Origin of the sequence: Psychromicrobium ferritrahens, assembly GCF_043789415.1 — a bacterium.
Taxonomy (GTDB): domain Bacteria; phylum Actinomycetota; class Actinomycetes; order Actinomycetales; family Micrococcaceae; genus Renibacterium.
In genome coordinates this window covers 1,725,735-2,129,786 of record NZ_JBDLLW010000001.1, presented here as the reverse complement: position 1 = coordinate 2,129,786, position 404,052 = coordinate 1,725,735, and the positions used below count along the sequence as shown (strand labels likewise).

The following is a 404,052-nucleotide window of genomic DNA, read 5'->3' as shown; positions in this document are numbered from 1 at the left end:
TCATTTCCCAGCATCAACCCACAACCACCACACAGGGGTGTAATAGCCATGAGCAAATACCAAAAACAAAAAACATTGGTATCAACAAAAAACAAAACACACTATTGAGTTCTCAAACAACAGGCTGACTCCGTTTACCGTTTTTCGCGGCTGTTCGGAGCAACTTTTCTAACTTACCCTTCTCGATTCTCACTGTCAAATCGTCGGTTTCACCGGCGTTTTCGACTCGATTTTCGAGATGCCTCATCAGTCCCGAGAAGGGCTGTTCAGCGTAGGATTCGCGCTTTTCGAGCGATTATTTCGTTCGTTTGGCGCGGGAATTAACTGTACCACCCCCTTTGCGGGAATACAAACCTGAGGTTGCAGCTCCCGTAAAAACCCCTAGAACACAAGGATCCCCCGGGATCCGGAGCTCCAGTCACGCTGAGCTTCTCCGGTAAGGACCTCACCACCCGAACTGGCGTCCAGCCGTCCCACTGAATGTTGCTGTTGTGGGAAAAGTAGTCACAACTCAGTCACTTCAGAAACTTTCGTCACTCTCAGTGGGATAGCTGATCCACATCGGGCAGTTGAGAGCTGAGGGTGATGTTTTGTTCGGCCAGCCATTCAAGGTTGAAGGCCTTGCTGAGATAGTTCCGGCCTGTGTCCGGGGCGATGGCTACCACGATCGAGCCATCTGGCGCCGCGGCGGCCACTCGTCGCGCAGCCGCCAGAGCTAGACCGGAGGAGGGCCCTAGCAATAAACCGTGCCGGTTCCTCAGGAAGTGCAACACCGTATAGCTCTCTTGGTTGTCGATCCTTCGGAACTCGTCGACCACCGCGGGATCAAAAGAGGTGGGCCAGAGTTCTCGGGGCCAGGTATTGCCCACGCCGTCGACGATCACCTTGCCAGCCGATCCACCGGAATAGACCGATCCCTCCGGATCTGCGGCGATCACTCGCACCGCCCCTTGACTCCGCTCCTTCAAGAACCTGCCGGTACCGGTCACGGTTCCCCCGGTGCCCACCGCCGCTACGAAATGCGTCACCCTGCCGCTCGTCTGCTTCCAGATTTCCGGCCCGGTGCCTGAATAATGGGCGGCCGGATTGGCTGAATTATCGAATTGCCGAGGCCGCCAGGCCTCTGAGATCTCCGCTGCGGTGCGCTCCGCGATGGCCCGTGGATTATCCGGAGATTCCACCGGGGCCTGCCAATCGGCGAAGATAACCCTGGCCCCGTACTGACGGAGGGCGGCAATTTTCTCCTGAGAAGTGTCTTGACCGGTAATGATGATTACCGGGTGCCCTGTGAGAGCACCGATCAAAGCCAGCCCGACTCCGGTGTTTCCCGAGGTGCTCTCCACAATGGTGGCCCCCGGTCGTAACTCCCCCGAGGCCTCGGCCGTGCGCACCATATTGAGTGCGGTGCGATCCTTGATCGAACCGCCGGGGTTGGTGGACTCCAGCTTCAGCAGAACCCTGCTTCGCTCACAACCCGCTGGCAGACCTAGTCCCTGAACCTCCACGAGCGGCGTATTGCCGACCAGGGCTAGCGGCCCGACCCGCGTCTTCACGGGGCTTAATTGGATACTCACAACACCCTCCTGAAGAGTTCTTCGCGCGCTCGATCGACCAAGGTTGCCGCTGACAGCTTCTGCTGCAAAAGAGGCTCAAGGCGGTGCACCAGTTCGATGACTCCCAGGCCCAGAGCGCCCGCGCCCGCTTCCACCCCCGGTTGCACGAGCAGAAACACAGCGGTGAGCAGTTCGATGCTGAGCAGTTGTTCGAGCACTTCCACTGAACGCTGCAAGTGCTGGAGTGCCAGTGGTGCGAGGGTCGAGTGGTCCTCCACGTCCGCGGAAAGGCTGGGTGCCCCGAGCGTCACCGGTTGCGCCAAGGTCTTGAGCTCGGCGAGCAGTGCAGCGGCCGAGTACCAGAGCAGGCCCGGTAGCTCCTCGGGCAGCACCCTTCCCTGGGATTCAGCCAGCTTTGCCTGCCGGATCAGTCGCTGCGGCGGATACAGTTTCGCAATTCGCCGCTCACTGATGATGCCGATATGCGCCAGCGCGATCCTGATCGATTCAAAACTCAGCGCCAGCTCGACGATCTGGAAATTGCCGCCGGAGTGCAAACTGCCGCTCTCCAGATCAACCAGCGGATTTTCCGCTCTCGCATTGAGTTCGACGTCGAGCAGCTCGGCGAGCTGACCGAGCTGTCGGCGCAGGGCGCCGTGGGTCTGCGGGGCGGATCTGAAGGAGAGCGGATCCTGCACACTGGCCCTGCGTTCCGGATTTCCCAGCTCGCTGCCACGGAGCAGCCCGCGGATTCTGGCACTGCTCGCTGCGGTTCCCGGAGAATCTTTAGCCGCAGCTATCACCGCCGAATAAGCACCCAAGCCGGCGCTGTCCGCATAACGCCCAACCGCTTCGAGGGAAACCGCAAGAGCAGTATCAGCCACTTCCGCTAGGTGCTCGAGCCGTGCATATAGCAGCGCGCCGACGCCGATCGAATAGGAGTTGGCGCTGATCAGGGCGAGACCCTCAAGCGGTCGCAAGGCCAAAGGCCGCAGCCCGACCGCCTGCAAGGCCTGAGCGCCGGTGATGAGCTCTCCCGCATCGTCAAATGCTTCCCCTTCGCCGATCGCGACGCTGGCCAAGGCCGCCAGTTGAGTCAGGTCGGAAGACCCCACCGAACCGATCCTTGGAATAGCCGGATGGACACCTCGATTGAGTAGCTGGAGGTATTGCTCGACGGCATCCCGATGCACCCCGGCACCGCCCCTGCTCAGCCCGACCAGACGGGCGAGGATCAGCGACCGGCTCTCCTGCTTGCTCAGGAAGGAGCCGACACCGCTCGCGTGATACCTGACCACCTGAACTTGGTAGGCCAGCAGTTGCTCGGCCTGAACCTCGGTATTCCGCCCGGAGCCGAGGAGAGTATTCAGCCCATAGACTAGTTCCCCCGAATCAGCGGTGCGCTCGACAAGCTCCCGGGCGCGGTGAATCACTTGCCAGGCTGCGGGTGTGATCTCGATCTGCTGCCCTTCATCGGCGACAGCCTCGAGGAATGCGGCTAGGCTGACCCGTCCGGCGTCGAGCACGAAGGTCATCAGAAGTCCCGCAGATTCGCCCGGAATCCCCCATCGCCGAAGCTGCTCCTCAGCAGACCGCGATGACGCAGCACCGGGACCAAGCGATCAAGTACTCCGTGCACCGTCGAGGGATCGACGAAGCCGGAGAACAGGAACCCGTCACCGCCCACGGCTTCACCGGTTTCCTCCAAATAGTCCGCAATCTCTTCGGGCGTGCCGATGATGCTGTCCCCAGCTCCACCGCTGCGTTTGCGCAGGATCTCACGCAGCGTGGAGCCGGCGGGAGCCGCGGAAGCGAAGTGCTCAAGGGTTCCCTGATTGCTGTTCGTAGTGAGGCTTGGCAACGGCTCATCGAGATCGAATTTCTTGAAGTCGATCACCGAGAGATAAGAGATCGAGTTCAATTGGCTGTCGATATCGCGCTGCGTCAGGGCTTCCCGCTGTGCCCGGAGATCCTCCGCTTCCGCCCGCGAAGAGACCACCGTGGGCTTGAGCACGAAAAGCACTTTGACGTCGTCCGCCGACCGACCTCTGGCCACCGCCTCCGCCCGGATGGAGTCCCGGTAGTTCTTCATGCCTTCGACGCCGCGTGCCAGCGCGAGTGCGACGTCGGCGTGGCCGCCGGCGAAAGCCCGGCCGCGAGGCGAAGCACCGGCTTGCACGAGCACCGGCTCCTCCGGCAGTGGCGCAGTGTTCAAAGGACCCCGCACCCGGAAGAATTCGCCTTGGTGATGGATCGGAGTTACCTTGCGATGATCGGCGTAGACCCCGTTCGCTGTATCTTCGACAATGGCCTCGGGCTCCCAGCTGCGCCAGAGCTTGCGGACTACATCGACGAATTCCTCGGCCTTTTCATAACGGGTGTCATGCTCGATCTGCTGATCCAGCCCATAGTTCTGCGCGGCCAGATCGCTCCCCGAGGTGACGACATTCCAGCCCAGTTGCCGATTCGAGAAGTGCTGCAGAGTCGCCAGTAATCGGGCGGCGGTAAAGGGCGGATAGAACGAAGCGCTGACCGTGGGCACGATGCCGAGGTTCTGGGTCGCGGCGAGGAGCAAGGGCACCAGGGCGAGTGGGTCGTGTTTGGGTGCGAAAGAGGCCTGCGCCAGAGACACCTCGGAGCTGCCGCCGTAGGTGTCGGGCACCGTGAGCGAGTCCTCGATGATGAAAAGATCCAGGCCGGACCTCTCGAAGTGCCGGACGGCGTCCTGATAGATCTCGGGTCGTTTCCAGTCGTAACCGAGTGAATAACCGGGAGTCCCCCAGCCCTGCACGCCGAAGCCGTGCCCGACGAACCAGCCAAAATGCAACATGCCCCGACTATAGAAGCCCCATCAGGCCTGGGCATCTCAGGCATTCATGCGGCGTCACCCGGAGTCATCGGACGTCAAAATCCTGCATCGAGTGCGGAGAGGCTCAGCGCTCGGGAGTCAGGTAGAGCGCACCGAGCGGTGGCAGGATCAGCGTGGCCGAGGCCGGTCGTGAATCCCAGCTCTCGCTGACCGCAACCACCTCGCCACCGTTTCCGACGCCGGAGCCGCCGTATTCCTCGGCGTCGGTGTTCAGCACCTCGCGCCAGGTACCGGCGAAGGGCAGCCCGATGCGATAATCGTGGTGCGGGTTCCCGGCGAAGTTCACCACGCAGACCAGGGGGTGCCCGGCTTTGTCCCAGCGGATGAAGGAGAGCACATTGTGCTCCGAATCATTGGCGTTGATCCACTCGAATCCGCCGCTGACATTGTCCTGTTCCCAGAGCGCACCGGTCTTCCGATAAATCTCATTGAGCTGCCGCACCATGAGTTGCAAGCCGCGATGCGGGGGCATATCCGCCAGCCACCAATCGAGTCCGTGCTGCTCGCTCCATTCGGCTTCCTGGCCGAATTCGGTGCCCATGAAGATCAGCTGCTTGCCCGGATGCGCCCATTGCCAGGCCAGGAAAGCCCGGAGATTGGCCAATTGCTGCCAGCGGTCACCGGGCATCTTGCGCAGCATCGAGCCTTTGCCGTGCACCACTTCATCGTGGCTGATCGGCAGCAGGAAATTCTCGGTGAAGGCATAGACCAGGGAGAAGGTTGCGGTGCCGTGGTGCCAGCTCCGATTGATCGGGTCCTCGGAGATATAGGCCAGCGAATCGTGCATCCAGCCCATATTCCACTTCAGCCCGAAGCCGAGCCCGCCACCATCGGTGGGTGCGGTGACTCCGGGGAAAGCCGTTGATTCCTCGGCGATGGTGACGATCCCTCCGGAGCGCTTATACGCCGTGGCGCTCATCTCTTGCAGGAAGGAGATGGCCTCCAGGTTCTCCCGTCCGCCAAAGCGGTTGGGACTCCACTCGCCCTCTTCTCGGGAGTAATCGAGATAGAGCATTGAGGCGACGGCGTCCACTCGCAGGCCATCCAGGTGGAAGACTTCAAGCCAGTAGAGCGCATTCGCGGTGAGGAAGTTCCGCACCTCGGAACGGCCGAAGTCGAAGATCAACGTTCCCCAATCGGGGTGCTCGCCGAGCCGCGGATCGGAGTGCTCGTACAGCGGCCCGCCGTCGAACTTCGCGAGCGCCCACTCGTCTTTCGGGAAATGCGCCGGAACCCAGTCCATAATGGCACCGATACCCGCTTGGTGCAGGGCGTCAACGAGGTGCTTGAACTCATCGGGGTGCCCGAACCTGGAAGTCGGAGCGAAATAGGAGGTCACCTGATAGCCCCAGGAACCACCGAAGGGGTGCTCGGCGACCGGCATGAACTCGACATGGGTGAAGCCCATCCACTGCACGTACTCCACCAGTTCGCGGGCCAGATCCTGATAGCTCAGACCGGGCCGCCAGGAACCTAGATGCACCTCGTAGACGCTCATCGGTGAGTTGTGCGGGTCCCGCTGCGCCCGGGCCGTCATCCATTCGTGGTCTTGGAACTGGTAACTCGACTCCACCACGCGGGAAGCGGTGAGCGGCGGCACTTCGGTACCGAAAGCCATCGGATCGGCCTTTTCCACCCAGTGACCGGCTCGGGAGAGGATCTCGAACTTATAGCGGCTGCCCGCGGAAGCTTCGGGGATGAACAACTCCCAGACCCCGGAGGAGCCGAGCGAACGCATAGCGTGCTGCCGTCCGTCCCAGTCGTTGAACTCGGCCTTGACCCGGACGGCTTGAGCATTGGGGGCCCAGACCGCGAAGCTCACGCCGTGCACTTCACCCAGCACAGAAGGATAGCTCCGGGTATGCGCACCCAGTACATTCCACAGTTCCTCGTGGCGGCCCTCCCCGATCAGGTGAAGATCCACTTCGCCGAGAGTGGGCAGGAAACGATAGGGATCGTCCCGAATAACCTCACGGCCGCCGTGATATTCGAGTTTGATCCGGTAATCGGGAACATTGCCCGGTTGCTCTGGTTCGAGAACGGCCTGCCAGATGCCGCCGTACTCGTGCTGCATGTCGGTCTCGCCCTGGCTGGTTATCACGGTGACTTTTTCGGCGAGGTGCCCCAGCACGCGGATGGTGAGTGCGCCGTCCCGATCAAAGTGCGGCCCGAGCACAGCGTGCGGATCGTGAGAGGATCCCTCGGAAATCCTCGCCAGAACCTGCTGCGGAACCTGGACTGCTTGACCGTTCATCTGCACTTCTTCCGTTGAATCCAATAAGCGACGCACCGCGGCCACCGGAACGGACAGCCAATCCGGCCTGTTCCGCAGCTCGTACACCACCTCGTACAGCGCTTTGTCCAGCCAGAGCGCAAGGAAGAGCGGGGACTCTGGGCCATTCAGTTCGGAGCCGCTCTCATTGCGATAGCCCTCGAGATAGGCGGCGGAGGTGCTGGCCGCCCAAGCGATGCCCTGCTGTTCCTCCAGACCCGAGCTGGCCGCCGCGTAGTCGATCGATCTGAGCAATCCGACGACATCGCGCAACGGCACATCCGGCAAGGAACGCTCCGCCACGGGTCGTAGCGGCTCCCCTTCGAAGTCAAGGACGAGCCAGCGAGGCGGCTGCTCGGTTCGAATCAGCTGGCCGAGATGCAGATCTCCGTGGATCCGCTGTAATGAGGGCAGATCCGTAACCTCTTTGAGCGCGGCCAACACGGCTTCGATCTTGTCCTGATAGTCACCGACCGCTTGGTGAGCTTGCGACCAGGCCCAGCGAATGCGCTCAGCCAGGGCGGCCAAAAAGGCTTCGCGTTGTTGATCGTCGAGCGGGGTCTCGCCCAGTGCGGTGCGCATGGTCCGATGCAGCCGAGCGGTGACTTTACCCAGTTCCGCTGCTTCTGCGGAGAAGTCACCCGCTTGATCACTCGGGTCCTCGGCACCGGCAAGCGAAGCTGCCCGAGCCACCGCAAGCTGCCAGACGTCCTCCGCTTTCGCGATGAATTCGTGCATCACGCAGAGGCTGCCGGTGACCTTTTCTCCAGCGGCGTTCTGCCAGCAACCCTTTGCCCAGCCGTGCAAGCTCGGAGAGTCAGCACTGCCCGCCTCGGTGAGCGCTCCGCTCACCTCGATATCGGGGTTGGTCCCGGTGGCTAGCACTCGGAAGAACTTCAGGATCACCGCCAGCTCCGGGTTCCGCACGATCACCGAGCTGTTCGACTGCTCAGCGCTGATCACCCGGATCCGGGGAGTGCCGCCCAGCTGGTGTGCGGATTGGAAGGCCGCACTGGAGAACCCGTGCGCGGCACCGTCGTCCAGGGTGTCTTGCTGGTGCAGGAAATCCAGCCAGGCCGCAATGAAAACGGGATCGTGCACGGCGTCGTAAATCCAGCGTCGGCCCAGTTCGGAGTGCTCCGAAACGCCCACCAGGTGCGCTTCAGCATCCGCCAGAGGGGCGTCCCGATAGCTCAGCGGAACCTGTAGCACTTCGACTCGGTCCGCAGTGCGCACCGCGACAAAATGGACTTCCAAACCGACTTTTCCCTGGGGGTCCTGCAGCCTAAAACCGCCGGCTCGACTCAAACTGAGCTGATTGTTCTTGGCCGGAAACCAGCGTTTACCCGGCAGCCAGGAAGCGAGCAGTTCGGGAATCGACGGGCTGAGCTGAGGCATTAGCGGGTCGCACCTCCGGAAACGGGTGGTTCTTGCCCTGGCTCGGCGAGCACCGGAGCGTCTTGGAAGATCGGCGAGGACGACGGCGGCTGCCGGGATTGCAGGGCCACCAGCGGCATCGCCTGAGTGACCGGCGAGGCGAGATTCGAGTTGCTGGACCGGATCCGCAACCAGAAGAAGTCGTGGCTGCCCAGGGTCAGGGTGAGTATTCCGTCGTCGCCGATGACGGGGAACAAGGTGCCCCCAAAGACATCGCGCAGACCGCGCCCGGCGTACTGGGTAAGCCGTAGCTGGGTGGCCACCGGGTTCTGCGAGAGGTTGAAGACGCAGAGCACGCTCTCTTCGGCCTCGCCCTCCGGATTGTCCTGCGGCAACTCCCTTAAGAACGCCAGCACCGGTTCGGCACTCGCCTCCACATTTTGGTAACCACCGAGGCCGAAGGCCAGATGGGCCTTGCGCACGCTGAGGATCTGCCGGGTCCAGTTCAGCAGCGAAGCGGAGTGCGCCTGTTGCGCTTCCACGTTGACCTGATTGAAGTGGTAGACCAGGGACTGGATCACCGGCAGATACAGCTTGCCGGGATCGGCGGTGGAGAATCCGGCATTGCGATCCGGGGTCCACTGCATCGGAGTGCGCACCGCGTCGCGGTCGGTCAGCCAGATGTTCTCGCCCATGCCGATCTCATCCCCGTAGTACAGGAAGGGGCTGCCCGGCAGGGCGAGGAGCAGCGCGTTGATCAGCTCGATCTCGGAGCGCGAGTTGTCCAGCAGCGGGGCCAGCCGGCGCCGGATCCCGACATTGGCGCGCATCCGGGCGTCCGGGGCGTACCAGCCGAGCATCGCCTCGCGTTCGGACGGCGTCACCATCTCCAGGGTGAGTTCGTCGTGGTTGCGCAGGAAGGTGCCCCACTGGGCGCCGCGTGGAATCGCCGGAGTGTCCCGCATGGTGTCGATGATCGGCGCGGCCTTCTGGTCGCGCAGCGCGTAGAACAGCCTGGGCATAATCGGGAAGTGGAAGGCCATATGGCACTCCGGGTCCTCTTCGCTACCGAAGTATTCGACCACCTCGCCGGGTGGCTGGTTGGCTTCGGCGATGATCACCCGCCCGGGGTACTCCCGGTCCACCATGGCACGCAGATCCCGCAGGAACTTATGGGTCTCCGGCAGGTTCTCACAGTTGGTGCCCTCCTCTTCGAAGAGGTAGGGGATGGCGTCGGCTCGGAAGCCGTCGATGCCCTGATCGAGCCAGAATCGCACGACGTCGAAAACGGCTTCAACCACCTTGGGGTTCTCAAAATTCAGGTCGGGCTGGTGACTGAAGAAGCGGTGCCAGAAGAACTGCCGGCGAATCGGGTCGAAAGTCCAGTTGGACTCCTCGGTGTCGATGAAGATGATCCGGGCATCCTGATACTTCTCATCGGTATCGCTCCACACGTAGAAATCTCCGTAGGGGCCATCCGGGTTCTCCCTGGACGCCTGGAACCAGGCGTGCTGATCCGAGGTGTGATTGACCGGGAGATCGATGATCACCCGGACCCCGCGGGCGTGGGCCTCGGAGACCAGGCGCTGGAAATCGGAGAGGGTGCCGAACTCATCGAGCACTTGGTAGTAATCGGAGATGTCGTAGCCGCCATCACGCAGCGGCGATTCGAAGAAGGGCGGCAGCCACAGGCAGTCGATGCCGAGCCACTGCAAGTAGTCGAGTCTTTCGATCAGCCCGGAGAAGTCGCCCGAACCGTCGTCATTGGCGTCATTGAAGGCGCGCACCAGCACCTCGTAGAAAACCGCTTTGCGGTACCAGTGCGGATCGTGCTGTAGACCTGGAGCATTCATGCTGAAGTGGCCGGAGGAAATGCTCATTCAGAACGCCTAACGTGAAGGATGTGGGCGGGTTCGAGGTGGGCGTCCAGTCGGACGTAGTTCTCACTTCCCCATTGCCAGCTTTGACCGGTAATGAGTTCGTCAACGGTGAAGGTGCCATCGGCGTTGAACTGGTCGATCTGCAGAGCAGCCAGATCCAGATACACCATGCCCTCCCTCGCACTGTGCGCGTCAACATTGACCACCACGATGATGGTGTCTTTGTGAATCTTGCCCTCAGCATCGTGCACATTTTTATGTTTGCTGAAGGCTACTGTAGCCGGGTCACTCGTCGCGTGCACGGTCAGATTGCTGAGGTCGCCGAGCGAGGGGTGCTCACGGCGGATCCGGTTGAGCAGGGTGATGAACGGTGCGAGTGAACGCCCTGATTTTTCCGCGGCTGCGAAGTCCCGGGCTTTGTATTCGTACTTCTCGTTGTCGATGTACTCTTCGGCCCCGGGCCTGGCCACATGCTCGAAGAGCTCATAACCGGCGTACACTCCCCAGAGCGGGCTGCCGGTGGCGGCCAGCACTGCCCTGATCTTGAAGCCCGCTGGTCCGCCGTACTGCAGGTATTCGGTCAGGATGTCAGGGGTGTTGACGAAGAAGTTCGGCCGGTAGAAAGCAGCCGAATGGTGGCTCACTTCCTGGAAGTACTCCTCGATCTCCGCCTTGTCGTTCCGCCAGGTGAAGTAGCTATAGGACTGCTGGAAGCCAGCCCGGCCCAGGGCGTGCATCATGGCCGGCCGAGTGAAGGCCTCCGCGAGGAAGACGATCTCTGGGTGTTCGGCACGCACTTTGGCAATCAGCCACTGCCAGAACCAGAGCGGTTTGGTGTGCGGGTTGTCGACCCGGAAGATCTTGACGCCGTGGCTGATCCAGAGCTTCACGATCCTCAGGACTTCGTAGCTCAGGCCATCCGGGTCGTTGTCGAAATTGAGCGGGTAGATGTCCTGATACTTCTTCGGCGGGTTCTCCGCATAGGCGATGCTGCCGTCGATCCTGGTGGTGAACCACTCGGGATGCTCGGTGGCCCAGGGATGATCCGGCGCGGCTTGAAGTGCCAGATCCAAAGCGACCTCCAGACCCAGCTCAGCGGCTCGCTTCACAAAGGCGTCGAAGTCGGCGAAATCGCCCAGCTCTGGGTGGATGGCGTCGTGCCCGCCGTACTGCGAGCCGATGGCCCACGGAGAACCCGGATCAGCCGGTCCGGCCACCAGAGTGTTGTTCGGGCCCTTCCGGTTCACTTCTCCGATCGGGTGGATGGGCGGCAGGTAGATCACGTCGAAGCCCATCTTGGCCACCCGGTCCAGGCTGTGCAGGGCGGTGCGGAAGTTCCCGCTGGTCCATTCGCCGGTTTCCGGATGCCTGCTGGCGCCTTCAGAACGCGGGAAGAATTCGTACCAGGAGCCACGACCGGCGGCCTCGCGCTCGACCTCGATCGGATATTCCTTACTGCGGGTGACCAGATCACGGATCGGCTGCCGTTCTAGCAGCTGGTGAATCTGAGAATTCGTGCCCGCCCCCAGTCGCTGAGCCACCGGAAGACCCGCATCGCTCAGCCCGACCGCCGCAGTTTTCAGCAGTGCCCGCTGCTGGGCCGAGCGGGATGCGTCTGCCGCGGCTTTGCCCAGCAGCGCGGCGCCTTCAGCGAGCATCAGTTCGACGTCGACGTCAGCGGCAATTTTTACTTCGGCATTGTGCCGCCAGGTGGCGTAGAGATCAGAAAAGCCTTCGACGGCGAACGACCACTCGCCGACTTCGTCAGGAGTGAGCCGCCCCTCCCAGCGATCCGTGCCCTTACCGAGGGGCAGTAACCGCACCCGCTGACGTTCCTTGCCCTTGGCATCGAAAAGCAGGGCCTCCACCCCGAGCAAGTCGTGCCCTTCGCGAAAAACCGTGGCGGCCACCTCAAGATCCGCTCCGGGGATCCCCTTCGCCGGAACGGTGCCGCTGTCGATCACCGGAGAGATATCGACGATGGGAATCCGGCCAACGGTGGTCTCGGCGAGAACGCCCGCAGAAGCCGTGCTCACGGAAACCGACTTTGCGGCCTTCTTAGCCGAGGCCACGACTTTTTTGCCGGACGTTGCATGATCTGTAGTCACCTTCCACACGTTAGCGAGAATGCGGCACGATTGCGATGTATGGACAGAACTTGTTTCGGCCCAGGATCTCTTTCCGTCTCACGTTCAATCCTTCATCCCATCGACGGCGGTGAACGCCGTGCTGAATCGGCGGCCCAGCACCAGGTACAACAGCACCACGGGGAGCGAATAGACCAGGGAAAAAGCGGCGAGCTGACCGTAGGCCACTTGGCCGTATTGGGAGGAGAAGGTGTACAGGCTCACTGAAGCGGGCAGCTTATCCGGTGAGAGCAGCAGCATGAAGGGGACGAAGAAGTTCCCCCACATCACCACGAAGGTGAAGATGGTGACCACCGCGGTTCCCGGTTTCATCAACGGGAGCACTACGAAACGCAGGGCCTGCATGGTTGAAGCGCCCTCTGTCCAGGCGCTTTCCTCGACGTCTTTCGGCACGGCGTCCATGAAGTTCTTCATCAGGAAGATCGAGTAGGGCAAGGAGGAGGTGGCCAGGAAGAGGATCGTGCCGGCCCAGGAATCGATCAGGTTGATCTGCACGAACATCGCGTAAACCGGGATCATAATAGCGGTGATCGGCAAGCCAGTAGCAAAGATCAGAGTGAGCAAGAGCGGTCGTGTGCCCCGGGATCGGTAACGAGAGAGCGGATAAGCGGCGAGCGCCGAGCAGACCACGGTGACCAGAGTCGCCAGCCCGCAGAGCAGGAGGGAATTCCAGATCGGACGGAAAGTGGTTTTGGCGTTCATGATCGCCGCGAAGTTCTCCAGGCTCGGGTGCGCAGGCCATTCCACCGCCAAGCTTGCGTCGGGGTTGATCGAGGCGAGGAGCACCCAGAGCAATGGCAGGCAGAAGGACAGTGCGATCAGCAAGAGCAGTAAGCTGCTGGCTGTTTTCGCGGAACTGAAGAGCTTACGCCGGGCGGGCCGCCGGACGGCGACCCTGATCACGGGGATTCCACTGCTCGTCCTCGAGGTTCCGGCACTCAGTGGGCTGCCGCTCATGCTCTGTCCTCCTTGGGGAGCAGTCTCATATAGACCAGCGAGGCCGCCCCGCCGATGACCAGCAGGATCAAGGCCACCGCAGTTCCGTACCCCAGCTGGCCGAAGCTAAAGGCCTGTTCGTACATGAAAAGCGGCAAGGTCTGGCTTGCGCCACTCGGTCCTCCCGCCGTCATCACATAGATCAGTCCGAACACCGAGAGGGTCTGCAGGGTGGTCAGCATCAGATTGGTCAGCACGGACCGCCGGATGATGGGCAGGGTGATGAGGAAGAACCTACGCCAGCCACCGGCTCCATCGAGCTGAGCGGCTTCGTCGATATCCTGCGAAACCTGGGCGAGTGCGGCACGATAGACCAGCATGCTGAAGGCCGCACCACGCCAGATGTTCGCGAAGGCAACCGCTATGATCGGCAGGTTGATCAGCAGATCCTGAGCGGGCAGGCCGAAGAAGGCCAGAAGGCTGTTGAGCGTCCCCTTCTCAGCCAGAAAGGTGTACCAGAGATAGCCTGCCACAACCTCGGGCAGAATCCAGGCGGCGATAATGATCGCGCTGGTCAGAGCGCTAACGATCTTGCTCGATGAACGCATCAGCAAAGCCAGCAGCATGCCCAGCAGATTTTGCCCGATCACCGCACTGAGCAATGTGAAAATCAAGGTCAGCAGCACCGAGTCCCAGAACTGCGCGGAACCAAAGGCCTTGGCGAAATTGTCCCAGCCGACGAATTCGGTACTGGCGGCGCCTTCGCCGCGCAAGGCCCGATTGGTGAAAGCTAAACTCACGCTGTAGAGAATCGGGCCGACCAGGAAGATGAATAACAGCACCAGGGCCGGCAGCAACGGTAGTGATCTCAGCAGCCACTTGCTGACAGCTTTCGATGGTTGCCGCTCTTGGTTGCTGGCGGGATCGGCCTTGAGCAGGCTCATCTTCCAGCCGCCTCAGCCACGTGCCCAGCCCCTACAATATCGCTGAGCTGTTGGTCATAGGCTTTGGCGGCCTGCTCCGGGGTGCTGCCGCCGACCATCACCTTTTCCATGGCCGCCTGAATCGCGGCGGAGATCTGCGGGTAAGGAGCCAGTGCAGGGCGGAAAGTCGCCCCCTCGACCAAGGATGTGAAGAACTGCACTGTCGGCGAGTAGCTGCGGTATTCAGGGCGGCTCGCCACGTCCTTGCGCACCGCGACGCCGTTCTCCGCGATGTTGTAGGCCATGATGTTTTCGGTCGTTGAGAGGGTCTGCAAGTACTTCCAGGCCAGCTCGCTCTTTTTCGTTCGCGCCGGAATGGCCCAGCACCAGCCACCGGAGAGAGTGGTGTACCCGGGAGCCTGCCCATTTTGGGTGGGCATCTTGCTCTGTTTCATCACGGTGGGCCATTCAGGCCATTCTGCGGCACCGCCGGATGTCCAGTTATTGCTGATCCAGCAGCCGTCGAGCGCTACCGCGAGTTTGCCATTCGGAAGCCAATCGGCATAGATCGTTTCGGCTAGGTTCACATCAAAAGCCTGGCCGAGAGCGGGTCCGAGTTTGTCTGCGAAGATCTGCTGCACAAAGGCCAGGCTGTCGATGAATCCCTGGCTACCGGTCATCCATTTCTTGGTCTCATCGTCGTACAGCGCAGAATAAGTGCCATAAAGCAGCATCTCGAATCCCTGCATGGAGGCTTTCTCGCCCTGAGCCTTTCCGGAGAAGATATTGAAGGGGATCACCTCCGGTAGCATCCGGTGCACGGTCTTCAGATCAGCGAGTAGTTGCTGCCAGTCCTTCGGCTGCCAGGGAATGGGCAGCCCCGCCTTCGCCAGCAGCTCCGAGTTGTACCAGAGCGCCCGGGTGTCAGTATCGGTGGGGACGCCGTAAACCTTGCCGTCTTCACCGGTCACCGCGGCTTTCGCTGAGTCGAAGATCTGCCCCCAGGGCTGCCAGCCCTGGACCCGGTCGTTGAGAGGCTGCAAATAGCCCGCGGCGACATCGGATTTCAAGATGAAGGTGTCCTCATAGACCAGATCCGGAGTAGTGGATTCGCTGGACATCATGAGCTCGTTCTTGGTGAAGTAATCGTTCTCCGCAGCGACCAACGGAATCAGCTGGATCTGGATCTCGGGGTGACTGCGGCGAAATTGCTCACTCACCTTGGTCAGAAAATCTTCCAGCAATCGCCCCGACCCCCACTGCTGATAGGCGATCTTCAGGGTGTTCATCGAGGTTCCGGCGCAGCCACTCAACGCGGGCAGTAAGAACCCGGCGCCCAGGGTGCCCAGGGTGCCCAGCAGGAAACTTCGCCGCTTGGGCAATCGCCGCTCAGTCGGCTCCATCGCTTCTCCACTCGCGCCCATCACGGAAGCTCCCTCGACCCCTTCTGTGTTGTGCATCACATCAATGATTGCCTCAGAGCATAGTCGGCCAGCAATCAAAACACACGGTATAGCAATCATTCACAGTTACTTCCAGAAACCCCGCGGAAGCGCCATCACGCCAGGGAGCTTCCCGGCTCCGGACCGGAAAAGACGCGGAAAGACAGGGAAAATATGTAAACGTTTACGCGTCATATACAAAAAGGAAACCTCAATGAATTCCAACCTTCACGGTTGTCCGCTACCGTTATCAGCGTGAAGGCCATCCGCAGATTTACTGTCCGTACCGTCCTCCCCGAGTCGATCGCTCCCCTGGCGAGACTCGCCACCAACCTCCGCTGGTCCTGGCATCTGCCGACGCGTGAGCTCTTCGCTTCACTCGACCAGCAGCTCTGGGACGAGAGCGCACATGATCCCGTGAGCTTCCTGGGCTCCGTAAGCCGCGAGCAGTTGCAGCAGCTCTCCGAGGATCCGGCGGTGGTGCAGCGGGTGCAGGAAGCGGCTGAGGGTCTGCAGCGGTACCTGGAGGAACCTCGCTGGTATCAGGGCCTGAGCGAAGACGCACCCAAGTGCATCGCCTACTTCTCCCCCGAATTTGGCATCACCGAGGTACTGCCGCAGTATTCAGGCGGTCTGGGTATCCTGGCCGGCGACCATCTCAAGGCGGCTTCCGATCTGGGCGTGCCGCTGATCGGCGTCGGGCTACTCTACCAAGCCGGTTATTTCAAGCAGTCACTCTCCCGGGATGCCTGGCAGCAAGAGACCTATCCGGTGCTCGACCCCGATGGCTTGCCCTTGACTCTGCTGCGCGAAGCGGACGGCTCTCCGGCTCTGATCAGCTTGCCGCTTCCCGACGGGAGGGAACTGCAGGCCTGGATCTGGCGGGCCGACGTCGGGCGCGTCCCCTTGCTGCTGCTGGACTCCAATGTTCCGGGCAATGATGATGCGGCCCGGCTGATCACCGACCGACTGTACGGCGGTGGCGGAGACCATCGTTTGCAGCAGGAGCTCTTGCTCGGCATGGGCGGCGTCAAGGCGCTGCGCGCTTATCAGCGGCTCAGCGGGGTTCCAGCGCCTGAGGTTTTCCACACCAATGAAGGCCACGCCGGATTCCTCGGTATTGAGCGGATCCGGGAGCTCATCGAGAGCAAGCAGCTGAACTGGGACGAAGCGCTGGCAGCGGGCCGGGCCTCCACGGTGTTCACCACCCATACCCCGGTGCCGGCCGGCATCGACCGTTTCCAGAAGGCCCAGATCCAGCACTTCTTCGAGGCTGGCCTGGCCCCCGGAGTGCCGATTGAGAACATTCTGAGCCTTGGCTCCGAGAGCTACGAAGGCGGTGACCCCGCCGTCTTCAATATGGCGGTGATGGGCTTGCGACTCGCCCAGCGGGCCAATGGTGTGGCCAAGCTGCACGGTGTGGTTTCACGCGAGATGTTCTCTGGGCTGTGGCCCGGATTCGATCATGCCGAGGTGCCGATCTCCTCGGTAACCAATGGCGTGCACGTGCCAACCTGGGTCGATCCCAAGGTGAGTGAATTGGTGATCGAGCGCTCCGGCGGAAGTCTGCTGGATCAGCCGGACTGGTCCAAGGTCTACCACGTGCCGGACGCCGAGCTCTGGGCCTTGCGCGGTGAATTGCGCGCTGCGCTGATCGAAGATGTACGACGCCGGGTGCGGGCCTCCTGGAAGAAGCGCGGCGCAGCGGACGCCGAACTGGCCTGGACGGATTCCGTGCTGGACCCCCAGGTGCTCACCATCGGCTTCGCCCGGCGGGTTCCCACCTATAAGCGCCTGACCCTGATGCTGCGGGACCCCGATCGGCTCAAGGCCCTGCTGCTCAACGATACGCATCCGATTCAGTTGGTGATCGCTGGCAAGTCCCATCCGGCTGACGACGCGGGTAAGAAGATGATCCAGGATCTGGTGCGGTTCACCGACGATCCCGAAGTGCGGCATCGGATCGTCTTCCTGCCAAATTACGATATCGCGATGGCCCGCACCCTGTTCCCCGGCTGCGATGTCTGGCTGAACAACCCGCTGCGCCCCTTGGAAGCCTGTGGAACCTCTGGGATGAAGGCCGCCATCAACGGTGGTCTGAACCTCTCGGTGTTGGATGGCTGGTGGGATGAGATGTACGACGGCGAGAACGGCTGGGCGATTCCGACGGCGAACAACGGCGCAAGCGCCGAAGAACGTGACGATATCGAGGCAGCGGCGCTCTACGAACTGCTCGAGACCCAGGTGGCCCCCCGCTTCTATGGCGAAGGCGGAACCACCGAAGCCGCCGGGGCAGCTGGAGCCTCCACTGAGCTGGTCTCGGAGTTGCCCACTCATTGGATCTCGATGATCAAACACACCCTGGCGACACTCGGCCCGGCGGTCTCCGCTGAGCGCATGCTGGACGACTATGTACACAAACTCTACGAGCCCGCCGCGATTGCCGGCCGGGCAGCCACCGCGGATGACTTCGCGGCAGCGCGGGCATTGGCAGCCTGGAAGTCCAAGGTGGTTGCTGCTTGGCCCGCCCTGTCGGTGGAACACGTTGATTCAGTCGGCGTCTCCGACAATCCGCAGATCGGCGATACCCTGGCGGTGCGCGCCTATGTGAATCTAGATGGACTCGCCAGCTCGGATGTTCGGGTTGAGGCGGCCTTCGGCAAAGCCTTGGATACCGACGAACTCAGCGATACGAAATCAGTGGCGCTTCAGCCCACTGAGGATCTCGGCAATGGCCGGTATGTCTTCACCGGTGAGGTGGTCATCGACCGTTCCGGTAGCTTCGGTTACACGGTGCGGGTGTTGCCCGAGCACTCCGGTTTGGCGAGCAGGGCTGAGCTAGGGCTGATCACCAGCGCTTAGCCGCTTCCCTCCCGCGTCGAGTGTGCAGATTTACACCTTAAATCCAGCATTTAAGGTGTAAATCTGCACACTCGATGTTGTTTAAAGGGTTCAAGCCTGACGCACGACGACCTTGAGCTGCGCATTCTCGGCTTCGTGCACCATGCTCAGCACGCTCCGGTAGGCCTTGCTCGCCTTGAACTCAGGGGCGACGTTCCAGATCAGCGTGCTTGGCTCATTCAACCCATCGGCGAAGTCATGGAGCGAATCGGCCAGGGCGTCGAGATTGTGACCGAAGTAGCTCGGCAAATCCAGAGCCTGGGCGAAGGCCTCCAGCACTCCCGCTTTGGAATGCTGAGCAGCGACTTCGAAGATCCGGCGTGCTGGTTCGGCGTTCATTGGCCCTCCAGAATGAATCTGAAACTCTCGTAGTGATCGTCGGTGTAGTACTTCTCACCTCTGGCACCAACGATGATCCGTCGAGCACCACGATCGGATTCACCGGGGGTTTTCACCGTGTACTCCTGGTAATAGCCACCGCGTTGCTTAGGCAGTACGCCCTCGAAATTGCCGAAGTTCACGCCGTCCCGTTCATAGGGGTAAGGGCCGCCCTTGGCGATCAGAGCCAGGGTCTGCTGGGCCTCTTGGGGCAAGTCCGAAGCGCTGATCGTCGGCAGCTTCGAGGGGTTACTCGGGGATTTGCTACTGGCCTGAGCGCTGCTCTGCTTGACGCTGGGTTTCGCCGCCGGTTTCTTGGTGTTACCGGCGCTCTGGCTGCTGTGGGTGTCTCCCCCTGCGGTGTTTCCGGCGCTCAGCCGGTTGATCAGGAACACCGTGCCGATGATCAGCACCAGCACGATCAGGGCAGCGATCAGCCCGGCCAGCTGTTTTCTCCTGGCAGCCGGCGTCAGAGGTCTTTTGCTTCCAGTCATCTTCAGGCCCGGTAGATAGTGATGGTATTGGCTGCCAGCTGGGCCGCGCCGCCCGGACGGAACGTGGCGCCCTGACCTTTCGGGTAGCTCTCGCTGGTGCCGAAACGGTACTCGAAGAGCCGGTCCTCCTCCAGGCAAGGGAAGGTGATCTCCGCTTCTCCCGCGGTGGCGTTGAAGACCACCAGACCGTCCATCACACCACCGGGCGAGCCGAGCAGCATCTGCAGCACCCGCTGCGAACCGTCCTGCCACTGGTCCGGGGAGAGCGGTCGACCGCTGGCATCGAACCAGTGCAAATAGGAAGTCTCGTCGCGCGCCGGATAAGTGGAGGGTTGGGCCGAGAGGTACTCCTTGCGGAGCTTGAGTATTCTCCGGGTGGTGCCGAGCATGGTCTCATCGATGGCGGACCAGTCGATCCAGGAGATCTCATTGTCCTGGCAATAGGCGTTGTTATTGCCCGCCTGGGTCTTGCCCAGTTCATCGCCGGCGGTGATCATCGGCACTCCGAGTGAAAGCAGCAGCGTCGCCATCAGATTACGCGCGGTCTGCGCCCGAGCGCTCAGTATTGCCGGATCCTGCGTGGCGCCTTCCACTCCGTGGTTCCAGGAGCGGTTGTTATCGCTGCCATCGCGATTCTCTTCACGGTTCGCCTCGTTGTGCTTGCCGTTATAGGAGACCAGATCCGCCAGCGTGAAGCCGTCGTGAGCGGTCACCAGATTGATCGAGGCCAGCTGGCTTCGACCGGAAGCGGCGAAGAGCCGGGATGATCCGGAGAGCGCATCGGCCAGCCGCGCCAGCCCGCCTCCGCTGCCCCCTGCGCTGACTGAGGCCTGATCGCTGAGCCAGAAATCTCTCACCGAATCGCGGAAATGATCGTTCCAGTCAGCCCAGCCCACCGGGAATCTGCCGGTCTGCCAGCCATCGTGACCGACGTCCCAGGGTTCGGAGATCAGCTTCACCCCGGAGAGCACCCGATCGGTGGTGGCTGCCACCACGAAGGGGTGCTGCGGGCTGAAGTTGTTCACGGCGTCCCGCCCCAAGGTCACCGCCAGGTCGAAGCGGAAGCCGTCGACGTGGAACTCCTCGACCCAGTAGCGCAGGGAGTCGAGGGCCAGCTGGATGACCTTGGGCTCAGAGAAGTCCAGGGTGTTGCCGCAGCCGGTGGTATCCAGATAATGATCATCGTGGAAGCGGTAGTAACGTTTTTCCGCGAGGCCACGCCAGCTGAGCGCTGGCTCGTAACGTCGTCCTTCCGCGGTGTGGTTGTAAACGACGTCCAGAATCACTTCGATACCGGCAGCGTGCAGCAATTTGATCATGCCCTTGAGCTCGTCCTGCACAGCCTGAGGCCCGGCTTGCTGTGCCGCCGCCGAAGCATAACCAGCGTGTGGCGCGAAGTAGCCGATGGTGTTGTAGCCCCAGTAATTGGGCAGCCCGCAGTCCCGCAGATGCTGTTCGTCGAGGTGCGCATGGATCGGCAGCAGTTCGACGGCGGTCACGCCCAATTCGGTGAGATGCCGGATCACCGCCGGATGCGCTAGGCCGGCATAGCTGCCGCGGATCTCCTCGGGCACCTCGGGGTGCAGCTGGGTGAGGCCCTTGAGATGCGCTTCGTAGATCACGCTGTCCCGCCAGGGGATGTGAGGGGCGGCATCTCCGCTCCAGTCGAAGCCGGAGAACATCCGAACTCCCAGCAACCGGCCGTCCTGCTGATCGATCGAGCGGGCATAGGGGTCGAGCAGGAGCTGCGCAGCCTCCGGATCGATGTCCTCGGTGGCAAAGCCGTAACGTGAGCCGATCGGCAGCGTGTGCACCACCCCGTGGTGCACGCCGTCGGAGAACTCCGGCAGCCTCATCGCCTGCCAGGCCTCCCCCGGCGGCTGGAAATAGAGGATCAGTTCGGCGAGTTCCGGAGCCCAGACCGCAACGTTGACCACTGTTTCGGGGTCGCCGTTCAGAGGCGCGCTGAGCCCGAGCGGAAAGGCCCGGGAAGTGGCGGCACCCAGAACATTGGGGGAAACGATTTCGGTCATGCGGTTTTGGTATGTGCTCTCTGCCGGGAGATCTCGTAGAGGCTGATACCCACCGCCATCGAGGCGTTGAGCGACTCCATCGCAGAATCAATCGGAATCGAGATGATCTGATCGCAGTTCTCCCGCACCAAGCGAGACAGTCCCTTGCCCTCGGACCCGACCACCAGGCACACCGGGTCAGTGGCAACCGCCAATTCCGGCAATGAGACGTCGCCGTCGCCGTCGAGACCCAGCACGAAGTAGCCCATACCCTTGAAGGCTTCCAGCGCGCGGTTCAGATTGGCCGCCCGCGCCACCGGCACCCGCACCGCGGCACCAGCGCTGGTCTTCCAGGCCGAAGCGGTCACTCCGACGCTGCGCCGTTCGGGGACCACCACGGCGTGCCCGGAGAAGGCCGAGACGCTGCGGATGATGGCGCCGAGGTTGCGCGGATCGGTGATGCCGTCCAGGGCCACGATGAGCGGAGCGTTGTTGATGTAGCCCTTACGAGACTTGTCGATGGTCTCCTGGGCCAGGTCGATCGCATCAGCGTAATCATAGGGCGGGATCTGCAGCGCGAGGCCCTGGTGCACGGCTTCGTCCGTCATCCGGTCGAGTTCTGGCTTATGGGTTTCCATCAGCGGAATGCCGCGCTCGGCGGCCAGTTTGAGTGCTTCTTTGACCCGGTCGTCGACTTCGATCCGGACCGCCACGTAGAGCGCTTTGGCCGGAACTCCAGCGCGCAGCGCCTCGACCACCGAGTTGCGCCCGGTCACCATTTCCTCGCTCGCCCGGCCCCTGCCACGGCTGGGATTGCTGCGCTGTGCGGAGTTGTTGGGCCGCTTCGCCGCCGAACGCTCGGCGAGCTCCTTGGCCCGGTAGGCCTTGTGGTACGGGCGATCTTCGGCCTTAGGGGTCGGGCCCTTGCCCTCGAGAGCCTTGCGGCCCAAGCCACCGGTGCCCTTGCTGGGGCCCTTCTTGCCTTTGGCGGCGCGTGGATTTCCAGCCATTATGAGTTCTTCCGTTCTGTTGCTTCAGACCCTGAGTCCCCGGAACTGCTGTCTGCGAGCAGTGTCCAGCTTGGCCCATCGGCCGAGTCTTCGATTTTGATGCCGATGGCCGCGAGTTCATCGCGGATCTCATCGGAACGCGCCCAGTTCTTTGCTTCGCGGGCAGAGGTCCGTTCGGCGAGCCGAGCCCTGACCAGGGCGTCCAGGGCCTTGCCGACGTCGCCCGAGGAGGTTTTCTCGGAGGGAACGGCGTCTAAGCCTAAAGCCGAAGTCATGCTGAGCGCCGCGAAGAACATCCTGGTGAGTTCGTCCGCGTCGCCGCTGGCGAGCGCCGCATTTCCGGACCGCACGGTTTCGTGCAGCACGGCGAGCGCCTTCGGGATGTTCAGATCGTCGTCCATCGCCTCGCCGAAGGCCTCCGGCAGATTGCTCAGCGGAGCGTAGGCGAACCAACCCGCCCCGGCGGGGGCGAAGAAACCATTCTGGGTTCCGTCTCCCCTCGCTCCCTCCACAACTTTTGGTGCTGCTTTAGTCAGGAAGCCGTCGATGCGGGCCAGCGCGGCGGCCGCCTCAGCAAGGGATTCAGGGCTATAGTCCAGCACCGAGCGGTAGTGTGCCTGGCCGAGGTAATAGCGAACCACCCGGGCCGAAGCCTGGCTGAACAACTCGTTGGGGCCGATCACGTTTCCGATCGACTTGGACATCTTCTCGCCCTGGTAGCTCACCAGCCCGTTGTGCATCCAGAAGTTGGCGAAGTCCTTGCCTGCGGCTTGGGACTGCGCCATCTCGTTCTCGTGGTGCGGGAAGCGCAGATCCAGGCCACCACCGTGGATGTCGAAAGCATCACCGAGGTACTTCCCGGCCATCGCCGAGCACTCCAAGTGCCAACCAGGCCGACCGGCGCCCCAGGGGCTGGGCCAGGACGCCGTCTCCGGTTCGTCCGCTTTGCGCCCCTTCCAGAGCGCGAAGTCACGAGGGTCTTTTTTACCCCGCGGGTCAGCGTCGGCCGCGGCCTGCATATCGTCGATGTTCTGCCGGGTCAGCGAACCGTATTTGCCCCAGGAGCGCACGTCGAAGTAGACATCACCGGAATCATCGGTGGCCGGGTAGGCGTGGCCGCGGTCGATCAGCTGCTGGATCAGCTCGTGCATTTCCGAAATATGACCGGTGGCTCGTGGTTCGTAATCCGGACGGGAGATGCCCAGCGCATCGTAGGCTCGGTTGAACTCCTGCTCGTAGCGGTAGGCGCGGGCCCACCACTGCTCGCCCGCTTCGGCGGCCTTGGCCAGGATCTTGTCGTCGATATCGGTGACATTGCGGACCACGGTGGTTTTGAAACCGCGGATTCGCAGCCAACGGCTGAGCTGGTCGAAGACCAGGGCGGAGCGCAGGTGCCCGATATGCGGTTCGCTCTGCACCGTGGCACCACAGTAGTAGAGCGAGGCTTCACCTGGTTTGAGAGGCTCGAAGTCGCGTACTTCGGCGGTGGCTGAGTCGTAAAAGCGCAGTGTCACTTGTCAAGATTAGCCGATAGTGCGTTCTGCCTGCCTCTTCAGCCGGCAACTTTGTAGACCAGGGCCGTCGCCATGGCCGCGACTCCTTCGGAAGCCCCGGTGAAACCGAGCCCGTCGGAGGTTGTGGCAGAGACCGAGACCGGAGCGGCGGCGGCCTCGCTCAAAGCGGCCTCAGCTTCCAGCCGACGTGGACCGAATTTGGGTCGATTAGCAACGAACTGCACCGCGATATTTCCGATTTCGTAGCCTGCGCTCCGAACGATCCGTGCCGCCTCAGCCAGCAACTTCGCTCCGGAAGCCCCGGCGTACTCTGGCCGGTCGGTGCCGAAATGCGTCCCTAGATCACCGACTCCGGCGGCCGAGAACAAAGCGTCCGCAGCCGCATGACAGACGGCGTCGCCGTCGGAATGCCCGCTGAGACCGCGTTCGCCCGGCCAGAACAACCCGGCAAGATGCAGTTCGGTGCCCTCTGCGCCGTAGGCGTGCACATCGATGCCGATTCCGGTGCGCGGCAGCCACTCTCCCGGCATCAGCCTTCCACCAATCGTGGTGCCGCCGGGCCTTCTAATAAGGCTTCGGCGATCAGCAGATCGTTCGGGGTGGTGATCTTCAAGCTCAGCTCTGAACCCCTCACCAGGTAAACCGGAATGCCCTGGGATTCCACCAGCATGGCATCGTCGGTGACAGCTGCCGCCTGGGCATCGGTGAACATCGACGCCGCATCGTGGGCCTTGCGCAATGCCGCGGTCTCAAAGCCCTGCGGGGTCTGAACCGTGCGAAGCGATTCACGCAGCGGGGTTGAACGCACCTGTTCGGTGGCAATTCCCGGCTGTTCCGAGGGGCTGGCCACCTTGATGGTGTCGACGACGGCGAGCACCGGGATAACAGCCCGGGCACCGGCTTGTAAGGCGTGAGCTACTCGATGAAAGACCTCCGCCGGGGTAAGCGCTCGAGCGGCATCGTGCACCAGCACCGCATCGCACTCGGTTCGCAGTGCCTCTAAGGCATTACGGACGGAATCCGCTCTGGTCGATCCGCCGTCCGCAGTGAAGATGGGAACCGCAACCTCGCTCGCCTGCTGGGCCACCAAAGCCGCCAATTCTTGGTCGCCACGAGGAATCACCACGCAGATCTGATCTGCCACCTGGGCATGAATGACCCCGCGCAGAGCGTGACTCAGCATCGGTTCGGCTCCGAGCAGGGCTTTAGCCTTCGGGATGCCCTGGCCGAGGCGTTCCCCGGAACCGGCAGCCACCAGAACAACGGCGATACGCAAAGTCGGCGGAGTTTCCATCCGCCCAGCATATCTGCCAGTTATCCCACTGAGTGTTACTGGAGTTACAGATGTTGCGGCTAAAGCGGAACTTCTGTAACAGGAGCACCACTCAGTGGGACAGCTGGATCAAAATGGCGGGATAGGCGGGATAAGAATGGTTGGAAGTTAAAAAGAAGAGGGGACTCGATCAGATCGAGTCCCCTGAGAGCTTGGTGCAACCCTATGACGCCAGAACTTCGTCCAGCACGGTTGCTGCCTTCTCTTCATCAGTCTTTTCCGCCAGGGCCAATTCCGAGATCAGAATCTGCCGAGCTTTGGCCAGCATGCGCTTTTCACCAGCAGACAAACCGCGATCATGATCGCGGCGCCACAGGTCACGAACTACCTCAGCGACCTTGATGACATCGCCTGAAGCCAACTTCTCCAAGTTCGCTTTGTAGCGGCGCGACCAGTTCGTCGGCTCTTCGGTGAATTCAGCGCGCAATACGTCGAAAACATGCTCCAGACCTGCTTTGTCCACCACATCGCGGACGCCGACCAGATCTACATTCTCTGCCGGTACTTCAATGGTCAGGTCACCCTGGGCCACTTTGAGCTTGAGATACATCTTCTCTACGCCCTTGATGGTGCGCATTTTGATCTCTTCGATCTTCGCTGCACCGTGGTGCGGATAAACTACTGTCTCGCCGACCTCAAAAACCATGTGGATACTCCCTTTCCCGCGTTCTAGTTTATCACGAAATGGTCGCGAAGCCGACGGGAGTTCCCAGCATTGGCGCAGGTCAGCAGCTTAGTCCAGAACTTGGAGAAGCGATTTTGCCTCTTGACGCAGGGCGCAAAAAGTGCATGGAGAAAATGAACAAACACCGGCAAAGTCGAGAGAACCGGCCTTTTGCCGATAGTCTGTCTATGAAAAAAGTTCTATGCCGTCGCGCTGTGAAGATCCAAGGAGAACGTACGTGAAACTCGCTACCAGCAATCGGTGGGTTGCCCCTCGGCGCTTGGTTGCCGTCTCTGTTATCGGCGGGAGCCTGCTCGGCGTCAGCGCGCTGAGTGGCTGCGGCTACATCGCGCCTCAGCAGACCACCGTGGTGTACTCAGCCTCCGACGGCATCCGCCAAGACCTGGGCAGCATCGAACTACGCAATATCCTGCTGGTCTCCGGCGGCGTCGATAAGCCCGGTCGAGTGATCGGTGCGGTCTTCAACACCTCGAAGTCCGATATCAAGGTAACTTTCAACGGCGCGAAGGGCTCGCAGACCGAATTCACGGTCAAGCCCGGCACCCCTTATTACCTCAATGAGGCGAGCGATGCCTCGATCCTGAGTTCGGTCTCAGAGGCTCCCGGCTCATTGGAAACCGTCAAGGTGAGCCAGAACGGCTCAGGCCAAGCCAGCGCGGAACTCAAGATTCCGGTGCTGGACGGAACTCTCGAGGAGTACAAGCCTTACCTTCCCGGTGGCGCTTCCTCCCAGCCGGCTCCTTCCACTGAGCCCTCCAGCGAAACCACCACTTCTGCACCCAGCGGGCACTGAACCAGACCAGACTGGGGACTCTATGCCTCAACTTCCGCCGCTGCTCGTTCTAGGCAGCATCAATCAGGACCTGGTGGCACACACCTCCAGGCTTCCCTCCCCGGGTGAAACCGTAGGAGAGGGAGTGCTGAGCAGCCTCTCGGGAGGAAAAGGCGCCAATCAAGCGGTGGCAGCTGCCCGCCTCGGCTCGCAGGTTCGCCTGATCGGCGCGGTGGGAGACGATGAAGCCGGCCGACGCATCCGGGGTGAACTAACCGCGCTCGGCGTCGATACCTCGCTGGTGACCACCGTTGATGCCGCGACCGGCACTGCGCTCATCGTGGTGGACGACGCCGGAGAAAATCAGATTGCGGTCTGCCCCGGGGCAAACGCACACATCGAGTTCCCCGCCAGCGGGGCCACAGCCACCGCAGTTTTGACCCAGCTCGAGGTACCGATGCAGGTGGTGATGCACGCCGCGAAAACCACCACGGGCTATTTCGCGGTCAATGCCTCACCGGCCCGGCCACTGCCAGCCGAACTGGTCCGTCGCTGCGATCTGGTGATCGTCAATGAATCCGAATACGCCCAGCTGCCGGAGCTGTCCGAAGCGAAATTGGTAGCGGTCACCTATGGCTCCCAAGGTTCAGCACTGTTCAGTGCAGGACGAGAAATATTGCGAGTGCCCGCCCAGGCGGCCGACGTCGTCAATACCGTGGGTGCCGGGGACTCCTATTGCGCCGCGCTCACCCTAGGTCTCGCGGCAGGGTCCGACCCCCTGCTCGTCTTACAGGTGGCGACCGCTGCCGCAGCCGAAGCGGTGGGCCATCCGGCATCTCAACCACCGCTGAAATCCTGGGCGGCCTATGAACACGCCCTCCGAAAGCGCTCTCGTTAAAGGTCCGAAATAGTTAGCGCCCTCAACTGAGGCGGCTTTAGGGCTCGAATTTATAGCCCAGCCCACGAACCGTCACGAGGTGCTTGGGCATTGAAGGATCGGGTTCGATCTTGGAGCGCAATCGCTTCACATGTACATCGAGAGTCTTGGTGTCTCCCACATAGTCCAGCCCCCAGACCCGGTCAATCAGCTGGCCTCTGGTGAGCACTCTGCCCGAGTTGCGCAGCAGCATCTCCAAGAGCTCGAACTCCTTGAGCGGCAGGGAGATCTGATGTCCGTCGACGCTCACTACATGGCGTTCGATATCCATCCGCACCGGGCCGGCCTGCACTGTCGTGGTCATCAATTCATCGGGCTCGCCCTGCCTGCGCAGCACGGCACGCACCCGAGCCACTAGCTCACGGGAGGAATACGGTTTCGTGACATAATCATCGGCCCCCAGTTCCAGGCCGACGACCTTATCGATCTCGGAATCCTTGGCGGTGAGCATGATGACGGGCACCGAAGAGCGGGCCCGCAACTGGCGGCACACCTCGGTTCCCGACTGTCCGGGGAGCTGTAAATCAAGAAGCACCAAATCCGCCCCGGCCCGATCGAATTCCACGATCGCATCCAGGCCGTTATCAACCACCTCGACCTCAAAACCTTCTTTGGCCAGCAAGTAAGACAGCGGGTCAGAAAAGGACTCTTCGTCCTCAACAATCAAAATCCTGCTCACGCAGATACTCCTTGACTCTCATTGTCATTCTCTTGAGGCCCGGCCGAATCAGCCTGGCCCTTTTCCATCTCTGGCAGTCGCACGGTGAAGGTCGATCCGTTCCCGGGCTGGGACCAAACCGTCACCTCACCGCCATGATTGGAAATCACGTGCTTCACGATGCTCAAACCCAATCCGGTTCCTCCGGTCTGCCGGGAGCGTGCCGCATCCACCCGGTAGAAGCGTTCGAAGATCCGTTCTTGTTCCTCAGGCCCGATTCCGTCGCCTTGATCGGAGATCGATACGCTGACCAATCCGCCCCCGGAACGCAGGCCGACCCCGACCTTGGTATTCACCGGTGAATAGCGCACCGCATTGTCGATCAAGTTCCGGAAGGCGGTGACCAGCAGATCGGCGTCCCCGTAGACGGCCTCGGTAACGCTGCCGCCCACCACGATCTCAATGTTCTTACTCTCCGCCTGCAGCTTCGAACGGTCAACCGCATCGCTGATCACGGAGTTGAGGTCCACAGCAGTACCTTGCTGCACGATATCGGCACCCTGCAGTCTGGAGAGCTCGATGATGTCCTGCACCAAAGCGGCCAAGCGGGAGGATTCTTTGTGCATCCGCTGCGCGAAGCGGCGGACTGCTTCCTCGTCCTCCGGAGAGTCTTCAAGGGCCTCTGCCAAGAGCGAGATCGCGCCGACCGGAGTTTTGAGCTCGTGTGAGACATTGGCGACGAAGTCATTGCGAATGGCCTCGGTGCGGGTGATTTCAGTCCGGTCATCGGCGAGCAGCAGAACGTATTCCTCGCCCACCGGCGCAACCCGAACCTGGATGATCAAGGTCCCTTGGCCGAGCGGGCCGCGAGGCAATTCCAGCTCGCGCTCCTCGATCACGCCGTCCCGACGCACCCGCGCCGTCATCTCGAGCAGTTCCTGATGCACCATGGTGTGGCCACGCACCAGGCCGAAGGCATAGGCTCCCGGACTCGCTCTGACGACGCCGTCAACGGCATCCACCACAACGAAGGCCCGGCCGATCACTGCGAGCACCTCGGCGGACCCCGGCGGCAAGGTGGGCTCATCGGCGGCGTTGAGAACTTTACGCTGCCGGTCGCTGAGCATTACCGCAAGCACTCCAAAGGCACCGATGGCAATACCAATCAGTCCAGAAATGACTCCGATAAGCAGGGGGTCCACAGCACTAGCTTATGCTTAGAGCGAGAAGCAGAATCGCCGTTATCCGCCATTCCATGGACGGATTCAACTAACGTTCACTTTCTCGTGTCTGTCCGTTTACGGTCAACTGGAAAGGTTTGGCCTAGGGCTATGACCATTGCGTCTGGCCGGGCAGCAGTAAACTGCGATCAACCGTGAAAGGACGCTCCGTGCGTAAAGTATTCCAGGCCGAGCTCCACCATGTAGGCGAGGAGCTCATTGAGATCTCCACTCTCGTCACCGAGGCCATCGAAAAAGCCAATGAAGCTTTTGTCGGTGCCGATGTAGAACTCGCTCAGGAGGTCATCGCCGCGGATGCACGCATCGACTTCCTGCAGAATGACCTGGATGAACGGGCGATCGACATCCTTGCCCTGCAGGGGCCGGTAGCCTCCGATCTGCGCATCATCGTCGGTTCACTCCGGATGAGCGCTTCATTGGAGCGGATGGGCGACCTTGCCCGCCACGTGGCCCAGCTAGCCCGGCTGCGTTTCCCAGCGAAGGTCATCCCGGCCTCGCTCACCGCTGCTTTCGACGAACTGGCCAGCCTGGATATCCAGATCGCCCGTGATGTCACCGAGCTCTTGAAGACCCGTGAACTCAGCCTGGTGACAGCGATTCTGAATGCGGATGCCCGGCTCAATGAGTTGCACCGCGGCGTCTTCCACGCGATCTCCGCGCCGGAATGGCAGGAAAGCCCGGCAACCACCGCCGACGTCACGCTGGCCAGCCGTTACTTCGAGCGCTTCGGTGATCACGGCATCTCGGTAGCCCGGAAGGTCTCTTATCTGGTCACCGGTCAGTGGCAGCCGGAGAACTTCGCCGACTGATTCGTTCGGCTAAAGAGCATGATCGAGTGTGGAGATCTGCACGCTTCCAATGGTTCAAAGCGTGCAGATCTCCGCACTCGATGCAAAAAGAGGCTTCTTTACTTCTTGCCCTGGTTGGCAACGGCCTGGATTGAGGCGGCTGCGGCCTCGGGGTCCAGGTAGCGACCACCCTTGGTGATCGGCTTGAGCGATTCATCGAGTTCGTAGACCAGCGGAATGCCGGTGGGGATATTGAGTCCCGCAATATCGGCGTCCGAAATCCCATCGAGGTGCTTGACCAAGGAACGCAGTGAATTGCCGTGCGCCGCGATCAGCACTCGCTTTCCGGCGCGCAGATCGACCGATATATCGGACTCCCAGTAGGGAAGCAACCGCTCCAAGACGTCTTTGAGGCATTCAGTACGCGGCAAGGCATCGCCCAGGTCCGCATACCGCGGATCCCCCACCTGCGAGAATTCGGAATCGTCGGCCAGTGGGGGCGGCGGCACATCGTAAGAACGGCGCCACTCCATGAACTGCTCTTCGCCGAACTCGGCGAGTGTCTGCGCTTTATCCTTACCCTGCAAAGCGCCGTAATGACGCTCATTGAGCCGCCAAGAACGCTTCACATCAATCCAGCCGCGATCGGCTTCCGCGAGCGCGAGATTCGCGGTGTTGATCGCGCGTTTCTGCCGTGAGGTGTAGAGGATATCTGGCAGCAGATCGTGCTCCACCAGGAGCTGCCCGCCACGCACTGCCTCGGCCCGGCCCTGATCATTGAGGTCGACGTCCACCCAGCCGGTGAAGAGGTTCTTCGCATTCCATTCACTGTGTCCATGACGCAGCAAGATCAATGAATAAGTCATGTTCCCAAGCCTATCCCCATCCCTTCGCAAAACTCGTCCCTCGTTTCGGGGCCCGCGGGATGTGGGCCCCGTCCGAGGGGCCCGATCAGCCGGTGACGAGGTAAATTTGAGGTGTGGTGCAGCGAGCCCAGAAAATCCAGTCGATGAACTCCGCCAAACCCATCGGAAATATCACCCGGGGCACCACGAACCCCAATAGATTGCGAAGGATCGACCGCTGGTTAGCGGGAACTCAGAGCCGTCGTCTCAAGGCGAGCCGGGAGCCATTGGTGGTCGATCTGGGGTACGGCGCGAGCCCCGCCACCGCCGTCGAGCTCTTCGAGCGACTGATCGAGATCAACCCGGAGCTGCGCGTCACCGGAATCGAGATAGAACCGGAGCGGGTGCTGCTGGCACAGGAAGTCGCCACTGAGCAGTTGTCCTTCATCTTGGGTGGTTTCGAAATTCCCACCCCGCAAAGGCCCTTGATCGTACGTGCCTTCAACGTACTGCGGCAGTACGAGGAGGCGGATGTGGCCGGGATCTGGGCCACGGTCTGCGAGCGGCTCGCTCCCGATGGCCTCTTCGTCGATGGCACCTGTGATGAGATCGGTCGGCGGGCGAGCTGGATCGCCCTGCAGAAAGCCGGTCCGGTCTCACTCACCGTGGCTCAGCGCTTCGGGAGCTTCGAACTGCCTTCCGAGGTTGCCGAACGCCTGCCCAAGGCGCTGATCCACCGGAATCTGCCGGGTGAGAGGATCTACGACTTCCTGCGAGCGCTCGATCAGCACTGGTTGCAGAACTCGGCTTTGGCGCCTTTCGGGAACCGGCAGCGCTGGCAAGCGAGTTGCCGGGGCTTGAAAGATGCGGGCTGGCCCGTTCTAGACGGCCCAGAGCGCTGGCGTCTAGGCGAACTGACGATAGCCTGGCGAGCCGTGGCGCCTCAGTGAATCGGTAACCTCACAGCCGAGCCGAACTGACAGCCGAGCCGACCTCACCAGGGCCCGTAAGGCCCCATCGGACGATTGCCGCCGCGCCGCACATCTCGCAGCGCCGGGCGGACGTCGGCCAGATAAACACCTGCGGCAACGCAAGCGATCAGATTGAGGATCAAGAAGAAACCGAGACCGGGGCCGAAGAGATACAAGGCGCCGACCAGAGCGGAGACGGCCGTGATGCCGGACCAGAATCCTTTATTCCTCTTATCGGCGCGCTCGAATTCACTGGGCTTGGCGATCAGGCAATCGACCAGCGCCCAGAGCTGTATTCCGAGTGCCAGCAGCCCGGCCGCTAGCATGATCCAATAATTGAGTAATCCGGCAATCACGTCTTTAGCCTATCGGGTCCTTGCAAGATTCAGCGCCTGCGACAGGTCTTCCCACAAGTCTTCCGGATTCTCAATCCCCACGCTGAGCCGCAACAGATTCTCCGGAACCGTGTGCGGCTCATTGAGATGACGCCGTCGTCGTTCGATCAAGGATTCCACTCCACCCAGCGAGGTCGCCGGAGTCCACAACCGCAAAGCCGCTACTACGGAGTCAGCGCTGGGCTGCCCGCCGAGGACTTCCACGCAGATCACCGAGCCGAAGCCGTTCATCTGTGCTTTCGCCCTGGCGTGCCCCGGGTCCACCGACAAGCCCGGGTAACGCACTCGGGCAACGGCCGGGTGCGTACGTAGTCGCTCTGCCAGCAGCAGCGCTGTGGCTTGCGAGCGCTCAATCCGCAGAGCCAGAGTACGCAAGCCGCGCAAGGCCAGCCAGGCTTCGAAGGGGCCAGCGATAGCGCCATGGATGGAGCGGTGATGCAACAACCGCTCGCGAAGCCGGGGTTCCGAGGTCACCAGCGCACCGAGTACGACGTCGGAGTGACCGGCCAGGTACTTGGTCACCGAATGCAGCACGATGTCGACGCCGAACTCCAGGGGACGCTGCACCAGCGGGGTGGCAAAGGTATTGTCCATCACCAGGATCACTTCGGGGTTCGCCCGTCTGGCTGCCTCGATGAGCACCGGCAGGTCGGCGATCTCAAGCATCGGGTTGGTAGGGCTCTCCAGCCAGAGCACGCTCACTCCTTCGAGCGCGGCGAGTACCTGATCCGTTTCGGCGATATCAACTTCCCGAACGTCAAACAGACCCTTGGCAGAGAGCTCCCGGGCCATCACGAGCGCGCCTTGATAGGCGTGCCGTGGAATCACCAGCACCCCACCCGGCGGAATCAATTCCATCGCCGCGGAGGCCGCCGCCAGCCCGGAGGAGAACAGCAAACCCGGCAGCGCAGCCCGCTCCAACTCGGCGAGCGCCTGTTCGAAGGGTTCCCAGCTCAGATTCGAATACCTGCCATAGGCACGATCCCCATCGACCACGGGCCCGCTACCGTGATAGGTCGAGGAGAGCACGATGGGCGGATTGACCGCTGCATCGTGCTCTCGTGCGGGTCGCCCCGCGCTCACCACAGTGGTATCCGGGGCATAGCTGAACTCAGCGGGTTCCATCACCTCAGTCTAGGAGCAGCCCACGGCTAAGCCGAGGCTGGGCAGCAAGATGACGCTGTCGGTGGAGGAGCGAAATGTCGGTGAAGCTCGATAGGCTTGAGCGGTGAACACAATTGCCCCTCCGCCCGCAGCAGCTTTGCCGGCTGGCCTCTTCATCGCCCTGGAGGGCGGCGACGGCGCGGGGAAATCGACGCAGGCCGCACTGCTCGCCGAAGCCCTGCGATCAGCGGGTTACGACGTCGTACGAACCAGAGAGCCCGGCGGCACCGAGGTGGGCGAGAAGCTCCGCAGTATTGTGCTGGAGCACGGTCAGGGAGAAATCGACGCACGCACCGAGGCGCTTATTTTCGCCGCGGCCAGGGCAGCTCATGCCGAGCAACTGATCAGGCCCGCACTGGAAGCGGGGAAAATCGTCATTACCGATCGCTATATCGATTCTTCTGTGGCCTACCAGGGTGCCGGGCGCGAACTCGGTGTGGAGCAGATCCGCGAGCTCAATGGATGGGCGACCGTTGGATTGTTGCCCACGATCACCGTGCTACTCGATGTCGCTCCGGATGAGGCGCGGGAACGCCGTGCCGCAGAGCTAGCTGATCGGCTGGAGTCCGAACCGACTGATTTCCATCATCGGATCCGGCAGGCTTTTCTGAGCTTGGCCGAATCCAACCCGGAGCACTATCTGGTGCTCAACGCCCGGTTACCCATTGCGGAACTCCAGCAAGCCATCCTCAAACAGATCCAGGAGCTGCTGTGAGCGTCTGGGATGAACTGCAGGGCCAAGAACCCGTGGTTGCGCAGCTTCGCAAAGCTTCATTGGAAGCTACCCCCACCCATGCCTGGCTGCTCACCGGCCCTCCCGGTTCCGGGCGATCCAATGCGGCAAAAGCTTTTGCCGCCGCATTGATCTGCGAACAAGTGGAAGCTCAGGACCGAGGCTGCGGTCAGTGCCACGCCTGCCACACGGTGCTGGCAGGCACCCACTTGGATGTCACATTCCTGGAGACTGAGAAAACCACGATCAGCATTGAAGAGGCGAGAGAGCTCGTCACCAAGGCTCAGGATCGCCCCGCTTCGGCCCGCTGGCGAATCATCATTATCGGTGACGCCGACCGGATGGTAGAAAGAACCACCAATGTCTTGCTCAAAGCCATTGAAGAGCCACCGCCCCGCACTATCTGGATTCTCTGCGCGCCGAGCCCGGCCGATGTTTTGGTGACCATTCGCTCACGCTGCCGAATGGTCACCCTGCGCATCCCGCCGGTTCAGGACGTCGCCGAACTACTGATCCGGCGGGATGGCATTGAACCTCAGCTCGCCTTGGCCGCCGCCAGAGCAGCCCAGAGCCACGTAGGTATTGCGCGCAGGCTAGCCAGAGACGAAGAGGCCCGGAACCGACGGACCGCGATTGTCCGGCTGCCGCTCGGCCTTCGCGGAGTCTCCGCGGCCGCTCAGGCCGCCGCCTCGCTGATGGAGCTCGCGACGGCGGAAGCAAGTTCTTCAAATGAGGAACGGGATCAAGCGGAGAAAGGGCAGCTGCTTCGTTCCCTCGGCGCACCGGAAAGCGGCACCCTGCCGCCCTCTATGCGGGCCCAGATTCGGCAGCTCGAAGAAGACCAGAAACGACGTTCCAAGCGTTCTATCACCGACACGCTGGATAGGGCGCTCACCGATCTCATTTCGTTCTACCGTGATGTGCTGCTCATTCAGCTCTCCGACAACCAGGCCAAGGACGAGGAACTCGTCAATGCCGGCTTGCGCGAGGACCTGGCTTCCTTCGCCGCTCAGGGGCGATCCGAGCAGACGCTGAACAAGATCGAGACCATCAACGAAGTACGGCGGCGGATCGTGAGTACCAATGTCGCGCCGCTGCTGGCCCTCGAGGCCATGACGGTAAGTCTGCTCTGAGCGGGAGATTCACGCTGAGGCCTTCCGTCCGGGCACCCGGCTGCGAAAGCTGACAGCCACTGCACAGCGGGCAGCGCCAGCGGGACAGGATAAGTTTAAGGGGTACCCCAATGACGCAGGAGCCCACATGAAGACCACTCGTCCGCCCCGGTTGTTCCGCCGCGGTCTCGGATCGCTTGCCCTTGTTTCGGTCGGCTTGCTCGGCATCACCGGCTGCGTGCCGGTCTTTCCCGACGTCGCAGAGCAGGGCAAACAGGGCACCTCGGATCCTTCGGTGACCCAGGATGTGCCAGCTGATCTGTTGAGTTTTTACACCCAGAAGGTGAGCTGGGAATCGTGCGAGCGCTCTTTCCAATGCGCCAAGGTGAAAGTCCCGATGGACTACAGCAATCCGCGGAGCGAGTCGATCGAACTCGCCGTCGTCAGACTTCCCGCACAGGGCAGCAAAACGGGCTCCATCGTGGTGAACCCTGGAGGCCCCGGGAGCTCCGGATACGACATGGTGGTCAATAGCCCGACGATCTTCTCCAACAAGCTCAAATCAGCTTTCGACATCGTCGGTTTTGATCCGAGGGGCGTCCAGCGATCCGCACCAGTGAAGTGCATCAGCGACGCTGAGATCGATGAAGAGCGGCAGAAGACCTACGATCTTGACACCGACGCCGGTCTGAGCAGCTACGAAGCGGAGAATAAAACCGATATCGCGCAGTGCAAGCAGAACACCGGACCGGTTCTGGGATTCATCGACACCGCTTCCTCGGCGAAGGACATGGACATCATCAGGGCTGTTCTGCGGGAGACGAAACTCGACTATCTGGGGTTCTCCTACGGCACCAAGCTGGGCGCTTACTACGCGGAGCAGTTCCCTCAGCGAGTGGGAAAGTTCGTTCTGGACGGGGCGATGGATCCCTCCCTGGGAGTCGAGGGGATCGGCATGGGTCAGGCCAAGGCCTTCGAAGCTGCCCTGCACTCCTGGGCCGAGAACTGCGTGCAGTCCGCCGACTGCCCGGTGCGGGGCAGCGCTGATGAAGCTGTGCAGCAGATCAGGGAACTCAATGAGAGCTATCAGAAGACCCCGCAGCGGACCCGAGATGGGCGTCTGCTGACCGGCGCTGGGTTCAGCTCAGGACTCTCCTTGGCGATGTACTCCACCGATCTCTGGGATGTGCTGAAGAAGGCACTCAGCGACGCTATGGCTGGGGATCCGAATGGGATGATGTCGCTCGCCGATTACGCTGCGGACCGGGACCCGAATTCGGGTAAATACAATTCAAACTCCACTTTCGCCTTCACTGCCATCAACTGCCTGGACTACCCGATGACGAGCGATGTGGCAGCGATGCGGGCTGAATCGAAAGCTCTGCAGGCAGCTTCTCCGACCTTCGGCAAGTACTTCGGCTATTCCGGCCTCAGCTGCAAGGACTGGCCCTATCAGTCGAAGCTCACCCCGCACCCCATTAAGGCCCAGGGCACCGGGCCCATTGTGGTGATCGGTACCACGAGAGACCCCGCAACGCCCTATCAATGGGCCGAGGCTTTGAGCAAGCAGTTGAGCTCTGGGGTCCTGGTGACCTGGAACGGCGACGGGCACACCGCCTATGGCCGCTCCAACGCCTGCATCACGAGCGCCGTCGATTCGTATTACCTCGACGGAACCACACCGCAAGACGGCTTGAAGTGCTGAACCAGGGAAACGCTGCCTGGCCGAAGCACTGAGATTCAACCGATCCTGGACACCACGGCATTTTTCAGACCGCTGAGCACGGCCGGCACCTCGGCGATTGAGCCCAGCACATCGTGGGCGCCAGCGGCGCGCAAGGCTGGGCCCTGATGACTGCCGGTCAGTACGCCGAGCACCAGAGACGCACCCGCTCGGCGGCCCGACTGAATATCGGAGGTGGTGTCACCGATCACCACGGTCTCCCGCACGTCGTCCAGGTCCAGAGCGAGGACTGCGGTCAGGATCATGTCCGGATAAGGGCTGCCCCGGCCCGCATCGGCCGGGCACAGACTCAGATCGGCTAGGCCCATCCAGCCCAGGGACTCCAGCATGCTGTTCTGGGTGTGGCGAGCGAATCCGGTGGTCAGGCAGACCTTCACCCCAGACTCGCGCAGATAGGCGATGGTGCTTTCGGCGCCGGGTAGCGGCAGTAAATTACCGCTGGCGATCGCTTCGTCGTAGCCGATTTCAAAGGCCCGATTGACCCGGGCGGCCTGCCCGGCGTCATCCTTGAAGAGCTGATTGAAGACGTCGATCTTGGAGATGCTCATGGTGTCTCGCAGGTGGCAGAGCATCTTCCGATACCGCTCGCTTCCCGGGAAAATCCCTTCCGGGGCCACCGCGGATTCGAAAGCACGTTCCACCAAGCCGTTGTCCGAAACAGTCGTTCCGGTCATGTCCAATACCGCCAGTTTTGGCTGAGGCCTCGACCTGTCCAGTGCTGAGGTCACGCTGTCAAAGCTCACGCCGCTCCCATCGTTGCTAGTGCAGGCGCTTCCAGGCCTCGCACCGTGCTTTACTCTCCATCGTGGGCTTGCCGGCGGGCTATGCGCTGAATGCTGGGCGAAACCCGGGTGAACAGCGGCAAAACGTTTTGACCCAGCACGCCTCGTCCCCTAAAGTTGATTCTTGCGTCACCTCAGCGGTTTTGAAGTGCGCAGGCCTCCTTAGCTCAGTCGGTAGAGCGTTTCACTCGTAATGAAAAGGTCAACAGTTCGATTCTGTTAGGAGGCTCAGTTTCTTGGCTGAGTCAATATGCTCGCTCACTTGCCCGGCCCGGCGGATCACCGCATCGGGCGAGGGATTCTGATCCATTAGCCTGACCATCGCCACTGCCTCAGCTGCGGTGGCGAGAGCCGTTCCAGCACGGGTCAATTCCCGGTGAATCTCGGTGAACAACCCTCGCGGGATGTCTAAGCCCTCGCTGGGTGACAGCCGCTGAGCGGAGGTACAGATCTCACGGACCACCGGTAGGAGATCCGCGAGCTGATTGGCTACCGGGATCAGATCCTGGCGGAGTTCTTGATCGGTGATCCCTTCGAGCATCTGATGGAACCGGTCCAGGCCGCGCCGGAAACGATCATGGGCTCGCCGCCAGAGACCCTTGCCGAGTTCGGACTCATCCCGTCGAGCGGCCACTAACCTGCCGAAAAACGCCATCGGCGGTTAGAGGTACTGACCTGGTGAGGGCACTCCATCATCATGAGCAGCTGGCTTGGTCGGGCTGACTGCCGGAGCCCGCTGCGGTTCGCCGTTCTCCCCGATGATCACCCCGGGAGCGATCATTGTTCCCGGCGGAAGCTGCCGGAGCTGAGCTTGCGCCGCGTTTTGCTGATTCGCCAACTGCTGAGCCGCCAGGGCTGTTTGGATTCCGTGGAACAGGCCTTCCAACCAGCCCACCAACTGCGCTTGGGCTATCCGCAGTTCCGCCTCAGAAGGTACCTCGTCATCGCTGAACGGCAAGGTGATCCGATGCAACTCCTGCATCAGATCGGGGGATAAACCATCTTCGAGTTCTTTGATGGAACGTTCGTGAATTTCGGCCAACCGGGTCCTGGCCGCTTCATCCAGGGGTGCGCTCTTAACCTCTTCGAGCAACTGCCGGATCATGGTTCCGATCCGCATCACCTTTGCGGGTTCCTCGACCAAACCCAGCAGCGCCGGATGCGAGGCACGCTGAGCTGCTTCCGGTTGTTCGGATTCCTGCTGCTCGAGGAAACCTTCGGCCACCGTTTCTGAATTTTCATCGTGAACGTCGCTCATGGTGTTATCTTCTCACGCCGCTTAGCCCTCAGTAGCAAGAGTTAGCACTGAGACGAAACGAGCAATTCACACATCATTCACGCCGCTGGATCCTGCGATAAGGACCAAGAATTCTCACTGCGTCCGCCGGTACCGGTTTCGAAATTTCGAAAAGCACGGTTACTGGAACACCGAGTGCGGAAGATATTCGGGCAGCCAAAGCTGCTGTGCAGGAACGACGGCGACCAGCCAGCAAATGTGAGATGAACCCTTTGGAGCAGCCCGAACTGGCAGCGAGACTGCCGATCGACACTGCCTCCTGATTCATGAGCGCGCGTAAGGTTTCGACGCTCTTGAGCCGCATGATCCCCCTTATTGAATGGTCAAAATACGCACTAAGTGTCCCTTAGTAAATAAAAATGTGTCAATTAGTGGTTTACAAATTGTGTTTATTTGCTAGACGCCTACTCAATGGTCATCACGTAAAAACGCCGGGAATATTAAGGCTAACCTGAATGTAGATTTCAATATTTGCTAGACGGTTTTGATAGACGGTTAGATAAGCTTTTTGTGACTGCGGCGTGCGAGCCGGAGTTCTGCTGGATCTCATTTAGGAAAGAGAACATTCGGATGCAATCGATCAGTGAGCTGATTAGAGCCGAGCGGGCAACCTCTGGCTTGTCATATCGTGATCTTGCCGCCCGGGCGGAATCCGCGGGATACAGCTTGAAATTCCAATATCTTCATGAACTGGCGCGTAGCGGGCCAAAGGGCTGGCCCAAAAGTCCCGATACCTTCCGAGCACTCGGCGAAATGCTCAAGATTCCGGTTCGCGAGATCGTGCTCGCTTATGCCATTGATCTAGGCCTCGATGTAGAGACCACAAATTCTGACCTCATCTCCAGATTGCCAGACGGTACCGACAATTTGTCCAAGGAAATGGTCGAATCACTCCTCAAACTCATTCGAACCGCTGTGAATGAGGCTTCGAGGAGCACTCAGAAGCCGCTCGTGGAGGACAAGACCACAGAGCTCTCACTCGCTGCGGATTCCAGCGACAATGAAGGCAAAGACGTCGTTCAAGACCTCCACTCGCTCGGCGAAGAGGCCCAAGAAGCCCGCCAAAGATGGCGGCGTAAATAGTCTCACCGGCTGAGCCGCGGGAACTGTCAGCCCCACTGCCTATCCTGCTTGGATGTTTCACCCCTGGCGCACCCTAGGCAGCCTCCCGCACATCACGGTGATCTGGACCGAGCTGGAGCACCACAGTGCGCTCACTGACGGCGTCTCCAAAATCTGGCTGGACAGGCGCCTCTTCCAAGTGGAGCGGAGGTGTTCCCTCACCCACGAGCTCATCCACATTGAACGCGGGCATACCCGTCGTCAGGACCCAGCCGCCGAATTATCGGTGCGAGCCGAGACCGCCCGGCGCCTCATTCCCTGGGAAGAATTACTGCGTCACAAGCGCTGGGCGCTCTCCATCGAAGAACTAGCGGACTGCCTCTGGGTCACTCCTCGAGTGCTCCAAGACCGGATCGATCACCTCAGCGCAGCGGAGCGTCAGCAGTTCCTTCAGGCTTTCTGCGATTGCGGTGCAGACTAAACTACCGGCGAGTAATATCTGCGGGTATCGTGAGGGGATGGACACCCCACCCACCGAACGTAGCCGTTCATTCAGCTGGCAAGACCCGATGATCGGCGCAAGGCTGGCTACCACGATGAGCGGTCTGGAATACCTGCAGGCAATGATCGATGGAAAGGTCCCGCCACCTCCGATCAGCGGCCTGATGAATATGACGGCGGTTTCCGCGGAACTCGGGAAGGTGACCTTCGACTGCATTCCCGACGAGTCGCAGTACAACCCGATCGGTACGGTACACGGCGGTTTGGTGTGCACCCTGCTGGATTCTGTCTGCGGTTGCGCTGTGCACACCACATTGCCGCAGGGGCAGGGCTACACTTCGCTGGAGATCAAGGTCAATTACCTGCGTCCTGTGCTGTCTACCACGGGCAGTTTGACCGCCATCGGGCAGGTGACCAAGCCCGGCCGCCGGGCAGCCTTTGCCGAGGGGAGCGTCTTCGACTCGGAGGGCAGACTGCTAGCCACCGCCTCGAGCACCCTGCTGGTCTTCCCGCACCAGACCCCCTAGATCCAGCCCTGTTCCCAGGCGATCTTGGCCGCCTCAAAACGAGTCTGCACGGCGAGCCTGGCCATCGCCGACGAGATGTAATTGCGCACGGTACCCGGGGCGAGATGCAGAATGCGAGCCATCGACTGAACGCTCTCCCCCGCCCGGCTCAACCGCAGGACGTCGAGTTCCCTTGCCGTCAAGGGGCATCTCTCCGCGTTGAGTGCGGTCGCCGCGATCTCAGGGTCTACATAACGCTTTCCGGCGGCGACATCCCGGATCACCATCGCGAGCTTCTCCGCGGGGGTGGATTTGGGCACAAAGCCAGCGACTCGGCTGGCCAATGCGCGACGCAGTACGCCCGGCCGGGCATGACGAGTCACGATCACCACCGAAGTGTTGACGCTGCGCAAAATTTCCTCCGCGGCGTAGATACCGTCGGTCGGAGGCATCTCAAGGTCCAGCACGCAGACATCGGGGGCAAGCGATCTGGCCAGCGCGACCGCTTCCGTGCCGTTATCGGTCGATCCCACCACGACGATGTCCTCTTCGAGTTCCAGCAAAGCCACCAGAGCCCCTCGGATCAGCTGCTCATCATCAGCCAGCACCAGACGAATCTGTTTCATCACGCCTCCGGTAGTTTCGCCGTCACCGTGAAGTGACCTTCGGTTTTCTCCGCTTCTAAGGAACCTCCGGCAGCTTCGAAGCGCTCCTTGAGGACCAGTAGACCGGTCCCCTCTCGGAGTACGGAAATCGGGGCCTCAGCGATTCCGTCGTTACTGACCTTCAGAACCAGATAAGCTCCCTCCACGCCGAGGCTGATCCGCACCGCGGTCGCTCGCGAATGCCGCAGGATATTCGTGCTCGCCTCCCTCATCAACAGCCCCAGAAGAGTTCCCTGCTCACTGCTCAGTTCCGCACTTTCGTCCAGCACAACAGCCTTAATGGATGCCGCTTCAAAAACCTCCGCGGCATTTTTCAGCTCAGTGCTGAACGCCACCTTCCGGTACCCGCGCACCAGAGCCCGGGTATCCTCCAGTGCGGTGCGCGCGAGCACCTGAGCTTCATGGATCTGCTGACGTGCGGTCGCCGGATCGCGCTCCAGGAGCCTCTCAGCCAGCTCGGTTTTCAGCGCGATAACCTGTAAATGATGGCCTTGAATATCGTGCAGATCCGCCGCGAACCGCAGGCGTTCCCGGGTTACTGAAAGCTCGGCGAACGCCTTCCGGCTGCGGTCGAGTTGCACCACGATATCCCACCACCAGAGGCTGAAGAAGACTACGATGGGGGTGATCACCGCGGAGAAGAAAAAATAGAACACCTGCCCTTCGTCGTCGAGCTTCAGCAGCCGCGAAGGGTCCGCCTCGCTGAGACTCCCGACGAGCAGCCTGAGGAGCACCATCGCGACCGCGCCCAAGACCAGGAACAACAGACGATGTCTGGGCAATAGAGCGGTGATGAAGATGACCGACCACCAGGCGGGGATCAGCAGGAGCAAGGTGTGCGGCACATTGAATGAGGCGAAGACGACCATCAGTACGGCGGGCAGTAAAACCATCACCTGATATCGCGTGGCGGGCAGCCCCGAGCCAAGGCCGGCGCGGAGTAGCCAGCAATACCGGGTGACCGCGAGCAGGCTCGCCAGCAGGAAAACCAGCAGCAGCCAATCTCGCCAATCGGCGGGCGATCTGTTGACCAGCAGTTCCAGCAATACCAGGGCGTACGTCACGAACAAGACGAACACCATTGAGATCACGGTGTACCACCAGGTGACGCGGACGCCGCGCTGCCCGGTTTCCGGCACCGCCGTCATGGGCAGCTGAGAACTCATGATTTCGACCTCATCTGGCCATCGTAGAGGTATGACAAAAGTCATGGTGCAGGCGGACACAATTCAGCATCACTGATGACGTCCTGGGGCTGCCGCGCTCGAAGCGTTCTGACGCATGCTGAAGGTATGCAGAATATTCCAGAAGATGAGATCGCTATTTCAGCCCAGGGCATGCGCTGTCGATACGGCAGTTTCGAAGCCGTGAAAGGCATCGACCTGACAATCCGACACGGGGAGTTCTTCGCTCTGCTGGGCACCAACGGCGCCGGGAAGACCACCACGATGGAAACCTTGGAGGGCCACCGGGCGGTGAGCTCCGGTGAGGTGCGGCTGCTCGGCGGCGACCCTTTCCTCAACAAAGTGCAGCTGCGACCCCGCCTGGGCATTATGCTGCAGGAAGCAGGATTTGCCGATGACCTGAGTGTTCAAGAGACCGTTGATCTCTGGCTGAAGCTGTCGTCCGCGGTCAGCGGCTCAGCAACGGCTCGGAAGCGGATCACCGCGCAGGCCTTGGAAACCCTCGAACTCTCGAATAAAGCCACGGTTCGAGTGAAACAGCTTTCCGGCGGCCAGCGACGACGCCTGGATCTGGTGCTGGCCACCGTCAACCGGCCCGAAGTTCTGTTCCTCGACGAACCCACCACCGGTCTTGATCCGGAATCCCGAGCCCGTACCTGGTCGGTGATCAGCGAGTTGCACCGCAATGGCACCACGATCTTCCTCACCACGCATTACCTCGAAGAAGCCACTCAGCTGGCCGAACGCTTGGCTATCATGCACGAAGGCCAACTCGCACTCAGCGGAACAGTGAGCGAAGTACTCAGCTCGGAACCTGCGATCATCAGTTTCTCGTTGCCTCTCGGCAGCAGCCTTGAAGGGTTGTCACCGACCCCGACGGTCTCCGTTGAGGCATCTGAATTGCGACTGACCATTCGTACCCAGCAATTGCAGACCGATCTGGGCCGGCTGCTGAATTGGGCAGCGGGCAGAAATCTGGTCCTTGCCAGGCTGAATGCTTCAGAGGCATCTCTCGATGAAGTCTTCCGTCGCATCAGCTCTGCCGGTTCAAGCAGCAGCACCCCCGATCAATCGAAAGCACTGAAGCTGGAGGCCTCACGATGAGCACGCTGAACAACACCGATTTCCAAAGCCGTCGAGTCAGTGCGCTCTCCAGGGCGCTTTCCATCGCCGGAGCCGAAGCCAAGATCACCTTCCGCAATAAGACGGTGCTCACCGGAGCCCTGTTTCTTCCGCTGTTCTTTGGCGCCTTTTACATTTTTACCGGTCAGGGAGGGGACACTCCAACCCTGCAAGTGGTGCTGATGTTATCCCTGATTCCCGTCATGGGCGTCTATCTGACCGCGACCACCACTCTCGCTACCAGGCGCGAAGAGCTCTTCCTCAAGAGACTGCGCAGCGGAGAAGCCTCAAATGGTGCGATCTTTGCTGGCATGCTACTACCCAGCATCGTGATGGTGCTGCTCCAGCTCGTGGTGATCCTGATCGCGTATTTCGCCCGGGGAGCCAGTCTGCCGCACCAGCCGCTTTTGCTCGTGGCAGCCACCCTGCTGATAGTCGCCATGTGTGCCGCTTGCGGACTTTTTACCAGTGTTTACACTCCTTCGGCGGCCGCAGCCCAGATCACCGTGATGCCTTTCCTGATCGTTGTGCTGGGCACCGCGATCTGGACCATGGCGCTGCCGGGCGGTGATTTCCGGATACTGCAGCTGGTCAGTCCTGGCGGCGCGCTGGCCACCCTGGTGATGCAGGCCTGGCAGACCGCGCCGGCCTGGAACGATTATGTTCCGGCGATGGCGATCATGCTGCTCTGGACCATCGTCTTCGCTTACTACGGGGCTAAGAAATTTCGTTGGGATAAGCGCTGAGCACCCGGGGTTCGGCGTAAGTTCGAGATATGAGATTCTCAGATCAGGTGGTGATTGTCACCGGTGGTGCGCACGGTATCGGGCACGCTACCGCCCGGCGCTTCCTCTCCGAGGGCGCCCGGGTAGCGATTCTCGACTCCGATCCAGGGGCAGCTACCGAACTGGTGACCGAGTGGGCGGGAGCTGCCCTTGCGGTGCCTTGCGATGTGCTGAGCACCGAATCGGTCGAACAGGCGATCAGCGCGGTACTGCACGGCTTTGGCCGGATCGACGTCCTAGCCTCGGTGGCGGGCGGGGAGATCCCCACCGTTGATCCCCTGGAAGAACGTCAATGGGAGCGAGTCGTCGATCTCAATCTGCACGCCCCGGTGCGACTGATCAAGGCGTGCACCCCGGCTCTGCGGGCGAGCCGGGGCGCCATCGTACTGGTCAGCTCCGTCAACGCCCTGCTCGCCTTCGGCGGCCCGGGTTACTCCAGCGCAAAGGCCGGACTGGGTATTCTAGCTAAGAACCTTGCGGTCACATTGGGCTCGGACGGGGTGCGCATCAATGTGGTGGCTCCGGGCACTGTGCGAACCCGAGCCTGGTCCAAGGTCCCCGGAGGCGCGGATAAAATGCTGCCGTTCTGCCCGCTCGGCAGGGTCGGAGAACCTGAGGACATCGCCTCGGCCATCGCTTTTCTGGCATCGAGCGATGCCTCCTGGATCACCGGCGTGACGCTGCCGGTGGACGGCGGTCAGACCACAGGACCACTGACCGCCATCCGAGGATTCGGCTGACTCGGTATCTAGCAGCAATGCCCCTGCGGATTGGCATCCTGTCGATCCGTGTGGTCCCGCCAGAACTGCCGCTCGGTCATCATCGGCGCCCCGGGGTGGGCGGTCAGCTGATGAATCTGATACTTCTGGTAAGCGTCCTCCCCCATCAAGCCCTTGATATACCAGCGCACAGCTTTCATCAAACGCAGCACACGATTCCAGGAACCGTTCAATGACCTCGCCTCACCACTCGCTGGGCCTCGGGAAGAGCATCCCATTCCGCTTGAATCTTCTGTTCTTCAGCACTCGGCAGCAAACCGGCTGGAGCGAAGATCCGCGAGGCGACTGCGGGGTCCTCGTTACTGGAAATAGTGCGTGCCCGGAAGGCTTTGAGCGTCATCCACAAAGCCACCAGAATGACCACGATGGAAAGCACCACGAAGATCACCGAGAGCACGCCCTGGATCATCGTATTGCGCACCACAGCCTCCATCGCGGCAACGGTCTTAGCGGTACCGAACGAGGTCTTGCCGTCGGCGAGGGCCTGAGAGAACTGGGCGTTCTGAGCGAAGTAGCCGACCGCGGGCACCGGAGAGAAAATCTTCTGGTACGACGCCGTGATCGTGACGACGGCGGCGAAGGCTAGTGGCAACCCGACGATCCAGAGGTACTTCCAGCTGCCGTTCCGGGCTACGATCACCAGGCAGATGGCCAGTGCGATGGCGGCGAGCAGTTGATTGGCGATGCCGAAGAGCGGGAACAGCGTGTTAATACCACCGAGCGGATCGGTGACACCCATCAGCAGCACGGCCCCCCAAGCAGCTACCATGACGGCGGTGGTCGCCCAGGCGCCGGGGCGCCATGAAGTGTCCTTGAGCTTGGGCACGAAATTGCCGAGCGCATCCTGCAACATGAAGCGGGAGACCCGGGTACCGGCGTCGACCGCGGTCAAGATGAAGAGCGCCTCGAACATAATGGCGAAGTGGTACCAGAAGCTCATGAAGGCTTGGCCTCCGACGAATTGATGCATGATCTGCGCCAAGCCAACGGCCAGCGTCGGGGCACCCCCGGTGCGGGATATCACTGTTTGCTCCCCGACGTTCTGCGCAGTCTGGGTGAGTGTCTCGGGGCTCAAGTGAACTCCGCTGAGTCCCAGGGAGTTCACGAAGGCGACGGCACCCTCCACGGTTCCACCGGTGGCCGCCGCCGAAGAGTTCATCGCGAAGTAGATCCCCCGGTCAATCGAGAGAGCGGCCACCAGAGCCATGATGGCGACAAAGGACTCCATCAGCATCCCGCCGTAGCCGATGAACCTGGTCTGCCGCTCTTTCTCGATCAGCTTCGGCGTGGTCCCCGAGGAGATCAGGGCGTGGAAACCCGATAGGGCCCCGCAGGCGATGGTCACGAACAGGAAGGGGAAGATCGAGCCGGAGAACACCGGGCCGTTGTCCTTACCCGCGAATTCGCTGAAGGCGGGCACATTGATCTCGGGCCGCACCACGACGATCGCCAGGGCGAGCATCACGATCACCCCGACCTTCATGAAGGTGGAGAGGTAGTCTCGCGGGGCGAGCAGTAGCCAAACGGGCAGAATGGCGGCGATGAATCCGTAGATGATGATGCCCCAGGCGATGGTCACCTTGTCCAGGTGGAAGAATGCGGCACCCCACTCGGTGTGGCTGACCCAGCCACCACCGACGATGGCGAGCATCAGCAGGGCGAAGCCGATGATCGAGACTTCGGTGACTTTGCCGGGCCGGAAGAACCTCAGATAGCAGCCCATGAACAGTGCGATCGGAATCGTCATCGATACTGAGAAGACACCCCAGGGGCTCTCGGCGAGCGCGTTGACCACGACGAGCGCGAGAATCGCCACGATAATCACCATGATCACCAAGGTGGCGATCAGGGCGGCGGTACCGCCGATCACACCGAGTTCATCTCTGGCCATCTGGCCCAGCGAGCGGCCACCTCGGCGCATCGAGAAGAACATCACCAGATAGTCCTGCACGGCTCCGGCGAGCACCACGCCGACGATGATCCACAAGGTGCCCGGCAGGTACCCCATCTGCGCGGCTAACACGGGTCCGACGAGCGGCCCGGCGCCAGCGATCGCGGCGAAGTGATGGCCGAAGAGAATCCGCCTGTCGGTGGCGGCGAAGTCCTTTCCATCGGCCTTGTACTCGGCCGGCGTGGCCCGTCGATCATTGGGCTTGAGCAGGTACTTCTCGATGTACTTCGAGTAGAACCGGTAAGCGATGAAATAGGTACACACCGCCGCGAAGACGAACCAGATCGCGTTCACAGTCTCACCGCGCAGCACCGCGATCATCACCCAGGCGAAACCACCCAGCAGCGCAATCACTACCCACAGCGCGATTTTGACCGGCGTCCATCTCTTATCCTCAGCCACGAGGCGATCTGGGTCCACCGCAACCGGTGGCAGTTCCGGATCCTGCTGTAAAGCAGTTGAAGCGCGTTCGGGCATGTCTCCTCCTTGAGAATCTGCTGTGTGCTCCAGATTACCCCGAGCTCGGGGACGAGCCACAGCAGATCCCTCAGCAAATATTTTGAACGCGTTCAATTATATGTTCTACTGTTAATTGAACGCGTTCAAATAAGGGGTTGAGATGACTGCGAAAAGCGAGCAGACCAAGCAGCTGGTGATAGATACCGCTCTCGGAATGTTTCGAGAGCAGGGCTATCAAAAAACCACTATGCGGGCTATTGCGCAGCACGCCGGCGTCTCCTTAGGCAGCGCCTACTACTACTTCGAGTCCAAAGACGATCTGGTGCAGGAGCTCTACGCAAGGATCCAGCAAGAGCACCGCGGCGCCGCTTTACGAGCCTTGGAGACCGAAAGCTCGTTAGCCAGGCGCCTGGAACTGGTACTGCAGGCCGGAATCTCGGTAATGGCCCCTTATCACTCCTTCGGAGCCGCATTCCTGCAGACCGCCATCTCACCGACGAGTACCGCGAGTCCCTTCAATGCGGCCTCAGCCGACTCCCGCCGAGACGCTATCGAGCTATTCCGGCTGACCATCGAGGGCGCTAACGGCTCGGCACCGGCCAGCCTTCGCAAGGACCTTCCGGAATTGCTCTGGCTCGGCTATTTGGCGCTCACCTTTTTCTGGGTCAACGACAACTCAGAGGGCCAACGGCGCACCAGGGCACTGGCCAGGGGCGCCTCCCCGCTGATCGCTCGGCTGCTCAGTCTGGCCAAACTGCCGGTGGCGCGCAAACTCGTCGAGGACGCACTCAGCCTGATGCGAAAGGTTCAATCATGACTCAACGGATCGTGGTCTTAGCCGGCGCCAGCGGGTTCATCGGACGTCATCTGCGCCGACGGTTCAGCGAAGAAGGCTGGGAAGTCCGCCAGATCGGCCGCGGCACGCAACCCGGCTGGGGCGACACAACCGGTCTCAGCGAGCTATTGGAAGGTTCGGATCTGCTGGTGAACCTCGCGGGCAAGAGCGTCAGTTGCCGTTACAACTCAGAGAATAAGGCGCTCATCCGTTCTTCGCGCACGGAAACCACCGCCGAGCTGGGCAAGGCCATCGCGGGATGCGCCACGCCGCCCCGTGACTGGTTCAACGCGAGCACGGGCACCATCTACCGGCACGCCGAAGACCGTCCGCAAAGCGAGGACGACGGCGAGCTAGGCGCTGGCTTCTCGGTCGAGGTTGCCAAGGCCTGGGAAGCCGAACTGAGCGCTGCGAGCACTCCGCACACCCGGAAGATCCCGCTGAGGATGTCGATCGTGATGGGTCCGGCCGGCCGTGGCTCAGCTCGCAAGGGCCCTGGAGGAGCTGGAGTGATGCGCCCCTTTGAGATCCTGAGCCGCTGCGGCCTGGGAGGGTCGATGGGTGAAGGCAGCCAGAAGTACAGCTGGATCCACGTTGAGGATGTCTTCCGCGCTGTCCTCTTCATTCACGAGCATCCGGAGCTGCAGGGCGCCATCAACCTCGCCGCCCCGCAGGTGGTGGAAAACCGAGAACTCATGAGACAAGTGCGCGCAGCCCTGCGCATTCCTTTCGGGCTTCCCACCCCGCGCTGGTTGCTCAGCTTCGGCGCGGTGGTGATCCGCACCGAAACCGAACTGGTACTCAAGAGCCGCTGGGTCGCGCCGGAGAAACTGCGAGCGGCCGGTTTCAGCTGGAGATATCCCGAGCTATCCAGCGCGCTCGGCGCGATCCGGGAAGCCGAGCATCGCTGAGCCTGCGATTTGTTACGACTGTGAAAATTTAATGTGCTTTAGCTCTCATTTCAGCCAAAAGTGATTATTGTTGATCGGAGCATCTACTTCGAGATCAGGTTTGACAGCGACTTTCGCAGCGAATCGATCCGGTGAGTGACTTTCTCCGGTGGGTGCAATCGACCATCACGAGCGATGCTCAGGCCTGGCCTCAGGGCATCGCTCACTTCCAGACTGGATACCCATGCGAAATACAGCACGAATGGGCCTGGCTACAGCTGCGGCCCTGAGCATTGCCCTGGTCGGGCTCCCCGGCCTCGCGAACGCCGATGTGATCCATGCTCCGACCAGCTCGAATGAAGAGCTGCCGCCGCCCAGCCCAGCGGCCGACTCGGCAGCGACGCCGGTCAGCGTTCCCGGCGAGACAGTGGCCATCCCGCCGAAGCCGACGCCGACGTCGCCGATCATCGGGAAGCCAACCCCCACGCCGGCGAAAGCTCCCGCAGCGAAGAAACCCGCGCAGCTCCCTCCCGGCGTCCCCGGACCGCTCGATCCGACCGATCCCGCGATCTACGGCTCCAGCAACCCGGAGGGAACCGGGATCTCGCGGAGCGTCGTCAATAACTTCGGTACCGGCACCAATACCTACCGGATCGGCGCCCCGAAAGCTGGCGGCACCGGCGCCGGCGTCATCCCCGCTGGCCTGGAGAACTACTATCGGCAGAGTGTGAAGTGGGAGTCCTGCGCTGATTACGGAACCGGCGATTATTTCGCGGGAGCCGTCTACACCTGTGGCTACGCAATTGTGCCGCTCGACTACTCGAAGCCCAACGGAACCACCATCGCGGTGGCTATGCTGCGCATTCATCTGCCCGGCGGAAATGCTAAAAAGCAGAACCTGTTCATGGATCCGGGCGGCCCCGGCTTCCCCGGAATGAGCCTGGCCAATAACGTCGGCGGCTTCTTCGATCAGGCAGATCTGCTCGGCGATTACGATCTGATCGGCTTCGATCCGCGCGGTGTTGGTTCTTCCGCGCCGTCCATCCAGTGTGCCTCGAATGAGTTCATCGACGCACAGCACCAAGGCAGTGACCTGCTGAGCTCTGCGGATCTGAACAAGACCCTGGAACGAGGCACCCAGGCCTGCTACGACAACACCGGTAAGGGCTTCGGGATCGACGGCGAAGACTTCATTGCGAATGTCGGCACCAACAACGTGGTGAAGGATCTGGATGTGCTGCGCAGCGTGGTGGGCGACAGCCGAGTCAACTACTTGGGTTTCTCCTATGGCACCTCGATCGCCTACCACTACGAATTACAGTTCCCGGCGAATATCCGATCGATGATCATCGACGGCGTGGTGAATCCCTTCGAGAACAACCCCGCGGAAGCCGCGAAGTTCAAAGACATCACCGGTAATTCCGAAGCCGACCCCAATGACCAGATCAAGGGCTTCCAAGCGACCTTCGAGCAGTTCATGGCGGCTTGCGCCGAGAACAACGGCTTCAACTTCAATGGGACCGATGTGCCCTGTGCGCTGGGCACCAACTCGGACAAGGCAACCCTGCTCGCTCATTACCAGGCCCTCTCGCAAAAGGCCTGGGGTGCTGACACCTATGGCAGCGTCAGCCTGAAACGTCCGCTGAGCTTCCAGGACTTCACCAATGCCACGATCGAGGCGATGTACTCCGAGGACGAATGGCCGCAGCTGAATGCGGGTCTAGCCGCGGCAAAGGCGGGCGAGGACATCAGCGATCTGCTCGCGCTCTCCGATAGCTACTGGCAGCGCAGCCCTGAAGGCCAGTACCAATCCACCACGAGTGCAGCGTTCCCCACGATCAGCTGTGTGGACAACGGCTCACCTGAACCGGTGGATGATGCAACCGCGAAGCAGAACATCCTGGAAACCTATCGGGTGGCACCTTTCACCGATCCCGGAAAGAACTCCGACGGCACTCAGCGCGGCGTGGAGCCCCAGGCAGACTGGTGCGCCTACTACAAGGTGAAAGGCACTCTGGCTCAGGGAACCGAGCTCAAGGCGCTCTCGAACGTCCTGGTGATCTCGACGACCTATGATCCGGCCACTCCCTATCCCAACGGTGTTGTGCTGGCTAAGGCCACTGGCAGCACCCTGCTGACCGTGGCGGGCAATGACCATACCGCCTACCTGGGCAGCCACGACTGCGCCAATGAGATCGCCAATACCTATCTGAAGACCCTGACCATCCCGACCGATATCACCGGGGCAACAGGGGTCTCCACCAAGGACATCTATTCAAAGGTGATCACCGGTAATGAATGCCAGGTTGATACCCAGTGGCGTGCTGTGCCCAAAGCAGCAAACCTGACCAGCGAGGCAGGGAAGCAAGTGACTTTGACGGCGAGTGGCTTGACTCGCGGCAGCATCTACTCGGTCACCGTGCAGCCCAAATCTGCCTCGGCGAAATCCGTACAGGCTCAGCAGCGCACGGCGCTACTGAGCGCGGCGACACCGATCCTGAGCGGCAAGACCGCCGTCGCTTCGGCTGAGGGCACCATCTCTCTGCCGGTGACAATCCCCGCGGATGCCGCACCGGGTGACTACACCATCACCGTTGTCGGCACCGAGGACATCAATAAGGTGCTCGCCCCTGCGGTCGGCACGCTGACCTTGCAAAAGGCAGCGGTCACCCCGACCACGCCCAGTGTCACGACGCCCAGTGTCACGACGCCGAGCGTCAAGCCTGCTGGGAAGCCTGCGAACGGCTCGCCTTCCGAAGCTGGCAGTGATCCCGCCCAGGCAGGAGCTGAGAGCGAGTTGCCGAACACCGGTGCGGATCTGCTCTGGCCGCTGCTGGGTGCGAGCGCTCTGCTGGTGGCGGGGCTCACGCTTTATCTGAGTTCAACTCAACGCCGTCGGGCAAAGCAACACTAGTTACATAGCAAATGAGTGGGGGCCGAGCCATGGCTCGGCCCCCACTCATTTAATTCCGCAGCATCCCTTTCGGGTTAACCCTTTCCCCGCATCTCAAACCTGGCGAAAGCTGCTTCTATTGAAGCAGCGGCCCCATGAGACTCCGTCGGCGGCGGGGTGAACTACCTCGGAAACCAGCCCTGGAGTTCCAAAGCTACTTCTCGAAAGCGTGCCCCTCTTCGCGATCCAGCTGAGTTGGCCCTTTATTGCGGAAGGCCCAGACATAGACGGCCAGGGAGATGGCGATGCAGACCGTGACGTAGCTGAAGAAGACACCATCAGCTTTGGCCTCGTGCAGCGCCTTCCCGATATACGGGGCGGTACCGCCGAAAATCGCGTTGGCGATGCCATAGCCCAAGCCGACACCGAGAGCCCGGATCTCCCGTGGGAAGATCTCCGACTTCACCAGGGCGTTGATCGAGGTGTAACCGAGCACGATCAAGAGCGCCGACATCATCAGCAGGAAGGAGAGCCAAGGATTGCTGGTTCCGCTGAGCGCGCTCATAATCGGCCAGGTCAGCAGCACGCCGCCGATACCGAACCAGAGCAGCAGAGGTTTGCGGCCGATCCGGTCGGAGAGTGCCCCGGCCAGCGGCTGCAAAAGCATGAAGATCAGCAGAGCGAAGAAATTCACCCAGGTCACGGTGGGTTTGTCCTTGATGGTGCCGTTCATCAGGATCTGCATATAGGAGGTGAAGGTGTAGAACGCCACGGTGCCGCCCATGGTCAGGCCGATCACTACGAGGAAGGGCTTCCAGTGCTTTGACAGCAATCGGAAAGTCCCTGGAGCGGCTTCACCTGCTTTGGCGTTCCGCGCCGCATCCAACTGCGATTGCGGAACCGATTCGATCATTCCGCGTCGGATCCACATCACGGTGACCGCGGCGAGGGCGCCGATGATAAAAGGAATCCGCCAGCCCCATTCGCGCAGCGCCTCCTGGGAGAGGATCAGCTGCAGGATGATCTGCACGACCAGCGCGAGTACCTGACCGCTCACCAGGGTGACGTATTGGAAGCTGGAGAAGAAACCCCGCCGGTTCCGGGTGGCCATTTCGGACATATAGGTCGCACTGGTGCCGTACTCCCCGCCCACCGAGAAACCCTGTAGCAGCCGAGCCAGGAAAAGTATCACCGTGGCCCCGATGCCGATCTGCGCGACGCCGGGCGAGACCGCGATGAGCAGCGAACCTCCCGCCATCAGAATCACACTCAGGGTCAGTGCTGCTCTGCGCCCATTCCGATCCGCATAGCGGCCGAAGAACCAGCTGCCGACCGGGCGCATGATGAAACTCGCAGCGAAGATGCCGAGCACCCCAAGGGTGTCCCGGTCCTCCGAGCCGCTGGCGAAGAAGACATGGCCGAAATAGGAGGCGAAGACGGTGAAAGAGTAGAAGTCGTACCACTCAACCATGTTGCCCGCAGAGCCTCTGAGGATATTCCCGACCACTGAACGGGCTTTGAGTGCCTCGCGCTCTGGGTCATGTGCCAACGCCATCGGTGATCTCCATTTCGTTGTGTTGCTTTTCGATTCGAGGCTATTCCGCCTACCTCGGTGTCGCAAAATGTCACAAAGACAAGCTCAAAAACAGAAATTGAGCAGCTGCTCAAACTTGTTCCTATGAATTGAAGACAGCCCATTCACAGTATGACCATAGTCACGTAAGGTTTGTCACAACGACCCAGCAGGGCCGTTCTCTTTGAGTTATGCCGCCACGACGCTGGCATCCGAGAGCAGGTATCCGTCCGAGCCGGTGATCCGGCCGGACTCCGTTGTGAAGGAAGAAGATGACCCTTGCCTCAAAAAGGCGTGTGAGAACAGTCGCTGTGGCTGGCCTCACCGGCATCGCCCTTCTGTGCGGCACTGGGCTTCAAGCTCAGGCCACAGAAGCACCCAAAAATCCGGCCAATGATGCTAATAGCACAGTAACCGTTCCGGCGGACAAAATCAGCGGAAACCTGGCGACTGCCAAGGGCCCTGTTTCGGTCTATGTTCAGCTCTCCGGCCAGGGCGCCTTCGCGGCCACTCAGCCTCAGGCCGTGAAGCAGAAGTCGAGTGCACCGGTCAATGCCAGCTCTGCGGTGCAGCAGATCCGCAAGACCATTGAGCAGACAGCTCAATCCGTGACGCAAGAAGCCTCCGCGAAGAAGCTCTACACCACGACCAACGCCCTTCCCGGCGTCGCCATCAATGGTGATGCCTCGGCGATCCGAGACCTAGCCAAGCGCACCGACGTCGTAAAGATCACGCCGATCGTGCCGAAGAGCATCCCGGACAACAAATCAACCGACGTCGACACCCGCGCCTTGAATACCTGGGCGCAGACCGGCCAAACCGGCAAGGGCATCAAAATCGCCGTGGTCGACAGCGGACTGGACTACACGCACACCGATTTCGGCGGTCCCGGTACCGCCGAGGCTTATAAGACCGCAGGCGCCTCGGCCACCCTGGTCCCGGGCACCTATGATCCCAAGAAGTTCCTGGGCGGTTACGACCTGGCGGGCGACGACTACAACGCCAATCCCAATGACCCCAGCTACCAGCCGATCCCGCACCCGGACAGCAACCCGCTGGACTGCGTTGCTGGCGGACACGGCACCCACGTTGCGGGCACCGCAGCGGGCTATGGAGTCAACGAAGATGGTTCGACCTTCACCTCAGGTGAAAATGGCAACCCGAAGTACTCGGATCTGACCAGCAACCAGGTCAATGGCCTGCGCATCGGCCCCGGCTCAGCGCCGGAAGCCGGACTGTACTCCTTCCGGGTGTTCGGCTGCCTGGGTAGCACCAACCTGGTGATCGACGCCCTGGACAAGGTGCTCGACCCCAATGGTGACGGCAACTTCAGCGACCGTGCGGACATCGTCAATATGTCCCTGGGATCCGACTACACCCCCACCGACGACCCGGAGAACGACGTCATCAACGAGCTCACCAAGACCGGTGTGCTCTCCGTGGTGGCTTCCGGCAACGCCGGTGATTTCTACGATATCGGCGGCTCCCCTGGAAACGCCAAGACCTCTCTGACGGTAGCTAACTCGGTCGGCTCGCAGAGTGCTCTGGACCGGATCGATGTGCTCGCTCCCACCGCGGGGCAAGCCGCTGGCCAGTACTCCTCCAGCTTCGATTACTCAGCCGCTTCGGTGACCGCGGCCCAGCTCACCGGCACCGTGGTGACCGGCCCGAGCGGTAGCAATGCCGATGGCTGCGCCGCCTTCTCCGCTGAGGACGCCACCCGAGTGGCTGGCAAGTGGGTCTGGCTGAGTTGGGACGACAATGACGCCACCCGCAAGTGCGGCTCCGCGGCACGTTACAACAACGCGCAAGCAGCCGGAGCAAAGGGTGTGGTGTTCGACTCCGCTCTGGATGTCTTCGCCGCCGGTATTGCCGGCAACGCTGGAATCCCCGGTGTTCAGTTCACCAAGACCTATTCCGAGCAGCTTCGCCCAGCGGCCCAGGCCGGAACCCTTCAGCTTCAGCTGAAGTCCGCTTACCGCGGCACCGCAGGAGGCGATACGAACGCCCTGGACACGCTGAACACCAGCTCTTCACGTGGCGTTCACGGCTCGAACGGCATCGTCAAGCCTGACGTAGCAGCTCCGGGTACCTCGATCGGCTCGGCTGGCGTTGGCACCGGCAACGGCGCGAACGTCAAGAGCGGCACCTCGATGGCGACCCCTCATGTGGCCGGTATCGCCGCCCTGGTGATGGCACAGACCAAGCTCTCTGCACTGCAGGTGAAGTCCATTGTGATGAATACCGCAACGCATGACTTGTTCAAGGGTCAATTCGCCTTCGGCCCGAACCGGGTTGGCTCCGGCCGGGTGGACGCGCTCAATGCGACCACCACGAATGCGCTAGCCTACGCCACTGACGACCCTGAACTGACCAGCCTCAACTTCGGTGTTCTCGAACTGGCTGATAAGCCGCTGAGCATCACGAAGTCCGTCACGGTCAAGAGCATCGGCGGACCGAGCCGCAACTATGCTGTGAAGTATCTGCCGGCAACCACCATTCCGGGGGTTGAATACGTGGTGACTCCTTCGGTGAACGTGCCGAGCGGTCGGAGCGCGACCTTCAACGTGACACTGAAGATCGCTGATCCGAAGGCCTTGCGCAAGACCTTGGACCCGACCATGGACGCAGCTCAGCTGGATACCCCGCGGCAGTTCATCGCCGAGGCCTCCGGCCGGGTCGAGCTCTCCAGCGCCAATGCTGCGAGCTTGCGGGTTCCGGTGTACGCCGCTCCCAAGCCCACCTCCGCCATGACGGCGGGCAAGGCGCTGAACTTCGGCACCGGGGTCAAGGCGCCGGTCTCCTTGACCGGTCGTGAACTGCGACTCGGTGGCCTGGATGCCAATAGCTACAACAGCCTGGTTTCTCCCTTCGAATTGCAGACCCAGAGCCCCCGGATCGAGAAGCTCGATGAGAGCGCCGCTCCCGATGCCCAGGAGAATCTGGCGATGCGCGCGGTGGATCTGCAGAATGTCGGTGTCTCCTCCACGATTCCAGCCTTGGCGGATCTGGGTGCTGACCCGAAGGACGGCGAAATCGCTTTCGGCATCTCTACCTGGGGCAACTGGGCGGCCTTGACCAAGTTCATGCCGGTCTACGTCGATATCGATACCAATAATGACGGCGTCAATGACTTCCAGTTGCGCACCGGCACTGCGACAGGTCTTGACCTGCCCTTGGTGATCATCTCGAAGTACCTGCCGAATGGTTCGACTCAGGTACTCGGGAACCTGCCGCTCAATGGCGTTGACGGATCCGTGGATTCCAACACCATGGACAGCAATGTGATGAAGCTTTCGGTTCCCGCTTCGCTGCTGGGCATCGATGGCTCCAAGTCGGCTCCTTTCACCTACACAGTCACCACCTACTCCATTTACAAGGAGAAGGACGGCGATCTGGTACCGGTCGATCAGACCGCTCCGGTGAAGTACGATCCGGTGAACCCGGCACTTTGGTTCGAAGACGGCAGCGCGAGCACGCTGTTCTTCGATCGCGCTGATAACGGACTCAACGCCCACCGGGCGCCGGGGAACACCACCGCCAAGGCGCTGTTCCTGCACTTCCACAATGCAACCGGTGATTTGAGCGCTACCGGGGACGGCGGCAAGAAGGCCGAGATCGTTCCAATCAAGGCGAGCAACCCGGTGGCCGCAAGCGCCTATCTGGCTCCCCAGACGGTCTTGCAGAACACCTTCACCATCGCGATCGGGCAGAAATTCTCGCCTCATTCGGTGATCAAGGTGACCGCTGAGAACGGTGCGACGCTGGCTTCCGGTAAAGCTGATTCGCGAGGCAATGCGATCATCTTGGTCAAGTTGCCGAAGTCGCTGAGCGTGGGTAAGCACACCCTGAAACTCACCGATGCGAGCGGAAAGAGCGCTTCCGCGCAGCTACAGGTCAAAGCTTGGCCTAAGTGGTAGTCGAGTGAGCTAAGGAGGGGTGCAGGCCTGAAGGCTTGCACCCCTCCTGCATTGTGGGCAGGTTTTTGCACGACCGCCGGAGAACTTCACGAGCGCGCAGGCACAGCAAGGGGCGATACGCTGTGCGGTGATGGAGATCTTTCACTTGCGATATTTTGTAGCGGTTGCGGAACACCTGAGTTTCTCCCGAGCCGCCCGTGACCTGCACATGGCGACCTCCCCGCTCAGCCAGCGGATACGCGATCTAGAGCGTGAACTCGGCACCGTGCTTTTCGATCGGGATTCTCGCAGTGTCAGCCTGAGTTCGAGCGGCAGCGCCTTGCTGCCGCTCGCCCAGGAAGTGCTTCGCGATTTCGATGACATCCCGCTGAAGCTGAGCAAGGCGTCAGCACCTGAAAGACTCAGCTACTCGATAGGTTTGGCCCCCTGGCTGCACCCCTTGCTGCGCGGAAAATTGATCGAGTTCAGCGCGCAATTGGCTGAGCGCTACCAACTCATTCGTTGGCCGGCTGGCAGCCGCGAGCTGCTCACCGCGGTGCACCAGCGCAAACTTGCTTTCGCACTGGTGCATTTACCCGCCCAATTACCAGGGGTAACAGCCCAGGAAGTCTTTCGGGAGAAGCTCGGAGCAGTGTTGCCCGCGCACCAGTTCGTCGGCCGTGAATCAGTGTCATTGACAGAATTGGCCGATTTCACCTATATCAGGACCGCAAAAGGTACCCAGCCGACCTATTATGATCAGCTCGAAGTGCGGATGTCCGCCGCCGGAGTGCATAAGCGAGCCACTCTCAGCACAGGAGATTTTGCCAGCCCGGCTGAAGTGGTCTCCAATGGAGACGCTTTCTCGCTGACACTGCTGGATCAAGACCTTTCGAGCACCTCAGTGAACGGCGCTGAGGTCGTCGCCCTGCCGTTCGACGATTTCAACCCGGAGCTTGCCACCGGGATCATCTGGCGCACTGACCGTGCGGAAGAACACGCCGACCTTCACGAACTGATTGCTTTGCTGCGCGACTTTTTCCGCTCTGAACCCGAATAGAACCGCTGAATTCCCCGGAAATCCAGGGATTTTGATTGTGACCGCTGTGGTCACAAAAGCATCCGCCCATTGGTGTCAGAACTAGCTGGATATTGGTTGCCTCAGCGAACTAGTGTTGAAAACGAGCCACTGACTTACGACTCATCATCTTCGAATCACTTATTCGATGCAGCTAACTGTAAGGAACGCAGCAATGACAGAGCAGAATCTCGCCACACTTTCCAGCACCAATAACGGCCCGCTCGCTGGCATTCGGGTCATCGATATGGCAACCGTGGTGATGGGGCCTTATGCAGCTCAGGTCCTCGGTGACCTCGGCGCAGACGTGATCAAGATCGAATCCCCCAACGACACCATTCGCGCCGGCCTCTTCGCAAACACCCCGGGCATGTCCGCCCTGCACCTCAACGTCAACCGGAATAAGCGCAGCGTCGCCCTGAATCTCAAGTCTGAAGAGGGCCACGCCGCGGCCATGAAACTGATCGGCTCGGCCGACATCCTGATCTCCAATATGCGCATTGACGCGCTGCGCCGCCTGGGGATGGATTACGAGACTCTGAGCGCAAAGTTCCCGCAGCTGATCTACGTACACGCCCAGGGCTTCCGACCGGATTCCGACCGCGCAGGCTTAGCCGCCTACGATGAAACCGTCCAGGCGGCCTCCGGCCTGCTGGACATCGCACAGCGTGCCGCGGATATCCAGAAGCCAGCCGTGCTGCCCACTATCTTGGCCGATAAGGTCTCCGCGCTCACCATGGTCTACAGTGCCATGGCCGCTCTGGTCCATCAGCAGAAAACCGGACAGGGCCAAAAAGTCGAGGTCCCGATGACGGACACCATGCTCGCCTTCAACCTGGTCGAGCATTTGCAGGGACAAGCCTTTGTGCCGGCAAAGAGCCAGACGGGCTTCCCGAACTCGCTGATGAAGGGCCACTATGCCCGGCCCACGAAAGACGGTGGCTTGGTGATGGTGATCCCCTACGGACCGCAGAACTTCCGGGATCTGTTCGTCGCGGCGGGCCGCCCCGATCTCGCCGAAGACCCCCGGGTGAACAACGAGTTCATCGACGTCCGCGCCGACGGCAACGAACTCTCGGCGCTGCTGGACGATGTCATCCCCTTGCGCACCACCGAGGAGTGGGCAGAGATCTGCCTCAGCAAGAGCATTCCCTTCGGACCGGTGCTGCGGCTCGATGAGGCGATGGACGATGATTACGTCCGGGACGGCCATCTGCTCGACGTCGCAGAGCATCCGAGCGAAGGGAAAATCCGGATGATCGGGGTACCCATGCAGTTCTCCGCGACGCCGCCCTCGATTCGCAGGCACGCCCCGCTACCCGGCGCCGATACCGAAGAAGTGCTCGCCGAACTGGCAACGAAATCATCAGCCGATCAGAACACAGAAATGGCAGGCAGCCTAGCATGAGCAATTCAGCAGAAAATCTGGAGCCGAGAGCAGCAGCGGTACTCACCGAAATCGTCGGCAATGCCTTGGTCATCACCATCAATCGGCCCAAAGCACGAAATGCAATCAATGCTGAGGTAGCCCTGGGCCTGGCCGCAGCACTCGATCAGCTGGAAAGCGACAGCGAGCTGCGGGTCGGCGTACTAACCGGAGCCGAGGGCACCTTCTGCGCCGGGATGGACCTCCGGGCCGCGGCGGCGGGAGAAAACGTCAGCGTAGCCGGAAAGGGCTTCGCGGGCTTCGTCGAAGCCGAATCCAGCAAACCACTGATCGCGGCCATTGAAGGCTACGCGCTCGGTGGCGGCTTGGAACTGGCCTTGAATTGCGATCTGATCGTCGCGGCCGAAGGCGCCACCCTGGGCCTGCCCGAAGTGACCCGCGGCTTGATCGCTGGCGGCGGGGGCGTGATCCGCTTGCCCAAGCGGATTCCTCATCATCTGGCGATGGAGATGCTGCTGACCGGTTCCAGTATCGATGCTGCCCGGGCCCAGGAACTAGGACTGGCCAACCGGGTCAGCGCGAATGGGCAGGCCCTGGCCGAGGCCCTGGAACTGGCATCAGTGTTGACGCAGAACGCCCCGCTTGCCCTGGCCGCGGTCAAAGCGGTGACCAGAATTGCTGATGCGGCCTCAGAGCCTGAGGCCTTCACGGCGCAGGCCGCGGAAATCCACAAACTGATGAAGTCCTCCGACGTCGCAGAGGGCATCAAAGCCTTCACTGAACGTCGGGCACCCCAATGGAGCGGAAAGTAAGAGTAATCATGAAAATCGAAGATATCCGTCGCAGCATCACCACCCCGCTGAGCAGCCCAGCCTACCCAGCGGTCGGCTCTCGGTTCACCAACCGTGAGTATCTGAACATCGTCTATCGCACGGATGCTGAGGCCCTGCGGGCCATAGTTCCGGAGCCGCTGGAAATCGATGAACCGCTGGTCCGCTTTGAAGTGATGAAAATGGGTGACTCCACCGCCTACGGACCCTATGTCGAAGCCGGGCAGGCGATCCAGGTTTCCTATGACGGCGAAAAGGGTGAATACCTGCACGCCATGTACCTGGATAACTTCGCCGCGACGGCGGCGGGCCGTGAGATCAGCGCCTATCCCAAGGTGATGGGCCAGCCCGCACTGACCGTGGATAACGGCGCTCTGCTGGGTACCCTGGACTACGGTTCGGTGCGCGTCGCGACCGCCACCATGGGGTACAAGTTCTATCCTCTGGACTTCGAAGAGGCGAAGGCCCAGATCACGGCACCGACCTTCATGCTCAAAATTGTCACCGATCTGGACGGCCAGCAGCTCTCAGCCAAGTTGGTACGCACCGAGATCAGCGACATCACGGTGAAAGAGGCCTATACCGGGCCAGCTCGTCTGCAACTGTTCCAGCACGTGCTGGCGCCGCTGGCCGATCTCCCGGTGTTGGAGATCGTCTCCGCGAGTCATATCAATACGGATCTGACCCTGGCCCAGTCGGTACCTGTCTACGACTACCTCGCCGAAGCCAAGGCAACCGAAGGAGCAAGGAAATGAACAGCGACAGCATCCGTCGAGTCGCCGTCGTAGGAGCCGGCACGATCGGGCTTTCCTGGATGGCTTTGTTCGCCAAGGCGGGTCTCAGCGTCACGGTGAGCGATCCACGCCCGGACGTGGCCGAGGTGGTTCGTGACTCGATGCCGGAGCTCGCCAAAACCTTGGGCAGCACAGCCGAAGAGCTGCTCGCCCGGGTCACGGTCTCCAACAGCTTGGAGGAAGCCGTCGCGGAAGCCGATCTGGTGCAGGAGAACGGTCCGGAACGCCTGGAGTTCAAGCAGCAGCTGTTCGTCGAGATCGCCTCCGCCGCTCCGGCTCATGCCTTGCTGACCTCATCGAGCTCGGGCATCGTGGCCACCCTGATCGCCGAAAAACTCGACGACGCGGCCGCCGCCAGAATGTTGATCGCTCACCCCTTCAATCCTCCGCAGCTGATGCCGCTGGTCGAAATCGTACCCGGCGAGCGCACCGTAGAAAGCTCCACTCTGAGTGCTATTGAGTTCTATCGTGAGCTGGGCAAAATCCCGGTTCGTGAGCACAAGGAGATCCAGGGTTTCGTGGCCAATCGACTGCAAGCTGTGGTGCTCAAAGAGGCCTTCAGCCTAGTGCTGCAAGGGGTGGTCTCGGTCGAAGAGCTGGACACCGCGATGAAAGCCTCACTCGGTGCTCGTTGGGCGACCATCGGACCCTTCGAAAGCTATCACCTGGGTGGCGGCCCCGGCGGGATCCGGCATATGTTCGCGCACCTGGGCGGCAATCTCACCGACGACGACTCCGGAGTGACCGAGGCCGATGTGGAACGCCTGATCACCGACGTCGAAAGCACCTACGGTGCCGGCCCCGAAGCCTACCGGCGACTCGCCGAGGCACGTGATCGCAGACAGCTAGCGGTCAATCAAGCTGTCAATAACTAAATTTTAACGATCCAAGAAAGTGTGAAAAAGATGGCAAAGCCAGCAAACAGCAATCCCGACTACTTCGGCTTCGAAGAATTGCTCACCGATGAGGAACGCACCGAGCTCGCCGAGATCCGCGAATACCTCACCGAGGAGATTAAACCCCTCGCCAAAGAAGCTTGGGATAAGACGGAGTTCCCCTTCGAGGTGATCGAGAAATTCGCCGCCTTGGCCGAGGCGAAGGGCCTGAACCTGGCAGATGGCCAGTTCCCGGGCTTCGCCTCCTCCGGGCGGAAACGCAGCGCCATGATGACTGGCTTCCTGGGCATCGAGTTGAACCGAATGGATCCCTCGCTCGCGGTCTTCTCCGGCGTGCACACCGGGTTGGCGATGGGTTCCATCTACGGTGGCGGCAATGAGGAGCAGCGCCAGCGCTGGCTGCCCGATATGATCGCCTGGAAGAAGATCGGCGCCTTCGCGCTCACCGAGCCTGAAGGTGGTTCCGACGTCTCCGGCGGAATGCGCACCACGGCCCGCCGAGAAGGCGATGAGTGGGTTCTCAATGGCGCCAAGCGCTGGATCGGCAATGGTACTTTCGCTGATCTGGTGGTCGTCTGGGCCCGCGATGAGGCCGATGATCAGGTCAAGGGCTTCGTGGTGGAAAAGGGCACCCCGGGATTCAGCTCCGCCAAGATCGAAGGCAAGATCGCGCTGCGCACCGTGCAGAACGCCGATCTGACCTTCGAAAAGGTCCGGGTTCCGGAGGCGAATCGCCTGCAGAACATCAATAGCTTCCGAGATACCGCAGAGGTGCTGCGCGCTACTCGCGGCGGCGTCGCCTGGCAGGCGTTGGGCGTCTCCATTCGGGCCTATGAACTGGCCCGCGACTACGCGACCACCCGGGTTCAGTTCGGTAAGCCGATCGCTTCTTTCCAAATGATTCAGGACCTGCTGGTCAAAATGCTGGGCAATATCTCCGCGATGTTCGGCATGGTAACCCGCTTGGCCCAGTTGAGCGAGGAACTCCGCGACACCCCTGAACAGGCCGCACTGGCGAAGGCTTACTGCACCTCGAAGATGCGCGAAACCGTGGCCTTCGGCCGCGAGCTCTTCGGCGGGAACGGCATTGTGCTGGAGTACGAGATCGCCAAGCTGTTCTCCGACGCCGAGGCGATCTACTCCTTCGAAGGTTCACGTGAGATGAACACCCTGANACGCCGAGGCGATCTACTCCTTCGAAGGTTCACGTGAGATGAACACCCTGATCGTCGGCAAGAACATCACCGGCATCAGCGCCTTCATCTAGGCCCTTGCGACGAAGACCTCCTGGACTCCTGCGAGCTGCGCAGGAGTCCAGGAGGTCTTCGTCTTCTGATCAGGGGACCACTCCGTCCTCAGCAGCGTGAGCGGCCAGGAAGCTGTAGACCTCGGTCTCGTCGACGCCCGGGAAAACCCCCGGTGGCATAGCGGCCAGTAAGTGGGAGTGTGCCCTTGCGCTCGGCCAGGCATTGCCGCTCCAAGCACTCGCCAGTTCGGCGGGTGGCCGCTTGCAACAGGTCTCATCGGGGCAACGCGATTTCGAGCGCTCCTGGGTGTCCCGGCCCCGGAACCACTTCACGTGCGCGTAAGGAACCCCGATGCTCAGTGAGAACTCTCCCCCGCTGGAACGCTCGGTCCGGGCGGTGCACCAATAGGTGCCCGCAGGAGTATCGGTGTACTGGTTATAGGCGCTGAACTTATCGCTCACGTCGAAGACCTCTCGCGAGGTCCAGTACTTGCAGATCGGCTGACCCTCGATCGCTCCGGTGTGATCGGTTGGGAAGGTCACGCCGTCGTTCTCATAGGCCTTGTAGACGATCCCGCTCTCGTGCACTTTCTGGAAGTGCGTCAGGATGCCCAGATGCTCGGTGGCCAGGTTGGTGAAGCGATGAGCAGCGGTCTCATAAGAGACGGCGAAAGCGTCACGAAGGTCCTCGACGGCGATTTCCTTGGCCGCCTTGGCGCGCTGCAGGAACTCCACGGTCTGCTTCTGCGGCAGCAAGAGCGCTGCGGCGAAGTAATTCGTTGCCACCCGCTGAGAGAGGAATTCACCGTAGTTGGTGGGCGGGTGATGATCCAGCACATAGTGCCCCAGGGCTTGCAGCAGCACAGACCGAGGATCATGCTCGCTGCGCCCGGACTGGGTCAGGTAGATCCGCCGATTCTTCAAGTCGGTCACCGAACGAGTGGAATGCGGCAGATCGCTGACGTGGTGCAGGGTGAAGCCGAGGTGGCTGGCGATATCGGCGATCACATGCTGAGAGAGCGGTCCGCCGGTGTAGCCGACGCCGGCGAGCACTTTGGCCGCTTCGGCTTCGTACTCCGCGAAGTAGTTGTTCCGCTCCCGCATCTGCAAGCGCAGCGCGGTATTCGCCCGCCGGGCTTCCTCCGGGGTGGCGATCTGCTCATTGAGCCGCCGTTCCAGCTCGGCCTGCAAACCCACCAAAGCCTCCAGGGCGTCCATCGACAAACGAGACGAGACCCGCACCCTGGGCAAGCCGAGAGACTCATACAGCGCGCTGCGCTGCGCTCGTTCCAGCTCAATCTCCAGGGCCGCTCTGCGGCTCGGCGGCTCGGCTCCCAACAGCTGCTCGATGCTCACGCCCAAGGCTTTGGCCATTGCCTGTAGCAGCCCTAGCTTGGGTTCCCGTTTGCCGTTTTCAATCAGGCTCACGGCGGACGGCGAGGAATTGATCTTTTCCGCCAGATCGTCGAGGGTCAGTTGGGCGCCTTTTCGCAGGTGTCGGACCCTGCGACCGAGGCTGATCAGGTCGATCTTGTCCTCCGATTCCGACTGCACCGCGCTCTGATCCGGCTTTTGCCAGCTTGAACTCGTCATTTCTTGACTCTACGTCAAGAAATGCAAATCTTTCCAGATTTTTTTCTAGAAAGGTCCTTGAAAAGCGAGAAAAGTGGGTTTTACGAAGAAGTTCCTCCCGGCTTTAGCTTTTGCCGGGTTAATACTCAAGGAGCAGGACATGTCGGAGAACACTCAGAAATCAGCAGAGACGCTGGAGCTGGCCAACCAACTCGAATTGGAATGGGCTGCCAATCCCCGCTGGGATGGCGTGCAGCGGGATTACTCGGCAGCCGACGTCGTCAAGCTCTCCGGACGGGTCCAGGAAGAGGCCACGCTGGCCCGCCGCGGCTCGGAGAAGCTCTGGGATCAATTGCGTAACGCCGGCCCGGAGGAGTACACCAACACCCTGGGCGCACTGACCGGGAACCAGGCCGTGCAGCAGGTCAAAGCCGGGCTGAAGGCCATCTACCTCTCAGGCTGGCAGGTGGCCGCCGATGCGAACACCTCGGGCAACACCTACCCGGACCAGTCGCTCTACCCGGTCAACTCGGTACCCACAGTAGTCCGCCGGATCAATAACGCGCTGCTGCGCGCCGATCAGATCGAATTCTCCGAAGGCAAGCAGTCCGTCGAGGACTGGCTGGTGCCGATCGTCGCCGACGCCGAAGCCGGCTTCGGCGGACCGCTCAACGCCTACGAGCTGATGAAGTCGATGATCCAGGCTGGCGCCTCCGGCGTGCACTGGGAGGACCAACTGGCCTCGGAGAAGAAGTGCGGACACCTCGGCGGCAAGGTGCTGATTCCCACCCAGCAGCACATTCGCACGCTCAACGCCGCTCGGCTCGCCGCCGATGTTGCGGGGGTCCCCTCGGTGATCATCGCCCGCACGGATGCCGAAGCAGCCACGCTGATCACCTCCGACGTCGATGAGCGCGATCAGGAGTTCACCACCGGCGAGCGCACCCCGGAAGGTTTTTACAAGGTACGCAACGGCATTGAGCCCTGCATCGCCCGGGCCAAGGCCTACGCGCCGTACGCGGATCTGATCTGGATGGAGACCGGCACCCCTGATCTGGAGTTGGCGAAGAAGTTCTCGGAGGCCGTGCGCAGTGAGTTCCCGGACCAGATGCTGGCCTACAACTGCTCGCCGTCGTTCAACTGGAAGAAGCACCTGGACGACGCCACGATCGCCAAGTTCCAGCGCGAACTCGGTGCGATGGGCTTCAAGTTCCAGTTCATCACCCTGGCCGGTTTCCACGCCCTCAACTACTCGATGTTCGATCTGGCACACGGCTACGCCCGCAAGGGAATGAGCGCCTACGTCGAGTTGCAGGAGAAGGAGTTCGGTTCCGAAGACCGCGGCTACACTGCAACCAAGCACCAGCGCGAAGTCGGCACCGGCTACTTCGACCTGGTCGCCACCGCGCTGAACCCCAGCGGCAGCACCCTCGCCCTGGCCGGTTCAACCGAAGCTCAGCAATTCCATTAATGGCGCGGGCGGTCCCCTTCAGCTTCGCTCAGCTCAGCTCAGGGAACCCTGCCGCCCACGCCTTATTCCGTGGTATTCCGAGTCACGCCCCGGCTGCTTCCGCCATACAAAGGGGGAGGCAGTCAGGGTAGGCTCGGGCGCGGCTCAGGCGGCACCCTCGAAACTCGCTCCGCTCGCCTCAGGGAACCCTACCGCTACGCCTTATTCCGTGGCATTCCCAATGCAGCAAACGAACAGGTGGCGCGAAGCGGGCGAGACTGCCTCCCCCATCGATATTGACCCTCGGCAGACTGTACGCACAAAGGACACATTATGACTTCCCAAGAGATCACCATTACTGCTCCACCGATCGACCGGCAGGAGGAGATTCTCACCCCCGAGGCCTTGGCCTTCATCTCCGCCCTGCACCGGGCCAGTTACGGCCGCCGTCAAGAACTGCTCAAGGCACGGCAAGACCGACGGCAGCAGATCGGCAACGGCGTCGACCCGCGCTTCCTACGGGAAACCTCAGAGATTCGTGAAGATCCCAACTGGCGGGTGGCTCCCCCGGCTCCCGGCTTGGAGGACCGCCGGGTCGAGATCACCGGACCGGTGGACCGCAAGATGACCATCAACGCGCTCAATTCGGGAGCCAAGGTCTGGCTGGCGGATATGGAGGACTCCTCCACCCCCAGCTGGCAGAACGTGATCCAGGGCCAGCTCAACCTGATCGATGCCCTGGAACGCCGCATCGACTTCACTTCCCCGGAGGGCAAGGAGTACACACTGGGTGAGAGCACCCCCACCATCGTGGTGCGCCCTCGCGGCTGGCACCTGCCGGAGAAGCACTTGCTGGTCGACAATCAGCCCCTCGCGGGCGGTGTGGTGGATTTCGGCCTGTACTTCTTCCACAATGCGCAGCGACTCATCGATCAAGGCAAAGGCCCGTATTTCTACCTGCCGAAGATCGAGAACCACCTGGAAGCCAGGCTCTGGAATGATTTGTTTATCCTGGCTCAGGATCTACTGGGCATCCCGCAGGGCACCATCCGGGCCACCGTACTGATCGAAACCATCACCGCGGCCTTCGAAATGGAGGAAATCCTCTACGAACTGCGGGATCACGCCTCCGGGCTGAACGCCGGCCGCTGGGACTACCTGTTCTCGGTGATCAAGAACTTCCGTACCCGGGGGCCGCGTTTCGTGCTGCCGGATCGAAACCAGATCACCATGACGGCCCCCTTCATGCGGGCCTATACGGAGCAGTTGGTCCGGGCCTGCCACCGCCGTGGGGCGATGGCAATCGGCGGCATGGCCGCCTTCATCCCCAGTCGACGAGATCCTGAGGCCAATGCCATCGCGCTGGAGAAGGTGCGCGCGGATAAAACCCGGGAAGCCGAAGACGGCTTTGACGGTTCCTGGGTTGCCCACCCCGATCTGGTCCCGGTGGCCCTGGAGGTTTTTGATCGAGTGCTCGGCGAACGCCCGAACCAATTGGACAAGCAACGTGCAGACGTCACCCCGGATGACAAGGCGCTACTGAACATCTCCAGCACCCAGGGCAACATCACCGAGACCGGCATCCGGAACAATATCGAGGTCGGCATCCGCTACATCGAGTCCTGGTTGCGAGGAAATGGCGCGGCAGCGATCAATAACCTGATGGAAGACGCCGCCACCGCCGAGATCTCCCGCTCCCAGCTCTGGCAATGGATCTATGCGGAGGCGATCACCGATCAGGGCGAAGTGGTGACCGAGGAATGGGTGCGGGAACTGACTAATCAGGAGTTCGAACGGCTGCCCCGGCACCAGGACGACCGTTTTGACGACGCTCGCGAGATCTTCGAGGAAGTCGCCCTGGGTGAAGCTTTCCCGACCTTCTTGACCGTCCCGGCCTATGCCCGGTTCCTGCATGAAGCCAACGAACCGAGCCTGGCCCGAAGCGCGGCCTAGCCAGTTCGTCCAGAACTTGACCATCCGACGCCGTCATTGCCTCAGACAGCCCGAGATCCGGGTCAGCTGGATTGGTCATTGAACGTGGTGATGCCCCAACCACCATCTGGTTGGGGCATCACCACGTGGTTTTCAACTGCGGCCTCCGAGCGATCAACCGGGAATGTACCGGCTCAGTACGAGGTTGTCCACAAGGTGAAAATTGAAATCTGGTCGGATATCGCCTGCCCTTGGTGCTACATCGGAAAGCGCCGCTTCGAATCAGCTCTGGCTGAGTTCCCGCAACGCGATCAAGTCGAGGTCTCCTGGAAGAGTTTCCAACTGGACCCCAGCATTCCGGAGCACTACGAAGGTACCGAGCTGGACTACCTCTCACAGCGCAAGGGAATGCCAGCCGAAAGCGTCGCCCAGATGTTCCAGCACGTCACGACTCAGGCGGCTGCTGAGGGGTTGCGTTATGACTTCGACGCCCTGAGAGTGGCGAATAGCCATCTCGGACACGAGTTGATTCATTTCGCCGCGCTGCATGATCAGCAGGACGCCGCCAAAGAGCGACTGCTCAAACTGCACTTCGAAGAGGGCGGCGATATCGGCGACCTTGACACCCTGGTGTCGGTCGCCGTCGAACTCGGCCTGGACTCCGAGAGAACTCGCGAAGTATTGCGTGAACGCGAGTTCGAAGGCGAGGTGGACGAGGACATTGCAGAAGCCCGTTCCCTGGGCATCCAAGGGGTGCCGTTCTTTGTCATCGACCGTAAATACGGGATCTCCGGAGCTCAGGCCACCGAGGTGTTCAGCCAGACCCTCAAGGAGGCCTGGGCGGAGAGCCGACCGCTGCTGATGAACGGTGAGAATTCCGCTGCGGCCTGCGGGCCGGATGGCTGCGCGATCTGAAGAAGAACTTAAAATCGTTGCGGAGAGCTCAGATTGGGGGACAGAGCTCTCCGCAACGAAGTGTTCACAGGATGAGGTCTGAATTCAGAACCCCTCCCTGTTTCATCAAAGATAGAGGAACTTATGTTGCTAGTCAATCAAAAGATCCGCTGGCTACGCTATTTGAGACAAAAAGCGTAGATTTATCGCCTTAAGCAATCAATTCGGCATCAATCCGAGCCGCGGACAAGACATGATCGCTGACCATGCGGCTCGCCCCCAAGACCCCGGCTTCCGCTCCTGCTCTCGACTGAACGATCTGCAGCCGTGAGGTGGCCAGCGGCAATGATCGGCTATAAACCACCTCTCGAACACCGGCGAGCAAGTGTTCCCCCGCCAGTGAAAGCGCGCCGCCAATAACGATCACTCGCGGGTTCAGCAGATTGACGCAGGTCGCCAACACGTCGCCAACATCCCTGCCTGCTTGGCGAATTGCCTGAATCGCCTGAACATTGCCCGCCCTGACCAGATTGACCACGCCTTCGCTGCCGCTCGCCGCCAGCCCTGCTGCAGAGAGCTCCCGAGCCAACGCTGGGCCGGAGGCAATCGCCTCCAGGCAGCCTTCATTGCCACAGCGGCAGAAGACACCCATACCGCGAGGCACTTGCACATGGCCCAGATCCCCGGCGGTGCCGTCCGCCCCGCGCTGCAATAAGCCGCCACAGATCAAGCCGGAACCGATCCCGGTGGCGACTTTTACGAAGAGCAGATCATTCGCTTCCGGCCAGAAGACCGCACGCTCGCCCAAAGCCATGATGTTCACGTCATTGTCCACCAGAACCTGAGCGGCAAAGCTGCGCTGGATATACCCGGGGACATCGAAACCATCCCAGCCGGGCATAATCGGCGGATTCGCCGGTCGGCCCGTGCTGTGCTCAACCGGAGCGGGCAACCCGATCCCGATCCCGGCAAGTTCGGTGGCTTCACGACCCGAATCTTTCAGCAGCTGATTGCCCTGTTCAATCACCAAGTCCAGAACCGCTTCGGGGCCCTGCGAGATATCCGCTGTCGTCCAGCACTGGTCGATGAGCTGGCCGCTGAGGTCGGTGAGCCCCACCAAGATATGAGTAGCCCCCAAATCTACCGCCAGAATAACCCGCGAACTGGGCTGAAAAGCAATTCGCGAGGCGGGCCGACCACCAGAGGATGAGGCTTCACCCGCAGAGCCGATCAGACCAATCGCGGTCAAGGCGTCAAGTCGCGCGGCAACTGTAGATCGCGACAAGCCAGTCATCTCCACCAGTTCCGCCCTGGTCCGGGCCTGCCCATCGCGGAACACTTGAAAGAGTTCGCCCGCTCGAGTCAAGCTCCCAACAGCATTAGAAGGGGTTGCCGGGAGACTGAGTTGCAACGGAGCCATGCAATCAGTGATAGCACGAAAATATTGGCGATGCCACTACTAATGATGGTTTTGCCCTCACTTTTGTTTTACTTTCAGCAAAAGTAAACTAAAGTTGAGACAAAGAGGAGAACCCCTTTGAACACCGAGGAGCAAGCGTTGAGCCAGTCATTCCAACTTCCCATAGAGCAGTTGTCCGTCCAGCTGTACACCGTCCGGAGAGAACTCGAGGAGGACCTGGCCGGCACCATCGCCAAGATCGCCGACCTGGGTTTTCGATCGATCGAGCCCTTTAACTTCGTCGCTTCGGCAGCCCCCCTCGCGGAAGCCCTGGCTGCTCACCAGCTGACCGCCCCCACCGGCCACGCTCCGCTGCTGAGCGCTGATCAGGACGAGATCTTCTCGGCGGCTCGCACCTTGGGGATGAGCACCGTGATCGAGCCCTTCATCCCGGAGGATCGCTGGACATCCCGGGCTGATATCGAGCAGACCGCTGCCGCGCTGAACAGTGCGGCAGCGCGCGCAGCCGAGTACGGGCTGAGCGTCGGCTACCACAATCACTGGTGGGAAGTGGGCACTGAGTTCGAAGGAACCACCGCCCTCGAACTGTTCGCCGGACTGCTCAACGATGAGGTGCTCCTCGAAGTGGATACCTACTGGGCAGCTATCTCCGGGAAGAATCCGGCCGCCCTGCTGCAACGGCTCGGCGATCGGGTGAAGTTTGTGCACCTCAAGGATGGACCGTTGACCACTGAGCCCCTCGACCAGTTGCCCGTGGGCCAGGGCAAGATGAATATTCCGGAGGTTTTGGCGGCCGTTCCTGCGCTCCAGTACGCGGTGATGGAATTCGATGATTTCCGGGGCGATATCTTCGACGGCCTGGCGCAGAGCCTGAGCTATCTGAGGAAGGACTCATGACGCCGGTCGGCGTAGCAATCATCGGCGCGGGCGTCATCAGCAAACAATACCTGAGTAATCTGACGGCTTTCCCCGATCTCAAAGTCCATGTGGTGGCGGATCTCTTCGAGTCGGCCGCAGCAGAGCGTGCTGCGGAATTCGAAGTGGAGAACCACGGCGGAGTGGAACTGGCTCTGAATCATCCCGACGTCGAGATTGTGGTCAATCTGACCATTCCTGCGGCGCACGTAGAAGTCGCCACCGCCGCCTTGGCCGCCGGTAAGCACGTCTGGAGCGAAAAGCCCTTCTCGCTCGACCGGGAAAGCGGCCTAGGGCTCCTCGAAGCCGCCCGGACCGCTGATCGCCGCTTGGGCTGCGCCCCTGATACCTTCCTCGGAGCCGGCCTGCAGACCGCGCGCCGGATGATCGAAAGAGGGGATATCGGGCAGCCGCTCAGCGCACTCACGCTCTTCCAGAGCCCGGGACCGGAATCCTGGCACCCTAACCCGGCATTCCTCTTCCAGCAGGGCGCCGGGCCTCTCTTCGATATGGGGCCTTATTACCTCACTGCTCTGATTCAGAGCTTCGGTTCCATCGAGCGGGTGGCCGCTCTGGGCGGCAAAGCACAGCAGCATCGGGTGATCGGCTCCGGCCCGAAAGCCGGAGAGAGCTTCCCGGTGGAAGTGCCCACCCAGGTCGGCGCCCTGCTGCAGTTCACCGACGGCGGCACGGCACAGAGCATTTTCAGCTTCGACTCCCCCAAGCCGCGGATGGGCTTCGTGGAGATCACCGGCACCGAAGCAACCATCGCCCTTCCGGATCCGAATAACTTCGACGGCGACCTCAAGATCTGCGCCATCGGCTCCGAAGACTGGACCACTGTGCCGAGCAAGGGAACCACCGCGGGCAGAGGCCTGGGCGTGCTCGATATGGCTCGATCCATCCGCGCCGAGGTACCCCACCGGGCAAGCGGCGAGCAGGCCTATCACGTGGTGGATGCCATGGTTTCCATCGCCGAGTCCGTAGAACGCAATGAGTTCGTGAGCCTGAGTTCAACTGCGCCGAAAACCGAAGCGCTCAGCGAGGCCTGGGATCCATTCGCGCAGACCCTGGCGGAGCAGTAGGAGGAACGAAGATGAACAGCAATCTGGGAGTGGCCATCATCGGCTACGCCTTCATGGGTAAGGCCCACTCCGCGGCCTGGCGCAGCGTAGCGGCCTCCTTCGAGGTGCCGGGCTACGAGCAGAAGTTATTGGTCGGCCGGGATGCAGCGGCAGCCCAGGCTGCCGCGGAGCGCTACGGCTGGCAGCAGAGCGCCACCGATTGGCGCACGGTCTTGGAGCGCGACGATATTCAAATCGTCGATATTTGCACACCGGGATGGACACACGCAGAAATAGCGATTGCCGCCCTGGCCGCCGGAAAACATGTGCTGCTGGAAAAACCGCTGGCTAATTCCCTCGCCGAAGCCGAAGAAATGGCAGCCGCGGCCAGAGCCGCTGAAGCACGAGGCATTCGCTCAATGCTGGGCTTCAACTATCGCCGGATCCCGGCCCTGGTGCTGGCCAAGGAATTGGTGGCAACCGGCAGGGTCGGAGAAATCCGCCAGGTCCGTGTGGCCTATCTACAGGATTGGCTGAGCGATCCGAGTGCCGAGATGTCCTGGCGGCTTCGGAAGGAAACCGCTGGCTCCGGCGCCTTAGGCGATATCGCGAGCCATGCCGTTGATCTGCTGCAGTTCGTGACGAACGACGAAGTGCGCAGCGCATCAGCTCGCATGAGAACCTTCGTACCATCCCGCCCGGGGCCTGAAGGGCAGGAAAAGGTCACTGTGGACGATGCGATCTGGGCGACCTTGGAGCTCTCCTCCGGGGCAGTGGCGAGCGTCGAGGCAACCCGGATGGCTACCGGCCGAAAGAACGCGTTGCAGTTGGAGATCTATGGCGAGAAAGGCGCTTTGCGCTTTGACCTGGAACGGCTCAATGAACTGGAGTTCCTGGATGCCACCGAACCCCGGGAAGAGCAAGGCTTCAGGAGGATCCTAGTGACCGAGGCCAGCCATCCCTATCTCAGCGCCTGGTGGCCTCCGGGGCATGTGATCGGCTGGGAACATAGCTTCAGCCATCAGATTCGAGATTTCCTGCAAAGCATCAGCAACGGAACCGCGCCCTCGCCGTCCTTCGCCGAAGGTCTGCAAGTGCAAAGAGTGCTGAAAGCCATCGAAAGCTCCGATGCTGCGCAGGGTTTGCGAGTGGATGTTTAGCGCACTACGGATTTGCTGACAAAATCGACTAAAGTGTCTATATGCCTCGGATACTCGCCTCCAGTAACGCAGAACAGCGCGAGCTGACCCAACGCAAGGTACTGGATGCCTTCGGCGAGTTGCTCTTCAGTCACGGCTTGCCCGGACTCACCATGACCGATGTGGCTCGCCGGGCCGGAGTGGGCAGGACGGCGATTTACAACTATTTCGCAGATCTTGAGCAGCTCCTGGTGGCTTATGCACTGGATGAGACCGGGCGCTTCCTCTCCGATCTGAAGAGTGAATTGGCCAGGCTCGATAATCCCGTCGACCAGCTCGCCTGTTATGTGCGAGCACAGATCGAGGACCTTTCAAAACGCCATCTGCCACCTGGACCAGCGATGCGTTCGGTGCTCTCCGCGGATTCCTTCGCCAAGCTTTCGGTGCACGTCGGTGAACTCAGCAGCCTCTTGCAGGACATTCTGCAGCGCGCTGTCGATCAGGGCTATTTGCCCTCGGGCGATGTCGCCGATCTCGCGCACCTGATTCATGGTTCGCTCACTGCGAGCGCCTCGCGCAGCACCGGCGATCCGGCCGCGGCCGAACATCGGATCGAGACTACCGTTCGTTTCATCCAGGCCGGAGTGGGCGCTCAATTTGATGAGCGGGGTCATCCGATGAAGCTGATCAGCGGGGCGGCCTGAGCGCGGTCGGCAGCGCAGCAGCAGTAAGGCGTCAGCTCTTCGAGCGCTCAACCTTTTCAGCGGATGACGTAGTCCCCTGAGAAGGTAGTCACATCCGGGGCGGCATATTCGTAGTGCAGGGTCGCCGATCCGGTAACGCCCAGCACCTCGATGAAACCGCTGAAGGTCAGATCGTCCCGGACCGGTTGCTCCGAGGTGCAGGTCACGACTAATCCGTCCAGTGAACAGTCCCAGCCGTCCGGCTTATGGAACCAGAGGCCGTATTGCATCACGGCATCACCGTTGAGCGAGAGCGTCAAAGTAGCGGGCTGCAGGGGCTGAGCCCCTGAAACGGCGAATTCCAGGTTGATCAGCTGGCTAGCTGGCAAGCCGGTGCCCGTCGCGGTACCCGTCACCACCGGCACAACCGGTGGAGTAGTGGGTGGCGTTGTTGGCGGAGTGGTGGGCGGTTTCGTCGGTGGCGTTGTTGGGGGTTTCGTCGGCGTCGTGGGAGGTGCCGTTGGCGGGCTGGTCGGCGTGGTCGTCTTGGTGGGAGACGGCGTCGGGCGAGAGGTAGCAGGAGCCGTCGTCGGCGGAGCCACCGGGGTGATGCCCGTCGGGTTCGACGCTGCGGGCAGCTCAGGATTATCCGAAGGCACCTCTTGCGGGATCACACCGTTCGGAACGTTCGGAGGGGCGGCTGGCGAAGACTTGTGCGGGGCGGGCTTGGGCGCTACCGCAGCCGGCGGTGCGCCATTCGAGCCGTTATTCGAGTTGTTCGATGAGGCATCCGCGGGCGGTGCGGCCGCCACCTCAGCAGCATCGGACTTCCCCCAAGCACCGAAGCCCTGTGTGGTCACCGCGGCGGTCGCAACCGCCGCCGAAGCCAGAATGACGCACGCCACAACAACTGCGGCATTGCCGGCATCTCGCACCCGGTCGACCACTCCGTCCCACGCATTCTTCGCCGGAAGCAACGCCAGGGCGATCTTGCCACCGCCGGCCGCCGGGAAAATGGCCAGCCACTCGGCAATCCCGAAGCCCACTACACCGGGCAATACCCAAGCTCGCATCGCGGCGCCCACATCGCTCAAATCAAGCAGAGCAGCGGTACAACGGCTACAGGTATCAAGGTGCTCCTTGACCTCCTGGCGACTGGAACGCCGAAGGGTGTGCATAGCGTATGCGCCCAGGCGAGCAGCGTACGGCGCGCAAGCATCTTCTTCGGGGGTCTTGCGGACGTGATTCTGCAGGTATTCCTTGCGCAAACCATCCCGGGCACGAATCGCCAGGGCGGAGACCGCGTTCGCAGAGAGGCCGAGTAGCGGAGCTGCGGCCGCAGGCTTCATTCCCTCGATGTCCAGGTACCAGAGCACAGCCTGCCAGCGTTCGGGCAGAGCTTTGAAGGCCTGGGAAACGGCGTCGTTCTCGAACTCGGCGAGCACCGGGTCCTGAGCTTGGACCGGGCGATCCAGCACCTGTTCGTCATCGGTGGCGGAGATCTTCCCGGCCGCAATATTTCTGCGCCGTGCAATGCGAGTCACTGCGGTGAGCAGGTACCCTCTGAAGAAGGAATCCGGGCCTTTGCCTTCACGCAAGGCCTGAAAAACTGAAGAGAAGGCTTCCGAGACAGCGTCTTCGGCGTCGGAGGAATTATCGGAGTTTTTACGGGCGACGGCGAGCGCCACGGCTTGGTGTCGCTTGAACAATATTTCGAACGCACCGGTATCCCCAGCGCGAACTTGCACTATGAGTTCGCTGTCACCCACGATTTCAGCAAGCTCAGGCTCACCAAAATGCCCTCTTTCCGTGTCCATAATCCTCAGTCCTGATTCCTCGCTTAAAAAGCGAGCACCTTCTATTGTGACTCTCAATCAGCACTCAGGCAAACGACGGCGACTTCCCGGCGGCCGGAAATTGCAGGGCTGAACACGGTCTTGAGGAAGCTTGGACATTTGGCCAAAAAATTTCTGATTTTCCCGTCACGATCGCCCGGTAGCGAGCACATCTAAGTATGGAATTCGTCAACCGCCGGGAACACAAGCCCAGCGGCATGCTCTCACGACGACTGATCAGACGATGGCGGTCGCTCAGCAGCCGCTCTTATTGGAAAGTCCCTCAGGACTGGTGGACCCCCGAAGTGGAGTGCATTGCCAGCTTGGGGCGGCGAAACCCTGCTCTTATAGAATCAGCGCGTTCATTGGGTGCAGCCCGCTGCCGACAGGGGGTAGGCGTCACTGAAGCCCTCACCGATTTCCGCTGCTACTTCAAAGCCTCGATGAAGCACGTCGACCTCAATGTCGTTCAGGCTTTCGTAGAAGGTTGGGTCAGCGAAGCCGAAGACGTGGAGCAGATTTCCTGCACCGACCCGGCGACCGGTCTGAGCACCCGAGCACACTTCTCCAAGACCCTGTACGACCTGAAGGACCAGAGCACTTCTGAGCAGATGCTGCTGGCGACCGTCACCTTGGTGCCGCAGCGGACCGGGACGGTACCGCTGGGCTGGACCCAGCTGGCGTCCTTGGGATCGATCTTCCTGCAGAGTTTCAGCGGTATCGACGCCACCATGATGCATGAGGGTCGGACGGTCTATGTGCTGGCTTCCAGAACCCCGGCTCTTTTCGCCACCTTACTCAACTGCCAGGCTCAGATCACCCTGTCCAAGGCTTTTCGGGACTTCCAAACCACGATTGCTTGCGAGGCGCTGCCTCAGCAGAGTCGTAATTTCCATCAGCTCCTGAAAAGCATGCAGCGCTAGCCAGGAGACAACCCAGAGGACGCCACAAAAATTCTTCCGGAAAATCTTAATTTTTTCCGTCATGATCCGCGGAATTGCCGCACTAGTTAAATGAACCAGATTCAACAAACCTTCGATCGTCCTTGCCTACTCGCCTCTGAGCCGGTATGGTCAGTCGCATATTGGGGGAACAATTGGGGGAACTACTAATGAACTTCACCATGTCCGAACGGCACTACATGTCCGAACGGCACGATGCATCATGACTCAGATTGATCAGCGCCGAAAGGCCAAGCATCGTCCACATCGTTCGTTGACTCAAGAACCGAGCATTCAGAGCTCTGAAGCTGCCGTTCCCGTCATCGACTCTTCGCCTTACACACCCAGGGTCCGCACCCATAGCTCGGCAAGGTTCGTCGAGCTTCTGGTTGTACTCGACTTGGCGATCGTGGTGGGAGTCATTCTCGGTTCACTTTTCTGGCCTTTCACCGACGCCCAGCAGTTCTGGCTCACCGCAGCCGCAGCCGCAGTATGGCTGCTGGCATTGAACCTGCTCAAGGGCTTCTCCAAGGAACGGGTCAGCTTGCTGCGGCCGCTGCTTTCTGTCTGGGCCTGCAGCCTGGTGCTCGCCGGCGCCAATCTCATCAATCTCCTGGTGAACCGTGAGATCGTGCTGCACCGTGCGATGCTCACCGTGCTGGTAATCACCGCCCTGGATATCGTGGGTCGCTTGGTACTCAAAGGCTTCCAGGCGAATCACGTGATCTCTGTGGTCGACGCCAAGCACCCGGGAAAGACCGTCTCGGATTCGCACCGCGAGATCCACCCCTTCGTCTTGACCGAGGAACTGCGTTCGAATCCCGATGAGCTGGTGAAGAAACTGACCAACTACATCAGCTTCACCAAGGCCACCGCGGTAGAACTGCCCGTCGGACTGCATATCGATCAAGACCTGGTGGACCGGCTGAGCTGGGAAATGCGGAAGATGCACGTTGCCATCCGGATGGTCTACTCAGGCCAGCCAATGAGCGCGAGCCGGATGCGAACCCGCACCGAAGGTACCAAGACCGTCATCGAAATCGATGCGCCTTATCAGCACCTGGGCACCCGCCTCGGCAAGCGAATCATGGACGTCGTCGGTTCCGGACTGCTCATCCTGATCTTCTCCCCGCTCTTCGCCGTGCTCACCCTGCTGGTGAAACTCAGCAGCCCCGGACCGGTGTTCTACAAGCAGGAGCGCATCGGCATTGACGAGCGTCCCTTCAATATCTTGAAGTTCCGTTCCATGGTGGTCGGTGCAGACGCTCAGCTCCAGGCTTTGCTCAAAGCCCAGGGCAGTTCAGACAAGCCGCTCTTCAAGGTCGATTCGGATCCTCGGATCACCCGGATCGGCGGCGTCATGCGCCGCTACTCCCTCGATGAGTTGCCCCAGCTCTTCAACGTTTTCGGTGGCTCGATGTCCCTGGTGGGGCCGCGGCCTCAGCGTCCCGCCGAAGTCGCGCTTTACGATCAGGCGGCAAAGCAGCGCCTCGGCGTACTGCCCGGGATGACCGGGATGTGGCAGATCAGCGGCCGTTCCAGGCTCAGCTGGGAAGAAGCCATTATTCTGGATCGCTATTATGCCCAGAACTGGAGCCTCGGCCAAGACCTGAAAATCCTGACGAAGACCGTGTCCGCGGTCGTCAGGGGCGATGGTGCTGTCTAAAGGCAAGACCCGTCGTATTCTGCATGTCACAGAGGCCATGGGGGGCGGGGTCTCCTCAGCGCTCTTCGATTACGTGCGCCACACTCCCGAACTGGAACACCACCTGCTCTTCGTCTCAAGGCCGGAAACCAAAGCCCTGGGTGAGCAATGGCGAGAGCTCTTCGAATCGGTCGTTGAGCTCCCCGCCGGACATTTTCAACGCATTCGCGAGGTGCGTTCGCAGCTCAAGCGCCTGCGGCCCGACGTCGTCCATTCACACTCATCCTTTGCCGGTTTTTACGCGCGCCTCGCCGCGTTGAAAAGCCGGAAGCTGGAGCAAGTCCATACTCCGCATTGCTATGCCTTTGAGCGGCTCGATCTGAGCGCTGCCATCCGCTTTGCGCTGCGCGGCATCGAAGCGGTTTTATCACGCAATACCACTCTGATCGCTGGCTGCTCTCCTCGAGAAGTCGCCCTTGCTGAGCGCTGGCCGCTCTCCTGTCGGGCGAGCTATCTACCGAATCTGGCGCCAAAAGTCGAGTTGAGCGGCAGTGAAGAGGATTCGGTTTCAGTTCGCACCGAGGTGCTGAGGGTGGTTGGCGCTGGCCGGTTGGGTGCACAGAAGGATCCCGAATTCTTCATCTCGGCGCTCCGCGGTTTGCGCAAAGCTGGTTATCACGTCGAAGCCACTTGGGTCGGCGGTGGGGATGAGACCTTGGCACATCACCTGGAAGAAGCAGGAGTCAAGGTCACTGGCTGGCTGCCACGCGCCGAGGTCTTCCGGACTTTCAACTGCCAAGACATCTATCTGCACACCGCGGCGTGGGAGGGCTTCCCGCTCGCCGTTCTGGAAGCGAGCGCTCTGCATCTGGCGACCGTGGTCAGAGACATCCCGGCCTTTGAAGGCATAGATCTGCCCTTGAAAGTCAAGACTTCGGCCGAGCTGGTGTCGCTCTGGGACGCTCTTCGCGATCCCTTCTACCGGGCTGACGCGGTAAAGAAAGCTCAGTTCGCCCTGCGATCTAACACCGTCCAGGCACAGCGAGAAGCCTTACTCAAGGTCTACTCTGTCGAGCTCAGCGCGCACCATGCAGTCTCGCATAGCAGTGTGGGAACTACTAGATGAGTCTGAAGCCCCGATCCCGCCGAGCGATGCTCATCGCTGGCACCGGGCTTAGCTGCATCCTGCTCTGCCTCTCCGCTTGCACCGGCACCTCGGACAACACCATAGATCAAGATCTGGCCAATGTGCCTTTCCTCACCTCCTCGGATTTCCACGCCCAAACCAATGGCATCAAAGTGCTGGGAGCCCAGAAGGTGGGCCAGCGGACCTTCGACCTGCAGATCTCCACAGACTCTGTGGACAATCAGGTCACCTCACAGGGCAACGGTTTCAGGGTGACCCTGCCGGTCAACTACAACACGAACCAGAGTTATCCTGTGCTTTACCTCTTCCCGGGGACCAGCCCCGATAGTTCCTACCAGGACTGGTCAGAAAAGGGGCATATCGAATCCATCATGGGAGACCGTCAAGAAATCGCCGTGATGCCAGACGATGGAAAGGCCGGCTGGTACAGCGATTGGAGTGATGCGGCGAAGCCCACGCAGAAATGGCAGAGCTACCATCTGGACCAATTGATCCCTTGGGTCGACGGTCACCTCAAGACAGTGGCACATCGATCGGGCCGCACCGTGGTGGGAGCCTCGGCCGGCGGCTACGGAGCGATTCACTACGCCGCAGATCGCCCAGAACTCTTTTCGGCGGCTGCCAGCCTGTCCGGACCGCTAGATCTCGGGCTGCCTGAGATCCGTAGCCTGATCCAAGCCGAATCGAAAGATTTGACCGGCAACGAAAACGCCATCTTCGGCGACGGTAAGACCACCTCCGAGGCTCAGTGGGATGCTCATGACCCGATGAAACAGTGCCAAGCGCTGAGCGGAACCAAGATCACCCTCTACGCGGGTGAGGGCACACCGGGAACTGATCTGGACGATCCGAAACAACTGGAAGGGCAGCTCTTCCAGAGCGCCACGGATTTCGGAGCGGTTTTATCCCAATGCCATAACAAATTCGTCAATCAGATCGGTAAAAAGCTTCCAGACTGCGATGGTGGGCATAATTGGGACTGTTGGAGTGCAGCGTTGCGCGCTCTGCTTCCTAGGCTCAGTGCTGCCACTTTTCCGGGTGGTTAGCGTCAGCATCCTCGACTTCGAGCGGGCTTCCCGCTCAGCACAAGAAAAAAATCAGTACACAACGACAAGGTCTAATCATGGAATCAACACTTGAGAAGAAGATCCGCGAAACCCTCTCCGACCACGCCAAGCTCGCCGTCGGAATCGACGATGTAGCAGCGGACGGTGACCTCTATGCTGCTGGCATGACCTCACATGCCAGTGTCAATGTGATGCTTGCACTGGAGGACGAATTCGATATCGAGTTCCCGGAGAAAATGCTCACCAAGAACACCTTCTCCTCAATCAACAGCATCGCTTCGGCGCTCACGGAGATCGGCCTTGACTGAGCTGCAAGAAACCGTCAGCGTACTGCCTGACAAGGGGTTCCGGTCGGCGCTTGATGCCATGGTCGAGATCGCCGCCCAGAATGCGAACGACGTCGACAAGAACTCACGATTCCCGGTTGAAGCAATTGACTCCGCTCGCCATGGTGCTCTGCTGGGAGCCCCGGTGCCCATTGAACTCGGCGGATTAGGGCTATCCATCAGCGAATTGTGCAGCATTGTGGAACGCCTGGGCCGGGTCTGCTCATCAACCGGAATGATCATGGCGATGCACTATATCCAAGTGCTCTGCCTTGACCGGCACGGCCGCTCGGATTACCTACGCCAGGCGCTGAGGAAGTGCGCGGACGAGCAGCTACTGCTGGCCTCAGCCACCACCGAGGCCAATATCGGCGGAGACAGCCGTAGCTCCTCCTGTGCTGTCCAGTCACTCGTGAACGACATGATCGAACTCAAGAAGACCTGCCCGGTGATCTCCTACGGGCGCTACGCGGATGCCATTCTGGTCACGGCCCGGCGGCACCCGGAAGCGGTCGCGAGCGATCAGGTGCTGGTCTACCTTCCAGCCTCCGACTATGAGCTGAACAAGACCTTCGACTGGGATGCTCTCGGCATGCGCGGCACTTGCTCCGAAGGATTCGAACTCGCCGGTAACACCACGGCGGCGGCTGTGCTGGACGATCTTTTCGAGAAGATCTCAGCAGAGACCATGCTGCCCGCCGCTCACACCCTGTGGGCATCGGTCTGGTTCGGTATGGCGAGTAAAGCCGGGGAGAACGCCAGGACAGTGGTTCAGCGAGCCGCCCGAAAGACTCCGGATAACCCTCCGCCCTCCGCTCTGCGACTCGCCGAGCTTGAGGTGAGCCTGCAGTCGATGGCTGATCTGGTGCGTTCCGCCGTCGCCCGCTATCAGTCCGGCTGGCATCAGCCGGAAGTTCTGGAGTCCCTGCAATTCGCGATTTCGATGAATACGCTCAAAGTCGCGGCGGCCGATCTGGTGCGGAAGATCGTAGCGGATGCCATGGTGATCGTGGGAATCGCCGGATTCGCCAATCGCTCGCCGCTCAGTCTCGCTCGCCTGTACCGAGACAGCATCGGCCCTTCGGTGATGGTCAATAACGACAGAATCTACAACCACACCTCCACTCTGCTACTCGTCTCACGAGGAGAACGATGACCCCGACCATCGAAGAACAACGAATCGCCTTCGGCAAAGAACTGATCGCCCACGGCTGGCTGATACCGACCCTGGCTTATGGAGTGAACGGGCTCGGTGGCCAGGCCGAAGCTGTGGTCGAGGGCCTGCAAGCCCTTTCCAGCAAGATCGCCCGGCAGCAGGAATACGCCCAGCTGAATACCCTGAGATTCCCGCCGGTGAATAGCCAGAACCTGTTGCGCCGCACTGATTACGTCGCATCCTTCCCCCAGTTGATGGGTCTGGTCAGCACTTTTGCCGGAGAGAGCAAGGATCACGGCAAGCTACTGGCCGCGGCCGAGGCCGGTGACGCCTGGGAGAAGCAATTGGAGCCGAGTGGCTTTGCGCTGATCCCCGCGGTCTGTCACCCGCTGTACGCGCACCTCGAAGGAAAAACCGTTGACGGCGAGTGCTACCAGCTCACCGGTGAATGTTTCAGGAACGAGCCTTCGGAGGATCCTTTCCGGATGGTCGCCTTCCGGATGCGCGAGTACGTCGTACTCGGCACCGAAGAGCAAGCTAAAGGCCATCGTGATCGCTGGATCGAGCTGGCTCAGCAGATGCTCGAATCGCTGGGGCTTGCGATCGTCTCGGAAAGCGCCAATGATCCGTTCTTCGGCCGGGCCGGCCGGCTGCTGGCCTCGGGACAGCGGGAGGCGAAGCTCAAATTCGAGTTACTCGCCGAGATCTTCCCCGGGCATCCCACTGCCATTGCCTCCGGCAACTGGCATCAGGACCACTTCGGCGCCAATTTCTCAATCAGCGCCGCGGATGGTTCGGTAGCCCACAGCGGCTGCTTTGGTTTCGGCCTGGAACGCATCATGTTGGCCTTGGTCGCCCGTCACGGTCTAGACCTCGCAAGCTGGCCGCACGACGTGCGCTCGGCTCTCTCCCTCTGACCAAGTCTTCAAAAGCTCTGAGTAATTTCAAAGAATCGACGATCTCGTGAACAGCCCTTTTCCTTCAGCCTCCTCCGCAGGAGCGCTCTCCGGTCTGACTCCGGAGAGCTTCGTGCGGCATTGGGTGCACGGTGAGGAATCCGACTGGTCGAACACCAATTGCTATCTCGATGTCTGGATGAACGTCCTGGACTCTTTAGGGCTGGACCCGATTCCGGCGTTCGCCTCGGCGATCAGCGCGGAGTTCGTCGGGGATCAGTGGGAATTCCTCAAGGTACGTTCCGAGGATCTCGAGACGCTCTATGGCATCCGCTTCGGCGAGTACGATACCTGGCGGCCGTTGCACGAACACTTGGCGGGGCAGCTCGCCTCGGGCAATCTGGCCATTGTGGAGGTAGACGCCTTCTACCTGCCTGATACAGTCGGTGTCTCCTATCGTGAAGAGCACACCAAGACCTCCATAGCGCCGGTCCTGCTCGATCAGGACGCTCACCGTCTGGTCTACTTCCACAATGGCGGATTGCACGAACTCTTCAAGGAGGACTACGACAATACGGTGGGAGCCGCTTCAGAGCAAGGTTTCGTCCCCCGCCCCTATGTCGATCTGATCCGGCTGGACGGTTTACAGCGGTTCGACGCTGGACGGTTTCCCGCAGCAGCTCAGCAGGTGCTCAAAGCCCATCTGAGGAGAATTGGCAATTCTTCCCAGCAGCACCCCATGGTTCAGCTCACCGACTATGTACTGAGCCAGCGCGAGGTCCTCGCCGAAAGCGGGATGGCGCATTTCCATCAGTTCAGCTTCGCCACCACCAGGCAAGCGGGGCTGAGCGCTATGTTCGCCTCAGAGGTGGCGCAGTGGTTTGCCGACGCTGAGACACGCCCGGAGGTCGCTCTGCCCTTGGGCCAAGCTGCTCAAGCCTTCGCGGAGGCCAGCAGCACCGCGAAGCGCTTGCAGTTCCAACTGGCCAGAGTCGCCGCCGGCCGCCGTCCGGATCTTCAGCCGACAACCGAGGCTTTAAATGAAGCCTGGGATCGCGGCATCACCCTCATGAAACAGTGGGATGCCTTCGATGAATGAGCGGATTACGCGAAATTTACTGACGACGGCGGCCTGGAAACTCAGCCGAACCTCGGCGGGTGCGGCTGGCAACTGGGACGAATACGAACGGTTGGGAACTGGACAAAAAGTCACGGTGCCTTGCACGGTGCCGGGCACAGCGGCGGCAGCTTGGCGAGAGGCCTTTGGCCTGGAAGCTGCCTTGGAACTGGATTTCGATGCGTGGGATTGGTGGTTCATCGCCGAGTTCGAGGCAAGCGATGAGTCAGGTCATACGGTGCAGGCGGCGGACTTCCATTCTGCCGGCATCGCCAGTTACGCCACGGTCTGGCTCAATGGAGAGCCACTGTTGGAAAGCCACGGCGCTTTTGACGAACTCAGCGGTCGGGCTGCGCTGATTCCAGGCCGTAACCGGATCGCCCTTCATTGCCGTCCGCTCGATACCGTGGCCACACCTCGCAAGCCTCGTCCCCGCTGGCGGAGCTCGCTGGCCGCTAATACATCGCTGCGCTGGCACCGCACTCCCCTGCTCGGCCACATTCCGTGGCACGGCACCGCTAAGACAGTCGGCCCTTGGGCTGCGCTGAGTCTCCGCCCGCAAGCTGCCTTTGAACTGAGCGGAGTGCGCACCGAACTCGGTGCGCAAGGCGGAAGAATCAGCATTGGGCTGATCGGCCATCACCCCACCACTGTGTCGGCTAGGCTCGATGATCCGCAGGGCAAGCAGGTCGCTCAGCGCACCTTTGAGCTTCAGCAACCAGGCGTAGCCGATGCGGTGCTCGAGGTGGCAGCTCCTCAGCGCTGGTTCCCGCACACCCACGGGGAGCCCCGGCTTTACAAACTCTCGCTCAGCGACGGCGAAACGCAGGAGAGCTTCGAACTCGGTTTCCGCACCGTGACAGCGGAACGGAAGGACGGCGGTTTCTCACTCTCGGTCAACGGCCTCCCGGTGCACTGCCGTGGAGCGGTCTGGCAGCCCCTCGATACGCTCAGCCTAAATGCCTCGGAAGAGGAATATCGCCTAGCCGTCGACTCAATGGTTCGAGCCGGGGCGAATCTACTGCGGATCAGCGGTACGAATGTCTATGAGCAAGCCGCTTTTTACCAGGAATGCGACCGGCAGGGAGTGCTCGTCTGGCAGGACTGCATGCTCGCCACCTTCGACCCTCCGGAGGATCCGGAATGGCTGGCGCACTTCGCCGAGGAGACCAGCAGCTGGCTGAAACGTCTGGCACCCCACCCCAGTCTTGCCGTGCTGAGTGGGGGCAACGAAACCGAACAGCAGCCCGCTTTCTGGGGGCTACCAGCCGAATCCCGTACCATGACGGTGCTCGATCAGTTGATCCCTGAGCTTGCCAGCCGCTATCTGCCTGACGCCGTGCAGGTTTCCTCGAGTCCCAGCGGCGGAGAGAGCCCGATAGACATTCGACAGGGAATCAGCCACTACTTCGGCGTCGGGGCGTATCAACTACCGCTCTCGGACGCCCGCACCTCTGGCGTCCGCTTCGCCGCAGAGGCACTCGCCTTCGCCAATCCCGCAGAGCCGTCGACCGTGCAAGAACACTTCCCGCACGCTGCCGAAGACACTGACCAGCCCACTGGCTGGCTGCCCGCGGTAGCAGCCGATCCCGGTGCGGATTGGAATTTCGAGGATACCGCTCAGCACTACGCCCAGGAGTTTTTCGGGGTGGAAGCCGAGGCGCCCTGGAGCCGACAGCTAGATCTGCGCCGGGCCGCAATCCATCACGCGATCCGGCAGACCATGACTGAATGGCGCCGTCCCGAATCATCTTGCGACGGCGCACTGCTGCTCTCTGCAAGAGACCTGGCAGCCGGTGCCGGCTGGGGCATCACCGACAGCGAAGGCCGACCCAAATCGGCGTGGTACGGGCTCAAGGCAGCCAGTGCAGCGACCGCTCTAGCCATTGTTCCCGAAGCGCTCAACGGCCTGGATCTGTATCTTTTCCATGACCGTCCCGAATCGCTGAACGGCAAGATCGTGTTGACCCTCAGTTCCGTAGCGGGGCGTGCCATCGAACCCTTGGAAGTATCGGTTCAGGTAGCCGGGCACAGCACGGAACGCTGGTCGATGCAGTCCTTACTCAAAGGCTTCCGAGACCTCGACTACATCTGGAAATTCGGTGACCGTGAATACGACTGCCTAGAAGCCACTCTGTTCGGCGCGGATGGTTCAGAGCTCTACCGCACCGTGCAGCTACTGGGTGGAATTCACCGCCCGCTGGTCGAGACCGGGTTGAAGGCCACGGTGCAGGCCACCGAGTGGATCGAAGTCAGCACCGAAAAGCTCTCAACCTTCGTCGCACTCGACTTGATAGCGCACGACCCAGCAGACAACTACTTTCATCTGCCGCCCGGCACCAAACGACTCATCCATTGCCGGCCACGCGCCAGCACAGCAACGGCAGAGCTGAGCGGAACGGTCCGCGCTCTCAATAACGTACCTCCCGCTCAACCCGTCACTCAGGGGAACAGCAGCCCCTCGAAAGGAAACATTTCATGACCGAGTTCGGCACCGCCACCTGGATTCCCAGCGGCAATCGATCTCTTTATAGCTGGGTCCACCTGCCCAAGAGCGGGCAGGCCAAGGGAGCAGTCATCATCGCGCCTCCGCTGGCCCGGGAACAAGTGATTAGCTACCGGACCCTCCGGGTGCTCGCGATCCGCTTGGCTCAGCAGGGCTGGGTGGCGATTCGTTTCGCCTGGACCGGCACCGGAGAATCAGCCGAGATGCCTGAATCTACCGATGTTGTCCAGACCTGGCAGCAAGATCTTGCCTCGATCACCGACTTCGCAGCACAACTGGTGGGCAAAGAGCGGGTGCACGCCATCGGCCTGCGAGCTGGCTCAGCGCTGTTGGCTGCCAGTGATGCTGATTTCCAGAGCCGGTTGCTCTGGGAGCCGATCGGCGGGAAGACCTTCCTTCGGCAGCAATCCATGCTCCGTCACGTCTCGCTCGATGAGACGCCCGTGCCGACCGAGACAGGTATTGAGCTGGGCGGCACGATTTATCTTCCGCACCACGCGCAGTCGCTTTCCTCAGTACCCCACCCGGGCAAGCTGCCCGCCGCTGATCTTCCCCGGGGAAGCCAGATCGTGATCGAGAAAGATCAGGACGTCGCCAAAGCCTTCTACGCCGTGGCTTCGATCTTCGCCACGGTGCCGACCGAATCAGTGCAGAACTTGATCGGGCTGCTGCCGAAGAACGCCCAGCAGATTCAGCTCCCGGAATGGAGCCCGCTGCGCACGGCCGAGGTTTCGGTGCCCGGCTTCAGCCAGCCGATTCTCGAAGAGATCCTTGAACTGGGCCCGAATAAACTGCCTTCGGTACTCTCCCGGCCGATCGAGCTTTCACAAGCTGCACCCGGCTCAGCGCTGTTAGTTGCCGCTTCATCGGAGCCCAAGGAAGGCGTCACCGCGCTCTGGGTGCTTCAGGCTCGCAGGCTGGCAGCCCAGGGCATTCCCGCGATCCGTGCGGAAAGACGGGGCTCAGGCGACCTGGGAGCCTTAGAGGCGCTGCGAGATCCGAATCCCTACACAGATGAGGCCATCGAAGACATCAAGAATGTCTGTGCTTACCTCGATGATCGCTTTGAGGGCCCGGTATCGGGTATCGGGTTGTGCGCCGGAGCATGGTTGGTCGGTATGGCCAGTAAGGATTCTGCGATGCAGAAGGTCATTATGCTCAATAACGTCGCATGGCGCGATCAGGTCGCTTATTACAACCGGATCTACGCCGAACTCAATGTGGAGGAGCTGCTGGCCGGAGAGCGGAGATCCGCAGATGGCCAGGAGCCGAAGACCTTTAAGTCCCGGGTGAAGTCACTATTGCGCAAATTCGGCCCTTACTGGCTGTGGCTGGGGCTCGGTAAGAGGGCCATTACGAATGTTCCTGAAGTATTGATGGATTTCTCCTCACGCGAAGCAGAGTTAATCTTGCATCTCGGCCCGGAGGACTACCGGCTCTTCGCCATGGAACGCGGTGAAGAAGGGTTGAAGCGGCTGCTAAAGCAGGGACGGCAGATCCAGTTACGGATGGAACAGCCTCTGGATCACGCTTTGCTGGCGCATATCTCACGAACCAAGGCCATCGAGATCATTGAATCGACGCTGCTGCAAGAACCTGCCGAACCCTCAGCGATCCGTTAGGAGCTCGGCAGCAGGCTTTCGTAGAGTTTGCGATAGTTCTGCGCCGTGACACGCTCATCGAACCGTTCTTCGGCGCGTGCTCGGGCCTCTTCTCGGGATCTGCGGTATTCCCGGGAGGAAAGCTCGAGAGTCTTGCGCATCGCCGCTGCTAGCTGCTCCGGATTACTCCGCTCGACGAGGTATTCCGGACCGATAGCCAGTTCCGGGCAATCGCCCACATTGGTGGTCACTACGGGTAAGCCCGAGCTGAGCGCTTCGATTCCGGACATCGGCAGTGCCTCGTGAGAGCTTGAGATCACCATCGCCCGGGACTCGTCGAAGAGCAGCTTGACGTTGCTCACCGAGCCGTGGAGGGTCACCTCTTCAGAAAGCTTGTGCCGTTGCAGTAGCTCCGCGACTTCCGGGTTGTCCGCTTCGAGCCCGAGTCCCGCGCAGTCCAGTTTTGCCTCGGGGTAGTCTTTGAGCAGCAGGCTTAATGCGGCGAACAAATTGTTGTGATCCTTCACCACGTGCCAGCGGCCAAGATGAACGAACCGTTGAGACTCGGCGCCGTTTTCGGCCGACCAATCCCCCAACTGGGTGCCATTGAGAATCACGCTGGGCTCAAGGTGATAGCCGAGGCTGCGAATGTACTCCAGGGCAGAAGGAGAGCACGCCACCACGGCGTCAAAACGGCCGCTGAACTTTGCGACCAGGCGCCGAACCAGATGAGAAGCGCCCCTGGTCTCATAGGAAGCGCTGGAATGAACAGTGCTGACCCGAATCGCACGCCCCGGAGTCAGCAGACTCATCAGATCGGATTGCATGAGATGTGAATGGACCAAGTCGATCCGCTGTTCACGAATGATTCTGCGTAGCGTGCGGATGGCTCGCAGCGGGATGATGTCCCGGCGGCTCATACCCACATAGCTCACGGTATCTGCGATCTCGGCGAAGCGCGGAGATAGCGAACCCTCTCCCATCAGCACTAAAAGATGTATCTCATCGGCCGGATTCTTTTGCCTGCCGAGCGCCTCGATCAAGGTCTGAGCGCCGCCCGTCTGAGCGTCGTTTACAACATGCAGAATGCGCACTGTGTACTTTCTGTCGTTCTCCCCTCGCAGACTTGTCCGCAAGCCTCTGGGCACTTTACCTCAAGTTCCGGCGGACAAGTATCTGCGAATGGACTTTCGCCTTTCGGCGGCTAAGCAGAGACCCCCAACGCCCCTGCTCTCAGTTATAAAGTGCGGGGCTGTCGAAGATCGTGACGCAGAATTTGCTAGAAATTTTTATTAAGTTCAAATTAGCCGGAAAGCAGCGGATTCCAGCCGCACCTTCACTCTCCGGAAGCACGCTGGCCGCCGGGGAAGCTCTCAGGGCCGAAGTGAGCTCTGAAGTATCCCGTTACTCAAGCGCCAGGAGATAGGAATCCGCATACATCTCAGGGGTCACGGTGTGCTGCGCTCGTTGCCGGGCCCGCTCACAGATCTGTCGAGCGGAATCGCTCTGCGGATCGATGGAAGCCAGGACTTCTCGAAGCTGGGCAGCATCGCCGGAAGCATAGAGGCGGCCGGTCTGCTGGTCCTCGACGAGCTCGCTGCTACCGCCCTGATCGGGCACCACCGCAAAGACGCCAGACAGCTGTGCTTCCAGCACTGTCCTGCCCATCGGCTCCTGGTGATTGGCCACTACGACGATATCCAGATCGTCGAGCACCCGCTCTTGCTCCACCTTTCCTTCGTCGATAAAGCGCGGGCCGAGCACCTCCAGACAGTATTTCCGGACTTCGGCCGAGTTGTCATTGACCGATCCGTCCCCTGATCCGCGGATGATTAAAACGCTTTCATCGCTGAGCCCGGCCACCGCCTCGGCCAGCAGGAGATGCTGCTTCTCCTTGACGATCCTGCCGAGGATTCCTATCCTTTTGACGGCGGAAGGCTGGGTTCGCACCGCGAGAGCCTCCGCTGGGCCGTGGATCACGTGCACCTCAGTGGGAACAGAATCCAGTTGGGAGGCGGTGAAGGCGCTACAGGCCACCACACTCTGCACCCCGCGAGCGAAGAGTCTCAGCAGCTGACGCCCTCTTTCACCGGGCAGGTTGTCATGGAGATCCAGAGCGATTTTAATCCGCTGGCCAGCCAGCAGAACTCGATTCAGCGCTACTCCGACGAGCAAGTAATAGGTGAACAGCACCACGCGGTCGAACTTCCTCGCCGTCTTGCGATACGTTCGCCAAAGTATGAGGTTTTCCTTGATCTTCGACTCGTTCTCCGGAGCGGCAGCATCAGCGAGAATTGCGGGGTGACCGATGAGCCGGGCCCATTCCGCTTCGATCGTCCCCGGGAAGCACACCAGATCAACAACGAGGCCACGCTTTTTCAAAGCATCCGCCAGCATGAACAAACTTTGCTCTGCCCCCCAAGCCGAACGGGACGCCGTCATGAAGACCAAGCGTCGTCCTGCAGTTTCTGTTTTTTCGCTCTGCGAAGTCATGGATCCCCAACCACTCGCGCTAATATTTCATCTACTGGGTGTATTCCAGTCATGCTGATTGTGTCATTATCACATATCCGCAATTTCCCTACGGACAGGACCACCGACCATCGTGGATAGCTCACCGGCTCAAAAGTCAAGGCTTACTAGCAATATCCTGTGGAATTATATTTCAGGGTTCGCTAGCATTTTTGGCTTGCTCTTTCTCTACCCTTTTGCCATCGCTATTTCCGGGGTAGAGGCCTATGGGCTATGGGTTCTGGCCTTCGGGGTGATCCAACTCTTCACACTCTCAGATTTCGGGCTCGGCACCGGCATCGTGAGGCACCTGGCGGTGCTCAAAGATCACCTGGAACGCCGTCGCTTCGTCACGGTGGCCACTACGATCTTCTTGCTCCTCGGCGTGGTGCTGCTGACCATCTTCTACTTCGTCTTCCCGCTCTACCTGCAGACAGTGAAGATCGACAACCAGCTTTCCCAGCTGCTGCCCTTGCTGATTCCGCTCACCGGGCTGACGCTCTTCGTCTCGATCGCGGGAAGAGCCTATAACGCCGTGCTCTGGGCTGAGGATCGGCCCGATATTGAGCGGAAGAGTTCCTTGATCGGGCTCATCCTGCGTGCTGTGGGATATGCCCTGGCATTCTTCCTGGGCTGGGGTGTGACCGGCGTCATCATTGCCGAAGCCATCTCTCTGATGTTCCCGGCGGTGATTTGCGTGATCGCTGTCTTCCAGCGCTACTCATGGCCGATTTTCCAGTGGTCGAGCTTCAAGGATCATGGGTTGCCGCTGCTCAAGATCAGCGGCGTGCTGTTTATCGGAACCTTTTCCCTACTGGCCGGATTCCAATTCCCGCTCTACGTCGTCGGGGCCACCATGGGCTTGGCCTCGGTCACCGCTTTCGGCGGAATAATGCGTATTTACCAAAGCACTCGGCTCTTGCTTTCCTGGATTGCGAATCCGTTTATTCATCCTTTCATGACCGCGGCAAAAGAACGCCTCAACGATCTCTACAAACAATGCGCTAGTTTGCTCTGGTGCCTCGGCCTTCTCATGGCTCTGCCTATTTTTCTGCTGTCGAAAGACATCATGGTTTTTTGGCTCGGCCCGAGCAATGAATTTGCAGCCGGTGCACTCGCGATGATCGGGCTCGGAATTCTGGCTGACGCGATCATCCAGCCCGCCAGCCTGATCGTGAATTTGCGCCACAACCCCTGGCCGATCTCCTTAGCCAACCTCGGAGTGCTGCTGCTGACCATTCCGCTGATCCTGCTGGCCTCTTCAACGGGTGAACTGACCATAACGACCTTGGCCATGGTGATCGTGCCATGCTTGGCCACGCCACTCTACCTACGGTGGGCCTGGCAAACAGCCGAATTACGCTGGGACAAGTCGATGTTGCGGGCTGCGGCTTGGGTTTTACTCCCGGTCGCCGTCCTGGTCTGCGCTTTCATCGCAATAGAGAGCATCCCGATCCCGCTTCTCGGCCTTGCCATCGCCGGAACACTCGAATTGGTCATCGCCGGCATCGGCTATCTGATCTACCGCAGGAGGAAATCAGGAACTCAGACGACGGCGTCCAGCTGAGCCGGAGGTCCCGGCTCCTTTTCCTTGGCTCCAGCGGATTGGCACAGCCATAGTCCGTACATCATGCCGGGGAATCCGAACAACCAGAAAGCGGAGTCGTAACTGATAGCCAGGCCACCGGCTATCAGCCAGATGATCAAGGCCGCCCAGCCGGATATCCTCAGCTTCGACGAAGTGTCCGCGCGGACCACGAAGAACATCATCAGCAAGATGATGGGCAGCCCGAAGAGCACCCCGTTCTCCAGTACCACCCTCAAGAAGACGCTGTAGACATCCGGCAGCACTTCGGAATGCGGTAAGTCGTTGGTCGGTATCTTCCCGCTGAGAAAATAGGGACTTGTATTACCCCTGCCGATGCCGAGGAAGAACACCGCTACATCGCTGAAAAGATAGCGTACTGCCGCAATGATGGAATTCGAGCGGTCGACCCATGACCAGTTCGTCACGCTCTGACGCTGATTCAGGACGAGTGAGGCAGCGGTACCCACCGCGAATAGCAAAAGCGGCATAATAATGGCGAGAATTCCGGCAAAGCGCTTGAACAACGGTAAGGCCGCGCAGATCACGATCAAGAAAGGAGCCACAATAGCGGTTCCCGAACCGCTGATCGCGGTGACCCAACAGGTCAGAGCTAGTGCGACCCAGTCGATCACCCGCAAAGGCCGCTTGAATGCCATCGCAGTGAGAATGAGGGCGATAGCCACAATCCCGAGCGTCCCGCCCATAAAAGACGGTTCCGGGAAAAGTCCGAAGGGCCTACGGATGTAGGCCGCGATGGTTGGCGCGAGCAAGCGCACGGGCGCGTAGCCTGGCACATCGTAAACCCATAACCAAGGGACGACCCCTTGGTCCAGGAAAAAATACTTCTGGACCAGCGAAATACCCGCGCTGAAGATCAGGATCGCTCTCAGCCAGCCAATCAGCGCCGATTTGAGAGCCAGTACCGCCACGACCATTGCGGACAGTGGAATAAGCGAAATAACCCAGGTCAGGCTGCCAGCCACCGACCACTGCTCCGAGGTGATGAACATCCTGAAGAAGCTGGCCAGGAACGGCGCCAGAAGCACGCCGGCGCTCAGCCAGAAGATCCGTCGATCCCGGCAGCCCCGGATGAGCAGATACCCGCCGAAGATACTAGAGAAAGGAACGTTAGTACTGACGCCCAAGGGCAGAGCAAAGTACGGAAGCACCGAAGAGATGATCAGTGCTACCGCCACAATGCGATCGAGGCGGTTGAAGCTCAGCTGTTTCACGACTGCTTCCGGTGACCGCCCAGAACAGCGACAGCAACCGAGTCCCAATCGCTGAAGTCTTCGGGCTGATCATCTTGACGAGGGCCCTGAGCCTTCTTGAAGGCCTCGGCCAGCCCTGCGGCGAACCCTGCCGGATCTTGATGATCGGCGAAGGAAATATCTGGATAATCTCCCGCTTGATCACGTAGTGCCGGCAGATCCGAAGCAAAAATCGACGCTTTGACGTACATGGCTTTGGCGAGAATCCCACTCTGGGCATCAAAGTGAACATAGGGCAAGACGATGAGCTTGGCGGACTCCAGGTAGCGATCAAATTCGCTACGTTCCAAAAACCTGTCTTCCAACACAATATATTCGGAGGCAGCAGCAAGCTCAGCGAGCTTCGCCTCGGTCTCTGCCCCATCGCTCTTACCCGCGATCACCAGCGGCACCTGAGCGGTATCAGCTGCCTCGATGGCGATCTCAATACCTTTATTACTGCGCAGCTCTCCAATGCAGAGGGCTTTTTTGCTCAGATCGGTCGCCGAGCTCAGGCTTGCCACATCCTGGCTTGCCAAGTCCTGGCTCTTCGAGAGCCTGCTCGAAAGTGGCAGCGAGACCGCTCGCAGCCGATCTCCCACCACTTCACGCAAGGTCTCGGCCTGGGTGGTTCCCTGAGTTACCACCCGATCAGCGGTACGCATACTGTAGCTTTCCAGGCCGAGCAGCACCCGATCCCGAAGGCTGGCCTGCCGAGGATCGAAATGCGGTTTTGCATTGTGCACAAAGAGGACTACTTCACTCTTCTGCCCAGCGCGCAGAAGCGAGACCACCGGATATTTGCTGGTTTCCAGGACTAATTGGGCACCGTCTCCGGCGGCCCGGCTGAGCCTTCGAATGATCAGGTGCTCAGTGACCAGATCCATCACCTGCCGTGCTGGGCGAAGCAGATTTTGTAGTTTGCTGCCCTTTTTTCTGCGCCGGGGCAGGGTTTCCAGGACCTTGACCTTCGGGTTTTTCAACTCACCTAAGTACTCGGCTGCACCGGGTCTACTGAGCAATAAGCAGCGCTCGACCCCGGGCTGTTCAGCGATCGCCAGGGCGAGATCTGCCGCGTGCTCGATCTGCCCACCATATTCAGTGGGGCAGACCACCATGACCCTTCGGTGATCACTTCCCGTCATTATTGATCACGGGTCCTTCTAATGCCGTCGAACCGGTGTTTTCATCCTTAACCGCTTCGGAGGCTTTAGCTTCCGAAGCGGCTTTGGCCGCAGCGGTCCTGGCAGCCGCGGTTTTTGCGGTCGCACTCCTAGCGGCAGTGCTTCTGGGCGCAATGGTTTTAGCGGCCGCGGTCTTAGCTGTCGTCGTCCTGGCTGTCGTGGTCCTGGCCGCCGTCGTCCTGGCCGCCGTCGTTTTGGACGCCGCCGCCCGGGCAGCCGTCGTTTTTGAGGCTGCGCTGGTCCGCGGAGCCCTGGCCTTCGCCGCGGTGGCTGCGACCGGCGTCGTCTCAGCAGCAGTAGCACTCTTAGCGGAAACCTGGGAATCATCGTCCGCCGTTAGCTGCGGTGCAGCCTCATCTGCCTGATCGCTTTCGGCTTCCGGTTCAGCGGATTTAGCGTCTAGGGCGGCCTTGGCTGTTTCCGGTGCTGTGACAACCGGGCTCACCTCAACCGGCTTACCCGGCTCAGCCGGAATACTCAGTTCTGCTGGCTTACTCGGCTCGGAAGGCTGGACGGCTTCTGCCGGCTTGCTGGGTTCGGAGGGTTCAGCCGCAGCCGGCGCTGTTTCTTGAGCCGACTGAGCAGTGGCAGTGGCAGTGGCAGTGAGAGCCTTTCGCGGCTTTCGGACCAGAGCGATAATCAACCCGACCGCGAAGCCGATGAACCCGCCGAGCGCCAAGTTCATCGAACGATTCGGCGAAGACGGTTCACTGCTTTTCGTCGCCTCGCTGAGCACCACGAGGCTGACCGGAGGCTGCTTGCCCGTGGTTGGATCGAGAGCGGCTGCCTCAATCTTCAGCCGATCAGTGATCTTGAGCGCGATGTCGCTGGCCAGTTGGGGGTCGCTGTAAGAGACCTTGATCAGGACGATCGGCGTGCTGGGCGTTGCCGCAGCGGACACAGAATTGGCCAATTCTGCCGAGCTGATCTTCAGATCGAGCTCTTTGACAACCGGGTCCAAGACGCTTTGACTGCTGGCCAGAATGACCAAGGATTGCGCTCTCGCCTGCGCGAAGACTTCGCCCTGCTGCAATTCGGCAACGGTTCCGGTGGTCCGGGTGGAGATGAAGACTTGAGTCTCCGATGTGTAGCTCTTGGGTGCGATAGCGCTTGCAATCAAGCCACCCACTAGGCCAACAACGATGCCGACCACAATAATCCACCAAGACCGCTGAACGGCTCTTCGGAGATCCTCGATTCCCATAGCTTTCCCTTCAATCAAACTGGGGCTCGACCTTCTACCTAGCAACCGCAAATACCAAGCTATGCTTGGCGCCCCCAATACCAGACTTTATTATCCGTTCCAAAGGTGGTAATAGGGAAATCAGCCCTATTCGGCTGGCTTATGGGAAAGGAATATTCTCCTCCACAAGCCGGCCCAGAGCCCCTACCACTCAAGGCGCGAAACTGATCGGTACCGGGTCAGCGTTAGCCGACAGTAACTGAACGAGCCAGAAAAATGACGTTTATTCCGTCAATGGTTCCTGATGCGATTATCGCCTCAGGCTTGAAATAAATAGCGCTGCTATCACTCGCCACGAAGTGCAAGACGTCAGTGCCAAGACCGGGGTAGGCTCACTGACCCGATAAACGTCAGCAGCTGGTTCCGACTGAATAACGGCGAGAGCCCGCGCGCCAATCATTGCCGATTTCCGAGCGGTCAATATCACCCATGCCCCATCTTAAGATTCGAACCCCACACCGAAAGAGTGGGTCCATTGCGTAGCGGGCTTCGCTCGGCAGCTAAAATTTCCCCATCGGTCTTTAAGTGCCGGAGCAACTCAAATCATGACGCAAGAATCACGATTTTCCTGATCAGAGGCCATCTACGAAGTTGGTTGTCGGCAGACCAGCACTCCCGGCGCGTGATCGACCTCGTCTGATCCGGTGAGGGCGGCGAACCCTTGAGCAAGATAGACATCCACCGTGCTATCACTGCGGTCATCGCGCCGATACTCCATCTTCGGGAAGTTCTTTTGCAGGTTATAAGCCGCAGCCTGGCCCGCAGACCCCGAGACAATCACTCCAGCAGCTTCAGTGCTGATCTTGCCATCACCTACGGAACCGACTCGATAACCTCGTTTCTTCAGTTCCTTGGCAACAGAAGCGGCCAATCCGGTACGCAAAGTGCTATTGAAAACATTGACGGTAATCGAGATATTCTCCGGATACTCAAAAGTCACCGTTGGGCACGAATTGCTGACAGCTGAAGAAGGAGATGCACTCGGCAGCGCAATGACACCTCGTGAAATCAAGATCGCCAGCACAGTGGCAACTACTAGTACACCGCTCAGCACAGCAATGGTGATCAGATGCCATCGTCGATAGCGGCGCCGGATCGGCTCTATCCGAGGATCCTCGGTGAACACCGAGCGCAGATCTTCACCCGCAATCACCCGGTGTCCGTGATACTCCACGCCGCCGGTGGGTTCCAGGAGGTCCTCACCCTTTTCTCGGGCCCGCTGCTCCCGGGCTGCACTAGCCTGACGACGTCGTTCGCGTTTTTTCAGTTCACGCTTGAGTTTCCGAGGCGGCAGTGATGGCTTCGGTGGAATAACCGGTGGAGGCTTTTCTTCAGTCATCCAGGACCAGCACGCGGGCGTGCAGGACGGTTCGCTGGTGGAGTGCTGTACGCACCGCGCGATGCAGTCCGTCTTCTAGGTAGAGGGTGCCTTTCCACTGCACGATATGCGGAAAAAGATCACCGAAGAACGTGGAATCTTCGGCGAGCAAGGCCTCAAGGTCCAGGGTGCTCTTAGTGGTGACCAACTCGTCCAAGCGCACCTGACGAGGTGCCACAGCCGCCCAGTCCTTGGGGGTGAGGTAACCGTGGTCAGGATAGGGCTTGGACTCGCCCACTGCTTTGAAGATCACATAACCACCCTAGAGAACTTATTCGCGCTTCTGAACTTATTGTCCTGCGCCGCGCGGGGTTGTGGCCAAAAGGTTACGTTCACGCCGATTCAGGCGGCCAGAGCCTTTTCAATGGCTGCGCTGATCTCCGGGGCATCCGGCTCAACGGTGGGAGCGAAACGCGCCACGATCTCACCTTTGGAATTGATCAAGAACTTCTCGAAGTTCCACTTGATCAGGCCCGGCAGGATGCCATTCTTGAACTTTGTGAGCTCGGCGTAGAGAGGGTGCTGCTCTTTGCCCCGCACATCGGCTTTTTTACTCAGCGTGAAGGTCACCCCGAAGTTCCTGCTGCAGAATTCCTGGATGTCCTCATCGGTGCCTGGCTCCTGGCCTGCGAACTGGTTGCAGGGAACGCCGAGCACTTCAAAGCCCTGATCCCGGTATTTTTCATAGAGCGCTTCCAAACCCGCGTACTGCGGAGTGAAACCGCATTGCGAAGCGACGTTCACCACCATTACGGTTTTCCCTTCGAAGCGGCCGAAGGCCGTCTCGGTGCCGTCATTGAGGGTCAGCGGAATGGAATAGAGCGAAGTTGCAGTCCCGGACATGGCAGATTCCTTTGTCGTCAGTGATCTCGTTAAAGCCAACGTACTCCGAGTTGGCATCTATTCCGATTCCAGACCCGGATGCCGCCCGATCGGAGCGGCTAAGAACGCTGCGCTACGGGTGATCTGGAATCGATCAACTCGGCGCCGCTCAGGATAAATGACAGTCCTCGCTTGCCCCTGCTGAATGGCACGCTAAAGAAGGAGAGCAGCAGGATCAGCATCAGCAGAAGATTCAGGAAGGAGGCCCACAGCTCCGCTCCGAAGAGGACGCTCAGAATAGCGACCACGGTCAGCGAACCGCCGACCACCATAGCCCGCCACAGCCTGCGCAGCGAGCCGCCGCGAGCCGGCCACTTCGGCGCGAGCCAGACAATCCGCTGGCCCAGCGAGGCCCCGGAACCGAGGAGCGCAGGAATGAAGAACACCAGAAGCCCGGCCAACGCGTTCGAGAGAACTTGCAAGACGGCGTCCAGCTGAGCTGATTCAGTTCCGCCCAGCGCCCAAACAGCGATCGAGCCGATCATCAAGAGCAGGTACCCCACGACGCCGAACAGCATGAGATCGAGCAGCATACCGAACCAGCGACGCGCGCTCGATACCGGTCGAGGCTGGCGCTGTTGGGCTTCCAGCTTCCGCCGCGCAGGCATCCACCAGAGAAGCAACGGCGCAATCAACGCCCCGAGCAAGGCGCCAAGGGTGTTCATCAGCAAGTCGTCCACATCTCCGAGCCGGTACGCACAGGAGTACAGACCCCACACCCCGGTGGTTTGCGTCGCCTCGATCAAGAGCGAGACCGCGAAGCCGCTGAGCGTTGCGGTCACCACCCCGAAGGAGAAATACCGGCGGGCCAGAACACCCCAGGGGATGAAGAGCACCACATTGAAGACGACTTGCAGGGTGGTCCGGCTGGTCAGCACTCCCAGCAGGGATTCACCGCGGGTGTCCCGGGCGATGTCCTGCACGAAGTTGAAGAGCACGAACTGGGGTTCCTTAATTCCCTGCGCGGCGCACCAAGCCGAGTTCGAGCTGGGCAGTGGCAACAGCGTATAGGCGAAGATAGCCACCCAATAGACGCTCACCGCTGCGGCGCCCAGCACCCTGGGGAAGCTCGGCCTGCCGAATTTTCGGTATTGCCAGGCCAGAAGAGGAACGAAGGCCAACACGAAAACCATGCCTCCGCCGAGAACCGCCACCCAACCGGGCCATACCCATGCATCCATCGCCATGACCCTACTCACTTCGCCGACAACTCGCCAGTAAGCTATGAACAACTTCAATCGAAAGTTGGGTTCGATGGTGAAAGAGTCTCTGTCTCAGTGGTGGCGCCAAGCCGTCGTCTATCAGGTCTATCCGCGCAGCTTCGCTGATCAGAACGGTGATGGCCTGGGTGATCTTCCCGGTGTGACCTCTCGGATTCCTTACCTTCAGAAACTCGGAGTGGATGCCATCTGGCTCAGCCCGTTCTATCCCTCAGCCCTCGCCGATGGGGGTTACGACGTCGACGATTACCGGAACGTCGACCCTCGGCTGGGCAGCCTGGACGATTTCGATGCCATGGTCAAGGCAGCGCACCAGGCAGGCCTCAAGATCATTGTTGATATTGTGCCGAACCACTCCTCAGACCGTCATCCCTGGTTTCAGCAAGCACTCCGGACCCAACCCGGCTCGGCCGAGCGAGCGCGCTACCACTTCTACGACGGTCTGGGAGCGAACGGCGAATTGCCGCCCTCGGACTGGGTCTCGCATTTCGGCGGCAGCGCCTGGACCCGAGTGACTGCGGAGATGGCCGGCGGCCAGGCGGTGCCCGGCCAGTGGTACCTGCACCTCTTCGCCCGTGAACAGCCTGATTGGAACTGGGAGAATCCGGAGATCCACGAAGATTTCCTGCGCACCCTGCGGTTCTGGTCCGATCGCGAGGTGGACGGTTTCCGCGTGGACGTAGCTTCTGCGATGGCCAAGGACATGTCTCTGCCGCTACGATCCAAGCCGAACAATGACGTCTCGGTGGGCGACGGCACCGACCCGCTCTACGATCGCGATGAGGTGCACACCATCTTCGAAAGCTGGCGCACTGTCTTCGATCAGTACGATCCGCCGCGCACCGCGGTAGCTGAAGCCTGGGTGCCTTTCCCGGAACGGCTGGCGCTCTATGCCCGGCCCACCGAATTGGGACAAGCCTTCAACTTCGATCTGCTGCGTGCCGATTTCGGGGCGAACGCCTTCCGGCAGATCATCGCCAAATGCCTCGCCGAAGCAGCTGCCACTGGTTCGTCTTCGACCTGGGTCTTCTCGAACCATGACGTCGTCCGACACGCTTCACGCTATGGGCTGCCTGACAGCCTCGGTATAGCGGGGGAAGACACCTGGCTGATGTCCGGCGGTACTCAACCGGCTCTGGACGCCACCCGTGGTTCCCGGCGGGCGCGTGCAGCGACCCTGCTAATGCTGGCGCTTCCCGGTTCGGCCTATCTCTACCAAGGAGAGGAACTCGGTCTCTTCGAGGTGGCTGATCTGCCCTTGAACGCTCTGCAGGATCCGGTGTGGGACCGCACCGGGCATCAGCGGAAGGGCCGTGACGGTTGCCGGGTTCCCTTACCCTGGACCAAAGACGGCGCCTCATACGGTTTCGGGCCCGAAAGCGGGGCTCAGCCTTGGCTTCCGCAGCCCAGCTGGTTCAGCGCCTTCGCGGTGACCGAGCAGGAGAAGACCGCTGGCTCTTCGCTTGAGCTCTACCGAGATGCGCTGGCTGCGCGGCGTGCACTGCAGACCGACGAGGAACTGGAATGGCTTACCCCCTCGGACGTCGAGTCGGCACGGGCCGCGTCCGGTGACTCGAACGAGAGCGCCGCCGGGAGTTCAGCTGCCCAGGGAACCACCCAGAACCTGCTACATTTCCGCAGGCCCAATGGCTGGCAATCCATCACCAACTTCAGCGCCACAGCGCTTTCCTTGCCCGCCGAGCTGATCGGAGCGACCGTCGTACTAGCTTCCGAGCCGGGGCTGGCACCCGATACCCGGGTGGATGAGTCGATGGTTCTTCCGGCGGAAACCACCATCTGGCTGCATCAGGGCTAGGTCAGGTTCAGCCCTCTTGACCCAGGCATTGTTTGAGCACGGAACGCTGAACGGTGGCCGCCCGAGCGTACACTTCCCTGCCCTTTTCACTGAGGCCGACGATCATGCTGCGCCGGTCGAGGGGGCAAGCGGCTCGATCTACTAACCCGGCTTTTTCCAAACGGTCCACGATCCGGGAGAGAGCGCTCTGGGTGAGCGGGGATTCAATGGCCAGGTCTTTCATCCGGCACTGTTCCGCGGAGTACTCCGCGAGTAGGTCCAGGATCTCGAACTCGTTGTAGCCGATGTCGAACTGGCTTTCCAGCTCTCGTTCAATCGCGTTCGAGGTACGCAAATATGCATCTTGCACTGAGCGCCATTGCTCAACCAGTCCCACTTCGGCGCTATCGACGATCAGTGACGGCGCTGCTGCGCTGGAGGGGACTCCAACAGTGTTTCCCATGACCGCCACTTTACCATGATGAAGAATTAAATTCTGAGTAATATTTTTCCTTGTCATTCAATGATGCGTCATATAGTTTGGTCTCATGACCGCAACAGAACTCACCGCCGGGCGCTCGGCGCAGGATTCCGCCGCAGCGGATTCCACACTGAATAACAAATGGTCGGCCACCCAGATAATGCTGCTGATCGTGCTCTGCACCGTGCTAGCCCTCGACGGGCTGGACGTCTCCATGGTCGGCGTCGCGCTCCCCTCGATGGGCCGCGAACTTGGCCTGAGTACCGAATCTTTGCAGTGGATCGTCTCCGGTTATGTGCTCGGCTACGGCAGCCTTCTGCTGCTGGGCGGCCGGATGGCCGACCTGCTGGGCCGGCGCAAGATCTTCCTGATCGCGTTGAGCGTCTTCGCGGTAGCCTCCCTGCTGGGTGGCTTGGTCAACGACCCAACGCTGCTGATCGCAACCCGCTTCATCAAGGGCTTGGCGGCTGCTTTCACCGCGCCCACCGGATTCTCGATCATCACCACCAACTTCGCTGAGGGCAAGCCTCGCAACCGAGCGATTTCCATCTATTCCACCTTCGGCGCGAGCGGGTTCTCCCTCGGACTGGTGCTCGGCGGGTTGATGACGACGTTGAGCTGGCGTTGGACCTTCCTGATCGCGGTGCCGATCGCCGTCGTCGCAGTGCTTCTCGGCTTGAAATACATCCCGAAGGATAAGCCGAGCACCGAAGGCGGTCACGATATCGGCGGGGCCATAACACTCGCTCTCGGCATGCTGGGGCTTGTCTACACCCTGGTCTCCGCACCCGAAGTCGGCTGGGGTTCACCGCGGACGATTATTGGATTCATCGTCTCGGCACTCATCCTGGGCGCTTTCGGATTGATTGAAACCAAGGTCAGGCACCCGCTGATCCGCTTCGGGATTCTGCGTCAAGGCTGGGTAGCTCGGGCCAATCTCAGTATTATCGGGCTATTCGGCTCTTATCTCAGCTTCCAGTTCATCCTCACCATGTACCTGCAAAATGTGCTCGGCTGGTCACCACTGGGGATGGCTTTGGCCCTGCTGCCAACCGGACTAATCGTGGTGGCCAGTTCCCCCTTCGCCTCTAAGCTGATCGATCGGATTGGTGCCACCCGGCTGATCGTGGCGGGCTTGATCGCCCTCACCCTGGGTTATGTGCTGTTCCTGCGGGTGGGCACCAGCCCGAGCTATGCGGCGGATATCCTGCCCTCGGTGATTCTGCTCGGAATTGGCTTCGCCCTCGGGTTTCCCTCGATCAATGTACAAGCCACCGCAGGGATCCACGACGACGAACAGGGTCTGGCGGCGGGGCTGATCCAGACCAGCGGGCAGGTCGGCGCAGCACTCGTGCTGGCCGTGACCACGGCGCTGGTAACCGGCTCGCATTCTGCTTCTTCGGCTTCTTCGGCCAGTAGCCCTGCTGCGATGCTGGACACCTTCCGCCCCGGGTTGATCCTGAGTGCCGCCGTCGCTCTCGCCGCCCTACTGATCGCTGCGGCACCTCGCCGCCGAGCCAAGGCACTTGCCCAGAAGGCAGTAGTCGAGGTCTAGGCCGACGACTTAGATGTTCACAGTCCTTGGCCTGGGATCGTCTCTGATGATCCCAGGCCAACGACTTCAATGAGAGGACCGATATGAGCAATCGTCATTTCGTTTTTATTGAAGGCAGCTCGCGCAGTGGTGGAAATACCGCCGCGCTCGCCCGAAGAGCCCGCGCAAATCTCCCGGAGGGCGCGAGTTCGGAATGGATCAATCTCTTGGAGCTACCATTGCGGGATTTCGAGGACGCCGATGACTCGGAGAGCGCGCCGCCGATCTACCCCGACGGTAATGAAGGCACCTTGCTTGCAGCCACGCTGCGGGCCAGTGATCTGGTCATTGCCTCACCGCTGTATTGGTACAGTCTCTCGGCGCCGGTAAAGCGCTATCTGGATTACTGGTCCACTTGGCTCAAGATCCCTGGCCTGGGCTTCCGGCAGCAGATGGCGGAGCGCACCTTATGGGGCATCACGGTGGGCAATACACGCAATGCCGAAAAGGCCTCGGGGTTATCCACCTCGCTGCAACTCAGTGCTGAATATATGGGCATGCACTGGGGCGGTTTCTTATATGGCACCGGCGATCATCCGGGGGACATCTTGAGAGACGAGAAGGCCTTGATGGCCGCTGAGAGGTTATTCACGCCGTCGTTTGCGGCTGTGGGCTGAAGCAGGGATCAGTTCCGCTCACAGGCAACTCCATCATGATCGCCATCCAATTTTGGCCGATAACCCGGCTGACCGATGTGCAGCGGAGCAGCCCCCGCCTTACGCGCTTCCGCGCAATTCGCGTAGTACACCCCAGCCGGCGGTGGCGCCACCGTCTGTTGAGGTGCTGGCGCCGGCTTGACCAAGGGCTTCGGTGCTGGAACAGGAGCCGGGGCAGGCTTTTGCACAAGCGGCCGAGGAGCTGGGATTTGGGGCGCGGCTACCTCAGGTTTGGTGGTTGATGGCGCACTCGGAATCCTTGTTGGTGTTGGCATTGCAGTAGTCGTAGCAGCGGGCGACGCTGTCGTAATTGCGGGGGTACTGACTGGTTGAGAAGTGCTGATCGAGACATCAGGACTTACAGCAGCAACTTCGGTTCTGTTACTTGTGCTTGCTGTTGCAGCTCCCGCAATCAGTAAACTAACGGCCGCAGCCAGCCCCACTAGGGCATGAGCCCTAGAGCGCATCCAGGCCCAGCCACCGCGGCCAAAGACAATAACTATGAGTGAGACCAGAATAAGCAAGAACCCAAAAACCGCCAGGAAGCCGCCAAAACCCCCGCCGAGTCCAAGAAGAGAGAGAAGAGTAATGGCCCCCAGAACGATCCACGGTGCAATCCGCCTTTTCGAGGAAAGCGAATTGATCGCTGCGTCGCTACGACCGGGCACTGGGTTTGGCTGCTGACTTATTGGCTTCATCATGATTCCTTCTCATTTCATACGATGTGAAATCATACCGGCTATTTAATAAATTTGAAAGAAATTTAGGTACTAAATTTATCGATGGACTTAGCTGAATTATCAATAGACCCGGAGAGAGAGCAGTCGCTAACGTAGTTAATCAGGCACGCAGCTTAGGAGAAAACCCATGCACATCGATCTTTCCGGCAAGACAGCTCTGATTAGTGGTTCCACTCAAGGAATCGGGCTCGCCATTGCCACGGGTTTAGCGAGCTCTGGAGCTCGAGTGGTGATCAACGGCAGGCATGAAGAAGCGGTCGTCAAAGCAGCCGAGGGGATTCGCACTCAAGTTGCGGGAGCCGACGTCGTTGAACTCACCACTGATATCGCCACTGAAGAGGGTGTGGCTAAGGCTCTGAGCATCGTTCCCAGCGTGGATATTCTGGTCAATAATCTTGGTATCTTCGGGGTCAAAGACGCTTTGGAGATCACCGATGAAGAGTGGCTGCGGTATTTCGACGTGAATGTTCTCGCGGCGGTCAGGCTGACCCGCGCCTATCTGCCAGCCATGATGTCAGCGGGCTGGGGTCGGATCAGCTATATTGCAAGCGATTCGGCGGTTGTTATCCCTGAGGAGATGATCCACTATGGGGTTTCCAAGACCGCAATGCTCGGGGTTTCTCGCGGCTTCGCCAAAGCGGCAGCCGGTACCGGTGTCACGGTGAATTCGGTGATCGCAGGGCCGACTCACACCGCTGGAGTGGAGGACTTCGTGTACCAGTTGGTCGATAAAGAACTTCCCTGGGATGAAGCGCAGCGTGAATTCATGCGGCTGCACCGCCCGCAATCGCTGATTAAGCGTCTCATCGAACCCGAGGAAATCGCCAACTTGGTGGTTTACCTATCCTCCTCACTCGCCTCGGCGACCACCGGCGCGGCAGTCCGGGTGGACGGCGGGTATGTGGACTCGATCCTGCCGTAAGACTGTGCGGTAAAAACTGACAGGAATTTCTTCACCGGCATTCTTTGTTCCGATGCAAGTCCTGGAAAACGGGGTATTTAAATCCGGGCTTGCAGAGTTTCCGAAACCGTGTTTAACGGTTGTATGAGCTTGCTAGCTCATCTCGCGTACCTGAAATTTCCGTGTGGGCAAGCGTGCTCGGTGGCTAAAAATCCTTGCAGTAACCAGAGACTTTAATGGCTCCTAGCTGACTGATACGAACCATGATGTTCGCGGACGCCCTGAGGTTCTTAGCCACCAGGGCGAATCGCCAAGATGACTCGCCACCGCGCAAAACCCTGCCCTCAGCCCTGGAAATAGGCGCTAGCTGCCACCGGCACAGAAGAAGACGCTTCACGCGTCGATGTGCACAACACAACAATCTTCACCACCGAATAGGCCAAAGCGCGGTCACAACGCGACTAGAGGCCGCACTCCGTGCTGATCAGCTGCGCCGGACAAAAAACAAACCCGACCCACACTCTCGTGTGGACCGGGTTTGAATAACTGGCGGAGGATGGGGGATTTGAACCCCCGAGGGCGTTAACCCAACACGCGTTCCAGGCGTGCGCCATAGGCCGCTAGGCGAATCCTCCTTTTGCAATCACACACCTCACCCGCAAAGAGGTAAGGCGCAGAAGAGCAGACTCCAGAATACCCGAAAGCAAGGGCTGCCAAGAAATCCGCCGGTTCGACCGGAGATTCAAGACCGTATTCAGTCCCCCAACGGCCGTCCGAGGTCTCCACTTCTCGCTCAAAAACCCAGCTGGCGAACCCCTGACGAAATTTCGGCTAAACTTATTGGCAGCCCCTCGTGCGGCGTCATCCTGCGAACTCCCCCAGGACCGGAAGGTAGCAAGGGTAAGTAGGCTCTGGCGGGTGCACGAGGGGTCCTCCATTTCCAAGGAGCACCGCATGCCCGCTGGCCGTTTTGCGCCGAGCCCCTCCGGCGAATTCCATCTGGGAAACCTCCGTACCGCCATCTTGGCTTGGCTCTTCGCCAAGCACACTCATCGCAAATTCCTCCTGCGCATCGAAGATCTAGACCGAGTACGAGCTGGCTCCGAGGCCGAGCAGATCCAAGATCTCGCAGCGATTGGCCTGGACTGGGACGAGCCACCGGTGAGACAGAGCGAGCGAAGCGAACTGTATCTCGATGCTGTCGACCAGCTCAGGGCGAGAGACCTGCTCTTCGAGTGCTTCTGCACCCGCCGCGATATCGCCGAGGCAGCCTCCGCGCCCCACACCATCCCGGGTCACTATCCGGGAACCTGCCGCAACCTCTCCGCGTCGGAGCGTGCGGAAAAACGCCGCGAACGCCCGGCTGCTCTGCGACTGCGCGCAGCGACCGACAGTTTTCAGGTCCACGATCTGCTGCACGGCGATTACCGAGGCGAAGTCGATGACTTCGTGGTGATCCGCAATGACGGGGTTCCGGCCTACAATCTCGCGGTCGTGGTGGACGATGCCGCTCAGCGGATAGACCAGATCGTCCGCGGTGACGATCTGCTCAGTTCCGCCCCTCGTCAAGCCTATTTAGCCGGTCTGCTCGGCTACCCGATTCCGCAATACATCCACGTCCCACTGGCTCTCAATCCGCAAGGCCAGCGGCTCGCTAAACGTGATGGTGCGGTGACTTTACGAGAACTGGGAACAGAGCACGCCTTGCAACTGATCTTCGATTCCCTAGGGCTGCCCGCTTCGCTCCCCCGGGCCCTCGAGGTTTTCGATCCAACAGCCCTGCCGCGCGAGCCGTGGACCATCCACGCCTGAGCGACAATGGTGAAACTGTCAGCCTCAAGCACTAAGGTTTCTTAAGTGACCACTGCTCTTTACCGCCGTTACCGCCCGGACACGTTCTCCGACGTGATCGGCCAAGAACACGTCACCGAACCGTTGATGACGGCGCTGCGCAAGAACCGGGTTAACCACGCCTATCTGTTTTCGGGCCCGCGCGGCTGCGGTAAAACCACCTCAGCCCGGATTTTAGCCCGTTGCCTCAACTGTGCCCAGGGTCCCACAGACACACCTTGTGGAAGCTGCGATAGCTGCGTGGAACTGGCCAGGGGCGGCCCCGGTAGCCTCGACGTCATCGAGATCGACGCGGCCAGCCACGGTGGCGTAGACGATGCCCGCGATCTGCGCGAACGAGCCACCTTCGCCCCGGTGCGCGACCGCTACAAGATCTTCATCATCGACGAAGCCCACATGGTGACCAGCGCTGGCTTCAACGCGCTGCTGAAGATCGTGGAAGAGCCACCGGAGCACATTAAGTTCATCTTCGCGACCACCGAGCCGGATAAAGTGATCGGCACGATTCGTTCGCGGACCCATCACTACCCCTTCCGGCTGGTACCGCCGGAGCCACTGATGGCCTACCTGAATCAGCTCTGCGAGCAGGAACACGTCCCGGTTGCCCCTGGAGTGCTCTCCCTCGTGGTGCGCGCTGGCGGCGGTTCGGTCCGCGATTCACTCTCCGTGCTTGACCAGCTGATGGCTGGCGCGGGCGAGCAAGGGCTGGACTACGAACTCGCGGTTTCCTTGCTCGGTTACACCCACGCTTCACTGCTGGATCAAATCGTGGACGCGCTAGCAGCCGCCGACGCCGGAACAGTCTTCCGCGCTGTTGATCGGGTGATTCAGACCGGTCTCGACCCGCGCCGTTTCGTGGAAGATCTGCTGGAAAGATTCCGCGATCTGATCATTGTCCAGGCCATGCCGGAAAGCGCTCAAGCCATTTTGCGTGGTCTGCCGGAGGACCAGATCTCCCATATGCAGACCCAATCGACTCAACTCGGCCGTGCGGAGCTTTCCCGAGCGGCCGACGTCACCAATAATGCGCTCACCGAAATGACCGGCGCCACCTCACCCCGGCTGCACCTCGAGTTGCTCTGTGCCCGATTGCTGCTGCCCGGCGCGGATCAGAGCGAACGCGGCATCACCGCCCGGGTGGACCGGATTGAACGTCGGCTCAGCTACGCCGCGCCCACCGCTGCGAAACCTGCTGTCTCCTCTGCCGCAGAGAACCAACGGGAGCTCAGCGCTCAGCAGGACGACGTCCGCGCAGTCCAGGACGATGGCCGGACAGCTCAGGTCGCCAGCCCGGTGGCGGGCAGCGGCCCAGCTGCCAACCCTTCCGTTCAGCGCAACCCTTCCATTCAGCGCGAACCAACGACACAGCGCGAACCAACGACACAGGCAGCTCACGACGATGGCTGGGGGCTGCCACCCACAGAGGTTCAAGCCACCTCGACACCAGCCACCTCGACACCAGCGGCTTCGGCTTCAGCGAACTCTTCGTCGAGTGCCTCACGCCCGGCAGAGCCGGTTCAGGCGGCCGAGGCACCGGCTTCGGGCAACCGGTTGGAAGCCGCCGGACTCCGCCCTGACTCGGAGGCCCCGAACCAGCGCCCGGTAACCCCTCAGCCCTCTTCGGCGACTTCCGCCGAAGGCATCGACATGCTGCGCCGGGCATGGCCTGATGTGCTGGACCAGCTGACCAAGATCAAACGTTCCAGCTGGGCGTTGATCGCTCCCAACGCGGTTCCGCAGAGTTTCGACGGTCAGACCTTGCAACTGAATTTCAGCACCGATGGACTTGCCTCGGCCTTCAACCGGGGTGAGCACGCAGAGAACCTGCGTGCTGCAATAAAGTCCACTTTGGGCGTTGAATGCCAGATCTCAGCGGGTAGCGGTGCAGCCGCGCCGGCTAGCGCCAACGACGCACGGGGCTCTGAGCCAAACCCAAAAGCACCGGCTGACCCCGCGGAGCCAACCGCGGAGGCCGCTTTCGAGCCTGAAAATCCGCGCGAACGAGTGTGGCAACGGCCCGTTCAGGCCGAACCGGCTGACTCAGCGGTTCAGCCAGCCGCCCCGAGGCCGAACCGGCTGGCCACTGCGGCACCGGCTATCGCCGAACCGGGCTGGGGTGAGCTGAACGAAGCTCCGGAGTGGATCAGCGGGTCAGCTGAGCCGGCAGAGCCGAGGCGTGCCGAGCATGACGAGGCAACCCCGGCTGACACGCCCCCGACTGCCGCACCCTCAGCTGATCCGCGCTCAAAGGTTGCACCCTCCAAGGCACCCCCGGCCGATCCGGCGCCGCAGGCCCCGAGCGCGGTGGACGACGCGGCGCAGACCTTCGCGCCAAATTCAGTTGAGCCCTCAGTAGCCTCCGGGGCTGTGACGGCGAGCCCGGCGCCTTCCGCCTCGAACGCACAGCAGAGCGGTTCCAGCCTGTATCAGAGGCTGAGCCAGCAGGCGAAGATCGCAGAAGTCGCCGAGCCGGAGCCCGTCACGTCCTATCTTGAAGACATTCCGAGCGCCGATGATGAGACCATTGAGGAATCGGGGTTGGTGGGGCAGGCTGCAGTTGAACGAATCCTTGGTGGCCGCCTGATCGAAGAGCGCCGAGCAACCTCCCGAGGAGAGTAAACGTGTACGAAGGTGCGGTTCAGGAACTCATTGACGAACTCGGCCGGTTGCCAGGCATCGGCCCCAAGTCCGCCCAGCGTTTGGCCTTCCACATCCTTGAAGCAGATCCCGAGGACATGAAACGCTTGGTGTCCTCGATCGTGACGGTCAAGGAACGGGTGAAATTCTGCAGCATCTGCGGAAACGTCTCGGAAGAGGACACCTGCAGCATCTGCCGCGATCCTCGGCGCGACCCCACCGTGATCTGCGTGGTCGAAGAATCCAAGGATGTCATCGCGGTGGAGCGCACCCGCAGCTTTCGCGGCCGCTATCACGTGCTCGGCGGCGCCATCAACCCGATCGCCGGAATCGGCCCGGACCAGCTGCGAATCCGCGAACTGCTGAACCGGCTCAGCGACAGCCAGATCGAAGAGATCATCATTGCCACCGACCCGAACCTGGAGGGCGAGGCCACCGCGACCTACCTGGCGCGGATGCTCAAGACCATCGGTATCACGGTCACCCGTCTGGCCTCCGGGCTGCCGGTGGGAGGTGATCTGGAGTACGCCGATGAGATCACTCTGGGACGCGCCTTCGAAGGTCGCCGCAATGCGTTGAACTGAGCCGCTTCGAACGATTTCGGCTAGGTGACGGATCGCAGGTCGCGCAATATTTACTCCGCGATTCACCGCAGCGGGCGGTGGCGGCTAAGCTGAGAAACGTTCCCACAACTTTCAGGAGTTAACTAGGGCTATGGGTTTGATCGTTCAGAAATACGGAGGCTCTTCGGTCGCGGATGCAAGCGGAATCAAACGCGTCGCCGCAAGAGTAGTAGCCACCCACCAAGCCGGGCACGACGTCGTCGTGGTGGTTTCGGCCATGGGCGACACCACCGACGAGCTGCTCGATCTGGCGGCCCAAGTAGCCGAACATCCGCCCGCCCGGGAACTCGACATGCTGATGACGGCGGGCGAACGAATCTCCATGGCGCTGCTGGCGATGGCGATCAATAGCCAGGGCGCGGTCGCTCAATCCTTCACCGGCAGCCAGGCCGGCATGTTCACCGACAACATCCACGGCAAAGCCAGGATCATCGATGTCGACCCCCATCGCGTCCGCACCGCGGTGGATAAGGGAAACATCGCCATTGTGGCCGGTTTCCAGGGAATGAGCCGGAGCACCAACGAGATCACCACGATGGGCCGAGGCGGCTCCGACACCACTGCTGTGGCACTCGCCGCAGCCCTGGACGCCGATGTCTGCGAAATCTACACGGATGTGGACGGCGTCTACACAGCTGATCCCCGGGTAGTGCCCAGCGCAAAGAAAATCGAGCGCATCTCAAGCGAGGAAATGCTCGAACTGGCCGCCTCAGGCGCCAAGGTGCTGCACTTACGCAGCGTGGAATACGCCAGACGTTTCGGCTTGCCGATCCATGTCCGCTCCTCGTTCAGTGACCAGGAAGGGACCTGGGTACTGCCCACCACGAACGACAAGATGATCAGAGGCGAAGGAGTCGCTTTGGAACAGCCCATCATTTCAGGTGTTGCCCACGACCGGTCCGAGGGCAAGGTCACGGTGATCGGGGTACCCGACATCCCCGGCAAAGCCGCCGAGATCTTCGGCATCATCGCTGCCGCGCATTCGAATATCGACATGATCGTGCAGAACATCTCCACTCATGGCTCGGGGCGCACCGATATCTCCTTCACGCTGCCGATGGTGGAGGGCGCGGACGCCCTGCAAGCGCTCAAGGACGCCCAGGCTTCAGTGGGCTTCGAGGATCTGATCTATGACGAGGAGATCGGCAAGCTCTCGCTGATCGGAGCCGGAATGCGCTCCCACCCCGGGGTCTCCTATAAGTTCTTCAAGGCGCTCTCCGACGCCGGAGTGAACATCGATCTGATCTCCACGTCCGAGATCAGAATCTCCGTGGTCACTCGCGCGGATCTGCTGGATACCGCCGTCCGTGCGGTGCACATGGCCTTTGACCTGGACGGCACCGAAGAGGCTACGGTCTACGCCGGAACCGGCCGCTAAGTCCAGCTGAGTTTCGCGCCGCGCGCTGAGCTGGTCCCCGCACCGAAAGCGCGCGGGTGAAAAGCACGCAGGTGAGAAACGGAGTCGCCGGTGGGACCGGCGACTATCGTTTCACCTCAGGTGACCTGGGATCGGGGAATGGCAAGCAGCTTAGGCTGTGAAGCAGGACGTTTGGCAGCACGACAAAGGGGTACGGAAGATGGAAACCATCCTGTTACTGCTGGTAGGGGCGATGGCGGTCACCGTCGCCGCGCGCAAAATGGGCTTACCCGCCCCGCTGGTGGTGACCGCTGTAGCCTTGGCGGTCTCCTTCATCCCAGGAGTCGGCTTTGAGATCGATCCGGAAGTCATTCTGACCATTGTGCTGCCGCCCCTGCTGTTCTCGGCGGCGCTGGACATCTCCTTTCAGGACTTCGCCAATTCACTGCGGCAGATCCGCAGGCTCGGCATCATGCTCGTCATTCTCACCGCCCTGGTAGTCGGCGGGATAGCGAATATCCTGGTCCCCGATCTGACCCTTCCGGCGGCTCTGCTGATCGGCGCCATCGTGGCCCCACCGGACGCCGTTTCCGCCACCGCGATCGGCAAGAAACTCGGACTGCCGCGCCGGGTGATGACGGTGCTCTCCGGCGAGAGCCTGATCAACGACGCCGCAGCCCTCACTCTGTTCCGGCTCTTCCTGGTTCCGGTGCTGCTCGGCGCCGGGAATTTCAGCCAGAACGTCGTGGGTGAGGGCATCCTGCTGCTGCTCGTCAATATCGTGATCGGCGTGGGCTTCGGCCTGCTGATCGCCGTCGTCGTGCAGTTCATTCGGGAGCGGGTCAAAGACCCGCTGATCGAGACGGTGATCGGATTGTTGGTGCCCTTCGTCGCCTACATCTTCGCCGAGCACATCGGCTTCGAGATGAACGATCTGGAGTTCACCGGCTCGGGTGTACTCGCGGTGGTGGCAGCTGGGTTATCGCTCGGCTATAACGCTCCCAAGGCCAGTTACACCATGCGGCTTCAGGAGCAACCGATCTGGGCCTCAGTCGATGTGCTGCTGGAGGCTTTCGTTTTCGCGGTGATCGGTTTGCAGTTCAAAGAGGTCATCCAGAGCGCCGTCGAGAGCCCGCACGGTCTGGGCTTCAGCCTGGGCGTCGCTTTCATCCTGCTCGCGGTGACCATTCTGATCCGGCCAGCCTATGTCTTCCTGAGTTACTATCGCCGTCGGACGCCGCGGGCGCTGCGCCGTCAGCAACGGCGCGGCCGCTCCGAGCCGGAGATGAGCTGGCAGGATCTGGTGGTGATCTCCTGGACCGGAATGCGCGGCGTGGTCACCCTGGCCTCCGCCGCCACGGTAACCGGTCTAGCGGCCTCGCAATACATTCCGGCCAAGGACATCATCTATTTGACCGCCTTCGTGGTCACCATTGGCACCCTGCTAATCCAGGGGGTTACGCTGCCCTTCGTGATCAAGTGGCTCAAGGTCACCGACCCTGATCAGGCCAAGCGCGACGCCGTAGCGGAACGCGAGCTGGTGGCCAAGACCTATGAGGTGGCGTTCCGGGAGATGCAGCCGCAGTGGGAGGCCATCAGTAAGAACCTAGGCCCGGAGATCGCGGATAAAATCCTGAATCGGTTCAAGCAGCTCGCCCTCGCGCAGACCCAAGCTCAACGAGCTGATGAGGAATTGGAGGAGGCGACGGACGAGGTAGAGACAGCGGATTCCGCGACGCCGGGCAAGCCATCTGCGCAGCAGCGCAAGGAAATGAGCAATTTCATGAACGACACCAGACGGATGCTCAATGACATCCGGCGCAGCGTGATCATCCGCGAGCGCGACGCCGGGAACCTCGATGAAGAGGTGATGCGCACCGTGCTAATGGACCTCGATGCGGAATCCTTCGCAATGGATAAGTCCTGGCAGAACCGGATGCGAGCTTAGCCTCGAGTGGATATCGTGTCATCGAAGATCAGCGCACTCAGTCCGGAAGACTGGCTGCCGCGCGCTGCTGCGCACCACGCCTTGGTGGATCGTTATGCAGAGCCCTATCTACAACGGAGATCAGCAGCTCAGCCGCACCCGGTGGAGGATTTTCTCTTCACCTACTACACCCTGAAACCGGGGCAATTGCGCCGCTGGCATCCCGGCAGCGGCATCGTGCTGCTCGGCGAGGAGGCCAGGGAACGCCTGGAATGGAAACACTACCGAGAAGCCACTGCCACTGAGCGAGAAATCCTCGGACTGAACGCCCAGGAAATCGCGGTGACGGTCGATACCGAGGCTTTTCTCGAGGCCAGGGCATCTGCGGTTACCTTCACACTGGAGCTGCTCAAGCGCACCGCAGCACGCCCCGCGCAATTCGGCTGTTTCGGGTTGCACGAGTGGGCTATGGTCTATCGGAGCGAGTCGAACGGTGCCCGGCACGATTACCTGGACTTGCGTCTGGGTGCAGCTGGTACCGATCAGGTGGTTGAAGAGAATCGGATCCGTTGCTCGCACTTCGATGCTTTCCGCTTCTACACTCCGGAGGCCATACCGCTCAATGAACTGCAGCCGAGCAGAGAGACCCAGCGCGACCTTGAGCAGCCGGGCTGCCTGCACGCCAATATGGATCTCTATAAATGGACGTATAAGCTGCTGCCACTGTTGTCCAGCGAACTTCTGATGGAAGCCTTTGAGTTGTCGTGGAGGGTTCGTGCGATGGATATGCGAGCCTCGCCCTATGCTCTTCAGGAGTGGGGGTATCCGGCGATTCGAATCGAATCCGCCGAGGGCAAAGCCGAATATGCTGCGCTGCAGAGGAAGTTCAGCGAGCAGGCCGCTGAACTGCGGTCACGGTTGCTCAACGATCTGAGTACACGCCTTCCAGAAGAGCTGGTTCAGGCCTAGGCTGAAGTCATTCGATGAGCAGGAATGGCACGGGAAAAATCATGAAACACGCTATAGCGTTACGGCTCACTGCTCTCCTGTGCGGATCAAGCCTAGCCCTGCTCCTGGGGGCCTGCGCCACACCCTCAAACCCCGCCGCCAGCGGTCCCGCACAGACCCATTCCACGAATGCCCCCGCCCCCTCGGTCGCTGAAACTTCACTGACCGTCGTTGTGCAGGCTGATCCAGCGTCCGCCTCCAGTACTAGCACGCTGAAGTGCGACGGCGGAGCCGCGCTCTCCGGCTCGACGGTGAGCGATCCGGGCAAGGCCTGCGCCGCCCTGGAAGCTTCAGGAAAAAGCGTTTTCGAAAACGTCAGCACTCCGCAGAGTTGCACCTTGCAGTCGGGCGGCCCGCAAACGGCGAAAGTCACCGGAGTATTCAAGGGCTCAGCCGTGAACAAAACCTTTGACCAGCATGACGGCTGCGCGATCGCCGAATGGAAGCTGCTCGCTCCGCTCTTCGGCGACATCGGATCAAACACCAGATAACCAGGCCTCAGGTCTTGTCCACCGGCAAGACTCCTGAGATGATCTGAGAAGAATTAATTTCAATTTTGAATCATATGTGAGCGAGGGAACCATGGGACTGTTCGATCGAGCCAAGAACGCCTTCAGCGGTGGCAATCAGGATTGGGCAGCGCAGGCCCAAGCCGCCCAGGAACTGGCCTCGCAGCAGCTTCGCGACGGCGGCTACACCGATGGCAGCCAAGTCACAGCAGCCAACGCTGGGCAAGTTTCCGCACAGCTTCAAGCCGATCACGATGTGCTCAACGCCTACGGCCAGGAGCTCAATCGAATCATCGCCATCGGCGCCCCCGGAAGCTCAGTGATCACCGGACTGGTCGACACCGGAGAACGCACCGCCGGAAACCCGTGGTATCAGCTTGAAGTGCTCGTCACGCTCCCCGGCGCGGCGCCTTATTCGGTGACCAAACGAGAAATGGTAGCCGCCCAGTTTTTAGCCAATTACTCCATTGGCAGCAGCCACGACGTCGCAGTTGATCCTGCCGACCCGCAGAACATTGCGCTGACCAGTTAGGCACCCCAATGGGCGTCTTCGGAGACATCCTCCGGCTGATGAAGGCCGGTCAGCAGCAACGGCACAATACTGACTGGCGGGAGAATCTGCGGCAATCAGCCGATCTCTCGGAACAGCTAGCTGCCCAGCCAGCGGTGAACCACGGCATCTCCGCCGCCAATCCCTTCGCCGCCATGACTCTCTACGCGGGGATGCTGCAAGGCAGCGGCACTGTCCTCGCACTGCACCGCACGAGTCAGGATCTGCTGGGTTCACCGATCTACACCGTGGAGCTAGAACTCAGTTTCCCCGGTCAGCCAAACTACCGAGCGAGCTACCAGACGATGATCGCCGAAGCCGCGCTGCACAACTGGAAGGTGGGCGCGAAACTGCCTTTCCGGGTGAGCCCTGATGATCCGAACGCGCTCATGCTGGGTTGAACGCTTCGACCGAACCTCCGGCGAGGCGAGCAACTGCCAGGAATCGGCCCCTTCCCGGATAAGCCGAAATTACCAGTTTGCTCTGGAATTACCAGTTTGCTCTGGCCCGGCTCCGTACCGCGTGCAATAATCGCCGTCATGACTCCTCAGTCGCAGTCCGGCGATCTGAGCCGCACTGAATTCATCGATGTGAATCTGCGGGAATCGCGTTTCGCCAGGGCTGATCTTTCTGGCGTGGTGATGCGCGCGGTTGAGATAGCGGGAGCGGACATCGATTCCCCGTGGTTGCTGGAAGGTGAGAACTCACTGCTGATCAACGGCGTCGACGTCGTCCCTTTCATCGACGCCGAACTGAACCGCCGATTCCCCGGTCGCGCTGAACGGCAAGCCAAAGACCCTGAGGGACTCCGCAGCGCTTGGGCCCAAATCGAGCAGAGCTGGGATGCCGTGCTCGCTCGGGTCGCTGCGATGCCTCCGGGTACTGTCGATGCCTCTGTTGCCGGAGAGTGGTCCTTCGCGCAGACGCTGCGCCACTTAGTGATGGCCACGGACACGTGGCTGGGTCGCGGGATCCTGGAGCTCAAGCAGCCCTATCACCCGATCGGGCAGCCAAACGCCGAATACGAAACCGACGGCTACGAGATGGCGGTTTTCTCAACCGAGAACCCGAGCTACCCGGAGGTGCTCGAAGCCCGCGCGAACCGGATCTCCATGGTGCGTAATTTCCTCGCCGATGTCACCGTGGAGGAACTGAGGGTGATGCACCGCGAGCCGTGGAACCCCGAATACCGAGCGACCACACTCTCCTGCTTGCACACCATCTTCGACGAAGAATGGTCTCATCAGCGCTATGCACTCCGGGATCTCGATGCTCTCGAGGCCGGAAGAGCAGCCAAAGGCTGAAGCCAGGGAAGGCCTCCGCAGGCAGAGATGCCACTGACTCTCAGAACGGGGAAAAGCTCGCTAGAATGGTTCTGCAAGCTCGCGGAGCGCTGTTGTGCCAACCGGAATAGTAGCGTGAGACGGCAAGGTTTCATGGCTGCTCTTCAGTCTCCGCGACACCCGCTTCTTAAAAAACAGGAGTCACCGGATGCCCCGGATCGTTGTCGACGTCATGCTCAAACCCGAAATCCTCGATCCGCAGGGGAAGGCCATTGCAGGGGCCCTCCCCCGGCTCGGCTTCACCGACTTCAGCGGGGTGCGTCAGGGCAAGCGTTTTGAATTGACGGTTGATGGCGAGGTGACCGAAACCACGCTGGCCAAGGCCCGTGAGGCCGCAGAAACCCTGCTCTCCAATCCGGTGATCGAAGACGTGGTAAACGTCGAGGTTCTCGATGACTGATCTCTCTTTCACCGATGCCCTGAGCTCCGGCCTCTCCGCCGTCGATCTGTCCGCTGCCCGGATCGGCGTGGTGACTTTCCCGGGCACCCTCGACGACCGTGACGCCGCTCGCGCCGTGCGGCTCTCCGGAGCTACCGCCGTCGAACTATGGCACGCCGATGATGATCTGTACAACGTCGACGCCGTGGTGATCCCCGGTGGCTTCTCCTACGGCGATTATCTACGCGCCGGCGCGATCTCTCGTTTCGCACCGCTGATGTCTAAGGTGATCGATGCGGCGAACTCCCATGCGAAACTGCCGGTGCTCGGCATCTGCAATGGTTTTCAGATCCTCACCGAATCGCAGCTGTTGCCCGGCTCGATGGTGAAGAACGATCATTTGAAGTTCATCTGCCGTGATCAGGAACTGCGCGTGGAGAGCACCTCGACGGCCTGGACCAACGCTTACACCGCGGGGCAGAGCATCACGGTTCCCTTGAAAAATCAGGACGGTCAGTACATCGCAGATGAAAAGACGCTGGATGCGCTGGAGGCGGAAGGCAGGGTTGTCTTCCGCTATCTGGGGCCCAATCCGAACGGCTCACGCCGCGATATCGCCGGAATTACGAATCAGGCGGGCAATGTGGTCGGCCTGATGCCGCATCCCGAGCACGCCGTGGAGTCCGGGTTCGGCCCATCCTCCGAAGCGGGTCCGCACACCGGAACCGACGGCCTCGGCTTCTTCTCCTCTGTCCTGAACACCATCCTCTCGGGGGCAAAAGCGTGACCACCTCTCCAAGCGAAAAGACCGGATTCAATATCGATACGGTCTCGAATGCCGCAGCTACCCCCCAGACCGAGTTGCCCTGGGCCGAGCTGGGCCTGAAGGACAATGAATTCGCCAGGATCAAAGAGATCCTGGGACGCCGCCCCACCGCCGCCGAGCTGGCGATGTACTCGGTGATGTGGAGCGAGCACTGCTCCTATAAATCCTCCAAGGTGCATCTTCGTCAGTTCGGCGACAAGGTCACCGAGGAGATGAAGCAGCACCTGCTGGTCGGCATCGGCGAGAACGCCGGCGTCGTCGATATCGGTGACGGCTGGGCAGTGACCTTCAAGGTCGAATCGCACAACCACCCCTCTTTTGTGGAACCGTACCAGGGCGCGGCGACCGGCATCGGCGGCATCGTCCGTGACATCATCTCGATGGGCGCCCGCCCCGTCGCGGTGATGGACCCGCTGCGCTTCGGTGCGATCGATCACCCGGACACCGCCCGCCTGGTGCACGGCATCGTCTCCGGCATCGGCGGCTACGGCAATTCGCTCGGCCTGCCGAATATCGGTGGCGAAGTGGTTTTCGACTCGGTCTACCAGGGCAATCCGCTGGTCAATGCGCTCGCAGTGGGCGTGCTGCGGCACGAGGACATCCGGCTAGCCAACGCTTCCGGCGTCGGCAACCGCGTGGTGCTCTTCGGCGCGCGTACCGGCGGCGACGGCATCGGCGGTGCCTCGGTGCTGGCCTCGGAGTCTTTCGACGACGCCAAGCCCTCGAAGCGCCCCGCCGTCCAGGTGGGCGATCCGTTTGCGGAGAAAGTGCTGATCGAGTGCTGCCTCGAGCTGTTCAAAGCCTCGATCGTGGATGGTATCCAGGACCTCGGAGCGGCGGGTATCTCCTGTGCCACTTCGGAGCTGGCGTCCAACGGCGAGGGCGGTATGCACGTCGAGCTGACCTCGGTACTGCTGCGCGATCCAACGCTGACGCCGGGCGAGATCCTGATGAGCGAGTCGCAGGAACGCATGATGGCCGTGGTGACTCCGGAGAATGTCGCGGATTTCGAAGCCGTGATGGCCAAATGGGACGTGGAATACTCCTGGCTGGGCGAGGTCACCGACACCGGTCGGCTGATCATCGACTGGGACGGCGAGACCATCGTCGACGTCGATCCGCGCACCGTGGCGCACGACGGCCCAGTCTACAACCGGCCGTTCCACCGGCCGGGGTGGCTCGACGGGGTGCAGGCTGATTCGTTTGTGCCTGAGGTTCCCGCCGATCTGGGGGCCGCCGTCGTCGAACTGATCTCTTCACCGAATATGGCCTCCAAATCCTGGGTCACCGACCAGTACGATCGCTATGTGCAGGGCAATACCGCGCAGGCGATGCCCGATGACGCCGGGGTGATCCGAGTGGATGAGAGCACCGGGCTGGGCGTGGCTTTGGCGACGGACGCGAACGGACGCTACTGCTATCTTGACCCTCGCGAAGGCGCTAAATTGGCCCTGGCCGAGGCGTACCGCAATGTGGCGACGTCGGGTGCCCGGCCGCTGGCGGTCACCGACTGCCTGAACTTCGGCTCCCCGGAGGACCCCGAGGTGATGTGGCAATTCGCCGAGGCGGTGACCGGCCTGGCAGATGCCTGCCAGGAACTTGGGGTGCCGGTGACCGGCGGCAACGTCTCGCTCTATAACCAGACGGGAGGGGTGGCGATCCACCCGACCCCGGTGGTCGGCGTGCTCGGCGTGTTTGACGACGTCGCCCGGCGCACCCCCTCCGGTTGGCGGGAAGACGGCCAAGCCATCTACTTGCTGGGCACCACTCGCGCTGAGCTGGACGGTTCGGAGTGGGCGAATCTGCGCGGGCACCTGGGTGGCAAGCCCCCGGCGGTCAATCTAGCTCAGGAGAAGGCTCTGGCGGAGATCCTGATCAACGCCTCGCGCGACGGCATGGTCGACGCGGCGCACGATTTGTCCGAGGGCGGTCTGGCCGCGGCTTTGGTCGAGTCCTCGCTGCGCTTCGGCGTCGGCGCCAGGGTCGGCCTGGATGAGTTAGCTGCCAGGGATGGGATCTCCGTGTTCGAAGCGCTGTTCTCCGAGTCGCAGGCCCGTGCACTGGTTTCGGTGCCCCGCTCTGAAGAGGTCCGGTTCAATGACATGTGCTCCGCCCGTGGTTTCGAGCACCTGCGGATCGGTGTGGTCGATGCTGAGTCGGGAGTCTTGGATGTGCAGGGGGCCTTCGTGCTCAGCCTGGAGGAGTTACGTGAGGCCCACGAGGGGACGCTGCCGAAGTATTTTGGCTAGTTAGGGTGCAAAAGTCTCAAAATCAAAATTTTGATTTTGAGACTTTTGGACTTCAGTCCTCAATTTTCTCGTCCCTTAACTGGCTACTTGGCTGCCAACTTACTCAGGAGCTTGGGTGCTGCACGCCAGACAAAGGCGTTTCCATTCTTACTTCGCAGAAGGTAACCACTGCTTTCCATACTTCGGAGGTCATTGCGAGCTGTTTGCCCGGTAACTCGGTAGTAGCGTGCATACCCTGCGGCGTCGATAACTAAGTCTCCTTCGCGGGAAGCCCGCTCGAGGAAAGATGCTTGCCGCTGGTTCAATTCGCGTGTGCCTTGCAGAGCACCGCGAACCTGCGCCAGTTCCCTACTTTTGGCGGCAAGATACTCATCAAGTTCATCAAGCGCCCTGATAAAAATCTCTAGTTGATAGTGAATGAAGTATGTGAGGTCACCTCCATCGTCCTCGGTATAGAGGTAGGCAAGTGAGTACTGACTGGGTGCTTTTTTGAGGATTTTGGAGATAGAGACATACTCGCTCAGCCAATAACCTTGATGAAGCATGCTCCAATAGAAAAGCGCTCGAGCAGTACGCCCGTTGCCATCAGCAAAGTAGTGATCGTATCCCACCATGAAATGAACGATGATCGCTCTGACTACTGGTGGCATATATGGGGAGTGCTCTAGCAGATCATTGGCAAAGTCACACAACGACCGCAACCTTGACGGCAACTCGTCCGCTGAGGGTGGCTGATGAATCGCAATTTCACCGTCCCACACCGCAACCCGAATCTGATCGGCGGTCTCCAAGCGCCCAGCATCGGCAGGATCTTCTAAGGTGTCTTCAGTAAGAATCCGATGCAGCTCAAGCACAAAATCAGGGGTCAATGGTTCAGTTGCCGCTTCACGGATTCTCCGCATCGCCAAATAGTTATTGAGGATCATCACCTCCGACTTATCCGTGGGTGGACGACCAGACTCTAGCATCTCCGTAGCGACTCTGCGGGATGTCACCGCGCCTTCAAGTTGACTGGAGGTGATCGCCTCCTCAATAAGTGATTTCACAATATATTGGTCGCGGCCCTGAGCACCAATAACCTCTTCTGCACTGCCGATATGCCCACTGGCGCGCCTAGCGATCTCCTCCGAAGTACGCAGGATCCTATCGGTCATGTTAAACCAAAATGGGCTCTTCTCCTTATCAGTCAATTTAAGAAATCGCTGCTGCCTCCCCCTTGCAAGCTTGAGAGCTGCCCACCATTCTCTGTGTCCCCAATCATTCGGCGGCGTCCGGTAACGAAGTTGATCCCAATGTAGGTATCGATCATCTTCAACGTTGGTGGTAAAGATCTTGAGGTACTCACGTTGATCACGCTCTAGTATCTCCATGAGAATTGTCTCAACCTCAGGAGCAGGCATCGGGAGTTTCATTCTCAATCCTCCAAAAGTCTCAAAATCAAAATTTTGATTTTGAGCAATCCTATCGCACAGCTGGACATCTCAGCCCTGTCTCCACCGCCCCTTCCAGGATTCGAAGAGCACGACGCCGCAAGATTTACACGGTAGAGCTAAAAGTAAATATCCGCTAGGGCGGGTCAGCCCATACCCTTCCCGCCCGCTAAGTCCCGGGCCGCCCGAAGGTATCGGGCGGTGACCACTCGCTGAATCAGCTGGCTCACCGGCGCACCCAGGGTATAAATCCCCGGAGCTGGCTTGCTGAAGGCCAGCACCGAAAAGTGCACGACGCTGTCGTCCGCAAGCTCAGCGACGAAGGCTTCCTCACCGCGAGCCGGGTGACCTGGCAAGGTGCCATAGCCAAAGCCTCTCAGCCGGGGATCCTCGGCGTCCGACCAGACGACTCGGCACGGAACGGGCAGCCTCAGCGGTCCCCAGCCAAAACCGCAGACTACTCGATTGCCCACCGTAGCCGGGCCTTCCGCTTGCGGCCGCAGCCCAGCGCCGCGTTGGATTCCCCAGTTCAGAATCGACTCGGACAGCCGTTCGAAGACCTCAGGTCCGTGACCGACCTCGATTCGCTGGAACACCCGGCGATACCCCTGGGGCCAGAGTTCGGTGGACGCCGGGCCGGCTTCCACCAGGCTGCGACTCAAACCAACCTGGGAGTAACTGAAGTCCTCAGTCATGGCTGCCTCGCTCAACCAGGCCGCGCCAATCGAGCGCTTCCCGCTGTGCCTTCGACAGGCTGGCAACCACCAGGTCATAGGAGTCTTCAATCAAGTCCCGGATCATCTCCTCAGCCAAGCTTCCAGAACAGCTCACCGTGTTCCAGTGCTTTTTGTTCATGTGATAGCCCGGGGTGATTTCCGGGTGTGCCGCACGTAGCTGTTCGGCCAGCGCTGGATCGCATTTCAAATTGACCCTGAGCGGAGCGGAGCCTTCCCAGAAGAGCGCGAACATCTTTGTTTCGCTGCGGGCTCCAGCGGGAACCGCCGCCCTGATCTTCATCACCGCAGTCTCGGGGCCGAAGGGGTGATCCTCGAAGGCTCCCGGAAGTGCCAGGCAGAGCTGGCGAAGACGAGCGAGCTGCATCAGCGCACCTTGAGGAAGTCTTCGAGCAGCACGACCTTGAGCCCAGATTTCTTTTGCGCTGCCAGGAAGGCCGCGAAATCTTGCGGAAATTCTGGTCGGAAGTGCATCAGCACGATATCTCCGGGCTGAAGCGAGTTCCCCTCTTGATAGCTCACCTTTCCCGCTTTCACCTCGACGTTCCAGTCGATGAGCGCCTTCAGCCCGCATTCGGCAGCCGCTTTCCGCAGGGATTTCGTATAGGGGCCTCCGGGTGGCCGGAAGAACACCGGCTTGCGCCCATAGATTCCTTCTTCGTAGTCCGACATCTGGCAGATCTCTTGCTTCTGCTTGTCATGAGGCAGTCGGATCAGGTTGAGCAGATGGGAGATCGAGTGGTTCTCGATCAGACTGCCGTCGGCCAGAAATGACTTGAAGTACTCTGGGTTCTCGCCGATAAAGAGTTGCGCAAGGAAAAGCGTGGCCTTGATATTGTGCGCTTTGAGCAACTCGACTTGCTGCTGGGTCTTATTGGCGCCGTCGTCAATGGTGAGGAAGACGACCTTCTGCTGAGTGGGGACCTTGGTGACCACCGGAACCATGCCATCTTTGACCTCCGGCAGTGTGAAATCACCCGCAGGAGCGCCGGGCTCAGTGGTGTTCGATCCGGTGGAAGGACTCGAGCTGTGCGAAGGGTCCGATGACGGCGTCTCCGTTGCGTTCGGGCTCGCCGAAGGGGTCACCGTGGAAGGAGAGCTTGAGGCGTTCCCCACCGGGCTCCGAGGAGCTTCCAACTGCCATATCGTGTCCGCGGCGAAGCCCAGCACCAGGAGAACGCAAAGCGCAGCAAGGATCCAGCGAAGGGGTTGAGCTCTCTGCCGAGATTGCATTGATGATGCCTCGTTCTATACAGCGATTAAGTCCCCCTGAAAAGGGTAACTGAGTTACTGCCCCAAACCGATCAGGGGAGCCTCAATGGCGGGGCAGGTGTCCATCACCACCGACAGTCCGGCGGCGGTTGCTCGCTGAGCGGCAGCTTCATCGACGACTCCCAGTTGCAGCCATACTGCCCGAGCACCGATCTCAATGGCCTGATCGACGATGGCTCCCACCCGTTCGGAATTGACGAAGCAATCCACGACGTCGATCGAACCGGGAATCTCGGCGAGCTGAGTATAGCCTTGCGCACCGTGGACCTCCTCGCCCTTTGGATTGACCGGTACGATCTCCATCCCGAGCTTCTCCTGCAGGTACTTGGCCACCCTGAAGGCGGGTCGCAAGGTGTTGTTGGACAAACCCACGACGGCCCACCGCCCCGGAGAACCGAGGAGCGCTGCAATGGTCTCTCGATCTTTGAACTGATCGACGTTGAAATGGCCCATGTTTTCAGCCTACGCCTGATTCTCGGGGGACTTTATGACGCATCTCACCCTCCACTGCCCGTGTTTAAGGCCGGCTTCCTCACATCGGAGGTCGGCTACCTTACCTCACCTGCGAGACCTTGGCACAGTGATGAACCAGGTCACTCAACTATTCAGGAGGAGCTTTGAGAAAGTATTTGACGCGCTGGCTTGGCCTCATCATCGTGATGGCCACTCTGCTTTTACCACTCAATCAGGCAAGCGCGGTTGCAACTGGCTGGAAGCTGGGTGCCGGGCTGGGCTCGACCGAGCTCTGGGTCGGTCAGCAGAAAAACTCTGGAGGGCTGCTGGTCTACTGCACCGACTTTGAAAAGCTTTCACCGCAGAGCTCGGATGTCTATACCGATGGGCATCAGGGGCCGTTCATTAGGAGCAATGGCAGCAAGCTGAGCGAGCAGCAGAACTACGCGCTGTCATATCTGCTTGACCGCTGGGGCAGCACTCAGGACAACAGCACTGCGGCCGCGGTTCAGCTCTCCGTCTGGGCGCTCACGGCGGTCAAGAGAGGCTGGGACACTCCTGGCATGATGCAGATCGTCCAGCGGGCCAAGCTGCCTTCGCAGGTGGTTTCGCTGGGCCGCAGTATCACGATGCAGGCATTGCGGTTCGCCGGTCCCTACCGAATCGTGGTCAGTTTTCCTCGGCCAGGAACGGCCTTGGTCAGCACCCTGGGACCCTCGGGAGCGCAGGTTCCGGGGCTGGGCGTTCAACTCAGCACCTCGGGCTCGCTCAAGCTCTCCGGTGGGCCGGCTTCCTGGGTCAGCGGCGAACAAAGTCGCTTCGTGCCAGTGCAGCGGACCGGGTTCAGTCCAGGAACACTCAGCGCGCAGATCTCCCGTGCCCCTGCTCCCGCAGTTCACTGGCTGCAACCGAACACCGCCAAGAAGCAGCGTCTGATCAGCGGCGCCGAACATTCTCCCGTGCGCGGCAGTGGTGAGCTCTCCACACTCAGCATGCGGCCAAAAGTTCGTACGGAGACTTCAGCTCGGATATTGACGACGCCGGGGCAACTCAAGGATGTTCTCACCGTGTCCACTGACCAGCAGTCACCCTGGCTGCTCGATCCGATCACTGGAAAACCCGTTCGGCTCACTGTGGTCTCCACACTCTGGGGACCTTTCAACTCAATACCCCGAGAGAGTGCCGCGGTGCCTTCAGGGGCCAGGGCGCAGGGCAGCGTCCTCACCTCGGTCAGCGCGCCAGGGCGTTATGAAACACCGGAGCTTCCGATCAAGCAGCCCGGTTATTACGTCTGGACGGAGCGCATAGATAGCACAAGCGCTGTACCAACCGGGGCAAGCGCCTACGTTAAACCCTGGCAGAGCGGTTTTGGAGCTTCCCAGGAGACCACGCTGCTGCGCTGGCGGCCGTCGATCACCACCGAGCTTTCCCGCCATACCGGCCTTCCCGGCGACCGGGTGACTGACACCGTGAAGGTCCAGGGTGCGCCGCCCGCAGCCCTCGGCACCCTCTTGACGTTGAGCATGTACGGGCCATTAACCGATGTGACTGGCCAAAGTGCAGCGGTTCCGCCCGGGGCAGCAGTGCACCGCCGAATCACCGTGCCGCTGGCAGAGGCGAAGTCCATCGACTTCGGTCCGCTCAAGGAGGTCGGTTGTTATACGGTGGTCGCCTCGATTCCCGGTTCCACCGAGGTGCTGGCATTTCAGAGCGCATTCGGTGAGGCGAATGAGACCATTTGCCTCAAGCAGCCTTCCCCACCGAAAACAACCCCCACGCAGCCGGGGCCAGCAGCACCCACGGTCACGAAGCCCTCGGCACCGGCCAAGCTGCCACACTCAGTAGGAAGAGGCCCGGCGCAACACGCTGCAACCGGGCCACGACTCGTGGCCGATAAGCAACTCGCAGCCACCGGAACGCCCATCCCATGGCTGCCCGCCGGGCTAGCCGCTGGGTTGGTCATGCTGGGTGCCGGCTGCCTGATCTATGCTCAAAAGTCTCGAAGGTCCCGGCGACCTTAGCACTCTCAGAGCTCCTGGTCCGAGGCCCGAGCGGCAGAAGATCCGGGGTATCCGCTGCGAGAGAACCCGGATAGGGCCATGATTAGAAACTCTGCCTGCCAATACAACGCTGGCAGGCAGAGCGGAGATCTCGATAATCGTTGTGCCGGGTATCGAGGCACACCACTAAGAGGTTCGACTCACCGGCGAATACTCAATCCGGCACAGGTGCGCCGAGCATTCGATGGGTGCGTGCTCAGACTCCCAGTCTGCTGAGGTCAGTGTGCCGGAACGATTTCTCGCACGGACTTGATGCGGCGGTTCTTCAGCACCGGAAGGAACTCACGCACCTCAGCAATCCGCTTGGTGGTCACATCAGAGGTGGCAACGCCCTCCGGCTCATCATTGAGGAAGGCCGTTGGAACTCCCATCGGATCCAGGATCACCGAATGACCGATGCAGTGCTCACTCGTGGTTCCGGCAGCTGCCACCCAGCAGGTGTTCTCGATCGCCCGAGCCTTCAGCAAGGTCTCCCAATGATCGATCTTGTGCTCACCCTTGAACCAAGCCGCCGCGACCCCCAGCAGGTCAACATCCTGCTCGGCGAGCGCGCGGGCCAGCTCTGGAAAACGCAGATCGTAGCAGGTCATGATCCCGACATTGAGGTCGCCGATCCGGACCACCGTCAGTCCGCCGTCGCTCGGCAGAATCCTCTTGGATTCCTGGTAAGAGAAAGCGTCATAGAGATGAAGTTTCCGGTACGTACCCAGGATCGCACCCGCGGAGTCCAGGGCCACCAAGGTGTTGTAGGGCCGGTCTTCGCCACTGGATTCATAGCCACCGGCGATCACCGCGATGCCCAGCTCCGCGGCGATGAAGGAAAGCTGCTGCACGAAGACGGTCCAGCCGGCATCGACCGCCGCCCGGAAATCGGCGGCGACTTTCCCGACCGAGAACATCGCCTCCTCTGGGAAGAGGATCAATCCGCTTCCCTCAGCCTTCGCCTGTTCGGCCAGTCTGCGCATCACCGCGATATTCTCCGTGACGTCGCCACCCGGAGTGAACTGCCCCACGCTAACCTTCATCCGGCCACCTCTTTCTTGAGCCCTAGCTGTTTCTTCACTTCAAGTCTGTTGCTCCTGCCAAGGGAAAAGCAACGACTATTCATCGGAAATAGCTCCTGCGTTCTAGCTTAATCGTCAATCAGATCGTGCAGCACAATGGTCTGGTCACGATCCGGACCCACGCCGATGGCCGAGAACCTGGTGCCCGACATCTTCTCTAGAGCAAGCACGTATTCACGGGCATTGACCGGAAGATCCTCCAAGGTCTTTGCCCCGGAGATGTCCTCGGTCCAACCGTCGAAATATTCGAAAATCGGCTTGGCATGATGGAAATCGGTCTGCGTCATCGGCATTTCATCGTGGCGCACGCCGTCGACGTCATAAGCCACGCAGACCGGGATCTTCTCCAGACCGGTGAGCACATCCAATTTCGTCACGAAGTAATCGGTGAAACCGTTGATTCGCGAAGCGTGACGGGCCAGCACCGCGTCATACCAGCCGCAACGACGCGGCCGCCCGGTGTTGACCCCGAACTCGCCACCCTTCTTCTGCAGGTAGTCACCCATCTCATCGAAGAGCTCAGTGGGGAAAGGACCTGCGCCCACCCGGGTGGTGTAGGCCTTGATAATGCCGACGACCCGGGAGATCCGGCTCGGTCCGATGCCTGAGCCGACCGAAGCACCGCCCGCTGTCGGGTTGGAAGAGGTGACGAAAGGGTATGTGCCATGGTCGACGTCGAGATAGGTAGCCTGACCGCCTTCCATCAAAACGACCTTGCCCTCGTCGAGAGCGCGATTCAATTCAATCGTGGCGTCGATCACGAAGGGCCGCAGCCGCTCCGCGAAATCGAGGAAGTACTGCACGGTCTCGTCGATGCTCACGGCGCGCCGGTTATAGACCTTGACCAGCAGTTCGTTTTTCTGCGCTAGAGAACCTTCGACCTTCTGCCGCAGAATCGACTCATCGAAGACGTCCTGAACGCGAATGCCCAGCCGGGCCACTTTGTCCATATAGGCCGGGCCGATCCCGCGCCCGGTGGTTCCGATCGCACGTTTGCCCAGGAACCGCTCAGTGACCTTATCCAGCACCTGATGGTAAGGCGCCACCAGATGGGCGTTCGCTGAAATACGCAGCCGGGAGGTACTCGCGCCTCGTGCTTCAAGGGCGTCGATTTCCTCGAAAAGAGCTTCCAGATTGACCACACAACCGTTGCCGATCACCGGTGTTGCGTTGGGGCTCAGAATGCCGGCAGGAAGGAGCTTGAGCTCATACTTCTCACCGCCGACCACTACTGTGTGCCCGGCGTTATTGCCACCATTGGGCTTAACGACATAGTCCACGCGACCACCCAAAAGATCGGTCGCTTTACCTTTACCTTCGTCGCCCCACTGGGCGCCGACGATCACGATTGCTGGCATGGGAACCTCCCCCATTTCATGGCGATGCCCCTTCGCTCCTTCATTCGCGCCGGCCTTGATCAGCACTGGCGAAGCAAGAGTTCCGGGGCTCTTACCTACCAAGTTTAGCGGACGCGGCTGCTCAGCCGAAGTTGATGTCGGCCGCAAACCGACGATCAGCGCCATTGCTGCCCTCGGTTGAGCCCGTCATCAACAGCCCGGCCCACCCTGAAAGAAAATTTTCCCGTTATGATCGAGACTCCCAGTTTGTCGATCTGAACCTGGAGCCTGCAATGCGATTTCCCAGCATGATCCGCCGTGACCCTCACGAATCCCATCGAGTATCCACTCCCCTTGAGCTGTTCTTCGACTTGGTCTTCGTCGTCGCCGTCGGCGCTGCCGGCCGTAATCTGCTGAGCTTCGAGGCTGAAGGTCATTTCAGTGTAGGACTGCTCGGCTATGCAATGGCTTTCTTCGCGATCTGGTGGGCCTGGATGAACTTCACTTGGTTCGCCACCTCCTATGGCACCGACGACTGGTATTACCGGGTGCTGACCCTGGTGCAGATGGCGGGAGCTCTGGTTTTCGCAGCCGGTGTCACGGGGATCGCTAATCCCGAACATCCGGATTTCACCCTGGGCATCACGGGCTACATCATTATGCGGGTCGCCATTATTCTGCAGTGGATCAGGGCCGCCATCGGTGATCCGGCGGGCCGGAAAACCGCCCTGAGCTACGCCGTTGGAATTGCCATTGTGCAGGTCTACTGGGTGGTTTTCGCCATTGCCGTGCCTGACGGTTTCAAGCCCTGGATGTTTCTGCTCGGAATCGTCGCTGAGCTCGCGGTCCCGGTGTTGGCTGAACGTTCAGCCGCGACGCCGTGGCACCGTCACCACATCACCGAACGCTACGGATTGTTCACCATCATCGTGCTCGGTGAGTCCGTGCTGGCCTCCACCACCGCCATTATCGAGGCGAGCAACGAGCATGAGCAACTCAGCGATTTACTGCTCATCGCGGGCACCGGTTTTGTCATCGTGGCCTGCCTCTGGTGGATCTATTTCGCTCTTCCGCAGCACGAGCTGCTGAGCAATCTGAAGACGGCGCTGCGCTGGGGCTACGGTCACTACTTCGTCTTCGCCGCAGCCGCGGCTGTCTCGGCGGGCATCGAGGTCGCCCTCGAAGTGGAGACGCATCATTCCAAGCTCGACTCGGTAGCCGCCGCGGCCACCCTGTGCATCCCGGTGGCCGTCTTCGTGTTCTTCGTCTGGCTGCTGGCGATCAGACCACAGGCCACCTCGGTGACCAATGTGGTCGCTCCGGCAGCAGCAGTGTTGATCCTGCTCAGTGTCTTCGTGCCGTTCTCGCAGCAAATCACCGCGGTGATCCTGGTACTGCTGGTGGTTTTCCTGACCGCGTACGCCGTGCCGCATCGCACCAAGCATCTCGGCTGAACTGCCGAGCGCCCCCGCCGAGTTCGTGGCTTCTTCACTCGTTCGCCTGAGATGACAGGCGAATTTGAGAATGAAGCACGAACTCGGCCAGGTTATTGCTGAACCGAGTTACTGCTCCAACTCGGCGAGCGCCGTAGGATCAGAGTCATTGAGGAAGGTGGCGATTCTCTCGGCTTCCTCGGCCTCGCCAATAGCTCCCGCAGCCCGCCCCAGAGCGTAGAGGGCCTTGAGGAAACCACGATTCGGTTCATGCTCCCAGGGAATCGGCCCCGCGCCGCGCCAGCCGTTCCGGCGCAGCGCATCCAGGCCGCGGTGGTAGCCGGTACGGGCGTAAGCGTAGGCCTCCACCGGATGGCCTGCGGAAAAAGCTTCTTCTGAGAGCAGTGCCCAGGGCAAGGACGAGGCCGGGAAGCTCGCTGCGACGTCGACCGCCTCATCACCAGCAGCCAATCGTTCGGTGACCTCCGGCTCCGCCGGCAGAAGGGTCGGAGCTGGCCCTTGGGTGAGGTTCTGGCCGATCAGGTTCTTCCGGAACTCGTCAGACATCCGGCGCGCCTACAGGCTCTTGCCAGCGGAGCCGAGCTCCTGCGCGGCGATCACCAGACGAGCAGCCAGACCGGCTTCCGCGGAAGCTCCCCAGACCCGGGGATCGTAGGTCTTCTTATTGCCCACTTCACCATCGATCTTGAGCACGCCGTCGTAGTTCTTGAACATGTGATCGACCACCGGGCGAGTGTAGGCGTACTGGGTATCGGTGTCGATGTTCATCTTGATCACGCCGTAGGAAACCGCATCCGCGATCTCCTGCGGGGTGGAGCCCGAACCACCGTGGAAGACCAGGTCGAAGGGGCTGTTCTTACCCAGCTTGGCACCGACCGCTTCCTGGATCTCCTTGAGGATCTCCGGGCGCAGCTTCACATTGCCAGGCTTGTAGACGCCGTGCACATTGCCGAAGGTCAGTGCCGTGATGTAGCGGCCATTCTCACCCGAGCCCAGCGCCTCGACCGTGGCCAGGCCATCGGCAACGGTGGAGTAGAGCTTGTCGTTGATTTCATTATCGACGCCGTCTTCTTCGCCGCCCACAGCGCCGATCTCCACTTCGAGGATCATCTTGGCGGCAGCCATCCGGGGCAGCAGTTCCTTGCCGATTCGCAGGTTCTCTTCCAGGGTCTCAGCCGAGCCGTCCCACATATGCGAGTTGAAGAAGGGGTTACGCCCCGCAGCCACCTCAACCTCAGAAGCAGCTAGCAACGGCAAAACGAAGCCGTCCAGCTTGTCCTTGGGGCAGTGATCGGTGTGCAGTGCCACCTTGATCGGGTAGTTCTTCGCCACTTCACGGGCGAAAGCCGCGAAGCCGAGCGAGCCGGCGACCATATCCTTGGTCTTGGCGCCCGACCAGTAAGCAGCACCGCCGGTGGAGACCTGCACAATGCCGTCCGAACCGGCGTCAGCAAACCCCTGCAGGGCTGCATTGAGGGTTTGCGAAGAGGTGACGTTCACCGCCGGGTAGGCAAAGCCGCCTGCCTTCGCACGATCGATCATCTCTGCGTATTCATCCGGTGTCGCGATAGGCATACGAGCTCCTTTGAGGGTTGTACTGAGTCGTTTTCATCTTAACGTAAAGTGCGGTCGACCGGGCAGCCAGAGCCGCTGATCGACCGCACTTTACGCGGCTAGAACGAACCGCAGTTCTTGGGCGGCTGAAGACCAGCTACCCGCCCCTCTAAGAAACTGAACAACTCGGGCAGCAACCCGATATAACCACCGATATGCGTGGGTATCGAAGTGGTGGAATACTGCACCGTGACGCCGGCATCGCACCAGCGCTTGGCGAGCGCCCGCGCCTGAGGTTCCGGCACGACGTCGTCATAGAGGCTCTGCCCGATCAGAATAGGCGCCTGAGGCGCCCCGTTGACCCCGATTTTCTGCTCATCCAGAATCGTCTTCAACTCACCCGATTGGGTCATCTGGGAGAAAGTCTGACCGGAACGAGTAATAGTGGTGGTGTCCATAAAGGCTTTAGACGCCAGAGTGCTGAAAAGGCATTCCTGGGAGGCGTCTTGCAGGGTTTGCAAACCGACCTGATTGAAATAACGAGCGGGATCGATTCCTCGCTCAGCCAGGAACCCATTGGCGGCATAGAGCAATAAGCCACTGTAAAGCGTGCCGTCTATATTGCTTGCAACGCTCTGCAGATCGGCGGGAACAGCACCGGCATAGGTTCCCATCACCTTCAGTTCCGACCCGTAACTAGCAGCCAATTCCGCGGCTGAAGCGGCGGCTCCACCTCCCTGGGAGTAGCCCACGATGCCGATTCGGGTATTGCTGTTCAGCCCGCTGACGCCCAGTCGCAGTGCGGCTCGGGCGGCGTCCAGCACCGCATGCCCCTGCGAAGCGCGTGAGAGATAGGTGTGAGTTCCGTTGGTTCCCAAGCCTTCATAATCGGTGACGGCGACGGCATAACCGCGCAGCAGCAGACCCGCGAGCAAAGCCCCCTCGTATTCGGTACCCATGGCCAGCTGTTTGCTCGGTGCGCACTGATCGCCTTGCCCCTGGGTTCCAGCGGCCAGGCTGATCAAAGGCCTGCTGCCCGCGCCTACCCACTGGCTCCTGGGCACCAGGACCGTGCCGGTCACCGCCATCGGCTGCCCCAGGCTATTGGTGCTTTTGTACATCACCCGCGTGACATCGGCGTCTGCGCTCGTGGTCTTGAAGGGATCGAGGTAATAAGCCGAGGCTTCCTGGCGGATCAGTGCACCGTTTGCGCTGGGAAGCTGGGCGGGTAATTGGTAGAAGTCTGTTGCTGAGCCTGCTGAAGAGCTCTCTGCTTGAACCTGGCTGATGCCGGCAAAACTCAGACCGGTCAGGGCAGTCACGGCCAGAATGGCCGTCGCGATTCGATGAAGCGACATTCGCATCTCCTTTGATGACGATAGTGATCTGCAACACACTACCGTGAGGTAACTTGCCCGGGTGAGCGCCGATCAGGAATTGACAACTGGCAGTTCCCTGGGATTTTCCCAGTAATAACCTGGAGGGGGAGAACTCCCCATTGTCCGGAATTCCTCCGGCTGTTTGACTGAGTCCGCTCGATGATTGTCAACACAACGATCTGGAGAACATCCATGGACCCTCAAGGACTGAGCCGAAAGAGCTTCCTGCGTGGCAGCGCGATCGGCACCGCAACAGCAGTGCTCAGCATTCCTGTGCTTGGAACCACCTTCGCCCATGCCGCCCTGCCCGCCACCGATATGGAAAAAGTCATCCTGGCCGCCCAGGTGGACCCCTATCGCGGCTCTTTTGCCATCACGCCCGGTTGCGGCCCCTCGGTGAAGCTCGTGCAGCAAGCACTGATTGCGAAAAAGCTGCTCGCCTCGGGATCCGACGACGGCAACTACGGCAGTGTGACCATCGCCGCCTATCAGAAATACCAGCAATCTCTCGGCTACACCGGGCTGGATGCCACCGGCCTGCCCGGCCCCACTTCGCTGAAGAAGCTGGGCACTGACCGTTACACAGTAAGCCGGGTGATCACTGTGGGCGCCAAGACCACAGTAAGCGGCAAAACCGTGAACACCCGGACCAAGAGCATGCTGAGCGAAGCCGGTAAACGCGCCGGAATCACCATGTCACTGACCCAGGGCTCCTACAACCCGGGAGGCGTGGATGCCTCGGCGGGAACTCACGACGGCGGTGGCGTGGTGGACGTTTCGGTGAGCGGCAAAAGCGACGCTCAGATGACCGCCATGGTGAAGGCTCTCCGCGAAGTCGGCTTCGCAGCCTGGCATCGCACCCCGGCCCAGGGATTTGCTCATCACATCCATGCGGTCGCCATCTGCGATACCGATATGTCCCCTTCGGCGCAGGCTCAGGTCGGCGACTATTATCGGGGCCGCAATGGCCTGGCCTCGCACGCCGCGGACGACGGGCCTAAGGTCACCAAGACCTACTGGGAAGAGTATCTGCGCTAAAACTACTGGCGGCGGGGTTCCTTCGGATGACGTCTGAAGGGCCCGGCCGCCGCTGTTAAGATCTCTGCTGATTCAGGGTCGCTCCTGGCGGTGGCGGGAAGGCCTGCCGAGCGCATAACGGACCGCTTCGGCCCGCGAGTGCAGATCAGCCTTGGCGAAGAGATTATTGATATGGGTCTTCACCGTCGCCTCGCTGATCACCAGCCGATCGGCGATTTCGGCGTTCCGCAGCCCCAACCCGATCAGTCCCAGAATCTCTTCCTCACGCAGTGTCAGACTGACCGGATCACCTTCCGGGGCGGGCACCCGGGCAACCAGTTGCAGCAATCTGAGTTGCACCTGGGCGTCCAGTACCGACTGCCCCAGCGCAGCGCTACGGATCGCCTGCACGATTCGCTCCCGGTCGGCGTCCTTGGTCAGATAGCCCAGCGCACCGGCCCGCAACGAGGCGAGAATCGACTCTTCGTCGTCGAAGGTGGTCAGCATCATAATGGCCGTCCCAGGGATTTCCCGAAGGATCTTCTCGGTGGCTCGAATACCGTCCAGAAGCGGCATATTGATATCCATCAGCACGACGTCGGGTCGCAGTTCGACGGCCAGTTCAGTCGCTCGCAGGCCATTCTCCGCGGTACCGACTACTTCCATGCCGTCCTCCAGATCGAGCATCACCTCGAGGGCTTCTCGCACCACCGTCTGATCATCGGCGATCAGCAGCCTAATAGGTTCCGTCATCCTGGCAACTCCATCTCCACCAACCAGCCATCTCCCTCTGGACCTGCGTGCAGCGCGCCACCGAGCAGATCAGCGCGTTCCCGCATTCCAATCAAACCCATTCCGGAGCCAGCCCCCGGAGCAGAACGACGGTTCCCTACTGCTGGTCCGTTGAAGACCCTCAGCCGGATCGACGAGACGTCAAAGCACAGGCTCACCGTCAGGGCTGCACCTCCGGCGTATCGTTGAGCGTTCGTCATTGCTTCCTGTGCGGCTCGGATCAACGCCTGCGATGTCTCGACCGATGTCTGCCGCACAGCGCCACGCTGGATGAATTCGGCTGCTTCGTTTCGGGCCATCACGCGAAGAGTCTCAGTGAGTGGCAGGGTCTGCTGACGCAGCGCCTGCACGGCACGCCTGGTCTCCGCGATACCACCGACAGCGAGCGCGCGAGCCTTCACAACGGCTTGGTTGGCTTCGACTTCCCTGCCCCGGCGATGCAGCGCATCGGCCATATCGAGCTGCAGGGAGATTCCAGTCAGCGAGTGGCCCACGACGTCGTGCACCTCTCTGGCGATCCGGCTTCGTTCCGCGAGCGCGGCTTCCCGGGCCTCAGCGTCCGCCGCCCGTTGAGACTCTTGCAGCGCGAAGTGGGCCTGCCGATAGGCTTCCCTGCTATTGCGCTGCGCCAGCCCGATATAAACCGGCAGTCCGACCAATAAGGCCACCCAGAGCGAGGCGCTAACCGCTTGTGGCTGAAAATTCTGCAGGTACCAGACGCAAGCGAAGGTCCACAGAGAATTCGCCGCGGCAAGGCTGATGGATATCCGCTGCGAAGCGAGCTTCTCGCCAAAAATCGCGGAGCCAACGAAGCTGAAGAGCACCGCGATATTGTCTTTGCTGAGTGCATAGAGCATTCCGCAGAGCATGAGGTAGCCGGTGAAAATGACGATCTGGCACCAGGTCGGCAGCCGCTTCCAGCTGAACAACGAGGCCGCGGAAAGCAGTGCCACCGGGATATACAGCAACCAGAACCGATCCCCCTCGGGCTTATCGGCCAGCAGTTTTTGCGCCGCACTCACTGAAGCGATGAACAGCAGCCCTAGGGGTTTCAGTAGATGATCACGAAAGGTGTACGACCAGGGCACCGGCGGCTCAGCGCGCTCACCGATCACCGCGGGTTTCTCGCTCACTGGCCTCCCTTTTCAGCCGATTCGGGCTCAGGCCCTCTCCTCCCTAAGCCTAGAAGATCCCCCGCCGCTGTCTTGGGCCGAGGAGAGCAATTCTGGGTGGAGAAACCTCCTCCACCCAGAATCAGAATCGTGCCCAACGGAAGTCAGCTCAGGGATTTAACCGATTGGCCGAATTCGTGCCGTCGGATCCAGGCGTGCATGGCGATGGCGGCCGCCGCGGAAGCGTTTATCGAACGGGTGGAGCCGAACTGAGCGATGGAGAGCGTGGCCTCTGCCGCCCGATGCACCTCTGGGGTGAGCCCCGGGCCCTCCTGACCGAAGACCAGCACACAGCGACGTGGCAGCTGATAGGTCTCCAACGGAACCGAGTCTGGGAAGTTGTCGATGCCGATCACGGCCAGCCCTTCGGCGGCCGCCCAGTCGACGAAGTCCTGCACACTCGGGTGGTGCCTGACATGCTGATATTTATCGGTCACCATGGCGCCCCGGCGGTTCCAACGACGTCGTCCGATAATGTGCACTTCCTTGGCCAGGAAGGCGTTGGCGGTACGCACCACGGAGCCGATGTTCAAGTCATGCTGCCAGTTCTCAATGGCCACATGGAACTCATGCCTGCGCTCATCCAGCGCCGCCACAATCGCGTCATGCTTCCAATAGCGAAACTCGTCCACCACATTGCGGCGGTCCCCCTGGGCCAGCAATTCTGGATCCCAGTGATCTCCTTCGGGCCATTCTCCGGCCCAGGGGCCGAGGCCAACCTCTTCCGGCCCTAATTCTTCCGGCTTCGATCCTTCTTGATCGACTGCTTCTCGATCGGCGGGCCGCGCTGCCGGGTCGCCGTCGTCCGGCTGAGCGATTGTTCTCACAGATCTACCCTACTTCGCGCAGAACAGTGGAAGACTTATGCCATGGCACATGACGAACCGCGCAAGGCTGAAGATATTGAATGCTGGCTCACCGATATGGACGGCGTACTGGTCCACGAGAACCAGGCGGTCCCCGGAGCCGCCGAGTTGATCCGGCGCTGGGTAGACACCTCGAAGCGTTTCCTGGTGCTGACCAATAATTCGATTTACACGCCGCGGGACCTCGCCGCCCGGCTGAAGGCATCCGGTCTGGAGATCCCGGAGGAGAACCTCTGGACCTCCGCTCTGGCAACCGCTGAGTTCATGAAATCCCAATTGCCGGGTGGCCGGGCCTTTGTGATCGGTGAGGCCGGGCTGACCACGGCCTTGCATGAGGCGGGGTTTGTGCTGACCGACCAGAGCCCTGACTACGTAGTGCTCGGAGAGACCCGGAGCTATTCCTTTGAGGCCATCACCAAAGCGATCCGGTTGATCGGCGATGGCGCCCGGTTCATCGCCACCAACCCGGATGCCACCGGGCCTTCCATGGAGGGCCCGCTGCCGGCTACCGGAGCGATCGCCGCGCTGATCACCAAGGCCACCAACCGGGAGCCCTATGTTGTGGGCAAGCCCAATCCGATGATGTTCCGTTCCGCGATGAACCAGATCGAGGCGCATTCGGAGACCACGGCGATGATCGGCGACCGGATGGACACCGACATCATCGCAGGCATGGAAGCCGGGCTGCACACCGTACTGGTGCTCACCGGCATCACTCAGCGCGGGGACATCAACGCTTATCCGTTCCGCCCGGATGAGACGCTCAATTCGGTCGCCGATCTGATTCCGTTCATCTAGTTCTGCTGAGTGTGCAGATCTACATGTTTTGAACACACTTTAAGGTGTAGATCTGCACACTCAGCGATACTGCGGGGCTGTGAAGCTCAGTCGAGGCCGAGTTCGTCCTTGGAGAAAGCGTAGAAGTACGGCACGCCGGTTTCTTTTTCGATCAGATCCTTGGCACCGGTGGCGCGATCCACAATCACCGCGACCGCCTGCACTTGGCCGCCCGCGTTGCGCACTCCTTCAACGGCTTTGAGCGGAGAGGCCCCTGTGGTGGAGGTGTCTTCCAGCACCACAACGGGTCGTCCTTCGACTGAGGGGCCTTCGACCTGACGGCGCATACCGTGCGACTTCTGTTCCTTGCGCACCACGAAGGCATCGATCGAACGGCCCTGAGCAGTGGCTGCGTGCATCAGCGCGGTGCCCACCGGATCCGCGCCCAGGGTGAGGCCGCCGGCTGCTTCGAACTGGATCCCGGCCTCATCCAGCATGGCCAGCATGACCCGACCCACCAGGGCACTCGCTTCGTGATGCAGAGTGATTCGGCGCAGGTCGATGTAGTAATCGGCCTCTTTACCGCTGGACAGAGTCACTTTGCCGTGCACGACGGCCAATTCCTTGATGAGTTCCAGCAGGCGGGCGCGGGCAGAGCCAAGATCCAACACGTCAGTCATGATTCCAAGCTTATCCTCCGAGGGACCCGGACTGAGCTTGCGAAGTCTGGGAGGAGGCGGGACTGTCGCGAAACGCGCCAGGGAATACTAAACCGCGAGGTGCTTGGCCTCCAGCTGACCACCCGACCCCTGAATACCCGAGCCATGAACACTCCGCTCGGCATCTTCGAAAGCGGGAACCTCCACGACTTCCTGGTTTCTGAAGTGGCCGATCAGCGACAGCAGCACGCCGAGCACCGCCCAGCCCGCCAACACGAGCCAGGGGAAGAGTGTTGGGCTCTCCGGAAAGTAGGAGGCGTCGCGGAGCAGAGTGGTCGAGGCACCGGGTACGAACCACTGGCCGATGGCACCCCAGGGTTCGACCATGAACTGCACCGGCTGGGTGGCCGCGGAGAGCGGGTTGCCAATCAACATGGTGACCACCGAGCCGACGGCAACTCCGACTCGCCCCAGCAGGGCCGTCACTCCGACGATGAAGACTGCGGTGGCAAAGGCCGAGAGCGCGATCACCGCCACATTGAGCAGGTAACTGCCCTGCAGAATACCAAACCACGGACCCAAGACCGCCGCGGCCAGGAACCCGACCAGCAGCGAGTAGAGCGCAGCACCGGCCAAACGACGCCAGACGCCGACCAGCAAGAGCGAGAGCAGAATGCCACCGATCATCCCGCCCAGCACCATCGGGAAGGAGGCCGCCGTCAGACCGGTGCCACGCGCATCGGAAGCCGCCAGTGGCACGACGTCGGTGACCACCAGCTTCACCGCGGGGCTCGGCGGCGCACCTGCCGCAGCGGCCTGCGCACTCTGCAGGCTGAGCTGTTGCTGCAGATTCTGCGCCAGCTGATTCATAATCTGCAGCGGCGCGGGACCGGCAGCGGAGGCTTCAAGCAGTTCGGGGTGCTGACTCACCACGATCGCCCCGTAGTAACTGCGGTCTTTGATCCCCTGCACTGCGGCGTCCCGGCTGTCCAGCACGGTGAGCTCGAGCAGATCGCCCGTTCCAGCTGCTAGCTGCGACTTCACCTGCTGCACCTGAGCCGCCGGGCCGGTGATGGCGACCGGAAGCGACTTTGCGGAGGAGGTCACAGTAGGCCACAGAAAGGCCAGGATCACCAGGGTGACCAGGAGCGCCGCCGCAGCGGCAAGGCCCACTGCCACGCTCCATTTGGTGTGCTTGAGTGGCTCAGAATTACGCATCGGAACTCCTAGAACTTAATAAAAAAGAATGTTCGTTTTTTATAATGATCCCGATGCGCTAGATTGTCAATTGCAGGAGTTTCCAGGGAGAGATATGCCGAAAGTTTCAGAGCAGTACCGCAAGGACCGCCGACGCCAGATCGTGTCTGCGGTTCTCAACTGCTTTGCCCGCAAAGGGATCAAAGCCACCTCGATCAACGACATCATCGTTGAATCAGGGCTCTCAGCGGGGGCGATCTACGGACACTTCAGCAATAAAGACGAGCTGGTGCTCTTCGTCGTTTCGGAAGTCTTCGAGCTGATCAGCGAGCAGTCGGAACTCAATCAGGCGCAAGCTGAAGTGCAACATCCGGCGCAGCTGATCCGAAGCTTGGTGGACCACCTCCGGATGGAGATCGGCAGCCCCGCGCTGCTACTCCAGATCTGGGGCGAAGCCGTCACCGAGCCAAAGGTGCGCGAACTCTTCACCTCGGTTTACGGCGTACTGATCAGTCACTTTGCCGCCAGCGCCAGTTCCTGGTTCCAGCATCTCGGCCTCGACAGGGCGGCGGCAGATCAACGCGCCACCGAGCTGATGCCGCTGCTGATCGGGATCGGCCAGGGGTACATCCTCCAGACGACTCTGATTGAGGGCTTTGACGAAGAGGGTTACCTCAAGAGCTTCGAACAGCTGCTCAGCGCTTAGCCCTTCAGTTCGTTCGCCCCTCCGAGGTAGTCCGCTGACGCCGCGATAGCTGACCGCTGGGACAGCACGCCACTGCCCGCAGCTAGGCCCGACGTCGGCGGTAGATCAGGGTGCCACCGGCGAGCACCAGCAGAGCCGCCACAGCGCAGAGCGCCCACACCTCGACGCCGGTCGCGGGCAAGGAGCCAGCGGAGCCGTTGGAACCAGCGGAAGCGGCAGCTCCAGGATCCGAATCGCCGCCGGGTTGAGCGCCGTCCACCGCGTTGGGCCGGGCTCCGGAGGGATCAGCCAGCACTCCTGCGGCAGTCACCGACAGCACCCTGCTGGCCACGCTCTTCCCAGCCACCGAAGCGATCAGGGTGTGCACCCCGGCTGGAGTCCGTCCGGGAACCGGCAGGCTGGCCTGTGCCGAACCGGACGCGTCCGCCGTCACTGTGCCGAGCAGCACCGGGGTCGAGTGCAGCCAGAGTTCTATCCGTGCCCCCGCCGAAAAGCCTGCGAGTCGAACGGCCAACGGCCTTCCAGCCTGCGCCGAGCTCGCCGCTTCGATACTGGGATTGCCTCCGGAGTTACTCACCGGCGGGATCACCGCAGCTGCGCCAGCCAAACCGATATTCCCGGCGACGTCGGTCGCCCGGTAGAGCGCCGACAGCCCGCCGGCGCCGGCGGCTATCGCGGCTGAATACCGCTTCCAGCTCTTGCCGCCATCCAGGGAGTACTCGAGTGAGGCGACTCCGGAGCCAGCGTCCTGAGCGCTGAGACTCAACTTACGCCCGGTGGTGGCTGCTGAGACTTGAGGCTTGGAGGTATCCACTTTGAGCGTCAGAGTCTGCGTTACTTCGGTGTTACCCGCCCGGTCCAAGGAACGGTATTCCAATGTCTGAGCGCCTTCGGAAACCACAAATGGGCTTGTGTATTCGTTCCATGCGGATGTCGATCCAGCCGTCGTCAGCCGGTACTGTGTCGTCGCAACGGCGACGTCGTCGGTCGCGGTGAGGCTCACGCTGGGTGCTTTGAGGTACCAGCCGGAAGCGGCTGGCTGGCCGGAGACCGAAGCCTTAGTCATGGGCGCGGCGGTGTCAGCAGGCGAGCAGCTGAACTTGGCATTACCCCAGACGCCATGCGCACCATTAATCGCTCCGGCGTTGGCCGGATCCAGCGTCAGCTCCAGGTATTGCACCCCGCTCAAGTTCGCGTTGATATGCTCTGGCGCGAAACCCGGGGTGAAGGTTCGGCTCTGATAGAGCTGCTTTCCGTCGCCGTTCACGGTGAAGATAATCGCGCCGCCAAAGCCCTTTTCCAGTCCGACGTCGGCGGTGAAGGCGCTGCACTGGCCGCCCAGATAGTAGGTGATCTTGCTGGCCGCATGCGCACCGAGGCCCTTGGAGTACGTCGGGTTCTGCCCGGTGGCCGGGTCGGTGTAGTTCAGCGCGAGCGGCAGATCGGGCGAGTTGGCGGCGTCCTTATTTGCCACGTCCTTGCCGATCACGCCGTAGCCATTGGTGGCGCTGACCCAGGGCCAGTCGGAGGCGAAGACGTTCTGATCGGGGGCGGCGGGAAGCTTTTGGCTCACCACCTTCCAATCGAAGAACTTCACGTTGCCTGCTACCGGCAAGGTCACAGCGGCAAGTTGCTTACCCGGGATCAGCCGCAGCGTGTTGGAGAACACTTGATATTTGTACTGGGTGTACTCGGGCGAGGGACCATTGGCGTTGTTCCGACCCTGGCTGGAGACCGCCACCACACCGCCACCGAGGTCCGTGGGCTGTAGCCAGTTCGGGAAGAACACGCTCTGCTTCTGTTTACTGCCGTCGGCGTAGATCAGCGTGAGTTCGGGGCTCACCCCGCCGCCTTTGGCCGCCGAGGCCAGGATCGCCAGATGAGTTCCGGCCCCGGAGAGCGCGATGGTCTGCCCGTTCAACGCCACCGAGTCGTTTACATCCGGACCGGCGGTAGGCCAGTTGTAGTTGATCGTGGAGCCGTCCGAAGCGGTCACCGAGACCTTCGAACCGGGTTTCACTCCCCCGCTCGGCACGCTCGCGGTGGCGAGTTGCTCCGCAGAGAAGGTGGCACCGCCGCCGTCAAAATCGCCACTCGCCTTACCCGCGACGGTGGTGACTGAGACCGCGTTATAGGCACCCGCCAGGCTGCCATAGGCCACGTCGATCTGGTTAGCACCACTGAGGGCGTGCGAGGCTCCAAGCGAATCCTGGTACTGGGCGCTCGCCTCCAGAGTCTGCAGTCCGGCAGCCGCAGCAGCACCAGGGACCACGACGAATTTCGCGGTGACACTGCCTCCCGCTGGAACACTGGCCGCTGAGGTTCCGGTGGAGGATTTCACACTCCAACCAGTGGGAACCTTGATGCCGAGCGAAACCTTGCCCTTGGCTTGATCTCCGCTGTTGCTGAAGACGGCGGTCGCCGTGGTCTCGGCACCCTGGAAGACCTGGGCGGGCAGCGAGAGCTTGAGCTGAGCGGCAGTGGCATCGGAGTTCTTACCGCCCACCGCGCTGGAACCCTTCAGCACCACGTTGCTGGCCGCCGTTTTGGCCAGGCTGCCGAGCTTGATCTGCACGACGCCGCCCGGTGCGCTGCTGTCGTAGTACCAGCCGCTCTGCGCGGCGTCGAAAGCTGCTTTATCGGCGAGCGCGGTCAGGGTCACACCATCTTTGACGACGGAAGCCGGTTTGGAGCCGGAGTGCACGCTCAGCTGGTAGGGCCGGGAAGCGGCGATGCCGCTGTAGTCGCCCTTCCGGGCACCGATGGTCACGGTGACATCGCCGGCGTTCTTGACCGGAGCCGCCACCGCGAAATCCTGGCTTGAGCTCTGGCCTTTCTGGTAGGAGCGGCTGGTCTTATCGTCCTCGTAAAGGCTGAACTGCGAATTTCCGCTCGGGTAGATATCCAGGGTGAGCGCCGAGTTCTCCGACACCAGGGAGGCGTTCCGAGCGACAGGGCCCTGCGGCACCAGCGCCCCGGCGCGAACGAAGAGCGGCAGGGTCTGCAAGGGGGCCTTATAGCCGTTGAGCACTTGGCCGCCCTGATAGATGGTGCCGGTCCAGTAGTCCACCCACTGGCTGCCCGCGGGGAGCACGATGCCATTGCGGATGTCGGTGCTGGACGAGATGGGGGCCACCAGGTAGTTCGAGCCCAGCATGAACTGGTTGTTCGCCTCGGCGCTGTAGGAGGCAGGGTCCTGGGGGAATTCCAGCGCCATGGTGCGCATCATCGGAGTCCCGTTGGCGTGTGAGCTAGCGGCCAGCGAATAGATGTAGGGCATCAGCCGCTGGCGCAGTTGCAGGTACTGCCGGTTGATCGCGGTCGCGGCGTCCCCGTAGAGCCAGGGTCGCTTGTCAACAGGCGCCCAGCCGCTCATCGAGTACAGTGCTGGCGCGAAGGCCTTCCACTGCAGATCCCGCACATAGCTTTCCGCTGAGCCGCCGAAGATGCCGTCGATGTCGGCGGTGGTGAAAGCGAGACCGGAGTTGCCAGAGCCGGCGAGCGCGGGCACCTGCCAGCGGATCGCGTCCAGGCTGCCGGTGTGGTCTCCGGTCCATTGGATGCCGCAGCGCTGTGAACCGGCCCAGCCCTCCACCATCAGGGCGACGCCGCGGTTCGCTGAGTACTGCTCGATGCCATCGTGCGCGCTTTCGCAGCCGGTGAGCGCCATCCGGTAGCCCTCGCCGACCCAGGCGACGTCGAGCTTGCGCAGCGCGATGCCGTCCTGACCGACCTCGGTGGCCTGCTGGGTCAGGCTGCGCTGGGTCCACAGACCGGTCTGCAGATCCGCGTTCTTCTTAATGGCTTGAACCGTGCCGCCCAGGCCCTGCCCCGGATTGGCGGGGTCATAAGGACTGGGATCTTTGGTGTACTCGCAGCCGTAGCCGTCATTGACCAGCATCCAGGCGCCGGGCATGTCATTGGCTTTGAACTGCTCAGCGGTTTTGACGGCGTCGAAGGTGTGCTGTTTCGGCGCGTTCGGATCGTTGAAGCCGGAGGAGGAATAATCGGGGTTGGACCGGTTGTAACAGTCGGCGTCGCCGTATTCCAGGGCATAGATCGGCGGCATCATGGGACGTCCGGTGAGTTTGGTATAGCCGTCCAGGGACTGCTTGTAGTCACCGAGGAAGTAGTAAGCGTCGAAGCGCTTCTCCTGATGGGTGCTGGTCTCATCGCTGCCGGCTCCGGCGCTGCCGAAGTCGTAGCTGCCGGGCGCGAAGGTGTTCCGGAAGACGCCGTAGCCCGCGCTGGACATGTAGTACGGCACCGCGTTGGGGTTGCCGCCGTCCGTCCAGTTGTAGTCCTTGGAGATATTGATGGTCTGTCCGGTGTGCACGCTGCGACCGTTCTGCATGCCGCCGCCCAGGAATTGCTCGCCCGCTGTGGGGGCTAGATGCTGAGTGGCGGAGGAGCTGCCGAAGCTCAGCGGAGCGGACTCTTTCCAGATCAGGGTGCCGTCGGCCTTGCGCAGGGTGAATTTGCCGGAGGATTTCTCTACTTCGAGTTTCACCGCGCTGGTGCTCATCACAATGCTGCCGCCGTCGCTCACCGATACCGTGGGCGCACTGAACTGGGCGGCACCGACCACCAGATTGGCCGAGCGGGCCGGGTCGTTCTGTGAAGTATTCGCCGGATCGCTCAGGACGCCGGAGGGGTCAGCTTCGATGCGGAAGGTCTTAGCGTCCAGAAAACTGACTTTGACCACGCCGGTAGCCGGTTTCAGGCTGAGGCTGGCTCCGTTCTGCTGATAGCTCGAGATAGCACCGAGCGGCTTGCCCTGCGGGTCCACCGGGACCTGTGCAGAGATCGCGGCGCTTCCGAGTTGTGCGGCGGGAGCCGGAACTGCGGACGCCGGGGCCGCAGCGATCAGCGGGGAAAGGGCGCCGAGTCCGAGGGAGACAGCGATAACGAGGGCTCCAGCCCGGGGTGCACGCACAGCAGAAAAAGCGACCACGATGTCCAACCTTCAGCAGCATGATTTTATGTGATTGCAATCACATCATAACGATCACTTAAAATCAATGACTGGGGAATGTGGCAGCTTTGGCGGGGCTGAGAATTTCGCGTTTCTGGAGAATACCCCTCTCGGAGTGAGCAGAACTCAAGGGAGGGCGCCGGGAGCCGGCGTAATCTTTGACCGGTGAACGCAGCGACAGACGGCCCGTCCGGATCAGCCAGCGAAACCGGAGTGCCTAGCCACAGTGAACCCCCGGGTCAGTCCGGAGTGATCCAGCTCGTCGACGGCCTGCAACTGCGGGCCGATCAGACCGCAGAGCTGCCCAAACCCGACTGGCAGACCTCGAATCTGCGCCGCAGGTTTAGCTGGGGCGCCTCTATCATCGTCTTAGCGTTAGGCCTGCTCTTCGTCGGGGGTGCCATCGGAACTGTTATTTCCAGCCGACCCTTTTGGGGTGATTTCGTCCAGGTTTCAGCGACAGTGACCAGCCAGCGTCAGTATTACCACAAAGGTGAACAGTGTGATCTGGGCTTGAGGTTCAACTTTCGAGGCCAGGTCAGAACGACAACCTACGACATCGATAACCCCTGCCAAGTAGCCCCTGCGATTGGCTCCACCGTCACCGCCAGCGTGAACCCGAACAAGCTCTCGGAGGTGTTGGTCAAAGGGTACGAAGGCTTTCGTACCGGACTTCCCTATTTCTTCGGCTTCTTCGGTCTCGTACCGCTCGCTTTTCTGATCGCACTGCTAAAGGTCAGCAGAAAAACTTATCAAAAGAATCGTCAGTTGATGTCCACCGGCCGTTGGCAGCAGTTGACCGCAACCGTTGCTCAGCCAGCCCTGTATCGAAGAATTGGCAGAATCAATCTCTCAGCTGCTGACCTCGATGGAACCGAAAGGATTTTTGCACTTGGCTACTCACACAGAGGGCCTTGGACTAAGCGACCTCTAGTCGGTGAGACGGTAAATTTTTGGATCATCAGTGACGGAACGGTCTTTGTCGTGGTCAGCGAACCAGGCGGCGCGCTCGCTATACCTTGCAGTGTTCAGGTACCGAATAGCTATCAACTGAGAGCCGGAACCTGGTAAATCCCCACGTTGAATCTCATCCTGAAACTTCGTTGAAACCTGAGGGTAGTAGGCTTTTTCCATGCGAGAACTTCAGGCGAAAATCATTGCAGAGCTCGGCGTCAAACCTGTGATCGATCCGGCAAGGGAAATTCAGCGCCGAGTCGCTTTCCTCGCCGAGTACGCCAAGGCCACCCACACCAAAGGCTTCGTGCTGGGGATCTCCGGCGGCCTCGACTCTTCGCTGGCCGGAAGGCTCGGGCAACTCGCCGCGGAGAAACTGCGCGAAGAAGGGCTGGAAGCCAGCTTCACCGCCGTCAGGTTGCCGTACAACACCCAAAAAGACGAGGACGACGCTCAGGCCGCGCTGGCCTTCATTCAGGCCGACCGCTCCTGGACCTTCAACGTGGCGCCCGGCGTCGACGGTCTGGAACAAGAATACGAAACCACCACCGGCGAGCCGCTGAGCGACTTCAGTAAGGGCAATATCAAAGCCAGGGCCCGGATGGTCGCCCAGTACGCACTGGCCGGGGAACACAATCTGCTGGTCATCGGCACCGATCACGGAGCTGAGTCGGTGACCGGCTTTTTCACCAAATTCGGCGACGGCGGAGCCGATATCCTGCCGCTCTTCACCCTGAACAAGCGACAGAACCGCCAGCTCCTCAAAGAACTCGGCGCCGCTGAGCGGATCTACACCAAGGTGCCTACCGCAGATCTGCTGGACGGCGTCCCGGGTCGCGCGGACGAGGACGAGCTGGGTCTCTCCTACGAGCAGATCGACGACTATCTTGAGGGACGCGAAGTGCCTGACGATGTCGCAGAGCGGATCGAGAAGCGCTATCTGGCCACCCGTCACAAGCGCACCGTGCCGGTGACCCTGCTCGACGACTGGTGGAAGTGAGCGGCGCGTTCCAGTCCCCTGATTCAATATTGCTATGAGCAGTAAAAGAATCGCGAAGGAAACCCGTCCCGCTGACTCGCGGCCCAGTGCGGTAGGCATTGAATCCCGGGCCGCCACGGTCGCTCTGATCTCGATGATCGTGGCGACACTGCTCGCTTTTCTGATCTTCTTGGGCGAACGCCCACCGCTCTCCGGCGATGCTTCGGTGGGCCTGCTCGCGAGTTCTTTTGCGGCGATCGTCAGTGCCGCTGTGTTTTCGGTGAGCTACCTGAAGTCTCTCAAGGGACCGCAGGCTCTCTGGCTGCGCCGCACAGCGCTGTTCCGGCGAATCCTCGACGTCGTAGGCTTGGCTTTTGCACACGCCTCGATCGCCTTCATGGTCTTTCAAGCCGTGTTCTACATCTTCCAGAACGCTTTCAGCGGGCTGACTCTTGACCCACTGGCCGGCAGCCTTTTCGTCGGCGTCAGCTGTGCGGCAACCGGTTATGCCGTCTACCTCTCCGCTGCCAGGATCACCACCTACTCGCTTTCCAATATTCTGGCGGCCTTTCTGGTCAGCGGAGCGCTGACCGCTATGGTGACCACCAACAACCCCAGCTGGTGGCAGATCAACTTCAGCGTTCTGGGGGCCAGCGATAGCGGCTTATCCGCTTATGCCTTCAACACCACGCTGATCATCTCCGGGCTCGTCATCACCACCCTGGCCTCCTATATGACTCAAGACCTGCGGCGCTGGAGCGCCCTCAGGGGCGAGTCTCAGACCAAGGTCTCAGCCGTGCAGTGGGCCCTCATCCTGCTCGGCATCCTGGCCGCCGGGATCGGCTTGGTACCAGTGGATGTGGCGATGCCAGTGCACAACACCTCAGCGATCGGCATGATCTTGATGTTCGTCGTCATCGTGATCTTCCTGCGGATCTGGATTCCAGGTTTCCCCCAGAGCTTCTTCGTCACCTCCTATGTCATGCTGGCCGGAATGATCTGCTCGGTGGCGCTGTTCTGGCCGCTGGGCTATTACAACCTGACCGGCTTGGAACTGGTTTCCACCGCCCTGATCTTCGGCTGGCTGGTGCTATTCATCCGGAATATCGCCGCCCTACTGGAGGACAGCAGCACATCGGGAACTATCGCGGGAAATCCGTAGATTCCAGTGCGACGCTCGGGATAGTCCGCGGTGAACGTAGGATTGCCCCATGCCACCAACAAGCGCTGCCCTCACTGTGACCGAGCTCAAGGTCGGTTACGGCAAAAAACAAGTCTGCGGAGAGATCTCCTTCAAAGTCGCCGGTGAGGCACTCGCTTTGGTCGGGCCCAATGGCGCGGGCAAGTCCACCGCACTGCGCACCGTCGTGGGCCAACTCAGCCCGCTCTCCGGCAAAGTGCTGCTGAACAAAGCGCCGATTGACGACCGCAGCGCTGAATTCCGCCGGCTGGCGGCCTTAGTTTTCGACGACGATGCCTTCTTCCCCGAGCTGACCGTGGGAGAGCACCTCACCATGGTGGCGGCGGGGCATGGCGTGAGCGATCCGGTGGCCGCCGTCGACGCCGAGCTGGACTTCTTCCAGCTCACCGAACACGACCATTCGCTGGTCACTAGTCTCTCCTCCGGGCAACGCCGCAGGCTGCTGCTCGCCTCCGCCTTCGTCCGGCCGCGTCAGCTGCTGGTCCTCGACGAACCTGAGCAGCGTCTGGACACCCAGATGCGGCGAGCGCTGGCCGAACGGGTCGCGCAGTGCGCCAAAGCGGGAGAGACCGTGCTGCTGGTCACCCACGACCCGGAGTTCCTCACCACGGCGTCCCGAAAAGCTCTCTATATCGCGGACACGGTGGAAAAGCTGAGTGCCGCGAATGCCGCCGAGCGGATTCAGGCGATCCCAGCGTGAGCCAGCCAGAGATCGCCGTCCCGGGGCCTCCCACCGCCAGTGTCGAAGACGAACTCAGCGCCGCCGAGCTCCGAAAGTATCTCCGGGAAGCTCCACTGAGCCGCCAGACGGTCGGCTTCGGCTCGCTCTTCGGCGAAATCTACACCACTGTCTTCGGCATTGTCGTGCTGCTGGTAGCCTCCTACTCCTTGGTCGGCGGGATCCGGACCAGCTACCTCTCCAGCCAGGTCGCGGGAAATCAGCCCACCGAAACCAACCTGCTGATCCGGCAGCTCGACCCGCTGGTGCCAGGCCCGGTCGCCTGGGCGGTCGTGCTGCTGGCAGCCATCGCCGGAACGCTGCTGCTGGTCAACCGGCTCGGCCCGGCGCACCTCGATACCCCGCAGACCCAGTGGCTATTGCCCCTGCCGGTCTCGCGCAGATCCCTGCTGCGCCCTAGTGTGCTGCGTTCCGCCGTGATTTTGACGGCGCTCGGTGCGGTCGCCGGTGCCGCGCTCGCCATCCTGGAATCGAGCGAGCTGAACGCCACCACCATCGGTTTAGCGGTCGCCAGCACGGCGGGCCTCTTCCTCTGCGGTTTCAGCCTGGCCCAGTTGGCACAGAACGTCGCCCGGGGAAACCTGTTGTTCCGGTTGGCTCTCGCCGTGCTCGGTTGCCTGGCACTGCTCAGCCTGGCCGCGACCCTCGGTTTGCCGCTGTTGGGGAACTGGTTGCTCGTGCTGCCCAGCAGCTGGCCCGTGCTGGCCAGCGCGGGCCATTACTGGGCCGCCCTGCTGCTGCCACTCGGCGTCGTACTATTGGTCTTCGCCGCGCGGGGACTGCCAACGGTGAGCACCAAATCGCTGCGCGAACACTCCGCCCGGGCTTCGCTGGTACGCAGCAGCATCGTCTCAATGGACTCCGCCGCGCTTTCCAGTTCGCTCGGTTCCGGGGAGACGACCGGCGATCGGCACAGTCGGAGGTCCCTTCTGGTCGCCAGCAGTCCGGGCGCGGTGCTGGTGCGCGCCGATGCCGTGCGTTATCTGCGGCATCCCGGACGGATCGCCTGGGTCTTCGCGCTGGCGGTGATCCCGGCGATCGGCAGAGCCTTTATCGGCGGTAGCAGCTCCTGGCCCGTGGTGGTGTTATTGCTGATCTGCGGACTGCTGGCTACTTCCTCCGTCTCCAGCCCCTACAAACTCAATGCGATCAACCCGGTACTCGACGATCTACTCCCGCTTGACCCGGGCACGGTGCGGAAACTGCACGCCGTAATGCCCGGATTCATTCTGCTGCTCTGGGCGGCTCTGGCTTTCGGTTTGCTCTGGCTCAGCGGCGCGGGCTCGCTCACGCTTTTCATCACCGGAGTTATCGCCGGACCGGCTCTCGCCGGGGCCGCCTTGCGCGGCGCCTTCAAGAAGCCCGCCGACTGGAGCCAGCCAGCAATTGCGACGCCGGGTGGCGCACTGCCTGCTGGTGTTGCAGCGCAGTTCCTGGCCGGGCCGGATCTGGCCGCCATCGTGCTGGCGCCCAGCTTGATCAGCTTGATCGCCGGCTCGACGGTGAACCTCTTACTGCCGCTTCAGTTCGCACTGAGCGCCATTGTGCTGCTCGTGGTGACCCGCCGCCGGAACCCGCAGCGCTAAATTCCACAGCGCTAAATTCCGCAGGGCTGATTTCCACTGGGCTGAATTCCACTGGACTAAAACAGGTATGTTGGAAAGGTGAAGATTGCAAGCTGGAATGTGAACTCGCTGCGAGCCCGAGCTGATCGGGTGGAAGATTGGCTGCGCCGCACCGATATGGACGTCTTGGCCATCCAAGAGACCAAGTGCAAGGACGAGAACTTCCCCTGGGAGCTCTTCGAGAACAACGGCTACGAGGTGGCGCATTTCGGTTTCAGCCAATGGAACGGCGTCGCGATTGCTTCCAAAGTGGGGCTCGACGACGTCGAACGCACCTTCCCGGGGCAGCCGGCCTTCGGTAAGGGCGACGTCGCCCCGGAGCAGGAGGCCAGGGCCATTGCCGCGACCTGTGGCGGGGTGCGCATCTGGAGTCTCTACGTGCCCAACGGCCGGGCGCTCGACGACCCGCACATGCCCTATAAACTCGAGTGGCTGCGGGTGCTCAACGAAGAGGCCAAGGGCTGGCTAGCCGCTGATCCGCAAGCGCAGATCGCCCTGATGGGCGATTGGAACATCGCCCCGAAGGACGAAGACGTGTGGGATGTGCAGTACTTCCTGGACGAAGGACTCACCCATATCAGCGCCCCGGAGCGCGCGGCCTTCCAAGCTTTTGAGAGCACCGGTTTCTCCGATGTGGTGCGGCCGCAGCACCCCGGCCCCGGCGTCTACACCTATTGGGATTACAAGCAGCTGCGGTTCCCCAAGAAGGAGGGAATGCGGATCGACTTCGTAATGGCCTCCCCTGCCCTGGCTGCGCGAGTCAAGGACACTCAGATCGACCGTGAGGAACGTAAAGGCAAAGGCGCTTCGGATCATGCACCGGTGATTGTCGAGCTCGCCTAGTGGCACGCGAGCTGTATCTGGGGCACAGCAGCCTTCCCTATCTCTCCATGTTGCGGCTCTACCTGCCGATGGATTCTTTCAACGAGCCGACACAACTGCTGATTCAACGCGCCGCACCCTCAGTGCAGGACCGGATGCGCTCGGATCTGCAAGAACTCACCGATTCGCTGGGCCGGATCATCCGGGACGAACAGATTCCCGGTGCCTCCAGTGAACGCGTCCGGTCCTTGCAGTTGAGCAATGAATCCCCGGTACTGTTCAACCTGAATCAGGTACTGCCCCGTTCGCTGCTCGCGCTCGATGAACTCAGGCAGGGCAACAACGCCAAGCTGGCCAGCGCGGTGTTCTCTGCTGAGCTGCTGAAAGAAGCGGAAGAACGGGTCAGCGAAGGAACCGGGCAAGCCACTCTGACCCGTTCTTCCAGCTGGGGAATTCCTTTCGGCTGGTTCGTGATGATCTCCGAATCGGACCGTACCGAAGTCGTGGAGTCGCGCAGCCGAGTGATCACCGTCAGAGTCCACGTACCGATCACGGTGGCGGCGCAACGCCTATCAGAAGCCATTGAGAATCTCGAGGTCTCAGCTCCGGAATTAGACCTGCTCGATGAGCTCCAGGATCTGCAGGTCTGGCTGGACGGCGTCTCACCGGAGGCCGTGCTGGAACTGGACTACGGCGCGCTCGCCGATCGGATCTACCCCGATGAATCCCCCACCGACGTCCGGCTGGGCCTGGAGTGCTTAGCCGAGGGCGATCTCACCGGTGCAGCCGCCGCCTACCGCAGACTGGCCTCGCGCTGGATCCCGATCCGACAACTCTCCCGAGCATCGTGAGCCGGTGATGGCTAGAGCGAACTAGGCCAGCACGGTCTTCAATCGCTTGCTGCGGCCGAAGAGCAGCCCGTCAACGCTGAACTTCCCGGCACCGGTCAACGCCAAGGTCCCCGCCATCGCGGCTAGCGCGAGCACATACTCGTATCCGCCGGTCGCGGCGAAGAACCCGTTGGGCAGATGAACCAGGAATCCGGCTCCGATCATATTGGCCAGCAGCAGTACCGAGATGGGCCTAGTGAGCAGCCCGATGATCAAAGCGCTGCCGCCGAACAACTCGAGCCCCGCGATGAAGGGTCCCATGAACTCCGGGGCCAGCACACCGAGCGAGCGGAAACCGTCCACCGTCGAGGTGATGCCGCCGTTGAACTTTTGCCAGCCGTGCATAATGAAAATCAGGCCGGTGACCACTCTCAAGAGAATCAATCCGAGGTGGGCGGTATTTGAGGTCTTCGCCATGGGGCGTGCTCCTTTAGTCAATAGGCTGAGGATGTCTCATGGACTCCGAGTAACACCTTCGACTACGCGAGGCAGCAGGAATAGGTTCAAGGTTCACGCAGATTAACCCCGAATTAACAGCATTCTCCCAGGCTGGCTGATCGCTACTTTCGGCTAAGCCGAAATAGGGACTAGCGCGACGGCGGGGCCGTGCTGGAACGACGCAGCAAGTGGAAGGGGGCCGCGACGCTGTGCACCGCATCGGCTTTACCGGACAGTTCGTTCAGTAGCATCTCCGCAGCAAGCCGGCCCTGCTCAACCGGGTTCTGCGCCACCGTGGTCAGCCCTGCCGGTGCGGCGAATTCGTGGTTGTCGATGCCGACCACCGAGAGATCCTGCGGCACCCGGATGCCGCGGCGCTCCGCTTCCATCATGACCCCGAGAGCCATCTCATCGGAGGCGCAGAAGATCGCCGTCGGACGTTCCCCGGGCGCGTCGAAAAGATGTTCCGCGGCTCGTACCCCACCCGCCACGGTGAAGTCACCATCCAATTCCCATTCCTTCCGGAATTGCAGCCCGGCGGCGAGCAGGGTCTCTTCGAAGGCTTTATCCCGCAGCTTGGGCACCGCAAAATTCAGCTGGTTCTTATCCTCCCCCAGCACTTGGGCGATCCGGGTGTGGCCCAGGTCGATCAGATGCTGGGTGGCCAGCTGAGCCACCTGATAGTCGTCGATGCAGACCTGATGGAAGCCCTTCACCGGGCCACCCACCGCAACCAGCGGGATTTCGGTCTTATGCAGATGTTCCAACTCTGAGGGAAGCAACGCAAGGCAAAGCACCACCAGCGCATCGATCTGCTTGCGCAGCATAGTGTGTTCGAAAAGTCTCTCCCGGCCACCGCCGTACCCGGCCAGATTGATCAGCATGAGGTTGTATTGATTCTCTTGCAGTGCGACGTCCACACCTTCGATGGCACGCGAGAAGAACCAGCGGCTGACATAGGGAGCCAGCACGCCGATCGTCCGGGTCCGGCCGGTGGCCAGTCCCGAAGCCGCAGAAGAAGCGACGTAGCCCATCTCCGAGGCGATCGCCAGAATGCGTTCCCGGGTCTGCGGACTCACCCTCGGCAAGCCCCGGATAGCCCGCGACACTGTGGCAGTGGAGACTTTGGCGGCTGCCGCGACATCCTCAATACTGCTTGCGATGATGAGCTCCTGTGATTCCGGATTGCCAGATACTAAGTGTCAGTTTTCAGTCGACGCCCTGTTGCTGATCTCTGTGCTGCAGTTTCACCCGCAGCCTGAGCAGGCTGAACAGCACCAGTACTGCCGCTGCCAACACCAATGCCCAGCCTAGCGCGGAGCCGCCGCTGAGCTCCTGCCAGATGACGGTGATGAACAGGATGAGCGCCCAGAAGCCGATGAAGCCGATGCCGATATCGAGCTGCTCGGCAGCCCTGCTGCGCGGCGCGGCACTGCGCTCCGGTACTCTCATTTCACACCACCGGCGGTCAGTCCGGCAACGATCTTGCGTTGGAAGATCAGCACCAGGATCACCAGGGGCACCGTGACGATGGTACCGGCCGCCATCACCGCGGTGTAAGGCTCTTGATGAGGCTGCGCACCAGCGAAGGAGGCAATGGCCACGGTGACCGTCTTGGTCGCGTCATTGGAGAGCTGACTGGCGATCAGAAACTCATTCCAGGAGGCGATGAAAGCCAGGATGGCGGTGGTGAAAATGGCGGGAGCAGCGAGCGGCATGATCACTTTACGGAAAGCCTGGCCCTGCGTCGCACCATCCACCCGGGCGGCCTCCTCCAGCTCCCAGGGCATTTCCCGGAAGAAGGAGACCAGGGTGTAGACGGTGAGCGGCAGCACAAAGGAGATATTCGGCAGAATCAGGGCCTGGTAGGTGCCGATCCAGCCCCAGTCGGTGAAGAGCTGGAAGAGCGGAGTGATCAGCGCGACGCCGGGGAACATCGAAGCGCCGAGGATCAGGCCCAGGATGATGAATTTGAAGCGGAAGTTCAGCCGGGCTAGCGCATAGGCGGCAAAGACCCCGACCAGCAGGCCGATCACCGTGACCACAACGCCGATCAGCAGGCTGTTGAACAAGTTCAGCGCGAAATGGTTCCCACGGTCTTCGGCGAAGGCCGTGGCGAAGTTGTCCCAGGTGGCATTGCTGGGCCAGAAGGAGATCTCGAAAGTGGAGTCTGAGGGCCGGAAAGCGGTCACCATCATCCAGTAAAAGGGCGCCAGGCACCACAGCACGATCACGACGGCGCTGATATAGGTCCTGGCCTGAGCCCAGCGATTGCGATTGGTCGACTTGGAGTTGATGGGGGCCACCGGGGCTTGCCGGGTCTGAGTACTCATTTCGCGGCCTTCCGCTTGCCGGTGGACGATTGGAAGGCATTCGCGCCGAGGAATCTGACGAAGATGAAGGCCACCAGGAAGATGATAATGAAGGTAATCGTGGAGAGCGCCGACGCCGAGTTATACCCCTGCCTGATCTGCTGGACCACCAGGATCGAGAGAGTATCGGTGTTATTGGCGCCTCCGGTCAGGATGGCCGGCAGATCGTACATCCGCAGCGCATCGAGGGTGCGGAACAGAATGGCCACCATCAGGGCGGGTCTGACCATCGGCAAGGTGATCATCCGGAACCGCTGCCAGGCGTTCGCCCCATCGACTTTGGCCGCTTCGTAGACCTCGGCCGGGATCATCTGCAAACCGGCGAGGATCAAGAGCGCCATGAACGGCGTCGTTTTCCAGGTATCGGAGATGATGATCGCCCATTTAGCCGGCCACTCGGCTCCGGTCCACAGGATCTGGGTACCGAAGAGCTTATTGATCACGCCGTCGAAGGCGAACATGAAGAAGAACAACTTGGCGGTGACGGCGGTGGGGATCGCCCAGGGGACCAGGATCGCGGCGCGCACCAGGCCGCGGCCGCGGAAGGTGCGGGCCATGATGATCGCCATCCAGAAACCGATCACGGTTTCCAAGGCGACGGTGACGATGGTGAAGAAGAAAGTATTGCCGGTCGCGGACCAGAACTGCGCACCCAGCTGACCGGGCGCACAGGCCGCGGTGCCGCCGTCGGGAGCGGAACACTGCTGGAAGATCCAGGCGATGTAATTGGCGAAGCCCGCCGGACCGCCCTGGGAGAAGAAGCCATTGGCGTCCAGCCCAGCGTCTTTGCTGAAGGACATCACGACGGCGGAGACGATGGGATAGCCGATCACCACGGCCAGCAGGATCAGGGTGGGGACGAGTAGCCAGGCCGCCCAGCCGTTCTGGAGCTTCTCAGGGCGAGCTGAGGGATCTTTTTTCTTACTGCGGCGGCTCGGTGCAGCCGCCTTACTCTCTGGGTCGGTGTCATGTGCGGCGATGGACATGCCCCCTCCTTCGATCCCGCAGCGGAAGCTACGGGCTAGGCCTCAATGGTTTTTGGTGCTCGGCTCACCGGCGGCGCAGCAGAAAAGCGCTGCGCCCGCAGGTGGTGCGACTGCGTCGAAGCGCAACCGCACCACCTGCGCTAGAGGAGCGTTATTTGACCCCAGCGGATTGCATAGCGGTCTTGATATCGGAGATCGCTTGATCCACCGGTTTCTCGCCCTTGATCGCCGCATAGGCATTGTCTTGGATGGCCTTGGTGACCGCGGGGTAGAACGGGGTGACCGGGCGGGGCACCGCGTTCTCAATGGAGGTCTTGAGCACCGAGAGGTACGGCAGCTTCTGAGTCAGCGTCGGGTCGTCGTAGACCGAAGCCAGCACCGGGGCGGCCGAGGCCTGTGTGACGTAGAACTTCTGGATCTCCTCGCTGGTGACGAACTTCAGGAAGTCCAGAGCGGTCGCCTTGTGCTTGGAGTACACGCTGATTCCCAGGCTGTGTCCGCCCAGAGTGGAAGCTCCTGGGCCGTCCACGCCGGGCAGCGGGGCGACGCCGAAGCTGGACTTCACCTTTGAAGTGGCGTCAGTGGTGGCGAGGTTGTAAACATAGGGCCAGTTGCGCAGGAACAGCAGCTTGCCGTCCTCAAAGGCCTGGCGGCCCTGCTCTTCCTGGTAGGTGATGGCCTGCTTCGGGATGCTGCCATCCTGATAGGCGGTCACCAGGTTCTGCAGGCCGGCCTTGGCCTTGTCCGAGTCGATGGCGACCTTGCCGTCGTCACCGATGATCTGGCCGCCCGCGGAGTTGATCGCCTCCGAGGCGTTCACCGTGAGGCCTTCGTACTGTGCGAACTGCCCGGCATAGCAATCGATGCCCTTGGCTTTGGCGATCGAGCACATACCCACCATCTCTGCCCAGGTCTTCGGCGGATTCGGCACCAAGTCTTTGCGGTAGTAGAGCAGGCCGCCGTCAGAGGTCTGCGGGGCGGCGTACAGCGTGTTGTTATAGGTGGCTGCCTTGATGGTGGCGGGCAGGAAGCCCTCGGTCTTGAGTTCCAGCTGACCGGTGAGCGGCTGCAGCCATTGCTTGGCGGCGAACTCGGCGGTCCAGATCACATCGACGCTCATCACGTCGTAGTTAGCGTTCTTGGTCTGGAAGTTCTGCACCAGATCGTCGTGCTGCTGATCGGCGTTATCGGTCTGCTCCTTGAGCGTCACCTTCTGATCAGGATGTGCAGCGTTCCACTTCGCCACGATCGGCGCCGCGACGTTCGAGTTGTCCTTGCCCTGCACGTAGGTGATCGGGCCACGGCCATCGAGATTGTTGGCGGCATCGCCGCTCAGTCCGCCGCCGCTGCCGCTCGGGGTGCTGGATCCGCCACCGCAGGCGGTCAGGCTGATGGCTAGGACGCCAATGGTCAGCGCGGGGGCGAGTACTTTGGCTAGCTTCATACTCAGTTCTCCTCATTGAGATAGTGAACCGGGACTTTGCAGAAGCTGTTAGAACTCTGAGAAAAACCCGGTTGAGTGATGTGGCTCATCCTAGTAACGTGAGGAAAGAAAGTGCAAGCGTTTACGCAAATCTGACTGAAAGGCGATTCGTGAGCCAGACCATATTGCAGACCCCGCCCAGCGCCACCGACCAGAAATGGTGGCGAAACGCCGTGATCTACCAGGTCTACCCACGCTCCTTCGCCGATGGCAACGGGGACGGGATGGGCGATCTGCCCGGCGTCACCTCCCGCTTGAAGTACCTCAAAGAACTCGGAGTGGACGCCGTCTGGCTCTCCCCCTTCTACCGCTCCCCGCAAGCCGATGCGGGCTACGATGTCTCCGACTACCGCGATGTGGACCCGAGCTTCGGTACGCTCACCGACTTCGATGAGATGCTGAGCACCGCGCACGCTCTGGGGCTGCGGATCATTGTGGATCTGGTGCCGAACCACACCTCCGATGAGCATGCCTGGTTCATCGAGGCGAAAGCCGCGGCGCCGGGCTCAGCGGCCCGCGAGCGCTACATCTTCCGCGATGGCAAGGGCGAGGACGGCGAGTTGCCGCCCAATAACTGGCAGTCGATTTTCGGCGGCAATGCCTGGACCCGGCTCGTCGAAGCGGACGGCAGCGGCGGGCAGTGGTACTTGCACCTCTTCGATACCAAGCAGCCTGATCTGAATTGGCAGAACCCGGAAGTGCGGGCCGAAATGGAATCGGTGATCCGCTTCTGGCTGGACCGCGGCGTAGATGGCTTCCGAGTGGACGTGGCACACGGCATGATCAAGGCCGAGGGGCTACCCGATTGGGACGGCGTGGCCTCCATGGTGGAGGGCGAGCACTCCGAAGAAGAGGCAGCGAAAGAACGCGCTATGAATCCGCCCTCGCCCTTCTTCGATCAGGAAGGAGTGCACGAGATCTACCGGGCCTGGAACAAGGTACTCAAGGAGTACGAGGGTGATCGAATGCTGGTCGCCGAAGCCTGGGTTGAGCCCGCAGAGCGGCTGGTCCGCTATATCCGCCCCGATGAGATGCAGCAGGCCTTCAATTTCGAGTTCCTGCTGGCTGGCTGGGACGCCGAGCGGATGACGACGGCGATCGACAATTCGCTGGCCGCCGTTGAGGAGGTCGGGGCCCCCAGCACCTGGGTGATGTCGAACCACGATACCGTGCGCCACACCAGCCGCTACGGGCTCAGCGTGCCGACCAGTTTTCCCACCGGGATCAGCCAGAGCGATGAGCAGCCCGATGAGGCCCTCGGGCTGAGCCGCGGCCGCGCCGCTGCGGCCATTATGCTGGCCCTGCCCGGTTCGGCGTATATCTATCAAGGCGATGAGCTGGGCTTGCCCGAGCACACCACCTTGGCCTCGGAATTCCGCCAGGATCCCGCCTTCGCCCGGACCAAAGGGGCCGAGACCGGCCGCGACGGCTGCCGAGTGCCGCTGCCTTGGTTCGGCCAGGAGGCGAGCTACGGTTTCAGCCACGGCTCGGTGAGCCCTGGGCAGCCCTGGTTGCCACAGCCGGAGTCCTTTGCCCGTTATGCAGCCGATCTGCAAAACGGCGACGCCGCTTCCACCCTTGAGCTGTACCGGGATGCGCTGGCTCTGCGCCAGGAGCACCGGCTAGGGGACGGCGCAGTGGGCTGGAGTGCCCTGCACGACCCAGCTGCGGGAGTCTTGGCTTTCGCCAATAACGGAGTGCTCGTGGTGACGAACTTCGGCGATCAGCCGGTGCGACTGCCCGACGGCTTGCTCGAAGAACTCACGGTCAAACTGCGTAGCCAGCCCACTGCGCTGGCGGACACCGGTGAATCGACTGCTCCGGCGTGCGCCTCCGAGTTGGCGCCCAACAGCACGATCTGGCTGGCCTGAACCGCTGGCTCAGCAGGTCAGGCTCAGCATTCCGGGCTAAGGAACTCCCAGGATTCAGCGAACCCGCTCCGCCTTGGTGAACCTGACCCGGGTTCCTGAGGCGATGCTGAGCAACACCGGGGTCTGCTGCCCCAGGGTCAGATCGAGGGCCTTAACTAGAGCGGAGATCTCGCTGGCCAGTTGGTGCGGTGCTACGCCCTGCCGGGGCAGCAGCTTGATCTTGAGACCGGCTTCACCTTTGATCTCATAGCTGGCCACGGTGGCACCCAGCAGATCTGTGCGTTCCGACAGGGCCTGCTTCACGAGTTGTTCTGCAACGCTGCCGTTGATAGACACCAGGCCTTCGGCCTCACCGGTCTCACTATCGGCGGCCAGAATACTGGTTCGTCCTTTGCCTTGCCCAGCCACCCAGCCGATCATCACGATGATCAACACCACGAGCACTACGGCGACGCCGACCCAGAGCAGACTGCCGCCCTGTCCGGGCAGTGCCGTCTGAGCCGCTAGGTCTTGAAGCTGACGGGCCAGCGGGGCCGCCCAGTCCTGCCACCATCGGGCAAACCTCGGCACAGCGGCCAAGGCCACCGCCAAAGCTCCGGCCGCTAGCAGAAGAAGACCGAAGAGGCAGAGTAAGAAACGATTCAGTCCGCGTGGCGTCTCGTTCAAACCCCGATCACCCCCGAAGAGGCCAGGTTGACTCGTACTTGCGGCATCGGCGAGAGCTGCATGCTCTGCAATTCAGCTTCAACCGCGGCTTGGATCTGCCCTTCGGCCAGCAGCACCCCCGAGGTAGGACGGATATTGACCACCACTGAACGCTGACCGACCACCACCATCACCTGTTCCTGGGTCACGCCAGAAGCTAGACGGGCTCGTCGGGCCAGGGCCGAGGCGATCACTTCATCCTCGACCACGACCGAGAGCCGGGGGTCTGACAGGGTGTGCCGAGCACGGCGTCCGGGCAGCACCGCGGACAGGAAGAACACCAGTCCGGCGAGCAGCAGCACACCGCCGATCGCACCGAGCAGCAACGGGCTGATACCTTCCGGCAGGCGCGCCAGGCGATCGATTGCGGTCTGCGGATCAATCAGCCAGGCTGGCTGATTGACGATGCGGAGTCCGCACTCCAGAAGCCCGTAAACCGCCAGCAGAATGATCACCGAAGCCGCGACGCCGGAAAGAATGGATCGCGCGGAATGCAATTCGCGCTTCACGACCCGGTCCATGTTCATCGTGCCGGACTTTTGCTCGGGAGCTGAAGTTTCGGACAGCACTTCATCGAGTGAGTTGAGTTCGCTCATTGCACCCTCCCGCTGGTGTTCTTGCTGGACTGCGGATTGCGTACCCCGGTGATCCGGATATCAACCCGGGCGACGTCGGAACCGGTGAGGTAGCAGACCTTGTCCAGAATGTACTTCTTAGCCGCAATAGTGCGATCCCAGATCGAGACTTGCCCATTCGTAAGGGCAGCGGTCTCGCCGTCGCTGCGCACGATGCCACTGCTCACTAATGAGGTCAGCGGAGGCACGGTGATCGGTGTGGCCAGCGAAATGGCGAGTCGACCCGCCGAATCGCTGAAACTTACCCGGATTTCACTGATCTGCACCCTGAAGCATTCTGCGGCGGCAGCCTGCGTGACACTGGTGAGGGCGGCGGTGCTGATCCGGTTGTGCCCGGCCAACGTCTCCATGGCCGGGCTTTCACTCGTCACCACGGCTGAGGTCATGAGGAGGATCGCCGTCCGGTGAGGGCGTCCAGAACACCTCGCAAATCAAGTTTCCCGTCGAGTGCCCGGCCGAGGATCGCACCCACCGCGATGAAGATGAGCGCGATCAAGAACGCCCAAAAGCCGAAGGCGAAGGCCATAAAGGCCAGGAAGGCTCCGACCCCCATACCGATGATCGTGTTGTTCATGCTGACTCCTCGCCTGCTGGTTGATCTGATGCTCCAGGGGCTCGCACGCTCGCCGCAAGCCTTTCGGTCATTGTGGACTGAGTTCTTGGCGGTGCAACGGCTTTGACGCTGTCAGTTCCCGGCAGGTGCACGTCATTGACCTCAACGTTCACTTCGATGACGGTGAGTCCCACCAAATCCTGCACCGCACGGTAAACGGCGAGCCGAACCTGATGGCAAACTTCCTGTAGGGGTAGGCCGTATTCAGCCACTAGAGAGACATCCACTGCTACTTGAGTGGCCCCCACCTCCACCCGGATGCCCTGGGAGAGATCGGTTGCACCCACCACATCGCGAATGGCGCCGATGGCCCGCGCCGAGCCAGAACCGAGGGAGTGCACACCGGCCACCCCACGAGCGGCAATGCCCGCGACCTTGGCGACTGCCGCGTCAGCGATCACTGTCCGGCCGGAGGCATCGGATCCGAGTTCCGGTTCTTGCGGGCTACGAGTCTCGATCTCTTCGGGGCTGTGGTTTCCCGAGCCGACGGGAAAAGCGCCGTCGTCCTTCTGTGGACTATTCACAACGCCTCCTTTGCTGCTAGCTCTCCTGTGTGCTTGATTCAAGCCTACTGCCAGCGGGACGCAGTGAGGGGAAGCCGCTCAGTTAGGGCAGTTCTTGGTGCCCCAGTCGGTGATCGGTTTGAGTTCCTTCTCCCACTCAGCATCGCTGGGTTGCTGACCGCCCTTGAGCATCTCATCAACTCGTTGTTTGACCGATTCGAGGCTGGGCTTCAGCTCTGCCGGAATTTTGCTCTGCAAAGCCTCAATATTCGCCAGTAGTTTCTTATTCTCCGGATCGTCGGCTTTGCCAGCAGCCGCTGTCAACGGAAGCACCATCAAACCGAGCACGGTGGCCTTGACCGCAGTGCAGGTATCGGTGTTGGGGCCCAGGAAATCGGAAGGCATTCCTGAAGCGGAAGGACTGGCGCTTTCAGACTGCGGGCTACTGCTCTGTGCGACACTGGGCTGGCTGGAGCTCTTCTGGTCCGAACTCTTCTGGTCCGATGCGGCCGGATCGCCGCTGATCGTACATCCCGCCAGGCCGAGGCTCGCCGTCAGCGCAGAGACGATCAACAGATTCCGGGCGTTTTTAGGCCGTAACAAAGCTTTCAAAGGAAGATTCATAAGGTATCTACAATAACCGAAGCCGCTATCGCGAGGTAACTTTTTGCGAGAGAATTAGCACGACGGCGGAAAGGTGCACAAGATGGGCGGTGGCCTCGGCGGAGCCTTCGGTTCGATTGATTCTCTTTTCAACCCTGGCCGGGCGCACCAACTAGAAGAGGAAGCTCGGCAATTGATTCTGCCCGTCATGGTTGATGCCCCGGATCAGGGCGGCAAAGGCGTCGATATCGATTTGGACGGCGGAATCGCGATTGTGCGTCGTGAAGCTCCATACCGCTCCGCAGATTAACGGTCGCAAACGGATCTCACCACCGGCTAAACCAGGCACAGATGATGAAGAAGCAGATCGCCAGAATCATGGATTCCTCCTTCAGCCTCATCGCGGCACGCAGCGCTCAGCACCGTTTTTCCATCCTTGAAGGAGCAAGCTCCGGGGTTTCTATCCGAAACACTTCTTTCAGAGCGAGCTTGGCCGCGTTGAAACCTGACATCCCATGCACTCCCGGCCCAGGTGCCGTTGACGAAGAACAGAGATAGAGGCCGTCGAGTGGCGTTTTCCAGGGCTTGCTGCCGATCACGGGCCTGGCGAGTACTTGCCGCAGTCCGGTGGTTCCTGAGCCGAAATCCCCGCCGATATAGTTTGGGTTGTATTCGGACAGCTGCATCGCGGTAGTCACTTTTGAAGCCACGATGGTATCCCTGAAGCCAGGAGCGAATCTTTCGATCTGGGCAGTGATTGCTTCTGTCATATCCATCGTCGAATATCTGGGCACATGACAATAGCTCCAAAGGATGTGGCGCCCTGAAGGAGCCCTGGTGGCATCGAATTGGCTAGGTTGCGATATCAGCACATAGGGGCGTTCAGGATGCTGGTTCCGCGCGACTTCGGCTTCCGCCTGAGCGATTTCTGCTCTCGTTCCGCCCAGATGGACGGTGGCAGTTTGAGCGATTTCCGGGTTTCGCCAAGGAACTGGTTCAGACAGGATGAAGTCGACCTTGCAGGCAGCATTGTTATAGCTGAATTTATCCAGGGTCGAAATATAGCGAGCGGGTAAGCGATGCCCGGCGATCGACAGGAGAGCCTTGGCTGAGGTGTCCAGCAGAACAGCTTTTGCTCCGGCCACCTCCGCCAGATCGGTGATCTGCTGACCGGTATGAAGCTGACCGCCATGCGCTTGGAAATCCGTCAGCATCGCCGCCGCTATCTGGGCCGAGCCGCCCTGAGGGATGGGCCACCCCTGGGTGTGCCCCAAGTGCGCGAGCAGCAATCCAGCCAATGAGCTGGCCAGAGTGGGCATCGGCCCCACGGGGTGAGCCGCCACCCCGGTGATCAATGCCGGAGCCACCGGCCCGCGAAAGCCCAGATTCCACAGCCCGGTGCCCTGCCAAAGCGCCGCCCCAGCTAGAGCGATCGGCCCTACTTGAGCAAGGCGCTGCGGACTCATCGAGTTCAGCGCGGCAGCCAGAATAGCGTCCGTATGTTTGATCAAAGGCTTCATCAGCCGGCGATATGCGGGGCCATCGGCGCCTAGAGAATCGACGGTTCGTTCCAGGTCGCGATAGGCCAGACCGGCGATCCCGCCGTCAAGCGGGTGTGCATAAGATAGTTCGGGCACAAACCATTCCAGGCGCTCTCGGATGCCGAACTGCTGGAAAAACGGGGAGGCAAAGGCCATCGGATGAACCGCGGAACAGATATCGTGCCAATGGCCGGGAAAAATGAGTTCTTCGGTTCGGGTACCACCGCCTGCTGTCTGCTTTGCCTCATAGAGATCGACTCGCAACCCAGCTCGAGCGAGCACCACCGCAGCCGCTAAACCATTGGGCCCGGAACCAACCACCACAGCATCCGTCATGATTTACTGGCTTCTGCGGAGGCCTCACGCTGGAAAGATTCTTTGAAAGTCTCTCTGATTCGCCCGCCGATGGCTTTCCAGGTTCTGTCTCGGATAAAGATGAAATCGATGGCGATCATCGTGAGGGAAAACCAGGGAAGACCCATCAGCACCGCTATTCCGACGTGGAACGAGAAGATTCCGATTAACGCCAGGATTCGCGTGGGACGAGTCAGAAGCATCAGCGGGAAGCACATCTGCATAATGATCGAGCCCCAGCTGATCAGGGTGACCATGGGCGCCCAGTAGGTGACGAGCTGGCTGAGTTCCGGCCAGGTGCCGAAACGATCCGTCATCAGCGGATTGTAGATCGCATAACCACCGGACCAGGGCGCACCGCCGGCCTTATAGAGTGCCCCGGAAACATAGACGAAGCAGACCTGAGCGGTCAAAGCTATCAACGCCAGGTTATGCAGCAATGAGCTCAGTTGCGGGTCGACGAGATTCTGGCCCCGCCACTTCCTGAGGATCCATGAAGAACTAGAGGTATATGCAGCCTTCGCCCGACGTCGGGCATCAAGAGAAATCCGGGCAGCCGGATCAGCGAAAAACAACAAGATAAGCGCAATGCGGTACATATTGTCGCCCTGGTCACCGACCATATCGTTCGCCTCAATGAATGACACCCACATGATGAAATACAGCGGAAGCACTATTCTGAAGCGCCAGCCCAGGGTGAAAAGCACGGCCAACACCATCAGCAACAGGTACAACAGGGTGTAGACCGGACCATTCAGCATTGCGTCATGGAAGATCCCGAAGATCCAGATCTTCGGGAAATCACTTTTCGCCGCAGCGGCCTCACCATTCCAGGCAGAACCGGGGCCAAAGCTATACAGCCGGGTGGAAAAGTTGAAAAGCAGCAGCCCGAAACCCGTGACGCCGAAGACGATTCGAGTCATCGCCAAGCCGTACAGTGATTTCTTGCCGTCAAGCAACCAGCTTTCCGCCCAGTCGAGACCTTGCCGGAAAACTTTTGAAATCAGCTCGATGAACTGACGGAAGAGACTGAAGATCAAGGAGAAGCTACCTCGGAGATACCTCGTGAAAAGGCCTTCTCGACGCGGTGAATCAGCCACTTCTGGCAGGTCCTGTTGAAGGACTTCCTCTTTAGTCTGGGTCATCAGCGCATCTTTTCATATTGTTTACGAAACACATCGGCAAAGTCTTGATCTGACTGTCCCGGTGCGATCTCTAAACCGCGCCAGCCAACATTAGCGATTTGCAGTGGCTGCGGGGAGGGCGTCTTACGGTCTTTGAAAGGCACGACATTCTGGCGATAGATCTGGAACTGCACTCGGACTACGGAGTCACCCCAGATGGCTTTGGCGACTTGTGTGGAATATTTGATGACCGTGTTCTCAGACTCGAGGTAAGCCGCAACAGCTTGAGGGTTTCCGTAGGATTGCAATTTTTTGTTCAACCGAATGGGCCAGTCGGTGCCGACGTAATATCCCAGGCCGACAACGACTTTGTGGTCAGCACTGAGCGCGTCCCAGTTGGATTTGAATTCCGAAGCCAGTTCCATGGCTTGGATTCCCGCTCGGGGTGGGAAGAGATTGTGCTTGATCAGAGAAACTTCAACGGCTGTGGCGTCGACCCAATCGGTCGTCTGATCCTTGCCGTCCTGCCTGGTCTGCGCACGCACTTTCAGAGTGAAATTTCCATTGATGGGTTCGGGGGCGAAAACGCTCCAGGACTGACCGAAAAAAGGAATCATGTACCCAGAGAGCACCTTATCCGGAATGACTCCGCGAAGCGGCGAGGGCGGTGCTATCCATAAGAATGATGCGGTTATATGCCACACAGTGAGTAAAACAGCTACGAACATCGCGACCTTGATCCAGGGCTTACGTGTCTTTCTCGCCGTGGTTGTGTCTTGATCTACCAATTCTTCACACCCCTACAGCAGGCTGTGTGCTGACCAGATCATGGAATAGGGTCAGCACACAGCCTGCTCATTTAGATAACTTGATTATTCGAATAACGTGCAGCGAGAATTTCTTGCCTTCTGAGGCTGAGAAATTTACTCGCTCAACGATTCGCTATGGCGCTTACGAACCATGGCGACGACGACCAAGCCAGTTCCGAGCAACAACACGAGACCGCCCAGGACCAGGAACATCGTGGTGTTATCGGCTCCTGTATTGGGCAACTCGCTACCTTGAGTAGCGGCATTCGCATTAGCAGCCGATGCCGTATTCGCGTTGCTATTCGAACCACTGTCAGCCGCGGTATTAGCCGAAGCCGAGGAATTAGCTGCAGCATTCGCTGAAGCGGCTGCGCTAGCATTCGCATCGGCGTTTGCGGCGGCTTGTGCCGAAGCGGCACTCGAGGCATTGGCATTCGCCGTTGCATTCTGATTCGCGTTTGCTGAAGCCGAAGCATCAGCTGCACTCGAAGCGTTCGAGTTGCTCGCCGCATTTGCAGCAGCCGCAGCCTGTGCCGAAGCATTGGCGTTAGCCGCAGAAGCAGCATTCGCCGTAGAAGCGGCATTAGCATTGGCCGCCGAGGCGGCGTTTGCGTTAGCAGCCGCATTAGCATTCGCATTCGCAGCGCTCGAAGCATCCGCATTCGCCGCTGAAGCAGCATTAGCATTAGCCGCCGAGGCCGCGTTAGTCGCCGAAGCAGCGTCCGCCGTCGCAGCCGCATTAGCGTTCGCATTCGCATCCGCAGCGCTCGAAGCATCCGCATTAGCCGCAGCATTAGCATCTGCCGTCGCAGCCGCATTGGCATCCGCATTAGCCGCTGAAGCAGCGTCCGCGGTCGCTGCAGCATTAGCGTTTGCGTTCGCGGCACTCGAGGCATCAGCGTTAGCCGCCGAGGCGGCGTCCGCCGTCGCAGCCGCATTAGCGTTCGCATTCGCATTAGCAGCGCTCGAAGCATTCGCATTCGCCGCAGCATTAGCATCTGCCGTCGCAGCCGCATTGGCATCCGCATTAGCCGCTGAAGCAGCGTCCGCGGTCGCAGCCGCATTAGCGTTCGCATTCGCATTCGCATTCGCCGCCGAAGCAGCATTCGCATTGGCATCTGCGGCCGCCGCAGCCGAGGCATCCGTGGATGAATCAGCATTGGCCGCCGAAGCAGCAGCAGCATTCGCATTGGCGTTAGCTGCCGCCGAGGCTGCCGCATTCGCATCACTATCAGCAGCTGAATTGGCCGCTGCCTGAGCTGCGGCATTCGCAGCAGCGTTAGCCGCAGCCGTGGCATCGGCAGAGGCATTGGCGGTCGCATCGGCATTGGCCGCCGAAGCAGCGGCAGCATTCGCGTTAGCCGTCGCTGCCGCATTCGCGGCGGTTGAAGCGTCGGCATTAGCTGCCGCCTGAGCCGCGGCCTGAGCCGCTGCATTGGCGTTCGAGTCAGCGTTCGCTGAGGCTGCCGCAGAAGCGGAAGCATTGGCATTCGCGTCTGCTTCCGCCGCACGGACGGTTGAAGATGCCAGGCTGATCTTGCCAACACCATCCCCTAAGCCATTCGGCAAGAGTGTCAGTGATAGCGCGCGAACAGTGAATGAACCAGCTCCAAGATCCCCGACGCCGACAGCACGAGTGCTGAGCTTGGTCGGTTGCTCATTGATGGTCAGTTGCACCAACTTCGCAAGAACCTGATCAAAGATCGGCTTCAAAGTAGCCAGCAACGGAGCGGTGAGAGCATTCACGGTCGGGGTGAGGCCCGTGGTCACGGTGGTGATCAAGGTCTTCAGGACCGGGCCGAGCGTCGCGGTGATGGCAGTGTTAACCAGGGGCGTGACAATGAGATTTATCGCAGATCCCAGATCAAGTCCCGCAACAGCAAGCACTGTCTTCACCACGGGAGGCTTCGGAGGGGTACTCGTCCCAGCGAAGTCCGAGAGTTTGCCCGAGACCTCAACCCCACCATCGGCGCAAACAGCCAGCGGTGCTACGCCAACGCAGGCATTAAGCCCGACATTGAGCTTGACGCTCAGATCGTTCAGGACCTGAGTCACGGTATCGGTGATTTTTGTGGTGAGTCCACTAATCGAATCAGTGATGCCAGTCAGGATGGCCTGAATCATCTCAGACGAAAGAACCTGAGTATTCGGAGGCAAGGAGTTGATATCGCCCCCACCAGAGGTTTCAGCGAGCAGCTTTGCCAGATCCAATTCAACGGAGCCGTCGGCAAGGTTGATCTTAATAGAACCGCTGACATTCTGAATCGGAGTTTGCAGGAGCTGATTAGTGATGGTCTGAGCCGCCGCATTGAGACCATCAATAGTGGCGGTCGCATTAGTGACTTTGACCGAAGCAGCCAGGATATTGACGTTGAGCGCATTCTTGAGCGTGGTCAGCAAGGTATCAATCGAACCCCCGGTTTTAACCAGGTCATTTACCGGCTGAATCGCTGTATTAATTGCGCTGGTCAGACCACTTGAAAGCTTTGCCACCAAAGGGCTGCGAAACTTCAATTTGAGTCCAGCGAAGACATACTTCGAGGTGATGTTTTCGCCGTCTTGCGCAGCTTGCGAAGCCAGCGCTCCAAGTTCAACTCTCGCCTGGTCCAGGATCTCATTAGTGAGTCCACTAATACCGAGCTGGCCGAATAATGAGGTCAGATCCGCATAAGCTGGATTGGTTCCAACCCCGGATCCCGGACTAACTTGAATCGATCCGTCTGATCCAATAACTCCAGAACTCGCGGATGACTTAATGACATCAGGGGACGAGCTGTGGCTACTGAGCGCACCTAAAGCACCCAGATTCAGCAATCCACCATTCGTGCCATCGCCAATAACAGGCAGCGTTAAACTACCTAGATTGACCGTTTCATTAGATAAAACTCCAATGTTCAACGGACTGTAGTTTGGCCCAGGCGCTGAAACATTTCCAGTATTGGTGAAACCAAGATTCGCCAAGGGAATACTGCCGAAAAGCTCACTGCGCAATACTTGCGCCTGGCCCTCAGATTTATCCGCTGGCGCGGCTTCTACGGTGGAAGCCAATGGTACTGCAACGACCGCAACCACAACGAGGCTTGCGAGGGCGCGCCCTAGAGCGCTTCTAGGTTTAATTCGTGCCAAAGGCACCGGAGGTGAGGCGGATCTCTTCATTGATTTGCATCCCTAAATTCGGTACAGAGTTTCCATAACGGTATTCATATGGAAATACAACCCCTATGACCCCCCGCGTTTCCTCCCCCTGAGAGATGTCGAACAGAGCCGAACAAATCTATGGAAACAATCAAAGCAACTTCACTCTACGAGCACAGCGAAGAGTTGTATAGCTTTCCATGCCATCTTTTATACCAGGCATTGTGGCGCACTAAACACCGACCAAGCAATAAGTTCAACTGAAGCTCAAGGTGAAAGCTATAATCTCAAACATTCCCACTAAGCCATATAGGCTAAATCATGCGGACTAAAACGGTTAATGGCGTCATGTAAAAAAGTGAGATTTTCCAAATAGAAATATTTGGACTTCATTGAAAGCAATCAATTTCATCCGGTCAGACGATAACAAACGAGCAACTCCACAGCTTGAGCGGTTTCGGAAATCCCGTTGAGACCCTTATTCACGCAGCAAAATTCCCCACTACAAAATCACCCACTCACCTTCGGAAGTTTCCAGCTTTGAGCATCATAAAAGCTTGAAGATTGCACTAAATAGCTCGCTGGAAAACTCACTCCAATGCTTTAACTAAATCGGTCAATTCATCTAATGACGGTCGCTGCAATTCAGTTCGCTACTTGATCGACGACGAAACCGCTCATACCGCCGCAAGGGCGGCATCATCAAACTAAGAAACCATGTCTACCAAACCGAGTTCAACACTCTGGCCGGCGGCGACCGGATGAGGAGCGGCAACCCGCTATGCCCCATCGGAAACTCAGGAACCGACAAATCACAGCTACCATCGGCTTGGGTACCGCTGCGGCGGAGAAAGGCTTCAGGGTGAAATACGTCCACGCCACCGGGGTCATTAACGAACTCTCGAAGCAGCGGACGATCTCAGCTTCGAGAAAACCATCGCCCGCTACAGAGGGGATGAGCTGCGCCGCATTGACTGACTCGGATACCCCGAACTCGGCGCTCGGGAACTACCCCCTCTTCCAAGTCCTCTCAGAGAGAAGAGCAATCCTGCGTTGCCGCCGCCTCCAATGAGGCGTTCAGTGGCGGACGAAACCGCTTACTGATCCACGTCTGCGTGCTGCGATCATCGAAACAGCCACTGACTCCTATCGGCTCGTCAGCACTCGGAGCAACAGATCAAGGAATTACTCGCAGGGAGCGGACGAGGATTGAGTGGATAGTTTCACTAGCATTTGCGTGAAGTCATTACGTTGGTCCCGTAATGCTGAAAAGTACTCAGTGTCAACGGCTTCTACAACCGCTGTGGCCTGGCGAGCTAGTTCTCTACCTGCCTCTGTTGGGCTCACCGATCTAGCCCGGGAATCCGTGGGATGTGCCACACGAGAGACGAGTCCCTTCTTCTCCAGTGTGCGGATCACTTCCGAGGTCATCATAGGGTCAGTATCGGCATGGTCAGCCAACTTGCGTTGAGTGATCACACCATGAGGCTCTAGCCAAACCACCGAGGCCAGCAGGACGAACTGAACATGCGTCAGCCCAAGATCAGCCAGCGCCGCTCGTTGTGCTGCCTGCCATTTATTCGTCACTTTCCACAGCAACAACCCAGTACTCTGATCGGCGTCCTGGAAAGAGCTTCCTAGAGAGTTTTCCGAGCCGCTCATCTAGCTTCTCTACCCTGAGCTGCTTTGAGCAGCTCCTCCATTGCTATCGGAAAGTCTCCAGCGATCTGCTCACCCAGTTCAGGACCAACGATCTCAGCCTGTGGACCATCGATCACCAGTTGATGCGTCACCCTAGTCCCACCAGAAGACAGAGCCTCCAAGGTGTGACGGAACAAAAGAGAAAGCTCACCAAAGACAGTCCGATCGGCATAAACCTTCTCTTCCTCCAACTCAACGATCACGGAACTCATCGTTTCCTGACCCTGAGGAGTCACTAACACCTCAGTGCCAACGGCGAAGGGGCCCTGCAGTTCGAAACGGTCACTATGCGGACCTAAGGCCACACCACTATGCAAATCACGCAAAGCTGCCCAAATAGCCCGCTGACCGATCCCTGTCTCCACACTATGCTCAGTACTCCACACGACAACCACTCCTAGAGCTAAAAGTAATAAGTGCACTTATTATTTCATTACTTTCCCCACAAGGCAACAGACAAGCGGCACTAACCAAACCGTCCTAGCGCGCTCCCATCAAGGTGACGCATCCATCCCTCCCCTGCAGAGCTGGGCGAAGCCAAACAAAGAGCGGGTCTGCAATAAAGCGCGATCGTCTGAACGACCTAGCAGCATCGACATGTTCCAGGAGAACGGTGCCGGACTGGGTTCATCGCTGAGGTGTGTTTCGCAATCTGAACTGCGCTGAGCTCCGAGTTCCAGATCGCAATTTTCCTGATTGCACCGTCAAACCGTGAATACAAATTGCGAGTTCCAGCCCTGAAAGGCGAAGACCCTTGCTCCGGCACAACCACCTGACCGCGATCAGCGGGCTTCCCCATGGATCACACACCACACTAATGGGCGGACAAGTTACCTTAGGGACGAGCTGATGCACTCGCTTGCGCAGCGATCTGCCAACCGAGGCGGCAGTCGACCTAGTGCTACTCGACGCTGCCGAGCTATCGGTCGAGGCCGGATACCTAGGCGGCGAAGCTGTTATGTGAAACTACTCGCATAGCGCCTTTTCACTCGTCATTGCCCACTTGTCGGTCAACTAGCTGGCTGGTGTTCAGGCGATGCCACCTGCCCCTCCATCGGAGCAAGTAAATTGCGGAAGCACCCGATAAATGACGTCGTATGCGTTAAAAGATGGAGCCCGCTTCCGAGACTCTCGATCCGCGAAGCGGGCTCCATCCTCAGGAGCGATGAATGCGTGCTCAGCTGTTCTTCAAGCCCACGGTTTTAAGAGCTTGGAGTTCTGCATGGTGTCCGTCGATGAACTTCTGTTCCAAGCTGAAACGGATCTTAAGAGCCTGCTTTTTGTAGTCACTGCGCTGCTGGCAGCGCAGATCCTGAGTAGCAAGTCTGATCTCTTCTTGACTGAGCTTCGCCAGCTCTGGATCGGTTTTCGCGTCGAGGTGTGTGTTCTTCGCGTAGAGAGCTTTGACCTTCGCGAAGATGCTCGGTGAGGCATCGGCCTGTTTCACCAACCCCGGGAAGCCGGCCTTAGCCATGCAGCTCGACCAACCTTGATACAGGGTGTTGTAGGCCGGAGAAGATTCCTGAGTAGCCCAGAAATCTTCAATCTGCTTATTTAATCCTGAAAATTGCGGTAGCTCCAAGAGGTTCACGGGCTTCACCTCATGCTTCGCCTTGCCGTTACAGCCGCCCTCTTTCCAGTCATAAGTGACCTTGTCGGGGTCTTTCACGAAGAAAAGAGGACCATACAACGCTAGGTAATAAGGCTTATCCGCGACAGCGATAATTTGTTCGAAGTTCTGATTCGGATCCTCCGCCCCACCCACGCGATAACGCTCCACAATTCCGTAACCGTGCTGAGAAACCCATTCGGGATCATCGAGATTCAGCGGAGTGTCACTAGAAACTTGTCCAGAATTATTCTGACCAGAAGCATCAGATGAACTGCCGGGTGGATTATCCATACCCAGATCGTTCATGCACTTCATGGTCACCTGCTGGATTTGATGATTGTAATCAGAAAGAGCTTCCTTTAACTGCTCAGGAGATCGATTACCTGCCATTGCGCTATCTAGGAATAAACCCAATGGAGAATTCTTATAGTCCAACCCGTGAGAAGTAGCACCAGTCGGAGGTGACTCGCTACTAGCACCGCAAGCAGCTAAGCCAAAACTCAATGCGAGCACCGTAATAACCGTCATAGAACGCACAACAGGCATACAAATTCCTCAAAATCTATTTGATGTCAATGACCTTTAAACCAGGAAATGCGCAGGGTGCTTATTTCTTCAAAAGTAGGAATAAGCACCCTGCTCGCAACTTCAGTTTCTGCGCTCTCGTTGTTTCTTAGAGAATACGAATCCCATACAGCTGGACAGTGCCAACGGTGGGGAAGTCAATAATGTACCAACGCGGAAGGAAGTTCCATTTCTGATCCATGCTCGCCCAATTTATGTCGTTATTGCCCGAGGCAATAGACCGAACCCAGTATCTATCCGTAGGCAGACTGCCAAAAGTTATGTCCCCCCGGTTGGCGAGGCAATCTTTTCTGCCGCTGTCACGTACCAGCTCAACGAGTCCGGGTTCGTTACAAGCTGTCCAGTTCGTCGCCTGCGCGCTGGTAGCCGGAAAGATCATCGCGCCGCCAGCAATCACGGCTGCGGTAGCTACAGCAATAGCACGTCCTTTGATGCTTTTCATAAATTTTTCTCCAGGATTCTATTAAAATTTTACAAAAATAGGCCAAGGGATGAGGCGCCAGAGAACTTTAGATTCAAGTTCTCCGTAAGGAACACCTCAGATGATCTCGAAAGAATAGATCCTTACGGTTCTCACGGTGGGGAAGCGGAGGTCATTCCAACGAGGAAGGAAATGCTTTCCATCGTCTGCCCACCAGTTAACGTCGTTGTTGCCTGTTAATATTCGGCTAACCCACATCCCTGAACCCCAGGCCTTAGCTCCGGAATTAGCAAAACAGACATTGTACTGGAAATCAATATTGAATAGCAGGAAACCGTCACTGTCGCACGGAACCGAATTTATTGCGTTAGCGCTACTGGCCGGAATCAAAGAGCCGAGTGCAATGATCGAGATAGTTACCGCAGCAACTAAACCTTTCTTCATCTTCTTCATATCTCTCCTCACAAAATGCCGAACACAAATTTTTAATTACTATGTGCTTGCTTTGTTCTAGCTGTGCACATGCTTGAACCATAAGCAGAATCTATTGATCTAATTCGGTTAGCGGTCGAAAAACGAATCCAATGGCCAATTAACGCAAACTCTTACGGCCCCTCACTCTTATGAATCCTTTCAGCACCCTTCCTCCAGGCGACAGGGCAAAATTCCTCATCGTCTCTGAAATAACGTTTTCGGCGAAGTGCATCTTGACAGATTGCAAAAATGCTCCATCGGTGAGGGGTCTCATGTTGATTAAGTTTTATCTTCAACTTAAATAATTTGCTGAAACCGCCCACAGCAAACTCCCAGTTGAGAGTCAGCTAAAAATCAGATTCTGGTAGGAACATCCAAAACATGCTGACTACCATAATGAATTTGCTTTCACTTTCTGCGGTTGGCTCGACGGTAGGCCCGCAATCCACCATGGAGTTGCTTGCCAGCCAATTCAGCCTCAAGGCCTTGACCTTCGGCCTGGCTACAAATGACCAGGAACTCCGGGTAACCCACGTTGACCTCGAAGCAGTTCAACTCAGCCACATCAAATACAGCGGCAATATTTCCTTGCAGCCTGACACTTCCCTCGATCGGGTCTTCATCGGAATTCCTCTCAACGCGATTTCCAAGGAACAGGGTCAGGACAGACGATCTACCGCTGCAACCATGCCCGGAATAGTGATTTCACCGGGGATGGACGCCACGTTCACCAAACCGGACTCCATGGATGCCTTACTAATCAATGTCCCCTGCCGCTCCTTAGAATCTTTTAGCAGCAGACTCGCTCCCGAGGAGCAGAGCAAGGATCTGCGGTTCAACCCCACAATGGATCTGGTCGACCCTGCAATTAGAAGCTGGCTGCGGCTGATTCGAGTGCTCATGATAGATCTGGATGGTCCTGATTCGCTCTTCCGCACTCCGCTGTTGTCCGTGCAGGCCGAGCAAATGGTTATTGCAAGCCTCATACACGCCCAGCCGAACAGCAATGCCACGGCTCAGCACGGTTCGTCGTTGCGAAACTTGCCCCGCACGCTCCACAACGCGCTTCATGCCATGCAGAGCGACCCCCGCCGTTCATGGAGCATTCCGGAGCTTGCTTCGCTGGTCGGCATCTCGGTCCGTACTCTGCAGATTCAATTTGTCCACGAATTCGGAATGGGCCCGCTGGCAAAGCTTCAGCAGATCCGGCTGAAGAACATTCACCGGGCTCTCACTCTCGGCTCCCCCGAGGAGGTCTCCGTGACCGAGGTCGCGATGAAGTGGGGATTCAAAAATCTCGGAAGGTTCGCGGCCGCTTACTACCGGGCGTTCAGCGAGTACCCCTCCGATACTCTGCGCCGATAACTCATCCTTCGAGTCGATGAGGGAAACGCAAAAAAAATCCAGGGCGTTTCGGGAGTTCTGATGGGTATTTTAAACATAAAATCCCCGGAAAATCGGGGTAATTTCCGATTATCCGGGGATTTCGTAGTGGTGGCTCCGACCGGCGTCGATCCGGTGACCTTTCGATTTTCAGTCGAACGCTCTACCAACTGAGCTACAGAGCCTTGGTGCCTAAATATCAACAGCGCACCGGATCCCATTGAAGGAACCTAGCGACCCTGACGGGACTTGAACCCGCGACCTCCGCCGTGACAGGGCGGCGCGCTAACCAACTGCGCTACAGGGCCTTGCTTTTTTTGCAAGAGTTACAGCTTACCAGCCATTTCTCCTACGTACCCCCAACGGGATTCGAACCCGTGCCGCCGCCGTGAAAGGGCGGTGTCCTAGGCCGCTAGACGATGGGGGCATCGGACACATCCTGGACGGCCGGCGTAACCCGAACTCTTCCCGAAGTGGACCTATAAAACTATAGGGCCTAATCACAGAATCCACAAAACCAGCCGGATAAGAACTCCTCCGAGCCACCAAAGAACGCGGACATAAACTGTCCGGAAACCGCCAGTCCCGGTAGTCATCATGAGCTAATTTGAACTAGTGAAACCAGCTGAGCTCGCGAATCAGGGCAGCGCCGCCCGTTTAGACCCCCCAAACCCACTCCCCAGAGCCGGGCAGGGCCTAGCCCTGCTGGCGATCGCCGTCACCCTCATCCTCTGGGCTTCGGCCTTTGTCGGAATCCGGCTCGTCGGCGCTGACTACTCCCCCGGCGCCCTGACTCTCGGCCGCCTACTGATCGGCACTATCGCCTTGAGTTTCATCGCACTACCCACCCTGAAGAATCTGCCGAAAGACTGGCTGAACTGGCGCAATGGCTTGGCGATCCTCAGCTACTCGCTGATGTGGTTCGCCGGTTACAACCTGGCGCTCAATACCGCCGAGCAGCACCTAGATGCCGGGACCAGTGCTCTGTTGATCAATATCTCACCTATTCTGATTGCCGTCTTCGCCGGAATCTTCCTCCGTGAAGGATTCCCCCGCTGGCTCATTATCGGCGGGCTGGTTGCCTTGGCCGGAGTGGCGCTGATCGCACTGGGCTCGGGGCAGCGCAGCAATGTCGACCTGCTCGGCGTCGTGCTCTGCCTGCTTGCCGCAGTCCTCGCCTCGCTCAGCGCGATCATCCAGAAACCCGTGCTCCGCACCATGAGCGCGGTGCACTCCACCTGGCTGGGCACCGGGATCGGGGCGATCTGCTGCCTGCCCTTCTCCGGGGAACTCGTCCAGGCCGTCAGCAGCGCACCGCTGGCGAGCAGTCTCGGCGTGGTCTACCTCGGCGTCTTTCCCACCGCCATCGCCTTCACCACGTGGGCCTACGCGCTCTCACGATCCAATGCCGGGCAACTCGCCGCCTCCACCTACCTGGTTCCAGCCATCACGGTACTGATGTCCTGGGCCTGGTTGCATGAAACGCCGACCGCTTGGGGTTTCCTGGGCGGCATCGTCGCGCTCTGCGGAGTGGCCTTGACCAGAATCCGTTCCAGGAAAACCCTGAACTGAATCAACTGGATCCACCCTCGGCCGAAGGAATTAGGCTGGAGGAATGCAGAACACCGAGCCGGAGCTTCAGATCAGACCGCCAGTCGCCCGGGAGTATCAGGAGATCTCAGAACTGGTCAGCGAAGCCTTCGGTGAGTCCGGGGACGACGTCGCCGCCTTGGTCGAGAAGCTCCGAGAGCTCTGGACGGCGGAGCGCGGCTTCGAGCTCGTGGCGAGCAGCCTGAACGAAAAGTCACAGCCAAGGGTGCTGGGGCATATCGGTTTCACCCGCGGTTACCTGGACGCACCGGAGAAACTGCACCACGTCTTGGTGCTCAGCCCACTCGCGGTGCGTCCGGATACCCAGGGTAAGAGCATCGGCTCTGCGCTGGTCCGCCGCGGGCTCGAACTGGCCGCTCAGCTCGGCTTCAGCCTGGTTTTCCTTGAAGGGGCTCCCAGCTTTTACCCCCGGCTCGGTTTTGTACCGGGCGCTGAAGCGGGTTTCGTGAAACCTTCCGCACGGATTCCCGATCCGGCGTTCCTGGTCCATCACCTCAGCCCCGAGGCGAAGTCGCTCAGCGGTGCGTTGATTTACCCGGAGGTCTTCTGGGAAACCGATTCAGTGGGCCTGCGCGATGTCTGATCCGCTCGCCGGAATGCCGCATTTCGGCCGCTACGAAATGTCTCTGAGCGACTTTGAGAACGCGGTTGATGACGCCGTAGCCCAGATCCCGCCAGATCTCGCCGCTTCCATCGAGAACGTTGCAATCGTCGTCGAGGAACGCTACCTGCCTCGCCCGGGTGAGGACCCCCATCTGGTGTTGCTGGGGCTCTATCAAGGGGTTCCGCTCACTGAGCGAACGGAATGGTCCTCCATCGGCCACCTGCCTGACAAGATCAGCATCTATCGGCAAGCCATCCTGGATCTCTGCCGCAGCCGTGAGGAGGTGGTGGACCAGGTGCTCATCACGGTGGTGCACGAAATCGCGCACCACTTCGGCATTGACGACCGCACCCTGCACGAACTGGGTTGGGGGTAGAAAATCTGAAAAAAATTTCTGCGACACGCCGTGTCGCTACCGGTAAATGACATCAGTGTTGTTTAAGTTAATGATGTGACTAGTGTTGCCAAAGTGACATTTGACCACGTAACCTCATGATTGCTGTGTGAATGCAGTTGCCTGCGTTCACCCATTAATCGCTAGTGAGGCTTAGATGAGTGCGAATGTGAAACGCTGGATGACCATGTCACTGGCAATCGCGGCGAGTACCGCCCTGATTGCCGGAACGGCTTCGATCCCGGCCAATGCCCAGCCGCTTCCGCTGTCTCCGGTGAATGAGCCGGCTACTCCGGTGATCCCTTCCGTTCAGGATATTGAGGACGCCAAGAAGAATCAGGCCGCTACTAAGGCCGAAGTGAGCAAGATCCAGAGCATTCTGGATGCCGCCAATGACAGCCTGCAGGCTTCCATCGCCGCTTCGATGCGCACCAATGACGCGTATTCCACCGCTCTGGTCAATCTGAAGAATCGTCAGGATGCCGCCGCCGCCGCGGAGGCCAAGGCTACCGCGGCCGCAAAATCAGCCGATAAGGCCAAGCAGCAAATCGGTCAGCTGGCGAGCACGATCTATAAGACCGGCGGAATGAGTCCGAGCGTTCAGTCCTTTATCTCCGCAGGCAGCTCCTCAGATGTGCTCTACCAGGCTTCTACGCTCTCCATGCTGGGCGCCAGCCGCAGCAAAACCTTCGACGAAGCCCAGTCAGCGGCGAGCGCTGAGAAGTCGCTCAAGGATGCGGCTGGTCAAGCTCGCCAGGCAGCCGACGACGCCGCTCAGGAAGCCCAGTCAGCCAAAGCGGCCGCAGACGCCCAAGTCAGTGCTCAGAACGCTTTGATCAGCGATAACCAGAAACAGCGCAGCACCTTGATCGGTCAACTGGCCACGCTGAACAACACCACGACGGCCTTGGAGAACGCCCGGGTGACCGGCCTGGAGCAGCAAAAGGAAGCAGCTCGGTTGGCTGCCATCATCGAGGCCAGCAAGAACCAGCCGCAACCAGCCCCGCCAGTCCGGCCCAACCCGGGGACGAGCAATCCGGGGACAACTGACCCCGCCCCGAGCAACCCCGGTACCGGCAATCCGCCGCCGGTGGTGCAGCCGCCGGTGGTCACACCACCGCCCGTGGTGAAGCCCCCCGTTGTTGTCCCACCGGTCACACCGCCGAGTTCGGGAGTCAACATCGCCGGGATGGTCTCCTTCGCAATGTCCAAAGTCGGCGGCCCCTACGTCTGGGGCGGGACCGGCCCGGTGGGCTACGACTGCTCGGGTTTGATCTGGGCGGCCTTCCAATCGGTGGGCGTGAACCTGCCCCGCGGCGGTTCGGACCAGTTCTGGAACGCGCCGGTCCGGGTACCCCTTTCTCAGTTGCGCTACGGCGACATCTTGGCCTTCAATAACAACGGCGCAGGCTTCTTCACCCACGTTGCCATCTATATCGGCAATGGCCAGGTGGTGCACGCGCTCAACCCGCAGCAGGGCATCCTGGTGACGCCCTTGAGCTGGCTCTCCGGGATGAACTTGTACGGTTACGCCGCTCGGTACTGAAACCAGGTATTTGAAAACGTAGAGAAATGCCGGGTACACGATGAATCGCGTACCCGGCATTTCTGCGCCTGAGACCTAGACCTCTTTGAGCAAAGGCCCGAACTTCTCACGATCGGCTAAGCGTGGGTCGTCCTTCTCCGGAACCACCATCACCGGGCCCTTGGCATGATGTAGCACGGCGTCAGTGGTGGACCCCAGGATCATCCCGGCAAAGCCGCCATGCCCCCGGCTGCCGAGCACCAGCAGTTCGGAGAGCTTGGTTGCTTGAATCAGAATCTCAATCGGTGGCCCGTCCACGACGTCGGCACTGATCGAAAGCTGAGGGAAGTGGCTTCGAATCCAGGCCGCGCCGGCCGCCATCTGCTCCCTCACTTCCTCCAGAATGCCCTGCCTGTCGAGCGGCGCGGGCAGCCAGGTCATGGCCCCGGAATACGGCGGCACCGCACACACCACGCGCAGCGATAAGCCGTTCCGCTGAGCGTGTTCGGCAGCTCTCAGCACCGTGTAGCGAGCCCGCTCGGAACCGTCCACGCCCACGGTGACCACGGATTCCACTAGTGGCTCGTCCTTCGATTTCCCAGCTATCCCAAGTCTTGAGGCACAACTCAGCGGAACCGTCACGGTGGGGCACTTGGCATGACCTGGCAATCCAGAAGAAACCGAGCCGAGCAGACGCCCGACGAAGCCACCGCGACCTCGTGAACCGAAGACCAGCAGTTCAGCGCTCTCCGAAAGTTCAAGCAGCACCCCGGAAGCGTCACCAGCCTCTACCCTGGTGTCATATGTCAGGTCGGGGTACTCGCCCAACTGCTGCGCAGCCTGCTCCAAGACGACTTCCGCACCTTGACGGATCACATTATTGTCGATCGTGGCAAAGCCTCCGTCCAGGCCGGAGGCGGCAAAAATCGGCACCGAGTACGCCGTCACCAAATGCAAGGGCAGTTTTCGGCTTTGGGCTTCCCGCGCGGCCCAGATCAAAGCACAATTGCCATGATCGGATCCATCCACACCTACTACGATGCCGGTCGGCGGCGGAAGCTCACTGCCCTCCGGTGCCTCCTGTGACTCGGTCATGATGCGCCCCTTCATAGAGATCGGCGGACTACTTACTTTTCACTATTCACGCTTCCTCAGAGCACGTCAAGGATGCTTGACAGCCAGCTTAGGTATGGCGAGAGTGTGAAGATGCTCGCACTCGATCAAGCTGCGCTTAAATCAGAAATCAATCAAAGCACCCGGACCGCCGATAGTATCGGTATCTGGCGGCGAGCGGACGCCGCGACGTCCCAGGTGGCCGCTCCACTGGCGGTGCTCGACCGCCAGGCGCTCTCGGTCAATGCGGGAGCCATGCTGCGGCGGGCTCAGGGGAAACCCATCCGAGTGGCGAGCAAGTCGATCCGCTGCCGCGAGGTACTGCGCGCCGTCCTCGCACAACCGGGATACGCCGGCATCTTGGCCTACACCCTGCCGGAAGCACTCTGGCTGGCCGAGGAGTTCGACGACGTCGTCGTCGCCTATCCGAGCGCGGATGCTCCTGCTTTGCTCCAGTTGGTCAGGGACCAGGCAGCACTGAGCCGCATCACCTTGATGGTGGACTCGGCCGAGCAACTCGACTGGATCGATTCGGTTTTGCCTGGCGTTACGCCGGGAAGCGCCGGCCCACTACGTCTCTGCATCGATCTCGATGCCTCCTGGCGGCCCGGCGTGGGGCATCGCGAACTGAGCCATATAGGGGTGCGCCGCTCCCCTATCCGGCAGCCCGCAGAAGCGGTTGAGCTGGCTCAGGAAATCTCCCGGCGTGGGCACCGGCTAGTCGGCATTATGAGCTACGAAGCGCAGATCGCGGGCCTGCAGGACAACCCGGTGAATCGGGCGCGTGCCGTGATCATCCAGCGTTTACAAGCCAGTTCGGCCCAGGAGATTCTGGCTCGGCGGGCCGAAGTCGTCTCTGCCGTGCGCCAGCTTGCAGACTTGGAATTCGTCAACGGCGGTGGCACCGGGAGCCTCGAACTCACCAGTTCGGATGCCTCGGTGACCGAAATAGCCGCCGGCTCTGGACTCTTCGGACCGACCCTCTTCGATCATTACTCTCGTTTCAAGCCCCTTCCAGCGGTTGGCTTCGCGCTGAGCGTGGTGCGCCGTCCCAAGGAGGATATCGTGACAGTACTGGGCGGCGGCTGGATCGCCTCTGGTCCGGCGGGGCCAGACCGGGTGCCGTTGCCGGTGCATCCAGCGGGGCTCTCCCTGCTTGGCAATGAAGGGGCTGGAGAGGTGCAGACCCCGCTCCGCGGGGAGGCCGCGCGTGCCCTGAAGATCGGGCAGAAAGTCTGGTTCCGTCATGCCAAGGCCGGTGAGCTCTGCGAACATGTGAACTCGTTGCAGGTGATTGACAACGGCACGCTCTCCGGTGAAATACCCAGTTATCGAGGCGAAGGGAAGAATTTTCTATGACCGCCCGCGGCTGGCACAACTGGGCCGGTGACCAACGTTGCTCACCGGAGCGCATCGCTTACCCCAGCACGATTCAGGAGATCTCTGAGCTGGTCAGTAGGGCCGCGGAAAGCGGGAGCCGGGTCAAAGCGGTGGGAGCCGGCCACAGCTTCACCGATATCGCGCTGACCTCCGGAACCCTGCTCGAACTCTCCGGCTTGAGTGGTCTGCACAGGGTGGACCGAGTCACCGGACAGGCCACGTTCGCGGCGGGAACGCCCTTGCATCGGATTCCCGCGCTGCTCGCCCCCTATCAACTGGCGTTGACCAATATGGGAGATATCGATCGGCAGAGCATCGCCGGCGCGATCTCCACCGGAACCCACGGAACCGGGTTGAACTATGGTGGGATCGCCACCCAGGTGGTCGCGCTCACCCTGGTGACCGGCACCGGCGAAGTCCTGGAATGTTCCGCCCGGCAGAACCCGGAGTTGTTCAGCGCCGCACGAGTGGGGCTTGGCGCACTGGGCATCATCGTTCAAGTCACCTTGCAATGCGTCCCGGCCTTCCGGCTGCGGGCCGTGGAACGCCCCGAGCCCCTCGAGCAGGTTCTGGCAGAGCTCTCGGAACGAATGACGAACACCGATCACTTCGAGTTTTACTGGTTCCCGCACACCGATCGAGCTCTCACGAAATCGAATACCCGGATACCAGCCACTGAGCAGAACGGCACGGCCGCTGGAGACCGCCCGATCGGCTGGACACAGCATCTGATCGACGAGGTATTGGTGTCCAATAAGGTCTTCGCCGCGATCTGCCGAGGAACCCACGCTTTCCCGCAGAGCATTCCGAGGGTCAATCGACTGGCTTCTCAGCTCACCGGGAATCGTGAATTCACCGATCAGTCCTTCAAGGTCTTCGCCACCGAACGCAGCGTGCGGTTCCGTGAGATGGAATTCGCGGTGCCTTTCGAAGAACTCGCCACCGTGGTGCGAGAGATCCAGGCGATGATCGAACGGCGTCGATTCAGCATTTCCTTCCCGATCGAAGTGCGCTGCGCGGCAGCAGACGACATTCCGCTCTCCACCGCTAACGGCCGACTGAGCGGTTATGTAGCAGTGCATCAGTATTGGCGAACCGAGGCCGCTGAATTCTTCGCAGCGGCTCAGGAAATCTTCGTCGCCCACCGGGGAAGGCCGCACTGGGGCAAATGGCATTTTCTCCAGTCGGAAGAGTTGCGGGAGCTCTATCCAGAGCTGGAGAACTTCTGTAGGCTTCGAGACAGTGCGGACCCGGGGGGAGTCTTCACCAATGAGTATCTGGATCGCGTTTTGCTTTCCCGATCGGCGTCATGACACTCGACCAAGCGGGGCGCTTCAAGGGAAGCGCTCTAAGGAGGCCTACCTCAATGACTCGTGTGATTGATCCAGTCCGTTCCGAACACACCACAACCGTGGTGATCGGCTCAGGACTCTCCGGGCTGGCTGTCGCGAGTGAGCTGAGCCGCCAGGGCATTCAATCCATCGTGGTCGATCAGCTTGAGCTCTTCGGCCCAGCCCCGGTCAGCAGGAATCATGAATTCAGTGAGCCGGGCAGTCTGATCGAACGCGGCGAGATCCTCCGCGTGCTGCGGCACTATGCCTCAAGTCATAGCCTCGACATCAGGACCCGGGCCAAAGCCACCGAACTGAGCATCAGCCCGGCAGAAACCGAGCGCTGGACCATCTGCACGTCAGAAGGCGTCATCTCAGCAGAGAACATCGTGCTGACCCGCTGCGCACAGAGCCAGCTGAGACGTTTCCTCGCTTCGCTGGGAATAGCTATCGGCCGGGACATCATGACGGCGATCAGATCTCTGGGTATCTACCTGGTCGGAGTCGGCGATGCCATTCTGCCGAGCACCAGGGAGATCTTGATGCAGGCTAAAAATGTCAGCCAGGCGATTTGCCAGAACCAGCTCAACGATCAAAGTCGGCGAAGCGTTCTGGCCTGAACACTCAGAGTCCGAACCATCAAAGCCGCTGGCAAAGAGCGTGAGGGGTTCACTGTTCTTTTCTGAGCCTGCGTACGAAAAAGATCAACACCAGCAAAATAGCGACGGCGACCACGGCGACCGTGACCAGCAACCAGGGGAAGCCACCAGCCGCCTCCGAAGTCTGAGCCGCCTCGGGAGTGCTCACCGGGCCGGGAGTGCCGAGTGTGGCTGGCGAAGAGGCCGCTTCACCGACCGTGAAGCCGAAGCTTCCCTCAATGGGATGGCCATCGGAGGAAACCAATCTCCAGTTGACGGTGTAATAACCCGCTGGGGCGCCCGCCTTCAGTTGCTCGCTGGCAACCTTGTCCAAGACTGAGACCTCACCTTGCGCCCAGTCCGTACCGGAGGCGTCCTTCACCTCGATTTTGGAGCCGATCGCTGCCGGGGTGTTATTCAGGCTCAGGCTGATCTGCTGCGGCATCGTTGCCACAGAGGAGCCGTTGGCCGGTGAAGTGCTCTCCACGACGTCGTGCGCGCTCGCGGCCGCGGCGGGCAACAGAACACTCAGCGCTAAGGCAGCCAGCAGGACAAAAGCGGCTCGACCGAAGCGGAGCAGTGGATTCCGGACTGAACGAGATAGCGAAAGACTCATACTTCTACATTGGCATACTTCCGCGCTGGATGTTCTGCCCTGCGGCTTAGCCGACCGATGTCTTAGCCGACCTGCGTCTTAGCTGACCGGTTTCCTGGCGGTGGGTCATCCTCGAATCAGGGCGGTGGTTGACGCTAGGATCATGCCATGGCTCGTTTACCCTCCGCCCTGGACCGTTACTTCAAAGTCTCCGAGCGCGGTTCCACGCTCTCCCGGGAAATCCGTGGCGGCCTCGCTACCTTCTTCGCGATGAGTTACATCGTGGTGCTCAATCCCTTGATCCTCGGCGGCCCGGATTCTACCGGTGGCTTGCTAGGACGAGATCGTGTCGCCGCGGTGACCGCGCTGGTGGCGGGTGTGCTGACCATCCTGATGGGCGCCTGGGCGAAGCACCCCTTCGCGCTCGCCACAGGGCTGGGCGTGAACGCCTTCGTCGCCGTCACCGTCGCCTCGCATCCAGGGCTCAGCTGGGCGGACATGATGGGCCTGATTATGATCTCCGGTGCCACCATGCTGATCCTGGTGCTCACCGGTTTCCGGACGGCGGTCTTCAAAGCTGTTCCCGCCGGGCTGAAGACCGCGATCGTGGTCGGTATCGGACTGTTCATCGCGCTGATCGGGCTGGTGAATGCCGGCTTCGTGCGGCGCATTCCCGACGTCGCCGGAACCACGGTCCCGGTGGGCCTGGGTTTCGACGGCAAGCTGATCGGCTGGCCGACCCTGGTTTTCATCGTCGGCCTGATCCTCACCATCATCCTGGTGATCCGCAAAGTACGCGGCGCGATCCTGATCGGCGTGGTCGCCTCGACGGTGCTCGCCAATGTGCTGGAACTGGTCTTTAAGATCGGTCCGAGCTTCGACGGCAAGACCAGCAATCCGCTGGGCTGGTCTCTGGTGGTCCCGGAGCTCAAGAGCTTCTCGCTGCCCGATCTTTCGCTGATCGGCCAGATCAATATCTTCGGCGCCTTCAGCCATCTGGGCGGCATCGCCGCTGCCCTGCTCGCCTTCTCCATTCTGCTCAGCATCTTCTTCGATGCGATGGGCACCATGGTGGGCCTGGCCAATGAGGCTGGAACCGTCGACAAAAAGGGCGATATCCCTCACGTCAACCGGGTGCTGCTGGTCGATGCCATCGGCGCGGTCGCCGGTGGCGGGGCCTCGGTCTCCTCGAATCAGATCTATGTGGAATCCGGAGCCGGCATCGGTGAGGGAGCCCGTACCGGCATCGCCTCGGTGGTCACCGGCTTCCTCTTCCTGGTCGCGATGTTCTTCACCCCGCTGATCTCCCTGGTGCCCTTCGAAGCGGTGGCTCCCGCGCTCGTCGTGGTGGGCTTCATGATGGTCTCCCAGGTGGGCAAGATCGATTGGTCGGACTGGGGCATCGCGATCCCAGCGTTCCTGACTTTCATTCTGATGCCTTTCACTTACTCCATCGCGAATGGCCTGGGAGCGGGTTTCGTCTCCTACGTCATCATCCGCACCTTCCAGGGCCGGGCGAAGGAGATCCATCCGCTGCTCTGGGTGGTCGCGGCAGCCTTCGTGGTGTTCTTCGGCATCGGTCCGATTCAGCAACTGTTGAATATTCACTAAACCAAAAACCCCTCGAGAACGCTGATAGCCAGGTGGATAAGCCATCCGGTTAGACCTTTGCCATACCCCTAGCGCCCTGAATTCGACGGTCTTACCCTGAAAGAAGTCGAGCTATCTCCAAATGGGGAGGGGTGAGTCGCATGAGTACATCTCCGGTTGATCCGCGAGAGCCCAGCAGGTCAGAGCTGGTGCTTGAGAGCAGCCGGAAGCTGCCGAGAATTCTGCGACTCGCCGCCCTATTGGGGATCGCAGGCTCCGCGACTTTTCTGATCGGCGTTCTCGGTGCTCAGTCGGCCGCTGCCGCCGCCAGCCCTGATGGTTCAACGAACTCAGGTAAGAGTTCGGCAACCTCCGGCAGCGGCTTACTCAGCCCGCTCGGCAATCTGCTGAAGGATACCGCGAATACCGCGAACTCCGCCGTCGGAGATCTGCTGGCAGCAACGCATCCTGCACCGACGACGGCCAAGCCGGCAGCGGCGAAACCCGCGAATCAGTCGGTAACTGGCCTGGTGAGCAACAAGCCGACCGTCAGCGCAATGGCTCAGACGGCCGGGACCGCCGTCAAAGCCGTGGTGAGTTCTCCCGCGGTGCAGCAGTCTCTCCATCAGTTGGCGAACCCCGGTTCTCTCGTGAAGCCCATTCAGCCGGTCACCCAGGCGGTCAATGACGCCGTGGCGCCGGTGCTTCAGCCCATTCTCGGGGCGGCTTCACCGGTCACTCAGGCGATCAAGCCGGTGGTGGCAGCCGCAGCGACCACGACGGTCAGCACGGTGCATCAGGTGATCGACGCAGTGGTTCGACCGCTCGGCGGCCTGCCAGTGGTGGGAAGTACCGTCCCCCCTATCGCCGATGCGGTGGACGGCGTGGTCGATGGGCTGCTGCCCACAGTGACCTCGACGCTGCCGATCACCGGAGGGCTGATTCCTCAGCTTCCCGGGGCGACAGAGCCCGCGCAACCGCCCGCTGGGCCCGTTAACCCTTCGGGCCCGGGATCAGCGGCTGATCCTGGCAGCCCTCCAGGGACTTTTCCCGGCCTGCAGCCCGGTTCTTTGATTTCCACTCATCCGGTGGCAGTGAGAACTGCGGTGAGTAACACGTTGCCAGTTGTTCGATCTACGGCCCTGGCACCGTTGACATCGCTGGCCGCGCTGCTGACCGGGCAATCCTGGTCGGTCAGCAGCAATCCGGCGGGAGCTGCCGCCGTCCCGGGCCAAGGCCCTTCAAATCCGGCAGGTCCGCAAGGTCCCCTGCCCGAGTTGCCTTGGAACACAGCCGCCGGAGCCTCGGTGTCGCCTTCGGGCCAGGGCAGTCCTGCTCACGGGCTGAACGCAATAGTCTCGGCAGGGTTCGACCTGCTGTTCAACGCTTCATCGGACCGTCTGAGCCTGCCAAGCTCTTTCTCCCCGATGAGCCTTTCCTACGATCCCGGATCATCTCCTGACTAATTGGAACGGGTCTGTCCCTGAGCGGATGGGCAGCAGTGCACTTCCAATTATTTGTCCCTTTTCAGCAAGTCAGGAGACTTGATCATGAACACGAATGTACGCAGGGTTCTTTGGGGAACCCTCTTCACCGGGGGAATCATCGTCCTCGGAGCCACCGCGGCTCAAGCCGCGGAACAGCCGAACACCGCCAATGCCCAGGCCACCCCGGCTGCAGCGTCAACGGGAGTTTCTCAGCTGATCGGGGGCCTGCTGGGACAGTCTTCCAGCGGAGCTTCCGGAGCAGTGGCGGGGAATCAGGCAGCCATCAATCTGAAGCTTCCGGTCACCCTTTCCGGTAACGCGATCAGTGTGCTCGGCAATTCACACAGCACGAATTCGACCGCGCAGAACGGAGTGACTCCCTCGCTGACAAGCGGCCAGAGCACCGGCGGTAGCGCTTCACTGCTCGGCGGAAACCAGGGACTGATCAATATCGCGGTTCCCGTCACGGTTTCCGGCAACTCGATCAGCGGCATCGGCAATTCCACCAGCAGCGCTTCGAAGGTCACGGCGTCAGCCGCCCCCGCAACACCGGCAACCACCCAGAACACTAGCGGCAGTACGTCGCTGGGCGGCGGGAACCAAATCCTTGGCACCCCGTCCCTGCCGATCGCGGTCTCGGGTAATGCAGTCAGTGTGGTGGGCAATTCCACCAGCACTGCTGCGAATACCCAGAACGGGGCGACGCCTGCCGCTGCGGCTACCACCAATCAGGGCACTGGTATTCAGGGCACTGGCATTCAGGGCACTGGCGGAGCAGCTTCACTGCTCGGCGGAAATCAAGGACTGCTGAATATCGCGGTTCCGGTGAGCGTTTCCGGCAACTCGATCAGCGGCATCGGCAACTCCACCAGCACCGGAGCAAGCACACAGAACGGCGCTACCGGCACTACCGCAGCACCGACCGCAACGCAGACCACCATCGGCGCTGGCGGACTGCTCGGTGGCAACCAGCTCGGCCTCAACCCGGCACTGCCGGTAGCCGCAGCTGGCAACGCGATCAGCGGCATCGGCAACTCCACCAGCACCGGAGCGAATACCCAGAACGGTAGCGTGGCAGCGGCCCCGGCCAATGGCAATGGCAATGGCCAGAGCAGCAACGGCGCAGGTTCACTGCTTGGCGGAAACCAGGGCTTGCTGGGTGGCGGCGCCCCGGTCACTGTCTCCGGAAACGGCATCAGCGGTATCGGCAACTCCACCAGCACGGGTTCAAAAGTCACCGCACCGGTGATGGCAGCGGCCCCGGCCGGTACCGGACAGAATGGCAATGGCACGGGTTCGCTGGGCGGTGGAAACCAGATCCTCGGCACCCCGTCCCTACCGATTGCGGTAGCCGGCAACGCGGGCAGCGTGATCGGTAACTCCGTCAGCACGGGAGCGACTACCCAGAATGGAACTCCTGCCGCTGCCTCAACCGGCAATGGCCAGAGCAGTAACGGCACCGGTTCACTGATCGGTGGCAACCAGATCGGCCTCAACCCCGCGCTACCGGTAGCCGCAGCTGGCAACGCGATCAGCGGGATCGGCAACTCCACCAGCACTAACGCCACTACCCAGAATGGAGCGGCTTCTGCTGCCTCAACCGGCCCACTGACCACCAGTGGAATCGGTGGGCTGCTCGGTGGAAACCAGCTGGGCTTGAACCCGATGCTGCCGATCACCCTGGCGGGCAACGCGGTGAGCGTCGTGGGCAATTCTGACACCAGCAATTCATCGGTGACGCCAGTAACGCCCGTAACCCCTGTCAACCCAGTTACCCCCGTAACGCCAGTAACCCCAGTAAGCCCGGTCACCCCGGTGACACCGAGTACGCCGGTTGCGCCAGCTACTCCGGGCAACAATGGCACCGAACCGACGACAAGTGGGGCCTCCACCGTTGAGCCATCGGCCACCGTCATCTCGGCTGCCGGATCCCTGGCCTATACCGGAGCCTCGGGAATGGACCTCGGCTGGATCGCCCTCACCGCTCTGCTACTGGGCGCCTTCCTCCTGCTGTTCCTGAACAGCCGCCACAGCAAAGGAGACATCTCATAATCAGCTCAGCGGAACTCCAATGATGGGAGTGAACCCCACAGCCGGGCTTCACTCCCATCACCGCCGACAATCGCTAACTCATCAGTAGCTGGGAAGCTGAGCGTCGCTGAAGGGTTGATGACTTCGAGCGAAAGCCCGGAACTGCGCGTCGTCCCAGAGCGTGGCTGGCATCGCACCAGCCAGCAGGGCCCTGGGCAAGCCCGCCCCGGTGGCCAAGGGCGCATCGCTGCCAGCCATCACAATATTGCCGAACCGCCTACCCTTGAGCATCGGCGGATCCGCGATCAGCGCGGTGTGCGCAAAGCTCGCTGCCAGCGTGGCCGCCTCCCGACGCGCGTTACTGAGCGCCGGAGCGTCTCCGCAGTTGAGCAAGTAGATCCCCTCGGGGCTGAGCACCCGTTTCACCTGCGCAATGAACTCCTGAGTGCATAGCGCGCCCGGTGTGAACCGTCCGGAAAAGACATCGCGGATGACCACATCCCGGCTATCCGGGCTCAACGCGGTGGTCACCTCCCGCGCCTCGCCCACCCTGATCTTCAGCAGCGGCGCCCGCGGCAAGCCGAACCAATCGCGCACATACTCCGCGAGCTGGCCGTCGATCTCCACCACCGTATTACGGGAGTCCGGGTACTTATTGCTCAGGTACCGGGCCACCGAGCAGGCGCCTCCTCCCAGGTGCAGTACGCGCACCCGGTGCGACGTCGGCCAACGATCTTCGATCAGGCTGACCAGCCATTGCATGTACTCGAATTCCAGCCGTGAAGCGTTCGCCAGGTCGATATGCGACGATTGCATGCCGTTGATCTTGAGCAACCAACCATCGGGGTTCCCCGGCTCCGGTTCCAGTTCGGCCAGCCCGGTATCGATCCGGTATTCACCGGCCACCGGTTTCGCCTCGGCGGCTCTCACCCGGCGTGAACCAGTTCTTGAACGCTCATTTCACGACCACCACGGCAAAGCCATCCCAGCCCTTGGAGCTCGCCGTCTGAATCGCAGTGGCTTCGAGTTCCTCAGTGGCGCCCAGGAACTCGAGAGTCTCTCTGATCGCCAGTTCATCTCCGCTTGCCGCCGGGTCCAGGAACTGCCCTTCCCAGATCACGTTGTCGACCACTATCACGGTACCCGGACGGCTGAGCTTCAGGGCTCGTCGCAGATAGTTGACGTTATTGGTCTTGTCAGCATCGATGAACACCAGATCGAATTCGCCCTGCAAAGTCTCTAAGGTCTCCAAAGCTGGGCCGAGCCTGATCTCGACCTTGTGCCCCACCCCGGCTCGATCAATGTTTTCTTGTGCGACGGCGGCGTGCTGGGCGAGGAACTCACAGCTGATCACCCTGCCGTCCTCGGGCAGTCCGCGCGCCAACCAGATCGTTGAATAACCAGCCAAGGTACCGATTTCCAGCACTCTGCGTGCTCCGGAAATCCGGGCCAGCAACATCAGGAACTTGCCCGCCGTCGGCGCTACCTCGATGGGCGGCAGGCCGGCCTGCTGAGCTGTGGAAACAGCTTGAGCGAGCGCCTCATCGGCTTTGATCAGGGTACGGTTCAGGTACTGCTCGACATCCAGCCAGTCCTGCTGGCTTCGGTGTTCAACCATCGCTCAGTCCTGGTCTTCCAGCAACGCCTTCTCGAGGCGTTCCAGTTTCCCGGTCAGCTCTCCGGTGTAACCGGGCCTAATATCCGCCTTGAGCACCAGCGAGACGCGTGAGCCGAAGGCACCGACCGCCTCGGTGGCTCGCTTTACGACGTCGAAAACCTCATCCCACTCCCCCTCGATAGTAGTGAACATCGAGTCCGTCCGATTCGGCAGACCGGATTCGCGCACCACCTTGATCGCGGCCGCCACGGCGTCGTGCACCGAGCCATCCGGGCCGGAAGAATTGGGAGAGACAGAAAAGGCTACGAGCATGATTCATCCTGACATGTTCCGGGCACAAAAAACATCCCGTGCAGAAGCGATACCGCTGCGGCGCTGATTGCTAAGCTGACAGCATGTCGGAGGCTTCACCGGAGCGGCCACGTCGTGCAGACGCCACCCGCAATATCGACTCATTGATTTCCGCTGCGCAATCCTGCTTCCGACACTACGGCCCGGATATCTCACTGCAGACCATCGCCTCCGCGGCAGGAGTGGGGGTCGCCACTCTTTTCAGGAACTTCACCGATAAAGACGTTTTGATCAGCGCGGTGCTGAGCCGCCAGGTGGAACTGCGAGTCAAGCCTTTGCTTCGCCGAGCCCTGAACGACAGCAATCCGGGCCGCGGGCTGATCTACGTCAGTTACGGCATCCTGGGGATCGCCAGCCGCGAAGCCAATATGATGACAGCGATCCGCAGCAGGCAAGACACCCTTGCAGGAATGGCGATTCCGGTGGTTGATTCGCTCTTCGAGCTGCTGCGCAAGGCGCAGGCTCAGGGCAGCGTGCGGCCAGATCTGGGGCTAGAGGATGAGCAGTCCATTCTTTCGATGCTGCTCGGTGCGGTGGAGACCACTCCGAGCGGCACGCCCGCCTGGAAGCGGTTCGCCGAGCTGCTCGGCGATGCCATCTTCATCCCGGTTCAGCAGCGGGCACTGCATCACGAGCCGCAGATGACCCGGAACCCTGAAGTCTGGGGGCCGGAGTCTCAGGCCCGAGTGCGCTGAGCGGCGGTTTGCAGAGCGTCTGCCGCCCCCACCAGAGCCAAATGAGAGAAGGCCTGTGGGTAGTTACCCACCATGCGACCCAGCTGAATCGAATACTCCTCACTCAGCAGGCCCAGCTCGTTCCCCAGCCCGACCAGACGATCCATCAGGGCAGTGGCCTCCGTGAACCGCCCACTATGCGCGTACTGCCCCACCAACCAGAATGAGCAGGCCAGGAAGGGATGCTCCCCGGGTTCCAGTCCGTCCAGCCCGGTTTCGGTGCGATAGCGCAGAAGCAGACCGTCCGCATCGATGAGTTCCCGCTCGATCCGGGCCACCGTGCCGAGCATCTTCTCGTCCGAGTAAGGGATGAAGCCAACTTGCGGCAGCACCAGAAGCGAGGCGTCGGTGGTGTGCCCGCCGTAGGTCTGGGTAAAGGAACTGAGCTCCTGATTGAAGCCCTGGCTGAGCACTTCCTCGCGTAGTTGATCCCGCAAGCGTTCCCAGAGTTCCACCGGGCCGTCCAGGCCGTGTTCACGGACCGCGCGCACCCCGGCGTCGAACGCCGCCCACATCATCACCCGGGAATGCGTGAAGTACTGCGGCTCACCGCGCATCTCCCAGAGCCCCTGATCCTTCTCCGCCACGTGCCGCTCAGCGAAACCCAGCAGGGAGCGTTGCAGGGGCCAGGAGAAATGATCTTCGGCTCCGCCGATCTTCCGCAGTTTCTCCAGCGCCACCATCACCTCCCCCACCACATCGGCCTGATACTGGTGCACCGCACCATTGCCGATTCGCACCGGCGTCGAATGCTCATAGCCGGGCAGGTGGGGAAGCTCTTCCTCCTGAAGCCCTCGCTCACCGCCCAGACCGTACATGATCTGCAGATCCTCGGGGTCCCCGGCCACCGCGCGGAGCAGCCAGTTCCGCCAGGTCAGAGCCTCTTGGGCGTAGCCGTGGGTCAGCATAGCTTCCAGGGTGAGGGCCGCATCGCGCAGCCAGCAGAACCGGTAATCCCAGTTCCTCGCCCCGCCGAAGTCCTCAGGAAGTGACGTGGTGGGCGCCGCCACGATTCCTCCGGTGTCCTCGTGGCTGAGCGCCCGGAGCACCAGCAAGGAGCGTTTGACCTGCTCAGCGTACTTCCCGTCCTGCGAGCAATCAGCGGCCCAGTCCTGCCAGTAGTCCACGGTGTCCTTGAGCACGGCGTCGACGTCGAGCGCCGCTGGAATCGGCCGGTGCGAGGGGTACCAGAGCAGCTCAAAGTCGAGGGTCTGGCCAGCTTCTACAGTGAATTCACCGTGGTGCCGATGATCAGTGGAGTGCGGAATATGCGGGCCGCGCAGCGCCAGCGCATCCGGACCGGCGATCGCCAGCAGCGCCGTCGCACCGTCGGCGTCCTTGACCCTGGAGACCCAGGGCAGCACCCGGGCGTAGTCGAAGCGCATCCTGAGCACCTGGTGCATCTGCACCGTGCCTTCCAGGCCCTCGATCCTTCGCACAATAGAGGCCCGCCGGTCACCGACCGGCATGAAGTCCGTTACTCGCACCGCACCGGTTTCGGTTGACCAATCGGTCTGCAGCACGAAGGTGCTGTCCAGATAACGGCGCTCTACTACCGTGGCGTGCTCCGTTGCCGGAGCCAGCAACCAGTGTCCGTGTTCCTCGGTGCCCAGGAGGGCTCCGAAGATCGAGGGCGAATCGAATCTCGGGAAGCACAACCAATCAATGCTTCCGGTTCGGGAAACCAAGGGACCGGTGTGCAGATCCGAGAGGAGGGCGTAGTCTTCGATGCGCGATGCCATTCACACACTTAATCACGTGCTACCCCTGGGGCACCTCATTTTCCGTGCTTTGAGTGCGCTGTGCCTTCATTCAGCGATGGGCGGTTCCGCTTGAGCCATCGGGGCATCAAGTCGCTGTGCTGGGTTATCGCTCAAAGTTATCGCTCAAAGCAGTGCGCGAACTTCAGCGGGCTTATTGGTGGTGATCTCCTGCACTCCCGAGTCGAGGCAGAAACGGACATCCTCGGGCTCATCCACCGTCCAGACCCGGAAGGTGCGGCCGGCGTCGAACCAGCGTTGAATTTGCTCCGGCATGGCCCGAAGATACTCAAGCCCCGGGCCCGCGATTCCCGCTTCACCGTCGTCCAGCAAGCGCAGCCCTTTAGCCAGCGAGGCCCGGATCGCGCTGGCCGCGGCCGTTGCGGCAACCGGGCCAAGACCAAGTTCCTTCGCCACCTCGTCGACCTTGACTTCGGCGACCAGCTGGCACAGATGCCGGGCAGGAACCGTCTGGCTCAAATACTCAATGGCGTCCGGATCGAAGCTCATAAAGGAGATACTCAAAGAGCCGAGGCGTGAACTCTGCGGCAACCAGCCGCGACTGAGCAGAAGCTCGAGGGTAGCCTCCTCAAGCCGGTCACCGAAAGGGTTGGGGTGCTTGAACTCAATAGCCAGTCCGAGTGGCCGCTCCGCGGCGAGCAGCAGGTCCAGCAACTCGTCCAAAGTGAGGAACTGCTGAGAAACCGAGCCGAACTCGTCCGGCACATCCACTCCTTTCCAGGAGCTGAAATCCAGGGTCCGCAGCTCCGCCAGAGTTTTATCGGCTACCGCCCCGCTGCCATCCGAGGTGCGATCCACCGTGGAATCATGCAGCAGTACGACCCGCTGGTCGGCTGTGAGATGCACATCGCATTCCACCCCATCCGCGAGTTCCGCCATGGCTTGCAGATAGGCAGCCCGGGTGTGTTCGGCGTAGCGAGCGCTGGAACCGCGATGAGCATAGATAAGCGTCATACTCCCAGCCTATTCCTTCCCAGCTATCCCAGTGAGTGTTACCAGAGTTAACAATGTTGCGATGAACTCAGCACAGCTGCATCATCAGCAACATCCATTGGGACGGCTGGTTGAGGGAGGTGGGGGTTGGGGCGGGGGCTTGGCGGCACACTAGGCTTGCGTCATGGAATCGGAGTCGGAACTGGACACAGAAAAGCTCAGGGCACTGCGCAGAATGAAAACACTCGCGCTGAGCCTGCTGATCGTGGCAGCCGTGGTGTTCGCCGTCTCCTTCTGGCTGCAGCGCCAGTACCCTTGGCTGGAATATGTCCGGGCGAGCGCGGAAGGGGCGATGGTCGGCGCGCTGGCCGACTGGTTCGCGGTGACCGCGCTATTCCGCTACCCGCTGGGTCTGCGGATTCCACACACCGCGATCATCCCGACCCGGAAGGATGCCATCGGCGCCAGCTTGGGTGAATTCGTGGAGAGCAACTTCCTCTCAGAAGACGTGGTGCGGGAAAAGCTGGGCAGCCTGAACGTCGCCGAGCGGCTAGGCAACTGGCTGGCCCGCGAAGAATCGGCTGATCGGCTCGCCACCGAGGGGGCTGCCGCGATCAAAGGGCTGCTGGAAGTGCTCAAGGACGACGACGTCCGCGAGGTCATCGAGTCAATGGTCCGGCAATACCTGCTCAGCCCGCCCTGGGGTCCGCCGCTAGGGCGGCTCGCCGGCCAGGTCTTTGCGGACGGCCATCACCGCAAGTTGGTGGACCTGCTGGTGGACCGCGCGGTCGAGTGGGTGGAAAACAACCCCTCGGCGGTTTCCAGGATCGTCTCGGAACGCTCCCCTTCCTGGCTTCCCGGTTTCGTCGACGATCTGGTGGCAGATCGGGTCTATGCCGAGGTGCGCAAGTTCGTGCTGGCGGTGCAGACCGACCAAGATCATCAGGTGCGCCGAGCCCTGGACGAATACCTGATGAAACTCGCTGACGATTTGCAGCACGATCCGGCGATGATCCAGCGGGCGGAAGAGGTCAAGGCCCAGCTGCTCGATTCGCCGCGAATCCGCGAACTGGCGGGGCAGACCTGGCAGACCTTGAAGGCCGCGCTGCTCGAGGCAGTCGAGGATCCGCAATCCGCGCTGCGGCTGAAGTTCGTCTCAATGGTGCGAGATTTCGGCACCCGGCTGGCTAGCGATGAAGAACTGGGCGGTAAAGTCAACGGCTGGATCACCGAGGTGGCAGCCTATGCGGTGCGCAACTACCGGCACGACATCGCCTCGATCATCACCGACACAGTGGAGCGCTGGGATGCCCAGGAGGCCTCCCGGAAGATCGAGCTCCAGGTGGGCAGGGACCTGCAGTACATCAGGATCAATGGCACCGTAGTGGGTGCCTTGGCGGGGTTGGCGATTTACGCCGTCGCCACCCTGGCCTTCGGCTAGCCAACTGCGCCCACCGCGGGTTGCCCGATATCTGGGCTACCGCGAACCGAAGCAGCGATTCAGCGCACAGAACTCAGCCCTGGAGAAAGTTCAACCGCTGACCGGGCTGGGCTTGGCCAAGCAGGTCGAGATCGGCACCTCGGACGACGGCGATCACCGGGTAGCCGCCGGTCACCGGGTGGTCGGCCAGAAAGATCATCGGCAGCCCCGAGGGTGGCACCTGAAGCGCCCCGCTGACCATACCTTCACTGAGCAGTTGTTCGGTACGGGCGAATTCCAGCGGCCTACCCATGAGCCGGGCAGCGATCCGATTGCTCTCTGCCGAGATCGACCACGGCTGCGCGAGCAGAGCCGCCCAAGCTCCGGGCGCGAACCAATCCAGCCGTGGACCCGGCGTCAACCTGAGTGAGATGGATCGTTCACCCCGGGGTGGATCCCGCAGGACCTGCGCACGCTGCGGCGAATTTCCAGACCCCTCAGAGAAGGCAAGCCGGCCGAAACTGAGCAACTGGCCCGCGCTGAGCGGCGGCGGGCCCATTCCGGCCAGCACATCCCGCGAACGGGAACCAGCGAGCTCTTCGGTGGCCACTCCCCCGGCGACCGCCAAATAGAACCGAAGCCCCGCACTGGCTGTGCCGATGCTCACCCGAGAACCGGCCGCGACAGCATGTGCCACATGCTGTTGCACGAGTTCACCGTCAATCCGCAGCTCACCGCGTGCCCCGGTGACCGAAACCATAGCGGGCTCGAGAAAGCGCAGGGAGAAACCACCGAGCAGGATTTCGAGCGCTGCTGAGGACGCCGGGTTCCCCACGAGGGCGTTGGCGGCTCGCAAGGCGGTCCGATCCAGCGCCCCGCCCGGCCCCAGACCCAAGCCGGAAGCGCCGGGGCGGCCCAGGTCCTGAACCAAGGCGAGCGGTCCCGGCTCGATAACCCGCGCCGTCATAGTGCCGTGAAGCGAACCCGGGTACCGGGCACGATCAATGCGGGCGAGTTCGACGTGCCCGGGCGTTCGTCGCGCGAGCGCGCTGAGCCGGAAAGTCCGGCGCTCGCTTGACCGGCGTCCCACAGCTGGGCGGAGGTATGCCCAATCAGTTGCCAGCCCGCCGGTGAGCTGCTCGGGTAGATCGCGCTGAATTCGCCCGCGAGCGCCACCGAGCCCGCCGGGACCGAGGTGCGCGGGGTGTTCCGCCGTGGCACCCGGAGCTTCTCGTGCGAGGTCACCAGATAGGCGAAGCCCGGGGCGAAACCGGTGAAAGCAGCTGTCCACTCCGAGCCGGTGTGCAACTCCACCAGCTCGTCCTCGGAGATCGCGAGGTACTGGGCGACCTCGGCAAGATCGGGCCCGTCGTAGCAGACCTCGATGGTCACCAGCGGCCCCTCCGAGACAGCTCGCTCGATGGGCCGCGCCGCCAAGAGCCAGGTTCTGACCGCCTCCATCCGGAGCCGCTCCGGGTCGAAGGTCACCAGGATGGTGCGCGCTGCGGGTACCACGTCCAGAACGCCTTCCGGAACCGGGGAAAGCGCCCGATAGAGCGCCAGCACCTGGTTCAGCGTCGGCAGTTCGGCGAGGATCGCACTATCTCCGCAGGGCAGCAATACCGGGGACGCCGCGGAATCCGATTCAGGCAAAGCGCTCAATCCGGACCCCCGCTCCGCTCAAGACCTCGCGCACCGCGCTCGCCATCGCGACCGCACCCGGGGTGTCCCCGTGCACGCACAGTGAATCTGGGCGCAGCGAGATCACTGAGCCACCCTCGGCGGTGACCGTGCCTTCGAGCGCCATCTGCAGCGCCCGTTCGGCAACCGATTCGACGTCGTGAAGCAGCGCTCCAGCGGCTCCGCGTGGCATCAGGGTGCCGTCGGCGAGATAGCCGCGGTCAACGAACGCCTCACGGAAAAACGGCACCTCCAGTTCCTGGCACACCGACTCAATGACCGAACCTGGCATGCCCAGCATCGGCAGCCCGGCACGGAAATCCCGTACCGCGGCGGCGACTGCCTTGGCCTGCTGCCGATCAACGGCGATCCGGTTGTAAAGCGCTCCATGCGGTTTCACATAACTCAACGCGGCACCCACGGTACGCAGCATGCCGTCGATCGCGGAGAGCTGGTAAAGCACATCCCCATAGAGCTCATCCGAACTCAGATCGAGGAACCTCCGCCCGAAACCGGCCAAGTCCCGGTACCCCGGATGCGCCCCGACCGCCACCCGGTTCTCGACTGCGGTTTTCGCGGTTCGCAAGATGGTGAGCGGATCACCGGCGTGGAAGCCACAGGCCAGGTTGGCGCTGCTGACCAGGGAGAGCAGCGCTTCGTCGTCGCCCAGCGACCAGGATCCGAAGGATTCCCCGAGGTCGCTGTTCAGATCGATCCTCAGTTCAGTCATGCTGCGACTTCCGGGGTCCGGGCAATCTGGAGCCGATGGCCTTCAGCGGCCTCCGCCATTCAAGAGCGTGCGACGTCGGGGCGCCGTCGATCATCTTGACCGGCGGCAGCGCCAACTCACCACGAAAATCCAGCGGCGGTGGCCCGAAGGCGATCTTGGTGGCCTTCACCACGGAGCGGCCCATCATCAGATTCCCGGCACCGCCGATCACCGCACCGATGCCGAAAGGCACCAAACGGCCCATCATCGCTCCGCCCTGACTGAGCATTAACCGCCGGATGAACATCTTCTGCACCCGCGATCCAATGGCTTTCACCGCGGTACTGGGAAGCCCCTTGCCGAGCGCGGTACCCCAAGCGTTCAGCGGAGTACCGCCCCTGCCCAGGGCATGACCGGCGAAGGCCTGCATGAGTGAGGTGCCTTCCTCTCCCAACATAATCGCCATCACGGCGGTTTGCGCGCGTTCCGGATCGTCGAGATGGACTCCATGGAGTTCAGCGATGGACAGCGCATAGAGCGCCGAGGCTTCGAGGAACATCAAGGTGGCTCCCGCGGAGATCCCCAGCGAGGCCAAGGTGCCGATCCCGGGAATGATCGCGGTGGCGCCGATGGCCGCACCCGAGCCGGTCACGGTATTAATAAATTCGCGGTCCAGCTTCAAGGCCAGCTCGCCCGGAGTAGCCTGCGGCAGTTTGCGCCGCAATCGCCGCAGATTCGCCTGGGCCAGGGGCCGCTGACTCTCCACAGCACGGCTCAGGGCTTGCTGTAAGGCGGGTTTGGGCTGCCCTTCCGGGGTGAAGGCAGCCCCCGCGGCGATCTTCATCGCTCGATTGGGTTTCTGCCTGGCTGGTGTCTTTGCCATGCTCCCAGCTTAGGGGACTACGGATCGGCAGCCCCGGCTGAACCCTTTTGCCCGCAGCGAAACTCCAGGGCCTTCGCGTGCTCGTCTCAGCTAATCTTGCGCCGATAGACCACCGTGGCGAAGATATACGCGATCACCAGGATGCCCAGGCACCAGGCGAGGGCGATCCAGATGCTACCGCCGACCGGGCGGCCAGCGAATAGGTCTTGAATGGTCGTGACGATCGAGGTGACCGGCTGATTCTCGGCGAAAACCCGCACCGGGGCCGGCATCGTATCGGTGGGCACGAAGGCCGAGGAGATGAAGGGCAGGAAGATCAATGGATAGGAGAAGCCGCTGGCTCCGTCGACCGATTTGGCCGAGAGACCCGCGATGACCGCCAGCCAGGTGAGCGCCAGGGTGAACAGTGCCAGGATTCCGATCACGGCAAGCCAGGCCAGTGGGCTCGCCGCAGTGCGGAAGCCCATCAATAGCGCCACCAACACGATGATCGCCAAGGAGAGCGCATTGGCCACCAGCGAGGTGAGCACATGTGCCCACAGCACCGCGGATCGAGCGATCGGCATGGACTGGAAGCGCTCGAAAATGCCGCTCTTCAGATCGGTGAATAAGCGAACCGCGGTGTAGGCGATGCCCGAGGCGATGGCGATCAGCATAATGCCCGGCAGCAGGTAATCAACATAGTTTTCGTCACTGCTGATACTGGTCTTGATGGCGCCGCCGAAAACATAGACGAAGAGCAGCATCAGCGCGATCGGTGTAATGGCCGTGGTGATGATGGTGTCCACGCTTCGGAAAATGTGCCGCATTGAGCGGCCCAGCAAAACAGTGGTGTCCTTGAAGAAATATCTGCTCATGATCTGTCCTTCGCTGGTTCATCCGGATTTCCACCGCCGATTAAGGCGAGGAAGATGTCTTCCAGGCTGGGTTGCTTCTCGACGTATTCGACCTCCGCCGGCGGCAGCAACTGCTTCAGCTCGGCGAGAGTGCCGTTCGCGATGATGCTGCCCTGGTGCAGAATCGCGATCCGATCCGCGAGTTGCTCAGCCTCTTCGAGGTATTGGGTGGTGAGCAGCACGGTGGTTCCTGAGCTAGCTAGTTTCTTGACCGCTTGCCACACCTCGAGACGCGCTTCCGGGTCGAGACCGGTGGTGGGCTCGTCGAGGAAGATCACCTTCGGCTGCCCGATCAAGCTCATCGCGATGTCCAGGCGACGGCGCATCCCTCCCGAGTAGGTGGCCACTTTTCTGTTGGCTGCCTCGGTGAGACTGAAGCGACTGAGAAGCTCATCCGCCAGTTGGCCAGGATTGCCCAGATGCCGCAGTTTGGCGATCAGCACCAGATTCTCCCGGCCGGAGAGGATCTCATCGACGGCGGCGAACTGCCCGGTCAAGCTGATCGACTCCCGCACTTCGGAGGCCCGACCGACGACGTCGAGATCTTCCACGGTGGCTTGACCGGCGTCCGGTGTGAGCAATGTGCAAAGGATTTTCACCATCGTGGTCTTTCCGGCTCCGTTCGAGCCGAGCAGCGCGAAGATACTGCCGCGTGCCACCTCGAAATCCACTCCGCGCAGCACCGGCAGAGCACCGTAGGATTTCTCAACGCCCTGCACCCGGATCGCTGCGTCCCCGCCGAACGGAGCGGCTAGCGCGCTCACGGGGTTTCCTGCTGATCGGTCACACCTTTGATCGCCTTGACCAGCCGCTGCCGTTCCTTGACGACCCAGGAGCCGTTCGGATAGTTCCGCAGGAAAGCCTCGGCGAACTCCACCGGATCATCCCCGACGATCGACCGGACCGGCGCGCCGTCAGCGATGCTCTGCTCGAAGAGATCGGCGAGGTCTTCGAACATCACCGCCATCGTGGTGCCATCCCCGGGGCCGAAGTACAGCAGATAACGCTCCAAGGCGTTGATTGCCGTGCGATATGCCGGAGGAAGCTGCGCGGCCCGTGCTTTGTACTGCCGCCAGCGCCGCTTCTCGCCGATCATCTTTGACGTGAAATCCGAGATACCCATTTCAGTGCCCTCCCTTTCGGAGCTGTTCTAACCGTTCGGAGAGAAAGCTCCATGTGGTCCAGAATTCGTCCAGTTCTTTTCTGCCTTGTTCGTTGAGTGAATACACCTTGCGCGGCGGCCCCTTCTCGGAGGGCCGTTTTTCGACGTCCACCAGGCCCTTCTGCTCGATCCGCACGAGCAGTGCGTAGACCGTGCCTTCGGCAATATCGGTGAATCCCTTTGCCCGGAGCATCGTGGTGATCTCATATCCATAGGCCGGATTCCCGGTCAGGAAGGCAAGCACAATGCCCTCCAGCGTCCCCTTGAGCATTTCTGTCATCTGCTTGCCCATCGGACACCCCCTTACTACTCAGTGATACTAGCTACTAGTACATAGTAACGCTAAGTAGCTTGAATACAAGTCTTCCTCCGGGAGGATGCAATGAATCTGAGCGGCCTTGAACTGCCGCCGTTTACCCCCGTACCCCAGGGGCGCGCTTAGCTAGCGGAAGGCCGGAAGGAGCCGGGAACCTTGAGAGTCAGGAAAGAACTGGCATCGATCAGCTCAGCCGGGCCGATCGAATGCCCCATTCCCGAGTAGAGCTCTTGTTGGAGAAGGGTGTTCTCGGCGAGCCACTCGCCGGTGAACTCTACAGCATCCGGATTGATCACCAGATCCGCCTCATCCCTGGCCCAGAAGAAGGGCACCCGGTGATTCAGCGGCTCTAAAGCCCCCAGCAGGGGGTTGTTGAGGACGAACCCGGAAAACCCGACGACGGCGGCAAAACTCTGCTGCCGCAGGCGGAGCAGCGTGCTCGCCATCGCCATACCCTGCGAATGGCCGAGCAGGCTGACGCTACTGAACCGATGCTTCGCCAACTCGGCATCGAGCCAGCCAAATACCTGGTTTGCGGCAGAGACCACCTGAGCGAAGTCATTGTTCAGGAAGTAATCGAGCAGGAACCAGCCATAGATTCCATCCATATCGAAGCCACCCCGCGGAGCCACGCAGGTGAAACTCTGCGGCATGGCCTGAAAGTGCTGGGCCATGTATTGCTCGTCGGCCCCATAACCGTGCAGCATCACGAGCAAGGGCGTGTCTGCCCGCTCAGCTTCGGGCTTGGACCAGACCGCTTGCAGCATCCCCTCATAATATCCGCTGGCACCCGGACGGGGATAAGGTTTAGCCATGGCTGAAGAATCCAGGAAGTCAGCGCTGCTCACCGCGATCAAAGAACACGGCGAAGCGGGAGAGACGAAGTCCGAAAGCACCTTCACGGTGATTCTGGCTTTCGTTGCCAACCTGCTGATTGCAATAGCGAAATCCTTCGCCGCGGCGATCACCGGTTCGGCATCCATGGTCGCAGAGGCTGCGCACTCCTGGGCCGACGCGGGGAATGAGGTCTTCCTGCTGTTCGCCGACAGACGATCCCAGCGGCCCCGGGACGCCAGGCATCCGATGGGCTATGGCAGAGAGGCCTATATCTGGTCCATGTTCGCCGCCTTCGGCCTCTTCACCGCAGGCGCTGTGGTCTCGATCATGCACGGCTTTCAGGAGTTGTTCGAACCTGAACCCGCCGGAGATTTCTTGATCGCCTACGTAGTGCTGGCGATCTCCTTCGCCCTCGAGGCAGTCTCCTTCACTCAGGCTTACCGGCAGGCCAGGAAGACCGCGCAAGCCATCCGAGTACCCACCCTGGAGCACGTGGCCAATAGCTCGAATCCCACGCTTCGAGCGGTCTTCGCCGAGGACGCCGCAGCGCTGATCGGCCTGCTGGTCGCCTTCCTGGGCATCCTGTTACATCAACTCACCGGCTCGCCGATCCCGGACGCCATCGGCTCCATCACGGTAGGAATCCTGCTCGGCGTGGTCGCCGTGGTGCTGATCGACCGGAACCGGCGCTTCCTGGTGGGCCAATCGGCCTCGGCCGAAGTGCAGGAACTCGCCGTGGAGTTGCTGCTCAAGCGGCCGGAAATCGACCGGGTGACCTACCTGCACCTTGAATTCGTCGGCCCCAGCAAGCTCTATCTGGTGGCCGCCGTCGACCTGCAAGGCAATCAGGGTGAGGACGATGTAGCGCTCAAATTGCGGAAGCTGGAGCGCGAGATGGAGAACTTCAATTACATCGAGGAAGCAGTGATCACGCTCTCCACCAAGGACGAGCCCTCGCTCGCCAGTTCTCGGGAATCAGGTCGATCTCCGGCCTAAAGGCCGTTCATAATGGCTTCATGGCGAACACCAGCTCGCGAACCCTCAGGCTGCTCTCACTTTTGCAGCATCATCGATTCTGGGCTGGCCAGGATCTAGCCGATAAGCTCGAGGTCTCGCTGCGTACGCTGCGCCGGGACGTGGATCGGCTGCGCGAGCTCGGCTACCCGGTGGAGGCTAACCGGGGAACAGCCGGAGGCTACCAATTAGCCGCTGGTGCTTCGCTGCCGCCGCTGCTGGCGGACGACGAAGAGGCCGTCGCCTTGGCCATTGGCCTCCGCCTCGCCGCTCAAGGCTCGATCAGCGGCATTGAAGACGCTTCCGTGAGCGCCTTATCCAAGGTCATTCAAGTGATGCCCGCTAAACTGCGGCGCAGGGTCGAAGCACTGCAAACCGCAACGGTTCCCACCGCCGGTAGCGGGCCGATCGTCAATGTCGGATTGCTGACCGCCGTCGCCCAGGGGTGCCGCGACCTGGAACGGCTCAGTTTCAGCTATACCGCCCAGGACGGCCGGGACAGCGAGCGTTTGGTCGAACCGCACCGCCTGGTCTCCTTGCGTCAGCGCTGGTATCTCGTGGGCTACGATCTGGGCCGGCATGCCTGGCGCAGTTTTCGGCTGGATCGAATGAGCCTGCCACGCAATACCGGGGAACGTTTCAGACAACGCGAGCTGCCGGCTGAAGACGCCGCGAGCTATCTTGTCTCCAGCCTGGAGTCGCTTTCAGCAGGGCCTCGCCCCTATCGGATCCTGCTGCACGCCTCAGCGGAGAGCCTGCGAGAGCGATTGGGGCAATGGGCCGAGTTGAAGAGCATCGACGGAGATCGCTGCGAGCTGTCCATTTCAACCTATTCCCCCGATTGGGCGGCCTTCGCGGTGCTCAGCAGCGGAGTTGAATTCGAGCTCATCGACGCCATGGGGCTGAATAGGGTGCTCTACGACTGGACGCTGCGAATCCAGCGCGCCGAAGAAAGACAGGACGCAAAGGAAAAATCAGCACCCTGAGGGGCTAAGGTCAGAACCGTTGATACCGTGGCAGTTTGGAGGGATTCTGGGAGGAGATCGCAGTGCAGACCTACAAAGGCGTTGGAGTTTGCCCCGGCAGGATCGTCGCGGCCATCAGGCAGATGCCCTCCCCCGTGCTTGAACCCGCTGATGGCCAGACCAGACCGCAGGGCAGCACGGCAGAAGAGGCCTTTGAATCACTGCGCAGCGCTTCCGAAGCGGTGCGGGCTTCGCTGAGCGCTCGGGCCGCCCAGCTCAGTGGCGAAGCCCAGGCTGTTTTGCAGGCGACGGCGTTGATGGCCGCCGACCCAATGCTACTCAAAACCGCCAGGAAGTTCATCGATTCAGGGCTCTCCGCCGAACGCGCGATCTGGCAAGCCGCCGAGGGAGTGGCTTCCACCCTGCTGAGCTTGGGCGGGGCCATGGCCGAACGCGCGAGAGATGTTTTCGATGTGCGCGATCGGCTGGTCGCGCAGTTGCGAGGTCTCAGCGCTCCAGGAATCCCCACCTCCGCGGAACCCTTCATCCTGTTGGCCGATGATCTGGCCCCGGCGGATACCGCCACGCTGGATCCCAGCAAGGTGCTCGGGCTCGTGACAGCTTCGGGGGGTCCTCAGTCTCACACCGCGATCATTGCTCGTTCGCTTGGTCTGCCCGCTGTAGTGGCTGCCGCCGGGATCACCCGGATTCCGGCGGGCACGGAGGTGTTCATCGATGGCGCCGCGGGGCTGCTTGTCACTGAGCCAGGCCCCGCGGAACGGGAGGCGGCCAGCAGCTGGTCTTCGCAGGCCTCGGCCCTGAAAGCTTTCGACGGCGCAGGTCGGTTGGCCGATGGTACGCGCATAGCCCTCTTGGCGAATGTCGGCAATGCACAGGAGGCGAAAGCGGCCAAGGCTGCTGGAGCCGAGGGCATCGGGTTGTTCCGCACCGAATTTCTCTTCCTGGAACGCGATGCCGAACCCAGTATCGAAGAGCAGACCACCGCCTATCGTTCGGTTTTCCTGGCCTTTGCCGATCCAGCAGACCGGCCGAAGATCGTGGTTCGCACCCTGGACGCCGGTGCGGATAAACCGCTACCGTTTTTGAGCAGCGCTACGGAGCCGAATCCGGCTCTGGGGGTGCGGGGTTACCGCACCCAGGAGAGCCGGCCCGCTGTACTGCAACGGCAGCTTGAGGCGATTGCGGCAGCGGCCCGGGAAGTGGACGTCACTGTGTGGACGATGGCTCCGATGATTGCCACCCCCGCGGAGGCCAAGAACTTCAGTGAATTGTGCGGCAGCGCTGGCCTCACCAACTGCGGAGTGATGATCGAAGTTCCCGCAGCCGCGCTGAGCGCTGGAAAGATCCTTGAACACGTCGATTTCGCCAGTCTTGGTACGAATGACCTGACCCAGTACACCATGGCGGCAGATCGACAGTCCGCTGCACTGGCCGCATTGAACGATTCCTGGCAACCCGCGGTGCTCACCCTGATCGCGCTCTGCACTCGGTCTGCCGAATCCGGCTCGGCAGACCGGGGACGGCCGATCGGAGTCTGCGGCGAAGCGGCAGCCGATCCGGCACTCGCCGTCGTACTGGTCGGCCTGGGCGTCAGCACGCTCTCGATGTCCGCTCGGGCAATCCCTGCGGTGGCAGCAGTACTGAAGAGTGTTTCGCTCTCCCAGGCGGGCGAGCTCGCAGCGCTAGCACTAACGGCTTCGAGCGCCACCGAGGCGAAAGATCTGGTGCGTGAGCGGCTGCCTATTTTGCTGGAATTAGGTCTCTGATTTCGGTTCTTTCCCGGTGGAATCCGCGGTTTTTCGACGTCGGCCCTTCGCCAGAATATAACGATAAAGTAACGATCATTTCAGCGCTTGAGCGCTGGGATGCACTCGGCTGCCCGGCACGCTGAGCACCCCATCCGGGCCGCTTTCCCCGACATCCCGGGAGCGAATTCCGTAGAGTGGAAGGCCTGCCCGCAGCTGGGCAGCTAGAAGTCGCAAGCAAATGACCTCCTCGAAGAAGACAATCAGAGAGACCCAAATGCCCATAGACAGAAGCATTTCCACAGCCGACAACGGCGTGAAGAACGCCAGGAGCAAACCCTCTGGACGGCTGAAAAAACGCCGGCTGAGCAAGAGCCACATCAATGTGGTGAACCAGCCCATGTTGAAAAGAGCACTCGGTGGAACCGTGGTGGGAAACACCATGGAATGGTACGACGTCGGCGTTTACGGTTATCTAGTCGCCGTGATGGGCGCGGTCTTCCTCTCCGACGCTGCCGATAACGTCCAGGTGCTCTTCAGCTTCGGTGTTTTCGCCGTCACCTTCATCGCCCGCCCGTTGGGTGGCATCGTCTTCGGCTATCTGGGCGATAAGCTCGGCCGGCAGAAGGTGCTCGCGACGACTTTGATCATGATGGCGGCCTCAACCTTCGCTATTGGCCTGCTCCCTGGCTACGCCGTGATCGGCTGGTGGGCACCCGTGCTTCTCGTGCTGATGAAACTGATCCAAGGTTTCTCGACCGGCGGTGAGTACGCCGGTGCCACCACTTTCGTCAGCGAATACGCCCCGGATAAACGACGCGGCTTCTTCGCCAGCTTCCTCGATATGGGCAGCTACCTGGGTTTCGCCATCGGTGCCGCGATGGTCTCCATTATGCAACTCGCCCTGGGCTCCGCCGCCATGCAGGAATGGGGTTGGCGAATCCCCTTCCTGATCGCCGGTCCGCTCGGCGCGATCGCGATTTACTTCCGGCTCCGCATCGAGGAGTCTCCGCAGTTCCAAGCAACTCTCGATGCCCAGGAATCCTCGGCGAAGGAAGCCCAGGCCGGCGACGAGATCGCTGCCAGGGGCCCGCTCGGCATCGTGCTGGCCTACTGGCGCCAGATGGTGGTCGCGGTGCTCTTAGTGGCCGCCGCGAACACCGCAGGCTATGCCCTGACCTCCTATATGCCGACCTATCTGACCGAGAACAAAGGCTACGATCCGATCCACGGCACCTTGCTGACCTTGCCGGTGCTGGTGATTATGGCGGTCTGCATTCCGCTCACCGGGAAGCTCTCAGACCGGGTAGGACGCCGTCCCGTGCTGTGGATCGGCGCGATCAGCACCATTGTCTTCGCGATTCCGGCCTTTATGCTGATCGGCGTCGGGGAGATCTGGTCCACCCTGCTCGGGCTGGCCCTCATCGCCTTCCCGGTGACGTTCTACGTGGCCAACCTAGCCTCTGCGCTGCCGGCCCTGTTCCCCACTCCGAGCCGCTACGGCGGAATGGGAATCGCCTATAACTTCGCGGTGGCGATCTTCGGCGGAACCACCCCGTTCATCATCCAGGGCCTCCTCGAGCTGCTGCACACCGATATGACGCCGGCCTACTATCTGATGGCCACCTCCATCATCGGGGCGATCGCCATCTTCTTCCTCCGCGAGTCCGCCGGACGCCCCTTGCCCGGCTCGATGCCGAGCGTTGACACCGAAGAGGAAGCCATTGAATTGGTTGCGGGGCAGGATCACAACCCCCATCTTGACCTCAATGAGATGCCCTTCGATGACAGCTATGAACCGGCCGCACCTGCCGGTGGACCACCCAGCACGCAGCCTCATTGACACCGTTCAGCACGAAGCTGCCTGGCTTGGCGCGCGCTGAGGCGTTCGCCAAGCCAGGCGGCTTAGTAATCGCCCCGCAATAGCGCCAACCCTGCGTCAGGCCCTGGGGCGGAGGGCCGGCAGGTGTGGATTACCAGCGGACTTTACGCTCCCGCCGTCCTTGTTTTCCGCTCGCGTGAGTCGGTTTATGGCCGTGCGCCACGGACTGCCCGCCGGGCATCGCCCGAGCTTGCTGACGAGCCAACGACTCCTTGGCGGCATCACTCAATTTGGCTTCGACCGACGGGGAGAGGTGAATGGCAGGCAGTTGTTTGGAATCACTTTCAGGATGAGAATCATGGGGACGCATTTTTACTCCTTCAGAAATGGAGGCTCGCCAAAGGCGCGGCAGTACACACCGCAAAGACCGGGGATATCCACTCGGAGGCATACCTCAACGAGCCGAATTGACGGGAACTGGTGAATCGGAATTCCGGCGATTAATCGCTTGGCCGGAATTAGCCGTAAATCAAAGTGTCCATGTTTCAATAATACACAGTCGCCCTTTAACGGCCACGCTTTCCAGCAAAAGTGCCGAACTTATCAGAACTGAACTTACTCAGGAAGGCGAGCGCTTTATAGCGTTTGGAAGGCACGCTCACCGATTTGCCGGAGAAAGCATCGGCCAGTCCCTCGCGCACCACCCGGTCGGCATTCAGCCACATCCAGTTCGGAATACCATCGGTGGAGGCGTTCATCCGCTGGTGGAACTCGGTGTGCACGAAGCCTGGGCAGACCGCCGTCACCGTGACTCCTTGAGCGGAGTACTGCACATTGGCCCAGCGGCTGAAGCTGATCAGCCAGGCTTTGCACGCGCCGTACGTAGCCCGCGGAATGAAGCCGGCCACGCTGGCCACATTGATGATTTTGCCTTCGCCACGGGAGAGCATCCCCGGCAGCACCGCGTGCATCAGCAGCATCGGGGTGGCCACGAGCAGTTGCAGATGATCAGATTCTTCCTGCACGGTATTTTTCTCAAAGGACTTGGTCAGGCCAAAACCGGCATTGTTGATCAGCATGCTCACCGGGGCCTGTTCCTGCTGCAATCGCGTGCTCACCAGCTCGATACCAGAGGGAGCCTGCAGATCGGCGGAGATCACCTCGACTTCAACGCCGAAATCCTGACGCAGCCGAATCGCTTTGACCTCTAAACGCTCTTGATTCCGGGCCACTAAGACGAGATGGTGCCCCTGAGCAGCCAATTGCTGGGCGAATTCGGCGCCCAATCCCGCCGTCGCACCGGTGATCAGGACTCTTTGCGTATTTGCAGGCATTCACCCATGCTACGCATCTCTCGCTCATCTATGCTGAGAATCATGTCGGAAAATGCAGAGTCGATTCAAATTCATGAGCTGGATGAGAACGGTGTCCGGTTGGCTGCCGCTGAAATCGAAGCAGAGCTTGAGCACGCGGTGCGCTTCAATCCCTGGCTTATTGCGCTCTGGGTGCTGAATGGGCTGGCTGTTGTCCTCACGGTCTTGGGATTCATCGGAATCTCGCAGAGCATGCCAGGTAGTTACGACGCCTCGTCAGTGCAAACCACTCTGGAGCGAACCTATTGGCTCAGCCTCTTAGCCCCTTATACGGTGGTCTTTCTGGTCTTTGCACTGCTCGGTGTCCTCGCCACTTTGGTCACCCACGCCGTGCTGTGGGAACGCCGCCGCAGGGTTTAGTCGCCGCAGGGTTTAGTCGCTAACCGTCCTTCGCTAAACCAAATAAGGGCCGTCCTTTCGCAGGCACGGCTGCCCAAGTTTCAGCGCCATGATTCAAAGCTCGATGAAGTCTGAATACGCAGCTCAAGCTCGGGTGAGGTCTGAGCCGAAATCATTCTGCTGGGGAACCTAGTATCAACCCGATGCAGAATTGATGGCAGAAATGCTCCTGATCCGGGAGAATGGCGCAAGGCTGGCTGGAGGTACAGAGAACTGGGACGATCCTAGGTTCAGGGAAGCTCTGCGCAGAATATCTAGTGGCACATGGATTTCATTTTGCAAGTTTGTATCTGGCGCAGTTAAAATTTTTTCCAACTCAGGTGACAAGTCTAGATGAGTCAGTCCCTGTGCTTGATCTGGCTAAGATCCTCAGTTCGAATGAGGTCACAACTAGGGATGAATAAGTGAGTGCAACGCTTGTAGCGAGGGGCCTCTCAGGCGGGAGTCCTCACCATGTGCTTTTTACTAATCTGGATCTGACAATAGCGCCAGGAGACGTTGTTGGCGTCGTGGGTGCGAACGGGGCTGGCAAATCCACCCTTCTGAAATTACTGGCAGGAATAGACAGACCACTATCTGGCCGGGTACTAACTACACCGAGGGATGCTTTTGTGGGTTGGCTGCCTCAGGAGCATGAAAGAAAAATTGACGAAACTGTTGCAGGCTATATTAGTCGTCGAACCGGCTCTACAAGTGCCACGATGTCCCTGGAAGCTGCGTCAGAGGCGTTAGCTGCTGGTTCCCCCGGTGCAGATGAACGATTTGTCGCTGCTATGGATCACTGGATGGCTTGTGGCGCTGCAGATTTAGAGGAAAGGCTTCCATTAGTCCTGGCAGATGTTGCCAAAGGCATTCCGCCAGAGGCGTTAATGACAGATCTTTCTGGTGGGCAGTTAGCTCGTGTTGCTCTCGGAAGTTTGCTGCTGAGCCGCTTTGATCTTGTGTTACTCGACGAGCCGACAAATGATTTAGATGTTGAAGGACTCGATCGACTCGAGAAATTCATACACAGTCTAAGAAGTGGTGTAGTACTTGTATCACATGATCGTGAGTTTTTGGCCCGTAGCGTCACTAGTGTTGTAGAGCTCGACTTAGCTCAAAATAAAGTTGCCGTGTATCAAGGTGGCTATGACAATTTCTTAGAGGAGCGTGAAATAGCTCGTCGTCATGCACGCGAATCGTTTGATGAATTCGACGCCAAGAAATCAGACTTGGTGTCTAGGGCACGTACCCAGCGTGAATGGAGTGCGCAAGGTGTACGTAATTCCGTTAAGAAGAGTCCAGACAACGATAAAATTCGCCGGAAAGCAAACAAAGAATCATCTGAGAATCAAGCGCAGAAAGCGCGTCAAATGCAAAAGCAAATCGCCAGGCTCGATGTTGTAGACGAACCTCGTAAAGAATGGCAGTTAAAATTTACGATAGGCAGTGCTCCCCGGTCCAGCATGGTAGTCGCGACCTTGAATAAAGCAGTAATTCGTAAGGAAAATTTCACCCTCGGACCTGTCTCGCTCCAGGTCAATGCAGGACAGCGAATAGGAATCACCGGACCTAACGGTTCTGGAAAATCTACTTTGCTGCGTCTTATACTTGGGCATCAAAGACCTGACGCAGGTTCTGCCTCGATGGGATCCAATGTGTCTGTAGGTGAGATCGACCAGGCGCGTATACAGTTACCTGAAAACAAAAGCCTATTGGAAGCCTTTATATCCGTTACACCGGGGTATTCCGAGTCAGAGACGCGACCTTTGCTGGCAAAGTTTGGGTTAGGAGCTAATCATATCAATTCCTCCGTAAATACTTTGTCTCCTGGCGAACGGACCCGGGCCAGCCTAGCTCTGCTGCAAGCTCGAGGTGTAAACCTTCTTGTGCTTGATGAACCAACTAATCACCTAGATTTGCCAGCAATCGAACAGTTGGAACAAGCACTTGAAGATTATGAAGGCACATTGTTGTTAGTGACCCATGACCGACGACTGATGCAAAATGTAAGACTTGATGAGCACTGGCAGCTTAACGATGGGAAGATTCTTTAGCTCACCGAGCTGGAACTTCATTCTTGCCATACATTAATAAACATCTGTCGGCAAATTAGATACCTCAGATTGAAGTTAAAGATGATGTCTATTGATCCATTAAAACTAGCGCCTTCTGAATTTTTCCCTGGCTCAGAAAGAATATTTTTATCTAAAACTATATTGCCATAGATGGAGCTCCTGGGAAAACGTGTCGACCATCAATCTTGACAGCAATAATTCTTATAACCTTATATTCCAATATATTTTTAGCAGTGGAGATAAGGTCATTTTTGAAGATACCCGATGCTCAGCATTTACCTTACACGCCCGACTCACCGTGCTCGAGCGCTGCACCGAAATCTACGAAACCGCAACCGACCATATTCGCAGGCTCCTCAACCAAGTCCTCACCCACCGGATCACCATTACAAAAGATCAGGTCACCATCGAACTCGCCGAGCTCTTCAAAACCCTTGCAACCACCGCTACGACCCTGCTAAACCCGCAACCGAACACAAAAAGTGAAGGACCCGCCCAAACAGGCAGGTCCTTCACTGAGAACAACTTCAATTTTCGTGTCGGGGTTTGACTACCGACACTGTTGGTGGGCCCTGAGGGGCTCGAACCCTCGACCCACGGATTAAAAGTCCGATGCTCTACCATCTGAGCTAAAGGCCCCGACCAGTCCGCACCGGAAATTAGGCTGAGCCGAAATTCCAGTACAAATGGACTTTAATACCTTACCGCACACCTCGGCATCCTCGACAATTTGACGGTACGCCAAGACCTGCACATCCGCCGCAGCCAATTCCCCGAGCCTCCTCCTCGACCCCGTCGACGCACAGGAGTATCGTCAAATCATGAGCGAAGATGCCGGAAACCACAGCCCGAGGCCACACCGACCTATTCCCTTGGCTCCCGCAGATTTCGAACCGTTCGCTGGCGGCGCGGACCCGGCTCGAGTCTCCGAAGCCGCCCATCTGGCCGCCCACGCCCTGGTGCACCATGGCCGGGCCAATGACGATCCGGAGATCACCGCACGCCTGGTGAGCCTCGCCGATCAGCAAGGCCTGGAAGTGATCGCCGAGCTGTGGGCGGAGAGCCCGGCTCGTTCTCTGCCAGGAGCCCTCTGGCGGCTTTACGCGCTTCGCGCCGCCACACAGCGTGATCCGGAGCGGATCGCCGTCTACTTCAAAGCAGGCAAGGACACCGCCCAAGTTTCGCACGTCGTCGCCGGGGTAGCCGAACCTCCAGGGGCCGAGGAATTGAAAACCATGACGGACGCGATTCTCTCCGGAGCTTTCGACGGCGATTTCGACGTCGCACTGGAACGATCCGCTGCTTTCTGCAGGGTGGTGGCACTCGGCCAAACCGAGGTCGCTGATCAACGCGAGATGAGCAACGAAACTCATGCCAGCAAACTGACTCATAGTGCGCAGCGACTGGTCAAAACAGCTGAAGATCTGGAGCACGCCGCATCCGCTTGGCGACGCGGAGAATTAGATTAGAGATCTTTTTTTCCATTCGGTGGAACACTACACTTGGAGGCATGACCGCTTACCCGCTCACAGTGCCTTCACGGGCCTCTGCCCGAATTATTGGCGCTGTCCTCGGTTTCGTGCTGACTCCTATCGCGCTTTGGCTTTTGGCCACCGGGGCTGCCGGCACTTATAGCGTCCTATTAGAAAGCTATGAACTCTTCAACGAAAGAATCATCCCCGCTTTACTGCTGGTACTGCTCGGCGGCTTGCTGTTTGCCGGTGTTTGCTGGCTTTCCAAGCTGACATCGCTGGCCCCTACCCTGGCTACCCTCTGGCTGTTGCTACCTATGGCCAGCATGTTCACACCTGCCATCTATGGTTTCCTCAACCCCTGGACTCGGCAGTTCATGCCGTATGCGGTCTCTGATTTCTTGTTCACCGGAAGTGCTGGCCCATTAGGTATCGTCACCGCGCTGCTCTGTGTGACCACTGCCCTGCTGCGGCGCAGTAAGGTCCGCACCGGCACTCCACTAACTGTCGCGGCTGCCATCCTCGGAACTCTGCTCGTCCTTGGCGGCTTCTATGTGATGAACCTGGCGGTTACCGAATATCGATTGGAATTAGTGCGATATATGTGGCTGGATCCCCTTTCTTCGTTCACCGCCTTGCTGATGACGATCAGCATCGTCTTGATCGGTTTAGGCTTTATTTGTGCGCTCCGTAGTTCGTCGGTGCTGTTCTTCAGTGGCGGCGCCCTTATCTTGCTCGTTATTTTTTATGTCATCTCCGCTCTGATGAATGTCAGCTTGTCCTCCTCGATCATCACTCTGGAGATGGAACGGACCCTGACTTACCAGACTTACAGCGGAATTCTGTTCAGCCTCGGCCTGGCAGTAATCGCTGGCGGTATAGCGCAGTGGCAGCTCAGAAATCAGATCTTGCGGAGTCAGTCCGTTATCCCAGTGGGACCGTCGTCTTACCATCCCCATACCACGTTGTTGAACGGCCAACCGCTCAACAACGACCAGAACCGAGGGCCAACGAGTTACTCCAATAGCTGATCGGAGCTGGCAGCCGAAAGCCGCTACTGGCAGCGCGGCAGAGCTCCGTCCGCGTTGACATCAGCCGGTTGAGGCGGGAGACTAAAGGTGGTGTCGAACTGCGGAACCCCCGGGCTCCATCTTTTAGCCGCTACGAGCGGCCTAACGCCGAGAGGCGCTCCCGGTTCGGCACCATTTTCATGCTCTGCGGCGTTTTCCGCCGCTACCGGCGCCCGCTCGTGAGAGTTGGTAACTTTGAGGCGCTAGTATGTGTTTCAGCGCGGGTAGAGAGCACTTTCCCGGCATCGCAGCAGCAAACCGCAAGGATCTCCGTTGAAGTTTCGCCTCTACCCCCAAGAACGCGCCGGATTGAGCATTCTCGCTCAGATGGCCCAGCAGTTGGTTCTTGGCGTGCACGTCCTCTCTGAGATCTTCGGGGCCCCGGTTCAGGAATACCCCCGCTTGGCCGCGCAAATTCGAGAGCGCGAAGCCGAATCCAACGATCTGCATTACGCACTGCTGACGCATATGCGCACCAGCTTCATCAGTCCGTTACCGCGCGAGGACATGTACGCGCTTTCGCGTATTCTGCACGAGGCGATGGAGACCCTGGACGCCGCAGCGGAACTTCTGACGATCTATAAACTCGAACGGATCCCTCGGCGGGCTTCAGACCAGCTCGAGGTGATCGCCCGACAGGCCGAACTGACCGTCAATGCGATGAACTCACTCGATGATCTCGATGGCCTGGAAGACTACTGGCTCGAAGTGCTGCAACTGGCAAAGCGCGCGGAACGAACTCAATTGGTGTTCTGCGCAGAACTGCTGCAGGAACAGAAGCCCTCGAACTACATCCGACACCGTGATTTCGCCAACCACCTGATCGAGGTCACCAGGGGGTTCCGTCAGCTGGCTACCAGGGTGGGCAGCATCATCGTCAAGGAATCCTGAGCATGGCGCTCGCCTTCTTCATCCTGCTCTGCCTTTTTACCGCGACCTTCGCTGTTTTCAATGGATTGCGCGATGCCTCATCGACGGTCGCGGTCGCGGTGCGTACCAGGGCGCTCACTCCGACCGTTGCCGTCCTTCTCGCCGGAGTCTTCAACCTGATCGGAGCGCTGCTCAGCGGAGGCTTCGCAGTGAGCCTGCAGACCCAGGTCTTTAATTTCGCCTCCGGCACAACGGGTTTGGCCATTCTGCTTGCCGCAGTGCTGGCAGCCCTCTTCTGGGGCATCTATCAATGGTGGATCGGTTACCCCTCCTCCTCAACGCACGCGCTGATCTCCGGAATCGCGGGGGCGGCTTGGGTTGCCGGCTTGAAAGGCGCTTCCCCTTCGACGGGCCTGGGTGAAGCAGTGGTCTGGCTGGTTTTGCTGCCACTGCTGATCTCGCCGGTCTTCGCCTTTGTTTTCTCCTACCTCGTGGTGTTCCCGGTCGCCTGGCTCTCCCGCTATGCTCAGCCGAACGACATCAATCGCAGGTTTCGCAGGATTCAAGGCATTACAGCGAGTGCTGTAGCTTTCGGCCACGGTTTGCAGGACGGATCTCGAACCGTGGCATTGATGCTTTTCGCGCTCTCCGCTGCCGGGCTATCGAATTCGGGAGCGGAGGTCTGGTGGCTCACCTCAGCTGTCGGACTGCTGATGATGGCGGGAACTCTGCTGGGCGGTTGGCGGATCAGCTACACCATGGCGCACCGCCTGGTGAGGGTTGATCCGATGCGAGCAGTCACCGCGCAATCGGTGAGTGCCTTGATGCTCTTCGTCGCGGGATTCGGTTTCCATCTGCCGTTGGCGACCACTCAACTGACCACTGCAGCGGTACTGGGGGCCGGAGCAAATCAACGATTCGCCGCCGGTAATATCCGCCTGGCCGGCAGGATCATGCTTTTCTGGTTACTGACTCCGGTCAGTTCCGCGGTCTTCGGTGGGATTCTCTACCTGGCACTCAGCCCCCTGCTCTGAATTTCCTCCGATTAATCACGAACGCTCTGGCACTCGTTGTCGTTATCAGCGGTAGATAACGGCTTAAGTGCCAGAGCGTTGCAGCGAGAAGCGATGGTCACCCGAAGCGGCCGGAGACGTAATCCTCGGTTGCCTTCACGGACGGATTGTTGAAGATCGTGGTGGTCTCCGCGTACTCGATCAGCTTGCCGGGCTTGCCGGTGCCCGCGATATTGAAGAACGCCGTCTTATCCGAGACCCGGGCCGCCTGCTGCATATTATGGGTCACGATCACCACGGTGAAGTCAGACTTCAGCTCGTTGATCAGGTCCTCCACGGCCAAGGTGGAAATCGGATCCAGCGCTGAGCATGGCTCGTCCATCAGGATCACCTCGGGCTGCACCGCGATCGCCCGGGCGATGCAGAGCCGCTGCTGCTGCCCACCGGAAAGACCCGAGCCCGGCTTGTCCAGGCGATCCTTGACCTCGTTCCAGAGATTCGCGCCGCGCAGTGATTTCTCTACCAGCTCAGCGGCATCGGACTTGGAGATCCGCTTATTGTTCAGCTTCACCCCGGCCAGCACATTGTCCCTGATCGACATGGTGGGGAACGGGTTGGGCCGCTGGAAGACCATGCCGACCTTGGTGCGCACAGCCACCGGATCGACTCCGGGGCCATAGAGATCGTCGCCGTCGAGCAGCACCTCACCCTTGACGCTGGCCCCCGGCGTCACTTCGTGCATCCGGTTCAGGGTGCGCAAGAAGGTGGTCTTGCCACAGCCGGAAGGGCCGATGAAGGCGGTCACCGAGCGCGGCTCGATATTGATGTTCACACTTTCGACGGCCAGGAAACTCCCGTAATAAACATTGAGGTCTTTGACGTCAATCCGCTTGGACATAGTAGCTTTCCTTAATCTTCGACAGCAATCTTCGACAGACAGCTCAGCGGCCGGTCTTAGGGGCAAAAATACGGGCAATCAACCTGGCGATCAGATTCAATAGCATCACGATGATGATCAGCACCAAAGCCGCGGCCCAGGCTCGCTGGTCACTGGGGCCGATGGTATTCGGCGAGGTGGGGTTCAGGATCTGGGTGTAGATGAAGGTCGGCAGCGAGGCCATCCAGCCGGCGAAGGCATTGAAGTTGATCGAGGTGGCAAAGCCGGCCGTGACCAGGATCGGCGCGGTCTCGCCGATCACCCGGGCGATGGCCAGGGCGACGCCGGAAGCGATGCCCGAGATCGCCGTCGGAATGACGACCTTGGTAATGGTGCGCCATTTGCGAACGCCGAGCGCATAGCTCGCTTCACGAAGCTCGTTGGGCACGATCTTGAGCATTTCCTCGGAGGAGCGAACCACCACCGGGATCATCAAGACCGAGAGTGCGACGGCGGCCACGAAGCCGGTCTTGGTGCCCGGGCCGAAGATCACCCCGAACAGCGCGACCGAGAACAGACCCGCCACAATGGAGGGGATGCCGGTCATCACATCCACGAAGAAGGTGATAGCGCGCGCCAGCGGGCCGCCCTTGGAGTATTCCACCAGATAGACAGCGGTCAACAGGCCGATCGGCACCGAGATAATGGTCGCCCACAGCGTGATCAGCAGGGTGCCGATAATCGCGTGATAGGCGCCGCCGAGCACCGGTCCGCCGGTTGCCGTGGCATTGTCCTCGACACCGGTCACCCCGTTCATCGAGGTATTCAGGAAGCCCGGATCGAGCAGGCCGGGAACGCCCTTCTGCAACACGATCCAGATCACCGAGACCAGCGGCAGCACCGCGATGATGAAGGAGCCGTACACCAGGAAGGTGATGAACCTATTGCTGGCTTTTCGCCCGCCCTCGACCACTCGGGTGGCTATGGTGGCCGCGATCACGAAGAAGATCGCGGTGAAGATCACGAAGCCGACCGGATTGAACCCGATCAGCGCAGAGAGCGCAGCACCCAGGATGGCAGCACCCACGAGTACCAGCCACAGCGCATAAGGAGGCAACTGCCCACGGGTGAGCTGGGACTTGTTTCTGGTCAAAGTCGCATTGGCCATTTAGTTTGCCCCCGAGAATTCTTTGTGACGGCTGATGATCCAGCGGGCGATCATATTGACCGCCAGGGTGATCACGAAGAGCACCAGGCCAGCAGCGATCAGTTCGCTCAGTCTGGTCCCGAAGGCCTCCGGGAAGTTGAGCGCGATCTCTGCGGCAATGGTCTGATTTCCGGTGATCACCAAGCTCGCGATCAACGGACCAGCGGAGAGCACTAGGGCTACCGCCATGGTCTCACCAAGGGCACGCCCCAGACCGAGCATAATGGCGCTGATAATGCCGGGACGTCCGAAGGGAAGCACCGCGACCCTGATCATCTCCCAGCGAGTGGCGCCCAGGGCGAGGGCAGCTTCCTCGTGGAGCTTAGGGGTCTGCAAGAAGATCTCCCGGCACAGCGAGGTGATGATCGGGATCACCATCACGGCGAGCACAATGCCCACGGTGAGCAGGGTGCGACCGGTGTTGGATGCAACACCGGTGTGGGGGTCTGGAGCGAAGATCGGAATCCAGCCGAGATATTTCGCCAGCCATTGGTACACCCCGGTGAGCTGCGGAGCGAGGAAAGCGACGCCCCAGGCTCCGTAGACGACTGAGGGAATGGCGGCCAGCAGATCGACCAAGTAGCCGAGCCCCTGGGCCAACCGACGCGGGGCGAAGTGTGAGATGAAGAGGGCGACGCCGATCGAGATCGGGGTGGCGATCACCAGTGCGATCACCGCGGCGATCAGGGTGCCGACGACGAGCGGCAGGACATAACCGAAGAAGCCCTCACCACCGGTCAGATCAGCCGGATCGGCGAGGAAGGTTGGGAACGCCTGAACGATCAGGAAGACGGCGACCAAGAAGAGTACAGCGAGGATGAGACATCCCGCAACGAGCGTCGCAGTGGAGAAGATCTTGTCCCCGGCGCGGTCAGCGCTGGAGCTTTTTGTCAGAGCAGGTGTCGTCACCTAAAGCCCTTCCGACTGGTTGGTGGAACTGGCAAACCGGTTGCGTCCCATGTTCGTGGGACGCAACCGGTTCGTCAGAAACGGCTAGGAACCGACCTTGATGGAGTCGATCGCTTTCTTGGCCTTGTCGGTCAAAGAAGCGGAGAGCGGTGCGTTCTTGGCAGCGGCGACGGCGTCCTGCTGACCCTGAGTGCTCACCACATAGCTACCGAAGGCCTTGACCAGATCAACGGTCTTCTGATCCTTGTAGGTCGAGCAGAACACCTGGTAGCTGACCAGCACTACGGGGTAGACGCCGCTTTCGGTGGTGGTGCGATCCAGCTTGATGGCCACGTCGTTCGGTCCACGGCCGTCAGCGACCTTGGAGAGCTCGACGGCCTTGGCTGCGGCGTCGGCCGAAACCTTGACGAAGTCGCTGCCGACCTTGATGCTCACAGTGCTCAGAGTGCCCACTGCGGACTCATCGGCATAGGTGATGGCGCCTTCGGTCTGCGTGACCTGCTTGACGACGCCGGTGGTGCCCTTAGCGTTCTCGCCGCTCAAGGACGAGGGCCAGTCACCGCTGGACTTGTCCTTCCAGACATCGGGAGCGGCCTGCACCAGGTAATCGGTGAAGTTCTGGGTGGTGCCCGAGTTATCGGAGCGGTGCACCGGGGTGATCGCGGTGGACGGCAGGGTGACACCGGAGTTCAGCGCGGCGATCGCCGGGTCGTTCCAGGTCTTGACCTCGCCGCGGAAGATCTTGGCGGTGGTAGCGGCGTCCAGCTTCAAGTTCGGGACGTCCTTGAGGTTGTAAGCGATCGCGATCGGCGAGATGTAGACCGGAACGTCAATCGCTCCATCGGGGCCGCAGACCTTCTTGGAGTCAGCGAGTTCCTCGTCGTTCAAGTAGGCGTCCGAGCCGGCGAACTGAGCAGCACCGCTGATCAGGGCCTTACGGCCAGCACCGGATCCATCGGGGGAATACTGCACCTGAGCGCCCTGGTTGGCGGAAGCGAACTTGGTCTTCCAAGCATCCATCGCGGAGGTCTGTGAGGAAGCTCCGATACCGGTCAGCGTTCCGCTCACGCCCGCGCCGGCTGCACTGCTGCCGGCGTTGTTCGATGAACCAGGAGTGGCGTTATCGGTGCCACAAGCGGTCAAGGCGATGGCGCCTACCGCGATAACTGCCGCGACGCGGCTGTAGCGAAGTACCTTCACTGTATTGTGCCCCTTCCAGGGATCTAGCTGAGTTGGCACGTTTCCCCCCATAGGGCTGCACCTCAACTTTGTCTGTATTGCGTAGCTGTACAACATTGAACTTAGGGGGCAGAGGTAACGAGATAGATCGGTGTAGGTGAACAAAGGGTTAACAAATCCAGGCCATTACATTCCCTTTAGACTTAGAGCATGCCCGTCTCACGGCGTCCGATTCCCTCCACTACCCGCTTCCTGCGCGCCCATGCCAGCACCGGTTTCCGGCGCAGCGGAAATTCGGTGGTGCCCGCGATTCAGATGACCATCTGCGCGGTGGCGGCCTATGCCTTCGCCGAGTATGTGCTTGGTCACAGTGGACCGATCTTCGCCGCCACCTCATCCTTGATCGCTCTCGGCTTCTCCCGCGATCCCCGCCTCCGCCGGGTCTTGGAAGTCGCGATCGGCTGCACTCTGGGCATCATCATGGGCGAACTGGTGCTCGGCTGGGCCGGCCCCGGGATCTGGCAGGCCGCCGTGGTGCTCTTCCTCTCCATCATGCTGGCGAGGTTCCTGGACGGCGGGGTGATCTTCGCTACCCAGCTCGGCCTGCAGTCGGTTCTGGTGATCCTCTTGCCGCTGCCCACGGGAGGGCCTTTCAGTCGCAGCCTGGACGCCGTGGTGGGAGGTTGCTTTGCACTGATCATCACCCTGCTCACCCCGCGGGATCCGCGTAAGGAACCGCAGCAGGACGTCCGCAAGCTGCTCACCGAGCTGAGTGAGATTCTGCGAGGCTGTGCCGAGGCGCTCTTGGCGAGCGACTCGACGGTGGCCTGGCATGCTCTGGTGCGAGCCAGAAGCGCCCAACCGCTGATCGATCAGATGCGTGTCACCTTGCGCTCCTCCGGGGAGATGACCAATATCTCTCCGGCTTACCGGCGATACCGCGGTGAGATCATCTCGCTTCAGGATTCTCTGGAACACCTCGACTATGCAATGCGCAATGCCCGGGTGTTCACCCGCAGGCTGACCAGTGCGATCAATAATGCCGCCCTGAGCGACTCTGCGGTACAGGGCATCGCCCAGTTGCTGGAGGACTCCGCGAACGCGGTGGATCTGCTGGCACTGGGGCTCTCCGAGCGGGATGCCACCGCGAGCGCCGTGAATCTGCACTACGCAAGGGCCGAGTTGGTGGCCATCGCCGAAGCCCTGCACCCGAAACTACTCGGAATACAGCGGCTCGAGGGTGAAACGGTGGTGATGCTGTTCCGCCCATTGCTGGTGGATCTGCTCGAAGCCGCCGGAATGGAGACCGAGGAGGCTAAGCATGCGCTCCCCAAGGTCTAGGCACTTCACCTCGGGCATTCTCGGTGAAGCCGAGCCGCGTTGTCGGTACATCTCGATAGGCTCTTGGCATGGTTAAAACCTCGCGCTCCGTCGCCGCACGTCAAGCCAGCAGCGGTTATAAGTGCTCTGAATGCGGTTGGACCACGGCTAAGTGGGTGGGCCGTTGCGGTGAGTGCCAGGCCTGGGGCACTGTTGAGGAGCTCGGAGTCACGGTGGCGCGCACCACGGCGGCCAGCAGCATCGCCGCCCCGGCCAGCAAGATCGCCGACGTCGATGCCACGGAATCCGCGTATCTGCCCACCGGGGTCAGCGAACTGGACCGCGTGCTCGGCGGCGGCGTAGTGCCCGGAGCAGTGGTGCTGCTCGCCGGGGAACCCGGGGTGGGCAAATCCACGCTGCTGCTCGACGTCGCCGCGAAATTCGCCCGCAGCAGTGGAGATGTGCTCTATGTCACCGGCGAGGAATCCGCCGCTCAGGTCAAATTGCGAGCCCAGCGGATCGGTGCGATGGCTGATGCCCTCTACCTGGTGGCCGAGAACGACCTGGGTAGCGCTTTAGGGCAGGTCGAACAGCTCAAACCCCGGCTGCTGATCGTGGATTCGGTGCAGACGCTCAGTAGCGCTGTGGTGGAGGGTTCGGCGGGAGGCGTCACCCAGGTTCGGGAAGTCGCCGCTTCTTTGATCGCCGCGGCCAAGCGCCTGAATATGACGACTTTACTGGTCGGCCATGTCACGAAGGACGGCTCGATTGCCGGTCCGCGGCTACTGGAGCACTTGGTGGATGTGGTGTGCCAGTTCGAGGGCGAAAGGCATTCCCGCTTGCGCATGTTGCGGGCTGCGAAGAACCGTTATGGGCCAACGGATGAAGTTGGCTGCTTCGATTTGAGTGAACAGGGCATTGAGGGCCTGGCCGACCCGAGTGGCCTTTTCATCTCACGCACCAAAGAACCCGTCTCGGGCACCTGCATCACGGTCGCCCTGGAGGGCAAGCGGCCATTGCTAGCCGAGGTGCAGAGCCTGCTCGCCAAAAGCTCGACGTCCCAGCCACGCCGCGCCACCAGCGGTTTGGATTCCTCACGGGTGGCGATGCTGCTGGCGGTTCTGCAGCAACGCACCAAAGCACAGCTGAGCGAGCAGGACTCCTACGTGGCCACTGTCGGCGGGGTGAAACTCACCGAACCGGCCACCGACCTCTCCATCGCCCTGGCCATCATGTCCGCCAGTAGCGGCAAGCCACTGCCCGCTCGATTGATCGCCTTCGGCGAAGTCGGGCTGGCCGGGGAGGTCAGGCCGGTCCCCGGGATTAACCAGCGCATTCAAGAAGCCCATCGCCTGGGTTTCAGCCACGCTGTGGTACCCGCCAGCCCGAACGGCCCGGGGCCGATTCCATCAGGTTTCTCGGTGCGCGAAGTACATCAGCTGGGCGACGCCCTAGCTTTGCTCTTCCCATAACCCCGCCCTTCCGCTGACCCGGCTCTTCCCATAACCCCGCTCTTCCGCTGGCCCGGGGCAGACAGCACTTTGGATCATCCTTTTGTCCCGCTGCTTGGCCCAGCTGCCTCACTTTTCCGCCGCCCAAATTCCGCCGCCCAAATTCCTCCGTGTCGATTTCCTCTGTCCCACTGAGTGTTACTGATGAGGCAGATGTTGCTCAGAAACAGCCACATCTTTCACCTTGGCAACACTCAGTGGGACAGCCGGAAAAAAGTATCGGTCTAGGCGGAGGTTTCAGCTGAAAACGCCCCTGTTCGCCAGGTCTTAGCACGAACCACTAGTATTGGGCTAGCGGCTGGCGCATTTTAGATGTGCGGCGATATTGGTCTGGATAAGCGCACTCTGCGCTTGGCGAAAAGGAGCAGCAATGGTTCGCAGCCCCGAGGACTCGCTGAAGGCAACGCTGGCTCGCGTTGCTCCAGGGACCGGTCTTCGCGATGGCTTGGAACGGATTCTACGCGGCCGTACCGGAGCTCTCATTGTGCTGGGCTTCGATAAGACCATTGAATCCCTGTGTTCCGGCGGCTTCGAGATCGATATTGATTTCGCCCCGACCCGGCTCCGCGAATTGGCCAAGATGGACGGCGCGATCGTCTGCGATAAAGACGCCTCCAAGATCCTGCGCGCAGCGGTGCAATTGGTTCCGGACCCCAGCATCGAGACCCAGGAATCCGGCACTCGGCACCGCACCGCCGAACGAGTGGCTATTCAAACCGGGGTTCCGGTGATTTCGGTCAGCCAGTCGATGCAGATCATCGCCCTGTACGTCGACGGCTTGCGCCACGTCCTGGAAGGCTCTGAAAAGGTGCTGGCCCGCGCCAACCAGGCTCTGGCCACCCTCGAACGCTACCGGGTCCGGCTGGATCAGGTGACCTCTTCGCTCTCCGCACTGGAGATCGAGGCGATGGTCACGGTACGGGATGTCGCCGTCATCCTGCAGCGCCAGGAGATGGTGCGCCGGATCTCCGAAGAGATCGCGCAGTACGTCCTGGAACTCGGGGTGGACGGCCGCTTGCTCTCCTTGCAACTCGATGAGCTGACGGTTGGCCGAGGCCCCGGCAGCGAGATGGTGATCCGCGATTATTCGGCCTCGGAAACCAGCCAGGAGGAGATCGACTCCGCTGTGGCCGGCCTGCACGATATCGGGCCGACTGAATTGATCGATCTGGCCAAAATCGCCGGTATCGTCGGCCTGATGGACAGTAACGGATCCTTGGAGACCGTGATCCACCCCCGCGGTTACCGCTTGCTCTCCGGATTCAAGGCGGTGCCCCGGGCGGTGGCCGATCGCTTGGTGGAGCACTTCGACGGCTTGCAGAACCTGATGGCCGCAACCATTGAAGAGTTGATGGCCGTTGAGGGAATCGGGGAGCAGAGAGCCCGCACGGTTCGCGAGGGGCTCTCCAGGATCGCCGAAGCGAGCTTGCTGGATCGATTCCTCTAAACCACGCAGCTAGATCCTAGGAGACCAGCGTGAAAACGGCTTTGCTGCTGGTGCGGTCCCCGAGCTTGACGGTCAAGGTGTAAAGCGCATTCGGACCGACCCCGGGTTTGGCCGCGACGGCTGTGCAACCTTCGACGGAGCGATTGCGCTGCCAGGGGAAAACAGCCTTCTCTGAAACTCCCGGAGCAATCGTCTTCTTGAGATCCACTGCCTTCTCCTGGCAGTCCTTCGAAGAAAAAATCCGGTCCTCACCGCTGAGCACCAGGAATTCCATCTGCGAGGTGCCGACGTTCACTTCGCAGGCAACGCTGCCGCCATTGGTGACCGTGAGTGTGAAGACCGGGTTTTTGCCGGTGCTGTAACTCTCCGCGTCGGTTGAGGCTTTGACGGTCACCTTGCTTTGATCGCAGGAAGGCTTCTCCGCCGTGGGCGGATTGCTGCTCTGCGGGGAAGCCGCAGAGGGCTCATTCGATGGAGCGCTGGAGTTCGACGTCGTGGGCGCCGAGGGGTTGCTCGCTTCCGGCTTGGCGAAGTGCCGAACCAGCAGGGTGATTCCAGCGATCAAGCCGATCACCACCAGGACGGCGAGCACTCCGACGACCAGCCTCCGGCGACGGTACACCGCGGCGGACGGTCGCCGTCGTCGGTTGCCACTGGAATTCGCCATGTTTCCAGACTACGGAATGACCAGGGCAGCCCCCGCTCCCCCACGCCGCTAAGCAGCGGAATCGTTGAAGAGCTACCCCGAATAAGGGGTCAGCTGGACGCTGCGGATGATATCCCGCACGGTGTCCAGATCGCGCTCCTGGTTCACCGGCGAAATCGATCCGGTGAGCTGCACGGTATCGGTGAAATCTCCCAGCTGAACATTGGTGGCGGCCATCACCTGGATCAAGGTGCCCACCTGCGGGTGGACGAAGACGTATTCGTGGACGTGCCAGTCCCGGCCATTGAGCGTCACGTCCACGCTGTCGAAAAGCTCTACCTCATTGAGCTGGGAGGTCGCCTGCTCAATGTTCTGGGTGGTCTCCGCCAGAGATCGCGAGCTGGCCAGCCGGGTGATGCTCAGCACCAGGTTGGAGGCAAAATCGCCGGATTCATCGGGAAACACCCACGCCGCGACAGTGTCCTGTACCGCGCGGGGCAGCCAGCCTTCGGGGACCTCGACCTCAACCGAGGGAAAACCTGGGAATTGCGCCGAGGGGAACCGTGAAACCGTCATTATCAGTCCTTATGAGTCTTTTAGTTGAAATCTTGTTTAGAACCACTTGCCGGGATTCATATTGGAGATGATCTTGCGCGGCGAAATCTTCAAATCCCCGCCAACGCTCACGCCGAGTCCTAGAGCCGCACCAACTTTGAAACTAACCTTGACTTCATCATAGGTAACCGAGGCGCTGCCCTGTGCGCGCGCACCGACCCCGGCCATCGCTGACGCATTGGCTCCAGCTTCCACCCCGGCGATCTGCGCCTTAGCCGAGGCTTTCGCCTCAGCGCCAGCAAAGGCATCCCCGCCCGCCGAGACGCTGGCGCCATCGAGGCCCAGATGCGCTTTCGCATCGGCGCTGGCCCGCGCCCCGGCAAAGGCGCTGGCATCGGCGCTTCCCGAAGCCAAACCATAGAGCGCGGAACCGCCCGCATGCGCGGAGGCCTCAATCCCGGCCATCGCGGAGGCTTCGGCTTTACCGTTGAGGCCTTCGGCCAGGCTGGCTGAAGCTTCTGCGCTCGCTCCGGCCTTAGCGCCGACGAAGGCCTTGGCATTCGCATCCCCCTTGGCGAGCCCGCCCAGCAACTCACCCGAAGCCTTGACCTCCGCACCCGCGCCAACCGCGGCATTGGCCTTGGCCTCCGCTTTTACCGTGCCGTTCTCAGCGGTCACCTTCGCCAAGGTCTCGGTTCTGGTGCCCGCCCAGGCCTCGGCAGAAGCCTTTCCGCTGAGCGCGCCGTCCAGAGTTGAGCCCTTAGCCTCAACCTTGGCGTGCGGACCCCAGTAATTCACCGTCGACTTCGCGGGGGTACCGGAATTCCGGCCATCCTGCCCGGCACTTTCAGCGTCACCCCCCGAGCCGCCGTCGACCGCCGAAGCCTTCTCCTGAGCCTTGGCCTGTTCGATCAGGCTCTTTCCGGTATTTCGCAACATATCGCTGGCGTGCATCAGCTTGGGCCGGAAAGTCCCCGACCAGTTGCCACGGAAAGCATGCGAATCCGGCCCGCCCCAGCGCACGCTGGAGATTCGCCCTTGAATTCCCGCAGCCGCATTCTCCAGCTTCTCCGCGGAGGCGTTCATCTGACGCGCTAGTTCCCGCAGATCTTCTGGGTTGGCACCCAGCATCTCGCCGGCCATTGGCACTCCTCGGTGAATAAAAAGCTCAGAATAGTAAGTCTCTTCAAAAGATATTACGTTTGACCTGATGAAACCTGCCATGGATAGAACTCCCCATTCACTGCTGCCCTCCATTCAGCTGGACATTGCCGACTGGTTTTCCGACCACGCCCGGCAGCTGCCGTGGCGTTCGGCCGACTGCAGTCCCTGGGGCGTACTGGTCAGCGAAATCATGTTGCAGCAGACCCCTGTGGTGCGGGTGCTGCCTCGCTGGCAGCAGTGGCTGGAGCGCTGGCCGACTCCGGCGGCACTGGCTGCGGAGCCCGCCGGAGAAGCGGTGCGAGCCTGGGATCGCCTGGGCTACCCGCGCAGGGCGCTGCGTTTGCACGCTGCGGCGAGCAGAATCACTGAAGAGTACGACGGCGAGGTCCCCTCCACCGTGGCGGAGCTGAAGTCCCTCCCCGGGATCGGTGACTACACAGCGGCCGCGGTCGCAGCCTTTGCCTTCGGAGTTCGGGCTACCGTGGTGGACACGAACATCCGGCGAGTTGAAGCCAGGCTGTTCTCCGGTCTGGCGCTGCCGTCACCCAGCCTGACCGCGGCTGAGATGACTCTGGCCGACTCTGTGCTGCCCCTGGAGGAAGCCGGATCAGTCCGCTGGAACGCCTCGGTGATGGAACTCGGGGCACTGGTGTGCACCGCACGCTCACCGAAATGCTCGGATTGCCCGGTCCGCGATCGCTGCGCCTGGATCGCCGCCGGGGAACCAGAGCCCACTTATCAGCCCAAAGGACAACCCTGGGCAGGCACCGACCGGCAGCTTCGTGGCGCCGTGATGGCAGTGCTGCGGGCGGCCAGCACACCCACCCCGTGGGATGTGTTCTTCACTCCGCCGGTACTGCTACACGAGGCCTCGCTCAGCAAACCGTTGAAGCACCTGCATGCCCTGGGGAGCGAGCCGAGCCGGCTGGAGCGCATCCTGGAGGATCTCGTGAAAGATGGGCTGGCTGAACGCACCGAGAATGGCCTGGCGCTGCCCGCTTAGCCCAGTCGATCCGGGCTGCTCAAAGCATGGGGCCGCTCGAACGGCCACTCAAGCCCGAGCCGGTTGACGATTCCCTCAGAGCTCGCCGAACCCGGCTTCCACCTCGGCCTTCACCAGCTCGACCGCGCGCCCGGCGTCGGGACCGCTCGCCACCAGATGCAAGCTGGTGCCCTGGGCCGCCCCCAGGGTCATCAGCATCATCACGGATTGCCCGTCAACGCCGTTGATCTCGATCTCCACATCCATCGCCCCCAAGGCAGCGGCCAGAGTCGCCGCGGGTCGTGCGTGCAGGCCCATTGGATTGATCAATACGACATCCGCCGTCACCTCCGTGAGACGGTTCTCCGGCTGCGCTGCGGCGGGCACCGGAGTGGTACCGAAGGCTGCACCCGCCGAGAGCGCGGTTTCCGCAGCCTGGCGGACCCGGGCGAGAGCGGCTCCCGACTGGGCTTCCACGGCGGCGGCCACCGCCCCTTCGACGAGCGGCGCCTCAGCCAATTGCAGTCGCTCCGGGTTGCCGATGAATTCAAGAGCGGATTCCGCGGTCATCACGGCGGAGCCCAAATCTGCCAGGATCAGCACGCCGTCGCCGGCATCTGCGGCGTCCAACGCTGCGGTGATCTTACTGAGCGAGGTGCCCAGCGCACTCTTGCCGACGGCATCGGAGTCCATCCCGCCGGCTGGCAGGATCCGCACATCGGGTGCCATTTGCCCAGCGAGTTCAGCCAGGCCTTCTGCGAGCTTCTCGCTGTGCGAGACGAGGACCAGTGAGACCGTCATGCTGCCTCCCTCGCGGTTCGGGCTGCGGCAGCCAGAATGAGCGCCGTTGACTGCGCACCAGGATCTCGATGCCCCGCGCTGCGTTCAGCAAGATAGCTCGCCCTGCCCTTATGGGCTATCAGCGGCTCGGTCTCCCTGGCTCCTTCGTGAGCTGCTGCTGCGGCGGCGGCGAGCACTTCCTCCGCTGCGAGGCCGTTCTGCACCGCCTCGTCGGCGGCTTCCACGGCTGGAGTCCAGGCGTCGATCATGGTCTTATCCCCCGGGGCTGCCTTGCCGCGAGCCACGATGCCATCCCGTGCCGCAGTGAGCACCGCCGAGACGGCCTCGGCGTCCAGGCTGCCGGCATCGCCGAGTGCGCTGGAAGCCCTCAGGAAGGCCGTGCCGTAGAGCGGGCCGGCCGCGCCACCCACTACTGACATCAAGGTCATGGCCACCATTTTGAAGACCTCGGCGGGGGAAACGTATGCAGCATCCAGCTTGCCGAGCACGGCTTGGAAGCCACGGTCCAGATTCTCGCCATGGTCGCCGTCGCCGATCGCCCGATCCAGTTCGCTCAGCGCGACGCGGTGCTCAGCGATTTCTGCGGCAGTCGCTTTCATCCAGGCCACGGCCCAGTTCTTATCCAGCATCTAAACTCTTCCTCCTCGGCTTCCCACTCAGACTCCCCAGCGCAAAGCAGCGGTATGCACCGGGGCGTCCCATAACTCGGTGAGCTGGTGGTCCAATCGCAGCACAGAGAGCGAGCAGCCCTGCATCTCCAGGGCGGTGATGTAGTTTCCCACCAGCGAGCGGGTGACTTGGATGCCTTTTTCCGCCAGCAGCTGGGCGGCTCTGCGATAAACGATGTAGAGCTCGCTCAGCGGTGTGCCTCCCATCCCGTTCACGAAGAGCAGCACCGACTCATCGGCTTGTACCCCAAGATCGGTGAGCACCGGCTCAAGCAAGCGGTCGGTGATGCCGTCGGCGGCTTCCATCTCGATGCGATGCCGTCCAGGTTCGCCGTGAATTCCGATGCCGATCTCAATCTCGTTCTCGTCGAGTTCAAAGCTCGGCACCCCCGCGTGCGGCACGGTGCAAGCACTCAGCGCAACTCCCATGGTCCGCACATTATCGTTGACCCGCTGTGCCACCGCGGTGACGGCGTCTAAATCGTCTCCGCGCTCGGCGGCGGCTCCGGCGATCTTCTCCACCAGCACCGTTCCGGCCACCCCGCGCCGACCTGCGGTATAGAGCGAGTCTTCGACGGCGACGTCGTCATTGACCAGCACGGTACGGACCCGTATGCCCTCAGCCTCCGCCATTTCGGCGGCGGTCTCGAAATTCAGCACGTCTCCGGTGTAGTTCTTCACGATCTGCAGCACCCCGGCACCGGAATCGGCGGCCAGAGTGGCCGGGATGATCGCATCGGGAGTCGGTGAGGTGAAGACGGCGCCCGGCACGGCCGCGTCGAGCATTCCGCTACCTACATACCCGGCGTGCAATGGCTCGTGGCCCGAACCCCCACCGGAGATCAGCCCCACCTTGCCGACTTTGGGCTGCCGACGGAAGATGTACAACGGTTCCGGGTTGACCAGCACCAGATCTGGATGCGCCAGAGCGAACCCCTCAACCGATTCCTTGACCACATCCTTGGGGTCATTGATGAGCTTCTTCACGGCAACCTCTCTCCCTCGAAAGTATCCTCACTAAGCCTATCCCCAGGTCGAGTCCTAGAGCTCCCTCAGCATCCGGGTATTGCCAAGGGTATTCGGCTTCACCCTCGCCAGGTCGAGGAATTCGGCGACCCCCTCATCATGAGAGCGCAGCAATTCGGAATAGACCTGAGGGTCCACCGCCGACTGATCGGCCATCACCTCGAACCCGTGCCGACGGAAAAACTCGACTTCGAAAGTCAGACAGAAAACCCGGCTCACCCCGAGCGCACGGGCGTTCTCCAGAAGCTGCTCCACCAAAGCATGCCCCACTCCCTGACCGAGCCAATCCGGAGCGGTTGCCAAGGTGCGCACTTCAGCCAGGTCATCCCACATGACGTGCAAAGCACCACAGCCGATCACCACCGGAGAGAGCTGTCCGCCGGTGGTCTGCGCCACCAGCATCTCCTGGATCCCCTCGAAATAAGCCACTGTCTCCTTCGCCATCAGAATTCGGCGAGAGGCCAGCGGAGCCACCAAGGCCTTGATCGCAGGCACATCAGAGGTTCTTGCTGGGCGAATCAGAAAGCTACTCACTTGAGTATCCTATGCCTCGACGAGGCCTCAGAGTCCCAGTTCCTTGGCCGGGTTACTCGATCAGATCGGGCGGCTCCCCTTGCACTCCAGCGGCAGATGCACTCCAGCGGCAGAGCAGCTAGCCGGCAGGCGGTGAAGCCTCAGCGTCCTCGGCCTCAAAGCGCGCCGTCTCTCGTGCCACAAAGCGACGCCAGCTGATTCGATGTTGGATAAGGCTCGCCGGAAAGATCAGTATCCAGAAATAAAGGGCCACATCATTGGAGATAAAAGCTAGGGGTATGGAGAGCAGGAAGACGGTCCAGACCGGTGCTGTCGAGTACAGCGAATATCGGTAGAGCGCTTCGGAGACTCTCTGATCCATCAATCCAGCTCGCCGAGCATGCCGCCAGAGCAGATTCAGGCTCAGTGAGATCCCGGAGACCACCACGGCGTAGAGCACTACGGGCCAGGGCGAACCAGCGTTCGCAAAGAGCAGACTGGTGGGCACCGGCATAAAGGCGACGAAGAAGAGGAACAGCAGATTCAGCTGCTGCAATCTCGAGTCATAGGATGCGATGCCGTTGAACCGGCGATGGTGATTGACCCAGTTGACGCCGACCAGGATAAAAGAGAGCACGAAGCTCGCAAAGGCCGGAATCTGCTCGATCATTGCCTCGTTAATCTCCTGCACGCTGGGATTAGGTGGTAGTTCCACCCGCAGATCCAGCACCAGGAGAGTCATCGCAATGGCAAAAACAGCATCTGAGAAGAACATTGTCCGTTCGGTATTTGGCCCATGCCGCAGAATCTGCGCGGAGGCCTCAACTCGCTCGGCAACACTCGGGCTTTGTTCGCTCATAGGCCGATCATAGCCGAGCGGTTGTTCGGGTGAAGTCGAGGCATTGAGATCTCTGGGTGGCCATTCATCGCCGAGAATTCTCAGTGCGAACTGACCTAGCTGACTCCGAATTGCTGCATGATCCGGGGCATGTTGTTCCCCAGGGCGAGCCGCCAGACCGCCCAGCCGTGATCGCCGTCCACAGTCTGCAACTCGACTTGGACGTCGGCTGCCTTCAGTGCCCGATAGACTTCTTCGCCCTGCGGCCGGTAATAATCAGAGGAGCCCACCAGCACTATGGCCTTCGAATGCGGAAGCTTCGTGGTCTTTAGCAGTTCGAGCGGAGAGACTTCCGCGAAGGCGTCGGCGTCGCCATTGAAGTATTTACTGATAATCGCGGCATCACCGCCGTTGATATAGGGCCCCCGCTCACCGGAGAAATCCAGGAACGCCGGGTACACGGCGGGGAAGGTCACGCCCAGTTGCAGGGCGCAAGTGCCACCGTAGGACATCCCGCCGATCATGAACTGCTGACCGCCGGCGAGGCCCAGGCCGAAGGTCTTCTTGACATAGTTTGGAACGTCAACCGCAAGAAAGGTCGCCCCTTTGCCGCGCGGCGAATCCATGCACAATGACCAGCTCTCAGCATTCCCGCTCGTCACATCGGGCATCACCACCAGCGGCGCGATTCCCTTGTGCTCGGCGGCATACGCATCCATCTGCTGAGTCACCAGACCGCCTCGCTGCCAATCGACGGAATCCCCGGGATTACCGTGAATCAAGACCAGCACCGGAACATTAGCCGGGTTCTGAACCCGGTAGGCGGGCGGAATATAGACATAGGAGATACCGGAATGCACATTCGAGACGCTCGCCGGGATCTGCACCGTGATCAACTTGCCCGAATCAGGCATCGACGTCGGCGGCTGCCAGTCCTCTTCCCGAACCGTCGGGGTACGCGCGGTGAGCTTTGACTTATTCACTGTATCGGAGGGGCTGAAGGCCTGGACGTCAACGCCGTTGTCGCCCCAGAGGCTACCCGCTGTCGGGTAGTAGCCGAATACCTGATTGATCTGCAGGCCGAAGGCGACAATGACGAGAATTGCGGCGAGCGGCGCCAATAATTTGGTGTACCAGCGCTTGAAGCTCAGCAATCTGGGCACCAGCAAGGCGAGGGCGGCGAGAGCGAGACCAGTGAAAAGATAGATCCGCCAATGCAGTGGCTGGCCCCAGAGATCGAGCACGCTCTCGGTGAGATATCTGACGCCCAGCACGAGCAGCCCACTGCCGATCAGCGTGATCGGCACCGCTCTTTTGAGGTGCTTTCTCGGGCCGCTCACCAAGAGAACCAAACCCAGCAGACCCAGTGCAGGGAAGACCACCGTCACCCATCCGGTGGTTAGCTGAAGAGTTGAGATGACTACCCTCCTAGCTCAAACGAAACACGCCCACCTTCAGAGTCCCTGTATCAGTTATACCGATTCTGAATGTGAGCGCGTTGTGAAAAGCTCAAAACCGTCTTCGGGAGCCTGCTCTCTACTGCAGGCTCCCGGAGACGGTTCGGCTTAGGAAACCGGGGCGATCTCCGGAATCCGCGGTTTGCTGTTACCGGCGAAGGTGAACTTCGCCTCGTCGCCTTCACCCTCGACGTCGATCACCACGATCTCGCCGGCCTTGATCTCACCGAACAGGATCTTCTCGGAGAGCTGGTCCTCGATCTCGCGCTGAATGGTCCGGCGCAGCGGCCGGGCGCCCATCGCGGGGTCATAGCCACGGGTGGCCAGCAGGTTCTTGGCGGCGACGGTGAGCTCGATGCCCATGTCCTTCTCCTTGAGCCTGTTCTCCAGCTTGGCCACCATCAGATCGACGATCTCGATGATCTCGTCCTGGGTGAGCTGCGGGAAGACCACGACGTCGTCAACACGGTTGAGGAACTCGGGGCGGAAGTGCTGCTTGAGCTCCTCGGTGACCCGTGCCCGCATCCGGTTGTAACTGGTCTGGGTGTCGGTGCCGGACTGGAAACCGGTGGCGACGCTCTTCGAGATATCCCGGGTGCCCAGGTTGGTGGTCATGATGATCACCGTGTTCTTGAAGTCGACCACCCGGCCCTGGGAGTCGGTCAGTCGGCCGTCTTCCAGAATCTGCAAGAGCGAGTTGAACAAGTCGGCGTGCGCCTTCTCCACCTCGTCGAAGAGCACCACGGAGAACGGACGGCGGCGGACCTTCTCGGTCAGCTGCCCGCCCTCTTCGTAGCCGACATACCCTGGAGGCGCACCGAACAAACGAGAGACGGTGTGCTTCTCAGAGTATTCGGACATATCCAAAGTGATCAGCGCGTCTTCCTCGCCGAACAGGAACTCCGCCAGGGCCTTCGCCAGCTCGGTCTTGCCGACGCCGGTCGGGCCGGCGAAGATGAACGAGCCACCTGGGCGCTTCGGATCCTTGAGCCCGGCACGAGTCCGGCGGATAGCCTGCGAAAGCGACTTAATCGCCTCGTCCTGGCCGACCACCCGGCGATGCAGCTCATCTTCCATCTTGAGCAGTCGGCTGGATTCCTCTTCGGTGAGCTTGAAGACCGGGATGCCGGTGGAGTTCGCCAGCACCTCCGCGATGAGTTCTTCGTCGACCTCGGAAACACTGTCCAAGCTGCCACTGCGCCAAGCGCGGTCTTTATCGGCTCGTTCGGTGATCAGCTTCTGCTCGGTGTCGCGCAGTGCCGCAGCACCTTCGAAGTCCTGAGCATCGATGGCCGCTTCCTTCTGCACCTTGACGGCGGCGATCTCTTCATCCATCACCTTGAGTTCCGGCGGTGCGGTCATCCGGCGGATGCGCAGCCGGGCTCCGGCTTCGTCGATCAGGTCGATGGCCTTATCCGGCAGGAAGCGATCCGAGATATAACGCTCGGCCAGGGTCGCCGCGGCCGTCAAAGCACCATCGGTGATGGAAACCCGGTGATGTGCCTCATAGCGGTCACGCAGGCCTTTGAGAATCTCGATGGCGTGCCCGACGTTCGGCTCCGCCACCTGAATCGGCTGGAAACGGCGCTCCAGGGCGGCGTCCTTCTCAATGTGCTTGCGGTACTCGTCCAAGGTGGTGGCACCGATGGTCTGCAGTTCGCCACGGGCCAGCATCGGCTTGAGGATCGAAGCGGCATCGATCGCGCCCTCGGCGGCACCCGCGCCCACCAGGGTGTGGATCTCGTCGATGAACAGGATGATGTCACCACGGGTGCGAATCTCCTTGAGCACCTTCTTCAGGCGCTCTTCGAAGTCACCGCGGTAACGCGAGCCGGCGACCAAGGACCCGAGGTCCAGGGTGTAGAGCTGCTTGTCTTTGATGGTCTCCGGCACGTCGCCGCGCACAATGGCCTGCGCCAGGCCTTCGACGACGGCAGTCTTGCCGACGCCGGGCTCACCGATCAGCACCGGGTTGTTCTTCGTGCGCCGAGAGAGGACCTGCATCACGCGTTCCATCTCTTGCTCCCGGCCGATCACCGGGTCGAGCTTGTTCTCCCGGGCGGCCTGGGTGAGATTGCGACCGAACTGGTCGAGCACCACGGAACCCGCCGGGGTGCCTTCTTGCTGCCCTTGACCGACACCGGCGGTCGCGGTCTCTTTGCCCTGGTACCCGGAGAGCAACTGGATGACCTGCTGCCGTACCCGGCTCAGATCAGCTCCCAGTTTCACCAGAACCTGAGCGGCTACGCCCTCGCCCTCACGGATCAGGCCGAGCAGAATGTGCTCGGTACCGATGTAATTATGGCCGAGCTGCAAGGCCTCACGCAGCGAGAGTTCCAGCACCTTCTTAGCGCGTGGAGTGAAGGGAATGTGACCGCTGGGGGCCTGCTGGCCCTGACCGATGATCTCCTGCACCTGCTCGCGCACGGCGTCGAGGGAAATATTCAGCGATTCCAATGCCTTTGCGGCAATACCTTCGCCCTCGTGAATGAGGCCGAGCAGAATGTGCTCGGTACCGATGTAATTGTGGTTGAGCATGCGGGCCTCTTCTTGGGCCAACACGACAACTCTCCGAGCTCTGTCGGTAAATCTTTCGAACATTTCGCCACACTCCTAGCTACTGCGTACTTTGATGCTACGCACTTTTTGCTAGGAGTGGGGCGATGTTCGCCACAGGGAAAACTGCGGAATAAATCAGTCGTTAGCCTTGTGGTAGGCGGCGACGATCTCGGCCTGAATCCGGCCCCGATCACTCACGGTATGACCGTTCTCGCGTGCCCAAGCACGAATCTGCGCAACCTCGTTGCTGCGGTTAACCGCGCCTTGCTGACGAGTTTTTGAAACACGACCCGCTGATTTACGGCCGACCGCCGCAAAAGGCTGAACGGCTTCACGCAATTGAGCAGCGTGTGCACTGGACAGATCAACCTCATAATTGACGCCGTCCAGCCCGAACCTCACGGTTTCATCGGCATTTCCGCCATCAAGATCGTCCACCAAGATGATTTTAACTTTTTGTGCCATTTTTTCCCCTAAATTTTAGGCAATGCGACATGCGCCATGTCTGAAAATAAATTACCTTGACAGACACATCTTAGTCAAAATATTACTTGGATACCCGCTGTGAAACTAAATTTCATACCTCGCAGAAAACAAGCAATTATTACTTTAGAAGACAACCAATTATTTAGCTTGACGGTAGAAAAATAGCCAAAAATTCGATCGTGAAACCCGGCTACTGAAACTATTTACCCTGTTCAGAAGCATTTTTTGCTTCTTCTTCGGCGCGCGCCAAAGCTTGCCGCTCTGAACGATCAGCGTTGAAAATCGCTTTCATGGCGAAGAAAAAAACTACTCCCACACCCAGCGACGGCACGATTACTGCGAGATATTCCATCGATCAGTTCCTCGATGCATCCGGCTTGAGCAATGGGAAAAGAATGGTTTCACGAATTCCCGAGTTGGTGAACAGCATCACCAGCCGGTCGATTCCCAGCCCGATACCTCCCATCGGAGGAGCCCCGTGCTCCAGCGCACGGAGGAAATCCTCATCCAATTGCATGGCCTCCGGGTCACCGCCCGCAGCGCGCAAGGATTGCTCAGTCAGCCGTTCCCTCTGGATCACCGGATCGATCAACTCTGAGAAAGCAGTGCCGCGTTCCATGCCGCCGATAATGAGATCCCAGGCCTCAATGAGCTGGGGTTCACTGCGATGCGGCCGGGCAAGCGGCTGAGCGGACGGCGGATAGTTATAGACAAAAGTGGGTTGCAGCAGATTCGGTTCTACCAATTCTCCGAAAAGCTCCACCACCAGTTTTTCAGCATCCCAACCGGGATCAACCTTGATATCGTGTTGCGCCGCCAACTCACGAAGTCTCCCGCTCTCAGTCTGCGGAGTAATTTCCTCCCCGAGCGCAGCAGATAACCCTGGATAAACGGCTAGCCATTCCCACTCGGCATCAAGATCAATGATTCCTTTAGCGGTTTCAATTTGCCGGCTACCCAGTAAATCAGCGCAGTTGAGAATGATCTGCTTCATGCGCTCAGCCATCACGAATTGGTCGGCGTAAGCTTCGTAGCATTCCAACATGGTGAATTCAGGACTGTGCGTTGAATCGACGCCTTCATTTCGGAAGATCCTGCCGAGTTCATAGACCCGATCAATTCCACCCACCACGGCTCGCTTGAGATACAGCTCCAAGGCGATGCGAAGCGTCATCTTCTGGTCGAACGCATTGACATGGGTTTCGAAGGGGCGTGCGCTGGCTCCGCCGTGGACCAGTTGCAGCACGGGGCCTTCCACTTCGACATAGTCGAGATCATTGAGAGTCTGCCGCACCGCTCGGGTAACGGCGGCTCTGGTGTACACCATCTGTCGTGCCTCTTCGCGGACCATCAGATCCACATAGCGCTGGCGGACCCGGTTCTCCTCATTGAGCTCGGCGTGCAGCACGGGCATCGGGCGCAGCGCCTTCGACACCATCTGCCAGGAATCCGCGAGCACCGAAAGCTCACCGCGCTTGGAGGAGATCACTTCACCGTGCAGGAAAACATGATCGCCCAGATCGACCAGCGCCTTCCAGTCAGCCAGCGCGGCTTCGCCGACCCTGTCAAGGCTGAGCATGCCTTGCAAACGAGTGCCATTGCCCTCTTGCAGAGTGACGAAGCACAATTTTCCGGTATTGCGGACAAAAACCACGCGGCCAGCCACACCGACCATCTCGCCAGTGGTTTCGTCGGCTTCAAGAGCCGGGAACTTCTGCCGGACCTCTGCCAGACTGTGCGTCCGAGGCACCCCCACCGGATAAGCCTCAAGCCCTCGTTCCAGCAATTTGGCGCGTTTCTCGAGCCGAATCTGCATCTGCTCGGAAACTTGTTCTTCGGTGGGCTGGGTTCCTTGTTCGGTCACAAGAAAGTATTTTACCGTTACTGGCTACAACAAGTTGCACTAACTTGCTACGCAACTGCTATGTAGCAGCAGTAAATTGCACTCACCGAGCCGGCTAGCCCGCTGAGCCGAGCGGAATATTGTCGATCAGCCGAACGGGGCCGACCTTGGCCGCCACCAGGGCCAAGGCGCTGCCGGTGAAGGGAGTTTCCCTGCGCTCGGCGGCGAGCGGGGCGAAGCTGAGCGGATCAACCACCTCGAGATAGTCCAGGTCCACCAGCGGTTCGCTGTTAATCAGGGCCGCTGCGGAGTCGATGTCGAGCGCTTCATGCCGCGCCGCACGTTCGGCGAGCAAACGCAGGGCCCGCGAGAGCACCAGTGCGGCTCCGGCTTCAGCTGTGGAGAGGAAGCGATTGCGACTGGAGAGCGCCAGCCCTTCCGCGGAACGCACCGTCGGTACGCCGACGATCTGCACCGGGAAATTCAGGTCGAGCACCATCCGGCGCACCAGCGCTAATTGCTGAGCATCCTTCTGCCCGAAATAGGCTCGGTAACCAGCCGATTGCGGGGTTCCAGCGTGCAGTAATTTAGCCACTACGGTGAGGGCGCCGTCGAAATGACCGGGCCGGGATGCCCCCTCGAAAACCGTGCCGAGTGATCCGGCGCTGACCCGCACCATCGGCTCGCCACCGGGGTACATCTCCTGCTGGCTGGGTGCGAACACCAGTGTGGCGCCCGCCGATTCCAGCAGTTCGACGTCGGCTTCCAGAGTACGGGGATAACGTTCCAGATCTGCCGGGTCGCCGAATTGCAATGGATTGACGAAGATTGAGGCGGCCACCACTGACTCTGCGGCGACCGCTGCTCTGACCAGTTCCGCATGGCCGGCGTGCAAGGCGCCCATGGTCGGCACCAGGCCGAATGAAGGCTGGTCGAAAGCACTCAGCAACTCGGTGCTGGCCTGCCGGAATTCAGCTAGCGTCCGGGCAATTCTCATTGATCCCCCTCCAGGGCGTCCTCGATCTCCGCGAGTTCCGCGGCACTGATCCGGCCGCGTGCCAGGGCTCGCAGCGCCGTCGTCCGGGCCATCGCACGGTAGGCGGCCAAGATCTCCGCTGAGTTTTCGGCGAGCGCTTGGACGTGGGAGCGCACCGTACCGCTATCCCCGCGGGCGACCGGCCCGGTGAGCGCCTGTTCCCCCGAGGCCAGCGCATTGTCCAAGGATGCTCTGAGCAAGGGGCCGAGCAGCCGCTCCGGCCGTTCCACTCCTATGCTCCGGAGCAATTCGGCAGACTGCGCGGTCAAGGTGACCAGATGATTCGCACTGTGCGCCAGAGCTGCGTGATACAGCGCTCGATCCGCCTCGGCCACCACCACCGGCTCGGCACCGATCTCAACCACGAGCGCTTGAGCGATGGGTAGCATCGCGGCATCTGCGGTGACGCCGAAACTCGAATCAGGCAGCCTGGCCAAGTCCATGCTCAGCCCCGAGAAGGTCATCGCCGGATGAATCGCCAACGGGATCGCGCCGGCAGCCCGCACCGGCGCCAGCACTCCCACCCCGAAGCGGCCGGAGGTATGCGCCACCAACTGCCCCAGCTGCCAGGCGCCGGTCTTGGCCAGACCAGCGACCAGTTGCTCCAGTGCGTCATCGGGGACGGCGAGCAGGACCAGCTCGGCTCGCTCCACCAATTCCGGAATCTGCAGCACCGGAACGCCGGGAAGCAGGCTTTCCGCGCGATCGCGGGATTCTTGAGAGACGGCGGAAACCCCGATCACGGCGTGACCCGCGGAACGCAGCGCGGCACCGAGCACCGCCCCGACCTTACCCGCGCCGATCACGGCGACTCCTAGTCGGCCTGGCCGTTCACTGGCCCGATCCATCAGGCTCTCCCTTCGCCGACTCGGCTGAGTGCAATCTTTGCCTTCGTTGTCACTGACCCTCCGGAGGCCGCGGCTGCATCCAGTGTTCAGACTGGGCGATCCGGCGCGCGGTAGCTGCCCGAGCCCCCTGCTCGCTGAAAAGATCCCGCCCTGTCTGCAGATCCAAATGACGCACCAACGGCCTGATCGGGCCGGGCGTGGAATGCAATTCGAAATCGACCAGGCCGAGCCAGCGCTGCAGCAACCCCTGCTTCAGCTGCAATGACTGAGTTCGCTCGTGCGGTACCACTTGCAGACGGCGGGTCAGCACACCGTGCCGGCAGAGCAATGCCGTTCTGGTGGCCCGGTAGGCGTTCCGCCGCCAGACAAAGGGGCCCAGCCAAGCAGCCCGAGGAGGCGAGTGCTGGAAACCTTCCGCCCCGGCGCTGCCTCTCAAGCCTGCCTCGAACACCGCCTGCGGGTTCTCCACCCCGGGGTCGGGGAATACCAGCGAGAGCACTGAAAGCACTTCCTGAACGGTGCCGACAGGCAACAGGGTGCTGCGGTTCTGTTCGCCCTCATTGCCATAACCGGCAACATTGAGCTGAATCCGATACCAGCCGAAAATCCGCCAGATCAGTCCCTGGTTGATACTCACCGCCTGCACTCTGCCCGGCGGAATGGTCTGCGAACGGGTCTCCAGCAGCCCATAGTGCAATCTCACGCCATCTGGCGAAAGCGCAATGCGGAAGTTGAAATCCTTGCTGAAGGCATTCCAATAACCGGCAAAGAGACCGAGCAGCACGGGCAGGAATCCGATCAGCGCCCCCCACCACCCCAGGATGACCAGCACCACCAGCCCAAGACTGACGATCAGCAGCGAGACACTGAGCACCGAGAATACCGTGGCACCGATGATCCGCCCCGGCGAGAGTTGCAGAATCTGCTGCTCCGGAGCTTCCTGGACCTGGCTCGGGTGCTCGGGATCCACCCGAACCCCGGCTGCCCGGGCAAGGATGGCTGCCCTGAGTCGTTTCGCTTCATCCACTTTGAGAAAGGAGAGCCTCATCGCGGATTTACCGGCGTCCGCGACTTCGAATTTCAGCTCCGCCAGATTGAAGATCCTGGCTAGCAAGGGCTGCACCACATCGATCGCCTGCACCCTGTCGATCCGGGCCTGTCGCTGCTGCCGGAAGATGAAACCGGAGTTGATCCGGACATGGTCATCCGTCACCTGATAGCGGGTGAAGAACCAGGAAAAGACGAAGCCGACGCCGAACACCAGGACGGCGGCAGCGATCACCAGCAGCACGATCCAGACCGGCAAACCATCGCCGCCTCGTTCGCCCCGCGATGCGGTGCTCTGCACCAACTGCTCGATGAAGCTCCTCCCTAAGACCACCATGACGGCGACGATTGCGATCCAGCCCCGAATGGCCGGCGAGGCCGGGTGGACGCGGTGCCAAGTCTGCGCCGAATCGGTATGGAATTCGGTGTTCTCCGAAGAATCCTGAATGCTCACTCAGTGCTCACAGCCCGGCCAATTTCGCCTCGCCAAGCGATGAGAGCTGTTCCCGCAACCGGCTCGCCTGTTCAACTGGCAGGCCCTCGAGCTCTGCATGAGTGCCGGGCGAGGCGGTATGAAGTTTCAGAGTGGCCAGGCCGAGCGCACGTTCCACCGGTCCCACCGAAACATCAACGTACTGCATCCGGCCATAGGGAACCACCAGAACCTGTTGGAACAGGATGCCCCGACGGATCAGCAGATCATCGTCTCGTTCAGAGAACCCGATGGCCCGTACTTGCCTGGGAATCAGGATCAGTCTCCAGGCCTGCACCACGGCAGCGGCGATCACCAGCGCCCAGGCCAGCCAAGCGGGGAATCCCGGCCAGATTCCGCTCAGCCTGAAGATCAACGGCAAGCCGAAGACGGCCAGCACGACTAGGCTTCCAGCCCCTTCGCGCAGAAACCGTAATCGCACTAGTTTCGGGGAGACACGCAGCCATTGAATTCCGGCTGGATCAATTGGCTCGCTCACGCTGGCTCCTAAGAATTTCATTGAGGGGTCGAAAGAAACCCTACCGCGCCAGCAGAGGATTTTCTGGGTCACCGAGGATTCGATCAGCTCCGTGGCGCTGAGAGCCCGAGTTAAGCGGAACTCCCACTGGCATCCGCGCCGTCCTCCGGAGGTATCCGGCAGAACCTTTCCACCAGCATCCCCACCCCGATCATCAAGAGCGAACCAGCGGCAAGAGCCGCAGGCAGGCCGAGCACGCCGAGTGATGCACCGTAGAAAGTCGCGGCGAGAGCATCGATCAGGACACCCAGATGCCAGCCCAGGATGACGGCACCCGTATAGGCACTCGCCTGTGCCAGAATCAGCGTCCGGGCGGCCTGAAGCGGATTGAGTGACCGCTCCCGGTGACCGTTGCGCCAGCTACGCACCCTGAGTCCCAGGATCAACACCACCAGGATCACCAGAGCGAGGGTTATCAAGGCCGTATAAGGCAGCGCCGGAGCGGGCAAACTCAGCCGGTTGGTCAGCACGGTGGCGAGCCAGCCGACCACGGTGGTGACCAAAGCGATGATCACCAGCCAGCGCAGCTTGAGAACTCCCATCCGAGACTTCATGGCTGCCCCGGAGAACTGCCGAACCGGGTATCGGCAAACTGGGCATCGTCAAACCGAGTGTCGTCAAACTGGGCATCGTCGAAATGCTCAATGCCGTCCAGGTCTTCCGCCTGGGCGGCAAGTTCACGAACCGGCTGACCGGCCAGTTCGGCGTGCGGGTCCATCAGCATCCAGGGCACCAGCACAAAGGCCCGCGAGGCGGCTCTGGGGTGGGGCAAGGTGAGTTCCGGGGTGTCTCGTTGCACATCGCCGTAGACGATGATGTCGATGTCCAGGGTTCGCGGGCCCCAGCGGATGATTCTCTCCCGGTGATGTCTAGCTTCCACCGCTTGGCAATATGCCAGCAGCTCTTCCGGGCTGAGCTCGGTTTCCACTTCCATCACCATATTGAGGTAGGCGGGCTGGTTCTCCGGCCCGCCCACCGGCTGGGTCTGAACTACCGGGGAAACATCGCAGAGCCGCACCTGGGGGTGCTCCACCAGATCGGCGACGCCGCCCGCCAGTGTCCCGGCTCGCTCACCGAGGTTGGAGCCCAGTGCCAGGATCGCCCGGACACTCATTCGCGCTCCCGATGGACGGTGACTGAGACGTCGCCGAAAGGCACCTGGATCGGGGCCTTGGGCTTGTGCACGGTGATCTCAACGGCATCGACCGAGAAGCTCTCCAGGATGCGCTGCGCCGTCCTTTCAGCCAAAGTCTCGATCAGATCAAAGGCCTCACCGGTGATCATCGCTTTGATCTCCTCGGCGACCTCGGCGTAATTCGCGGTCTTGCCGAGCTCATCATTGGCTGCGGCCGGACGCACATCGGTGAACAGCACGGCGTCGACGATGAACGGCTGGCCGTCCCGTTTTTCACGATCGAAAACCCCGTGGTGACCGATCGCGCTGACGCCGGTGAGCGTGATCCGGTCAGGTTGCTTGAGCTGCGCCATCAGTGACGGGCCGCCGCGTTTTGATGAGCGAGCGTCATGCGAGCAGCGACCTTGGCGGCGTGGAGATTTCCGGTGACTTCGTGCACTCGGACGCCCCAAGCGCCCTTCGCCGCGGCCAGCGCGGTAGTGGCCACAGTGGCGTGATCCCGCTCCGCGGGCGCCGCCGCCTTCCCCGCAGTGCTGAGCAGTGAACCGAGGAATCGCTTCCGGGAGGTACCCACCAGAATCCGATGACCCAGTTGATGGAAGAGTTCGAGCTTGTCCAAGAGCTCCCAGTTCTGATCCGCTGTTTTGGAGAATCCGATTCCCGGATCGATGATCAGTTGCTCGGGGGCCACCCCGGCGGCGTAGAAGGCCTCGCGGGCTTCCTTGAGCTCAGCGATCACCTCCGGCACGGTATTGCGATAGCTGGTGAGCGAATCCATGGTCTTTGAATCACCTCGGCGATGCATCAGCACATAGGGCACTTTTCGCTCGGCCACCAGCGCGACCATTTCCGGCGAGACACTCATCCCGGAGACGTCGTTGATCAAGGCAGCTCCGGCGTCAATCGCCGTCGCCGCGGTCTCCGCGTGCCTGGTATCCACGCTGACCAGGGCGCCGGCCTTCACCATGGCTTCCACCACCGGCATAATGCGCTCTTGCTCGGTCTTCGGATCCACTTCCGCGGCGCCGGGGCGGGTGGACTCCCCTCCGATGTCGATGATGTCTGCGCCCGCGTAGAACATCCGCAGACCGTGCGCTATTGCGGTGTCCAAGGAGTTGTACGAACCACCGTCGCTGAAGGAATCGGGGGTGACGTTCAAAATACCCAGCAGCACCGCCCGGTCAGTGGGCAATCGGTCGAAGCTGGCCCGGGGGCGCGGGGTGCGCAAAGTGGGCAGCGGAGAAGTAGCCGGGCCTGTCCCGGGAGCGGCAGCTAAAGAATCCATTGAATAGTTACCTTCTCATTTTCCTAAGATCAAACTCATGGCCTCGGCCCGAGTAGCCGGTTCATGCAGAATGCCGCGCACCGCCGAGGTGACGGTCTTCGCCCCCGGCTTACGGACCCCGCGCATTGACATGCACATGTGCTCGCACTCCACCACGACGATGGCTCCGCGAGGCCTCAGATGCTCCACCAGGGCGTCCACGATCTGAGTGGTCAGCCGCTCTTGGACCTGCGGACGTTTAGCGAAGACATCGACCAGTCGAGCGAGTTTGCTCAGCCCCGTCACCTGCCCGTCCTGCGAGGGGATGTACCCGACGTGGGCGAAGCCGTGGAACGGCACCAGGTGATGCTCACAGGTGGAATAGAACGGAATGTCCTTGACCAGGACGAGTTCTTGATGCGAGATGTCAAAGGTCCGGGAGAGCACCTCAGCCGGGTCTTGCTTGAGCCCGGCGAAGACCTCCGCATAGGCTCGGGCTACCCTGGCCGGGGTGTCGACCAATCCGCTGCGTTCCGGATCCTCGCCGATGGCCAACAGGATTTCCCTGACGGCTCGTTCAATCCGGGGCAGATCGACCCCGGCCTCGGAGTCCGGGCTCAGCGGGGTTTCTTCGTCGGCTTCACACACGAGGATGATCCTATCCGGCTCGGCTAGCTTTAGCCCGGCTAGCTTCAATGGCGGCTAGAACCAGCTCAGTCACCGGACTCACTGCCCTGCTGAGCCTGACCGCCGTCGTAATTGTCCCCCGGCCCGCCATGGCCGCCACCGGGCTGGCCCAGGCTGCCGCCCGTTGCCCCGCCCGGAGCATCAGAGGGTCCGGAGAGGTTCGCCGAAGCCAGTTGCTCCTGCGGGGAGACGCTGTCCGGATTAGGCTCACCGGCCGCTGCGGCATCCCGGCGCTCCTTTTCGGTGACCACCGGAGGGATATCGGAGACCGGGCGGCTATCCGCGGAGAGCCAGACATCGCGCAGCTCACGCTTGCGGATATCGTGGAAGATCTCTTCGATCTCCCGCTGGTTCAAGGTCTCCCGCTCGAGCAGCTCCAGAGCCAGCCGGTCGAGCACGTCGCGGTTCTCGATCAGCACGGCATAGGCCTCATCATGAGCCTGCTCGATGAGTTTGCGCACCTCGAGGTCGATGATCGCGGCGACGTCTTCCGAGTAGTCCCGATCACGGCCAGCGTCGCGGCCCATAAAGGGCTCACTGCTGCCGGAACCGAGCTTGACCGCGCCCACGCGCTCGCTCATGCCGTATTCCATCACCATTTTGCGGGCCGTCGCGGTCGCCTTCTCGATGTCGTTGGAGGCGCCGGTGGAGGGGTCGTGGAAGACGATCTCCTCGGCCACCCGGCCACCCATTGCATAGGACATCTGATCCAGCAACTCATTGCGGGTCACCGAGTACTTATCGTCCTCGGGCACCACCATGGTGTAACCCAGGGCACGGCCACGGGGCAGGATGGTGATCTTGGTGACCGGCGCGGAGTAGCGCAAGGCAGCCGCCACCAGAGCGTGACCGCCCTCGTGATAGGCGGTGATCTTGCGCTCGCGTTCCTTCATCACCCGGGTGCGTTTCTGCGGTCCGGCCATCACCCGGTCAATCGCCTCATCCAGTGCCCGGTCGTCGATCAGCTGGGCATTGGAGCGGGCGGTCAGCAAAGCCGCCTCGTTGAGCACATTGGCCAAATCGGCACCGGTGTAACCGGGGGTCTTCTTAGCGACGCCGTTGAGATCGATGCCGGGAGCCATCGGCTTGCCCTTGGCATGAACCTGCAAGATCTGCTCACGGCCGATCCGGTCCGGCGCCTCGACCGGAATCTGCCGGTCGAAGCGACCCGGGCGGAGCAGCGCCGGGTCGAGCACATCCGGTCGGTTGGTGGCGGCGATCAGGATCACGTTCGTCTTGACGTCGAAGCCGTCCATTTCGACCAGCAGCTGGTTGAGGGTCTGTTCGCGCTCATCGTTGCCGCCGCCGATGCCGGCGCCACGATGGCGGCCCACGGCGTCGATCTCGTCGACGAAGATGATGGCCGGCGAATTCGCCTTGGCCTGTTCGAACAGGTCACGAACCCGGCTGGCGCCGACGCCGACGAACATTTCGACGAAGTCGGAACCGGAGATCGAGTAGAACGGCACTCCGGCTTCACCAGCGACCGCGCGAGCCAACAGGGTCTTGCCGGTTCCTGGCGGACCGTAGAGCAGCACGCCCTTGGGGATCTTGGCGCCGACAGCCTGGAACTTCTGCGGTTCTTGGAGGAATTCCTTGATCTCGTGAAGCTCCTCAACGGCTTCGTCCGCACCGGCCACATCGGCGAAGCTCACCTGCGGCATGTCCTTGGAGAGCAGCTTGGCCCGGGACTTGCCGAACTGCATGACCTTGGAACCGCCACCTTGCATTCTGGACATCAGGAACCAGAAGATGGCGCCGATCACCAGAATCGGTAAGACCAGCGAAAGGAAGCTGCCGAGGAAGTTGTTCTGCACCGGTTGGTCATCGTATTTGGTGACCTTAGCGGAGTTCAGATCCGAAATGACATCTTTGATGCGGTCCTGCACCACGAAGAATTGAACATTTTTGCCGAGGTTCTGGTTGTCCTTGGAGAAATCGTCCTTGAGGACTAAGTCAACCCGGCCCTCGGCGTAGATCTTGGCCGACTGCACCTTCTGATCGGTGATCAGTGAAACGCCGTCCGAAGTGTCGACGCGGGCCGAACCGCCGATATTGAGCAAGGAAAACCCGAGGATCGCCAGTGCGAGGACGACGACGATCCAGACGATGGGACCCTTGAGGATCTTTTTGATGTCCATGTATTCGGGGCGGCTGCCCCGTCCTTCCTGATACTGATGCTCACTTCGGCACAATAGCGGGCTAGCCGCTATCAACCGTCCGCCAACATTCACGCACAACAGTGCTGCGAAGTTCCCTTCGAGCCCGCGGTGTTCCCTGACAGCGGAAATAAATACCGGGTGGTCTGGCGCCCTGCTCTACTCGTAAACGTGAGGAGCCAAGGTTCCGACGAAATCCAGGTTGCGATACTTCTCCGCGAAGTCCAGACCATAGCCGACGACGAACTCGTTGGGGATTTCATAACCGACGTACTTCACATCGATGTCGACCTTGGCGGCATCGGGCTTACGCAGCAAGGTGCAGATCTCGACACTCGCCGGACCACGGGAGATCAGATTGGCACGCAACCAGGATAGCGTCAGGCCGGAGTCGATGATGTCTTCGACGATCAGCACGTGCTTGCCCATCAAATCGGTTTCCAGGTCCTTCAGGATCCTCACCACGCCGGAGGACTGAGTACCGGAGCCGTAGGAGGAAACCGCCATCCAGTCCATGGTGACGTGGCTGTGCAGGGCACGGGCCAGATCTGCCATCACCATCACGGCGCCCTTCAGGACACCGACGATCAAGAGATCGCGCCCAGCGTAATCCTCGTCGATTTGGGCGGCCAGTTCAGCGACTCGCTGCTGAATCTGTTCTTTGCTGTACAAAACGTGCTTGAGGTCTGCCTCGACGTCGCGTGAATCCACGATGCTCCTGAGTTGAATGATTTAGGGTGCGGCTAACTGTCGCGTCTCACCACTAGCTTCCCATATTTAGCAGCCTGCTTTGAATCGCGGGGTGAATTCTGAGCGAGCTCAGCACGCGACCGGCGGTAGATGCTGACCTTGCCGGAAAGCTGGATCGGCCCCGCAGAACCCGTTCTGCGGAGCAGACCCTCGGCGGCCAGCAGGCGTTCAAAGCTGGGCTGGACGCCGCCCAGCGCGGTCACTGCGAGCGCCAGGATACGCTGGCGAATCGCCACTGGATGCGCTCTCAATTCTTCCTCCGGCAGCAGGATCTCCCCGGGGTTCGAGGAGGATTCCACGCAAGCTCGATACGCCTCGCGGGCGAGCTGGTCAAGATAGTCGGCGTCCTGAGCCAGAATCCGGGCCGATCTAAAGAGCGATTCAGCCACCCCGGGTCCCAGCTCGGCTTCGAGTAGCGGGAGCACCCGGTGCCGCACCCGGCTGCGGGCAAACCGCGGATCCTGATTACTCGGGTCGAGCCAGGGCTGCAGGCCTTCGATCCGGCAGATTTGAATCGTCTCAGCGCGACGCAGTTCGAGGAAGGGTCGCAGGTAGATCAAACCGCTGGAACTATGACGGCGCTGCGGCATTCCGGCCAGCGACCTGGTGCCAGAGCCCCTGGCCAGGCCGAGCAGCACTTGCTCGGCCTGATCGTCCAAGGTGTGGCCCAGGAGCACCATCGCCGCTCCGCACTCTTTGGCCACTGCCTCCAGGGCCGCGTATCTGGCGGTCCGGGCGGCGGCCTCGGGGCCGTCTGCGGAACCGACCTGCACGGCGCGTACCTCAACCGGGTCGAGGCCCAGGCGGCGCAGGGATTCAGCGGTACGCTGAGCGACGGCGGCGCTTCCCGGCTGAAGGCCGTGATCCACTACGACGGCGCCAACTCGTATCGATTTCCTGCGCGCGAAGAAGGCCGCCACCGAGGCGAGCGCTAGCGAATCCGGGCCTCCGCTGCAGGCCACCAGCACCAGGTCTTCAGCGCTCAGCTCAGTCAGTTCCTGGCGCAGCAGGTTCCGAGCCTTGCCGATCAGCGGCTTGAGCCTGCCGCGCCCAGGCAAGGCCGCGGCGTCCTCGGTCATCCGGCGAGGCCCATCCTCCGCACCCACAATGCGGGCTGATGGATCTCTTCTTCGGTGGGCAACTGCTCGGCCGATTCCCAAACCCGGTTGAAACCGGGCATTCCCACCTGATCGACCACCGCCCGGACGAATCGGGCACCGTCGGTGTACTGCCGCATCTTCGCATTCAATCCCAAGAGGTTGCGGATGAACTTCTCTACCGCACCGCGGTCCTTGCCCCGGGAGTTGAAGCGCTGTCGAATGGTCTTCACGGTGGGCACGATCGAGGCGTCTACGGCGTCCATCACCACATTGGCGTGGCCTTCCAAGAGGCTCATCACGGCAGTCAGGTGTGACAACGCGGCCTTTTCCTGAGGGTCCTGCAACAGATCCAGCACGCCGCCGCGCGAGGAATCAGCCGCAGTACCGGAGCCGGGAAGCCCTTTCAAGGCCGAACTGACCCGCTCTCCCAGGGAATCCATATTTCCCAGTAGAAGGCTGCTGAGTTTATTCACTTCACTGAGCATGTGATCTCGCAGCCACGGAGCCGCAGCGAACTGCACTCGATGAGTCTGCTCATGCAGGCAGACCCAGAGCCGGAAGTCCGCTGGGTCAACCCCCAGCTCTCGTTCCACCGAAATGATATTGGGTGCCACCAGCAACAGCCGTCCGGCTGAAGGAACCGAGGATTCGCTCGCTAGGGCGGCGAAGGGATCGTACTGTCCCAGCACCTTGGAGGAGAGGAAAGCGAGGACAGCGCCGAGCTGGGCGCCCGTGACGGTGCCGCTGATCGCTCGAGCCGCCGGTTTCAGAGCGTTCTGTTCCCTAGCCCGCTGTTCGACTCGCACCAGGGTGGAGGCGAGCATCACCGAGAAACCCTGGGTATTAGCTTTGGCCCAGGAGGCCCGATCAACGATGAGCACCTGTGAATCTCGTAGATCCGCCGCAACCTCCAGGCCGGTGATCTGATGCACATAGGGCACCGACCGATCAGCCATCTTCCGCAGATCCGCCACCGCGGCGCTGACCTCCAGTCCGCTCAGCTTAGGACCCGCGGGGGCCAGCTTAGCTGCTGTTGATGCCGCCAGATCCCAGTTAATCAGTGTGCTCATAGGGCCATCACATCACAGAAGTCAATGGCAAGGAATGGATTCTGCTCTCGGCCAGATTACCTTCGGGTGGAGTGCCGGAGCAGCGCTGAAGAGCTGTTCAGCGGCAGCCGCAGCCGGCGAGCACTGCCGCGGCTTTATCGAGCACGGGCTGCGCCGTGGCTGGGCCGCCAGTCAGATTATTGGCCATGAAGGAGAAGATCAGCAGCCGGCCGTCGCGGTCCACTACGTATCCGGAAAGGGTCAGCACGGTATTGAGGGTGCCGGTTTTCGCCCGCACCACCCCCGCACCATCAATCGTGGAAGGCACGTTGTAGCGCTGGCTCAGCGTGCCGGTGAGCGCCCCGATCGGCAGGCCGCTGAGCGCTGAATGCAGGGCCGGGTCGGAGTCCGAGGTCATCACCTTGACCGCCTGGGTGAGTTGCGCGGCACTCACCCTGTCCCGGATCGCCAAGCCGGAATTATCTGCGATCACCAGGCCGTCGGTCTTCAAGCCGAGCGATGTGAGGGTTTCCGTCACCAGAGTCGTGGCTTCGCTGAAGTCACCGGCCTTGTTCTGCTGGACCGCGGCAAGCCTGGCCAGCACTTCGGCGAGATAGTTATCAGAGTTCGCCAGCATGTAGTTGACCTGCTCAGCGACCGTGGCAGAATCCACTGCGGCCAGTTCCTGCCCCGCCGAGGGATCAAGTTTGGGGCTGTCTGCGGGCCTTCTGCTGACCTCCGAATCGACCGGTACGCCCTGTTTGCCCAGGGCCGCCGCGAAGGCCTGAGCCACCGCGAGCGCTGAATCCTGGGGACGCGCAGCGGAGCTCTTTAAGCCTTCAGGCACAGCGGAGTTCAGCGCCATAGGATAAATCGGCGCGATTTCTCCGGCAGCCACATCTTCCGGCTGCCATTCCGGGCTCAACGCCGGCCCGCTGAACAGCGAATCATCGACCACGATGCTCACCGGAACGTCAACCTTGCCCAAAGCTTTTGCGGTGAGCTGGGCCAGGGTCAGCAGACCGGCATGGCCGTTCGTGGCTTCCGGTACGGAAGCCCCGCTGCTCAGCAGCACATCGCCGCCCGCCTGCAGGATCAGCTGGTTCGGCGTTGAGCCGCGCAGCACCTTGGTGCTGAACCGGTGATCGGTGCCGAGATTCTTCAAGACGCTTAGCGCGGTCAGCAGCTTCAGATTGGACCCCGGGATCACCGGCTGGTCAGGATCTCTCCCGTAGAGAACCTGACCGCTCAGGGCATCCACTACCTGGCCGCTCAGACTGCCGATCGGGGACTTGAGACTGGCATCCAGAAGGTCGCTGAGCTGCTGCTGAGCGGGCAGCGGCGCGTCTTTATTCAAGCCGCCGACCACGCTGACCTGGCTGAGCTGCTGAGGCGGGCGTTGCGCCGCCGGAACGGAGGCTTCAGACTGGGCATCCTTCGGCACCACAAGAGCCGGGGCAAGATTGATTCCCACTGGAACGGCGAGTGCAGCCAATAGCACTGTGAGCAGTCCAGCCTGGGCCAGGCGGGCTGTTCGACTCATACGCTTCTACTCCAGGTGTCTGCTTTGGTTTTTCACGGCTTAGCCAAGACTTGTATCCTCAATACTAAACGGAGTCATACATTCTCTGATCCCAACTTAAGGAGCCTCCATGAAGCACGACGTCACGATCGAGATCCCGCGCGGTTCCCGCGTTAAGTACGAGGTGGATCATGAAACCGGCCGGGTGCGTCTGGACCGAGTGCTTTTCACCTCCATGCAGTACCCCACCCACTACGGCTTCTTCGATAACACTCTCGGCGAAGACGGCGATCCGCTGGACGCTTTGGTGCTCATGCAGGAATACGATCTGTACCCCGGCGTCGTGGTCGAGGCTCGCCCCATCGCGGTCTTCAATATGACCGACGACGGCGGCGGCGACGCCAAGGTGCTCTGCGTCGTCGACGATGTGCGCTACAACCACATCCAGGAACTCTCAGATGTGGATGAGTACCTGGTGAAAGAGATCGAGCATTTCTTCACCCGCTATAAGGACCTGGAGCCCGGAAAGTGGGTCAAGGCAGAGGGCTGGGCGGATAAGGCCGCTGCCGAAGCCGAGCTGGAAGCCTCGATCAAGCGCTACTCCGCGCACTCCTGAGCGATTTCGCTAGCCCGCTATAAACACCCAGTCCGGCGCTAGTGGGATGCGGACCTTCACATCCCACTAGCCAAGGCAGCTGGCAGAGTGCTCTCGGCCGCATCCTGGAGTCGCCGGACGGCTTTCTCCGCCTACCGCGCCTACCGCGGTACGTCGACCAGGCGGTTGGCGCAATCTGCACCTTCTTCGATGCACGGCTTGCAAAGCCGCACGGGGTGACGATCCAGCGGTGCGAAGGCTCGAAGAGCCCAGGCTCAGCTCAAAATCCACAGGTTTCAAGCACTCCTCTTTGTGATAATTTATCTCTTATGGGGAGCGCGGTGCTTCCCGCCAATCAGGAGGTCGCACCATGCGCAAGATCGCCATCAGTGTCGTTGTTTCCGTCTTAGCCGCTCTCGGCGTCGTCGCAGCAAGCGCACCTGCCGCCCAGGCAAAGGCCGATTTCAGTTGCGTGAATTACGGGGCATCCGGAAAAGGCTGGTCCTATGAGGTCATTCGCTGCAACGGCTAGCGAGCGGAGAGTTCCAGCAAAATCGATACCCGAGCCCGCTGAAACCGCGTTTCGCCGGGGAGGGACGGTTTAGCCCACTGAAACCTGGCTTCCCTGCGGCTGGGGTAACTCGGCGTGGCAAGCTGGCCTGGCGAGAGACAGCCATCCGTCCGGCGACATTCCGGTGGGGAGTTCTCCCCATGGTCAGCGTGATACCAGGCGGCTAGCATTCTGTTGAGAATGCGGAGCGTTGTCAGGCAAACCGCTGGCCACAAGGAAGGGCGCCATGGAAGGCTTCATCGGAGCAAACCCTCAAGAACTGCGTGATTTCGCAAAGCAGGTCTCCAATGCCGCCGGGCTGATCCGCGATCAGGGGAATACCCTGACCGCTACGATCAATTCCGGACGCGGTTGGAAAGGTCCCGATGCGGCTCAATTCCGGCAGCGCTGGAACTCCTCGCAGCATCCGCTGCTGAACAACACCGCGGATTCGCTGCTCGACGTCGCCAAAACCCTGAATCGCAACGCTGACGAGCAAGAGAAAGCCAGTGCGGTGGACGGCGCCGGAGGATCGTCCGGCGGTGGCCTCTTGAGCACCGTGATGAATATTGTCGGCTGGGGATCGACCACCATCGGCTTGGGACTCAAAATCAAAGACGCTTACACCTTTCTCTTCACCGAAGGTGGCATCGCCAAAGGCGCTGAAGCATTGGCCAAGGGCAAATCCTTGCTCGGCGGGGCCGGGAATCTGGGGAGTCTCTCCGACGAATTCCTGGCTGCCAGCAAATTTGGCAAGTTCGCGCGCATCGCCGGCGTCGTCGGTGCACCGCTGGCCATTTTCGGTGGCATTCACGACATGATCAGCCCCGAGCACGAGGGCTGGCGCGGCGGCGGCGACCGGGTGGCCGGCGGTTTGAGCGTTATCGCCGGTGGTGGCTCGCTGCTGATGGCGGCAGGACTGCTGACCAATCCGGTGGGTATCGGCATCGTGGTCGGTGCCGGTCTGATAGCGGGCGGCTGGGCGCTGGGCAATATGATCGCGGACAGCGAATGGGGCAAAGCCGCCGGGCGCTGGATCGGAAACACCGCAAGCAATATCGGCCACGGCGTGGCAAATGTTGCTAGCGACATCGGCCACGGCGTTGCTAATGTAGCCAGTGACGTGGGCAAGGGCATCAAGAATGTTGCCAGCGGCGTAGCGAACGTCGTCAAGAATCCCATTAAGGCACTAGGGGGCCTCTTCGGATGACCGAACAAAGCACTGAAATCGCCTGGTCACAACATGACCTGGAGTGTGCTCGGGCGGTGATCACACTCAGCAGCCCGGAGAGCGACAATCTGCCAACCTTGACCGATGAGGAGATCGTCGCACTCGACGGCATCAACCGAGATCAGTTCGTGGAACTGCCCTGGCTGGCCGAGCATCAGGACCAAAAAGAACTGGTCTGCAATGTCGCACTGCGCACCCTCTTGACCAAGGGCCTCGCCTTTCCTCTCGTGGGCGAAGGAGAAACTCTTCCGAGCGCCCTCGGTGCGACCGACAATATCGTCGGGCTGATGACCTTACGGCGCACCGGCCAGCGGATCATCAGCGCCGAACTCACCAAGTCCGATGACAAAGCCTGGCTCTACGGGTACCTGCACGATGATCAAGTGCTCGAGGAACTCGTTGACTCAGCAGGAACCCATACCTTCACGGTGGTTCCAGCCTCCGAATTCGGCGATCATCTGATCCAGCTCGCGGACGCCGCGGAGCTCGAGTCCGAAGACGGACCGGAGCAGAGCTACAACGAAGCAGAATTCGAAGCCGCCGCCCAGGCGACTCTGGCGGATGCCCGCGGGGTCACCGTGATCACCGGAATCAGCGCTAGCGAAGACTCCTTCCGGCATTACACGATCTACACGACATCCAGCGAGCTCTTCGGCCTGACCTCGGCGGAGAAGGACGGCGCCGCCGAACTCACCTTGCGCAAGGTCTCCCGCTCCACCGCGGTGGCCGCCGCTCAGCACGTCATCTTCCCCAGCTAATATCGGAGATCACCATAGCTACCGAAGCAGTGCGTTATATCCAGTTCAAAAACGGAGAGCAAGCGGTCCGGGCTCCAGGCAAGGCTTACTTCGGGGCATGGCTGATTGATTTCATCCTGGTGCTCGCCCTGGCGGCAGTGGTTTTTGCCGTGCTGCCGAGAACAAATCTGGGTCTCACGATCACTGTGGCAGTGCTCGCTTGGATCGTCATCGGCTGGCTTTACGGCTTCATCCTGACCGGCAGGCGGAGTCTGGGCTGCCTGCTGTGCGGCACCCGGGTGGTGAAGCTTTCCGACGGCGGGCGGCCCGGTTTCTGGCGCTCGGGCTGGGTTTCCTTCGTGCGGACCGTCGGATTCGTGGTGTTCTCGCTGATTATTGTGATCGGCGCTTTAGGCGGTTCCAGTTCAGGCAACGCAAAGGACAATGTCTGGCACGTCAGCATCAGCACCCGCTAGAGCAGGCTGCGCAAGACCTCTGCGGCGCCGTCCTGATAGACGGATGAAGTCACTTCACGGGCTGCCCGCTGGACTTCTGGCGGAGCCTGACCCATGGCCACGCCTCGATCGGCCCAGGCCAGCATCTCCAGATCGTTGAACCCATCCCCCACCGCCACGGTAGCAGACCGAGCCATCTTCAGTTCGGTGCGCAATTGCTCCAAGGCCGTCGCTTTGGTGACTCCAGCGGCAGCGATATCCAACCATGCGGACCAGCCCACCGAATAGGCCACCCCGTGCAGGCCGACGCTGGAAACGGCGCGTTCGAACTCTTCCAGAGGGATCTCCGCGCTGTGTACCACGACGCGAACCGCTTCTGTGTCCAGCAGCTCCTCGAACTGCACGCTGCGGGCCTCAATACCGAAACTGGCGTCCTGGAAGCTGTGCGTGGATAAGAACTCTCCCTTGGCGTCCTCCAGGGCATACATCGCCTCCGGTAGCCGACCGCTCAGCGCGGTGAGGGCCCGTCGAGGGGCGAAGGTCTTACGACGGGTCACTTGGTAGCCCTCAGGAAGTGAGGGGTCTAACCGAAAAGTCACCCCTCCGTTGCAGCAGACGCCGAAACCTCTTTCCAAGCCGATCTGGCGGATCACCGGCAAGGTGGCGCCGAGTGAACGTCCAGTGGCAATCACCACCTGGTGTCCTGCGGCCACCACGTTCCGGGCGGCGTCCCGAACTGCTTCGCTCATCGTCCCGTTGTGGTCCACCAAGGTGCCGTCAACGTCAAGGGCGATCATTTTCCGTGGATCTTCTCTCTGGTCATCGATGCCAGAGACTGAATATTCAGTCTGTAGTGTCATGTATCCAGTGAAGCAGATTGCGCGAAAAGCAGCTAGCACACGGGCCGCACCTTGAGTGAACGGCAAGTGAATACTCACAGGCAATCCACACTGTGAATGTTTACCCAAGCTAGCTCAATCTCAACGCCGTAACACGTGGGGTCGTTATAGCTCGGTCACAACGACTCTGGCTGTCACAGCGTTGGCCGATTGAGTGTTTTAGACGAGTTCGAGCTTTTCCAGGCCGCCCAAATATGGCCGAAGCGCCTGTGGAACGGTCACTGAGCCGTCTGGATTCTGATGGGTTTCCAAGATGGCCACGATCCAGCGATCAGTCGCCAAGGTGCCGTTCAAGGTGGCCACCGCTCTGGTGCCCTTCGATTCCGCTCCTGGAACCCGTTCCCTGATATTCAGGCGACGCGCCTGATAACCGGTGCAATTCGAGGTTGAGGTCAACTCACGGAATCTTCCCTGGCTGGGAATCCAAGCCTCACAGTCGAATTTGCGCGCCGCGGAGTTACCCAGATCTCCGGCAGCGGTATCGATCACCCGGTAGGAGACCTCGATCTTGGCGAGCATCTCCTCTTCCCAGGCCAGCAGTCTTGCGTGCTCGGCTTCAGCTTCCTCCATTGGAACATAGCTGAACATCTCGAGCTTGTTGAACTGGTGAACTCGGATGATCCCCCGAGTGTCCTTGCCCGCCGAGCCGGCCTCCCGCCGGTAGCAGGATGACCAACCCGCATAACGCAAAGGGCCTGCTGAGAGGTCGATGATCTCATCGGCGTGGTAACCGGCGAGCGCAACCTCAGAGGTACCCACCAAATAGAGGTCGTCCTTCTCGAGGCGATAGATCTCGTCATCGTGCTTGACGTCGAACCCGGTGCCCGCCATCGTCTCGGGGCGCACCAGGGTGGGGGTGATCATCGGGATGAAACCGTTGGACAGCGCTTGATCCAGGCCCATGTTCATCAGCGCGATCTCCAGCCGTGCCACTTGCCCTTTGAGGAAGGCAAAGCGCGCACCGGAGACCTTGGCGCCGCGCTCCATGTCGATGCCGCCAATCAGCTCGCCGATCTCAAGGTGGTCCTTCGGCTCAAAGCCCTCGGCAGCGAAGTCACGGGGCTGCCCAACGGTCTTGAGCACCACGAATTCGTCCTCGCCACCGGCTGGGATTCCTTCGATGATCCGGTTCGGGAAGGTCCTGAGCAGTTCATCCTGCTCGGCCTGTGCAGCATCGGCCTCCGCGGACGCCGATTTGACCCGAGCAGCCAGGTCCTTCACCTGAGCTAGTAGCTGCTGCTTTTCTTCGCCCTTGGCGGCGGCCACCTTCTTGCCGAAGGCATTCTGCTCAGCACGCAGAGCTTCAAAAGCGGTGATCGCGTTCTTCCGGGCGAGGTCAGCCGCGATAATGCTGTCCACCTGGGACTCGTCAGCACCTCGCGAGCGCTGGCTGTCGCGATACTTTTCCGGATATTCATTGAGGTCTTTAACATCGATCACCTTCTAAGCGTATCGTGAGGGCCCCATCTGGTGGGTCCACGGTTGCAGCGTTGCCCAACCGAGCGCAAGCTGAGGAAACGGCGGGGAGGTGCGAGTGATCGTTGCTTTCCTTTGGCAGATGCAGCGCTCCGGGCACCAACGGCTAGAGTTGAAGAACTATGGATGTTTGGCTCTGGATTCTGCTGATTGCGCTTGCTGCAGCCATTCTGTTCGTGCTCAGTTGGCTGGGCGTCCGAAAACTGCGAGAAAAGCACACCCGGAGCGCGGTCAGCGAAAAACCTCAGCCCACCCCGCCCGGACCGCAAAAAGTCGCGGTCATCATTAATCCGGTCAAGGCCCAGGCCGCGGCAGCGAAGTCTCAGATCCGCGCTGCGACCGCACTAGCGGGTTGGCCGGACCCGCTTTTCCTGGAAACCACTGTTAGCGATCCTGGGTATTCCCAGGCGAGACAGGCACTGAGCTGGGGGGCCGACGTCGTCCTAGTGGGTGGTGGGGACGGCACTGTTCGGGTGGTCGCCGAGATTCTCAAAAAGACCGGCGTTGCGATGGGGTTGCTCCCCCTAGGCACCGGAAACCTGCTGGCTCGTAACCTCGACCTCGATGTCAATGACCTGGAGGGCAATATCCAAGCTGCCCTCTTCGGCCAGCAGCGACTCATTGACACCGCCACCATGGAACTCGAAAATTCAGTTTCTGGCGCTCGCTTAATACACACTTTTCTGGTGATCGCCGGTATCGGGCTGGATGCTGAGGTAGTCGGTGACACCAACGACGAACTCAAGAAGTCCTTGGGCTGGCTGGCCTATAGCGAAGCCGGAGTGCGCCATCTGCCAGGACGCAGGAAAAAGGTGAGTATCGCCCTTGACGACGCCCCCGCTCAGCAACGACAGGTTCGCTCGGTGCTCTTCGCCAATTGCGGTCTGCTGCCCGGAGGCATTGATTTCATCCCCGGCGCGCTGATCGACGACGGCGTCCTGGACGTTGTAGTGATGAGCCCACGTAGTGCCTTTGGCTGGCTCGCGCTGGGCGTGAAAATAGTCTTCCAACACAGCCGCAGACTGCCGGTTATCGATTTTTACCGTTCGCAGAAGGTGGTATTACGAGCGGCGGTGCCTCAAGAAACCCAGCTCGACGGTGACCCAGCGGGCAAGGCCACTAAGGTCACGGTCGTGGTGGAACCCCAGGCCCTCTTGATCAGGGTCGCTACCGGTCAGGAGTAAGAACTCGTCTTCCAGCTGCCGAATCAGATTAGTCCGAAGCGCTCCACTCGACTAGCCGCCCATCTCGTAGGGTGAGCAAATGCGGGGTGAGGACTTAGATACCGTGCAACGGCGATCTCGTCCTAGGCTGGATCTTCCTCGCTGTGCGACTGCTCGCGGATCAGCACTTCTTCTTCATTGAAGCGCAGATCGTTGGCTTCATCCGCCACATCGCCGACCTGATCGTAATCCAGCTGGGGGTCGTACACCGCACCCGGATTGACGATCGTTCCGTCGCTATTGCTGTCAGTCATGATTCCTCCTGGTTAGCGTGCTTGGAGCACATCATACGGTTAAAGACCTTGTTCTGGCTGTTCGCGTTCAGAGCGCGAGCCTAGCAGATCCGCGACCCACTGCTGAGCTTCCTGGAAGGCCCGATCAGTGGTGTGGGTCGGCACCAGCGGATACTGAGAGTCAGCTCGCGGGTAGGAACCGATGAACCGCAGTTGCGGGCTGATCCGGTGGAGCGCCCTTAGTGCATCCGCCACCCTGGCGTCTTCGAGATGCCCTTCAGCATCAATACTGAAAAAATAATGGCCGAGGAACTGACCAGTGGGGCGGGATTCAATCCTGCTCAGGTTCACGCCTCGGGTGGCGAATTGGTCCAAGATCTCCATCAGCGCGCCCGGGCGATCCTCGGGCAGTGGGACGGCGACAGTGGTTTTGTCGGATCCGCTGGCCGGTGGCAACGGGCCGGGCCGGGAGACCAGCACGAAGCGGGTGACCGCTCCCGCATTGTCCTCGATTTTCTCGGCGAGGATCTGCAAGCCCAGGCGTTCGGCGACCAACTTGGCGCAGATCGCCGCTTGATAGGCCGGGCTCTCCGCGAGGAGTTCATGCGCGGCCGCCGCGGTGGAAGTCGCCGGAACATATTCCGCTTGATTCATATTCGCCTCGACCCATCCTCTGGTCTGCGCCCAGGCATGCGGATGGGTACCCACCCGACGGACCTCAGAGAGTTCGACGCCGACCGGAGCGGCCAGCACGAAACTCACCGGAACGATGGCCTCTCGGATGATCCTCAGCTCCTGACCGGTGGCTATTGCATCAAGAGTCGCCGATACCCCGCCTTCAATGGAATTCTCGATCGGCAGCATGGCGGCATCAACCTCACCGCTGCGAACCATCACCAGGGCCGTGGCAGCGCTGTTCGAAGGGACCCGGCGGGCCTGTGCGGCCCCGGGCACCTGGAGCAGTGCGAGTTCGGTGAAAGTGCCCTCCGGCCCCAAATAGGTATAGGAGTCCATATTTACATTCCCCTCAAAGAATATTTCGCATCGCTTCAGCGTACCTGTGGGGGCTGGCCGTTCTCAGAGACCATCGGCCGTTCGGCATCCTGCCAGGCGCCCATTCCACCGGCCACATTGAAAGCGGAATAGCCCTGCGCGATAAGCCACTGCACGGCACGGAAAGAACGACCCCCGGTCCGGCAGATGAGATAAAGATCCTCATCCGGATCGAGTTCTTCGAACCGCAGCGGCAGTTCATCTAAGGGCAGGTGAATGGCACCTGCGATATGCCCTTCGTCCCATTCGTACTGCTCCCGAACGTCAACGATGGTGGCACCCTCAGCAAGCTGTTCAACCGGCACGCTTTCAAACTCATTCATTTCCGCACCTTCCGGTTCTTGCGCAAAGTTCTCTGCTTTGCTCAAGCCTATAGTGGAGTCATGCCAGCAGCAGAACCAACGATTTTAGCCACCTCCGGCGGCCTGCGGCCCGGGGAGCGCACCCGAGTGGAATTCAGTCCTCTGGTGCATCACGCCGTCGAACTATCGGGAAGCTCCGGGCGGGCGCCGCGGATCAGCCACCTGGGCACCGCCTCGGGTGATCAGCGCTGGTGGGCGGGCGAACTCGACGAAGCCGCCCGAGTCGCTGGCTTCGATTTGAGTCACCTCAACCTCTTTACGATGCCAAATGTTGACGATCTAGAGGCTTATTTATTGGAACAGGACGTGATCTGGGTCGGCGGCGGCTCGGTGGTCAACCTGCTCGCGGTCTGGCGGGCCCATGGCTTAGAGCCAATCCTCCGCCGCGCCTGGCAAGCCGGCGTGGTGCTCAGCGGAGTTTCAGCCGGTTCGATCTGCTGGTTCCATGGCGGAGCGACCGATTCTTTCGGACCCGAGTTAAGCGGCATTAATAATGCCCTGGGGTTCTTGCCCTATGGAAACGGCGTGCACTATGACAGTGAAGCCAAACGTCGTCCCTTGATTCATGAATTGGTTACCCAAGGCAAATTACCGGAAACCCACTGCACGGACGACGGCGTTGGATTGGTCTATCGAGGAACCACCCTGAAAGAGGCCGTCTCGGAAGTCTCTGGGAAAGGCGCTTATCTGGTTCAGCTCTCCGAGGGGTCAGTGACCGAGGATCGCTTAGAACCCAGGCTGTTGAGCTAGGACTCCGGCAATTCGGCAAAAGCCGAGTGGGTGCCACGATCTTAGTATTGCCCGGCCTCACCTCGAAAAAAGCCTTCGGAAATACGTTTAAAAGTCCAGTCCTCGGCTCGCTCAGCAGAATCCAGGCGCGGGCTAGGCAAAGCGGAGGTAGCGGTGGCCGGACAGCGGCAAGCCATTTGGCGAACACCGCGGGATCAGCAGAGAATATTCGGGCAATAAAGAAGGACTCAGAACTTTAGCCCGGAAAAATCCAATAAACTTTTATCTTCAAGTTACTCGGCACCCAATATTCTCTAACATACGAAAATCATCGACCTCAAGCGAAGAAATCACCCCCTCAATGCTCGCCGAGGGCTAGCGTATTTTTTCGGAAAACCATTCAAAACGGCCAAATATACCGGCAAAATAAACGAAATATAAATTTCAACATATTTCGGACTTAACAATATTGAACAAATTTAGGTAAACAACCGCTTAATCATTCATTGACAACTTGACGCATTGAATTGCCACCCTACAATAATGATTAGAAGTAATGAGAAGATAAATTTTCTTCACTAAAATCTTTTGTCGGTTAATTTTTTACATGGGGGGTCGACCGACACCCAGAGACGGGAATACCCATGTACGTCAGCCCTGCCCAGCGCATGTCGATCATCGCAGTAAGTCCTTTTGCCACTCCGGATGCCCGGCTAGTCGCCGCAGCATCTAATTCTGGAGCACTGGGGGTACTCGATTTAGGCTCCCTGCCCAGCCAGGCACGGCAGGCGTTACGCTCTCTGCGACAGTGGACCTCCGAACCGTTTGGCGTCCGGGTGGATACCGCTTATCCGATCGGCCCGGAGGAAGTCTTCGGACCCGATCGAGCACATCCCAGTTACGTTCTCTTGGCCCGCGAGGCCGCCGCTCTCCCGGCGTGGTCACCCGATGCGCTGCCCGCAGGAACCTCGGTTCTCGCGGAAGTGCGAAGCCTCGAAGAGGCGATAGCTGCCCAGCAATCCGGCGTCCATGGCTTGATCTCCCGCGGCAGCGATGGCGGCGGACTAGTAGGACCGCTCAGTTCGTTCGTCCTTTTGCAGCAACTACTCGGCTCCCCCGACGTCGAGCTCCCGGTCTGGGCAAGCGGAGGTATCGGCGCTCATACGGCCCGCGCGGCCGTGGCTGGAGGAGCCGCCGGCATCCTGCTGGATAGCCAGCTCGCACTCTTAGAAGAAGCAGGGACCTCCGCGGAGCTCAGCAGCGTGCTATCGGGCATGGACGGCTCCGAGACCACAGTGGTCGATGGCTACCGGGTACTGCGTCGCCGCGGGCCCGGGCGAGAAAAACCGGCTGAAGACCTCCCCTTGCCGGCGGGTTTGGGCAGCGCCGATCTGAGCAAGCAGCTCGTTCCGATCGGCCAAGACGGCTTCTTAGCTGCTCGCTTCAAAGACCTCTGGGGAACGATTCCGGCAACCGTCAAGGGACTTCGCAAAGCCGTCCAACTACCCACCGATCCATCGATACTGCTGCCGGATTCACCGCTAGCTCAGGCAATGGGAACCACTCTCGGCCTGGCTCAAGGACCGATGACCCGAGTCAGTGACCAACCAGCCTTCGCCGCAGCCGTCGCCCAGGCTGGGGGGCTGCCTTTTATCGCCCTCGCCCTCTCGAACGCCGAGCAGAGCAGGAAGATGCTCGAAGGAACCCGTGAGCAGTTGGGTGAGAAGCCCTGGGGTGTGGGGATTCTCGGCTTTGCGGACGATGCGACCAAAGAAGCGCAGCTCGACATCGTCCACCAGATCCGCCCCAGCCACGCGATTATTGCCGGTGGCAGACCCGCCCAGGCGCTGAGCCTGGAAGCGGTCGGCATCAAAACCTTCCTGCATGTTCCCTCGCCCGCCCTGCTGGATCAGTTCCTCACCGCTGGCGCGCGCCGTTTCATCTTCGAAGGCTCCGAATGCGGCGGGCATATCGGCCCTCGCAATAGCTTCGCGCTCTGGGAGGCCCAGCTGGCCGTCTTAGAGGACCGGATTGCCACGCTCGACGGCGATCCGGTAACGGTCTACTTCGCCGGTGGGATCAGCGACGAACGCTCTGCGGCGATGATCGCCGCCCTGGCTGCGCCGCTGGCTGCTCAGGGGGCTTTGATCGGACTACTAGCAGGAACCGCCTATTTGTTCACCGCTGAAGCCGTCAGCTCGGGCGCGATCAGCCGGGTTTTCCAAGATCAGGTGGTGACCGGCAGTTCCACGGCCATGTTGGAGACGGCCCCGGGCCATGCGACACGTTGTGTCAGCAGCCCCTTCACAGAAGAATTCCTCGCCATCAAGGCCCGACTGAAAACCGGTGGTGTTCAGGATCGAGAGGCCTGGCAAGAACTCGAGTCGCTCAATCTGGGCCGTCTGCGTCTGGCCAGCAAGGGCATTGAACGCGTGGGCTCCGAACTGCAAGAAGTCGATCCAGCCCGTCAGCTCTCCGAAGGCATGTTCATGGCCGGAGAGGTCGTGGCACTGCGTTCCGCCGTCACCACTGTCGCCGAACTGCACGCCACGCTGAGCAGCCGGGCCGCAGAGTTCTTAGCGGAGCACGAGGTTGGCAAAGCTGAGCAACAGGATGAAGCGGCCACCGCTGCCCCACTGGACATCGCGGTGGTCGGAATGGCCGGGCTGTTCGCCGGAAGTCCGGATCTCGCCGCGTTCTGGGCCACCATCGTGAACGCCGAAGATCGAGTCACCGAAGTGGATCCCGAGCGCTGGGACCCCGCGGTGTACTACGACCGCGAAACCTCCAACGGCATCAGAACTCCCTCTAAATGGGGCGGATTCCTGCCGGAGATCCCCTTTGACCCGCTGCGTTACGGCATTCCACCGGCGTCATTGGCCTCCATTGAGCCAGCCCAGCTGCTGGCCCTGGAAGTGACTCGCCGCGCCCTCGAGGACGCACAGGTCGATTCCGACGTCGATCGCTCCAAGATCTCGGTGTTCTTCGGAGCGGAAGCCGGCAGCGATCTATCCAATGCCAGCCTGCTGCAGACCGTGTTGCCGAACTATGTCGAGAACATCCCCGCGGAATTGGCGGAGCAGCTTCCCCGACTCACCGAAGACTCGTTTCCCGGGATGCTCTCGAACGTTATCGCGGGGCGAATCGCGAGCCGGCTGGATTTAGGCGGCGCGAACTACACGGTCGATGCGGCCTGCGCTTCTTCACTCGCCGCCCTGGATGTCGCGTGCAAAGAACTCGCTCAAGGCACCAGCAATATCGTGCTCTGCGGCGGCGTCGACCTGCATAACACCATCAACGACTATTTGCTCTTCGCCTCGGTGACAGCGCTCAGCCCCACTGGCCGCTCGCGGGCGTTCGATAGGAACTCCGACGGTATCGCGCTCGGTGAAGGAGTCGGCTGCCTAGTGCTCAAACGGCTCGCCGATGCTGAGCGAGACGGCGACCGGATTTACTCGGTGATCCGCGGCATCGGTAGTTCCAGCGATGGAAAATCGCTCGGATTGACCGCGCCCCGCCCGGAAGGCCAGCGCTCAGCACTGGAACGCGCTTACCGCAACGCTCGGGTCGAGCCCTCCCGCGTTGGCCTGGTCGAAGCGCACGGCACCGGCACCGTGGTCGGCGACCGCACCGAGCTGTCGATGCTGACCAAAGTCTTCCTGGAAGCCGGGGTTCCGGCGGCCAATGCGGCCATCGGCTCGGTCAAATCCCAGATCGGTCACACTAAATGCGCCGCCGGAATCGCCAGCATGATCAAGGTCTCTCTGGCCATCTACAACGGCGTCAAACCACCGACCCTGCATATCAAGACTCCCAGTGCTGCCTGGGAACAGGGCAAGAGTCCTTTCGTCTTCAACCGAGAGGCCGCTCCGTGGCCGGTGCCGCTGAATGAGCGGTTCGCCGGAGTGAGCGGTTTCGGCTTCGGCGGCACCAACTTCCACGTAGTGCTCAGCGGACATAAAGTCTCCGCTCCGCAACGGCACAGCCTGGACGAATGGCCCGCCGAGCTTTTCCTCTTCCGCGGGGATTCCACCGATGCCATTCGGTTAGTCAAGGAACTCGGGGCCCTGGTCTCACTCGGAAACGACCACGGGCGGCCCTGGAAACTCCGTGATCTGGCGGCTAGCAATTCACTGAACGCGGCGAGCAGCAGTAAACCCGTCTCGATCGCCGTGGTCGCCCGGGACATCGATGAACTCAGCCTGCTGCTGGCCCGTGCGGCCCAGGGTGAGCACGATCCGGCTGCCGGGCTGTTCAGCGCGGTCGCAGCGGCCGAAACCGGTTCCCTCGCCTTCTTGTACCCCGGCCAGGGCAGCCAAAAACCGGGCATGCTCAAGGAGCTTTTCGTGGCCTTCCCGGAGCTGCACGAGACTCTGGCGCTGGGCGGTGAATGGCTGGAGACGATGCTTCCGCCAGCCGCTTTCGACGCTGAGTCAACCGCGGAACAGCTGGCCCGGATCACCGATACCACGGTGGCTCAGCCCGTGCTAGGGCTCGCTGCACTGGCCCTGGGCAAGCTGCTGGCGAAGAGCGATATCCGCCCGGAGTTCGCCGCCGGGCACAGCTACGGCGAGTTGGCGGCCCTGGCAGCGGCCGGGGTGATCGACGCGCAGACCCTGATCGCGCTCAGCACCGCCAGAGCCGAAGCAGTTGTTGCCGCGATTGGTGAAGAGCCCGGGAAGATGGCGGCGATCTCCGCTTCCGCCGCGGAGATCGAGACCGCCCTGGAGAGGGCCGGACTGGCTGGCAGCGTCACCCTGGCAAACCGGAACTCCCCGACCCAGACGGTGATCTCCGGAGCCAGCCTGGCGATTGAAACCGCCGTCGAGAAATTGCGCGAGGCCGGACTGAGCGTCAAGACCTTCCCGGTGGCGTGCGCTTTCCACAGCCCGGTGATCGCCCAGGCTTCAGCGAACTTCGCCGAGGCTTTGACCGGTGTACCGCTGCAGGAGGCCGAGATCCCGGTGTGGAGCAACCGCACCGCAACGCCGTATCCGACCGAAACTGAAGCGATCCGCGCTGAGCTCGCCGCTCAGGTGACCGCTCCGGTGCACTTCGTCGAACAGATCGAATCGATGTACGCAGCCGGTGCCCGCACCTTCGTCGAAGTCGGGCCCGGACAAGTGCTGTCCAAGCTCGTCACCGCGATCCTCGGGAACCGCCCGCACACCGTAGTGCCGCTGGCGCCCAGTTCTCATGGCAGCATTCGTGAGTTGCTCATCGCGCTGGCAACGCTGGCGACCAGAGGAACTTCGCTCAGCACGGAATGGCTTTACCGAGGTCGCAGCATCCAGACCATCGATGGTTCAGTCATTCCAGTGACTCCAGCTTGGACAGTCAACGGAGTCACCATAAAAACCCGGGACCGCAAGATTCTGCCCGGTGCTCTCACCCCCGCCCGACGTCTTCAGGAGGTCACTGTAGTGCAGCAAACTCAGCAGCCAGGCAACGAGCGCGACGCCCTCGTCACGGAGTTTCTCAGGACCAGCCGAGAGATGGTCGCCGCTCAGCGTGATGTGCTGCTCGGCTACTTGGGAACCGCCTCCTCCGGTCCGGCAGTGCCTTCGATTGCGTCCCAGAGTTACCCCGCAGTGCCTCTGGCGAGCGCACCGGTAGGCTCCGGGACAGCAAGCCGGCCGTCGGCCGAATCCGGATATCCCAGCACTTCTGGAGCCACCAGGACCCTGCTGCAAAGTCCGGTTCACACCACTTCACTGCCCGATGCATCCCACCAGGGCTTAGCGGTGCAACAAGAGACCGCACAGCAAGAGGCGGCTGTGCGATTGACCCCAGCCGCGATCCTCAGCGCGGTGGTTGAGATCATCAGTGCGCGTACCGGTTACCCGGCGGAGATGATCGAACCCGATCTGGACCTGGAAGCCGATCTGAGCATCGACTCCATCAAACGCACCGAAATCGCCGGAGAACTCGCCAGCAAACTGGCCGGTAGCGGATCCGCGATAGCTCTGGACGACTCACAACTCGAAGAGCTCTCCAAAGCGCGCACCACGGGAGCCATCGCAGACTGGCTCTCGGCGCGGCTTGGCAGCGCAGCGACGCTGCCCGCCGTTTCGAACGGCCCAGCGATCGCGGCCGATACCTCGGAATCAGGAACGGCGCCAATCTTGGGCGCGGCAGAGATCTTAGCCGCGGTGGTTGAGATCATCAGTGCGCGTACCGGTTACCCGGCGGAGATGATCGAACCCGATCTGGACCTGGAAGCCGATCTGAGCATCGACTCCATCAAACGCACCGAAATCGCCGGAGAACTCGCTGCCCGCTTCGATGGGCAAGCCGGCCAGGCCTTGGATGGCACGCAATTAGAGGAGCTCTCCAAAGCGCGCACCACCGGAGCCATCGCAGACTGGCTATTGACGGCGCTCAACGGACCTGGCTCAGGCACCGCCAGCACCGCTGCGGATCCGCTTCAGCCGACCTCATCGGCCCCGGCTCCCACCGCTGGTCACCACGATATTGCAGGTCATACTCCGGAGCGGTTGATCTTCCGCAAGACCCGGTTGGAGATCCCTTCCCCCGCGCCCGGCGCGCTCGAAGGGGCCAACCTGCTGGTCATCGGCTCGGGAGAGATCACCGCGAACGCGGTGGCTGCGGCAAATGCTCTAGGAGCCAGTGCACAGGCGATCGACGCTTCAGCCGCGTTGGCAGTGCTCAGCGCTCCTCAGGCCAGCTTCCACGGTGTGCTCTACCTCGATCCGCTGGACAACCCGGAGACCGCGAGCGTGCCGGATGTCTTCCCGCTGTTCAAAGCAGCTGTGGCTCTGGCGCCGCGCTATCTGCTGGCCGCCCGACCGAGCACTTCCAATGGACATCGCAGCGCCGAGCGGACCATCGGGTTGCGCGGGCTGTTCCGCAGCTTGGCCCGCGAGTACCCGGAGACGCTGGTGCGTCTGGTTGATCTCGAACCGACCAAGCCCGCCGACGCGGTAGCTGCGGCCTTGATCGCCGAGCTCACCGATACCGCGCTTGAACCGATTGTGGATCTCTTCAATGGCGAGCGCAGTGGGCTGGAACTGGCCAGCAGCGATCTCGGCCTATTGGGAGCCACCGGTGCAGGCCCTGCCGGAGACGGTGCCGCCGAAGCCGAAGCGCTCCAGCTCGACCGGGACGCCGTCGTGATCCTGATCGGTGGAGCCCGCGGAATCACCGCGAAATTCGCCGCGACCTTAGCTTCAACGAGTCGCTGCAGAATTGAGCTCTTCGGCAGGACCGCTCTTTCCAGCGACCCCGAGTCACCCGATACCGCGGTAGCCGCTGACCGAGCCGAACTGCGCCAGATCTTGGCCACCCGGCCAGGAGCCACTCCGGCCTCGGTGGATCGTGAGGCCAGTGAGATCTTGGCCCGCCGCGAAGTGAATTCTACGATGGAATCCCTGCGGTTGGCCGGTAGCACGGTGGAGTATCAATCGCTGGATGTTCGAGATGCCGGTGCGGTCCGCGCAGCCATTACCTCGGTGCAGCAACGCTATGGACGGATCGACGGTGTGGTCTACGCGGCGGGGGTGATCGAGGACAAACTCGTGATCGACAAAGACCCCGCTTCGTTCCGTCGGGTGTACAGCACCAAAGTCGACGGAGCGGCAACCATCCTGGAGGTGGTGGACTCGCTGCCGGTCTGCCCCAGTTTCGTGGTCTTCTTCGGCAGTATCGCGGCCGCCCTGGGCAACCGCGGGCAGAGCGACTACGCGGCGGCGAACGACGCCCTGGAAGCGATGGGCACCGCCTGGTCGCTGCGCACCGGGAAGCGCGCGGTGACCGTGCACTGGGGGCCCTGGGCGCCCTCGGGCCACAACCCGGGAATGGTCAGCCACGAGCTGGGCCGCGACTACATCCGCCGCGGCATTAAGTTGATCGATCCGGAGGCGGGCACCCATGCCCTGCTCAAAGAACTGGCCTGGGGCGAGCGTGATGTGAACGCCGTCGTCTACACCGCCTCGGGGTGGTGAGCTTGGCTGCCGAACCGAAGGGATCCGATCCAGTGATCGAGCCCCAGCAGATGCCGATCGCGGTGGTCGGTATGGCGGCGATGTTCCCCGGAGCCAAGAATCTCGGTGAGTATCGGGACAATCTGTTCGGCGGCGTCGACGCGATCACCGATGCCCCCGGAAGTCGCTGGGACCCGGCGCTTTACCACCCGGAGGCCGCCAACGAACCGGCCAGCTCCGACCGGTTCTACTGCCGACGCGGTGGTTTCATCGATGACTCCCCGGAGGTCTCGGTGGCTCGGTTCGGGATTATGCCGAACTCGGTCGAAGGCACCGAGCCGGATCAGCTGATCGCGCTGGAACTGGCCGCAGCCGCTTTGGCCGACGCCGGTTTGTCCGGTGAGTTGCTCGACGGTGTGGACCGCTCCCGGATCGGCGTCGTTCTGGGGCGCGGCGGGTACATAGCCCCCGGGGCGTCTCGGCTCAGTCAACGGGTGAGCACCGCGGGCCAGTTGGCGACCACGCTGGGTCAGCTGCTGCCCGAGCTTGGCCCCGAGGTCCTGGAGCGAGTGCGCAGCGCCTTTATCGATCAGCTCGGCCCCGATCGGCCTGACAACGCTATCGGTTTGGTTCCGAACCTGGCCGCCTCAAGGGTGGCCAACCGGCTTGATCTGCGCGGTCCGGCCTATACCCTGGACGCTGCGTGCGCTTCCTCGCTTTTGGCGGTGGATCACGCGATCAGGGAGTTGCAGAGTCAGCGTTGCGATCTGATGCTCGCCGGGGGCGTCCACCACGCTCACGACGCGACGCTGTGGAGTGTCTTCACCCAGCTCAAAGCGCTCTCCGCGGCACAGCTCAGCAGGCCTTTCGACGCGAATTCAGACGGCATCCTGATCGGTGAGGGCACCGGCGTGCTCGCACTGAAGCGCTTTGCGGACGCCGTCCGAGACGGGGACCGGATCTATGCCACGATCCGCGGCAGCGGAGTCGCCAGTGACGGACGCACCTCCAGCTTGATGAACCCCGATCCGGGCGGGCAGAGCCGCGCCATTCGGGCGGCCTGGAACCGGGCTGGATTGGATCCCCGCCAGGGCGGTTCGGTGGGCCTGATCGAAGCGCATGGCACCGGCACCCCGGCCGGAGACGCCTCGGAGCTCAGCACGCTGCGCGAAGTGTTCGGCCCGACCGATCCGGAAGGCCCGAAGGCGGGCATCGGATCGGTGAAATCGATGATCGGACACGCCATGCCAGCGGCTGGTGCTGCTGGTTTGATCAAGGCGGCACTCGCTGTCTACCACGGGGTGCTGCCGCCGACTTTGGGCATCAGCGAAGCGCATCCGGCGCTGGCTGGAACCCGCTTCGAACCGGTGACACACGCCGCGGAGTGGAGTTCAGACCCTCGGCAGCCGCTGCGCCGGGCCGGGGTGAACGCCTTCGGCTTCGGCGGGATCAACGCGCATGTGCTGCTGGAACAGGTGCCGGGGCAGGCCGCAGTGCCGATCTCGATTGGCGAAGTGCTCTTCGACGCGGACCGGCAAGCCGTTCAGATCTCGGCAACTTCTCCGGTTCAGAGCGCGGCAGCCCACTCCCCGTCGGTCGCCGAGACAGGCGGGGCGAGCGGGGCGAACGGCTATCTCCCCGAACCGGAGGCAGCGCCGGTATTGTTATTAGCCGCAGAATCGGTGGAGGCGCTTGAACGTCGGCTCACCGCGAGCGATGAAGAGCTGCTCGGCGCCGTCGGCTCAGCTCCCGGTGAGGGTCCGGTCCGTGTGGGCATCGTCTCTCCTACCGCGAAAAAGCTTTCGATCGCCCGCAAAGCGGTGTCCCGCGGTAAGGCCTGGCACGGCCGCAGCGATATCTGGTTCCGGCCTGAACCGCTCCTGGCTTCAGCCACCACAGACAGCGACGACGGGTCAGGGAAGCGCGGTTCGCTGGCCTTTGTCTGCCCCGGGCTGGAGGCGGAGTTCAGCCCGCGGATCGACGATGTGATCTCGTATTTCACGCTGCCGGGAATTCGCGGGGCCGCCGCCGAGGGCGAGGTCACCGAGAACGCGCACCTGCAAGGGAGTGCGGTCTTGCAGGTGTCCCGGACGCTGGCAGCCGCCCTGGGCGAACTCGGTGTGGCCCCTGATGCTCTGGCCGGGCACAGTGTGGGCGAGTGGTCGGCTATGGTGCTCGGCGGGATGTACGACGCCGCCGCGGTGGACTCGTTCCTGGAGGACTCCGGAATGGCTCAGACGGTCTTCCCCGGTTTAGCCTTCGCGGTGATCGGCGCACCGCATACCGCGGTGCTGGCCGAGTTGGCTCCCTATCCGGACACCGTGCTGTCGCACGACAACGCCCCGCAGCAGTCGATGATCTGCGGTCCGCTCGAAACCGTGGAGATCCTGGTCGAAAGATTTCGAGAGCAGGGCTACGTCTCTCGAGTGCTGCCCTTCGCCTCTGGCTTCCACACCCCGATGTTCCGGGAGTTCCTCAGCCAGCTCGACAATCTGACCGGCAATCTGACCGCGGCTCCGGCGAAGATTCCGGTCTGGTCAGCCAATACCGCGCAGCTCTTCAGCCCTCACCCCGAAGAGATCCAGCGAACCTTCATCAACCATCTGCTGGAGCACGTCCGCTTCCGTGAGCTGGTGCAGAACATGCACGCTGACGGGGTCAGAGTCTTCGTCCAGATGGGTCCGGGGCAGCTGGGCAGTTTGATCACCGATACCCTGCAGGGCCAGGAACACCTCGTGGTCAGCGCCAATGCTTCGCAGAACAGAGGCCTGGATCAGCTGCGCACGGTCCTCACCGCGCTGTGGGCCAGTGGCAGGGACGTCGACTTAGAGTTCCTCGGCGTCGCCCCGGCCCTCGTCGCAGCGGCCCTCGACACTCAGCACGGCTCGCGATCAACCTCGCAGGAAAACTCGCAGGCACAGCAGCTCAACGCCTCCTCGGCTTTGGCCAGCACGGAGATCGTCTCGGGGCCACGGAGTCGTCTGGACCTCTCGACGCCGGTAATTCTCTTGGACCCGGAGCAGGCCAAGGGGATTCTGCAGTTGAACCGGGTCAGCCTGAACCGGGTCAACTCGGGCAGCTCCGACAGGGCCGACTCGAGCACGGCCAGCCCGCGCAGCTTCGCCACTGGAACCCTGTCGCCCGCGGTGGCCAGCGAACTCGAAGCGTTCCTAGGCGAGACCGAGGCTCTAGTCACCTCGGTGTTACAAGCCTCAGCGAGCCTGCCCGCGCCGCTCGATCCGAACGGCCCCCTCGATCCGAGCGGGCTGGTCCCCCCGCCATCGTGGGCAAGCGGGGCGGCCGCTATGTCGGACGGCGGAACTCCGCTGCCGCAGCTGATGCCCGAGATCCCCTCCCGGAGGATTGAGATCTCACTCGAAGCGATGCCGCATCTGGCCGATCACAGCTTTTTCCGGCAACGCGACGACTGGCCCGAGGCTATCGATCGATTCCCGGTAATGCCCGGCACCACGATCATCAGGTTGATGATGGACTTCGCGGAAGAATCCACCGGAGCCCGCGCCATCGCGGTGCATTCGGTCCGCTTCAATCAGTGGGTGGACCTGAGTGAAACCTCCGAGGCGGTCTTGACCGCCCGCTGGATCGACGAGACGCGGCTCGCGGTCTCCTTCGGAAACTTTTCGCATTGCACCGTAGAGCTCGGCGCGGAGTACGGCAGCTCAACGGCGGAAATCTGGCGGGTCGATCCAGCTCTGGAGGAAGCCCCAACGGTCAAGGACGCCTCGGAGATCTACACCGAGCACTGGATGTTCCACGGCCCGCAGTACCAGGGGATCATCGGCGTCCACGGGGTCAGCGACAGCCACATCCGAGGGACCATTCTGGCCAAAGCCGCCAAGGGTTCGCTGATGGACAATATTGGTCAGCTGGCGGGCTACTGGCTGATGTCCAGATTCGAAGAACGCGCCACGGTGTTCCCGGCGGGCATGCAGACGCTCAGGTTCTTCGGTCCTGACCCGGCCCCGGGAGAGAGCGTGGAATGCCTGATGCGAGTGACCGAGGTCAACGACACTTTCTTCCAGGCGGACGGCCAGTTGCTGCACAACGGCACAGTGTGGTGCGAGATCATCGGCTGGCAGGACCGCCGTTTCGACAGTGCGCCTAATATCCGTCAGATGGACCAGGCGATCGAGCACCACGCCTTCGCTCATCCGCAGCCCGGTGGCTGGGTTCTGATGCCCGACTATTGGCCGGACCTGGCTTCCCGCGATCTGACCATGCGCAAGTACCTGGGCAGGGCCGAGAGGCTGGAGCACCAGGGCAGTCCGCCGCGCGGCCGACGTCAACGCCTGCTCGGTAAGATCGCGGCGAAGGACGCCGTGCGGCTGCAGATCTGGCGGTCCGAACCTGATCGGCCGATTTTCCCGGCCGAAGTCGGAATCGGCCACCTGGACAGCGGCCAGCCCTTCGTGGCTGGCGTCCACGGAGCGAGCTTGCCCGAGCTGGCGGTGTCCATCGCGCACAGCCACGATATCGGCGTCGCGATCGCCGCCCCGGGGCCGGAACACCCGGTCGGCATCGATATCGAGTCGATCGAAGAGCGCACCGGTTCACTCGAGGCGGTCGTTTTCGGTGAGGCCGAGCAGGGCTTGCTCGACCGGCTCCGCGCTGCCGCTGGGGCGGATGTGTTTGAGGCCCGAGCCTGGTTCACCCGCTTTTGGTCCGCCAAAGAAGCGGTCGGAAAGGCTCTCGGCACCGGCTTGGCGGGCCGCCCGCGACAGATCGAAGTCGTCGCGGTCAGCCAGGGCGGTGACGACTCGGACTACCGTCTCGACGTCGAAGTCGGCCAGTGCCGCTACGCCGTCCAGGTCAAGACCATTCAGAACCCCGAAAAGCTACCGGACCGCAGCTATGTGGTGGCTTGGACTCTCGGCGGCCCCCTTCCGGACCGCCAAAATTCAAAAACCCCAGATTTAGACCCCGAAATTTCAGACCCGACAGTCTCCTGAAAGGACAACAGATGACTATCAACCTGCCCGGCACGGCGCCCTCCGAGGAAGCGGTGCTCGCCAAAATCACTCGAATCCTCGATGAAATCCTCGAAGAGTACGGTCTGGACGAGACAGAGGTAACCAGGGAGACCCTCTTCCAAGAAGATCTCGAACTGGAGAGCATCGACCTGGTCACTCTGGGCGGCAAGCTGCGCGAAAGCTACGGGGACACGATCAACTTCGCGGAGTTCCTCGGCGCTCTGGACCTCGACGAGATCATCAATATGCGGGTCGGCCAGCTCGTCGACTATGTGACCGGCCGCCTCGCCGAGAGTCCAGAAGCAGCGAAGCAGACCGCGCTGAGCACCAACCCCTGAACCTTCGATCCGATCGGCCATTGATGAGAATCCTGATAGTCGTGCCACCCCTGGTGGGCCATAGCAGCCCGCCGCTCGCCATCGCCGAGGAGCTCGAACTCCGTGGCCACGAAGTCGCCTGGGCCGGCGTGGCCAAATTCCACTCTCTCTTCCTGTCAGCCAGAGCTAAGTTTTACGATTGCCGGACCGGCTGGGAAGACAGCGGCCCGCCGGAGCGGCCGGCCACGTTAATGGGCCCCGGTGCACTCAAGTTCCTCTGGGAGGACGTCTTCGTGCCGCTCGCCGACGGTTCGGCCGCAGACCTAGAAGGTGCTGTGCGGGATTTCAACCCGGATCTGCTCTTCGTCGATCAACAGGCGCTCGCCGGGTCAATGCTCGCTGAGCGGCTCGGCATACCGTGGGTGACCTCGGCCACCACCATGATCGAGTTGATCAATCCGGTCGGCAGGCTGCCCAAGGTCCTGGAGTGGCGCAATCAGCTTTTCGCCGGGCTGCGAGAGCGGATCGGCGACCCGGAAGCAAGCCACGATCCGCTGTTCTCCCCCGCTCTCACGGTGGCTTTCGGCATCGGCGAGCTCTTCGGCGCACGCAGCGAGATCGGCTCGCCCATCGAATTCGTCGGCCCTGTCTTTCGCCCGCCCTCGGCGTCCGCCGCGGTGATCGCCGAAAATGAAAAGATTCTGCGCTGGGCCCAGGAATCGGGACCCACCGTGCTGGTCGCGCTCGGCACAACCAATATCGGTGCCGGGGACCGCTTCCTCCGGGCCGCCGCAGAGGGCTTGCTCGAGGCGGGGTACCGGACCATCATCGCCGACCCGAATAATGCGCTGGCTGAGCTGAGCGACCCGAACCTGCTGGTGGCGCCGCACGTCCCACAGCAGCAATTGCTCGCCCACGTCGCCGCCTTTATCAACCACGGTGGTTACAACAGCGTGTGCGAAGCCCTCTGGCACGGTGTGCCGATGGTCGTGGCGGGCATCCGGGACGACCAGCCGCTGATCGCGGAGAAGACTGAGGAGTACGGCGTCGGCGTCGCGGTGCGTTTCTCCCGGGCCACCTCGGCTCAGATCGCAGCGGCCACTCAGCGCGTCCTCGAAGAGCCGACCTTCCGCGAAGCGACCAAGCCCTATGCCGCCGCGCTGCGCGGCGCAGGTGGAGTGACGGCGGCCGTCGACGCAATTGAAGGCGTGCTGGCGCAGGACCCCATCTCAGCTCAAAAGAGCAGCCTTCGGACAGGAATCTAAGATGACCATCGCCATCGTCAATGGACTCAAGCTGAACTACGAGATCCTCCGGGCCACCGATCGCGGTCCGGACGTCCCGAGGGAGACCCTGGTGCTGATCCACGGCATCATCATCGACAATCTGGCCAGCTACTATCTGACCATCGCCCCCGCGATCGCCGCAGCGGGCATCGACGTCATCATGTTCGACCACCGCGGGCACGGGAAGAGCGAAAAGATCGTCAGCGGATACCAGCTGGAGAACATCGTCGACGATCTGGCCGAACTGTTGGATCTGATTCACGACGGGACGCCGGTCCACCTCGCCGGAAACTCCTACGGCGGAACCATCGCCTACTCCTTCGCACTGCGTTTCCCCGAACGGGTCGCCTCACTGGGCTCCTTGGAAGCCGAGCCGCCCACCCGGGCTTGGTCGGACATTATGGCGGACTCTTTCCGGCAAGGTGACGCGGAGATGCACAAGGCCGATGCGATGGCGCGGGCTATCGCCGCTTACGGGCTGGCAGGCGCCAAAATGCTGAAGATCGCGCGCAGGATGGCCAAGGAGACAAAGTTCTTCGAAGAGCTCCCGCAAGGGCAGCTGGTTGCCGACGACGCTATCAAGGATCTGAAAGTTCCGCTTTTGGCGGTCTACGGCAGTGAATTCATCCTGGTGGAACAGGAGCCCAGAGTCAGGGAACTCGTCAGCGACGTGAAAACCGTGATCTTCCCGGGGATCGGCCACTCCGTGCTGACCGACGTGCCGCGGCTACTGGAGCAAGTGCTGATCGACTGGATTCTGAAACACCCGGCGGTTGTCGCACCCGTGCCGGAAAAGGTCTCCTAACACGGTACCGCTCGGGTTTCCGGTATTCAACGCTGAACACTGAACACTGAACACTGACGATCTTGGCGTCAATGCTAGGCCGCAATACGCTTCTTCTGCTGATCGCTGTTCTCCGGAAGAGCACTCTGGCATGCTAGGGATATGGCGAACCGAGCGGGTACCGTAGCCCTCCCCAGCGATCTAGTCGACCTCACCGCGCTTCTCGATGCGTACTACGATTTGAAGCCCGATCCGGCCAACCCCGATCAGCGCGTAGTCTTCGGCACCTCGGGCCATCGAGGCAGCAGCCTGAAGACCTCTTTCAATGAGAATCACATCGCCGCCACCACTCAGGCCATTGTGGAATATCGCCGAGCACAGGGTACTGACGGCCCGCTCTTCCTGGCCAAAGACACCCACGCGCTATCGGAACCCGCTCAGAACACTGCCCTTGAGGTGCTGGCCGGTAACGGTGTGACCGTGCTGATCGACGCCCGCCACGGTTTCACCCCGACTCCCGCGCTGAGCCACGCGATCCTGAGCTACAACCACGGCTCCGAGAGCCATTCTGACCAGGCGGACGGCATCGTGGTGACGCCCTCGCACAACCCCCCGGGCGACGGCGGCTTCAAGTACAACCCGCCGCACGGCGGGCCGGCGGACAGCGATGCCACCGGCTGGATCGCCGACCGGGCGAACGAACTGCTGGAGAACCGTTTGGACGGCGTCCGCCGGGTTAGTCTGACCGAGGCTCTGCAGCACGCCGGCAGCTTCGACTTCCTCTCCAGCTATGTGGACGCCCTTCCCGAGATCCTCGATCTCGAGGCGATTCGCAGCGCCGGTGTGCGGATCGGAGCCGACCCGATGGGCGGCGCGTCGGTGGACTACTGGGGCGAGATCGGCGAACGTCACAATCTGGACCTCACCGTGGTGAACCCGACCATCGATCCGCAGTGGGCCTTTATGACCCTGGATTGGGACGAGAAGATCCGGATGGACTGCTCCTCGCCCTACGCGATGGCCTCGCTGATCGCTCAGGCGGCCAACTACGACATCGCCACCGGCAATGACGCGGACTCCGACCGGCACGGCATCGTCACCCCAGACGCAGGGCTGATGAACCCGAATCACTACCTCGCAGTGGCAATTCAGTACCTCTATACTCACCGCCCGGAGTGGCCGGGCCAAGCCAGTGTCGGCAAGACCTTGGTGTCCTCCTCGATCATCGACCGGGTGGCCGCGGACCTGGGACGCGAGCTGGTTGAAGTCCCCGTCGGTTTCAAATGGTTCGTCCCCGGTTTGCTTTCCGGCCAGGGGGTCTTCGGTGGCGAGGAGTCCGCCGGGGCGTCCTTTGTGCGGCGTAACGGCAAGGTCTGGACGACGGACAAGGACGGTATTCTGCTCGCCCTGCTGGCCTCGGAGATCACCGCGGTCACCGGTTCCACCCCCTCTCAGCACTACCTGGGCCTGACCGAGAAGTTCGGCGCCCCGGCCTACGCCCGGATCGATGCCGCCGCCAGCCGTGAGCAGAAAGCGGTCTTGGCCAAGCTCTCAGCCGCCGATGTGAGCGCCACGGAACTCGCCGGTGAACCGATCACCGCCAAGCTCACCGAAGCGCCGGGGAACGGTGCCCCGATCGGCGGGCTCAAGGTCACCACCGAGAACGCCTGGTTCGCGGCCCGGCCTTCCGGCACTGAAGATGTCTACAAGATCTATGCGGAGTCCTTCAAAGGTGCGGAGCACTTGAAAGAAGTCCAGGAGGCCGCCAAGGCTCTGGTGGACGGCGTCATCTCCTAGCTTTCGGCTTGGTTCCTACTCCGTCATCATCTCATCTCGCTTGGAAAGGCGATGCAGGAGGTACCCACCGATGAGCGCGGTGAGAACCGCGGCGACCGAAGCCACGATGAGCAGCAGAGATACCTCGGGTTTAACGAAAATGACGACGAGTGCCGCGCCGAGTGGTTGTCCACCCCAGGCAACGGTTCGGGCAACACTGTTGATCCGTCCCTGCATCTGCAAAGGGGTCGCCTGAGTACGAACGCTAATACCGTTCAGGATGACCAAGCTACTTCCACCCTGATAAACCGCCAGACCAATCAGGCCCAGAACCGGCTCTGAGGAGAGCGCCCAGAGCAGAATTCCCGCAGCGGAGACCAGCATCCCCCAGAAGAAATATCCCGAAGGCGAAGCTTTAAGCCTGGGCAGGATGACGCTGCTCAGCAAAGCCCCGACGCTCAGGGCTGCGAAGAAAAACCCCATCCAGCCTCCACTGCTGGAAACCGCATAGGTATTAACCGCCTGCGGCACCAGCAAGGCCGTGACTACGCCACCGATCAGACTATTGGCGGCACCCAGTATGGTGAGAAACCTCACCAAGGAGTGCTTCCAAAGAAACTTTAACCCTTTGCCAAGATCTGAGAACCACGTGACCGCCTGGTTCCTCACCGGCGTTAAACTTTCGCTGACACCCAGCAGTAACAATGCGGCAACCGCAAAACTCACGGCATCGAGGGCAAGCAGCCCAGCCGGAGGCATTATCGTCAGCAGGAAACCTCCGAGCATCGGCCCGATCAGCCTGATCAGGGTCGACCAGCTCATTGCGCTGGCGGTGGCTTGCGGAATGTTTTCCTTCTCGACAAGCGAAGGGATCAGACCGAACACCGCCGCATCGAAGAAGACCAGGGCAATCCCGGAGCATAGAGCAACGATCAGCAAGAGGGGCAGGCTCAACCAGCCGACATACCAGGCAAATGGCACGATGCCCGTACAGAGGGCCGCAACCGCAGCGCACCAAATCATCATCCATTTCCTGGAAGTTCTATCGGCAAACACACCGGCGGCTATCCCGAAGAACAGATAGGGAGCGGTTTCGACAATGGTCAAGGTAGCAGTCCACGCTGCGCTCTGGGTGAGCTCGAAGACGAGTACTGGCAAGGCGACGAGCGTCAGAGCAGAACCGGTCCACGAGACGGCCCTCGCGATCAGGGCTCTCCGGTAATCCGGTCCCAATCCCGGCTGTTTGAGAGACTTGAACAACCGATTAATAATGAGAATCATTCTCAGTAGTCTAAACTAATTAAATGCTCAGGAGCCAGAAGCCAAGTCCGAGTTCCAGCCACACCTTGGAGCTCGGTCACCAGAAACCCTCCAGGAAGCCTAGAAGCACTGCGCCGTTTCACAGCAGAGGGCGTTTCACAGCACTCCTCATGGGGCTAGTACTGATCGCCATCGCGGCAGTTTGTATCGGACTCTTCGCCGGTGCAGCATCAATCAGTTGGCCCCAGATCCTAGAAGTCTTCCAGCAACACCTCAGCGGGCAACCTGGCTCAAGTGATGCACTCGGATATGTCATCTGGGAATCCCGGGTTCCCCGAGTGATCCTCGCATTGCTTGTCGGTAGCGCCCTCTCATTAGCAGGGCTGGTCTTGCAATCCGCGGTGCGCAATCCAATGGCCGATCCTTATATCCTCGGCGTCACCTCGGGTGCCTCCGCGGTGAATGTCCTAGTGATCGGCTTTTTCCCCGCAGCTTTGGCGGCGGCAGTGGGGCCAGCAGCGGCTTTCGTTGGAGCCTTGCTGGCAACCTCGATCACCTTGCTGCTCAGCAAAAGCAAAGGCAAAATGGTTCCGTTGCGCCTCATCCTTGCCGGAGTCTCAGTAGGATATCTGGGCACGGCGATTACCAGCTACGTTCAGTATTCCGCGTCCTCCGACAAACTCAACACGATGATCTTCTGGCTCTTGGGTTCCTTAGCGGGAGCCCGCTGGGATACTCTGCTGCTCCCAGCCCTGGCGATCGGTTTGATCTTCGGCTGGCTTTTGTTGCGCCACCGCCGGATGGACCTCTTGCTCCTGAGCGATGAATCCGCGAGTTCCCTGGGGTTACGGGTCAACGCGGTGAGAACAGAAATGCTGGTAATCGCTTCCTTATTGTGCGGAATCGTAGTGGCTCTTGCCGGCGGCGTTGGCTTCGTTGGCTTGATGATTCCGCACCTAGCCCGCCTATTGGTAGGGCCCACACACCGCCGCCTGATCCCAACGACGCTTCTCCTGGGAGCCGGCTACCTGGAAATCGTCGACGTACTGTCACGAACTATACAACGCCCTCAGGAACTCCCCTTGGGCATTCTGACAGCGGCGCTCGGAGTGCCGTTCTTACTTTGGCTGCTCCGGCGAGAGTCACAGCACCAAGGAGGCATCTGATGGAACTCGTCTTCGATGGAATAACACTTCAAGTCGGCCATCAACAGATCGTCGAAGAGCTAGATCTCACTGCGAGCTCAGGGAGGATCACTGGGCTGATCGGAGCGAACGGTGCGGGGAAATCGACTATTCTGCGTGCAGCCTACCGCTATAGACCCCCGGCGAGAGGTCGCATCCTCATCGACGGCATCGATTTGTGGGGCGACACAAACTGCTCTGAAGCTGCTCGGATCATTGCGGTCCTGCCGCAGAACGACGAACCGTTACCTGGTTTCACCGTCCGCGAGGTGGTGGCCTTAGGACGATTCCCGCACCATGGGAGTTTCTCTAAATTGCGCTCCTACGATAACGACGTCGTCGATCAGGCACTCGATTCCGTGGGAGTCCGCCATTTGGCCCACCGTGACTATTCGGCACTCTCCGGCGGCGAGCGGCAAAAAACGTTACTCGCCCGCGCACTAGCTCAAGAACCGAGAATCCTGATTCTCGACGAGCCAACCAACCACCTGGACATTCGCACTCAGCTGGAAGTTATGGAAGTCGTGGAATCTCTCGGGATCACCACGCTGACCGCACTCCATGAGCTGAATATCGCGGCCCGGTACTGTCAGGCCATTGGCATCCTGGACAATTCACGGATCTCAGCCTTCGGCCCGCCAGAAGAGGTCTTCAGCACCGATAACGTCGAGAAGTTCTTCCAGGTAAGGACGCATCAGGTAATCAACCCGATGACCGGATCGGTCAACCTGCTCTACTCACCACTTCGCTAAAACAACCGAGGCTCCTGCCCCCTCAACCCTATGAACAGAAAGTACCGTGAAATGCCCCATACTTCCGGCTTCAATCGCCGAAATTTCCTGCTCGGCGGAGCCGCCCTGCTCTGCCTCAGCGCGTGCGGCACTGCCAGTCCCCAGAACACGGCAAGTCAAGGAGCGAGCTTCACGCCAGTGACCTTGCAGAACAGCGGACGAACCCTCACCGTCACGTCACTTCCGCAGCGAATCGTCTCCTGCTATCCGTCGATGACTGACCTCGTGATAGCGCTCGGCGCGGCGGACCAGCTGGTCGGACAAGCTGGAACCAGTTATTCGGTCAATGACCCCGAGTATGCAGACCGAGCATCAAAAATTCCGCGTCTTTCGCCCAATGAGATGACCACCGAATCCTTACTATCCGTCGCCCCTGATTTCGTGATCAGCGAGCAGGAATACCACTTTGACGGAAAGAAGCTTCTGACCATCAGCGATCTCGAGCACCAGAAGGTCCCGGTGTACGTGAGTCAGGCCCTCTGGGAGCAAACCCAGACTAAGACGAGCCTTGAACACGCTTATCAGGACATCTCCGACGTCGGACGGATTCTCGGACAGCAGGCCAAGGCCGAGGAACTCATTGCCACGCTGCGGAACAAGGTCGCTGAAACCCAGGTGGTGATCAAAGGCAAACCTCGCCGGAAGGTACTGATCATCACTCTTCAAGGCTCGAATCTGTACACCCACTCCGGTGCGATGTACGAAGAAGTACTCAAACAGGCAGGAGCTGATAATGTCATCGACCCCGGCATCGTGGAAAACGGAAAGGTCTACGCGCAAACCTCAGCGGAGTACATTGCACAGAAAGACCCTGAGTTCCTGGTCTTCGTCTATCAACAGCAAGACAGCAAGGATGCCTCCGAGAAATTTATCTCCGAACGCTTAAGCTCTCTTACCGCGGTCAAGAAAAATAGAGTGGTCGCCATCCAGCAGTCCGCTTTCGGTGGCGCTCTTGCCTCCCCCAAAGCGGTCCCCGGGGTCGCTAAACAGCTGTACCCGGAATTGTTCTGAGCCGATCACCACCATGGACAGTGAAAAAGAGCTACTGAATCAGCGACTCAGAACCGCCCAGGTTATTCACTCCGCCCTCTCAGGGCAGGGCTCAGCTTTCAGCAACGGCCCTCAGCCTGCCCAAGGCTCCGAAGAACCCATCCCTCTGCCCCTGCCAAGAGGGACTTTGCCGATCTCGCTCGGCAGAGCCCTCACCCTGCGACGCTCTTGGTACGGGAGGCCAATCACCGGGCTGAAGAACCAAGATCTGGCGGATTTCCTGGGCTGGACCGCCGGATTTCAAACCAGCTTCACTCACCGCGAGGAAGAAGCCCCTCACAGCTACGCTCCGAGCGCCGGTAATCTACCGTCTTTGAGTTGCTATCTCGCACTCACCAGAGCCACAGAGGATTCGCTGAGCATCGGTCCAGGCCTCTTCAGATACCTCAAAGCCGAGCACGCCCTGGTCGATCTGCACCGACCCGATGTGCAGAAGCAGCTACAGGATGGGCTTGTCCAAGCGGAATTTGCTAGTTATCCAGCGTTGGTGATCGTGGTAGCCGATATGGCAGCTACGATGCGGAAGTATTCGGCACGGCATTACCGGACCCTGCACATCGATTCCGGAATCATGGCTCAGACCCAATACCTGGTGACCACCGCGTTGGGCTTAGGCGGCTGCTGCATCACTGGTTTCAGCGATCTTTCCCTTCATCGGCTGCTCGGCTTGCCCTCAGGCAGCTTCCCAAGCCATATCTTCTCCCTGGGACGACCCGAACCGGCCCCTCCTTCTGGCGCATCAGGCTTTAGTGAGGCAACGGAATTCGCCGAGTGAAATCCCCTCGCTCCGCCAATCTCTTTTGGAGCCTGTCCCCGCCGAGAAAAGGGAGACCCGCTGAAGAATTCGAATACAGTCCCGGTGCGAGTACCTGGACAACCGACCAGCCCAGCCGTCCGACGTCGGGCGTCGTCAGATCAGCATAACTGGCCAAGATCCCCAGCTGCCGAAAACTCAGGTCGAGCTTCGAGATGAGACCGGGAATATTGTGGGCCGCCGACTCATCTCCGGCAAGCTGCCGCCAGTCGACCGACTCCGCCGCCAGACTGCTCTCCAGTTCCAGGTGAAAGTCACTCTGCATTCTGGGGTCCAGATAGAGTTGCAAGTGCACCAGGTACTCCACGACGTCTGAGAGGTCGGGCTGGAAGCTCGTCAAGTAGTCTCTGTTCTCTCGCCACGGTTTCAAAGGGCTCATCGGCGAGTGCGCAGCTTTCATATAAGCTCCGGAAGGGTCATCGAGATCCGCGCTGAAGAGCTGTAGTTGCAAAGCTTCCGCGAGAGCCTTCTCCATCGCGGGGAGCAGCGAGGGCTTGCAACTGGCCCCCATCGTCAGGTACCCGCGCTCGAGGTCCGCTACGAGTGCCCCAACCACTTGGAGACCGAACTCATTGGGAAACTGAAAGAATCGGGTTTTCAAGGTCTTTCGCGCCCCTTCGCCCCAGGCCGCTAGATAAGCCGGAGGGATGATCTCGGTGAGAGTGGCCCTACCCGACCAGGCTAGGGTCAAAGTGTCACGCTCGATCAATTGGCACAGAGCAGACCATAACGCCTCATCCTGAGTTGTGCCCGCGGCCAAACCGGAGACTAAGGACGGCAGAATCGGTTTTCCACGGAGTGTCCGACGGGAATAGGGATAAGAGATCCAGACCAGGTCCGCTGGTAGTAAAACTGGCTGGTCATCACTCAGCCGACGCCCCGATATCCACTCCAAGGGCTCATCCGGAAGATATTTCCTGAAAGGGAACTTCGGCTGGGCGAATTGGGTTTCATCGAAGAGCTTGAATTCTCGTGGGTCGAGGTAGTTGGCTCTGAACCCTTGAAGTTCGTTGACCGAGGCACGTCTCAGCTCCGGGGGCACCAGATGGGCGCAGTACCGTTCGACCGCCTCACCGATTGCGGGTGCCAGAGCGGCAGCATCATCCCTCAGCGAATAGCCCGCGCCCGCGGAGTCAACATTCCATGGCGAGAACTGTGCCGCATCGGAGAGCACTGCGGTGAACATCCGAAAATTTTCCGGAAACGAATCTGGCACAGCGGCCCGGAAGGTCGAGCGGATGATGCCGGTACGAGGGTCTATGAGTTGGTTGAGCATGGTTTCTTTCGCCGTCGGTTTCAGACATGAGGGATAGGGTGCGGGTACAGATCCTCTGCGGTGAGCACGGAATCACGCATCCCGAGTTGTTGCGGAATCGTGTAAAGCCGGGTTCCGCCCAGATACGGGAAAGCCGCGGGCGGGTTTCCGTAGAGTCCTGGCGCTACCACCCTCACCACCGAGAGCCCGGCCTTTTTGACATCGCTAGTGCTCACATCGACCGAATAGCACTCCATCCCAGACCGGGTGAGAATGTCCAGGTAGCTGGCTCGGACAGATTCCCAATCACCCTCGATACTGGGCATTTCCGCGAAGCTGGTCACAGGATAATCCGTGTGCGATTCGGGCCGCAGCCGGTCAAGCGGCTGCGCTTGCATTCTGGGATCGAGGTACAGCTGCGCCACCATTGGTAAGTCGACGAAATCACGGTAGTCACCACGGAAGTCATTGCAGTACAGTCGGTCTTCGCGAAACGGCACAAAAGCCTGCTGAGGCAGTTCACCCCGGTTCAGGGCCTTCCAATGGTTACTCTCGGGGTCAGCGACCTCCGCGGTGAGCTCGAGCATCGCGAAGGCTTCAACCAGCGCTTTTGCGGCAGCTTCACGGGGTTTGGGTCGGCAGGCCGTGCCATAGGAGATAAGGCGTTCAACCGGGTCTTCAATGAATGCGGCCACCACCGGGACGCCGAACTGATGAGGAATCGAAAAAAGCCGTACTTTCAGTTCCCCGGGAAATGAGTGCTTCCGAGCCACGGGGTCGTAGCCATCGATAGCATGGTAGTCGAGGAAATCCTGAGTATCGGAGATCCTCACCGCCGGAGCGCCGCTCGCCCACCAGATGGTATTCGCATCGCGTTCGAAGAGTTCCGCCAAGGCGAAATGCTCTGCGTGTTCCACGCTCTGCCCTGTCGCGATACCTGCGTACTGCAAAGCATGTAGGGCTGGCTCACTCAGCCGCTCACCTCGGTGAAAGTTGAGGTACGCCATCGAAGCAGGCAGAGCGACCGGCTGCTTTGTTCGCAAGTTCATACCAATAACCCAGGAAATCTCCAGCGAATCCATCAGCGGCTGAAAAGGGAAACCCGGATCCCGGTACTGCTCCTGAGAATAAAGCGCAAATGATTGCAGATCGACGACGTCGACGCCCTGGCCTCGCAGCTTCTCCGCGGTGCTGAAGAGCAATTGCTCGGGTACAGCGTTTCCACTGTAGCGCTCGGCGACTTCACCTACGCAAGCCCGACGCGCTCGATCGTGTTGATTCAGGGCCGCTCCGAAACCGAACCTTTCTCCTTGCCAGGAGGCGAATTCCAGGCTGTTTGAAGCTTTAGCACTCCAGCCGATCCAGCTCCTCGGCATTCGGCTGCTGGCTTGATATTCCTGAACGTTGACGACCAGGCCCAATCGCCGGTCGAAAAGCTGTTTTTCCGACTCTGGTGCCTCGATAGCAGCGAGGTAAGCCTGCAACTGAGTCGTTTTCACAAGAAAGCTCCTTCTGATTCTGGGATTGAAGCTCCGCTGATCGGCAAGTGCAAAATACTGCCGCCGGCTCCGGTCAGCAGCCCCTGGCAGGTAACACTTTCGACGGCGACGTCATGGTATCTATCGCGTCCGGGGAGATTCCTGGCCAGGAAGGGGAAGTCGCCGGTGGCGAGTTCAAGCTCCAGACAGCTTCCCGCAACACACCAGATCGCCGTTTCGTTCAGTTCCAAGGTGAGCTGCGAAACCCCCGGTTCAACGACCCCCGCTCCGGAGCAGAGGCGGAGCGCCTTGCCATCGGGCAGTATCTGGTTGAGGTGGCAGATCCAGTCTCCTCCGCTGTCGTTTTCGGGAATCCGCAACGTCATTCTCGGAGCACCGGTGATCGCGAAACCGTGTTCCACGGTCTCCGTACGGAAATACAGCGCATCGGTTCTCGTCCGCAGCGAACCCCGATCGCTCTGCCAGACTAAGCTAGGCCGCGGGTTTGCCAGATCATAAGTGCACTGGCTGATCCCTGACCCGCCGCTCGCCCTGCCCCTGAGCATCTGATCGACATCGAGAATAAGATCCAGCTCTCTACTCTCTGGTTCTGGCCAGGCCTCAAGCCAGGTATTTTTGGCCATCATGAATACTCGCTCGCCCCTAGAAAGCGCAGTGGAGGGGCCTGCGGGGTCGAGAATCGAGTGCGCCCAGGCCAGTTGCAACGGCCCGAGCGCCAGCTGTGATGCTGGGCCGTGGTCGCGCCCTCCCGCCTCCGAAGTGTCTGGACTGGACAAAGCATGCCCCCACGGGCCGATAACAAGTCTCTTCTCCGGAAGGGCCCCTGCTGAGCTGCCGGCGAGAGACCATTGCCTCAAGGTTTCGCCGAGGAACAGATCGTACCAGCCACCGATATGTAGCGTGGGAACTGTACATTGGCTGATCGCTTCATCAAGGCCCAGATCGTCCAAGAACTGCTCGAAGCCCCATCCCCTCAGCCCTGGAGGAATCCCCCTGAAGACCGAGTGAATAGGTAAGGTCAGGAGCATCTCGGCCAGCACATCGCGTCCCGGCAGCTCAGCGGGGTCGCAGCTTTCGCGACCCCAGCCATGTCGCAGGGTCCACTGGACGAATTCAGCAAGACGCAGAATGCCCGAGTCATCTAGATGGGCTCGGCGGTGTCCACCTGCGGGTACTTCACTGATAACGCCGCAGACACTCGGATGCTTGGCGGAACCCCAAGCGGTGAAGGAACCGTAAGAGGCACCTGAAGCAATGACCCTCCCATCAGACCAGGGCTGCCTCACAATCCAGTCCACCGCAGCAGAACCATCCTGTAGCTCATTCCGATAGGGAATCCATTCTCCTGTCGATCGATAGCGTCCTCGAACGTCCTGAGCGACAAAGACAAACCCTTCCCGGGTCCAGCCTTGGGCTACTGCCCTGAGCTGGCTCTTGTCATAAGGGGTTCTGGTGAAGATCACCGTCTGGGGAAGTACCTCAGGGAAGAAGACCTCAGTTGCCAACAGAGCACCGTCGTTGAGCTCGACCCAGTGCTCTTCGCTGAATCTGCCGGGCTTCATCCGTTGACTGCGACGGACGGCAGAGGAAGGACATAGTGGCGAGTCAAAGTGGAGGTTTCTCGGTGCAATACCAGCTGGTGGTTTTCACTAGGGATGGGTGTGCCACGCAAATAAGCGAGTACATCGGCCATCAGCAGCCCAGCCGCTAAGGCCGCCGAAGCCTCATCCTCTACCGGCGGCAGAATCTCCGTGCCGCTTTCCAGATAACCCCAGAGTTCCCTCATCTGCTCCGGCTGTGCTGCTGCCGCCAACCTCCGTCCCCGCAGATCACGATACTGAGGCGTCCTCCCCGGAATGGAAAACGGCCCAAGCACAATGGAACCCGGTTCGTAGTGGCAATAATGTTTAGGCTGCTGGGGTTTGGATTCCTCTTCTGCCCGCCAGCGCTGATCCGGTAGCCACCCTGCGCAATCGATGGTCAGGGCTGCGCCCTGCTGATAAGCGATTCCGCTGGATTCCGCGATCCTCTTCACCCACTCCGCCACCAAGCCATCACCCACGACCTCTATCACCGGTTCTCGCTGAAAAGACGGATTGGATCGCGTGGTGAGCACTCCTCGGCTGAGAAGCTGTTGCTCGATCTCTAGGAACGAGGTGGATTGGGCTGAATCTTCTGGATTCTGGGCACGATGCTTAGCTGCAACCGCGCCAACTATCTCTGGGTCAGCATGGATTTTCGTGAAGCTGTCCTGCGGTCCGCTGTATATCCAGAGTCCGTCTCGGCCTCGATAGAGGTGATGATTTTGGGAAAGCATGCTGGAGTTCCTTAAACCTGAGGTAAAGCTGCCCCGGCTCGTGCGAAGAGCCAGGGCAGCTTAGGGATTACGAGAAATTAGTTCTCTTCACTCCAGGCGAAGGGGTTCTGAACCATTGCGTGAGTTCCCGGATCCTGCGGGGCTGCCAAGATATCGGAACCATTCAGATCTTCAAAGCGGACTTCAGCCATGATGCTCTCCATTCATAATCAGACTAATGAGAACGGTTCTCATTAGTCTGATTACACTAACCCCGACCTGCTGAGGAAGTCAATCTCAATCGCGGCGCGATACAGCCGCTGAACCACTAGAGCCTCAGGCGTGCACTCCGTGCTCGTGCTCGTTGTGTGCTTCTAATTCGAGCTGGAAGGTCGAATGCTCGATACTGACCTCGAAGTGCTCCGCCACGCACTTCTGCAGTTCATCGAGCATCTGCGGAGCGTGTCCGTCCTGGAAGCAGGAGGCCTCCAGCACCACATGGGCGGTGAGCACCGGTAGGCCGGTGGCGATCTGGCTGACGTGCAGATCGTGCACGTCCAGGACGTGGGGCAGCTCGAGGATATGCTGCCGGAGTTCTGCGACGTCGAGGCCTTTCGGCGTCGCCTCCAAAAGCACATTGATCGTCTCCCAGAGCAACTTGACGGTGCGCGGCAGAATCATCACGCCGATCAGCATGGCGACCAGGGCATCTGCCTGCACGAAACCGGTGGTGGAAATGATAATCGCGGCGACGATGACGGCGAGCGAGCCAAGAGCGTCGTTGAGCACTTCAAGGAAAGCTGCTCGCATATTGAAATTGGCACCGCGCCCGCCGGAGAGCACCAGGAGAGCGGCAATATTTCCGAGTAGACCCAGCGCACCGAAGACGATCATCTCCGCACTGGCCACCTCGGTCGGATTGATCAACCGCTGAATGCCCTCCACCAAAACAAAGAGTCCGACGCCGAGCAACAGCGCAGCCTGCGCCGTCGCGGCGAGCACTTCGGCCCGGGCAAAGCCCCAGCTGCGCTTGTCGGACGCCGGGCGGGAACTGAGCCAGGCGGCGACCAAAGCCATCACCAGTCCGGTGGCATCGGTCAGCACGTGCGCTGAATCGAAGAGCAACGCGAGAGATCCGGTGATAATCGAGCCGATCACCTGGAAGACGAAAACCGCGAGGGTGATCGTCAAGGCGATGGCTATCCGCCGCCGGTGCTTACTATCGCCGGCGACTGGGCTGTGGTCATGACTGTGTCCGCTCATAATTCAATAGTACATCAGATTATGTATTCACAAAACGCTGAACTAAACGATAACTGGAGTCATTCTCAGCTGTATCGTTGGAGCATGGAGAAGATCACCAAGGGCGCCGTACTGGCCAGATTCGGCTACGCGCTCTCCGACGCAACCCGAGCCCAGATTCTGATGACGCTGGTGGAAACCCCCAGCTACCCTTCTGAGTTGGCCGAGCAGCTGGCGGTTTCCCGGCAAAGCATCTCCAATCACCTGGCCTGCCTACGAGACTGTGGTCTGGTGCTGGCGATCCCCGAGGGGCGCCGTACCCGCTACGAACTAGCAGACGACAAGATCTCACACGCCCTGGAGGACCTGCTCAGCCTGGCACTCGCGGTGGATCCAGAGCACCAGCCGCTACACGCAGAGCACTAACCTTCATCGAGTGTGCAGATTTACACCTTAAGACCCGGTTTTAAGATGTAGATCTGCACACTCAGCGGCTGAGCAGAGCATCCCAGGCGAAGGAAGCCAGCCAGTGCGAGGACGCGAATTCATCGGTGGCCACCGCTTCCAGACCGTGACTCAACAGCAGATCGGCACTCTCCCTAAGTTGCTGATCGCCCAGAGCTGAGGAGATGCGATACAGCGCACCAGCCCGAGAGAGATTCAAGCCGTCCAGGTGCACCATCTGAGCGTCGCTCTTATCCGTCACCACGGCGAGGCGGACGACGTCCTCCGGTTCCGGTAGGAAGGCCTCGAACCACACTGAGAAATCGGTGGCGCTCAGCACCCGGGACATTAGATCGACTTCGGAGAGCCCCGCCGAGAGAAAATCCTGCCCGCTGAGTTCCCAACGGCCAGCCCAATCGCGGTCCGCACGGAAAAGTCGCAGTGCGGCGGCTTTGAGCACCGCCGAATCTGCCGTGCGTCCCAGCTCTTTCGCCGCGCTCATCAGCCAGGAGATGCCAAAAGCTGTATTGGAGTGCACACCGTGACGCACCGGGTGATTGATCGACGTCGACCATTTCCTGGCGTTGCCGAAGACCGCTTCACTGAGCGGCGATAAGGCTGCACTCCAGCGCTTGGCATCGGCATCGCCTTCGCGGCCAAAAGCCTCAGCGGATGCGGCCAGCCGGGCCGCCCACGCCCAACCATAGGGCCGCTCAAAGATCGGATGGCTCAGCAGGTACTCCGCTTCCACCTGGAGTTTGGCTGCTTCCAGATTCTCATTCAGCCTGGTCCGCAAGGCCTCTGATTCCAACCCCGAACGCAGCAGTTCGACTCCGAGCCAGTGCATATGGACGCAGGAGTGCCAGTCATAGGAGGTGTGAAAAGCCGGGTAGAGCTGCGTTGCAGGCCGTACATCCTGTTCGCCCTTCACCAGGTGAACCAGATGATAAGGGTAGCTCCGGGAGAGATTCTCCAGCACGATCGAGGCATAGACCGGCGCCAGCTCAGCTTTGCTGGGGATGCGCATACGAGAACTCCTGATCGTTGAGATTAGTGCTGAAAGCCAAAGAGAAACATGATCACGATATTGGCCAGCAAGATGATTCCTGCGGTGGGCAGCTGGGCGGTGATCACGCCGTACTTGTTCTTCATCTCCAGCAAGGCTGCCGGAACGATATTGAAATTCGCCGCCATCGGGGTGCACAGCGTGCCGCAGAATCCGGCCAGCATTCCTACCGCGAAGATCACCGCGGGGTTGCCATCAAAACCTTCAATCAGCAGCGGCCAGCCGATCGCCGCCGTCATAATCGGGAAAGCGGCAAAGGCGTTGCCCATCAGGATGGTGAACAAGGCCATCCCCAGACAGTAGGCGATCACCGCGAAGATCAGCACGCCGGGCGGGACGATTGATTTCATGATGTCACCCACCGCGGCACCCACCCCGGCCTGGGTGAATAAGATGCCCAAAACCGAGAGCATCTGCGGCAGGATCGCCGCCCAGCCAATCGCCTCTAGCAGGCGCTTTCCTTCGTAGATCGATGTCACCGGCTTCACCGGCCGCAGCAGGATGAGTTCCACCACGACGGCGACCACGGCACCCAGCCCGAGGCCGATCAAGGTTGCACTGCCGGTGGCGAGCAACGGTTTCCCGGCCGCGGTCAGATAGGGCGCGGCAATCGTCACGGCGATCGTGACCAACGGGATCAAAAGAGCGGGGATAAGGAGTTTATTGCCGTACTTCACCGCGCTCACCTCGCGCTGTTCGGCACTCGTGGTCTGCGCCGTCCCAGCCAAGAGCAGCTTCGAGGAGGAGCCCAGGAACACGATGGCGAGCACCACGATGCCCAAGGTCCAGGCCGGCACTGCATTGGCAGCGACCCAGCTGCCGTAGATGAAGCTCGCACCGATCAGCGACCAGAAAGCCCCGGAGGTATAGCGTTTGGGATTGGTCTTATCGACGAAGATCAGCGCACCGAAGACCAGGAGAACCAGGCCGATCAGCCAGTAGACGGGTTCTGAGTTGATCATTTGACGACTCGGTTCTCAACGCTTCCGGCAACCGATTCGGCCCGCACCAGCCGGTCGAGTTGGCCGTCTAGCCGAAGCAGGCGGAACCCGTGCACCAGGAGAGCGATAATCGCCGTCGGAATGGCCCAGAGTGCGAGTTGGATCGGTTCCAGCTGCAGTTTGTACTGCGCGTCGACAAAGGAAGTGATGAGCAGGATCGAGCCCACCGCGACGAAGACGTCCTCGGCGAAGAAATTGCCGATATTGTCCGCACCGGCAGTGTGGCCCTTGATCTTGTCCTTAGTCTTTTCCGAGAGCTCCCCGTATTTGGCCTCGGCAGCGCCCTCGGCCATCGGGTAGATCAGCGGGCGGACCATCTGCGGATGTCCGCCGATCGGCAGACCGAGCGCTATGGTGACTTGCCGGATCACCAAGTAGATCAAGATGATCCGCCCCGCCGTGAGTCTGGCCAGTTTGCTGATCAGACGTTTGGCCTGTTGTTGCAGGCCGAAACGCTCAATCAGCCCGATCACCGGCAGCAGGATCACGAAGATGGTGACCGATCGACCGCTGGTGAACCCCGAGCCCAGCGCATTGAGAATGTCCAGCGGACTCAAACCGCCGATCAGCGCGGTGATGATCCCGGAGACCGCAACCACTAAGAGAGCATTCAGTCGCAGCGCGAAGCCGACCATCACCAGCGCCACCCCGATCAGCACGAACATGATTGATCCATCGCTGTTTCCTTCATCAGAGAGCTGCAATGTGACACACACTACATGTTGTTGAACAATCCTTCAATCAATGGAATTACGGTACAGTCAGATCACACCGTGGAAGGAGAGCAGCATGCCGGAGATCGATTTTGTCGAGCTCTTCGCACGGAAGCGCCCTGAAATCCAGCGGAGCGGCACCGGCGAAATGGTGGCTGCAGTACTCCGTCAGCGGATTGGCGAAGGTGATCTGCCACCGGGAACCCAGCTGGCCGAGGAGGCGTTGGCTGAGTCCCTGCATGTCTCCCGCAACTCCCTGCGTGAGGCATTCCGGTTACTGGCCCACGAACGATTGATCAGTCACGAACTGCACCGCGGCGTCTTCGTCCGCAAGTTGAGCCGGGTCGATGTGCTCGAGGTTTATTCGGCCAGGATCTTCATCGAGGTCGCCGCCGTCGCTAACTGCCCTGCTGACCATCGTCAACTGGAGAGTGCGCTGCACGCCGTCGGGCAAGCTGAAGAGGCCGCGCTCCGGCAGGATTGGTCGCGCGTGGCCACCGAGAATCTGGCCTTCCATCAAGCCCTGGTGGACAGCGTGGGCAGCAAACGAATCTCCGAAACTTCACGGCAGCTACTCGCCGAAGTCCGGCTGGCCTTTTACAGCATGGCCGATTCAAAAGCTTTTCTGGCACCCTATATTCCCCGCAATCGGCTGATTGCGCAGACCCTGTTGAGCGGTCGGTCCGCCGAAGCGGCCGAGCTGATGCGGGACTACCTCAACGACAGCCGCGAACAGCTCTCCGAAGCCCTGGGCCTCGAGTAACCGACACGTCCAATGTGCCGGTCTGCAGACCCGGCGGCCTGCTCATTCCACCCAGGGCGTGCTACCGTCTCCGGGACGCCGGGCGATCCACACCAGGTCCCTGGTCTCAATGAAAAGGGTCAGCCCGTACGAATAGTCATCGGGCCAGCACAACTCCCCGTTTTCATGGACCATCTTGTACCTGACTTCCGAAAAAGCAGCCAGCGCAGTGGTGGTGACTTCTATGCTCAAAGTCACTGTTTCCCCGGGGTGCGTGGGCGGCGTTTTAACTAGCTCTGGCGAGCGGGGGAAGAGCGGACTCATCGGAGTCACTCTTTTCCACGCCCGATTCAGCCACGGCACGGTTCCGGCGTTCTTCACCGTCCAGCTCTTTGTGAAAGTCGTATCGAAAGGGAAGAGCGAACCATCCGGAACAGTTTCACTGATGAACTGAGGAATATCTTCGGAAGCTCCTGTCCCCTTCGAAACATCTACCTCGGTGGAGAAAGTATTCGGGGCTCCGATCAGTCTGCTAGCGAGTTCAGCCTGGTCTGTTTGAATCGCGAATTCTCTAAATTCTTTCGGGTGCCCTAGGCCATAACGCAATGCGCTCGCGAGCGTATCTTTAAATTTGGGCCGTAGAGTCTGACCAGACTTCGAGGTGTAGCTCTGTTCAGGGCTGAACAGCAAACTGCGCTTGTAATTCATGAACGCCCACGTATCCCTGATCTGCTTGGTATCTCTCTTCGCTGGCTTGATCCCCGGATTCCCTCGGAAGATCAGCGCATAATCGTGTTCGGTAGGTATCAGTCTGCAGAATAGAAAGGCCAAGCTACCTCGCAAAAGCGCGCGCTCCTCGGTATTCACCCCAGCTTTTTCACGCAATCGCGAAGCCGCGAACACTAGATTGTTGAGATCTCGCTCGGAGACGCTTTCCTTCTCAAATACCCACCTCGCGATCAACGACAAGGAAGGACATGAATCGACGCTGAGACTGCAGCTTCCATAACGTTTCAAAAAATGACATGAGAGCTCAGTGACGCCGAGCTCGATCAATGACTGGTCCATGGCTCATTCCATCTCCCTGCGAAACCGGCCCGAGCTAACGCTGGGCTGTTCCTATAAATCGTATCGTCCCATAGAATCAGCCCGCTCAACCGTTATCCTTAGCCTGAGCCCAGGGCGAGGAGACGATAATGAGCGGGAGCAGCATGACGTGGAAGATTCATGGCAATGGCAAGACCGTCAGCCCTGGGGAAGTCGTTGCCCCCGATGAGCGACTGAGCTGGCCACGGACCATCGGCATCGGGTTGCAGCACGTAGTGGCGATGTTCGGCGCCACCTTCCTGGTTCCCATTCTGACCGGGATGCCACCGGCCACCACACTGTTCTTCTCCGGCATCGGTACCATCCTGTTTCTGCTGCTGACCGCAGGGCGGGTGCCCTCGTATCTCGGTTCGAGCTTCGCCTTCATCGCCCCGATCATGGCCTCGCACGCACAGTACGGCGTGGCTGGAGCCCTGGGCGGCGTGGTGATGGCCGGCGTCGTGCTCTTTTTGGTGGGGTTGCTGGTGCAGCGCTTCGGCGCAGCGTGGATCAACCGCCTGATGCCGCCCGCGGTGACCGGCACCATCGTGGCGCTGATCGGGCTCAATCTAGCGCCCTCGGCCAAGGACAACTTCGACAAGGCTCCGCTGACCGCATTGATCACCCTGCTGGTGATCATCCTGGTCTCGGTGCTCTTCCGTGGCATTCTGGGCAGGCTCTCCATCCTGGTGGGCGTGGTGGTGGGGTATCTGGTCGCGATTTTCCAGGGACAAGTGGATTTCTCCGCCATCGACTCGCAAGCGTGGATCGGCTTGCCGCAGTTCCAGACGCCGTCCTTCAATCTCGCAGTGGCAGGGCTGTTCGTGCCGGTGGTGCTGGTGCTGATCGCGGAGAACATCGGGCACGTGAAATCAGTGGCACTGATGACCAAAGAAGACCTCGATCCCTTGGCGGGTCGCGCTCTGATGGCCGACGGGTTGGCCACCACCCTGGCCGGTTTCGGCGGGGGCTCCGGCACCACGACCTATGCGGAGAACATCGGCGTGATGGCGGCTACCCGGGTGTATTCCACTGCGGCCTACTGGGTGGCGGCGATCGCCGCGCTGCTGCTCAGTTTCTCACCCAAGTTCGGCGCGCTGATCGCCACCGTGCCAGCCGGGGTGCTGGGCGGGGCAGCCACCATGCTCTACGGCATGATCGGCGTGCTCGGGGTGCGGATCTGGGTGCAGAACAAAGTGGACTTCGGCGACCCGGTGAATCTGACCACCGCCGCCGTCGCACTGATTATTGGCATCGCCAACTACACCTGGAATATCGGTGAGCTGCAATTCGCCGGCATCGCCTTGGGCACCGCGGCGGCCCTGCTGATCTACCACGGTATGCGGGCGCTGCTCCGGCTCCGCTCCGCTTCCTCGGAGCCCGCTTAATCATCGAGTGTGCAGATCTACACCTTAAGATCGGGTCTTAACGTGTAGATCTGCACACTCGATGGGGCTTAGATCCCATTGAGGGCGTTTTCGGTGGCCTGACGCAAATAGCGTTCGGGTTCGGCCATCGCCAATTCCGCACTGCGCGCGCTTTCCGCGGCGGAGGCCGCAGCCACCACTCCGAGTTCGGTGAGCGCTTCGAAGGAGACACTCAGCTGGCCCGCCACCAGTACCACCGGGACGCCGAGGGCTTGCGCGGCTCGAGCCACCCCGATCGGGGTCTTCCCGGCGAGGGACTGCTCGTCCACGCTGCCCTCACCGGTGATCACCAGATCTGTCTCAGCGAGTTTCTCGCGCAATCCCAGGAACTCGGCAACCAACTCAGCCCCGGATTCAATACTCGCCTCGCCAATCAGCCCTCCGGAGAGAGCCAAGAACGACGCCGGGAAGCCACCCGCCGCACCGGCTCCGGCGACGTCGGAATCCCAGCCGTAGCTCTCCCGGAGCAAGGAGGCCAGGTTTCGCAATCCGGTGTCGAGCAGTTCCACGCCATCAGCATCGGCACCCTTCTGCGCGGCAAAGACCTGAGCCGCGCCCCGCGGACCGTACAAGGGGTTATCCACATCCACGGCAATCCGGAAGCGCACTCCGGCCAGCCGGGGGTCGAGCCCACTCGCATCGATCGCCACCACCTCGGCCAGGGAGCCACCACCCAAGGGCACGATGGCTCCGTTGACGTCGAGCAGTTTGAGCCCCAGAGCCCGTAAAGCCCCGGTTCCGCCGTCGGTCATCGCCGAGCCGCCCAGCCCCAGCACGATCTCGGTCGCTCCGGCGTCCAGAGCAGCGGCGATCAGCTGACCGCAGCCGTAGCTGTGCGCCCGCAGCGCATTCTCCGGCGTGGGCTCGGTGAGCAATAGCCCACTGGCCTGCGCGGTTTCAATCACTGCCCGGCTGCCCTGCACCGCCCAGACCGCGCCGGTGGGTCGCAGAATCGGGCCGACGACGGCGTTCAGCCGCTCCTCGAAGCCAGCGGCAACTGCGGCATCAACGGTGCCCTCACCGCCGTCCGCCATCGGCAACACCGTAGTGACCGCCTCGGGGTAGACCCGCAGCACCCCTTCGGAGATCGCCGAAGCCGCCTCCACCGCGCTCAGGGTTCCCTTGAATTTATCCGGAGCAATCAGAACACGCATGTTTCCATCCTGCCATTTCCCCGCGGCCGGTTTGATTCGGCGAAGAATTCTGCACAGGCGAGGTGGGAAAAAACATCGGAAAACGGCAGCCGCTCGCTATCGCGCTGCGGGGAAATCTCGCTCATCCCGGATATCCAGGCCCAGGTTCCCAGCCAGCACGACGGCTTGCGGCAGATCGACGATCGCGCCGCGAATCTCCGTTTCGCTCGGGTTCAATGAGTTCAGTATCGAACCGCGCAGATCGGCCTCGGTGAAGTCCGCCCGGCTGAGCTCTGCCGCACCGAAGTCCACTTCGCGGAAAACTCCTCCTGCACAGACAGCTCCCCTCAGATCGGCTTCCACCATCCGCACGTTCTGAAAAGACGCCGAGCCCAGTTTGGCACCGGGCAACCCGACAAAAGACCAGTTCCCGCCCTTCACCTTCAGGATGTCGAAGCTGCACAGCTCGAAAACGCTGCCGACGAATTTACAGCGCTCCAGCAGGGCGTCGAAGAAATTGCAGCCGATGAAGGTGCAATTGGTGAAAGCGCTGTCAGTGAACACCGAGGCATTGAACTTGGCTCGGCGGAAGGTGCATTTCTCGAACACCGTGCCGTCACCTCGAACTTCAGTGAGGTCCAGATCGACGAATTCGATGTCCGAGAAGGCCTGCTCCGTCAGTTGTTGCCCGTACCAGTCCTCCGAGTAGCGACTTGAGCCGGTGGGCGGCCTCACCAGTAGCCCCGCTCCCGCATCACTTCGGCCAGCAAATCGGCCCTATCGGTCATCACGCCGTCCACACCGAGATCGAAGAGCGCGTGCATCTGCTGTTTGTCATTGATCGTCCAGGCGTGCATCTTCAGGCCCAGGGCGTGGGCTCGCTGGACCGATTTCTCAGTGATCAATCGGAAGATTCCCCAGCTGACCGGTAACTGCAAGCAATCCACATCGTGCAGCACGCCGCGCATCAGCCCTCGTGGCAGCCACCCGGACAGCAGGACAAAAGCTGCTATCGACGCCATTCCGCCGGAGCTAGTGGTCGCCTGGCTGAGCCTCCTGAGCACCGCCCGACGCCGTCGATCGGCGAAGGAAGCGACGCAGATCCGGTGGTGCAAGGAGTGCTTCTCAATCACCTCGATGAGCGGCTCCACCGACGCGGCGTCCTTGATATCGAAATTGATCCGGGCTTCGGGGAAGGTCAGCACCATTTCCTCGAAGCTGGGGATCGCTTCGCTTCCCCCGATCAGCAGGTTTGAGAGCTCCGCCGCGCTGCGACGTGAAAGCTTCCCTTTGCCATTGGTGGCGCGGTCCAGCTTCAGATCGTGGAAGACCATTAAGACACCGTCCGCAGAGGTCCGAAGATCGGTTTCCAGATAGCTGAAACCCTGCTCAGTGGCCGCCTGAAAGGCGCTCAGCGAATTCTCTATGGCGGTTCCGCGCGGTGAGAAACCGCGATGAGCGAAAGCCAGCGGGACGTCGGACTCAAGGTAGCCGGTTCGCGGCGGAATGCTCACGCGGCTAGCGTATCAAGCGGTGCAGACCCTCAGGCAACCCGCGAGGCGAGCAGGCGCTCGAGAACCTGCGCGACGCCGTCATCGTCGATCCCGGGGGCGAGCAGATCGGTAGCTCGCTTGGCCTCTGGATGTCCGCTGGCCATTGCGTAGCCCTGCCCGGCCCAGCTGAGCATCTGCACGTCATTGGGCATATCACCGAAAGCCACCACCTGACTGGCCTCGATGCCCCGCGAAGCGGCGAATTCGCTCAACGTCGCGGCTTTATTCACACCCCGCAGGGACATCTCCAGCAGAGCGATGTCCGGGGCTGAGTGGGTGGCCTCAACCCATCTGCCGACCACCGGGCGCACCGCAGTGAGAAACTCATCGGCGGTACTGTCCGCCGCTTTGGCGAGGAACTTGATCACTCCGCGCTCTCCCCGCAGGGACTCTTCGAGCGGGCGGGCCGGAATCCGCTTGAGTGCTTCGGGGGACTGCTCACCAGCAAAACCGGGTTCCAGGTGAAGACCGTCCAAGGTCTCTGCGGCGAAGGTCGCCGAAGGCACCGCCGTCTTAATGGCGTCTCTCGCGGCGAGCAGATCGGGGATCGAGAGGCACTTGGTGGAGAGTATCTTTTCCTCGGCCAAGTCATAGACCAAGGCGCCGTTTGAACAGATCACGGTACCCAAGTGACCTATTTGCTCACGCAGTGGAGCCAACCAGCGAGGCGGCCGACCGGTCACGAAGACGACCTCAACCCCTGCCGCTGTGCAGGCTCTGAAAGCTTCCACGGTTCGCCCACTGATGCTGCCGTTATGGGCGAGAATTGTGCCGTCGATATCGCTGGCCACCAATTTCATACCCTCAGGCTATCGGCTTTCGCGCTGACCGCTCAGCGAGTGCAGAAAATCGAGCGCCGAATCCTACAGAACCGACGCCGAGATCTGCGCACTTCGAGCGGTTCACAGTGCGCAGATCTCGGCTCTCGGCGGTGCTGCCGAGGCGACTGCCGGATTACTGGCTGAAGGTGCCGGTCAGCAGCGCCCGGGCAATAGCGTGGCCGAAGAGGTTGAAGCCCAGGTACGCCGGGGAAGCCTCAGCGGGTAAATCGAGGGACTCCACATCGAGGGCGTGTACCGCGATGATGTACCGATGGTCACCGTGGCCCGCCGGTGGAGCCGCTCCGACATAGCCGGGAACTCCGGCGTCGTTCTTGAGGGTGACGGCGGATTCAGGCAGTGCAGATGACCCCGGGGTTCCTGCCCCGGCGGACAAGGAAGTGACCGAAACCGGAAGATTGAAAACCGCCCAGTGCCAGAAGCCGCTCGCGGTCGGCGCGTCCGGATCATAGACGGTGACGGCAAAGCTCTTGGTCTCCTCGGGGAACCCCGACCACTTCAGTTCAGGGGATTCATCGGCTCCGCCGGGAACACCCATCGCACCAGAAGCCTGAGCCGCTGCGAGCCTTGCGCCATCGTGCAGGGATTCACTGCTCAGTTCAAAACTGGGTAACTGCGGCAGGGCCGCATACGGGTCATAGCTAGACATGACAACCTTTCGATGATCTGTGGATGATTCCAGCCTCCAGCAAAGCGGGGCTTGAATCAATCCCCGTTCGGTGAGAGAACTCCCGAATCAGCGGACTCCCAGTGCAGGCAACTCATGACGGCTCGGCGGGTTAGCCCCGGGACGGGAGACCGTGATAGCAGCCGCAGCAGCGGCGAAGCGCAGCATTTCTGCAAGCTGCTGCTGGCTAATCTGATGTAGCTGCTCCCTGCGCTGCGCGCCGTCCAGTTCCTGATCCACGATCCAGGAGAGCAGTGCCGCCATGAAGGAATCCCCCGCACCAACGGTGTCAGCCACCTCGGTCGGTGGCGCAGCAACACTGGCTTCACCGGATCGAGCGAGCGCCCAGGGGCCTTTTTCACCCTGGGTCACCACTACCAGTGCGGGGCCCAGGGCCAGCCAGTTCCGGGCCGCTTCGTGCGGCTCCAAACCAGGGTAGAGCAATTGCAGATCTTCATCGGAGGCCTTGACCACATCCGCCAGCGCTACGAATGCCTCTGCCCAGCTGCGGGCAGTCGCCTGATCAGGAACGATGCTCGGCCGATAATTGGGATCGTAGCTGATGGTGGCGTGTCCCCGGGCGCTCAGCACGGCTTTCTTCACTTCGTGGACTCCGGGTTCCAGCATCGAAGCGATGGAGCCGGTGTGCAGCAGAGTGATCGCTTGCAACTGCCTGGGTAAAACCTCGGGGAGCTGCCAGGCCAGCTGGAACTCATAGTTGGCGGCCCCCTCGGCATCGAGGACGGCGCGCGCCACGCTGCTGGGCAACTCATCCGGAGTGCCGGGCAGCAGAACCGAGTTGGCATGCAGATGCTCGGAGATCATAGTGCCGTAGGGATCACGGCCGAAGCGTCCGATGAATTGCACCGGATGTCCTAATCTGGCCAGTCCCACTGCGACATTCATCGGACTGCCGCCCACATGAGCCACGGCTTCCGCGCCAGGGCGCAGCACTTCATCCACCAGGGCCTCACCGATCACAGTCAGCATACGGTTAGCCTACAAGACCTGCCGCGCTCAGTTGACGCCTTGCTCATCTGAGAGCGAACTCAGCCGAGCTCGTGGAACACCAGTTCCCGGCAGCTCCGCCAGGCCTCGGTCGACGGGTCTATCAAAGCGTAGTGGTCCCCGGGCACCGCGAGCGCAGCTGCGCGTCCGCCAGCGGCGAGCGCGGTGCTCACATAGTCCGTTGAGAAGTGCGGCGGAACGGTCTCATCGGCCTCACCGTAGACGGCCCAGACCGTGGCCGAGACCGGCACTCGCTGCCGGGGATCGGCCCAGTGATACCGCGGATCGTCCGGGCTTGCGCCCAAGAAGTTGAGCACCGCATCATCGCTCAGCCTCAGTTCCCGGGCCGCCACCAAATCGAGCACCCCCGACTGGCTCACGACGGCGGTCGGCATCACCTCGGGCTGGGCCCCGGGAGCCTCCGGCGGCAAGGCTGAACGGCCAGCGGCCCAGAGCGCCAGCTGCCCGCCCGCGGAATGCCCTATCAGCACCACAGCGCTGAGATCGAGGTCCAGAGCGGCCAGAGCGTCGATCCCCGCGGCGATGTCTTCAAAAGTCTCGGGCCAGCCTCCACCGTTCCCGGCACGGCGATATTCCAGATTCCAGCTGGTCACCCCGTGCGCCGCCAGATCCTCGGCGAGCGGCCGGCCCAACTCGGCCCCGTAACGGGCACGCCAGTAACCGCCGTGGACGATCACCGCCACCCCGGGCCTCAGCAGCGGAGCGGCCTGTGAGCTCGCGGCGGCCCGGTACAACTCACCGTATTGCTGCGGATCGCTGCCATAGCTGATCCGCTGCACTGCGGCTCCCGGCACCGGATCAGTCCTTGCCGTAACGCTGCGCGAAATTGCGCAGGATCCGGGCGGGTTCCACGACCTTCGCGGCTAAGGCCTTCGCTTTCACCTGTTCGAAGTCATCGGCGGGAAAGTAGCCCGCGTGCTGATAGACCTCGATCCGCGTCAGAATGCCCGCCACATCCAGTTCCGGGTGGAATTGCGTGGCGTAGAGGTTTTTCCGGATCCGGAACATCTGCACCGGGGAAGTGGCGGAAGAGGCCAGCAAAACAGCGTGCGACGGCAAGGCGGAACAGGCCTCCTTATGCCCCACGAAGGCTTGAAAACGCTCCGGCAAACCTGCCAGCAGCGGGTCTGCGGCGCCGTCGTCGGTCAGCTGGATTTCGACCGGGCCGATCGGCTCACCGAATCTCCGGTCGATCACCGCCCCCTGATGCTTGCCCAGGGTTCCCACCCCGTAGCAAGCACCGAAAAAGGGGAAGTCACGGTCGACGACCTCGTCCAGTAGCGCGGCGAGTTCAACTTCCACACGCTCCTGAGTGACGCTTTTCAGCGAGGGCCGATCCGAGGAGTTGAAAGGACTGCCGCCGAGCACGATTCCGGAGTAGTCAGAGAGCTGCAGCCGGGGCAGCGGAGCCGCCTCTAGGCGGTGCCAATGCAGCAGTTGCTTGCTCAGGCCGGTGTACCGCGCGAAGGCTTGCGCTTCCTCGAGTGCGGCGCCGTCTTCGGCGCGCGTGGAGAGCAAAAGAAAAGGCTTCACCACTCCATGCTTCCACATCCAGATTTCCGGGGTGCGGCGCGGACAGTGTTAAGCTCGTGGCATGGCCAGCAATTGGGAACGGCTAGACGAACGCCTGCGTCCATCGGTGGCCGCGAGCGTTGAAGAGTATGCCCGCATCAGGCCGACACTGAAACGCGTCACCGCGGAAATGGAAACCCGGATCCGGGAGATCTTCTCCGAAGCCGAGGCGAAACCGCTCTTCGTCTCGAGCCGGACCAAAACGGTGGACTCCTTCAGGGAAAAAGCCTCCAGAATGCTCGAAGCCACCGAGCCGGACGGCGAGCCGACCCTGCAATTCCCAGAGCCGCTGCGGAATCTCACTGATCTGGTGGGAGTGCGGGTGATCACCACACTGCCCAGCGAGAACGCGATGGCGGCTAATCTGATTAAGCGGCAGCGTCATACCTTCGATTGCCGCGGGGATCGGGAGAAAGATATCGGTTCCATCGAATCCGGCACCTATGGCTATTCGAGTCGGCATCTGATTCTGCGCAGCATTCAGAATGAGGTGGTCCGTGATTTTCAGGAAAGCCTCGACGGCTCGGTGAAACCCAGCGGAAGCTACATTTTTGAATGTCAGATTCGTACCGTCTTCGCCCACGCCTGGAGCGAGATCGAGCACGATATTCGCTTCAAGGCCGAGGACCGCCGGGCCTGGAGCCCCTATTTCGACCGGCAATTCACCGCCACGGCGGCCATGCTGGAAGCCGTCGAATCGGCTTTCTCCGAATTGCACGAACGCTACGAGACGGTGACGAGTTACTGGGACGAGGACGGCGAAGGTGCCGCGCCGCTCACTCCAGAGCGGATCAAAGAGATCTGGCAGACGCTCTTACCGCATGTGGACCGCAAGTCCGACGACGACTGGGGCTGGGCGGCAGAGCTACTGGCCGCCCACGGACTGACCACGACCATTGACCTGGCCGGTCTCTTGCAGCCAGAGTCGATCATCGATGTGCGCACCGCCCTGGACCACCGCTATTCCCCTGGGCCGGACCGGCTACTGGATGACTTGCTGCTCTGGCGCTACGGGCCGGAGCACATCGAGCTCACCGCCTCCGGAGAAGCCGGGAACAGCCGCCGGGAGAGCTTGCAACGGCGCTGGCGTCAGATGCTCAGCTACCGGCAGTCCCGGAGCTGAACAGTCGCCCAGGTATCCCAGCCGTTCAGAAAACTGAGTGAGAAAGAAGAACTCCGATGGAAGAACGCCGCGCCAAAATAGCGGTCACCGTGTTCCCGCTGCTGGTGATCGCCGCCGGGATCGTGGGTTTCCTCTGGCCCAGCGGTCTGAGTCCGCTCGCTCCAGCGGTACCTTATCTGCTCGGCGTCATCATGTTCTGCATGGGGCTGACTCTGACGCCGCCCGACTTCGCTTCCGTGGTCAGACGCCCGTGGGCTGTCGGACTGGGTCTGCTGGCTCACTACATCATCATGCCGGGCGCTGGCTGGCTGATCGCCGTCGTGCTGCATCTGGACCCGGCGCTGGCCGCCGGGGTGATCCTGGTGGGCTGCGCCCCCAGCGGTACCGCTTCCAATGTGATGGCTTATCTGGCCAAGGGCGACGTCGCGCTCTCGGTCGCCGTGGCCACCGTCTCCACCCTGGTCGCACCGCTGGTCACTCCACTGCTGGTCTTGCTGCTGGCGGGCAGTTTTCTGAATATCGACGCCGGAGGCATGGTGCTCGATATTGTGAAAACCGTGCTGGTCCCGGTGATCGCTGGCCTGCTGATCAGACTCTTCGCGAAGAAGCTGGTGAGCAAGGTGCTTCCTGCACTCCCCTGGATCTCGGCCCTGGTGATCGCCTTTATCGTCGCAATCGTAGTGGCCGGAAGCGCCAGCAAGCTGGCCAGCGCGGCCGCTATCGTCTTCCTGGCCGTGGTGCTGCACAACGCCTTCGGGCTGGGCCTAGGTTACCTGGCCGGGAAGCTCGGCGGGCTGGATGTGAAAGCCCGCCGCGCCCTGGCCTTCGAAGTCGGTATGCAGAATTCCGGGCTGGCGTCCTCGCTGGCCACCGCGCACTTCTCACCACTCGCTGCTCTGCCAGCAGCTATTTTCTCGGTCTGGCACAATGTCTCCGGCGCGATCGTGGCCGCCGTGATGGCGCGCCGGTCGGAGCCCTCAAGGTCTGAGCTGGAAATTGGGCAGAACTCGGCAGGCTAGCTGATCAGGAGCAGAGTCAGAGCCTGCAAAATCCTGATCAACGTTTTTTATTCGAGCGGCCGCTTTGCTTGCCGCGAGGCTGAGATTTGCCCGACCCGCCCTTTCTGGGCTGCCGCTGTCTGCTGGCTCGCTTGCCGCTCCCCGGCTGTGTTGAGCTTTTCTTCGCGCTCTGCTTCTCCGGACGACTCGGCGGAGTCGGCTCTTGACGTGAGCTATTGGCGGTCCGGCCCCGGACGACGCCGATGAATTCCTCGATCTCCGGCTCTTCACGCTCCACCAGCCAGGCCAAGCCGATATCACTGCCCGGCGCATCCAGCACGGGGCGATGCCGCAGCTCCTTGCGGTTGTGCTGCCGGGCCAGTGACTGCGGGAGCAAGAGAAGTCCGACGCCGGCCTGCACCAGATCGAGTGCGGCCTCAATCTGCTCGGGGTGATCGGAGGCGGTCAGCAGATTCTCATCGGCGAGATCCTTGAGCTCGAGTTCCTCAAAGACGGTGACTTCATGGTCTTTAGCCGCCACCACCACGGCGACTTCTCGGTACAGCGGAATGAGGTGCAGCCCGGTCCGATCGATCGGGAGCCTGACGAAACACAACTCGACTCGATCTTCCAGGAGCGCTGCCCGCTGCTCCGAACACTGCACCAACTCGGGTTGCAAGGGTTCCGCCGGATGCCTTTCGGCCCAGCGATGAAACCACTTGTCCGGACTCACTCCCGGCACGAATCCTATCCGCAACACTGCACCAGCCTAGTTGACGAAGACTTCTTATAGGTCATTCGGCACAATTGACATCTTCGAATCTATATTCGAGTATTAACAAATGAATCCACTATCACAGGCACATCAGTTCGATAGCGTGACGCGCCGTAGCACCCCGCTCTCCGCTGTGCCCGAGTCAGGTCGATTCAAAAACCTCAGTGGAGTACCGGCCGAAGAACGAGCCAGCGGCGAAACCATTCGGGAGTTGCGCTCGAAAATAGGCCAGGCTCAGCTGAGTCGAGCAGAAGGCGGACGCCTGGAATCCCGAAACGTGGAGACCTATCCCGCGCTTCGACCTGTTTTGCCCGGAGGGGCGCTGCGCGCGGGCAGTAGCTATACGGTTCATCGGTCCAACGCCATTGCGATGGCCCTGCTGGCCGGTCCCTCTGCCGCTGGCGGCTGGTGCGGGGTGGTCGGCGTCCCGGAGTTCAACGTCGAAGCGGCCGCCCAGTTTGGCATTGATGTGAATCGTCTCGTCTTGATCCCCTCCCCGGGAGAGCACTGGCTGGGGGTTTCAGCCGCTCTGATCGATGTGGTCAGTGCCTTGCTGCTGAACCCTCCAGCTCAGCCTTCGACCGGCCAAACGGCTCGGCTCGGTGCCCGCCTGCGGCAACGCGGCGCAGTACTGATCTGCCAGACTCCTTGGCCGCAAGCCGAGGCTGAGCTGTCCGCGGCGGCCACCCACTGGCAGGGCCTCGGTGAAGGTCACGGGCAATTGAACGGTCAGCACATTACGGTGGCCGCTACGTGGCGTCGTCGAGGTGCTTCGCCTCAAAGACACACTCAATTGCAGATCCCTGGTTCCTGGCCCGCAACCGCACAGCGATTGCCGCAGATCGGCAGCACCCGGCCAGCCACCGAGCATGCTGCACGGGCTGTGGCGATGAGCTCATGAAGCATCGTGCTCTGGTGCTCTGGTGCCCGGACTGGCCGATCAGCGCGGTTCTTCAAGAACAAGCACACGATCCGGAAACGCCTCTCGCCTTGGTCAAGGAAGGCGAGATCTTCGCCTGTTCCTCGATCGCTCGTCTGGAAGGGGTCAAACGGGGTCTCACAGTACGTGAAGCACAGTCGCGCTGCCCCCGGCTTCAGGTGCTGCCCTACGATCCAGCGGTGGACGCCCGGGTCTTCGCCCCGGTTATTGCCGCTATTGAACAGATCATGCCCGGAGTCCAGGTGATTCGCCCTGGTACCTGCGCCATCCGCGCCAAGGGTCCAGCCCGCTACTTCGGCGGAGAGCAGCAAGCCGCAGAGGTGCTTCGGAGTACGCTGCTCGGTCTAGGGGTGCGAGACGTTCGAGTGGGCATTGCCGATGGCATCTTTGCGGCAGAACAGGCGGCTCGCAAAACCTCGAATCTTCGCATTGTGGAACCCGGTGCCTCCGCCGAATTTCTTTCCAGGTTGGGCTTGGACGTCCTGGAGCAGACAGAACTTGTGAGCCTCCTGGAGCGTCTGGGGCTGCAAACCCTGGGGGATTTCGCAGCACTCACCACAGTGAAGGTGCGAAACCGCTTCGGTGAAGACGGCGCACGGGCCCATCTGCTGGCTCGGGGCCTGGATCCCAGGGCGGTGGTGCCCCGGACTCCACCGACTAATTTCGAGGTCTTCTTGAACTTCGAACCCCCGTTGGACCGGGTGGATCAGCTAGCCTTCGCCGTGAAGACCTCGGCAGAACGATTCATCGAGGCAATAACCGCGGCGGGATTGGTCTGCACGGCACTCAGGATCCAGCTGCAGAGCGATTCCGGCGAGCACCTGGAGAAGGTATGGAAACACCCGCGCTTTTTTGATCCGGAGGACGTTCTGGATCGAGTCCGCTGGCAACTGCAAAGCAATGTCAAGAGCAGCGCCGATTGGAACAGCGAGCTGGACTCCGGGATCACCAAGGTCGTGCTCAGCCCGGAAACCACTGATCAGCTCAGCTCGCATACCGCGGGGCTCTGGGGCAATGGGCCTCAGGAGCGAGTGCATCACGGCCTCTCCCGCATTCAGAACATGCTGGGGCACAGTGCGGTGCTGACCGCGGTGCTGACGGGTGGTCGGATGCTGGCTCAGCGAAGCGTGCTGATTCCCTGGGGAGATTCCACCGACGTCGAGCCAGCAAGCAAGAGCCGCCAGCAGCCGTGGCCCGGTGCCGTCTCCGGGCCGCTTCCGGCGACGCTGTTCGAAGCTCCATTGCAGGTTCATGTGAAGGATGCTCAAGGTCAGCGGGTTGAGCTGGATGAACGCCTCGAGTTGAGCGGTGACCCGGCTTTCTTCGCCCCTCCGCGCTCCGATGACTCCGGGGAAGCCGAGGAACGACTGATTAACGCCTGGGCCGGGCCCTGGCCGGTCGACGAGCGCTGGTGGGAGGCCTCGGGTCAACAGCTGTATCGCTTTCAGATCATCGACAGCACGAATTCCGCCTGGTTGCTCTTTCACCGGGATGGGCAGTGGTTCGCGGAGGCGAGTTATGACTGAGCTCAGGTCATCTCCGGGCCCTCACCGACTCCGGACTGTGATTCCGGACTGTCATCGCTACGGTGCGCACCGTAGCTGCTTCGTCAACCACCGATTCTAGGATTTTCAAGGAGCTGAGATGGGCTGGCATAACCCTCCGATGCCGTGGAAGGAATTCGAGCGCAGGCTCTCCGGAAGAGCGGTCAACCACCCCGATCGGGCAGCACCGGGCCAGCACGATTCGCCCAGCGATGAACCAGAGCACGACGGCGGAGCTGCTCCGGCCTGGAATTATCAACGGGGCCCCTACATCCCGCGTGAAATCAGCCCGCCCGCCGGGCCCCTCGTGCCCTACGCAGAACTTCACGCACACTCGAATTTCAGCTTCCTGGACGGCGCCGCCGACCCCGCTGAATTGGTCGAGGAAGCGGTGCGACTGGGGTTGCACAGCATTGCGCTCACCGATCACGATGGCCTCTACGGCGCCGCTCAATTCGCGGAAGCCGCGGCGGCCTACCCGGAACTGAAAACCGTCTACGGCGCCGAGCTCTCGCTGGGCCTGAGTAAACCGCAGAACGGGGAAGCCGATCCGGAGGGCGATCATCTGCTCGTGCTGGCCCGCGGCGTCGCCGGGTACCACCGGCTCTCCAGTGCCATCACCCGGGGGCAATTGGCTCAGGAGGCGGCGAAGGGCCGCCCTCGTTACCAGCTGACCCAGCTCGCGGAAGCAGCGGAAGGGCATTGGCTGATCCTCACCGGCTGCCGAAAGGGCACCGTGCGGCGAGCTTTAGCCGAGGGCTTGCTCCACGGTGATGACGGCGCCGCCGCGAAGACCGAGTTGCGGCATTTAGCGGATCTTTTCGGCCAACGGAATGTGGCAGTCGAACTCTCTGACCACGGTCACCCCCAGGACAGCACGAACAACGACCTGCTGGCTCGGATCGCTCGAGAACTCGGGCTCCCCATGGTGGCCACCAATAATGTGCACTATGCCCGGCCGGAGCAGTACCGCACCGCGGCGGCCTTGGCCGCGGTGCGAGCCCGGCGCAGTCTGGCCGAACTGGATGGCTGGCTGCCCGCTGGTCCGAGCGCCTTCCTGCGCAGTGGGGCAGAGATGGCTCGTCGGTTCTCCCGCTTCCGGAATGCTGAAGGGGACAGCGCCGTCGAACGCAGTGTGCTGCTGGCCGAAGAACTGGCCTTTCCGTTGGAGAAGGCCAAACCTCGGCTGCCAAAACTCAAGCTGCCTGCAGAGCACACCCAGATGAGCTACTTGCGCCAGGAAGTCTGGAAGGGCGCGGCCCAGAAGTATCCGGAGCTGAACCAGGAGAAGCGCCGCCGGATTGAAAACGAACTCGCCGTCATCGAGGCGAAAGACTTCCCCGGTTATTTCCTGATCGTGCACGATATTGTGCGTTACGCCAAGACTCAGGGAATTCTCTGCCAGGGCCGGGGTTCGGCGGCGAACTCGGCGGTCTGCTACGTGCTGGGCATCACCGCGGTAGATTCCATCAAGCACAACCTGCCCTTCGAACGCTTCCTCTCCAGTATCCGCGATGAAGAGCCGGATATCGACGTGGATTTCGATGCCCGACGTCGCGAAGAAGTCATTCAGTACGTTTACCGGAAGTACGGCCGCTTGAACGCCGCGCAAGTCGCCACCGTGATCAGCTACCGGCCTAAATTCGCGGTCCGGGATATGGCCAAGGCACTGGGCTACTCAGCGGGCCAGCAGGATGCCTGGTCCAAGCAACTGGAGAATCCCTATGGCGGCGGCATTCGAAAATCCGCCCAAACTGAAGAAAGCGGTGCAGCCACTACCGAACAGCGCAGCGTGGAACCGGAGAACGATATTCCGCCCGACGTCAAGAAGCTCGCCGCCGATATCAGTAAATTCCCGCGCCACCTGGGCATCCACTCCGGCGGAATGGTGCTCACCGATCAGCCGGTGAGTGAGATCTGCCCCATTGAGCACGCCCGGATGGAGAATCGCACCGTACTGCAATGGGACAAGGACGGCTGCGCGTATATGGGGCTGGTGAAATTCGACCTGCTCGGCCTGGGCATGCTGGCCGCCCTGCAGCAGTGCTTCGAGTTGGTCAGCGAAAACTGCGGTGAAAACTGGAGCCTGGACGATATCCCTCCAGCAGAGCAGGCGGTCTACGACCAGCTCTGCCTCGCGGATACCATCGGCGTCTTCCAAGTGGAGAGCCGGGCCCAGATGAGCATCCTGCCCCGGCTCAAACCCCGGAAGTTCTACGATCTGGTGGTTGAGGTGGCGCTGGTCCGTCCGGGACCGATCCAGGGTGGTGCGGTGCACCCGTATATGCGTCGACGCGCCAACCCAGAAGAGATCACCTACGATCATCCGCTCTTGGAACCCGTCCTGAAACGCACCTTGGGCGTGCCGATCTTCCAGGAGCAGCTCATGCAGATGGCGATTGCGATCGGCAATTGCAGCCCGGAGGACGCCGATCTGCTCCGCCGGGCGATGGGCTCAAAGCGCGGTCTGGAACGGATCGAATCCTTGAAAGCCCAGCTCTTCGCCGGGATGGCGGAGAACGGCATCACCGGTGAGACGGCGGAGGGCATCTACCAGCAGATCGCGGCCTTCTCCAATTTCGGCTTCGCGGAGAGCCACTCGATCAGCTTCGCGCACCTGGTGTATGTCAGCGCCTGGTTACGGCTGCACTACCCAGCCGCCTTCCTGGCTTCTTTGCTGCGTTCCCAGCCCATGGGCTTCTACTCGGCTCGCACCCTGGTCGAAGACGCCCGGAGGCACGGCGTGGAAGTGCGCGGGCCGGATCTGCTGCGCTCCGGGGTGGACGCCGACCTCGAACTCCTGGATCTAGAACCCTCGCACGCCACACCGCAGGCGCAGACGGCCCGATCGAAGACCCCCCAAGTAGAGACAGTTCAGCCGCGAGAGAGCAAAGCGCAACCCACTATCCCGGCGATAAGCACTGGTATGCCGTCCTGTCTGAACCAGGAGCAACCAGACGTCGGCGCCTTCGATAGAAAGGCGGATCACCGGCTCGCCGAACACCGCCGGGATGGCGGCCATGCCGTGCGACTCGGCCTCTCCAGCGTGAAAGCGGTGAGTAAAGCCCTCGCCGAGCGGATTGTGGCGGAGCGCTCGAAGGCTCCGTTCATGGACCTGGCGGACCTGGCCCGGCGGGTTCAACCCAGTGCTGCACAGTTGGAGGCCTTAGCGGCAGCGGGGGCTTTCGACGCCTTCAACAAGAATCGCAGGGCAGCGCTTTGGGAAGCTGGCCCGGCCGCTCAAGAGCGCAGTGATCAGCTTCCTGGCACCATGCCCCGCTATGAAGCTCCGATGCTGCCCGAGTTCACCGAGCTGGACAAACTGGTCTCTGATATCTGGGCCACCGGGATCTCCCCCGATGACAATCCGGTCCGGCATCTACGACCGGAACTGAGCCAGCAAGGGATCCTCGCTGCGGCAGATCTGAAGCACATTGAGCCGGGACGGCGAGTCAGGATCGGCGGAGTGGTGACCCACCGACAGCGGCCGGCCACCGCGAACAGCACCACCTTCATCAATATCGAAGACGAGACCGGGCTGATCAACGTGGTCTGTTCCGAAGGCGCCTGGAAACGGCATCGCCGGACGGTCCGCGAATCAGAGGGGCTCGTGGTGCGTGGCATTCTGGAGCGCTCAGCGGAAGGGGTGATGAACCTGCTGGCCGACCACTTCGAAGAGCTCAAACTGCCGGTGAGAATGCATTCCCGGGACTTCCGCTGACCCACCTACTGGCTGAGCCACTGACTCGATCGGCGCCACTGGAATGCATCGCTCATCTGAATCCGGCGGGCAGCTAGCGGGATAGAATCCGTGAAGTATCCCGAAGCCAGGCCAAGGACTTTTCGTATGGTGAAACTACAGCAAGCAGCCCTGTCAGAACTCCCTGAGCAGTTGGCGGTTCCCGGCTACGACAGAGCGCAGTTGCGCAGCGGAATCGTGCATTTCGGAGTCGGTGGATTCCATCGGGCTCATCAGGCCATGTACCTGGATCGCCTGATGAATCAGGGCAAAGCCCTGGACTGGGCGATCTGCGGCGTCGGAGTGCTACCCCATGACGAAAAGATGGCCCAGGTGATGCACGACCAGGATTGCCTTTACACCCTGGTGGTCAAGAATCCGGATGGCACCCGGGAGGCCCGAGTGATCGGCTCGATCGCCGAGTATCTCTTCGCCCCGGCGGACCCGGAAGCGGTGATTGAGAAAATGGCCTCTCCCGACATCCGCATCGTCTCGCTCACGGTGACCGAAGGCGGTTATAACTTCCACCACGTGACGGGCGAATTCAACGCCGAGAATCCGGAGGTGCAGCACGACCTGCAGCCCGGAGCGGCGCCGAGAACCAGCTTCGGCCTGGTCATCGAAGCCCTGATCCGGCGTCGTGCACGAGGCCTGGAACCCTTCACCGTGATGTCCTGCGACAATATCCAGGGGAACGGCGACGTGGCGAAGAGGATGTTCACCTCCTACGCCGCACTGAAGGATCCGGAGCTGGCCGACTGGATGGATGCCCAGGTGCCGTTTCCGAATTCCATGGTGGACCGGATCACGCCGGTGACCACCGATCAGGACCGGGCGAGCATCACCGAGCAGTTCGGTGTTGAGGACGAGTGGCCAGTGGTCTGCGAACCTTTTGAGCAGTGGGTGCTGGAAGATCATTTCACCCTCGGCAGACCCGCTGTCGAAGAAGCCGGGGTGCAATTGGTTGAGGACGTCGAGCCGTACGAGCTGATGAAGCTGCGGCTGCTCAACGCGAGCCATCAAGCGCAGTGCTACTTCGGCTACCTGGCCGGGTACCGTTACGCCCATGAGGTCTGCCAAGACCCGCTCTTCGCTCAATTCCTGCTGGATTATATGAAATATGAAGCGACTCCAACCCTGGAACCGGTGCCGGGAGTCGATCTTCCCGCCTATCAGCGCACCCTGATCGAACGTTTCTCCAATGAATACGTCCGGGACACCCTGGCCCGGCTCTGCGCGGAAAGCTCGGACCGGATCCCCAAGTGGCTCGTTCCGGTGATCAAGATCAATCTGGCGAACGACGGGGAGATCCAGCGCAGCGCCGGCATCGTGGCCTCCTGGGCGCGTTATGCGGAAGGCCTGGATGAAGCCGGCGAGCCGATCGTCGTCGTCGATCAGCTCAAAGACTCCCTGATGGCGGCCGCGGCTCGGCAGATCCCCGGCGTACCCGGTGGGGACAAACTGGCCTTCATCGCCAATCGTGCGGTTTTCGGCGATCTCATTGACGATGAGCGATTCGTGGCCGCCTACTCGGTGGCCCTGGACAGCTTGCATCAAGCCGGCGCCAGGGCCACCGTGCGGAGCCTGAGTCATCAGGCCTGACGGGCCTGAGCAGGACCGCCGTCAGCGGAGCTGAAGCACAGAAACTAGAAGGACTCAGTCTCTCCGCACTCAGTGGACTTCGGCAGCTTGCCGGTCGTATAGAAGTCGGCGACCGCGGCTGCTGCACAGCCGGTGCGCACTGGGACGCCGTGCCCTTCACCGTCCACCGTGATCATTGCGGCCCGTGGACCGAAAGCTCGCAGGGTCTGCTGGGCGCCCAGCAAAGCGGTGGCCGGGTCTGCGGTGTGCTGCACCAGCAGGAGATTCGCCGGGCCCTGGGCGCTGGCCGGAACACTGGTCTGAGCCGAAACGCCGGGAAAGGACGCTGGCCAGAAAGCGCAGGGCAGAATTCCATCAGCGGAGCCCGCAGTGAGCGGATATTTCGCCGCACTCTGCTGCATCGCTTTGGCGTAATCCAGCGGATTGCGGCTCACCGCCGGGCCGTCATTGCAGATGAACGCGGTCTGCGCGCTGATCAGATTGTCCGGAAGCTCGTTGTAGAGCGGAAGCTTTACCGCTATCTGCGGGGTGAGTTTGCCGGATTCCGCGGCACCGATCAGCTTTGCCAGCTCGGGGAAGTTGCTCGGTTTTTCCAGTAACGCCTGGTCAGCGGTGAGCAGTTGATTGCCGTAGAGAGTCTTGCCATTCGGCAATGGAATGGGTGAGGCGTTCAGGGCCGCCACCGCGCGGAGGAAATGACTCTGCACCGTCGCCGCATCCGTGCCCAGGTGGTACTTTGCCGGATCTTTGGCTGCCCAGTGCGCGAAGACCGTGAAGGCCTGCTGCACGCCGACGTCCTTATGCCGGATCGACAGCTGGGTGCCATCCGAAGAGACCACGCTGTTCAGTACCACCGACCCCGAGCTGTCTGGGAAGAGTGAAGCGTAGACCTGGCCCAGGTAGGTGGCATAGGAGGTGCCGAAATAGGAAAGCTTGGGCTGCTGCAGGGCCAGCCGCAGCTGATTCAGGTCGCGGGCCGCATTCGCGGTGTTGATATAGGGCAGCGCGGTGCCAGCATTGGCCAGGCAGTCCTGAGCGATTTGCCGTGCCTGGGTGACGAGTTCCGCGGTGCTTCCCTTGGCATCGGGGTAAGCGATGTTATTCGCTTCCAGCAGTTCATCGGGGCCGAGTCGGCAGCTGATCGGCGAACTGTTGCCGATGCCCCGGTAGTCCAAGCCGTAGAGATCATCATCGGCAACCGTGGATGGCGGCAGATTGCTCACTCCCCAGGAGGGCAGGTCCAGCCCGGGCAAGCCTGGGCCGCCCTGACCGATCAGCAGGGCGGGGGCATTCGGCTTCCCGCTGCTAATGCGTGAGATCTCCAAGCTGAGAGTTTTAGAGCCCTGCCCGATGGGTGCCGAATAGTCCAGTGGCACCTGGAGACTGGCGCACTGCTGGCGCGGATTCCGCGGTATCTGCTCGGTCGAGCTCGCGGCTGGCGGCGGACAGCTTCCCCAGTTCAGGTCGGCTTGGCTGATCACGGGCCGACTGAGAGCGGACTGGCTCGGTGCACTCGAGGGGGAAGCACTGCTGCAGGCCGCCAAACTCGCTCCGAGCAGAGCGACGGCGGCTAGGGCTAAGGTCTTGGACTGGGAAGTTTTCATCTTTCCAGGCTTCCAGCGAGGCAGGCTCACGGCATGAGTCAGCGGGTGGAAATCCTGGCGGATTTCACCTTGAGGTCCGAGTGGTCCCCGGGTGGATGATGGGTGGATCAGCCGAGTCGTGCCCTCACTGAGGCTGTGAAGCTCATAAGATTCCGGTATGAGCACAGCAGCGCTGCTCGATCAGCAACTTCCCGATATCGACTGGTCAGTGCCACCGGCTGGGGTGGTTTCCAGTACTTTCAATGCACCGAGCGGCCCGCTTGCCCTGTGGTCTCTAGGCACGCCCGGGCAGCCGCGGGTGGTGTTGGTGCCCGGCGTCACCGGCTCGAAAGAGGATTTCTGGTTCGTTATGCCGATTCTCGCCGAAGCCGGGTACTTCGTGCAAAGCTACGATCTAGCCGGTCAGTATGAGTCCTATCAGGCCGGACCCGAGCGGCTCGACCCGCCACGCAAGCACTATGATTATGAGCTCTTCGTGGACGATATGGTCAGCTTTCTGGAGTCCGCGGGCGCTGCTCATCTACTCGGCTACTCCTTCGCCGGCGACGTCGCCCAGCTGGTCACCCTGCAGCGCCCGGATCTAGTGCTCAGCTTGGCCCTGCTCAGCACTCCTCCGCTGCCGGGTCAGAGCTTCCACGGCGTGAAGCGGATCGGCTGGCTCAGTTCGCTGGCTAGCCCGGCCGTGATAGCCGGATTGATGAAATGGGGAATCAAGCGGAACTTCATCCCGGTCTCCGCAGCGCGCTTGAATTTCGCAATGCGCCGCTTCGCCCTGACCCGCCATGCCTCGCACGTGGACATCATGGGATTGATGCGGAACAGCCCCGATCTGGCCGCTCAACTCAGAGCACTGCCGCAGCCCAAGCTGCTCGCAGTAGGTGAACACGATCTGTGGCCCTTGGAACTTCACCGAGCTTTTGCCGCTGAGCTGGGTGCCACCCTGGCCAGTTACCCAGCGGGGCACAGCCCCAGCGAGACCACGCCGTATCAACTCAGCCGCGATCTACTCGATCTGTATCAACGGAGTGAGCAGCCGCTTCAGTAGCGTTCCGGCGGGCCCATTCCCTGCGCGCCCGGCGACGGCTCCACAGAGACTGCTCGCGCAGATTGATGCCCAGCGCTCTGAAGGCCAGTGCCAGCCGATGCATTAAACCGGCCAGGGAGTCGAAAGGCCGCGCCGAAACCCCCACCTTCAAATCGGGGTCATAGAGCGCAGCCATATCCGGCTCGAATTGAAACGTGATGTCGGTATCGTCGTTCACCGCCTTATCGCGGTGCACTTTAGCCCTGATCCGGTACCAGGCTGAGGCTCTGATCGCCATATTGGAGCCATAGAGCGGGGTGTACCCCAAGCCCCAGGCGAGCAGCCTGAAATTTCCCCCGCTGATCAGATTCTTTCCGCACCAGCGCATCCAAGGCGTACCGCCATAGAACTCACCGGTTCCGGTGATGGCTGCCGCCTCCGGATGCGTAGTGAGCATCCTCTCCACTCTCCCCAACCAATCGGCGGAAGGCAAGGAGTCGGCATCCAGCCGGGCGAAAACCTCGCCCTGAGCGGCGTCGAAGCCGGTCGAGGTGGCGGAAAGGATGCCACGCCGGGGCTCGACGACGACGCGGGCGCCAGCCGCCAGAGCAATCGCCACCGAATCATCAGTGCAACCGTTGTCGACCACCAGAATCTCGTCGGCCGGTCGGCTCTGCTTGGCTAAGGCGGCTAAGCAGCTCGCAAGAAAGGCCGCATCGTTGAGTACCGGGATCACCACCGAGATGAACACGCTTCGAGTCTAGCTCTCCGAGAAGCTCAAACCCAGTATACCGAGCTGCGGGTCTGAGCGTATCGGCTTCGCAGCTCAGCGGCCCAAGCGGAATCATCCGGCTCGAATCGTTCCTCGATCCGCCGCTGCCAGCTCGGTAGCTCACCGCTGGTCATCCAGGCGGCCTGCCTGGCCGCGCCCAGGGCAACGTATTCGGCCGCCACCGGAATCTCCACCTCGACGCCGAGCAGCGAGGCCGCCGCCTGCCGCAGCGCGACTGACTTGGAGCCACCACCGATCAGCAGCACTCGTTGCACTGGCAGATCGGCAGCCTTGAGCAGCTCAATTCCGTCCGCCAGCGAGTTCAGTACGCCGAGCACAGCCGCTCGGGCCAGGTTCTCAGCGGTCATCGAAGCGCGGCTCAGACCGACTAAAGTTCCTCTGGCCTCAGGCAGATTAGGGGTGCGTTCGCCGTCCAGATAGGGCAAGAGCAAAAGACCACCGGCGTCGGCGGGAGCGGCGAGCGCCAACCGATCTAGCTCGGCTAAATCGACGCGCAGCATAGCCGCCGTTGCCGAAAGAGTCCGAGCCGAATTCAGCATCGCCAGCAACGGCAGAAACTTCCCTTGAGCATCGGCGAACCCCGCGATCTGCCCGGTGGGATCACTGATCTGCTGGCTGCTAGTGGTGAAAACAGTGCCCGAGGTTCCCACCGAGACCACGACTTCGCCCGGCTGCAATCCCAGGCCGAGCGCGGCGGCGGCATTGTCCCCGGCGCCAGCGGCGAGCGAAGCGTTTTGCAGCCCCCATTCGTCAATCAGCCCACCCGCACACTCATGGGGGCTCAGCACCGTGGGCAGGGTTGGCACAGTGCCAAGATAATGCTGCAACAGCTCAGGAAGATACTGATTGCCCACCGGATCGAAGTACGCCGTCCCTGAAGCATCGCTGCGATCCGTGACAAAAGATCCAGCGAGCTGAAGATTGAGCCAGTCATGCGGCAGACAGACCCGCGATACCTGGGCCGCGAGTTCCGGATGTCGGTTAGCGAGCCAGGCTAGTTTGGTCAGCGTGAAGGAGGGCACTGGTACTGATCCAGTGGTCGAGGCCCAGTATTCAGCGCCCCGTTCAGTCACCATACGTTCGGCTTCCCCGGCGCTTCTGGTGTCATTCCAGAGCAGCGCATCGAAGATCGGTCGGTAGCCGGAGTCGAGGGCCACCATGCCGTGCTGCTGGGCCCCGACGGCGACGGCGGTGACGGTCTTTCCAAAGTCCGTCACCCGCGCTTCACCCCAGGCGTCGTGCAGCGCGGCCGTCCAGATCCTGGGATCAACCGCGGTGGCGTCGGGGTGAGCCGCCGATCCGGTAGCTTGAATTTCGCCTGTTTCGGCGTCGACCACCAAGACTTTGCAGGATTGAGTCGAAGAATCGATGCCGACGACGTGGGTCATGCCGCGGGCTTCCCCGAAAGAGCTGAAGCGAGCGATTCGTCAATCACCAAGGTGCTGACCACTCCGGCGGCAATCGCCGCCCGGACGGCGGGAGCACGTGCGGCGCCTTGGGCCACCGCGAGCACCGTCGGAGTGCGCTTGAGTTGTTCCAGGGTGACAGCCAGCACCCTGGGGTCCAATTCTGAGCGGACCGGCCTACCTTCGGCTGAGATCAGTCGCCCGGAGCACTCAGCCACCGCGCCCGCGGCGAGTGCATTCTGACGCACCTCGTTATCCACTCGATCCCACACGGTGGAGAGACCGGGCCCCCAGGCTCCGATTGCTATCGCCGCAAGATCGAGTGAATTCGCTTTGGTCAGCGCGGTGGAGATCTCAACCTGCTGCCTCAACCCGGCGGCTGTTCGTGCGCTGTCCACGACCAGCGGCGCCCAGAGCGGCCAGACCGTTCCATTGGAGACCCGGCCCAGTCGTTGCACGAGTTCCAGCGGATTCGAGTTGCCCGAACTCGGCAGTGCTCCAGCCAGTTGCACGATCTCGCAGCGCGGCAGGCCAGTGACGTGACGCGCCGCCATATCCAGGGTGCGGGACCAGGAGACACCGACCGTCATCCCCGCCTTGGTGTTCCTCATCAGTTCGGTCGCTACCGCCTGGGCCAGCAGATCCCGTTGCAGCACATCGTCGTTCAGGGTGCGGGTGAGCACGAGCTTCTGAACTCCGAGCTGTTCCGCCAAAGCTCTGCTGTCAATGGAGTCCAGATTGCCGGGGAAACGCACTTCGATATGCACGATACCCTCTGCCCGCGCCTCATCGAGGAGCCTGGCCACCTGAAATCGGGAGATGCCATAACGACTGGCAATCTGCACCTTTGACAGGTTATCCAGGTAGTAGTCCTTGCCAATCAGGGCGAGCAGCCCTTCATGGTCAGATTCGATTGCTGTCATAGCTCCTCGTGCCTCACGATTCCTCCGTCACATCCGCACCGAATGAGCGACATCTATTGCTCAAACGATCATATCTGACTACAGTCACTTAACAAATGAGCCATAATTTATGCTCAGATGAGTGAATATAGCACTCCCAGAAAGGTAATCGATGAAGTTACCCCGTAGTGCGAACCGGCGACGACGCCGGCTCGGCAGCTGCGCGGCGCTGGCCGCCGTCGCCCTGACGCTCGGCGGCTGTTCCGTCGCCGGAGCCAGCGCGACCGAAACCATCACGGTCGCCATCGTGGCGAATCCGCAGATGAAGGATGCCATTTCCTTACAGGACAACTTCCGCAAAGCGCACCCCGCGGTTAATGTCCGGTTCGTCACCCTTCCGGAGAACGAGGCACGCGCCAAGATCACCGCTTCGGTGGCCACCGGCGGGGGCGAGTTCGACGTCGTGATGATCTCCAATTACGAAACTCAGATGTGGGCGAAAAACGGTTGGATCACGGACCTCCAGCCCTATGCGGAGAAGACCAGCGGCTACGACCCGGATGACTTCATCCCCACCATCAAAGACGCCCTGAGCTACCAGGGAGACCTCTACTCGGTGCCTTTCTATGGCGAGTCCTCTTTTGTGGCGTACCGCAAAGATCTCTTCGAGAAGGCCGGGCTGACCATGCCTGCGCATCCCAGCTGGGATGACCTGAAGAGTTTTGCCGCCAAACTAGACGATAAGAAAAACGACTTCGCCGGCGTCTGCCTGCGTGGCCTGGCCGGCTGGGGTGAGGTGATGGCCCCGCTGGACACCATGATCAACACCTACGGCGGTCAATGGTTCGACGAGGACTGGAACGCCAAACTCAATTCACCGCAGGTTGAGTCCGCGGTGAACGACTACGTCAGTCTGCTGAAGGACTATGGCCAGCCCGGTGCCGCGACCAGCGGTTACGGTGATTGCATCACCCGTTACAGCCAGGGCAAAGCCGCGATGTGGTATGACGCCACCGCGATGGTCTCCTCGGTTGAGGATCCCCAGTCCTCCAAAGTCGCAGGTCAGACGGCGTACGCCCCGGCTCCGGTCAAGGACACCGCCTCGGCGGGTTGGCTGTACAGCTGGTCGCTGGCCATTCCGAAGACCTCGCAGCACAAGGACGCCGCCTGGGACTTCGTCTCTTGGATGACCGATAAGGACTATATCAAGCTGGTCGGCAACCAGATCGGCTGGGAACGGGTCCCTCCGGGCAGCCGCCAGTCTACCTACCGCATTCCGCAGTACGCCGAAGTCGCCAAGGCTTATGCCGGGCCAACCCTCGATGCCATGAACAATGCTTCGCAGGCCAATTCCATGGTGCAGAAAGTACCTTATTCCGGCTTGCAATTCGTTGGCATCCCCGAATTCCAGGATCTGGGAACCCAGGTGGCTCAGCAGATCTCCGCCGCAGTCGCGGGGCAGAAGAGCGTGAAAGACGCACTAGAACAGGCCCAGCAATATGCCCAGGTGGTCGCGGACTCATATAAATCAGGAGCCAATGAAGCGGAGGCCGGCAAATGACGACGGCACTCAAGAGCCGGGTTGATCGGCGCACTGGAGTGATCGACCCCGCAACGGACTTCTCGCGAGCTGAGGGCTGGCGCCGTCGGGCACCCCTGCTGCCAGCATTGATCTTCACCATCGTGGTCACCCAAGTGCCCTTCATCCTGACCATCTGGTACTCATTGCGGAACTGGAATCTGCTCCGACCGGGTAGTGATCAGTTCGTCTTCCTGAAGAACTACGCGGAGATCTTCCTGAACTCGACCTTCCGCGGGGCTGCCTTCAATTCCGTGCTGATCACCCTGGCCTGCGTCCTGGTGGCCATGGTGCTCGGCATCTTCCTGGCCATCCTGCTGGATCGCAGCTTCCGGGGCCGCTCGGTGGTACGCACCCTGCTGATTACACCTTTTCTGATCATGCCAGCCGCTTCGGCAACACTCTGGAGCGTCTCAATGCTCAATCCGAGCTTCGGCCTGGTCAACTGGCTGACCTCTTTGGTGGGAATTCCCGCGGTGGATTGGACGTCGAAGTATCCGGTGCTCTCCATCCTGATCGCCTTGGTCTGGCAGTGGACGCCGTTCATGATGCTGCTGGTGCTGGCAGGTTTGCAAGCGCAGCCCAAGGATGTGCTGGAAGCAGCCCAGATCGACGGGGCAGGCTGGTGGAAGACCTTCGCCTTCGTCACCCTGCCGCAACTGCGCCGCTACATTGAGCTGGGAATCCTGCTGGGCGCGATCTATGTGGTGAACACCTTCGATCAGATCTATCTGATGACCGCGGGCGGCCCAGGTACCGCGAGCGCGAATCTGCCCTTCTATATCTACCAACGGGCCTTCCTCGGCTTCGATATCGGCCAATCGGCCGCGATGGGTGTAGTCACCGTGATCGCCACCATCATCATCGCCACCTTTGCCCTGCGTTTGATCTTCCGCAGCTTCGACACGAAGGACGCGCTATGACCAGCTCCGTCACGACGACCAGGCCTCACGGCAGGTCGGTCACCAGTCGCCCCGGGAATCCCCGGAGCCGGAAGAACAGGGTAGGCGCTTCAGCGCTCACCACGCTCACCTGGCTGATCGCCTTGATCTTCTTCGCTCCCGTCCTGTGGATGGTTCTCACGGCTTTCAAACAGGAGTCGGACGCCGCCTCCAATCCGCCGAAATTCGTCTTCGCGCCGACCCTTGACCAGTTCTCCGCGGTACTCAATGCGGGGGCTGGCAGCTATTTCCTGAACTCTTTGATCGCCACCGGCCTTTCCACCGTCTTGGTGATCGTGCTCGCGGTGCCGGCAGCCTATGCGCTGAGCATCCGGCCGGTGAAGAAGACCTCCGACGTGCTGTTCTTCTTCATCTCCACCAAGATGCTTCCCGTGGTGGCGGTGATCATGCCTATCTACGTGATTGCAGGGCAGCTGAAGGTTCTGGACAATATCGGCACCCTGGTGGTGCTCTATACCTCGATGAACCTGCCGATCGCCGTCTGGATGATGCGTTCCTTCTTCCAAGAGGTGCCCGCCGAAGTGCTCGAAGCCGCTCAAATGGACGGCGCCGGGTTGCTCAAGACAATGCGCACCATCTTGGTGCCGATGGTCTCTCCGGGTCTGGCGGCCACCGCGCTGATCTGCGTGATCTTCGCTTGGAACGAGTTCTTCTTCGCCTTGAACCTGACCGCGGCCAATGCCGCGACCGTTCCGGTGTTCCTGGTTTCCCAGATGACCAGCGAAGGACTGTTCCTGGCAAAGCTCTCCGCCGCTTCGGTGCTGGCTTCGCTACCGGTGGTGATCGCTGGCTGGATCGCCCAGAAGCAACTCGTCCGAGGGCTCTCCATGGGTGCGGTGAAGTAAGTGGCGGAGAGCGAGCTCGGCTGCTCGAGCTCCCGACCGGACTGAGCTGAGGGACCTCTCGGGAGAATGAGACACGCGGATCCTCAGATGCCGATCGCAGCTCGCCCGGAAGGCCCGTACTGACGGGTAACACCGGGTCATCAACCCTCCACAGAAGAGAGCTACTGCGCCCTTCAGCTCGGCTATCAGCGTAAGGTGTAGACAAGAGTCAACGAAGACACCCGCATCGTTCTCCAGGAAATGAGAAAATGCCCCAGGTAAACACATCAACTAAACGAGGCGCTGGACGCCCGGCTTTGATCTCACGAGCCAGCATCGGTGAAGCTGCATTGGCTGAACTAGAAGGTATCTCTTCCACCAAGGTCGCCAAGCGCCTCGGTGTAGCTCAAAGCTCCCTCTACCGACATATCACCGATCGGGCTGACCTGATCCGGCTGGCTGTGGATTATGCCTTGGACTCCCATGAGTGGCCTCCGCCTCATGATGACTGGCGGCAATATCTGACCGAGTATGCGATCAGCTTCTGGAAGTTACTCGAGAAGCATCCGGGGCTCAGTGATGCGCTCAGGATGCTGCAGCCCACTTCCCAGCGGGTGATCGATGTGCTGAGCAAGGTGGCGATCGATCTGCTGAGTTCTGGTTTCACCGCCGAAGAGGCCAATATGGCAGTGGACATGCTCTCGCATGTGACCATCAATGCGATGATCTCCGAGCAGGTCTTCAACTCCCCGGGACGCCGCGGCACCACGGTGCGCCAGGAAGCCCGTGACGCCTGGCTCACCCAAGATCAGCGGCTCGCCGAGCACACCCGGCAGACTCTGGAGCAAAGCATGTTCCTGAACCTTCAGAAGCGAGTGGATCTGGTGCTCGACGGCCTGGAGATGAAGCTGCTTCGGCGCGCCCAGCAGTAGCTCCAGATATACCCCCTAGGGGTACTTGACATATACCCCTAGGGGGTATACTTTGGTGTTCATGGAACACGGTTACACAGCAGATAAACAGGCCTACCTACGTCGGCTCAGCCGAGTCGAAGGCCAAGTGCGCGGCATCGCCAGGATGGTCGAAGAGGATAAGTACTGCATCGACATCCTCACCCAGATCGCCGCGATCAATAAGGCGCTGCACGCGGTGAGCGTCGGCTTGCTGCAGGATCACATCGGGCATTGCGTGGTGGACGCCGCGGCAGAATCCGCGCGCACCGGCAACCCCGAAATCGTCAACACCAAGGTGGAAGAAGCCACCGCCGCCATCTCTCGACTCGTTCGCAGCTAGGAGCTCCGATGAATACTTCTGATATCAGCACCCAAGTCTCCATCTCGGGCATGACCTGCGGTCACTGCGTGAACGCGGTGAGCGAGGAACTCGGATCATTGGCCGGAGTGAGCAGCGTCGCTGTCGATCTCAATGCGGGCGGAATCTCGACGGCGACCATCATCTCCGAGCGAAAGCTCAGTGACACCGAAATCGGCGAGGCAGTGGCAGAAGCCGGCTACCTTGTCGTCGCGGACCAGGCTTAGGCGAGCCGAGGAGAACTATTAGGAGGAGTAAAGATGAGCAGCGAGGAATTGCTGAGCGGCACCGGAGCTCAGCTGCGCGTAGTCGATCTCAAGATCAAAGGGATGACCTGCGCCTCCTGCGTGGCCAGAGTGGAGAAGAAGCTGAATAAGATCGACGGCGTCCAGGCCGCGGTCAATCTGCCGCTGGAGTCCGCGCAGGTCAGCGTCCCGGCCGGGATCAGCGACGAACAGTTGGTGGAAGCAGTTAACTCCACCGGTTATCAAGCCACAGTTCATCACTCTGGACAACATCACGAGCAGCACGCCGGGCACGAAGGCGGCGAGGACCATATGGCGCACGGAGGCACCGCGGAGGAACTCAAACCGCGGCTGATTCTGGCCATCATCCTGACTGTGCCGGTGCTGCTGATCTCGATGATCCCAGCCTTCCACTTTCCCGGCTGGGGCTGGGTCGCCGCCGCATTGTCCCTGCCCGTGGTCACCTGGTCCGCCTGGAGTTTCCACAAAGCAGCCGCGATCAATGCCCGGCACTTGGCCTCCACGATGGACACTCTGGTGTCCATCGGCATCATCGCCGCCTATGTCTTCTCCTTAGTGACCTTAATCGCCGAATCGATTTCCAGCGCGCAGTCTGATGGCGGCGAGCAGGGCATGGAGCTGATGCTCTACTTCGAAGTCGCCGCCGTCGTCACCACTTTCCTGCTGCTCGGGCGTTATCTGGAGGCTCGCGCCAAAGCCAAGGCTGGAGATGCACTCAAGGCGCTGCTCAGCCTGGGCGCCAAGGAAGCGACAGTCCTTCGCGAGGGGCGCGAAATCTCTGTTCCCGCGGAACAGCTCCAGGTGGGCGAGCTCTTCGTGGTACGGCCGGGCGAGAAATTGGCGGCGGACGGCGTGGTGCAGGAAGGACATTCCGCGATCGACGCCTCGCTGATCACCGGCGAATCACTACCCGTTGAAGTGGCTCCCGGGGACGCCGTCACCGGCGCCACGATCAATACCTCGGGTCGTCTGGTCATTAAAGCCAGCCGGGTGGGTCACGAGACCACGCTGGCTCAAATGGGTCGACTCGTCTCAGCGGCACAGAGCGGAAAGGCCCCGATTGCCAGGCTGGCCGACCGGATCAGCGCGGTTTTTGTGCCCATTGTGCTGGGCTTGGCCGTGCTGACTTTTGGCCTCTGGTGGATCTTCTCCGGTGATCTGCAGGCGGCCTTCATCGCCGCCGTCGCGGTCCTGGTGATTGCCTGCCCCTGTGCGCTGGGCCTGGCCACTCCCGTGGCGCTGCTCACCGGAACCGGTCGAGGCGCCCAATTAGGCATTCTGATCAAAGGACCGCAAGTCTTGGAAGACACCCGCACGGTGAACACCATCGTGCTGGACAAGACCGGAACGGTCACCAGCGGTGCGCTGTCGGTGACTTCCACCGAGGGCCTGGGCGATTTCAGTTCGAGTGAGGTGCTGCGGCTCAGCGCCGCGGTGGAGCAAGGCAGCGAGCATCCGATCGGCAAGGCCGTGGTGAGGGCTTTTCAGGGTTCCGAGCTGCCAGCGGTGAGCGGTTTTCAGGCAACGGCGGGCGGCGGGGTCTCGGGATTCATCGAAGGGCGTGAAGTACTCGCGGGAACTCGGGATTTCCTCGCTTCTCACGGCATCCAGACCACGGAGGCGCCGGCCGTAGGAACCGAGGTCTGGCTCGCGGTTTCCGGGCAGCTCGCCGGTGCCATCGTCTTGCAGGACACCGTCAAAGAAGGCTCGGCCGCCGCAATCGAGCGCTTGAAGGAACTCGGCCTGCGCCCTCTGCTGGTGACCGGAGACAATTCCGCAACGGCCAACAGCGTTGCTGCGGCGGTGGGCATCGCCCCGGAGGATGTCCGAGCAGATGTCCGCCCGGAAGGCAAAGTGCAAGTGGTCCGCGAACTGCAAGCCAGTGGGGCGACCGTGGCGATGGCGGGCGACGGGGTCAACGATGCTGCGGCGCTGGCGCAGTCCGACCTCGGCATTGCGATGGGTTCCGGCACCGATGTGGCTATTGAGGCCGCGGATCTGACCGTGATGGGGAACGACCTGAACCAGGTGGCCACCGCGATCGAGCTCTCCAGAGCCACGCTGCGGACCATCAAGGTCAACTTGTTCTGGGCCTTTGCCTACAACGTGCTGGGCATCCCGGTGGCAGCTCTCGGACTACTCAACCCGATGATCGCGGGGGCTGCGATGGCTGCGAGCTCGGTGCTCGTGGTCGCCAACTCGCTCCGGCTGCGGCGCTTCCGGTAGAAGTACACATTGGGCCCCGCCGGATCTTCATCCGGTGGGGCCCAACGCTTTAAGAGTCAGGACTCTGAGAGCCGTCGCTTTTTACTGCTGCTAACCGACCGGAACCCGCTCTGGAACCTTCAGCTCCAGCTCGGAGATCTCGGGTGAGGAGGCTGAACGCTGCTCTCCCATTCTGACCAGTATCACGCCGAGCATGATCAGGGCCCCACCCAGCAATTGAATGGGGTGCGGCAGCTCGGAAAGCAGCAGCCAGGCCCAGACCACTGCGAACAGCACCTCCATGAGCGAGACGAAGGAAGCCACCCTGGTGCCGAGCCTGCGCACCGAAAGCACTCCGGTGGTATAGGCGAACACCGTGCCCACCAAAGCCAAGCCGAGCACCGGAACCAGCCAGCTCATGCTCTGCCCGGCGAAGACCACGTTCTGGGTGCTGAAGGTCATCGGCATCACGCCCAGCACTCCGAGCACCAGGATCAGCACAGCGCCAACCACCAGACCGCCACCGATCATCAGCACCGGCGGGACGCCGTCGACCGCTCGGGCGGACATCACGAAGTAGAAAGCTGAGCACACTGCGGCGGCCAGGCCCCAGAGCACGCCCATCAGATCGACGGATTGCGTGCCGCTGAGATCCAGCACGAGCAAAAGCCCGGCAACAGCGCTGATGGCACCCGCAAGAACCAACACCTGGGGGCGTTTGCGGGATTGAGCCCAGCTGAACAGCACGAGCAAAACCGGAGAGAGGTATTCGAGCAGCAGCGCGACGCCCACCGAGAGATGCTGCACCGCGTTGAAGAAGAACAACTGGCAGAGCGCAATCGGCACCACGCCGTAGAGGGCGATCCGAGGCAGTTCACCGCGTACCGTGGGCCAGCGGCGAACCAGCATGACAATCACCGGGATCAGTAATACCAGGGCGGCTCCGCCGATCCTGCCCAGAATGGCCGCCCCGGAGGACCAGCCCGTTTCAAAGAGGCCTTTTGCGAAGGTGCCGGAAAAGGCGAAAGCCACCGCGGAGGCTAGCGCAAAGCCGAACCCGGTCAGAGAAGAACGTGAAGTAACGGTCATTGGAGCCCCCTTGGGTGTAATGAGCAAAGTAAAGTACACTCATTACAATAATGTATCCACCTGACAGGAGTCAAGATGATCTTTGCACCTGACACGGAATCTGCTTTACGTTCCGCCGTCGCTTTGATCAACACCCTGCCCTCGGTCCACTCGGATCAGCTGGACCGGCTGAGCAGCTTGAAAGACCTGGATGACTTCATCCTTGAAGAACAGTTCTTCGGTTCCCGCACTCACGATATGGTCGAATTGAAAGCCGTCCAAGGGCTGCGCTTACCCTTCCGCGAGTTGTGGAATGCGAGCGAAGAAGAAGCGGTACACCGAGTGAACGCGATCCTGCTCAAGTCCAAAGCTCTGCCTCAGTTACTCAAGCACGACGGCTTGGACTGGCACCTGCACGCCACCTCTCAGGAAGCACCCCTAGCCAAGCGCATGGCGGTGGAGGCCGCGATGGCCATGGTCGACGTGATCCGCTCCAAAGAGCTCGACAGGCTAAAGATCTGCGCAGCACCGGATTGCCAGGACGTGCTCGTCGACCTCTCCAAGAACCGCTCGCGCAGGTTCTGCGACACCGGCAACTGCGCGAACCGGATCCACGTAGCAGCCTACCGAGCGCGCAAGGCGGGTAGCTAGTCAGCTGCACTCGTCGAGAGGGGCATCGGAGCCCGCTGGAAGTCAGTTTCGCTGGGGAGGGACAACTTATCCCACTGAAACCCCTTGTTCAGTGGGGAGAGGCCTCTCGTTCAATGACACGACAGTGCCCCGGCTCAAAGCTCAGAGAAGAGCCATGCCCCGGGGCGCTGTCGTCAAGAGTTTGTTACTACTTCATCGTGCCCTGGCTCACTGAGCCCTGAAGCTGACGCTGGAAGATCACGTAGACGATCAGCACGGGAACCACGGTGATCACGACGGCGGCGAAGAGCGAGCCGAAGTCCACGGCGTAGCCAGCTTGACCGGCAAAGGCACCCAGGGCCTGCGAGAGTACTCGATTCTCCGGCTTAGAGGCATTGAGCGCGACCGCCAACAAGTACTGATTCCACAGACCTACGAAGTTCAGAATCGCCACCGAAGCCAACCCCGGGCGAGCCATCGGCAACATCACCTGGAAGAAGGTCCGCCACTCCCCTGCCCCGTCGATCGCTGCCGCTTCGGCGATCTCAAAGGGCAAGGACTTGAAGAAAGCGAAGAGAAAGAACACCGTGAAGGGCAGAGCGAAGGCGACGAAGACCAAAATCAATCCTGGAAGGGTCCCTAATAAACCCATGCTCTTCAAGATGCCGAACAACGGCACAATGGCCAGGAAGATCGGGAAAGTCAGGCCAGCCAGCATGGCCAGGTAAATGGCCCTGCTGCCGCGGAACTTGAAGCGTGCTAGGACATAAGCGCACATCGAGCCCAGCAGCATGACTAGGACAAGCGAGCAGCCCACAACTACCACTGAGTTGAGGAATGAAGCGCCGATCCCCGAATCGGTCCAAGCTCGGAGATAGTTATCGAAATGCCATACCTGAGGAAGCGCAAAAGGCGAAGCGAAGATCTCCGAACTCGTCTTAAACGAACTCATCACGGTCCACAGCAGTGGCAGGACCACAATGACCGACCAAATCACCAGAATGGTGTGAGAAACTCCGCTAACGACCTTATCGCCAGTGCTCGTTTTGGGTTTACGCAGCGCAAGAGCATCAAGACGCTCGGTCTGAGAAGTGAGTTGAGTAGTCATTAATACGAAGTATCCTTACTGCCGCCGGTGAGCCGGTTCACCAGGAACACCAATCCAGCGAAGCACAGGGTGAGCAATGCGGCGATGACGGCCATCGCACAGGCCAAGCCGAAATTGCCCTTCTTGAAGGCCACTTCGAAGAGCTGCTGAGCCATCACCCAGGTCGAGTTGTCCGGACCGCCACCTGGATTCAGAGCGGCCATATAGACAAAGGCATCCAGCGCAAGAATACCCATATAGATGAATGAGGTTTGAACATTATCCCGGATCAGCGGGATGGTGATCGAAACGGCGATCCTGAACCTTCCGGCACCATCGATCCTGGCGGCCTCGTAGATCTCAGCCGGCACTCCTTTGATCGCGGCGATGAAAAGCACCATGTAGAAGCCGACCAGGCCCCAGACGATCACAAAGATGCTGGCGCCCATCGCGGTGCTCGCTTCACCGAGCCAGTTCCAACCCGGGATTCCGAAGATCCCCAGGATGCCATTGAGCAAACCGCCATTCGGGGTATAGACCTGAGCCCAGATCAGCCCGATGGCGATAGCCGGGATCACGTACGGGAAGAAGGAGACGACCCGATAGAAACTGGAACCCTTCAAGCCACGGATCTGGCCGCGGCTCGGGCCACCGATAGTGACCATAGTCGAGAAGACCAACGCGATCACGACAGTCACAATAGGCACAATCAGCGCAAGGATGACGTTGTTAACCAGAGCCTTGACGAAGATGTCGTCCTGGAAGATCTTGACGTAATTCTCTAGACCAATGAACTTGAAGACCGAGCTGAAGCCAGACCAGCTGGTCAGCGAGTAATAAATCGCCTGAACAAAAGGCGAGACCACGAAAATCAAATAGATCAGAACGGGCAAGCCGAGGAACACGAGGAAGAAACTGACCCGATCAAAGGTCAGTTTCTTCCGACGGCCACGCTGGACAGCGACTGCTGAGTCGCTGTCCGAGCGCGGCTTGAGGGGTACTGAGGTCACTTCACTTCAACCTTCGTTACCGACGAGTCGTTGCGGATCTTGTCGAAGATCTTCTGTGATTCGCTGGTGAGCGTCGCAACATCGGACTTACCATCCAGGAACGAGTTCCAGAGGGTCAGGAAGTCCTTGTTGGTGCCATAGAAATCATTGAAGTTGAAGGTGAAGACCTTGCTGCCGGCGGCCTCGATCATCTTGGACTGGGAGACCAGGGCGGTGGAGCCGAAGCCATCGGCAGGCACCGTGCCCTTGACGATGGTGGGGGCGAGCTTGGTCTTCGAGAAGTTCGTCGCAGCTTCCTTGGAGAGCATGGTGCGCAGGAATTCCTTCGCTCCGGCAACGTTATTGCCCTTGCTCGGAATCATGAAAGGCTCACCAGCGGCGCTGTGCAGAGCCTCGTAAGGCAGCTTGGAAGAAGCAGAGACGGTGGGAACCGGCACACCGGTCATCTTGAAGCCAGACTTGGTCTGGTCCTTCATCTCATTCTCAATCCAGGAACCCGAGGGGTAAAGCAGGGCGTCCTCGTTGTTCGACCATTGCGCTTGAGCAGCGGTGAACTGGGTGCCGGAACCGCCAGGCACAAAGTAACCCTTCTTGACAGCTTCACCGATCTTACCGAGCACACTCTGGATCGCGGGGTGGGACCAAGCGTCAGCCTTCAGATTTTCCAAAGCTATCCGAACCTCATCGCCGCCTTCCTTGATGGCGGAAGCAACCGCGAGCTCCATATAGTAGGTAGCCGCTTCTTTGCCCCAAACGAAGAGCTTCTTGCCCTTGGCTGCGGCCTTGGCACCCAGATCGAGTGCTTCGTCCCAGGTCTTAGGCGGCGTCCAGCCATTGGCTTCGAAGAGCGAGGCGGAATACCAGATCGCGTAGACCGTCAGCGCGTAGTTGAGCGCAACGAACTTTCCATCGAAGGTTCCCGGAGCGGTTACGCCTTCGAACAAGGTGTCCTTGATCGGGGTGCCTTCCAAGTTCTTAGCGTCAAGAACGGAACTCAGATCCTCGAGCTGGGCGAGAATAGTGCCTACGCCGATCGACTTGGCCCCGGAGTTGTCGAACAGATCCGGCGGAGTACCACCGGCGAAGCGCGGCTGCAGTTCGCCCGAGATATCGGTGGAGGGAGAAACCTTATTCGTCACCGTGGGGTGGTTCTTCTTGAGGATATTGGCAGCGAATTCGGCATAGTCAATGCCGTAACCGCCCTTGAAGACCACGACGTCGATCGTTGAGTTATCAGCGACGCCGAAGGGGTTGCTGTCCGAGACGGTGCCACTCTGCTGCGGGGCGGCGTCGCCACCCCCGCTCGCACAAGAGGCCAGGGTTCCGCCGAGTGGGACCAGCACGGCGGCAGCGAGCGCACCGCGCAGGAATCCGCGCCGTTCAAAGGATTTCTGTTGAATAGTCATTTCTTACCTTTCATCGTTGGTGCGATTGAGTCGGGCTCGTACTGCGTCATGCGTCACGCCTGATTCTTTGCCCATAAAGTGCTTCCAGAGCGTTGTTGTGATCGTCTCCGCCGGGAGTGTTCGCCGAGATGTAGACCGGCGGGCGCTTCCCGGATTCAGCCAGCCGGGCCACCGTGCCAATGGTGAGCAACTGTGCAATGTAAGCCGCGGTCAGTGAGGATACTGCCCCCAGACCCGTACCGTCCGCGGTTTCCAGCGTGCTATCGCCATAAGGTGCCAGATTGTCGATCACGACGTCGGCCAGCTCACTGAGACGCTTTCCGCTGGGGTGTTTCGTGCTCACCGCATTGGTGTGCTGCAGGCTGGTCACCGCGATCAGCCGGTGACCGCGTGCCTTGACCTGCAATGCCAGCTCAACGATCGAGCCGTTCACCCCCGAGTTGGAGGCGATGATGAACACGTCTTGTGGGTGGATCTCGGTCAGCTCGAGCAGCTCGGTCACTCCGGAGGGATCTCGCTCGAAAGCTGAGCCGACCAGCTCCTCCACCTGATGATCGCCACGGAGCACCAGAGTCCGCAGCGCGATCTTATTGGTCGGAATCAAGCCACCCGCCCGGCCCGCGATCTCCATCGCGAAGGCTTCCGAATGACCGGTGCCGAAAACCTGGATCACGCCATCGTTCTGCACCGATTCGACGAGCAGGTCAATGGCCGCGTCCAAAGCGCCCTCGGCAACTCCCGCGGCGAGCCGATCGAGCCGCTCGGCGACCTCCTGGTGGAACTGGCCGAACAACTCACGAGCTGCCGAACGCTGAGTTTCAGACTGCTGTGCTTGAACCAAGGTTCTGTCTCTTTCGCTCGACCGAATAGGGTGTCAATTGCTCCATCTGCTCTGCAGCACTGCTGACCTTGCCCGGCCTGCGATGCGGGGCCACAGCGAGAGCCGAGGCCGCCAAATTGGTGGTAGCGCTGTTGAAGTTCTCCTGAGCCACCAGGAGATACAGCAGGTCCAGCACCAGAAGCTGCACATGCTTGGCGGAAAGATCGTCTGGCTGCAAGAACTGCTCATGGGCGTTGGTGGTGATCTGAAAATCAGCGACCTCGGCGAGCGGAGAGTGCGGGTTATTAGTGAGCGCAATCGTGGTGGCCCCCGCGATCTGCGCCTGACGCAGCATTTCAATGGTTTCTTCAGTGCGGCCGGTATTGGAGATGCCGATCGCCACGCACCTGGTGTTCTGCCGGGAGGCGCTGACCAGACCGGCATGGACTTCCGACCAGTTATGCGCCGGGATGCCGATTCGGTACAGACGGCTCTGCAATTCTTCCGCCATCACGGCGCTGCCACCGATGCCGTAGATATCGAGGTGCGAGCACAGTGCGATCTGCCGAGCCAGGTTCTTAATGAGCCGCAAATCGAGCACCGCCGCTGTCTCTTGGAGAGACCGGGTGTGCGCGTTCACCAGGGTGCTCAGCACATCGCGTGGCGAATCATCCGGACCGAAAGCCCTACCGATATCGGTCTTCCAGGATTCCCTGGCATCGGAGCGCCCCACTGCAGCCGCTACACCCACCCGGAACGGGGCGTAGCCGGTATAGCCGATCAATCGGCAGAAACGGGTGATCGTCGCGGCCGAGGTACCGGTCTCCTTCGCCAGATCCTTGATCGACAATTCCAAGGGTGCCTGCGGCTTCTCGATTAAATAACGGGCGATTTGCGACATCGCCCCACTCATCTCAGGTAACTTGGCCTTGATACGATTGACCACTCCCACAGCTGAGTCAACCGCGTACGGTAACGCCGCTGACCCCGGAGCTGTCACAATGAAAATCCATTTCTTGAAAATGAGTGATGTTGGAAAACTATTCTCATAAGCTAGTGTGTGTCAAGTCACAACCAACACGGATCGATAACAATGCACAGTCATGACGCCTTTCTCGCCGTGGATGCCGGGGGCACTTCCACTCGTGCTGTAGTCCTCGACTCCTCCGGAAAGTGTCGGAGTTTAGGCAGGTCAGGCCCGGGAAACCCCGTATCCTCGGGCTTTGAGCTGGCAGTGAATTCACTCCAGGACGCCATCCAGCAGGCCATTCACGACTCCGAGAAGCTTCCAGAAAATTTCCATTCCGTGACGCTCGCGATCGCGGGCGGGTCAACCCAGCTGCCTCTGGATCGCTTGACTTCACGTTTTAGCAAGCTGGGCCTCACTGGCAAGATTGTGATTGATTCTGATCTTTTGGCAACGTATTGCGCCGGAACTTATCACTCTGATGGCTATGCATTGGTAGCTGGCACGGGCGCAGTCTGTGCGCGGGTGAAGAATTTCTCTCTGGATCGGGTCGTCGATGGGACCGGCTGGCTGCTCGGCGACGGAGGCTCCGGCTACTGGATCGGCTACCACGTTGCGCGGGCTGTCGCTGCGGATCTCGACGGCCGGGCCCTGAGCACCGGCATGACTCCGCTACTCGCCGCCCGATTGGGCCTCTTAGCCAGTTCGGCTACCTTTGAGGGTCGCCCGGTGCAACTTCAAGAACTGATTCGAACGGTGTATCACCTACGCCCTATTGAACTCGCTTCCTTCGCCACCATCGCTTTTGAAGCCGCTGCGGCTCAGGACGCCGTGGCACTGGGCATCCTGCGAAGCGCAGGAACCGCGCTGGCTCATTCGCTCTCCGCAGCTCAGTTACCCGAGGTCGATGGCCCGGTGGTGCTGGGAGGCAGCATTCTATCGGTCGACTCGGTGATCGTGGAGGAACTGGCAACCGGCCTGAGCGGCCGCGAGGTGTTCAAGGTTCCGGACGGCTTGGCGGGCGCTGCCTCACTTGCTCTGCGCCATGGCGGCGTCCAAGTGGATCAGCAGATCTTCGAAACCATCAAGCAGAGTCTGTCGATGTTACGAGGGCGCTGACCAGAGAGTCAGTGAGAGCTGGGAGGCTCCGGAGTTCCTGGAGCCGATTCCGGCCCCGCCTGCGGCGGTTCATTGAGTTTCTTGAGTCGATCCGCCGACCGCAGGTTCACACCAGAACCCTGACTGAGCTCCTCGGGATTCTCTTTATGACTCATGAGGAGCATCGCGCAAACCACCAGGCAGACCACGAAGGTCACCCCGAAGGCGATACCACCCAGATCGAAGCGAATGATGCGGGCGGAGCCCGTGCTCACCCGACCGCCGGTGCCGCCGGTCGCGAAAAAGATCGTGACGATACCTGCAATGAGCGCAAGGACCGTAGAGAAGATCAGCGGCCCTTTAATGCCTCTGATCTTGCCATTCGCTTTCTGCTGGCTGGCGCCGTCGACCGAGCCAGCCGGTTGCTCACCGCTGCTGTTCTGCTCGGCCACTGCTACACCTTCTTTGCCTGATGCTGGATTCTGCTCTGACTGCCCGAACTATTCTACGCCCCGTAGAGGCGGAATTTCACCCGAGCCAGCCGGGCGGCTTCCCTCATGACGATAACTCAGCGCGGCGAGTACGGCGACCACCCCGATCATGACGGCGGAACCACCGACCACCCCGATCGGTGCCCGCGCGGAAGTAGTCGCCAGCAAGGCCAGCAGAATCGCTGCCAGTACAGCCACCGTTCCGGTGATCAGCCAATCTCTGCCCAGGACGGTACGCAATCGATAACGGAAGCCCAGAAAAAGTTCGATCACTCCGGTCAGCAATAGGCTGCAAGCTGCCAGCACAGTGAAGGATAACGACCCCTGGAAGACCATGACCAGGATTCCACCCAGTAGGAAGACTCCGACCTCAGCCCACAGCCAGGGCACCGAGCCAGGAAGCCCCTGGCGAACCGCTAATCCCAGCGAGATGATGGCCAGCCCAGAGGCTAAGAAGTAGAGACCGGTGACAATGGCCCGGAAGAGTGGTGTGATATCCGGCCAGAATACGGTGATCAATCCGAAGACCAAGGCAAGCACAGCACGCAGGAGTACCGGCTTCCACAAATCTGGCTCCGCCGTCGGCCTTGCGATCTGCGGGCTGCTCACTGGACCTCCACTGGTTCGCGACTGAAATCATCTCGTGGCTTCCAAGTCTATTCGCTCGCGTGCGACCTACCGTGCCGCAGAAGCCAATCGCTCAGAACCCGATCAAAAGCACTCATCTTCGGCTGCTCACAGTCCGGTCCGCTGCCAAGCATCCGTACGAGCCCGGAACAGCAAGGTCAGGGCGCGAGCTAAGAGATAACCTCCGGCAAAAGCGGCCCACAGCCACGCCAGGGCCGGAGGACCCGAAAGGTTCGAGAGACTGACCGCCCACAGCAGAGGCAGATAGCAGATCAAGGCGAGCAGACCAGCGAGCGCCAGATACCGCGCATCGCCCGCTCCGATCAGCACCCCGTCCAGCACAAAGACCACCCCTGCCACCGGCTGGCCGAGCGCCAAGACCAGCAAAGCAGCGCTCAAAGCTTGGTGAACAGCCTGATCGCTGCTGAAGATCCACCCTATCCAGGGCGATGTAAACAGCACCAGCACGCCGGTGAGCACTCCGAAACTCAATCCCCAGAGCGTCATCTTCCGGGTCAGCGCCTTCACCAGCGGCAGATCGGCTGCGCCCAGCTCCTTGCCGATCAGCGCTTGGGCGGCAATCGCCAAGGCGTCCAGGGCAAAGGCCAAAAAGCTGAAAATGGTCATCGCGATTTGATGAGCCGCAAGATTGACCGGCCCTTGAGCAGTGGCGAGCAGTACCGTGGCCAGAATCGCCACTCGCAGGCTCAGCGTGCGCAAGAGCAGCCAACCGCCGGTCGAAGTGAGAGCGAGCACACCTCGCCACCGTGGCAGCAAGGATAGCTCCTCACGATGAGTCGCCTTCAAGACGATCACCAGGTAGACGGCGGCCATCGCCCATTGCGCTACAGAGGTGCCGATCGCCGAACCCGCTACTCCCATTCCCACGGGATAGACCAGCAGCCAGTTGAGCAGGGCGTTCAGCGCAAAACCGGCCCCCGCCACCACGAGCGGAGTTTTGGTGTCCTGAAGTCCACGCAGTACACCGCTGGCGGCGAGCACCAAGAGCATCGCGGGCACTCCCGGCATCGAGAGACGTAAATAGCTGCTGGCAGCTTCCAAGACCGCCCCTTCGGCGCCCATGATCCTCAGAATCGGCTCTGCGCAGAGTGCTCCGAGCACGGCGAGTGCCGCGCCCAGGATGGCGGCCAGCCACAGTCCATCCCTGCCCACCGCAATAGCCGCACGATGCTGCCCGGCGCCGATCAGCCGGGCCACTGCGGGAGTGGTGGAGTACGCCAAGAAAACCAGTAGCCCGACAGCGGTCTGCAGCAGGGTTGAGGCCAGGCCTACACCGGCCAGCGAATCAACGCCCAGGTGACCGACAATCGCTGAATCGGCGATCAGGAAAAGCGGCTCAGCGATCAGCGCACCAAAAGCGGGGAGCGCTAGAACCAGAATCTGTCGATTCAACCCTGGCCGATTCAGTCCAGGGGGCGTTTTTGGAGTCACCCTGTGATCGTAGCGGCCTTCACCCACAACGGCGCCGGGCAGCCCGCCAACGCCGTAATGATGCTCCGCCTAGGTGCAGCCACCCAGACCGGGAGCTGCCCGCTAAGCCTTCGCTTTGACCACGGTGAACTCGTCGACGAGCGTACCGTTCGGCATCAGTGCCCGAACATGCAGCTTGGAGTCCAGATTGGCACTGGGCCGCGGCGTAGCATCGATGCGCAAGAAGGCGAAGCCGGTGAACCGTACCCTCGACCAGTCGATGGTCTCCTTGGTCTTGGCCCGCGGCGCGGACCAGAAGTAGCTGTCCACTTGCTGGTGTTCCTTGATCGCCCCGGCATAGGTATCCGGCGCCGGGAAGCTGTAGAGGCTCTTCCCGGCGGATCCCGCGGTGACATAGACGATGCCATCGGTCACTGGATTGGTGGTGCCGCCGATCTCCAATGGCTTGACCACCTGATTGGCGCGCAGCGTATCGGTGCGTTCGTAGACGTGGTTGTGCCCCTGGATGACCAGATCGACCTGGTATTTGTCATAGAGCTTGCCGAAGGTGTCCCGCACGTGCCCATCGGAGGCGTGCTGGTTCGTCGTCGAATACGCGCAGTAGTGGTGATAGGTGATGATGAAGTCGATGCCGGGTTGTGCCCGGTATTTCTTCAGCTCAGCTTCCAACCAGGCGAGCTGCTTACCCGCGGTGTATCCGTTGTTGCCGGTGATCTCCCAGGAGTTGTCGTTGCTGTCCAGGCAGAGCACGGCGACATTCGAATAGCTGAAGGAGTAGACACTCGGTGCGTTGCTCGGGTCGAATCCGGTGGTCGGGAAATCGAAACGGGCCTGGTGTCCGCCGTAGCCATTGACCGAGTAGTAGGCTTCCAGATCGTGGTTGCCGGTGGCCACCATCCACGGAGCCGATTGCGCCACCGGTTCGTTCTGCACGAAAAAACGGTCCCAGTTGGTCGCGTCGTACTGATCGCCGACCACACCGCCACCGGAGGGGTTGGCGTAGCAGATATCCCCGGCGTGCAGATGGAACGCCGGTTTGATGGCGGCGATCGCCTTCACATTGGCTGCGGCGTCGGCAGTCGTGCCCTGGTCGCCGAAAGCGGTGAAGGTGAACGGCTGAGTGCTAGCCGGGGCGGTCTGGAACGGTATCGGAGCGTCGCCCCGGGCGATCGGATCGTATTCATCGCTGCCCACCACATAGTAGTAGGTGGTACCGGGGATGAGCCGGGTGAGCAGAGCATGTAGATAGTACTGATCGACGGCCCGATAGGACGTCGTCGCACCCGGGGTGATCCCGGTGTGCAAATTGCGCAATTCGGCTTTCACCTTTGCGCCGAGGTCCTTTACGGAAGCACCGAATCGCAGGTAGGGGTTCTTCACCGCTTTACCGGTCTGCCAGGCGATCGCCACCGAGGTCTGCGGGTCATTGCCCCAGGCCAGGTGGCGGCCCATCGGCTTCACCGAGGCATCCGCAGCGCCGGTATCGCTGGCCAGCAGGGAGGGGGCAGCGAACTTCTGCGACATGCCCGGAGCGAGTGCGGTGGCGGCCACTGCGGCCACCCCGGAGAAGCGCAAGAAGTCCCGGCGGTTGACCCCGCTGCGGCTTCGTCCGAACTTTTTCTGCAGGTACTCGTGCTGCTCTGCTATCGACAGCCGCTCCATCAGCTCGTAGGGAACGCCCATCTCTGGGATATCGAGTTGATTCATTTCTTGGTCTCCTGAACGCGATGAAGGGCACGACGACGGCTGAGCAACAGGGCAAGTGCTCCCAGGACGAGCAGTGCAAGCCCCGCTGTACCCCACCACAGCCCGCTGAAACCGGTATTGGGCAGATCCTCCCCGTTGGCAGCGGGAGTCGCGCTGACGGCAGAAGACGACGAAGGCTGGGGCGTAGTTGAACTGCTCGGGCTGGCTGACGACGTCGGGCCAGCCGAAGGCGTCGCAACGGCTCCCAGCACGGTCACCGCTTGAAGCAGCACTGGTGTTGTAGTGCTGCAGGTGAAGAATTCATTGGTCGGCACTCCAGCAGCATCACTGAAGGTGACATTGACGGTGAAACGGCTCGGCAACCTCAGTTCCTTGGTACCTGGGGTGTCAAAACTGAAGGTATTGAAGCTAAAGCTGCTCTGGTAGCTGAAACCGCCGGAGGTCACCGGTAGCTGAGCTTGCAAGGCATCTCCCTGGGTGACTTTGGCACCCGATACCTCTATGCCCGGGTTGAGGTAGACGTTCGCCGTGGTCCACCCTCGATTCGCCGGAAGCGAGTTTGCCGCGAGCTCGAATCCGCCGGAGGCGGGGCCCAGCTGCACCTGCGCCCCGGGCTTGACCGGTGCGACGTCGGCCGGGCTCAGACTGAGTACTCCGGTGGCTCCAGGGACGTCCCGGGAAGCGCATTGATAGCTGCCACTCTTCACTCCAGCGGCATGACTCGGCAAGCCGGCCGCGGAGGCAATGACCGTTGCGATGACCGCGGCGGCGGCTATGCGTAGCGGGATTCTCAAGCTCATCAGCTTCCTCTCCTGAGACGAAGGAACGTCTTCACAGGGATCAGAATAGGAAGCCAGGCTGAGAAAAGTGCCTAGGTGAACGAAAGCTAGCAGAAGTTCACCGAGGGTTCACCCAATCAGCTCATCTGAGAGCCTGCTGAGGTTCAGTGTTACCTCAGAGTGCCGTGCCTTCACTTCAGCACCTCCGGTGAGACTCGGCAGCTCAAGGAGATCAATACTCCCAGCTCAGGGCTAAGCTGCTCTCAGACGATCATCCTTGGGCTGATAGGAGGAATGATGAGATTCGAGTTCAGCGGCACGGTGTTTCATTGGCGCGGCCCCTCGCCCTTCCACTTCATCCGGGTTCCCGAAGAGCAAGCGGCAGACATCCAGGGCATCTCCAGATCCGTCAGTTACGGCTGGGGAATGATCCCCGCCCAAGTGACCATCGGGAACACCAGCTGGAAAACTTCGCTCTTCCCCAAAGACGGCAGCTATTTGCTGCCCTTGCGTGACTTCGTGAGGGCTGACGAGCAGTTGGAGATCGACGACGACGTCCAGGTCACAATGGAGATCTGATCTCCGTCCTGCGGGCTCGACAGCTGGCGTCCGCTGCTCGGTGAGCTATCTGCAGTTCGGGCTTCCCTGAGCTTATCCCTTGAGTGATAAGCCTTTCTTCTTTTTAGCCGGTTGCTTGAGGTACCCGGTTGCTTGAAATCCCTGTGTTGCTGAGATCGCTGTGTTGCTGAGATTTAAAGAGTTCGGGGTGTCAGCTCCCTCATTGAGAGGAGGCTGACACCCCGATCGTCTAACTACCTGGCCAAGTTAATCGGCCGGGCGTTTAGGCGTTAGCGCGTTTCACGCCGTCTGCGCATGATGATCAGCAACAGCCCGCCTGCTAGCAGCAGGAACAAGCTCGCACCGAGCGTTGCCGGGAGCCACGGGCCCACACCGGTATTCGGCAGCGGCTTTGTGGGCGCCGGCGGAACAGGCTTCGAGATATCGATCAATCCTGCATCGACATCCGTCACATCCATCGCACCAGGGACAAGCGAGATGATATCGCTCAAACCATTAGCGTCGATATTGGAATCAGCTCCGCGATCATTACCGATCTTCACCCCGGTGGCCTTGAAGCCCGGAGGCAACTCGACCTTGATCCGGTAATCTCCCGGAGGAAGATCCGTGAATCGGTATTTCCCGTCCTTATCAGTGACCACCGGCTTGATCCCAGGAATCGGATTGCCGTCCTTATCGACCAAGGTCACCTTCACACCGGGAACCCCGGGTTCACCCGGATCCTGAACCCCGTTGCCATTCCGGTCGACCCAGATCGTGTCACCGATCGAACCGCGGAACACCAGACCAGCATCAATATCAGGGTGATGCGGGTTGTTCTCATCAATCGTGATCACACCCGACTTCCCGGCGACGTTGATGTCGGAGTCCTTAGCACGGTCGCTACCCTGACCCTGCTTGCTGGTCTTGGCATCCTTCGGAACATCGATCTGAACGCTGTAGTCACCAGCTGGAACATCGGTGAACTGGTATTTGCCGTTCTGATCGGTCGTGGTCTGCCGGATGACCTTGCCATCCTTATCCAGCAACTTCACCGTGATCCCTGGAACACCTGGCTCCTTCGGATCCTGAATGCCGTTGTTGTTGTCATCGCGCCAGACCGTGTCACCGATCGTGCCCAGGACAATCAAACCAGCATCCACCGAACGCGGATTCGGGTTGTTCTCGTTGATCGTCACGACCTTGCTGACACCGCCGAGATCGAAGTCGGAATCCTTCTCCGGATCATTGCCAGCGGTCTGCTTGGTGAAGCCACGATCCTTCGGAGGATCAACCTTGATCTTGTAATCTCCAGCGGGCAGGTTCGGGAACAGGTAGTTACCGTTCTCATCCGTGGTGGTGGTGATCGGATTGCCATTGGCATCCTTGACCGGCTGGCCGTTGCCGTCCAGCAGGCTGACCTTCACTCCGGGAACACCGGGTTCGTTCGGGTCCTGAATGCCATCGCCGTTCTGATCCAGCCAGATCTTGTCACCGATCGAACCGTTGACCACTACACCGGCGTCGACATCACGACGGTTCGGCGTCGCCGGAGTAACACTGACAACATCAGAGACACCGTCAGTACCGACATTGGAGTCCTTGGTCCGGTCATCACCAGCGGCCTGAGGTGCGAACTTCCGATCCGCAGGCAGATCGACCTTCACCTTGTAATCACCAGCCGGCAGATTCGGGAACAAGTAGTTACCGTCTGCATCAGTGGTGGTTGTCACGGGCTGACCATTCGGATCAATAACCGGGTTACCGTCCTTATCCAGCAGGTGAACAGTGACGTTCGGAACACCGGGCTCGTTCGGATCCTGAACACCGTTGCCGTTCTGATCCAGCCAGACCTTGTCGCCGATCGAGCCGTTGACCACCAGACCACCGTCGATGTCCTGACGGATCCGGTTGTTCTGATCCACTGTAACGGTATCGGAAACGCCGGTCGGGTCGAGGTTGGAGTCCTTGGCCGGGTCTCCTCCAGCATTGGGGTTGGTCGGCTTGAAACCGTCCGGAACCTCTACCTTGACCTTGTAATCACCGGTAGGCACGTCAGTGAACTGGTACTTACCGTTCTCATCGGTGGTGGTTTCCCGCAGAACGTTGCCGTCCTTATCCAGCAGGGTCACCTTCAAACCAGGCATCCCCGGCTCGTTCGGATCCTGAACACCATCACGGTTGTCATCGCGCCAGATCGTGTCACCAATCGTGCCGCTGACCACCAGACCGGCGTCGACATCACGACGGTTCGGCGTGTTCTCATCCACGGTGACTGCATCGGAGATGCCGTCGGTACCGACGTTGGAGTCCTTCTCCCGATCAGTGCCAGCAGCGGTCGAGGTCGTCTTGTAACCCTCGGGCAGCTCCACCTTCACCTTGTAGGTTCCAGCGGGCAGGTTCGGGAACAGGTAGTTGCCATCAGCATCAGTGGTCGTGGTGACCGGCTGACCATTGGCGTCCAGCACGGGCTGGCCGTTGCCGTCCAGCAGATCGACCTTCACGTTCGCGATACCGGGCTCGTTCGGGTCTTGGATGCCGTCACCGTTCTGATCCAGCCAGACCTTGTCGCCCACTGAACCGTTGACCACAACACCGGCGTCGACATCACGACGGTTCGGCGTCGCCGGAGTAACACTCACGGTGTCGGAGACACCGTCGGTGCCGACGTTGGAGTCCTTCTCCCGATCAGTACCAGCAGCCTGAGGTGCGAACTTCCGATCCGCAGGCAGATCGACCTTCACCTTGTAATCACCAGCCGGCAGATTCGGGAACAAGTAGTTACCATCGGCATCAGTGGTCGTGGTAATCGGATTGCCATTGGCATCGTTCACCGGCTGACCATTGCCATCCAGCAAATGCACCGTTACCCCAGCGACACCGGGCTCACCGGCATCCTGAACACCATTGCTATTGCGGTCGAACCAGACCTTGTCACCGATCGAGCCGTTGACCACCAGACCACCATCGATGTCCTGACGGATCCGGTTGTTCTCGTCCACCGTCACAGTGTCAGAAACACCAGTCGGATCCAAGTTGGAGTCCTTCGTCGGGTCTCCACCAGCAGCAGGATCGGTCGGCTTGAAACCGTCCGGAACCTCTACCTTGACCTTGTAATCACCGGCAGGAACATCAGTGAACTGGTACTTACCGTTCTCATCCGTGGTGGTCTCCTTGACGACGTTGCCGTCCTTATCCAGCAGGGTCACCTTCAAACCAGGCATCCCCGGCTCGTTCGGATCCTGAACACCATCACGGTTGTCATCACGCCAGATCGTGTCACCAATCGTGCCATTGACCACCAGACCGGCATCGACATCACGACGATTCGGATTCGCGGCGTCAATCGTCACAGCATCGGAAATACCATCCGTGCCGACGTTGGAGTCCTTCTCCCGATCAGCTCCAGAAGCAGTGCTCGTCGTCTTGTAACCCTCGGGCAGCTCCACCTTCACCTTGTAGGTTCCAGCGGGCAGATTCGAGAACAGGTAGTTACCCTGAGCGTCCGTGGTGGTCGTGATCGGCTGACCGTTCGCATCCAGCACAGGCTGGCCATTGCCATCCAGCAGATCGACCTTCACCCCGGCAACACCAGGCTCGTTCGGATCCTGAATACCATCGCCATTGCGATCCAACCAGACCTTGTCGCCCAGGCTGCCATTGACTTGCAGGCCAGCGTCAACATCACGACGGTTCGGCGTCGCCGCATTCACCGTCACGGTGTCCGACAAACCGGTCGGATCAACGTTGGAGTCCTTCTCCCGATCAGTGCCAGCAGCGGCAGGGGTCGTCTTGTATCCGTCTGGAAGATCGACCTTCACCTTGTAATCACCGGCGGGCAGATTCGGGAACAAGTAGTTACCGTCTGCATCAGTGGTCGTGATGACCGGCTGACCGTTCGCATCCAGCACCGGCTGACCAGCACCGTCAAACAGATGCACCGTGACATTCGGAACACCGGGTTCGTTCGGATCCTGAATGCCGTCACCGTTCTGATCCAGCCAGACCTTGTCGCCCACGGAACCGTTGACCACAACACCGGCGTCGACATCACGACGGTTCGGCGTGTTCTCGTTGATCGTCACGGTATCGGAGACACCGTCGGCGGCCACGTTGGAATCCTTCTCCCGATCAGCGCCAGCGGCCTGCTGGGTGAACTTCCGATCTGCGGGCAGATCGACCTTCACCTTGTAATCACCAGCCGGGAGGTTCGAGAACAGGTAATTGCCATCGGCATCCGTCGTGGTGGTGATCGGGTTGCCATTGGCATCGTTCACCGGCTGACCATTGCCATCCAGCAAATGCACCGTGACATTCGGAACTCCGGGCTCGCCAGCGTCCTGAACACCATTGCTGTTGTTATCCAGCCAGACCTTGTCACCCAAGGAACCAACCACGACCACGCCGGCATCGACATCACGACGGTTCGGCGTGGTTTGATCAATGGTGATCGCATCCGAGACGCCGTCAGCTCCAACGTTGGAGTCCTTCTCCCGATCAGTGCCGCTGGCTTGCGAGGTGAACTTCCGATCCTCCGGCAAGTTCACTTTTACCTTGTAGGTTCCAGCGGGCAGGTTCGGGAACAGGTAGTTACCCTGAGCGTCAGTCGTCGTGGTGATCGGCTGACCGTTCGCATCGTTCACCGGCTGGCCATTGCCATCCAGCAGGTCGACCTTGACCCCGGGGACGCCGGGCTCGTTCGGATCCTGAATGCCGTCACCGTTCTGATCCAGCCAGATCTTGTCACCGATCGAACCGTTGACAATCACACCGGCGTCGACATCACGACGATTCGGAGTCGTCGCATTGATCGCTACGGTGTCCGAGACGCCGTCAGCTCCGACGTTGGAATCCTTCTCCCGATCAGCGCCAGCAGCCTGAGGTGCGAACTTCCGATCTGCGGGCAGATCGACTTTCACCTTGTAATCACCAGCCGGCAGATTCGAGAACAGGTAATTGCCCTGAGCGTCGGTCGTCGTGGTGATCGGCTGTCCGTTCGCATCGTTCACCGGCTGGCCGTTGCCGTCCAGCAAATGCACCGTGACATTCGGGACACCTGGCTCGTTCGGGTCCTGGATGCCATCGCCGTTGAGATCAAACCAGACCTTGTCTCCAAGGCTGCCATTGACAACCACACCGGCGTCGACATCACGACGATTCGGCGTGTTCTCGTTGATCGTCACGGTATCGGAGACACCGTCGGTGCCGACGTTGGAGTCCTTCTCCCGATCAGCGCCAGCGGCCTGCTGGGTGAACTTCCGATCTGCGGGCAGATCGACCTTCACCTTGTAATCACCAGCCGGCAGATTCGGGAACAAGTAGTTACCATCGGCATCAGTGGTCGTGGTAATCGGATTGCCATTGGCATCGTTCACCGGCTGACCATTGCCATCCAGCAAATGCACCGTTACCCCAGCGACACCGGGCTCACCGGCATCCTGAACACCATTGCTGTTGTTATCCAGCCAGACCTTGTCACCCAAGGAACCAACCACGACCACGCCGGCGTCGACATCACGCCGGTTAGGCGTGGTCGCGTCGATCGTCACAGCATCGGAGACCCCGTCGGTACCGACGTTGGAGTCCTTCTCCCGATCAGTGCCACTCGCCTGAGAAGTGAACTTCCGATCTGCGGGCAGGTCGACCTTCACCTTGTAGGTTCCAGCGGGCAGGTTCGAGAACAGGTAGTTACCCTGAGCGTCAGTCGTCGCCGTGATCGGCTGACCGTTCGCATCGTTCACCGGCTGGCCATTGCCATCCAGCAAATGCACGGTCACCCCGCCAACTCCGGGCTCGTTCGGATCCTGAACACCGTTGGCGTTCTGATCGAGCCAGACCTTGTCGCCCAGGCTGCCATTGACCACCAGGCCGGCGTCGACATCACGACGATTCGGCGTCGCGGCGTTGATCGTCACGGTATCAGAGACGCCGTCAGCACCGACGTTGGAGTCCTTCTCGCGATCAGTGCCACTCGCCTGAGAAGTGAACTTGCGGTCCGCAGGTGCATTTACCTTGACCTTGTAATCACCGGCGGGCAGATTCGGGAACAGGTAGTTACCGTCAGCGTCGGTGGTCGTGGTGACCGGCTGACCGTTGGCGTCCAGCACGGGCTGGCCGTTACCGTCGAGCAGGTCGACCTTGACCCCGGGGACGCCGGGTTCGTTCGGATCCTGAATACCGTCACCGTTATTGTCCAGCCAGACCTTGTCGCCGATCGAGCCGCTCACCACAACACCAGCGTCAACCGTGTTGTCGACCGGCTTGGCACCGGTCAGTTCAACGACGTCGGACTCGCCGGTGGCCGGGTTGATATTGGAATCCTTGGTGGTGTCGGTGCCAGCACCCTTGGTGGTGAAAGCCAGTCCATCGGAGAGGCCGCTGACCTTGACCTTGTACTTGCCCAAGGGCAGATTGGTGAAGCTGTAGTTGCCATTGGCATCAGTAGTCGTGGTGATCGGCTGACCGTTGGCATCGTTCACCGGCTGGCCGTTCTCATCGAGCAGATCGACCTTCGCACCCTGAATACCGGGCTCGTTGGCGTCCTGGACGCCATTGCCGTTCTGATCGAGCCAGACCTTATCTCCGAGGGAGCCGCGGAGTACCAGGCCGGCGTCGACGGTCGTATTGTTCGGGTTCGCCGGAGTGATGGTGACCACATCGGAAACACCGGTGTTATCGACGTTGGAGTCGTTCGCCGGATTGCCGCCCTGCAGAGCGGGAGAGAAGTTAGCACCAGCCGGAGGAGTGACCTTGACCCGGTAGCTGCCCAGTGGCAGGTTCGGGAAAAGGTAGTTGCCGTTCGCATCGGTGGTCGTGGTGATCGGCTGGCCGTTCGCGTCCAGCACGGGCTGGCCGTTCTGGTTCAGCAAATCGACCTTGACGCCTGGTGCACCGGTTTCGGTTCCGTCCTGGATACCGTTGTTATTGTCGTCGTACCACACCCGGTCACCAATGCTTCCGGTGGGCAGAATACCCGCGTCGACGTTCAAGTTCTGTGGCGCGTCAGAGGTCAGCGCCACCACACCTGATTCACCGGTGGCGGGGTTTGCATCCGAATCCTTGGTGGGGTCCCCACCGGCACCCGGCGTGGTGAAGCTCTGCCCCGCAGGGAGATTGCTGAACTTCACTTTGTAATTGCCGAGCGGCAAGTCAGTGAAGCGGTAGTTACCGTTAGCGTCAGTCGTCGTGGTGATCGGATTGCCATTGGCATCGTTGACCGGCTGGCCGTTCTCGTTCAAGAGAGCAACCCTGACACCAGCCACATTGGCCTCACCGGCGTCCTGGACGCCGTTGCCATTCGCATCGGCCCAGACCCGGTCACCGAGCACACCGGTCTGCGGCAAACGGAAGGAGACTCGCTGCAAATCAGCGTTGTAGAGATTGGTGGTTGTCGTCGGCAGCAGGATCCGCTCACTCATGGTGACGTTCAGGCCGTTGATGCCGTCATGGTTCGGGGTGCCATTGTCTCCGAAGAAACCGGAGCCGGTGCTGTAGGTAGCAGCGGGGAAGGCACTGTACGGCGTCGCCATCGAGCCGAGTTGGAAAGTGACAGAAGTGAAGGTGCCCTTCAGTACAACCGACCCACAACCGGCGAAGTCCTTCGTGGGGCTCGCAAATGCCGTTCCCGGTCGCTCCTGAGTGTTCGCATTACACAGGTTGTTGGTATTCCGGTTCTGTACCTGCATGACGGTATCGGTCACCGAAAGGTTGGTCTTCCCGGTCGAGGGGGAGGCGAAGGTAACACCGGGAGAAGTGATCGTCCACACCGTGCTGTTAAAGGAGCCACGGCCGAGTGCACCATCAGCCCGGAAGGCGCTGCCGCCCAGGCCGCTGATATCCATCGTCATATCGGTCACCGGCTTGGAGAAATTGATCGTCAGGGTGCCGACGGTACAAACTCCGTTGAAGTTCTGGTGCCCTGCGCTGCCCAGAACACCACCGCAACCGGTGGTGCCGTTGGTCACCAAGCCGAGGGCTGGCAGATTCGCCGGAGTCGGGGAGCCGGTGAACATAGCTGGCTGGCCACCGTAAGCAGATTGGTTGGTGCCGTTTTGAAGGCTGCTGGCACCCGGGTTTCGCGCTGGGTCAGAGGTGAACTGCGCAGTGATCGCAATAGGGCCCTGACTACTCGGCAACGACGACGACGCCGAGTTGGTCGCGTTGGTGTTATAGGCGTCACCGGTGTACTGAGTGGTGGCGGATCCTGGGTTCTGCAGGGTCCATGCATCATTGAAAACATACCCGTTCTGGGCAGCGGCGGAAGCAGCGGGAGCAACAGCTACGCTCATCGCCACCAAACCACTAGAGAGCAAAAGAGCCGCAGACAAACCTGCGGTGAACCGTCTTAATCGAAGCGGTACCATAAAAGCTTCCCAATCCTCATATCAGTGTAGTTAGCAACCCCGACACCCAGAACCATTCATATCCGCCCGCAAATTCAGTTCGGAATATGCCAATTCACATCAGTGTCACAGAAATTTCTAGATCATCGTACCCTGTCAGGCCAAGCGTTAACTACCGCTGAGCGGGATCCTCATAAGATTGTTACCAAAGGCAAATATGCCGTCTAAAGAATATTATTCGAGTAATTCGGTTTAGTCTGCGCAGGGGTTTCAATCCTCGGTAACCGAATCGATTTTTATAGCGTGAAAATGATGATGAAGAATCTTCATTCATTCCGCCCGCTGACTTTTTGAATTGTCTCTTCAATCAATAAATTCAATCAACACTTGAACTACGGCGGGGCATGGCACCCGGTATGCTCAGCCGTCCGGCTCATGAGCAAAGAGCACCACGGAAGGCGGCAGCCCGACTAGACGCCGCCTCCGACGTCGGGAGCCATATTGGAGAATCTGGAATAGTGGCCTTGGAAGCCCACCACAATGGTTTTGGTCGGGCCGTTACGGTGCTTGGCCACGATGACATCAGCTTCCCCCGCTCGGGAGGATTCCTTATCGTAAATATCCTCACGGTGCAGCAGGATGACCATATCCGCATCCTGTTCGATCGAGCCTGATTCACGCAGATCAGAAACCATCGGTTTCTTATCGTTTCTCTGCTCAGAACCACGGTTAAGCTGAGAAAGCGCAATCACCGGTACCCCGAGCTCCTTCGCCAGCAGCTTGAGAGCGCGAGAGAACTCGGAGACTTCCTGCTGCCGGGATTCCACTCGCTTACCAGAGGACATCAGCTGCAAATAGTCGAGCACCACGAGCTTCAAATCATGCTGCTGCTTCAGCCGACGGCATTTCGCCCGGATCTCCATCAAGGACATATTGGGGCTGTCATCGATGAAAAGCGGCGCTTCATTGAGCGGGCCCATCACCTTGGCAATCTTGGCCCACTGCTCATCCTTCACCGTGCCCTTGCGCAGGTCCTGCAGCTGAATGGTCGCTTCGGCACTCATCAAACGCATCGCGATTTCAGTGCGGCTCATTTCCAAGGAGAAAAAGACGGTGGCCATCTTGTGCTTAATAGCCGCTGAGCGGGCGATATCCAGGGCAAAGGTGGATTTACCGACCGCAGGACGAGCCGCGATCACGATCATCTGACCCGGGTGCAGTCCGTGGGTCAGATCGTCGAGATCGTAAAACCCGGTGGGGACGCCGACCAGGCCCTCTCCACGATGTCCAGCAGCCTCGATCTCGTCCATCGCCGATTCCATCACTTCACCCAGCGGCACATAGTCCTCGGCCGCACGGCGCTCTGCGACGGAGAAGATCTCAGCCTGAGCAGCATTGACGATATCCTCGACTTCGCCATCATTGCTATAGCCGAGCTGCACGATCTTGGTGCCCGCGTTGACAAGCCTTCGCAGCACCGCGCGTTCGCTGACGATCTGCGCATAGAACCCCGCATTGGCTGCGGTGGGAACGGATTGAATGAGCTGATGCAGATAAGCCGGCCCGCCAACCTTGGAGATCTCACCGCGCTTAGTCAGCTCATCAGCTACGGTGACGGCGTCCGCGGGCTCGCCTCGACCATAGAGGTCAAGGATCGCTTCGTAGATGTTCTCGTGAGCTGGACGATAGAAATCCTGGCCGCGCAGCACTTCGACGACGTCGGCAATGGCGTCTTTGGAAAGCAGCATGCCCCCCAGCACACTCTGTTCTGCAACCAGGTCCTGGGGCGGAGTTCTGGCGAAATCTGGCTCGCGGAGAGAGTCCGGCGAGGCATCGGGACTTGTTACGGACATCGCCGTTCACATCCCTTCACTAAGACGTTTTTCTTCGAAACCGGCAGCTGGGCAGGCCAGCCGATCACTTACTTCCCACGAACACTTCTACCCTCGGGCACCGACATTTTCTTCAGGACTGAGGGACTTCAGGGCGGATTTAGATACTGTGCAACGTTACCTCAAGGCCACTGGACGCCTTGTGGATAACATGTGGAGACTGCGGCGTGTTTTGTGAAAAATTTGGGGACAACCCTGTGGACATTAATATTCTTTTCTTTAAAGATCTCTACTGACATGGGGAAACATTAGGCACAGCCTGTTGATGAAGAAATCTTTTTTGGCAACCTTCATCCACAGCTTGCATGTTGACAACCTGTCAGAGGACGCTTTCGGAACAGCTCAGGGTTTTGAAAACTGGAACCGTTCGAGCTCCCCGCGCCAACCATGGCTTCCCGCCCGTGATCACTGCGGCGAACTTTGCTATGCAGCCCCGAATGCTGGGGCTAAGCTGACAGCATGGAATGGTTCTTCGTGGTTCTGATAGCCGTCATCGGAGTAATCGTCTTGGTCTGGGCCATGCGGGTCGGCCGGACCAAGGGACCAGGGGTCTCAGAGGCGGACCGTTACCTCAATCAGTTGACCGCGCGCTCCCATTCTTCCCAGGTCGCCCGGCCCCAGAACCTCACCTCGGCTCAATCGGCACAGGCGTACGCTCAGCCGCTTCCGGTCCAGCTTCCTCCACAGCTCATCGCTCAGGCCCAAGCGCTGGTCCGGAGCGGTCACAAAATCGAGGCCATCAAGGTGATCAAGCAGGCCACCGGGATGGATCTGGCTACGGCCAAACGATTCGCAGACAATCTCTAAGCGAGACGCGCATCCGATGACTCCGAAAGTCGCCCAAAATAAAACCGTAGAAACTGACGCTTCGGTGCGAGTGTTTCTCGAAACCGTTCAGCACCCTGCGCGCCGAGCTGATGCGGAGACGCTGGTTGAGCTGATGACCGAGGTTACTGGCGTTCAACCCAAAATGTGGGGCGATGCCATTATTGGCTTTGGACGCAACCACTATAAATACGCCAGTGGCCGAGAAGGCGACCAACCCGCCGTCGCTTTTTCTCCCCGCAAAGCCAATCTGGCGATCTACTCGCTAAGCCATACCGAGGCCTCGCGTCAGATGCTGCAGAGGTTGGGGAAGCATAAGACCGGAGTTGCCTGCCTCTACGTCAACCGGCTGGAACAGGTCGATCTTGAGGTGCTGAAGGAACTCATTAAGGAAAGTTTCGACCTCTACCACGAGGCTTGAGCTGCGCATCCGGGCTGTGCATCCAAGAGCGCTGGAGCTCACGGATCAACCTGCCGTAGACGACAGAACGCCCGCCCGCTCGCCACGTTCCGTTGAGGAACGGTGACGGCGCGGACGGGCGTCTATCTAGTGAAGTATCGTGCTACTTAGTTATCGCGAAGCAACGACGTTCAGATCGATGACGGCGGAAACGTCGTCATGCAGGCGAACATTCGCCTGGTACTTGCCAGTGCTCTTGATGTGCGCGGGAAGTTCGACCTTGCGCTTGTCGATGCTGCCGAGACCAGCGGCCTCAACAGCCTTTGCGACGTCCTCAGCCTTGACGGTGCCGAAGAGACGACCGGATGCTCCGGCCTTCACCTCGAGCCGCACCGGGGCAGCCGACAAAGCGGCGGCCTGAGCCTGAGCAGCTTCAACCGAAGCGTGCTCGCGAGCGGTGCGAGCAGCCTTGATGGACTCAACCTGCTTCTCACCGCCCTTGCTCCAAGCGAGCGCGAAACCGCGAGGCAGCAAGTAGTTACGTGCGTAACCGTTCTTCACCTCGACGATATCGCCAGCGGCACCGAGACCAGTTACTTCGTGGGTCAAAATGAGCTTTGCCATGTGTTATCTCTCCTTAGTTGCCGCGGCCGGCGCCCGAGTAGGGCAGCAGTGCAACTTCGCGGGCGTTCTTGATCGCCAGAGCGATCTTGCGCTGCTCCTGCACGGTCACGCCGGTGACGCGACGAGCACGGATCTTTCCGCGGTCAGAGATGAACTTGCGCAGCAATGCGACGTCCTTGTAGTCGATGACGGTGACGTCAGCGGCCTTCAAGGGATTGGACTTTGGTTTGGGCTTGCGAATTTCAGCCTTAGCCATCGTGGAGCTCCTTCAGTGTTGTGGAGCCCGTGAATATTGATCCACGGGATGGAGATTGGGACGCTCCCTCAGTGTCGGGCAAGCCGCCACGAAGGGAACCCTCGCGTCCCACTCTATGGTTTGCTTAGGAAAGAACGGATAATTCTTTTTAGAAAGGGGGTTCGGAAGAATCCGGACCATTGCCCCAGCCGGAAGAACCGGATGACGGCGTGGCCCAGGGGTCTTCGACGGGAGAGGACTGTTGTCCAGGCGCTCCCCAGCCATTTCCACCAGCGGGAGCAGCGTTTCCACCGGAGTTTCCTCCGCCGAAACCACCCCCGCCAAAGCCGCCGCCCTGACCGCCGGAGCGCTGAGTGCGATTGACCTTGGCGTTGGCGTACCGCAACGAGGGGCCGATCTCATCGACCTCAAGTTCAATAACGGTGCGCTTTTCCCCTTCTTTGGTTTCGTAGGAGCGTGACTTCAGCCGGCCGGTGACAATAACGCGAGTGCCCTTGGTCAGGGACTCGGCCACGTTCTCGGCGGCTTCACGCCACACCGATGCACGCAAGAACAGCGTTTCGCCGTCCTTCCACTCATTCGAGTTTCGATCGAAAGTACGTGGAGTCGATGCAATGGTGAAGTTGGCCACCGCAGAACCGGACGGGGTGAACCGCAGTTCCGGATCGTTGGTCAAATTGCCAACAACGGTAATGGTGGTCTCGCCTGCCATAGTGCCTGCTTCCTACAGTCTTAGATCAGTGGTTGCGCCTAATTACTCGGCGACAACCTTCTGGTCTTCGGGGCGAATGATCTTGGTGCGCAGAATGGTCTCGTTGAGGCCAAGCTGACGGTCAAGTTCCTGAGCGGTAGCTGGCTCAGCGGTGAAGTTCACCACGGCGTAGATACCTTCGGACTTCTTCTTGATGTCGTAAGCCAAGCGGCGGCGACCCCAGATGTCCAGCTTTTCGACGGTTCCGCCGTCTCCAGTGATCACCTTGAGGAACTTCTGCAGGGATGGCTCAACGGTACGCTCGTCGACCTCTGGGTCGATGATGACCATCAATTCGTAAGGACGCATATGTGAACCCACCTCCTTTGGGCTAAGCGGCTACGGTCTTTCCGTAACAGGAGGTTCATTTGCGTGATTCTCTCGCTTTCCGAAGAGTTCAGAAGGCGCAGAGAATCGCGTCTGCGCAAGCACAGACTTATCAATGGTAGCGGACCGAGACATTCAATGCCTAACGGCGCCCGCCCTCAGCATCGAGTGTGCAGATTTACACGTTACGGACCACTCAAAAGATGTAGATCTGCACACTCGGCAGCCAAGGTGAGGCGGACGACGTCGGGATCGGGACGGTGTCGAGCCTTGGGTCACTCGGGAAGTGGTCGGTGAGCGGTTTCCTTGAGCCCGAAGATGTAGACCAGGAGCGAAATCAGGCATAGCGCAGCCACATACCAGCCGAAATAGCCCGGCACACCCCAGCTCTTCAGCAAGGTGCCGACGAACGGCGCGGTACCGCCGAACAGGGCCACGGTCAGGGAATAGGGAAAGCCAATCCCCGCACTGCGCACCCGGGTGGGAATGATCTCCGCATTGAGCGCAGCGGAGATCGCGGTGAAGCCGCTGAGCACCAGCATGCCCAACAGGGTCACCACGAGGGTTCCAGGGAATTCCGAGCGGGAAAGCAAACTCAGCGCCGGCACGATCCCCACCGCGAAGATTCCAGCGGTGCCGATCAAGAACGGTTTTCGACCGAAACGATCCGAAAGCATTCCGATCACCGGTTGAATCAGCATGAAGAAAAACAAGGCGATCGTCGAGATGATCAAGAACTGGCCCGAATTCACCCCGCCATTCGCCGGAACATAGGTCGTCAGATAGGTGGTCCAGGTGTAGTAAAGAATCGTGCCGGCGATGGTCACCCCGATGATCAGCAGCGACGCCTTGGGGTACTTGAACAGAGCCTCGAAGAGTCTCGGACGCTCAGCAGTGGCCTTCACAACGAGGGTTTCCTCGGTGCCGCGCCGGATCCAGAGTCCGACAAAACTCAGCAGCGCACCGACGACGAACGGCAGCCGCCAGCCCCAAGCGCTCATCTGCGCCGGACTCAGAACATTCACCAGCAGGGCAGCGAGACCCGAGGCGAGGAGTTGCCCCGCGGTGGTGGAAACGTATTGAAAAGAGGAATAGAAGCCGCGCCGATTCGGCGGCGCAGACTCGACGAGGAAGACCGTGTTCGCGGCGAATTCACCGCCCACCGAGAGACCCGAAATCAACCGTCCCAGCACCAGGATGATCGGAGCCCAGACACCGACGGCTTCAAAGCTCGGGGTGAGCCCGACGATCAACGACCCCAGGCCCATCGCACTGATGGTGAGCACCAGGGTATTTTTCCGGCCGATTCGATCCGCGAGATTGCCGATCAGTAGACCGCCGATCGGACGCAATAAGAAGCTTGCGGCAAAAACCGCAAAGGCCGAGAGCAGACCCGCGGTCGGATCAGCCGAAGGGAAAATCTGCGGTGCAAAGATCACCGCGAGAAAGCTGTAGACATACCAGTCGTACCATTCGACGGCGTTGCCCACTCCGGATGCGAGGATCTGCCGCAAAGGCCGGCTGACCGGTTGAACTGTGGCGGTTTGGCTCATGGCCACATGCTACGCGCCGGGCATATCGAGTGTGCAGATCTGCAGGTTTTAAGACCGCTATAAGGTGTAGATCTGCACACTCGACGGCGGCGCGCGCGTAAGATCAAACCGTGGTGTCGCCTGCACGAGAAGATCACCGAACCCGCCGGGCCAAGATCGCCCGCGCCCGCTTCCTGCTGATGCTCGTGGTGGCCGTAGCGGGCGGCGTCGCCACCGGGCTGCTGGATTCCTGGTTGCACGCCCCGGCCGTGGCCTGGGCTGCTGCTGCCGGGGTCTACAACCTCGGGGTCTGGCTGTCGATCTCCCGGATGGATGCCGAAACCACGGCGGCCCATGCTACTGAAGAGGATCCCCGGCGACCCACCGCCAACCTGCTGATCACGCTCTGCGCGCTGGCCAGTCTGGGCGCCGTAGCCGTCGTGGTGATCGATGCGAAGAACGCTAGCGACGGCGGACGCCTCGCCCTCGCCGCCCTGGCCCTGGGAACCACGGCACTCTCCTGGCTCATGGTGCACACTCTCTACACACTGCGCTACGCGGAGATCTACTACACCAACACTCCCAAACCGGGAGGCATCGACTTCAATCAGCCGGAGCCTCCGCAATACACTGACTTCGCCTATATGGCTTTCAGCCTGGGCATGACCTACCAGGTGTCGGACACCAATATCGGCACCCGGGCGATGCGCTCAGCGGCGCTTCGGCACTCCTTGCTGGCCTTCGTCTTCGGCACCGGCATCCTGGCCACCACCATTAATCTGGTGGTTAGCCTGGCCTCATAGCCGCGACCGACCTCATGACCCGCTATCGAACACCAAGGGAAATCGCGGCGCAAACCCGGCACGCCTATATGACATCGGATGAAGGCTAAGGCGAGATCTGGCCTGCAAGGTTGCTAACTTCAGGAGGACCAACCAAGTACACTCGCTGAGGAATAGCCGTGCTTTCCGCTTTTGCGCCTGGGGCGCAACCCCTCACTGATCGTCCACGATCAGCTTTCCGCGCCCTGCTGCGAACACCCTCCGGGGTGACCGGAGTCGTTCTGGTGGTCTTCTTCGTCCTGCTCGCCCTGACCGCTCCGTTGCTAGTGGCTCTCAGCGGTCAGGATCCGCTGAGCTATCACCTGGACACCCTTGACCCCTCCGGGGTTCCTCTGGGATTCGGCGGCGGAATCAGCTCCACCCACTGGTTCGGAGTCGAACCGCTGACCGGCCGTGACCTCTTCGCCATCGTCGTCGTCGGCGCACAGACCTCGCTCTTCGTGGGTATCAGCGCAGCCCTGTTGGCGCTCACCCTGGGCACCGTGATGGGGCTCAGCGCCGGTTACTTCGGCGGCTGGTGGGATACCGTCGTGACCCGCTTGATCGATGTGCTGCTGGGCTTCCCCAGCCTGATCTTCATGATCACGCTGGGCGCGATTGTTCCGGTGGAAACAGATAAAACTCTCTTGCTGATCGGCATCATCGGCTTTTTCGGCTGGTCAGGAGTGGCCCGAGTGGTGCGCGCAGAGAGCATGACGCTCCGCCAGCGCACCTTCGTCCAGGCCTCGGCAGCTATGGGCGGAAATCCACTGCACATCATCGGCAGCCAGATCTTGCCGAATCTCTGGCCCACCATCATCGTTTTCGGCACCCTGAGCATTCCCGCGATGATCGGCGCCGAAGCGGCGCTCTCTTTCCTCGGCGTCGGCGTGCCACCGCCTACCCCTGCCTGGGGCCGGTCAATCGGCTCCGCAGTGGCCTGGGTGCAGACCGACCCCTGGTTCTTGCTCTTTCCGGGTTTGGCCCTCTTCCTGGTCACCCTGGGCTTCAATCTTTTCGGCGATGCACTGCGCGATGCGATCGACCCTAAGGGGGCGCGCTGAATGACGCTGCTTCGCTATCTGACACTGCGGCTCGGCGGCATGCTGCTGGTTCTGCTGCTGATCGCCGTCGCCACCTTCCTGGTCTTCAATCTGCTGCCCCAGAACGTCTCGGCGCTCAGTTGCGGCAAACCCTGCACCCCGGAACGGCTGGCCGAGGTGCGCAGCTTCATGGGCTACGACCAGCCCATGCTGCAACAGCTGTGGAACTTCCTCAGCGGAATCGTCACCGGCAGAACCTTCGGCGAAGGACCCGCCGCAGTGCAGTGCGGAGCACCCTGCTTCGGGTACTCCTTCCGGCTGGGCATCCCGGTAGGCACCCTGATAGAACAAGCTTTTCCGATCACTTTTTCCATTGCCATCGGTGCCGCGGTGCTCTGGCTGATTGCCGGCGTCGGCGCCGGGGTGATCTCCGCGGTGAAAAAGGGCAGCCTGCTGGATCGTGCGGTGATGACCGGAGCGATCATCGGCGTCTCCACTCCGAGCTATCTGCTGGCCCTGCTAGGGATTCTGCTCTTCGGCTTCACCCTGAACATGGTGCCGGTAGGAGGCTATGTGCCCTTCACCGAGGATCCGCTGGGCTGGGCCTGGCATCTGGTACTGCCCTGGACCGTACTGGCGTTTCTCTCAGCCGCTATCTACGCCCGGATCAGCCGGGGGCAGATGATCGACGTGCTGGGCGAAGATTACATCCGAACCGCCCGGGCCAAGGGCCTCAGAGAGCGCACAGTGGTGGGCAAGCACGGCTTGCGCAATGTGCTGCTCCCGGTGGCCACGCTCTTCGGCCTCGACCTGGGCGGTCTGCTCGGCGGGGCGGTGATCTCGGAAAAGATCTTCAGCATGCAGGGCCTGGGCGCAGCGCTGCTGGACGCCGTCGGAAATCTGGATCTGCCGGTCATGCTGGGCATCACGCTGTTCTCCGCCTTCCTGATCGTGCTGGCCAATTTCCTGGTCGATCTGCTCTATCTGGTTCTCGACCCCCGGGTCAAAAAAGCTTCATAATCCTCATCCATCCGCCAACGAACAAGGGACACAGCATGAAAATCGCCAAGGTCATCGGCGCCACCGCGCTGATCGCGGTCTTAGGCCTCACCGCCTGCAATGCCAACCCGAGCACCTCGGGCACGGGCTCGAGCGCTCCGGTCACCAAAGGAGGAACGCTCAATATCCTGACGGCGGCCACCGAGATCAACCTGGACCCGGCGAAAAGCCAGAATCTCGCGATCACCACACTGGGCCTGATCGAGCGGCGGCTGACCACCTGGGATATCTCCCAGGACGGACCGGCGAAGGTTGTTCCGGATCTGGCCACCGACACCGGCACCCCGAGCGACGGCGGGAAAACCTGGAAGTTCACCCTCAAGGACGGCTTGAAGTACGACGACGGCAGTGCCGTCACCGCGGCCGATATCAAATACGGGCTGGAACGCTCCTTCGCCCCGGAGCTCTCCGGCGGTCTGGGCTACCACAAGACTCTGCTGGTCGGGGGTGAGAGCTACAAAGGTCCTTACAGCGGTAAGCAACTCGCCTCGATTGAGACCCCCGATGCCAAGACGATCATCTTCAAGCTGAATAAGGCCTACGGTGACTGGCCATGGATCGCTTCGATGCCCGCTTTCGCGCCGGTGCCGGCGGCGCGGGATGCCGAACCGCAGAAATACGCCCAGAAAGTAGCGGCCACCGGACCCTACCAATTGGACAGCTATCAGCAGGGTGCCTCCCTCAAGCTCAAGCGGAATCCCAACTGGAGTCAGGAAACCGACAGCGTCCGAGTCGGCGCGGCGGAGAACGTGGTCTTCAAGCTGAGCCAGGACGCCACCGTGGCGGCCCAGAAGCTCATCGCAGACAGCGGCGAGGATAAGAACAGCTTCGGTGCGGGTTTCGTGCCGCCAGCCCAGCTGGCTCAGATCCAGAGCAATCCTTCAGCCAAGGCCCGGCTGACCACCTCGGACGCCGGGGCGCTGGCTTATCTGGCGATCAATACCAAGCGGCTCAAAGATCTCAAACTGCGCCAGGCGATCCAGTACGCTACCGATAAAAAGGCCTATCAGACCGCGGTCGGCGGCGAAATCGGCGGTGCGCTGGCTACCACCCTGATCACCCCTGGCATTCCGGGCCGGGTGGATTACGACCTCTACAAGGCTGATCCTTCGGGGGATGTCGCCAAGGCTCAGGAGCTGCTCAAGGAATCGGGCTTCGACACGAACACCACGCTGACCTTCGTAGTGGGCAGTGACGATCAGAATCTGAGCAAGGCCCAGGCGATCCAGCAGGGGCTGCAGCGGATCGGCTTGAAGATCACCTTAAAGCCGCTCGACGACAACGCCCTGATAGAAGCCACCACCGGAGCCGCTGGCGACTACGATCTGGCGCTCGGCAGCTGGCAGCCGGACTTCCCGAGTGCGAACGCGAATATCCAGCCGCTCTTCGCGAGCAGTGAGATCGGCAACGGTGGTTACAACATCTCGCGGTATTCCAATCCGGAGGTCGATCAGCTGATCGCTGCGGCCACCGGGGAAACCGATCAGAGCAAGGCAGGCCAGCTCTGGGCGCAGATCGATCAGAAGATCGCTCAGGATTCTCCCGTGGTGCCGCTGGTGTACACCAAGAACTCCTTCCTGCACGGCTCGAATGTGCAGAATTTCTTTATCGGCGGTTTCCCGGCGTACCCCAATTATCTGAAGGTCTCACTCAAACAGTGAACACCACAGTGCAGAGCGGCCCGAGCCGCCAGGTCTCCGTCCCCCTGCTGGCTGCCGAAGGAATCAGGATCTCCTTCGGCAGCGGCCGGGGCGCCCGGCATCGCCTGACCGAAGTGGTGCACGGGGTTGATCTCAGCCTGCACGCCGGTCAGGTGCTCGCCCTGGTGGGGGAGTCCGGCTCGGGGAAGAGCGTGCTGGCCAATTCGATTCTCGGCCTGCTGCCGCGCAATGCCGAGGTCGGCGGCAGCATCAACTTGCAGGGGGAGCAACTACTGGGGGCCTCCGAGGCCGCGCTGCGCAAGATCCGTGGCAATCGGATCGGCTCGGTTTTCCAGGAACCGATGCGGGCCTTCAATCCGCTGATCAAGATCGGTCCGCAGATCTCAGAGGCGATCAAAGTGCATCAGCCGCATGCCGCGAATGCGCAACGCGTATACCAACTCCTGGTCTCCGTGGGCCTATCTGAACCGGAGAGAATCGCAAAGTCCCTGCCGCATCAGCTCTCCGGCGGGCAGTTACAACGCGCCATGATCGCGATGGCGATCAGCTGCGGACCGAGCCTGATCATCGCCGACGAACCGACGACCGCGCTCGACGTCACGGTACAGGCGGAGATCCTCGAGCTGCTGCGGCACACCAAGGAGACCCTGAACACCGCCATTTTGCTGATCACCCACGATATGGGGGTGGTAGCAGATCTGGCGGACGACGTCGTGGTGCTTCGGGAGGGCGCCGTGGTGGAGCGCGCCCCGGTGGCTCAGCTTTTCGCCGCTCCACAGCACGAATACACCAGGATGCTGCTCGCTTCGGTACCCCGGCTGGGCTCGGCGCATCGCGGTACGGCAGCACTGAAGCCGCAGCGCCCCGGCGAAGCCGCCCTGGTGGAACTCGACAAGCTCACCGTACGATTCGGCGGGGCCCGGCAAGCTCTGGCCCTGGATGAGGTATCGCTCTCGCTGAGGCCAGGTGAAGTGCTCGGCCTGGTCGGTGAATCGGGCTCGGGTAAAACCACCCTGGGAAAGGTGCTCGCCGGTCTGCAGGCCCCGAGTTCGGGTTCGCTGAAGTTCCAGGGCGTTGAGCTCGCCCCGAAAACGCTCAGATCGCTGAGACGGAGTCTTGGATTCGTCTTCCAGGATCCGGCTTCTTCGCTCAACCCACGCCATCTGTTGGCTCATAGTATTGCGGAGCCGCTCAGACTGCACTCCTCGATGAATAGCGCGCAGCGCCGCACTCGGGTTCGCGAGCTACTGGAGGCGGTGCAGTTGCCGAGCACGATGGAGAACCGCTACCCGCACCAGCTCTCGGGCGGTCAGCGGCAACGCGCAGCACTAGCCAGAGCGCTGGCTCTCCAACCCCAGCTGCTGATCGCGGATGAACCCACGAGCGCTCTCGATGTCTCGGTTCAGGCTCGGATCATTGAGTTGCTTCGGGAGCTTCAGGACGAGTTGAATTTCGGGTGTCTGTTCATCAGCCACGATCTCGCAGTGGTCGAACAACTGGCACATCGGGTCGCCGTATTGCGCAGGGGGCAGCTAGTGGAAGTCGGCCCCGTCGAAGAGGTACTGAACCATCCCGAGGATCCCTATACTCGTCGGCTTCTGGCCGCCGCACCGGTACCCGATCCGGAACAGCAGAGCCTACGACGTCGGGCCTGGTCAGAACTGATCGCGCCTTAGCGCTTGAGATCAGGCGGTTGCGAAGAATGCCTCAGCCAGACGAGTCAGTTCGTAGGGGTCCTGCACACCGCACATCTCCCTGGCGGAGTGCATCGACAGCAAGGGCACACCGACGTCCACGGTACGGATTCCCAGTCTGGTAGCGGTCAAGGGGCCGATAGTTGAACCACAGGGAATATCATTATTGGAAACAAATTCCTGATATGGAATATCTTCCTGAAGTGCCAGTCGAGCCACCAGAGCCGCGCCTTCGGCGTCCGTCGCGTAGCGCTGATTGGCATTGATCTTCAGCAGCGGTCCGGCATTGAGCTTCGGGTGGTTCGCTGGATCGTGGCGCTCGGCGTAATTCGGATGCACGGCGTGACCGGCGTCGGCCGAGAGACACCAGGACCCGGTCAGCGCACGTTGCCAGTCCTCTGAGCTGGCTCCGAGCCCGGAGGAGATCCGGCCGAGGATATCTGACAGGATGGGGCCGCTCGCCCCCGAGGTGGAGCCACTGCCGACCTCCTCGTGATCGAAGGCCGCCAGCACCGCAATAGGAGCCTGCGCGCTCTTCGAGTTATTGGCCGAGAGCAAGGCCTGCAAGCCGGCGTGCACGGAGCTGAGGTTATCCAGTCTTCCGGAGGCGAAGAAAGCCTGATCGGCACCGAAGACCTCTGGCCGCTGCGTATCCGCGAGCACGATGTCATACCCGCCAATCTGGGCGGCCTCGACTCCGGCAGCCGCGGCGAGTACGCCGAGCAAGTCCGCGTTAGTCGGATCCCCCAACCCCCAGATCGGATTCATCTGGTGCTGACGATCCAGGCTGAGCCCATCGTTCACCGAACGATCGAGGTGCACCGCTAACTGGGGGAAGCGCAGCAGAGGCTCTGTACGGGTCAAGACGGTGCTGCCATCCAGCAGCACGAGTCGGCCAGCCAGGCTCAGCTCCCGATCCAGCCAGGAGTTCAGCAGCGGACCCCCGTAGACCTCGACGCCCGCCTGCAACCAGCCGAATCGACCCGTGGTGGGTTTCGGCTTCAGTTTGAAGGACGGCGAGTCGGTGTGCGCGCCCAGAACATGGAAAGCGGTGCGCGGCCCGGCATGCTCCGGGGTGATCCAGGCGATTAACGCACCGTGCCGAATCACGAAGTAACTACCAGCGCCGGTGGGCCACTCCGCACTCTCGCTGAGCTGGGCGAAACCCGCTTCGCTCAGCTGGCGGGCTGCCTCTGCTACGGCGTGAAAGCTCGAGGGAGAGGCCGAGACGAAACGGCCGAGGTGCTGGACATGATCGAGGGCAGACTGAGTGGGCATACCTCGATTCAATCAGATTCTGCTGGCATTGCCAGAACGATCCGGCGATCTGAGGCCGCTGAACCGGTTGCTTTCACCGAACTATTTTCACCACGCTATCTTTGCAGGGCCTCAATTAGATCGGTTCCCAGTCTCGCGGTGACCAGCAGGTTGATGTCGTATCTGACAAAACGCCCTTGCCGGCTGGAATCCACGATTCCCGCCTCCTTCAGAACGGCCAGATGGCGGGAGACCTCAGGGGCACTGAGCTGCCAGGTTTCCGCCAGCTCGAGGGTGGTGAGCGGTGAGCGCAGCAAGCTCCGGACCAGACGGAGCCTCACCGGGTGGTCAAGAGCATGAATCCGCTCTTGTAAAGCTTCTAGACCGGTAATAGCGGGTGAGGCTAGCTCGGTCACCGGATACTGAATCACCGGTTGCCAGCCCGGCGCATGCACCACTAAAAGATGCGGATGGCCAAAGGCACTCGGCAGGAAGGTCACCCCCTGGCCGGCCGCCGACGTACCCCTGTCTTGCAGCTTGTCCACCACAATCCGGTGCCCGGAGCGATCCAAGGTCACCGCTTCGGAGACGGCTTCCAGAGCACTGGAAATCCCGCTGCTCAACAACAGGTCGTGCTTTTGCCGGGCGTCCCGCTTGAGAGAGCCGACGATCTGCTCCCAGGCCACGGCGAAAAAGGCATTTTCGCAGTCTTCTAAGAGTGTGCGCACCCAGGCTCGAACCTTGGCTGGCTCTGAGAGCACAAAATCGACAAAGTCCAGCTGCCGTTGACCTCGTACGCCGGCCCGATCCCTGGCCAGCTTCCTCGCTGCCGGGTCGACCAGCGGTGATTTGAGTTCGGGGTGCAGCGGGACGACCCCGCAGCTGCTGGTGATCAAAGCCGCGTTGACCCAGGTTTCGTCACTGAGCCGGTCGAGTGCATCGAGTTCCTCCCCGAGCGAAGCCCCCGGATGAGCGGGCAACAGCATATCGGCACGGGAAGTCCGCCAGAGGAAATCCGCGGTCTGCAACCGATCCATCAGGTCGGCGTCTATCGCCTCAAGGGTTCGCCGAATCCAATCCTGCTGGCTGGCGTGATGAGCCGGTTCCACGATGAGGTGCAGAGCGGATCCCAGCTCGGCCAAGGCGGAGGGCAGGAAGCGGAAGCTCTCTTTGCCGAGCCCGGAGATATCGATGGTTACGCTCATAGCCCTATCTTCGCCCCTGAATACTCCAGAGCGCTTATGGATTGACGATGTTCGTCAATCCACGTGCTTTCGGACGCCGCGCAGCCGAGGGTTGGTCCCATGCAAACCACCATGACCCCCGATCTCCCCTCGCCCGTCTCCGACCGACCGGCCGGGCTGAGCCCGATCCGCCTGCTCCGCGCAATGGGCGGCGGCAGATACGCCTTCGCGGTCTTGATCTCCGCTCTCGGCGGCGGCCTACTCAGACCTTTCCTGCTGCTCTACGCCGTGACGATCAGCCAGCTCAGCATCGAGTGGGCTGGCCTAGCCCTCTCCGCCGGCTTCGTCATCGGGCTAGGTTTTGTGCCACTGGCCGGACGGTGGATAGACACCGGAGCCAGAACCGGCCCGATGGCGGCTACCCTGCTGATCCGCGCTCTAGGCCTGGTGCTGCTGATCGCCGTCCCGGGACCTATCGGCTTCGTGCTGGCCTGTCTGCTGCAAGGAATCGGCAATCAGGCCGGTCCGGTGACTCAAGGAGCCGTGGTGGCCAGCCTGAGCCAAGGTTTTGAGCGGGATGCCGTGCTGGCCTCGATCAGGTCCCTGGGGAACGCCGGGCTGGGGGCGGGGGCGCTGATCGCCACCGTGGCGGTTGCTGGCGGCGGGCTGGGGCTACAGTGGTTAGCCGGGATCACCGCTGCGGCCTATTTCCTAGCGCTGCTACTGATCTCCGGCGTCAAAATTCCCACTCCGCCCCGCAGCGGCAAGGAAATCACCAGACGGCCCGGCAAACTGGCCGAGACGGATAAGCTTGCGATGCGCCAGTTGAACCTGCTCAATCTAGCCAATCTGCCGTATGCGTTCTGCTTCGACATCCTCGAGGTCGCGCTACCCGCGATTCTCGTCACCCAACTCCTGGCGTCGCCCGCCTGGGCGTCCGGGATCTTCGTCGGGAACACCGTGATGGTCATTCTGATCCAGCTTCCGGTAGTGATCTGGATGGCCAAACGGGCACGGCGCACAGTCTTCGCGGCCGCAGGATTTGTGCTGAGCCTCTCCTACCTCGGTTTCATGTCCGCCGGACTCTTAGCGGGCGACCTCGGTGCTGGAGCGATTGCCCTGGTCTCGGTTCTCTACACGCTGGGGGAGATCCTCTACACCGGGGTCAGCACCGCCCTGGTGGTCGATGCAGCCCCAGCGCATCTGCTGGGCCGCGCTCTGGCGGGCTGGCAGCTTTCAGCGGGAATCGGCCGGGCTCTGGCGCCGTTCCTGATCACCCTGCTGATCAGCGCCAGCCCGGGGTACCTCTGGCTGACTCTCAGCCTGAGCACCGCCGTGGGCGCCGTGGTGATCTACCTGCTCGCGCCTCGCGACTCAGCGAACCGCTCACTCCGGGAATCCGGCTGCGCGGAGGCCATTGACGCTCCGCTTTCGGCTAGCTCGCCGAAGCTGAAACGCAGCAGGAGCTATCAACAATTGGCACGTCAGGCGGAGCGCGAGGCGTTGCTGGAACACCACCGAGAGCAAGCGGCTCAGCAGTGGCATCAGAACTTACGGTGATTCCGGTAACTGGCTCCTTGAAAAGTTGCTCCGTCCACGAGCTGGCTCCGATTGAACGGGTGAGGCCAAAGTTCGATCCTTGCCTCAATCCGTCAGGAGGTATATCTTTCAGATATATCTGAAAGAGGCATTATGACCGAAGAGGCATCACTCACTCCCACTGCCTGGGCGATTATGGGGTTTCTCTCGCTCGCACCGCAGAGCGGCTATGACATTCTGCGCCAAGCCAAAGAAACCATCACGGACTTCTGGGGCATCAGCCCCGGGCAGCTCTATCCGCAACTCCAGACTTTGGCGAATAAGGGCTTCATTCGGCCAATCGGTGAGGCTCAGGGACCGCACGCCAGGCAGCGCTGGGAGATCACCGAGAACGGCCGTCAGGCATTGCAGCGCTGGCTGAAAGCACCCAGCGCCCCGCTCAGGATCCGTGACGAACGACTGGTGAAACTGTTCTTCAGCAGCCGGGCGGAAGAGCCTGAGCACCCGCACAATGCGCTGCACGCCTTGAAGGCGGAGCGGCAGCGACTGCTCACCCACATCGATTCCGCCTTGGGCACACTGCTTCCCGAGAAGGAGCTTCCCACTCCGAGCGAAGCAGCCAAACTCGGCGCCCCTGAACTGGTCATCCGCTATGGAGCGCACGCCGCCAGAACCGCTGAGCACTGGGTGAAGCGGGTCGTCGGCAAGGAGCAGGCCTAATGGATATCGCCACCCTTCTCTCGCTACCTTTGATTCTGTTCTTCACCCTGCTCTTTGCAGTAATAGCCGCCTTTGTGGCTCGCCGCATCCTGGGGGTCCCGGTTGGCTGGCCACGCTCCATTCTGATCGGCCTGGCCGTCAATTTCGGGGCCACTCCACTGATCAATATCTTCCTCACGGCCTCCGGGCTCACCGCCGAGTCGATCCTCCAACCCCAAAATCTGGGTGGGGCACTGCTGCTGATCGTGCTCTCCTTCGCCTGGGCCTTCGCCTTCGGCGTCGCCCTCCTGGTGGTCAGCGAGGTACTCTGGCCCACCGGCAGCGTGCCCTCGCCCGTCGCTTTCCTGCGTGCCCGGCGAGCCTCCAAGGCCAGACGCCGCCGCTACTTCCAGGTTGCCGGGATTGCACTGCGAGCCGGGCTACTCCGCCCCACCGGCGCCAAGGCACTGCAAAGCGGAACCCTTGAAGCGGCACGAACGGCCAAGGCGCTCGCCAGCACTCTGAATAAATCGGGCGTCGCCTTCATCAAACTCGGTCAGATGATGTCCACCCGGGCGGATCTACTGCCCGCCGAGTACATCTCCGAGCTATCAGCTCTGCAAACGCGGGCCACACCCGAGGAATGGACAGCTCTGGAACCGGAGATCACCACGGCCTTCGGAGCGCCCTGGCCCGCTGTGCTGAGCAGTATCTCCACCGAACCCCTGGCCTCGGCTTCGGTGGCTCAAGTGCACACCGGGGTCTTACTCTCCGGCGAGCCGGTGGTGGTCAAGGTGCAGCGCCCTGCCGCCCTGGCTCAGGTCAAGGTCGATCTGGATATCATCGAACGCTTCGCCCGACTCCTGGAACGCAGCACCTCCTGGGGCAAAACCATCGGCGTGGCGGCGCTAGCTTCCGGGTTCGCCGCCTCGCTGCGCGAAGAACTCGATTATCGGATCGAGCTGGATAATATGCTCGCGGTGGCTGCCGGATCCTCCAGTCTGAGAATCCCCCGGGTCTTCCCGGCCTTGTCATCGCGCCAGGTACTCGTGATGGAGCAGCTGGCGGGAGTGCCACTCGGTGACGCCGAAAACCACTTGACGGCGCTCTCCGAAGCCGAGCGGCACGGCCTAGCACAATCCCTGCTGACCGGGATCTTGCAGCAGATCGTGGTCACCGGGGTGTTCCACGCGGACCTACACCCCGGGAACATCATTTTCCTGCCCGCTCAGTCACAGCCAGGGAACGGAGCGGAGAAAAGCACTGCACAGCTCGCCCTGCTCGACTTTGGCTCGGTGGGCCGGCTCGCCAAGGACACCCGCTCCTCACTCGCGGCCTTCCTGGTCGCGGTGAAAGCCGAGGACAATGTGGCCGCCGCGGATCGGCTGCTTGAGATGCTCGACGTCCCGGAAAGCCTGGATCGCAGGGCCTTTGAAAGAGATCTAGGCATTCTGCTCACTTACCTTGGCTCCTCCACCAGTTCACTCGTGATGCGGCTCTTCCGCTTGGTGCAGCAGCACGAACTGGGCATCCCAGCTCAGCTTGCCGCAGCACTGCGGGCCATCGGAGCCCTGGAAGGCTCGATCCAGCTCATCGAACCGGGCTTCAATGTGATAGCCGAGGCGCAGCATCAGGCTGCTGCCTTATTGAGCAAAATGTACTCGCCGGAGGCGATCAAAAACTTGATCGCCTCCAACACCATCGGCTTTGTTTCCGCGCTGCAACGACTGCCCAGGAACCTCTCCAGCCTGAGCGAGAAAATCGAGCGCGGCACCCTGCAAGTCCAGATACGGCAATTCTCCGACCCGGCGGACCGAAGCTTCCTGACCAGTCTGGCCCATGAGGGCATCGTAGCGGCGATCTCGATTGCCGCGATCATCGGCAGCATCGTCTTGCTGGTTTCGGACGGCGGCCCGCTGATCGCGCCGAACCTGCGGCTCTACCCCTTCTTCGGCTACACCCTGGCTCTGGGCGGCTTCATCTTCGGCCTGAGGTCACTGGTGCGGGCCTTCCGCGGTCGTTCCTAGCTCCGCTAACTCATTCGCTGCCCGGTACCACGACCCCCGACTCATAGGCCCAGACCACCACCTGGACCCGATCCCGCAGGTCCAGCTTGGTCAGAATTCGCCGGACATGCGTTTTGACCGTCGCCTCGGAAAGGTAGAACCGAGTGGCGATCTCAGCGTTGGAGAGCCCCTCGGCCAGAGCGCGGACCACCTCGACTTCGCGCGCCGTCAGGCCCATCTCGGAGCCATCGGAGAGCGGGGCCGCCGGAGTGTTCCGGACGAAGTTCTCCAGTAGCCGCTGAGTGACTCGCGGAGCCACCACCGCCTCGCCGCTGAAGACCACTCGGACGGCCTGCACCAGATCTGCGGGAGCGGCGTTCTTTAGCAAAAAGGCACTCGCCCCGGCTTGCAGGCCGGCAAAGGCGTATTCATCCAGATCGAAGGTGGTCAGGATGATCACCCGGGCGGCTGAACCAGAGGCAATGATCTGCCGGGTCGCTTCTATGCCGTCCAGCACCGGCATTCGGACGTCCATCAGCACGACGTCCGGCTGTAGCGTGGCCGCCAGCTGCACAGCTTGCGCGCCGTCCACCGCCTCACCGACGATCTCGAAGTCCGGCTCTCCTTCCAGGATGAGTCTGAACCCCATGAGCAAAAGCGGTTGATCATCAACCAGCAAGATCTTCACGATATCTCCTCCGGCATTCCACTCGCCGAATCCGGGCAGGCAAGCCGAGCTTTGACGGTCCATCCACCGCCGGCTCGCGGCCCGGCTGCAACGTCACCGGCATAGGCGGCGGCCCGCTCTCGCATCCCGATCAGACCTCGTCCGCTGCCGCTCACCAGGCTGCTTCCCCTTGACAGGGTGCCTCGGCCGTCGTCGCTCACCACGAGTTCCACCCACGGATGCAGATGTGAGATCTTCAGTTCCACTCGTGAAACATGCTGTGCGTAGCGCAGCACATTGGTCAAGGATTCCTGAACTATCCGATAGATCGCCAAGCGGAACCCCGGATCGACTGACAGCGGCGGGCCCGAGTAGGAGAAGGAAAGCGGCATGCCCGCGGCCTTGAATCCGGTCAGCAGGGATTCGACGTCGAACTCTCCGCTGAGCGGCCGGCGCTCAGACTGCTCAGCGGGCTCTTCGAGCCGCAGTACGCCGAGCACCCGCTGCATATCGGCGAGCGCGCTCCGCCCGGTTTGGGAGAGCTTTTGCAGGGCCTCGTCGGCCCGTTCCGGTGACTTCTGCAGAGCCACCTGAGCGCCGTCAGAGAGCGCGATCATCACCGAAAGCGAGTGCGCCACGACGTCGTGCATCTCACGGGCGATTCGGTTGCGTTCAGCCGCCGAGGCCAGTTGAGCGTTATCTCGCGACCACTTTTGAAGATCCAGGTCGTGCTTCCGATCGCGCCAGATCATCACCCCGATTCCGGTGGCGATCACATTGCCTAGGATCACGAATCCGACGGTGGAGATCCACAGCGTCCAGGGGTAAACCCCTTCTAATCGGGCGGGCAATTGGGTGTGCGAGAGCACCCAAAGCAGCAGCGCCCCGAACGGCAGGCTGATGATCGCGGTAGCGGTGAACCCCCAGCGAGCGCCCCGAGCAGCAGCGAGCGCATAGAAGCCGAAGAGCATCCCGGTCCCGCTGTTGTAGACCAGATTCGTGGGCAGCAGCAGCACGATGGTCTCACAGACCGCGACCAGCACCAGCACCAGCAGAGGAGCCCGACGTCGGAAGAAGAGCAGCCCGGCGATGACCGCGGTGATCAGAATGGGGAACGGGTGCCCCATCACGCTGAGCGAAATGGAGTTGCTGGTGGAGAGCAGCAAATAGATCAGCACCACAGTGAGATCCATCATCACCGGGTGCTTGAAGAAGTAGCGCCGCAGTGGTCCGCGGCGCTTAGCGCTGAATTCGGTGGGGTCGACGGCGGCCGTTCGTTCCGCCGTCGGCCCCACCTGGTTTTCTGAGCTCATCTACTGAGCTTAGGCATCCCGCTTCTTCAACAGGAACACCGCGGGTATCAAGAGCACCACGATCCAGGCCAGGAAGACCAGGCCGGCGGCCCAAGGATCCATCAGACCGTCGGTGTGACCGGTTGCCAGCATTCTGCTGCCCGCATTGCTCGGCAGGTAATCAGGAACGTACTTCCAGAAATCTCCCGGCAGCAACTGCAGGAAGTTGCCAGCGATCGGCAGCACGAACAGGATGCCCACCAGCACCACGATGCCCCCGGCGGAGTTACGCAGCAGGGTACCGAGCGAGAGGCCCATCAGGGCGACCCCGGCCACCAGCAGACCGCAGAGCAGGATGCCGGAGAGCATGCCCTCCTGGTCCAGGCTGATGTCCACGTTGTAGGCCTTGAGGATCGGGATAGCCACCAGGAAGCTGAGGAAAGCCGCCACGGTGGTCACCAGATAAGTCACCACTATCAGCACGAGTGCCTTAGCGGTGAAGACCGGCAAGCGACGGGGCACCGCCGCGAAGGAGGAGCGGATCATTCCGGTGCCGTACTCGGAGGCGATGAACATCACGGCGAGCGCGCCGAGCACCAGCATGCCGAGCTGCACCCCTGAGTGCGGGATCGAGGAAAGATCCAAGGCCTGAGAGCTAGCAGCTGCTGGCCCTTGCGGCCCGACGCCGGTCGCCCGATCCTGGGTGATGAAGCCAATGCCCCAGGCCCCGATGGCGGCAATGCCGACGATCGCGAGCAAGGAGATCACCAGCAGCAGCTTGGTAGAGAGCAGCGTCCAGAACTTAATGAATTCGCTCTTCAGCACGCCGCCGAAGTTGAGTCCGCGACTTCCCGCGCTGGAGAGTGGAACAGGGTTGAGAGTCTGTGTCGTCATGGTGGTCACTTCCCGGACGTTGGCAACGAAGCGGCGGCCGAAAAGCCTCCGTCAATCTGCGAATGGTATTCAACTTCGTCCTTCGTCAGGTCGAAGTAGGCTTCCTCAAGCGAAGCCGATAGTGGAGCGAGTTCATAGACCAGAACCCGGTTATCCAGGGCGATCTGGGCGATCTGTCGGGAATCCACACCGGAGACTTCCAGGGTTTCAGTCTCGCTCACCTTGGTAGTGACGCCACTGGCCGCCAATAAATGGGTCAGTTCGGTGACTTGCGGAGTGCGCACCCGAACTCGACTGGCCCGGCTGCCCGAGATGAGTTCGGCGATCGGCGCATCGGCGATGATCTTGCCTCTGCCGATCACCACGAGGTGGTCAGCGGTCTGCGCCATCTCGCTCATCAGATGTGAGGAGAGGAAGACCGTCTTGCCTTCAGCGGCCAGGTAACGCACCAGATTCCGTACCCAGAGCACACCTTCCGGGTCCAAGCCATTGACCGGCTCGTCCAGGATCAGTGTCTGCGGGTCCCCCAACAGTGCATTGGCAATGCCCAGGCGCTGCCCCATTCCGAGCGAAAAGCCGCCCGCTTTCTTCTTCGCCACCTGGCTCAGGCCGGTCATCTCAATGACCTGATCGACCCGGGATCTCGGAATGCTGTGCGTAGCGGCCATCGCCAGGAGGTGGTCATACCCACTCCGCGAGGTGTGCACCGCTTTGGCATCGAGCAGTGCGCCTACCTGATGCAGCGGGTTCTTATGCTCCGCGTAACGCTTCCCGTTGACCGTGACGCTGCCGTGGTCCGGCCGGTCCAGACCGACGATCATCCGCATCGTGGTGGATTTTCCCGCGCCGTTGGGCCCTAGGAATCCGGTGACCTTACCGGGCTGAACGGAGAAGGAAATCCCGTCCACAGCGGTTTTGGTGCCGTAGTGCTTTGATAGGTGCTTGACTTCAATCATGGAAGCTCCTCTAGTAGCTGAATCTACCCATCACACTACGGAGTTCAGCCCGGCAAAGCGCCAAGCTCAAGGATGATCTTGGAACCCCGCTCCGGTAATCCTTGAGGATGACGGCTCAGCCCGCTTCGACGTCGTCTAGCTCATCGGCAGCGGGCGCGTAGACCGTCAGAGCCGCTGGCAAAACAGCGAATACCGCCGAGCGGACGCCGTCGAAGACCTCACCGTCGATCGCCAGCGCAAAAGCGTCATCCGCCATCTCAAGGCGTACTGACGTTGCGGTACTCAGGGTAACCACCGGTGAGACTTCGGTGCGCCCGGTCAGAATCGCCCCCAGCAACCGGAACCTGGAGAAAGCGGTACGCGCCGAGATATAGCGCGCGTCCAGCACGCCGTCATCGAGCACTGGCCGTTCCAAGGGCGCGAAACCGCGCGGGTAATAACGACCCCTGCCCAGATAGATCAACCAGATCTTGCTAGGTTTTCCATCGATTTTGAGCTTGGTCGGCCTGAGCACCACGAAAGTACGCAGCCCGGCGATAATGGAGGCCACCGGCTTGCCCAGGGTTTTCTGCAGGGCTTCGCGCCGCTGAACCAGCTCGGGATAGATGCCCACACTTGCGGTGTTGAGCATGATCCGCGTTTGCTGTCCCTCGGCGGTTTCGAGTTTCACCTCGGCGACATCGGCCAGGAGCGCGGTGCCCTGCTGCACCGCTCGCTCAACATCGGCGACCCGGGCGGTGTGCACATCCCGGGCGAAATGATTGAAAGTTCCGCCCGGAAAGACCGCCAACGGCAGTTTCTCGGCGATCGCCCGCTGGGCCAATGACCCCACCGTGCCATCACCACCCCAGACCGCCAGTGCCTCGGTGTCAGCTGCTGCCAGCGCTTGATCGACGATTTGATCGAATCCCTGATCTTCACTGAGCTCGGTGATCCGGATTCCCGGCAAGGATTCCCGCAAATCTGCCATCGCTTCGGGGGAGTAGGAGCCACTTCCCGGATTGGCGATCAACTGCAATCCGGCACCTCCTGCCAGCGGCGCAGCGGCTACCTCGGTGATCCTGCTCGCTGGCGTCACCTCATGCGGCGGGAACCAATTGCGCACCACCAGGCCAGCGGCAACTCCGATAGCCGAGCCGAGCAGCACATCCGAGGGCCAATGGGCCCCGGTATGAACCCTGGAATACGCCACTCCGACGGCGAGCGGTGCGAGCGCCAGGCCGATCCCCGGGCTCACCGTGCACACCCCGGTGACAAAGGCTGCCGCCGAAGCCGAGTGCCCGGAGGGCAGAGAAGAACTGCTCGGTTGAGGGTTGACGAACCTGAAGATCGGCAAGAGCGAAGCCGCCGGACGACGACGCGGCAAAAGGGTTTTGAAAATCAAGTTGGTGGCCGCTGAAGCGATGCCCAGGGCGAGCACCCCGCTGAGAGCTGCGCGCCGTGGCCTCCCTGGAATCAGCGCGCCGACGCCGGCCAAGCCGAACCAGAGCTTGCCCTTGGTCGCGGAAGCCGAGAGGCCTCGCATCACCCCGTCGAGAGGGCCCGCGGGGATCGTGCTCACCGCGCGGACTATCCGACGGTCCAGTTCGGCAAAAGGGCGCAAAGCTTTTCGCATCACTTCAGCCTAGCCCAGGCCATCACACAGCCACCCCTCAGTCAATCCGCTCAGTTGGCATAGCACCGGCTCTTACGCTTCAGTCATGCTTTCCAAAACAGCTCTGATCAACACCGGAATCGGCGTGCTGATTCTCGGTCTCGCCACGGGCAGCTTCTTGATCATCAACCACTCGACGGCATCGAACACCGAGACGGTCCGCACTGTCGCGGTGAGCCGACAGGATCTGAGCGCCGTCTCCACTGCGAACGGGAATGTCTCCCCGGCCAGCACCACGGTTCTCAATGCCCAGACTTGCACGGGAGCGATCACCTCGCTCAGCACCGCCGTCGGTCAGCAGGTCCATCCAGGGCAGTTATTGGCGACCATCGACCCCTCCACGGCGCAGAATGCGCTGAGTGCGGCTCAGGCACAACTGGATTCGGCGCAGGCTCAAGTCACTGCGCAAAGCGACTCGGCGGCTAATCAGATCGCGCAAGCGCAGCAGAACCTGAGCAACGCCCAGCAGTCCGCAACGCTCGATGCATCGCAGCAAACCGCAGCGGTCAGCGCTGCCCAGGCCCAGCTCACTGCGGATGACAATGCGCTCCAGTCGGCGGAGCAAGGACCGAGTCAGCAGGCAATAGCTACCGCCCAAGCCGCAGTGGCAAAAGACGCCAGCGCCCTGGTCCAGGCGAAGAACGCCCAGGCCTCTGGTTCACTCAAGGACCAGCAGTCGGTGGCCAATGCTCAGACTCAACTGGGCTCAGCCCAAAACACCTCCGTGAATTCTGCCGGTATCACCAGTGCCCAGCTGGCGGTGGATACCGCGAAGAAAAACCTGGCGGCCTGCAAACTCACCGCGCCGGTCGCCGGCACGGTGACCGCGGTGACCGCAGTGGTAGGCGGCAATGCGGGCTCTGCCTCCACAGGTAACGGAGCATCGAGCGGAACAGCTACCAGCTCTTCGACAAATAGCTCTTCGACCGGGTTGATCACCATCTCGGATACCGCTCATCTTCAAGTGACCGCCAATTTCGCCGAATCCGATGTCGCCGCACTAAAAGTCGGGGACTCGGCGAGCTTCAGCTTCCCCGCTCTCAAGCTAGATGGCAAAACAGCGATCACCGGGAAGGTGACGGCGATTGCCGCGACCGCCAGCACCACTAATAATGTGGTCAGCTACCCGGTCACCGTAGCGATCAACAATCCGCCGAGCGGGCTGAAACTGGGGCAAAGCGCGAATATCGGCGTCACCACGGCCACCGCTGCGCAAGCGCTCAGTATACCGACGCTTGCCATCAGCTCGAGCGGTGGGAAGCAAACCGTTCAGCTAGAAAGCGCTGGGAGCGATAAAACCGTCACCGTGACGACGGGCATCACCGCCGGTGGCAACAGCCAGATCCTGAGCGGGCTGCAAGAAGGTGATCGGGTGGTGCTGCCCGCGATCACCTCGAGCACTGATGGCTCGACCACCCCGACCGGTGGGAACTCCGGCAGAAATGGCAACGCCGGTTTCGGCGGAGCAGGCGGACGCAGCCGTGGATAGGCCGGTGCTCCGGGTGGAAGAGGTAACCAAGGTCTACGGTCGCAACGACGCCGAGGTGCGCGCGCTGGACGGCGTCAACCTGAGCGTGCAACGCGGTGAGTTCCTTGCCATCGTCGGGGCCTCCGGCTCGGGAAAATCGACGCTGATGAACGTGATCGGCTGCCTGGACGCCCCCAGTTCAGGGCGTTACCTGCTAGACGGCATCGACACCGCACTGATGGACGAGCATCAGCTGGCGCAGATCAGAAACCGCAAAATCGGCTTTGTCTTCCAGAACTTCAATCTGATCGCCCGCACTCGGGCGATCGACAATGTGGCGATGCCACTGGCCTATGCCGGTGTCCATCGCGCAGAACGTCGACAACGCGCGCTACGAGTTCTCGACGCCGTCGGGCTCTCCGAGAGAGCGACCCACCGACCCACCGAGCTTTCCGGAGGGCAGCAGCAACGGGTCGCAATAGCTCGCGCGCTGGCGGCAGATCCGGTGATGCTACTGGCGGATGAACCCACCGGGGCACTCGATACTCAGGCTTCGGCGGAGATCATGGACCTCTTCGATCAACTGCACCATGCAGGCCGTACCATCGTGATGATCACCCACGAGCTCGACGTGGCCTCGCGGGCTGAACGGGTGGTGCGGATGCAGGACGGCCGGATCATCTCAGACCAGCTGAAAGGCGCGGCAGCGTGAATCTCGTAGAGTCAGCCCGGTTCGCGCTCTCGGCGGTCGCCGCCAATAAACTGCGTTCCGTGTTGACCAGCCTGGGCATTCTGATCGGGATCGCGGCGGTGATCATCCTGCTCGCCGTGGGGGCGGGCAGTTCGGCCGCCATTAGGAACCAGATCGCCAAACTCGGGACCAATGTACTGACCGTTTCACCGATCTCCGCTGGCGGCCGGAGCGCCAATGGCGCAGTGAGCCAAACCCGGACTCGAAGCGCGGATCTGACGCTCGCAGACATGCAAGCGCTCAACAACTCGGCGCTGGCACCAGATATCGCGCGCACCGCACCGGTCATCCAAGCCTCAGCGGTGCTGGCGAGCTATCAGGGCAGCACGCACACCATTGCGAGCTTTCTGGGCAGCACCCCCGACTACTTCGGCACCGCCAATGACTCACTGGCCTACGGTAGCTACTTCAGTGACGCCGATGCGAGTTCGGGGACCGCCGATGTGGTGATCGGCAGCACCGTGGCGAGCGAATTGTTCGGCTCGCAGCTGCGCTCTGCCATCGGGGCGAGCGTCTCGCTCAACGGCCAGAATTTCACCGTGCTGGGTGTTCTGGCCAGCAAGGGCGCCTCCGGTCTGAACGATCCGGACGATGTGGCTATTGTTCCTTTCGCAGCAGCTCAGGATAAATTCGTCGGCTACTCGGCCACTCTGAATTCGGTCGCCGTGCAGGCGAAGTCGGCTGAGGTGATGAATCAAGCACAGAACGAGATCGAGATGATCTTGGATGCACGGCATTCGGTCAGTGCGGCGGACCGCGATTATCAGGTGCGTAATCAGGCTCAGGTGCTGAGCACCGCGACCTCCACCACGCAGACCCTCACCCTGCTGCTCGGCACGGTCGCCGGGATCTCCCTGCTGGTCGGCGGCATCGGGGTGATGAACATCATGCTGGTCACGGTGACCGAACGGACCCGGGAGATCGGCATCCGCAAGGCGATTGGTGCCTCCCGCGGCTCGATCGTGAGTCAGTTCCTGATTGAATCGCTGGTGATCTCCCTCATCGGCGGGATATTGGGCGTGCTGATTGGCCTCATTGGCTCCTCGTTGCCGTTCTTCGGCACTCAGCCCGAGGTGCAGTGGTGGACGGTCTGGCTCGCGGTTGCAGTGTCAGCAGGAATCGGCCTGATTTTTGGAATCTATCCGGCGAATAAGGCCGCCAAGCTCAAACCCATCGATGCACTGAGGTACGAATGACATGAGTGAGCAAGCCACCCCTGAAACCCAGAAACTCGAACTATCAGAACTTCAGCCGCTCTCCGCTGACCATGATTTCGTGCCACGGCCCCGCTATCGTCCGAGCCGTTCCACCAAAGTTCTGGCCGCCGTCCTGATTTTCGTGCTCGGCCTAGGCCTCGGCGGCATCGTCGTGCATTCGGTGGACTCGGCGAATCGAAGCGGCAGACCGCAGATCAGCGGGAATTTCGGCGGTAACCGGAACGCTCCGGAGAATTCCAGCAGCGATCTGGGCGGCGGTCGTTCAGCGCGGCCTGGGGGCTAACCGCCCTCAACGCTCAGCCGATTTGGCTCTCGTCGGCTTTTTTGAGCGGCCGGGCAGCTGGCACCACGAGCAGGGAGAGCAGCATCACGACGCCGATCACCAGCAGGGCGGTCCTCAGCGTCAGTTGATCGCCCAGGAAGCCGATCGCGGGCGGGCCGGCGATAAAGGCGACGTAGCCGATCGTGGAGACCACCGATACCCTTTTTGCCGCCCGTACCGGATCATCAGCGGCTGCGGACATCCCCGTGGGAAAGCCGAGGGCAGCACCTGCTCCCCAGAGTAAAGCACCCAGCACGGCGATCCAGAGAGTGGGCGCAAGGACGAAAGCCACCAAGCCGGCCAAAGAGCTGCCCAGACTGGCGTAGAGCACCGGAACGCGACCCCAGCGATCAATCAGGCCGCCGCCGAAGAAGCGCACAGCGGTCATCGATGCAATGAAGATCGCGAAGACCAGAGCTCCTATCGACTCAGAAGCACCCAAACCATCGACGGTCGCCTTCGCCATCCAGTCAGTAGCAGCACCCTCCGTCAAGGCAGCCCCGAGTACCACTAAGCCGATCAGCAAGGTACGTGGCTCGAGCCAGGGGTTCTTGGTGGGAATCGAGCTCCGTTCGGCAGCCGCCTGCTGATGAGCGGAATCGGGCAGGAAATACCGCGTGCCGGAGAAAATCGTGAACAACACGACGGCCACCAAACCAAGTAAATGCCATTGCATGGCGATGTTCAGTCCGGACAAACCCGCCCCCAAAAGGGCGCCAAGGAAGGCACCAGCCGAAAAAGCCGCGTGGAACTTCGACATCACACTGCGCTGCAGAGCACGCTCGATCGCCGCACCTTCGACATTCTGCGAAACATCCCACAGGCCGATTCCTCCGCCGAAGAAGAAAAGCCCCAGCACGGTGAGCGGAACCGAACCACTGGCCAGCGCCAGGGTAAGGATCAAAGCACCTACCGCGGAGATTCCGGCACCGAGACGCACCGTGTTGGCGGTGCCGATGCGGAACGCCACGGAACCGGCCATCGGTAGCGCGATCACCGATCCCACGGCCATGGTGAGCAAGACCGCACCCATCTCGCCGGTACTCAGCTCGAGCACCCGGGCGACGGTGGGAATCCGAGCCGCCCAGCTGGCGATGGCCAAGCCGTTGACGGCGAAGATCACCATGGTGGCGATCAGCGCTGGCCGAGGATTGAACTCTTCGGGGCCGGTCATAGCGAGTTCACCTCAAAGGGAGCAGCGCGGACGAGTTCGGCCTCATGCTTGGTGAGCTGGTAATCGGTGACCACCACATCGATCTCCTCGGGAGGACCGACCACCACCGGGGCCGGGCGATTCCACTTCTCCTGATGGCAGGCCATAATGACCCTGCTGGCAGAGGACATGGCCGCCTGCTTGACCGCAGCATCTGCTAGATCATGAGCCATTAAGCCCGTTTTCAGATCAAAAGCGCACGGCACAATGATGGCCGTGTCGAACCGCAGAGATCGAATATTCGATTCGGTCAGCGGTCCTCGTATGGCTAGTTCCTGTTCAATCAGCAGGCCGCCCGGCAGGATCACTTCCGCCCGGCCGCCCGCCAGTTCCCGAGCCGCATGCAAGGAATTCGTCAGTACCGTGATCGGCTGTTCCTTCAGCGCTACCGCGATCTGGGTCGCGGTACTGCCGCTGTCCAGGAAAACGAATTCTTGGGGCCTGAGATAGGAAGCCACGGCGAAAGCGATCCGGATTTTCGCTCGTTGACTCTCCAGGGCGCGCTGCTGATAGCCCGGATCGAAACCGCCCAGGATGAGCGAAGCAGCCCCACCGTGCACCCTTTTCAGAACGCCACGCTGCTCGAGCAGGTCAAGATCGCGCCGCACGGTCGCCGTCGAGGTGTTGCAGAGCTCCGCGAGCTCGTCCACCGTGACCCGTTCCCGACGGTGCATTAAATCGCTGATCTGCCGATGCCGTTCGCGCCCAGTCATCCTTAAACGATATCAATCTTGATCATATAAACATGATTAATGCTCAAATGAGCAGAATAATCATTCAGCGCTGACGTACCACCCGTGACTCATCCCAGACCGGCTGATCGGACTCATAGACCTTGCCATCGGAACCGAAGACGAAGAAGCGGTCGAAAGAACGCGCGAACCAACGATCATGAGTCACTGCGATCACAGTGCCCTCAAAGCCATCGATCCCCTTTTCCAATGACTCAGCGGAGTGCAGATCCAAGTTGTCAGTCGGCTCGTCGAGCAACAACAAGGTCGCCCCGGAAAGCTCCAGCAACAGAATCTGCAAGCGGGCCTGCTGCCCGCCGGAGAGCGACTCGAAAAGCTGCTCGGACTGCTTGGCCAATCCGTATCGATCCAGCGCCCTCGCCGCGGGCTCCTGAGATAGACCATCCCGATGTTCGTCGCCACGGTGCAGAATCTCCAGGAGAGTACGGCCCTGCAGATCGGGACGCGAATGGGTTTGAGCAAAGAAACCGGGCCTGATCCGAGCCCCGAGTTTCACCTTTCCGGTGTGCGGCACCTGCTGAATCACCACCTCGGAGACCGGCAGGTGCTCGCGTTCCGGGTCGGTACCACCGGCAGCGAGTAGCCGGAGGAAATGCGACTTGCCCGAGCCATTGGAACCCAGTACGGCTACCCGGTCACCGAACCAGATCTCGGCGTCAAAAGGCTTCATCAGCCCGGTCAGCTCGAGTTTGCTGGCCACCACCGCACGCTTACCGGTACGGCCACCGGCGAGCCGCATATTCACGTTCTGCTCGATCGGCACGGCCTGGGGCGGGCCAGCCTCCTCGAACTTCCGCAGCCTGGTCTGCGCGGCTTGATAGCGGGAGGCCAAGCCGTCGTTATAAGCGGCCTTGGCCTTGTACATCAGCATCAGTTCACGCAGCTTGGCATGATCCTCGTCCCAGCGCCTACGCAATTCCTCAAAGCGCAGATTCCGGTCCGTTCGGGCCTGCTGGTAGCTACCGAACCCGCCGCCGTGGGTCCAGGAAGTGGCACCGAGCGCACCCGGTTCCAGGGTGATGATCCGATCCGCCCCGTTCGCCAGCAATTCCCTGTCATGACTGATGAAGAGCACCGACTTCGATGAAGTCTTCAGCATCCCCTCAAGCCAGCGTTTCCCGGGAACGTCAAGGTAGTTATCCGGCTCGTCGAGCAGCAGCGTCTCATCTGGGCCGCGGAAGAGCGCTTCGAGCACGAGCCTTTTCTGCTCACCGCCACTCAAACTGGCCGCGGCTCGGTATTGTGCGCGTTCATAGGGCAGCCCCATCGCGGACATCGTGACTTCATCCCAGGTGGTCTCAATGTCATAGCCACCGACGTCTCCCCAATCGGCGAGCGCCTGAGCATAGGACAGTTGAGTCGGCTCATCGTCACGTTCCATCATCGCCAGCTCGGCGGCGTCCACCGCTTCACCAGCCGAGCGAATCGCGGTGGGAGCAACGTCGAGTAAGAGATCTCGAACCGTAGATTCATCCCTTACTTGGCCGATGAACTGGCGCATCACCCCCATGCTTCCACTGACCGTAATAGCGCCGGCATCAGCTTTCAAATCACCCGCGATGATTCGCAGAAGCGTGGTCTTACCGGTGCCGTTAGGCCCGATCAGCGCGCTTTTCGCGCCATCGGCCACTCTGAAGCTGACAGCATTGAGCAGCTGTCTGCCATCGGAGAGGAAGTAGTCGACCTGGGCAACGTCAATATGGGCCACCGAACCAGTCTGCCACCAATCCTTGTCAAAATCAGGAGAAATCCCGCTCAGGAACGGCGACGACGTCGGCCGCTCAGTAGCAGCAACCCGCCGGCGAGCAGCGCGCCGAGCGCCACTACGGCGAGCGGGGCAGTGTCGAAACCTGTCCCCGGCATAGCGCCGGAGCCGTCCACTACAGCACCTCCGGGCCCGGAACCTGGCTGGCCGGTTCCTGTACCCGGGTTACCTGGCTGCTGGCCCACCGGCTGCTGCTGCACCGTGAAGTCCACGCTGATCGGCGCCTTGGAGAGCACTCCGGCGATCACCACTTGATGCTGGCCGAGAATTGCTTTCTGCGGAACCACGAAGGACGTGCTCAGAATGCCGTGGGCATCCGCCCGGGCGGTCACTAGCAGCAGAGGATCGGAGTGCAAGGTGACCGAAACCAACTCATTCGGCGCGAAGCTATCACCGGTCAGTTGCACACGCTCTCCACGAGCGGCGGCATTCTGCCCCAGCTGCGCGTTCGGCCGGTAGACGATCGGCGGAGTGGCTTGGCTGACCATAATGGTCCCTGCCACCGGGACCTTGCTGGAATCTCCGATCAGGGTGATCGCATAGGGGCCGGGTTTGGTGCCCTGCGGCACTGCGAACTGGAAGCTCACCACGCCTTGCGCATTCGCCGCTGCGCTGAGCCGCAGTTCAGGGTCGGTGCTGAGCAACAGGCTCACCTTCTCTGCGGCGTCGAACTTCCTTCCGTTGACCGTGATCATACTTCCGGGAACCACCTGGGCCGGGGCGGCGATCGTCAGTTCGGGGTTCGGCTTGGCTGGCACGCTGACCGTCACGGGCAGTTGCACGGTACGAGAGCCCAGGGCATCCGAGGCGGTGACGTTCACGGTATAGGAACCCGCGTTAGCGTAGTGGTGCTGAGCACTGATCCCCGCAACGCCCTTGGCATCCGGAACCCCCAGAACGGCATCTTCGGTGGGTGTCCCATCGCCCCAGTTGACCCGGGCGCTGTACTGCGCTGGGATCGATTCGCCCGGCTGCAGGCCCGGAGAACCTCCGGAGACCGTGCCCAGGGCCGCTTGCACAGGGCCCTCGGTGCTCGCACTCAAGGCGGGTCCTGCGGAGAGCTTGAGCTCCGGTAAGGGCAGGATCTTGCCATCCGTGGCAATCGCGAAGACATGGATCCGGCCGGATCTTTCTTCACCGCTCTGTTGCGGCAAGGTCACCGTGTCGATCGTCTTGCCCGCTGGGATGGTGAAGGGCGCGGTGGCGAAGAGGAAAGGCACTGCGCCGTCCTTAGCCGAACCCGCTAGGCGATAGGCCGATTTAGCCACCACGGTATTGCCGTAGAGCGGGCTGCCATTCGAATTGCCGCCCAGCGTCCAGTCGGAGAATTGCAGCGGCAGAGAAGCAGTGCTCCCGTCGGTGAAGGTCACCTTCGCCTGAGTGTTTTGATCGCCCTGCGTGCCGGTGCCGATGAAGGAGATCGCGGTGCTCTCCGGGCTCAGCGGGAGCTTGATCACCTGACCATTGCCCATCGCGTTGTCCGGTTGCCCCGGCGCGACCTTGGGCAGGGTGAAATTGAAGGTCTTAGCACCCAAAGTCACGGTATTCGCGGTGCCCTGGGTGATTCCGGCAGCGGCGAGCGCCTGACGGGAGTACGAATAGCCCACTGAATCGCAATTCGCCCCGGGGTATCCATTGGGCACCGTGCTGTCATCGCCGAGGCAGACCTTATCGAAACCCGCTTCCAGAGTGCCGATTGCCGGAACCGAGATGCTGACCGGAAGGCTGGCGCTCTGTTTGGCCTTACCGTCGGTGGCCGTGATGGTCACGGCGTAGACTCCGGGCTTGGTATAGCTGTGGCTTCCGCTGATCGCCCGCACGACGCCGTTACCGGCTACCGTGGCGGAGGTCGGTGCGCTGCTGTCACCCCAGTCGACGGTGGCGGTGTAGCCATTGCTGGGGCTGCCACCGCCCACGCTACCCAGGGTGGCTTGAAGCACCTTGCCTACCGTGCCTTTGAGGGGTTCCGCTGCGCTGACCACTAAATCGCCCGCCACGGAATCGCTAGCCTTCGCCAGGATCTCCAGTTCGGAGAGCACCGGCAGCGAACTGCCGTCCCTGGTGGCGGTGATGGTCAGTCGGTAGTGCGTGAAAGCGGTCGGAGCGGTGATCTGGAAGGGCCGGGTCTGCAATCGCCAGCTGAAGCTCTGGTCTTTTCGACTGTCCAGCTCCGTCCAGGTCTTGCCGTCCTTGGAACCCTCCAGCGTCCAGGCGCTGGGATCCGAACCTGCGGCGGCCGAGCTTGAGGTCAGGGTGTAGAAACTCGCTTTCTGAGCTGCCGCAGGGTAATTGAGGGTGATCACGGGTTTCGCAACGCTGAAGGCCACCTGGCTGACCGAATTGTCATCGGTCAGGTTCTTCAGGTTCTCTCCGCTCGAACTGCTCAAATCGGCTTGCACAGTGGTGTCCATCAAAGGTTCAGGGACCTTGGTAGCGGTAGCTGGCAGCTTACCCCAGTCTGAGGGTTGCGGCCCCATCACGAAGTCGAGGGTGCCACCATTGGCGATTTCGCTCTGCTCCAAGGTGCTTGAAGGGTGGTCCTTGCCATTGATCCGCAGCGATTGCACATAGACGTTCTTCACCGAGTTATTGGGAGCATTGATCACCAGATCTTTGCCATTGCCCCAGTGCACCGTCGCCTTAGTGAATTGCGGGGAGCCGATGGAGAACTGGGGCGAACCCACTTGCAAGGGGTAGAAACCCAGCGAGGAGAAAATCGCCCAGGCGCTCATCTCGCCATTGTCCTCATCACCCGAGTAGCCCTGGCCGATCTCCGAGCCGACGTACAGCCGTTGCAGGATCTCCCGCACCGTGGACTGAGTCTTATAGGGGGCCGTGGTGTAGTTGTAGATATAGGGAATGTGGTGCGACACCTGGTTGCTCATGCCCAGCTGTCCCATTCTCACCGCCCGGGCTTCCAGCATCTCGTGGATCACGCTGCCGTAGCCTCCGGGCTTATCGGCGTCCTCCGAGGTGGCGAAGAAAGCGTCGAGCTTATTCTGCAAACCCTGTGGTCCGCCGTAGAGGCTGGCCAGCCCCTGGCCGTCCTGCGGAGCGTGGAAAGCGAAATTCCAGCCATCGGTCTCGGTGAACAGGCCTCCCCAGGACTCGGGGTCCAGGCCAGCGTTGAACTCTCCGCTGGCGCTGAGGCCGTTGAAGAAGTCCTGCTTGGTGTCGAACATATTGACGTAGTACTGCGCCCGGTTCAGATAATAGGCTGATTCTTCCTTCAATGATACGCGGCGGCTCTCCGGGGTCGCCGGATCGACGGCGAGCTTGGCCGCCATATTACCCAGGCCGAAGTCATTGATGAATCCTTCGAGCCCCCAGGAAACGCTTTCACCGGTCTTAGTGCTGGTGAAGCCCTGGAAGATCGAGTTGGTCAGCCCCTTGCGGCCCACCGCCGAATCATTGGTGGAAGGCACGCTGGCATTGCGCACCGCGGCATCATAGGCGCTCAGCGGATCAGGCAGCGGGACGCCCTTGAGATAGGCGTCAGCAAAGGCCACGTCCGAGGAGGTTCCGGTCATCAGATCGGCATAACCCGGCGAGGACCAGCGGGCGATCCAGCCGCCGTCCCGGTACTGCTGCACGAAGCCGTCCACCAATTCCGCGGCTTTCTGCGGATAGAGCAGCGAATAAGCCGGCCAGGCAGTGCGATAGGTATCCCAGAAACCATTGTTGACGTAAATCTTGCCGTCAACGATCTTCCCGGCATTGACCGGGCTGCGGTATTGGAACTTGGGCGTAGCCGCGGTTCCGGTGTTCTCGAACCCGGAGTTGGGATAGAGGTTGAGCCGGTAGAGGTTCGAGTACATCGTGGTGAGCTGCGAGTCGTTGGCACCTTCGACGTCGATCACCGCGAGCCGGTCGTTCCACAATTGCTGCGCCGCGCCGCGAACCTGCTCGAAGCTTTGCCCGGAGATCTCCAGTCCGAAGTTCTTCTTGGCCTGATCAGCGCTGATGAAGGAAGTGGCGAAGCTCAACTCCACTGACTTGTCCGTACTGGTGTCGAAAGCGGCATAGCGGGTTCCGCTGCTTGAGACATTGAGCGGACTCCGGCTGAAGCTGCCGTAGACATACATCTGGCCCTGGCCGGAACCACCACCGGCCGGAACCGTGCCGCTGATCTCATTGCCTTGCAGGGTGAAGTTGCCGCCGCTGCCGGGAGTATCGAAGACCAGATTTCCCCGATCCCCCGGGTAGCTGAACCTCATGATCGCACCGTGATCGCTCGCCGTCATCTCGGCCTGCAGCGCCTCACCGGGATTCGGGCCGTCAAGTTTGACCGAGTAATAATCGGGCTGAGCGGTTTCGTTATCGTGGCTGAACGGCAGCGCGCGGCTCTGCTTACTACTGCTGGGCACGCCGGAGTCTGTGGTGGGCATCACCGAGAACTGATTCCGATCGCCCATCCAAGGGCTCGGGATATGCGAGACGGCCAGGCCCTGCAAGGTCGGTTTATTGCTCGCGTTGTTGCTCGACTGGTACGAATATTCCCAGTTGCTCGAGCTGGCATTGGTCACCGGGGTGAGGAAGTTGAAGCCATTGGGCACCGCGGTGAGCGGCAAATTGTTTCCCCGGGAGAAAGAACCGGAAGCATTGCTGCCGCGCCGGGTATCGACGTAGTGAGTCCGGCTGGAAGGATCGATGGGCTGGGCGGCGCCTTCGATCTTCAGATCGTCGAGCCATCCGCTGAACACCGAGGACGCCGGTGCGGTGGCATTGCTGAAGGAGAACAGAATGCGATCGATCGTCTTGCCTCGGGCAACCGAGCCGATGTCGCTCTGCACGAAATTCCATTGCCCGACGTAGAGGATCTTTCCATCGCCTTGGCCTTGGGCGGTCAGCGCGATGCCGTTCTGATCGGTGGCCGAGAGCTGCGAAAGGTAGCTTCCATCGGTGAAGTGCAGGTCCACTGCGACGTAGCTGGAGAGGTAGTTGACGTAGTCCTCGGTGGGGATGATCTTGTAGGAGAGCCTGCTCTGCGGGCCGACCGGGATGTTCACATCGAACAGCTTGTTGGTCGCGAAGGCCTGCCCGGCGGCGGTCTTGGTGCCGCCGTATTTGAGCGCGCGCACTCCGGTGAAGCCGGCATTGGCCTTGATATTGAAACCCGCGCTCGGCCCGTTGCCGACCGCGGTGTCCATCGGCTTGGCGGCTCCCGGCCCCGGTTTCACGATTCCTCCGGTAGCGATGTCCCAATCCGCCAACTGCACGATGCCGACGTCGCCGGTTTTAGTGATATTGAGCCGGTAATAGCTGTAACTGCCGGGAGCACGGACTTCATAGGCCTGCTTGAGACCGCGCTGCGCGAAGCTCTGCGCCGTCCTAGAATCCACAGTGGTCCAGTCACTGCCATTAGCGGACCCCTGCAACTGCCAGGCCGCCGGATCACGTGGCGGGGCGTCATCGGCGCTGGTCAATGAATAGCTGAGCACGGTTTTGGCGGCATTCAACTGGTATTGCGCCCAGCCCGTGCTGCTGAAGGCGAGCCACTTCGTCGATGAAGCGCCGTCTTTCAGGTTCTGTGCCAGCTCGCCGCCGGCCGTGTTCTCTGCACTCGCCTGCACCGCAGTGACCTCACCCAGCACACTGTCCTTGAGTTGCACTTCGGTGCTACCGCCACCGGAGACGCCCTGCTGGATGGCGGTGCCGTCGGCACCGAGTTCCACGGTGTTACTCGACGGTTTGGCCTGTTCGGCGTCTTCGAAAGAGGCTGAGAAATCCGCCGTCGCACCCGGCGCGGCCTGGGCTACCGAAGTCATGCTCAATCCTGTCAGAAACACCGCCGCGACCGTCACGAGGCCCAGAGCTGATAATTTGATCCCCGATGAAGGGAAATGGCTGCTGAACAAGTACGTCCTCCTCGACGCGACTGCGGTGTTTTGAGCGAGCTGAGACTCAGCCGTGAAAACGTTTCCAACTTCTAGTTGAGGCTACGATGCCGCGCTTTTCCTGTCAAGGCTTTCCGCTTTCTTGAATTCGCCTCAAGCTTTTCCCGAATCCGCATTCCGTGCTGCGGTAACGTTTCCACATGAGTACAACCCGTTCGCGCGCCACTATGAAGGACGTCGCAGCCCACGCCGGAGTCGGGCTCGCCACCGTCTCCCGGGTTGTCAACGGGGATCCCAACGTCAGTGAGCACACCCGAGCGATGGTGCACGCAGCCATCGCATCGCTGGATTTTCAGCGCAACGATAGCGCTCGACTGCTCCGCCAAGGCATCGCGGCGAGTATCGGTGTGATCCTCGACGATATGGCGGATCCTTTTTTCTCAACACTCAATCGGGCGGTGGAGAACGAGGCGACGGCGCGCAGCACGCTGTCGATCACCGCTTCGAGCAATAATGAGGCCAGTCACGCCCGAGAACTGATCAGCGCACTGTGCGCCCGCCGAGTCGATGGGCTGATCGTCGCCTGCCCCCGAGGAATCGATGAGGATTATCTGCAAAAGGAGATCGCCGCGGGCACACCGATGGTCTTCGTCGATCGTGCACCACTGAAATTCGACGCCGACACCGTGCTGAGCGATAACTTCGGCGGCGCTTTCGACGGCGTCACTCATCTGATCGCGCACGGTCATCAGCGCATCGCCTGCCTGAGCGACAGCAGCAAGCTGTATACCGTGAATCAGCGAATCCTCGGTTATCGACGAGCGCTGGAGAGCGCCGGAATCCCGTATAACAGCGATTGGGAACACGCCGATCTGACGGCCGGGGTGAGCCTCGAGGAATGGCTCAAGAAGATCAGCTCTCTCGCCGCAGATGAGCAGCCGACCGCTTTCTTCTGCACTAATAGCCGGGCCTCGGTAGCGGTATTGCGCGCCTTGCGGAACAGTGAAGCCACCTGGCCCGCCATCCTCTGCTTCGACGACTTCGAGCTCGCCGATGTGATTGAACCCGGCATTTCCGTGGTGGCGCAGGACCCTACTGCGATGGGCGAGCTGGCCGCGAACCTGCTCTTCGAGCGGCTCGGTCAACGCTCTGCGAAACAGCCTCAGCCTGATCAGCAGCAGAAGTTCAGGAACTCCGTGGTAAAGACCAAGCTGATTCCCCGAGGCTCCGCTGAGATCGTCTTATAAACCCTCACTCGCAGCCGGATCGAGCCGGTAGCTACTTATGTAACGTTTCAGAGGGATACTCTCTGAAGACCCGGTAGTAGTTAGCTGCAAACCTTCCGAGACTTCCGAATCCCCATCTGAGAGCGACCTCGGCGACCGAGGTTTCCTCGGCTGAAGCCGCAGCCAGCTCCCGATGGACGTTTTTAAGCCGGATCTGCCGCAGCTTCGCCAAGGGCCCAATGCCGAACTCCCTCAAGAACTGGGTTTGCATAGCTCGCACTGAAATGCCGGCCGAACCGGCAAGCTCAGCGATGCGCCAGGGGTACTCGGGCCTTTCCAGCATTAGCTGAAGAACGTGCTTCAATGCCGGTGACCGTTTTTCCAAAGGCCTATCAGCGGCCAGGTTATTCGGCTGAGACTGCAGAAAACTAGCGATCAACAACTGCTCAGCGTGCACGGATAGCAACGGCGTTCTCAAAAGCGGACTGACACTGTTTAAGTCGGCCACCAGCATCTGAACTATCCGAAACCAACTCTGCGTGGCTGGATCCAAAAGATTCAAGCGAGGATCGAATTGCAGCTCGCTGGAAGCTTCCACCGAGAGGGCATCCGCCAGAAAGGGGGTCAAGGAATCGGAGGGAATGGTCACCATAAGACCCTCCGTGGCCTTCGATTTACTGATTGATGTCTTCATCCCGGGAGAGATGACCACACCTCGACCAAGCCCGGTGAGGAATTTCTCCTTATGGACTTGAACTTCACCGCCCTCTTTGAGTGGAATACCTATCGTCACTCGGCCAAGAGAAACGTCAGGTTGCACGGAAACCTCGGCACCATATCTGAGATAACTTATTCGGACTTTGGCGAGGTCTACGTGATTCAAGACAAAATCCACATCGGTGACTTCGGCGTCGAAATGTACCGCTGTGCCGAACTGACGGAAGATCGCCCTGGAGGCGAAAAGGGGATCTCTCGTTCGAGCAACAGCATATTGAGCCAGCAGGGGTTCCTGACGGTGTGCCACAATCCCGTACTCTAACGGATCCAACCGATGGCTGGCTAAAAATCAGATAAGAAAATCCGCCCCTGGACAAACGCAAAAAAGCCACCTCAAATCATCGAGAATTCCGCCATCTGGCGGGGAAAAAATCTCCTGAGGCCGGGTATTCGATAGCCCTCCAGTGCGTTAAATGCACAATTCAGGTTTTTTTCGAACAATGCCTCAGCACGTGCCTCGGCTCTCCCTAAAGTTCTAGGCATGCACACAGAAACTGCAAAGTGTGCAGATCGATGAAGTGTCAGATTTGCAAATACCTACTAAGGAGCAAGTATGAAGCTTTTCACAAAGAGTCTTGTCGTGGCGGGTGTCAGTGCCGCATTAGCTCTCGGTGCAGCAGGCGTGGGAGCTGCACCGGCCCAGGCAATCAATTATCCAGACCCGGTTAACTGCGCTTGGAATACGACTTTCGGCGCGGATGACTATCTGCACCTCAAGATTGCGAACTTCTCCACCGGCCAGATCACTCCGCTGTGCTACGTGAACGCCGGCGTAATGACCGGGCTGAACGTCACGAATGTCTGGGGAATTCACTCAGGGAACAACGCCGGATGGATTGAGTTTCATACCGATTTCTGGGGTGTCAAAGTGTTCCCGAAGTGGTACGACGACAGCAATTACTACGGCACGGTTGCTGAAGTTGAAATCGACTAATAGGTGATCAGGTACTGATCATCCCGCCGTATCGTTCCTGGCTGAGCAGAACGACTACGACCCAGGTGGTGGCTGTGGCCAGCAAAGCCGCAGCCACCACCTACTGCACGATCCTCTTCGATGAACCACCTGATGGACGGAGCCAGATGACAGTGAAAGAAACTCAGGAGCCTCGCCGTGAATCGGCATTCCTGAGCGAATCAGCGAGCTCTCAGCAAGGCGGGAATGCAGCCAAAACCAAGAAGAGCGCACTGAATCGTACCGCCACTGCGGTGGCTATTCTGATCGTTCTTACAGCGCTGATCTTCACCGGCGGGTTCTTGCTGAGCTCAATGAATCAGCCGCAGGCAGCGCCTTCCCCGGACGCCGGCCCAAGCGCCCCCACCACGACTCCTTCTGCCACCCGAGTCAAGGGTTTGGACCTCCCCGAGAGAATCGTGCAGGACCCCGTGCAACTCGATAAAGCACTCGCTGCGGCTCATATTCCGCACAATATTCAGATCGTGCGGTTGAACAATATCGACGGTAAGACGGTTATTGGTTGCGCTGGAAATGACCAAGACGGCCTCCCTCAGCTTTATCAAGTGATGGGAGAGCCACCGCTGATGCACGAGCTCAGTGCCGGCGGAACCGGGCTCACCATCGATAAATCCCAGATGCCGGAAAACAGCAAGGTCAGATTCCTTTTCTGGTTGAAACCGGGCGACTCCAAACCCATGCCTCAACCCAGTATCGCTCTGCAGTCCGATACCACTCCACCCTGCGTGGCACCCACCGAACTTCCGAGCGCACCAGCCAAATAACCGAAGTCGGGCAGTGAATCGAGCACCATCTCCGAAGACCTCTTGCCGCGAACTCCGGCTGCGACTTCACGGGCCGAAATCAGGGATCGGAAGGCAATAGAACATCCTTGAACGCCGTCTGAGCCGCAGACCAAGCGCAGAGCCAGGGCCCGCCAGGCCCGGCAGCCACCAGCACGGCTTCAGCCGCGTGGGGAACCCGCCAGAATCGCAGTGTCCTGTGCTTCATCGAAGGCGTCTCGGGCCTGCATCATCTGCGCGGCATTGCTCTCTGCCCAGAACCGCAGAACCTTGAGCGGCTCCAAGAGAGTGCTGCCCAGCGGGGTCAGCTCGTAGTCAACCCTCGGCGGCACCTGGGGATACATGGTTCTGGTCACCAGTCCGTCCCGCTCCAGAGCACGCAGCGTATGAGTGAGGACCTTGGGCGTCACCACCGCGACCTTGGCCCGCAAATCACCGAATCTCATCGGCCCGTCTTCCAATACCTGAATCACCAGGGTGGCCCATTTGTCCCCAACCCGCTGAAAGACGATCCGAGAAGGACAATTCGGATCGAGAATATTCGTTTCCATAGTTACCTCTGGGGTACATAGTTTCATTGAAGCCATCAGTATCAATAAGATACTTTAGCACTATCGAAACTACAGGAGGAATCATGAAGATCGCCATCATCGGAGCAACTGGCATGGTCGGCCGCGAAATCAGCGCCGAAGCTCTGCGTCGCGGGCATCTGGTTACCGCAGCTAGCCGCAGTGGCAAAGCAGTGGAATCAGCCCCCGAAGCAACCGCCGTCTCGGTGGAACTGGGCGACGCCGCTGCGGTGAGCGCGCTGGCGCAAGCCAACGACGCCGTCGTACTGGCTACCGGCCCGAGCCGCACAGGAGGCGATCACCAGCAGTGGCTTGCCGCAAACCGTACCGCTCTGGAAGCCATTGGCGAGGTTCCCGTTCTGCTGATTGGTGGCGCGGGTTCGCTGCTCGTCAAGGGAAAGCGTTTAGTCGACGATCCTGCTTTCCCGGAGGCATATCGGCAGGAGGCCCTGACTCTCTCGGCGCTGCTGGAGGAGCTCAAAGAAGCTCCTGAAAGATTGAACTGGACGATGATTTCGCCCTCACCGCTGATCGCCCCCGGTCAGCGGACCGGTAACTACACCCTGGGGTTGGACAGCCCAGCCGGTGAGAAGATCTCCAGCCAGGATTTCGCGGTGGCGATCTTGGACGAGATTGAAAAGCCACAACATCAGCGGCGGCGTTTTACCGCGGCCAGCTGAGGCTCAGGGCAGGCCGTGGACCGGGGTAGTGGGCACGGTCTGCCCAAGCGCACTGCCGGTACTGCCCTCACCCGCTCCGCGAAGATCAGGAAGCCAGCCGAGCAAGGGATCGTCCGAACCAGAACGGCGGACGGCGTCATACTGCGGGTAGGCAATATCACGCACCACCAGAATGATCAGCAGTAAGGTCGCTATTCCTGAAGTGACTAAAGCCAGCACGAAATAGGGCAGATCGATGCCATGCTGTGAGTTGTTATCACCGAGGATGACGCCGAGGTAGAGCAATTGCGCCAGGTACCAGAGCACGCCGAAGACTTGCCAATTGAGTACCGCACGCCAGTTGGGCCTCGCCAGAGCAAGTAAAGGCAGCAACCACACCAGGTGTTCAGGCGCCGCATGCTTATCCACCAGCAAGAACCAGGCGACCAAGAGAAAGGCCAGGGCCGCGAGCCTAGGCGGTCGCTGCGATCGGAAGCAGAGAAAGATCACCGCAGCGATTCCCAGCAAGAGCAGCACCAGGGCTGCCCAGGAGGCTTCGACTCCGCTGAAACCGCTGCCTCCGAGACGTTGGGCGATAGCATTGATCGCCTGATAAACCGAGCCAGTGGATGCGTCATTCTGCCAGCCGTTGCTCCAGTAGCTCGCCCAGCTCACGGGGTTCAACATGATCGGCGGCAGATTGATCACCAGCCAGCTGAGCACAGCGCCGAGTAGCACCGGCAGTGAGGTCAGCGCAGCTGAGCGTCGCAACGTCACGAGAACAAGGGCGAGCAGAATCAAGGCCGGATAAGGCTGCACACAACAGGCCAGCCCAATCACCAGTCCGGAAAGCAACAGACGACGCCGAGACAGCAAGAAGCAGGCGATCGCGCTGAGTGAGGCCGCCCAGAGATCCCAACTCGAGAAAGCGGTGAAGAGCAGCAGTGGCGCAGCGGCGAAGATGGCGGCGTCCCATGGCCTGCGACGATTACTACGCGCCAGGGCCAGGGTGCCGATAATCCAGGCGATCACGAGGAATACTGCGCTCAGATCGAAGAATCCCAGCACTCGCGCCGAACCCGATCCAGCAAAACCGCTCAGCCAAGCGGTGACCCCGGCGATCAAACCGGCCAACGGGGGATAGTCAAAGACAGACCCCGGGGAGAAATAGGGAAAGAGCTCGGTCAGGTTCTGCTCTTTGAAGACATTCGGAATCTGCGAGTAACAGGTCGTTGAGAACTGATCCGGTGTGATCCAGCCCAGCTGCCGACAGTGATCCTTGAAGATCAAGGCGATGACTGCGGCGATCAGCACCATGATGACCAGGACGCTTTCCACTCCGAAGAAACCGTTGCGAATAAGGCCTGGGGAAGTTCTTCTGCCGAGTGGACCCCCGATGATCTCGGTGTTGTCCTTCAAGAATCGATCATCTCTGCTGGGCACCACGATGCGGCGGCGGGCTCGGCTCTGCTCCATGCCTTCGAGCATACTTGGTGAGCTCCAATGAACCGGGCAGCGGCTGCTGCCGAGCCACACAGCACTTCTCAGCCTGATGATCAACCGAATAGGATGAGGCATCTAGCGGCGAGAGGATCGGGACATTGTCATTCAGTGAGGCCATCCGCATTGTCTTCAAGAAGTATGCAGAGTTTAACGGGCGGGCTGATCGGGCCGAATTCTGGTGGTGGGTGCTATTCAACCTGTTGGTGCTGGCCGCACTGAATTTGTTCGCCGGCTTACCGCTCGGCGAAAGCACAAATCTGGGAACCTTGCTGGCTAGTCTTTGGAGCATCGGCGTCTTACTGCCGAGCCTGGCGGTTACTGTTCGACGACTGCGTGATGCTGGCTATCACTGGAAGCAAGTGTTCTGGGGGCTGATCCCCATCGCTGGAATTTTCATTGTGCTCTTCTTCGCGACTCAACCCACGAAAGACCAGAGGCTTACCCAGCTAACTGAGTAAAAGGCACTTCGCCAGAGGCGTTGCGAGCCAGCTGGTGCGTCAACTTAAACGAAGAAGCCCACGCTGGGCGGCGTGGGCCTCTTGCTTGGCTATTGGCTTGGAGGGAAACATCCGAGCCTCCTTAGAAGACTCAGCGGATGTTCAAGATGTTCATTGAGCGGAAATCGTTCTCTACCCGGTCACGCTGGCGCTGCACGCGCTCTGCGTCGATGGGGGTGAAGAAGATCCTTTTGATCGAGGACAGTGAAGGCATGGGGCTCATAGTGGTCACCTCCTTTGCGGCACGTTCATTGAATGATGAATGAGTACGGTGAGCGTTAGACACAATAACTCCTCTTTATTTAGTGAAAATAAAATTGAATGAGGCGCAACAATTAAAGCTGTTATTAAAACAGCTTTAATTGTGACGAAATAGGCGCGAATTAAATTACGTCGAGGGATTCAATACAGCAGCTACTGCTGCCATTCATCAGAGGAGTGCCAGAAGGCGGGGCTACAGCCTATGAAGCGCTGAGCATGCCACGAACCGGGGCCTTGCGAATGGCGGCGACGGTGTAACCGTACGCGGCTGAGGAAATTTTCGTATTCATTTCAAGGCCTCCCTTCTCATCGTGGCGAACGTCCAGGCGGATGCGCTGAACTCTTTTAATAAGATACAGCATTAAAAGTGGTTCTCAATACCAAATCGTGAAAATAACTTAAAAACTTTTCAATACCGCTAATCCTAGAGACCCCATTGCTCAATGGCGGGGGTGCGTTTATCCCAGCCGAGAGTGCAGACTTTCGCGGTCCCCAAGACGAAGTGCCTGCCCTGCCGCGGATCGAGATCCAGCCAGCGAGCGGTCAGCACTCGCAAGAAATGCCCGTGCGCCACGAGCAGTGTGTTCTTCGGCACCTGGCCCTCAAGCCGGCCGCTGGCCTGCGGCGTCATCACTCGAGCAATCACCGCGTCCGCCCGGGCAGCAACCTGCTCGAGCGTTTCTCCACCGGGCACCCCGTCATTCCAAATCAGATAACCGGGACGCTCGCGCCGCACTTCAGCGCTATTGACTCCCTCGTAGTCGCCATAGTCCCATTCGTGAGCCAGCGGCTCCACCACGACCTCAGGGAATCCTGCGAGTTCCGCGGTGCGCTGAGCTCTTTGCATAGGGGAACTGAGGACCAGATCAAACTCCACACCGGCGAGCACTGGGCGAGCGGAACGGGCTTGTTCTTCACCCAGTTCGGTGAGCGGAAGATCAGTCAATCCGGTGTACTGACCACTGCGCGACCATTCGGTCTCACCATGCCGAAGCAACCAGAGCTTCGGCAGAGTGACGTGGTCCCACGGTACTGATTCAATGCTCACGATGATCTTCCGTCGATTCTGTGCCTGGGTTCGCTTCGGATGGCTTGTTCTCGGCCCACCAAAGCCGAAGCCGGCGCTCGGCCTCCTGCTCGCCAAGCGGCCCGTCTTCCATCCTCTCATTGAGTAAGTACTTATAGGCACGCCCCACCAGCGGGCCGGGTCGGATGTCGAGCAAAGCCATGATCTGGGCACCGTCTAGATCTGGTCGGATGGACTCCAGTTCTTCCCGCTCAATGAGTTCTGCTACCCGGCGCTCCAAGTCGTCGTAGGCGAAGGCGAGCCGCTCAGCCTTTCGCTGATTGCGGGTGGTGACGTCGGAGCGGGTCAGCCGGTGCAGGCGCTCGAGCAACGGACCTGCATCCGTGACATAGCGACGCACCGCGGAATCAGTCCAGCCGGCGTCTCCGTAGCCGTAGAACCTCATATGCAGTTCCACCAGCCGGGCCACTGCCTTGATGGTGTCATTGTCAAAGCGCAGTGCTTTCATCCGCTTGGCGGTGAGCTTCGCTCCCACCACATCGTGATGCCGGAACGTCACTCCACCACTCGGTTCGAAGCGTCGAGTCGCCGGTTTTCCGACGTCGTGCATCAAGGCCGCGAACCGCAAGATGAAGTCCGGGCGCGGCACTGCACCATCCGGCCCGGTCTCCAGTGCCGCCGCCTGCTCCAGCACCTGCAAAGAATGCTGATAGACGTCTTTGTGCCGATGATGCTCATCCACTTCAAGGCGAAGTGCCGAAACCTCAGGCAGAACATGATCGGCCAGACCGCTGTTCACCAGAATATCCACGCCGAGGCGCGCCTGGGGCGCGCAGATCAACTTAGTCAGCTCATCACGCACGCGTTCGGCCGAAATGATCTTGATCCGCTCAGCCATTTCGATCATGGCGGCCTCGACTTCAGGATGCAGCGCAACCCCGAGTTGCGCGACGAAACGCGCCGCTCGCATCATCCTCAGCGGATCGTCTGAAAAAGAGTCCTCCGCCCGACCCGGCGTCCGCAGCAGCCCGCTGTGCAGGTCCTTGATGCCGCCGTAGGGATCGACGAGCTGCATGCTCGGCAACCGCAGGGCCATCGCATTCATGGTGAAATCCCGACGTCGCAGATCGGCTTCCAGCGAGTCCCCGAAATCCACCTCGGGCTTCCGGGAGTTCGGGTCATAGGACTCAGCACGGTAAGTGGTGACTTCAATGGTGAACTGACCCTTGCGCAAACCGATGGTGCCGAAGGCCCTGCCGATCTCCCAGAAGGCGTCAGACCAGCCTTTGATGACTCTGAGGATCTCATCCGGGGTGGCGTTGGAGGTGAAATCCAGGTCCGGCGATTGCCTGCCGAGAAAAAGATCGCGAACCGGTCCACCCACCAAGGAAAGCTCGAATCCGGCGTCAACAAAGCGTTGTCCCAGCTCAAGGACAACCGGATCGAGAGAGTCGCTGTTCAGAACCTGCATCATAGTTCCTTATATCCTGCCAGATTTCGTTAGAGTGGAATGCATGACCCGCCCCGTTCCCAGTGCACCCAAGCGCACGCCTTTGCCTTCGGCAATCGGCGCGCAGCAGGCTGCCGGGCAACAATTGAGCAGCGTTTCAGCACTGCCCACTGTTGAGGAAGTCTCTGCCGGCGGCGTGGTGGTCGATCAGCACGGAGACGATTTACGGGTGGCGATCATCGCCCGGCTGAACCGCGGAGGCCGGGTTGAGTGGTGCTTGCCCAAGGGGCACCCCGAGGGCACCGAAAGCCACGAACAAGCCGCCGTCCGTGAAATCGCCGAAGAAACCGGAATCAGCGGGGAGATCCTGGCCCCGTTGGGAAGTATCGACTACTGGTTCACGGTGACCGGCCACCGGGTGCACAAGACAGTGCATCATTTCCTGCTGCGCGCCACCGGTGGGGAACTCACCATCGAAAACGATCCGGACCACGAGGCGATCGACGTCGCCTGGGTAACCTTGAGCGATTTGGCGAAGCGGCTCTCCTTCCCCAATGAACGGCGAATCGCAGATCTGGCGAACGCCAGCTGGCCAAAGCACCTCAATTCTTAGCTGAGTAATCGCCACGAGATCACTCACTCCTGGCACGCCATGGTCCATGAAGCACAGCGGATCTGTTGACCGCCGAAAGCAGCCAAATCACTGGTTCAGTGGAATCAACATGGAATGATGGTGGCAAATGGCAGATTACAACCCCACCTCCAGCGAAGAGTCGTCAAGCGATCACCCCCGGGTCAATGTCGCGCGCTCCAGCGCTGTGATGGCCGCCGGAACCTTAGTCTCCCGCGGTTTAGGATTCTTCAAAGGTGTGCTCATCGCCTATGCTCTGGGCGCTCTGAGTGATATTTCGAATATCTTCGCGATCTCCAGCAACATACCAAATCTGCTCTACATCATGCTGGCGGGCGGGGTTTTCAATGCAGTGCTGGTGCCGCAGATCATTAAGGCCAGCAAATTACCGGACCGCGGTTCGGACTTCCTCAGTCGATTGCTCTCCCTCGGTGTGCTGTTCATGGCGGGAATCACCATAATCCTAACTTTGTGCGCCGGGCCGCTGATGGATTTTCTGACTCAATTCAGCGGCCGTCAGCTAGATCTTTCAGTCCAGTTCTCCATCTGGCTGATCCCGCAGATCTTCTTCTACGGTTTGTATGCTCTCCTGGGCCAAATTCTCAACGCCCACAGTCGTTTTGGCGCCTATATGTGGGCACCCGTGCTCAATAATCTGGTGGCAATCGCAGGAATTTTCGTTTTCATCCTGATCTGGAGCGGCAACACCAGTAATCCACATAATCCGGGGAACTGGAGCAGCAGTCAGACTGCGGTTCTAGCCGGCGCCACCACCTTGGGCGTTATTCTGCAAGCTTTGATCCTGCTCAGACCAGTGAGAAAACTCGGACTCCAATTGCGCCCGAAATGGGGCTGGCGTGGCATCGGACTGGGGGCCACCGGAAAGATCGCGGGCTGGGTAGTCGGCACCATGGTGGTTGGGCAGGCCTCTTATCTGGTGATCACTTGGGTGGCCACCAAAGTAGCGGAGAACTCCGGGGATCCCGGAATGTTCCTGTTCAGTCGGGCCAGCGATATCTATATCCTGCCGCACTCGATCATCGTGCTCTCGGTAGCCACGGTTCTTTTCAGCCGGATGGCGCGATCAGCTTCGAGTGGTAACAGACAAGAACTGCGCTCTTCGGTTTCGAAACTGCTGCGAACCGTCGGTGCAGCCACCATCTTCTTCGGCGGCGTATTACTGGTGCTCTCCGGTCAGCTGGGCATGCTACTAGGCGGTGGAGTGGCATCAGATGGCCTAGCCGTGGGTATCGCCGTGGCAATCCTGTCCATCGGATCTCCTTTCCTGAGTGCTAACTTCATGATCAATAGGGTGTTCTATGCCACCGAGGACGCCCGCACACCCTTCGTGCTGCAATGCATCCTTATTGTTTTCGGAGTGGCTTCGGCGCTGCTCGTCTCCTTGGTTCCATCGAATATCTTGATCTACAGCCTGCTCGGTACCGTGACCGTCGGCAATATCCTGGCGCCGTTCCTCTCCGGCTTCGTACTGCGCGGAAAGATCGGTGATTTCGGCGTCGCCAGGGTGATTCGTTCGCACGTGCAGTATCTGGTCGGAACCGTGATCGCTTCGCTCGTAGGAGCTCTGGTGCTTTTCGGCCTGGGCGGTGCGACGTTCTTGGGAAACCGTTTTGACGGTTTCGCCTGGCAGTCCACCTGGGCCGCGGTGCTGACCATCCTGGTGGTCGGTCTGGTGATGGCACTGACTTATTTCATGGCTCTCAAGCTGATGCGAGTCAGCGAGCTCGAAGAGCTGCTCGCACCGATACTTCGCCGTTTCGGCCGTTTAATCCCCGCTCAATCCACTGCGCATCGGATAGGATCGAAAGCCAAGGAGGGCAGCATCTTGTCGCAGTCTGTGGAAGTCGGTACGGTACTCGGCGGTCGCTATAAAGTAACCGCTCATGTTCTGGTCTCGGCCGAAGGCGATCAAGTGCTTGACGGCGTCGATCAAGTACTCAATCGTCCAGTGAGCATCGTCATCGCTGGGGAGGAAAACACCGAAAACCTCACACAGGGCGCTCGTGAAGTGGCCACTGGGGAACGCGATGCCGGGTTCCAGATCCTGGATCTCGGCCTGGGTGACGGCACCGCCTACATGATCGCGAGTAAGAGCCAGGCCGCGGACCTGCTCGATCTGCTGATTCCCACCAGTCCTTATGTGGAACCGCATTTCACCGATGCGCTCGGCGTCGACATCTTCGGCTCAGCACGCTCCGTAGAGCCCTCAATCGGCGGTTATGACTACGTCTACGAGGACAACACTCCCTTCATCCCCGAGAACCAAGCTCCCCCGAGAGCCACCTCTTTGCCCAATGTACCCCCGCCGCCAGCCGTTGCACCTCGCTCCGCTGGTACCGAATCCTCGGCTCACCCGCAGACCGCTCCGGAGGCAACTCAGAGCCCTAAGGTCTCCCGCTGGACGGAAGAGGAAACCAAGGTCAGTGCTGCGCCGGTGATCAGCAGTGGGATCAATGAGCCGATCACGGCTGCAGAACCCTCCGGGCGTAAGCCAGGGACCTTCCCAGCCGGTGCCGTGGCCTCCGTGAGAGAGACCAGCGATCTCGACACCGCCTACCAAGAGGACGACGAGATCAATGCCCCGCGAAGCGGCCGCTGGTTGGTCGGCGGAGTGCTTTTGCTGATTCTCGTTCTCGCCTTGATTTTTGCGGTGCCCGCCATCACGGGTCTTTTTTCCCATAATCAAGCTGCTCCCAGTAGCTCCAACTCAGCGGGTACTCAAAGCAGTTCAAGCGGCAATAACAGCAGTTCTCCCAGTGATGCTCCCACCGTGACGCCGGTGATCACCGGTATCACGCAGCAGGTTCAGGGCGTCACGACGCCCGCTAACTTTCCTGATGGGAAGCTTTCCAACCTTTTCGACGGCAATCCGGCTACCTTCTGGCAAACTCTCGAATTCACCAATGACACCTATATCGGCACCGCCAAGAGCATTGCCCTGGTCGTCCAGCTCAAGGACCCCTCGGACATCAGCTCGGTCAGCATCGCCCAATCCGGTGGTTCTGGCGGCAGCTTCGAGGTGTTGAGCAACAGCAAGCCAAGCCTCGCGGGCGCGAAGCAGATCGGCACCGGCAGCTTCACCGGGCCGAACATCACGATTCCAGCAATGGACGGAGCACCAGCCCAGTACGTGATTATCAACTTCACCCAGTTGCCGAAACAGCAATCACCGCGCACTTACCCCTATGCCCTGAAGATCGGGGAGATCACCATCAAGTAGGCTGGTGGTTCACCGGACCCGTCCGGAATAAGCCTTGCAACGAATAGGTTGTACAGGCCGAAGGAATCTATCACCTATCAAGGAGTTCTGCGTCCGTGAGCACTGAAACCAGTCAAAGTGATGTCCGCGATGTGATCATCGTTGGTTCCGGACCCGCTGGCTATACCGCAGCGATCT

General features: G+C 60.8%; 355 protein-coding genes, 6 tRNA genes and 1 other RNA gene (1 of these 362 cut by a window edge). 162 read left to right on the top strand and 200 right to left on the bottom strand.

Going from position 1 to position 404,052, the window contains the following annotated elements; all coding sequences use genetic code 11:
* Positions 1 to 539: 539 nt before the first annotated feature.
* The 9 genes from ABDK06_RS09745 to ABDK06_RS09705 all read right to left on the bottom strand — a co-directional run bounded on the left by ABDK06_RS09745 (position 540) and on the right by ABDK06_RS09705 (position 15,417).
* Positions 540 to 1,574: a PLP-dependent cysteine synthase family protein gene (locus ABDK06_RS09745; RefSeq protein ID WP_394940758.1), complete on the bottom strand. Its 1,035-nt coding sequence runs from the start codon at positions 1,572 to 1,574 to the stop codon at positions 540 to 542.
* Positions 1,571 to 3,088, bottom strand: a complete 1,518-nt coding sequence (locus ABDK06_RS09740; protein ID WP_394940757.1) for an aromatic amino acid lyase — start codon at positions 3,086 to 3,088, stop codon at positions 1,571 to 1,573. The genes ABDK06_RS09745 and ABDK06_RS09740 overlap by 4 nt, the downstream gene beginning before the upstream one ends.
* The gene (locus ABDK06_RS09735; protein ID WP_394940756.1) at positions 3,088 to 4,383 is read right to left on the bottom strand and encodes an NtaA/DmoA family FMN-dependent monooxygenase; all 1,296 of its coding nucleotides are present in this window, start codon (positions 4,381 to 4,383) and stop codon (positions 3,088 to 3,090) included. Before ABDK06_RS09735 ends, ABDK06_RS09740 begins: the two co-directional genes overlap by 1 nt.
* Before the next feature lie 103 nt (positions 4,384 to 4,486).
* On the bottom strand, positions 4,487 to 8,092 hold the full coding sequence (gene glgB / locus ABDK06_RS09730) for a 1,4-alpha-glucan branching protein GlgB (RefSeq protein ID WP_394940755.1): 3,606 nt from the start codon (positions 8,090 to 8,092) through the stop codon (positions 4,487 to 4,489).
* Positions 8,092 to 9,951: a maltose alpha-D-glucosyltransferase gene (gene treS, locus ABDK06_RS09725; RefSeq protein ID WP_394940754.1), complete on the bottom strand. Its 1,860-nt coding sequence runs from the start codon at positions 9,949 to 9,951 to the stop codon at positions 8,092 to 8,094. The genes glgB and treS overlap by 1 nt, the downstream gene beginning before the upstream one ends.
* A complete protein-coding gene (locus ABDK06_RS09720; protein WP_394940833.1) occupies positions 9,948 to 11,987 on the bottom strand; it encodes an alpha-1,4-glucan--maltose-1-phosphate maltosyltransferase in 2,040 nt (679 codons plus the stop codon). Before ABDK06_RS09720 ends, treS begins: the two co-directional genes overlap by 4 nt.
* A gap of 156 nt (positions 11,988 to 12,143) precedes the next feature.
* Positions 12,144 to 13,055, bottom strand: a complete 912-nt coding sequence (locus ABDK06_RS09715; RefSeq protein WP_394940753.1) for a carbohydrate ABC transporter permease — start codon at positions 13,053 to 13,055, stop codon at positions 12,144 to 12,146.
* On the bottom strand, positions 13,052 to 13,978 hold the full coding sequence (locus ABDK06_RS09710) for a carbohydrate ABC transporter permease (protein WP_394940752.1): 927 nt from the start codon (positions 13,976 to 13,978) through the stop codon (positions 13,052 to 13,054). Before ABDK06_RS09710 ends, ABDK06_RS09715 begins: the two co-directional genes overlap by 4 nt.
* Positions 13,975 to 15,417: an extracellular solute-binding protein gene (locus ABDK06_RS09705; protein ID WP_394940751.1), complete on the bottom strand. Its 1,443-nt coding sequence runs from the start codon at positions 15,415 to 15,417 to the stop codon at positions 13,975 to 13,977. Before ABDK06_RS09705 ends, ABDK06_RS09710 begins: the two co-directional genes overlap by 4 nt.
* A 237-nt stretch (positions 15,418 to 15,654) precedes the next feature.
* Between ABDK06_RS09705 and glgP the strand changes: the two genes are divergently transcribed.
* Entirely contained in the window at positions 15,655 to 18,261 is a 2,607-nt protein-coding gene (gene glgP / locus ABDK06_RS09700; RefSeq protein WP_394940832.1) for an alpha-glucan family phosphorylase, read from the top strand.
* A gap of 90 nt (positions 18,262 to 18,351) precedes the next feature.
* On the opposite strand, the gene ABDK06_RS09695 is transcribed toward glgP, so the two are convergent.
* From ABDK06_RS09695 to ABDK06_RS09660, 8 genes are all read right to left on the bottom strand, one after another.
* Positions 18,352 to 18,639, bottom strand: a complete 288-nt coding sequence (locus ABDK06_RS09695; RefSeq protein WP_394940750.1) for a barstar family protein — start codon at positions 18,637 to 18,639, stop codon at positions 18,352 to 18,354.
* Positions 18,636 to 19,172, bottom strand: a complete 537-nt coding sequence (locus ABDK06_RS09690) for a guanyl-specific ribonuclease (protein WP_394940749.1) — start codon at positions 19,170 to 19,172, stop codon at positions 18,636 to 18,638. The genes ABDK06_RS09695 and ABDK06_RS09690 overlap by 4 nt, the downstream gene beginning before the upstream one ends.
* Positions 19,173 to 19,174: 2 nt before the next feature.
* Positions 19,175 to 21,205 (bottom strand): glycogen debranching protein GlgX, encoded by a 2,031-nt coding sequence (gene glgX / locus ABDK06_RS09685; RefSeq protein ID WP_394940748.1) that lies wholly within the window; start codon positions 21,203 to 21,205, stop codon positions 19,175 to 19,177.
* The gene (gene rlmB, locus ABDK06_RS09680) at positions 21,202 to 22,194 is read right to left on the bottom strand and encodes a 23S rRNA (guanosine(2251)-2'-O)-methyltransferase RlmB (RefSeq protein WP_394940747.1); all 993 of its coding nucleotides are present in this window, start codon (positions 22,192 to 22,194) and stop codon (positions 21,202 to 21,204) included. Before rlmB ends, glgX begins: the two co-directional genes overlap by 4 nt.
* On the bottom strand, positions 22,194 to 23,708 hold the full coding sequence (gene cysS / locus ABDK06_RS09675) for a cysteine--tRNA ligase (protein ID WP_394940746.1): 1,515 nt from the start codon (positions 23,706 to 23,708) through the stop codon (positions 22,194 to 22,196). Before cysS ends, rlmB begins: the two co-directional genes overlap by 1 nt.
* Positions 23,709 to 23,746: 38 nt before the next feature.
* Positions 23,747 to 24,238, bottom strand: a complete 492-nt coding sequence (ispF, locus tag ABDK06_RS09670; protein ID WP_394940745.1) for a 2-C-methyl-D-erythritol 2,4-cyclodiphosphate synthase — start codon at positions 24,236 to 24,238, stop codon at positions 23,747 to 23,749.
* Entirely contained in the window at positions 24,238 to 25,002 is a 765-nt protein-coding gene (gene ispD / locus ABDK06_RS09665; protein ID WP_394940744.1) for a 2-C-methyl-D-erythritol 4-phosphate cytidylyltransferase, read from the bottom strand. The genes ispF and ispD overlap by 1 nt, the downstream gene beginning before the upstream one ends.
* A gap of 202 nt (positions 25,003 to 25,204) precedes the next feature.
* Positions 25,205 to 25,687: a CarD family transcriptional regulator gene (locus ABDK06_RS09660; protein WP_394940743.1), complete on the bottom strand. Its 483-nt coding sequence runs from the start codon at positions 25,685 to 25,687 to the stop codon at positions 25,205 to 25,207.
* A gap of 256 nt (positions 25,688 to 25,943) precedes the next feature.
* On the opposite strand from ABDK06_RS09660, the gene ABDK06_RS09655 reads away from it, so the two are divergent.
* Both ABDK06_RS09655 and ABDK06_RS09650 read left to right on the top strand, forming a co-directional pair.
* Complete coding sequence (locus tag ABDK06_RS09655) at positions 25,944 to 26,519, top strand: hypothetical protein (RefSeq protein WP_394940742.1); 576 nt, start codon at positions 25,944 to 25,946, stop codon at positions 26,517 to 26,519.
* A gap of 22 nt (positions 26,520 to 26,541) precedes the next feature.
* On the top strand, positions 26,542 to 27,396 hold the full coding sequence (locus ABDK06_RS09650; protein WP_394940741.1) for a ribokinase: 855 nt from the start codon (positions 26,542 to 26,544) through the stop codon (positions 27,394 to 27,396).
* Between the two features lie 37 nt (positions 27,397 to 27,433).
* Here ABDK06_RS09650 and ABDK06_RS09645 read toward each other — a convergent pair whose 3' ends face one another.
* Together ABDK06_RS09645 and ABDK06_RS09640 are read right to left on the bottom strand one after the other, a co-directional pair.
* On the bottom strand, positions 27,434 to 28,114 hold the full coding sequence (locus tag ABDK06_RS09645) for a response regulator (protein ID WP_394940740.1): 681 nt from the start codon (positions 28,112 to 28,114) through the stop codon (positions 27,434 to 27,436).
* Complete coding sequence (locus ABDK06_RS09640) at positions 28,111 to 29,295, bottom strand: sensor histidine kinase (RefSeq protein WP_394940739.1); 1,185 nt, start codon at positions 29,293 to 29,295, stop codon at positions 28,111 to 28,113. Before ABDK06_RS09640 ends, ABDK06_RS09645 begins: the two co-directional genes overlap by 4 nt.
* 188 nt (positions 29,296 to 29,483) lie before the next feature.
* Here ABDK06_RS09640 and phoU point away from each other — a divergent pair, with 188 nt between their 5' ends.
* Positions 29,484 to 30,143 carry a phosphate signaling complex protein PhoU gene (phoU, locus tag ABDK06_RS09635; RefSeq protein ID WP_394940738.1) on the top strand — a complete coding sequence of 220 codons (660 nt, stop codon included), beginning with the start codon at positions 29,484 to 29,486 and terminating at the stop codon, positions 30,141 to 30,143.
* Positions 30,144 to 30,241: 98 nt separating this feature from the next.
* On the opposite strand, the gene ABDK06_RS09630 is transcribed toward phoU, so the two are convergent.
* Positions 30,242 to 30,988, bottom strand: coding sequence for a phosphoglyceromutase (locus ABDK06_RS09630; protein WP_394940737.1), 747 nt, complete (start codon positions 30,986 to 30,988; stop codon positions 30,242 to 30,244).
* A 113-nt stretch (positions 30,989 to 31,101) separates the two neighbouring features.
* Between ABDK06_RS09630 and ABDK06_RS09625 the strand changes: the two genes are divergently transcribed.
* Positions 31,102 to 31,917 (top strand): methyltransferase domain-containing protein, encoded by an 816-nt coding sequence (locus ABDK06_RS09625; protein ID WP_394940736.1) that lies wholly within the window; start codon positions 31,102 to 31,104, stop codon positions 31,915 to 31,917.
* Positions 31,918 to 31,961: 44 nt separating this feature from the next.
* On the opposite strand, the gene ABDK06_RS09620 is transcribed toward ABDK06_RS09625, so the two are convergent.
* Positions 31,962 to 32,294, bottom strand: a complete 333-nt coding sequence (locus tag ABDK06_RS09620) for a DUF2516 family protein (protein ID WP_394940735.1) — start codon at positions 32,292 to 32,294, stop codon at positions 31,962 to 31,964.
* 9 nt (positions 32,295 to 32,303) lie between these two features.
* Positions 32,304 to 33,458, bottom strand: coding sequence for a trans-sulfuration enzyme family protein (locus tag ABDK06_RS09615; RefSeq protein WP_394940734.1), 1,155 nt, complete (start codon positions 33,456 to 33,458; stop codon positions 32,304 to 32,306).
* A 103-nt stretch (positions 33,459 to 33,561) separates the two neighbouring features.
* Between ABDK06_RS09615 and tmk the strand changes: the two genes are divergently transcribed.
* The 3 genes from tmk to ABDK06_RS09600 all read left to right on the top strand — a co-directional run bounded on the left by tmk (position 33,562) and on the right by ABDK06_RS09600 (position 37,047).
* The gene (gene tmk / locus ABDK06_RS09610; RefSeq protein WP_394940733.1) at positions 33,562 to 34,212 is read left to right on the top strand and encodes a dTMP kinase; all 651 of its coding nucleotides are present in this window, start codon (positions 33,562 to 33,564) and stop codon (positions 34,210 to 34,212) included.
* Positions 34,209 to 35,363 carry a DNA polymerase III subunit delta' gene (locus ABDK06_RS09605; protein WP_394940732.1) on the top strand — a complete coding sequence of 385 codons (1,155 nt, stop codon included), beginning with the start codon at positions 34,209 to 34,211 and terminating at the stop codon, positions 35,361 to 35,363. The genes tmk and ABDK06_RS09605 overlap by 4 nt, the downstream gene beginning before the upstream one ends.
* 127 nt (positions 35,364 to 35,490) lie before the next feature.
* Positions 35,491 to 37,047 (top strand): alpha/beta hydrolase, encoded by a 1,557-nt coding sequence (locus tag ABDK06_RS09600; protein ID WP_394940731.1) that lies wholly within the window; start codon positions 35,491 to 35,493, stop codon positions 37,045 to 37,047.
* Positions 37,048 to 37,082: 35 nt separating this feature from the next.
* Here the strand turns inward: ABDK06_RS09600 and ABDK06_RS09595 are convergent, their stop codons facing one another.
* Positions 37,083 to 37,814, bottom strand: coding sequence for an HAD-IA family hydrolase (locus ABDK06_RS09595; RefSeq protein ID WP_394940831.1), 732 nt, complete (start codon positions 37,812 to 37,814; stop codon positions 37,083 to 37,085).
* Positions 37,815 to 38,024: 210 nt separating this feature from the next.
* On the opposite strand from ABDK06_RS09595, the gene ABDK06_RS09590 reads away from it, so the two are divergent.
* Positions 38,025 to 38,097, top strand: a tRNA-Thr gene (locus ABDK06_RS09590).
* On the opposite strand, the gene ABDK06_RS09585 is transcribed toward ABDK06_RS09590, so the two are convergent.
* The 3 genes from ABDK06_RS09585 to ABDK06_RS09575 all read right to left on the bottom strand — a co-directional run bounded on the left by ABDK06_RS09585 (position 38,071) and on the right by ABDK06_RS09575 (position 39,469).
* A complete protein-coding gene (locus ABDK06_RS09585; protein ID WP_394940730.1) occupies positions 38,071 to 38,523 on the bottom strand; it encodes a hypothetical protein in 453 nt (150 codons plus the stop codon). The two genes, ABDK06_RS09590 and ABDK06_RS09585, sit on opposite strands and share 27 nt — an antisense overlap.
* 6 nt (positions 38,524 to 38,529) lie before the next feature.
* Positions 38,530 to 39,126 carry a bacterial proteasome activator family protein gene (locus ABDK06_RS09580; RefSeq protein ID WP_394940729.1) on the bottom strand — a complete coding sequence of 199 codons (597 nt, stop codon included), beginning with the start codon at positions 39,124 to 39,126 and terminating at the stop codon, positions 38,530 to 38,532.
* A gap of 73 nt (positions 39,127 to 39,199) precedes the next feature.
* Complete coding sequence (locus ABDK06_RS09575) at positions 39,200 to 39,469, bottom strand: helix-turn-helix domain-containing protein (protein ID WP_394940728.1); 270 nt, start codon at positions 39,467 to 39,469, stop codon at positions 39,200 to 39,202.
* A gap of 266 nt (positions 39,470 to 39,735) precedes the next feature.
* On the opposite strand from ABDK06_RS09575, the gene ABDK06_RS09570 reads away from it, so the two are divergent.
* Genes ABDK06_RS09570 through ABDK06_RS09560 form a run of 3 tightly spaced genes read left to right on the top strand, consistent with a single transcriptional unit; the run spans position 39,736 to position 41,255 of the window.
* Positions 39,736 to 40,248, top strand: a complete 513-nt coding sequence (locus ABDK06_RS09570; protein WP_394940727.1) for a hypothetical protein — start codon at positions 39,736 to 39,738, stop codon at positions 40,246 to 40,248.
* Positions 40,249 to 40,300: 52 nt separating this feature from the next.
* The gene (locus ABDK06_RS09565; RefSeq protein WP_394940726.1) at positions 40,301 to 40,708 is read left to right on the top strand and encodes an ImmA/IrrE family metallo-endopeptidase; all 408 of its coding nucleotides are present in this window, start codon (positions 40,301 to 40,303) and stop codon (positions 40,706 to 40,708) included.
* Between the two features lie 37 nt (positions 40,709 to 40,745).
* Positions 40,746 to 41,255, top strand: a complete 510-nt coding sequence (locus tag ABDK06_RS09560; RefSeq protein ID WP_394940725.1) for a PaaI family thioesterase — start codon at positions 40,746 to 40,748, stop codon at positions 41,253 to 41,255.
* Here ABDK06_RS09560 and ABDK06_RS09555 read toward each other — a convergent pair.
* Positions 41,252 to 41,860, bottom strand: coding sequence for a response regulator transcription factor (locus ABDK06_RS09555; protein WP_394940724.1), 609 nt, complete (start codon positions 41,858 to 41,860; stop codon positions 41,252 to 41,254). The two genes, ABDK06_RS09560 and ABDK06_RS09555, sit on opposite strands and share 4 nt — an antisense overlap.
* Entirely contained in the window at positions 41,860 to 43,065 is a 1,206-nt protein-coding gene (locus ABDK06_RS09550; RefSeq protein WP_394940723.1) for a sensor histidine kinase, read from the bottom strand. Before ABDK06_RS09550 ends, ABDK06_RS09555 begins: the two co-directional genes overlap by 1 nt.
* A gap of 126 nt (positions 43,066 to 43,191) precedes the next feature.
* Here ABDK06_RS09550 and ABDK06_RS09545 point away from each other — a divergent pair, with 126 nt between their 5' ends.
* The 3 genes from ABDK06_RS09545 to ABDK06_RS09535 are packed head-to-tail and all read left to right on the top strand — an operon-like array spanning position 43,192 to position 45,730.
* Entirely contained in the window at positions 43,192 to 44,187 is a 996-nt protein-coding gene (locus ABDK06_RS09545) for an ABC transporter ATP-binding protein (RefSeq protein ID WP_394940722.1), read from the top strand.
* Positions 44,184 to 44,951 (top strand): ABC transporter permease, encoded by a 768-nt coding sequence (locus ABDK06_RS09540; protein WP_394940721.1) that lies wholly within the window; start codon positions 44,184 to 44,186, stop codon positions 44,949 to 44,951. Before ABDK06_RS09545 ends, ABDK06_RS09540 begins: the two co-directional genes overlap by 4 nt.
* A 29-nt stretch (positions 44,952 to 44,980) precedes the next feature.
* On the top strand, positions 44,981 to 45,730 hold the full coding sequence (locus ABDK06_RS09535) for an SDR family NAD(P)-dependent oxidoreductase (protein WP_394940720.1): 750 nt from the start codon (positions 44,981 to 44,983) through the stop codon (positions 45,728 to 45,730).
* A gap of 8 nt (positions 45,731 to 45,738) precedes the next feature.
* Here ABDK06_RS09535 and ABDK06_RS09530 read toward each other — a convergent pair whose 3' ends face one another.
* Together ABDK06_RS09530 and ABDK06_RS09525 are read right to left on the bottom strand one after the other, a co-directional pair.
* Positions 45,739 to 45,942, bottom strand: a complete 204-nt coding sequence (locus ABDK06_RS09530) for a YbdD/YjiX family protein (RefSeq protein WP_394940719.1) — start codon at positions 45,940 to 45,942, stop codon at positions 45,739 to 45,741.
* The gene (locus ABDK06_RS09525; RefSeq protein ID WP_394940718.1) at positions 45,939 to 48,197 is read right to left on the bottom strand and encodes a carbon starvation CstA family protein; all 2,259 of its coding nucleotides are present in this window, start codon (positions 48,195 to 48,197) and stop codon (positions 45,939 to 45,941) included. Before ABDK06_RS09525 ends, ABDK06_RS09530 begins: the two co-directional genes overlap by 4 nt.
* Positions 48,198 to 48,339: 142 nt before the next feature.
* Between ABDK06_RS09525 and ABDK06_RS09520 the strand changes: the two genes are divergently transcribed.
* The 3 genes from ABDK06_RS09520 to ABDK06_RS09510 all read left to right on the top strand — a co-directional run bounded on the left by ABDK06_RS09520 (position 48,340) and on the right by ABDK06_RS09510 (position 52,818).
* Entirely contained in the window at positions 48,340 to 48,996 is a 657-nt protein-coding gene (locus ABDK06_RS09520; RefSeq protein ID WP_394940717.1) for a TetR/AcrR family transcriptional regulator, read from the top strand.
* Positions 48,993 to 49,925: a TIGR01777 family oxidoreductase gene (locus ABDK06_RS09515; RefSeq protein ID WP_394940716.1), complete on the top strand. Its 933-nt coding sequence runs from the start codon at positions 48,993 to 48,995 to the stop codon at positions 49,923 to 49,925. Before ABDK06_RS09520 ends, ABDK06_RS09515 begins: the two co-directional genes overlap by 4 nt.
* A 223-nt stretch (positions 49,926 to 50,148) precedes the next feature.
* Positions 50,149 to 52,818 carry an alpha/beta hydrolase gene (locus tag ABDK06_RS09510; RefSeq protein ID WP_394940715.1) on the top strand — a complete coding sequence of 890 codons (2,670 nt, stop codon included), beginning with the start codon at positions 50,149 to 50,151 and terminating at the stop codon, positions 52,816 to 52,818.
* Between the two features lie 193 nt (positions 52,819 to 53,011).
* Here the strand turns inward: ABDK06_RS09510 and ABDK06_RS09505 are convergent, their stop codons facing one another.
* On the bottom strand, positions 53,012 to 54,352 hold the full coding sequence (locus ABDK06_RS09505; protein ID WP_394940714.1) for an MFS transporter: 1,341 nt from the start codon (positions 54,350 to 54,352) through the stop codon (positions 53,012 to 53,014).
* A 314-nt stretch (positions 54,353 to 54,666) separates the two neighbouring features.
* On the opposite strand from ABDK06_RS09505, the gene ABDK06_RS09500 reads away from it, so the two are divergent.
* The 7 genes from ABDK06_RS09500 to ABDK06_RS09460 all read left to right on the top strand — a co-directional run bounded on the left by ABDK06_RS09500 (position 54,667) and on the right by ABDK06_RS09460 (position 64,466).
* Complete coding sequence (locus ABDK06_RS09500; RefSeq protein WP_394940713.1) at positions 54,667 to 58,290, top strand: S8 family serine peptidase; 3,624 nt, start codon at positions 54,667 to 54,669, stop codon at positions 58,288 to 58,290.
* Positions 58,291 to 58,420: 130 nt separating this feature from the next.
* Entirely contained in the window at positions 58,421 to 59,329 is a 909-nt protein-coding gene (locus ABDK06_RS09485) for a LysR family transcriptional regulator (protein WP_463401504.1), read from the top strand.
* 193 nt (positions 59,330 to 59,522) lie between these two features.
* Positions 59,523 to 60,755, top strand: coding sequence for a CaiB/BaiF CoA transferase family protein (locus tag ABDK06_RS09480; RefSeq protein ID WP_394940712.1), 1,233 nt, complete (start codon positions 59,523 to 59,525; stop codon positions 60,753 to 60,755).
* A complete protein-coding gene (locus tag ABDK06_RS09475) occupies positions 60,752 to 61,546 on the top strand; it encodes a crotonase/enoyl-CoA hydratase family protein (RefSeq protein ID WP_394940711.1) in 795 nt (264 codons plus the stop codon). The genes ABDK06_RS09480 and ABDK06_RS09475 overlap by 4 nt, the downstream gene beginning before the upstream one ends.
* An 8-nt stretch (positions 61,547 to 61,554) precedes the next feature.
* Complete coding sequence (locus ABDK06_RS09470) at positions 61,555 to 62,319, top strand: acetoacetate decarboxylase (RefSeq protein ID WP_394940710.1); 765 nt, start codon at positions 61,555 to 61,557, stop codon at positions 62,317 to 62,319.
* Positions 62,316 to 63,233 (top strand): 3-hydroxyacyl-CoA dehydrogenase NAD-binding domain-containing protein, encoded by a 918-nt coding sequence (locus tag ABDK06_RS09465; RefSeq protein ID WP_394940709.1) that lies wholly within the window; start codon positions 62,316 to 62,318, stop codon positions 63,231 to 63,233. Before ABDK06_RS09470 ends, ABDK06_RS09465 begins: the two co-directional genes overlap by 4 nt.
* A 30-nt stretch (positions 63,234 to 63,263) precedes the next feature.
* On the top strand, positions 63,264 to 64,466 hold the full coding sequence (locus ABDK06_RS09460) for an acyl-CoA dehydrogenase family protein (RefSeq protein WP_394940708.1): 1,203 nt from the start codon (positions 63,264 to 63,266) through the stop codon (positions 64,464 to 64,466).
* Between the two features lie 124 nt (positions 64,467 to 64,590).
* Here the strand turns inward: ABDK06_RS09460 and ABDK06_RS09455 are convergent, their stop codons facing one another.
* Complete coding sequence (locus tag ABDK06_RS09455) at positions 64,591 to 66,093, bottom strand: helix-turn-helix domain-containing protein (RefSeq protein ID WP_394940707.1); 1,503 nt, start codon at positions 66,091 to 66,093, stop codon at positions 64,591 to 64,593.
* A 139-nt stretch (positions 66,094 to 66,232) separates the two neighbouring features.
* On the opposite strand from ABDK06_RS09455, the gene aceA reads away from it, so the two are divergent.
* The 3 genes from aceA to ABDK06_RS09440 all read left to right on the top strand — a co-directional run bounded on the left by aceA (position 66,233) and on the right by ABDK06_RS09440 (position 70,369).
* Positions 66,233 to 67,543, top strand: a complete 1,311-nt coding sequence (aceA, locus tag ABDK06_RS09450) for an isocitrate lyase (protein WP_394940706.1) — start codon at positions 66,233 to 66,235, stop codon at positions 67,541 to 67,543.
* A gap of 312 nt (positions 67,544 to 67,855) precedes the next feature.
* Positions 67,856 to 69,475 carry a malate synthase A gene (gene aceB, locus ABDK06_RS09445; RefSeq protein WP_394940705.1) on the top strand — a complete coding sequence of 540 codons (1,620 nt, stop codon included), beginning with the start codon at positions 67,856 to 67,858 and terminating at the stop codon, positions 69,473 to 69,475.
* A 195-nt stretch (positions 69,476 to 69,670) separates the two neighbouring features.
* Complete coding sequence (locus tag ABDK06_RS09440; protein WP_394940704.1) at positions 69,671 to 70,369, top strand: DsbA family oxidoreductase; 699 nt, start codon at positions 69,671 to 69,673, stop codon at positions 70,367 to 70,369.
* 190 nt (positions 70,370 to 70,559) lie between these two features.
* On the opposite strand, the gene ABDK06_RS09435 is transcribed toward ABDK06_RS09440, so the two are convergent.
* Positions 70,560 to 71,768 (bottom strand): ROK family transcriptional regulator, encoded by a 1,209-nt coding sequence (locus ABDK06_RS09435; protein ID WP_394940703.1) that lies wholly within the window; start codon positions 71,766 to 71,768, stop codon positions 70,560 to 70,562.
* Between the two features lie 138 nt (positions 71,769 to 71,906).
* Here ABDK06_RS09435 and ABDK06_RS09430 point away from each other — a divergent pair, with 138 nt between their 5' ends.
* Genes ABDK06_RS09430 through ABDK06_RS09415 form a run of 4 tightly spaced genes read left to right on the top strand, consistent with a single transcriptional unit; the run spans position 71,907 to position 75,590 of the window.
* Positions 71,907 to 72,665, top strand: coding sequence for a sugar phosphate isomerase/epimerase family protein (locus tag ABDK06_RS09430; RefSeq protein WP_394940702.1), 759 nt, complete (start codon positions 71,907 to 71,909; stop codon positions 72,663 to 72,665).
* Complete coding sequence (locus tag ABDK06_RS09425; protein WP_394940701.1) at positions 72,662 to 73,768, top strand: Gfo/Idh/MocA family protein; 1,107 nt, start codon at positions 72,662 to 72,664, stop codon at positions 73,766 to 73,768. Before ABDK06_RS09430 ends, ABDK06_RS09425 begins: the two co-directional genes overlap by 4 nt.
* An 11-nt stretch (positions 73,769 to 73,779) precedes the next feature.
* The gene (locus ABDK06_RS09420) at positions 73,780 to 74,907 is read left to right on the top strand and encodes a Gfo/Idh/MocA family protein (protein WP_394940700.1); all 1,128 of its coding nucleotides are present in this window, start codon (positions 73,780 to 73,782) and stop codon (positions 74,905 to 74,907) included.
* Between the two features lie 41 nt (positions 74,908 to 74,948).
* Positions 74,949 to 75,590, top strand: coding sequence for a TetR/AcrR family transcriptional regulator (locus tag ABDK06_RS09415; protein WP_394940699.1), 642 nt, complete (start codon positions 74,949 to 74,951; stop codon positions 75,588 to 75,590).
* A gap of 56 nt (positions 75,591 to 75,646) precedes the next feature.
* Here the strand turns inward: ABDK06_RS09415 and ABDK06_RS09410 are convergent, their stop codons facing one another.
* The gene (locus tag ABDK06_RS09410; protein WP_394940698.1) at positions 75,647 to 77,386 is read right to left on the bottom strand and encodes a sigma-70 family RNA polymerase sigma factor; all 1,740 of its coding nucleotides are present in this window, start codon (positions 77,384 to 77,386) and stop codon (positions 75,647 to 75,649) included.
* Positions 77,387 to 77,583: 197 nt separating this feature from the next.
* On the opposite strand from ABDK06_RS09410, the gene ABDK06_RS09405 reads away from it, so the two are divergent.
* The 10 genes from ABDK06_RS09405 to ABDK06_RS09360 all read left to right on the top strand — a co-directional run bounded on the left by ABDK06_RS09405 (position 77,584) and on the right by ABDK06_RS09360 (position 89,827).
* On the top strand, positions 77,584 to 78,327 hold the full coding sequence (locus tag ABDK06_RS09405; protein WP_394940697.1) for a hypothetical protein: 744 nt from the start codon (positions 77,584 to 77,586) through the stop codon (positions 78,325 to 78,327).
* Between the two features lie 241 nt (positions 78,328 to 78,568).
* Entirely contained in the window at positions 78,569 to 80,011 is a 1,443-nt protein-coding gene (locus ABDK06_RS09400; protein WP_394940696.1) for a sugar transferase, read from the top strand.
* Positions 79,998 to 81,116 (top strand): glycosyltransferase, encoded by a 1,119-nt coding sequence (locus ABDK06_RS09395; protein WP_394940695.1) that lies wholly within the window; start codon positions 79,998 to 80,000, stop codon positions 81,114 to 81,116. The genes ABDK06_RS09400 and ABDK06_RS09395 overlap by 14 nt, the downstream gene beginning before the upstream one ends.
* Complete coding sequence (locus ABDK06_RS09390) at positions 81,113 to 82,183, top strand: alpha/beta hydrolase-fold protein (RefSeq protein ID WP_394940694.1); 1,071 nt, start codon at positions 81,113 to 81,115, stop codon at positions 82,181 to 82,183. Before ABDK06_RS09395 ends, ABDK06_RS09390 begins: the two co-directional genes overlap by 4 nt.
* Positions 82,184 to 82,260: 77 nt before the next feature.
* Positions 82,261 to 82,512 carry an acyl carrier protein gene (locus tag ABDK06_RS09385; protein WP_394940693.1) on the top strand — a complete coding sequence of 84 codons (252 nt, stop codon included), beginning with the start codon at positions 82,261 to 82,263 and terminating at the stop codon, positions 82,510 to 82,512.
* On the top strand, positions 82,505 to 83,686 hold the full coding sequence (locus ABDK06_RS09380) for an acyl-CoA dehydrogenase family protein (RefSeq protein WP_394940692.1): 1,182 nt from the start codon (positions 82,505 to 82,507) through the stop codon (positions 83,684 to 83,686). The genes ABDK06_RS09385 and ABDK06_RS09380 overlap by 8 nt, the downstream gene beginning before the upstream one ends.
* Positions 83,683 to 84,603: an aminoacyl--tRNA ligase-related protein gene (locus tag ABDK06_RS09375; RefSeq protein ID WP_394940691.1), complete on the top strand. Its 921-nt coding sequence runs from the start codon at positions 83,683 to 83,685 to the stop codon at positions 84,601 to 84,603. The genes ABDK06_RS09380 and ABDK06_RS09375 overlap by 4 nt, the downstream gene beginning before the upstream one ends.
* 46 nt (positions 84,604 to 84,649) lie before the next feature.
* Positions 84,650 to 85,681, top strand: a complete 1,032-nt coding sequence (locus tag ABDK06_RS09370; RefSeq protein WP_394940690.1) for a DUF1839 family protein — start codon at positions 84,650 to 84,652, stop codon at positions 85,679 to 85,681.
* Positions 85,674 to 88,181 carry a glycoside hydrolase family 2 protein gene (locus tag ABDK06_RS09365; RefSeq protein ID WP_394940689.1) on the top strand — a complete coding sequence of 836 codons (2,508 nt, stop codon included), beginning with the start codon at positions 85,674 to 85,676 and terminating at the stop codon, positions 88,179 to 88,181. Before ABDK06_RS09370 ends, ABDK06_RS09365 begins: the two co-directional genes overlap by 8 nt.
* A complete protein-coding gene (locus ABDK06_RS09360; protein WP_394940688.1) occupies positions 88,178 to 89,827 on the top strand; it encodes an alpha/beta hydrolase family protein in 1,650 nt (549 codons plus the stop codon). The genes ABDK06_RS09365 and ABDK06_RS09360 overlap by 4 nt, the downstream gene beginning before the upstream one ends.
* Here the strand turns inward: ABDK06_RS09360 and ABDK06_RS09355 are convergent.
* Positions 89,824 to 90,900: a glycosyltransferase gene (locus tag ABDK06_RS09355; protein WP_394940687.1), complete on the bottom strand. Its 1,077-nt coding sequence runs from the start codon at positions 90,898 to 90,900 to the stop codon at positions 89,824 to 89,826. The two genes, ABDK06_RS09360 and ABDK06_RS09355, sit on opposite strands and share 4 nt — an antisense overlap.
* 310 nt (positions 90,901 to 91,210) lie before the next feature.
* The gene (locus ABDK06_RS09350) at positions 91,211 to 92,299 is read right to left on the bottom strand and encodes a glycosyltransferase family 4 protein (RefSeq protein ID WP_394940686.1); all 1,089 of its coding nucleotides are present in this window, start codon (positions 92,297 to 92,299) and stop codon (positions 91,211 to 91,213) included.
* 196 nt (positions 92,300 to 92,495) lie between these two features.
* Between ABDK06_RS09350 and ABDK06_RS09345 the strand changes: the two genes are divergently transcribed.
* The gene (locus ABDK06_RS09345) at positions 92,496 to 93,884 is read left to right on the top strand and encodes an MATE family efflux transporter (RefSeq protein WP_394940685.1); all 1,389 of its coding nucleotides are present in this window, start codon (positions 92,496 to 92,498) and stop codon (positions 93,882 to 93,884) included.
* Here ABDK06_RS09345 and ABDK06_RS09340 read toward each other — a convergent pair.
* From ABDK06_RS09340 to ABDK06_RS09310, 7 genes are all read right to left on the bottom strand, one after another.
* Positions 93,863 to 95,137, bottom strand: a complete 1,275-nt coding sequence (locus ABDK06_RS09340; protein ID WP_394940684.1) for a hypothetical protein — start codon at positions 95,135 to 95,137, stop codon at positions 93,863 to 93,865. The two genes, ABDK06_RS09345 and ABDK06_RS09340, sit on opposite strands and share 22 nt — an antisense overlap.
* Positions 95,134 to 96,300, bottom strand: a complete 1,167-nt coding sequence (locus tag ABDK06_RS09335) for a glycosyltransferase (protein WP_394940683.1) — start codon at positions 96,298 to 96,300, stop codon at positions 95,134 to 95,136. Before ABDK06_RS09335 ends, ABDK06_RS09340 begins: the two co-directional genes overlap by 4 nt.
* Positions 96,287 to 97,543, bottom strand: coding sequence for a Wzz/FepE/Etk N-terminal domain-containing protein (locus ABDK06_RS09330; protein WP_394940682.1), 1,257 nt, complete (start codon positions 97,541 to 97,543; stop codon positions 96,287 to 96,289). Before ABDK06_RS09330 ends, ABDK06_RS09335 begins: the two co-directional genes overlap by 14 nt.
* A 622-nt stretch (positions 97,544 to 98,165) precedes the next feature.
* Positions 98,166 to 98,921, bottom strand: a complete 756-nt coding sequence (locus tag ABDK06_RS09325; RefSeq protein WP_394940681.1) for a LytR C-terminal domain-containing protein — start codon at positions 98,919 to 98,921, stop codon at positions 98,166 to 98,168.
* Positions 98,914 to 99,213, bottom strand: coding sequence for a type II toxin-antitoxin system VapB family antitoxin (locus tag ABDK06_RS09320; protein ID WP_394940680.1), 300 nt, complete (start codon positions 99,211 to 99,213; stop codon positions 98,914 to 98,916). The genes ABDK06_RS09325 and ABDK06_RS09320 overlap by 8 nt, the downstream gene beginning before the upstream one ends.
* A gap of 89 nt (positions 99,214 to 99,302) precedes the next feature.
* A complete protein-coding gene (locus ABDK06_RS09315) occupies positions 99,303 to 99,803 on the bottom strand; it encodes a glutathione peroxidase (RefSeq protein ID WP_394940679.1) in 501 nt (166 codons plus the stop codon).
* A gap of 98 nt (positions 99,804 to 99,901) precedes the next feature.
* Entirely contained in the window at positions 99,902 to 101,029 is a 1,128-nt protein-coding gene (locus ABDK06_RS09310; RefSeq protein ID WP_394940678.1) for a VanZ family protein, read from the bottom strand.
* Positions 101,030 to 101,096: 67 nt separating this feature from the next.
* Here ABDK06_RS09310 and ABDK06_RS09305 point away from each other — a divergent pair, with 67 nt between their 5' ends.
* A complete protein-coding gene (locus ABDK06_RS09305; RefSeq protein WP_394940677.1) occupies positions 101,097 to 102,878 on the top strand; it encodes a glycoside hydrolase family 13 protein in 1,782 nt (593 codons plus the stop codon).
* 7 nt (positions 102,879 to 102,885) lie between these two features.
* On the opposite strand, the gene ABDK06_RS09300 is transcribed toward ABDK06_RS09305, so the two are convergent.
* Entirely contained in the window at positions 102,886 to 103,320 is a 435-nt protein-coding gene (locus ABDK06_RS09300; RefSeq protein WP_394940676.1) for a MarR family winged helix-turn-helix transcriptional regulator, read from the bottom strand.
* A gap of 85 nt (positions 103,321 to 103,405) precedes the next feature.
* On the opposite strand from ABDK06_RS09300, the gene ABDK06_RS09295 reads away from it, so the two are divergent.
* Entirely contained in the window at positions 103,406 to 104,893 is a 1,488-nt protein-coding gene (locus tag ABDK06_RS09295; protein ID WP_394940675.1) for an MFS transporter, read from the top strand.
* A gap of 83 nt (positions 104,894 to 104,976) precedes the next feature.
* On the top strand, positions 104,977 to 105,549 hold the full coding sequence (locus ABDK06_RS09290; protein ID WP_394940674.1) for a flavodoxin family protein: 573 nt from the start codon (positions 104,977 to 104,979) through the stop codon (positions 105,547 to 105,549).
* Positions 105,550 to 105,557: 8 nt separating this feature from the next.
* Here ABDK06_RS09290 and ABDK06_RS09285 read toward each other — a convergent pair whose 3' ends face one another.
* The gene (locus ABDK06_RS09285; RefSeq protein ID WP_394940673.1) at positions 105,558 to 105,863 is read right to left on the bottom strand and encodes an excalibur calcium-binding domain-containing protein; all 306 of its coding nucleotides are present in this window, start codon (positions 105,861 to 105,863) and stop codon (positions 105,558 to 105,560) included.
* Positions 105,864 to 106,455: 592 nt separating this feature from the next.
* Here ABDK06_RS09285 and ABDK06_RS09280 point away from each other — a divergent pair.
* Positions 106,456 to 107,250, top strand: a complete 795-nt coding sequence (locus ABDK06_RS09280; RefSeq protein WP_394940672.1) for an SDR family NAD(P)-dependent oxidoreductase — start codon at positions 106,456 to 106,458, stop codon at positions 107,248 to 107,250.
* Positions 107,251 to 107,776: 526 nt separating this feature from the next.
* Here ABDK06_RS09280 and ABDK06_RS09275 read toward each other — a convergent pair.
* Positions 107,777 to 107,864 (bottom strand) — tRNA-Ser (locus tag ABDK06_RS09275).
* Positions 107,865 to 108,071: 207 nt separating this feature from the next.
* Here ABDK06_RS09275 and ffs point away from each other — a divergent pair.
* The 14 genes from ffs to purL all read left to right on the top strand — a co-directional run bounded on the left by ffs (position 108,072) and on the right by purL (position 122,488).
* Positions 108,072 to 108,167, top strand: an RNA gene (gene ffs, locus ABDK06_RS09270) — signal recognition particle sRNA small type.
* Between the two features lie 16 nt (positions 108,168 to 108,183).
* On the top strand, positions 108,184 to 109,041 hold the full coding sequence (gluQRS, locus tag ABDK06_RS09265; RefSeq protein WP_394940671.1) for a tRNA glutamyl-Q(34) synthetase GluQRS: 858 nt from the start codon (positions 108,184 to 108,186) through the stop codon (positions 109,039 to 109,041).
* A gap of 45 nt (positions 109,042 to 109,086) precedes the next feature.
* On the top strand, positions 109,087 to 111,699 hold the full coding sequence (locus ABDK06_RS09260; RefSeq protein ID WP_394940670.1) for a DNA polymerase III subunit gamma and tau: 2,613 nt from the start codon (positions 109,087 to 109,089) through the stop codon (positions 111,697 to 111,699).
* A 2-nt stretch (positions 111,700 to 111,701) separates the two neighbouring features.
* Positions 111,702 to 112,301, top strand: a complete 600-nt coding sequence (recR, locus tag ABDK06_RS09255; protein WP_394940669.1) for a recombination mediator RecR — start codon at positions 111,702 to 111,704, stop codon at positions 112,299 to 112,301.
* 130 nt (positions 112,302 to 112,431) lie between these two features.
* Positions 112,432 to 113,718 carry an aspartate kinase gene (locus tag ABDK06_RS09250; RefSeq protein WP_394940668.1) on the top strand — a complete coding sequence of 429 codons (1,287 nt, stop codon included), beginning with the start codon at positions 112,432 to 112,434 and terminating at the stop codon, positions 113,716 to 113,718.
* 157 nt (positions 113,719 to 113,875) lie between these two features.
* Positions 113,876 to 115,645 carry a cation:proton antiporter gene (locus tag ABDK06_RS09245; protein WP_394940667.1) on the top strand — a complete coding sequence of 590 codons (1,770 nt, stop codon included), beginning with the start codon at positions 113,876 to 113,878 and terminating at the stop codon, positions 115,643 to 115,645.
* Between the two features lie 12 nt (positions 115,646 to 115,657).
* Positions 115,658 to 116,593: a 3-methyladenine DNA glycosylase gene (locus ABDK06_RS09240; protein WP_394940828.1), complete on the top strand. Its 936-nt coding sequence runs from the start codon at positions 115,658 to 115,660 to the stop codon at positions 116,591 to 116,593.
* Between the two features lie 41 nt (positions 116,594 to 116,634).
* A complete protein-coding gene (locus ABDK06_RS09235; protein ID WP_394940666.1) occupies positions 116,635 to 117,123 on the top strand; it encodes a hypothetical protein in 489 nt (162 codons plus the stop codon).
* Positions 117,124 to 117,199: 76 nt separating this feature from the next.
* Positions 117,200 to 117,673 carry a hypothetical protein gene (locus ABDK06_RS09230; RefSeq protein ID WP_394940665.1) on the top strand — a complete coding sequence of 158 codons (474 nt, stop codon included), beginning with the start codon at positions 117,200 to 117,202 and terminating at the stop codon, positions 117,671 to 117,673.
* An 8-nt stretch (positions 117,674 to 117,681) separates the two neighbouring features.
* Entirely contained in the window at positions 117,682 to 118,092 is a 411-nt protein-coding gene (locus ABDK06_RS09225) for a DUF3592 domain-containing protein (protein ID WP_394940664.1), read from the top strand.
* 138 nt (positions 118,093 to 118,230) lie between these two features.
* A complete protein-coding gene (locus ABDK06_RS09220) occupies positions 118,231 to 118,995 on the top strand; it encodes a DinB family protein (RefSeq protein ID WP_394940663.1) in 765 nt (254 codons plus the stop codon).
* Positions 118,996 to 119,182: 187 nt separating this feature from the next.
* A complete protein-coding gene (purS, locus tag ABDK06_RS09215) occupies positions 119,183 to 119,434 on the top strand; it encodes a phosphoribosylformylglycinamidine synthase subunit PurS (RefSeq protein WP_394940662.1) in 252 nt (83 codons plus the stop codon).
* Positions 119,427 to 120,200: a phosphoribosylformylglycinamidine synthase subunit PurQ gene (gene purQ, locus ABDK06_RS09210; protein ID WP_394940661.1), complete on the top strand. Its 774-nt coding sequence runs from the start codon at positions 119,427 to 119,429 to the stop codon at positions 120,198 to 120,200. The genes purS and purQ overlap by 8 nt, the downstream gene beginning before the upstream one ends.
* Positions 120,197 to 122,488, top strand: coding sequence for a phosphoribosylformylglycinamidine synthase subunit PurL (purL, locus tag ABDK06_RS09205; RefSeq protein ID WP_394940660.1), 2,292 nt, complete (start codon positions 120,197 to 120,199; stop codon positions 122,486 to 122,488). The genes purQ and purL overlap by 4 nt, the downstream gene beginning before the upstream one ends.
* A gap of 83 nt (positions 122,489 to 122,571) precedes the next feature.
* Here the strand turns inward: purL and ABDK06_RS09200 are convergent, their stop codons facing one another.
* From ABDK06_RS09200 to ABDK06_RS09180, 5 genes are all read right to left on the bottom strand, one after another.
* Positions 122,572 to 123,900: a Fic family protein gene (locus ABDK06_RS09200; protein ID WP_394940659.1), complete on the bottom strand. Its 1,329-nt coding sequence runs from the start codon at positions 123,898 to 123,900 to the stop codon at positions 122,572 to 122,574.
* A gap of 164 nt (positions 123,901 to 124,064) precedes the next feature.
* Positions 124,065 to 124,613: a DUF1990 family protein gene (locus ABDK06_RS09195; RefSeq protein ID WP_394940658.1), complete on the bottom strand. Its 549-nt coding sequence runs from the start codon at positions 124,611 to 124,613 to the stop codon at positions 124,065 to 124,067.
* Complete coding sequence (locus ABDK06_RS09190; protein ID WP_394940657.1) at positions 124,606 to 125,019, bottom strand: MmcQ/YjbR family DNA-binding protein; 414 nt, start codon at positions 125,017 to 125,019, stop codon at positions 124,606 to 124,608. Before ABDK06_RS09190 ends, ABDK06_RS09195 begins: the two co-directional genes overlap by 8 nt.
* Positions 125,019 to 125,885, bottom strand: coding sequence for a polysaccharide deacetylase family protein (locus ABDK06_RS09185; protein WP_394940656.1), 867 nt, complete (start codon positions 125,883 to 125,885; stop codon positions 125,019 to 125,021). Before ABDK06_RS09185 ends, ABDK06_RS09190 begins: the two co-directional genes overlap by 1 nt.
* A 54-nt stretch (positions 125,886 to 125,939) precedes the next feature.
* Positions 125,940 to 126,377 carry a CoA-binding protein gene (locus ABDK06_RS09180; protein WP_394940655.1) on the bottom strand — a complete coding sequence of 146 codons (438 nt, stop codon included), beginning with the start codon at positions 126,375 to 126,377 and terminating at the stop codon, positions 125,940 to 125,942.
* Between the two features lie 176 nt (positions 126,378 to 126,553).
* On the opposite strand from ABDK06_RS09180, the gene ABDK06_RS09175 reads away from it, so the two are divergent.
* Positions 126,554 to 128,398 (top strand): hypothetical protein, encoded by a 1,845-nt coding sequence (locus ABDK06_RS09175; RefSeq protein ID WP_394940654.1) that lies wholly within the window; start codon positions 126,554 to 126,556, stop codon positions 128,396 to 128,398.
* 257 nt (positions 128,399 to 128,655) lie between these two features.
* Here ABDK06_RS09175 and ABDK06_RS09170 read toward each other — a convergent pair whose 3' ends face one another.
* Both ABDK06_RS09170 and ABDK06_RS09165 read right to left on the bottom strand, forming a co-directional pair.
* On the bottom strand, positions 128,656 to 129,462 hold the full coding sequence (locus tag ABDK06_RS09170) for a carbon-nitrogen hydrolase family protein (protein WP_394940653.1): 807 nt from the start codon (positions 129,460 to 129,462) through the stop codon (positions 128,656 to 128,658).
* Positions 129,463 to 129,569: 107 nt separating this feature from the next.
* Complete coding sequence (locus ABDK06_RS09165) at positions 129,570 to 130,859, bottom strand: adenylosuccinate synthase (RefSeq protein WP_394940652.1); 1,290 nt, start codon at positions 130,857 to 130,859, stop codon at positions 129,570 to 129,572.
* A 272-nt stretch (positions 130,860 to 131,131) separates the two neighbouring features.
* On the opposite strand from ABDK06_RS09165, the gene ABDK06_RS09160 reads away from it, so the two are divergent.
* Entirely contained in the window at positions 131,132 to 132,292 is a 1,161-nt protein-coding gene (locus ABDK06_RS09160) for a low temperature requirement protein A (RefSeq protein WP_394940651.1), read from the top strand.
* Positions 132,293 to 132,400: 108 nt separating this feature from the next.
* On the opposite strand, the gene ABDK06_RS09155 is transcribed toward ABDK06_RS09160, so the two are convergent.
* The 3 genes from ABDK06_RS09155 to ABDK06_RS09145 form a co-directional block, all read right to left on the bottom strand.
* Complete coding sequence (locus tag ABDK06_RS09155; RefSeq protein ID WP_394940650.1) at positions 132,401 to 132,838, bottom strand: DUF3151 domain-containing protein; 438 nt, start codon at positions 132,836 to 132,838, stop codon at positions 132,401 to 132,403.
* 9 nt (positions 132,839 to 132,847) lie between these two features.
* On the bottom strand, positions 132,848 to 133,867 hold the full coding sequence (gene fbaA / locus ABDK06_RS09150) for a class II fructose-bisphosphate aldolase (RefSeq protein WP_394940649.1): 1,020 nt from the start codon (positions 133,865 to 133,867) through the stop codon (positions 132,848 to 132,850).
* 98 nt (positions 133,868 to 133,965) lie between these two features.
* Positions 133,966 to 135,204, bottom strand: a complete 1,239-nt coding sequence (locus ABDK06_RS09145; protein ID WP_394940648.1) for a lipase family protein — start codon at positions 135,202 to 135,204, stop codon at positions 133,966 to 133,968.
* 180 nt (positions 135,205 to 135,384) lie between these two features.
* Here ABDK06_RS09145 and ABDK06_RS09140 point away from each other — a divergent pair, with 180 nt between their 5' ends.
* Positions 135,385 to 136,263, top strand: coding sequence for a peptidoglycan-binding domain-containing protein (locus ABDK06_RS09140; protein ID WP_394940647.1), 879 nt, complete (start codon positions 135,385 to 135,387; stop codon positions 136,261 to 136,263).
* 72 nt (positions 136,264 to 136,335) lie between these two features.
* On the opposite strand, the gene ABDK06_RS09135 is transcribed toward ABDK06_RS09140, so the two are convergent.
* The 3 genes from ABDK06_RS09135 to ABDK06_RS09125 all read right to left on the bottom strand — a co-directional run bounded on the left by ABDK06_RS09135 (position 136,336) and on the right by ABDK06_RS09125 (position 139,033).
* Positions 136,336 to 136,995 carry a response regulator gene (locus tag ABDK06_RS09135; RefSeq protein WP_394940646.1) on the bottom strand — a complete coding sequence of 220 codons (660 nt, stop codon included), beginning with the start codon at positions 136,993 to 136,995 and terminating at the stop codon, positions 136,336 to 136,338.
* Entirely contained in the window at positions 136,992 to 138,167 is a 1,176-nt protein-coding gene (locus tag ABDK06_RS09130) for a sensor histidine kinase (protein WP_394940645.1), read from the bottom strand. Before ABDK06_RS09130 ends, ABDK06_RS09135 begins: the two co-directional genes overlap by 4 nt.
* A 143-nt stretch (positions 138,168 to 138,310) precedes the next feature.
* Positions 138,311 to 139,033 (bottom strand): TrmH family RNA methyltransferase, encoded by a 723-nt coding sequence (locus tag ABDK06_RS09125; protein ID WP_394940644.1) that lies wholly within the window; start codon positions 139,031 to 139,033, stop codon positions 138,311 to 138,313.
* 42 nt (positions 139,034 to 139,075) lie between these two features.
* Between ABDK06_RS09125 and ABDK06_RS09120 the strand changes: the two genes are divergently transcribed.
* Positions 139,076 to 139,870, top strand: coding sequence for an HAD-IIA family hydrolase (locus ABDK06_RS09120; protein WP_394940643.1), 795 nt, complete (start codon positions 139,076 to 139,078; stop codon positions 139,868 to 139,870).
* Positions 139,871 to 139,956: 86 nt separating this feature from the next.
* Here the strand turns inward: ABDK06_RS09120 and pyrE are convergent, their stop codons facing one another.
* Together pyrE and ABDK06_RS09110 are read right to left on the bottom strand one after the other, a co-directional pair.
* The gene (pyrE, locus tag ABDK06_RS09115; protein WP_394940642.1) at positions 139,957 to 140,529 is read right to left on the bottom strand and encodes an orotate phosphoribosyltransferase; all 573 of its coding nucleotides are present in this window, start codon (positions 140,527 to 140,529) and stop codon (positions 139,957 to 139,959) included.
* Between the two features lie 87 nt (positions 140,530 to 140,616).
* The gene (locus tag ABDK06_RS09110) at positions 140,617 to 141,726 is read right to left on the bottom strand and encodes a hypothetical protein (RefSeq protein WP_394940641.1); all 1,110 of its coding nucleotides are present in this window, start codon (positions 141,724 to 141,726) and stop codon (positions 140,617 to 140,619) included.
* Between the two features lie 94 nt (positions 141,727 to 141,820).
* Here ABDK06_RS09110 and ABDK06_RS09105 point away from each other — a divergent pair, with 94 nt between their 5' ends.
* Complete coding sequence (locus ABDK06_RS09105; RefSeq protein ID WP_394940640.1) at positions 141,821 to 142,411, top strand: TetR/AcrR family transcriptional regulator; 591 nt, start codon at positions 141,821 to 141,823, stop codon at positions 142,409 to 142,411.
* 82 nt (positions 142,412 to 142,493) lie between these two features.
* Here the strand turns inward: ABDK06_RS09105 and ABDK06_RS09100 are convergent, their stop codons facing one another.
* Positions 142,494 to 147,365: an NPCBM/NEW2 domain-containing protein gene (locus tag ABDK06_RS09100; protein WP_394940639.1), complete on the bottom strand. Its 4,872-nt coding sequence runs from the start codon at positions 147,363 to 147,365 to the stop codon at positions 142,494 to 142,496.
* 270 nt (positions 147,366 to 147,635) lie between these two features.
* On the opposite strand from ABDK06_RS09100, the gene ABDK06_RS09095 reads away from it, so the two are divergent.
* From ABDK06_RS09095 to ABDK06_RS09065, 7 genes are all read left to right on the top strand, one after another.
* Positions 147,636 to 148,457: a DUF3592 domain-containing protein gene (locus ABDK06_RS09095; protein ID WP_394940638.1), complete on the top strand. Its 822-nt coding sequence runs from the start codon at positions 147,636 to 147,638 to the stop codon at positions 148,455 to 148,457.
* Positions 148,458 to 148,518: 61 nt separating this feature from the next.
* Entirely contained in the window at positions 148,519 to 149,340 is an 822-nt protein-coding gene (gene nadE / locus ABDK06_RS09090) for an ammonia-dependent NAD(+) synthetase (protein ID WP_394940637.1), read from the top strand.
* Between the two features lie 34 nt (positions 149,341 to 149,374).
* The gene (locus ABDK06_RS09085) at positions 149,375 to 150,481 is read left to right on the top strand and encodes a hypothetical protein (RefSeq protein WP_394940636.1); all 1,107 of its coding nucleotides are present in this window, start codon (positions 149,375 to 149,377) and stop codon (positions 150,479 to 150,481) included.
* 49 nt (positions 150,482 to 150,530) lie between these two features.
* The gene (locus ABDK06_RS09080; protein WP_394940635.1) at positions 150,531 to 151,220 is read left to right on the top strand and encodes an ABC transporter ATP-binding protein; all 690 of its coding nucleotides are present in this window, start codon (positions 150,531 to 150,533) and stop codon (positions 151,218 to 151,220) included.
* The gene (locus tag ABDK06_RS09075) at positions 151,217 to 152,845 is read left to right on the top strand and encodes a DUF6297 family protein (protein ID WP_394940634.1); all 1,629 of its coding nucleotides are present in this window, start codon (positions 151,217 to 151,219) and stop codon (positions 152,843 to 152,845) included. Before ABDK06_RS09080 ends, ABDK06_RS09075 begins: the two co-directional genes overlap by 4 nt.
* A gap of 78 nt (positions 152,846 to 152,923) precedes the next feature.
* On the top strand, positions 152,924 to 153,727 hold the full coding sequence (locus ABDK06_RS09070; protein WP_394940633.1) for an exodeoxyribonuclease III: 804 nt from the start codon (positions 152,924 to 152,926) through the stop codon (positions 153,725 to 153,727).
* Positions 153,727 to 154,557, top strand: coding sequence for a hypothetical protein (locus ABDK06_RS09065; RefSeq protein WP_394940632.1), 831 nt, complete (start codon positions 153,727 to 153,729; stop codon positions 154,555 to 154,557). Before ABDK06_RS09070 ends, ABDK06_RS09065 begins: the two co-directional genes overlap by 1 nt.
* 21 nt (positions 154,558 to 154,578) lie before the next feature.
* On the opposite strand, the gene ABDK06_RS09060 is transcribed toward ABDK06_RS09065, so the two are convergent.
* The 6 genes from ABDK06_RS09060 to ABDK06_RS09035 form a co-directional block, all read right to left on the bottom strand.
* Positions 154,579 to 155,013 carry a DoxX family protein gene (locus ABDK06_RS09060; protein ID WP_394940631.1) on the bottom strand — a complete coding sequence of 145 codons (435 nt, stop codon included), beginning with the start codon at positions 155,011 to 155,013 and terminating at the stop codon, positions 154,579 to 154,581.
* Positions 155,014 to 155,183: 170 nt separating this feature from the next.
* Complete coding sequence (locus ABDK06_RS09055; protein WP_394940827.1) at positions 155,184 to 156,200, bottom strand: LacI family DNA-binding transcriptional regulator; 1,017 nt, start codon at positions 156,198 to 156,200, stop codon at positions 155,184 to 155,186.
* Positions 156,201 to 156,243: 43 nt separating this feature from the next.
* Positions 156,244 to 156,486 (bottom strand): hypothetical protein, encoded by a 243-nt coding sequence (locus ABDK06_RS09050; RefSeq protein ID WP_394940630.1) that lies wholly within the window; start codon positions 156,484 to 156,486, stop codon positions 156,244 to 156,246.
* A complete protein-coding gene (locus tag ABDK06_RS09045) occupies positions 156,483 to 157,367 on the bottom strand; it encodes a carbohydrate ABC transporter permease (protein WP_394940629.1) in 885 nt (294 codons plus the stop codon). The genes ABDK06_RS09050 and ABDK06_RS09045 overlap by 4 nt, the downstream gene beginning before the upstream one ends.
* The gene (locus tag ABDK06_RS09040) at positions 157,364 to 158,392 is read right to left on the bottom strand and encodes a carbohydrate ABC transporter permease (protein WP_394940628.1); all 1,029 of its coding nucleotides are present in this window, start codon (positions 158,390 to 158,392) and stop codon (positions 157,364 to 157,366) included. Before ABDK06_RS09040 ends, ABDK06_RS09045 begins: the two co-directional genes overlap by 4 nt.
* 151 nt (positions 158,393 to 158,543) lie before the next feature.
* Positions 158,544 to 159,836: an ABC transporter substrate-binding protein gene (locus ABDK06_RS09035; RefSeq protein ID WP_394940627.1), complete on the bottom strand. Its 1,293-nt coding sequence runs from the start codon at positions 159,834 to 159,836 to the stop codon at positions 158,544 to 158,546.
* 263 nt (positions 159,837 to 160,099) lie between these two features.
* Here ABDK06_RS09035 and ABDK06_RS09030 point away from each other — a divergent pair, with 263 nt between their 5' ends.
* Positions 160,100 to 161,746 carry a glycoside hydrolase family 13 protein gene (locus ABDK06_RS09030; protein ID WP_394940826.1) on the top strand — a complete coding sequence of 549 codons (1,647 nt, stop codon included), beginning with the start codon at positions 160,100 to 160,102 and terminating at the stop codon, positions 161,744 to 161,746.
* A gap of 54 nt (positions 161,747 to 161,800) precedes the next feature.
* Here ABDK06_RS09030 and ABDK06_RS09025 read toward each other — a convergent pair whose 3' ends face one another.
* The 6 genes from ABDK06_RS09025 to ABDK06_RS09000 all read right to left on the bottom strand — a co-directional run bounded on the left by ABDK06_RS09025 (position 161,801) and on the right by ABDK06_RS09000 (position 164,814).
* Positions 161,801 to 162,412 (bottom strand): hypothetical protein, encoded by a 612-nt coding sequence (locus ABDK06_RS09025; RefSeq protein ID WP_394940626.1) that lies wholly within the window; start codon positions 162,410 to 162,412, stop codon positions 161,801 to 161,803.
* Complete coding sequence (locus tag ABDK06_RS09020) at positions 162,409 to 163,047, bottom strand: DUF6286 domain-containing protein (protein WP_394940625.1); 639 nt, start codon at positions 163,045 to 163,047, stop codon at positions 162,409 to 162,411. The genes ABDK06_RS09025 and ABDK06_RS09020 overlap by 4 nt, the downstream gene beginning before the upstream one ends.
* Positions 163,044 to 163,460 (bottom strand): hypothetical protein, encoded by a 417-nt coding sequence (locus ABDK06_RS09015; RefSeq protein WP_394940624.1) that lies wholly within the window; start codon positions 163,458 to 163,460, stop codon positions 163,044 to 163,046. Before ABDK06_RS09015 ends, ABDK06_RS09020 begins: the two co-directional genes overlap by 4 nt.
* Positions 163,461 to 163,468: 8 nt before the next feature.
* Positions 163,469 to 163,660 carry a DUF2273 domain-containing protein gene (locus ABDK06_RS09010; protein ID WP_394940623.1) on the bottom strand — a complete coding sequence of 64 codons (192 nt, stop codon included), beginning with the start codon at positions 163,658 to 163,660 and terminating at the stop codon, positions 163,469 to 163,471.
* Positions 163,657 to 164,157: an Asp23/Gls24 family envelope stress response protein gene (locus ABDK06_RS09005; RefSeq protein WP_394940825.1), complete on the bottom strand. Its 501-nt coding sequence runs from the start codon at positions 164,155 to 164,157 to the stop codon at positions 163,657 to 163,659. Before ABDK06_RS09005 ends, ABDK06_RS09010 begins: the two co-directional genes overlap by 4 nt.
* Positions 164,158 to 164,301: 144 nt before the next feature.
* Positions 164,302 to 164,814: a hypothetical protein gene (locus tag ABDK06_RS09000; protein ID WP_394940622.1), complete on the bottom strand. Its 513-nt coding sequence runs from the start codon at positions 164,812 to 164,814 to the stop codon at positions 164,302 to 164,304.
* A gap of 94 nt (positions 164,815 to 164,908) precedes the next feature.
* On the opposite strand from ABDK06_RS09000, the gene ABDK06_RS08995 reads away from it, so the two are divergent.
* A complete protein-coding gene (locus ABDK06_RS08995; RefSeq protein WP_394940621.1) occupies positions 164,909 to 165,115 on the top strand; it encodes a DUF6191 domain-containing protein in 207 nt (68 codons plus the stop codon).
* Between the two features lie 106 nt (positions 165,116 to 165,221).
* Here the strand turns inward: ABDK06_RS08995 and ABDK06_RS08990 are convergent, their stop codons facing one another.
* From ABDK06_RS08990 to ABDK06_RS08950, 9 genes are all read right to left on the bottom strand, one after another.
* The gene (locus ABDK06_RS08990; protein ID WP_394940620.1) at positions 165,222 to 166,682 is read right to left on the bottom strand and encodes a phytoene desaturase family protein; all 1,461 of its coding nucleotides are present in this window, start codon (positions 166,680 to 166,682) and stop codon (positions 165,222 to 165,224) included.
* Positions 166,679 to 167,845 carry an HTTM domain-containing protein gene (locus tag ABDK06_RS08985; protein WP_394940619.1) on the bottom strand — a complete coding sequence of 389 codons (1,167 nt, stop codon included), beginning with the start codon at positions 167,843 to 167,845 and terminating at the stop codon, positions 166,679 to 166,681. The genes ABDK06_RS08990 and ABDK06_RS08985 overlap by 4 nt, the downstream gene beginning before the upstream one ends.
* Positions 167,845 to 168,441, bottom strand: coding sequence for a DUF5819 family protein (locus tag ABDK06_RS08980; protein ID WP_394940618.1), 597 nt, complete (start codon positions 168,439 to 168,441; stop codon positions 167,845 to 167,847). The genes ABDK06_RS08985 and ABDK06_RS08980 overlap by 1 nt, the downstream gene beginning before the upstream one ends.
* A gap of 306 nt (positions 168,442 to 168,747) precedes the next feature.
* Positions 168,748 to 171,789: a choice-of-anchor G family protein gene (locus ABDK06_RS08975; RefSeq protein WP_394940617.1), complete on the bottom strand. Its 3,042-nt coding sequence runs from the start codon at positions 171,787 to 171,789 to the stop codon at positions 168,748 to 168,750.
* A 1,164-nt stretch (positions 171,790 to 172,953) separates the two neighbouring features.
* Complete coding sequence (locus tag ABDK06_RS08970) at positions 172,954 to 173,430, bottom strand: MarR family winged helix-turn-helix transcriptional regulator (protein WP_394940616.1); 477 nt, start codon at positions 173,428 to 173,430, stop codon at positions 172,954 to 172,956.
* On the bottom strand, positions 173,427 to 173,681 hold the full coding sequence (locus ABDK06_RS08965) for an SRPBCC family protein (RefSeq protein WP_394940615.1): 255 nt from the start codon (positions 173,679 to 173,681) through the stop codon (positions 173,427 to 173,429). The genes ABDK06_RS08970 and ABDK06_RS08965 overlap by 4 nt, the downstream gene beginning before the upstream one ends.
* A 965-nt stretch (positions 173,682 to 174,646) precedes the next feature.
* Positions 174,647 to 175,627 (bottom strand): hypothetical protein, encoded by a 981-nt coding sequence (locus ABDK06_RS08960; protein ID WP_394940614.1) that lies wholly within the window; start codon positions 175,625 to 175,627, stop codon positions 174,647 to 174,649.
* A 127-nt stretch (positions 175,628 to 175,754) separates the two neighbouring features.
* Positions 175,755 to 176,108, bottom strand: a complete 354-nt coding sequence (locus tag ABDK06_RS08955; protein WP_394940613.1) for a hypothetical protein — start codon at positions 176,106 to 176,108, stop codon at positions 175,755 to 175,757.
* Positions 176,109 to 176,204: 96 nt separating this feature from the next.
* On the bottom strand, positions 176,205 to 176,540 hold the full coding sequence (locus ABDK06_RS08950; RefSeq protein ID WP_394940612.1) for a beta/gamma crystallin domain-containing protein: 336 nt from the start codon (positions 176,538 to 176,540) through the stop codon (positions 176,205 to 176,207).
* 417 nt (positions 176,541 to 176,957) lie between these two features.
* Between ABDK06_RS08950 and ABDK06_RS08945 the strand changes: the two genes are divergently transcribed.
* Positions 176,958 to 177,926 carry an AraC family transcriptional regulator gene (locus tag ABDK06_RS08945; RefSeq protein ID WP_394940611.1) on the top strand — a complete coding sequence of 323 codons (969 nt, stop codon included), beginning with the start codon at positions 176,958 to 176,960 and terminating at the stop codon, positions 177,924 to 177,926.
* A 127-nt stretch (positions 177,927 to 178,053) separates the two neighbouring features.
* Here ABDK06_RS08945 and ABDK06_RS08940 read toward each other — a convergent pair.
* The 3 genes from ABDK06_RS08940 to ABDK06_RS08930 all read right to left on the bottom strand — a co-directional run bounded on the left by ABDK06_RS08940 (position 178,054) and on the right by ABDK06_RS08930 (position 178,371).
* Positions 178,054 to 178,129, bottom strand: a tRNA-Phe gene (locus tag ABDK06_RS08940).
* A gap of 49 nt (positions 178,130 to 178,178) precedes the next feature.
* Positions 178,179 to 178,252 (bottom strand) — tRNA-Asp (locus ABDK06_RS08935).
* Positions 178,253 to 178,298: 46 nt separating this feature from the next.
* A tRNA-Glu gene (locus tag ABDK06_RS08930) sits at positions 178,299 to 178,371 on the bottom strand.
* A 188-nt stretch (positions 178,372 to 178,559) separates the two neighbouring features.
* On the opposite strand from ABDK06_RS08930, the gene ABDK06_RS08925 reads away from it, so the two are divergent.
* From ABDK06_RS08925 to ABDK06_RS08910, 4 genes are all read left to right on the top strand, one after another.
* Complete coding sequence (locus ABDK06_RS08925) at positions 178,560 to 179,516, top strand: DMT family transporter (RefSeq protein ID WP_394940610.1); 957 nt, start codon at positions 178,560 to 178,562, stop codon at positions 179,514 to 179,516.
* A 43-nt stretch (positions 179,517 to 179,559) separates the two neighbouring features.
* Entirely contained in the window at positions 179,560 to 180,138 is a 579-nt protein-coding gene (locus tag ABDK06_RS08920) for a GNAT family N-acetyltransferase (protein ID WP_394940609.1), read from the top strand.
* The gene (locus tag ABDK06_RS08915; RefSeq protein ID WP_394940608.1) at positions 180,131 to 180,535 is read left to right on the top strand and encodes a metallopeptidase family protein; all 405 of its coding nucleotides are present in this window, start codon (positions 180,131 to 180,133) and stop codon (positions 180,533 to 180,535) included. Before ABDK06_RS08920 ends, ABDK06_RS08915 begins: the two co-directional genes overlap by 8 nt.
* Positions 180,536 to 180,710: 175 nt before the next feature.
* Positions 180,711 to 182,099 (top strand): C40 family peptidase, encoded by a 1,389-nt coding sequence (locus tag ABDK06_RS08910; protein WP_394940607.1) that lies wholly within the window; start codon positions 180,711 to 180,713, stop codon positions 182,097 to 182,099.
* Between the two features lie 75 nt (positions 182,100 to 182,174).
* Here ABDK06_RS08910 and ABDK06_RS08905 read toward each other — a convergent pair whose 3' ends face one another.
* Positions 182,175 to 183,173, bottom strand: coding sequence for a universal stress protein (locus ABDK06_RS08905; RefSeq protein ID WP_394940606.1), 999 nt, complete (start codon positions 183,171 to 183,173; stop codon positions 182,175 to 182,177).
* 111 nt (positions 183,174 to 183,284) lie between these two features.
* Between ABDK06_RS08905 and ABDK06_RS08900 the strand changes: the two genes are divergently transcribed.
* From ABDK06_RS08900 to ABDK06_RS08890, 3 genes are read left to right on the top strand one after another with little or no spacing between them, the layout of a single operon-like run.
* On the top strand, positions 183,285 to 184,550 hold the full coding sequence (locus ABDK06_RS08900; RefSeq protein WP_394940605.1) for an amino acid deaminase/aldolase: 1,266 nt from the start codon (positions 183,285 to 183,287) through the stop codon (positions 184,548 to 184,550).
* The gene (locus ABDK06_RS08895) at positions 184,547 to 185,884 is read left to right on the top strand and encodes a D-arabinono-1,4-lactone oxidase (RefSeq protein WP_394940604.1); all 1,338 of its coding nucleotides are present in this window, start codon (positions 184,547 to 184,549) and stop codon (positions 185,882 to 185,884) included. The genes ABDK06_RS08900 and ABDK06_RS08895 overlap by 4 nt, the downstream gene beginning before the upstream one ends.
* Positions 185,885 to 185,937: 53 nt before the next feature.
* Complete coding sequence (locus tag ABDK06_RS08890; protein ID WP_394940603.1) at positions 185,938 to 186,522, top strand: FAD-dependent monooxygenase; 585 nt, start codon at positions 185,938 to 185,940, stop codon at positions 186,520 to 186,522.
* Between the two features lie 49 nt (positions 186,523 to 186,571).
* On the opposite strand, the gene ABDK06_RS08885 is transcribed toward ABDK06_RS08890, so the two are convergent.
* Positions 186,572 to 187,156 (bottom strand): copper resistance CopC family protein, encoded by a 585-nt coding sequence (locus tag ABDK06_RS08885; RefSeq protein WP_394940602.1) that lies wholly within the window; start codon positions 187,154 to 187,156, stop codon positions 186,572 to 186,574.
* A 147-nt stretch (positions 187,157 to 187,303) separates the two neighbouring features.
* On the opposite strand from ABDK06_RS08885, the gene ABDK06_RS08880 reads away from it, so the two are divergent.
* From ABDK06_RS08880 to ABDK06_RS08870, 3 genes are all read left to right on the top strand, one after another.
* Positions 187,304 to 188,746 (top strand): NCS2 family permease, encoded by a 1,443-nt coding sequence (locus ABDK06_RS08880; RefSeq protein WP_394940601.1) that lies wholly within the window; start codon positions 187,304 to 187,306, stop codon positions 188,744 to 188,746.
* A 140-nt stretch (positions 188,747 to 188,886) separates the two neighbouring features.
* Entirely contained in the window at positions 188,887 to 190,191 is a 1,305-nt protein-coding gene (locus ABDK06_RS08875) for a hypothetical protein (protein ID WP_394940600.1), read from the top strand.
* Positions 190,192 to 190,275: 84 nt separating this feature from the next.
* Positions 190,276 to 192,264 (top strand): beta strand repeat-containing protein, encoded by a 1,989-nt coding sequence (locus ABDK06_RS08870; protein ID WP_394940599.1) that lies wholly within the window; start codon positions 190,276 to 190,278, stop codon positions 192,262 to 192,264.
* 81 nt (positions 192,265 to 192,345) lie between these two features.
* Here ABDK06_RS08870 and ABDK06_RS08865 read toward each other — a convergent pair whose 3' ends face one another.
* Genes ABDK06_RS08865 through ABDK06_RS08855 form a run of 3 tightly spaced genes read right to left on the bottom strand, consistent with a single transcriptional unit; the run spans position 192,346 to position 194,173 of the window.
* Positions 192,346 to 193,149: a spermidine synthase gene (locus ABDK06_RS08865; RefSeq protein WP_394940598.1), complete on the bottom strand. Its 804-nt coding sequence runs from the start codon at positions 193,147 to 193,149 to the stop codon at positions 192,346 to 192,348.
* 49 nt (positions 193,150 to 193,198) lie between these two features.
* Positions 193,199 to 193,861: an O-methyltransferase gene (locus ABDK06_RS08860; RefSeq protein ID WP_394940597.1), complete on the bottom strand. Its 663-nt coding sequence runs from the start codon at positions 193,859 to 193,861 to the stop codon at positions 193,199 to 193,201.
* 3 nt (positions 193,862 to 193,864) lie between these two features.
* Complete coding sequence (locus tag ABDK06_RS08855) at positions 193,865 to 194,173, bottom strand: thiamine-binding protein (protein WP_394940596.1); 309 nt, start codon at positions 194,171 to 194,173, stop codon at positions 193,865 to 193,867.
* Between the two features lie 83 nt (positions 194,174 to 194,256).
* On the opposite strand from ABDK06_RS08855, the gene ABDK06_RS08850 reads away from it, so the two are divergent.
* Positions 194,257 to 194,907 (top strand): TetR/AcrR family transcriptional regulator, encoded by a 651-nt coding sequence (locus ABDK06_RS08850; protein WP_394940595.1) that lies wholly within the window; start codon positions 194,257 to 194,259, stop codon positions 194,905 to 194,907.
* On the opposite strand, the gene ABDK06_RS08845 is transcribed toward ABDK06_RS08850, so the two are convergent.
* Together ABDK06_RS08845 and ABDK06_RS08840 are read right to left on the bottom strand one after the other, a co-directional pair.
* Complete coding sequence (locus ABDK06_RS08845; RefSeq protein WP_394940594.1) at positions 194,889 to 196,688, bottom strand: glycoside hydrolase family 15 protein; 1,800 nt, start codon at positions 196,686 to 196,688, stop codon at positions 194,889 to 194,891. The two genes, ABDK06_RS08850 and ABDK06_RS08845, sit on opposite strands and share 19 nt — an antisense overlap.
* A gap of 144 nt (positions 196,689 to 196,832) precedes the next feature.
* Positions 196,833 to 197,681, bottom strand: coding sequence for a glycerophosphodiester phosphodiesterase family protein (locus ABDK06_RS08840; protein ID WP_394940593.1), 849 nt, complete (start codon positions 197,679 to 197,681; stop codon positions 196,833 to 196,835).
* Positions 197,682 to 197,844: 163 nt separating this feature from the next.
* Between ABDK06_RS08840 and ABDK06_RS08835 the strand changes: the two genes are divergently transcribed.
* The gene (locus ABDK06_RS08835) at positions 197,845 to 199,101 is read left to right on the top strand and encodes a DUF445 domain-containing protein (protein WP_394940592.1); all 1,257 of its coding nucleotides are present in this window, start codon (positions 197,845 to 197,847) and stop codon (positions 199,099 to 199,101) included.
* Positions 199,102 to 199,174: 73 nt separating this feature from the next.
* Here the strand turns inward: ABDK06_RS08835 and ABDK06_RS08830 are convergent, their stop codons facing one another.
* From ABDK06_RS08830 to ABDK06_RS08790, 9 genes are all read right to left on the bottom strand, one after another.
* On the bottom strand, positions 199,175 to 200,047 hold the full coding sequence (locus ABDK06_RS08830; RefSeq protein ID WP_394940591.1) for a 5-oxoprolinase subunit C family protein: 873 nt from the start codon (positions 200,045 to 200,047) through the stop codon (positions 199,175 to 199,177).
* Positions 200,044 to 200,742 (bottom strand): 5-oxoprolinase subunit B family protein, encoded by a 699-nt coding sequence (locus ABDK06_RS08825; RefSeq protein ID WP_394940590.1) that lies wholly within the window; start codon positions 200,740 to 200,742, stop codon positions 200,044 to 200,046. The genes ABDK06_RS08830 and ABDK06_RS08825 overlap by 4 nt, the downstream gene beginning before the upstream one ends.
* Positions 200,726 to 201,490: a LamB/YcsF family protein gene (locus ABDK06_RS08820; RefSeq protein WP_394940589.1), complete on the bottom strand. Its 765-nt coding sequence runs from the start codon at positions 201,488 to 201,490 to the stop codon at positions 200,726 to 200,728. The genes ABDK06_RS08825 and ABDK06_RS08820 overlap by 17 nt, the downstream gene beginning before the upstream one ends.
* Complete coding sequence (locus tag ABDK06_RS08815) at positions 201,483 to 202,352, bottom strand: hypothetical protein (protein WP_394940588.1); 870 nt, start codon at positions 202,350 to 202,352, stop codon at positions 201,483 to 201,485. The genes ABDK06_RS08820 and ABDK06_RS08815 overlap by 8 nt, the downstream gene beginning before the upstream one ends.
* Before the next feature lie 86 nt (positions 202,353 to 202,438).
* On the bottom strand, positions 202,439 to 203,209 hold the full coding sequence (locus ABDK06_RS08810) for an ABC transporter permease (protein ID WP_394940587.1): 771 nt from the start codon (positions 203,207 to 203,209) through the stop codon (positions 202,439 to 202,441).
* On the bottom strand, positions 203,206 to 204,012 hold the full coding sequence (locus ABDK06_RS08805; RefSeq protein ID WP_394940586.1) for an ABC transporter ATP-binding protein: 807 nt from the start codon (positions 204,010 to 204,012) through the stop codon (positions 203,206 to 203,208). The genes ABDK06_RS08810 and ABDK06_RS08805 overlap by 4 nt, the downstream gene beginning before the upstream one ends.
* Positions 204,009 to 204,371 carry a DUF1048 domain-containing protein gene (locus ABDK06_RS08800; protein ID WP_394940585.1) on the bottom strand — a complete coding sequence of 121 codons (363 nt, stop codon included), beginning with the start codon at positions 204,369 to 204,371 and terminating at the stop codon, positions 204,009 to 204,011. The genes ABDK06_RS08805 and ABDK06_RS08800 overlap by 4 nt, the downstream gene beginning before the upstream one ends.
* 1 nt (position 204,372) lies before the next feature.
* Positions 204,373 to 204,702 (bottom strand): PadR family transcriptional regulator, encoded by a 330-nt coding sequence (locus ABDK06_RS08795; protein WP_394940584.1) that lies wholly within the window; start codon positions 204,700 to 204,702, stop codon positions 204,373 to 204,375.
* Positions 204,703 to 204,848: 146 nt separating this feature from the next.
* Positions 204,849 to 205,493, bottom strand: a complete 645-nt coding sequence (locus ABDK06_RS08790) for an alpha/beta hydrolase (RefSeq protein WP_394940824.1) — start codon at positions 205,491 to 205,493, stop codon at positions 204,849 to 204,851.
* Positions 205,494 to 205,539: 46 nt separating this feature from the next.
* Here ABDK06_RS08790 and ABDK06_RS08785 point away from each other — a divergent pair, with 46 nt between their 5' ends.
* The 4 genes from ABDK06_RS08785 to ABDK06_RS08770 all read left to right on the top strand — a co-directional run bounded on the left by ABDK06_RS08785 (position 205,540) and on the right by ABDK06_RS08770 (position 211,151).
* Entirely contained in the window at positions 205,540 to 206,559 is a 1,020-nt protein-coding gene (locus tag ABDK06_RS08785; RefSeq protein WP_394940583.1) for a cation diffusion facilitator family transporter, read from the top strand.
* A gap of 20 nt (positions 206,560 to 206,579) precedes the next feature.
* Positions 206,580 to 207,563, top strand: coding sequence for a helix-turn-helix transcriptional regulator (locus ABDK06_RS08780; protein ID WP_394940582.1), 984 nt, complete (start codon positions 206,580 to 206,582; stop codon positions 207,561 to 207,563).
* 62 nt (positions 207,564 to 207,625) lie between these two features.
* Positions 207,626 to 209,329, top strand: a complete 1,704-nt coding sequence (gene ptsP, locus ABDK06_RS08775) for a phosphoenolpyruvate--protein phosphotransferase (RefSeq protein ID WP_394940581.1) — start codon at positions 207,626 to 207,628, stop codon at positions 209,327 to 209,329.
* Positions 209,330 to 209,585: 256 nt separating this feature from the next.
* Positions 209,586 to 211,151, top strand: coding sequence for an MFS transporter (locus ABDK06_RS08770; protein ID WP_394940580.1), 1,566 nt, complete (start codon positions 209,586 to 209,588; stop codon positions 211,149 to 211,151).
* Between the two features lie 130 nt (positions 211,152 to 211,281).
* Here ABDK06_RS08770 and ABDK06_RS08765 read toward each other — a convergent pair whose 3' ends face one another.
* Together ABDK06_RS08765 and ABDK06_RS08760 are read right to left on the bottom strand one after the other, a co-directional pair.
* Entirely contained in the window at positions 211,282 to 211,500 is a 219-nt protein-coding gene (locus tag ABDK06_RS08765) for a hypothetical protein (protein ID WP_394940579.1), read from the bottom strand.
* Positions 211,501 to 211,696: 196 nt separating this feature from the next.
* A complete protein-coding gene (locus ABDK06_RS08760) occupies positions 211,697 to 212,464 on the bottom strand; it encodes an SDR family NAD(P)-dependent oxidoreductase (RefSeq protein WP_394940578.1) in 768 nt (255 codons plus the stop codon).
* A 42-nt stretch (positions 212,465 to 212,506) separates the two neighbouring features.
* Between ABDK06_RS08760 and ABDK06_RS08755 the strand changes: the two genes are divergently transcribed.
* The 3 genes from ABDK06_RS08755 (at position 212,507) to ABDK06_RS08745 (ending at position 215,509) form a co-directional block, all read left to right on the top strand.
* The gene (locus ABDK06_RS08755; RefSeq protein ID WP_394940577.1) at positions 212,507 to 212,863 is read left to right on the top strand and encodes a hypothetical protein; all 357 of its coding nucleotides are present in this window, start codon (positions 212,507 to 212,509) and stop codon (positions 212,861 to 212,863) included.
* A 443-nt stretch (positions 212,864 to 213,306) separates the two neighbouring features.
* Entirely contained in the window at positions 213,307 to 214,938 is a 1,632-nt protein-coding gene (abc-f, locus tag ABDK06_RS08750) for a ribosomal protection-like ABC-F family protein (RefSeq protein WP_394940576.1), read from the top strand.
* A gap of 190 nt (positions 214,939 to 215,128) precedes the next feature.
* Positions 215,129 to 215,509 carry a hypothetical protein gene (locus ABDK06_RS08745; protein WP_394940575.1) on the top strand — a complete coding sequence of 127 codons (381 nt, stop codon included), beginning with the start codon at positions 215,129 to 215,131 and terminating at the stop codon, positions 215,507 to 215,509.
* Positions 215,510 to 215,522: 13 nt separating this feature from the next.
* Here ABDK06_RS08745 and ABDK06_RS08740 read toward each other — a convergent pair.
* A tRNA-Lys gene (locus ABDK06_RS08740) sits at positions 215,523 to 215,598 on the bottom strand.
* Positions 215,599 to 215,780: 182 nt separating this feature from the next.
* On the opposite strand from ABDK06_RS08740, the gene ABDK06_RS08735 reads away from it, so the two are divergent.
* The 4 genes from ABDK06_RS08735 to ABDK06_RS08720 all read left to right on the top strand — a co-directional run bounded on the left by ABDK06_RS08735 (position 215,781) and on the right by ABDK06_RS08720 (position 219,405).
* Positions 215,781 to 216,428 carry a hypothetical protein gene (locus ABDK06_RS08735; protein ID WP_394940574.1) on the top strand — a complete coding sequence of 216 codons (648 nt, stop codon included), beginning with the start codon at positions 215,781 to 215,783 and terminating at the stop codon, positions 216,426 to 216,428.
* A gap of 41 nt (positions 216,429 to 216,469) precedes the next feature.
* A complete protein-coding gene (locus ABDK06_RS08730) occupies positions 216,470 to 217,462 on the top strand; it encodes a hypothetical protein (protein WP_394940573.1) in 993 nt (330 codons plus the stop codon).
* A gap of 312 nt (positions 217,463 to 217,774) precedes the next feature.
* Positions 217,775 to 218,392 carry a DUF47 domain-containing protein gene (locus ABDK06_RS08725; RefSeq protein WP_394940572.1) on the top strand — a complete coding sequence of 206 codons (618 nt, stop codon included), beginning with the start codon at positions 217,775 to 217,777 and terminating at the stop codon, positions 218,390 to 218,392.
* Between the two features lie 2 nt (positions 218,393 to 218,394).
* Positions 218,395 to 219,405: an inorganic phosphate transporter gene (locus ABDK06_RS08720; protein WP_394940571.1), complete on the top strand. Its 1,011-nt coding sequence runs from the start codon at positions 218,395 to 218,397 to the stop codon at positions 219,403 to 219,405.
* A gap of 97 nt (positions 219,406 to 219,502) precedes the next feature.
* On the opposite strand, the gene pstB is transcribed toward ABDK06_RS08720, so the two are convergent.
* The 4 genes from pstB to pstS form a co-directional block, all read right to left on the bottom strand.
* On the bottom strand, positions 219,503 to 220,282 hold the full coding sequence (gene pstB / locus ABDK06_RS08715) for a phosphate ABC transporter ATP-binding protein PstB (protein WP_394940570.1): 780 nt from the start codon (positions 220,280 to 220,282) through the stop codon (positions 219,503 to 219,505).
* A 43-nt stretch (positions 220,283 to 220,325) separates the two neighbouring features.
* Complete coding sequence (gene pstA / locus ABDK06_RS08710) at positions 220,326 to 221,429, bottom strand: phosphate ABC transporter permease PstA (protein ID WP_394940569.1); 1,104 nt, start codon at positions 221,427 to 221,429, stop codon at positions 220,326 to 220,328.
* Positions 221,430 to 222,377, bottom strand: coding sequence for a phosphate ABC transporter permease subunit PstC (gene pstC, locus ABDK06_RS08705; protein ID WP_394940568.1), 948 nt, complete (start codon positions 222,375 to 222,377; stop codon positions 221,430 to 221,432). It abuts the gene before it with no gap.
* Between the two features lie 84 nt (positions 222,378 to 222,461).
* Complete coding sequence (gene pstS, locus ABDK06_RS08700; RefSeq protein ID WP_394940567.1) at positions 222,462 to 223,577, bottom strand: phosphate ABC transporter substrate-binding protein PstS; 1,116 nt, start codon at positions 223,575 to 223,577, stop codon at positions 222,462 to 222,464.
* A gap of 189 nt (positions 223,578 to 223,766) precedes the next feature.
* Between pstS and ABDK06_RS08695 the strand changes: the two genes are divergently transcribed.
* The 3 genes from ABDK06_RS08695 to disA all read left to right on the top strand — a co-directional run bounded on the left by ABDK06_RS08695 (position 223,767) and on the right by disA (position 227,834).
* The gene (locus ABDK06_RS08695; RefSeq protein WP_394940566.1) at positions 223,767 to 224,897 is read left to right on the top strand and encodes an FUSC family protein; all 1,131 of its coding nucleotides are present in this window, start codon (positions 223,767 to 223,769) and stop codon (positions 224,895 to 224,897) included.
* Between the two features lie 68 nt (positions 224,898 to 224,965).
* Positions 224,966 to 226,348, top strand: a complete 1,383-nt coding sequence (gene radA, locus ABDK06_RS08690) for a DNA repair protein RadA (RefSeq protein ID WP_394940565.1) — start codon at positions 224,966 to 224,968, stop codon at positions 226,346 to 226,348.
* A gap of 409 nt (positions 226,349 to 226,757) precedes the next feature.
* On the top strand, positions 226,758 to 227,834 hold the full coding sequence (disA, locus tag ABDK06_RS08685) for a DNA integrity scanning diadenylate cyclase DisA (protein WP_394940564.1): 1,077 nt from the start codon (positions 226,758 to 226,760) through the stop codon (positions 227,832 to 227,834).
* A gap of 16 nt (positions 227,835 to 227,850) precedes the next feature.
* Here the strand turns inward: disA and ABDK06_RS08680 are convergent, their stop codons facing one another.
* The 3 genes from ABDK06_RS08680 to ABDK06_RS08670 all read right to left on the bottom strand — a co-directional run bounded on the left by ABDK06_RS08680 (position 227,851) and on the right by ABDK06_RS08670 (position 230,178).
* Positions 227,851 to 228,501, bottom strand: coding sequence for a hypothetical protein (locus ABDK06_RS08680; RefSeq protein WP_394940563.1), 651 nt, complete (start codon positions 228,499 to 228,501; stop codon positions 227,851 to 227,853).
* A gap of 72 nt (positions 228,502 to 228,573) precedes the next feature.
* Entirely contained in the window at positions 228,574 to 229,056 is a 483-nt protein-coding gene (locus ABDK06_RS08675) for a hypothetical protein (RefSeq protein WP_394940562.1), read from the bottom strand.
* 36 nt (positions 229,057 to 229,092) lie between these two features.
* The gene (locus ABDK06_RS08670) at positions 229,093 to 230,178 is read right to left on the bottom strand and encodes a hypothetical protein (RefSeq protein ID WP_394940561.1); all 1,086 of its coding nucleotides are present in this window, start codon (positions 230,176 to 230,178) and stop codon (positions 229,093 to 229,095) included.
* A gap of 79 nt (positions 230,179 to 230,257) precedes the next feature.
* On the opposite strand from ABDK06_RS08670, the gene ABDK06_RS08665 reads away from it, so the two are divergent.
* Positions 230,258 to 231,202, top strand: a complete 945-nt coding sequence (locus tag ABDK06_RS08665) for an HhH-GPD family protein (RefSeq protein ID WP_394940560.1) — start codon at positions 230,258 to 230,260, stop codon at positions 231,200 to 231,202.
* A 75-nt stretch (positions 231,203 to 231,277) separates the two neighbouring features.
* Here the strand turns inward: ABDK06_RS08665 and dhaM are convergent, their stop codons facing one another.
* The 24 genes from dhaM to dacB form a co-directional block, all read right to left on the bottom strand.
* On the bottom strand, positions 231,278 to 231,982 hold the full coding sequence (gene dhaM, locus ABDK06_RS08660) for a dihydroxyacetone kinase phosphoryl donor subunit DhaM (RefSeq protein ID WP_394940559.1): 705 nt from the start codon (positions 231,980 to 231,982) through the stop codon (positions 231,278 to 231,280).
* Positions 231,979 to 232,611 (bottom strand): dihydroxyacetone kinase subunit DhaL, encoded by a 633-nt coding sequence (gene dhaL, locus ABDK06_RS08655; protein WP_394940558.1) that lies wholly within the window; start codon positions 232,609 to 232,611, stop codon positions 231,979 to 231,981. The genes dhaM and dhaL overlap by 4 nt, the downstream gene beginning before the upstream one ends.
* Positions 232,612 to 232,638: 27 nt before the next feature.
* Positions 232,639 to 233,637, bottom strand: a complete 999-nt coding sequence (gene dhaK, locus ABDK06_RS08650; RefSeq protein ID WP_394940557.1) for a dihydroxyacetone kinase subunit DhaK — start codon at positions 233,635 to 233,637, stop codon at positions 232,639 to 232,641.
* A gap of 54 nt (positions 233,638 to 233,691) precedes the next feature.
* On the bottom strand, positions 233,692 to 234,210 hold the full coding sequence (locus tag ABDK06_RS08645; protein WP_394940556.1) for an amino-acid N-acetyltransferase: 519 nt from the start codon (positions 234,208 to 234,210) through the stop codon (positions 233,692 to 233,694).
* Between the two features lie 118 nt (positions 234,211 to 234,328).
* Positions 234,329 to 235,048, bottom strand: coding sequence for a TMEM175 family protein (locus ABDK06_RS08640; RefSeq protein WP_394940555.1), 720 nt, complete (start codon positions 235,046 to 235,048; stop codon positions 234,329 to 234,331).
* A 95-nt stretch (positions 235,049 to 235,143) separates the two neighbouring features.
* On the bottom strand, positions 235,144 to 236,367 hold the full coding sequence (locus ABDK06_RS08635; RefSeq protein WP_394940554.1) for an alpha/beta hydrolase: 1,224 nt from the start codon (positions 236,365 to 236,367) through the stop codon (positions 235,144 to 235,146).
* 225 nt (positions 236,368 to 236,592) lie between these two features.
* Positions 236,593 to 239,085, bottom strand: a complete 2,493-nt coding sequence (locus ABDK06_RS08630; protein ID WP_394940553.1) for an ATP-dependent Clp protease ATP-binding subunit — start codon at positions 239,083 to 239,085, stop codon at positions 236,593 to 236,595.
* A 93-nt stretch (positions 239,086 to 239,178) separates the two neighbouring features.
* Positions 239,179 to 239,508 carry a histone-like nucleoid-structuring protein Lsr2 gene (locus ABDK06_RS08625; RefSeq protein ID WP_394940552.1) on the bottom strand — a complete coding sequence of 110 codons (330 nt, stop codon included), beginning with the start codon at positions 239,506 to 239,508 and terminating at the stop codon, positions 239,179 to 239,181.
* A 220-nt stretch (positions 239,509 to 239,728) separates the two neighbouring features.
* On the bottom strand, positions 239,729 to 239,881 hold the full coding sequence (locus tag ABDK06_RS08620) for a hypothetical protein (RefSeq protein WP_394940551.1): 153 nt from the start codon (positions 239,879 to 239,881) through the stop codon (positions 239,729 to 239,731).
* A 3-nt stretch (positions 239,882 to 239,884) separates the two neighbouring features.
* Complete coding sequence (gene lysS, locus ABDK06_RS08615; protein ID WP_394940823.1) at positions 239,885 to 241,345, bottom strand: lysine--tRNA ligase; 1,461 nt, start codon at positions 241,343 to 241,345, stop codon at positions 239,885 to 239,887.
* 142 nt (positions 241,346 to 241,487) lie between these two features.
* Entirely contained in the window at positions 241,488 to 242,369 is an 882-nt protein-coding gene (gene panC / locus ABDK06_RS08610) for a pantoate--beta-alanine ligase (protein ID WP_394940550.1), read from the bottom strand.
* Positions 242,366 to 243,256 carry a Rossmann-like and DUF2520 domain-containing protein gene (locus ABDK06_RS08605; protein WP_394940549.1) on the bottom strand — a complete coding sequence of 297 codons (891 nt, stop codon included), beginning with the start codon at positions 243,254 to 243,256 and terminating at the stop codon, positions 242,366 to 242,368. Before ABDK06_RS08605 ends, panC begins: the two co-directional genes overlap by 4 nt.
* 49 nt (positions 243,257 to 243,305) lie before the next feature.
* A complete protein-coding gene (locus ABDK06_RS08600; RefSeq protein WP_394940548.1) occupies positions 243,306 to 244,757 on the bottom strand; it encodes a PH domain-containing protein in 1,452 nt (483 codons plus the stop codon).
* A 7-nt stretch (positions 244,758 to 244,764) separates the two neighbouring features.
* The gene (locus ABDK06_RS08595; RefSeq protein ID WP_394940547.1) at positions 244,765 to 245,295 is read right to left on the bottom strand and encodes a PH domain-containing protein; all 531 of its coding nucleotides are present in this window, start codon (positions 245,293 to 245,295) and stop codon (positions 244,765 to 244,767) included.
* An 89-nt stretch (positions 245,296 to 245,384) separates the two neighbouring features.
* Entirely contained in the window at positions 245,385 to 245,855 is a 471-nt protein-coding gene (locus ABDK06_RS08590) for a DUF3180 domain-containing protein (protein WP_394940546.1), read from the bottom strand.
* An 8-nt stretch (positions 245,856 to 245,863) separates the two neighbouring features.
* Entirely contained in the window at positions 245,864 to 246,427 is a 564-nt protein-coding gene (gene folK, locus ABDK06_RS08585) for a 2-amino-4-hydroxy-6-hydroxymethyldihydropteridine diphosphokinase (protein ID WP_394940545.1), read from the bottom strand.
* The gene (gene folB / locus ABDK06_RS08580; protein WP_394940544.1) at positions 246,424 to 246,801 is read right to left on the bottom strand and encodes a dihydroneopterin aldolase; all 378 of its coding nucleotides are present in this window, start codon (positions 246,799 to 246,801) and stop codon (positions 246,424 to 246,426) included. Before folB ends, folK begins: the two co-directional genes overlap by 4 nt.
* Positions 246,801 to 247,733 carry a dihydropteroate synthase gene (folP, locus tag ABDK06_RS08575; protein ID WP_394940543.1) on the bottom strand — a complete coding sequence of 311 codons (933 nt, stop codon included), beginning with the start codon at positions 247,731 to 247,733 and terminating at the stop codon, positions 246,801 to 246,803. The genes folB and folP overlap by 1 nt, the downstream gene beginning before the upstream one ends.
* A gap of 15 nt (positions 247,734 to 247,748) precedes the next feature.
* On the bottom strand, positions 247,749 to 248,360 hold the full coding sequence (gene folE, locus ABDK06_RS08570; protein WP_394940542.1) for a GTP cyclohydrolase I FolE: 612 nt from the start codon (positions 248,358 to 248,360) through the stop codon (positions 247,749 to 247,751).
* Between the two features lie 65 nt (positions 248,361 to 248,425).
* Entirely contained in the window at positions 248,426 to 250,540 is a 2,115-nt protein-coding gene (gene ftsH, locus ABDK06_RS08565; RefSeq protein WP_394940541.1) for an ATP-dependent zinc metalloprotease FtsH, read from the bottom strand.
* 177 nt (positions 250,541 to 250,717) lie between these two features.
* Positions 250,718 to 251,269 carry a hypoxanthine phosphoribosyltransferase gene (gene hpt, locus ABDK06_RS08560; RefSeq protein ID WP_394940540.1) on the bottom strand — a complete coding sequence of 184 codons (552 nt, stop codon included), beginning with the start codon at positions 251,267 to 251,269 and terminating at the stop codon, positions 250,718 to 250,720.
* A 32-nt stretch (positions 251,270 to 251,301) separates the two neighbouring features.
* A complete protein-coding gene (tilS, locus tag ABDK06_RS08555) occupies positions 251,302 to 252,387 on the bottom strand; it encodes a tRNA lysidine(34) synthetase TilS (protein ID WP_394940539.1) in 1,086 nt (361 codons plus the stop codon).
* Positions 252,384 to 253,478 carry a zinc-dependent metalloprotease gene (locus ABDK06_RS08550; protein ID WP_394940538.1) on the bottom strand — a complete coding sequence of 365 codons (1,095 nt, stop codon included), beginning with the start codon at positions 253,476 to 253,478 and terminating at the stop codon, positions 252,384 to 252,386. Before ABDK06_RS08550 ends, tilS begins: the two co-directional genes overlap by 4 nt.
* A 97-nt stretch (positions 253,479 to 253,575) precedes the next feature.
* Positions 253,576 to 255,000, bottom strand: coding sequence for a D-alanyl-D-alanine carboxypeptidase/D-alanyl-D-alanine endopeptidase (gene dacB, locus ABDK06_RS08545; RefSeq protein ID WP_394940537.1), 1,425 nt, complete (start codon positions 254,998 to 255,000; stop codon positions 253,576 to 253,578).
* Positions 255,001 to 255,109: 109 nt separating this feature from the next.
* Here dacB and ABDK06_RS08540 point away from each other — a divergent pair, with 109 nt between their 5' ends.
* The 5 genes from ABDK06_RS08540 to ABDK06_RS08520 all read left to right on the top strand — a co-directional run bounded on the left by ABDK06_RS08540 (position 255,110) and on the right by ABDK06_RS08520 (position 258,568).
* On the top strand, positions 255,110 to 255,595 hold the full coding sequence (locus ABDK06_RS08540) for an inorganic diphosphatase (RefSeq protein ID WP_394940536.1): 486 nt from the start codon (positions 255,110 to 255,112) through the stop codon (positions 255,593 to 255,595).
* Between the two features lie 349 nt (positions 255,596 to 255,944).
* Positions 255,945 to 256,106 (top strand): hypothetical protein, encoded by a 162-nt coding sequence (locus ABDK06_RS08535; RefSeq protein WP_394940535.1) that lies wholly within the window; start codon positions 255,945 to 255,947, stop codon positions 256,104 to 256,106.
* A 265-nt stretch (positions 256,107 to 256,371) separates the two neighbouring features.
* Positions 256,372 to 257,334 (top strand): WXG100 family type VII secretion target, encoded by a 963-nt coding sequence (locus ABDK06_RS08530; RefSeq protein ID WP_394940534.1) that lies wholly within the window; start codon positions 256,372 to 256,374, stop codon positions 257,332 to 257,334.
* A complete protein-coding gene (locus ABDK06_RS08525) occupies positions 257,331 to 258,113 on the top strand; it encodes a hypothetical protein (RefSeq protein WP_394940533.1) in 783 nt (260 codons plus the stop codon). Before ABDK06_RS08530 ends, ABDK06_RS08525 begins: the two co-directional genes overlap by 4 nt.
* Positions 258,114 to 258,142: 29 nt before the next feature.
* Positions 258,143 to 258,568, top strand: coding sequence for an RDD family protein (locus ABDK06_RS08520; protein WP_394940532.1), 426 nt, complete (start codon positions 258,143 to 258,145; stop codon positions 258,566 to 258,568).
* Here the strand turns inward: ABDK06_RS08520 and ABDK06_RS08515 are convergent.
* On the bottom strand, positions 258,565 to 259,407 hold the full coding sequence (locus tag ABDK06_RS08515) for an HAD family hydrolase (protein WP_394940531.1): 843 nt from the start codon (positions 259,405 to 259,407) through the stop codon (positions 258,565 to 258,567). The genes ABDK06_RS08520 and ABDK06_RS08515 overlap by 4 nt on opposite strands.
* Positions 259,408 to 259,605: 198 nt before the next feature.
* The gene (gene serS, locus ABDK06_RS08510) at positions 259,606 to 260,886 is read right to left on the bottom strand and encodes a serine--tRNA ligase (protein WP_394940530.1); all 1,281 of its coding nucleotides are present in this window, start codon (positions 260,884 to 260,886) and stop codon (positions 259,606 to 259,608) included.
* 158 nt (positions 260,887 to 261,044) lie between these two features.
* Between serS and ABDK06_RS08505 the strand changes: the two genes are divergently transcribed.
* Positions 261,045 to 262,106 carry a diacylglycerol/lipid kinase family protein gene (locus ABDK06_RS08505; RefSeq protein ID WP_394940529.1) on the top strand — a complete coding sequence of 354 codons (1,062 nt, stop codon included), beginning with the start codon at positions 261,045 to 261,047 and terminating at the stop codon, positions 262,104 to 262,106.
* Between the two features lie 122 nt (positions 262,107 to 262,228).
* Here ABDK06_RS08505 and ABDK06_RS08500 read toward each other — a convergent pair whose 3' ends face one another.
* Genes ABDK06_RS08500 through ABDK06_RS08490 form a run of 3 tightly spaced genes read right to left on the bottom strand, consistent with a single transcriptional unit; the run spans position 262,229 to position 263,754 of the window.
* Positions 262,229 to 262,399, bottom strand: coding sequence for a hypothetical protein (locus ABDK06_RS08500; RefSeq protein ID WP_394940528.1), 171 nt, complete (start codon positions 262,397 to 262,399; stop codon positions 262,229 to 262,231).
* A gap of 39 nt (positions 262,400 to 262,438) precedes the next feature.
* On the bottom strand, positions 262,439 to 263,392 hold the full coding sequence (gene pheA / locus ABDK06_RS08495; RefSeq protein WP_394940527.1) for a prephenate dehydratase: 954 nt from the start codon (positions 263,390 to 263,392) through the stop codon (positions 262,439 to 262,441).
* 35 nt (positions 263,393 to 263,427) lie between these two features.
* Entirely contained in the window at positions 263,428 to 263,754 is a 327-nt protein-coding gene (locus ABDK06_RS08490; RefSeq protein ID WP_394940526.1) for a rhodanese-like domain-containing protein, read from the bottom strand.
* 60 nt (positions 263,755 to 263,814) lie between these two features.
* Between ABDK06_RS08490 and ABDK06_RS08485 the strand changes: the two genes are divergently transcribed.
* The 7 genes from ABDK06_RS08485 to pgm all read left to right on the top strand — a co-directional run bounded on the left by ABDK06_RS08485 (position 263,815) and on the right by pgm (position 281,640).
* Positions 263,815 to 264,543 (top strand): Type 1 glutamine amidotransferase-like domain-containing protein, encoded by a 729-nt coding sequence (locus ABDK06_RS08485; protein ID WP_394940525.1) that lies wholly within the window; start codon positions 263,815 to 263,817, stop codon positions 264,541 to 264,543.
* A gap of 623 nt (positions 264,544 to 265,166) precedes the next feature.
* Complete coding sequence (locus ABDK06_RS08480; protein ID WP_394940524.1) at positions 265,167 to 272,486, top strand: SDR family NAD(P)-dependent oxidoreductase; 7,320 nt, start codon at positions 265,167 to 265,169, stop codon at positions 272,484 to 272,486.
* A 32-nt stretch (positions 272,487 to 272,518) separates the two neighbouring features.
* Positions 272,519 to 277,435, top strand: a complete 4,917-nt coding sequence (locus ABDK06_RS08475; RefSeq protein ID WP_394940523.1) for a type I polyketide synthase — start codon at positions 272,519 to 272,521, stop codon at positions 277,433 to 277,435.
* Between the two features lie 11 nt (positions 277,436 to 277,446).
* On the top strand, positions 277,447 to 277,794 hold the full coding sequence (locus ABDK06_RS08470; RefSeq protein ID WP_394940522.1) for an acyl carrier protein: 348 nt from the start codon (positions 277,447 to 277,449) through the stop codon (positions 277,792 to 277,794).
* 41 nt (positions 277,795 to 277,835) lie between these two features.
* Positions 277,836 to 279,038 carry a glycosyltransferase gene (locus ABDK06_RS08465; RefSeq protein ID WP_394940521.1) on the top strand — a complete coding sequence of 401 codons (1,203 nt, stop codon included), beginning with the start codon at positions 277,836 to 277,838 and terminating at the stop codon, positions 279,036 to 279,038.
* Between the two features lies 1 nt (position 279,039).
* Positions 279,040 to 279,864: an alpha/beta fold hydrolase gene (locus ABDK06_RS08460; protein ID WP_394940520.1), complete on the top strand. Its 825-nt coding sequence runs from the start codon at positions 279,040 to 279,042 to the stop codon at positions 279,862 to 279,864.
* 141 nt (positions 279,865 to 280,005) lie between these two features.
* Positions 280,006 to 281,640, top strand: coding sequence for a phosphoglucomutase (alpha-D-glucose-1,6-bisphosphate-dependent) (pgm, locus tag ABDK06_RS08455; RefSeq protein ID WP_394940519.1), 1,635 nt, complete (start codon positions 280,006 to 280,008; stop codon positions 281,638 to 281,640).
* 15 nt (positions 281,641 to 281,655) lie between these two features.
* Here pgm and ABDK06_RS08450 read toward each other — a convergent pair whose 3' ends face one another.
* Positions 281,656 to 282,900, bottom strand: coding sequence for an MFS transporter (locus ABDK06_RS08450; RefSeq protein WP_394940518.1), 1,245 nt, complete (start codon positions 282,898 to 282,900; stop codon positions 281,656 to 281,658).
* A 149-nt stretch (positions 282,901 to 283,049) separates the two neighbouring features.
* Between ABDK06_RS08450 and ABDK06_RS08445 the strand changes: the two genes are divergently transcribed.
* The 4 genes from ABDK06_RS08445 (at position 283,050) to ABDK06_RS08430 (ending at position 286,679) form a co-directional block, all read left to right on the top strand.
* Positions 283,050 to 284,045 carry a FecCD family ABC transporter permease gene (locus ABDK06_RS08445; RefSeq protein WP_394940517.1) on the top strand — a complete coding sequence of 332 codons (996 nt, stop codon included), beginning with the start codon at positions 283,050 to 283,052 and terminating at the stop codon, positions 284,043 to 284,045.
* The gene (locus tag ABDK06_RS08440; protein WP_394940516.1) at positions 284,045 to 284,815 is read left to right on the top strand and encodes an ABC transporter ATP-binding protein; all 771 of its coding nucleotides are present in this window, start codon (positions 284,045 to 284,047) and stop codon (positions 284,813 to 284,815) included. Before ABDK06_RS08445 ends, ABDK06_RS08440 begins: the two co-directional genes overlap by 1 nt.
* A gap of 51 nt (positions 284,816 to 284,866) precedes the next feature.
* A complete protein-coding gene (locus tag ABDK06_RS08435) occupies positions 284,867 to 285,865 on the top strand; it encodes an ABC transporter substrate-binding protein (RefSeq protein ID WP_394940515.1) in 999 nt (332 codons plus the stop codon).
* A 166-nt stretch (positions 285,866 to 286,031) separates the two neighbouring features.
* Positions 286,032 to 286,679, top strand: a complete 648-nt coding sequence (locus ABDK06_RS08430) for a SagB family peptide dehydrogenase (protein WP_394940514.1) — start codon at positions 286,032 to 286,034, stop codon at positions 286,677 to 286,679.
* On the opposite strand, the gene ABDK06_RS08425 is transcribed toward ABDK06_RS08430, so the two are convergent.
* The 6 genes from ABDK06_RS08425 to ABDK06_RS08400 all read right to left on the bottom strand — a co-directional run bounded on the left by ABDK06_RS08425 (position 286,651) and on the right by ABDK06_RS08400 (position 293,031).
* Positions 286,651 to 287,904 carry a YcaO-like family protein gene (locus ABDK06_RS08425; RefSeq protein ID WP_394940513.1) on the bottom strand — a complete coding sequence of 418 codons (1,254 nt, stop codon included), beginning with the start codon at positions 287,902 to 287,904 and terminating at the stop codon, positions 286,651 to 286,653. The two genes, ABDK06_RS08430 and ABDK06_RS08425, sit on opposite strands and share 29 nt — an antisense overlap.
* A 110-nt stretch (positions 287,905 to 288,014) precedes the next feature.
* The gene (locus tag ABDK06_RS08420; protein WP_394940512.1) at positions 288,015 to 289,472 is read right to left on the bottom strand and encodes a YcaO-like family protein; all 1,458 of its coding nucleotides are present in this window, start codon (positions 289,470 to 289,472) and stop codon (positions 288,015 to 288,017) included.
* Entirely contained in the window at positions 289,469 to 291,034 is a 1,566-nt protein-coding gene (locus tag ABDK06_RS08415; RefSeq protein ID WP_394940511.1) for a CocE/NonD family hydrolase, read from the bottom strand. Before ABDK06_RS08415 ends, ABDK06_RS08420 begins: the two co-directional genes overlap by 4 nt.
* Positions 291,031 to 291,789: a hypothetical protein gene (locus tag ABDK06_RS08410; protein WP_394940510.1), complete on the bottom strand. Its 759-nt coding sequence runs from the start codon at positions 291,787 to 291,789 to the stop codon at positions 291,031 to 291,033. Before ABDK06_RS08410 ends, ABDK06_RS08415 begins: the two co-directional genes overlap by 4 nt.
* Before the next feature lie 77 nt (positions 291,790 to 291,866).
* Complete coding sequence (locus ABDK06_RS08405) at positions 291,867 to 291,980, bottom strand: streptamidine-related RiPP repeat protein (RefSeq protein ID WP_394940509.1); 114 nt, start codon at positions 291,978 to 291,980, stop codon at positions 291,867 to 291,869.
* 124 nt (positions 291,981 to 292,104) lie between these two features.
* A complete protein-coding gene (locus ABDK06_RS08400) occupies positions 292,105 to 293,031 on the bottom strand; it encodes a cation diffusion facilitator family transporter (protein ID WP_394940508.1) in 927 nt (308 codons plus the stop codon).
* An 84-nt stretch (positions 293,032 to 293,115) separates the two neighbouring features.
* On the opposite strand from ABDK06_RS08400, the gene ABDK06_RS08395 reads away from it, so the two are divergent.
* Positions 293,116 to 293,436 carry an ArsR/SmtB family transcription factor gene (locus ABDK06_RS08395; RefSeq protein WP_394940507.1) on the top strand — a complete coding sequence of 107 codons (321 nt, stop codon included), beginning with the start codon at positions 293,116 to 293,118 and terminating at the stop codon, positions 293,434 to 293,436.
* 61 nt (positions 293,437 to 293,497) lie between these two features.
* Here ABDK06_RS08395 and ABDK06_RS08390 read toward each other — a convergent pair whose 3' ends face one another.
* The 3 genes from ABDK06_RS08390 to ABDK06_RS08380 are packed head-to-tail and all read right to left on the bottom strand — an operon-like array spanning position 293,498 to position 296,186.
* A complete protein-coding gene (locus ABDK06_RS08390; protein ID WP_394940506.1) occupies positions 293,498 to 294,481 on the bottom strand; it encodes a DUF2891 family protein in 984 nt (327 codons plus the stop codon).
* 23 nt (positions 294,482 to 294,504) lie between these two features.
* The gene (locus tag ABDK06_RS08385; protein WP_394940505.1) at positions 294,505 to 295,482 is read right to left on the bottom strand and encodes a DUF979 domain-containing protein; all 978 of its coding nucleotides are present in this window, start codon (positions 295,480 to 295,482) and stop codon (positions 294,505 to 294,507) included.
* Positions 295,479 to 296,186 carry a DUF969 domain-containing protein gene (locus ABDK06_RS08380; RefSeq protein WP_394940504.1) on the bottom strand — a complete coding sequence of 236 codons (708 nt, stop codon included), beginning with the start codon at positions 296,184 to 296,186 and terminating at the stop codon, positions 295,479 to 295,481. The genes ABDK06_RS08385 and ABDK06_RS08380 overlap by 4 nt, the downstream gene beginning before the upstream one ends.
* A gap of 124 nt (positions 296,187 to 296,310) precedes the next feature.
* Between ABDK06_RS08380 and ABDK06_RS08375 the strand changes: the two genes are divergently transcribed.
* Complete coding sequence (locus ABDK06_RS08375) at positions 296,311 to 296,997, top strand: GntR family transcriptional regulator (protein ID WP_394940503.1); 687 nt, start codon at positions 296,311 to 296,313, stop codon at positions 296,995 to 296,997.
* 42 nt (positions 296,998 to 297,039) lie between these two features.
* Here the strand turns inward: ABDK06_RS08375 and ABDK06_RS08370 are convergent, their stop codons facing one another.
* Complete coding sequence (locus tag ABDK06_RS08370) at positions 297,040 to 298,044, bottom strand: NBR1-Ig-like domain-containing protein (protein WP_394940502.1); 1,005 nt, start codon at positions 298,042 to 298,044, stop codon at positions 297,040 to 297,042.
* Between the two features lie 128 nt (positions 298,045 to 298,172).
* On the opposite strand from ABDK06_RS08370, the gene ABDK06_RS08365 reads away from it, so the two are divergent.
* Positions 298,173 to 299,450 carry a uracil-xanthine permease family protein gene (locus tag ABDK06_RS08365; RefSeq protein ID WP_394940501.1) on the top strand — a complete coding sequence of 426 codons (1,278 nt, stop codon included), beginning with the start codon at positions 298,173 to 298,175 and terminating at the stop codon, positions 299,448 to 299,450.
* A gap of 68 nt (positions 299,451 to 299,518) precedes the next feature.
* Here the strand turns inward: ABDK06_RS08365 and ABDK06_RS08360 are convergent, their stop codons facing one another.
* The 8 genes from ABDK06_RS08360 to ABDK06_RS08325 form a co-directional block, all read right to left on the bottom strand.
* Positions 299,519 to 300,643: a glycerate kinase gene (locus tag ABDK06_RS08360; protein ID WP_394940500.1), complete on the bottom strand. Its 1,125-nt coding sequence runs from the start codon at positions 300,641 to 300,643 to the stop codon at positions 299,519 to 299,521.
* A 96-nt stretch (positions 300,644 to 300,739) separates the two neighbouring features.
* Entirely contained in the window at positions 300,740 to 301,357 is a 618-nt protein-coding gene (locus ABDK06_RS08355) for a pentapeptide repeat-containing protein (RefSeq protein ID WP_394940499.1), read from the bottom strand.
* A complete protein-coding gene (locus ABDK06_RS08350; protein WP_394940498.1) occupies positions 301,354 to 302,136 on the bottom strand; it encodes a glycerophosphodiester phosphodiesterase family protein in 783 nt (260 codons plus the stop codon). Before ABDK06_RS08350 ends, ABDK06_RS08355 begins: the two co-directional genes overlap by 4 nt.
* A 29-nt stretch (positions 302,137 to 302,165) precedes the next feature.
* Positions 302,166 to 302,975, bottom strand: a complete 810-nt coding sequence (locus tag ABDK06_RS08345; RefSeq protein ID WP_394940497.1) for an HAD family hydrolase — start codon at positions 302,973 to 302,975, stop codon at positions 302,166 to 302,168.
* Positions 302,976 to 303,129: 154 nt separating this feature from the next.
* The gene (locus ABDK06_RS08340; RefSeq protein ID WP_394940496.1) at positions 303,130 to 303,663 is read right to left on the bottom strand and encodes a YbhB/YbcL family Raf kinase inhibitor-like protein; all 534 of its coding nucleotides are present in this window, start codon (positions 303,661 to 303,663) and stop codon (positions 303,130 to 303,132) included.
* 87 nt (positions 303,664 to 303,750) lie between these two features.
* On the bottom strand, positions 303,751 to 304,671 hold the full coding sequence (locus tag ABDK06_RS08335) for a carbohydrate kinase family protein (protein WP_394940495.1): 921 nt from the start codon (positions 304,669 to 304,671) through the stop codon (positions 303,751 to 303,753).
* Between the two features lie 59 nt (positions 304,672 to 304,730).
* Positions 304,731 to 305,504, bottom strand: coding sequence for an alpha/beta hydrolase (locus tag ABDK06_RS08330; protein ID WP_394940494.1), 774 nt, complete (start codon positions 305,502 to 305,504; stop codon positions 304,731 to 304,733).
* 4 nt (positions 305,505 to 305,508) lie between these two features.
* Positions 305,509 to 306,243 carry a glutamine amidotransferase gene (locus ABDK06_RS08325; protein ID WP_394940493.1) on the bottom strand — a complete coding sequence of 245 codons (735 nt, stop codon included), beginning with the start codon at positions 306,241 to 306,243 and terminating at the stop codon, positions 305,509 to 305,511.
* 61 nt (positions 306,244 to 306,304) lie between these two features.
* On the opposite strand from ABDK06_RS08325, the gene ABDK06_RS08320 reads away from it, so the two are divergent.
* The gene (locus ABDK06_RS08320) at positions 306,305 to 307,405 is read left to right on the top strand and encodes a GTP pyrophosphokinase (protein ID WP_394940492.1); all 1,101 of its coding nucleotides are present in this window, start codon (positions 306,305 to 306,307) and stop codon (positions 307,403 to 307,405) included.
* A gap of 56 nt (positions 307,406 to 307,461) precedes the next feature.
* Positions 307,462 to 308,424, top strand: a complete 963-nt coding sequence (locus ABDK06_RS08315; RefSeq protein ID WP_394940491.1) for a bile acid:sodium symporter family protein — start codon at positions 307,462 to 307,464, stop codon at positions 308,422 to 308,424.
* 37 nt (positions 308,425 to 308,461) lie between these two features.
* Here ABDK06_RS08315 and ABDK06_RS08310 read toward each other — a convergent pair whose 3' ends face one another.
* Positions 308,462 to 309,163: a LysR family transcriptional regulator substrate-binding protein gene (locus ABDK06_RS08310; RefSeq protein WP_394940490.1), complete on the bottom strand. Its 702-nt coding sequence runs from the start codon at positions 309,161 to 309,163 to the stop codon at positions 308,462 to 308,464.
* A gap of 82 nt (positions 309,164 to 309,245) precedes the next feature.
* Here ABDK06_RS08310 and ABDK06_RS08305 point away from each other — a divergent pair, with 82 nt between their 5' ends.
* The 4 genes from ABDK06_RS08305 to ABDK06_RS08290 all read left to right on the top strand — a co-directional run bounded on the left by ABDK06_RS08305 (position 309,246) and on the right by ABDK06_RS08290 (position 317,003).
* Entirely contained in the window at positions 309,246 to 310,079 is an 834-nt protein-coding gene (locus ABDK06_RS08305; RefSeq protein ID WP_394940489.1) for a hypothetical protein, read from the top strand.
* Positions 310,076 to 311,644 (top strand): DNA polymerase Y family protein, encoded by a 1,569-nt coding sequence (locus ABDK06_RS08300; protein ID WP_394940488.1) that lies wholly within the window; start codon positions 310,076 to 310,078, stop codon positions 311,642 to 311,644. Before ABDK06_RS08305 ends, ABDK06_RS08300 begins: the two co-directional genes overlap by 4 nt.
* 118 nt (positions 311,645 to 311,762) lie before the next feature.
* The gene (locus ABDK06_RS08295) at positions 311,763 to 315,383 is read left to right on the top strand and encodes an error-prone DNA polymerase (RefSeq protein WP_394940487.1); all 3,621 of its coding nucleotides are present in this window, start codon (positions 311,763 to 311,765) and stop codon (positions 315,381 to 315,383) included.
* A gap of 126 nt (positions 315,384 to 315,509) precedes the next feature.
* Positions 315,510 to 317,003 (top strand): mannitol dehydrogenase family protein, encoded by a 1,494-nt coding sequence (locus ABDK06_RS08290; RefSeq protein WP_394940486.1) that lies wholly within the window; start codon positions 315,510 to 315,512, stop codon positions 317,001 to 317,003.
* Positions 317,004 to 317,047: 44 nt separating this feature from the next.
* Here the strand turns inward: ABDK06_RS08290 and ABDK06_RS08285 are convergent, their stop codons facing one another.
* Positions 317,048 to 318,607, bottom strand: coding sequence for an alpha/beta hydrolase (locus ABDK06_RS08285; RefSeq protein ID WP_394940485.1), 1,560 nt, complete (start codon positions 318,605 to 318,607; stop codon positions 317,048 to 317,050).
* A 157-nt stretch (positions 318,608 to 318,764) separates the two neighbouring features.
* Here ABDK06_RS08285 and ABDK06_RS08280 point away from each other — a divergent pair, with 157 nt between their 5' ends.
* Positions 318,765 to 319,652: an alpha/beta fold hydrolase gene (locus tag ABDK06_RS08280; RefSeq protein WP_394940484.1), complete on the top strand. Its 888-nt coding sequence runs from the start codon at positions 318,765 to 318,767 to the stop codon at positions 319,650 to 319,652.
* On the opposite strand, the gene ABDK06_RS08275 is transcribed toward ABDK06_RS08280, so the two are convergent.
* The 3 genes from ABDK06_RS08275 to ABDK06_RS08265 are packed head-to-tail and all read right to left on the bottom strand — an operon-like array spanning position 319,600 to position 322,753.
* Entirely contained in the window at positions 319,600 to 320,382 is a 783-nt protein-coding gene (locus ABDK06_RS08275) for a glycosyltransferase family 2 protein (RefSeq protein ID WP_394940483.1), read from the bottom strand. The two genes, ABDK06_RS08280 and ABDK06_RS08275, sit on opposite strands and share 53 nt — an antisense overlap.
* A gap of 26 nt (positions 320,383 to 320,408) precedes the next feature.
* Positions 320,409 to 321,812 (bottom strand): xylulokinase, encoded by a 1,404-nt coding sequence (xylB, locus tag ABDK06_RS08270; RefSeq protein ID WP_394940482.1) that lies wholly within the window; start codon positions 321,810 to 321,812, stop codon positions 320,409 to 320,411.
* Complete coding sequence (locus ABDK06_RS08265) at positions 321,809 to 322,753, bottom strand: sugar-binding transcriptional regulator (protein WP_394940481.1); 945 nt, start codon at positions 322,751 to 322,753, stop codon at positions 321,809 to 321,811. The genes xylB and ABDK06_RS08265 overlap by 4 nt, the downstream gene beginning before the upstream one ends.
* Positions 322,754 to 322,904: 151 nt before the next feature.
* Here ABDK06_RS08265 and ABDK06_RS08260 point away from each other — a divergent pair, with 151 nt between their 5' ends.
* From ABDK06_RS08260 to ABDK06_RS08230, 7 genes are all read left to right on the top strand, one after another.
* On the top strand, positions 322,905 to 324,293 hold the full coding sequence (locus tag ABDK06_RS08260; protein WP_394940480.1) for an ABC transporter substrate-binding protein: 1,389 nt from the start codon (positions 322,905 to 322,907) through the stop codon (positions 324,291 to 324,293).
* Complete coding sequence (locus ABDK06_RS08255) at positions 324,290 to 325,234, top strand: carbohydrate ABC transporter permease (RefSeq protein ID WP_394940479.1); 945 nt, start codon at positions 324,290 to 324,292, stop codon at positions 325,232 to 325,234. The genes ABDK06_RS08260 and ABDK06_RS08255 overlap by 4 nt, the downstream gene beginning before the upstream one ends.
* A complete protein-coding gene (locus ABDK06_RS08250) occupies positions 325,231 to 326,118 on the top strand; it encodes a carbohydrate ABC transporter permease (RefSeq protein WP_394940478.1) in 888 nt (295 codons plus the stop codon). Before ABDK06_RS08255 ends, ABDK06_RS08250 begins: the two co-directional genes overlap by 4 nt.
* Before the next feature lie 248 nt (positions 326,119 to 326,366).
* Positions 326,367 to 327,029 carry a TetR/AcrR family transcriptional regulator C-terminal domain-containing protein gene (locus tag ABDK06_RS08245; RefSeq protein WP_394940477.1) on the top strand — a complete coding sequence of 221 codons (663 nt, stop codon included), beginning with the start codon at positions 326,367 to 326,369 and terminating at the stop codon, positions 327,027 to 327,029.
* 61 nt (positions 327,030 to 327,090) lie between these two features.
* Positions 327,091 to 327,390: a metal-sensitive transcriptional regulator gene (locus tag ABDK06_RS08240; protein WP_394940476.1), complete on the top strand. Its 300-nt coding sequence runs from the start codon at positions 327,091 to 327,093 to the stop codon at positions 327,388 to 327,390.
* A gap of 8 nt (positions 327,391 to 327,398) precedes the next feature.
* Positions 327,399 to 327,635 (top strand): heavy-metal-associated domain-containing protein, encoded by a 237-nt coding sequence (locus ABDK06_RS08235; RefSeq protein ID WP_394940475.1) that lies wholly within the window; start codon positions 327,399 to 327,401, stop codon positions 327,633 to 327,635.
* Positions 327,636 to 327,668: 33 nt separating this feature from the next.
* The gene (locus ABDK06_RS08230) at positions 327,669 to 329,900 is read left to right on the top strand and encodes a heavy metal translocating P-type ATPase (protein ID WP_394940474.1); all 2,232 of its coding nucleotides are present in this window, start codon (positions 327,669 to 327,671) and stop codon (positions 329,898 to 329,900) included.
* Between the two features lie 90 nt (positions 329,901 to 329,990).
* Here the strand turns inward: ABDK06_RS08230 and ABDK06_RS08225 are convergent, their stop codons facing one another.
* A complete protein-coding gene (locus tag ABDK06_RS08225) occupies positions 329,991 to 330,968 on the bottom strand; it encodes an EamA family transporter (RefSeq protein WP_394940473.1) in 978 nt (325 codons plus the stop codon).
* Positions 330,969 to 331,043: 75 nt separating this feature from the next.
* On the opposite strand from ABDK06_RS08225, the gene ABDK06_RS08220 reads away from it, so the two are divergent.
* Positions 331,044 to 331,598, top strand: a complete 555-nt coding sequence (locus ABDK06_RS08220; RefSeq protein ID WP_394940472.1) for a CGNR zinc finger domain-containing protein — start codon at positions 331,044 to 331,046, stop codon at positions 331,596 to 331,598.
* Positions 331,599 to 331,785: 187 nt separating this feature from the next.
* On the opposite strand, the gene ABDK06_RS08215 is transcribed toward ABDK06_RS08220, so the two are convergent.
* From ABDK06_RS08215 to ABDK06_RS08195, 5 genes are read right to left on the bottom strand one after another with little or no spacing between them, the layout of a single operon-like run.
* Complete coding sequence (locus tag ABDK06_RS08215; RefSeq protein WP_394940471.1) at positions 331,786 to 332,685, bottom strand: carbohydrate ABC transporter permease; 900 nt, start codon at positions 332,683 to 332,685, stop codon at positions 331,786 to 331,788.
* Positions 332,685 to 333,674 (bottom strand): carbohydrate ABC transporter permease, encoded by a 990-nt coding sequence (locus ABDK06_RS08210; RefSeq protein WP_394940470.1) that lies wholly within the window; start codon positions 333,672 to 333,674, stop codon positions 332,685 to 332,687. The genes ABDK06_RS08215 and ABDK06_RS08210 overlap by 1 nt, the downstream gene beginning before the upstream one ends.
* Positions 333,671 to 335,080, bottom strand: coding sequence for an N-acetylglucosamine/diacetylchitobiose ABC transporter substrate-binding protein (ngcE, locus tag ABDK06_RS08205; RefSeq protein ID WP_394940469.1), 1,410 nt, complete (start codon positions 335,078 to 335,080; stop codon positions 333,671 to 333,673). The genes ABDK06_RS08210 and ngcE overlap by 4 nt, the downstream gene beginning before the upstream one ends.
* Positions 335,081 to 335,126: 46 nt before the next feature.
* Positions 335,127 to 335,921 carry a sugar isomerase domain-containing protein gene (locus tag ABDK06_RS08200; protein ID WP_394940468.1) on the bottom strand — a complete coding sequence of 265 codons (795 nt, stop codon included), beginning with the start codon at positions 335,919 to 335,921 and terminating at the stop codon, positions 335,127 to 335,129.
* The gene (locus ABDK06_RS08195; protein WP_394940822.1) at positions 335,899 to 336,846 is read right to left on the bottom strand and encodes a MurR/RpiR family transcriptional regulator; all 948 of its coding nucleotides are present in this window, start codon (positions 336,844 to 336,846) and stop codon (positions 335,899 to 335,901) included. The genes ABDK06_RS08200 and ABDK06_RS08195 overlap by 23 nt, the downstream gene beginning before the upstream one ends.
* A gap of 147 nt (positions 336,847 to 336,993) precedes the next feature.
* On the opposite strand from ABDK06_RS08195, the gene ABDK06_RS08190 reads away from it, so the two are divergent.
* Positions 336,994 to 337,986: an N-acetylglucosamine kinase gene (locus tag ABDK06_RS08190; protein WP_394940467.1), complete on the top strand. Its 993-nt coding sequence runs from the start codon at positions 336,994 to 336,996 to the stop codon at positions 337,984 to 337,986.
* 8 nt (positions 337,987 to 337,994) lie between these two features.
* Here the strand turns inward: ABDK06_RS08190 and ABDK06_RS08185 are convergent, their stop codons facing one another.
* From ABDK06_RS08185 to ABDK06_RS08165, 5 genes are all read right to left on the bottom strand, one after another.
* A complete protein-coding gene (locus tag ABDK06_RS08185) occupies positions 337,995 to 338,417 on the bottom strand; it encodes a hypothetical protein (protein WP_394940466.1) in 423 nt (140 codons plus the stop codon).
* 48 nt (positions 338,418 to 338,465) lie between these two features.
* Complete coding sequence (locus ABDK06_RS08180; RefSeq protein ID WP_394940465.1) at positions 338,466 to 339,065, bottom strand: DUF308 domain-containing protein; 600 nt, start codon at positions 339,063 to 339,065, stop codon at positions 338,466 to 338,468.
* Between the two features lie 126 nt (positions 339,066 to 339,191).
* Entirely contained in the window at positions 339,192 to 340,535 is a 1,344-nt protein-coding gene (locus tag ABDK06_RS08175) for an MATE family efflux transporter (protein ID WP_394940464.1), read from the bottom strand.
* A gap of 102 nt (positions 340,536 to 340,637) precedes the next feature.
* Positions 340,638 to 342,242: a purple acid phosphatase family protein gene (locus ABDK06_RS08170; RefSeq protein WP_394940463.1), complete on the bottom strand. Its 1,605-nt coding sequence runs from the start codon at positions 342,240 to 342,242 to the stop codon at positions 340,638 to 340,640.
* A complete protein-coding gene (locus ABDK06_RS08165; protein ID WP_394940462.1) occupies positions 342,239 to 343,042 on the bottom strand; it encodes an LPXTG cell wall anchor domain-containing protein in 804 nt (267 codons plus the stop codon). Before ABDK06_RS08165 ends, ABDK06_RS08170 begins: the two co-directional genes overlap by 4 nt.
* Before the next feature lie 273 nt (positions 343,043 to 343,315).
* Between ABDK06_RS08165 and ABDK06_RS08160 the strand changes: the two genes are divergently transcribed.
* Positions 343,316 to 343,600 (top strand): DUF1905 domain-containing protein, encoded by a 285-nt coding sequence (locus ABDK06_RS08160; RefSeq protein WP_394940461.1) that lies wholly within the window; start codon positions 343,316 to 343,318, stop codon positions 343,598 to 343,600.
* Between the two features lie 269 nt (positions 343,601 to 343,869).
* Here the strand turns inward: ABDK06_RS08160 and ABDK06_RS08155 are convergent, their stop codons facing one another.
* Together ABDK06_RS08155 and dnaB are read right to left on the bottom strand one after the other, a co-directional pair.
* Complete coding sequence (locus ABDK06_RS08155) at positions 343,870 to 351,867, bottom strand: SdrD B-like domain-containing protein (RefSeq protein ID WP_394940460.1); 7,998 nt, start codon at positions 351,865 to 351,867, stop codon at positions 343,870 to 343,872.
* Between the two features lie 524 nt (positions 351,868 to 352,391).
* Positions 352,392 to 353,774 (bottom strand): replicative DNA helicase, encoded by a 1,383-nt coding sequence (dnaB, locus tag ABDK06_RS08150; protein ID WP_394940459.1) that lies wholly within the window; start codon positions 353,772 to 353,774, stop codon positions 352,392 to 352,394.
* Between the two features lie 498 nt (positions 353,775 to 354,272).
* On the opposite strand from dnaB, the gene ABDK06_RS08145 reads away from it, so the two are divergent.
* Positions 354,273 to 354,620, top strand: a complete 348-nt coding sequence (locus ABDK06_RS08145; RefSeq protein ID WP_394940458.1) for a hypothetical protein — start codon at positions 354,273 to 354,275, stop codon at positions 354,618 to 354,620.
* A 16-nt stretch (positions 354,621 to 354,636) separates the two neighbouring features.
* Positions 354,637 to 355,059, top strand: coding sequence for a DUF1801 domain-containing protein (locus ABDK06_RS08140; protein WP_394940457.1), 423 nt, complete (start codon positions 354,637 to 354,639; stop codon positions 355,057 to 355,059).
* A gap of 150 nt (positions 355,060 to 355,209) precedes the next feature.
* Here ABDK06_RS08140 and rplI read toward each other — a convergent pair whose 3' ends face one another.
* The 5 genes from rplI to ABDK06_RS08115 all read right to left on the bottom strand — a co-directional run bounded on the left by rplI (position 355,210) and on the right by ABDK06_RS08115 (position 358,549).
* A complete protein-coding gene (rplI, locus tag ABDK06_RS08135) occupies positions 355,210 to 355,662 on the bottom strand; it encodes a 50S ribosomal protein L9 (RefSeq protein WP_394940456.1) in 453 nt (150 codons plus the stop codon).
* Between the two features lie 13 nt (positions 355,663 to 355,675).
* Positions 355,676 to 355,918, bottom strand: a complete 243-nt coding sequence (gene rpsR, locus ABDK06_RS08130) for a 30S ribosomal protein S18 (RefSeq protein WP_045076098.1) — start codon at positions 355,916 to 355,918, stop codon at positions 355,676 to 355,678.
* A gap of 148 nt (positions 355,919 to 356,066) precedes the next feature.
* On the bottom strand, positions 356,067 to 356,630 hold the full coding sequence (locus ABDK06_RS08125) for a single-stranded DNA-binding protein (RefSeq protein WP_394940455.1): 564 nt from the start codon (positions 356,628 to 356,630) through the stop codon (positions 356,067 to 356,069).
* 42 nt (positions 356,631 to 356,672) lie between these two features.
* Positions 356,673 to 356,978, bottom strand: a complete 306-nt coding sequence (gene rpsF, locus ABDK06_RS08120; RefSeq protein ID WP_394940454.1) for a 30S ribosomal protein S6 — start codon at positions 356,976 to 356,978, stop codon at positions 356,673 to 356,675.
* A 293-nt stretch (positions 356,979 to 357,271) separates the two neighbouring features.
* Positions 357,272 to 358,549: an MFS transporter gene (locus ABDK06_RS08115; RefSeq protein ID WP_394940453.1), complete on the bottom strand. Its 1,278-nt coding sequence runs from the start codon at positions 358,547 to 358,549 to the stop codon at positions 357,272 to 357,274.
* A gap of 110 nt (positions 358,550 to 358,659) precedes the next feature.
* On the opposite strand from ABDK06_RS08115, the gene ABDK06_RS08110 reads away from it, so the two are divergent.
* The 5 genes from ABDK06_RS08110 (at position 358,660) to ABDK06_RS08090 (ending at position 364,788) form a co-directional block, all read left to right on the top strand.
* Complete coding sequence (locus tag ABDK06_RS08110; RefSeq protein WP_394940452.1) at positions 358,660 to 359,331, top strand: DUF1345 domain-containing protein; 672 nt, start codon at positions 358,660 to 358,662, stop codon at positions 359,329 to 359,331.
* 158 nt (positions 359,332 to 359,489) lie between these two features.
* Positions 359,490 to 360,413, top strand: a complete 924-nt coding sequence (locus ABDK06_RS08105; RefSeq protein ID WP_394940451.1) for an ABC transporter permease — start codon at positions 359,490 to 359,492, stop codon at positions 360,411 to 360,413.
* Complete coding sequence (locus ABDK06_RS08100) at positions 360,414 to 361,412, top strand: ABC transporter permease (protein WP_394940450.1); 999 nt, start codon at positions 360,414 to 360,416, stop codon at positions 361,410 to 361,412.
* Positions 361,413 to 361,447: 35 nt separating this feature from the next.
* Positions 361,448 to 363,112: an ABC transporter substrate-binding protein gene (locus ABDK06_RS08095; RefSeq protein WP_394940449.1), complete on the top strand. Its 1,665-nt coding sequence runs from the start codon at positions 361,448 to 361,450 to the stop codon at positions 363,110 to 363,112.
* Entirely contained in the window at positions 363,109 to 364,788 is a 1,680-nt protein-coding gene (locus ABDK06_RS08090; protein ID WP_394940448.1) for a dipeptide ABC transporter ATP-binding protein, read from the top strand. Before ABDK06_RS08095 ends, ABDK06_RS08090 begins: the two co-directional genes overlap by 4 nt.
* A gap of 9 nt (positions 364,789 to 364,797) precedes the next feature.
* On the opposite strand, the gene ABDK06_RS08085 is transcribed toward ABDK06_RS08090, so the two are convergent.
* Together ABDK06_RS08085 and ABDK06_RS08080 are read right to left on the bottom strand one after the other, a co-directional pair.
* Positions 364,798 to 366,084 (bottom strand): M18 family aminopeptidase, encoded by a 1,287-nt coding sequence (locus tag ABDK06_RS08085; RefSeq protein WP_394940447.1) that lies wholly within the window; start codon positions 366,082 to 366,084, stop codon positions 364,798 to 364,800.
* A 95-nt stretch (positions 366,085 to 366,179) separates the two neighbouring features.
* Complete coding sequence (locus tag ABDK06_RS08080; protein WP_394940446.1) at positions 366,180 to 367,268, bottom strand: DUF5937 family protein; 1,089 nt, start codon at positions 367,266 to 367,268, stop codon at positions 366,180 to 366,182.
* Between the two features lie 99 nt (positions 367,269 to 367,367).
* On the opposite strand from ABDK06_RS08080, the gene ABDK06_RS08075 reads away from it, so the two are divergent.
* The 3 genes from ABDK06_RS08075 to ABDK06_RS08065 all read left to right on the top strand — a co-directional run bounded on the left by ABDK06_RS08075 (position 367,368) and on the right by ABDK06_RS08065 (position 371,512).
* A complete protein-coding gene (locus ABDK06_RS08075) occupies positions 367,368 to 368,807 on the top strand; it encodes an MFS transporter (RefSeq protein ID WP_394940445.1) in 1,440 nt (479 codons plus the stop codon).
* A 132-nt stretch (positions 368,808 to 368,939) separates the two neighbouring features.
* Positions 368,940 to 369,506 (top strand): PadR family transcriptional regulator, encoded by a 567-nt coding sequence (locus ABDK06_RS08070; RefSeq protein WP_394940444.1) that lies wholly within the window; start codon positions 368,940 to 368,942, stop codon positions 369,504 to 369,506.
* The gene (locus ABDK06_RS08065) at positions 369,506 to 371,512 is read left to right on the top strand and encodes an ABC1 kinase family protein (protein ID WP_394940443.1); all 2,007 of its coding nucleotides are present in this window, start codon (positions 369,506 to 369,508) and stop codon (positions 371,510 to 371,512) included. Before ABDK06_RS08070 ends, ABDK06_RS08065 begins: the two co-directional genes overlap by 1 nt.
* A 10-nt stretch (positions 371,513 to 371,522) precedes the next feature.
* Here the strand turns inward: ABDK06_RS08065 and ABDK06_RS08060 are convergent, their stop codons facing one another.
* The 5 genes from ABDK06_RS08060 to ABDK06_RS08040 form a co-directional block, all read right to left on the bottom strand.
* A complete protein-coding gene (locus ABDK06_RS08060) occupies positions 371,523 to 372,242 on the bottom strand; it encodes a response regulator (RefSeq protein WP_394940442.1) in 720 nt (239 codons plus the stop codon).
* Positions 372,176 to 373,471 (bottom strand): sensor histidine kinase, encoded by a 1,296-nt coding sequence (locus ABDK06_RS08055; RefSeq protein WP_394940441.1) that lies wholly within the window; start codon positions 373,469 to 373,471, stop codon positions 372,176 to 372,178. Before ABDK06_RS08055 ends, ABDK06_RS08060 begins: the two co-directional genes overlap by 67 nt.
* Before the next feature lie 9 nt (positions 373,472 to 373,480).
* Positions 373,481 to 374,344: an ABC transporter permease gene (locus ABDK06_RS08050; RefSeq protein ID WP_394940440.1), complete on the bottom strand. Its 864-nt coding sequence runs from the start codon at positions 374,342 to 374,344 to the stop codon at positions 373,481 to 373,483.
* 5 nt (positions 374,345 to 374,349) lie between these two features.
* Complete coding sequence (locus tag ABDK06_RS08045) at positions 374,350 to 375,300, bottom strand: ABC transporter ATP-binding protein (protein WP_394940439.1); 951 nt, start codon at positions 375,298 to 375,300, stop codon at positions 374,350 to 374,352.
* A gap of 115 nt (positions 375,301 to 375,415) precedes the next feature.
* Entirely contained in the window at positions 375,416 to 376,915 is a 1,500-nt protein-coding gene (locus tag ABDK06_RS08040) for a bifunctional phosphatase PAP2/diacylglycerol kinase family protein (protein ID WP_394940438.1), read from the bottom strand.
* A gap of 85 nt (positions 376,916 to 377,000) precedes the next feature.
* On the opposite strand from ABDK06_RS08040, the gene ABDK06_RS08035 reads away from it, so the two are divergent.
* Genes ABDK06_RS08035 through ABDK06_RS08020 form a run of 4 tightly spaced genes read left to right on the top strand, consistent with a single transcriptional unit; the run spans position 377,001 to position 380,673 of the window.
* Positions 377,001 to 378,443 (top strand): efflux RND transporter periplasmic adaptor subunit, encoded by a 1,443-nt coding sequence (locus tag ABDK06_RS08035; RefSeq protein ID WP_394940437.1) that lies wholly within the window; start codon positions 377,001 to 377,003, stop codon positions 378,441 to 378,443.
* Complete coding sequence (locus ABDK06_RS08030; RefSeq protein ID WP_394940436.1) at positions 378,397 to 379,134, top strand: ABC transporter ATP-binding protein; 738 nt, start codon at positions 378,397 to 378,399, stop codon at positions 379,132 to 379,134. The genes ABDK06_RS08035 and ABDK06_RS08030 overlap by 47 nt, the downstream gene beginning before the upstream one ends.
* Entirely contained in the window at positions 379,131 to 380,369 is a 1,239-nt protein-coding gene (locus tag ABDK06_RS08025) for an ABC transporter permease (RefSeq protein WP_394940435.1), read from the top strand. Before ABDK06_RS08030 ends, ABDK06_RS08025 begins: the two co-directional genes overlap by 4 nt.
* A 1-nt stretch (position 380,370) precedes the next feature.
* Positions 380,371 to 380,673: a hypothetical protein gene (locus tag ABDK06_RS08020; protein WP_394940434.1), complete on the top strand. Its 303-nt coding sequence runs from the start codon at positions 380,371 to 380,373 to the stop codon at positions 380,671 to 380,673.
* A 13-nt stretch (positions 380,674 to 380,686) separates the two neighbouring features.
* Here ABDK06_RS08020 and ABDK06_RS08015 read toward each other — a convergent pair whose 3' ends face one another.
* The 4 genes from ABDK06_RS08015 to ABDK06_RS08000 all read right to left on the bottom strand — a co-directional run bounded on the left by ABDK06_RS08015 (position 380,687) and on the right by ABDK06_RS08000 (position 390,210).
* Positions 380,687 to 381,886 carry an MFS transporter gene (locus ABDK06_RS08015; protein WP_394940433.1) on the bottom strand — a complete coding sequence of 400 codons (1,200 nt, stop codon included), beginning with the start codon at positions 381,884 to 381,886 and terminating at the stop codon, positions 380,687 to 380,689.
* The gene (locus tag ABDK06_RS08010) at positions 381,883 to 382,638 is read right to left on the bottom strand and encodes a DeoR/GlpR family DNA-binding transcription regulator (RefSeq protein ID WP_394940432.1); all 756 of its coding nucleotides are present in this window, start codon (positions 382,636 to 382,638) and stop codon (positions 381,883 to 381,885) included. The genes ABDK06_RS08015 and ABDK06_RS08010 overlap by 4 nt, the downstream gene beginning before the upstream one ends.
* 64 nt (positions 382,639 to 382,702) lie before the next feature.
* Positions 382,703 to 384,385, bottom strand: coding sequence for an ABC-F family ATP-binding cassette domain-containing protein (locus ABDK06_RS08005; protein WP_394940431.1), 1,683 nt, complete (start codon positions 384,383 to 384,385; stop codon positions 382,703 to 382,705).
* Between the two features lie 47 nt (positions 384,386 to 384,432).
* The gene (locus ABDK06_RS08000) at positions 384,433 to 390,210 is read right to left on the bottom strand and encodes a GH92 family glycosyl hydrolase (protein ID WP_394940430.1); all 5,778 of its coding nucleotides are present in this window, start codon (positions 390,208 to 390,210) and stop codon (positions 384,433 to 384,435) included.
* 269 nt (positions 390,211 to 390,479) lie between these two features.
* Here ABDK06_RS08000 and ABDK06_RS07995 point away from each other — a divergent pair, with 269 nt between their 5' ends.
* Positions 390,480 to 391,526: a LacI family DNA-binding transcriptional regulator gene (locus tag ABDK06_RS07995; RefSeq protein WP_394940429.1), complete on the top strand. Its 1,047-nt coding sequence runs from the start codon at positions 390,480 to 390,482 to the stop codon at positions 391,524 to 391,526.
* Between the two features lie 31 nt (positions 391,527 to 391,557).
* Here the strand turns inward: ABDK06_RS07995 and ABDK06_RS07990 are convergent, their stop codons facing one another.
* Complete coding sequence (locus tag ABDK06_RS07990; protein WP_394940428.1) at positions 391,558 to 392,529, bottom strand: AraC family transcriptional regulator; 972 nt, start codon at positions 392,527 to 392,529, stop codon at positions 391,558 to 391,560.
* A 306-nt stretch (positions 392,530 to 392,835) separates the two neighbouring features.
* Between ABDK06_RS07990 and ABDK06_RS07985 the strand changes: the two genes are divergently transcribed.
* Together ABDK06_RS07985 and ABDK06_RS07980 are read left to right on the top strand one after the other, a co-directional pair.
* A complete protein-coding gene (locus ABDK06_RS07985) occupies positions 392,836 to 393,216 on the top strand; it encodes a hypothetical protein (protein WP_394940427.1) in 381 nt (126 codons plus the stop codon).
* 74 nt (positions 393,217 to 393,290) lie between these two features.
* On the top strand, positions 393,291 to 394,019 hold the full coding sequence (locus tag ABDK06_RS07980) for a hypothetical protein (RefSeq protein WP_394940426.1): 729 nt from the start codon (positions 393,291 to 393,293) through the stop codon (positions 394,017 to 394,019).
* A gap of 179 nt (positions 394,020 to 394,198) precedes the next feature.
* Here ABDK06_RS07980 and ABDK06_RS07975 read toward each other — a convergent pair whose 3' ends face one another.
* Positions 394,199 to 394,588, bottom strand: coding sequence for a winged helix-turn-helix transcriptional regulator (locus ABDK06_RS07975; protein ID WP_394940425.1), 390 nt, complete (start codon positions 394,586 to 394,588; stop codon positions 394,199 to 394,201).
* A gap of 83 nt (positions 394,589 to 394,671) precedes the next feature.
* Here ABDK06_RS07975 and ABDK06_RS07970 point away from each other — a divergent pair, with 83 nt between their 5' ends.
* Complete coding sequence (locus ABDK06_RS07970) at positions 394,672 to 395,286, top strand: NAD(P)-dependent oxidoreductase (RefSeq protein ID WP_394940424.1); 615 nt, start codon at positions 394,672 to 394,674, stop codon at positions 395,284 to 395,286.
* Positions 395,287 to 395,289: 3 nt separating this feature from the next.
* Here ABDK06_RS07970 and ABDK06_RS07965 read toward each other — a convergent pair whose 3' ends face one another.
* Positions 395,290 to 396,741, bottom strand: a complete 1,452-nt coding sequence (locus tag ABDK06_RS07965) for a glycosyltransferase family 87 protein (protein WP_394940423.1) — start codon at positions 396,739 to 396,741, stop codon at positions 395,290 to 395,292.
* Between the two features lie 125 nt (positions 396,742 to 396,866).
* Between ABDK06_RS07965 and ABDK06_RS07960 the strand changes: the two genes are divergently transcribed.
* Positions 396,867 to 397,226 carry a DUF805 domain-containing protein gene (locus ABDK06_RS07960; protein ID WP_394940422.1) on the top strand — a complete coding sequence of 120 codons (360 nt, stop codon included), beginning with the start codon at positions 396,867 to 396,869 and terminating at the stop codon, positions 397,224 to 397,226.
* Positions 397,227 to 397,356: 130 nt separating this feature from the next.
* On the opposite strand, the gene ABDK06_RS07955 is transcribed toward ABDK06_RS07960, so the two are convergent.
* The 3 genes from ABDK06_RS07955 to ABDK06_RS07945 form a co-directional block, all read right to left on the bottom strand.
* Positions 397,357 to 397,488, bottom strand: a complete 132-nt coding sequence (locus ABDK06_RS07955; protein WP_394940421.1) for a hypothetical protein — start codon at positions 397,486 to 397,488, stop codon at positions 397,357 to 397,359.
* A 462-nt stretch (positions 397,489 to 397,950) separates the two neighbouring features.
* Positions 397,951 to 398,574, bottom strand: a complete 624-nt coding sequence (locus ABDK06_RS07950; RefSeq protein ID WP_394940420.1) for a histidine phosphatase family protein — start codon at positions 398,572 to 398,574, stop codon at positions 397,951 to 397,953.
* Positions 398,564 to 400,027, bottom strand: coding sequence for a CCA tRNA nucleotidyltransferase (locus ABDK06_RS07945; RefSeq protein WP_394940419.1), 1,464 nt, complete (start codon positions 400,025 to 400,027; stop codon positions 398,564 to 398,566). The genes ABDK06_RS07950 and ABDK06_RS07945 overlap by 11 nt, the downstream gene beginning before the upstream one ends.
* A 40-nt stretch (positions 400,028 to 400,067) precedes the next feature.
* On the opposite strand from ABDK06_RS07945, the gene ABDK06_RS07940 reads away from it, so the two are divergent.
* The 3 genes from ABDK06_RS07940 to trxB form a co-directional block, all read left to right on the top strand.
* Positions 400,068 to 400,616 (top strand): NUDIX hydrolase, encoded by a 549-nt coding sequence (locus tag ABDK06_RS07940; protein ID WP_394940418.1) that lies wholly within the window; start codon positions 400,068 to 400,070, stop codon positions 400,614 to 400,616.
* A gap of 127 nt (positions 400,617 to 400,743) precedes the next feature.
* Positions 400,744 to 403,875, top strand: coding sequence for a murein biosynthesis integral membrane protein MurJ (gene murJ, locus ABDK06_RS07935; RefSeq protein ID WP_394940417.1), 3,132 nt, complete (start codon positions 400,744 to 400,746; stop codon positions 403,873 to 403,875).
* A 95-nt stretch (positions 403,876 to 403,970) separates the two neighbouring features.
* A protein-coding gene (trxB, locus tag ABDK06_RS07930) for a thioredoxin-disulfide reductase (protein ID WP_394940416.1) crosses the window boundary here: on the top strand, positions 403,971 to 404,052 show its beginning. It continues 917 nt past the right edge of the window; the window shows 82 of its 999 coding nt (coding positions 1-82); it begins with the start codon at positions 403,971 to 403,973; the stop codon falls past the right edge of the window.

Excerpts from the sequence above, each read along its gene's own strand:
- ABDK06_RS08770 (WP_394940580.1), top strand. The coding sequence starts at position 209,586 with ATGCCCATAGACAGAAGCATTTCCACAGCCGACAACGGCGTGAAGAAC.
- ABDK06_RS08285 (WP_394940485.1), bottom strand. The coding sequence starts at position 318,607 with ATGAAAACTTCCCAGTCCAAGACCTTAGCCCTAGCCGCCGTCGCTCTG.
- rplI (WP_394940456.1), bottom strand. The coding sequence starts at position 355,662 with ATGGCAAAGCTCATTTTGACCCACGAAGTAACTGGTCTCGGTGCCGCT.
- ABDK06_RS09045 (WP_394940629.1), bottom strand. The coding sequence starts at position 157,367 with ATGAGTACTCAGACCCGGCAAGCCCCGGTGGCCCCCATCAACTCCAAG.
- ftsH (WP_394940541.1), bottom strand. The coding sequence starts at position 250,540 with ATGGACATCAAAAAGATCCTCAAGGGTCCCATCGTCTGGATCGTCGTC.
- ABDK06_RS08145 (WP_394940458.1), top strand. The coding sequence starts at position 354,273 with ATGGAATGGTTCTTCGTGGTTCTGATAGCCGTCATCGGAGTAATCGTC.
- ABDK06_RS08215 (WP_394940471.1), bottom strand. The coding sequence starts at position 332,685 with ATGACTACTCAACTCACTTCTCAGACCGAGCGTCTTGATGCTCTTGCG.
- ABDK06_RS08240 (WP_394940476.1), top strand. The coding sequence starts at position 327,091 with ATGGAACACGGTTACACAGCAGATAAACAGGCCTACCTACGTCGGCTC.
- gluQRS (WP_394940671.1), top strand. The coding sequence starts at position 108,184 with ATGCCCGCTGGCCGTTTTGCGCCGAGCCCCTCCGGCGAATTCCATCTG.
- ABDK06_RS09350 (WP_394940686.1), bottom strand. The coding sequence starts at position 92,299 with ATGACTTCGCAGAGCGAAAAAACAGAAACTGCAGGACGACGCTTGGTC.
- ABDK06_RS08395 (WP_394940507.1), top strand. The coding sequence starts at position 293,116 with ATGGAGAAGATCACCAAGGGCGCCGTACTGGCCAGATTCGGCTACGCG.
- aceB (WP_394940705.1), top strand. The coding sequence starts at position 67,856 with ATGACTTCCCAAGAGATCACCATTACTGCTCCACCGATCGACCGGCAG.
- nadE (WP_394940637.1), top strand. The coding sequence starts at position 148,519 with ATGCGAGAACTTCAGGCGAAAATCATTGCAGAGCTCGGCGTCAAACCT.
- ABDK06_RS08625 (WP_394940552.1), bottom strand. The coding sequence starts at position 239,508 with ATGGCACAAAAAGTTAAAATCATCTTGGTGGACGATCTTGATGGCGGA.
- ABDK06_RS08245 (WP_394940477.1), top strand. The coding sequence starts at position 326,367 with ATGCCCCAGGTAAACACATCAACTAAACGAGGCGCTGGACGCCCGGCT.
- ABDK06_RS09040 (WP_394940628.1), bottom strand. The coding sequence starts at position 158,392 with ATGTCCATCGCCGCACATGACACCGACCCAGAGAGTAAGGCGGCTGCA.
- ABDK06_RS09190 (WP_394940657.1), bottom strand. The coding sequence starts at position 125,019 with ATGCAGCTCGCTCGTCTTCGCCAGCTCTGCCTGGCACTTCCGGGAGCC.
- ABDK06_RS08165 (WP_394940462.1), bottom strand. The coding sequence starts at position 343,042 with ATGAGCTTGAGAATCCCGCTACGCATAGCCGCCGCCGCGGTCATCGCA.
- aceA (WP_394940706.1), top strand. The coding sequence starts at position 66,233 with ATGTCGGAGAACACTCAGAAATCAGCAGAGACGCTGGAGCTGGCCAAC.
- ABDK06_RS08095 (WP_394940449.1), top strand. The coding sequence starts at position 361,448 with ATGAAAATCGCCAAGGTCATCGGCGCCACCGCGCTGATCGCGGTCTTA.
- ABDK06_RS07945 (WP_394940419.1), bottom strand. The coding sequence starts at position 400,027 with ATGATGCAGGTTCTGAACAGCGACTCTCTCGATCCGGTTGTCCTTGAG.
- ABDK06_RS08735 (WP_394940574.1), top strand. The coding sequence starts at position 215,781 with ATGAGCGAAGATGCCGGAAACCACAGCCCGAGGCCACACCGACCTATT.
- ABDK06_RS09715 (WP_394940753.1), bottom strand. The coding sequence starts at position 13,055 with ATGAGCGGCAGCCCACTGAGTGCCGGAACCTCGAGGACGAGCAGTGGA.
- ABDK06_RS09020 (WP_394940625.1), bottom strand. The coding sequence starts at position 163,047 with ATGAGCGAACTCAACTCACTCGATGAAGTGCTGTCCGAAACTTCAGCT.
- ABDK06_RS08680 (WP_394940563.1), bottom strand. The coding sequence starts at position 228,501 with ATGGCGAATTCCAGTGGCAACCGACGACGGCGACCGTCCGCCGCGGTG.
- pstB (WP_394940570.1), bottom strand. The coding sequence starts at position 220,282 with ATGTCCAAGCGGATTGACGTCAAAGACCTCAATGTTTATTACGGGAGT.
- ABDK06_RS09135 (WP_394940646.1), bottom strand. The coding sequence starts at position 136,995 with ATGACGGAACCTATTAGGCTGCTGATCGCCGATGATCAGACGGTGGTG.
- ABDK06_RS09420 (WP_394940700.1), top strand. The coding sequence starts at position 73,780 with ATGAACAGCAATCTGGGAGTGGCCATCATCGGCTACGCCTTCATGGGT.
- ABDK06_RS08225 (WP_394940473.1), bottom strand. The coding sequence starts at position 330,968 with ATGACCGTTACTTCACGTTCTTCTCTGACCGGGTTCGGCTTTGCGCTA.
- ABDK06_RS08375 (WP_394940503.1), top strand. The coding sequence starts at position 296,311 with ATGCCGGAGATCGATTTTGTCGAGCTCTTCGCACGGAAGCGCCCTGAA.
- ABDK06_RS08800 (WP_394940585.1), bottom strand. The coding sequence starts at position 204,371 with ATGGGTATCTCGGATTTCACGTCAAAGATGATCGGCGAGAAGCGGCGC.
- ABDK06_RS08550 (WP_394940538.1), bottom strand. The coding sequence starts at position 253,478 with ATGAGCACACTGATTAACTGGGATCTGGCGGCATCAACAGCAGCTAAG.
- ABDK06_RS09250 (WP_394940668.1), top strand. The coding sequence starts at position 112,432 with ATGGGTTTGATCGTTCAGAAATACGGAGGCTCTTCGGTCGCGGATGCA.
- ABDK06_RS08425 (WP_394940513.1), bottom strand. The coding sequence starts at position 287,904 with ATGTTCACCGCAGTGCTCTCCGATGCGGCACAGTTCTCGCCATGGAAT.
- ABDK06_RS08500 (WP_394940528.1), bottom strand. The coding sequence starts at position 262,399 with ATGACTGACAGCAATAGCGACGGAACGATCGTCAATCCGGGTGCGGTG.
- ABDK06_RS09390 (WP_394940694.1), top strand. The coding sequence starts at position 81,113 with ATGAGTCTGAAGCCCCGATCCCGCCGAGCGATGCTCATCGCTGGCACC.
- lysS (WP_394940823.1), bottom strand. The coding sequence starts at position 241,345 with ATGCAGATTCGGCTCGAGAAACGCGCCAAATTGCTGGAACGAGGGCTT.
- ABDK06_RS09035 (WP_394940627.1), bottom strand. The coding sequence starts at position 159,836 with ATGAAGCTAGCCAAAGTACTCGCCCCCGCGCTGACCATTGGCGTCCTA.
- ABDK06_RS08445 (WP_394940517.1), top strand. The coding sequence starts at position 283,050 with ATGGGGCTAGTACTGATCGCCATCGCGGCAGTTTGTATCGGACTCTTC.
- ABDK06_RS09120 (WP_394940643.1), top strand. The coding sequence starts at position 139,076 with ATGGCACATGACGAACCGCGCAAGGCTGAAGATATTGAATGCTGGCTC.
- ABDK06_RS09615 (WP_394940734.1), bottom strand. The coding sequence starts at position 33,458 with ATGGAACCCGCTGAGTTCAGCTATGCCCCGGATACCACTGTGGTGAGC.
- ABDK06_RS08780 (WP_394940582.1), top strand. The coding sequence starts at position 206,580 with ATGGCGAACACCAGCTCGCGAACCCTCAGGCTGCTCTCACTTTTGCAG.
- ABDK06_RS08155 (WP_394940460.1), bottom strand. The coding sequence starts at position 351,867 with ATGAGCGTAGCTGTTGCTCCCGCTGCTTCCGCCGCTGCCCAGAACGGG.
- folK (WP_394940545.1), bottom strand. The coding sequence starts at position 246,427 with ATGAGTGTCCGGGCGATCCTGGCACTGGGCTCCAACCTCGGTGAGCGA.
- ABDK06_RS09235 (WP_394940666.1), top strand. The coding sequence starts at position 116,635 with ATGAAACACGCTATAGCGTTACGGCTCACTGCTCTCCTGTGCGGATCA.
- ABDK06_RS08040 (WP_394940438.1), bottom strand. The coding sequence starts at position 376,915 with ATGCGAAAAGCTTTGCGCCCTTTTGCCGAACTGGACCGTCGGATAGTC.
- ABDK06_RS08995 (WP_394940621.1), top strand. The coding sequence starts at position 164,909 with ATGGGCGGTGGCCTCGGCGGAGCCTTCGGTTCGATTGATTCTCTTTTC.
- ABDK06_RS08855 (WP_394940596.1), bottom strand. The coding sequence starts at position 194,173 with ATGCTCGTAGCCTTTTCTGTCTCTCCCAATTCTTCCGGCCCGGATGGC.
- ABDK06_RS08015 (WP_394940433.1), bottom strand. The coding sequence starts at position 381,886 with ATGACCGGCCCCGAAGAGTTCAATCCTCGGCCAGCGCTGATCGCCACC.
- ABDK06_RS09550 (WP_394940723.1), bottom strand. The coding sequence starts at position 43,065 with ATGAGTTCTCAGCTGCCCATGACGGCGGTGCCGGAAACCGGGCAGCGC.
- ABDK06_RS08315 (WP_394940491.1), top strand. The coding sequence starts at position 307,462 with ATGGAAGAACGCCGCGCCAAAATAGCGGTCACCGTGTTCCCGCTGCTG.
- ABDK06_RS08070 (WP_394940444.1), top strand. The coding sequence starts at position 368,940 with ATGACCGAAGAGGCATCACTCACTCCCACTGCCTGGGCGATTATGGGG.
- ABDK06_RS08080 (WP_394940446.1), bottom strand. The coding sequence starts at position 367,268 with ATGAGCGTAACCATCGATATCTCCGGGCTCGGCAAAGAGAGCTTCCGC.
- ABDK06_RS08915 (WP_394940608.1), top strand. The coding sequence starts at position 180,131 with ATGTCTGATCCGCTCGCCGGAATGCCGCATTTCGGCCGCTACGAAATG.
- ABDK06_RS09535 (WP_394940720.1), top strand. The coding sequence starts at position 44,981 with ATGAGATTCTCAGATCAGGTGGTGATTGTCACCGGTGGTGCGCACGGT.
- ABDK06_RS09310 (WP_394940678.1), bottom strand. The coding sequence starts at position 101,029 with ATGGCGATGGATGCATGGGTATGGCCCGGTTGGGTGGCGGTTCTCGGC.
- glgB (WP_394940755.1), bottom strand. The coding sequence starts at position 8,092 with ATGCCTCAGCTCAGCCCGTCGATTCCCGAACTGCTCGCTTCCTGGCTG.
- ABDK06_RS09465 (WP_394940709.1), top strand. The coding sequence starts at position 62,316 with ATGAACAGCGACAGCATCCGTCGAGTCGCCGTCGTAGGAGCCGGCACG.
- ABDK06_RS08895 (WP_394940604.1), top strand. The coding sequence starts at position 184,547 with ATGACCGCCCGCGGCTGGCACAACTGGGCCGGTGACCAACGTTGCTCA.
- ABDK06_RS08485 (WP_394940525.1), top strand. The coding sequence starts at position 263,815 with ATGCCAGCAGCAGAACCAACGATTTTAGCCACCTCCGGCGGCCTGCGG.
- ABDK06_RS08945 (WP_394940611.1), top strand. The coding sequence starts at position 176,958 with ATGAATTTGCTTTCACTTTCTGCGGTTGGCTCGACGGTAGGCCCGCAA.
- ABDK06_RS08765 (WP_394940579.1), bottom strand. The coding sequence starts at position 211,500 with ATGCGTCCCCATGATTCTCATCCTGAAAGTGATTCCAAACAACTGCCT.
- dhaM (WP_394940559.1), bottom strand. The coding sequence starts at position 231,982 with ATGACGGTCTCACTGGTCCTCGTCTCGCACAGCGAGAAGCTCGCAGAA.
- ABDK06_RS09290 (WP_394940674.1), top strand. The coding sequence starts at position 104,977 with ATGAGCAATCGTCATTTCGTTTTTATTGAAGGCAGCTCGCGCAGTGGT.
- ABDK06_RS09650 (WP_394940741.1), top strand. The coding sequence starts at position 26,542 with ATGCCTCAACTTCCGCCGCTGCTCGTTCTAGGCAGCATCAATCAGGAC.
- ABDK06_RS08785 (WP_394940583.1), top strand. The coding sequence starts at position 205,540 with ATGGCTGAAGAATCCAGGAAGTCAGCGCTGCTCACCGCGATCAAAGAA.
- ABDK06_RS08840 (WP_394940593.1), bottom strand. The coding sequence starts at position 197,681 with ATGACGCTTATCTATGCTCATCGCGGTTCCAGCGCTCGCTACGCCGAA.
- ABDK06_RS09740 (WP_394940757.1), bottom strand. The coding sequence starts at position 3,088 with ATGACCTTCGTGCTCGACGCCGGACGGGTCAGCCTAGCCGCATTCCTC.
- ABDK06_RS08000 (WP_394940430.1), bottom strand. The coding sequence starts at position 390,210 with ATGACTTCGGTAGCCCAGGCCGCGCCGGGTGCGACGGCGGATTTCTCA.
- radA (WP_394940565.1), top strand. The coding sequence starts at position 224,966 with ATGGTTAAAACCTCGCGCTCCGTCGCCGCACGTCAAGCCAGCAGCGGT.
- ABDK06_RS09405 (WP_394940697.1), top strand. The coding sequence starts at position 77,584 with ATGGAATTCGTCAACCGCCGGGAACACAAGCCCAGCGGCATGCTCTCA.
- ABDK06_RS09010 (WP_394940623.1), bottom strand. The coding sequence starts at position 163,660 with ATGAACAACACGATCATCGGTATGGGGGTCGGAGCCTTCCTGGCCTTT.
- ABDK06_RS09710 (WP_394940752.1), bottom strand. The coding sequence starts at position 13,978 with ATGAGCCTGCTCAAGGCCGATCCCGCCAGCAACCAAGAGCGGCAACCA.
- ABDK06_RS09600 (WP_394940731.1), top strand. The coding sequence starts at position 35,491 with ATGAAGACCACTCGTCCGCCCCGGTTGTTCCGCCGCGGTCTCGGATCG.
- ABDK06_RS08960 (WP_394940614.1), bottom strand. The coding sequence starts at position 175,627 with ATGCCTGTTGTGCGTTCTATGACGGTTATTACGGTGCTCGCATTGAGT.
- pyrE (WP_394940642.1), bottom strand. The coding sequence starts at position 140,529 with ATGACTGACGTGTTGGATCTTGGCTCTGCCCGCGCCCGCCTGCTGGAA.
- ABDK06_RS08885 (WP_394940602.1), bottom strand. The coding sequence starts at position 187,156 with ATGAGTCTTTCGCTATCTCGTTCAGTCCGGAATCCACTGCTCCGCTTC.
- ABDK06_RS09455 (WP_394940707.1), bottom strand. The coding sequence starts at position 66,093 with ATGACGAGTTCAAGCTGGCAAAAGCCGGATCAGAGCGCGGTGCAGTCG.
- ABDK06_RS09330 (WP_394940682.1), bottom strand. The coding sequence starts at position 97,543 with ATGGGAATCGAGGATCTCCGAAGAGCCGTTCAGCGGTCTTGGTGGATT.
- ABDK06_RS08905 (WP_394940606.1), bottom strand. The coding sequence starts at position 183,173 with ATGACCGAGTCACAGGAGGCACCGGAGGGCAGTGAGCTTCCGCCGCCG.
- ABDK06_RS08720 (WP_394940571.1), top strand. The coding sequence starts at position 218,395 with ATGGCGCTCGCCTTCTTCATCCTGCTCTGCCTTTTTACCGCGACCTTC.
- ABDK06_RS08220 (WP_394940472.1), top strand. The coding sequence starts at position 331,044 with ATGATCTTTGCACCTGACACGGAATCTGCTTTACGTTCCGCCGTCGCT.
- ABDK06_RS09110 (WP_394940641.1), bottom strand. The coding sequence starts at position 141,726 with ATGCGTAATTCTGAGCCACTCAAGCACACCAAATGGAGCGTGGCAGTG.
- ABDK06_RS08590 (WP_394940546.1), bottom strand. The coding sequence starts at position 245,855 with ATGGGAGTTCTCAAGCTGCGCTGGCTGGTGATCATCGCTTTGGTCACC.
- ABDK06_RS09525 (WP_394940718.1), bottom strand. The coding sequence starts at position 48,197 with ATGCCCGAACGCGCTTCAACTGCTTTACAGCAGGATCCGGAACTGCCA.
- ABDK06_RS08830 (WP_394940591.1), bottom strand. The coding sequence starts at position 200,047 with ATGACGGCGCGGGTTATCGAGCCGGGACCGCTCGCCTTGGTTCAGGAC.
- ABDK06_RS07955 (WP_394940421.1), bottom strand. The coding sequence starts at position 397,488 with ATGAGCCCCATGCCTTCACTGTCCTCGATCAAAAGGATCTTCTTCACC.
- ABDK06_RS07995 (WP_394940429.1), top strand. The coding sequence starts at position 390,480 with ATGAGTACAACCCGTTCGCGCGCCACTATGAAGGACGTCGCAGCCCAC.
- ispF (WP_394940745.1), bottom strand. The coding sequence starts at position 24,238 with ATGCCGGGAGAGTGGCTGCCGCGCACCGGAATCGGCATCGATGTGCAC.
- ABDK06_RS08860 (WP_394940597.1), bottom strand. The coding sequence starts at position 193,861 with ATGGTTGAACACCGAAGCCAGCAGGACTGGCTGGATGTCGAGCAGTAC.
- ABDK06_RS08440 (WP_394940516.1), top strand. The coding sequence starts at position 284,045 with ATGGAACTCGTCTTCGATGGAATAACACTTCAAGTCGGCCATCAACAG.
- ABDK06_RS08380 (WP_394940504.1), bottom strand. The coding sequence starts at position 296,186 with ATGTTCGTGCTGATCGGGGTGGCGCTGGTGATGGTCGGCTTCGCGCTG.
- ABDK06_RS09480 (WP_394940712.1), top strand. The coding sequence starts at position 59,523 with ATGACAGAGCAGAATCTCGCCACACTTTCCAGCACCAATAACGGCCCG.
- ABDK06_RS09280 (WP_394940672.1), top strand. The coding sequence starts at position 106,456 with ATGCACATCGATCTTTCCGGCAAGACAGCTCTGATTAGTGGTTCCACT.
- purS (WP_394940662.1), top strand. The coding sequence starts at position 119,183 with ATGCCCCGGATCGTTGTCGACGTCATGCTCAAACCCGAAATCCTCGAT.
- ABDK06_RS08050 (WP_394940440.1), bottom strand. The coding sequence starts at position 374,344 with ATGACGACACAGACTCTCAACCCTGTTCCACTCTCCAGCGCGGGAAGT.
- ABDK06_RS08975 (WP_394940617.1), bottom strand. The coding sequence starts at position 171,789 with ATGAAGAGATCCGCCTCACCTCCGGTGCCTTTGGCACGAATTAAACCT.
- fbaA (WP_394940649.1), bottom strand. The coding sequence starts at position 133,867 with ATGCCTATCGCGACACCGGATGAATACGCAGAGATGATCGATCGTGCG.
- ispD (WP_394940744.1), bottom strand. The coding sequence starts at position 25,002 with ATGGAAACTCCGCCGACTTTGCGTATCGCCGTTGTTCTGGTGGCTGCC.
- ABDK06_RS08320 (WP_394940492.1), top strand. The coding sequence starts at position 306,305 with ATGGCCAGCAATTGGGAACGGCTAGACGAACGCCTGCGTCCATCGGTG.
- ABDK06_RS08385 (WP_394940505.1), bottom strand. The coding sequence starts at position 295,482 with ATGATCAACTCAGAACCCGTCTACTGGCTGATCGGCCTGGTTCTCCTG.
- treS (WP_394940754.1), bottom strand. The coding sequence starts at position 9,951 with ATGAGCATTTCCTCCGGCCACTTCAGCATGAATGCTCCAGGTCTACAG.
- dnaB (WP_394940459.1), bottom strand. The coding sequence starts at position 353,774 with ATGTCCGTAACAAGTCCCGATGCCTCGCCGGACTCTCTCCGCGAGCCA.
- ABDK06_RS08060 (WP_394940442.1), bottom strand. The coding sequence starts at position 372,242 with ATGGACCGTCAAAGCTCGGCTTGCCTGCCCGGATTCGGCGAGTGGAAT.
- ABDK06_RS08820 (WP_394940589.1), bottom strand. The coding sequence starts at position 201,490 with ATGACTGAACTGAGGATCGATCTGAACAGCGACCTCGGGGAATCCTTC.
- ABDK06_RS08160 (WP_394940461.1), top strand. The coding sequence starts at position 343,316 with ATGATGAGATTCGAGTTCAGCGGCACGGTGTTTCATTGGCGCGGCCCC.
- ABDK06_RS09160 (WP_394940651.1), top strand. The coding sequence starts at position 131,132 with ATGCGATTTCCCAGCATGATCCGCCGTGACCCTCACGAATCCCATCGA.
- ABDK06_RS08755 (WP_394940577.1), top strand. The coding sequence starts at position 212,507 with ATGTCGGAAAATGCAGAGTCGATTCAAATTCATGAGCTGGATGAGAAC.
- ABDK06_RS08020 (WP_394940434.1), top strand. The coding sequence starts at position 380,371 with ATGAGTGAGCAAGCCACCCCTGAAACCCAGAAACTCGAACTATCAGAA.
- ABDK06_RS08190 (WP_394940467.1), top strand. The coding sequence starts at position 336,994 with ATGCACAGTCATGACGCCTTTCTCGCCGTGGATGCCGGGGGCACTTCC.
- ABDK06_RS09195 (WP_394940658.1), bottom strand. The coding sequence starts at position 124,613 with ATGACTGAGGACTTCAGTTACTCCCAGGTTGGTTTGAGTCGCAGCCTG.
- disA (WP_394940564.1), top strand. The coding sequence starts at position 226,758 with ATGGTTCGCAGCCCCGAGGACTCGCTGAAGGCAACGCTGGCTCGCGTT.
- ABDK06_RS08985 (WP_394940619.1), bottom strand. The coding sequence starts at position 167,845 with ATGACCCAGACTAAAGAGGAAGTCCTTCAACAGGACCTGCCAGAAGTG.
- ABDK06_RS09360 (WP_394940688.1), top strand. The coding sequence starts at position 88,178 with ATGACCGAGTTCGGCACCGCCACCTGGATTCCCAGCGGCAATCGATCT.
- pgm (WP_394940519.1), top strand. The coding sequence starts at position 280,006 with ATGGCGAACCGAGCGGGTACCGTAGCCCTCCCCAGCGATCTAGTCGAC.
- ABDK06_RS08435 (WP_394940515.1), top strand. The coding sequence starts at position 284,867 with ATGCCCCATACTTCCGGCTTCAATCGCCGAAATTTCCTGCTCGGCGGA.
- ABDK06_RS08630 (WP_394940553.1), bottom strand. The coding sequence starts at position 239,085 with ATGTTCGAAAGATTTACCGACAGAGCTCGGAGAGTTGTCGTGTTGGCC.
- ABDK06_RS08100 (WP_394940450.1), top strand. The coding sequence starts at position 360,414 with ATGACGCTGCTTCGCTATCTGACACTGCGGCTCGGCGGCATGCTGCTG.
- ABDK06_RS08370 (WP_394940502.1), bottom strand. The coding sequence starts at position 298,044 with ATGGACCAGTCATTGATCGAGCTCGGCGTCACTGAGCTCTCATGTCAT.
- ABDK06_RS08990 (WP_394940620.1), bottom strand. The coding sequence starts at position 166,682 with ATGACGGATGCTGTGGTGGTTGGTTCCGGGCCCAATGGTTTAGCGGCT.
- ABDK06_RS08790 (WP_394940824.1), bottom strand. The coding sequence starts at position 205,493 with ATGCTGCAAGCGGTCTGGTCCAAGCCCGAAGCTGAGCGGGCAGACACG.
- ABDK06_RS09415 (WP_394940699.1), top strand. The coding sequence starts at position 74,949 with ATGCCTCGGATACTCGCCTCCAGTAACGCAGAACAGCGCGAGCTGACC.
- ABDK06_RS08280 (WP_394940484.1), top strand. The coding sequence starts at position 318,765 with ATGAGCACAGCAGCGCTGCTCGATCAGCAACTTCCCGATATCGACTGG.
- ABDK06_RS08880 (WP_394940601.1), top strand. The coding sequence starts at position 187,304 with ATGGCTCGTTTACCCTCCGCCCTGGACCGTTACTTCAAAGTCTCCGAG.
- ABDK06_RS08305 (WP_394940489.1), top strand. The coding sequence starts at position 309,246 with ATGAATCCACTATCACAGGCACATCAGTTCGATAGCGTGACGCGCCGT.
- ABDK06_RS08300 (WP_394940488.1), top strand. The coding sequence starts at position 310,076 with ATGAAGCATCGTGCTCTGGTGCTCTGGTGCCCGGACTGGCCGATCAGC.
- ABDK06_RS08260 (WP_394940480.1), top strand. The coding sequence starts at position 322,905 with ATGAAGTTACCCCGTAGTGCGAACCGGCGACGACGCCGGCTCGGCAGC.
- ABDK06_RS09300 (WP_394940676.1), bottom strand. The coding sequence starts at position 103,320 with ATGGGAAACACTGTTGGAGTCCCCTCCAGCGCAGCAGCGCCGTCACTG.
- ABDK06_RS09375 (WP_394940691.1), top strand. The coding sequence starts at position 83,683 with ATGACCCCGACCATCGAAGAACAACGAATCGCCTTCGGCAAAGAACTG.
- ABDK06_RS08390 (WP_394940506.1), bottom strand. The coding sequence starts at position 294,481 with ATGCGCATCCCCAGCAAAGCTGAGCTGGCGCCGGTCTATGCCTCGATC.
- ABDK06_RS09575 (WP_394940728.1), bottom strand. The coding sequence starts at position 39,469 with ATGCGGCTCAAGAGCGTCGAAACCTTACGCGCGCTCATGAATCAGGAG.
- ABDK06_RS08595 (WP_394940547.1), bottom strand. The coding sequence starts at position 245,295 with ATGAAATTCTTAGGAGCCAGCGTGAGCGAGCCAATTGATCCAGCCGGA.
- ABDK06_RS09690 (WP_394940749.1), bottom strand. The coding sequence starts at position 19,172 with ATGACTGGAAGCAAAAGACCTCTGACGCCGGCTGCCAGGAGAAAACAG.
- ABDK06_RS09060 (WP_394940631.1), bottom strand. The coding sequence starts at position 155,013 with ATGGCGAAGACCTCAAATACCGCCCACCTCGGATTGATTCTCTTGAGA.
- ABDK06_RS08810 (WP_394940587.1), bottom strand. The coding sequence starts at position 203,209 with ATGAGCAGATATTTCTTCAAGGACACCACTGTTTTGCTGGGCCGCTCA.
- ABDK06_RS09470 (WP_394940710.1), top strand. The coding sequence starts at position 61,555 with ATGAAAATCGAAGATATCCGTCGCAGCATCACCACCCCGCTGAGCAGC.
- ABDK06_RS07965 (WP_394940423.1), bottom strand. The coding sequence starts at position 396,741 with ATGGAGCAGAGCCGAGCCCGCCGCCGCATCGTGGTGCCCAGCAGAGAT.
- rlmB (WP_394940747.1), bottom strand. The coding sequence starts at position 22,194 with ATGGCTGGAAATCCACGCGCCGCCAAAGGCAAGAAGGGCCCCAGCAAG.
- ABDK06_RS09585 (WP_394940730.1), bottom strand. The coding sequence starts at position 38,523 with ATGGCGTTTTTCGGCAGGTTAGTGGCCGCTCGACGGGATGAGTCCGAA.
- ABDK06_RS09225 (WP_394940664.1), top strand. The coding sequence starts at position 117,682 with ATGGGCGTCTTCGGAGACATCCTCCGGCTGATGAAGGCCGGTCAGCAG.
- ABDK06_RS08450 (WP_394940518.1), bottom strand. The coding sequence starts at position 282,900 with ATGATTCTCATTATTAATCGGTTGTTCAAGTCTCTCAAACAGCCGGGA.
- ABDK06_RS07985 (WP_394940427.1), top strand. The coding sequence starts at position 392,836 with ATGAAGCTTTTCACAAAGAGTCTTGTCGTGGCGGGTGTCAGTGCCGCA.
- ABDK06_RS08640 (WP_394940555.1), bottom strand. The coding sequence starts at position 235,048 with ATGAGCGAACAAAGCCCGAGTGTTGCCGAGCGAGTTGAGGCCTCCGCG.
- ABDK06_RS08815 (WP_394940588.1), bottom strand. The coding sequence starts at position 202,352 with ATGGCAAAGACACCAGCCAGGCAGAAACCCAATCGAGCGATGAAGATC.
- ABDK06_RS09505 (WP_394940714.1), bottom strand. The coding sequence starts at position 54,352 with ATGGCGTTGGCACATGACCCAGAGCGCGAGGCACTCAAAGCCCGTTCA.
- ABDK06_RS08535 (WP_394940535.1), top strand. The coding sequence starts at position 255,945 with ATGCGCAAGATCGCCATCAGTGTCGTTGTTTCCGTCTTAGCCGCTCTC.
- ABDK06_RS08065 (WP_394940443.1), top strand. The coding sequence starts at position 369,506 with ATGGATATCGCCACCCTTCTCTCGCTACCTTTGATTCTGTTCTTCACC.
- rpsR (WP_045076098.1), bottom strand. The coding sequence starts at position 355,918 with ATGGCTAAGGCTGAAATTCGCAAGCCCAAACCAAAGTCCAATCCCTTG.
- ABDK06_RS09030 (WP_394940826.1), top strand. The coding sequence starts at position 160,100 with ATGGGCGATCTGCCCGGCGTCACCTCCCGCTTGAAGTACCTCAAAGAA.
- ABDK06_RS08760 (WP_394940578.1), bottom strand. The coding sequence starts at position 212,464 with ATGCCTGCAAATACGCAAAGAGTCCTGATCACCGGTGCGACGGCGGGA.
- ABDK06_RS09580 (WP_394940729.1), bottom strand. The coding sequence starts at position 39,126 with ATGAGCGACGTTCACGATGAAAATTCAGAAACGGTGGCCGAAGGTTTC.
- ABDK06_RS08695 (WP_394940566.1), top strand. The coding sequence starts at position 223,767 with ATGCCCGTCTCACGGCGTCCGATTCCCTCCACTACCCGCTTCCTGCGC.
- rpsF (WP_394940454.1), bottom strand. The coding sequence starts at position 356,978 with ATGCGTCCTTACGAATTGATGGTCATCATCGACCCAGAGGTCGACGAG.
- ABDK06_RS09140 (WP_394940647.1), top strand. The coding sequence starts at position 135,385 with ATGATTGTCAACACAACGATCTGGAGAACATCCATGGACCCTCAAGGA.
- ABDK06_RS08255 (WP_394940479.1), top strand. The coding sequence starts at position 324,290 with ATGACGACGGCACTCAAGAGCCGGGTTGATCGGCGCACTGGAGTGATC.
- murJ (WP_394940417.1), top strand. The coding sequence starts at position 400,744 with ATGGCAGATTACAACCCCACCTCCAGCGAAGAGTCGTCAAGCGATCAC.
- ABDK06_RS08170 (WP_394940463.1), bottom strand. The coding sequence starts at position 342,242 with ATGAATCAACTCGATATCCCAGAGATGGGCGTTCCCTACGAGCTGATG.
- ABDK06_RS08010 (WP_394940432.1), bottom strand. The coding sequence starts at position 382,638 with ATGACTGGGCGCGAACGGCATCGGCAGATCAGCGATTTAATGCACCGT.
- ABDK06_RS08055 (WP_394940441.1), bottom strand. The coding sequence starts at position 373,471 with ATGAGCTCAGAAAACCAGGTGGGGCCGACGGCGGAACGAACGGCCGCC.
- ABDK06_RS09520 (WP_394940717.1), top strand. The coding sequence starts at position 48,340 with ATGACTGCGAAAAGCGAGCAGACCAAGCAGCTGGTGATAGATACCGCT.
- ABDK06_RS09540 (WP_394940721.1), top strand. The coding sequence starts at position 44,184 with ATGAGCACGCTGAACAACACCGATTTCCAAAGCCGTCGAGTCAGTGCG.
- ABDK06_RS08890 (WP_394940603.1), top strand. The coding sequence starts at position 185,938 with ATGACTCGTGTGATTGATCCAGTCCGTTCCGAACACACCACAACCGTG.
- ABDK06_RS08970 (WP_394940616.1), bottom strand. The coding sequence starts at position 173,430 with ATGAGCGGCTCGGAAAACTCTCTAGGAAGCTCTTTCCAGGACGCCGAT.
- ABDK06_RS08075 (WP_394940445.1), top strand. The coding sequence starts at position 367,368 with ATGCAAACCACCATGACCCCCGATCTCCCCTCGCCCGTCTCCGACCGA.
- ABDK06_RS09435 (WP_394940703.1), bottom strand. The coding sequence starts at position 71,768 with ATGGCTCCGTTGCAACTCAGTCTCCCGGCAACCCCTTCTAATGCTGTT.
- ABDK06_RS08515 (WP_394940531.1), bottom strand. The coding sequence starts at position 259,407 with ATGACACTACAGACTGAATATTCAGTCTCTGGCATCGATGACCAGAGA.
- ABDK06_RS09050 (WP_394940630.1), bottom strand. The coding sequence starts at position 156,486 with ATGAGAGTACCGGAGCGCAGTGCCGCGCCGCGCAGCAGGGCTGCCGAG.
- ABDK06_RS09145 (WP_394940648.1), bottom strand. The coding sequence starts at position 135,204 with ATGTCGCTTCATCGAATCGCGACGGCCATTCTGGCCGTGACTGCCCTG.
- ABDK06_RS07970 (WP_394940424.1), top strand. The coding sequence starts at position 394,672 with ATGAAGATCGCCATCATCGGAGCAACTGGCATGGTCGGCCGCGAAATC.
- ABDK06_RS08400 (WP_394940508.1), bottom strand. The coding sequence starts at position 293,031 with ATGAGCGGACACAGTCATGACCACAGCCCAGTCGCCGGCGATAGTAAG.
- ABDK06_RS08230 (WP_394940474.1), top strand. The coding sequence starts at position 327,669 with ATGAGCAGCGAGGAATTGCTGAGCGGCACCGGAGCTCAGCTGCGCGTA.
- ABDK06_RS08730 (WP_394940573.1), top strand. The coding sequence starts at position 216,470 with ATGACCGCTTACCCGCTCACAGTGCCTTCACGGGCCTCTGCCCGAATT.
- ngcE (WP_394940469.1), bottom strand. The coding sequence starts at position 335,080 with ATGACTATTCAACAGAAATCCTTTGAACGGCGCGGATTCCTGCGCGGT.
- ABDK06_RS09510 (WP_394940715.1), top strand. The coding sequence starts at position 50,149 with ATGCGAAATACAGCACGAATGGGCCTGGCTACAGCTGCGGCCCTGAGC.
- ABDK06_RS09385 (WP_394940693.1), top strand. The coding sequence starts at position 82,261 with ATGGAATCAACACTTGAGAAGAAGATCCGCGAAACCCTCTCCGACCAC.
- ABDK06_RS09570 (WP_394940727.1), top strand. The coding sequence starts at position 39,736 with ATGCAATCGATCAGTGAGCTGATTAGAGCCGAGCGGGCAACCTCTGGC.
- ABDK06_RS09185 (WP_394940656.1), bottom strand. The coding sequence starts at position 125,885 with ATGCAATCTCGGCAGAGAGCTCAACCCCTTCGCTGGATCCTTGCTGCG.
- ABDK06_RS08335 (WP_394940495.1), bottom strand. The coding sequence starts at position 304,671 with ATGCTGACTGTGATCGGTGAGGCCCTGGTGGATGAAGTGCTGCGCCCT.
- ABDK06_RS08115 (WP_394940453.1), bottom strand. The coding sequence starts at position 358,549 with ATGAGCCAAACCGCCACAGTTCAACCGGTCAGCCGGCCTTTGCGGCAG.
- ABDK06_RS09170 (WP_394940653.1), bottom strand. The coding sequence starts at position 129,462 with ATGAAGGTTAGCGTGGGGCAGTTCACTCCGGGTGGCGACGTCACGGAG.
- ABDK06_RS09165 (WP_394940652.1), bottom strand. The coding sequence starts at position 130,859 with ATGCCAGCAATCGTGATCGTCGGCGCCCAGTGGGGCGACGAAGGTAAA.
- ABDK06_RS09400 (WP_394940696.1), top strand. The coding sequence starts at position 78,569 with ATGACTCAGATTGATCAGCGCCGAAAGGCCAAGCATCGTCCACATCGT.
- ABDK06_RS08910 (WP_394940607.1), top strand. The coding sequence starts at position 180,711 with ATGAGTGCGAATGTGAAACGCTGGATGACCATGTCACTGGCAATCGCG.
- xylB (WP_394940482.1), bottom strand. The coding sequence starts at position 321,812 with ATGACCCACGTCGTCGGCATCGATTCTTCGACTCAATCCTGCAAAGTC.
- ABDK06_RS08525 (WP_394940533.1), top strand. The coding sequence starts at position 257,331 with ATGACCGAACAAAGCACTGAAATCGCCTGGTCACAACATGACCTGGAG.
- ABDK06_RS09695 (WP_394940750.1), bottom strand. The coding sequence starts at position 18,639 with ATGAACGCCGAACCAGCACGCCGGATCTTCGAAGTCGCTGCTCAGCAT.
- ABDK06_RS08605 (WP_394940549.1), bottom strand. The coding sequence starts at position 243,256 with ATGGATCGGGCCAGTGAACGGCCAGGCCGACTAGGAGTCGCCGTGATC.
- ABDK06_RS08875 (WP_394940600.1), top strand. The coding sequence starts at position 188,887 with ATGAGTACATCTCCGGTTGATCCGCGAGAGCCCAGCAGGTCAGAGCTG.
- ABDK06_RS09515 (WP_394940716.1), top strand. The coding sequence starts at position 48,993 with ATGACTCAACGGATCGTGGTCTTAGCCGGCGCCAGCGGGTTCATCGGA.
- ABDK06_RS08530 (WP_394940534.1), top strand. The coding sequence starts at position 256,372 with ATGGAAGGCTTCATCGGAGCAAACCCTCAAGAACTGCGTGATTTCGCA.
- ABDK06_RS08670 (WP_394940561.1), bottom strand. The coding sequence starts at position 230,178 with ATGGCCGGCGAGATGCTGGGTGCCAACCCAGAAGATCTGCGGGAACTA.
- ABDK06_RS08665 (WP_394940560.1), top strand. The coding sequence starts at position 230,258 with ATGGATAGAACTCCCCATTCACTGCTGCCCTCCATTCAGCTGGACATT.
- ABDK06_RS08030 (WP_394940436.1), top strand. The coding sequence starts at position 378,397 with ATGGCAACGCCGGTTTCGGCGGAGCAGGCGGACGCAGCCGTGGATAGG.
- ABDK06_RS09560 (WP_394940725.1), top strand. The coding sequence starts at position 40,746 with ATGGACACCCCACCCACCGAACGTAGCCGTTCATTCAGCTGGCAAGAC.
- ABDK06_RS09080 (WP_394940635.1), top strand. The coding sequence starts at position 150,531 with ATGCCACCAACAAGCGCTGCCCTCACTGTGACCGAGCTCAAGGTCGGT.
- ABDK06_RS08480 (WP_394940524.1), top strand. The coding sequence starts at position 265,167 with ATGTACGTCAGCCCTGCCCAGCGCATGTCGATCATCGCAGTAAGTCCT.
- ABDK06_RS08235 (WP_394940475.1), top strand. The coding sequence starts at position 327,399 with ATGAATACTTCTGATATCAGCACCCAAGTCTCCATCTCGGGCATGACC.
- ABDK06_RS08340 (WP_394940496.1), bottom strand. The coding sequence starts at position 303,663 with ATGTCTAGCTATGACCCGTATGCGGCCCTGCCGCAGTTACCCAGTTTT.
- ABDK06_RS08360 (WP_394940500.1), bottom strand. The coding sequence starts at position 300,643 with ATGCGTGTTCTGATTGCTCCGGATAAATTCAAGGGAACCCTGAGCGCG.
- ABDK06_RS08410 (WP_394940510.1), bottom strand. The coding sequence starts at position 291,789 with ATGCTTTCCCAAAATCATCACCTCTATCGAGGCCGAGACGGACTCTGG.
- ABDK06_RS08540 (WP_394940536.1), top strand. The coding sequence starts at position 255,110 with ATGAAGCACGACGTCACGATCGAGATCCCGCGCGGTTCCCGCGTTAAG.
- ABDK06_RS08035 (WP_394940437.1), top strand. The coding sequence starts at position 377,001 with ATGCTTTCCAAAACAGCTCTGATCAACACCGGAATCGGCGTGCTGATT.
- ABDK06_RS09410 (WP_394940698.1), bottom strand. The coding sequence starts at position 77,386 with ATGGACACGGAAAGAGGGCATTTTGGTGAGCCTGAGCTTGCTGAAATC.
- ABDK06_RS08620 (WP_394940551.1), bottom strand. The coding sequence starts at position 239,881 with ATGGAATATCTCGCAGTAATCGTGCCGTCGCTGGGTGTGGGAGTAGTT.
- purQ (WP_394940661.1), top strand. The coding sequence starts at position 119,427 with ATGACTGATCTCTCTTTCACCGATGCCCTGAGCTCCGGCCTCTCCGCC.
- ABDK06_RS09180 (WP_394940655.1), bottom strand. The coding sequence starts at position 126,377 with ATGGGCCATTTCAACGTCGATCAGTTCAAAGATCGAGAGACCATTGCA.
- tilS (WP_394940539.1), bottom strand. The coding sequence starts at position 252,387 with ATGACCGAGGACGCCGCGGCCTTGCCTGGGCGCGGCAGGCTCAAGCCG.
- ABDK06_RS09315 (WP_394940679.1), bottom strand. The coding sequence starts at position 99,803 with ATGTCCGGGACTGCAACTTCGCTCTATTCCATTCCGCTGACCCTCAAT.
- ABDK06_RS08405 (WP_394940509.1), bottom strand. The coding sequence starts at position 291,980 with ATGGCTGAAGTCCGCTTTGAAGATCTGAATGGTTCCGATATCTTGGCA.
- ABDK06_RS09085 (WP_394940636.1), top strand. The coding sequence starts at position 149,375 with ATGAGCAGTAAAAGAATCGCGAAGGAAACCCGTCCCGCTGACTCGCGG.
- ABDK06_RS08460 (WP_394940520.1), top strand. The coding sequence starts at position 279,040 with ATGACCATCGCCATCGTCAATGGACTCAAGCTGAACTACGAGATCCTC.
- ABDK06_RS08490 (WP_394940526.1), bottom strand. The coding sequence starts at position 263,754 with ATGAATGAGTTTGAAAGCGTGCCGGTTGAACAGCTTGCTGAGGGTGCC.
- ABDK06_RS08345 (WP_394940497.1), bottom strand. The coding sequence starts at position 302,975 with ATGAAATTGGTGGCCAGCGATATCGACGGCACAATTCTCGCCCATAAC.
- ABDK06_RS08795 (WP_394940584.1), bottom strand. The coding sequence starts at position 204,702 with ATGGGCAAGCAGATGACAGAAATGCTCAAGGGGACGCTGGAGGGCATT.
- ABDK06_RS09485 (WP_463401504.1), top strand. The coding sequence starts at position 58,421 with ATGGAGATCTTTCACTTGCGATATTTTGTAGCGGTTGCGGAACACCTG.
- ABDK06_RS08365 (WP_394940501.1), top strand. The coding sequence starts at position 298,173 with ATGAGCGGGAGCAGCATGACGTGGAAGATTCATGGCAATGGCAAGACC.
- ABDK06_RS08470 (WP_394940522.1), top strand. The coding sequence starts at position 277,447 with ATGACTATCAACCTGCCCGGCACGGCGCCCTCCGAGGAAGCGGTGCTC.
- ABDK06_RS09395 (WP_394940695.1), top strand. The coding sequence starts at position 79,998 with ATGGTGCTGTCTAAAGGCAAGACCCGTCGTATTCTGCATGTCACAGAG.
- ABDK06_RS08250 (WP_394940478.1), top strand. The coding sequence starts at position 325,231 with ATGACCAGCTCCGTCACGACGACCAGGCCTCACGGCAGGTCGGTCACC.
- ABDK06_RS08920 (WP_394940609.1), top strand. The coding sequence starts at position 179,560 with ATGCAGAACACCGAGCCGGAGCTTCAGATCAGACCGCCAGTCGCCCGG.
- ABDK06_RS08955 (WP_394940613.1), bottom strand. The coding sequence starts at position 176,108 with ATGAAAAGCATCAAAGGACGTGCTATTGCTGTAGCTACCGCAGCCGTG.
- ABDK06_RS09365 (WP_394940689.1), top strand. The coding sequence starts at position 85,674 with ATGAATGAGCGGATTACGCGAAATTTACTGACGACGGCGGCCTGGAAA.
- ABDK06_RS08845 (WP_394940594.1), bottom strand. The coding sequence starts at position 196,688 with ATGGCATCGCGCATCGAAGACTACGCCCTCCTCTCGGATCTGCACACC.
- ABDK06_RS08045 (WP_394940439.1), bottom strand. The coding sequence starts at position 375,300 with ATGATTGAAGTCAAGCACCTATCAAAGCACTACGGCACCAAAACCGCT.
- dacB (WP_394940537.1), bottom strand. The coding sequence starts at position 255,000 with ATGAGTCGAACAGCCCGCCTGGCCCAGGCTGGACTGCTCACAGTGCTA.
- ABDK06_RS08290 (WP_394940486.1), top strand. The coding sequence starts at position 315,510 with ATGGTGAAACTACAGCAAGCAGCCCTGTCAGAACTCCCTGAGCAGTTG.
- ABDK06_RS09705 (WP_394940751.1), bottom strand. The coding sequence starts at position 15,417 with ATGCACAACACAGAAGGGGTCGAGGGAGCTTCCGTGATGGGCGCGAGT.
- ABDK06_RS08950 (WP_394940612.1), bottom strand. The coding sequence starts at position 176,540 with ATGAAGAAGATGAAGAAAGGTTTAGTTGCTGCGGTAACTATCTCGATC.
- ABDK06_RS09305 (WP_394940677.1), top strand. The coding sequence starts at position 101,097 with ATGGTGAAAGAGTCTCTGTCTCAGTGGTGGCGCCAAGCCGTCGTCTAT.
- ABDK06_RS08140 (WP_394940457.1), top strand. The coding sequence starts at position 354,637 with ATGACTCCGAAAGTCGCCCAAAATAAAACCGTAGAAACTGACGCTTCG.
- ABDK06_RS09325 (WP_394940681.1), bottom strand. The coding sequence starts at position 98,921 with ATGACTGAAGAAAAGCCTCCACCGGTTATTCCACCGAAGCCATCACTG.
- ABDK06_RS07940 (WP_394940418.1), top strand. The coding sequence starts at position 400,068 with ATGACCCGCCCCGTTCCCAGTGCACCCAAGCGCACGCCTTTGCCTTCG.
- ABDK06_RS08850 (WP_394940595.1), top strand. The coding sequence starts at position 194,257 with ATGTCGGAGGCTTCACCGGAGCGGCCACGTCGTGCAGACGCCACCCGC.
- ABDK06_RS07975 (WP_394940425.1), bottom strand. The coding sequence starts at position 394,588 with ATGGAAACGAATATTCTCGATCCGAATTGTCCTTCTCGGATCGTCTTT.
- ABDK06_RS09555 (WP_394940724.1), bottom strand. The coding sequence starts at position 41,860 with ATGAAACAGATTCGTCTGGTGCTGGCTGATGATGAGCAGCTGATCCGA.
- ABDK06_RS09200 (WP_394940659.1), bottom strand. The coding sequence starts at position 123,900 with ATGAAACTCCCGATGCCTGCTCCTGAGGTTGAGACAATTCTCATGGAG.
- folB (WP_394940544.1), bottom strand. The coding sequence starts at position 246,801 with ATGGCGCAGCTCAAGCAACCTGACCGGATCACGCTCACCGGCGTCAGC.
- ABDK06_RS09335 (WP_394940683.1), bottom strand. The coding sequence starts at position 96,300 with ATGACGGGAAGTGATCACCGAAGGGTCATGGTGGTCTGCCCCACTGAA.
- ABDK06_RS09220 (WP_394940663.1), top strand. The coding sequence starts at position 118,231 with ATGACTCCTCAGTCGCAGTCCGGCGATCTGAGCCGCACTGAATTCATC.
- folP (WP_394940543.1), bottom strand. The coding sequence starts at position 247,733 with ATGGATTCTTTAGCTGCCGCTCCCGGGACAGGCCCGGCTACTTCTCCG.
- ABDK06_RS08265 (WP_394940481.1), bottom strand. The coding sequence starts at position 322,753 with ATGACAGCAATCGAATCTGACCATGAAGGGCTGCTCGCCCTGATTGGC.
- ABDK06_RS09475 (WP_394940711.1), top strand. The coding sequence starts at position 60,752 with ATGAGCAATTCAGCAGAAAATCTGGAGCCGAGAGCAGCAGCGGTACTC.
- ABDK06_RS08295 (WP_394940487.1), top strand. The coding sequence starts at position 311,763 with ATGGGCTGGCATAACCCTCCGATGCCGTGGAAGGAATTCGAGCGCAGG.
- ABDK06_RS09565 (WP_394940726.1), top strand. The coding sequence starts at position 40,301 with ATGTTTCACCCCTGGCGCACCCTAGGCAGCCTCCCGCACATCACGGTG.
- ABDK06_RS09155 (WP_394940650.1), bottom strand. The coding sequence starts at position 132,838 with ATGTCTGACGAGTTCCGGAAGAACCTGATCGGCCAGAACCTCACCCAA.
- pstA (WP_394940569.1), bottom strand. The coding sequence starts at position 221,429 with ATGGCCAATGCGACTTTGACCAGAAACAAGTCCCAGCTCACCCGTGGG.
- ABDK06_RS08085 (WP_394940447.1), bottom strand. The coding sequence starts at position 366,084 with ATGCCCACTCAGTCTGCCCTCGATCATGTCCAGCACCTCGGCCGTTTC.
- ABDK06_RS09630 (WP_394940737.1), bottom strand. The coding sequence starts at position 30,988 with ATGACTTATTCATTGATCTTGCTGCGTCATGGACACAGTGAATGGAAT.
- dhaL (WP_394940558.1), bottom strand. The coding sequence starts at position 232,611 with ATGCTGGATAAGAACTGGGCCGTGGCCTGGATGAAAGCGACTGCCGCA.
- pheA (WP_394940527.1), bottom strand. The coding sequence starts at position 263,392 with ATGGACTCCTATACCTATTTGGGGCCGGAGGGCACTTTCACCGAACTC.
- ABDK06_RS08900 (WP_394940605.1), top strand. The coding sequence starts at position 183,285 with ATGCTCGCACTCGATCAAGCTGCGCTTAAATCAGAAATCAATCAAAGC.
- ABDK06_RS08980 (WP_394940618.1), bottom strand. The coding sequence starts at position 168,441 with ATGATTCCTTTTTTCGGTCAGTCCTGGAGCGTTTTCGCCCCCGAACCC.
- ABDK06_RS09425 (WP_394940701.1), top strand. The coding sequence starts at position 72,662 with ATGACGCCGGTCGGCGTAGCAATCATCGGCGCGGGCGTCATCAGCAAA.
- ABDK06_RS08965 (WP_394940615.1), bottom strand. The coding sequence starts at position 173,681 with ATGAGTTCCGTGATCGTTGAGTTGGAGGAAGAGAAGGTTTATGCCGAT.
- panC (WP_394940550.1), bottom strand. The coding sequence starts at position 242,369 with ATGAGAATTGCCCGGACGCTAGCTGAATTCCGGCAGGCCAGCACCGAG.
- ABDK06_RS09735 (WP_394940756.1), bottom strand. The coding sequence starts at position 4,383 with ATGTTGCATTTTGGCTGGTTCGTCGGGCACGGCTTCGGCGTGCAGGGC.
- ABDK06_RS08125 (WP_394940455.1), bottom strand. The coding sequence starts at position 356,630 with ATGGCAGGCGAGACCACCATTACCGTTGTTGGCAATTTGACCAACGAT.
- ABDK06_RS08505 (WP_394940529.1), top strand. The coding sequence starts at position 261,045 with ATGGATGTTTGGCTCTGGATTCTGCTGATTGCGCTTGCTGCAGCCATT.
- ABDK06_RS08415 (WP_394940511.1), bottom strand. The coding sequence starts at position 291,034 with ATGAAGCCCGGCAGATTCAGCGAAGAGCACTGGGTCGAGCTCAACGAC.
- ABDK06_RS08835 (WP_394940592.1), top strand. The coding sequence starts at position 197,845 with ATGGAATCGGAGTCGGAACTGGACACAGAAAAGCTCAGGGCACTGCGC.
- ABDK06_RS08870 (WP_394940599.1), top strand. The coding sequence starts at position 190,276 with ATGAACACGAATGTACGCAGGGTTCTTTGGGGAACCCTCTTCACCGGG.
- ABDK06_RS09285 (WP_394940673.1), bottom strand. The coding sequence starts at position 105,863 with ATGCCAACACCAACAAGGATTCCGAGTGCGCCATCAACCACCAAACCT.
- ABDK06_RS09105 (WP_394940640.1), top strand. The coding sequence starts at position 141,821 with ATGCCGAAAGTTTCAGAGCAGTACCGCAAGGACCGCCGACGCCAGATC.
- glgX (WP_394940748.1), bottom strand. The coding sequence starts at position 21,205 with ATGACCGAAATCGTTTCCCCCAATGTTCTGGGTGCCGCCACTTCCCGG.
- ABDK06_RS09660 (WP_394940743.1), bottom strand. The coding sequence starts at position 25,687 with ATGGTTTTTGAGGTCGGCGAGACAGTAGTTTATCCGCACCACGGTGCA.
- ABDK06_RS09295 (WP_394940675.1), top strand. The coding sequence starts at position 103,406 with ATGACCGCAACAGAACTCACCGCCGGGCGCTCGGCGCAGGATTCCGCC.
- ABDK06_RS09545 (WP_394940722.1), top strand. The coding sequence starts at position 43,192 with ATGCAGAATATTCCAGAAGATGAGATCGCTATTTCAGCCCAGGGCATG.
- ABDK06_RS08675 (WP_394940562.1), bottom strand. The coding sequence starts at position 229,056 with ATGACGGTTTCACGGTTCCCCTCGGCGCAATTCCCAGGTTTTCCCTCG.